The sequence below is a fragment of the Citrobacter werkmanii genome, from assembly GCF_008693645.1.
GTDB lineage: Bacteria > Pseudomonadota > Gammaproteobacteria > Enterobacterales > Enterobacteriaceae > Citrobacter > Citrobacter werkmanii.
In genome coordinates, this window is sequence record NZ_CP044101.1 from 1,205,318 (window position 1) to 1,666,690 (window position 461,373).

The window sequence follows — 461,373 nt, forward strand, 5'->3', positions numbered from 1 at the left end:
AAGGCCAACTAAATCCAGCAGTTCTGTTACACGGCGTTTGATCTCTTCCTTTGGCGTGTTATCCAGTTCCAGCGGCAGCGCAACGTTGCCAAACACGGTACGGGAAGAGAGCAGGTTAAAGTGTTGGAAAATCATGCCGATTTGACGGCGAGCTTTGGTCAACTCGGACTCTGAAAGCGTTGTCAGCTCCTGACCGCCGACCTGAACGCTGCCTTCGGTTGGGCGTTCAAGTAAGTTAACGCAGCGGATAAGCGTACTTTTACCGGCACCGGAGGCGCCAATGACGCCGTAAATCTGCCCGGCGGGAACATGCAGGCTGACATTATTTAGCGCCTGAATGGTGCGAGTCCCCTGCTGGAACACTTTGGTGATATTCGAAAGTTTAATCATTGGTTATTTATTATCGTAATTAAGTTAGCCGTGGCATTTTCGTCTGTCTGGGACGGTCAAGGCCGTCAACAAGATGGATGTTAAGGCATCCAGACGTCTAAATCAATCTAGCTTTGCACGATGAGCACTTTCTTGCCCGCCGAAACATGCGATACTAGAGCCACATGCCTTATTCAGGAGCTATAAAAGGTGGCAAAGTCTGTACCCGCAATTTTTCTCGACCGTGACGGCACCATTAATGTGGACCACGGTTACGTACATGAGATTGATGAGTTCGAGTTTATCGACGGCGTTATTGATGCCATGCGTGAACTTAAAAATATGGGTTACGCGCTAATTGTGGTGACGAACCAGTCTGGTATCGCGCGCGGTAAATTTACCGAGGCACAGTTTGAAACGTTGACCGAATGGATGGACTGGTCGCTGGCCGATCGCGACGTTGATCTGGATGGTATCTACTATTGCCCGCACCATCCGCAGGGTACCGTAGAAGAGTATCGTCAGGTCTGCGATTGCCGTAAGCCGCATCCCGGGATGTTGATCTCCGCTCGCGACTTCCTGCACATCGATATGGCTGCTTCTTATATGGTAGGCGACAAAATAGAAGATATGCAGGCGGCAGCAGCGGCGAATGTTGGAACCAAGGTACTGGTGCGCACGGGCAAACCCGTCACGCCGGAAGCAGAAAATGCGGCAGATTTGGTTATAAATAGTCTGGCAGACCTGCCAAAGGCGATAAAAAAGCAGCAAAAGTAAGCGTTGTGGATAAAAGGTGAGCGGTTGGAACGAAAATGCATTTTTCCGCTTGTCTTCCTGAGTCGACTCCCTATAATGCGCCTCCATCGACACGGCGGATGTGAATCACTTCACACAAACAGCCCGGTCGGTTGAAGAGAAAAACCTGAAAATGAGGGTTGACTCTGAAAGAGGAAAGCGTAATATACGCCACCTCGCGACAGAGCGCCAAAGCGCGTCGCAACTGCTCTTTAACAATTTATCAGACAATCTGTGTGGGCACTCGAGGATACGGATTCTTAACGTCGCAAGACGAAAAATGAATACCAAGTCTCTGAGTGAACACGTAATTCATTACGAAGTTTAATTCACGAGCATCAAACTTAAATTGAAGAGTTTGATCATGGCTCAGATTGAACGCTGGCGGCAGGCCTAACACATGCAAGTCGAACGGTAGCACAGAGAGCTTGCTCTCGGGTGACGAGTGGCGGACGGGTGAGTAATGTCTGGGAAACTGCCCGATGGAGGGGGATAACTACTGGAAACGGTAGCTAATACCGCATAATGTCGCAAGACCAAAGAGGGGGACCTTCGGGCCTCTTGCCATCGGATGTGCCCAGATGGGATTAGCTAGTAGGTGGGGTAACGGCTTACCTAGGCGACGATCCCTAGCTGGTCTGAGAGGATGACCAGCCACACTGGAACTGAGACACGGTCCAGACTCCTACGGGAGGCAGCAGTGGGGAATATTGCACAATGGGCGCAAGCCTGATGCAGCCATGCCGCGTGTATGAAGAAGGCCTTCGGGTTGTAAAGTACTTTCAGCGAGGAGGAAGGCGTTGTGGTTAATAACCACAGCGATTGACGTTACTCGCAGAAGAAGCACCGGCTAACTCCGTGCCAGCAGCCGCGGTAATACGGAGGGTGCAAGCGTTAATCGGAATTACTGGGCGTAAAGCGCACGCAGGCGGTCTGTCAAGTCGGATGTGAAATCCCCGGGCTCAACCTGGGAACTGCATCCGAAACTGGCAGGCTAGAGTCTTGTAGAGGGGGGTAGAATTCCAGGTGTAGCGGTGAAATGCGTAGAGATCTGGAGGAATACCGGTGGCGAAGGCGGCCCCCTGGACAAAGACTGACGCTCAGGTGCGAAAGCGTGGGGAGCAAACAGGATTAGATACCCTGGTAGTCCACGCCGTAAACGATGTCGACTTGGAGGTTGTGCCCTTGAGGCGTGGCTTCCGGAGCTAACGCGTTAAGTCGACCGCCTGGGGAGTACGGCCGCAAGGTTAAAACTCAAATGAATTGACGGGGGCCCGCACAAGCGGTGGAGCATGTGGTTTAATTCGATGCAACGCGAAGAACCTTACCTACTCTTGACATCCAGAGAACTTAGCAGAGATGCTTTGGTGCCTTCGGGAACTCTGAGACAGGTGCTGCATGGCTGTCGTCAGCTCGTGTTGTGAAATGTTGGGTTAAGTCCCGCAACGAGCGCAACCCTTATCCTTTGTTGCCAGCGGTCCGGCCGGGAACTCAAAGGAGACTGCCAGTGATAAACTGGAGGAAGGTGGGGATGACGTCAAGTCATCATGGCCCTTACGAGTAGGGCTACACACGTGCTACAATGGCATATACAAAGAGAAGCGACCTCGCGAGAGCAAGCGGACCTCATAAAGTATGTCGTAGTCCGGATTGGAGTCTGCAACTCGACTCCATGAAGTCGGAATCGCTAGTAATCGTGGATCAGAATGCCACGGTGAATACGTTCCCGGGCCTTGTACACACCGCCCGTCACACCATGGGAGTGGGTTGCAAAAGAAGTAGGTAGCTTAACCTTCGGGAGGGCGCTTACCACTTTGTGATTCATGACTGGGGTGAAGTCGTAACAAGGTAACCGTAGGGGAACCTGCGGTTGGATCACCTCCTTACCTTAAAGAAACGTTCTTTGCAGTGCTCACACAGATTGTCTGATGAAAAGTGAATAGCAAGGCGTCTTGCGATTGAGACTTCAGTGTCCCCTTCGTCTAGAGGCCCAGGACACCGCCCTTTCACGGCGGTAACAGGGGTTCGAATCCCCTAGGGGACGCCACTTGCTGGTTCGTGAGTGAAAGACGCGTACCCTGATATCTCAAAACTGGCTTGCGAGTCATGTTTGAGATATTTGCTCTTTAAAAATCTGGATCAAGCTGAAAATTGAAACGACACACTGTTTCATTTCTCCGTAAACAAGAAATGAAAAGCGGTGTGTTCGAGTCTCTCAAATTTTTGCAATCAGAAGTGAAACATCTTCGGGTTGTGAGGTTAAGCGACTAAGCGTACACGGTGGATGCCCTGGCAGTCAGAGGCGATGAAGGACGTGCTAATCTGCGATAAGCGCCGGTAAGGTGATATGAACCGTTATAACCGGCGATTTCCGAATGGGGAAACCCAGTGTGATTCGTCACACTATCATTACGTGAATACATAGCGTAATGAAGCGAACCGGGGGAACTGAAACATCTAAGTACCCCGAGGAAAAGAAATCAACCGAGATTCCCCCAGTAGCGGCGAGCGAACGGGGAGCAGCCCAGAGTCTGAATCAGCATGTGTGTTAGTGGAACGGTCTGGAAAGTCCGACGGTACAGGGTGATAGTCCCGTACACAAAAATGCACAGGTTGTGAACTCGAAGAGTAGGGCGGGACACGTGGTATCCTGTCTGAATATGGGGGGACCATCCTCCAAGGCTAAATACTCCTGACTGACCGATAGTGAACCAGTACCGTGAGGGAAAGGCGAAAAGAACCCCGGCGAGGGGAGTGAAAAAGAACCTGAAACCGTGTACGTACAAGCAGTGGGAGCACCTTCGGGTGTGACTGCGTACCTTTTGTATAATGGGTCAGCGACTTATATTCTGTAGCAAGGTTAACCGTATAGGGGAGCCGAAGGGAAACCGAGTCTTAACTGGGCGTTAAGTTGCAGGGTATAGACCCGAAACCCGGTGATCTAGCCATGGGCAGGTTGAAGGTTGGGTAACACTAACTGGAGGACCGAACCGACTAATGTTGAAAAATTAGCGGATGACTTGTGGCTGGGGGTGAAAGGCCAATCAAACCGGGAGATAGCTGGTTCTCCCCGAAAGCTATTTAGGTAGCGCCTCGTGAATTCATCTTCGGGGGTAGAGCACTGTTTCGGCTAGGGGGTCATCCCGACTTACCAACCCGATGCAAACTGCGAATACCGAAGAATGTTATCACGGGAGACACACGGCGGGTGCTAACGTCCGTCGTGAAGAGGGAAACAACCCAGACCGCCAGCTAAGGTCCCAAAGTCATGGTTAAGTGGGAAACGATGTGGGAAGGCACAGACAGCCAGGATGTTGGCTTAGAAGCAGCCATCATTTAAAGAAAGCGTAATAGCTCACTGGTCGAGTCGGCCTGCGCGGAAGATGTAACGGGGCTAAACCATGCACCGAAGCTGCGGCAGCGACACTATGTGTTGTTGGGTAGGGGAGCGTTCTGTAAGCCGTTGAAGGTGGCCTGTGAGGGTTGCTGGAGGTATCAGAAGTGCGAATGCTGACATAAGTAACGATAATGCGGGTGAAAAACCCGCACGCCGGAAGACCAAGGGTTCCTGTCCAACGTTAATCGGGGCAGGGTGAGTCGACCCCTAAGGCGAGGCCGAAAGGCGTAGTCGATGGGAAACAGGTTAATATTCCTGTACTTGGTGTTACTGCGAAGGGGGGACGGAGAAGGCTATGTCGGCCGGGCGACGGTTGTCCCGGTTTAAGCATGTAGGCGGAGGTTCCAGGTAAATCCGGTACCTTTTAACGCTGAGGTGTGATGACGAGGCACTACGGTGCTGAAGTGACAAATGCCCTGCTTCCAGGAAAAGCCTCTAAGCATCAGGTAACACGAAATCGTACCCCAAACCGACACAGGTGGTCAGGTAGAGAATACCAAGGCGCTTGAGAGAACTCGGGTGAAGGAACTAGGCAAAATGGTGCCGTAACTTCGGGAGAAGGCACGCTGATAGGTAGGTGAAGTGATTTACTCATGGAGCTGAAATCAGTCGAAGATACCAGCTGGCTGCAACTGTTTATTAAAAACACAGCACTGTGCAAACACGAAAGTGGACGTATACGGTGTGACGCCTGCCCGGTGCCGGAAGGTTAATTGATGGGGTTATCCGTAAGGAGAAGCTCTTGATCGAAGCCCCGGTAAACGGCGGCCGTAACTATAACGGTCCTAAGGTAGCGAAATTCCTTGTCGGGTAAGTTCCGACCTGCACGAATGGCGTAATGATGGCCAGGCTGTCTCCACCCGAGACTCAGTGAAATTGAACTCGCTGTGAAGATGCAGTGTACCCGCGGCAAGACGGAAAGACCCCGTGAACCTTTACTATAGCTTGACACTGAACACTGGTCCTTGATGTGTAGGATAGGTGGGAGGCTTTGAAGTGTGGACGCCAGTCTGCATGGAGCCATCCTTGAAATACCACCCTTTAATGGCTGGTGTTCTAACGTGGGCCCGTAATCCGGGTTGCGGACAGTGTCTGGTGGGTAGTTTGACTGGGGCGGTCTCCTCCCAAAGAGTAACGGAGGAGCACGAAGGTTAGCTAATCCTGGTCGGACATCAGGAGGTTAGTGCAAAGGCATAAGCTAGCTTGACTGCGAGAGTGACGGCTCGAGCAGGTGCGAAAGCAGGTCTTAGTGATCCGGTGGTTCTGAATGGAAGGGCCATCGCTCAACGGATAAAAGGTACTCCGGGGATAACAGGCTGATACCGCCCAAGAGTTCATATCGACGGCGGTGTTTGGCACCTCGATGTCGGCTCATCACATCCTGGGGCTGAAGTAGGTCCCAAGGGTATGGCTGTTCGCCATTTAAAGTGGTACGCGAGCTGGGTTTAGAACGTCGTGAGACAGTTCGGTCCCTATCTGCCGTGGGCGCTGGAGAATTGAGGGGGGCTGCTCCTAGTACGAGAGGACCGGAGTGGACGCATCACTGGTGTTCGGGTTGTCATGCCAATGGCACTGCCCGGTAGCTAAATGCGGAAGAGATAAGTGCTGAAAGCATCTAAGCACGAAACTTGCCCCGAGATGAGTTCTCCCTGAGACTTTGAGTCTCCTGAAGGAACGTTGAAGACGACGACGTTGATAGGTCGGGTGTGTAAGTGTAGCGATACATTGAGCTAACCGATACTAATGAACCGTGAGGCTTAACCTTACAACGCCGAAGATGTTTTGGCGGATTTGAGAAGACAGATTTTCAGCCTGATACAGATAAGATTAACCGGCGAAAAGCGGGTTAATAAACAGAATTTGCCTGGCGGCTGTAGCGCGGTGGTCCCACCTGACCCCATGCCGAACTCAGAAGTGAAACGCCGTAGCGCCGATGGTAGTGTGGGGTCTCCCCATGCGAGAGTAGGGAACTGCCAGGCATCAAATTGCAGTAAACCGGGATGAAAATCCGGGTGGTGACAAAGAAATTCGGTGGAGCGGTAGTTCAGTTGGTTAGAATACCTGCCTGTCACGCAGGGGGTCGCGGGTTCGAGTCCCGTCCGTTCCGCCACTTATTAAGAGCCCTGAGCTAACGCTCAGGGCTTTTTCTTTGCCTGCGATTTAATTATTGCTAAATTCGCAAAAATCCTCTGCATTTTTCATTCTTTTTCTATAAAGCGCTGAAGTTCATAATCCTCTCCGTAAACGAACATTGTGATTAAAAAGAGGAATTTCATGACTATCCCTGCATTCGGTTTAGGTACTTTTCGCCTGAAAGACGACGTGGTTATCGCTTCTGTTAAAACGGCGCTAGAGCTGGGCTACCGTGCTGTCGACACTGCGCAAATCTATGATAATGAAGCGGCTGTTGGCCAGGCGATTGCTGAGAGCGGCGTACCACGTAGCGAGCTGTATATCACCACCAAGATCTGGATTGAAAACCTTAGCAAAGACAAGTTGATCCCAAGCCTGAAAGAGAGCCTGAAAAAACTTCGTACGGATTATGTCGATCTGACGCTAATCCACTGGCCATCTCCGGGTGACGCCGTATCTGTCGAAGAATGTATGCAGGCATTGCTTGAAGCTAAAGAACAAGGGCTGACTCGCGAAATTGGCATTTCAAACTTCACCATTCCGCTGATGGAAAAAGCCATTGCTACAGTGGGCGTGGAGAACATCGCCACTAACCAGATTGAACTGTCTCCGTATCTGCAGAGCCGTCGGGTGGTTGACTGGGCGAAAGCGCACGGTATCCACATCACCTCTTACATGACGCTGGCTTATGGTAAAGCGCTGAAAGATGAGGTGATTGCGCGCATCGCCGCAAAACATAATGCGACTTCGGCACAGGTTATCCTGGCATGGGCAATGGGAGAAGGTTACTCAGTAATCCCTTCTTCCACCAAGCGTGAAAACCTGGCAAGTAACCTACTGGCACTGGAACTGCATCTGGATGCCGAAGATAGAGCAGCGATCGCGGCACTGGATTGCAACGATCGCCTGGTTAGCCCGGAAGGTCTGGCCCCTGAGTGGGATTAATTGCCTGACCCTTTGTACCCTTTAACCCTCTTTCACAGCTCCTTCGGGAGCTGTTTTTATATGTTCACTTAAGAAGTCGATAAATGCCCGGATACGTGTACTGACGGCACGATCGCTGTAGTAAACGGCGCTGAAAGGCATTTCTACCGGCAGTCGCTTATCGGCCAGCAGTTCCACCAGTTCTCCCTGCTCGATCTCTTTGTCAATCATATAATCTGAAAGACATGCAATGCCGTTACCGTTCAGGCAAAGCTGTTTTAACGTTTCTCCGCTGTTGGAAGAAATCCCACATTCGATCTCATGGAGCTGCCCATCGCTACAGGCTATTGGCCAGGTATTGAGCGAGAGGGGTTCAGAAAACCCCAGACACAGGTGCCGTTTTAACTCTTCAACACTCTCTGGCTTGCCAAAACGGGCAATATAGTCAGGTGAAGCGATAATCTTGCGGTAGCTGATAAATAACGGACGTGCGCGCAGACTTGAATCAGTCAACGTGCCTGCGCGTATCGCAACATCCACTTTTCGTTCAATAAGATTGATGAACGTTTCTGAGGAGACAAGAGACAACGTCATCTCGGGATACCGCTCACGAAACGGTTTAATCAGCGGCATCAGGAAATGCAGCATTACCGGCGTTGCCGCATCGATACGCAGTAAGCCGCGTGGGGTATTACGTGATTCCATGATTTCCGTTTCTGCTGCAGCCATTTCTTGCAGTATCAGCTGCACGCGCCTGAAGTATCGCTCACCTTCTTCAGTCAGGCTCAGCTGTCGGGTCGTACGATTAAGCAGACTGACGCCGAGCTTCATCTCCAGCTTTTTAACTGCCCGGCTGACAGCGGAATTGGCCTGTCCAAGCTGCTCTGCCGCCCGGCTGAAGCTGCCGCTTTCCACGACAGCGACAAAAATTGCAAGTTCTTCGGAGGTTGCTTTCATTTTTGCACCTGAAGCAAAATTAAATTGATATTTTGAATGTTTTTGTCATTAAAACATCCAGGCATACTGCGTGTCATCTGATTACTGATGTTATGGAGTTATTTATGCCTCTCGCTTTATTTGCACTGACAATAAGTGCCTTCGCTATTGGCACGACTGAGTTTGTGATTGTCGGCCTGGTGCCGACCATTGCTCAACAACTGGCGATCTCGTTACCTTCCGCCGGAATGTTGGTTTCAATCTATGCGCTGGGCGTAGCTATTGGCGCGCCGGTGCTGACTGCTCTGACCGGACGCTTACCGCGTAAACAGTTACTGGTCGCGCTGATGGTCTTGTTTACGGCCGGGAATTTGCTGGCATGGCAGGCACCGGGCTATATGACATTAATCGTCGCCCGTCTGCTGACGGGGTTGGCGCACGGTGTGTTCTTCTCAATTGGCTCTACCATCGCGACAAGTCTGGTGCCGAAAGAGAAAGCGGCTTCCGCGATCGCCATTATGTTTGGCGGCTTAACGGTGGCGCTGGTTACGGGCGTGCCGCTGGGGACATTCATCGGTCAGCATTTTGGCTGGCGCGAGACTTTTCTTGCGGTATCAATGTTAGGCGTGATCGCGCTGATTAGTAGCCAACTGCTGATCCCGGCCAACATTCCCGGTCGGGCGGCCGCCAGCATTCGTGACCAGGTGAAAGTGCTGACCCATCCTCGTCTGTTGCTGATTTACGCCGTTACGGCGCTGGGCTATGGCGGTGTATTCACGGCATTCACCTTCCTGGCGCCGATGATGCAGGATCTGGCTGGATTCTCCCCGGCAGCAGTAAGCTGGATCTTGCTGGGTTATGGCGTATCTGTGGCTATCGGCAATATCTGGGGCGGCAAACTGGCAGATAAGCATGGTGCCGTTCCTGCGCTGAAATTTATTTTCGCCGCACTGTTTGTTCTGCTGATGGTCTTCCAGGTGACCGCATCCACTCAGTACGCCGCACTGGCCACTATTCTGGTGATGGGGATCTTTGCCTTTGGCAACGTACCGGGTTTGCAGGTCTACGTTGTTCAGAAAGCCGAACAATTCACGCCTAATGCGGTAGATGTGGCATCAGGACTCAACATTGCAGCGTTTAACATTGGTATTGCATTGGGTTCAGTGATTGGCGGGCAAACGGTGGAGCATTACGGTTTGGCGCAGACGCCGTGGATTGGTGCCCTCATTGTTCTGGTGGCTTTCTTACTGATGGGCGTCAGCGGTCGCCTTGATAAACCTGTACGCATTGCTCTGGGGTAAATCATTGATGTAAGCGCCCACTTACAAAACAAACTGCAATTGTTCGTTGAAAGTGAGTGCTAAAATCCCTATAACAGAAGAACCAGTCCGGCTGCGGACTGGTTGACGTTACAGAGGTTTGAAAGTCTAAAGTGCGAAAAAACACCTATGCCATGCGTTATGTTGCCGGACAGCCCGTTGAGCGAATTTTACCGCCAGGGTCGTTTGCGCATATTGGCCAGGCATTACCCGCAGGCGCTCCGTTAAGCAGTGAAGATCGCATTCGCGTGCTGGTATGGAATATTTTTAAGCAGCAGCGTGCAGAATGGCAGTCGGTGCTGAAAAATTTTGGCAAAGATGCGCATCTGGTGTTATTGCAGGAAGCGCAAACCACGCCTGAACTGGTGCAGTTTGCGACCGCTAACTATCTCGCTGCCGACCAGGTACCCGCCTTTGTGCTGCCTCAGCACCCCTCTGGCGTCATGACGCTCTCTGCCGCCCATCCTGTTTACTGCTGTCCATTGCGCGAGCGTGAGCCTATTTTACGGCTGGCGAAATCGGCATTGGTGACGGTTTACCCATTGCCTGATACGCGTTTATTGATGGTGGTGAATATCCACGCGGTAAATTTCAGCCTCGGCGTTGATGTTTATAGTAAGCAGTTACTTCCTATTGGCGATCAGATTGCCCATCACAGCGGTCCGGTGATCATGGCGGGTGATTTTAATGCCTGGAGCCGTCGACGGATGAATGCGCTGTACCGCTTTGCGCGCGAAATGTCGCTGCGCCAGGTGCGCTTTACCGACGATCAACGCCGACGCGCGTTTGGTCGCCCTCTCGATTTTGTGTTCTATCGTGGTTTGAACGTGAGTGAAGCCTCTGTGCTGGTCACCCGCGCATCCGATCACAATCCGCTACTCGTTGAATTCAGTCCCGGCAAACCTGAACAATAACGGTGTGTCAGGTCTGCCGTAGGGCAGACCTGTAGTGGTGCTGCCCTTCTTATTAAACAACAACCGAAGGACAACACAATGACAACACGCTCCCATCATGACAACGTCGAAAAACAGTTTGGCTCTCAGGCTAATGCCTATTTGACCAGTGCGGTACATGCCTCTGGCCGCGATTTGCAACGCCTGTCCGCAAGATTGTCAGCATTTCCGCAAGCCCGGTTACTGGATATGGGATGCGGAGCAGGGCATGCCAGTTTTGTGGCTGCGCAACACGTCAGGCAGGTCGTAGCTTATGATTTATCTTCACAAATGCTTGAAGTAGTGGCGGAGGCGGCAAAAGACAGGGGGCTGGAAAACCTCTCCACGCGTCAGGGTTATGCCGAAAGCTTGCCATTTGAAGATAACGCGTTTGAGGTGGTGATTAGCCGCTATTCCGCGCATCACTGGCATGATGTCGGGCGCGCGCTGCGGGAGGTGAACCGCGTCCTGAAGCCTGGCGGCGTACTGATCGTGATGGATGTGATGTCGCCGGGTCACCCTGTACGTGATATCTGGTTACAAACCGTGGAAGCGTTGCGTGATACCTCGCACGTACGCAATTATTCCAGCGGGGAGTGGCTGTCTTTAATCAATGACGCGAATCTCATTGCTGACACCTTGTTAACTGACCGCTTGCCGCTGGAGTTCAGTTCGTGGGTTGCGCGGATGCGTACGCCTGCGGCGTTGACCGAAGCGATTCGTTTATACCAGGAGAGTGCATCTGCTGACGTGAAGGCCTACTTTGCATTACAGGAAGAGGGGTCGTTTACCAGCGACACGATAATGGTAGAGGCGCATAAAGCAGGATAAATAAAAAAGGCACTGGGGGGAAACCAGTGCCTTCATTTCTACAATGTTATCAGGAGTCCGGCATACCGTTGTTTTTCACAAACAACGTTAGCTGATCGCCAGGCTGCAGGTTATCCGTGTCGCTATTCCAGCGCATCACATCTTTGATGTTAACCCCGTGACGTTTGGCAATGCTCGACAGCGAGTCGCCCTTACGCACACGATAGGTGATGCTATCGCTGTTATTAGCCAGGCGCTGCGCGCTGGTTCCAGCGCCTACCGTCAGGCTTTGGCCTACTTTCAGGGAAGAACCACGCAGATTGTTCCACTGTTTCAGGTCTTTTGTGCTCACGCCAAGACGTGAAGCAACACCAGAAAGCGTATCGCCAGAGCGAACTTTGTAGCTACGGCTGTTCAGCGGCGTGTTATCCGCGAGCAGCGTTGACTGCACGGCTGCAATTTCGCCTGAAGCCAGAGACTCACGCAGCTTTTCTGCATGCTTCTTTGGCACCATCACATATTGCGGACCGCTGGCACCCAACGTGGAGCCTTTCACGCCTGCATTGAAGGTCTTCAGCTTGCTGACGGATATACCCGCCATATCGGCAACCTGAGCCATCTCAACCGGGCTATTCAAGCGAACACGTGCCAATGCGCGGCTTTCGTCTGTTGTAGGCAGACGCACGCCATAGCGCTTGCTGTTTTTGAGAATATCGCTCAAAGCCAGCATTTTGGGCACATACAGCTTCGTTTCCTGAGGCAACGGTAACGACCAGAAGTCGGTGGATTTACCACGCGCTTTGTTCGTTTTGATCGCCTTCATCACGCGACCTTCACCGCTATTATAAGCAGCAATGGTCAGCAGCCAGTCGCCATCAAACATCTTGTTCAGACGCTGCATCATGTCGAGCGCGGCAGTGGTGGAAGCCACAATGTCGCGACGTGCATCATAATTGCGGGTCTGCTTTAAACCATAATTGCGCCCCGTGCTCGGAATGATCTGCCAAATACCTGCGGCATTGGCGCCAGACGTTGCGTGAGGATCAAAAGCGCTCTCCACTATGGGTAGTAATACCAGTTCCATTGGCATGTTACGTTTCTTAACCTGCCCGGCTATCCAGTACATATACGGCTCTGCCCGTAAAGTTACATCGTGGAGATAGCTCTTATTGCGTAAATACTTCTGTTTCTGTTCGCGAATCCGGCTGTTTTCCGGAATTCCCATCTTTAGCTCGTCACCAATGAAAGCCCACAAATCTTGATCAGCAGCGATAGATGTTCCATCGTCCATCCATCGCGCCTGACTTGTAAACTTTCCTGCTTCCCCTTGACCAGCTGCAGAAAGGCTCTGTGCGTGCTGTTGGACGTTACCAGTATTCTGGCACCCAACAAGCAGGACAGAGGCGAGTAATATCGCTTTTGCCTTCATGTGTGTGTCAATAGTTGCTTAAAAGACGACCGATCATAACGGCGAAGTTTTCAAAAGGCAACCCGGAATTGTCAGAACGTATCTTTCTTTGACCTTAACCAGGCAAAACGCTCTTCAGGTTGTTGCAATATTGTTTCTTTGTTTATTTCATTAATTAAATCAATATCTTCAGTTCGCAAAAAAATATTATTTCGCCGCTCATTTTTCAGAATTACGGGTAGTGTCATTTGTTTTTTTACGCGTAACTCATTAACTTTACGATAATATTCATTTATGAACGAATCGTGCGGGAGGATGCTTAAAGCAAACTTCATATTTGCTAATGTGTACTCATGCGCGCAGCAAATCAAAGTATCATCGGGAAGTGCGCTGATCTTTTTAAGTGATTGATACATCTGTGTTGCAGTACCTTCGAAAAGCCGACCGCAGCCACCAGAAAAGAGCGTGTCGCCACAAAACAGGTAAGGGTGACTAAAGTAACAGATATGTCCTAAAGTGTGACCCGGCGTAGCAATTACCTTAAATTCATGCCCCAATACGAGAGCAATATCGCCATCTTCGACTATGTGCGTCGTTCCCTTATCTTGCGTTTCAGCCGGTCCGTATACCACTATTTGTGGGAAGTGTTGCAGGAGTTCTTTCACGCCGCCAACGTGATCCTGATGATGGTGGGTCAGCAGAATGGCCTCTGGCACCCAGTTATGTTCTGCAATGGCTTGCAGAACTGGGGCGGCTTCTCCCGGGTCAACAATCAGACAATGTTGGTCATTATTTGACAGGACCCAGATGTAATTGTCCTGAAATGCAGGAATACTGTTAAGATTCATATCTTACCTCTCAATGCGAAACGGAAGGTTATGATGAAACCGGCAAGGATCCCTCAAACTGTCGTAGCGCCCGTGAGCTGGGATGATTTACCCTGGGGCGAATACTATCGTGAGGCGCTGGAGCATCAGCTTAACCCGTGGTTCGCAAAAATGTACGGTTTTCATCTGCTTAAAATTGGTAATTTAAGCGCAGAAATCGATTCTGAAGCGTGCGCGGTTTCTCATCAGGTAAATGTTTCTTTGCTGGGTTCTCCCATGCAGGTAACGGCCGATCCTTTACATCTGCCCTTTGCCGACAAGTCGGTGGATGTCTGTTTGTTGGCCCATACGTTACCGTGGTGCGACGATCCGCATCGGTTACTGCGCGAAGCCGATCGTGTACTGATTGATGACGGCTGGTTGATTCTGAGCGGGTTTAATCCGGTAAGCCTGATGGGACTGCGTAAACTGGTGCCGGTATTGCGCAAGACCCCGCCTTATAACAGCCGGATGTTTACCCTTATGCGTCAACTGGACTGGCTCTCTTTGCTAAATTTTGAAGTGCTGCACTATAGCCGCTTTCATGTTCTGCCCTGGAACAAGAAAGGCGGGAAAATGTTAAGCGCCCATATTCCTGCCCTGGGATGTTTGCAGCTGGTGGTCGCGCGTAAGCGAACCATCCCACTTACGCTCAACCCAATGAAACAAAATAAAAGCAAAACGCCTATCCGCCAGGCCGTTGGCGCTACCCGGCAATACCGCAAGCCGGACGCTTAAGACTCGGCCTGATACCCGATATCATCCTGAGTGGGACTCATTGCCGCGGCGCGCGCAAGCTCATCACAGCGTTCGTTTTCCGGATGGCCCGCATGGCCTTTAACCCATTCCCATTTGATTTGATGCGGACCCAGCGCGGCATCCAGACGTTTCCACAGATCGACGTTCTTTACCGGTTTTTTATCTGCCGTTTTCCAGCCGCGTTTCTTCCAGTTGTGGATCCATTGTGTAATGCCCTGGCGCACATACTGGCTGTCGGTGCTGAGTATCACTTCACACTGTTCTTTCAGGGCTTCCAGCGCAACGATTGCCGCCATCAGCTCCATGCGATTATTGGTTGTGAGGTTGTACCCTTCACTAAAGGTTTTTTCGCGCCCGCGATAGCGTAAAATTGCCCCGTAACCACCTGGCCCTGGATTTCCCAGGCAAGAACCATCGGTGAAAATTTCTACCTGTTTAAGCATCTCTGGTAGACTTCCTGTTTTAGCAAATCGAAATCAAACGATAAGTCTGACATAAATGACCGTTATGAGCACTGGAATTACACGACAGGTAGTCCTTGATACCGAAACCACCGGTATGAACCAGATTGGCGCCCACTACGAAGGCCACAAGATCATTGAGATCGGTGCGGTCGAAGTGGTGAACCGCCGCCTGACCGGTAATAACTTCCACGTTTACCTGAAGCCGGATCGGCTGGTGGATCCGGAAGCGTTTGGCGTACACGGCATCGCAGACGAATTCCTGCTCGATAAGCCTACGTTTGCCGAGGTAGCCGATGAGTTTCTCGACTACATTCGCGGCGCGGAGCTGGTCATCCATAACGCATCGTTTGATATCGGCTTTATGGATTACGAGTTTGCTAAGCTCAATCGTGATATTCCGAAAACCAACGAATTTTGCAAAATAACCGATAGCCTGGCGCTGGCAAGGAAAATGTTTCCTGGCAAGCGAAACAGCCTTGATGCGTTATGCTCGCGCTATGAAATAGACAACAGTAAACGAACCCTGCACGGCGCATTGCTCGATGCCCAGATTCTGGCCGACGTTTATCTGATGATGACCGGTGGGCAGACCACGATGGCGTTCTCGATGGAAGGTGACAGCCAGCAGCAAAATGACACGGGGATCCAGCGCATTGTTCGGCAGTCCAGTAAACTACGCGTTGTTTTCGCCACTGATGAGGAGTTAGCGGCCCATGAATCGCGCCTTGACCTGGTGCAGAAGAAGGGTGGAAGTTGTCTCTGGCGGGCGTAAATGACCCAATTACAGTGCAGAAACGACCATTCGGGTGATTTTTGCAGCAAACGATTAAAAACGTGAGAAAAAGCGTTGACGAGGCGCGAGGCAATCCGTAATATTCGCTTCGTTCCCGAGCGGAACACAACGCGGAGTGGTAGTTCAGTTGGTTAGAATACCTGCCTGTCACGCAGGGGGTCGCGGGTTCGAGTCCCGTCCATTCCGCCACTATTCAGAAAGCCTGAATCAGAAATGATTCAGGCTTTCGTCGTTTTAGTTCCACCCAAAATAACAATCCCTTCATTACACTGTATCGATACATCCGCGCTGCCGGGCGGGAAACACATCAGGTCATCCTTAACCCGACGCATATCGTAGAGGCGATTAACCCGCGAAGTGATTCATCACGCAGGCGAAGCGGGGTGAAAAGTTATCGCCAATAAGAACCGTTTCCTCATTCAGGTGCTTCAGCATATACAGCTTGTCGGCACGTTCGTAAGCGTCGAAGAAGAGATAATCGACAGCATCCGTTGCGTCATCATCTGGGGATTTTTCACGTCCATCGGGAGTGAGCATGAAAACGCCTGCGGTATGGCCGAGCGGACGGGCGTAGCGAAAGAACAGTTTTCGGTTAACCGTGAACTCACCATCATCACTTTTGAATTTCCCCTGTACTGACAATGAAAGGTGTCCGGAATTGTAGCTAGTGATCAGCATAATTCCGTTGAGTTCCTTTTTGCTATTTTGGATATCGAGTATCGACGTGAATTCCGATGAGCATGAAAAGCTGATTTCTTGTTTCTTCGCATTCCCGACGATAATGAAAAAAGCAATGGCCGCCAGCCCAAAAATGGCAATTACCACTGACCACAGTAAAGGAGAGTGATCGCTTTCCTGCTTCATATCATTCCTCATAATGACGATATTGGCTGACGCAATGGTAATAGCCGAGGTTTAGTCCGCATTCAGCGGCAAACGACCACTCAACCAGGTTATGGTTGCTCGCCCACGTATTAAGATAGAGATCTTTTGGATGCGAACAGTTTGGGTTAATCCCCACTGACTTGAATATATCCAGCGCTTTCTTTTCAGTTATGGTATCGGTAAGAGCGTTCCCTAATATATGTACCCGGCATTGCTCGTAGTCGATTGTCCGCAGAATAGCTGCGTCCGTCATGGCGATTTCATTGGGTATCCATGTTAACCATGCTGTCGCCAGCACTGCGATACCGGTGATTAACGTTGTTATCGCGACTGGCCATCGGTTTCGGTTCTTTTTGTTGAGCTTCTTTGCAACATGGGCAATTCGCGCTGGAGTTTGCGCCTCTTCCAGTTGCTGAATATTGATATTGACGTCGCCCATCCGAAATCCCATTCGCGGAATGGTGACGATGAGTTCGGCAGGGTGACCCGTTGACGTTATTGCTTTGCGCAGAAATGAAATGTGCTGGTTGAGATTGGCATCCGTCGCCCGGGCGCCATTATGTTGGAAAACATTCAGCAGAATTTCATCGCGCGAGGAAATCTCTTTACCATTTTGCAACAAATAGAGCAGTAATTGCGTTGCCACATTATTCAATGTCGCCATTTCACCTGATGTCAGGTCTTTTAGGGTATTTTTATTTGGTCTGAAAACTAAGCCATCACCAATAATTACGGATTTAATTTTGTTTATTGGTATATGAGAAATCACTGATGTCTCCTTTAAAGCAGGATATCTCGCATTCGAGTGGGGGAAGCAATAGCATAACATAATTCATTTATAAAAAATGGTTGCGCCATAGATCGCTTCATTAATACTTATATAACAATATTTTAATATTTCTTATAAGATGTCTCATTCTCCTTTCTCTCTGTCACTATCTTATTGTCATTACTCGCTTTTGATATCCACTTTCATTTTTACAAAACTTTCATAAATACATTTTGCCTGGTATCCGGACTAAATAAAAAAATAGTTGATAGATAAAAACTCTATAAAAATGCAAAATAATAGATATTAACGCTGGTACGTGCCTGGTTTTTGGCGGTTTTTTAGGTAAGCGATCGTTATGCAGGCGGTGATACAACACGATTCCCTGAGTTTGATTAATACCGTATTTTTGCATTGTGTCATTTTTCTGCCGACTTAATATAAGCCCCGAAACAGCCTGAACAGCTGTGGACGGTATTTCGTATGGAATGCCAGTGATGTTCAAAATAAGGGGCGGGTTGAGATGGATTGTTTGCAGGGATATGCGCTACCGCCACCTGCAGATCAGCATTTCCCTGACGTTAAGTGTCTGCGGAAATAGATCGTCGGAATAACTAAAAACGGATATAAGGTTAAGTAGTAATATGAAAATGAAAAACGTGGCTGTGGCCTGCGCGCTGATGGCGGGAATGACTTTGACTGCCTCTTCTGCTTTCGCTGCAAAAAATGTCGAGCCGACTAACGGTAAAATTCAATTCACCGGTTCTCTGGTTAATTCCGCATGCGGTCTGGCACCTGAATCCAGCCCGGTGCAGGTTAATTTTGGTGAGATCCCAACCTCTCAGTTAAAAGACAACCAACGCGCTGGCGTTAAGCATGCCAAAATCGTTCTTCAGGGCTGCGACACCACCGTTGCGAAAACGGCCACTGTGACCTATACCCCGGCAACGATTGATACCGACAACAACGCCCTGGCCGCATTCACCTCTGGTACTGCAAAGGGCGCGGGTATTGGTATGGTTGACAGCGGCAACCAGGACGTGGAATGGGGTAAAGCTGCCTCTCAGGTCAACATCACTGACGGCGAAACCGACATTGATTTCGTTGCTTATCTGCAGGCAAACAACGCTTCTGCAGCGGTAACGCCGGGCGATTTCGAATCTACCGTTAATTTCCAGATCGACTATCAGTAATTACCCGCAGCGGGCGTATTAATGCGCCTGCTTAACCCTTCCTGCGAATAACTGAAAGGAAATACGGTTATGCCTGGATGGCGAATTTTACTGCTTTTTGTCTTTATCTCGCCTGCATGGGTTATGGCTGGCGCCAATCGTCTAAACAGTACGCCCGGCAAAATGCGCATGCGAGGAAATATTATTGAGGCTGCCTGTTATGTTGACCCGCGCGACCGGTCGCTACTGGTTGAATTCGATGATCTCTCTGCCAGAGATATTTCCGGAAGACCAGAAAAAGTGTCCGCGCATGATTTCAGTATTCATTTGCTGGGATGTTCATTAGGGGATTCTCAACATTCCGGGAATGTGTTTCAACGCGCCAATATTACCTTTTCTGGTGCGCCTGACAGGGACAATCCTGATTATCTGAGCGTGCAGTCGGAAACTGAACATTTAGCAATAGAAATATACGACAGTAAAGGACAGCAAATTCGTCTGGGCGAACCATCACCAGATTATGTGCTTAACCCAGGGAAGAACACACTCAACTTTACGGCTTATTTGATCTCCCGTGACGGAAGAATGACATCCGGCGAATTTACTGCGGTCACGCATTTTGTTGTGAATTATCTCTGAGCTGCACTGCAATTCGGGTATTTGAAGGTTTGCGAACGAAAATGATCACGCTGAAAACAGATAAAAAACGCCTGGCGCTATTTATTACTCTGGTTTGTGCCTCTGCATGGGCTGAAGCGGATGAGGCCATTGAATTTAATACTGACGTACTGGACGCCAGTGACCGGCAGAATGTCGATTTGCAGCGTTTTTCCGAAGGCAACTTTGTGACTCCCGGAGAATATCTGCTGGATGTTCGAATTAACAGCCAGGAAATTCCTCAGCAGTCGATCCGCTATATTGTCGATCCTGCCAACCCGCATAAATCCATGGCGTGTCTGACGCAGCAACAACTCGAATTACTGGCGCTCAAAGAAGAGGCGCTCACCTATATTCATCCGATTAGCGCGACCTGCTATGACATTTCCCGTCTGCCGGGCGTAGCGTTGAATAATAGCGCAGGCGTACTGGACATTACCGTGCCGCAAGCATGGATGAAATATACCGATCCCGACTGGACGCCGCCGGAGCGCTGGGATAATGGCGTCGCCGGGCTGATTTTTGACTACAGCATCTCGGGTCAGGCCACACATTACGAGCAGGGGGGCGATCATTACCGCTCTCTTTCTGGCTACGGGCAAACAGGCTTTAACCTCGGCGCGTGGCGCTTTCGCGGGCAGTATCAGGCCAATTACGCTTCCGATGATAATCGTGGGCGTATCGACTGGGATCAGATCTATGCTTATCGCCCATTACCGATGCAGGCGGCAAAACTGACGCTTGGCGAAATCTATCTGAATTCTCAGGTTTTTGATTCGGTACGTTTCACCGGGGTTAACCTCGCCAGCGATGAGCGTATGTTGCCACCGAATTTGCAGGGTTACGCGCCTGAAGTTCATGGCATCGCGCGGAGTAACGCGAAGGTCACCGTCAGTCAGCAGGGACGTGTTATCTATCAAACCACCGTTCCTGCGGGGCCGTTTAATATTCAGGATCTGCACGGCTCGGTACGCGGCACATTGGATGTACGCGTTGAGGAGCAGGATGGCAGCGTACAAACCTTTCAGGTTAATACCGCCGATATTCCCTACCTGACGCGCCCAGGCTACGTTCGCTACAACGCCGCGGTCGGTAAGCCATCGCTTTACAACCATGACATTCAGGGCCCTGCGTTTTATACCGGCGATTTCTCATGGGGGGTCAGCAATGCGTGGTCGCTGTACGGCGGCGCGCTGCTCACTGGCGATCGTTATAACGCCTGGTCGATGGGGATCGGCCGGGATTTGAGCTGGTTGGGAGCGTTATCGGCAGATGCGACGCAATCCGTGAGTCGGGTGAAGCATCAGGCTGAACAAAAAGGCATGTCTTTTAAGCTCAGCTATGCCAAAACCTTCGATGAATACAACAGCGCCATCACCTTTGCCGGGTACCGCTTTTCACAGCGTAACTTCCGCACTTTTTCGCAGTTCCTCGACGAACAGTATGCCAATAACAACAGCGCCGGCAACGAAAAAGAGATGTACACCATCACCGGTAACAAAACCTTTTTTGCCGACGATCCGCAGTTAGCCACCACGCTGTATCTGACCTACACCCACCAGAACTACTGGGATCGTCGTTCGCAGGATCGTTACGGCTTGTCGATGGGACACAGCTTTTCGTTGGCGGGCATCCAGGGGATTAGCGCCAACCTTGCGGCTTACCGCTCTGAGTATCAGGGCAAACGGGACGACAGTCTTTCGCTTTCAATTTCGATTCCCTGGAGCGATGGCCGATCCATGGATTATGAATTGCAGAACAGCGGCAACCAGACCAGCCAGATGGTTTCGTATTCCGATAACCGCGACCGTAACAATCCATGGCGTTTGCGCGCAGGGGTTTCCGGTGAAGGGCACACGGCATTTGATGGCTATTACAAGCACCGCAGCATGATGGCGGAGCTGGAATCTAACGTCAGTTGGCAGCAATCACGTTATTTCTCCGTAGGCGGCACGATGCGCGGCGGTTTTACCGCGACGCGTCACGGTGCGGCGTTGCACAACAGCCAGGCGTCAATGAATACCGCCAGAGTGATGGTGGATACCGACGGTGTGGCGAATGTACCGCTGAACGGCGAACAGGCGCACTCAAACCGCTTCGGTATTGCCGTGGTACCGGACGTCGTCAGCTATCACAGCTTTGATACCCGTATCGATGTGGACGCAATGGACGAGGATATTTCCGCGACCAAAGCCATTGTCACCAACACCCTGACGGAAGGGGCGATTGGCTACCAGCGCTTTGCCGTGGCGCAGGGGCAAAAAATGATGGCGCTGCTGCGCCTGAAGGAGGGGTCGGTCCCGCCGTTTGGCGCCGAAGTGTTTAACGCCAACGGCGTCAGCGTCGCCATGGTGATGGAAAACGGCATGGCCTGGATTGCCGGTGTGAATCCAGCCGAGCGTCTTTCCGTGGCCTGGGGCGGCCGAGCGCAGTGTCACTTACAGGTGCCACAACAACTCAACCCGGAAGGTAACGTGCTGTTGCCTTGTGAATAATTTCAATAACCAGAATGAATTTTGTCATGAAAAATCAAGCTTTTTACTCCGTGCAGCGTTGGCTCAAACCCGTGGCTTGTGGCCTGCTTTTTATTGCAGAGATCAACGCTTCCTGGGCGGGCATTGCGCTCGACCGTACCCGGATGATCATCACCGGCGATGCGCGCTCTGTCAGTGCGAACTTAACCAATACCAGCCCGAGCATTCCGTTTTTGGCCCAGTCGTGGGTGGAAGATGCCAACGGAACAAAAGTTACCTCGCCGCTGATGGTCTTACCGCCGCTGCAGCGAATTAACGGTGGGCAAAAAGGCATTGCCCGCGTGACGAAAACCAGCGGGATTAATACGCTGCCTCAGGATCGAGAAAGTCTGTTCTACCTGAATGTGCGTGAGATTCCACCTAAGCCTGATAAGCCGAACGTGCTGCAACTGGCGATGCAGTCGCGCATCAAATTGTTCTACCGGCCGACCGCCATCGTGCCGGAAACGCCGGGCGCGGTGTGGCAAAACCAACTGGTCTTTCACAAGCAGGGTCTACGCTGGACCGTGGATAACCCAACGCCATACTTCGTCACCTTAATCGGTTTAAGCCGTAAGCCGGAAGCGCAGGGCGGCGGCAGGCTGACTGACTTCCCCGGGGTTATGGTTTCACCAAAATCCTCGCTTGATTTCAGCGTTACCGACGGCAGCGTCAGCCAGTTCAGCATGATGTATGTGAACGATTTTGGCGGTCACCCTGAATTGAAATTCAGCTGCACAGGCAATGTGTGTAAAGCATTGCCGATGGAGCAACAGCCCCGGTAAAGGACTCGTAAATGAAAAAGATGCTTTGCGCTCTGCTGATGGCTGGTATGGCCTGCCCGGTTCAGGCCACTAGCGGCCGCCAGGATATGAGCAACGTTTCTGGCGAGTATGGCAACGTCCGCTTTCACGGTCGGGTATTCGTTTCGCCGTGCGTGCTGGATATGGCTTCACGCGATCAGACCATCGATCTGGGTGATATTTCCGCCAGCCGCTTTCGCCAGAGCGGCGATCGCAGCGATCCGGTATTAGTGACGCTGAACCTGAATGGCTGCTTAAAAGGCTCTGGCCATACCTTAAGGGATTTTCCCGGACAGACCAGCGAAATGCCGGAGCTGGCGCATAGCACGGTGGAACGTGGCGTTTCGATGACGCTGATGGCCGAGGGTGCGCCGGAAAACAGCGATCTGGGGCGTATTCGCGGCGATGTGCGTGGTGCGGGCATTCGGCTACTGACCGAACGCAACCAGTTGATTCACCTGAATCAACCGCAACGCATGTGGATCCTCAAACCGGGCGATAACGCGATTCACTTTCTTGCCGCGCTGGAATCTTTTGGCCCGGAGGTGACCGCTGGCGAATTTAACGGTCTGGTCAGACTTAAGCTGGAGTATCTATGAGCGTATTGCACAAAGCGCTGCTGTGGGTCGCCCTGGCTGGCTGTCCGCTGGCCGGGCAGGCATTTACTCAGGGGGAAGGTGAGCCGGAGGGCGGGTCGCCGCATCAGTACGATATTGAACTGAGCTCGCTGGATGTCAGCAAAAACCATGTAGGCGGCAGAACGGAGCCTTTTACCTGGAATCTGGGCAGTTGGTATGTGGTGAATTTTTATTGCGAACAGGCCGATATCTCTCGGGAGCCAATTTATTACACCACCACGACCACCATGCCGCCTTCAAATCAGGGGGCGAACCGTTTTCGGTTAAACGAGTATCTGGATGTGGAAGTTCAGGTGTGGGTTGCCGGACGTTATAACAAATACGTCCAGGCGCCGTTTACCAACGTTTCAAATCGCAACAGTAACAACAGCTGTAAAAAGCGTAAGGGCTACACGCGCGCCACGAACGTTGAAAGTGGTTCAAAAGGGAAAGTGACGTTTATTGTCACTAAACCCATTATCAATGGCATCAATATCACTTCTCAGTCGCTGGTGGAGGTTGCCGGGCGCATGGGCGGTGCGGGACCTACGCCAACCACGGCGATTTCACGCGTGGTCATTAAATCCGGGCTCATTACCGTGCCGGATAAATGCACCTTCAATCGGGGAGACAAAATCAGCATTGAGTTTGGCGATCTGCCCGGATCCGCTGCAAAGCTCAACGGCACCAATTACAGCAAGTCGATCCCGATACATGTGGTCTGTGAAGGCGGCAGCTTCGATCAGGGCGCGCTGAACATCAATTTAGGTGTACAAACCACCACGGCGTCAGGTACGGCTGGGTTTAACGATCATCTTCTCGGTACGTTGAGTGGCGGACAGAAGCGCGACGATCTCGGCATTATGATTAAAGACGAGAGCGGCGGCACCGTAGTGCCCAATCAGTTCTACAACGTGAAGGGTTTTTACCAGAATCAGGGCGACTGGAATCTCACTGCCGCACCGGTGGCAAAGCCGGGCGTGGGGAGCGTTAAGGAAGGCGAGTTTGAAGCCTCTGCCACCGTTGTCGCGCAGTTTCAGTAGGGTAATACCATGACTTTCAGAACGTTAATCGCGGTGAGTACGCTGCTGTTTGGCGCAACAGTTCAGGCTGACACCAAACTGGTCGGCGGCGATATGTATTTTCACGGCACCATCAGAGCGCTGGCCTGCAGCCTGGCGCCCGGCGGCGACAAAATCGAGGTCGATTTCGGGCAAATCGCGACGCAGGATCTCTATCTCTCGGGGCGCAGTAAGCCGGAAAAATTCAGCATCCAGCTACGCGACTGCAACCCGGAGGTCTTCCGTGGGATCTCGGTCACCTTCAGCGGCAAGGAAGATGCGGAGCTTACCGATCATCTGGCGCTGGATAGCAGCGAGCAGGGCGGGGCGTCGGGGATCGGGATTGGGATGAGCGAAGACGATGGCACGGCAATCCGGCTTGATGAAAGTACATCAGTTACAGAGATTACTGAAGGATCGATGACGCTGAATTTTTTGGCGTGGGTCGCGGCAGAGCCGTCGGCGATAAAAAACCAGTCCCTTGAATACGGTCCGTTCAGCGCCAGCGGGACCTGGACGTTGAATTACCAGTAGCATGATGAACGCATTGAATCGTATTGCGCCGCTGCCTGGTCAGAAATTATTGCTGATTGTCAGCCTGTTTTTCTGGTGCGGGATCATGCACTTCTACTGGCTGAATAACGGCGGCAGCGGTCTGTCGTTGCCGCTTAATATTACCAGTTGGATCTACGCTGCGGTATTGGCTGCAAGCGTAACGATGCTACTGCCTCGCCGACGCTGGCGCATCACTGTACCTGCCATGGGATTTACGTTGGGCGCGATCATCCTGACGCTGCTTTGTCTGCTGACGCCGGGCGTCTGGCGGTCCGAGGCGCTGTTGGTGATGGGGGCGCTACTGGGTGGAGTGCTTGTCTATCTGGTGACATTGCAAATTCCACTTACGGTAAACGTTCGCACGGCATTGCTGGCCCTGTTATGGGGGGCATGCGTCATCGAATGCGTGGCGTTTGTCTATCAGTACTGGCATTGGCCGGGCGTTGATTACTGGGAGTTTGCCTGGCGGCGTGGCACGCGGCCCTACGGTATTTTTCAGCAGGTCAATCTGCTGGCCAGTTTCACGGCGTGCGGCGTGTTGCTGTCAGCGCTGCTCTTTTTACGCCTGGGCGGCAGATACCGAATTGTTATCGGAATTGCTCTGGTGATGATGGGATTTGTGCTGCATGAATCCCAGTCGCAAACCGGCTTTTTGTCTCTGGCGGTCGGCGAAGTGTTGCTGCTGGCGGTGTTCCCTGCACAACGCCGCACGTTGTTGCTACTTCTGTTGCCACTGGCGTTAGGTATGGCGGCAGGCGCGGCCGCTCGCCATTTTTTGTCCGTTGCCACGGTAGATCATTTAACGACTTCTCATGTGCGCTGGACGGTGCTGAAAACGTCACTGGCATTATTTGCTGAACGGCCGTGGATGGGATGGGGCGTGGGCAGTTTCGCTGCTGTTTTTCTCGAACGAGCGGGGCCATTGGGGCTGAGCAGCATCTCGCATCCACATAATGAACTGGTGCTGTGGTTGGTGGAGGGCGGTCTGGTTGGGCTGGCGGGCGCGCTGTGTTTTATTGCGGGTGGGTTATGGCTCTGGCTGCACGGAAATCGCTGGCGTCGTGCCTGCCTGGTGGCGGCGTTGCCGGTGGTTATCCATATGTTGACGGAATACCCGGTCAGGCAGTCAACGCCACACTGGTTATTGCTGATCCTGCTGCTTCGTTGCGCAGATGGCGCGCTAAAAGGGACAAGTCTGACGCGCCCGGCGACGTCGTTGATTCGTGGGCTGGCATTTATCTCGTTTCTGACAGCCACTCCCTTGTTGCTTCTCACGCTACAGACGCAACAGCAACTGACGCTGGCGGAACGGCAGTCAACACAGTGGCAACTTGCCGAATCGCTCCCGGTGGGCGGCTGGTTGCTTGCCACACGCTACCGGTTTGATCTCCAGATGGGATACCTGCAACGGTATCAACGTACCCGGGATGCTCGCTGGCTGGAGTTGGTTCGCCGCTGGGCGCCTGACTATGTGCGTGTTCACCCGGACCCGAATATCTCCTTCACGCAAATCTTGCTGGCGTTACAGCAGCGCGACCTGAACCAGGCGCACCGTCTGGCGACGCGCTTTTACCTGATCTACCCGAACGATCGCCGTATCTCCTGGTTACAGGATGCACGACGTCCTTTTAATCAAAAAATGGAATGATATGAACAGACTCAGCGAACAGGCTCAATATGTACCAGAGCTTCCCCGTAATGCCGAACTGCTGCGGATCTCCGGGATCCGTTTGCAGCGCATTCATTTTTTTGATGATGCATCACTGGATGTCCGTGAGGTGTTAAGCCAGGTGCGCACGCCGCTCCCGCTGGATCTTTTTTTCAAGCATCTTTCTGTCAGCGCGAAACAGCAGCTGTTTATGTGGCAAATGCAGCGGGTGCTCGTACTTCCAGGAAGCTATTCGCTGAATTTATCCGTCAGGATGCTGACCTGTCTGTCGTGGATCTCGCGACTCACCAGGCAGGCGCATCAGGGGCGGATTGTTATTGAAATTCAGGATCCCGCGACCATGATGCGTCTGGAAAAGGCAGAGCAGCAGGCGGTATGCATCGCCATAAAAACCCTGGTGCGTCATGGGTTTCGTGTGTGGCTGGATGACGTTTCGCCTGAGCTGTTTTTTGTCTGGCGACTGTCTGGCATCCGTTTTGATGCCATTAAAATTGAAAGCGGGATGTTTCATCAGTTCAGATCATCGGAGTGGCAGTTGCGGGTACTGGTCAATCAATTTCGCGGGCTGGGAGAGCGGGTGGTGATCGAGGGAGTAGAAAGCGCGCAGGATTACGCCATCTGCCGTATGAGCGGCGCAGATGCTGTACAGGGCTTCTTTTTTGAGCAGGAGATTGTGCCGAAAAGCCTGAATCATTGCTGATTCAGGCCCTGGGGATTACTCGCTCAGCGTCTGCGCGATATCTTTCTGTACCTGCTGGCGCTGTTCCGGAGTCAGCACTTTGTTCAGGTCAAAGTAGTATTTCACGCGATAATAACGCGCTTGTTGTTCGATATTGCTGAACGCGGAAAGTTGCTTCTTGACGGCGGTTTCATCCCATTTCCCGGACTTGATAACGTCAATCAATGCGCCGTCTTTGACATCTTTCACTGAAATCTGGCTAACGTTGGTTTCAAGCTGCTGGTGCAGTTTTTTGATCTGAGCAACCTGGTCGGTGGTCAGCTTAAGGTGCTGGACTACCGGGTCCTGAGCTGGGGCGGGAACGTTGGATACATTTGCTGCAAACGTGCTAAAAGAAGCGCCAGCTACGGTTGCAGCCAGCAAAGTCATGCGAACGAAGTTCTTCATTATTGAAATCCTGATAAAGGAATTATTAACATTGTCAGACACTCGCCGGTTACGAGTGATTATCCCTTGCAGAATACGTTGCCTGAAGCATGTCGCCACGCGAATTTGTTTTGCGGTTGGTTACGGAGTGCAACAATCCCGCTATGCAAAAATGTTGCGCAGCGGGAGGAGAGGCGATATCTACAGCGCAAACGGGTCGGCGTCCTGCCAGGCGGGAAACTTTTCGCGATACTCACGCAGCGCCGAGAGCGACAGGTCAGCGTCAATGCGCGTGGCCTGATGCGGCTCGGCGGTGGCAATAATCTCACCCTGTGGATTTATCACCCGGCTGTCACCGCGATAATGATGACCGTTACCGTCAGTTCCTACACGGTTACATCCTGCTACATACGCCTGATTCTCAATCGCCCGTGCAGTGAGCAGAACCTGCCAGTGCAGCGAACGCGGCGCGGGCCAGTTAGCCACATACAAAGCGAGGTCGTAATCGTTACGGTTGCGCGACCACACCGGAAAACGCAGGTCATAACAGATTAACGGCAGAATGCGCCAGCCGCGCCATGCAAAAATAACGCGCGCGTCTCCCGCCTGGTAATGCTGATGTTCATCCGCCATGCGGAACAGATGACGTTTGTCATAGAAATGCACATTACCTTCAGGCTCGACCAGAAAAAAGCGGTTAACCGCACCGCGTTCGGAGTGAATCGCGGCACTGCCCGCGATCAGGGCGTTCGTCTGTTGCGCTTTGGCGCGCATCCAGCTTACGACCTCTTCCTGCGGCAGCGATTTGTTTGCTGCTTCCATCGCAAATCCGCTGGTAAACATCTCGGGCAACACAATCACATCACGTCCGGTGACGGTTTCCAGTTGTCGGTCGAAATGGCGCAGGTTGGCCGGGCCATCCATCCAAATCAACGGTTGTTGCAGCAGAGTAATTTTCAAACCAGGCACGATCGAGGCTCCTCGTTGAACAACATTTTGACACTGTAGCATGAGCTTTAACGAAAATGTGGCAATAAAAAGCCCCGCATTAAGCGGGGCTAAATGTTATGCGTGTGTCGTTATGCCGCTTCGACTTTACGCACTTTCTCTGGCAGCTTTACCGGCTGCGTCGCCAGCTCCTCGGGTTCGAAGTCATCCACGTTAATGCTGCGCAGACGGCTCGCTTCGGCTTTCACCAAAATCGCGGCTTCGTCTTTATCAATCAACCCTTTGGCCAGCGCGTTATGCGCCAGTTCGTCCAGGCGGGTAAACGGCAGGTTTTTACCCAACTCTTTGCAGATCCGCTGGTGGATAGGGTCGGCTGCAATCACGTCCAGCAGAGCCTCTTCCAGCAAACCGACCGGGTTATGCTCGCTTGGCGTCAGGTATTGACCGCGACCAAGGCGAGAACGGGTGGCGCTCGGAACCTGCAAAATCTTCGCGACCTTATGATCCAGCTTGTCGGACGGTGCATGATAGTGGCGACCGGTTGGGAAGATAACCACACTCAGCAAACCGGCAACCAAACGGTTCGGGAAGTTTTTCAGCAGATCGTCCATCGCCTGTTCGGCTTTGTACAACGCATCCTGGACGCCCCAGTGAACCAACGGCAGGTCGGCTTCATTACGGCCTTCATCGTCATAACGCTTCAGCACCGCGGAGGCCAGGTACAGCTGACTTAACACATCCCCCAGTCGCGCCGAGATACGCTCACGACGCTTCAGGCTACCACCCAGAACGGCCATGGACACATCCGAAAGCAGTGCCAGGTTGGCGCTCAGACGGTTCAGGTGCTGATAGTAACGTTTGGTCGCATCGGCGGTTGGCGTGCTGCTGGTTAAGCCACGCGTCAGGCCCAGCCAGAAACTGCGTACTTTATTGCTGCCAACGTGACCGATATGTTTGAACAGCAACTTATCGAACGCATTCACATCGTTATTCTGCGCTGCAGCCATCTCTTCCAGCACATACGGATGGCAACGAATCGCACCCTGACCGAAGATCATCATGCTACGGGTCAGAATGTTAGCGCCTTCAACGGTAATGGCGATAGGCGCCCCCTGATAAGCACGGGCGAGGAAGTTGCTTTCGCCAAGCATGATGCCTTTACCGCCAGTAATATCCATGGCATCGATGATTGATTGCTGTCCACGGTGAGTACAGTGATACTTCACGATAGCCGACAGTACCGCCGGTTTTTCACCCAGCATAATGCCGTAGGTAATCAGCGACGCCGCAGCATCCATTACGTAGGCGTTACCGGCAATACGCGCCAACGGCTCTTCAATACCTTCCATCTTGCCGATAGAGATTTTGAACTGGCGACGAATATGCGCATACGCGCCGGTTGCCATTGCGACCGACTTCACGCCGCCCGTGGAGTTAGACGGCAGGGTAATACCGCGCCCCACAGACAAACATTCCACCAGCATACGCCAGCCCTGACCGGCCATTTTTGGGCCACCGATAATGTAATCAATCGGCACGAAGACATCTTTGCCCAGCGTCGGACCGTTCTGGAATGGCACGTTAAGCGGGAAGTGGCGACGGCCAATCTGTACGCCCGGCGTTGAGGTTGGGATCAGCGCACAGGTAATGCCGAGATCTTCTTCCCCACCCAGCAGTTTTTCCGGGTCGGAGAGTTTAAATGCCAGACCCAGTACGGTAGCGATAGGCGCCAACGTGATATAACGTTTGTTCCAGGTCAGGCGCATCCCCAGCACCTGCTGGCCCTGCCAGTCGCCCATACAAACCACGCCGGTATCGGGGATCGCGCCTGCGTCGGAGCCTGCTTCCGGGCTGGTCAGAGCGAAACATGGGATCTCCTGACCGCGTGCCAGACGCGGCAGGTAATGATTCTTCTGCTCTTCGGTGCCGTAATGCTGCAGCAGTTCGCCTGGGCCTAATGAGTTAGGTACGCCGACGGTGATCGCGAGGATCCCGGAGACGCCGGAGAGTTTCTGCAATACGCGAGCCTGAGCATACGCGGAGAATTCCAGCCCGCCGTACTCTTTCTTAATGATCATCGCAAAGAAGCGGTGTTCTTTCAGATACGCCCACAGTTCCGGCGGCAGGTCCGCGAGTTCGTGGGTGATCTGGAAGTCATTCGCCATGCGGCATGCTTCTTCCACCGGACCATCAATAAACGCTTGTTCTTCAGCTGTCAGATGCGGCTGAGGATAGTTATGCAGTTTTTTCCAGTCTGGTTTCCCCTGGAACAGGTCGCCTTCCCACCAGGTTGTACCGGCATCAATCGCCTCTTTCTCTGTACGCGACATGGGCGGCATGACTTTACGGAAACCGCGGAACACCGGCGCAGAGATCATGGATTTGCGCATCGGCGTCAAGTTAAACGGTACGAGAATAATGGCCAGAGGAACCAGCAGCCAGACTGACCACAGACCAGCCACGCCAAGCGCAGCCGTCCAGGCGAGCAAAATTAAGCTGCTGAGGAATAAGCTCACGCGGTGATAGAACAATACGCCGAGCAGAACAACCGTAGCGATAATACTCAAAATCATCATAACGAAAAGCTCCCTTGCTTGTAGGAGGTCTGACCACTTGTGATGATATGGTTGTAGTGGATGTAAATTCTTTTAGCAATGTGTTTACAAAATAATTACAACAAAGCTCACATTGTTGGTGTTTTAACCGGCACAAAAAATCAAAAGCCGCGGCCATTCCTGTGGCTTGTACTTCTCGCTGGTAGCGCTATCCGGTACACTGCATCCTGTCATTTACATTCATGCTGAAGGATATCCTCATGTACCAGGATCTTATTCGTAACGAACTGAGCGAAGCGGCGGAAACGCTGGCTAATTTTCTTAAAGATGACGCCAATATTCACGCCATTCAGCGCGCGGCGGTCCTGTTGGCAGACAGCTTTAAAGCCGGTGGTAAGGTACTTTCTTGCGGTAACGGCGGTTCCCATTGCGATGCGATGCACTTCGCCGAAGAGCTGACCGGGCGCTATCGTGAAAACCGCCCAGGTTATCCGGCTATCGCTATCTCTGACGTTAGCCACATCTCCTGCGTCAGCAACGATTTCGGTTACGATTATGTGTTCTCCCGTTACGTTGAAGCCGTGGGACGCGAGGGCGATGTCCTGTTAGGCATCTCTACTTCGGGTAACTCTGGTAACGTGATTAAAGCGATTGCCGCAGCGCGTGAGAAGGGGATGAAAGTCATCACCCTGACCGGTAAAGATGGCGGCAAGATGGCGGGCAGCGCGGATATCGAAATTCGTGTGCCGCACTTTGGCTACGCTGATCGTATTCAGGAAATTCATATCAAAGTGATCCATATCCTGATTCAACTGATCGAAAAAGAGATGGTTAAATCATAAGAAGGCGATTGCCGGATGGCGGCTGAAGCCTTATCCGGCCTACATGAGCTCCACGTAGGCCTGATAAGCGCAGCGCCATCAGGCAGTTCACGGTTTTAAGGTAGGTGATGTATGTGCGAACTGCTCGGGATGAGCGCCAATGTGCCAACCGATATCTGCTTTAGCTTCACCGGGCTGGTTCAGCGCGGCGGAGGGACCGGGCCGCACAAAGACGGCTGGGGTATTACGTTTTATGAGGGTAAGGGTTGCCGTACGTTTAAAGATCCGCAACCCAGCTTTAATTCGCCTATCGCCAAACTGGTACAAGACTATCCCATCAAATCCTGTTCCGTGATTGCCCACATTCGTCAGGCGAATCGTGGGGAAGTGGCGCTGGAAAATACCCATCCATTTACCCGTGAACTATGGGGACGTAACTGGACGTATGCCCATAACGGACAGCTCAGCGGTTATAAATCGCTGGAGACCGGTAATTTCCGCCCGGTCGGTGAAACTGACAGCGAAAAAGCCTTCTGCTGGCTGCTGCACAAGCTGACAGAGCGTTATCCACGCACGCCAGGTAATATGACAGCGGTGTTTAAATATATCGCGGTGCTGGCAGGAGAACTGCGGGAGAAGGGCGTCTTCAACATGCTGTTGTCTGACGGTCGTTATGTGATGGCTTTCTGCTCGACCAACCTGTTTTGGATCACACGTCGAGCGCCATTTGGCGTAGCGACGCTGCTGGATCAGGATGTGGAAATTGATTTTAGCTCAGAGACCACACCCAATGATGTGGTCACCGTGATTGCCACTCAGCCGTTAACCGGCAATGAAACCTGGCAAAAGATTATGCCAGGCGAATGGGCATTATTTTGTCTCGGGGAGCGAGTAGTTTGATGCCAGCTGCGGTTGAACGACTTCGTGACTCAACGGCTTGCTGATAACGTAACGGCCATCGACGACGGAAACGGTCGGTGGCTTCCGCGTTTGTTCAAAGTAATCGTATCCTGGCTTTAACTGGGCCCAGAAATCTTTGTAATACGAGAACTTATGGCGCTGCATGTTGGCATCGGTCATGCGGAACGGGTAAATGCTAACCTGTACGCTGGATTGCCCGAACACCAGAGCGCCGGTGACAAACTGGAAAATCTCATCAATACCGTTGTCGGTCATCGCATAGCAGCCGACGGAAACGCAGGCGCCGTGGATCATCAGGTATTTACCTTCATAACCGTGTGCACGGTCGTAGGCGTTAGGGAAACCGATGTTAATCGCTTTATAGAAGCGGCTATCCGGTTTGAGCTGTCCGCGTTGTACGCTGTAAAAACCTTCCGGGCTTTTGAAATCACCCTGACGCTGTTTCGGCCCTAAACCGCCGGAATAATTGCAGATCTTATAACTGTCGAGCAATTGATACTGTTCGCCCATCTTGACGTACAGATCGAGCGTTCGCTCTTCTTTGAAGATCTGGATATAGACAGGGGAGCCCATCAACTGCTGCTTATATTCTTTGCTGACAGGCGTGGTCGGGCTGCTGCTGCTCAGCAAACCAGCAAATGAAACGCACGGCAATAAAAGCATCGCAAGAAAAAATGCGATTTTACGCATACTGCTTATTCCTTGATAAAACGATTACACACGCCAGGACGGCAAAAAGAGTCCCCAAATCGGATAAATCTGGATCTGGAGCGCTCACATTAGCACCAAGAGAGTTTTTCGCAAGTCTCTCGTGCGGCGTTTACACTTTAGTTTTTCTTTATACGAAAAATTGCGCTTAAAGGCTGTCAGACACGGGCCTATTTTGCTGACCACCCCTCTGCATTTCGTCTTATTAATAAAGAATGCCTAATGTGTTGAATTTAAAATATTAATTATTTAATAATCGAATATTAAACAGGAATGACGGGCAATAGCGCTAGACTGCGGCGAACGTGTTTGACCAGGTATTCTTCTTTTCATGCTTTTTGTCTCTGCACCCCGTTGCTTCTTGCCGGGCCTGTTGTCTTTGTGTGTTGTGCTGTCATTACCGTCTGTCGCCAAAGTTCAGCCCCACTTATCTGACGCCCAGTTAAGCTATGCGGCGCAATTACGTATGCGTAACCGCGCCCGGCTACTGAAACTGTATCACGCACAGGTAAAAAAACAGGCAAGCTACGTCGTGGAAGGCAACGCAGAAAGTAAACGCGCGCTGCGCCAGCAGAACCGGGCGCTGATTAAACAGCACCCTGAGTGGTTCCCGGGCCCGCTAAAAGCCAGCGATCATCGCTGGCAGGAACTGGCTGAGAATGACCATTTTCTCAGTAGCGATCATCTGCACAATATCACCGAAGTGGCTATTCACCGACTTGAGCAACAGCTAGGTAAACCCTATTTGTGGGGAGGCACCAGTCCGGATGAAGGGTTTGACTGTAGCGGGCTGATTTTTTATGCCTACAACAAAATCCTGGCGGCAAAATTGCCCCGTACGGCGAATGAAATGTATCACTACCGACGGGCAACGATTGTCTCTAACCGCGATCTTCGCCGTGGTGATTTAGTGTTCTTTCATATTCACAGCCGGGATATTGCCGATCATATGGGCGTCTATTTGGGGCAGGGGCAATTTATTGAATCACCGCGGACGGGAGAAACCATTCGGGTAAGCAATTTATCCGATGACTTCTGGCAGGATCATTATCTTGGCGCCCGTCGTATTCTTACGGAAAATACGATTCTGTAATCAAAAGGCGGTGCAATCACACCGCCTCGCCAGGCGTTAACTCAACGCCCCCATGATCTTTAATTCCAGCTCATCCGGAACTTCGTTATAAGACAACACCTGTAGGCCCGGGGCAAACAGGCGCGCATAGCGCGCGAGCAGAGGACGTAACTGCGGCGCGACCAATAGCACTGGCTCTTTCCCCGCCGCTTTCATCTGCTCTTTTATCTGCGGCATATTGGTCTGAAACTGATTCAGCATATTGGGATCGACCGGCACGCTATCCAGCACCACTTTTCCACTTTGCTGAGCCTGATTCACCACATTCGCCAGCAGATTCTCCAGGTCACTATTCAGCGTATATACCGCCAGCTCATCTTTACGCACAAACGGATGGGTAATGCTGCGACGTAGCGCCAGACGCACATCCGCCGTTAACAGAATATGATCTTTGGTCACAGCGCTACTGGCGACCAGTACGGTGGCTATGGTGACGATATCGCGCAATGACACGCCTTCGATAAGCAGCGCCCGGTACACTTTCAACAGTTGGCTGTAATTCAGCGCTGCGCTCAAATCTTCCGCCAGACGCGGCGCCATAGAAGAGAGACGGTTATGCAACTGCGTAATGTCATCGTAATTAAACAGCTCTGGAATATAGTTGCGAATGATCTTATTCACATGCGTCGCAATAACGCTGGCGCTATCGATAACCTGATACCCCATATTTAACGCTTTAGCTTTTTGCGCCGGAACAATCCAGGTGACCGGCATACCGTAGGCCGGATCGTGGCCTAAAACACCGTCGATCTCGCCATAGGTTTCACTGGAGGGCAGCGCCATCAGCTTATCTGCGGGAATGTCGGCCTCATCGGCCTTGATCCCATTGATAAAAATCGCGTACTGGGTCGGTTTGAGGCGGAAGTTTTCGCGAATGCGAATTTCCGGTAACAACACGCCGTTGCTGTCTGAGATCACCTGCCGCACACCGCGAATACGCTGAGTGAGCGGATTCCCTTTGGATTTATCGACCAACGACACCAGCTTGTATCCCAGACTCAGGCTGATAGGTTCAATTAAAGGGATGGTTTCCCAACTGACCTGCTGCTCGGTGGTTTCTGCGATGGTTTTGGTCAGCGTTTCGAGATTTTTCTCTTCGGTCTCCGCAACCTTGGGGCGCTTGCTCATGCGCCAGGCGGTGAATCCCAGCAGGGCGCTGAAAATCAGGAAGGGGAAATGCGGCATCCCCGGCACCACAGCCAACACAAACATAATGCTGGTGGCGGTATACAGCACCGAGGGGCTGGCCAGTAGTTGGCTACGCACGTCTGTGGCAATATCGCCGCTGTCGCTTACGCGAGTGACGATGATCGCTGCCGCTGTCGACAACAGCAGAGAAGGGAGCTGGGCGACCAGACCGTCACCGATGGTCATCAGTACGTATTGCTGGAATGCGGCTTCGGCGCTTAAATCGTATTTAAAGATCCCGATACAGACGCCGCCGATCAGGTTGATAGCCAGGATCATCATCCCGGCGATGGCATCGCCGCGCACAAACTTTGACGCACCATCCATCGCGCCATAGAAATCCGCTTCGCCCGCCACGTCTTTACGTCGCGCTTGCGCCTGCGCCTGATTAATCAGTCCTGCATTCAGATCGGCGTCGATCGCCATCTGCTTACCGGGCATGGCGTCAAGCGTAAAACGAGCAGAAACTTCGGAGATACGCTCCGCGCCTTTGGTCACCACGATAAAGTTAATGATCATCAGAATGATGAACACCACGAAACCAACGACAAAGTTACCGCCGATCACCACCTGACCGAAGGACTCAATCACCTTACCGGCAGCGCCTGCGCCCATGTGACCGTGCAGTAATACCACGCGCGTTGACGCCACGTTCAGCGTCAATCGCATCAGGGTGGTGATCAGCAGAATGGTCGGGAACAAGCTGAATTCGAGCGGGCGTTTTGCAGAAACGGCCACTAACAGCACCATTACCGCCAGCACGATGTTAAAGGTGAACAGAATATCCAGCAGGGCCGGTGGTAACGGCAGGATCACCATGGCCAGGATACACAGTATAACCAGCGGAATGCCGATGTTACCGTTACGCAGCAGCGCCAGGAATTGTTTAGTTGTTTTCGGCATCCAGTTTAAGAACCTCTTTTGGAATGGAAATATGTCTGTTCAGCGAAGGACGTGCTTGTGAACCGTCACGCCAGTGCTTCATTTGCAGTACATAGGTCAGGACGTGTGCAATCGCCCGATACAGTTGAAATGGGATCTGTTGATTCACCTGGGTGGTGTAATAAACGGAGCGTGCCAGCTTAGGAAACTCAACGACTTCAATATTGCTTTCTGCCGCTACCTGCCGGATATACAGCGCGATTTCATCGGTGCCTTTGGCAACCACGAAAGGCGCGGCGGCGCGTGACTGGTCGTATTGTAGCGCCACGGCATAGTGGGTTGGGTTGGTGATTACCACATCGGCTTTTGGCACAACTTTACGAATTTGCCCCATCGCCATTTGCCGTTGCAGGCGACGAATTCTGGCCTTAACCTCGGGTTTACCTTCCTGATTTTTATACTCTTCCTTCACTTCCTGTTTCGTCATTTTCAGCCCTTTGGTGAACATTTTTTTCGCCAGAGGGACATCGATCAACGCAAAGAAAACAAACAGGATGACAAAGTTGCGCATGATGCTGCTGTACAGCGCCAGACCATCGCTGACGGCCTGTTTGAAATGAAGCTCTTGTAAGCCGAGAAATTCGGCAACGTTATTGCGTACGCTGATCCATAGCATCACCAGCAGCACTATCGCTTTGAGCGTCATCTTGCCGGTATCCACCAGATGGTCGGTGGAAAACAGGCGACCAATCCCTTTGATCGGGCTTAATTTGCTAAAGTCCGGCAATATTTTTTTCGGCAGGAATAGCCAGCCTCCCGGAACCAGTGAGGCAAATAGCGCGGCAACCGGCATGGGTAACAGCGTCAGGATGAATTTCCCCAGAATCAGCAGATGGTGTTCAAGGAACTGACCGATGATGTCCGGGTCATTAATGTTCTGCGCGTACTGATGCACGCTGGTAAAGCTTTCGCGCACGAAATCTTCGTACCAGGGAAAGCTGCTGGAGATCACCATAAATGCGGCAAACAGACTGGCGGCAAGCCCCATATCTTTTGAACGCGGTATTTGTCCCTCTTGTCTGGCCTTGCGAAGTTTTTGCGCCGAGGGTTTTTCTGTTTTTTCTTCGCTACTGCTATCCGCCATAGTGTCCCTTCAACGCGTCAAGCTGCTGTAAGACGAAATTCGCCAGGTGCAAATAGTGGTCGGGCAGGTTGTAAAGCAGGGTTGCAAAGCAGAACAGACCCGCCAGCATGTTGATGGGAAAACCTAATGAGTACAGGTTGAGCGGTGGTGCAATACGGTTTAGCAGACCAAAGCAGCCCTGAACAATCAGCATGATAAAGGTCGTCGGCAGCGCCAGCAGCGTGGCGGCGGCGAATACCCAGCCCAGCGCCAGAGAAATCGTGCGCAGAGATTGCGGATGCAACGCATTGCCAATCGGCCAGTAAGTAAAGCCTTTAAATAAAATACTCACCAGCAGCAGATGCCCGTCCATGGCAAAAAACAGTATCACCGCGTAGATGTTGATCATTTCCGCCAGCACCGTCGTTGACGCGCCGCTGCTGGGGTCGTTCATCACCGCCATGCTCATCCCCATATTAAAAGAGAGGATTTGGCCCGCCAGTTGTAGCGCTAAAAATAAAAACTGCAGCATCAGGCCGAAAAGCATTCCCCACAGAAACTGCTCTGCGGTCAAAATAATGCTGTTGATCGACAGCAGGCTGGTGGGTACCGGGTGGGGGATAAGCGGCGTAATGATAAAGGCCAACGCCAGGGACAAAATAATGCGTATACGTATAGTCAGCGCGGCATTATCCAGTACCGGCGCGTAGTGAATAAACGCCATAATGCGCACGAAGGGAAACCACATGCCCAGTATCAGATTACTTAACTGTGTAATATCTGTTTCGCGCATGTCAGTGCACCAGAATGGCGGCCTGAGAGAACAGATGCACGCAGAGATCGCTCAACTGGACGATCATCCATTTTCCGCAAATACCCAATACCGCGAGGGTGACGATCAGCCTGGGTAAAAAACTAAGCGTTTGTTCGTTAATCTGCGTCACAGCCTGAAAAATGCTGACCAACATACCGACCAGCAGGCTGGGAACGACTAACACGCAGACTAAAATGATCACGACTTTTATACCGCTGGCGACGATGTCTGCGGCTACATCAATGGTTAGCATGTCAGCTCTCCGTTAGCCCAGTCCCAGACCGCGAATGCTGGAGGTCAGCGTACCAACGGTCAGCGCCCAGCCATCAATAAGCACAAACAGCATCAGCTTAAAGGGCAGCGAAACGATCAGCGGTGACAGCATCATCATCCCCATCGCCATCAGTACGCTGGCGACGATCAGATCGATCACGAGGAACGGAATGTAAATCATAAAACCTATCTGGAAGGCGGTTTTGAGTTCGCTTAGCACATAGGCGGGAACGATAATAGAAAGATCCTGATCGACTGCATTCCCTTTCGCGTTGGCGATCGTCATTATCTGCGCAATTGCTTTTTTATTGGTTTGCGCCAACATAAAACGTTTCAATGGCGAAGCGGCTGTACTCAGGGCGTCGGGGAGCGTGATTTGATCGTTTTCAAAAGGGACTACGGCATGATCGTAAATGTTGATCCAGATTGGGCGCATCACCAGCATGGTTAACGACAGGGCAATGCCAATCAGTATGCGGTTCGGCGGCGTTTGCTGCAGCCCTAATGCCTGACGCAGCAGGGAAAGAACAATAATAAAACGGGTAAAACAGGTCATCATCAGCACCAGGGTAGGCAGAATACCCACCAGGGTCATCAGGATCAGGACCTGGATTTTTACGCTGTATTCCTGGCTATTTCCGTGTGAAACCACATTCAGCAACGGGATATCTCCCCCTTGCGCGCAGGCAAAGGGAGAAAGGATGAGTAACGAGATACCCAGTAAGAGCGTGAGTGTTGGCGCGCGTTTCATGGTGCCAGGTCGTTAATTTCATGCGTGTTGAATTCAAGGACGCGCAGGCCATATTTTTCGTTGACCACAACCACTTCAGCCTTACCTAGCAGGATATTATTGACCTTAATATCCAGCGGTTCACCGGCGAGTTTATCCATCTCGATGACGGTGTCATCATCAATGTTTAGCAGATCGGCCAGCATCACCTCCACGGAGGAGACTTCCAGCGTTAGCGTGACTGGAATACGTTTGAGTAATGACATCGACTCGGAAAAACGGTCTTCTAAACGCGCTACCAGCTTTTCAGTGACAGACGGCGCGGGTGGCGTAGTTGCTTCGGGGGCTAACTCGAAGCCTTGCTCTAAAATATCTTCTGGCTTACTCATAGGATTTCTCCGTCTTGCTCGTTAATTCGGACAAAAACAGTTTGTCTTTATCCTCTACGATCAGGGCATTAAATAATTCGGATTTCCCGATATAAACAGGGAAAGTATCAGGCATCGCAATCGGTAAAATATCGCCGGGTTTAATCGTCGTCAGGTCGGCAACATTCAGAGGAATTTCTGCAATCTTCACGTTCATGGTTAGCGGCAGCGTATGAATGATTTCTTTGATCAGCGTTTTTTTACGCGTTTCAGCGCTGGCTTTATCAATCTGCTTTTTTTTCTCTCCATGCTCGCTACGGCGAATCAAATTCAGAATATAATCGGTATGCGAATCGTCCAGTAAGATGCGGAAACTGCAATTCTCATCATCACCTAATACAAATGTAAGCTGATAAGCCCAGTGGGTTTGTATGGTGCTGCTGTCGGGTTTGAGCGTCAGTGGAATACCAGATATATTTTTATTAAAAATGATATTGCAAATATCCTGCGCCAGTCTGCTTCGCAAGCGGATTTCCGTTTTGGTTGGTAAATCATCCTGCGACTTCTCGTCGGCGAGAGATGATGCCAGACCATAAAAGTTACCTAATAACATTAACAATAATGCGCGGTCGATATCAAAGGCCAGATGCCCAACCTGAGAAACTAATAACTCCGCACTTTTATTGATAACATCCATCTCACACTGTATTTTTTTTAGTGTTATATTTGTGCGGTGTTTTTTCAGGAAATAGTTTCCAAGATGTGATTCAATTGTATCAAAACTTCCCGTAAACATAGTCGGCAGACGATGATATGGACGTCCAAGCCGGTTTCCTTCAAGTTTAAAGATTCCGGGCGTTTGACTATATTTCAGCATGGTACGCTTTCTCAGCTGTAATTTCTGGGGCGGATGAGTTGATATCAAATCCCGCGGTTATCAAAGAAAATACAAATCCATTTAATTTATTACTCATCCTTGACGCTATTCTCATAGTGTTGAAGTCCATTAGATATGAAATGCAGTACCTGGGCTCTTCACTGATCCAGGGCTGGATATTAGATATTTTACCCCTCCCTTCTGCAAGTTATTAATGGTGATGAACTATAATTAAAAAATAATTAATTACATATCCGTGATGTTGCCCGCCTACAGTCTGTTGCTGCGTAGGGTTATCTTGTTGTCTGTTTTTCATGCGGATTTTCTTGTAGTTGATTGTTTTTCAAGGAATAATATTTTTATTATCTTTTAATTTAAGATTGTTAATGATACCGGTGATAGTATTTTTTTTAGGAAAAACCCTATTTGAAAATAGTCTCCGATAGGGCTGCCCTGTGAAAGGGCGGTAAAACATGAGCAAGGATGGGATTAAGACATGGCACGGGTGATATCTATTATTCGATGATTGTGCTTTGGAATGATTTGTATATTTCTCGTAACGGATGTTAACTTTACTTCTAAGTGTAAATAATCATGTTTGAACTTATTGCCGAAGCAGTCTCCAGCATTAACGTTTTTTCAATGGCAAGACGTATTGCTGCTTTTAATGTTCCAGTACTTATCCATGGCGAAACCGGTACGGGTAAAGAATGTATCGCCAAATTTATCCACTCGATTGCATTTGCACAGGAGGCGTCGGCGCCTTATATCGGTGTGAATTGCGCTGCTATTCCTGAAAATATGCTGGAAGCCACGCTCTTTGGTTATGATAAAGGGGCGTTTACCGGGGCAGTGGCCACCGTACCGGGAAAGATGGAATTAGCTAATAACGGTACATTGTTGCTGGATGAGATCGGTGATATGCCGTTGGCGCTACAGGCCAAGATACTGCGCGTATTACAGGAACAACAGGTTGAGCGTTTAGGCAGTAACCGTCTCATCAAATTAAATTTTCGTTTAATTGCCTGCACCAATAAAAACCTTGAAGAAGAGGTTGCGGCAGGACGCTTCAGAGAAGATCTCTATTATCGCATGTCAGTGATTCCGTTGACGATGCCGCCCTTGCGCGAGCGTATGGAAGATATTATCCCATTGGCGGAATCCTTTATTAAAAAATACTCCACGGTGCTGGTAAAAAATATCAAGCTTTCTGAATCGTCACGCCGGGCATTACTCAGCTATGCGTGGCCGGGTAACGTACGCCAACTGGAGAACGCGATTCAACGAGGAATGATCCTTAATCGTGATGGCGTTATTTATCCAGATACGTTAGGTCTGCCATCTATTGAGTCCGATTCCTGGAGCGAGCCGCAATGGCAACCTAAACCCAGCGCGCAAATCACCACCAGCGCCAATCTGGGCCAGCATGGTCGTAGCGCGCAGTATCAATATATCGCTGACCTGATGCGCAAATATCAGGGTAATAAAACCAAAATCGCTGATTTATTAGGAATCACCCCACGTGCGCTTCGTTATCGTCTGGCATCAATGCGAAAACAGGGAATAGAGATCTTTTCCTGAATCAGTCTGTGGTACCGAGAACGCTTTTCTAATTTTAAGAGTAGGTCATGAGCATAAATACGATAGCCCCAGCCAGTACGATGCAGACGCAAATGATGCAGGACATGCAGCAGATGAACGCGGTCGCGCAAGCGCCCGTCCTTTCACCGATGCAGGTTAACGCCCAGCAGGCATCATCTCCGGTTTCGTTCGACCGCGTTATGCAAGGGGCGCTGAATCATGTTGATCGGTTCCAGCAGGTTGCGGAACAAAAACAAACGGCCATTGAGATGGGGAAAAGCGACGACCTGGCGGGGGCGATGATCGCCAGCCAGCAGGCATCGTTATCGTTTTCCGCGCTGGTGCAGGTACGCAATAAAGTCGCTTCCGGATTCAATGACCTGATGAGCATGTCAGTCTAACGCTATGAATGAACTAATAAAAAAAGTTACTCAGTTTTTACCATCCTTCTCTTTCAGGCTGGATGGTAATAAACGTCTGGCGTTACTGGCAGCAGCGGCTGTTGCGGCTACCGCCATTATTGTCAGCGTGCTATGGAATGGCAACCACGGCTATGTTTCGCTGTACGGTAGCCAGGAGAATATCCCGGTTTCGCAGATCGTCACCGTGCTGGATGGTGAAAAGCTGGAATACCGGATCGATCCGCAAAGCGGACAAATTCTGGTTCCGGAAGAGGACTTGTCCAAAACGCGAATGACGCTGGCGGCGAAAGGCGTTCAGGCCATGCTGCCCAGCGGCTATGAACTGATGGATAAAGATGAAGTGCTGGGCGCCAGTCAGTTTGTGCAAAACGTTCGCTACAAGCGGAGTCTGGAAGGCGAACTGGCGCAGAGCATCATGACGCTGGACGCCGTCGAGAGCGCCCGAGTGCATCTGGCGCTGAATGAAGAGAGTTCCTTTGTCGTCAGCGACGAACCGCAAAACAGCGCCTCGGTGGTGGTGCGTCTGCATTATGGCAGCAAGCTGGATCTGGACCAGGTGAATGCTATCGTGCACCTGGTGTCCGGCAGCGTGCCTGATTTGAAAGCTTCGCAGGTCAGCGTTGTCGACCAGGCGGGGAATTTATTGTCCGACGGTATTGGCGCGGGTGAAGCGGTTTCTGCGGCGACGCGTAAGCGCGACCAGATCCTCAAAGATATTCAGGATAAGACCCGCGCCAGCCTCGCAAATGTTCTCGACTCGCTGGTCGGCACTGGCAACTACCGGGTGAGCGTGATGCCGGATCTCGATCTGAGCAATATCGACGAAACCCAGGAGCATTACGGCGACACGCCAAAAGTTAACCGTGAAGAGACGGTACTCGATAGCGATACCAGCCAAATCGCCATGGGGATCCCCGGCTCGCTGAGTAATCGTCCTCCAGTGGCGGCAAATCAAGTGACGAATGGCGCCAATGGAAGCGCGCCAGAGGAATCTAACCAGCCCGCTGCGTTGTCAAAGCATAGCGAGAACAAACGCGACTACTCCTGGGACCGTAGCGTTGAACATATCCAGCATCCCGGTTTCGACATTAAACGTTTAAATGTGGCTGTGGTACTTAACCAGAGCGCGCCTGCGTTGAAGAACTGGAAACCGGAGCAAACCACGCAATTGACGGCGCTGTTGAATAACGCCGCCGGGATTGATGCCAGGCGTGGCGACAATCTGTCTTTATCGCTGCTTAATTTTGTGCCGCAGTCGATCCCCGTCGAGCCGGTGGTCCCCTTTTGGAAGGATGACGACATTCTGGCCTGGGTGCGTCTGATTGGCTGCGGTCTGTTGGCTCTGCTGTTGCTGCTGTTTGTTGTTCGCCCGGTCATGAAACGGTTGACCGCCGAACGTCGCCGGACGTCGGCGCCAGAGCTGGCGCTGGACGCCGCACCGATCGCGATTCCTGCGGACAAACCCCATTTTGCGGCCGCTGAAGATGAACGTAAAAATATCGAACTGCCTTCTTTCCCTGGTGACGATAGCCTGCCTTCGCAGAGCTCCGGTCTGGAAGTGAAGCTGGAGTTCCTGCAAAAACTGGCGATGAGCGACACCGATCGCGTAGCTGAAGTTCTCAGACAATGGATTACCAGCAATGAGCGAATTGACAATAAATAACGGCAGCAACAATAGCTATCTGGAACAGGCCGCAATTTTATTGCTGTGTCTGGGCGAGGAGGCGGCAGCCACGGTGATGCAAAAACTCAGCCGCGAAGAGGTGGTTCGCCTGAGTGAAAACATGGCGCGTCTGTCTGGGGTAAAAACCAGCATAGCTAAAAAAGTGATCAATAACTTTTTTGATGAATTCCGCGAACAAAGCGGTATCAACGGCGCATCGCGTTCCATGCTGCAAGGGATCCTCAATAAAGCGCTGGGCACAGAAATCGCCAGCAGCGTGATCAACGGTATTTATGGCGATGAGATCCGTTCGCGGATGGCGCGTTTACAGTGGGTGGAGCCGCGCCAGTTGGCGATACTGATCTCAGAAGAGCATTTGCAGCTACAGGCCGTATTTCTTGCCTTCCTGACGCCAGAAATCTCGGCCACGGTACTGTCTTACATGAATGAGTCAGTGCAAAACGAGATCCTCTATCGCGTAGCTAAACTGAACGATGTGAACAGGGACGTGGTGGATGAGCTGGATCGTTTGATCGAGCGTGGGCTGTCGGTGCTTTCTGAACATGGCTCGAAAGTGAAAGGGATCAAGCAGGCTGCGGATATCGTGAACCGCTTCCAGGGAAATCAACAGGTGATTCTCGATCAGCTGCGCGAACGCGATGAAAATGTGCTCGAACAGTTGCAGGATGAAATGTACGACTTCTTTATTCTGAGCCGCCAAACTGACGAAGTGCGTCGTCGTCTGCTGGACGAAGTACCGATGGAAGATTGGGCGGTGGCGCTGAAAGGTACTGAAGCGCTGTTACGCCGTTCGATTTATGCCGTGATGCCTAAGCGTCAGGTACAACAACTGGAGGCGATAACCTCACGTCTTGGTCCGGTTCCGGTGAGCCGTATTGAGCAGATACGCCGTGAAATCATGGGAATTGCCCGCGAACTTGAGGAAGCGGGTGAAATACAGCTACAGCTGTTTGCTGAACAGACGGCGGAGTAACCTATGGCGATTGAAACCATTCGTGGTCGTTACCGGCTGCATCGTTTTCCTCCTCGCCAGCGCCATCTACAGGCTGAACAGCTCACGCCGGGGATTACTCCGGCGGATTATCAGCGCCAACTGATGGACGGCTTCCAGGAAGGGCTGCAAAAAGGTTTTGAGCAGGGGATGACCGAAGGCCAGGAGCAGGGTTTTCAGGAAGGTCATCAGAAGGGGCACGATGAAGGTCGTCGTCAGGGATACACTGAAGGCAGCCTGGCCGGACAGCAGGAAGGGCGCAAGCAGTTTGAACGCGCCGCCCAGCCGCTGGAGGCTATCTCCGGCAAAGTGAATGACTATCTGGCGCACGTCCAGCGTAAACAGCGGGAAGACCTGTTGCAGCTGGTTGAAAAGGTGACCCGCCAGGTGATTCGCTGTGAGCTGGCGCTGCAACCGACGCAGCTATTATCGCTGGTCGAAGAGGCAATTTCGGCCTTTCCGGCGATGCCTGAGTCGCTACAGGTGCTGCTAAGTAACGAAGAATTTAACCGCATCAAAGATGTCGCGCCTGAGAAGGTCACTGCCTGGGGACTGACTCCCTCTCCCGATCTACAGGCGGGCGAGTGTCGGGTGATTACCGATAAATCCGAGCTGGATATTGGCTGCGAGCATCGCCTCGAGCAATGTATGTCGGCTCTTAAAGAGTCGCTGCTGCCGGAGCCGACGGGTGAGTGATCTTTCCAGCTTCGACAACGCGCTGCGTTCTATTGAGTCGATTCCTTTAGCCCGGGTTGCCGGGCGACTGGTTCGCGTGAACGGCATTTTGCTGGAGAGCGTGGGCTGCCCGTTGGTAACCGGCCAATTGTGCCGTGTTGAAAGCGCAAACCATACGCTGATCGACGCGCAGGCGGTGGGATTTAATCGTGATATCACCTACCTGATGCCCTTCAAACACCCCGTCGGACTGATGGCGGGGGCGCGCGTATTCCCCGAAGAAAAAGCCCAGGAGATCCTGATCAGCGAAAGCTGGCTGGGGCGGGTGGTCAATGGCCTGGGCGAACCGCTGGATGCTAAAGGCCGTCTGACCGGCAATGACGTGCTGCCACCTCAGGCGCCGTCTATCAACCCCCTTACGCGTCGGTCGGTGAACCAACCGCTGGATGTTGGTGTGAAAGCAATCAACGGGTTATTAACTATCGGCAAAGGCCAGCGCGTGGGGTTGATGGCTGGCAGCGGCGTGGGAAAAAGTGTGCTGCTGGGGATGATTACCCGCCAGACCAAGGCCGACATCGTGGTGGTGGGGTTAATTGGCGAGCGTGGCCGCGAGGTGAAAGAGTTTATCGATCACTCGCTGGGCGCGGAAGGGTTGGCAAAATCCATTATCGTGGCGGCTCCGGCGGATGAGTCGCCGTTGATGCGTTTGAAAGCCACCGAGCTGTGCCACTCTATCGCCGCCTGGTTTCGCGATCGTGGGCATCACGTTTTATTGCTGGTGGATTCGTTAACCCGTTATGCCATGGCGCAGCGCGAGATCGCGTTGTCATTGGGAGAACCTCCGGCGACGAAAGGCTATCCGCCCTCGGCGTTCGGTATGATCCCTAAGCTTGTGGAAAGCGCCGGCAACAGTGAAAGTGAAGGATCAATGACCGCCATTTACACGGTGCTGGCGGAAGGGGACGACCAACAGGATCCAATCGTTGACTGCGCGCGCGCGGTGTTGGATGGGCATATCGTACTGACCCGTAAGCTGGCGGAAGCCGGGCATTATCCAGCCATTGATATTGGGCAGTCGATCAGTCGATGCATGACCCAGGTTACGCCCTACGAGCATCAGCAATCGGCCCGTCTGCTGAAACAAAACTATGCCGCCTATATGGAAATTAAGCCGCTGATCCCGTTGGGGGGCTATGTTGCCGGAGCCGATCCCAGCGTTGATAAAGCCGTCAAAGTGTTCCCCGCCATTGAGCGTTTCCTGCGTCAGGAGGTAAGTGAACCCGCGTCACTTGAACTGGTGCAAAGTCGTTTACAGGCCCTTTTCCCCCAGGCAAAGAAAACGGAAGGTAAATAATCATGCGGCAAATTATTGATACCCTGGCGCAGTTGCAGCGTCTGCGGGATAAATCAGTCAAAGACATGACGGTCCAGTTGGCTAAACAGCAGCAGGTCTGTACCGGCTTTGACAATAACATCAAAGCGCTGGGTTACCTTATTCAAAAAACCGGCCCAGGCGTTGAGGCGCCTTCGGTTGAATCACTCAAAAACGTGACCGGATACAAAGGCACGCTACGCACGGTGATTGCCTGGCAGGAACAGGAAAAAACGCTGGCTAAAATCAAAGAGCAGCGTATTCAAAAAAATCTGGTCGCCGCGGCTTGTGAAGAGAAAATTGTCGCCATGACGTTGGCAGATAAGCGTTACGCGCTGAGCAATGAGGCGCAGGTAAAAGAGCAAAAAGCCGTAGATGAAATCGCCGCGCAATGTTGGCTAAGACAGAAGACGCTGGGACTGGTATGAAAACGATCATTACTTTCGGCACATTTGATGTTTTTCATATTGGACACCTGCGTATTCTTGAACGCGCCGGGCAGTTGGGTGAGCGGCTGATTGTCGGCGTCTCCTCAGATGCGCTAAATATGCATAAAAAAGGCCGGATGCCGGTTTATAGCCAAAGCGATCGCATGGGAATTGTTGCCGGGTTGAAATGCGTGGACAGCGTGTTTCTCGAAGAGTCGCTGGAGAAAAAAGCAGATTATATTCGCCAGTTTAACGCTGATACGCTGGTGATGGGCGATGACTGGGCCGGACGCTTTGATAGTTTGTCGTACCTGTGCGAAGTGGTCTATTTTCCCAGAACACCATCGATATCCACCACCTCGATTATTGAGGTGGTGAAGGGATACAAATAAAAAATTTGTGGACTGGGTTATTCTTCCGGTTTCATCTTGTTTTTATTTTTTATCCACACATCCAGCTGTAATTTCATATCATCAATATGTTGCACAATCAACGGTACCATGTCGGCTGAGAAAAAATGCTGCATATGCGGATGAATGCCGCCAGTACGTTGCCGATGTGCTTTATCAAGATCAAGGTAAGCTTCTCCTGATTTCTTATATTTAATTAAGGGTAATATATCAAAATGATTTGCCGGGTCAGCCTTCCATAAAAACATCTTTAGCTGATTATCGACCTTCATTAAGTGAAAGTGTTCGGAAGTGATGGCATACCCTTTCTTGAGTGGACTTCCGCCATGCTGACTTTTCTGTTGTGCAAATAGATTACGACTGTAACAAAAACGGCGTTGTGGCGTTAATGCGAAAGCTTGTTTTTCAATACCTTCAGCAGGCGTTAGATCAAGTAAGGTCAGTACTGTATTGTAGATATCGACCATACTGACCATATGGTTTAAATCAACGGCTTTCATGCCTGGACAGAAAATAAACGCTGGGGTATGAACTAATGGCGTGTAGGGTTCAATACCATGCGTATAACCGCCATTAAATCCGTGCCCCCAAAAGTCATCGCCATGATCGCCAAAGGCGATAATCATTGTATTATCAAGCTTTTTGTTTTCCATCAACATTTTAATGGTCTGACCGACCATTAAATCCATACTTTGGTAGCCACGCTGCCAGCGTTCGAGGCTGTTACTGCCCCCTCTTTTGATATCATCGTAATAACACAGATGACTACTGAGGTTCCACAGATAGAGCGCGAAGGGCTCCGGGCGGGAAATGACCTGCTGCATTTCAGCCTGCATTATTTTCGCGCTGTCATACCAATTAAAAGTATCCGTTTCACTCCAGATGGTATCCACATTTGCCCAGTTTTTGGGATACCCCATACCAGCAGCGGTGTATCCGTGCTGCTTTAAAACGTCGAAAAGCGCGGGGCCGTGACGATGGATGGAGATGTTTTCTTCGAGATGGGTGTTATGTTCTAACGTATTGTCATCACCATGCAAGAGATCGCTAAATGCCATCAGTGAGGAGGTGGCAGTAGAAATGAAATTATTAAGTCGTAGCGACTGGTTATAAATTTTATTCGTAAAAGGAAACCACTGGCGATTGTTAAAGATCGTGTGATTGAGACTTTCGAGATGCAAAAATATAATATTTTTCTTCATGTTATTCACATATTAATAGTTCGAGCATGCTGATGTCGAAGACAGGAAGTCCGGTGACCGAATTAACTTCCTGTCGTTCAGAGAAACTGTCGTCGATAAATATGGCGTCGGCCTCGTCAATATAATCACTTTTCTTATCGTTTTTACCTAAGTGGGTAATGGTGTCAAAGAAATTGTTAATCCGCCGATTCGCCAGTTCAGCATAAATGTCACCGGCATGACGCGTAATGAGATGAATTTTTATCCCGCGATTCAGACATTGGCAGAGAAAAGTGAAGACAGGCACGCAGAGTTTATCTTTGATGACGACGGTATCATCGTAGTCGATGTAGACATGTCGAAACGTGAAATTATGCGTATAGTGATTCGTTAAGCTACGTGTAATTTGCAGGTTTTTACTGAGCGGGTGCAATTTGACGTTTACCCGCATACTTTCGTACAACGTCAGCATGGCGAAATTAACGCCATTAGCACGATTAAGCGCCATTGTGCCTGCAATACGCGGCGCGACTTCCAGTAATGTCAAAGTACCTGAGGCAGAACGCTTCAACTGAAAAAACCATGCGCCGTAGAGCTGCAATTGCTGCGAAATAGCGCGAGCGTAAGCGTCCACTTCCGGCAGACTCACTAAGGTTGAGGTCATTGCAATACCGGCACGTATACGTGAGCGTATGCGAGGTTGGCAAAACAGTAATCCCTGAGCGCGATCGGAAAAACAATCAACCGTAAACTCTTCCCCACTTAAATATTCGCAAACAATCAGATCATCTCTTTCTGCCTGTAATGATGCCAGCATGGCTGGGGTATCAACACGCGCTGCTCCCTGCGCGCCCTGACCGCGATCTGGTTTAACAAAAACGGGCCATTGCTCTATCTCAGTAACGTCGTTAAAGATCTGCGGGGTGGGAATTGAATGTGTGAGAGCCTGATATGTTTTACTTTTAAAACGCGTAATCTGGCAGGTTTCTTGCGATGGGCAGAGTACCGTGGCGGAAAGCGCGCCCCGGTTTTCAGATAAGGCAAGAAGGGCTTCATCATGTGCCGGGAAAATGTAATCAATTTTTTCTTGCAGCACTAATGCCTGCAATGTGGGTAACCAATTGCAATGCGTAACGTCAGGTACGATATGGTACTCGCTGGTGTAATGTCGGGCATGGCTATCGTAATCCGCCCCGGCTAAAACCAGATTTACGTTTTTTTCGTATCGAAGAGACAGGTAAATTTCTCTGCCAATTTCGGTCCCTGCAGGGAAGATAAGTACATTGATCATGCTGTTATGAGCTCAATAATAGTGCTGAGTTCTTCGGGGGTCATATCAGGATAAATCGGCAGACACAGCACCTGTTCGGCGATTTGGTTCGCCACGGGCAGCGTCTCTTTATTGGCGCCAGACATGTTTTTGTACATGTTAAGATTCGACAGCAACGGGTAGAAATAACGCCGCGTTAAAATGTTATGTTTTTTGAGATGATCGTATAACGCATCTCGCGACATTTTATAGTCGGGGCGCACCAGGATTGGGAAATAACTGTAGTTACTCTTAAGATTGGCATTGCTGTCAGGAATAACGATCCCTTGCGTGTTGGCGAGTTGCTCTCGATAACAGCGATCGATTTTTTGGCGCCTGGCTATCGCCTCATCAATATAATTTAATTGCAAGAGACCAAAAGCCGACTGGATTTCATTCATTTTGCCATTGATGCCTGGCGCGACAACGGTTAATTCGTCAGCAATACCAAAGTTTTTCAGGTAATCGATCCGTTGTTTTGTTTTTTTATCGTAACTGACGATGGCGCCACCCTCAAAAGTATTGAACACTTTTGTTGCATGGAAGCTGAGGACCGAAAGATCGCCATGACGTAGAATGCTTCCGCCGCAATCTTCTACAGCAAAAGCATGTGCCGCATCATAAATGACGGGAATACCATAATTATTGGAAATTTTTTCTATTTCAGTGGTGTTACAGCTTTGGCCGTAGACATGCACCGGCATAATTAACCCTGTTTTCGGGGTAATGGCCGACTCAATCAGGTGCGGGTTGATATTAAAGCTGTGTGGTTCAATATCAACAAATACTGGCGTTAATTGGTTCCAGAGAATGCTATGAGTCGTGGCAACAAAAGAATAAGGGGTGGTAATGACCTCGCCTTTAATTCTCAGCGTTTGCATTGCGGCAATTAACGCGATAGTCGCATTACAAAACAGTGAGATATAAGGGACGTTCAAGTAAGACGCTAACCTTTCCTCTAACAGTTGATGCATGACGCCATTATTGGTTAACTGCTTACTTGACCAAATCTCTTGCAGATACGGCATAAACTCCTCGAGTGGAGGCAAGAAAGGTTTGGTGACCGTAATAATGTTATGATCTGCTTGTTTCATTGCTGAGGGTCCTGAGGGAATTTTTCACTAATCTGTTGATAGTGTTCTGGCAGTCTGGTTTTCAGACTGGTAAGGAGCGTGCTTCTGATCTTCTTATCAGTAATACTTTTTAACGCGGCAAAATATAATTGAGGTAATATTTCCAGGCGACTATCACAATAGATGATGGCCTGAACAATATGATATTGTGCTTTACTGACGTCTTTATGGTGAATGGCCACGATAAAACCCTGGAAATGTAGCAAGGGGTCGGTTGGCTGTTTATGCAACAGTTCGTCAATATCTTCTTTGATCAGCGTATGGTCGGGATGAGCATACTGCTTCCAGCGGCTGTTCATCGCGTCTACCCAGGCCTCTTCATGTTTCCACTGATTAAGGATCATCATGCGGTTTTGGTACATTAATTTGCTGTTATCTTTTCTGTACCAGGTGTTGTTGTCATGGCGACGGTAGTAAGCCACTAAACGTCGGGATGAAATAAAATGCCCCTGGCGGGAAAGTTTCAGAAACATATCCCAGTCTTCCTGTACCAGTTCAGGATCGGAGCGCTCTATCTTCAGATACGCCTCGCGGCGGATTAACGATCCGATATAAAGACTGAGATTGCCTGATACCAGAAGGTGATGAAAAACATCGCCATCAAGGAATATATCGCTGTAGGGAAAACGCGAGCCATCAGGCATGATGACCTCAATGGCGCTATAGCACATGACGCAATGTGGATTTTTCTCGAGAATATTAACCTGATGGGAGATTTTGGTGCGGACGATAAGATCATCCGAGTCGACGACAGCAATATATTTACCCGAGGCCATATTCATTGCCTCGATGATCGGTTTATCACCAATTTTATTTTTCTGCGAATAATAGTTAGTTTCGCGTAGGATCGTTTTGCAATTATATTTCCGTTGATATTTTTTAATGATATCAACAGACCGATCGGTAGACGCATCATCGACGATGATCACTTCGATATTTTTCCACGTCTGGTTAAAGACGCTATCCAGCGCCTCTTCAAGGAAAGCATCGTGATTATAACTGGTGACGATAATACTCACTAAAGGCGTTGGCATAGATTCATCTCTGGCGACAATTACTGTGTTATCAACTAAATAACTTCTGTTGCAGGCTTATCAGCAACGTATTGCTGTGTTGTTGGGGCGACGCCTCGATGAGGCTTACGATTTCCTGAGCTGCCCGTTTCCCCGCCTGTCCATCCATAAATACATCACAATAGTGGCGGCGAATCTCAGCTAACGGCGTTTCCAGCGCAGCCCAATCAAACGCGTCGGAGAGCGCGTTGCGTAACGCCTGTATGTCCTGAGCCACCGGGAGAATGTCACGGATACGTTGATCGGCACTGTCAGGGGTAGAGAAACTTTGTTGTCCATCCAATAGCGAAGCCATACCTGGCCAGCTCAGTAAAATGACGCGTTTATTCATATGAATAGCGTCAAAAATAAAGCCGCTGCTGTCCGTCAGGATGTAATCTGCTTGTGCAATAAGCGCCAGCAGATGCTGTGGGTCGTCGAGTCTGTTCTTTAAATAGCGCTGCGCCAGCGCCAGAGAGGCGGTTTCCTCCGGTCTGTGAAGGGTGCCATGATGCAATTTAGTGACGATATTATATTCATGGCTTAAGCGACCGAGCTGTTCCGCCCAATGGGGCAGCGAGCTTAGCGCGCCATAGGTAGGGGCATACAGAATGGTCTGTTTTTTCGCATTGAGCTTCAGACTGTTTGGCAACGTGTTATCAAAAGTGTGGTTGTGCCACTCATCGAAGCGGGGATTGCCGACCACTTTTGCACTACCGCCAATATCAAGCGCGTGCTGGCTATAGTGGCTGTAGCACAGGATGCGATGATAAAAAGCGTTCCACCAGGCATGGTTCCACTCTTCTTTCGCCAGGCCATACATGGCACGCACATGGGTATCCGCCAGCCCGTTTAGCAACGGTGTGTAGTAGGGGCTTACCAGGCATTTGAAGCGCTGGCGTTGCTCAATGACCGTAGAAAGGCGTGTTCCGCCCAGCGCGGAGTCGTTAATGGTTTTAATCGTCGCTGTCATTTCATCCAGAAACGACTTGTGTATTTTGTCACTCACCAACAACGAGCAAGAATGGCCCATCGCCTGAAGCGCGCTAATAATGGGGCGGTACACCGTGTAATGCAGCGATGTTTCCATATAGAAGCCAATGGCATCGATATGAGTGGAAGTCGACGGTTGCGAGTTGCTTACCAGCGCGTTGACGGTCTCGGGTTTTTTATTAATTTTATTGAAGTAGTAGCCGATGTTATCGGTTTCTTTCTTTTCGATATCGCTATATCCCGCACGCTGATAACAAATGCTCGGATAACACGAGAGCCATTTTCCTTCACGTAGCAGCGGTTGCCATTGCCCTTCGAGGGTGTCGGAGAGGTCATGCTCCATTTGCTGAGCCAGCGTCGGGTAATAACGGCTGTTTACCAGATAGGCGCAAACTTTATTGCAGTCGCGGGCATGGATCATGCCCTGCAGGCTTTTCAGTTCGCTGCCTTGCTTAATTTCTCCGCCGAGGATGACCACTTCCCACGGAAAATTAGGTAACGCGCTCAGGAGCGAATTGAGTACCCGAATATGCTTTTCCTGCTTGAGGATCACGCTGTCATCTTCAAGTAACAGGTAGTTTTTCCAGCCCTGACGCTGCGCCAGTTGCAGCGCCTGCATATGGGACTGACGGCGACCAATCTGGCCATTGGTTGCTACTGATGCGGCCAGTCGGGTAACTTTTTCCGCGGGAAAATTAAGAAACGACAGCTCTTGCTGGATGTGCGCTAAACGATCCGGGCGCGAATCCAGATTCACGATCACCACCTGATCAATGTAATCCCAGCGGATCGGTTGATGATGCGTGGCGTTATGCAGGCTTTGATACCAGTTTTTTAGCATTGGGTCGGTAACCGCCTGCGCCAGCGTGGTTTCCTGCGGCTCGCTGCTTCCCAATACAAAGTCTTTATCGAACGTATTTTGGCTATGCGAGATACAAATGATGGTGCGCTCGCCCGGCAATTGCAGTGGATTCACGGTGAATTGATTGGTGAATCCTTCTTCTTCGCCTAAGTTACATTCATCATCGTAACGGTGCTTTTTCAAATAATTGCGATGGTAGCAAAAGGTGCCGTTGAGAATGTTTTGCGGGCCAAAGCTGCGGCTTTTAAACAAGCGGTTGATATGGCTATACCAGATGGGGATTTGATCGGAACCCGAAATCAACGCCCGATGACGTTGCATCATGTCGATGGTGTAAGAGATCTTATCCGCCGGATAATAGTCATCGTCATCCATACACAGAATATATTCACCTAACGCCAGCGCATTGAGCATATTCCGCTTTCTGCCCAGCGTCAGTTTTTCCGGATGATAGATATAACGAATATTAAATTTCTCCGGGTGATTCTGCGTCAGCCTGTCAATGACCGACTGATGGCTTTGCGGGGAATCATCGAGGATCACCAGCTCCCGGCGGTCGGCAGGGTAATCCTGGTAGCGGAACATATACAGTAAATAGGGTAAGAAAGCGGCGCGGTTCCACGTTGGGGTAATGACGCTGACAAACGGTTTTTCACGGCCAGTTTCCAGCGTTTTGACAATGCCGGTCAGGGCGGAACGAGCTTTAGAGGTTTCAGGCATGGTGATGTGTATTCGCGGTTCGAAAAAGGACCGGGCATTCACCCGGTCAACAGGTGCTAACGTGTAATCAGGGAAAACGCCGAGAGCAGAGGGTCTCCCGGCAATATGTTCACAATATGCTGGCGCAGCGAGATGGCATGCTCGCTATTGCGCCACGCTTCAAACAGCGCGAAAAGGGCATAAATTTCGTCGTGGCTTAATGCGGAACCGTCCAGTGTCCACAGGCAAAACAGTGTACGAATCATAAAGACGTCAGCGACCAGCCAGAAGAAACGCTGGAGCGTGCTTTCATCGTCATGTTGCGGGAAGGTATCGTGATAAAGGCGATAAATCAGATAGTTACTGAAAATCCAGGCATCCTGCGCGAAATAGCGCTCCCAGGTCATTAACCACTGATCATGCAATTGCTGTTGGAGCAAGGCTTCACTGTTAGCATCTTGCAGCATCAGCAGGCTTACCTGCAGGGGCAAGGTCAGCTTACGCGCGCTTTCCGGCAACAGTTCCCAATTGAAATCGCAGTTGCCCATTTGGGTGATCATTTCCCGCTGCAACTGGGGCAGACTGGGCAGTTGTGCGAATTGCTCCTGCAGTTTTCCACTTTGCGCATGGTCAGCCAGCACCTGCGGTAGCGAAGCCAGCTTTTCCAGCGTCGCATCGCTACTGTCTGGGCATTTCTCACAAAAAGAGAGCATGATGCCCAGCGCATAGAGGCGCAGCTCCGGTGACAAGCCTGGCAGGGTAATGGTATTCAGAGCAGATTGATTCAATACCTGAGCGCGTGGGGATAACGTCGGGCTGTCAGGGGCGGCCGCACATTTTGAATGATGCAAGACAAAGGCATTGGGATCGCCTAATGCAGCCTGGCAGCTGGCCGGATCGGTTAAGACCAGACTCTGACGAACTTCCGTTTTCCAGCGCACGTTGACCAGTAAAGCGGAATCCGGATGGTGGGATAAAAACAACCGGACAAAGTCAGGCTCGTAACAATCAATCATACTCATAATGTGTTCTCAGTAATCCCAATGTTCAAAATCTGGCTATAACAGTGCAATATCCATGCCTGAATTTTAATTGTATTTATATCAATTGGTTAGATGAGGCGCGGAAAGCCGGTTTCCGCGTCAGGGAAGGAAGTTTTAGCGCTGGTAAATAAAATCGGGCTCAGTACCTAAAAAAGCCTGAATAAATTCATACTGACGGATCAGCAGATCGCCGTTTTTTTCGTTGTACATCTTGCAGCGTTTCGCTTTTTGCTCAAGGCTTTGCCACCAGCCCTCTGCGGCAGTTTTCTGCACGCCCGGCAGCCAGCTAAAGACCTGTTCTATCCCTGCACGATTGACGCTTACGCCCAGCAGTTGCAGGAGCGACCGGCGCTGTTGGCTGCTGTTTTGCAACTGCTCATAATGCTGTTGAATAAGTTCATTGACGGCCAGTAGTTCGTCGCTGTCGCGACGGATCATACACAGACGTTGTTGTTCCAACTGGTGTCTGAGCGCGTCATACCGCGTCCCGTCCTCGCGGATGCCCTGAAGCAGAGTTTTCACCTGCTGTAGCCTGGTACTCACTGTTGTAGCCTCTTATTTCTGGAAAAAGCTGAGCATGTCCCCAGCCAGTTGATCGGTATCAACCTGCAAATCGCCTGAGGCCAGCATGGCCTGCATTTGCGCCACTTTGTCGTAATCAACGTCACTTTGCGTATCACTGTTCAGCGTTTGCTGCGCCGTTTGTAATCCCGCCTGAGTAATATCGTCGGCGGAAAGTGATGCGGAACTAGACGCGCTCGTCTGCACGCTGCTCTTGTCTGCACGCGCCTGTTCGGTTGTCGATGCAGGGCGATTGCCTGGCAGAGTTGGGGTAATTTTCATAGCAACCTCGTACATATTCCGTTGGGTTGGTTATCTGTTATTGGCTAAAAGCGACGGCAATAGAGGAAAACTTTAATCCCATCACAAAAAATCCCCGCACTATTCCGCCGTCAGCGTGGTGACCACGCCGGTATCGTCCACCATCCCGCTAATGATCCGCTGGCTGCTGCTGTTGCGAATTTTTATCACATCCCCTTTACGACCATTCTTCAACGCCACGCCCGGCATTGAGGCGGTGATCCCGGCCATGTGGGAGACGATCATCACCGGCTGGTCGCGTTTGACCAGTACGGGCAGTACCAGCTCGCTACGGGTAATCGGTTTGCCCGGTTGCAGGGCGCGCTTGCTGGTGAGACCAATCGCCTCATCGATATTCGTCATCAACCCTTCGCGCTGGTTGCTGATATTGAATTTTTTAAGCTGCAGGTCGTCGGCGGTGATTACCGTATCTCGCGCAATCAACGACTTTGGCATGACCACCGGAATCGAGACATCGGGGCGTACCGCCACGTTAAATTGCCAGCCATTGCTGCCCGGACAACTGACCACAAAGTTCATTCGTGACAGGACCATCTCCGGTGATGTGCTTGAGGTAACCTGCGGCGCCGACGCGCATAGCGCGCTGGTACTCACGGCGGAGGGAATATAAATATTGAACGTGTAGCGATAGTCCTGCCACTGCTGTTTGCGCGCCAGCGCGTCAATTTCATGACTGGCGGCATTGAGAACCTGCGCGTTGATCTGTTCCCGGGCGCTGTGCTGAATGGGATGGACGGCGGCATATACGGGTAAGCCACAGCATATAGCCAGCATCATTTCCACGGCAAAGAGGAAAGAGGGCTTCCTTCTGTGAGGGTGTCTTTTCATAAAGTCATTTCTCATCAATCACTTAAAAGTTGGCATACATATTGCTAATAACAGCGATATCTACGCAGGAGTGATGCAAGAAATGGGAATCAGTTTTCAGCAGGCATTGGGTGTACATCCGCTGGCAGTGAAGTTACGTCTTGAGAGGACCGAGCTACTGACTGCGAATCTGGCAAACGTCGATACACCAAATTTCAAAGCCAAAGATATTGATTTTGCCGCTGAGATGCAACGGGCAAGTCGTACAAATGTTCCGCCCGAGGTTGACGTGAAATACCGCGTGCCGATGCAGCCTTCAGAGGATGGCAATACCGTAGAGCTGAATACCGAGCAGGCCCGGTTTTCACAAAATAGTATGGATTATCAAAGCAGTCTGACTTTTTTGAATCTGCAACTTAGCGGCATCAAAGAGGCCATTGAAGGGAAATAACCATGTCGTTTACTGATATTTACCAGATTTCCGGTTCGGCGATGACGGCGCAAACCATCCGTCTGAATACCGTCGCCAGCAACATGGCGAATGCGGAATCTCCTGCCAGCAGCGAGGCGCAGGCCTATAAGGCGCGCAGCCCGGTTTTTGCCGCGGTTTACAACAATAGCCTGATAGGGGGACATAACCGTCACGCCATTGATGGCGCCAGCGTACAAGTGCAGGACGTCATGCAAAGCGGCGGGGCGGTGAAGCGTTATGAGCCGCATCACCCAATGGCGGATCAGAACGGTTTTGTCTGGTACCCGGACGTCAACGTGGTCGAGCAAATGGCTGACATGATGTCCGCATCACGTGATTTTGAAACCGACGTTGATGTGCTGAATAACGTCAAAAGTATGCAGCAAAGCTTACTCAAACTGGGAGAAGTGTAATGAATACCCTGGCTCTGTATGCCCAATCTCAGGCGCTGGCTTCTTCTCAGGAGAAGACGACGGCGGTTGCGGAAAATAACGTCGGCGCCACGGCGCAAAGCACTAATGTGGGAGACAGCAGTTCTTCGACAACGTCGTCAACGACGGATACCAGCGACACCAGCAGCACCACAACAACCACCACGTCCACCGAAACCTCGGCGGTCGACACGTTTCTGACGCTGTTTGTGGCTGAAATTGAAAACCAGGACCCGACCGATCCCACCGATCCTACGGCCTATATCGATCAGCTCTCCTCAATGGCGCAGGTGGCGATGATGGAAGAGATGAGCGTCCAGGCCAACACCAATGCCGTGCTGATGAGCAACATCCAGGTGATGGCGCTGGGAAATATGGTCGGCGACGACATCATGGTGCAAACCACCTCGCTGGATATCGAAGACAACAGCAAGGCGATCCAGGGGCGCGTCACGTTGGATGACAGCTGTACCGATGTGGATCTGCACTTTACCGATGAAGCGGGTGATGACTATACCGTGTCGCTGATCCCGGAAGGTGAAACCTCCGTCGGACCCGGCCAGGTGGACTTCGACATCAATCCTGCGGATTACGGCATCCCGCCGGGCGATTACAGCGTTTCCGTGGTGACCAATACCGGGGAAGAGGAAGTGCCGATCGAGGTGACGGGCCAGGTGGAAGATGTGCGTATTCCGCTTGATGGCAGCACGCCGGTGCTCAACGTTGACGGCGTTGGCGAAGTGCCATTCACCATGATCACCCAGTTTGGCGTACCGGACAGCACCGACGGAACCAGCGGTTCCGATGACACCACGCCGCCAGATACTGACGACGGAAGCGATAACGCCAACAGCAATATGGTGCTCTGATTTAGTTAATCTTACAGGAAGAAACAATGAGTTATGAAATTGCAGCGACGGGGCTAAACGCCGTCAACGAACAACTGGACGGCATCAGTAACAACATCGCTAACTCCGGTACGGTGGGTTATAAATCAATGACCACCCAGTTCTCCGCCATGTACGCCGGGACGCAGGCGATGGGCGTGAGCGTGGCCGGTTCCGCACAAAGTATCTCCACCGGCGGCTCGATGGTTTCAACCGGCAATGCGCTGGATTTAGCCATTAACGATGATGGTTTTTTCGTCATGTGCGATAGCGCAGGGAATATTTCCTATACGCGTGCCGGCTCTTTTGTGACCGATAAAAACGGCTATATCGTCAATGCGTCCGGTGATTACCTGCAAGGTTATCCGGTTGATGACAGCGGCACGCTGCAAACCGGTACCGTCACTGATATCCAGATTAAAACCGGCAACATCCCGGCGCAGGCCACCGATAGCATGACCTTCACGGCAAACTTTGACGCCAGTGATGAAACGATCGATCGCACCAGCGTACCGTTTGACGCGAACAACAGCGATACCTATACCGACAGCTACACCACCACTGTGTATGACTCGCTGGGTAACGAACACTCGGTTAGCCAGTATTTTACCAAAACCGCCGATAACACCTGGGAAGTACAGTACACCTTTGATGGTGAGGCGCAGAGCGGCGTCCCACCGACCACGCTGACCTTCGACTCAAATACCGGCAAGCTGACATCGCCAACAACACCGCAAACCATCACGTTCACTACTGATGACGCTGCGCCGATTTCGATGACCATTGATTACTCAGACTGTACTCAGTATGGCTCTGATTTCTCGGTGACAACCAACTCCGCAACCGGTTATGCCTCGGCAACGCAGAACGGCGTGCAGGTGGATGATGACGGTAAAGTTTACGCCACCTACAGCAACGGCGAACGCATGCTGCAGGGGCAGGTCGTGCTCGCTACCTTCCCGAATGAGAACGGACTGGAAGCGGTAAGCGGCACAGCCTGGGTACAGACGGGCGAATCCGGCACGCCGCTAATTGGCACGCCTGGCTCCGGCTCTTGCGGCACGCTCTCCTCCGGCATGCTCGAAAGCTCCAATGTGGATATTACCAACGAACTGGTCAATCTCATGACCGCCCAGCGTAATTACCAGGCGAACACTAAGGTGATTTCGACCAGTACGCAGTTGGATCAGGCTCTTTTCCAGGCGATGTAAGGCTAAGAAATGGATCGGTTGATTTATACCGCACTCAGCGGAGCCACCCAGACGCTGCTCGAGCAGCAAATTAGCGCCAATAACCTCGCCAACGTTAACACCAATGGTTTTCGCGCGGATATGGCGATGGCGAGCAACGACAAAGTAAAAGGCGGTGGTTTTGATACGCGTTTTATGGCGAAGGAGAGTCCCAGCGGCGTCAATGACAGCACTGGCGTGGCGGAAAAAACCGAACGTCCGCTTGATGTTGCTATTCAGGGACCCGGTTATATCGCCGTGCAGGATAAAGCGGGAAACGAGGTGTACACCCGTAACGGCAATATTCAGCAGGACGATCAGGGGCAACTGACCATCGACGGTAACGTGGTGCTCGGGGATAACGGCCCGATTATTTTACCGCCAAACGCGATTGCCTCTTTCGGCAGCGACGGCACGCTCTCCGTCACGCCTGACGATGGCGATGTTACTGCAACGATGGATATCGATCGCCTGAAGCTGGTGGATATTCCGGTCGCCAATCTGGCGAAAAATAGCGAGGGGATGCTGGTGACGGCGGACGGCGTACCGGCGCAGCGCGATGAGAACATCAAAGTGAGCGGCGGCTTTCTGGAAGGCAGTAACGTGTCTGCGGTGAGCGAAATGATGTCATCTATCGCGATGAACCGTCAGTTTGAAGCGCAAATCAAGATGATGAAAACGGCTGAAGATCTCAGCGACTCAGGCAACAGGCTGCTACGCGGCTCCTGAGTCGTAGCCTTTAATCAGGGATAAAGTTTTATGAATGCAGCGTTATGGATCAGTAAAACCGGCCTGTCGGCGCAGGATGCTGAGATGAGTGCGATTGCCAACAACATCGCCAACGTCAATACCACGGGCTTTAAGCGCGACCGCGTGATGTTCCAGGATCTGTTTTATCAGACTCAGGAAGCGCCGGGCGCCATGCTCGATCAAAATAACATCATGCCGACCGGAATGCAGTTCGGTAGCGGTGTTCGTATTGTGGGAACGCAAAAAACCTTCACCGAAGGGAATGTAGAAACCACCGACAATACGATGAATGTGGCCATCATGGGACAGGGGTTCTGGCAGGTGCAAAAAGCCAATGGGGATATCGCTTATACCCGTGACGGCAATATGCAGGTTAACGCTGATGGCGTGCTGACCAACTCCCAGGGGTTGCCGTTACAGCCGGAAATTGATGTGCCAGCGGGTTCAACCAGCGTGTCATTTGCTTCCGATGGCACGGTGAGCGCGATTTTACCCGGCGACAGCGATCCCACTGAGCTGGGACAGCTAACGCTGGTGAATTTCGCCAACCCGGCCGGGCTTTCAGCCGAAGGCGACAACCTGTATCTGGAAACGGCGGCCAGCGGTCAACCGACGGAAGGTATTCCGGGGGAAGATGGTCTGGGAACGTTACAGGATAAAGCACTGGAAGGCTCGAACGTGGACATCGTCAACGAAATGGTGGCGATGATCACCGTACAGCGCGCCTATGAGATGAACGCCAAAATGGTCTCTGCGGCAGACGATATGCTGCAGTTTATTAGTCAGACACTGTAACTCAAGAATGTGAAATGCCGGATGGTACAGCGCCATCCGGCAGAAATAGGCAGAACGTGAAAAATTATCTCTGGCTGATGGTACTGCTTCCCCTGTTAAGCGGGTGCGAATCGCAGGCCCTCCTGGTCAAAAAAAATGACGAATTCTTTGCTCCTCCCAAAACGGAAGCGCCGCCAACGGCGGATGGTCGTGCGGGGGGCGTGTTTGAAACGGGGTATAACTGGTCGCTGACGGCGGACCGCCGTGCCTATCGCGTGGGCGATATCCTGACCGTGATGCTGGAAGAATCCACCCAGTCGAGCAAACAGGCGAAAACCAATTTCGGTAAGAACAATACCGTCGACATCGGCGCGCCGACGCTGTTCGGACATACCAAAGATAACCTTTCCGCTTCCGTGGACGCCAATCGTGACTTCAACGGGACGGCGACCTCGCAGCAGCAAAACAGTTTGCGCGGTGAAATTACGGTGTCGGTACACTCGGTACAGTCGAACGGTATCCTGGAAATTCGCGGTGAAAAATGGCTCACCCTTAACCAGGGCGATGAGTACATTCGCCTGAGTGGCCTGGTGCGTGCCGATGACATTCAGAACGACAACTCCGTCTCATCGCAGCGTATTGCGGATGCACGCATCTCCTACGCGGGCCGTGGCGCATTGAGCGATGCCAATGCGGCGGGCTGGCTGACGCGTCTGTTTAACCATCCTCTCTTCCCGATCTAAGCAGGATTTTGATATGCAACACTTAAGCGGGCGCTGGATGAACGCGTTAAACGGCATCGTTATCGCCCTGAGCCTGGCGCTGCCAGGCGCGGCGCAGTCGCAATCTCTGGAATCGCTGGTTAACGTCCAGGGGGTCAGGGAAAACCAACTCGTCGGCTACAGTCTGGTGGTCGGTCTGGACGGAACCGGGGATAAAAACCAGGTCAAATTCACCAACCAGACAATTACCAACATGCTGCGCCAGTTTGGCGTACAACTGCCGAGCAAAATCGATCCGAAGGTGAAGAACGTTGCGGCGGTGGCGGTCAGCGCGACGCTACCGCCCATGTACTCGCGTGGGCAGACCATTGACGTCACGGTCTCGTCGATCGGCGATGCCAAAAGCCTGCGCGGCGGCACACTATTGCTCACCCAATTACACGGCGCGGATGGCGAGGTTTATGCCCTTGCGCAAGGGAGCGTGGTGGTCGGCGGGATGAACGCGACCGGAGCCAGCGGCTCCAGCGTCACCGTGAATACCCCCACCGCTGGGCTGATACCGAACGGCGCGTCGGTAGAACGTGAAATTCCCAGCGACTTCCAGATGGGGGACACCATTACGCTCAATCTGAAACGCCCCTCCTTTAAAGATGCCAATAACATTGCCGCGGCGATCAACGCGTCGTTTGGCGGCATTGCGACGGCACAAAGCTCGACCAACGTTATCGTCCGCGCGCCAACCAGCCCCGGCGCGCGCGTGGCCTTTATGTCTCAGTTAGATGACGTCCAGGTGCAGGCGGAAAAAGTCCGGGCTCGGGTGGTGTTTAACTCGCGTACCGGTACGGTCGTTATGGGCGATGGTATCGCCCTGCATGCGGCGGCGGTATCGCATGGCAGTCTGACGGTTTCCATCAATGAAAGCAGCAACGTCAGCCAGCCGAACGCTTTTGCCGGTGGCCGTACGGCGGTGACGCCGCAAAGCAATATTTCGGTGAATCATGCCCGTCCGGGGATGATCAGTCTGCCAGAGTCCAGCAGTCTGAAAACGTTGGTCAACGCGCTCAATAGCCTGGGGGCAACGCCGGACGACATTATGTCTATTTTACAGGCCCTGCATGAAGCTGGTGCGCTGGATGCCGATCTGGAGGTGATTTAATGGCCGACATCAAGGTGAATCATAGCGGGGGCATTGACGGTAGCGATGCGTTAATGGGCCCCAAAATCAAAGATAACGATTTGCAGAAAGCTGCCCAGCAATTCGAAGCCATCTTCTTACGCAACATGCTGAAAGAGATGCGTAAAACCAATGAGATCTTCGACTCAAAAGATAACCCGTTTAACAGCGACTCGGTACGCATGATGCAGGGATTTTATGACGATCAGCTGTGCAACAGTCTGGCCCAACAGCACGGCATTGGCATTGCGGAGATGATCGTCAAACAACTCTCCCCTCATCACCAAGGATAAAGGTTGCGCGGCGGCTTAAGAACTGCGGTTTTTTCGCCGCTCTTAATCGGCAAGGTTGTTAATGACAGACCGGGTAACTGACCGGCGAGGACGCTTTGATGGATATGATTAACATTGGCTACAGCGGCGCATCGACTGCGCAGGTGGAGCTTAACGTAACGGCGCAGAACACCGCCAACGCGATGACTGACGGTTATACCCGGCAGGTTGCCATCACCAGTACCATTGGCGCGAGTTCCGGTTCAGCGAACAGCGCGGGTAACGGTGTGCAGGTTGACAGTATTCGCCGGGTCTCAAACCAGTATCAGGTTAACCAGGTCTGGTATGCCGCCAGCGATTATGGCTATTACAACACCCAGCAAGAGTATTTAACGCAGTTGGAAACCGTCCTCAGCGATGATAACAGCAGCCTGAGCGGGGGATTTGATAACTTTTTTGCCGCGCTAAACGAAGCCACCACCAGCCCGGATGATTCCGCCCTGCGTGAGCAGGTGATCAGCGAGTCCGGCGCGCTGGCGCTGCGCGTGGATAACACCCTCGATTACATCGACTCGCAAAGCAGTGAGATCGTCAGCCAGGAGCAGGCGATGGTGGCGCAGGTGAACACCCTGACTACCGGTATTGCCAGTTATAACCAGCAAATTGCTGAAGCTGAAGCCAACGGCGATAACGCTTCGGCGCTGTATGACGCCCGCGATCAGATGGTGGAAGAGCTGAGCGGCATTATGGACGTTCAGGTCAATATCGATGATGAAGGCAACTATAACGTCACGCTGCAAAACGGTCAGCCATTGGTCAGCGGGCAGGAGAGTTCCACCATCGAACTGGATACCAACGCCGATGGCACGCAGAGTATGTCGTTAACGTTTGCCGGAACCACCTCATCCATGAACACCGATACCGGCGGCTCGCTGGGCGCGCTGTTTGATTATCAGAATGAGGTGCTGACGCCGCTGACGGGAACGATTAACAGCATGGCGGAGCAATTTGCCGATGCGGTTAACACCCAACTGGCGCAGGGCTACGATCTGAACGGAAATCCCGGTGAACCGCTGTTTATTTATGATGAAAACTCATCGGATGGCCCGCTGGAGGTAAACCCTGATATCACCGCCGATGAACTGGCGTTTTCCAGCTCGCCGGACGAAAGCGGCAACAGCGATAACCTGCAGGCGCTGATCAACATCTCAACCGAACCGCTGGAAATTGAAGGACTCGGTAGCGTAACCGTGGGCGAAGCCTGTTCATCGATCATCAGCAATATTGGTATCTACAGCCAGCAAAACCAGACGGAAGCCGAAGCCGCAGCGAACGTGTACTCCGAGGCACAGAACCAGCAGAGCAGCGTGAGCGGCGTCAGCATGGATGAAGAAGCGGTCAACCTCATTACCTATCAGCAGATTTATGAGGCTAACCTGAAAGTCATCTCAACAGGTGCTGATATTTTCGATTCTGTGCTGGAAATGTGTAGCTAACCGGAAGGGGAATGAAAAATGCGAGTCACTGCCCAGCAGTCTTATGTGTCTATGACGCAGAGTTTTAACGACCTTTCCAGCGATCTTTCTCATGTCGTCACGCAGATGGCGACGGGGAAAAGCATTCTGTTGCCGTCTGACGATCCGATTGCGGCGACCCGTATCACCCAGCTTAACCGCCAGCAATCGGCCCTCGACCAATATCAAACGAATATTAATTCCGCGTCGGCAGGGATGAGCCAGCAGGAATCTATTCTCGACGGCGTCAATAACGATCTGTTGGCGATTCGCGACGATCTGCTGGAAGCCGCGAACGGCACCAATACCGCTGAGTCATTATCCAGTCTGGGGCAGGATATCCAGTCGATGACTGAAGCGATGGTGTCGGCGTTAAATTACCAAGATGAAGACGGTCACTATGTGTTTGGCGGGACGGTGAACGATCGGCCGCCGATTGTCGCGGTGGATGAGGACGGCGACGGCGTGACCGACAGCTATACCTACCAGGGGAATGGCGATCATCGCCAAACTACTGTCTCCAATGGCGTAGAGGTTGACACCAATGTGGCCGTCAGCGATTTCTTCGGCGATAGCCTGGATGTGCTGAACACCTTAACGTCATTATCGAAAGAGCTGCAGGACCCATCGGTTGATCCTGCCGATCCGCAGGTGCAAAGCGACATTCAGAATGCCATCGATACGGTAGACGTGGCCTCTGATGAGCTCAACGCCTCCATCGCCACCATTGGTGAAACGCAGAATACAATGACCATGCTCAGCGATGCTCAGACAGATATCTCAACGTCCAACGATCAGCTGATCAGTCAGTTGAGCGATCTGGATTACGGCCCAGCTTCCATTACCTTTACCGGACTGGAAATGGCGATGGAAGCCACCTTAAAAACCTACTCTAAAGTGAGTGAGTTGAACCTTTTCAGTGTGATTTAACAGCGAGCAGTAGCTCAGGAATAGTATGCAGGTCGGTTTAAATACAACGTCACTCTCCGGTAGCGGAGCGCTTAATCCTTCTGTGCAGCAGCATACCGTTGCGCAGAATGCCCCTGTCCGTCAAAAGTTACCCGCAACGGCGAGTGATTACCCGGCCTCACCGCTTATTACCACCCGGCCTCAGCGTTATAGCGTGCAGCTTAACGATCAGCTCACCACGCTACAGCAGGCCGATCACTATCTGGGACAACTGGAACAGCATTTGCTGGATTATCGCCATGCCTCGCGCCGTGGCGGGCAGGCGCAGCAGCAAAAGGGAGCCGAACTTACCCAGTGGCTGGATAAAAGAACGGCGTTATCCGGCGGCGCGGTGGACAGGCAACTGCGTCCGGTTTTGCAGGGCGAGGCGCGAGTGACCTTTCACGCGCCTGAACTGGCGCAGATGCTGCAAAAAGATGCCATAAGCTCGCGCATGTTTAGTGTTTCCGATGGGCGGCAAACGCAGCACTCGGCGGTGGTGGTGGGTGAGGATATGGAGCCAGGCCAGTACAAGATAATGATGAGCAACGCGCTGCGTCGCGTCGGCGTACAGGTGCACGATCGGCAGGGCACGTTAACGTTCTCCACCACGGAAAAGCAGTGGTCGCAGATCCAGCAAACCCTGAGCGTACGCGATGTCGGTGCGAAGTCATCAGCGTTTACCCCGCTGAAAACATTTGCCGATCCCTCGCGTTCAGAGGAGCTTCAACAGTATGTAGCACAGGGCGGAGCCCGAACTCAGGACGGATTACAGCAGGCGTTGGATATTATTGGCGATCAACGTGCGCAAATGGCTGCCCAGCAGGAGAAGGCCCGGCAACTCATTGACGGTATGGCGCGTTTTCCACAGGCAGAAAGTGCGGTAAAAGCCTCTGAATCATTGGGTGGGGTTTTGGATCATGCTAATCACAATTATCAGGTATTAGCGCAGGCGGTGAATGGACAAGCCCGACTTTCCAGCCAGACTGTCCGTAGTTTATTAAGTTAATTCTGCTGGCATGCTTTGGTTGAAAAGTTAAATACAGAGGGGTCTGTGATTAACAGACCTCCGACATCCCGAGTAAAAATCAAATTTTGCTGCGGAGTTATATGGAGCCACCATGTATGCAGGTTGTGCTCAGTGACAAATGCCCCGAAATTAGCCATACGAGAATCGTTTTGATCGGTTTTGGTGGTACTAAAGTGAAACTCACCCTGTTTATATGAGCCGGTATAATGATTAATACACGACGCTACTTTAAACGTAGAGGGCATTTTATTATTTTGCTCCAAAGGGACGAGAGTGATCGTGGTGCTTTTATCCAGAGAACTTGCGATAAGTTCATAATGTACGTTTTTGCCAGTAGTAAGGTCGTAATTGGCAATGACCGTATTTTCAATGCGGGCATGAGCCGTAAATGTGAAAAATAGCGTGAAAGCAGACAGGGCAGGGAAAAAGAAATTATTTGCATTTTGGCATTTCATTTAACATTTTCTCCACTTCTTTAATTAAAATACCATTCATTTCATTATCTTTATTTAGCCAGTTGTCAAAGCTTAGCGCTAACTGCCACTTATCATTGCATTGATTGCTAAGTACAATATCAAGGGCGAGTTTGTTCAGTGAGACCCGATAATACAAGGTCATCGAGGCGTTATGGCTTACCAACAGTGGGTTGAGCTGCTCGATACCGGGAAGAATATGCGTTGAAACAAGCGATGATGATTTCTTATTCTCACCTGGGTCGTAAAGTTGATATACCGTAACATAGTTGGCATTTTCAAGCGTCTCTTTAACCAATTGCGGAGCTTCTTCCATTTTGGTGACAGACGGTGCTTTAAAATAAGAGATTAAAATAAACAACGACAGCGCGATAACGATAACGGGTAAGGTAATCAGAACGGCTCGATAAGGATGCCGTCTGATGGCCGTTTTTCTCTGGTTTCTTGACGATAGTTGACTGTTAAGTAAGGGTATTTCCCCATTATTTGTTGATGGAAGCATTTCATCAGGCGCAGGGGACTCAACAATCTCGGTACGTTTCTCGACCTCATCAATGGTGCTGTCATCAACCACAGTTTCATTAAGGTCAATAGTTTCAGTGAGGTAGTTCTTATTAAATAAATACCCTTTTTTAGGTATGGTTTTTATAATTTCTTGCTGTTTACCGTCATCATCGATCGCAACGCGCAGCGCATGAACGGCTGTCGGCAGGCTATTTCCACCGACGATGCGATTCTTCCAAACTGCGCTCATTAAATATGACCGAGATAAAACGACATCGGCATTTTTAGCTAATGTCTCTAACAGAATAAAATGGTATTCGCCCAGGCGACGTATCTCGCCTGTTTCACAATGGATTAACGCATTAAGCGAGGAATCCATCCGCCAGTTGTTGACTACGATACTCATCGATTTGTATACCCGTGCAAGATTTTATATCCCTGGTGTCACACCGTTAAAAATCAGTGCATTAAAATTCTGGAGAAATTGAAATTTCTTTGTGCTGTGAAGCTGCAGCTGAATCGCTATTGAGTGTTTTTTATGCTGTCCAAAAAAGGATTTGAAATGTAGCGAAAGTGCCCGAGACTCACAATATAAAAGTACAGGGTATTTGCAACTAAATGTAAAACATGGCTATAACCAGGCTTTTTAAAGTGATTTCATCTAGGGATAATCTTATTCTTATCAAAAAGTTAACCCGTATGGCGCGTAAGCAACCAAGCCGTTATTAGATATTTCTAATAATCTTTTAATTAAATCTTGATTGAGATCTTCCTTAGAAGGTGGTTTTTGTGGGAGGTAGCACGCAAAGCTAAAATAGAGGTGGAAGCGTTTTTTATCTCGCTAATGATGTTGTGTAACGCGTCAAAAAAAATTTTCTGCAGCGCTTTAAGTTTTCCAAACGGGTGGTCGTTTTTACAGAGTATCGAAACGAAAACGATTATTCCCAAGGAGCAGTACCATGTTATCGATTAATACTAATACCGCATCAATGTCTGCTGTAAATGCTATCAACAAAAGCAGCGCATCACTGTCTACTTCTATGGAACGTCTGGCGACAGGTAACCGTATTAACTCCTCTGCAGATGACGCTGCGGGCAAACAGATTGCCAACCGTCTGACCGCGCAGTCCAGCGGCATGGGCGTTGCATTGAGCAACATCAACGATGCCACTGCCATGCTGCAGACAGCCGACAGCATGTTTGACGAAATGACCGACGTACTGGGCCGTATGAAAGACCTGTCTACTCAGGCGGCGAACGGAACGTACAGCGACGAAGATTTGCAGGCGATGCAGGACGAATACGACGAGCTGGGCCAGCAGATGTCCGATATGCTGCAGAACACCACTTACGGCGGTACCAACCTGTTCGGTGTTTCCGGTACCAGCAACACCGGTAAAGACGGTCTGTTCCAGAGCGGCGTAACCTTCCAGGTTGGCGCTGAATCTTCTGACACCATGACCGTTGATATTTCCAGCCAACTGGACACTCTGGTTAACGCACTGGATCAGGTTAGTGCTTCCTTCAAAGGTGACCAGGCAGATAAGACCGGTAGCGCAGGTATTTCTGGCGGCTCCGAACTGACCACTTCTGGCTCTGCAAACGCGATGATTGGAACTATCCAGACTGCAATGGACGACGTGTCTAAGATCCAGTCCAAACTGGGTGCATCCATCAACCGCCTGAACGACACTGCGGCTAACCTGACCAGCATGCAGGACAACACTGAAGTGGCGATCGGTAACATTATGGATACCGACTATGCGACGGAAGCGTCCAACATGACCCAGCAACAGGTACTGATGCAAACGGGTATCACCATGCTGAAGCAGTCCAACAGCATGTCCAGCATGGTTTCCAGCCTGCTGCAGTAATTCCTGACGTAATGTCATTCACAACACCGCCATCCGGCGGTGTTGTGCTTTCCGCAACCGGGCCTTTGCCTGGAAACCTTCCTGAGGAAGGGAAAATTCATTTCCGCTACTAACTTAACTTACTGAATATCAATAATAAAAAATATTGGCATGCGTTTTGCTATTACATAACTAACGTTGCACGGAGTCACTGATTATGAGTTTTACGAGTCCGATCCAAAAATTAGCACAAGAATTTGCCTACGCGGACATCGCCACCCAGGCGGCAAATCTGCAAAACGAGCAGAACGAATTGAATGCAGAGAGCAACGGCCTGGACTCGTTAAGTTCGGCGCTCACCGACTTTCAGTCAGCAATTGATGCGCTTAACAGTGACACCGACGGCCCGCTGACGTTTTCTGCTACGTCGAGCAATGATTCAAACACCATATCCGCAAACTCGGAAGCTCAGGCCGGAACCTATTCATTTTATGTTTCGGCACTTGCACAGGCGCAACAAACCACGTTCAGCATGAGTGATGACCAGTACAGCGCATCCGGTACCTTTACGTTGTCGATGGATGACGGCACGACCATGGATATCGATCTCGCGGCTGCTGATGAAGATGGCGACAGTTTTATTGATGCCAGCGAACTGGTTGATGCAATTAATGACTCGGATGACAACCCTGGCGTATCGGCGGCGCTGGTTAAAACCGACGGCACCACCACTATCATGCTGACCTCTGATACCACCGGAGCACAAAGCGGCTTTTCAGTGAGCGTTACGGGCAACACCGATTTTGCGACGGCGGAGTCTTCCAGTGAGCAGCTCATCACGAATCCGCAGGACGCAGAAATTCATCTGGGAAGTGAAACCGGTCCTGCCATCACCAGTAGTTCGAATACTTTCGATGACGTTATCCCCGGCGTAACGATGACGTTTTCCGAAGTCAGCGATCCTGATGATCCTAATGATGTGACCACCTTTACCGTCGCGGAAGACTCCAGTGGATCTCAGGCAAAAGTGCAAACCTTCGTGGATGCCTATAACACGCTAATCGACACCATAGATTCTCTCACCAGCTACGGCGATGACGACACCGCGGCCGGGGTCTTTGCCGGTGATGCCGGGATGAATTCGCTGGCAAACCAAATGGATGATATCGCTCACGCTTCATACGGCGGCGTATCGATTGTCGACTATGGCATCACGCTGGATTCCGACGGTCACTTACAAATCGACTCCACCCAGTTCAGCGAAGAAATGGAAAAAAACCCGGACGGTTTGACCTCTATTTTTGTCGGTGACGACAGCATGGTCGCACAAATGGACGACCTGATGGACAGCTATCTGGATTCCAGCAACGGCATCATTGCCATGCGCCAGGAAAACATTGACGACCAGCAGAGCAAAATCCAGGACGAAAGCGATCAACTGACCGAAACCTATAACACCAACTACGAGCGCTATGTGGAAGAGTACACCAATACGCTGGTTGAGGTGTACACCATGAAAGTGAGTATGGCCGCGTTTATGTAACCGGCTGATTTAAGAGAAGGATTAAGAACCAATATGTACGACACGCAGGATGGTTATTCGCAATACAAAGAGATGGATCTTGCTGCGCGTACGGCAGCAGCATCACCGTTAGAGCTGGTGCTGGTGCTGTTTTCGGGACTGATGGACGAACTGGAACGCGCGAAAAGCCACATTGAGAACAAACGCTACGAGCGTAAAGCGCAAAGCATCAATAAATGCATCGATATTCTCAACGCCTTAACCAGCTCGCTGGAGTTTGAAACCGGCGGTGAGCTGGTGGTGAATCTCTCCCGGCTGTATGACCACTGCGTCTACCGCCTGTATGAAGCCAGCGGCGAATTGTCGTTAGAAAAAATTGATGAAGTGATCCTCATCCTGACGAATCTGCGTACAGGCTGGGAAGGTCTGTCAGCAAAACTTGGATAAGGCGATGGAAAGAGAGCGTCAGCAACAGCAGCTTTATGCCCTGGTGGCGGCGATGAACGATGCCCTGGATCAAAAACGGTGGCGTCGATTACCAGGTCTGCATCAGCAGGTGATGCGTGACTTTCATGCCTATGCTGCCTGGGAAACTGACGCCGAGGCGCTACGGGAAGTGAAAAGCAGACTGCTGGTCGCGTTTGAGACATTAATTGCGCGGCGAACGCAGCGTGCGGAAGAACTCAAAACGCGGATGGAGAAACATCAGCAAAACCAGGAAGGAATGTTGGCGTATTCAATGGTTAATTTAATTTCGGAGAAGGCATGAATCCTGTATTACTGGCCTCGGTCAGTGCGTCGGCAGAGGCCACACCGGAAAAGGCGACGATTTCGGCGCCGTCAACCCCTGAGGGCGGCAGCGCATTTTCTTTATCCCAGTCGGGGCTGAACGCCGCGGCTGAGCGGTTGATTGGTGCAAAACTGAGTCATCAGCAGACATCGGTGGCTGCGCATAAACAAGACGACGCGAATCCGGCAGCCATGCAGGCATTGCTGGCTATGCTATTGGCGCAACCGACTCAGGCAGCCCCGGCCGATGTACAAAAGCAGCCTGATGGCGACATGTTGAGAATGCTGGCGCAGGTGCAAACCACCCATTCGGGGTCATCATTGCTGCGCCAACTGGCGAGCGCCATGGCCCAGCCGGAAAAAACATCCGCGCCATCGGCTGATCAGCACACAACTGACTTATCGTCACTGCCGCCTAAGCTGCAAACGTTACTGGCGTCACTCAGCGAGGATTTGCCGCCAGCAACCCCGGATCAACAGGCTAAGCTGGCGACGTTTTCCACCCAGGATCTGCGAGCGATTGCGCCGGAGCCTGCGTCACTCTCGACCTCCCAACAAATTTCTGCTCGGGTGAAATCAACCCAGAACCCCAGTCCTCGCCCGGTGGTGGAGAGAAAAACCGCTGGGGTGACGGTCAATCCTGCGCTCTCTACGCAGAATTTGCTCAATACCGCGGCGCAGGGAAATCAGCCAGTGAATCCACTGACCGAGCATAACATCGTGTCGACGCCAGTTTCCGCACCAGTGACGATGTCAACGGAGGAACTCGGGGAGAAACTCACTGCGCTGCTTAAAGACAGAATTCAGTTCCAGATAGGTCAGCAACAGCAAATTTCGACCATTCGTCTTGATCCACCGTCGCTGGGCAAGCTTGAAATTGCCGTGCAACTGGATGCTGGGAAGCTGATGGTACACATCGGCGCAAATCAGAGCGATGTCTGCCGCTCATTGCAGCAGTTTAGCGAAAACCTACGTCAGCACCTGACGGCGCAGAACTTCATGGAAGTCAATGTTCAGGTCTCTTCCGAGGGGCAATCGCAGCAGCAAAAACAGCAGTCAGGTCATCAACAGGATGAGGTGGCGTCAGCATTAGTGCTCAATGATGAACCTCAATTTCAACGGAATGAATCCGTTCTGATCAAAGTGTAAAAGCAAAATGAAGAAAATCGTTATCGCGTGTGTGATCAGTTCCGTCGTCGCTTTGGGTATTGCGGGGGGGGCCGGATGGGGCATTTATCATGCTATGAATAAGGGAACCACGGCTGCGGCAGCGACTCCCGCTCACGAAGCGGAAGATAGCCAGGATGAGTCCAACAATATTTTTGTCTCCCTGCCAGAAACGGTGGTTACGCTGCATGATGATGAAGGCGGCGATCGCTATATGGTCGCTGAGCTGGTGATGGTTGTTGATTCAGAGAAAGATGCTGAAAAAATTAAGCAGGACGAACCGCTCTATCAAAGTATTACCGTAGATGAGCTTTCGAATATGAAGTATGAAGATATTCGGGCGCTGAAGATCTCCGAAATCAGAAAGAAAATATTTGAAAATCTGAAAGTTGAATTAGCGAAACGCAAAATGGCGACACCTTATAAGGAGATATTGGTGAAAAAAGTCGTGTTCCAATAAGCGACAAGCCAGGAAATAACATGATACAGGATGCTTACGAGTCAGAAGACTTTAATGCGACGCCCATGCTTACGCCAAAGCAAGAGAGCCATTATTTACAGGCTTATCTGCCGTTGGTGCGCAAAGTGGTGCGTCAACTTGCGCCGCAATGTACCTGCGTTATGGACAGGCAGGATATGGAACAAACGGCGTTGATGGGATTGCTGAATGCGATTCGACGCTACGGTCAACCAGACGAAGGTTTTGCCGGTTATGCCGTTCACCGCATACGCGGCGCAATTCTGGATGAGCTGCGCAGCCTCGACTGGCGGCCTCGCCAGCTACGCCAAAAATACCATCAGATTAAAGATTTGATTCGTGATGCGCGCACACAGCTTGGGCATGAACCCTCATGGGAGGAGTTGTCCCGACGGGGATTATCGTCTGAGGATTATCAGGAATACCAACAGCTGGAAGGTGCGGAAACGCTGGCCAGCCTGGATGAATTACTGAATGGCGATATGCCGATAGCACCGCTCGAAGGGCGGGGGCTGGAAGAGCAATTCGTCACGCAGGAAATGTTGAGTTACGCCCTGAGCCAACTCAGCGAAAAAGAGGGCCTCGTGCTCTCAATGTATTACCAACACGATATGAATTTAAAAGAGATCGCGCTGGTATTAGGGCTGACCGAAGCCCGAATCTGTCAAATGAATAAAAAAATCACGCACAAGATTCGTGATTGTTTATATCCAGACTAACAATTCCGAATCAACATGCGGAGGACGTAATGCAAAAGATTTTTGGCTTATTAGTGGTTTTGGGCTGCGTATTTGGCGGCTACTTTGAGGCTGGTGGGCAGTTAATAGCTATTTGGCAGCCAGCAGAAATTATTATTATCGTTGGTGCCGGCCTGGGAGCGATGATTATTGGGAACCCGGTACATGTGCTGAAAGAGATCGCCCATCAGATCAAAGGGGTGATCAGTAAAAAGAAAATGGGACCGGAATTTCAGCGTCAGCTACTGATGTGCCTGTATGAGCTGCTGGAAATGGTGCAGAACGGTGGTCTGCGTATGCTGGATCAGCATATCGAACAGCCGGAAGAAAGTACCATTTTCCAGAAATACCCGCTGGTGCTGACTCAGAAGCGACTGGTGACATTTATCGCCGATAACTTCCGTCTGATGGCGATGGGTAAAATCGATGCCCATGAACTGGAAGGGATCCTCGATCAGGAACTGGATACCGCTGAAGAGTCTTTGTTAACCCCTTCGCGCTCTTTGCAGCGTACCGCCGAGGCGATGCCTGGATTCGGTATTTGTGCTGCGGTATTGGGCATTATCATCACCATGCAGTCTATTGATGGCTCCATTGCGCTTATCGGTTTGAAAGTGGCGGCGGCGTTGGTGGGGACATTCTTAGGGGTATTCATCTGTTATTGCCTGATGGACCCGCTGGCAAACGCCATGGAACAGCAGGCGCGGGCAGAGCATTCGCTGCTCGAATGCGTTCGTACCGTGCTGGTGGCGCAAGCGGGCGGTAAACCGACGCTACTGGCGGTCGATGCTGGCCGTAAACTTCTCCATCTGGCCTCTAAACCCACTTTCGCCAATCTGGATGCGTGGGTTAATGCGATGCTGGAGCAGGAATAAGCATGAGGAAGGGGCCAAATCGTCGCGATCGCGGCGCGAAAACCACCATTATCCGCCGACAAATTAAAAAGAACCATGCAGGTCATCATGGCGGGGCGTGGAAGGTCGCCTTTGCTGACTTTACGCTGGCGATGATGGCGCTGTTTATGACGCTGTGGATTGTGAACAGCGTCAGCAAGGCTGACCGCGAAAATATCGTGGCGGCGCTGCATGGCCAGTCAATCTTTAACGGTGGCGGTATGGCGCCGTTAAACAAGCTGGGCAAACTGCCGATAGCGCCAGGCGCGCAGAAGAAAAACGTCACGCGCAACAAGCTTGATAAAACCGAGAATCCACAGGAGACGGCGAGGATCACGGAAGAGAACGCTAAAAAGGCGCTGGATGTGAATGAGAAAACGGCGTTACTGAAACAAAAATCAGCCCAGGAGTTAGGCGAGCTGGCGACCGACATTAACGTCATTGCCCGCAAGGCGCATATGGAGACCAACCTTGAGATGGAGATTGTTCCTCAGGGGTTGCGCGTACTGATTAAAGATGATCAGAACCGTAATATGTTCGAACGCGGTAGCGCCAAAATTATGCCGTTCTTTAAATCGCTGCTGGTTGAGCTGGCCCCCGTGTTTGACTCGCTGGACAATAAGATCATCATCACCGGGCATACGGACGCGATGAGCTATAAGAGTAACATTTACAACAACTGGAACCTGTCAGGCGACCGCGCATTGTCTGCTCGACGCGTACTGGAAGATGCCGGAATGCCGCAGAATAAAGTTATGCAGGTCAGCGCAATGGCCGACCAAATGCTGCTGGATGCGAAAAATCCGGAAAGCGCCGGCAACCGTCGCATTGAGATCATGGTATTAACGCAAAGCGCTTCCGATACGCTGTATCAATATTTTGGCCAACACGGCGAGAAGGTCGTACAACCGCTGATTGATAAGCTGGACAAACAAAAGCAGGTGACTTCTTTACGTCAACATTCTGCTCCCGTCACTCATTAATTTGACTCCCGGTCCTCCACGCAACGTGGGGGCAAATTATCCCGCAGGAAGGCAATGTGATAGATGTAACCCATATTATTCCATTGGATATTCATACTGATAACGTCACGGATGTGGCCTGTCAGGGCGCGCATTTCGACCAGATTTCAGGGATCTGGTACACCGAACCTCATGAGCTAAACGGGGGGCTTCGTGACTATGTCTACAACACCGATAGTTTTAACATCGTCGCGCCGTACTATCTGGTAATTACCTCGAAGATGCACTGCTGGAACTGCCACCAGCTCACTCATATTCACGGAGTGATGTTTACCCGGTTTATTAGAAAAGATCATGATGGCCAAGGCTGGCAATCTATTCGACGGAATACCTTTCTGTTTCATATTAATTCTCTGCCTGAAGAGATAAAAAAGAACATTAAGGCCAGCAATTACTATCTGGATAAAAGTAAAACCACCGGGCTACGTTACTGGATGAATCATTGTGAAATTTGTGGAGAGCGTCTGGGTGACTATGAGCTTTTCTGCGTGGAAAATGATGCATTTCGCCTGATGACGATCGAAAAATTGCTGCGGGCAAAGATTCGCAAAGTGAATAAGCTTTTTGTCAGTACGGCGGGTAATCCCGCAGAACATAAGACCACGGACATCGTACGTTACCTGTGCGATGCGCGCTTTGTCATGAATGGTCCAGCGTAAGGCATAATCAGACTTCTCACACCATAAAAATACTGTATACTTAAACAGTATTGTGGGAGGCGAGTCATGCGCAAAATCATACATGTTGATATGGACTGTTTTTTCGCGGCGGTGGAAATGCGTGATAATCCAGCCCTGCGCGACATTCCCATTGCTATCGGCGGCAGTCGTGAACGCCGGGGCGTTATCAGCACGGCCAATTATCCGGCGCGTAAATTTGGCGTGCGTAGCGCAATGCCGACCGGAATGGCGTTAAAACTGTGCCCGCATCTCACGTTATTGCCTGGTCGATACGAGGCTTACAAAGAAGCCTCCCGCCAGATTCAGGCGATCTTCTCCCGTTATACCTCGCTGATCGAACCTCTTTCGCTGGACGAAGCCTATCTGGATGTGACCGACAGTGCTCACTGTCACGGTTCCGCCACGCTGATAGCGCAGGAGATCCGCCAGACGATTTTCAACGAGCTACAGTTAACCGCCTCCGCCGGGATTGCGCCGGTTAAGTTTCTGGCAAAAATAGCCTCCGATCTCAATAAGCCCAACGGGCAATATGTCATTACCCCCGCTGATGTTCCCGAATTTCTCAGAACGTTGCCGCTAGGGAAAATACCCGGCGTAGGCAAAGTTTCTGCCGCTAAGCTGGAAGCGATGGGATTGCGTACTTGCGAGGATGTTCAAAAATACGACCTGGCCATGTTGCTCAAACGTTTTGGTAAGTTTGGTCGCGTGTTGTGGGAACGCAGCCAGGGCATTGATGAGCGGGATGTCAACAACGACAGACTGCGCAAATCTGTCGGCGTTGAGCGTACGCTGGCAGAAGATATTCATGAATGGGCTGAATGTGAGGAGATTATTGAGCGGCTATATCCCGAACTGGAACGACGTCTGGCAAAGGTAAAACCGGATCTGTTGATCGCCCGGCAGGGAATTAAACTCAAGTTTAATGATTTTCAGCAAACCTCGCAGGAGCACGTCTGGCCGCGCTTAAGCAAAGATGACTTAATTGCGACAGCGCGCAAAACCTGGGATGAACGTCGGGGCGGGCGGGGCGTAAGGCTGGTGGGATTACACGTCACGCTGCTTGATCCACAGCTGGAAAGGCAACTGCTGCTGGGAATTTGACTCTGATGTATTGCCGGATGGCTGCGTAACCGCCTTATCCGGCCTACAAATCAGCGCGTAGGCCGGATAAGCGTAGCGCTATCCGGCATTTATTACAGAGACTTACTTCGCCGGAATCGACTTCAACAGTTCAGTCAGCAGCGTCCAGTAGTTACCGACGCTTTCAATATGAACCTGCTCATCCGGGGAGTGCGGACCGGTGATAGTTGGCCCGATGGAAACCATGTCCATATCCGGATATGGTTTCTTGAACAGTCCACATTCCAGACCGGCGTGGATAATCTGGATGTTCGGCGTTTTGTTGAACAGACGCTGATAGGTTTCGCGAACCAGGTGCATAACCGGAGAGTTAGCATCCGGCTGCCAGCCAGGATACGCGCCTTTGGCTTCGGTTTTGGCACCGGCGAGCTTGCCCAGTGAATCCAGCATGCTTACCACGTAGTCTTTACCGCTGTCGATCAGCGAGCGAACCAGGCAGTGGATCTGTACATTATCGTCAGTCATGGTCACGACACCGACGTTCAGGGAGGTTTCCACCACGCCTTTCGCCACGTCGGAATTGCGGATCACGCCGTTCGGGGTGGCGTTCAGCAGACGAACAAAGCTATCGCGAGACTGCGTGGTCAGGGCGGCTTTATCGTTGGCGACAGCATCCAGAAGCAGAGCCAGATTCTTCTCTTTGGCTTCCAGTTCGTTTTTCAGGATGTCCTGGTAAGTGTTAACCAGTGCTTTTAACGCATCAACTTTATCTGCGGCCACGGCGAGGGTCGCAAAGGCTTCACGCGGGATCGCGTTACGCAGCGTACCGCCGTTGAAATCGACCAGACGCAGATCCAGCTCTTCAGCGTGACCCGCCAGGAAGCGTACCAGCAGCTTGTTAGCGTTACCGAGACCAACGTGGATTTCACCGCCGGAGTGACCGCCTTTCAGACCTTTTAAGGTCAGCTTAAAGCTCTGGAAACCAGCCGGAACCGCCTCACGGGACAGCGGCAGGTTTGAGGTAAAGTCGATACCCCCTGCGCAACCCATGTAGATCTCACCTTCTTCTTCAGAGTCGGTGTTGATCAGGATATCTGCCTGCAGCCAGTTTGCCTGCAAACCGAACGCGCCATCCATACCCGCTTCTTCGGTCATGGTCAGCAACACTTCCAGCGGACCGTGTACCACATTGTCATCCGCCAGTACGGCCAGCGCGGACGCCATACCGATACCGTTATCCGCGCCCAGCGTGGTGCCACGGGCTTTCACCCATTCGCCATCAATATAAGGCTGGATAGGATCTTTGGTGAAGTCGTGCACGGTGTCGTTGTTTTTCTGCGGAACCATATCCAGGTGCGCCTGCAGAACCACCGGTTTGCGGTTTTCCATGCCTGCAGTGGCAGGTTTGCGAATCAGGATATTACCGACCTGGTCGCGCTCGACGTGAAAACCTTTCTCCTGGGCCCAGCTCAGAATGTGTTCAGCGAGCTGCTCTTCATGGTAGGACGGGTGAGGAATAGAACAGATTTTGGCAAAAATATCCCACAGCGGTTGCGGGGATAACTGAGACAGTTCAGACACGTTGAGTCTCCTTGGCGGTGTCCTACAAAACTTGCTTGCAGTCCACGGGGTTAGCTGAATTAAAAACACCACAAGTCAGGCTTGCGCGATGCGATTGAGAATACCACTTTCTCCGCCGACGGCTAGCATAAAGCATGCAAAAAGAGGCGCGGATTCCGCGAAACACTGGTTTTTAGTGCGTCAGATCTCTATAATCTCGCGCAACCTGATTCACCCTCAATTATTAATTAGCCGTAGATACACAGGCTGGGACACTTCACATGAGCGAAAAATACGTCGTCACCTGGGACATGTTGCAGATCCATGCACGTAAACTGGCAAGCCGCTTGATGCCTTCTGAACAATGGAAAGGCATTATTGCCGTTAGCCGTGGTGGTCTGGTGCCGGGCGCATTGCTGGCGCGTGAATTGGGTATTCGTCATGTCGATACCGTATGCATCTCCAGCTACGATCACGACAACCAGCGCGAGCTGAAAGTGCTTAAGCGTGCTGAAGGCGACGGTGAAGGTTTTATCGTCATCGACGACCTGGTTGACACCGGCGGCACCGCGGTTGCGATCCGCGAAATGTATCCTAAAGCGCATTTCGTCACTATTTTCGCTAAGCCGGCAGGTCGTCCGCTGGTAAATGATTATATTGTTGATATCCCTCAGGATACCTGGATTGAGCAGCCGTGGGATATGGGCGTAGTGTTTGTCCCGCCGATCTCTGGTCGCTAATCAACAGCGCTTTCAACGCCTGGCTTTGCCGGGCGTTGTTCTTTATTAATCCCCATCAGGTTACACTATGCCTTAATGAGTATTCATGGAGGCTGCAAGAATGTCACAAGCTAACCTCAGCGAAGTCCTGTTCAAACCCCGCTTCAAACACCCTGAAACGTCTACGCTGGTTCGTCGTTTTAATCACGGCGCGCAGCCGTCCGTACAATCTGCCCTGGATGGCAAAACAATCCCGCACTGGTATCGCATGGTGAATCGTCTGATGTGGATCTGGCGCGGCATCGATCCGCGTGAAATCCTCGAAGTACAGGCGCGTATCGTGATGAGCGAAGCCGAACGTACGGATAAAGAGCTCTACGATACGGTCATTGGCTATCGTGGCGGGAACTGGATCTATGAGTGGGCAAAGCAGGCGATGGAATGGCAACAGAAAGCGTCTATGGAGGAGGATCCGCAGTTGAGTGGTCGCCACTGGCTGCATGCCTCTACGCTGTACAACATTGCTGCTTATCCGCACCTGAAAGGCGATGAGCTGGCAGAGCAGGCGCAGGCTCTGGCTAATCGCGCCTATGAAGAAGCCGCTCAACGGCTGCCGGGCACGCTGCGTGAGATGGAGTTTGCGGTCGCTGGCGGCGCGCCGATAACCGGCTTCCTGCATATGCCAAAAGGCGATGGTCCGTTCCCGACGGTACTGATGTGCGGCGGTCTCGATTCCATGCAAACGGACTACTACACGCTGTATGAGCGCTACTTTGCTCCGCGCGGTATTGCCATGTTGACGCTGGATATGCCGTCGGTCGGATTCTCATCAAAATGGAAACTGACTCAGGATTCCAGCCTGCTGCATCAGCATGTATTAAAGGCGCTGCCTAATGTCCCGTGGGTGGATCACACCCGCGTGGCGGCCTTCGGTTTCCGTTTTGGCGCTAACGTAGCGGTACGCCTGGCGTATCTGGAGTCGTCACGGCTGAAGGCGGTGGCCTGCCTGGGACCGGTTGTGCATGCGCTGCTGAGTGACCCGCAGCGTCAGGCAAGCGTCCCGGAAATGTATCTTGACGTTCTGGCCAGCCGCCTGGGGATGCACGACGCTTCCGATGAAGCGCTGCGCGTTGAGCTTAATCGCTATTCATTAAAAGTGCAGGGACTGCTCGGTCGACGTTGCCCGACGCCAATGCTGTCGGGCTTCTGGAAAAACGACCCGTTTAGCCCGGAAGAGGAGTCGCGTTTAATCACCTCGTCATCTTCTGACGGTAAGCTGCTGGAGATTCCATTCAATCCGGTGTATCGCAATTTTGACAAAGGACTGCAAGAAATAACCAAGTGGATCAATCAGAGATTGTGTTAAAAGTTTGCTAAATTTTATCGATTTGGTAAAACAGGAGCTTCACCTAAGGAGATCGTAATGACGTTACCGAGTGGGCATCCGAAAAGTAGATTGATCAAGAAATTCACCGCGCTTGGCCCGTACATCCGGGAAGGACAGTGCGAAGATAATCGCTTTTTTTTCGATTGTTTGGCTGTTTGCGTCAACGTGAAACCCGCCCCTGAGAAACGCGAGTTCTGGGGCTGGTGGATGGAGCTTGAGGCGCAGGAAAAACGCTTTACTTACAGCTATCAGTTTGGTTTGTTTGATAAAGATGGCAACTGGACGGCGGTGCCGGTGAAAGAGACTGAAGTGGTAGAGCGACTGGAATACACCTTACGTGAGTTTCATGAAAAATTACGTGGGTTGTTAACGTCGCTGGATTTGGCGCTGGAGCCTGCTGACGATTTTAAAGATGAGCCGGTTAAATTAACCGCATAATGAACAGTAAAATGCCGGATGGCGGCGCAACCCCATCCGGCATTTTTTATCCTAAATCAGAACTGATAAACCATACCGACGGCAACGATATCATCATCGTTGATGCCCAGTTTATTGTCGCTATCCAGCTGGTTGATTTTATAATCGACAAACGCGGACATATTTTTGTTGAAATAATACGTGGCGCCAACGTCGATATAATTCACTAGATCCTCATTGCCGACGCCTTCAATATCTTTACCTTTTGACAGCACATAACCCAGTGACGGACGCAGACCAAAGTCAAATTGGTATTGAACAACCGCTTCGAAGTTCTGCGTTTTATTGGCGAAGCCGCCGGAAATCGGCGTCATATTGCGCGTTTCAGAATAGAACGTCGCAATATAGATATCGTTAGCATCATATTTTAAACCCGTTGCCCAGGCTTCTGCTTTATCGCCCGTACCGCGAGTTTGCAGATTCTGCTGATTGGTACGATCGGAGTTGGTATAAGCGCCGCTTACGGCGAAATCGCTACCGCCAAAGTCATAGGTAACGGATGTACCAAAACCATCGCCGTTCTGTTTTTTCACATCGCGGTCCTGGTTTTTACCCTGATATTGCAGGGTGAGATCCAGGCCATCTACGACGCCGAAGAAATCGGTGTTACGGTAAGTCGCCAGGCCGCTGGCGCGTTTGGTCATAAAGTTATCGGTCTGTGCAGAAGAATCGCCGCCGAACTCCGGGAACATATCAGTCCACGCTTCTACATCGTACAGCGCGCCCAGGTTACGACCATAATCAAACGAGCCAAGATTTTTTAATTTCAGACCGGCAAAGGCCAGACGTGTTTTTTGCTGGTTGGAATCACTTTCAGCTTTATTGCCTGCGAACTCTGCTTCCCAGCGACCATAACCCGTCAGTTCATCATTAATTTGCGTTTCGCCCTTAAAGCCTAAACGGATATAGCTTTGGTCGCCGTCCTTGCTGTCATAATCCGTCATGTAATGCATGGCTTTAACTTTGCCATACAGATCCAGTTTATTACCGTTCTTGTTATACACTTCAGCTGCCTGTACGGATGCCGACGCCACAATCCCCATCACCACTAATGCCAGAGTGCTCTTTTTCATTTTCATTCCTGATTAAAAGTACGCGCTAATATTCACTGGGTGTGATCCCCGTTAAAAGACAGGAAGGTTTTTAACGTCTGGCAATGAACGTTTTATGACAAAGTAAGAATATTTTTAAAAAAGAGTGTTTTTATGTTTCTGTAATAAATGCGTCAAAATCTGCCGCTACGCTTGCTGATCCTGCGCAATAAAATTTCATGCTTTGTGCGCTGGCTGTTGGCAACCGGGGCCAGTCCTGCTAAAACGTTCGTTTGATATCATTTTCCCCAATTTTGAATGGCAGAGAATCATGAGTGACAGCCAGACGCTGGTGGTAAAACTTGGCACCAGTGTGTTAACGGGCGGATCGCGCCGCCTGAACCGCGCCCATATCGTAGAACTGGTTCGCCAGTGCGCGCAGCTTCATGCCGCAGGGCATCGTATTGTTATCGTTACCTCAGGCGCGATCGCCGCCGGGCGTGAGCATCTTGGTTACCCTGAGCTTCCGGCGACGATAGCCTCGAAACAGCTGTTGGCGGCGGTAGGGCAGAGCCGATTGATTCAACTGTGGGAACAGCTGTTCTCTATTTACGGTATCCATATCGGGCAGATGCTGCTGACGCGTGCGGATATGGAAGACCGTGAGCGCTTTCTCAATGCCCGCGATACGTTACGCGCGCTGCTGGACAACAACATCGTTCCTGTCATCAATGAGAATGACGCGGTGGCGACCGCCGAAATTAAAGTCGGCGATAATGACAATCTCTCGGCGCTGGCGGCAATTCTGGCCGGAGCCGATAAGCTACTGTTGCTGACCGATCAGCAGGGACTTTTCACCGCCGATCCGCGCACCAATCCGCAGGCGGAGCTGATCAAAGACGTTCACGGTATTGACGATGCGTTGCGCGCCATTGCCGGCGACAGCGTTTCTGGCCTGGGAACAGGCGGTATGGGCACAAAATTGCAGGCCGCTGATGTCGCGTGTCGCGCTGGGATCGACACCATCATTGCCGCAGGCAGCAAGCCAGGCGTGATTGGCGATGTGATGGAAGGCGTTTCCGTTGGAACGCGTTTTCATGCTCAGGCCTCTCCACTGGAAAACCGTAAACGCTGGATTTTCGGCGCGCCGCCTGCCGGGGAAATTACCGTTGATGAGGGCGCGACCGCAGCGATTCTGGAACGTGGCAGTTCATTACTGCCAAAAGGCATTAAAAGCGTGACAGGCAACTTTTCTCGTGGTGAAGTGATTCGTATCTGCAATCTCGAAGGGCGCGATATCGCCCACGGCGTGACCCGCTATAACAGCGACGCGCTCCGCCGTATTGCCGGACACCACTCACAGCAGATTGACACCATCCTCGGCTATGAATACGGCCCGGTTGCTGTCCATCGCGACGACATGATTACCCGTTAAGGAACAGGCATATGCTGGAACAAATGGGCATTGCTGCCAAAGCTGCGTCATACAAGCTGGCGCTGCTCTCCAGCCGCGAAAAAAATCGCGTGCTGGAAAAAATAGCCGATGAGCTGGAAGCGCAAATGGAAAGTATCCTTAGCGCTAACAAGCAGGATGTAGAACAGGCGCGTGAAAATGGTCTGAGCGAAGCAATGCTCGACCGCCTGGCATTGACCCCTGCGCGTCTGAAAGCGATTGCTGACGACGTGCGTCAGGTGTGTAATCTTGCTGACCCTGTCGGGCAGGTGATTGACGGGGGCCTGCTGGATAGCGGACTGCGTCTTGAGCGTCGTCGCGTCCCGTTGGGCGTGATTGGCGTGATTTATGAAGCGCGTCCTAACGTTACCGTTGATGTTGCCTCCCTGTGCCTGAAAACCGGTAATGCGGCGATCCTGCGCGGCGGGAAAGAGACTTACCGGACTAACGCTGCGACCGTGGCGGTGATCCAAAAGGCGCTGGAAGCCTGCGGTTTACCCGCAGCAGCGGTGCAGTCAATCGACAATCCGGATCGCGCGCTGGTCGCTGAAATGCTGCGTATGGATAAGTACATCGATATGCTGATCCCGCGCGGTGGCGCGGGCCTGCACAAGCTGTGCCGTGAGCAGTCGACTATCCCGGTCATCACCGGCGGCATTGGCGTGTGTCATATTTATGTGGATGATTCTGCTGAAATCGCGCCAGCGCTGAAGATTATCGTCAATGCCAAAACCCAGCGTCCGAGCACCTGCAATACCGTGGAGACCTTGCTGGTGCATCAGGATATCGCTGAGCGTTTCCTGCCTGCGTTAAGCGACAAGATGGCGGAAAGCGGTGTTACGCTGCACGGCGACGAAATCGTGATGCAGGTACTGCATGGCCCGGCCAAACTGGTGCCGCTGAAACCGGAAGAGCTCGATAACGAGTTTCTGTCTTTGGATCTGAATGTTGTGGTGGTCGAAAATATGGATGGCGCTATCGCGCACATTCGCGAACATGGCACCCAGCACTCCGACGCTATCCTGACGCGCACGCTCAGCAACGCCAACCGTTTCGTGAATGAAGTTGATTCTTCTGCCGTATACGTGAATGCTTCCACCCGTTTTACCGATGGCGCCCAGTTTGGACTGGGGGCTGAAGTGGCGGTGAGTACGCAAAAACTGCACGCGCGTGGCCCAATGGGACTGGAAGCACTGACCACATACAAGTGGATTGGCTTCGGAGATGATACCATTCGCGCGTAATTGAAACCGGGTGATGCAAAACAGGCGTTTGATTCGCAAGGCCAGTAATGCATCGCCCGGTTTGTTTTAACCTTCTTCGCCATACCCGCGTTCGTTTTAGCTCTGCGTTTTTAATCATCCGCAGCAGACTATATTTATTCATATTCTCGTTTGTGCCAGAAAGTAAGCCAGCACAGAATTTTCCCTGTCTGGAATGAATTTTCCTGGTCTGTGGTTCACGTATTGTTCCCCACGCTTGTTCTATTAGAATCAGTCTCATTTTTATGAGGAGTTGTTGCGTGAAATCGGATATTCACAAACTTAGTATTCCTGTTGTGCCGCTCGGCAATCCGTTCCCACCCCGCCATTGTTCGCTGTGTCCAAAGGGAGCTGCTATTGATCGTGATAATGAGTACAAGTTAATAGACAAAAGAAGGAAGTTTAAAGCCGGTGAGATTCTCGCTCGGCAGGATGAAGCCGCAGAGATGCTTTTTGTGATTCATGAGGGGTATTGCAAGTCCAGCGTGGAATGTGGCGATAACGTTTTTATCAGCCGCTTTTATGTTCCAGGGGATATCATGGCGCTGGATGCTGTCGAAGGGAGAACGTATCTGACCACCATCAGGGCTGCAACGACTGCGGAAGTTTGCCATATCGACATCGCGCGGTTGTTCAAGGTCGCAGAGAAGGATCCTTCAGTTGCCGCAGCAGTCATCAAGTTTCTGTGCAGAGATAATGGGTTCATTGTTGAGAAATTGCGGCGTTATGCAAATAAACACGCGGAGGCCAGAATCGCCGCTTTCCTGGTGGAGTTTTACGAGATGCATTTGCGTATTGGCAGACCGGAAACGACGCTTCGATTGCCTTTTTCCCGGGAAGAAATTGCCAGTTATCTCGATCTTAAAATTGAAACCGTCAGCCGTTCATTAAAATCACTCGAACAACAAGATTTGATTACCTTACATCGTGTACGTACGGTAACACTTAATAGTTATCTCGGTTTGAAAAGCTTCATCTAATTCTCGCTTTTATGAATATGATTTTTTTCTTGCAATACCAGGAATATTCTTTTTATATGGAAAATTCCTGGTTTTATTTGTGTGAAATAATTATCAATTCGAGTATTAATCCTCCAGATTTTTGCTTTGTTTATAAGAATATTCCCCTTCAAACGAAAGTTTCATGAGAATTTTCTTGTGAAGATGAAAATTTATCAAAGTTGTAACAAATAGTCAGCATTTTAGAAAAGATATAAATATTTTAATTATCTTTATGTTTTGTAAGGATTTTATTAGGGTTTTATTTGTATGACCTTTTTGATATTTATCAAAAACATAAAAAAGATGAATTGTTTGGTTCGACTTATTTGTGTGGTTAATAATTCTGAAATGCGGCTTATTTTGAGTAAATATATCTTGGGAAAGTTCCTGGAAGACTATTTGTGTAAGAAAATTCTTAGTCTTTTGTAATTTCTGCGTTTCAGGGTTTGTTGAGATGTTACTTAATTCAAATGATAATTTTTTTGCGCGGCAATTCTGGCTCGCAATTAATGGAACCGCTGGAGTGACTTAATAATAAGACTCGGTGGTGAGTTTGTTCTTAGGAGAAGATAAAAATGAAAAAACTATTATTAGTAACCTCTCTGGCTTCTGTATTTGTTGCGGCAAATGCAATGGCAGATGTTACTGCTTCTGCAACTGCCTCGTGGGATGCGACGGCAACAAAAGATACCACCAGCATGTTGGTTGTCACCCCGCTAAACTCTTTGACTTTCCAGTATGCTGAAGGACTGAATGCCTTCAACTCTCAGGACGGTGCTTTTGATGTGACTATTCAGGGCCAGGAGACGGCAACTGATTTTGAGCTGACTGCGCAGATCATTAGCAACACTCTGACCAACGCCAGTGGTGATGCATCTACCCTGAACGTAGGAGTGGCATGGAATGGCACCGCGCTGACTAAGTCTTCAGATACTGTCCTGGTCAACTCCAGCTCGACTTCTGGTCTTGAAAGCCTGATGGCTGATGGCGCTTATAACGGTGCTGCTCGTGTCAGCGATCAATCCAACTTCAAATTCACCATCACGTCAGCGACTTCTGATGGTACCCAGGCAGTAACGGATTACTCTGCCCTGCCAGACGGCTATTGGACTGGTGATGTAAAAGTACAGTTCAATGCAACCTGGACGACTACCTAAGTAATAAAAAATTCGGGAGAATTTTATCTCCCGAATTTATCAGGAATGGTGTCATGAAAAAATATTTACCGACAGCGATGTTGGTAGGGTTAGTAGTATCTTTTCCCGGATGGGCAATTAATGTTGGTGAAATTACATCGATAATGACTTCTGCTGAGAGTTCATTATCGAAAGAAATTACCAATACGACTGATGCGGCGCGTTATGTCAGTGTTTCGGTAAAACAATTGTCATCACCTTTAGCTGGCGGAGTCGAAATAAAGCCTGTTAATTCCGGAGAGTTACTTTCTACACCTGCCAACCTTATTCTTCCTGGTCAGGCGAAGGATGTATTTCGCTTTTTCTATAAAGGACCAGCAGATGATGTTGAGCGTTATTATCGTCTGCAATGGATTGATGAACCGGTTACCGAGAGCGCGGAAACCCGGGCCAATAAAATGGCGGTTGCAACAGCGTCGGCTGAAATTGGAACTATTTTGGTGGTTGCGCCGAGAAAGGAGCGTTTTGAATATAACCGAAATGGCGATGTTATTACCAATACTGGCAATGTTTCGTTTCGAGTGATCGCCTATGGCACGTGTAAAGAGAAGGCCCGCGATCGAGGACGAGGCTGTCGCGAACGTTATTACATTATGCCAGGTACGAAAATAAAATTACAGTTTACCGATATTAATAATAGCCGTTCACGGATCGGTATCTGGCACGGTAAGCAGTTTATTACAGTGAAGTGATGGTCGATTGCAGCCATCTGTACGGGATAAATAAAATACCGGAATGTAAGGATGCATATGACAACAAAAAACATTGTCGGCGGTAGCTTTTGCCTTTTTCTTGCGCTGACACCAGGATTTTCACATGCAGCCCCAGTAAAAGTGGGTAATTACGTTATTCCCAGCGCTTTCGCCCGTTCACTGGAGCAGGGAATGACGGTACCGGTATATATTCGCTACAACGAGACTGACGAGAAAAGTCAGCAAAAAATTGCCGATGCGGTAATTTCGCTTGTTGATGGCAATATTACCGTTAAATCCCTGACGCTTACTGAATTACCTAATAATGCCGTGTTATCTGGAAAAACCCGCGCATTGGTGGAAAAAATTCGTGATGTGAAGTTTCACGATAATACCAATATCGAGCTATCGGCTAATGCACGCCTGCAGCTTAACGTCTCTTCATTTCATCTGGAGATGATTGTTAGTAAAGATGCGCTAACTGAAGCGATTGTCGCACGCAGCAGTCTGCTTGGGCCTTCCAGTGTGGAGACGCTCTCCAATGTCCTGAATTATAACTTTGGTACCTACTACAACGATTATCACAACGGCAGCAGTACTCGCAGCTATCTGACGGTAGACAATACAACATCGCTGCGTGAGCACCATATCAACATTAACGGTTCGTTTTACGGTATAGGCGACAGCAATGGCACCAGCAAACTCTATCGGGCGATGTATGAGCGCGATTATAACGGGTATCGACTGGCGCTTGGGATGCTTGACACCTGGAATGTCCAGTCTATTGCCAGCCTGAATGCGCTGAACGGCGGTAAAATTTACGGTGTGAGCTATGGAAATAAAGGAAGTACGGTTGTTGAAAATACCGCGCTTTCGCTCACGCCGATTACCGTATTTTTGCCAGCCGCTGGCGAGGTTCATGTCTTTCGTGACGGGCGATTGCTCAGCGTGCAGAACTTTAATATGGGCAGCTATGAAATTGATACCAGTCGTTTCCCGTATGGAGTTTATGACGTCACGGTAGATATCGTGGTCAATGGCCGGACAATTAATAGTCGTATCAGCAGGGTAAATAAAATCTTTGCCCGCCAACAAGCAGCCGGAATTGATCAGCTCTCGTGGCAATTTTTTGGCGGCTCACTGGATTATGATCGTGTGAGCTATAAGCGAAATCATTATCAGGATTTGGGCAGCGAACAGACATGGATTGCTGGCGGGGCCGCATCGGTAACGCTGGCGGTATTGTCGGGACTGGGCCTGAAATCCACGCTCTACGGTTTTGACAACAATGCGGTTAATGAAACGGATGTCACGCTCAATGTGAATGAATACGTAAGCATTGGCACTCAGACGCTGGTGGCGAACGATTCGTCATGGCGAAACATCAGTAACATTAATCTCAATGTGCCTGAGGGGTATGGCTCTCTCTGGGCATCGCGTGAAGACAGTAAAATTGGCGATCGTTTGCCCGTGCAGGAACGTGACAATTATTCCATTGGCGGCACGCTGAATATCGGAAAGTTTATTCCTCATGGCGGTTCGCTCACCGTTAGCCAGACGGAGAATCGCTATTCAGGCAATAAATACCGTAACCTGGACTACAGCACGACCCTTTATTCAGGCAGATATGCCTCGGTTGGACTGCGTGCAGGGATCCAGCGTTATTACTACAACAACCGAAATGACGATGGGCGACAGGAACGTTATGTCAGCCTGGATTTATCGTTGCCGTTGGCTTCCTGGTTGAGCATGGGGGTCTCCCGGGATCGCTATGGCAGCACCCAGGGGAATATCAGCGCGCGTAAGCAGTATACTGAAGGCCCCATTAAATCAGTCGGCCTGGCGGCGTCAACCCGTCTGAGTGGTGAACAATATTACGACAACAACTATTCGATAAACGGCAATTTGAGTTATGACACGAAATATAACGCCGGTACCGTATCGGTAACGCGTTCCGCGGATAACTCCACCAATATGAACTTCTCTTCTCAAGGCTCTCTGGCGTGGGCTGGGAAAGACTTCGGTCTGAGTAAAGAGAGGCAACGGTCAGGTGTCATCGTGAAAACAGATTTGACCGGTGAGGGTAAACTGGCGGCGAAGATTAACAATCGTAATTATCTTCTCAGCGGTAAATCAAATTTCATTGCACTGCCGCCCTATGCCCAGTACAAACTGGAAATCCTCAATGATAAAAACTCTGAGGACAGCTTCGATATTGTTTCAGGACGCAAGCAGGAACTGACGCTATATCCGGGTAACGTTGGTGTTATTAACCCTGAAGTGAAAAGCATGGTCACCGTGTTTGGGCGTATTCGTTACCCTGATGGGCAGTTAGCTGCAAATACCGATATTCATAACCACATCGGGAAAACACGTACCGATGAAAAGGGTGGGTTTGCTATCGATATTGATAAAAAATATCCGGTCATCACGCTAATTTCAGCCAATGGCAGCGTTTGTGAAGCCGATCTCGATCTGGAAAAAGCACGCGGCGCGGCGTGGGTGGGTGAGGTGAAATGCGCAACGCAAACCACTATGGCACAGAGGTAATAAAATGAAAGTATTAAATAAGTTGGCTATTTTTATCTGTGCTGTGGGAAGCTTTACGCCTTTGCCTGTTTTAGCTTTGAAGGCCTCCTCGTCCGGCTCAGTCAGCAATAATTATTTGTTTATTGAAAATGCTATCGATGGTGAATATTTTATTACCCCATCGGCACTTGATCCGCGCTTCAGCGGGTCAAATACGTGGATAAAATACGGTACCTCGCAGGTCAGTCTCGGATATTTAGGTTTTGTGGGCTGGACTGCACCCGGAAATTATTATCAGGATATGTGGATTGATAATTCCCCGATTAATGGGCCTTTCCGGGGAATACGTTGTTATAGTGGAACCCAGTGTCCATCGACCGGGTTTATTGCCGGGCAAGGAACTGACAATAACGGGTTTTATCATGCACAGGTGGGCTCTGTCGCAGGCGTTGTTGGCGGAGCCTACGGATTCGCCTCTCTGACGGATACTGCCTATGAGTATTTTCGCAATGTGTCTACCGGTAGCAGCGAAACCTACGTATTCAACCGCTGTTATACGTCTGTAAATTATGATTATTCTTCCGGACAGCGTTGCAAAGACCAGTCGACCGGATCATGGAATTACGTTAATTATACGTTGACCAAACGCGGGCATCTGTCGCTTGAATCCACTAATGCGTTTCAGGAACTTTGGGTTGCCAGCGACGGAACGCCGAGCATCACCAAAGACTCTGGTTATTGTGAGCTTGGCGTGGTGGGCGGCACAGACGGTGTGATTTGCAAGATGGTGAGTTATAACCTGCAACAAACGGCTAATCTGACCCCCTCTCTGACGTTTCGCGCTTATGTTGACACGGCGATGCTTGGTTTTACGCCCGGAGCGGCCACCGTGAGATACTCCGGGAATGGCTCAAACTGGTATAACTATGGTTCTTCAACAGCGTATTACAACGTTTTCACCACGTCCGGGGAGTATATTTATATTTTTCTGTCGAAAGTATTTCTGAAAAATCTCGTCGATTCAGGGATCAGTATTACTAACAGTCAGCCGTTTACTTTCGGTTTTTATAATGGCTTAACACCAGAGTCAGGGCACTACCAGTTTACCCCTTCGTTACAGCTCAATATTGTGCCGAAGGAGTATGGAATCAGTATTGTCTCTTCGGACAACACAGCTTCTGCGAGCGGCAGTGGCACGATTGGCGATACCGCTCCTATAGAAATGGATTACACCGTAACCGTCTCAGGCCCTCGTCAGGCCGATAGCATTACCGCCCAGGTTATCGGGGATAGTACAACGATCAATAGTGTGCCTTATTGCCTGTTTACCTCTACGCAAGGCGGGCTATCCGTCCCAATCCCCGCCTTTCTGCAGTACAACAGCCAGTCGGGGGGCGTAGTGCAGAAACGAAATAGCTGCAGTGAAGCACCAGTCAGCATGAGCGATGCGCAGTGGCAACAGACGCCCTGGGACGCCAATAACAATGACGATGGAAGCTATTATACGACTGATTTGAAGTTGCTTTTCCCCATGAATGATTCACGTTCGCTGTTAACCGTTTCCGGAGCAGACTGGGAAGGTGTCGTCAGCGCCAGCGGAGAGATAAAAGTGACGGCGAATTGGGTGGGCGTCACGCCATGAATCGCTACCATTTCGCACTTAGATGGGCATTTGTCTTTTTTTGTGGGCTGACTGCATGCTCTGCACAGGCTGTCTACCTGGAGTCGACCATCTATGAGATGCCATCGGATAAATCATTTATCAGTAAGCGAATCTATAACGATAGCCACAAACAGAATTTGTACAGTATTAGCGCCGTAAAAATTGATAAGCCGGGGCCGGGAGGTGAAAACAGAAGCGCCATTGCTGAAGGCGAACTTCTGTTTACACCGCTGAATTTCTCACTGGCACCGCAGGCGAGTGAGTTTTTTAAGATTTTCTACCGTGGACCGCAGGATGATAAGGAGCGTTATTATAGAATTCTGTTTCGTGAAATGCCGATCACGCTGTTTACCGAGCGTAATCAAGGAAAAGGGGGACAGGCTCTCCCGGTGATCGCTATGGACACCATACTGGTTGTTCGTCCGAGAAAAATAAATCTGACCTACACCATTGATGAGGCTAACGGAACGCTGAAAAACACCGGGAATACTTTTTTTAAAATCATCGTACACCAGGGGTGCAACTCAACCGATGATGAAGCCACCATGCGTTATGTGTTGCCGGGGGAAACCTGGCGTAGTAGCCAACTAAAAACACAAAACAGAAAATTTATAGTTGCCTTGCAGAAATACCTACCCGTGGGGCAGGGGTGCTTCAAACTCAATCGTGAGTAAGTATTGAATCTGATCGGATATGTCATGATGAGATATTGAATCTATACTGTATGTATCTTTATAAAATACAGTCATAAGCTCTGAGTAGATGAAATTTTGGCCATCCGAACTCAATATTACGATATTTAAGAGTCAGGTTGTATGAAAAGTATAATTAATGATCAGGTTGAGTACGATTCCACCAGGAAAAGCCTGAAACATGGCGATACTACAATAATTCTTTCGCCGTCTACAGCGAGACTACTTGATTTACTCATTACTCATAAAAATCAACAGCTCCACCGCGAATTTATCATTGAGGAAGTATGGGAAAAGCATGGCATGGTGCCATCCGGCCATAGTCTTAATAAAAGTATAAGTGTCTTACGAAAAGCATTTAGCGAGTTGGGGGCGGAGAACCCCATTGAAACATTGCCCAGACAGGGATTTTTGTTCCATGCTGCGGTCCGTGACGCATCGACATCCTCCAGTGAGGATCAAGACAGGCGCTTGGTACCTAAAACGGAAACGGCAGTTCCATCAAGAAAAGCGAAATACGTAAAAATTTTTGTTCTCATTTTATTAATCGCTTTAATCGCAAGCACTTTTTTTATCGTGAAGACTTTTAATACAGGTACCAGGAATTTTATCTACATCAGGACAGTAGGTGATTGTGAACTTTATACTGCAGATGACAATAATGCTGATAAAACGAAAGCATTCTTATCCTCTGATATGTGGCGAAAAGTAAATTCGGTTTGTCATAGCGGTAAGAAAACAATAGTTTTCTATGATGATAATAATTTATCAGCAAGCAATTCTCTTAAAGAGAACTTTCTTGGAGTTTGTTCGCTAGATAAACGAGGTGCTGCGCATGAATGCGAAAACTATATTTATTAGTGGGGTGATCCTCCTTGCAGCGATAACAGTATATTTTTACCTTCATCTGCAACCTGAGACGCTGACTTGTTCTGCCAAAAATTATCTGCATCTGGAAGCTCAAACTCAGGGGGTGAAAATTGAAGGTGAAGTCCTTCTTGTCTTCCGGATATCTTCCGCCACCGAAGGGCGAGTATCTCAGGTAGGAAGTCTCGTCATTCAGGGCAAACATTATGCCGTAGATCGTAATGTCGTCCTGAAATTTATTGGTAAAGATCACGATGGATACCGACAGACTCGCCGCGTGGCTATTGTTAAAAATAAAAATGATAATGTCCCTGATGAAATTACTGAGCTGCTTATGTCACGGCAGGATATTTTCTATTATAAGGTTGTCCGTATCGCCGGAAATGTTTATGGGATAAGAGATTTGCGACGTACGCTTATGGTTTGTCGGGCTGCTTAACAAAGTTGATATATTGTATTACAAATTTTTTTTAGTTACATATGTTGCTGTTTTGCTTTTTTATGGTTTTATGTTTCGTCTTGTTGTGAAAGTGAGTAAATTTATTTGTTCTGATTAGAAAATGGGAATTTTCCTTTTTCAATATTTTAAATGGCCTTACTATTTGACGGGGATATTCATATGGACAGTTGTAATCATAAATTCCTAACCTGTGTAATATGACTTATGGAAAAAGTTAACTCACGCACCGCCTTATAATTATTGGAGGTCGAAGGTGTTGTATATGCTCTCGTGCATAAAACGAGGGACCTGCTATGCCATAAATTAAAGTTGGTGATAATTATGAATGTGAAAAAGGCTTTTCTTCTCAGTTATGATATTTTCCTTTTCTCAGGGTTAAAAGCGTCTTTGCCAAATTTAGTACTGGTTGATGCGCGCACATATATTTCTGGAGCGCAACCCGTCATACCACAATATCCATCCTGTGTGTTGGTTATTGATAATCGACTGCCATTATTCCTGGTCAGGAAGTGGCTCCAGAGAAATAGTGCACAGTTCATTAATATGAGCTGTATTGTTCTTCGGATGAGTGAAAACCAGGCTGTTAATCGAGGGTATGAAGAGTTTGTTTTTATTAATGGATGGGAATTATCAGAGAAGGTGATCTCTCAGTTAAAAGATTATTTATTGGCACCTGGTGAGATAGCCGAAATTAACAGAGGTTCACCACTATTTACTTTTTATTTAACCGAGTTTGAGGAAGAAATGTTGTATGCTTCTTTCACTAAAGAAAGATTGCACGATTTTTGTATTGCCAACTCGCTGACAATTAAGTCAGTATATCGATATCGGGAAAAAATTACCACTCGGCTCGGATTTTCTCATTTCAATGAAACAATCATTTTTTTAACCAGGAATAATTTCTTGCGTGAAGACAGTTCACCGCTAAGAAATACAGCGGAGAATATGATTTACGATGAGGTGTATGATGTTTCAGATACTAGTCGACTGAGCATGGCAATAAGGAATGAAGAAATCATTCCTTATTTTCAACCCATAGTAAATACCAGTGGTGATGTTTGCGGCGTTGAGGTTTTGGCTCGTTGGCCACAGGGGCATAACTACGCTATTTCTCAGCGTGAGTTTATTCCATTGGCAGAAAAAAGTGGGTTGATTAATGAGTTGACCAGCTATTTAATGACCGTCGTTGCGCGTGATTTCGTCGGCGGAGGTTTAGGGATCAACAACACTTTATTTGTCTCATTTAATGTCAGCCCATCAGGTTTAAGTAACCCTGTCTTTTATTGGGAATGCCTTAACTTTATGGAAATGACGCAAAAATTACCCATAAAACTGATGATAGAAATAACTGAAAATCAGACGCTTACAATCACTCCAGCAATCAAAGAGCTTATTCGTTCATTACGAAACAGAGGCGTTCTGTTTGCTTTAGATGATTTTGGGACCGGTTACGCTAACCTCTGTTATCTCAATGAGTTAGACCTGGATGTAATCAAGATTGATAAAACATTCATTAAGGCTATTAAAGAGGTTGAGCAACATATTCCTATGCTTGAGTCAATTATTCATCTTTCCGGGCTTTTAGGGCTACGCGTAGTGGCGGAGGGCGTTGAACATGACTTTCAACAGCAATGGCTGGAAAAACAGAGAGTTGATTACCTGCAAGGCTATCAATTTTTACCGCCAGTGACATTTAGTGATTTTATCCGGTATTACGAGCACTCTGTTAGTTTGTATGAACCTGTATCTGGTTCAACTTTCTCAACCTAGATCTCAAGAAGGTTTGCTGTTCTGAGCGATGCATCGTTTGTTTGTTTATCCTAAAAGGGTTATTCATAACTGTATTAATGTTCAATACAAAAGTTTTGAGGTTAGCCCTTCGCCATGCGTACATTTCTGACAAAAGTAAGAGTATGGTTTCCGCCACCGCTCATCTTAGTATTATTTCTTGTCATGGATGCGTTGACGGCGACCCCGCGTTTTACGTTCGGTGCTGTGAATATCGTCGTAAGCCTATTGCTGGCCTGCGTTAGTCTGGCGGTAGCACTGCATACTGTGTGGCAGATGAGGATGAAACGCACGACGCTGAACCCGCTTCATACGGAAAGAACGACCACGCTTGTTACCGAAGGTTGTTACGCCTGGAGCCGCAACCCTATTTACCTTGGAATGAGCGGACTCCAGTTGGCCTTCGCTTTCTACGTCGGCAGCCTCGCCGGGATACTGGCTGTACCATTATTTATGCTGGTGATAGCCAGATTGCATATCGATTTTGAAGAAGAACAGCTGCGAAAACATTTCGGGCCGGAATGGGAACGCTATGAGCAACGGGTTCGTCGTTGGTTATAGAATTGTCTGATGCAATAACGCGCTATCGCGAACACGGAAAGCGCTGAGCGCGTTCCGCCGTAGCTGGTGATGACACGATTCGTGCGTAATTGAATCCGGGTGATGCAAAAATAGGCGTTTGATTCACAAGGCCATTGACGCATCGCCCGGTTAGTTTTAACCTTCTACCCCGTGTTCACATTTGTGGACATGTCCTTTTCAGGGCCGATATAGCTCAGTTGGTAGAGCAGCGCATTCGTAATGCGAAGGTCGGAGGTTCGACTCCTCTTATCGGCACCATTTCAAGCCAGGACGTCCTCCGGCCTTTAAGAAAACCACGTTTCTCCTCTCGCGCCGCACGCATACTTTTCGACTCGGGGTAAAGATTTGAACTGCTTTTGGGTTCTATGCCTGTCGAGTTCACACCGATAGCAGAATTGCCGGATAAAGACTCCTTCAGGCTACATTCGCGTAATAGATAAACGCGAGCTTGTTACCGTCCGGATCGCGTACGTAGGCGCTGTAAAATCCCTGACCATACTGCGGCCTGTGACCCGGCGCGCCTTCATCTGTGCCGCCCAGGCTGAGCGCGAGGGTGTGCAACTGCTCAATATGCTCGACGGAACGTGCATTCAGCGCCACCATCGTGCCATTACCAACGCTGGCAGGTTGTCGATCGAAGGGGCTGCCGATGCACAGTCCAACGGTGTGGTTGCCGTTGAATGTTCCCCACGACGCCCCTTCTTCATTACGCCCGGCCTGCGGTTGCCCAAGCAGCTCCATTAGCGGATCGTAAAACTGAATGGCGCGTGGGAGATTGTTGGTACCTAACATAATGTAAGAAAACATACTGTCCCTCATATTCATGATGCCAGAAGGCTCAGTGGTTATCCGCCTTATGCGCCCAGGCGGGCATCGCTGTAAGATAACGCTTAGCACGTATACGCGCCTCTTCCGGGCCGACCTTTTGCCATGAGTCGAGAAACGCCGCCAGACCTGCAACGGCTTCATCCCAGGATTTCAAATTACCGTCGGCATCACTACACCAGGTGCAATATTGATTGCTGGCAACGTTGGCATCACTACCGGAGATTGGCATTCCGCAGGCCTGGCAAAACCGTTCATGCTCTGTCATACAACGTTCCTTTTGTTAGAGGGGTGGTTAATAAATATACACCCAATGACGAGAGAACTTAGGGGGCTAGATCAATTGTTGAGCGCTCGCGACAACCCGCAGGGGGGCGCTGACCGCACTGCCGGATATCGAAACGCTGAATGCTTTTATTACGCAATGTCATCTACCGGACGACGAAATAAAAGACCTTTAAGCATGATAACGGCGAGCTAAATAATTTTAGCTCTCTATGATTTTTGTGAATGTCCCCGCATCCTCATCGGATGGCGGGGATTTTTACTTTATTTTTGCAGGAAGATTAAACTGTAATACGCTTCAACCCCACTATCGCTTTTTCGAGGTAGGCGCGTGGACATCCCATGTTCAGGCGAATAAAACCTTTGCCAGCCGAACCAAAGCTATTTCCCATGGAAGGCGCAATACCGGCAACATCAAGCATAACCCCTTTGAGTTGCTCATCATCCAGTCCAAGCGCTTTGCAATCGATCCACAGCAGATACGTACCCTGGGAGGGAACAACCCGAGCCCACGGGAGATATTCATTAATCTGTTGAATAAACCAGCGTCGATTTTCAGCCAGATAACCAAGTAACTCGTCTAACCAGGGCGCGCCATGCTGCCATGCTGCCGTACTTGCCTCGACGGATAGCGCATTGAACACATCCAGCCCATGCGCATCCAGACGGCGTAAAAAGTGTTCACGCAATGCCGGTGCCGGTATCAGAAAATTAGCAATGCGTAGTGTCGACAAACCAAACGTTTTACTGGCGGAGGTGGCAGAGATAACGCGCGAATGCCAGCGCGCTCCCAGATGCAGAACTGAAGTAAATTTTTCACCTGGCAGTAATAAATCAGCCCATATTTCATCAGACAGCAGCGTAACATTATAGGTCTCACATAAGGTGAGTAGCTGTTCCAGCTCCTGCGCAGACCAACAACGGCCAGTTGGGTTATGCGGATTACATAAAATCATCAACGGTGGGCGTTCAGTCCGGAATAACATTTCCAGGTGCACAAAATCCATTTGATAACCCGTAACCGGATCCTCAGATAATGGGTTTTCCAGGAGCTGCCTGCCGTTCAGAGTGATAATTTTGGCGAATGACCCGTAGTACGGCCCCTGAACGACCACGCCTTCACCGGGTTGACTCAGCATTTGCACCAGTAGAGATAACCCCGGAACGACGCCTTCAATGCTGCAGACCCATTCCTGCTTTATTTCCAGTTGATGGCGGGTGGAGAACCATGAGTTTAATGAATCAAAGTAACTTTGTGGGCGTTCGCTGTAACCAAAAATGCCGTGCCCGACGCGGAGTGTTAAAGCCTCCTGAACGGCAGGGGGGCAAGCAAAGTCAAAGTCAGAAACCCACATTGGCAACAGTTCATGTGTATCTTCGCCGAAATATCGCGTCATAAAGTCCCATTTCAGCGAACCGGTGTTGTGGCGATCGATAACCTTATTAAAATCCATTACATGCTCTCCCTATTCTGTTGCCGTAATTTTTTTAGCTGTACCTGCCGCTGATGGCGCTTTTGCGATACCGATTCCTGTAAAACCATAAATCAAGGCGAAGAAGATTGCGGCATAGCACTGAATCGCCCATGGCAGTAAATCCAGCGTGCTCACGCCTAATGTCGTTGCCATATAGACTCCGGCAGAGGTCCATGGCAATAGCGGTTCAATAACTGTGCCCGCATCTTCAATAGTGCGGGATAGATTTTTAGTATCCAGTCCCATACGACGGTAAGCGTCTTTAAATAATTCAGCTGGAACCAGAAGCGCGAGTTTGCCGTCGCTTGTCGCACCGGTCACCAGAATGGTGGTTACAATGGTCGCCGCAATTAGCTGACCGACACTGTGAATGACGGTCAACAGGCGGTTAATAAGAATGTTGAGCGCCCCCGTTAACGTTAAAGCCCCGGCAAAAGAGAATGCGCAAAATACCAGAAGGATAGTGCTCATCATTGAGAACATTCCACCACGGTTAAGCAGGCGTGGTACATCCGCAATAATGCCCTCGCTCCCTTGCGGGAACATCGTAATATTAAAGCCATCGATAAAGGCATCCAGTCCTTGCTTGATGCTAAGTCCCTGCATCACAACGCCCAGAATCAGGGCTAATACGCACGCGCTCAGCATTAAAGGAATGACCGGTTTTTTACGAATCGCCCCCCATAAAACGATTACTGGCGGCAAAATCAGAATGATATTGAAGTGGTACAGCGACTCCAGTGCGTTGACAATATCGGTCACCCGTTGTGGCGTGGCGACCTCGCCCAGCATATTGCTGTGGCCCGCAATTAAATAAACCACGGCTGCAAGCAGAAAGCTGGGAATTGTGGTCCACAATAAGTGCTGAATATGCTCGAAAAGGGTAGTATCTGCGACAATGGCCGCAAAGTTAGTTGAGTCTGACAGCGGCGATATCTTGTCGCCGAAGTAAGCACCTGAAACAACGGCTCCCGCAGCCGCTGCCATCGAGACATCCAGTCCGGCGGCAACCCCCATCAATGCTACGCCCACCGTTCCGGCTGAACCCCAGGAGGTTCCGGTACATACCGATACGACGCTGGTCAAAAAGAAGGCGGCGATGAGAATGTATTCGGGGCTGATGAGTTTAAGTCCCCAGTACACCATATAAGGGATGGTGCCGCTAAACATCCATGTTCCAATCAGGCCGCCAACGCAGATAAGAATCATAATAACCGGCATTGCTTTGGCGAGTTTATCGACCACCGAATTAATGATGTCTTCCCAGCAATACCCTTGCCACCAGGCCATCCCTGCGGCGACAGCGGCAGAGCACAGTAACAAAGGTTCAATGCGTAACCCCATAATGCCGTAGCCAATAATTAATAGCAGAAGCATGGCTAAAATAGGGATCGTTGCCAGTCCAAATGAGAGCGTTTTTTTCTGATTTTGAGAGGCATTCATTCATGAATCTCCAGTCTGTAAGGTCGTTCAAGAGTAGAGAACACCCTTAGGCCTGACTGTGATCGTTCATTGGCCCTCATGTAAGCGATTACATGAGAACGTTAAACTTGAAGTCGATCACAATTCAGGGGCTTGACGATTTACGCATTGATGACGGGGGGAAGAACAGAATCGCGGATCACCAGATCCGCAGTGAAGCTATTCACACTGGGACGCTGGGTTGCGCCCTTAAAAAGCTGTATCGCCAGGTGCGAAGCACAGCGCGCCATCCGTTCAACGGGGTAATGCATTGTTGTCAGCGCGGGATAGAGATAGCGCGCCATCACCACATCATCGAACCCAACGATTGAAAGCTGCTGTGGCAGTGTAATTCCTTGTTGATGAAGGATGCGCATAATCCCGGCGGCCATCACATCATTAAATGTCACCGCTGCGGTGAAAGGGATGCCGCAATTTAGCAACTGATGCGCAGCGCGTTCGCCCCCCTCTTCATTGAAGGGGACGCTAATAACCCAGTTTTTATCTGGCGTAATGCCATATTCGGCCAGCGCCAACTGATAGCCCTCCAGCCGCTCACGACGATCGATAATCGGTAAATCACTTGTCACGCAGGCAATACAACGGTGTCCTTGTTCCAGTAGATGTAGCGTGGCTGTTTTAGCTGCTTGACTATTTTCCAGCCATACGCAGCGATTGGCCATCCCGGCAATATAGCGATTCACGACGACCATGGCCGGGAAATGCGCGGCATATCGCAACAGTTCTTTTTCGGAGAGCCTACTGGCATGGACCACAATAGCTTCACAGCCCTGGTTGATCAGGAAATCGAGCCCGGATTTTTCCATTCCTTCATCGTGGCCACCGCTGCATACCATCAGCCGAAATTGCTGCTGGCGTGATACTTCTTCCACGCCTCGGGCAAGTCTGGCAAAAAAAGGATCGGCAAGATTGCCGGTCAATAACCCGAGCATGTCCCCGCTGCGTTTCGCTAATGCAATTGCGGCGGCATTGCGATGATAGTTCAGCTCGCGCATAGCTTTTTCAACACGCTCACGCGTCACCGGTTCAACCCATGCAGTTTGATTAATAACGCGTGAAACGGTTGCGGTGGATACTCTTGCTAACTCTGCAACATCCTTTATCGTTGCCATACCGGCTCTTTACCTTATTGATGCTTGAGAATTTGCTTATCACTGGTTTTTATTTGGAAAATTAACTATTGGCTTTTATTTATCATGAGTTCATCTGACGTCTAGATTTGCATCAATGCCAGTTTAACGGCAAGCCCGGCAAACGCAACAGCAAAGAAACGCAATACCCAACGTTGCACAGCAGCATTAGCAACCACATGCTGGCGTATGCTGGCTGCACTAATTCCATATACGGTAAATACAAAGAAAGTCATAACCATAAAAATCAGGCTCATCTCCAGCATCTGAGAAACAGGTGAGATCTCACCTTTAATAACGAACTGCGGTAAGAATGCCAGGAAAAACATAGAGAGTTTAGGGTTGAGTAGATTGATAAGTATCGCCGAGGTTATAACTTGCCTTAAACTCTGTTTTTTAGTTTTACTAGCCATATTCAGATTTTTATTTTCATTAAGCGTTTTCCATGCCATATAAAGCAGATATGCTACGCCCAAATAATTAATTATCTGAAGGGCCATTTCACTGGTATGCAGTATTGCAGCCAGTCCTGTAATAACTGTTAATATGTGCGGAACAATACCCAGCGTGCAACCCAATGCAGCAATTATACTTACGCGAGCACCATCTGAAATGCCCGTGGCGACAGTATAGAGTACGCCAGTCCCTGGAGATGCCACGATAATGAGAGTGGTAAGGAGAAACTCAAGCGTCATAATGAATTTACCCCACAGACTTTTACTTCGGACTCGATGTAACGGGGCAACTGAGTCTGCGCAGTGAGGTTGGTACGGGGAATAATGCCATCCGCACGAATTATTCCAGTGTAGAGTGGTTCAACATGATTACGAATGAGGGGAGGGTAGAATAGTGACATTGGCAAATCTCTCTTCCAGAATGTTTCCAGCAGCATGCCGAGTGTCACGATTGGTGTATTGAATAAAATTGCAGCTTACTTTATCGCTGCAGCATAGGCGCCGGGCGTTATGCCATAAGTACGAACAAAAAGTCGCGTCATATGACTTTGATCTGCAAAACCGGCGGTATAGGAGGCATCAGTAAGAGACATTCCTCCAGCGATAAGCTGCCTCGCCTTTTGCAGTCTCCGCTGGATAAGATAAGCATGTGGAGTAAGCCCTGTGACTGTAGAAAAAGCGCGTAGTAGCTGAAACTGACTCACGCCTCCCAGAGCTGAAAGCTCATGGAGTGATAACGGTAATGAGGGGTCATCATCAATACGCTCCTTTGCCAGGATAATTGATTTTGGTACGCCTTTTTTCTCAATACGCGGGCTTGCGAGTAAGCCTGCCAGTAAAAAGAGCAGGGTTTCTTCCTGTTCAATTTCGCTGTGCCCGCCGCGGGAATCCGTCAGAATTCGAAAGAGTGTCGAGAAATGGGCCGCAGGCTCACGATTACGAAATACTGGGCTGGATAGCTCAACGCAGCCAGAGCGACTTTCCGTCAGAACTTGCATGGCGCCGGACAAAACGGTGGGGTCGAAATAGAGCATGCGCCACGACCTGCTTTCTGTTCCCAAAGGTGAGCCATCATGGACTTCACCAGGATTAACGGTGATCACATTCCCCACTACAGCTTCTACCCTACCGCGCCCGCTCATCGAAACCTGAGCTCCACGAACGATTAAGCCAATGCCGAACTGATCATGAGTATGACGCCCAAACCGGAAGGACGTATCGGCAGATACCGCATGGACACCTGCCATCCCACATCGAAGGGTTGTGAAACGTTCTTTCTTCATCGAATTAAGACCGGGGTGATGAGTTATCAGTACATCCTCTGAGTATATCTACTCAGAGGCTAATCTTTGATTTTTTTTAAACTGAATGATTAACGTCTGTGAAAAGTATTATTTCTCTCACATACGATATTCAATCATCCCACTCTTTTTGGCAACCCAGTCATACAGTCTTTGTCCACGCAGGTTGGTTTCATGCGTGTGCCAGTATAATCTTGACGCATGGTTTTTTTGGGCTTGCTTTTGCACATACTCGATCAGCTGTTTACCGATATGTTGACCGCGCACTTCTTCGCTAACAAATAGATCTTCGAGATAGCAATAGTTTGATTCTGCCCAGGTTGAACGGTGAAAAACATAATGCACCAGGCCCACAATTTTACCATCATATTTGGCAACTGCACAATAAACTGGTTCGTCTGGCGTCAGAAAGCGCTCCCATGTTAATTTCGTTACTTCATCTGAAATTTTAGTACGATAAAATGTTTGGTAGTTTATCCATAAAGGAAGCCAGCTGGAGTAATCTTCTTGTTCTGCAGCTGCAATAGTAATAGTATTTTTGCTATTCATATATTTCTCCTGATATTGTATAAGAATAATGTCTCAGGAGTATGATCCTAGGGGCTTTATAAATTCTGGTAAAGAGACACTTTTTACCTATTGATAGGATCCACTTTTAGCATAAAGGTTAATACAATGAAGAAAAATAATGCACCTTTATTTCAAGGATTTGTTTTAGGAAAAGGTGTCGTGAAGGAACAGGTTTATCATGCTCTTCGTGAACACATTCTTGCAGGCCGATTACCAACAGGAACAAAGATGCCTTCAACCCGGGCGTTGTCCGAGATGATGGCAATTTCACGAAATTCAGTGATTGCCGGTTATGACAGGCTATTAGATGAAGGGTATATTTTGACCCGGAAAGGGTCTGGAACCTATGTTGCGCACAATATTCCGGATCGGAGTATCAGCAATAGCTATCCAATGATAGCGTCGGGGGAAGTCGTCGCGCCTGATGAACAGGTAAATGGCCAAAATAATCCTGTGCGCGATTTATGGTCAAATGAGTATGAAGGGCGCGGCATGAACCGTCTATTTGCGGTTGGTGTTGGCTGTACGGATCTCTTCCCGCACGCACTATGGGGCAAATTACTGCAACGGGTATGGAGACAATCCCGACACCAATTGGGGTGCCACACTCATCCTTGCGGATACTTTCCTTTGAGAAAAGCGATTTGTCGTTACATCAAAACAACGCGTGGAGTGAACTGTAACGAAGAGCAGATAATCATCGTAAATGGTATCCAACAAGCATTGAACATTACCGCACGAGCGCTGCTGTCGACAGGCCATGAAGTTTGGCTGGATGAACCGGGTTACAAAGGCGCACGAGGGGCTTTTATGTCTGTTGGCGCAATGGTGAGGCCGGTACCGGTAGACAGCGAAGGAATGAACGTCCGCTATGGTATTGATCATTTCCCTGACGCTAAGCTGGTCTATGTTGTCCCGTCGGATCAATATCCATTAAGTGGAACATTGAGTTTATCCCGGCGTTTTGAGCTGTTGGAATGGGCGAAGTCAAACCAGGCATGGATATTTGAAGATGATTATAATAGCGAGTTCCGCTATGCCGATCGTTCTTTACAGGCATTGCAGGGATTAGATGACAATCAACGGGTTATTTATGCCGGTACATTTTCGAAAATGATGTATCCAGAATTCCGTTTAGGTTTTTTAGTTGTCCCGCCTGGTTTACAAGAACAGATTATGGTGACGAAATATTTTACAGATCTCGGCACCAGCTATCTTGAGCAGGCAATGATGGCGAGTTTTATTGAGGATGGGCATTATGCCAGTCATGTGCGTCGAATTCGCAAGGCGTGTTATGAAAGAAGAACTGCGCTGGTCAATGCTATTCAAGAATACCTTGCTGATAAAATGATTGTTCAGCCTTCTGACTCTGGCGTTCATATTGTGTGCTGGCTACAAAACGGATTGACCGGAAATGATGTCGAGGAAAAAGCCAGAGCACTGGGGATGGGAATACTATCACTGAGCCGTTATTACCAGCGAGATATCACCCGACAGGGGATTTTGATTGGTTTTGCAAATCACCCGGCAGAGGCACTTGTTGATGGGATACGTCGTCTGGCTCAGGTTATTTAAATAATAATTTGTTCAGAACGTCTTAATGTTGTTTGCCATGCAAAGTATGGTTATGAAGCGTACTGCGAAGCGAGCGATTTTCATGACTAGACATATCTGGCGGCATGGCCTTTTGAAACTTTTGACGCCTTCCTGGATGATGTAAAAAACATGCAAGAACAGACAGATCCGAGGCATTGATGGTGAGTACCTGACACCGCGACTGGCCTACGATATGTGGCTCAATGAGCGTAATTTCGATAGCCTGAGACGGCAGATTAAACGTCCTGGTGAGCTGATGGAAAGGAGCAGGTTTGAGGTCATTTAAAGGCGACTCCCCAATATAGCCTTCAGGGGAGTACCATTTCGACTGAAATGAGGGTTTTCACTGAAAATGCTCACCTATGTCAATCTCATGATCAAGCATCTGAATAAGAGATAGTAGATTTCGGCTATTTTCTTTTTTGGCGCGGTTAGCTGGAAGCTCCTTTTTTTGATTGCGTTTATCATCTGGTTTGTATTGTTGTAATATAGATTTCACAAAAACACCACGATAAACATCATAGCTACTTGTTCCCATTCCTAAATGATGAAATCCTTTGAGTTTATATAAACTTACTGTTTTTATATTAATGCTTAATATTTGCGCAATTTTTTTCACTGATAAACCACATGCCAGCAAGAGTAATACTCTTCTCGGTTGCTTTCCTATTCCATAATTTGAAAGTGTCTGGTAAATATAGCTATTGACATGATAAATTAAATCATCAGTATTTGATGGAATAGGGTGACGATATTTTTTAATAATATCAGAGCTATCAAGTTTTGAAATGATAAGGCTTGATAACATCGGGATGATTTGTTTTGGTGTTTTATGCATATATTCAATAAATTCAATATCTGTTGGGAAAAAGTAGAGTGGAACTACGCGATCGGCATAGTTAAATTTTTGACCGAAAAATAGTATTCGTCGTTGCTGTAGATGAGGAGATAATCTGGATAATAACAGAATACTCTCATGTGGAAGTATTCCAAGAATTACTGGTGCAGTGGTATACACCTCCAATAATTCTACGAGTGATTGTGGTGAGAAGCAGGTCTTAATCTGGGTATCGGGAAATACCTGGCTATACAACTCCTCGATTGCATAAGTTTCAGGCCATTGTAGTGCATATACGATCAGAAATTCGCTATAGCTAATATTATTCATCTTCTCCCCCCATTTTTGTATTCCGCATCATGACAAGGGTATGCCATATATCGTTGTTACCCGACATACCATTTCCAACTCGTGAACGATAAGATCCCATAATAGTTCTCCGGGGTTTTGCATTTGATGGGGGCGACTTTTTTATCTTGTTCTTCACTGATTCGATCATGACGCGTTCCACCCATATTTCATTACATGGATGGCGCATTCCTGGCTGTATCTGCTGTCGTGATCGAAAATGAATAGAGTTAGGGCGACTTATTATATATGATAACTGGAAAGAGGCCCTTCGTTTAGGCATCGCAAAAGCCTTAGCAATGTCGTTGCGATTCACCCATTTTTTTTGTTGCTGACACCATAGAGCAATAATTATGTATAGTGGTTGCTTTGAGTATTGTGAAACGCTGTCAGGTATAATTGCATTGTGATAGTTTATATTTCTGAGTGATTCGTTTTTCATGCTATTATCCTATTTAAGACAGCGAGAGTGTTTAAAACGTTATAATTTGTTAAGTTTTTATATTGACTGATTTTTGGGTAGGGTTATATTAATGGGGTTGGATGTAAACATTTGTTTTAAGTCAATGTCCAGGTTTTGTTCGCTATGTTCTGTTGTGTCTGTACTTATGCTATCAATTAAATGGCGAATAATAACGTACAAAACTGGCATGCAATAGATGTCACCTTTCATACCTTCTTTTACTATTATCCTGCCACTTGTTCTAAAGCAACTAAAAAGAAGTTGTCCATTAAATTGATTATTAATTAAATCAATAATCAATTTAATTTCAAATTTATTATTATCTGGAGAGAGTAATACTTCCATTAGCTTTAATAATCGATTTATTTTTCTGTCACCAATAATTTTTCTCCACTGATTGAATTTGCCAACATTCATATCGCTTAATTGCATTTTTGAACGATGTAATACTTCTGCCCAAAACGTTTCCAGCTGTTTCTGTTGGATATTATTCATCAGTACACCATGAACTGTGTGCATTAAAAATTAAAATGTTTTTTCCATAAATTGTCCTGATAACAGTGTGGATAATATTAAAAGCAAAAAATATCAATCGGTAAAAGCAAAAAATATCAATCGATAAGATAGGCAATATACATCAAAAAGATAGATACAGGCTCCAGTGATTCTTACAAATAATTTAGTCATAGAAATCCCGTCACAAAAGGCCTCTGCATGGGGGGGTTACTGTGTCTGTAGTTTTTTAGCCAAGGCTGTAATGGCTGGTTTCATCAGTAATAGAGATAGATAGTGTATTAAAGGAAATATGATGGTTTTTTCTATGCCATTGTTTTGTAACTGTATTTTGTTTGTTTTTTATTGATTTCTGACGTGATGCTTAGCACTTTACTCGTTATTGTCGATCGTAAAGATCGATTTTACTTGTTGTAAACATTATATAAAAAATGATTAGGCTTTTTAGCAATGCTAGGAAGTGACGGTTGGTTGATAGCCAGGTTTTTCACAAACTGAACTACGCTCCCCGTTGACCGATAAGCAGAACAGTATGTCGGGTTTTATCTGTCTAAATTGCCTAAATGAACGGACTGAAAAATGAATAAAGTAAACAAGTTAATCTTATCGGCCTGCGTTGCTGGCAGTATGGTAAATGGTGCATGGGCAGCGGCCCCAGTTGGTGCTGATTATGGACATGGTACCCTGCACTTTACGGGAAGCGTGATTAACTCTCCATGCAGTATTGCTCCGGGAGACGAGGATATAGACGTTCCATTAGGTCAGGTTGCCAACAAAGTTTTAGAAGCTGGTGCCGGTTATTCTCTCACACAGCCAATCACAATTCATCTGCAAAACTGTGATCTAACTGCACATGCGGGCGTAAGCAGCGGTACTGGTACCGTCGACTATCCTTCATTCTCTAAAGTCACCGTTCAGTTTGCAGGATCTGCAGATGCCAACAATGCCGAGTTGTATGCAAACACGGGTACCGCCCAGGGCGTAGGTATTCGTCTGATGGATACTATGGCGGGAAATGTTCCACTATCAGCGAATGCTACTTCGGCTGAGCATGGCCTGACATCTGGCGATAATTTACTGAAATTCGGTGCGCGTCTGGAAAAAAATGGTCAGGCTGTTGTAACGGGGACAGTTGCTGCTGATGTTACTTATGCATTGAATTACAAGTAATCTCTATCGATACAAAATCCAGACAAGACATTTATTCTAAATAATAGATATAAGATTATTGTATATGAGTATTAGACCTGCATATCTCGCATTGCTTCTGGCTATCTATTTTCCTGTGGTGAATGCACGGAGTGTTGAGTTTAATACTCATCTTTTAGATGCTGATAATAAGAAGAATGTCGATTTGTCAGCTTATTCTCAACAAGGTTATATTGCGCCTGGTGAATATATTTTAGATATTGTCCTTAATGGCCGAACGATTAAAGAGCAACAGATTGTTAATTTTTATTTAAATGATGATAAAAGTAACAGCTTTGCCTGTTTGACTCCGTCATTGATTGGACTGATAGCGTTCAAAAATGAAGTTAAAAATAATCTGTCCTTTTACCCTGGAACACAGTGTGTCAATCTTACTGCCTCCGACAGCAGTGTCGTTTATTCTCCTGATAACCAGACTCTATCTGTGACGGTGCCGCAGGCCTACCTTTTATATCAGGATGATGAATGGTCTCCGCCATCCCAGTGGGAGGACGGTGTCAACGGTTTTATTTTTGACTATAACCTGCTTGGCAACCGCTATATGCCACATCAAGGAGATGTAAGTAGCAATTACAGCTTATACGGTACGTCAGGATTGAATTTTGGCGCATGGCGCTTACGTTCTGATTACCAGTACACCACAACCAGGGGAAGTGGGGAAAATGAGTCATCACTGACTTTCCCGCAAACATACCTCTTTCGTCCTGTTCCTTCTCTCCAGGCCAGACTGGTGATGGGGCAAACATATCTGAACTCCGATATTTTTGATACGTTCCGTTTTAGCGGAGTGTCACTTACCAGCGATGAACGTATGCTGCCCCCGTCGTTACGTGGTTATGCGCCACAGATAACCGGAATAGCACAAACCCATGCCCAGGTCACCGTATCCCAGAATGGGCGTATTCTCTGGCAGTCTCAGGTACCAGCGGGTCCATTCGTTGTGCCTGGATTAAGTGAAACGGTCCGTGGAAATCTCGATGTTACCGTTCGGGAAGACAATGGGCAGGTACATACCTGGCAGGTGAATACAGCCAGCGTTCCGTTTCTTACCCGAAAAGGAAACGTTCAGTTTAAAACCGCGGCAGGTAAACCGCTGATCTACGCTGGCAGCAGCCACACCGTCGAGCCGCTTTTCTCAACCGGCGAGATGACGTGGGGAGCATTTAACAATACATCCCTTTATGGCGGCTTTATTGCCAGTGATGGTGATTATCGCGCACTGGCACTGGGGATCGGCGAAAATATGGGGGTATTTGGTGCCGCGTCATTTGATGTCACGCAGTCTGTAGCAAAGATACAAAACGAGCCTCAGCAAACGGGTTACAGCTATCGTTTTAATTACGCCAAAACCTTCGATAAAACGGGTAGTACAATCGCATTTGCCGGGTACCGTTTTTCTGAAAAAAGCTTTATGACGATGAGCCAGTATATAGACCGCTCGAATGGCTATGGCTCGTCACTGTCCGAAAAACAGAGCTATGTACTTACGTTTAACCAATCCATCAGCTCACTCGGGCTCAATGCTCTGTTCTCCGTGAGTCATCAGAATTACTGGAACAGTAATGTCAGTGAGAACTACACCGCTTCATTGAATAAGATCTTTAACCTTGGTCCTTTTCAGGGAGCAACCGCTTCACTTTCTTTGGGGCGAAATCGCACATTACGTAATGAACAGGATAATCAAATTTATCTTTCACTAACCTTGCCCTGGGATACACAACGGCAGGTCAGCTACAGCATCCAGCATGATAGCAATGGACGTTTGAATCAGACCGCAACCCTCTATAACCGGCCATCGAATAAAACCTCCTGGAGCCTGGGGGTCGGTCAACAGCATGATGAAGGGCAGCAGGACGGTACGTCACTGAACGGAAATATTCAAACAATGACGCCATACGGTCAGGGTAATGCGAACTTCAGTATGCTGAGCCAGCAGTATAAGAGCTTATCCCTGAACTGGTATGGCTCTTTCACGGCTACGCGTTATGGCGCTGCGCTTCATCAAAATATGGCGGGAAATGAGCCGCGGTTGATGATTGATACCGGAGATGTGGCGGGGGTGCCTGTTGATAATGATAACGGTACGACAAACCGCTTTGGTATTGCGGTGGTACCGGCTGGTTCAAGCTATGAACGCTCAGACATTGCTGTTGATATTACCGCCCTGCCTACAGATGTTAACGTGTCGGGTAATGTCATTAGTAAAGTGCTGACTGAAGGGGCCATCGGATATAAGAAGATTATGGCTACGAAAGGCGGTCAGTTGATTGGAACTATACGACTGGCTGATGGTTCGTTTCCACCGCTCGGTACACAGGTAAAAAACCAGAAAGGTAGGGTACTGGGCATTATCGGTGATCAGGGTTTTACCTACCTTTCTGGTATCAGCCATGAAGATCGCAATAATGTCAGCGTCGCCTGGTCACAGGGGCAGTGCAAATTACAGCTTCCTGAACATTCGGACCTGACATCGGGCGTATTGTTATTACCCTGCCATTAATGGAGATGAGTTGTGTTATCTAAACGTGTTTATAAACTTTTGGCATCGCTTGCTGTTGGTCTTTTACTGGTAAGAGCAGGGACTACTAATGCGGCTGTAAATATTGACAGGACCCGAATCATCATGGATGGTTCTGATAAATCACTGGCAGTCACGTTAACTAATCAAAGTAAAACACAGCCTTATCTGGCACAGTCATGGATCGATGATGCCAATGGAAAACGCTCAGAATCATATTTACTGGCATTACCACCTTTACAGCGAATTGATGCGGGGAAAAAAACGCAGGTCAGAATTATGGCATTACCCGCTATTGCCTCTCTGGCTAAAGACCGGGAGACACTTTTCTACTTTAACGTCCGCGAAATCCCGCCGAAAAGCGACAAGGAAAATGTGCTACAAATCGCCCTGCAGAGTCGTTTGAAGTTATTTTATCGTCCTGACGGCATAAAGAAAAAAGCCAGCGACCGCGTAGAGGAAAAAGTTACGGTAACACGTCAAAATGGTAAGTTGGTGCTTAATAATCCGACGCCCTACTATATTACCTTAGGGTATTTAGGTGCTGATAATAAAGGGAGCTTCCCTGGTTTTGACAGTATTATGATAGCACCACTCTCCTCGTTGGATTTTAACGTTAAATTTGGTGGTAACTCATTGAATGTAGGATATATAGATGACTTTGGCGGGCTTCACATAAATCCGTATCGCTGTGCGGAAATGCTGTGTGTTTTTGAAGGGAAGTAAACTTAAATTAAATGGGTATGCACAACTTTTTGGAGGGGGGGAAATGCCAAGACTTGCGTTGTTTTTATTAGTTTTCAGCAGTGGATATTTACCATTGTCGTTTGCTTATGCGGCAGGGTGTCAGTTCAATGGTTCAGCTCAAAATATTTTTCTTAGTGTGCCACAGATGTCTATTCCGGCTGATACACCAAATGGCACAGTACTTTACACATCGCCGAAGACATCTATTAATCTGAGTTGTGAAGGTGAGACTTATGGGCAATTCGTTACCGCAGTAACTACATCTGATTTTAATTCTTATCTGTCAAGAAAAAATGGAATTACAACAACAATATACATTGACGGTAAGCCTTATGATCGTCAACAAGAAAATGTGATCGGTTTTACTACGGCAACGGGGAATAGCTTTAAAAAAAATCTCTCAGTCTGGGTGGAAATAAAAGTAGATTCATCAAAAGGAAAAATACCTCCTGAAGGAACATTATTGAACGGTTCTTTCCAGTCAATATATTTTCTTGTTAATAATAATTATTTTCTTCAAAGATCGATAATATCAATCTCAACACCAGACATTACTTTTATACCTTGTACGATGGAGGTAGCTGTCTCTCCCAACACCATTGACTTTGGTGCAGTTAAAATCAGCGATATGGAAAAGGGAATGAAGCTGCAAAGGAAATTCACAACGTTAATTCAGAAGAGTAAAGGCTGTACCATTGCGGTCAGCGCGCCATTTGGTATCAATATGTACTTTGAACCAGCAGCTCCAGGGATTAATGCTGATGGATCTCTTAACTTAAATAACGGGTTAGGATTATCTATTTCAGATACATCTGGAAAATATATTCCTTTTAATACCGCATGGAAGATTGATGATGTAAAGGTAGACTCAATCCTGAAGAATTATTTCACCGCGAATTTACAAAAGATATCGGGTCAGGACGTTAAGACAGGACCTTTTAGTGCGGACGTAGTGGTAAGGCTCAATTTTTACTGAGATTCCAGACATCTGGCTCAGAATACGCAATGAGTACCATAAATATAACAGGAGGCAGTATGACACTCCCTCCTGTTGCAGAATTACTTCTGCCGCGACTCAAGCCAGACCAGCGCCAGCGTGGAGAACGCGCACATCAGCAGAATGCCGACCAGCCAAAACAGATACCACATTGTGCATTCCTCCCTAGTAAAGTTCGTGGTTGTGGCGGCGGATCGTTTCTACCTTGATTCGCCCCAGCATCTTGTAATAACTCCAAGCGGTATAAAGCAGCACTATCGGTAGAAAAATCAGCACAATAACCAACATGATACTGAGCGTCATCTGGCTGGAGGTACTGTCCCACACCGTCAGGCTGGACAGGGGTTGCACGCTTGAAGGCATCACAAACGGAAACAGGGTGATTCCGGCGGTGAAGATCACGCAGGCCTGGGTCAGGGAAGCGCACAAAAATCCCCACACGACCCGACGTTGCCCGCAGGCATAGATCGTGAGCATTGGAAAAATCATGCCAGCTAGCGGAATAATCAACAACAATGGTGACTGATAAAAATGCGCCATCCACGCGCCCGGCGAGGTTGTTACCGCTTTTAATAGCGGGTTGGAAGGACCATTAGGATCCTGGCTAAGCAGCACAAAGCCATCAATTCCTGTCCACAGCCAGTAACCGGCTAACAGAAAGCAGAGTACCACCAGCATTGCGCTGCGGCGGGTGGCGGACAGCGCGCGTTGGCGAACGATGCCATCGGTTTTTAACTGGAGCCACACGCCCCCTTGCAGAATAACCAGCATCAGGCTTAACGCGCCGCACAAAAGGGCAAAGGGAGAGAGTAACTGCCAGAAGGTGCCCAGGTATTGCACATGCAGTTGCGGCGTGTGGATAAAAGGCACGCCCAAAAACAGGTTGCCGAACGCAATGCCGAAAATAACAGGCGGAACCAGACTGCCGATAACCAACCCAGTGTCCCATATTCTGCGCCAGCGCGCGTTGGCTATTTTACCGCGATAGTCAAAAGCCAACGGGCGAAAGAAAAGGGCGCATAGCACCAGAATCATCGCCACATAAAATCCCGAAAAAGCGGCGGCATAGACGCGTGGCCAGGCGGCGAATAATGCGCCGCCCGCCAGAATGAGCCACACCTGATTACCTTCCCAGTGCGCCCCGACGCTATTGATTAATACCCGGCGTTCGTCATCGTTACGCGCGATCAGCGGCAACAGGCAGCCGACCCCCATATCAAATCCGTCAGTGACCATAAAGGCCACCAGAATGATGCCAATTAGCAGCCACCAAATGAGCCGCAGCGTTGCATAATCCAACATGATTATCTCCTTTATCCCTGTTGTTGCGCCGGTTGTTGGTCCCGCATCGTATCTGGACCCAGACGCGCGTATTTTTGCATCAGGTAGACCTCTGCAATTAAAAACAGGGTGTAAAGCGTAAGGATAAGCCCCATGGAGAAGGCCAACTGGCTCGCGCTCAGCGCGGAGTGGGCGTACCAGGTGGGTAAAATATCCTGAATCGCCCACGGCTGACGGCCAAACTCCGTCATAAACCAGCCTGCTTCAATGGCAATCCACGGTAGCGGCAGACTCCACAGCGTCATGCGCAGTACCCAGCGATGCTGGTCGATACGCCAGCGTAAGGTTTGTATCAGCGCAATCGCCATCACCAGCAGCAGCAAAGAACCGCATCCAATCATGATGCGAAAGCTCCAGAACACAGGGGCCACCTGCGGGATAGCGCCGCGTTGCGCGGCCTGATATTGCGCGGGCGTAACGTGGTTCATATCAGGCGCGTAGTTCGCCAACAGGATGCCGTAACCCAGATCATTTTCTACGGCGTGGAAAGCCTTCAGCACCTGAGGCGTGCGGTTACCGTTGGCGATTTCCTGCAACAATAACCACGCTTCCCGGCCCCGCTGCAGGCGGGGGAGCGCGTCCGCCATCAGATTTTTGAGTCCCGGAACCGGGGTATCTAACGAGTGCGTCGCCAGGATACCCAGCAGAGCCGGTATCTTCACGGAAAAGGCGTTACGCTCTTGTTCCTGCTGCGGCCAGGCGATGACATGAAAAGGAGCGGGGGCGGGCTCGGTTTGCCATTCTCCTTCCATTGCCGCCAGTTTTACCGGCTGGAGCCGGGCGACCTCATAGGCTGAACTGTCACCCAGTTGCAGGGTGCCGAGGATAGCCAGCGTGCCAAAAACGGAACCCACCGCGAAGGAGCGCAGGGCAAACTCGCGATTGCGACCACGCAGCAGATACCAGGCGCTGATGGACATCACAAACATGGCACCCGTGACATAACCGGACATCACGGTATGGACAAATTTCACCTGGCTGACAGGGTTAAAGACCAGTTCGCTAAAACTGCTCATCTCCATACGCAGGGTATCGATATTAAAGTGAGCACCGGTCGGATATTGCATCCAGCCGTTAGCGTTGAGGATCCACAGCGCCGAGATATTGGAGCCAAACGCGACCAGCCAGGTCACCAGTAAGTGCTGGTACTTGTTTAAACGCTGCCAGCCGAAGAAGAACAGCCCGACGAAGGTGGATTCAAGAAAGAAAGCCATCAGGGCTTCCATCGCCAACGGGGCGCCGAAAATATCGCCCACATAGTTGGAATAGAGCGACCAGTTAGTGCCGAACTGAAACTCCATGGTCAGGCCGGTAGCCACGCCGAGCGCAAAGTTAATACCGAATAACTTTCCCCAGAAACGCGTCATGTCGCGGTAGATGGTTTTGCCGGTCACCACGAACAGGGTTTCCATGATGGCCAGCAAAAATATCAGCCCCAGCGTCAGGGGAACAAACAGAAAATGGTACAGCGCGGTCAGCGCAAACTGCCAGCGCGATAAGTCAATGACGTCCCACATGCGAACTCCATCAGGCATTAGAGAGTGAATAGATAAAGAAGAAAACGTCAGACCCGCAGCAGAAAAGTACGCGGGTCTTAAAGAGGGGAGTCAGGCAGGCGGGCCGGATGCCAGCCAGGCGCAGACTTCATCCAGGCGCTCGAGCGAGTCGAGCAGATCTTCCGGCGCAGCCAGTACCAGTTCCGGTAATGGACAGATCTCATAACTCTCGAGCAAAAGCCCTTTCAGGGTATCCAGACAGCGCACATGCCAGACATGGCGCAGCGCCGTGGCGTCGATTTGGCTCTCGCCGTAGCCGATGGTGCGGATCTGAATGTGCCCTTCGCCGCACAGATTGGCGAGGAATCGGCGATCCGCGTCGCTAACAGGCAGTTGGGTGAGGTTAATGCTATGAGGACGCGTGGCCGGATCGCGCAGGTGCGCCAGCAGTTCCTGGGCCAGCGTCAGGCCATTCATCAATCCGTCGATGGGCGGAGGCAGCAGGCTATCGTCCGGCAGCGTATTGAGTGTTGCCGCCTGCCACAGCGCCTGCGGCGCGCTACCTGCTTCCAGATGTTCTTCCCATTGGCCCTTGTCATTCTGACAACGCACTCGCCAGATGCCGCAGAAAATCGACTCCTGAATTTCGCTTTCCCGGCCGTCAGCATGCTGGATGCGCGCTGAAACTTCGCCTTCACCGAGCAGCGTATTTAAAAACGTGAGATCGTCGGCGTTGAGCGTGGATAAATCCCATCTCAACACCTCCTGCCTGGCGGGAATTCTCCGGGCGAGCTGGTGGCGTACATCGGCTAACAATGCCATCACCGCCGGGCTGTGCGGGCAGTTTTCCAGCATCGCCATGCTGGGGTCGCAGTTGACCTGGCAGGTGAGGGGCAAGGGATTCATGCTGAAGCTATCATCGCCCGGCTGCGTACCCGGACCCAGCAGATGAAAAAAGGAATCGCTCATCATGCAGACTCCGGCGGTATCTGTTCTTCAACTAAGGGCCGCATCAGGTTAAGCAGGTCAGCCCAGGGGTGGATGCCGCTGAGAATGCCGCGCAGCTCGCCGTGGATAAACACCAGTGTGGCCGGGAAGCGGAACACGCTAAAACGATCGCCGATCGCCTCGCTGTGTTCAAGGTCGGCCATGGCTATTTGCCAGGCAAACTGGGGAAACTCCCGCAGTAACTCGGCAATCATGACCGGGTTGTCGCTGACTTCCGGCGTGCGGCGGGGATCGCTGCTGAGCAGGACCACGCCATTGCCCACGCGGGTTACCCAGCCATCCAGTTCAGACGCGCTCAGCGGTTGCCAGCCACGCGCCAGCATACGTTGCCATAACGCAGAAAATGGGGTGTCATTTAACATATTGTTTATTCCTCCAGCGTCACGCGAAACTGGCGAATACGCACGCCTTCATAGTTTTCCATCGACAGGCATTCATAGTTCAGGCAACGCGTTTCCTCGTTTCTCTGTGGCGCGATACCCCACGCGGCCAGCTGCGTAAGCGCGGCTTGTTCCGCTGTCGGGAGCTGAGTGCGTGCGATGTCGGTCAGGCTGCCGCCATAGTCGTCCAGTTGTACCGGCTGCAGTCCCACGAGAGCGATGTGCGCGGGGAGATGGCCGCGAATATCTGCCAGCGCCAGCACCTCGGAGAAGCTGTTCTGGTGCAGACTCATTTTTTTGGCGCTGAGGTAACTGGGGACTTTGTCACCGGCGTAGGTTTGCAGAGTGCCCGGCGCGAGTCCGTAGTCGATGGCGTCCAGCAGCAGCAAATGGCTGGCCTGTTCAACATAGCCCAGCAGATTCAGCCCCTGGGTGCCGCCATCGACAATCTCTACCCATTCTGGCCAGTGATAGTGGGCGTACAGGCGCTCCGCGAGGCGAATGCCAAACCCTTCGTCTGCCCACAGCAGGTTGCCCAAGCCCATCACGATGACGTTCGGTTCGCTCATGACGCCTCCTTGTCGCGCTGACGTTTGGCAAATTTGTGGCTACGATAGCCGTTGACCATGGTCGAGATGACGGTATCGTCGGACATGATGTCCTCGCGGATAGCCATGTACACATGACCTATGATGAAGGCGGCGATGAACCACATTCCTAGCCGGTGCCAGCTGTGAATATCGAGAGAGTTGCCGCCGGTCCAGTAGAAAAACTCCGTCACATAGCGGAAGGGAGTGAAGATGGCGTACTGGCTATGCTCGCTGTATAAGGCAAAACCGGTCAGGATCATAAAAACGGAGAGCAGGAAATAGCCAAACATCGCCGCCTGCGCAACGGGGTTATGTCCGATATCCTCCCCTGGTTTCTTTTCCAGAAACAGATACCAGCGTACTACCGAAAACGCCCCCTGCCACCAACTGCGACGCCAGACCGGCACAATAAACAACTCGTGTGAATAACGGTTACCGACAAAGGCCCAGTAAATGCGCATCAGCAGTATCACCGTGAACACCATGGCGGCGGCGAAATGTGCCAGCCGGATGTCGCCCATATAGAACAGATAGGTGGCCTCGCCGCTGACCGATGGCAGCGGTCGGCCAATAAAGTATCCGGTCACCATCAAAACCAACATGCAGCCTACCGTCAGCCAGTGCCACAAGCGAACAGGCGCTTCAAACACATAGTGGCTGACGGCGGTATCACGCGCCTCCCCGACGCGTGGGGATATCTTTCCAGTCATCGTTCCTTTTCCTCAACGCTTAGCGAACCTGGACTGCGATCAGTTCGCTGCCGTCGTCGCCAAGCACATGGGTTGAACATGCCAGGCAGGGGTCGAAGCTGTGCAAGGTGCGCAGGATCTCCAGTGGTTGATCCGGTATCGCCATTTGGGTACCCATCAGCGCCGCCTCGTAAGCGCCAATTTGCCCCTTTGGATCGCGCGGGCTGGCATTCCAGGTGGTTGGCACCACGCACTGATACAGATCGATTTTCTGGTCGTGAATCGATGCCCAGTGGCCTAATGCCCCGCGCGGCGCCTCGGTAAAACCGATCCCGCGGCAGTGCTGCGGCCAGCTTTCTGGCTCCCATTTTTCGGTATTCGCCGTCGCCAGGTTGCCGTTTTTCAGGTTGGTCATCAGCTTGTCGAAGAAATATTGCAACTTGCTCACGGCCCACTGCGCTTCGTGCGCCCGGCACAGAATTCGGCCCAGCGTTGACTGCATGCCCGACAGCGGCAGTTTGAGGGCGGACATCATGCGATCTACGGATTCAATCGTCGCGGCATCCCCTTTGTGATAGGCAATCAGCGTGCGCGCTAACGGTCCAACTTCCATGGCGTGTCCCCGCCAGCGCGGGGCTTTAATCCACGAGTAACGTTCCTGCTCGTTAAGTTGCTGGATATTAATATCGCTGCCTTTCACATCGCCGGGGTTATACCAGGGTTCTGTAATCCCTTCGAACGGGTGACGGCCCAGTTGATCGTCCGGGTAACGGTACCAGGCGTGATCGACAAACTCCTGAATTTGCTGCTGATCGGCGAGGTCCACAGGCAATACGTTGTTAAAATCACCGTTAATCACCGCGCCGCCAGGCATCAACAGGCTTTTGTCGCTGAAGTCGTTGGCGATATCCGGGAACGCGCCGTAGCTCAAAACGCATTTATCAGAAAGCCCGGTGCCAATCTGGCTCCAGGATTTATTGAACTGACCGATAGCCAGCGCGTCAGGCACCATCACGTTGTTGATAAAGTCAGCGGTGCGGGTGATGATCGACTGCACCAGGTTCAGGCGTTCCATATCGACCGCGCCTACTGCGCCACTCTGATCGATATTGATAGCGCACGGCATACCGCCGACAATCCAGTTAGGATGGGGGTTTTTACCGCCAAACACCGTATGGATTTTGATAATCTCGCGCTGAAAATCGAGCGCTTCCAGATAGTGGGCAAAGCCCATCAGGTTAGCCTCTGGCGATAGCTTGTACTGCGGATGGCCCCAATAACCGTTGCGGAAAATCCCCAACTGACCGCCTTCGACAAATTTCTTCAGCCGATTTTGGACGTCAAAGAAGTAGCCCGGTGAGGACATCGGCCAGGCAGAAAGACTCTGCGCCAGTTGCGATGTGGCGCGCGGATCTGCTTTCAGAGCATTCAGCACGTCAATCCAGTCCATTCCGGCTAACTGGTAAAAGTGCACCAGATGGTCGTGGCACCACAGCGTGGCCAGCATAATATTGCGAATGATGTTGGCATTGTCGGGCACCTTAATGCCAATGGCATCTTCAATGGCGTAGACAGAGGCAAGGGCATGTACGCCGGTGCACACCCCGCAAATTCGTTCGACAAATGCCCATGCGTCGCGCGGGTCGCGACCCTGAAGAATGATCTCCAGTCCGCGGAACATGGTGCCGCAAGAAACCGCGTTGGTGATGATGTTCTGCTCATCAATGTTCACTTCACAACGCATATGACCTTCAATGCGCGTAATGGGATCCACAACCAGACGGCGACCGGCATTGTTTAAGGTATATCCCTGGGTTTGATATGAATGGCTCATGCCTGTTTATCCTCATTGTCTGACGACTGCTGTCTGGCGTCGGCTAATTGCTGTTTGTGGCGGTTGTGTTGGTTGACGGCGCTGGCGACGGCGTGGACGCCGACGCCGGCAGCCACGACGCCAAGCGCGGTGAGGCCCACGGTATCGGCGGTGGAATGCGTTCCCATCTGTGGAATATCAACCACGCGGCTGTAGAACGAGCCGCGATCCCAGAAGCCGTTCTCTGAACATCCCAGACAACCGTGACCGGACTGGATGGGGAAGGAAACGCCGCCATTCCAGCGGGTGGTGGAGCAGGCGTTATAGGTGGTTGGCCCTTTACAGCCCATTTTGTACAGGCAATAGCCTTTGCGGGCGGCATCATCATCCCAGCTTTCGACGAACTCCCCGGCGTCAAAGTGGGCGCGGCGATAGCATTTGTCGTGAATACGCTGTCCGTAGAACATCAGCGGACGCCCCAGACGGTCGAGTTCAGGCAGCCTGTCAAACGTCACCATGTAGGTGATGATGGCACTCATGACGTCCGGGATCGGCGGGCAGCCGGGCACTTTTACGATCGGCTTATCGGTGATCACTTTATCGATCGGGGTTGCCTGGGTGGGGTTAGGCCGGGCAGCCTGCACGCAGCCCCAGGAGGCACAGGTGCCCCAGGCGATGATCGCGCTGGCTCCGGCGGCGGCGCGTTTGAGTTTTTCCACAAAGGGTTTTCCGCCGCTAATACAGAACATCCCTTGTTCACCCAGCGGAGGATTACCTTCGACGGCCAGAATGTAGCGGCCGTGGTACTGGCGCAGAATGTCTTCAAATACCTCTTCGGCCTGCGTTCCGGCGGCGGCCATCAGCGTGTCGTCGTAATCGAGGGAAATCAGAGAGAGGATGACGTCTTTGGCGAGTGGGTGCGAGGAGCGAATAAACGATTCGGTACAGCAGGTACATTCCAGCCCGTGGATCCAGACGACCGGGATCCGGGGTTTGTTCTCCAACGCCCAGGCTATTCGGGGCGTCATTCCAGCCCCTAATCCCAGCGATGTTGCGGCGAGGCTACAATATTTAAGAAAACTGCGTCGGCTCACTCCCTTCCGGCGCATCGCCTGATAAAAGGTCTCCTCATTATTCGTATTCATAACACGCGTTTCTTCCCCCGTTGAGTTCTGGCGCACGCCGCCAGCGATATCTAAAAAAGCGTATCCGATTAGAGGAGAGAAACAATGCGAAGAGTGTGGTTATGTCCTATAGCGATATATTCGTGACTGTTATCTGTTTTTCACCGACCGGGAATAAAAAAACGCACAGGGGAGACCGCCCTGTGCGTCGGGTTTATCGCGGAAGAACTTAAACCCCAAGGCGATCGCGTAAGCTGTAATAGGCCGCCCCCATGGCGGTAAAGGGAATGCGCAGGCTGCGGCCTCCCGGGAACGGGTAGTGTGGCAGGTTGGCGAATGCGTCAAAGCGCTCGGCATCCCCGCGCAGCAGTTCGGAAATCAGGCGTCCAGCCAGATGGGTACAGGTCACACCGTGACCGCTGTAGCCCTGCATATAGTAAATATTGGTATCAAGACGGCCGAACTGCGGCATACGTGATAACGTCAACAGGAAATTACCGGTCCAGCGGTAATCAATTTTTACCCCCCGCAATTGCGGGAAGGTCTTCAGCAGATTCGGCATCACCAGGCGTTCAATATCGTTCGGATCGCGTGCGCCGTAGACCACGCCGCCGCCGTACAGCAGGCGGTTATCGCCGGTCAGACGGTAGTAATCCAGCAGGTAGTTGCAATCTTCCACACAGTAGTTTTTCGGGATCAGCGAACGCGCCATTTCAGCGGACAGCGGTTCGGTGGTTAACACCTGGGTGCCGCACGGCATGCTGCTTTTGGCCAGCGCAGGTTCCAGTTTGTCGCCGAGGTAGGCGTTGCCCGCGACGATCACAAAGCGGGCTGTCACCTGACCTTTTTCCGTGCTGACCACCGCCGGGCTGGTGTGTTGAATACGGGTGACCGGCGACTGTTCGAAGATGCGTCCGCCGTTCAGACGAATGGCGTTAGCTTCGCCAATCGCCAGATTGAGCGGATGAATATGGCCACCGCTGTGGTCGAGCAGCGCGCCGACATAGCGATCGCTACTGACTTCGCGGCGAATTTCGCTGCTGTCTAACAGTTCAAGCTGTGTGTTGCCGTAGCGTTCCCAGTTCGACTTCTGCTCTTCCAGCGTTTCCATCTGCTTATGGTTTAGCGCCACAAACAGCCCGCCAGGACGATAATCGCAGTCAATCTGATAGCGTTTAATGCGTTCGCGAATGATATCGCCGCCTTCAAACATCATGCTGCCGAGCATTTTGGCGGCGTCCGGGCCGTAGCTGCGTTCGATAACATCAATATCGCGACTGTAAGAGTTAACCAACTGGCCGCCGTTGCGTCCGCTGGCCCCAAAACCAATACGTGCGGATTCCAGTAGCACCACGTCGTAACCCATTTCCGCTAAATGCAGGGCGGAGGAGAGTCCGGTATAGCCGCCGCCCACGACACAGACATCACAGCTAACCGATTCGCTAAGGGTGGGAAACGGTTCGTACTGATTGGCGCTTGCGGCGTAATAACTGCTGGTATGTTCAGTCATGATTAAGGCTCCAGGGAGATCCAAATGGTTTTCAGTTCGCTAAATTTTTCCAGGGCATGCAGGGACTTATCGCGCCCGTTTCCGCTTTGCTTATAACCGCCGAACGGTACGGTCATATCACCGTCGTTGTAGTTATTCACGAAGACTGAACCGGCCTTCAGGCGACGACTCATGCGATGGGCGCGCGACAAATCGCGGGTCCAGACCGCGGCGCCCAGGCCGTAGTCGCTGTCGTTGGCCAGCGCCAGGGCTTCGGCTTCGCTGCTAAAACGGGTGATGACCAGTACCGGGCCGAAGATCTCATCGCGGCTGACGTGGGCTTGCGGCGCGGTATTGACAAAAATCGTCGGGCCGATAGCCGCCGGATGGACATGGCTGCGGCCATCCAGCGCCAGCGTGCCTTGCGTTTCACCGTCGCGAATAAAGGTGTCCACGGTGTCGGCATGCGCATTGTCGATAAGCGTGCCCATCGTGGTTTCAGGATCGAGCGGGTTGCCCGGCTGCCAGTTTTTCGCCTGCTCTTTCAACAGCGCGATAAATTCGTCGGCAATACTCTCTTCCAGCAGCAGACGCGTACCGGCGATACAGACCTGACCCTGGTTGTAGAAAATGCCTGCCGCGGCAGTGGCGGCGGCTTTCGCTAGATCCGGGCAGTCGGCAAACACGATGTTGGCGCTTTTACCGCCAGCTTCCAGCCACACGCGTTTCATGTTGCTGTCGCCAGCATCTTTTAGCAGTTGCTTGCCGGTGCGGGTTGAGCCAGTAAAAGTGATAACGTCGACATCCGGATGTTGTGACAACGCCTGGCCCGCTTCATGACCATACCCGCTAACCACGCTGAGAACGCCATCGGGCAAACCCGCTTTTTTAGCCAGTGCCGCAAGACGTATGGCGGTCAGCGGGGACTTCTCCGAGGGTTTGAGGATCACGCTGTTACCGGCGGCCAGCGCGGGGCCAAGTTTCCAACAGGCCAGTAGCAGGGGAAAGTTCCACGGAACGATAGCCGCGATTACACCCACCGGTTCGCGCACAATCAGCGCCAGATCGTTTACCGAGGTGGTGGCAACTTCGCCATAGACTTTATCAATAGCTTCGGCGTACCACCGGATGGCGCGCGCCGCGCCTGGAATATCATCACGCAGGCTATGGCGAATCGGTTTACCGGTGTCGAGCGTTTCCAGTAGCGCCAGCTCCTCGTGATGCTGCTCCATTAAATCTGCAAGCTTGTGGAGAACCGCCTTGCGCTCTGCGGGTGTTGCCTGCGACCAGTCACCGCGTTCAAAGACGGCGCGGGCTGCGGTGACCGCACGATCCACATCCGCTTTTTTGCCGCGGGCGACTTTGGCGAGTGGGCGCTGGCCGGCCGGATCCTGAGTAATAAAGGTTTCGTTATCGGCGGCGGCGCAATATTCGCCGTTAATAAATAAACGGGTTTCCGGCGAATAATGACTGGCTTTCTCACGCCAATATTTAAGGTTCTGAAAGTTCATAGCTACTCCTTTTATATCAATAAGATAAAGTTCGTTGCTGATCTTTTTCAGGCAAAATCAGGCTGCACGATGCCCCAGGGATTTACCCTGTTAATGCGCGTTATTTAAGAAGGCCTGAGAAACTCAGGCCGCTACTTATTAGAATGTGGTGGGAGTGTGGGCACTGATAATGCGGCAGATCCCTGCCGAGGTGTTGCTGAAGCTGTGTGGAATGCCGGTGTTAATGGCATAACTTTGCCCTGCAACAAGATGATACGTTTGACCGTTGATGGTCAAAACGACTTCACCTTCCAGTATTGTCCCAATCTCTTCACCCTGGTGTTTAATTCTCTCCCCGGTTGTCGTGCCTGGCTGATAGGTTTCAAACATCATTGCCAGCGTACGATTCGGATTTCCGTTGTGAACTAACTTCATGGATACTCCCTGACTCCCGATCTCAATCAAATCATCCTGATTGATAACCACCTGCGGTTCGTCAGGCTTTTCCGGTTCCGCGAAGAACTCGGAGAGCGACAGCCCATATACTTTCAATAGCTTTTGCAGCGTACTGATGGCAGGACTGACTTTGTCCTGCTCTATGGTACTGATGGCGCTATGCGTCAACCCAGACAGTTCGGCGGCACGACGTTGCGAAAGACCCAATTGCTGGCGGATCTCTGACAAACGTTTACCCGGCGCCAGGCCGTCATCGCTCATAATTGCATTTCCTTAACAGTAGTGGTCAGAGTCGCTGTTTTTCAGCGAGGTGGTTCTGACAAGCGGTGATAAAACCTTCAAGTAACAAACGCGACAGGGCGTATTCGCTACTGTTCCATTCCGGGTGCCACTGCACGCCGAGCGCAAAAGGATGGTCGTGAACGCTGGCCGCTTCCACTAATCCATCCTGCGATCGTGCTTCCACACGCAGCTGCGGGCCAAGCGTTTTTGCGCCCTGACCATGTAAGGAGTTAACCCAAAACGTGCTGCAACCTGGTATTAATTGCGACAGCAATCCTCCCTGTTGAACCTGGACTTCATGAGATGGGGCGTATTGCTGCTCCACCGGGAGTTCCGCATCTTCACGATGTTCCAGGAACTGTGAGTGATCGCACAGGCGACGATACAGAGTCCCGCCAGTGGCGACAACTAATTCCTGTAAGCCCCGGCAGATGGCGAAAATGGGAATGCGCCTTTCGAGCCCGGCGGTAATTAGCGCCATGCTCAGAAGATCACGCCCCGGATCGGCGTCAGACTCATCGCCATTTTCACCATAGAGGTGCGGTTGCACATTGCTTGGGCTTCCAGGCAGGAAGATACCATCCAGTTTTGGTAACAGCGCGTTCAGTAATTCTGGCTCCGCGAGCGCATGAGGTAACGCTATCGGTAATCCACCGGCATTCAAAACCGCATTCAGGTACTTTTCTTGCAGAGTCTGGGTCTCGTGACCCTTAAGCCTGTTCCTACACATCACTACACCAATAACTGGCTTGTCAAATATATTGCCCATGATCGACCTCACGTTTTGGAATAAATTATTGCCAAACGGTTCCTTGTTGTGCAATTCCGTTCATTATTTTCTCAATCTAGCAGCATAATAACCTTCTAGCAAACATAATTTAACATTTGACAAACAAATTGTTTGCATCCAGAGTCGAAGGGTGGACATTATATTTAACAGTCAAATCACAGAAAGCTTACCAGGCCAACGGCGGTGAATCATGGAAACCAATATCGTAGAAGTTGAGAATTTTGTTCAGCATTCTGAAGAGAGGCGAAGTAGCGCGTTTGCGCGCGAAGTGAAGCAATATCTGGAACGTTATCCCAACACGCAGTTTGTCGATGTGCTGTTAACCGACCTTAACGGTTGTTTTCGCGGTAAACGCATTCCCGTGTCGGGATTGTCTAAGTTAGAGAAGGGCTGTTATTTTCCCGCATCGGTGTTCGCGATGGACATTCTGGGCAATGTGGTGGAAGAGGCGGGATTAGGACAAGAACTTGGCGAACCGGACAGGACCTGTGTGCCGGTACTCGGAACGTTAACCCCTTCGGCCGCCGATCCGGAATTTATTGGCCAGATGATGCTGACAATGCTGGATGAAGATGGCGCTCCCTTTGACGTTGAGCCGCGGAACGTTCTCAACCGACTCTGGCAGAAAATGCGCCAGCGCGGTTTGTTCCCCGTCGTAGCGGTAGAGCTGGAGTTCTATTTACTCGATCGCAAGCGCGATCCCGAAGGCTATCTGCAGCCGCCATGCGCGCCGGGAACGGACGATCGTAATACCCAAAGTCAGGTTTACTCCGTTGATAACCTGAACCACTTTGCTGATGTGCTGAACGATATCGACGAACTGGCCCGTCTGCAGTTGATCCCGGCCGACGGTGCGGTGGCCGAAGCATCTCCTGGTCAGTTTGAAATCAATCTCATCCATACCGATAACGTACTCGACGCCTGTGACGATGCGCTGGCGCTGAAGCGCCTGGTGCGGCTGGTGGCGGAGAAACATAAGATGCATGCCACCTTTATGGCAAAGCCCTATGAGGAGCATGCCGGTAGCGGGATGCATATCCACATCAGCATTATGAATAACAAAGGCGAGAACGTGCTGGCCGATGCGAATGGCGATGATTCCGCGTTACTTAAGCGTGCGCTTGCCGGGATGATTGATCTGATGCCCGCGTCAATGGCGCTGCTGGCGCCAAATGTGAACTCTTATCGTCGCTTCCAACCGGGGATGTACGTCCCTACCCAGGCTTCCTGGGGGCATAACAACCGTACGGTGGCGCTGCGCATTCCCTGCGGCGATCGTGATAATCATCGGGTTGAATACCGTGTGGCGGGGGCTGATGCCAACCCTTATCTGGTGATGTCGACCATTCTGGCCGGGATCCTCCATGGTCTGGATAACGAGCTGCCGTTACAGGAAGAGGTGGAAGGCAACGGACTGGAGCAGGAAGGTTTGCCGTTCCCGATCCGTCAGAGCGATGCGCTGTGGGAGTTTATGCAAAACGACAGTCTGCGTGAATTATTGGGTGAGCGTTTTAGCCACGTGTATCACGCCTGTAAAAACGATGAATTAATCCAGTTTGAACGTCTTATCACCGACACTGAAATTGAGTGGATGTTGAAAAACGCCTGACCGTCGTACAGGTCATTTAAAAAGAAGTCGCATCATGCGGGCTGAGCGGAGCCAGCCCGTAAAAATTGCAGGAATACCTGCCATTTCCCGGATGTCGCGTAATGGAGCGCGGGCGACAACGGGTCTTCAGATAACCGACAGAGTTTGTGACGAGGAAATGTGATGATGCCAGTGTTTAAAAACCAGCCCCGCGTGAGCATCCATGGCTCCCGCAGTAAGTACGGACCACACCTTTGCCGTACGACATTGACGCCTTACTTTTGGAGATCCGCCCCGACACGACTCAGGTTTGCGTTACCAACGTTTCGAACGCAGACCTGGACTCGTTGCGGGGAGGATCGCTATGTCGACTAATTCTCCTGTGGACGTTGCAGCCCAGCCGGGCAAAACACAACTGCGAAAATCCCTGAAACTGTGGCAGGTGGTGGTGATGGGGTTGGCCTATCTCACGCCGATGACGGTGTTTGACACCTTTGGGATTGTTTCGGGCGTCAGCAATGGCCATGTTCCGGCCTCCTATCTGCTGGCCCTGGCGGGGGTGCTGTTCACCGCCATCAGTTACGGTAAGCTGGTACGCCAGTTTCCGCAGGCCGGTTCGGCCTACACCTATGCGCAAAAAGCCATCAATCCGCACGTGGGGTTTATGGTTGGCTGGTCGTCGCTGCTTGACTACCTTTTCCTGCCGATGATTAACGTCCTGCTGGCGAAAATTTACCTCTCCGCGCTGTTCCCGGAGGTTGCGCCATGGATTTGGGTGGTGATGTTCGTGGCGATCCTCACCGCGGCCAATTTGAAAAGCGTTAATCTGGTGGCGAACTTCAATGCGCTGTTTGTGCTGGTGCAGGTGGCGATAATCGCCGTGTTTATCTTCCTCGTGGTACAGGGACTGCATAAAGGCGAGGGGGTCGGCACCGTCTGGTCGCTGCAACCATTTATTAGCCAGAATGCACATTTGATCCCAATAATCACCGGGGCGACCATCGTCTGCTTCTCGTTCCTCGGCTTTGATGCGGTGACGACGCTTTCTGAAGAGACGCCGGATGCGGCGCGTACCATCCCGAAAGCTATTTTCCTCACCGCCCTGTACGGTGGGTTGATCTTCATTGCCGCTTCGTTCTTTATGCAGCTGTTTTTCCCGGATATTAGCCGCTTTAAAGACCCGGATGCGGCGCTGCCGGAGATTGCGCTGTATGTCGGCGGCAAACTGTTCCAGTCCATTTTCCTGTGTACGACCTTTGTGAATACGCTGGCGTCAGGCCTGGCGTCGCATGCCAGTGTATCCCGTCTGCTGTACGTGATGGGCCGGGATAACGTCTTCCCGGAGAAGTACTTCGGTTATGTCCATCCGAAATGGCGTACCCCTGCGCTAAACGTCATTATGGTCGGCATTGTGGCGCTGTCGGCGCTGTTTTTTGACCTGGTGACCGCCACGGCGTTGATTAACTTTGGCGCGCTGGTGGCCTTTACGTTCGTCAATTTGTCGGTGTTTAACCACTTCTGGCGGCGTGAAGGACGTAAACATACCTGGCAGGAGAAATTGCACTATCTGGTATTGCCAATGGTTGGCGCCGCCACGGTTGCCGTACTGTGGGTCAATCTGGAGGTGACATCGCTGACGCTGGGACTGGTATGGGCCGGGTTAGGGTTGGTGTATCTCGCCTGGCTGACCGGACGTTTTCGTAAGCCGCCGCCGCAGTTTGACGCGGCGAAAACTGAGCGGGCCTGGGAGTAATGGAAGCGGAATCAACAATAGCTTTCGGCTGAATTGGGCTAAAAATAAAATACGCTATGCCGCGGCAGACAGTTGCGGCATAGCTGCTTTAATTAATGTACAGCTTGCATTAGGCAATAAAAAAACCGGCACGGGAGCCGGTAAGTGAATCAATGTTGTAAGATAATTATTATTATAATAACTGAATTACAATTGAGCTAACTCTATAGGAACGGGTTTTCCTATATGGTATCCCTGTAACCAACCAATACCCATCGTGATTAGCATCTTTTCAATTTCCTCATTTTCAACAAACTCCGCGACGACTTCCATTTTTTTCAGTTTCGCCACTTCGCAGAATGATCTGACCGCGCATCGACTAAACTCATCGGTCAGAATATTACGGATGAATGAGCCATCAATCTTCAGAATGTCAGCGTCTAACGTTCGTAAACGAGAATAACTGGATGCTCCGGTTCCAAAATCATCAATAGCAATTTTCGAACCGGCTTTACGTAATGCTCTCAGAACATCAGTGACATTGGCGTTATCAATGATATCTGATTCAATGACTTCAAAAATGATACGTTCTGGTGCGATGGCGTATTTTCTAAACAAGGTAAAAACATTATCAAGAAAATCAATTTTATTAAGCGAATCTGGGGTCAGGTTAATAGAGAAATGACTGTTGGGTTCAGATTTCTGCCGTGACTGTATAAAACGAAATGTCTGTTCAATCACGGTGATATCCAGCGCAGGGAGTAGTCCTGCCTCGCGTGCAACCGGTAGGATGGTATCTGGAAAGATTAATTTACCATCAACCATTTTTATCCGAATAAGTATCTCGTGATAACGTGTCAGTCCAGTGGTTGACACGATCGGTTGAACAACCAACATTGTTGATACGATAGGTTGAGCCATAAGTTCAAACGATTGTCTGTCGATAGCTTTTTGCAACATATGACGAATCACAGCCTGACTGACAATTCTATCACCCGGCATTTGTGGGTTGAGTAATAACGGTTGCCCCTGCATCAACGAGATGTAACTTTGGGTATTAAGCTGCTTAATAGCTAGCGATAAATTTTTAATCAGGTTTTTCTCAGTGGTATACGCCATACCGCAAGATAACCCCAATTGGTAGTCTTTCCAGATAAAACGGAAAGAGTTCAGTTTTTTATACAGTTCAGAAATGTCAGGTATGGCATTAAGGCGAAGAATTATCCCGTGACCTGGGGCATAATAGATATTATCGTAACCGCTTATTAATTTACGCACATAGGTGCTTAACCCTTTTACAAACTCAAAACGGAACTCGATACCATGCGTTTGCTCTAGCGTGTTCAGTTCAGTACAACGGATGTAACACAGACACTCAGTTGAGTATTTACGAATATCCATTTGCAGGGCCTGAAAGTTAGGCAGTCCAGTATTAGGCTCTGATCTAAAAAGTTGTTTGAGGCGTCGGAGGTATTTTCGGTTACGAATGGCAAGTACACCGGCAACGACAATCGTCAGCGAAAAGACAAACACGACCGTAGAAGAAATCACCAGACTATGTAAATAGTTTTTATCGTCAGCGGGTGGGATATAACTATTTATGTTATATCCTAGCAAGATGAGCATCGCTACCCAAACAGGGGATATGAAAGCATGACCAATACAGATCACTCCCCATAGCATGAGCGGAAGAAGCCACAGTAATGAGTAGTCAGTAAATATGAGTATATCCTGTCTGCTGACAATCAAAGCGGACATAATGCAGACTAACAGGACCAGCCATAATACTTGACATAAAATAGGTGGGCCGGATTTTATCAATGTCTTCACATGCCTGATGTGTAAAATACACCACACTGGATTTTGAACGCTTCTGAGCAACAGGTAACAAAAAGGGATCCCTGTCAGGCAAGAGTTCATCAACCACTGCAAGTTAATTAATGTTTGCAGTGTAAAAAGATGAGTCATTGGTTCAGAAATAACTCGCGACTGGAACCAGTGCTCAATCGAGATAAAGAGTAATGAATTGCAGCACACCAGCCAAACAATACGTAGGGTTGTAAGCTGGCTGCGGCCAAAGCTTACGGCACTTCGTTTACCTGTCGAGAACACATAGAATGTCTGGCTAATGAGTGCGGCCAGTACCTGAGCTGATAACGTTAGCAGCGAATCTAATGAGTAAGAGTAGAGCGCATACAAGAAAAAGGCACCTAAAATGGGGAATGCCTTTTGCCTGTATAAAACCAGTAATGCGGAAATGAGAGGTAAAGTGAGATCGTAAAAATGCAGGGTTGCACCCGCAATATCTTCCTGCTTACTGAGATGACCAGCGACAAACTGTAAAGCAAAAAATGCGATGCCTACACAAAAATAGTCTTTAAATGTATTAACGAAATTTATATTTTCCGTTTTTTTTAACGATATCATCATGCGCAATTCTCAGTGAGTTATCACCGCTCTCAATGTAAGCAAGCTACTTAAAACCTGTTAGCCCGGGTGCTGAAAGTGTGTATTTTTGGATGTTCTTGCTAATCGAAATCTATTTGAATAGATGTTACGTAAGTTTTTAAGCGTAATCCTTGATAATTTTCTGGTGCGACACAACGCAAGAGAGAAGAATTTTTCTGACTGCGCTAGTAATAAAAATGCCGTCAATAGCATTTATTTCATACAGAATATACGATCGATAAAAACGATCAATATAAATGTTTTGATAGATTTAAACGATAGGTTTGGCAGATCGTAAATACGATGAAAGATCGATGAAAGCTATTGAAGTGTTATTAATTAGTATTATTTATTTCATTATTGTTAATTTTGTTGCTTTGTTTTTTAAGTTACTCTGTGGTCATACCTTTCTAAGGAAATCTTTTTTTGTGGCCAGGAACGCGAGTATCCCCACTCTCCTGCAAAACATGCCATCGCGAATGATTAACAGGGCAACTGCTGCGTCGCGCAGTGAATTCCAACGCCGCCAGCCGATTGACCGACCGGCCCGCACAGGCACGTGGCGAGTAGCATACCCAATCCTTGCCTGACGAACGAACATCTTGTCATCATGGGAATAATCTTTGCGTATTTTCACCTGACTGCAGGCGAATAAAATAATAATAGATAATAACGCGAGTGCGCATAATTTTATTAAATAATAAAGTTATGGATGGTGCTGGCTGATATTAAAACTTCTCAGCTATATATAATTTATATTTATTAACTCTATTTTACCATGCAGGTTTACGTTGAGGCCGCCATCTGGCGGGCCTTGGCGCAGATTGTGATCAGACCGAATGTTCTGCTGTATTTATCAATGTCGCCTATCGCGTGGACTATAGTAAAGATGGCCGCTATTTCTCATCATTAATAACCGTGAGTGGGGGACGTGAATGAAGAAAATACTGATGTTAGTTGGCGATTATGTCGAAGATTATGAAACGATGGTTCCTTTCCAGGCGTTGCAAATGCTGGGCCATCGTGTTGATGCAGTCTGTCCGGATAAGCGTCAGGGGGATTACGTTCAAACGGCGATTCATGATTTTGATGGGGCGCAAACCTACAGCGAAAAACCGGGACACCGTTTTACGTTGAATGCGAATTTTGCCGAAGCACGGGCCGTTGATTACGACGCGTTGGTGATCCCCGGCGGGCGCGCTCCGGAATATCTCCGTCTGAACCCGGAGGTCATTCAACTGGTGCAGGATTTCAACTCAGCGGGTAAACCTATCGCCGCCGTCTGCCATGGCCCTCAGCTATTGGCGGCAGCAGGGATATTAGAAAACCGTACCTGTAGCGCCTACCCGGCCTGCGCGCCTGAAGTGCGTTTGAGCGGCGGACATTATGCGGATATCGGCATTGATCAAGCCTACGTCGACGGTAATCTGGTGACTGCGCCAGCCTGGCCCGCGCATCCGCAGTGGCTGGCTAAATTTGTTGAAGTATTAATGCAGCCAGCGGCAAAGTGATGAGCAAGTCGGTATAACCTCCCGGCTATACCGACCACACATCTTACCTCTTCATGAGTGCGAACACGCCCCAGCCGATGTATTCCCGGGTGAAGGTGACGTGGCGTCCCGGTGAACTTCTCAGTTGCTCCCTGACTTCAGTTGCAAACTCATCGTCCTGATTAGCTTCCAGCCAGCGGCGCATCGTCAACCATTTTGCCGCCTCGTACCTGTCCCAACCTTCCTGGTCAGCCAGAACCATTTCAACCACGTCATAGCCGAGCGGGTCAAAAGAAGCAATGAGTTCCGCCAGGGAAAGAAAATCGGCGACAGCGGTCGCGCCGCAGGACTGGGCGATTTCCTCTGTTGCGGGTATCTGGCGCCAGTACGGTTCACCGATGAGTATGATTCCGCCAGGCTTAAGACTCTGCTCCAGTTGTCTGACCGTTCCGGCGACGCCGCCTGCAATCCAGGTTGCGCCCACGCAGGCGGCAATATCGCATTTTTCTTCAGCGATATAGCCCGTTGCATCGGCGTGAACAAAACTCACCTGCTGACTGACGCCCAGTTCTGCTGCGCGCAGCGTTGCCTGCTTGCTAAACAGCTGGCTCATATCGATACCGATGCCGAAAATGCCATGATCGCGCGCCCAGGTGCACAACATCTCGCCCGAGCCGCTGCCGAGATCCAGAATGCGGGTTCCCGGTTCCATGCGCAGCACCTGGCCTAACGTGGCGTATTTCTGCGCGGTGAACGGATTATGGATGCGATGAGCGCTTTCGCTGATAGTAAAAATTTTTGGGATATCCATCTCTCTCTCCTTAGCGATTATCCAGTTGGGCGCGAACGTTGTTCAGCCCGGTAGTATTGATGCGATAGGGCTGACCATTGACAGATTTGATCAGCTTTTTGGTTCTGAGTTTTTTGAACACGGCGAGGGTGCAGTCGCAGAGCAGTAGTCCTTCGCGGCTGTAGCATTCGACGGAGGTGACGCGGCCTGAGGCGTCGCGGACGTGAACGATACGACCACCTTTGGCGAGAACGTGTAAGGTACGTTGTTCCTGACGGGATAAATTCATACTGGAAAACCTGTTTAATCATCATGTGCAAAACGTGCAAACACACTGCGGTGTCCGCATTCGATTTCGGCGCATTGATAACCAGTCCGTCCTGAAAAGGTCGGCAAGCTGATTATCTGATGATTACATTCTCCAGCATCAAAGCCTCGGGTTGAGTTGAAAGGTATTTACCTGATGAATCATACCAGCCAGAATCTCCAGAGAAAACTCCTTGTACATAAAATGTGATCTATAGCGAGTTATAGCGTTTAGTGACTTTATTAACTGCAAATTTTTGTTATGTCAGGTGTCTATTAAAATATTAAATTAATTTGATATTCTGTCTGCGCATAAGGTGTTATCTGTGGTAACGCGGCACTGTGAGCGCATTTGGGGCCACGCAATTGATTAGGATGGATTAATCTTTTTGTCGCTTTATTTGCTGTTTTGATAAGGCGTTTTTTATTATTTTAATGGTTTTCGACCGAATTTGTGATTAATTGATTTTAAGAATTTTCTTAATGCGATGAATTGTGTATACTCGGTTCCGCAAGAAGCTCTTCCGTTATCACTAAAACTATAAATCTGTCCTTAACACCCGTATTACCTCTGCCCTGAATCTCTTCTCAGGGCAGAGGTTTTTTTTGCCGGTGCAGGATTTTATTAATCACCAATATATACCAATATTATGGTAGGTAATGTTTAAAATTAACGGTTAGGGAAGTATTATCCATCGATAATAAGGTAATGTCGAATAGTATCATAATGAATCTATTTACCAGGGGACTATATAGCATTTCTTATAATTCACGGTTTTTCAGTATGATAGAAATTTTTGCTATTGATATAATTGTGAGTTTGCTCACGGATTTTAGTGCGCTAAGTGGCTATTTCTAGAGAAGTGCAAACGGTTGCATGTTGCTGACACCGTATTCGTTCATTAAAAAAATATAGCAATGCTATCTCTTGGGCCGGTATAGAGAAGTGGAGTCTAAATGATTTCTATTATCTCTTGGGCTTACGAGTGCCGTTTATGATTTCTGTTAGCTAAACACCATGGGAAATAGCAGTGAACATGGACAGGGAGTATGGTTTTACCCATCAGTAAGGCGTTTTTGTCACCGACGTAATGACTCATTTCATTATATTCATATATATACCCGTCATACTTCGAGCTGCATGTGCGTTGGCTTTCATCGCTCGCCCAGTCACGTACTTATGTATGCTCCTGGGAATTCGCTGCGTCGCCGCCTTCCTGCAACTCGAATTATTTAGGGTATAAATCAACGTCGTAATGCTCATAAAATCAGCGTTCCGGGATGAACGCTGATTTTATCTGGTTCCCTGTTTAATATCACTCGCGCTGTACGCGAGCCCCTCTCACAGTATTTCGTCAATAAAATATTAAAGGACCTCCTGGAATGGATATTGTTGAACGTTTTATCAACTACACCAAAATTAATACCACGACTTCAAGAGAAAATGGCGCAAATGGGATAATGCCTTCTTCTGCTGGTCAAATGGTACTGGCAAAACTGCTTGCAGCAGAACTTGAAGCATTAGGAATGGAAAACATTGAGGTCAGGGATACCGCCATCGTAACGGCTACACTGCCCGGGAACACCGATGACACGGTTCCTGTCGTTTCATTCTTTGGACATCTGGATACCAGCGCGGAACAGACTGCGGACACAAATGCGCAACGTCTTCACTATAGCGGTGGGGATTTGTGCCTGAACAAAGAACTGAATATTTTTCTGCGCGAAAGCGAGTTCCCGGAACTGAAAAATTATATCGGTGATGATCTATTGGTCACTGACGGAACCAGCCTGTTAGGGGCTGATGATAAAGCAGCCATCGCCGCAATTATGAACGCATTACAGTATCTGGTGGCACATCCGGAAATCAAACATGGACCGGTGAAGGTGGGTTTTGTGCCTGATGAAGAGCAAGGATTGCGTGGCGCAAAAGCTTTTGATGTTGCCAGCTTCGGCGCTGATTTTGGTTACACCCTGGATTGTTGCGGTATCGGCGAGTTTGTTTATGAGAACTGGAATGCGGGCGATGCGGAAATCATCTTTACCGGCCAGTCTGCGCACCCCATGTCAGCCAAAGGTAAGCTGAAGAACTCGCTGCTGATGGCGCATAAGTTTATTGCGATGCTGCCTGGCGGAGAAGCGCCTGAATATACGGAAGGGCGCGAAGGTTATTACTGGGTTAAGCAGTTGCAGGGTAACAGCGCCCGCACGGTGCTTAAGCTGGATATCCGCGACTTCACTGAAGAAGGCTATAAGGCGCGTATGGCATTTATCCGTCAGCTTGCCGTCAGTACCTGCGCACTATGGGGCGAAAATAGCGTGGTCTGTCATTTAGCCGATCGCTATGCGAACGTGTTCAATAGCTTGCAGGGTGATGCTCACTACCCGATTGATATTGCATTACGCGCCTATCAGAAATGTGGGATTACCCCGGCACCTGTCGCCATGCGCGGCGGATATGATGGTGCGGTTTTATCGCAGAAAGGATTGCCTTGCCCGAATATTTTTACCGGCGCCCATAATTTTCACTCTATTTATGAATATCTGCCGGTGCGTTCACTGCGGGCCGCCAGCGATGTCGTGGTTGCGGTCATTGAGGAAACCTTTGCTGAGTTCACGCAGCGGAGAGCTCAGTCATGATTCAGGTGTTAATTGCCCTGCTGGTTATCGTGGTGGTCGCTCGTCTGATTCTGAAAGGTTATCGTGCGGAACCCGTGCTATTTATTGCGGGTTTGGTGCTGATGATTTGCACCGCTCTCACCGGGTGGGGTTCCGTACTACCGAAAGGCGTTGCTGGCACGGGGATTTCCTTTCTCGATCCGTTCGAGGTTATGCGCGATCTCTTCAGCACGCGAGCCGCCGATCTTGGCCTGATGATCATGGCGCTGATGGGATTTGCGCACTACATGGATCATATCGGAGCCAATGAGGCGGTGGTGCGTGTCGTCACAAAACCCCTGCGTGCGCTGCGTTCGCCCTATATTCTGCTTTTTTTCTCGTACCTGCTCGCCAGTCTCCTGCAGTTAGCTATTCCTTCAGCCACTGGACTCGCCGTACTGCTGATGGGAACAATGTTCCCCATTATGCTGGGATTAGGGCTTTCCGCTGCCTCTGCTGCCGGGGTAATTGCCACCTCGCTGGGCGTGGCGTATACCCCAACGGCAATCGATGCTATCAGGGGATCGAAAGCGGTCAATATGGATGTGGTGGAATACGTGGTCTACCACCAGGGACCGGCTGCTCTGGCTACCGTTTTGGTCGTGGGAGTCTGCCATTTTTTCTGGCAGCGCTATTGCGACCGTAAAGCGGGGACCTTACCACGGGAAATCGGGAGCGCTGAAGTGACTGACTCAGGAACTGCGCCCGCATTTTATGCGCTGCTTCCCATGCTTCCAATACTGATGGCAGTGGGATCCTCTGAAATGTTCGTCAGTGGTATTAACCTGAATATCATTACCATTGTGCTTATTTCAATGGCTATTTGTATGTTGATTGAATGGCTGCGGGTGCGAGATTTAAAGGCGGTGTGCGAAGGATTTAGCCATTTTCTGAAAGGAATGGGTACTGCCTTTACCGGTGTGGTAGGCCTGCTGGTTGCGGCGGGGGTTTTTGCTCATGGTATTAAAGTCATTGGTGCGATTGATCAATTAATCCTGATGGCCGAACACGTGGGATTGCCGCCATTTGCCATGGCGGTGGTGTTTGCGCTGGTGACGCTTGCGGCGGCTATCATTATGGGATCGGGTAATGCGCCATTTCTTGCGTTCGTTGAGCTTATCCCGCAAATCGCTGCCAGTATGGGGGCGAACGCCGTGGCCATGATTCTGCCGATGCAGCAGGCATCGCATATGGGACGGGCCATTTCACCGGTATCTGGCGTCGTGATCGCCGTTTCCAGCGGGGCAAAAATAACTCCATTCGATGTGGTTAAACGTACCGCCGTACCGTTGATTGTCGGCTTTGTTACGCATACGCTAATCATCGGTATTTTCTACTAACAATTGCAGGCCCAGACAAACCTCCGGTTTATTGAATCTGGAGGTTTTCTGGTTTGATACATTGTTGTATTGATTACGCGGGATAATTATTAGTTTTCATCTTTATCGAGCGATTCTTATTATTTGTTGTCAATCTTGTTAACTATAAATGATTAATAAAAATAATGTGTTTCATGGCTCTTTTTTTACATTGAGATAAATTAATCTGGATCATATTATGCAGGTTTTAGTTGTAGTAGGTTTTTAAATTGAGTAGTAACAAATTAAATACAATAATGATTTTTCTGGGTAGGTTTTAAGTGGTAAAAAATTTAGGAAAAGTGAGTAAATCGAGGCATCATTATCAGGATGAGCTGGAAGCGTTCACCTGGAGCGCGTTAGTGGCAATTGGTATCGCATTACAGGATCACAAGATCCACTCTAAAATGTCAGAGCATATTTTTATTATGCATTGGTTGGCCATCGCAAAAAAAAGAAAACTCTTTTCACGAAGTGTGGCCAATGAGCTTCAATGGTTAATTGATGAAGGTAAGAAAAAAAGTATCAATGCACAACTAAAATTTAAAATAGAATACTTGTACGCCACCTCAAGTGGTGATGTGACAATGCAAAATGATTATTTTAAATTCACCCACACGATTGAAATGTTGAGAAATAATGGATGGCAGAACTTTCTACTCACACCAGAGAAGTGGCGTGACCTGCATGATAAGATTAAAGTGAGAAAGGGTAACTTTATTTTTATGGACGATACCAGACTCCAGGAGTGCTTTGGTGCTCAGGGCGAGATAGTCAAACCTTTCTGTATCCGGGTGTATGGCGATGTTGAGTTCGCAAAATTAACCTTCATCAAACACCACCTGCCGGTAGAGTTTGTGAAAGATATTTCAAATGAATTTCATCACTTCCAGTTTCTTACTGATAAGTAATGATTAGAACAAGTTATGAACAGAGAATTGTTAAAGCAAAAGTTAGAGATCGAGACCGAATGGATTAGGCTGTCTGAAACCGCTGACAATTTATCTATATCTTTTCGGGGCATTCTCGAGATTGGCGAAAGTTCTTCTGCGCCAGATAACAGCACGCCGCTACTCCGGTTAGAAAATGAAATGGCGACAATTGCAGTTGATTCAATGTCATGGGTAAGGGTGCCGGCAGATCGTCAGGAAAAAGTGACCGTCTATATTCTCTGACGTTTGGCTGGCGCTTTGTTCGCTTGATGCCGGTCAGATACGGCTATCTGGCCCATACTCAGTGGCGCATTGTATTTAATATAACTACTTTCTCATCCATAAATAATATTAATGTTGTTTTTTTATAGTGTAATTGCTCCCGGTAATAAAATGGCGATTTGCCGCCATATGTACCACGGTGTACGTAATTTATTATGCTAAGTTGAGCGGGGATACTTTCTCATAATTAACCATTTTATAGGTTAAGATATTACGTGGCGTGTCGATAACAATTTAGTCATAGATGATTGGCTAATTGTTATGGAGATGTTCAAATGTTAAAGAATATGAGGATTAAAACCAGTCTGTTATTATTGCTTTTGGTATTTACCTTTATGCAGTTCCTTTCTAATGGGTTTGAGTTGGTCGATCTCAAAGGAAATCAAAAAAGTACCCTTCTACTGCATAATATAGTAAAGGAACAGGATTCGCTGCATAACGTCGTAGGGGCTGTTTATAAGGTAAGAAGCGTTCTTGATAATATCCAACTGCAAGATATGGCTGCTACCCAACAGACATTGCGACAGGTGCAGGATGAGATAGCTTATGCCAGAAAGCAGTTCGCTATTTTTTGGGATATACCAGGACTGACGGCGGATGATCCCCAGATTGGTAAAATCGTCAGAACTGCTTTTGAGCAACAAATGAATGCTGAGCAAAAGTATGTTGATAAATTAAATGAGGCTATTTCTGACGGTAGTATTGTTGGTACACAAACAAATGCCAACACTGAGGTGCTGGCTTTGCGAAAAAATTTTGATAAGGAGATTGAGAGCTACTACAAATCAACCATGTTGGTCGGTAAAAATATCGTTGAGCAGACACATGTTCAGTTTAATGCCTCAATACTTAAAATATCCTTGCTGCTGGCCGTTACGGTTCTTATCTTTATTCTCTGCAATATCTGGATAAACCGAACAATCATTCGGCCATTAAATATCGTGTCTGAGCATTTTTCACGGATTGGTAAAGGCGATCTGAGTCATCCCGTTAAGGTGCCGGGTAACAATGAAATTGGCTTACTGTGTTTAAATTTACAACATATGCAAAACGGTCTGCGGGAGACCGTCAGTACGATTCGCGATGGCGTTGAGTCTATTAATATCGGCATGCAGGAAATTGCTTCGGGTAATTCAGACTTATCAACCCGAACGGAGCAACAGGCTGCGGCCGTGGTTGAAACGGCGGCCAGTATGGAACAGATTTCCGTAACAACCAAAAATAACACCGATAAATCACATCAGGCGTCTGCCATGACGAGTGAAAGCACGGAAATGGCATTGCGTGGCGAGCGCTTAATGAGCGACATGGTTGAGAAAATTCACCTGATCAGCCGCAACGCGCAAAGCGTGAATGAAATATCTCATGTCATTGATAGTATTGCTTTCCAGACCAATATTCTCGCCTTAAACGCCGCGGTAGAAGCGGCGCGCGCTGGCGAATCCGGGCGTGGATTTGCCGTTGTGGCGAGTGAAGTCAGAACCCTTGCCCAACGTAGCGCTTCCTCAGCGAAAGAAATCAGCGAACTGGTGGCCAAGGCGGCAATCAGCGTCAAGGAAGGGGTGGAGATAGCTGAAAGCAGTGGGGCCATGATGGCGGACATTGCTAAGGCAATACGCAATATCAATATACTCATGGAAGATATATCCGGCGCATCGGGGGAACAGAGTAGCGGCATCGAGCAGATCCGCGTTGCTGTCACGCAAATGGAGCAAGTCACTCAGCAAAATGCGTCTCTGGTTGAGGAAATCGCCGCCACGACAGGCAGTGTGGAAGAGCAGTCGGCAATGCTATCCCAGGCCGTGGCTGTGTTTCAGGTTGATGAAAAGCCGCAGCAGGGTACGCAGGACAAGCAGTAGAACATGCGCATCTCATCAGCTGTAAATTCAGTCTGATGAGATGGCTGGTTGTCGGGAGACAGTGCTTTAATCATATTGATAATAATTCTCATTATTATTGTTGTGTCGCGCAGGGAATGGTAATGTTGCTCCTGACCAAAAACTGTTAATCCCATTTTCTGTGCAGAAGACAGCATGAACAACACCACCACTCTGAATGCGTCCAGACGCGTAGCGCGTACTTTTTCCGTCAGCGAGTTTATGGATTTTGGTGAGCGTTATGGGATCGACTATTGCTTTCCCCTGCTGGCGCAAAAGCCGGATTTGCCGTCCGCTAGCCCTGTGCTGCAAGGTGAAATCGAAGAGATGACGCTCCCCTGCGGGATGTGCGTGACGCACTCTGATGTACAGGTGTTGCAACCCTATGAAACCACCTCCCGCCACAGCAGTCCCTTGTATATGCTGGTGGTACTGGAAGGCTGCGTGATCCTCTCGCTTAACGGCCAGGAACACGTGGTGCGTTCCGGCATGGCGTTTAGCTCACGCCTGAGCGAGCACCAGACGATGCGCGCCCGCCATCATGCCGACTGCAAACTGCGAACTTTATCGCTCGGTCTGTATCCCGACGGCGCGTGGCGCACGGGGCTACTTGAATCGTTGATGCGTGAGTGGGAAAGATGCCAGACGCCGACGCTTATCTGGCAGGTGCCGGGATTTTTACTCAGCGGCCTGGAGTATGCGCAGCAGAGCGCACTGAGCAATGTTTCTCGCCAGTTGATGCTGGAAGGGCTGATATTGCAACTGTTCGGCCATGGCCTCAGCGTGTGCCAGGTAGAGAGCGGCAAACGCCTCGCCGCCAGCGGTGAACAGCAGCGGCTGGAAGTCGTTCGTCGCCTGTTGGAACAGAATCCCGAGAATGATCACACGCTCAATGAACTGGCGCAACGCGCGGCAATGAGTCCCAGTAGTCTGCGTAGCAAGTTTCGCGCAGCCTATGGCTGTTCGGTCTTTGATTACCTGCGCGATTGCCGCCTGGAACGCGCGCGCGGTTATTTACTGGAAGGATACAGCGTACAGCAGGCAGCCTGGATGTCGGGATATCAGCACGCCACCAACTTCTCTACTGCCTTTCGTCGTCGTTACGGTTTTTCGCCAGGCGATATGCTCAAGCTTTGCTAATCCATTTTTGCGTTTTGCGCACGTTGCTGGCAGACAATTTGGCACTGCGCATAGGTAATCTGGCATCCGGCATAGCTATCTCCGTCAGCAAAAAGGTAATAATTCTCACTTACAATTAGAAATGCCTTTGGAGATACTCATGTTCGCGAAGACTCGGTTGGCGCTGTTGGTAGGATGGGTGACCGGCAGCGTGGCTTTTCCTCTGCTGGCGCAGGAAACAACAAAAAACGATACGGTCGTTGTCACCTCGCAAATGCAGAGCGGGGCCACGAAGCTTGCCACGCCGGATATTGAAACCCCGCAATCGGTATCCATCATTACCCGCGAACAGTTTGAAGAGCAGGGCGCAACCAGCGTGCGTCAGGCCGTTAGCTATACGCCGGGGGTATACAGCAATCAGATTGGCGCCTCCAACCGCTTTGACTACATTGTGCTGCGCGGCTTCTCCGATGGCAGCCTGGACAACGTCTATCTCGATGGTCTAAAGATGATGGGCGACACCAACTCACACAGCTCGCTGGTGGTCGATCCGTGGTTCCTTGAAGATATCGAAGTGGTGCGCGGCCCGGCTTCCGTGCTGTATGGCCGTTCCTCTCCGGGCGGTATTGTGGCGCTGACGTCGCGTAAACCGTCGTTTGACGCGGGTGGGGAAGTGAAGCTGTTTGCGGGCAACAATAACCAGCGCGGCGCGGCGTTTGACGTCACCGGAGCGCTGGATGATAACGATCGTGTGGCGGCGCGCCTGAGCGGGATGACGCGTTACGCGGACTCGCAGTTTGGCCCATTAAAAGAAGAGCGTTACGCGCTGATGCCCAGCCTGACCTGGCGCATCACCGACCAGACGCGTCTGGATCTGATGGCCTATCTGCATCGCGACCCGGAAGGCGGTAGCCACTCCGGTCTGCCTTATGACGGCACCGTGGTTCCGCATTACGGGCAAAAGATCTCTAACACCTTTTACGAAGGTGAGGATGATTACGACAAATACGATCGCCGTGAAAACATGGTGGGCTACAATATTGAGCACATGTTTGATAGCGGCTGGTCGGTGCGGCAAAAGCTACGCTATCTGCATACCGACGTTGAACTGAACCAGGTGTATGCGGCGGGCTGGTTGAACGAAACCGAGCTTAATCGCGGCTATTCCGGCTCTGATGAAAAAATGTCGGCGATTACGCTGGATAATCAGCTCGACGGCAGCTTTGATACCTGGCAGGTCAACCATCGCCTGCTGGTGGGCATTGATTATCAGGATCGCAGCAACAATACCACCGGCTACTACGGCGCATTCCCGCCGATCGACGCTTTTAACCCGGTGTATGGCGCGAAGCCGGATTATATCGACATGTATGCGCGTGAAAAGCACAAGCTGCGCCAGACGGGCTACTATTTGCAGGATCAGATGTCATGGGATCGCTGGCGTATTACGCTCGGTGGTCGCTACGATCAGGTCAGCGTGTCTAATATTGATAAGATCAACGATACCCGCAGCGATCTGGATAAAAACAACTTTAGTACCCGCGCCGCGTTGCTCTACTTGTTCGATAACGGCTTTGCGCCGTACGTGAGTTATTCCACCGCCTTTACGCCAACCAGCTTTGCCGATGAGAACGGCAATCTGCTGGAGCCGATGAAAGGCAAGCAGTGGGAAGCGGGGCTGAAATATGAGCCGGAAGGGCTTAACAGTCAGTTCAGCGCGTCGGTGTTCCGCATTAATCAAACCAATATCGCCACCAAAGAAGAGCCGACCGATCCGTACCGCTCGATTGGGGAAATTGAATCTGAAGGGGTGGAGCTGGAAGCGATTAGTCAACTGACGGACAGCTTCCGTCTGCAGGCGGCATATACCTACACCGACATCCGCTACAAGAAAAGCAGTCCGGAGGAGCAGGGCAAGCGTGCCGTGTATGCACCACGGAATCAGGCCAGCACCTGGCTGAGCTACGATGTGAAAAGCGGCCCGCTGGATGGTCTGACGCTCGGCTCGGGCGTGCGTTATGTCAACGGAATCACCAGCGATCGTCTGAATACGCACACCCTGCCATCTTATACGTTGGTGGATATGGCGATTGGCTACGATTTAACGAATATCGGTATTAAAGGACTGAGTGCTCAGTTGAACGTCAACAACCTGGCCGATAAACGCTACGTTGCGGCCTGTAACTCGCTCTCATACTGCTACTTCGGCGCTGAGCGCAGCATTGTCGGCAGCGTATCCTGGAAATTCTGATGCTTTAGCCGGATGGAGGCGCTAGCACCTTATCCGGCCTACTGTAGTGTGTAAATTGTATGCCTGATAAGCGCAGCGCATCAGGCATAGTGGATTGCGGCTATTGCGTAAAACCGTTTTGCATACAAATCTGCGCGCTGGTTCTCAGAGTGAAGGCGATTTTGTCTGGGTACTGGCTGTAATAGTTATGCTCTTCTTCCAGCCCTTTCGCCTGCGCCAGACGTACCGTTTCCAGTGAGCAGGTACGGTAGACCAGATCTTTATTCATATTGATCTGCTTCTCGCGCTGTTTGTCCGCAGACAGCGCCAGCCAGCTCTCTGACAGCGAGTAATCGTAGACTACCCGATTCCCTTTCGCCTGCACGTTCTCGATGGTAATGAATTCGTCGATTTTCAGTCTCGGCTGCCCACGCATTTTTTTCTTATCTTCTGCGGCGGCATATTGGGCCAGGGTATTAATATCCATACTGGCTATCTTCTGTTTATAAGTCTCGACATAGGCGGCGGGTTGCTGATAATGCTGAGCGTAAGCATTTCTTAATTCCCCGTCGCTCATCGTACAACCCGCCAGAAACAGAGGTAATAGCAGTGCCAGTTTTATTTTAGTCATAATGCTGTCCCGTTTATTATTGGATGCAGTCGCCCATAACATAATAGAAAATGAATGATCACAGGTGATAGTTAAGGTTGTATAAACCGGGGCGCGAAGGCACAAGTTCAATAGTCTTAAAATAGCGGAACAGGCGGGAAACCCTGCCAGAATTGGCAGGGTTATTAAAAATTAATGGCCGATCATTTTAGCCTTCGGGATCAGCTGGAAATACATGTGCTCGGGCACCGGCGTATCCCAGACCTTGGCGTAAACCGCATAGCCAATGGTGGCAAAAAGGATACCCAGCACCAGGATAGTCATGACAACGCCTGACAATGCCGTTTGCCGCCATAACGATTTGCCGTTTCCTTGTTCCCCCGCAGGGGTGTGCAGTGAAAAGCTCAGCGTAGAGGCTACCGGGCAGGATTCAACGCAGGTCATACAACCGGTACATTCCACGGTACGCACCTGAATCAGTCGATCGACCGGGATAGTAGACGGGCAGTTTTTCGCACATTTCCCGCAGTCAATGCAACTGTCTGCATTACGCCGGATTTTAAACGGCGAGAGCAGAGAGAACAGGCCAAGCAGTGCGCCATAAGGGCACAGATAACGGCACCAGGCATTGCGAATAAACACGCTCAGAACGCTGATAATTATCAGGAAAATAAGCGTGGCGGAGCCGATATGACGAAAGAAATCGAGCATCTTCACGTCAATGATCATGCCATAGGCCGACATCAGAAAGTACTGGATTCCCTGGGCGGGCATCGACAGAGCGATATACAGAAAGAATCCCAACAGCAGATACTTCAGACTGAGCAGTGGAATATCCAGCCAGCGCGGCAGCGTGAAATTGCGACCCAATACTTTTTTTCCCAGAGTACCAAGCAGTTCGGAAAGCGTGCCAACCGGGCATAGCCACGAACAGAAGGCTTTTTTTAACAACAAGCTAATCAGGATAAACGCAACTAACAGCAGCATGGAGGCGGCATGGATGGGCGGGAGAAAACCGGTCTCCAGCGTGTAGCGGATATTCATCAAACCCGCGATCGGCAGCCACCCCTCAATACCGCCGGGTCTTGGAATATAGACGCTGGTACCGGCAGTTTCAAAATAGCGGACCCAATAATAAAACGTCACGCCAATATAGATATTGCTGGCCAGCAGGAGAAACTGGGTGGCTTTTCGCCAGGTACTGGCGTTACGCCAGTCATTCCACGGCAATTTGCCTCCGGTTGTGCCTGGGCGGCGCTGCCAGCGCGTGCTCTTTTTCCCGTTCATGGTGTTACACTATCCCTCATATTTCCCCTCCCACATTCAGAAGGCGTCATCATCGGGATATGCTAGCGCTATTCAGATTTGGTGTATTTGATTTGCATCTTATTAAGCGGCTGTTATTTTTATAGCGTCAATAGGCCTGAATAAAAATAACAGCCCGATACTTATCGCAGGTCAGATAAATACCCTTAACGGGGTATTTATTTATCCGTGGGAAAATAGGTTATTCCTGAAATATCTCTACGCGGTCGCGGCCATTACTTTTCGCCAGGTACAGTGCCCGATCGGCTTTATCAACCAACTGCTTGTAGTCAGGATGGTAGTCATATTCGGCGATGCCAATACTGACGGTGACAGAAAATACTTCTGTCGCTGAGGCCGCCATGCGCATCTCGGCAATTTTCATACGCAGCGTTTCGAGGATAATACTGGCCTGAGACTGATCTGACTCGACAAGCAGTATCATAAATTCTTCACCACCGTAGCGGAACACGTAATCGCTACTGCGAATATGATCATAAATAACCGCCGCGACGTTTTTGAGCGTCATATCACCGGTGTTATGCCCGTAGTTGTCGTTAATTTGCTTAAAGTAGTCGATATCCAGCATCGCCAGGGTAAAGGGCTTCCGGGTATGTAACGCCAGCGAGATCTCACGGCGCATAATGGTCGGGATAAAGCGTCGGTTAAGCAATTGAGTCAATGAGTCTTTACCATTTTCCTGCTTCACCAGCGCGTCGAACATTGAGGCGAGCAGGAAATGGATTTTTGCCGAGAGCTGGCGTACATCCTGCAACAAGCTCATCCGTTCAGGCTCTGTCGCCTGATGCTGATGCGACAGCGTGGTTGTCAGGCGGTTGTCGATTTCCGCAATCAGCGACTCCATTTCTTTCAGCAGATTGCTGTTGCCCAGAATGTATTTTCCCTTATGCGCGAACCACATACCAAAATCAGAATTCGCCAAAAGGACCAGCTCACCGAAAGGCATTCCGGTGGCGATGTTATAGATAAACTGATTTTCCCAGTCGGTAAATGAACGTATTTGCCGCTCGCGTTCGACGTTGACGTCATCGTAAATGGTCTGCAGGCGATACTGTTCCTGGGTATGCAGTGAGTTTTGATAGCTGGGGGAATAGGAGACGGTCATGGCCTCCAGGGCGGTATCCATTGCCAGACTGCTGAAACAGATGGCATCGCTCAGCAGGGCGGGCGAGTATTCCGCTTTCTTTTTCAGGACCCGATACAATTCATCTTTCAGCTTGCGCGCGCCGCGATTAACCAGATCGATAGGCAGCCCGATGCGGGCATGCACCACGCCAATTTTGCGCTGTTTTGCCAGCAGTTGTGAGAGATCTTCGTTCGCGCTACCAAGTACGCTGCGTAGCCAGTCAAACATACTGCCGCTAAGGCGGGTGCTGACCTGTTCTGTATTGAGGAACAATGCGCTCTCCGCATGGGAGAGCATATAGTCATAAAAAACGCTCACTAAATGGCGGATCTCTTCGTCGCTTAATGATGTCAGGATCGTGTGAACTTCAGGGGATGTTTGACGTAACAACGCCTGCCATTCTGTAAGGAGTAATGTGTCGTTTACCGGAGCAACCTGTTCCATCTCACTGCCACTCAAAATGCGATTTAAAAATTCAGGCGGTATTACGGACAATTACGTCACAATGGTCAAGTTAAACTCGCTTAACGATGGCTGATACCTTCATAAATAAGCCTGAGCGCGAAGACGCCGATAATGGCGCCTATCACCCGGCTGGCAACCCGCTGGATTCGACCATACGCACGGCGTACGGCGGGCAAAGAAAACGCCTGGCTGAGAAAAATACGCCAGATAACGGAAGACAACACAATACCTGCCCAGGCCATGAGCCTCGCCCACGTAGGCGTTTCTGCGCTGAGGGTGACGGAGAAGATACTAATAAAAAACAGAACGGTTTGCGGATTAGATAAATCCGTTAATAACCCGCGGCGGAAAAATACATACCAGGGGGCGGAAATCGGCTGCTGTAACGTTGGCATTTGCGGTGTAGCCTGATGACGAACACTATTCCAGGCAAACCATAGCAAGTAGGCGCCGCCGACAATTTTAATCAGTGAAAATATCTCTTCGCATTGGGTAATCAGCGTCGCCATACCAAAAAGCCCGAGGCCGGAGTAGAACGCATCGCCTAAGGCCACGCCCAGACCGGTCATCACCCCTGCGCGTCGTCCTGACGCCAGGCTGGTTTGCACCACCACGAACAGGTTCGCGCCGGGATTAAAAAAGGTTAAAACAAACAGGCTGATGGTAAGTACGACGGCGTGTAAAGGTTCCATAAACAACGATTCCATTAGTAAGAGCGGGCCTGGGGCATGCTTAGACTGCTAACACTATAATTTTAGCGCGCTCGTCATTCTGCGTATTTACTCACACTGTATTGTGAAATGCGCCTAAATTTGCCAATAGCGTCTACGCCTGGTTTCTGTAACCCAACTGCGCCGGATAATGCCGCGGCGTGGGATCTTCTGTTATACGCGATACGCAAAATATCTTTATATTTCCGCCAGCTCTGGATCTTTTTTGCGGCCTGAACTACTTATTAATCATCCTTGACTCGCATGGCGAATGTTCAGGGGGCGATGATGGCATATATAACAAAACCTGGAGCTTTTATATGAAAACTGGAATTAAAGTACTCATTGGTGCGTTAGCTTTTGTTGTGTCCAACGCGTATGCCGCGGAATTTATGACGAAGGTTGAGTTTGAAAAGGTTGAGTCGCAATATACCAAAATCGGTGATATTTCAACAAGTAATGAAGTATCAGCCGCTGATGCGAAAGAAGACCTTCTGAAGAAAGCCGAAGAGAAAGGCGCAGATGTGGTGGTATTAACCTCCGGCCAAACGGACAATAAAATCCACGGTACAGCCAATATTTACAAGAAAAAATAATGCGCGGTACTGAAAGATAACATACCCGCCAGTCATTGCACTGGCGGGTTTTCTTTTAGCCTGCGCCAGAACGTAGTTCTGCTGATACCGAGGTATCGTGCAGCCGCGGTTTTATCGCCATTGAATTGCGCCAGCACCTGCTGCGGCGTCAGTGATGAAGTGACCTGCGGTGGGGCAGCAACAGCGGCCAGTTCAGGTAATAGCTGCTGTAGAAATTGTACGTTCAGCTCCGGCTGCGGTTCGACGCTTAAAAACAGCGCCAGACGCTCCATCATATTGCGTAACTCGCGGATATTTCCCGGCCAGCCATAATTGAGCAGCGTAGGCTGGCTCAGGGCTAATCCCTTACGCACGGGTTCAGAAAACGGTACATCCAGTTCTGCCAGCGACTGTTTTAAAAAGCCTTCCGCCAGCGGCAGAATATCGGGCAGCCGCTCGCGTAGCGGCGGCAGTTTAAGGCGCAGAATGCTCAGGCGATAAAACAGATCCGTACGAAATTCTCCCTGTTTCATCTCTTGTTCCAGGTCGCAGTGCGTGGCGCTGATCACCCGCACATCGACCGGAATCGGCTGATGTCCACCGACCCGGGTGACCTCTTTTTCTTCCAGTACGCGCAATAACCGGGTTTGTAACGGTAGCGGCATTTCGCCTATCTCATCAAGAAACAGCGTCCCGCCGTGGGCAATTTCAAACAGGCCCGCGCGTCCTCCCCGGCGGGAGCCGGTAAACGCGCCATCCTCATAGCCGAACAGCTCCGCTTCCAGCAATGATTCGGTGATGGCGCCGCAGTTGACGGCAACAAACGGCGGCGAAGGTTTTCCGCGCCGATTCTCCTGACGCGTAAAATACTCACGATGAATAGCCTGCGCCGCCAGCTCTTTACCTGTGCCGGTTTCACCCTGAATCAGCACCGGCGCACGCGAACGGGCGTAGAGCATAATGGTGTGCCGCACCTGTTCCATTTGCGCAGAGTGACCGCGCATATCTCCCAGCGCATAGCGGGTACGCAGCATATCGCCAGAGGCGTATTGCCCGTTTCTGCGCAGCGTCAGACGGGTCATATCCAGCGCGTCGACAAAAGCCTGACGCACGGTGGCCGCCGAATAGATAAAAATGCCGGTCATGCCCGCTTCTTCCGCCAGGTCGGTAATCAACCCCGCGCCGACCACCGCCTGGGTACCGTTGGCCTTCAGCTCGTTGATTTGTCCACGGGCATCTTCTTCGGTGATATAGCTGCGCTGTTCGAGCTGCAAATTGAAGGTCTTTTGAAAGGCGATTAGCGCGGGGATGGTTTCCTGATAGGTAATGACGCCAATCGACGAGGTCAGTTTTCCCGCTTTCGCCAGCGCCTGGAGTACGTCAAACCCGCTGGGTTTAATCAGGATTACTGGGATCGATAAACGGCTTTTCAGATACGCGCCGTTGGAGCCTGCCGCAATGATGGCATCGCAACGCTCGGTGGCCAGCTTCTTACGGATATAGGCCACCGCTTTTTCGAAACCCAACTGAATAGGGGTAATGGTCGCCAGGTGGTCGAACTCCAGACTGATGTCGCGAAACAGTTCGAACAGGCGCGTGACCGAAACCGTCCAGATAACCGGTTTGTCATCGTTCACTCGCGGCGGAAGATGCGTATCAGCCATAAGCAACCCAAAAAGTAAGGAACCGAGTATAAGGGTTTAGTTGTGTTTCATAAATGTTGCAATGAAACATTCAAGTCGGTTTCATGAAACGATAGCTGACACGCTTTTGTACAATAAAAACACAGGCTCTAAATGTAATTATCTGTTTTAAAGATGAAAAATGGAATTTGAACAAAAGTTACGGTCTTTGGCATATCCCTTGCTTTAGGTAAATCAACGAATGGTAACAAGTTGATAACAAGAGGACGGATATGTCTCTACACTCTCCAGGGCTGGCGTTTCGCGCCGCGCTCAGCAAAGAAAACCCATTACAAATCGTCGGCACCATCAACGCCAATCACGCTCTGCTGGCTCAGCGTGCCGGGTATCAGGCGATTTATCTCTCTGGCGGCGGCGTTGCGGCGGGGTCGTTGGGTCTGCCGGATCTCGGTATTTCTACCCTTGATGATGTACTGACCGATATTCGTCGTATCACCGATGTTTGCCCGCTGCCATTGCTGGTGGATGCGGATATTGGTTTTGGATCGTCGGCGTTCAACGTGGCGCGTACCGTGAAGTCGATGATTAAAGCCGGTGCCGCCGCGCTGCATATTGAAGATCAGATCGGCGCCAAGCGTTGCGGGCATCGTCCGAACAAGGCGATCGTCTCTAAAGAAGAGATGGTCGACAGGATCCGCGCCGCCGTGGATGCCCGCACCGATCCCAACTTTGTGATTATGGCGCGCACCGATGCATTGGCGGTGGAAGGGTTAGAGGCGGCTATCGATCGTGCCCAGGCGTATGTCGAAGCGGGGGCCGACATGCTGTTCCCGGAAGCCATTACCGAGCTGGCGATGTACCGCCAGTTTGCCGATGCGGTGCAGGTTCCGATCCTCGCTAACATTACCGAATTTGGTGCCACGCCGCTGTTTACTACCGATGAACTGCGTAGCGCGAACGTCGCCATGGCCCTGTATCCGCTGTCTGCCTTCCGCGCCATGAACCGTGCGGCTGAACGGGTCTACAACGTGCTGCGCCAGGAAGGCACGCAAAAGAGCGTGATCGACATTATGCAGACGCGCAACGAACTGTACGAAAGCATCAACTACTACCAGTTCGAAGAGAAACTCGACGCGCTGTACACAAAAAAGTAACCGTCGTAGGCCGGATAAGGCGAAGCCGCCATCCGGCAATAAATTTGTACCCTACATATTATAAAAATGACGAGGACAACATGAGCGACACAACAATCCTGCAAAACAACACGCATGTCATTAAACCAAAAAAATCGGTTGCGCTGTCAGGCGTCGCCGCCGGAAATACCGCGTTATGCACCGTGGGTAAAAGCGGTAATGACCTGCATTATCGCGGCTACGATATTCTCGACCTGGCGCAGCAGTGCGAATTTGAAGAAGTCGCGCACCTGCTGATCCACGGGAAATTACCTACCCGCGACGAGCTCACCGCCTATAAAAGCAAACTCAAAGCGCTGCGCGGCTTACCCGCAAACGTGCGCACCGTGCTGGAAGCGCTGCCTGCCGCATCCCACCCGATGGATGTGATGCGCACCGGCGTCTCCGCGCTGGGCTGTACGCTACCGGAAAAAGAGGGACATACCGTTTCCGGCGCGCGCGATATTGCCGACAAGCTGCTGGCGTCCCTCAGTTCGATCCTTTTGTACTGGTATCACTACAGCCATAACGGCGAGCGCATTCAGCCGGAAACGGACGATGATTCCATTGGCGGGCACTTCCTGCATCTGCTGCATGGCGAAAAACCGTCGCAAAGCTGGGAAAAGGCGATGCACATTTCACTGGTGCTGTATGCCGAGCACGAATTCAACGCGTCCACCTTCACCAGTCGTGTGATTGCGGGAACCGGCTCCGATATGTATTCCGCGATTATCGGCGCGATTGGCGCGCTGCGTGGGCCGAAACACGGCGGGGCGAATGAAGTTTCGCTGGAGATCCAGCAGCGTTATGAAACGCCGGATGAAGCCGAAGCGGATATCCGCAAACGCGTGGAAAATAAAGAAGTGGTGATTGGGTTTGGTCACCCGGTTTACACCATTGCCGACCCGCGCCATCAGGTGATTAAACGCGTGGCGAAACAGCTTTCTCAGGAAGGCGGTTCGCTGAAAATGTACAACATCGCCGACCGTCTGGAAGAGGTGATGTGGGAAACCAAAAAGATGTTCCCTAACCTCGACTGGTTCTCGGCGGTCTCCTACAACATGATGGGCGTCCCGACCGAAATGTTCACTCCGCTGTTTGTTATCGCCCGCGTGACCGGCTGGGCGGCGCACATCATCGAACAGCGCCAGGACAACAAAATTATCCGTCCTTCCGCCAACTACACCGGCCCGGAAGATCGCGTATTTGTACCGATCGAAAAGCGTTGCTAATTAAAATCTCTAAATATAAAAACAGGAGTTGTACCCTATGTCCGCACATATTTCGAACGTTCGCCCAGACTTTGACCGTGAAATCGTTGATATCGTTGATTACGTTATGAATTACGAGATCACCTCAAAGGTGGCGTACGACACCGCGCATTATTGCCTTCTCGACACCCTTGGCTGTGGCCTGGAAGCGCTGGAATATCCGGCCTGTAAAAAACTGTTAGGACCGGTGGTGCCGGGGACCGTAGTGCCGAACGGCGTTCGCGTACCGGGCACCCAGTTCCAGCTTGATCCGGTGCAGGCGGCGTTTAACATCGGCGCGATGATTCGCTGGCTGGACTTCAACGACACATGGCTGGCCGCGGAATGGGGCCATCCTTCCGATAACCTCGGCGGCATTCTGGCGACGGCTGACTGGCTGTCACGCAACGCGGTGGCGGCGGGGAAAGCGCCGTTGACCATGAAAAAAGTGCTGACCGGGATGATCAAAGCCCATGAAATTCAGGGCTGTATCGCGCTGGAAAACTCCTTTAACCGCGTTGGATTGGATCACGTTCTGTTGGTAAAAGTCGCCTCCACGGCGGTGGTCGCGGAGATGCTTGGGCTGAGCCGGGATGAAATCCTCAACGCCGTTTCGCTGGCGTGGGTCGACGGCCAGTCGCTGCGTACCTATCGTCATGCGCCAAATACCGGCACGCGTAAATCCTGGGCGGCAGGCGATGCGACCTCCCGCGCAGTACGTCTGGCGTTGATGGCAAAAACGGGCGAGATGGGATATCCGTCTGCGCTGACGGCGAAAACCTGGGGCTTTTATGACGTCTCCTTCAAAGGGGAATCGTTCCGCTTCCAGCGTCCATACGGCTCTTACGTGATGGAAAACGTGCTGTTTAAAATCTCCTTCCCGGCTGAGTTCCACTCGCAGACCGCGGTAGAAGCGGCAATGACGCTGTATGAGCAACTGCAGGCCGCGGGTAAAACGGCGGCGGATATCGAAAAGGTGACCATTCGCACCCACGAAGCCTGTATCCGCATCATCGATAAAAAAGGCCCACTGGATAACCCGGCGGATCGCGATCACTGCATCCAGTATATGGTCGCCATCCCGCTGCTGTTTGGGCGTTTAACCGCGGCAGATTACGAAGACGGCGTGGCGCAGGACAAACGCATTGATGCCCTGCGCGAGAAGATCACCTGCTTCGAAGATCCGGCCTTTACCGCCGATTATCACGACCCGGAAAAACGCGCCATTGCTAACGCCATCACTCTCGAGTTCACCGACGGTTCACGTTTTGAAGAAGTGGTGGTGGAGTACCCAATCGGTCATGCGCGCCGTCGCCACGACGGTATGCCGAAGCTGGTCGAGAAGTTCAAAATCAACCTGGCGCGTCAGTTCCCGACCCGTCAGCAGCAGCGCATTCTGGATGTCTCCCTGGACAGAGCCCGCCTGGAGCAGATGCCGGTCAATGAGTATATGGACCTTTATGTAATCTAAACCTGCGTGCGGCAAGGCGTAAGTTCAACAGGAGAGCATTATGTCTTATAGCGAGTTTTATCAACGTTCGATTACGCAACCGGAGTCGTTCTGGGCCGAGCAGGCCCAGCGCATTGACTGGCATCAGCCGTATACGCAGGTGCTGGATCACAGCAACCCGCCGTTTGCCCGCTGGTTTTGCGGCGGCAAGACCAATTTGTGTCATAACGCCATCGACCGTTGGGTGGAGAAACAGCCTGAGGCGCTGGCGCTGATTGCGGTGTCATCGGAAACCGAAGAAGAGCGTACCTTTACCTTTCGTCAGTTGTACGACGAAGTGAACGTGGCGGCGGCAATGTTGTTGTCTCTGGGCGTACAGCGCGGCGACAGGGTATTGGTTTATATGCCGATGATCGCCGAGGCGCATATTACGCTGCTGGCCTGCGCGCGCATTGGGGCGATCCATTCGGTGGTGTTCGGTGGCTTTGCCTCGCACAGCGTGGCGGCACGTATCGACGACGCCCAACCGGTGATTATCGTTTCGGCGGATGCCGGCGCGCGCGGGGGCAAGATCCTGCCGTATAAAAAGCTGCTCGATGATGCAATCAGTCAGGCGCAGCACCAGCCGCGTCATGTGGTATTGGTCGATCGCGGTCTGGCGAAAATGGCGCGGGTAGAGGGGCGCGACCTCGACTTTGCCGCGCTGCGCCAACAGCATCTTGGCGCGCGGGTGCCGGTGACGTGGCTGGAATCGAATGAAACCTCCTGCATTCTCTATACCTCCGGGACAACCGGTAAACCGAAGGGCGTCCAGCGTGACGTTGGCGGCTATGCGGTCGCGCTGGCAACCACGATGGATACCATTTTCGGCGGTAAAGCGGGCGGCGTGTTCTTCTGCGCGTCGGACATCGGCTGGGTGGTTGGGCATTCGTATATCGTGTATGCCCCACTGCTGGCGGGGATGGCGACAGTGGTGTACGAAGGGCTGCCAACGTATCCGGACTGCGGCGTGTGGTGGAAGATTGTTGAGAAGTATCAGGTTAGCCGGATGTTCTCCGCGCCAACGGCGATACGCGTACTGAAGAAATTCCCGACCGCGCAGATCCGCAATCACGATCTCTCCTCGCTGGAGGTGCTGTATCTGGCTGGGGAACCGCTGGACGAACCGACCGCCAGTTGGGTAACGGAAACGCTGGGTGTCCCGGTTATCGATAATTACTGGCAGACCGAATCTGGCTGGCCAATTATGGCGATCGCCCGTGGGCTGGACGACAGGCCGTCGCGGTTGGGCAGCCCTGGCGTGCCGATGTATGGCTATAACGTGCAGTTGCTCAATGAGGTCACCGGCGAACCCTGCGCAGCGAATGAGAAGGGTATGCTGGTGATTGAAGGGCCACTGCCGCCAGGGTGTATTCAGACCATCTGGGGCGATGACACACGGTTCGTAAATACCTACTGGTCGCTGTTTTCTCGTCAGGTATATGCCACTTTTGACTGGGGCATTCGCGATGCCGACGGCTATTACTTCATCCTTGGTCGGACGGATGACGTCATTAACGTCGCCGGACATCGACTGGGTACGCGTGAGATAGAGGAGAGTATTTCCAGCTATCCAAACGTCGCAGAAGTGGCGGTGGTCGGCGTGAAAGATGCACTGAAAGGGCAGGTGGCGGTTGCATTTGTCATTCCGAAGCAGAGCGATAGCCTGGAAGACCGTGACATCGCGCATTCAGAAGAGAAGGCGATAATGGCGCTGGTGGATAGCCAGATTGGTAATTTTGGCCGTCCGGCACACGTCTGGTTTGTGTCGCAGTTGCCGAAAACGCGCTCCGGTAAAATGCTGCGTCGCACCATCCAGGCAATCTGTGAAGGCCGCGATCCCGGCGATCTGACGACCATTGACGATCCGGCGTCGCTGCAGCAAATTCGCCAGGCGATCGAGGAGTAGCCGTTATTCATTGGCCCGGTGGCGCGATGCTTACCGGGTCTGGTTTCTAATCGACTTTCTTATACGGTCCGTGATAGTAATCAAACGGTGCATAGACTGTATCCGCCACAAAAGACAGCGGCACATCGATAAATAGCAGCGCTAAATCGAAATAATTATAATCGTAAGCGCCTGGGTTTTTTAGTTTAGCCATGTCGTGGTGCGTACCCACATAATAGGTATTCGAATCCTCGCCTTCCGTGCGCGCATTAATGCTGCCACATCCTGAAAGTAATGCGCTGATCAAGAACGCCATTACCGCAACCGTCTTTCTGCTCATCCTGTGACCTGGGTTTACCGTCTCGTTTACCATAGCAGGTTAAAAGCGGCTTTTTGTCCGCAAAACTTAAACCACCGGGTCAGGACTCACAGAGTGAGAATTGCACGTTGTAGGCCGGATAAACCGCGTGAGTGGTGCATCCGGCAAAGAGGCTTTTACAGCGCGACGCTTTCGCGACGACGCAGCAGGGAAAATGGCCCCGGTCCACTTAGGGTAAATACGGAGATCAGCGTGAAGCTCAATGCAATTATCCCCAGCACCAGATAAGCCCCCTGGAAACCAATGTTCTCATACATTTTTCCGGCCAGAACTGACATGAAAATCATTGCCAGCTGTTTGAAGAAACAGAAACACACCAGGTAAATCGTGGCCGAGAAACGCACTTCAAACTGACTGGTGATGTATTTGAAGCAACCGACAATCAGGAACGGTATCTCGAACATATGCAGCGTTTTGAGGATAACGACTTCCAGCGCCGTGGTGGCGAATGATGAACCAATGATCCGTACCGACATGATCGTACCGGCCAGCAGCAGGGCGTTCTTTCCACCGATGCGGTTCACGATCAGCGGAGCAAAGAACATGATCGAGGCGTTGAGTAATTCCCCCATGGTTGTGACGTAGCCAAACACACGGGTGCCCTGTTCGCCAGTGGCAAAGAACGAAGTAAAGAAGTTGGCGAACTGCTGGTCAAACACATCATAAGTACAGGAAACGCCGACCACGTACAGGGAGAGAAACCAGAGTTTTGGTTGTTTGAATAATTCCAGCGCCAGCTTCAGGCTGAATGCTGAGTTGTTGGCGCCTACCGCATCCGCGACTTTTGCAGAAGAGGGGGCATCTGCTTTTGAAAAGAACAGCAGCAATGCCAGAATGACCGCACAGCCAGAACCTAACCAGAAGACAAACTGGTTATTGATGGTGAACATAATTCCTGCAATCGAGGCGCACAGCGCCCAGCCCACACAGCCAAACATGCGTGCGCGACCAAATTCAAACTTGCTTCGGCGGCTGGCCTTTTCAATATAGGCTTCAATCGCCGGAGCGCCGGCATTGTAAATAAAGCCAAGATAAATCCCGCCGACAATCGACCCCAGTAAAATATTAACCTGTAATAGCGGGCCAAAAACGTAAATAAAGAACGGGGCAAACATTACCAGCATTCCAGTAATTACCCACAGCAGGTGTTTTCGCAGGCCAAGCTTATCGGAAAGTAGTCCGAAAACAGGCTGAAATAATAATGAAAACAGTGAAATACAGGCGAAAATGATCCCAGTGTCACCTTTACTGATATGGTTCACATCGTGTAACCAGATCGGAAAGAAGGGGAAATAAGCACCCATAATGAAAAAGTAAAAGAAAAAGAAAAAGCCGAACATCCAAAAGTTAGTGTTTTTTAAATAATACATGACAGACTTCCTCAGGAAAAATAAGGGCAGGTCATAACCTGCCCATTATTATTATGTTTAACCCCAGATAACCTGGTAGTGATAACGTCCGGCACTCAACAAAAACTCCGGCGACACGGAAGGACTCCATGAATCATCGCCGCCGACGCCCATATGGAAGCCATCAATATTGAGCCAGGTACCCGCCTCCGGTTGCAGCAGATGACGGTGGCTGGTTTCCATTAGTTGCTGTTGGCTAAAGCGGCTGATGTTGAACAGGAAGTCGCCACGCCATTGATGCGTGCCGTATCGCAGTTCGCGCGTGCCGCAGCGCAGACCATTTTCGCTCGGGAAAACATACGGAGTGTACATCTCATCGAGTGACAGATCCCAACGGTCAAAACAGGCGGCGCTCAGGCGATCCGGGTAGTTCTCATGTGGGCCGAGACCTAACCAGTTCACACGCTCGGCAACCTGCGACAACTGGCAGCTCAGGCCAATACGCGCCGGATGCGGCGTGCCGCTGGCAACATCGACATCCACCGTTATCTGCATCTCGCCATGACCGTTGATACGATACGATTTACGGCTGATAAACAGCGTTTCACCCTGATACTGCCACGCATGTTCGGTGGTAATCAGTACTGCGTTGCTGAGCGCGTCGGCAGCACAGTGCAGTAACGTTGCTGCAACCTGATAATGACCGGCGGCCTTCCAGCGTTCAACCCAGGCATTCGGGTCAATGCGGGTTGACTCGCTGACGCCGATGTCGTTGTCCAGCGGCGCGCGGGTGAACTGGTCGGTCAGTGGGGATAACAACTGGGCTGTATCATCAAGCCAGTATTGTGTCAGCAGGCCAGACCGACGGTCGAATTGCCAACGCTTGTTGTCATTCTCCACAGTAAAGCTGTTTTCGCTAACGTTGAGCTGTGGCGCGGTGCGGGCAGTTGGCTGCCGCGCCAGGCTGAGTTTCTCTTCCAGCTTCCACTGCTGCCAGGCGCTGATGTGCCCGGCGTCTGACCAGGCGGTGGCGCGAGGCTGTTCCACGCGCACCGTCAGCCACAGTTGGCCTGCGGTTTCCGGCATCGGGCAATCTGGCAGGGTAATCACCTGGCGGCCCTGCGGGGCAATATCCAGAACGATTTGTCCGGCGGCCAGCGGGTTGCCGTCCTGGGCAATCGACCAGTGCAGAACTTCGTTATCGCTGTGGCGGAACAGATATTCGCTGGTCACTTCAATCTGGCGTTCAGCGCCCGGCAGTAACGTAAACTGGAAAAACTGCTGTTCATGTTTGGCCTCGTATAACGCCGGATGCGGGGTGCGATCGGCGAACACCAGTCCGTTCATGCAAAATTGACGATCGTTAGGCGTGTCGCCAAAGTCGCCACCGTAGGCTGACCATGCCTTGCCATTATCATCGTGTTTAATCAGCGATTGATCCACCCAGTCCCAGACAAACCCGCCCTGCAGTCGCGGATACTGACGAAATGCCTGCCAGTATTTGGCGAAGCCGCCGAAACTATTGCCCATCGCATGGGCATATTCACAGAGAATGAGTGGACGCTGCTCGCCGGGCATCGACAGCCACTTTTTAATCGACCATTTAGGTACCGCCGGGAAGGGCTGATCCTGATCGACGCGGGCGTACATCGGGCAAATAATGTCGGTCGCCGCGGTATTCGCGCCGCCGCCTTCGTACTGTACCGGGCGTGACGGATCCTCTGATTTTATCCAGCGATACAGCGCGTCGTGATTGACGCCATGACCGGATTCATTGCCCAGCGACCAGATGATAATGCTCGGATGGTTGCGATCGCGCTGCACCATGCGCGTCACGCGCTGGCTCATGGCAGGCAACCATGTGGGATCGTCGCTCAGGCGATTCATTGGCACCATGCCGTGGGTTTCGATATTGGCTTCGTCGACCACGTACAGGCCGTAGCGATCGCACAGGGTGTACCACAACGGATGGTTCGGGTAATGGGAGCAGCGCACGGCATTAAAGTTGTTCTGCTTCATCAGCAGAATGTCCTGCACCATCGTCGCCTCGTCCATCACCTGACCGTTGACCGGATGGTGCTCATGACGGTTGGTGCCGCGAATCAACAGCGGCTTACCGTTTAACAGTAGTAGGCCGTTTTTGATATCAATCTGACGAAAGCCGACGTCACAGGCTTCTGCTTCAATCAGCACTCCATCCGCGTTATGTAATTGCACAACGGCACGGTACAGATTGGGCGTTTCAGCACTCCACAGCGCTGGCTTTTCGACGTTCAGCCGCAGGGTAACCCGGTCATGATAAGCGCCGCGTTCATCAATAATCTCACCGCCGAGTGGGGAGGTCGTTTCATCAGTCAGCGTTTCAGCTTCCCACAATTGCAGGGTAACGCGTAAATCTTCGCTCGCGTTGCCCGCCACTCTGACTTCCGCTTCCAGCACGGCGCGGCTGAAGTCATCGTTAAAACGGGTGTTAATGCGCAGGTCGCTGATTTGCGTGGTGGGCTTATGCAGCAAAGATATGTCGCGAAAGATACCGCTCATGCGCCACATATCCTGGTCTTCCAGATAGCTGCCGTCGCTCCATCGCAGCACCATCACGGCCAGGCGGTTTTCGCCGCGCAGCAGATAATCGCTCAGATCGAATTCAGACGGCAGACGACTGTCCTGACCGTAGCCGACCCAGCGACCGTTGCACCACAGATGAAATGCGGAATTGACGCCGTCAAAAATAATGCGCGTCTGACCTTCATCTAACCATGCGTCTTCGATATTAAATGTGAGCGAGTAACATCCCGTTGGGTTCTGCGCCGGAACGTACGGGGGATTAACCGGAATCGGGTAGGTGACGTTGGTATAAATTGGCGCGTCGTAACCGTCCATCTGCCAGTTAGAGGGGACGTTGATAGTGTCAGCCTGTGGCAGAACGCTTGTCAGCCAGCTTTCCGGCACAGCCTCCGGCGCGGGAAACCACGCGAATTGCCACTGGCCATTCAGCGAGCGTAACTGAGTTGAGCGCTGATTAGTTCGCGCATCATCTGCTGAGCGCCAGCTACAGAAAGGTGGGTGCGCCTCCAGGCGGTTGAGCTGCGTGACGCCGGGATTTTCCCAGTCGCGGCGGGCCAGAACAGCGGAGAGTGAATCTGTGTTCAGGTTCATAACGGTATCCTGTTTGAATTTGTTATTCGCTCACAATTTCAATCAAAATACGGATAAGCGCTCCCAACTGTAAAGGATGGGGCGTTTAATGAGTGAACTGACTCACATAATTGTTATGCGTTCACATTTTAGGTGTGAGCTGAGAAACTTGTCGCGCAAGCTGGATGAGTGAATCCGCCAGCGCCTGGGGAGAGGTGGTTTGCGTATCGGGAGGCAGAACCGTTTTGCGCTTCACCAGGGTTACGGGCAGCAGTTGGTTGCCCACGGTTGATTCGCCATGGGGAAGTTGCAGCAGCCTGTCGACGCTGGTTTCACCCAATAATGGAAAATCCTGCCTGATGGTGGTCAGCGGTGGAATGTAGCAGGCGCTGTCTTCTGTGTCATCGTAGCCGATCACCGAGATATCCATCGCCACCCGCAGGCCGAACTCGCTGATTGCCCGCATCGCGCCCAGCGCCATTTGATCGTTAGCAACCAGCATAGCGGTGGGGAGATTACCGCTATTGAGCAGATGCAGTGTTTGCTGAAAACCAGACATCGCGCTCCAGTCGCCTTCCAGCTCCGCGACGGGTTGCAACTGGTAGTACGCCAGATATTTATGCCACCCCGCATGCCGAAGCCTTGCCGAAACCGAAGTGTGCGGCCCGCTCAGCAGGGCGATACGCTGATGTCCGTTCTGCACCAGATGTTCAACGCCAAGGCGTGCGCCGTCATCATGGGAGAAAATCACGCTGTTAATGGGCGTCTGGTCAGAGACATCGAGAAACAGCACCGGCACCGTACCGCAGGCGGCAGCCACGGCAATGGCGTCTTCTTCATCCAGCGGATAGTTAATGATAAGCCCGGTTACGCGTTGGGAAAGCAGGTTGTGGACCGCGGCTTTGCATGCTTCAACGCCGCTGCGCTCGACCATGGCGATCACCACGCTGGCACCGGACTGGTCGGCGCGGGATTTTATGGCGGCAACGATTTGTGAAGGGGCGTGCAAGGCAAGGTTCGCCGTCACGACGCCAATCAGCGACGTCTGTTTACCAGCCAGTTGCTGTGCGACGCGGTTAGGGATGTAATTGAGTTCCGCCATCGCGGCCTCAACTTTCTGTCGGGTTTTTGCAGAAACGTGGCTGGCCTGATTTACGACGCGCGAGACGGTCTGGTAAGAGACTCCTGCATGGTCTGCCACATCGTATAGCGTTACCGGTTTCACGTTTATCACCCCTGTCATGATGTTTTCTACGCGCTATGATGCCACAGCGGAACAGTTTTGGGGGATTTGCGCATGGGTTCTGCGAGGCGCATTCCAGGGTTGCGTCTCTGGCAGCGGAGGATTTATCGTCGTGATTATTAACAGAATAAAAAAGCGAGGACATCGTGAGCGACGTTGCGGCAAACAACATTCTGTCCATCTACCGACGTCATGCGGATGCCTTTGCCAGTCAGCGCTCTCGTACACTGTTCGAGAAAAGCTGGCTGGATAAGTTCATCACCGTGATGGGCGGGCAGGGCAGCATTGTGGATATTGGTTGCGGGAATGGTCAGCCGATTGCCGGGTATTTTATCCAGCAAGGCTTTCAGCTCACAGGGATTGATGGTTCCGCAGCGATGCTGGCCCGCGCCCGGCAATCCTTTCCCGCGCAGCGCTGGCTGGAGCAAGATATGCGGGAGTTGGTGCTTAACGAGACGTTCGACGGCCTTATTGCGTGGGACAGCTTTTTCCATTTAACCCAGCAAGACCAACGAAAGATGTTCCCGATCTTTGACCGGCTTAGCCATCCCGGCAGCGCGCTGATGTTTACCAGCGGTACCGGGAACGGCATTGCGATGGGGCAATTTGAAGGCGAGCCGTTATTTCACGCCAGCCTCGCGCCGGACGAATACCGCGCATTGTTGTCAGCGCATGGCTTTGCGGTGGTCGAGATGGTGATGGAAGATCCGGAATGCGCAGGGCACACGGTGTGGCTGGCGAAAAAAAGCTAAATGCCGCGAAAGGTTTTGCGCCATTCGGCGGGGCTGACGCCGAAATGAGATTTAAAATGCTGACGCCAGGTGACAGGCGACTGAAAACCGACCTGTTCGGCGATGCGTTCAACGGGCAACTGACTGGACTCCAGTAACGCCTGGCTGCGGCGAAGACGCTCGACAATCAACCACTCTGCCACGCTCGATCCGGTGGCTTTCATAAAGTGACGGGTTAACGTGCGACGGCTCATCATCAGCCGCTGCGCCAGCGCATCGATACTATGCTGCTCGTGGATATGCAGGCGTAAATAATCAAGCAGGGCATTGATGCGCTGATCCTGGGTATTTTTCGCCACCGGCTGCTCGATAAATTGTGCCTGACCACCTTCGCGATGCGGCGGCACAATCATCCGCCGCGCAATCTGATTCGCTGCCGTGCTGCCAAAACGTTGGCGGATCACGTACAAACAGCAATCCAGCGCGGCGGCAGTGCCTGCTGAGGTAATAATACCGTCGTCATCCACATACAGAGCGTTGATATCCAGACGCGCCGCCGGGAAGCGGGCCTGAAAATCCTGTTCGAACTCCCAGTGCGTGGCCGCCCGTTTGCCATCCAACAGACCGGCATAGCCGAGGACAAATGCGCCCAGACACAGCCCGACAATTTGCGCGCCGTTTTGTCGGGCGCGGTTGAGCGCATCAAGCAACCCCTGCGGCGGGCGATGTGCGGTAGTGCCCCAGTAAGGGATTACCACGATGTCGGCTGCCTCCACCGCTTCATAGCCATGAGCTGCGTTAATCGAGAAACCGTCCTGTGAGGAAACAATACCGGGCTGTTTGGCGCACAATTGCACGTCGAAGCGCTTTTTCGCTGCCACTTTGTCACTGAAAATGATGCACGGCACCGAGAAGTGAAACGGGCTGAAATCTTCCACGGCGACAATAGCGACGGTAAGCGGCTGCATACGATTCCTCTGCGGATATTAAAACGTCAGGGTTTCACCATCTTCCGGCACGTTGACGCATTGCGCAATCTGGTTGTCGCTGGCGTATGACTTCAGCGCGGCGCGGGTCAACAAACAGTGGTTTATCGCCTCCATATGCGTGGCCACAATTTGTGCGTTGGGAAGGGTGAAGTGGGTTTTTAGTACATCTTCTGCGCCCATAATAATTGGGCCAAAACCGATTACGTGGGCAAAACCGGCGTTCAAAATCACCACGTCCGGTTGGAAAGTCAGCATGTTGGCTTCCACTTCGTCACGCCAGATAGTGTCTCCAACCAGATACAGCGTTTTTTCCGCCGGATGCTGAAAGATTACCCCGCAGGCATCGCCTAAACGTTCCGCCATTTGCGGGATGGCGTAAGCGCGATCTGAGCCATGCTGGCCGCCGGTTTTACGCAGGATGATGTCGCCCAGCGTGGTGTTGTGCGTCAGTACGATCAGGTGTGTGAAACCCTGATCTCGCAGTACCTGCGCATCTTGCTCATTTTGCACGTAAATCGGTTTGTCTTTCGGCACGACGCGTGCTGCAACCTCATCCCAGTGATCTTCATGCAGATGCGTCACGATCAGCGCATCGACGTTAAGCAGATTATCAATATTAACAGGCAGATCGACGGTCGGATTGCGGATCTCCGCACGTGCCGTTCCGGCAAAGCCCGGATAAGCACCTTTTGCCGCCAGCATTGGATCGATTAGAAAGGTTTTGCCGCCAAAGGTGATGCGCTGCGTGGCGTTGCGGATTTGCGTGATGTTCATGGTGTTTGCTCCACGTGTTGGGTCAGTGGTGTCATCGTAGAGTGTTGTGCATAAGTTGAATGTGGGCAAATGGGCGACTAGCGATGGGATTGGGCCAAAAGAGTAAGAATAATTTAATTTAAAAATACAAGAAATCCTAAAATGCAATAGGAATGAAGTGAAACAGCACTTAATGTCTTTACTTTTGTTTACATTTTGTGCTTTTTTTAAATGGTCGGCTGTGCTTTGCAGTCAAGTTCGCTTTCGTACTTTTTTGGAGGGTGGGGTGAAGTTCAGGGATGAAAGAAAGTTGGCATTACTGATTGGGATGTTAATTTTGCCCTTCACAACTGTTTCTGCCGCACCACTCTCTCCTGCGGATCGTAATACCATTCAGCAGCAACAGCAGCAGTTACTTAATGAAAACCAGCGCCAGCGTGAAGAGCTGGAGCGTAGCGTTACGTTGCCTGTAACCGTAACGCCGAAAACACCAGCCCGGGCTGAAGGGCCGTGTTTTATGATTTCGCGCATTGATATTGACGGCGCAACGAAGTTGTCCGCCGCTGCCTCGGCAAAGCTTATCGCGCCGTGGGTGAATCAATGCCTGGATATTCCCCGTCTGACGGAACTGACAAATGCGATTTCCGACTGGTATATCAGCCGAGGCTATATCACCAGTCGCGCCTTTTTAACCGAACAGGATCTCTCATCCGGGGTGCTGCATATCGCGGTGCTTGAGGGGAAATTGCAGCAAATACGTCTGGAAGGCGTCCCATCGCGCACTCTGCTGATGACCTTTCCCGGAATGGAAGGAAAAATTCTCAATCTGCGTGACATTGAACAAGGGATGGAGCAGTTGAATCGGGTTCGCCAGACGCCGGTGGAAATTGAAATTTTGCCGGGCAGTCAGCAGGGGTTCTCAATAGTTAACCTCACCACCACGCCAGAATTTCCACTCAATGGTTCAGTAAGTTTTGATAACAGCGGGCAAAAGAGCACCGGAACCGGGCAACTCAGTGGCGCATTATTTTTCAATAATATGCTCGGTCTGGCAGATAAATGGTTTATCAGCGGTGGACGCAGCAGCGATTTTTCCAGTAGCAAAGATGCGCAGAACTTTGCTACTGGCGTGAGTATTCCTTATGGCTACGGACTGCTTGATTACAGCTACAGCTGGAGTAACTACCTCAGCACTATTGATAACAATGGTTATGCCTGGCGTTCCACTGGTGATAGCGAAACCCATCGGTTGAACGGATCCTGGGTTTTGTTTCGCAATGGAGATGTCAAGACCGCTGCATCGCTGGGTCTCACGCATCGAATTAACCGTAACAGATTGAATGATGTCCTGCTGGAAACCAGTAGCCGCAAGCTTTCCAGTGTTTCGCTGGGTATCAACCATACGCAAAAAATTGCTTCTGGCGTTGCGACGTTTAACCCTTCATTCACCCAGGGCGTGCCGTGGTTTGGCGCAGAGGATGACAACGATAAACAAGGGGATGTACCAAGGGCGGAATTTCGCAAATGGAGCGTCAATGGCAGTTTTCAGCGCCCGTTGGCAGAAAGAGTGTGGTGGCTCAGCAGCGTCTATTTTCAATGGTCTGTGGACCGACTCTACGGCAGTGAACGCCTGACGCTGGGCGGAGAAACCTCAGTTCGCGGTTTTAAAGAACAATACATTTCTGGAGATAACGGCGGCTACTGGCGCAACGAAGTGAATTATTCGCTGTTTACGTTGCCGGTATTCGGACAGATTGGCGCGATGGCGGCATTCGACGGCGGCTGGCTGAAACAGGATAGCGTTGACAGGTATGCCTCCGGCACGTTGTGGGGGGCTGCGCTGGGATTAACCAGCTCAGGGCGCTGGTTCTCCTCTCAGTTTACCGTAGGTACGCCAGTTAACTATCCGGACTGGCTAGCCCCGGATCATCTCAATGTGTATTACCGCGTTGCGGTGGCATTTTAAGGAACAAGGGTGATGAAAAAGGATCAGGTTCGTTTTTCCCAGCGTTTGCTAAGCGGCATGTTGAGTTTTCTGCTGGCTACCCAACCACTGCTCCCGGCGATGGCTGCCGTCATCACGCCTGAAGGCAATACGCAGATGGATAAAGCCGCCAATGGTGTTCCGGTGGTGAATATTGCCACACCGAACCAGTCCGGGATTTCACACAATAAATATAACGACTACAACGTGGGAAAAGAGGGGCTGATCCTTAACAACGCGACCGGGCAATTTACCCAAACCCAGCTCGGCGGCATTATCCAGAATAACCCAAACCTACAGCCAGGAAAGGAAGCTTCAGGGATCATCAACGAAGTTACCGGCGCTAACCGTTCACAGCTGCAGGGCTATACCGAAGTCGCGGGGAAAGCCGCCAACGTCATGGTCGCTAACCCCTATGGCATTACCTGTAATGGTTGTGGATTTATCAACACGCCTAACGCCACCCTGACCACCGGTAAACCTGTGTTGGACGCCAATGGCAACCTGCAGTCGCTGGAGGTAAGCAAGGGCAGTATTACCATCGAAGGTAAGGGGCTGGATGGTAGCCAGAGCGATGCAGTGTCGATTATTGCCCGCGCCACGGAAATCAATGCTGCGCTACACGCCAAAGATTTGACGGTTATCGCCGGCGCGAATCGCGTTGCGGCGAATGGGCAGACGAGCACGCTGAATGGCGAAGGAGAAGCACCGAAAATTGCGGTAGACACCGGCGCGTTAGGTGGCATGTATGCTAACCGAATTCACCTGGTCTCCAGCGAGAAAGGGCTGGGGGTCAACCTCGGGAATCTGAATGCCCGTCAGGGTGATATCACCCTCAATGCTAACGGGAAGTTAACGATCGGCAATAGTCTGGCAAATGGTGGTCTTTCTGCCAGGGGCGAAGGCGTCACGTTAACCGGTAGTCATAAGACCGGGAGCGGGATGGCCATCAACAGTACCGGGGCGTTAGCGCTACAGGATGCAAATCTCTCCAGCGGCGCAAACGTGCAGTTGGGCAGCGATGGCAAGGTGACGATCGATGGTGGTGGGATTGCCGCAGCTGGCGAGTTGCAGGTGGCTGCTAAACAGGATGTAGCCGTTGCTGCAACCACTCTGGTTAGCCAGAAAAACACCTCACTGCGCAGTGACGGCTCGCTGACAGTTACCGACGGCAGCCTGACCAGTAAAGAAAAACTGGATGTCGAGGGTACTCATGGACTGACGCTGACCCGTTCCACGCTGGGTAGTGATGCTGATGTTAGCCTTAACAGTAAGGGCTATCTGTCGGCGAAAGGGGGATTGCTCTCAGCAGGTAATGGATTAACGCTGAAGGCGCAGCGCATAGCACTGGATAACGCCAGTCGGGCCGATGCGAAAGGCGCATTAAGCCTGACCGGTAGCGAAATGAACAACCAGGGGCAGGTCAATGCGGGAGATACTTTATCTCTCTCTGGTGACCACCTCGTTAATGGTGGTCAACTGGCGGCAAACGGCAGTCTTGATGCTTCTGTCAGCAGCCTTAGCAACACCGGTCTGATGCAGGGTAACAGCGTATCGGTCCGCAGCGGGTCGCTGGATAATATGGGCACGCTGGCGAGCGGCAGCCAGCTTTCAGTACAGACGGCAGCGCTGAACCAGCAGGGGATCCTGAGCACGAAAAACGATGCGGATATCCGGGCTGATGCCACGCTGCGTAATAGTGGAAAGTTGCTCTCTGATGGCACTCTAACGGTGCAGGCCGCGTCAGTTGAACAATATGGCGTCCTCTCTGGCAACCAGGGGGTAATGCTCAATGCTGAAAATCTCACCGCCGCGAAAGATTCGTTGATCGCCGGGCAACAAAACATACAGTTAAACGTTACGCAAAACCTTAACCTGAACGGTCAGGTTAATGCCGCTGGCGCGCTTAACGTCGGCGCAAAGCAGCTGACTACCGGCAAAGACGGTCATTTACAGAGCGGTCTGGACCTTGCGATTACCGGCAACAGCGTGACGCTCGACGGCGTACAGGCGGCAAAAGGTTCGCTGGATGTGACGGCTGACCGGCTCAGTCATGGCGGAAAATCCACCGGGGCACGCGTTGGTTTCAGCGCGCAGCAGTCAGTTGATAACCATGGCGAACTGTTGGCAGATACCCTGACGCTCAGCGCGGCGACGCTGACTCATAACGGCAGCGCCAGCGCTGAACGCATCTCGATTATTGCACCTGAACTGCTGACCAGCGGCGGCTCTCTGATAGCCGACACGCTAACTCTCCACAGTCAGCATGTTGTGAATAGCGGTCTGATGCAGGGTAACGCGGCAATGGACCTACAGATTGATAAGTTAGATAACCTGAGCGGCGGCTCGCTCTATGCCAGGCATTCTCTGGCGCTGGATATACCGTATCTGACCAACCATGGGCTGATTACCAGCGACGGTTCATTGCATCTCAATGGTCGCCAGTTGGTTAACGGCGGAGAAATTAACGGCGTTAGTCTGCAAAGTGAATATGCGACGGTAAAAAACGAAGCCGCGGGGCGCCTGCTGGCGGACACGTCATTATCTGTTAACGGACAGCAGACAGATAACCTCGGACTCATGGCCGCCGAAATGCTCGCGCTGAACAGCCAGGACGTGAAAAACGACGGGAATGTGTTGTCGGTGGGGGAATTGAGCCTGAAGAATCAGACTCTGCACAACACCGGCTTGCTGCAGGGCGGCACGCTGAATCTGGAAGCAAATACGTGGCAAAACAGCGGTAATGCGCTGGGTGAAACGGGGGTAACGGCGACAGTACACGACGCGTTCACTAACCAGGGCAAGGTACTCAGTCAACAGGGTATGACAGTGCATGCCGCCAGTGCGAATAACAGCGGAATGCTGGCGGCGAAGGTGCTGGCATTACACGGCGATCTCAGCAACAGTGGGATCCTGCAGGGGGATCACGCGCTCGCCTGGGATGGCAGTCGCTTCACTAACCTTGCGGGTGGGCAGGTGACCAGCGGTGAAGATCTACAGCTTAGCGGAAAACGTTTCGAAAATGATGGCCAACTGGAGGGCCGTACGGCGGCGATCAGACTGGATAACCTGCACAATAGCGGCAGCGTTCAGGCACTGGATAGCCTGAAAATTCAGGCTAACGGGCGACTGGATAACCAGGGATCGCTGCGCAGTCTCAACCTGTTCGAGCTGGCTGCGGCGCAGTTGTTTAACAACAACACGATTGCAGCAAAATCCCTGAGTATTTCCGTGCCGGAGCTTATGAATAACGGCATTGTGCAGGGTAATTCGGCGCTACAGCTCACCACCCGCAATCTGTTCAATGGTCAGCAGGGGCAACTGGTCAGCGGCGCGGGGCTGGATTTAGACCTCGACTCACTGGAAAACCACGGTCTGCTGCTGGCGAATACCGGCTTCACACTGCGCGGCAGCACATTAATTAACGCAGGTGATATTCAGGCCGACTCCCTGAACCTGACGCTGGCAAACTCGGTTGAAAATCAGGGGAGCCTGGTGGCGAAACAGGGGGCGTCAATGAATACTGCATCCCTGGATAACCGCGGTACGCTGGCGGCGACAAGTGTCGCTCTGGATGGAAAATCAATCCGTAACAGCGGACGGGTGCAGGGCAACGACAGTACCTCGGTTTCTGCGAATACCTTCACCACGGATACCACAGGTAAATGGCTGGCCGGTAATGCGCTGTTGGTGCATACCGGTGCGATGGAAAACGCCGGCGTACTGCAGGGAAATACCCTGACATTTACTGCCGACTCGCTGAATAACAGCGGGGTGCTTAACGGTTTACATGGCCTGGAAGGCAGGCTATCCGGGCGACTTACCAACCCCGGACACATTCAAAGTGGCGGCGCACTGACGCTTACGGCTGATGATATCAACAGTGCCGGACGTATTGCCGGTGACAGGCTGACTCTTGCTGCCTCGACGTTAAACAATTCAGGCCTGTGGCAGGGGACGAACGGACTTGCGCTGTCTGGCGATGTACTCACGACGGGGATAACCTCCCGTACGCTGAGCGGCGGCGCGTTGACCTTTGATGCTGGCAATATAACGACGCAAGGAACGCTGCAGGGGCAGCAGCTCACGCTGACCGCTGATAACTGGTTGCACAAAGGATCGCTGATAAGCCTGGGTAATCTGACGGCTACTGTAAACAACGGCCTTACCACATCAGGCGATGTGATGAGCCATGGTGGAATGTCACTAACCGCGCAGCAGCTTGATAACAGTGGAAGGCTGCTCAGCGAGAGCGATGTAACGCTCGACGGCGCACAGTTCGATAACAGTGGCGCGGTACAGGGAAATACCCTGACCTTGCAGCAAAACAGGATCCACAATCAGGGCACGCTGACCGGCCTGCAAAGCCTGACGCTGGAGGCTCGTCAGCGTCTGATGGCGCGAATGGCGATGGCTTCACCGCAACAGGAATTGATTAACGCAGCAGGTGGTTCACTGCTGACGCAGGGAGCGCTGAAACTCACTTCTGGCGATGTGACGAATAATGGCACGTGGCAGGGACAGTCCGTTCTGCTCAGTGCGCAAACGCTGACAAACAACGGGGCAATACAAAGCGCCGACGCCCTGCAGTTTACGCTCGCAAATAACCTGACTTCTGCGGCCGGCAGCAAAATTACCGCCCTTGGTAACGCGACGCTACAGGCGCTTTCTCTGACTAACTCGGGGCAATGGACGGCGAAAAATCTTACGCTGAAGGGGGCAACCCTTGATAACAGCGCGGCGATTAGCGGCGTAAATGCGCTCACGCTTGCCATGAACGGCGCGGTCAGGCAGCAGAAAGCGGGCAGTATGCTGAGCGGCGGCGCGTTGGATCTGACTGCGGCGTCAGTCACCAACGATGGAAAAATTCAGGGTGCGACGTTGGGCATGACGACCGGCGCATTGACCAACAGCGGACGACTACAAGGGGATAATGGCGCAACGCTGTCGCTGAGCGGTGGTTTGATAAACCAGGCTTCCGGGGAGATTGTCAGCCGCCAGGGGCTTTCGCTTTCTACGCCAGTGCTGTCCAACTACGGTTTAATGCAGGGCGGTGGAGAGACCCATCTTAACGCCGCAACACGCGCGCTCAATGACGGCAAACTGCTTTCCGGCGCGGGAATGACGCTGACGACGGCAGAATATTCCGGCGCAGGCTGGTTACAGGCGACAAACCTCGTTCTGAATGCGGCAACGGCCACCAATGACGGTAACTGGCTGGCCGACAGCGCCACGCTTGCTGGGACCCGGTTTACCAACCAGGGAACCGCGCAGGCCGGTCAACTGGCGGTGAAATACGCGCAACTGACGAATAACGGTACGCTGTTAGGCAACTCGCAACTGAGTGTGAATGCCAGCGAAGTTAATCAGAATGCGGCAGGGAAACTGTTCAGCGGCGGCGACCTGTTCGTTGAAAGTCGCGGGCTGGGTGCGTTGGGACAGGTGGTTGCGCTGGGTAATCTGACGCTGAAGCTGGTGAATGGTTTTACTGCGCAAAGCGCTTTTGCCGCGGGTAAAACACTGACCATTACCAGCGATGGCGCTATCGACAACCGTAGCGTGCTTCAGGGGCAATCGCTCAACCTGACGGCGGGCGGACAGCTCAGCAATAACGGGCAAATTACAACTGGCAGCGGCGTCAGTTATCTTAGCGGCGACAGCGTAGCGCTCAATGCCGCCGGAACGTTACAGGGCGGTGGCGATATTACGCTGACCAGTCGCGGTAATATTTCAGTCGCTGGTTTCACCGGAACGCGTGGCTCTCTGACGCTCAATGCACCGGGCGCCATCGTCAATACGGCGCTGTTGTACGCGGCAAATAATCTGGCGCTTTATGCTAACACCATCACCAACCAGCGCGGCGATATCCTCGCGGGCAACAATCTGTGGATGCAGCGAGATGCTGCGGGCAATGCCAACAGTGAAGTGGTCAACACCTCCGGCAATATCGAAACCCAGAACGGTGATATCACGATAAAAACAGGACATCTGCTGAACCAGCGAGATGGGTTGAAAACAAACCAGACACAAATAGCTGGAGCAAACAATATTCCAGGGATAGGTAATGCGACTGTTGCGATAGATATCAGTCAGATGGCAGAAGGTACCTATGGCGTTAATGGTTACTCCTATGAGGTACAAACCAGCTCCTGTAGTGCGAATGCCTCCTGTAATATTCGTCATTATTACCAGTATTACTACGCACCGTTTAAAGACACGGCGACGCAGAAATTCATTTCCAGCCAGCTAAAAACAGAGGTTTCCAGCTCTGGCGGCGCAGCTCGTATTTCATCAGGGCGAAATCTGTCAATTGGCGCAAACGCGCTGGATAACGCAGCCAGTACTATTCTGGCAAATAATAATATTGACCTTTCAGGAAGCACATTCAATAACCAGAGCTGGCAGTCTGGGACGCTTACTGATTATCTGGTTTATACCTATTCTCCAGAGAAATACTCCAATAAACAGTTTGCTGTAGATAACGTTGATGTTTTACCTCCGCGTTATAACGAGGGGAGAAACAGTAAAGGTGAAACTATTGTGCTTCCTAAAGAACGCACAATAACATTTACCCTGGAAGGGCATGACCGGGTTCAGGAAGGGGGAGAAACGTACCGTTCGGTGATTCAGGCGGGCGGTAATGTAAACGCCAGGTTTACTACTTCTATTGGCAACGAAAACGCAACCTCTGGTGGGGGACGGGTTAGCAATACCATCGTTACCCCAACCCTCAACACCCTCAGCAACCAAACCATCAGTAATGGGGTGCAAAAGCAGGCGTTGGCAGGCAATGACACGGTGAGCGTCAGTTCCCCTCAGTGGAACGATCGACTGCATGACGCATTGCAGCAGATTAACGGCGCAGGCGCGCTGGAAAGCGGCGGCGTATCAGACGCTACGCTCAACCCTGTTTCTACCACGCAGAAAGGTAACGCCAGCCTCGGCCAACTCAATGGCCTGATTAACCCAGGCGAGAAGGGCGTGAATACTGCCGGGCAAAATCAGGGCAAAACGGTGGATACCAGCGCGTATCCGTTGCCTTCCGGAAAGAACGGGTATTTCGTCGTCTCTGACGATCCGAAAAGCCCGTACCTGATCAACGTTAACCCGAAACTGAACGGCCTTGGTCAGCTCGATCCCAGCCTGTTTGGTGATTTGAATGCGATGCTGGGTATCAAACCTGGCGAAGCGCCGCGTGAAACCAATATTGCGTATACCGATCAAAACCAGTTCCTTGGGTCGGCCTATATGCTCGATCGTCTCAAACTGAACCCAGAATATGACTACCGTTTCCTCGGTGATGCGGCGTTCGATACCCGCTATGTCAGTAACGCCATGCTGAATAAGACGGGAAGTCGATACATCAACGGTATTGGTTCTGACCTTGACCAGATGCGTTATCTGATGGATAGCGCTGCCAGTACCCAGCAGTCGCTGGGACTGACATTTGGGGTGGCGCTGACGGCCGATCAAATCGCGTCCCTTGAGCACAGCATGCTGTGGTGGGAAGCCGCGACCGTCAACGGTGAAACGGTAATGATACCGAAGCTGTATCTCTCGCCGAAAGATATCACCGTAAACAACGGTAGCGTCATTGCCGGGAATAATGTTCAGTTGACCAGCGGGAATATCACCAACTCCGGCAGTACGCTGTTGGCGAGAAACGATCTCACCCTCGACAGCCAAAACAGTATTAATAACCTTAACAATAGTCTGATGCAGGCCGGGGGCAATCTCGACCTGAGCGCGATGGGTGATATCAATAACGTCAGCTCCGCCATCAGCGGAAAAACGGTGGCGCTGGAAAGTCTGGGCGGCAACATCAATAACCTGACGCTGGCGGAACAGATTGATGTGAGTGCCAGGGATAAATACCGCAATGTGAGCTTTAAAGATACGTTGCTGGGGTCTGTGGCATCCATTACCGCGCAGGATGGATTGTCGCTCTCGGCAGGTAAAGATATCACCGTTACTGGCGCGAATCTCTCTGCAGGCGGTTCATTGCTGATGGATGCGTGGGGAGATATTGCGGTAAATGCCAACCAGATTAACGATGCCCGGAGCCACTCCGGACGCTGGATAACAGAGACGGGGCGTTCGTCAGTGGACTGGCAGGGTAGCACCATCAGTTCGGGCGGTAAGCTCGGTATCAATGCCGGAAATAACCTCAACGTCACCGCCAGCGATGTTAACGCGGGGGGGAATGCTCAGCTTACAGCGGGTAACGATCTTAATCTGAATGCGGGCACCACTCAGCAAAGTAGCCGTAACGGCGGCAGTGAATCGCACAGCACCGGGCTTTCCCGTACCACCGTTTCGGCGGGTGACAATCTGCTGTTGAAAGCGGGTCAGGATATTAATTCCCATGCGGCCGGGCTGGCTGCGGAGAATGATGTCGGTCTGCTGGCCGGGCGAGATGTCAACCTGCTGGCTGAAGCAACGACAGACGGCGACAGTTATCGTGCGAAGAAGAAAACCGTGGTCAATGACGCCGTACGCCAGCAGGGAACGGAAATTGCCAGCGGCGGCGACGCCGTCATTATTGCCGGGCGTGATGTAAACGCACAGGCAGCGGATGTTACGGCGCAGGGCGATATCGGCGTAACGGCAGGCCGGGATGTGAATCTCACGACCGCCACAGAGAGCGATTATCACTACCAGGAAACCACGAAAACCAAAAAAGGATTCCTCAGTAAAAAGACTACCCATACGATTGAAGAAGACAGCGCTACGCGGGAAAAAGGCGCGCTGCTGAGTGGGAACAATGTGACGGTCGCCGCCGGGAATAACATTCTGGTACAGGGCTCAGCCGTTGCCGGTGACGGCAATGTGGCGCTGGGAGCTGGCAACAATGTGGATATCGTTGCTGCCACCAATACCGATACTTCATGGCGCTTTAAAGAGACTAAAAAGAGCGGTCTGATGGGGTCGGGCGGGATCGGTTTCACTATCGGTAGCAGTAAAACGACGCATGATCTGCGTGAACAAGGCACCACCCAAAGCGAGAGCTTCAGTACTGTCGGCTCAACGGGGGGCAACGTCAGTATCACCGCGGGCCAGCAGGCACATCTCGGCGGCGCGGATATCATCGCCCAGAAAGATATTGCTGTTCGCGGCGACAGCGTACTTATTGAACCGGGTCATGATAAACGCACCCGTGATGAGAAGTTTGAGCAGAAAACCAGTGGACTGACGGTGGCGCTGTCGGGGGCTGCTGGTGCTGCGATAAACAGTGCAGTACAAACCGCGCAGGATGTGAAAGATGAGAGTGATGACCGGCTTGCAGCGCTGAAGGCTACGAAGGCGGCGCTTTCCGGCGTGCAGGCGGCGCAGGGTGTTGCAGTTGCTCAGGCCGGTGGCGATCCGAATAACGGTATAGGCGTCAGCATTTCCCTGACTTCCCAGAAATCAAAATCTGAGCAGCATGCCTGGAGTGATACTGTGGCAGGCAGCACCCTGAATGCAGGTAACGACCTGGCTATTGTAGCGACAGGTAAAGGTCAGAGCGGAAACAGCGGCGATATTCTGATTGGCGCAAGCCAGTTGAAGGCGGGTGGGGATACCACGCTTGCGGCAGCGAACGATATCGTACTGAGCGGAGTGGCAAACACCCAGCAGACGGCCGGGAAAAACAGTAGCAGCGGCGGTGGTGTGGGCGTCAGTATTGGCGGGGGGGCCAATGGTTATGGTATTGGCGTCTTCGCTAATGTGAATGCGGCGAAAGGGCATGAGAAGGGTAACGGTACATCATGGGCTGAGACCACGCTTGATAGCGGTGGCACGGTATCGATGGCCAGTGGTCGTGATGCCATTCTGAATGGCGCGCAGGTCAGCGGCGATAAAGTGGTGGCGAATATTGGTCGCGACCTGTGGATGAGTAGCCAGCAGGACAGCAACGACTATAAATCGAAACAGAACAGCGTAGCAGCAGGCGGCAGTTTTACCTTCGGCAGCATGACCGGTTCGGGCTATATCAGTGCCAGCCAGGACAAGATGAAAAGCACTTATGACTCGGTGCAGGAGCAGAGCGGGCTTTTTGCTGGCGATGGCGGATTTGATGTGGTGGTGGGACGTCACACACAACTGGACGGTACGGTAATCGCCTCGACGGCGCCAGGGGATAAAAACAGCCTTGATACCGGAACTCTGGGGTTCAGGGACATTCACAACGAAGCAGACTTTAAGGTCAGTCATTCAGGAGCCAGCCTGAGCGGCGGCGGGGCTTTTGGCGGCGATCAGTTTAAAGGTAACATGCCGGGTGGAATGATTTCAGCCGCTGGCAACAGTGGCCACGCGGAAGGCACGACGCAGGCGGCGGTGGCAGACGGCACCATAACTATCCGTGATAAAACCGGTCAGAAACAGGACGTGGCGAATCTGAGCCGTGATACGGAACACGCCAACGGCAGCATCAGCCCGATTTTCGACAAGGAGAAAGAGCAGAACCGGCTGAAAGCGGTGGGACTCATCAGCGACATTGGCGGTCAGGCAGCCGATATCGCCAGGACCCAAGGAGAGATTATTGCGCTCAAAGAGGCGCGGAGGGACAATCCAAATCTGCCAGCGGATAAGCTGAAAGATACACCGAAGTACAAGGAAGAACTGGCGAAGTATGGCACGGGCAGCGATATTCAGCGGGGAATTCAGGCGGCAACGGCGGCGCTTCAGGGGCTGGCTGGCGGTGATGTGGGGGCCGCGCTGGCGGGGGCATCGGCACCAGAGCTGGCGAATCTGCTTAAATCGACAGAGGGCAATACTGCGGTAAATGTCATTGCCCACGCGATACTGGGCGGCGCAGCGGCTGCGATGCAGGGTAACAGCGCGGCAGCGGGTGCAGCGGGTGCGGCAACGGGTGAACTTGCGGCCCGGGCGATTGCAGGTATGCTGTATCCTGATGTGAAGGACCTGTCGCAACTGCGTGAGGATCAGAAGCAGACCATCAGCGCGCTGGCAACGATATCAGCAGGGATGGCCGGTGGTCTGGCAGGAGACACTACGTCATCAGCCGCAGCAGGTGCGCAGGCCGGGAAAAATGCAGTTGAGAATAACTACCTGAGCGTGTCTGAAAAGACAGAGCTTGAGATAGCAAAACAGACGCTTAAAAACAGTAAAGATGCGGCAGAGCGCGAAAAGGCACAGCAGAAATATGATGCATTGCTTGAAAAAGATATCAGCAGTGATAAGGCGGTAATCGCTGCATGCAGTAATGGACAGGCAGCCAGCGCGGCTTGTGCCGGTGAAAGACTGAAGGTTATTGCTGCTAAAGGAGGTTATGAAACCGGAAACTACAATAACCAAGCCAGCGACATGTATCCGGATGCTTACGGGCAGATAGTAAACCTGCTGAATATCACCAGTGTTGATGCACAAAATCAACAACAGGTGAAGGATGCGATGGTGAACTATGCCATAGTGCAGTTTGGGGTCGATAGGGCGACTGCAGAGGCATACGTTGAAACTTATGATGGAATGAAGGTTGTAGCGGCTTCGATGGCACCAGTAATAGGTGCTGCGGCGGCCAGTAAGATAGAAGTTCTGGCTGGTAAACAACGCTTGTCTAATAGTTTCGAGGTTAGCTCACTCCCAGATGCAAATGGGAAAAATCACATCACGGCTGTAAAAGGTGATGCTAAAATACCTGTCGATAAGATTGAACTATATATGCGTGGTAAAGCTTCCGGTGACCTTGAGTCTTTGCAAATAGAATATAATTCTTTAAAAGATGCAAAAATTAGCAGCCAAAAAGAATTTGCAAAAGATCCAAATAATGCTAAAAGGATGGAAGTGTTAGAAAAACAAATCCATAATATTGAGCGTTCTCAAGATATGGCTCGTGTATTAGAGCAAGCAGGTATAGTGAATACTGCCAGTAATAACAGCATGATAATGGATAAGTTATTGGACTCAGCTCAGGGGGCTACGTCTGCAAATAGAAAAACATCTGTTGTTGTATCAGGACCTAACGGTAACGTAAGGGTTTATGCTACATGGACAATATTACCTGATGGCACGAAAAGACTTTCAACTGTTAATACGGGAGCATTCAAATGATAAATGTGAATAGTACCACAAAGGATATTGAAGGTTTAGAAAGTTACCTGGCTAATGGCTATGTAGAGGCTAACTCTTTTAACGACCCAGAGGATGATGCGTTAGAGTGTCTCAGTAATTTATTAGTTAAAGATTCGGGGTGCTGTCTGTCATTTTGTAAAAAAATACTTAATTCAAATAACATTGATGGTGTTTTTATTAAAGGTTCGGCGCTGAATTTCTTATTATTGTCAGAACAGTGGTCTTACGCATTTGAGTATTTGACAGGCAATGCGGATAATATAACTCTTGCAGAGCTTGAAAAGGCGCTTTTCTATTTTTATTGTGCAAAAAATGAGGCAGATCCTTATCCTGTACCAGAGGGTTTATTCAAAAAACTAATGAAAAGATATGAAGAACTGAAAAATGACCCTGATGCAAAATTTTATCATCTTCATGAAACGTACAATGATTTTTCAAAAGCTTACCCTCTGAATAATTAGAAGCTATCGCCCGTGTAATATTGTCTATGACTGCATGGAAGGATGATGGTCATAGTGTGTTGGGAGCTATTCTTTAACAGATTTGGGGGAAATGGTGTAACTGGCTGAAAGGGCGCGTCAGGGCAAAAAGTTAGTGGGCTGGAAGTATAGCAGAGAAAACTGGTTTTAAGCCACTGAAAATAAAGTGGAAAATGTTATTGTTACGGGGTGCGCACCGGAAAGAGTTGTTGTTGAGAATAACTCACTCAGCGGTGATAAGGCCCGAGAAGCGGCGAAACAGGCTGCTGAATCCCTGAAAAATCAGGTCAGGGAAAAGCTGGGTGAAGGCGGAACAGTCCTGCGCTGATTACGTTCGCGGGTGAATACTTGCCGTACCTGTCAGCCTACTGTGCAGGGGGAAAGCGGTTTTTTGCGTAGTAACTCGTGGTTTTACGGGGCATCTGGTGAAACACCTGAATATGCCTGGGCAACGGCGGGTTCTGGCATAAAATTTGTGTCAGCGATAATCAGCTTCTTGTAAGTTGTCATGTATTAAGCGGAATAAAGGTGTTTGTGCCCCTTTGCTACTACACTATTTAACCTATGGCTATCACACCGTACTTAATAAAACTGTCGTCATTTAAAAATGGCATATTTATTAAATGCGAAGCGGTTCCAGAAAATAGTGTTGATATATGTAATGTGTAACCGCCAATAAAACAGATCGCGAACCATGAAATAACAATGCTATCATTCACATCAGACGTGGCAGACAACTGCTGGCACACGCATTCACCCCGGAGCACCTCATGAATAACGACATTCCGCTAAAATATTATGATATCGCCGACGAGTACGCGACCGAAGCCGCAAAGCCGGTAAACGATGCCGAACGCGATGCGCTGGCGCACTACTTCCAGCAACTGATCACCCGTTTAATGAACAACGAAGAGATTAGCGAAGAAGCGCAGCAGGAGATGGCAACCGTGGCCGGTGTCGACGCGCAGCGTATCGACGATATCGCGGAGTTCCTCAATCGCTGGGGTAACGAGTAGCCAAAGACGTGGTCTGTGTTTTACACTGCGCGCAAATTCAGTAGATATACTCTGCGAGTATTAGATTTAATCAGGTGGAAACAGCAATGAACGGAACAATCACAACGTGGTTTAAAGATAAAGGCTTTGGATTTATCAAAGATGAAAATGGCGATAACCGCTATTTTCATGTGATTAAGGTTGCTAATCCTGAGCTGATCAAGAAAGACGCGGCGGTAACCTTTGAACCGACCACCAACAACAAAGGTCTGTCTGCCTATGCGGTGAAAGTCATACCAGACAGCAAATACATCTATATCGCGGGCGAGCGTCTGAAGCTCACGGCGATCAAGTCGTACCTGGTATACAGTGAAGAAGTTCCTGTCGAAACCCGTATTGATAAAGAAAACGCGGTGCTGTCTGTCGGCGTGCTGATGAACAGCATCCGGCCAAAATCAGAGGTGAAGCCAGGCGAAATGCGTAAGCTGAAAAAACTGGCTATCACCACTTTCCAGGGCACGACGCTGATCTTCTCCGAAGATGAAATCGACATTGATGCGACAGTAAAATTGCTTAAGGTCTGAAGCTCTTCAGACTGATAAGTGCCGCAACTCTGTTATTCATTGCCCCATGCGGATAGTGTTGCTCTGAGCGCTGAGGATGCAAGAAACCGCTCGCCCAGAGCAGAACACTTTATGTAATTGCTGAAGCCGCCGCTGGTTTCGCGTCCTTATTATTACTGTGGTCCAATTAGTTAGGATAAAAACAAAAGAACCAGCAGGGAGTCTGGTAATAACCTATTCATAATGTTAATTATTAATTAAATAAAAGTAGCAGCTCATGAAGTTTTGATATTTTCATTTCTCATAGACGAGAATTTACACATCATGATATAATATGGTGGAGAAAACTCGCGGTTTATTAATCTGCGCGTAATGTAAATAAATTTTCGGGGAGTGTATTCCAGTGGGACGTAAATGGGCCAATATTGTTGGTAAAAAAACGGCTAAAGACGGTGCAACGTCTAAAGTATATTCAAAATTCGGTGTGGAAATCTATGCTGCCGCTAAACAAGGTGATCCAGACCCAGAATTAAACACAGCTTTAAAATTCGTTATTGAACGTGCGAAACAAGCCCAGGTTCCCAAGCACGTTATTGATAAAGCTATTGATAAAGCCAAAGGTGGCAGCGACGAAACGTTCATGCAAGGGCGTTATGAAGGTTTTGGCCCAAGCGGTTCCATGATTATCGCTGAAACCCTGACATCAAACGTTAACCGCACGATTGCTAATATTCGCTCAATCTTCAATAAAAAAGGCGGGAATATCGGGGCGGCAGGTTCTGTCAGCTACATGTTTGACAATACTGGTGTAATCGTATTTAAAGGCACTGACCCTGACCATGTTTTTGAAATTTTGCTTGAAGCTGAAGTTGATGTTCGTGATGTCACCGAAGACGAAGGAAATATCATTATTTATACTGAGTCTACCGACCTTCACAAAGGCATTGCAGCGTTAAAAGCAGCGGGAATTACAGAGTTTTCAACAACAGAATTAGAAATGATTGCTCAATCAGAAATTGAACTGTCGCCAGAAGATTTAGAAATCTTTGCAGGGCTTGTTGATGCTCTTGAAGATGACGACGATGTTCAAAAAGTATATCATAACGTTGCAAATCTCTAATTCTAAATTAAAGAAATCTGTCATTGTGGCAGATTTTTTTAACGATTAGATTTGTTATAAAAAGTATATCTGGCCTGACAGTACGGCAGAAAATAAAATTAAATATCTGCTGGCTCAATTCTGGCTCTGTCTCGCCAGCCACTGACCGACGATAGGCCATAATTTATCCGCACTCCGCGTTCGAAAAAAGCCCATGTGTCCAACTGAAGAAAGACCATAATCTGCGTGCCGAATTTCGCGATGTTCGATTTTTGCGTTTTGCACTGGCTCCATCAGGGATGCAATGGCTTCAGGGTTAGCCCACGGGTCGTCATCAAAACCCATCACCAGTAAAGGCAAGGTTATCTCACTTGCCCGTTGGCGTGCATCCCAGTCTGGATCGTCGTAGAAATAACCCGGCATTGCGCTCCAGCGTCCCCACTGAAGCATCACTGGAGCTGGCAAATCTTCGCCCAGCCCAAGGCGCCTGGCAGGCATATACCCGAAGATACGGCAAAGAACCGGGGCCAGAACACGCAGTAGGCACCAGACCCGCACTTTCTCTGCCGTTTGTTTTATTGTGCTCGTTACCCCGGCATGGGAGGCCACAATGACGGCCGCGTGCAGGGCGGAAGTGGCCGTGGAAAGCAGAACCGCATGCCCGCCGACACTGTGTCCTACCGCCAGCAGGTTAAGTCCGGGAAAACGCGTTTTAGCCCAGGCAGTAATGCAGCCCACGTCCTGCTCGATCCAGTCGGACATTGAGATGCTGTAGCTACGGAGCTTCCCGGATTTCGAGCGGCCCGTTCCCCGATAATCGTAAGTGACGACACTGAATCCCTGGTTAAAAAGGTACTCTGCGAACCCCTTATAAAACGCCTGTACAACCGCCGTGGCTGGATGAAGAATAACGATCGCTTTGGCATCGCTTCTTTCCCAAATCGTGGCGGACAGAAATCCGCCTTCATTTACGGGTATTATTATTGAATTCATTCATTGAGCCTTATCTGTGTGGTCATACCAGTTGGTTCTGAATTCAATGTAGCTTTAACTAGCGAATCTGGCGATTTTTTTGTTCTGTATCCCGGTCTCGTTAAAGGAGACCGGGAATGCGGAAGGTTATTTAACCTTTGGATAATCCGCCAACAAATGTGATCTACTTCACCTCCCGGCAACCAAAATCTCTTGTGACTCCACGCCGTCCTCTATCTGTTTCGCCACTTTTTGTAAGGCCGGAAGATGCTTTTCCGCTGCCTGCTCGATGGTCATGGCGCTGGCCATATACACCAGGTTCAGACAACCAATAACCCGCTGTTCGCTGCGGATGGGAACGGCGATGGAGGCGATTTTTTCTTCCTGATCCCACCCGCGATAGTTCTGTCCAAAGCCGTCTTTACGTGCGCGGGCCAGAATAGCGTCGAGCTTTAGCGGTTCGCGGGCTAACTGGAACTCTTCTCCTGGTCTTGAGGCCAGCATTTCAATCAGTTGCTGACGTTCATTCTCCGGGCAAAATGCCAGCCAGGTCAGGCCGGATGCGGTTTTTAACAGCGGTAAACGACGTCCGACCATTGCCCGGTGAAACGACAGGCGGCTGAAGCGGTGGGTGGTTTCACGCACCACCATCGCGTCAACGTCCAGCGTGGACACGTCGGTCGGCCAGATGACTTCGCGCAGCAAATCCCCCAACAGCGGGGCGGCGAGCGCAGAAATCCACTGCTCGTCACGAAATCCCTCGCTGAGCTGACGGACTTTAATGGTTAAGCGAAAGCTGTCATCGGACAGGCTGCGCCGGACGTAACCCTCATCCTGCAACGTTTCCAGCAGACGTCTGACCGTGGTGCGGTGCAGGCCGCTCAGCTCTGCCAGCAGGCCAACGCTGGCCCCGCCGTCAAGCCGATTTAACATATTTAATAACATTAACCCGCGCGTTAACCCGCGCACGGTTTTGTATTCGGTACCGTCGTCACTTTTCATATTCATTGACAAATATATAGGTAAAACAACGTTGTGCACTTAGTGCACATCCAGGCATGTTTTGATTGTAGCGCAAAAACTCACTTCTATACTGACCGCACAATAAAAATTATTCACATATTTTTAACAAAGCAAATTGCGCCTCACCAGGGCCTGCAATTGCGTTTTGTCCGAGTAGTGAGGTTCTGAAATGACAACTATAAATCCTGATATCCAACCCGCAGTGCAGCACACCGCGCAGGTAGCGATTGCTGGAGCCGGCCCGGTAGGGCTGATGATGGCGAACTATCTTGGCCAGATGGGCATTGAGGTGCTGGTGGTAGAGAAGCTCGACACGCTGATCGACTATCCCCGCGCCATCGGTATTGACGATGAAGCGCTGCGCACCATGCAGTCCGTTGGTCTGGTCGAGAACGTTTTGCCACATACCACGCCGTGGCACGCGATGCGCTTTCTTACCCCGAAAGGCCGCTGCTTTGCCGATATCCAGCCGATGACCGACGAATTTGGCTGGTCGCGCCGCAATGCGTTCATTCAGCCGCAGGTGGATGCGGTGATGCTGGAAGGGCTGTCGCGTTTCCCCAACGTGCGTTGCCTGTTTTCTCGCGAACTGGAAGCCTTCAGCCAGCAAAATGGTGAAGTGACGCTGAACCTGAAAGCGCCGGACGGCCAGCGGGAAACGGTGAAGGCCCAGTGGCTGGTGGCCTGCGACGGTGGCGCCAGCAACGTCAGGCGCTCGCTGAATGTGCCATTTGAAGGTAAAACCGCGCCGAATCAGTGGATTGTAGTGGATATCGCCAACGATCCGCTGAGTACGCCGCATGTGTACCTGTGCTGCGATCCGGTGCGCCCGTATGTTTCTGCCGCGCTGCCGCATGCGGTGCGCCGCTTTGAATTTATGGTGATGCCGGGGGAAACCGAAGCCCAGCTTAGCGAGCCGCAGAATATGCGCCAACTCTTGAGCAAAGTGCTGCCGAACCCGGATAACGTCGAGCTGATCCGCCAGCGCGTGTACACCCATAACGCCCGGCTGGCCGAACGCTTTCGTATTGACCGTGTGCTGCTGGCGGGTGACGCGGCGCACATTATGCCGGTCTGGCAAGGGCAGGGGTACAACAGCGGTATGCGCGATGCCTTCAATCTGGCGTGGAAACTGGCGCTGGTGATTAATAGCAAAGCCGGTGATGCGCTGCTGGATACCTACCAGCAGGAGCGCCGCGATCATGCCAAAGCGATGATCGATTTGTCGGTTACCGCAGGCAACGTGCTGGCGCCGCCAAAACGCTGGCACGGCGCGGTGCGCGACGGAGTTTCCTGGCTGTTGAACTACATTCCGCCGGTCAAACGTTACTTCCTTGAAATGCGCTTTAAGCCGATGCCGCAGTACCACATCGGGGCGTTGGTGCGTGAAGGTGACGCGAAAACCTCGCCAGTCGGCAAGATGTTTATCCAGCCGAAGGTCACGCTGGAAACCGGCGAAGTGACGTTGCTCGACAACGTCATCGGCCCGAATTTCGCGGTGATTGGCTGGGGCTGTAATCCGCTATGGGGCATGAGTGAAGCGCAGATCCAGCAGTGGCAGGCGCTGGGGACGCGGTTTATCCAGGTGGTGCCGGATACGCAGATACATACCGATCAGGATAACCATGACGGCGTTACCCGCATTGGCGATACGCAAAACCGTCTGCGCGCGTGGTTTGCCCAACACAATGCCGCGCTGGTGGTGATACGCCCGGACCGCTTTGTCGCTGCCATCGCTATTCCGCAAACCCTGGGCAACACCCTGAATAAACTGGCGTCGGTGATGACGCTCACCCGCGTAAATACCGATCTTCCTGTTGAAAAGGTAGCCTGATATGCACGCTTATCTTCACTGTCTTTCCCACTCGCCGCTGGTGGGCTATGTCGACCCGGCGCAGGCCGTGCTCGATGAAGTTAACGGCGTGATCGCCAGCGCCCGCGCACGTATTGCGGCGTTCGATCCTGAGCTGGTGGTGCTATTTGCCCCCGATCACTACAACGGTTTTTTCTACGATGTGATGCCGCCGTTTTGTTTAGGCGTAGGAGCCACCGCAATCGGCGATTTCGGCAGCGCCGCCGGGGAATTGCCGGTGCCCACCGATCTCGCTGAGGCCTGCGCCTATGCGGTGATGAAAAGCGGTATCGATCTTGCAGTTTCCTACAACATGCAGGTCGATCACGGCTTTGCGCAGCCGCTGGAGTTTTTGCTCGGCGGTCTGGATAAGGTCCCGGTGTTACCGGTGTTTATTAACGGCGTCGCCACGCCGCTGCCGGGCTTTCAGCGTACCCGCATGCTCGGTGAAGCCATTGGTCGTTTCGCCAGTTCGCTGAATAAACGCGTGTTGTTTTTAGGTTCCGGCGGCCTGTCGCATCAGCCACCGGTGCCGGAGCTGGCAAAGGCCGATGCCCATATGCGCGACCGCCTGCTCGGCAGCGGCAAACAGTTACCCGAAAACGAGCGTGAATTGCGCCAGCAGCGAGTGATCAGTGCCGCCGAGAAATTTGTGCAAGACCAGCACACGTTGCACCCGCTTAACCCCGTCTGGGATAACCGCTTTATGACCCTGCTTGAGCAGGGGCGTTTGCAGGAGCTGGACGCGGTCAGCAATGAAGAGCTATCCGCGATGGCGGGCAAATCAACGCACGAAGTGAAAACCTGGGTTGCCGCCTTCGCCGCCATTTCTGCCTTTGGCAACTGGCGCAGCGAAGGTCGTTATTATCGCCCGATCCCGGAGTGGATCGCCGGATTCGGCTCCCTGAGCGCCACCACACAGAACTGAAACAGAACTGAATATGCAGGAGAAGAGCATGACTTACCAACCGCAAACCGAAGCCGCCACCAGCCGTTTTCTGGAGGTGCAGGAAGCAGGCGAAACCTTACGCGTGCATTTCAATGACTGTGGGCAGGGCGAAGAGACCGTGGTGCTACTGCACGGCTCAGGTCCTGGCGCGACGGGCTGGGCGAACTTCAGCCGCAACATCGATCCGCTGGTTGAGGCCGGATACCGGGTGATCCTGCTGGATTGTCCTGGCTGGGGGAAAAGCGATGGGATCGTTAACCGCGGGTCACGATCCGATCTCAACGCTCGCATTCTGAAAAGCGTGGTCGATCAGCTGGATATTCAGAAAATCCACTTGCTGGGCAACTCAATGGGTGGCCACAGTGCAGTGGCGTTTACTTTGAGCTGGCCGGAGCGCGTGGGCAAGCTGGTGCTGATGGGCGGTGGAACGGGCGGCATGAGCCTGTTTACCCCGATGCCGACCGAAGGCATCAAGCGTCTGAATCAGCTATATCGTGAGCCGACCATCGAAAATCTGAAGCTGATGATGGAGATTTTTGTCTTCGACACCAGTGACCTGACTGAAGCGCTGTTTGAGGCGCGCCTGAATAACATGCTGTCGCGCCGCGATCACCTGGACAACTTTGTCCAGAGTCTGGAAGCCAACCCGAAACAGTTCCCGGACTTCAGCCCGCGTTTGGGTGAAATCAAGGCCCAGACCCTGATTGTCTGGGGCCGCAACGACCGGTTCGTGCCGATGGACGCCGGTCTGCGCCTGCTCTCCGGGATTGCCGGTTCTGAACTGCACATCTACCGCGACTGCGGGCACTGGGCGCAGTGGGAACATGCGGATGCCTTTAACCAACTGGTGCTGAACTTCCTCGCACGCCCTTAAGGAACGGACATGACGAATCTTAATCTTGAGCAGTTAGCCGCCGATTTACGCCTGGCAGAGGAAAAAGGAGAAGCTATCGCCCCGCTGCGTGAACTGATTGGCATGGACAATGCCGAAGCGGCCTATGCCATTCAGCGCATCAACGTGCAGGACAACGTGGCGCGCGGGCGGCGCGTGGTTGGGCGCAAAGTGGGGCTGACGCACCCGAAAGTGCAACAGCAATTGGGGGTCGATCAGCCAGACTTCGGAACGCTGTTTGCCGACATGTGCTACGGCGATAACGACACCATTCCGTTTTCACGTGTACTGCAACCGCGTATTGAAGCGGAAATTGCGCTGGTGCTGAACCGCGATCTACCCAATGCCGACACCACTTTTGATGAGCTATATAACGCCATAGAGTGGGTGCTGCCCGCGCTCGAAGTGGTCGGCAGTCGTATCCGCGACTGGTCAATAAAGTTTGTTGATACCGTGGCGGATAATGCCTCCTGCGGCGTGTATGTGGTCGGCGGGCCGGCGCAGCGTCCGGCCGGGTTAGATCTGAAAAATTGCGCAATGAAAATGACGCGCAATAACGAAGAGGTCTCCAGTGGGCGCGGCAGCGAATGTCTGGGACATCCGATCAACGCCGCCGTCTGGCTGGCGCGCAAAATGGCCTGCCTCGGCGAGCCGCTGCGTGCGGGGGACATCATTCTCACCGGGGCGTTAGGCCCGATGGTGGCGGTGAATGCGGGCGATCGTTTTGAAGCCCATATCGACGGTATTGGTTCAGTTGCCGCCACTTTTTCAACGGCGGTTACAAAAGGAAGTCAGTCATGAGTAAGCGTAAAGTCGCCATTATCGGCTCCGGCAACATCGGCACCGATTTGATGATTAAAATTCTGCGCCACGGCGTGCATCTGGAGATGGCGGTGATGGTCGGTATTGACCCGCAATCCGATGGTCTGGCGCGCGCCAGACGTATGGGTGTTGCCACCACCCATGAAGGGGTGACTGGGCTTATCGCCATGCCGGAATTTGCCGATATCGACATCGTGTTTGATGCCACCAGCGCGGGCGCACATGTGAAGAACGACGCCGCGCTGCGCGCCATTAAACCGGGGATCCGCCTGATCGACCTGACGCCCGCGGCGATCGGTCCATACTGCGTGCCGGTGGTGAATCTGGAGGCTAACGTTGATCAGCAGAACGTCAATATGGTGACTTGCGGCGGGCAGGCGACCATCCCGATGGTGGCGGCTGTCTCTCGCGTGGCAAAAGTCCATTACGCCGAAATTATTGCCTCTATCGCCAGTAAATCTGCGGGACCGGGCACTCGCGCCAATATTGATGAGTTCACCGAAACCACCTCAAAGGCGATTGAAGTGGTCGGCGGCGCCGAAAAAGGTAAAGCCATCATTGTGCTCAACCCGGCTGAACCGCCGCTGATGATGCGCGACACGGTGTATGTGCTAAGCGAAGCGGCCTCCGAGATTGAAGTTGAAGCGTCTATCAACGAGATGGCGGCGGCGGTACAGGCCTATGTGCCGGGTTATCGCCTGAAACAGCGCGTACAGTTTGAAGTTATCCCGCAGGATAAACCGGTGAATCTGCCGGGTATCGGCCAGTTTTCCGGGCTCAAAACCGCGGTATATCTGGAAGTGGAAGGCGCGGCGCACTATTTACCTGCCTATGCGGGCAACCTCGACATAATGACCTCCAGCGCGCTGGCGACCGCTGAGAAGATGGCGCAGTCACTCACCCGTCAGTCAGGAGAAGCAGCATGAACGGTAAAAAACTCTATATCTCTGACGTGACCCTGCGTGACGGTATGCACGCCATTCGTCACCAGTATTCGCTGGAAAACGTGCGCCAGATTGCGAAAGCGCTGGACGATGCGCGGGTCGATTCTATTGAAGTGGCGCATGGCGACGGTTTACAAGGTTCCAGCTTTAACTACGGCTTTGGCGCGCACAGCGATCTCGAGTGGATTGAAGCGGCGGCAGACGTGGTGCAGCACGCTAAGATCGCCACGCTGTTACTGCCGGGGATCGGTACTATTCACGACCTGAAAAATGCGTATCAGGCCGGGGCGCGGGTGGTACGCGTGGCGACCCACTGCACCGAAGCGGACGTGTCGGCCCAGCATATTCAGTATGCGCGCGAGCTGGGTATGGATACCGTCGGCTTTCTGATGATGAGCCACATGACCACGCCGGAAAATCTGGCGCAGCAGGCGAAGCTGATGGAAACCTACGGCGCGACTTGTATCTACGTGGTCGATTCCGGCGGGGCGATGAACATGAGTGATATTCGCGCCCGCTTCCGCGCCCTGAAAGCGGTACTGAAGCCGGAGACGGAAACCGGAATGCATGCGCATCACAACCTCAGTCTCGGTGTGGCGAACTCGATTGCTGCGGTGGAAGAGGGCTGCGATCGTATCGACGCCAGCCTGGCGGGGATGGGCGCAGGCGCGGGCAATGCGCCGCTGGAAGTGTTTATCGCTGCTGCGGATAAGCTCGGCTGGCAGCACGGCACCGATCTGTATGCGCTGATGGATGCTGCCGACGATCTGGTGCGTCCGCTGCAGGACCGCCCGGTGCGGGTGGATCGCGAAACGCTGGCGCTGGGCTATGCCGGGGTGTACTCCAGCTTCCTGCGTCATTGTGAAGTGGCGGCGGCGCGTTATGGCCTGAGCGCGGTTGATATTCTGGTTGAACTGGGCAAGCGCCGAATGGTGGGCGGCCAGGAAGATATGATCGTCGACGTGGCGCTGGATCTGCGCCACAGCAAATAAAAATGATTACGCGGCTGGCAACGTATCAGCCGCGATTCACCTGCATCGTGACCTCAGAGGTACATCTTATGACTACCCGTACCCCCGCATCCTGGCGCCTGACGTTGACCGTCGGGCTGTGTTTTTTAGTCGCCCTGATGGAAGGGCTGGATCTCCAGGCCGCCGGGATCGCTGCCGTCGGTATCGCTCAGGCGTTTGCGCTGGATAAAATGCAGATGGGCTGGATCTTCAGCGCCGGTATTCTCGGGCTGCTGCCCGGCGCGTTGGTGGGCGGTATGCTGGCCGATCGCTATGGCCGCAAGCGCATTCTCATTGCCTCCGTGGCGTTGTTCGGCCTGTTCTCGCTGGCGACGGCGATTTCCTGGGATTTCTCATCGCTGGTATTTGCCCGTCTGATGACCGGCGTCGGGCTGGGCGCGGCATTGCCGAATCTGATCGCGCTGACCTCCGAAGCGGCGGGGCCACGTTTTCGCGGTACGGCGGTGAGCCTGATGTACTGCGGCGTGCCGATTGGCGCGGCGTTAGCGGCGGCGCTTGGGTTTAGCGGTCTCGCCTCCGCCTGGCAAACGGTGTTCTGGGTTGGCGGGGTGATCCCGCTGCTGCTGGTTCCGCTGTTGATGCGCTGGTTGCCGGAATCGCAGGTTTATACCCAACAAACTCAGGTAGCTGCCGCGCCGTTGCGCGCCCTGTTTGCGCCAGCGGCAGCGAGCGCTACGCTGCTGCTGTGGCTGTGCTATTTCTTCACCCTGCTGGTGGTGTATATGCTGATCAACTGGCTGCCGATGCTGCTGGTGGAGCAGGGATTTCAACCCTCGCAGGCGGCAGGCGTGATGTTTGCTCTGCAAATCGGTGCAGCCAGCGGGACGTTAATTCTCGGGGCGTTGATGGACAAACTGCGTCCGGTGGTGATGTCGCTGCTGATCTACACCGGGATGTTGGCTTCGCTGCTGGCGCTGGGGACGGTGTCGACATTCAGCGGCATGCTGATGGCGGGATTTGTGGCGGGGATGTTTGCCACTGGTGGGCAAAGCGTGTTGTATGCGCTGGCGCCGTTATTTTACAACACGCAGATTCGCGCCACAGGCGTGGGCACCGCCGTTGCTGTCGGACGTTTGGGCGCGATGAGCGGCCCGCTGCTGGCCGGGAAAATGTTAGCGCTGGGCACTGGAACGGTGGGCGTGATGGCGGCGTCTGCGCCGGGGATTTTGCTGGCGGGCCTGGCGGTATTTATTCTGATGAGCCGTAAATCGCAGATGTCGATCCCGGCTAACGGTGCTTAAGCGACCGTCTGGTGCAGAGTTGACGCATCGCCATAATTGCGGGTGAGCGCGGAGCCTTGCGGGTATGGCTGTGATAGTGTGAGGGCTTATTTCCATCAAAACAGGAGCCAGAACATGTCGCAGAATAATCCGTTAAGCGCCATCCTCGACAAACAGGATTTCCTGTTACTGGATGGTGCGATGGCGACGGAGCTGGAAGCGCGCGGTTGTGATTTAGCAGACAGCCTGTGGTCAGCCAAAGTGCTGGTCGAAAATCCGCAGCTTATCCGCGAAGTGCATCTTGATTATTTCCGGGCGGGGGCGCAATGCGCGATCACCGCCAGCTATCAGGCCACGCCGGCAGGTTTTGCCGCGCGCGGCCTGAATGAAGCGCAGTCGAAAGCGCTGATTGGCAAAAGCGTGGAGCTGGCGCGTAAAGCGCGTGAAGCCTGGCTGGCTGAGAACCCGCAGGCGGGTACGCTGCTGGTGGCAGGCTCCGTTGGGCCTTATGGCGCGTATCTGGCGGATGGATCAGAGTATCGTGGCGATTACCAACGTAGCGCTGAGGAATTTCAGGCGTTTCACCGTCCGCGCGTGGAAGCGTTGCTGGATGCCGGGGCCGATCTGCTGGCCTGTGAAACCCTGCCGAATTTTACCGAGATTGGCGCGCTGGCTGAGCTGTTGACCGCGTATCCGCGTGCCAGGGCGTGGTTCTCGTTTACTCTGCGCGACAGCGAGCACCTGAGCGACGGTACGCCGCTGCGTGACGTGGTGTCGTTGCTGGCGGGTTATCCGCAGGTGGTGGCGTTAGGCATCAACTGTATTGCGCTGGAAAAGACCACCGCCGCATTGCAGCATCTGCACGGCTTAACGGCGCTGCCGCTGGTGGTGTATCCAAACTCAGGCGAGCATTATGATGCGGCAAGCAAAACCTGGCATCATCACAGTGAGCATTGTGCGCAGTTGGCGGATTATTTGCCGCAGTGGCAGGCCGCTGGCGCACGGTTGATCGGCGGGTGTTGTCGCACCACGCCGAAGGATATTGCCGCGCTTAAAGCGTGAAGCTGAGAATTTATCAGGCCTACATCGTTCACTGTAGGCCTGATAAGCGCAGCGCATCAGGCATTGCCGGATGGCGGCATAAGCGCCTTATCCGACCTACAAAGCAACAAAATCTTATGCCGCATCTGCCAGCACAAACATGCCGTACGGGTGGATTTCAAGGTAGTACTGCTCGCCGACGTCCGGCTGCAGGCGCGTGGCGTTGACCTGTAACAAGATCTCCTGTCCATGCCACTCCACCGTGACTTCATATTGAGGGCCCATATAGGCGACATGGCGGATCGCGCAGCGCTGGCTCTCCTCGCCGCGATCGCTGAGCGTGATCGCTTCCGGGCGCACGCCGACCATCCCTTCTCCGTGATCGTTAAAGTGCGGCGGTCGCGGCAAACGATAGCCGTAGATATCAACGTATCCTGCGCTAAAGGTGGCCGGAAACAGGTTGGCATCGCCCATAAAGCTCGCCATAAAACGTGAGGCCGGCTGACGATAAAGATCCTGCGGCGTACCGATCTGCATGATGTGTCCTTTATTCATCACCAGTACGGTATCGGAAACCGCAAAGGCTTCGCTCTGATCGTGAGTAACGTACAGCGAGGTGATATCAAACTGCTTTTGTAGCTCGCGGATCTTGTCGCGCATGCTGCGACGCAGGTTGGCATCCAGGTTGCTCAGCGGCTCATCAAACAGCAGCACCTTCGGTTTGAGGATCAACGCGCGGGCCAGTGCCACGCGTTGCTGCTGACCGCCGGAGATCTGATCGACATAGCGCTCTTCGAACCCCTCCAGATCGACCATCGCCAGCGCTTCTTTCACCCGCGTCTTCACTTCGCTGCGCGACACGCCAAGCATCTTCAGGCCATAGCCGACGTTCTCTCCCAGCGACATGTGCGGAAACAGAGCATACGACTGAAACACCATGCAGATATCGCGTTGCTGAATGGAACGATGGGTGACATCTTCGCCATCAATAAAAATCTGGCCTTCACTCGGTTTTTCCAGCCCGGCGACAAGGCGCAAAATGGTGGTTTTGCCGCAGCCGGAGGGGCCGAGCAGCGTCACCATTTGCCCCTGCGGAATGGTGAGGTTGATGTTGTCGATAACCGTGTTGCTGCCAAATCGTTTAGTGACGTTGCGCAGTTCAACGAAATTTTTCTGAGTCATAGTGCGCTCCATTACGCCTGGTTTTTAGCTTTTGAACGGGAGGTACGTGATTCGCCGATCAGCCAGTCAAAGATGAAAATAATCGCCAGCATCACCACGATCAGAATCGAACCGTAGGCAATCGCCACCCCGTACTCGCCGTCTTCCACGCGGTTGAGGATGTAGGCCGTCGCCACGCGGGTATCCGGCGTCACAAGGAACACAATGGCGCTGACGGTGGTAATGGCGCGCACAAAGCTGTAGATCAGCGCCGAGAGTATCGCCGGGCGCAGCAGCGGCAGCAGGATATGCGTAATGGTCCGCAGGGAACCGGCACGCAGGCTAAGCGAGGCTTCATCCAGCGATTTATCGATTTGGCCTAAGCCCGCGATGCCCGCCCGAATTCCGACCGGCACGTTACGCATCACCATTGAGATAATCACGATGGCGGCGGTGCCGGTGAGGTACACCGGGGCGCTGTTAAAGGCCAGAATGTACGACACGCCCGCTACGGTGCCAGGAACGGCAAAGCACAGCATGGTGGTGAACTCGATGGTTTTTTTACCTTTAAACTGCTGGCGCACCACAATCCACGCGATCAGCAGACCAAAGATCGCGGTGATCGGCGCGGCAATCCCGGCGTAGAGCAGAGTGTCGAGCAGTGAAGGCCACGCGCCGTCGCTCATCCCCTGACCGAACAGTTTGGTAAAGTTCGCCAGCGTCAGGGTGTAGTCCACGCCCCAGTTAACGGTGAAACTGCCGTAGAAAATGCTGCCGTAGAGCAGGGCGTTAAAGGCAATCCACACCGCCAGCAGCGCAACCACGCTCCACACCAGCGTCACTGGCAGCGGCTGGACGTCGCCCCGGTAGGATTTACCGGAGACCGTCACGTAGGAGCGCTTGCCGATCCACATGTACTGCACACAGAATACCAGCAGCGAGAACAGCAGCAGGAACGCGCCCAGCGTACTGGCGGCCTGATAATCGAGCTGCGAGCCGGTGATATAGAAGTAAATTTGCGTTGCCAGCACGTCGAAGTTACCGCCGAGCACCAGCGGGTTACTGAAGTCGGCCAGCGACTGTACCACCACAATCAAAAAGGCGTTCGCCAGCGCCGGTTTCAGTAGCGGGACAAACACGCCGTTAAAGGTCTGCCAGCGGCTGGCACGCAGGGTGTATGATGCTTCTTCCAGCGACGGATGAATGGTCTTGATCGCCCCGTCGAGGATCATAAACGCCATCGGCGTAAAGGCCAGCACCTGCGCCAGCCAGATGCCGGTAAAACCGTACAGCCAGTTGGTGTTGGTTAAGCCGAACCAGTCGACCATAAATTCGGTGATGTAACCAGAGCGACCCATCATCAGCGTAACGCCTAAACCGACGACAAACGGCGGGGTGACGATCGGCAGAATCGAGAAGATACGTCCGATGATGGCGCTACGTCTGGCGATACGGGTCGTGTAGATAGCCAGCACCAGGCCAAAGAAGGTACAACCGACGCCGACGGCAATCGACAGCATAATCGAGTTGAGGATCACCTGAATGATATGCGCCTGCGACAGCACATTCATAAACGCCAGTGGCGCAAATTCCCCGGCGTCGTTGGTGAACATCGGAATGAAAATAGCGATGCTCGGCCAGACGATAAAAATACCGATCAGCGCGACAATGGCGGTCAGCGAGCCGATGACGAAACGGTCGCCGCCCAGCCATTCAAGACGGGTAAGCGCCAGGGTCATAATTGCGCCCAGCGCCACAAACAGCACGATGGTGGCATAGCCTAAGCCGCGACCTTCAAGCGTGGCGCTGGCGACGATAAAGGCCATGCAGAAGAATGCCCAGCCTGCGTCAAGATAATGGCGGCCGCGCTGTTCGCGTCTGGCTTCATGGAACGGGCGTACCAGCAGCAGGCTTGGTAGCAGATACCATAACCAACTGATATTGAATTGTGACCAGCCGTAGGCGGCGAGTATTTCTTCGCCCGTCGACTCCAGCAGACCGTAGTCCAGGCTCCAGCTTGGCAGCAGGGCAAACGCCAGCCAGCCGAGCAAAACCCAAAGAAATATCGCATCCCGTTTTTTCACGGGATGGAGTGCAAGTGTGTGTGACATAGCGGTTCCGGTATTTCAGGCCGGGCGGGCGCTTACGCCGCACCCGGCAAATGAACGCAACGTGGGCTTATTTACCCATCTTCACTTCGCTAACCCACTTATTGATCAGGGCCTTACGTACGTCGGTCGAGCCGTACTTATCCATGTCGTAGTTGATAAGCTTCAGGTCGTCGAGCTTCAGCGAGTTCGGCGAGGTCTCGGCGGTGGTGTTGGTCAGGATCTGATAGGATTTACCTTTCTTCCATGCCAACTCCTGGGCGTCTTTCGACAGCACCCAGTCAACGAACAGTTTGGCGTTGTCGAGGTTACGCGCGCCTTTCAGGATGCTGACGCCGCCAATTTCATAGCCGGTGCCTTCGCACGGGGAGATCAGCTCCAGCGGGGCGCCCTGTTCTTTTTCCAGCGAGTAGTCGTGCAGGAAGCCAATGCCGATCGCCGTTTCGCCACGGGCGGCATTACGCGCCGGAGCAATGCCGGATTTGGTGTACTGGGAGACGTTGGCGTTGAGCTGTTTCAGGTAATCAAAAGCCTGATCCTCACCCCACAACTGGGCGAAGGTCGCCAGCGCGGTGTAGGCGGTGCCTGAACTCTGTGGGTCAGCAATCTGGATTTCCCCTTTGTATTCTGGTTTGGTCAGATCCTTCCAGCATTTCGGTACCGGCAGGTTTTTCTCTTTCAGGCGTTGAGTATTAACGCCAAAGCCCAGAATACCGACATACACCGCCGAGGAGAGGTTACCTTTTACTTTTGCCGGATCGCGGAACTTCTCCATGATCTGCGCGAGGTTAGGCGATTTGTACGGCTGCAGCAGGCCCATTTCGCCGGCCTGGGATTGTGGATCCAGCGTACCGCCGTACCACACATCCGCCTGCGGGTTTTTCTTCTCGGCATCGACCTTCGCCAGCGTGCTGCCGGAGCCGTTACGAATAAATGAGGTTTTCACATCATATTTGTCGCCGAAGGCTTTGGTTTCGGTTTCGCACATCTCGTTGGTGGCGCTGCAATACACCACCAGACGTCCTTGAGCTTGTGCCGCACTGCTGAAGGCCGCCAGCGTCAGAGCGGAGGCAATCAGGGTAGAGGTAAGCGTCAGTTTCATTGTTTTATCCTTTGACTGAGAGAAGGGGTAATGCCCGCAATGAGCAATGGCATCAGCAATAAACCCATAAAAACAGCGGCAACCGAGAGCAAACTGAACATTCCCGACCAGCCGTAGTGTTCTATGACCAGCGACAGCGGCCAACCCGCCAGCGCGGCCCCCAGATAGGCGAACAGCCCGAGAAAACCGGTGATTGAACCTGCCGCCGCTTTGTGTCCGCATTCGACAGCAGCCAGACCAATCAACATCTGCGGGCCAAACACAAAAAAGCCCACGGTAAAGAAACAGACTGCCAGCAGCGCATAGTGGTGCACCGGGGCCAGCCACAGGGCGGCGACGGAGACCATCAGCCCCAGCGTGAACAGCAATATCATCGGCGCGCGCTGACCGCTGAACAGCAGATCCGAGCCCCATCCGGCAAATAGCGCGCCGAGCAAGCCGCCGACTTCAAACAACATCACCGTGGCATTGGCGCTGAGTAGATTCACGCCGTGGCTTTCCGTCAGCCAGATGTTGCCCCAGTCGTTGAGCGCAATGCGGATCAAATAGACCAGTACATACGACACGCCAAGCAGCCAGATCATCGGATTTTTCAGCATGGTGGTGCGTAACATTTGCCACAGCCCCATCGGCGGGCTCTGCTGCTCCTGACGTAGCTCCAGCGGATCGTGCCGCCACTCTCCAACTGTCGGTAATCCCTCTTCCTGGGGCGTGCCTTTCAGTTGCAGGGTGAGCCAGATACCTAACGCCATGCTGATTATCCCTGGTGCCAGCATCGCTGCCTGCCAGCCCCACCAGAGGGCGGCAAAGGCGCTAATCAGCGGGATGATGGCCCCGCCGATGTTGATCGACATATTCCAGCAACCCCACCAGAAGCCGCGTTCGTTGCGCGAGTACCAGTGGGTCAGCAGGCGGGCGCAGGGCGGCCAGCCCCAGCCCTGGAAAAATCCGTTCAACGTCCAGACCGCCAGCAGCAGCGTCAGCGATTCACCAAAGGCGAACACCACGTTCAAAACACCAGTGGCGAACAGGCCTATTCCCATGAATGCGCGCTGCCCATGGCTGTCGTGCCACAATCCGGCGGCGAATTTCGACAGGCCGTAGGTCAGATAAAACAGCGATCCCAGCAGACCGATATCGCCTTTATCCAGCCCCAGATCCGTTTGCAGCGCCGGGAGTACATAGTTGACGCTTTTGCGCGTCAGATAAAACGCGGCGTAGCCAATCACCATGCACATCAGCAATTGTGGACGTAGCGTCCGGTATTGTTGGTCTGTTTCGCGTGCGTGCATGGCGGTCTCCGTTTGTGCTGACTATAGGAAAGTGAAAGCAAAAGGGGATGAGAGAAAGTCCGCAGTGACTAAGACTTTTTCCTGGTTAGCGGCTGGTTTGTTGCAAATTTGTGGGCAGGTTAACAATTACCCGCGTGCCGTGGTTCGATTCCAGCGTGAGTTCGCCACCGAGGGCGCTTACCCGCTCACGCATCCCCTGGATACCGAAACCGGGGATTTTTTCCGGGAGGATACCCACGCCGTTGTCATCGACTTCCAGTGACAGGCGGTGTTCCCGCTGGCGTAGCGTAATCGATACCTCGCTGGCATCGGCATGCTTACAGATGTTATTGAGCAGTTCCTGCATCAGGCGATACAGCGTGAAGCGCACCGTTTCATTTTCTGGCGTATTTTCCAGATGGTAATTAAATCGGCAGCGGATGCCCCGCTCGGCAAAGGCAAATTCATTCACCAGATGATACAGCGCATCTTTGAAAGACAGTTCATCAAGCGCGGGCGGGCGCAACTGGCGCAGAAGCTGGCGGGTGGAGTGGTGAATGCGCCGGGCAAGATCGTTGATCTGATTCGCCGCCTCAAGCGTTTGCTCGCGACCCGGCGCGCGTTTGACCAGTTGCGTCTGAATCTGGATGGCGGTGATGTTCTGGCCTATTTCGTCATGCAGTTCACGCGCTAAACTTTTTCGCGTGTCTTCCTCGGTACGAATCAGCTGTTCGGTCAGCGCACGGCGTGCCGCCAGTTCGGCTTCCAGACGCTGGCGATAATGGTGCAAGTTTTGCGCCAGATGCTGCTGGCGGCTGATGGCGATGCCAAGACCAATACCCAGCAACGCCTGCGTCGCGAGAAAAATCTCCAGTTCAAGAAGATTACTGAACCCCACGCCTATCTGCCGGGCGATGGTGATCATCATGCTGCCGAGCAATCCGGACAACACGCCGCCCTGCCAGCCAAATTTCCATGCCATCACCACGTTCGGTAAAAACACCACGATCAGCAGCAGGCGCTCGATATCCGGCGACAGTACCATTTGTGTGCCAATGCCAATAATAAAAAACAGGCTGCACCAGATGATAAGCGAGGTGCGCAGCGGGGGATTGGTAGTATCCAACCCGAGCAAATGATAACGGTGCTGCTGGCGCAGAAATTCATAGATCAGATAGACAAACGGCGTCAGCAGCACACCGCCGGTAAACGACGCCAGGCCAATTAACGTTGCCGGGCTTTCGATAAACGGTGACAGCAGGGCGGTATTAAGCAATGAGGTAATTGTTACCGCGGCCAGCAGCAGTGTTAAGCGCTGCCAGTACAGGGGGAAGCGGTGCCAGTATAACTGACCGATGCTTGCCGGAAGAAGGCTAATTAATGGGGCTACCAGCAAAATATAGCCATTCAATAATTGCTCGCTGTGCAGCCAGAACAGCATCAGTACCGGCGGCAGCACTAGCGCGGGCCAGTAGCGGCGAGAAAGCAGAATCAACAGTGCAAGATAGACCCCGTGTGGCAGGAATAATGCCGCCTGCTGACCGTTGTGGGTCAGGTAAAACCCCAGCGTCCACAGCATCAACCAGCCCGATCCCCAGGCCAGCAGAATAAACAGGGAGATTACCCAATGACGAAGGTTACGCGACATTAATGCCCCGTCAGTAGCTGGTGGTCGAGGGCAAAATGCACCAGCTCAATAGTGCTGTGGCATTGCAGTTTGCCCAGCACGTTCGCGCGGTGGACGTGAACCGTTTTGTGGCTGAGATCGAGCTTAAAGGCAATTTCTTTCACGCTGTCGCCTTTGACCAATAGATCAAACACTTCGCGCTCGCGCGGGGTCAGTACCTCCAGAACCTGCGCGGGCTGCTCGCCGCCGCGTAATGCCCGCAGCGCATCGGCGCACAGATAATGCCCGCCCATACCCACCGATCGTACCGCCTGTACCAGTTCTTCGGGTCCACAGCGTTTGGTCAGATAGCCGCTGGCGCCAGCATCCAGTGCACTTTGTACAAACGTCGGCGAGTCATAAATGCTAAGAATAATGGCGCGAAAACCGGGCTTCTGCGCCCGCAGTCGTTTTAACAGGCTCAGGCCATTTTCATCCGGCATGGCGATGTCCATCACCGCGACGTTGACGTCATCATGCAGTAATGCAGGCCAGGCCTCCGCCGCGCTACTGAACTGACCGGTGATGTTGAGATCGTCTTCGAGACTGAGTAATTGCGCAAAGCCGGAACGAACCACCACATGGTCATCCACCAGCACAACATGAATCATGATATTGCTCTCTTGCCTGACAATAGCGTCTATGATGCCTGCCAGCGCAGCGCTGGCAATCATCCCGGCGCAGTTATGTAACGAATGTAACAAAATCGCAATACACTTCATCCTTCAAGCTGCCTCTTTGTTGGCTGCACTCAGAAACCCCAGTCACATAGTTATCTATGCTCCTGGGGATTTCTTCCCTTGCCGCCTCGACGCATCTTGAATGATTTTGTGTATAAGCATTGCCGGTTTTTTTCTAAAAACGATTTGTTCTTAGCCAGAATTTTTAATTCCTTTATCAAAGTGTGCCGCAACGAAATACTGCCTCCTATAACAAGACAGGGGAGCAGACAATCATGGCTAATTCATCGCGTAACGCACTTCTTGCCGCACTGGCATTCATCGCATTTCAGGCGCAGGCGGTGAACGTCACCGTCGCGTATCAAACTTCCGCCGAACCCGCCAAAGTGGCGCAGGCGGATAACACTTTTGCTAAAGAGAGCGGAGCCACCGTTGACTGGCGCAAGTTTGACAGCGGTGCGAGTATTGTCCGCGCGTTGGCATCCGGCGACGTACAGATCGGTAACCTCGGCTCCAGCCCGCTGGCGGTAGCGGCCAGTCAGCAGGTGCCGATTGAGGTTTTCCTGCTGGCATCAAAGCTCGGCAATTCTGAAGCGCTGGTGGTGAAGAAAAACATCAGTAAACCGGAAGATTTGATTGGTAAGCGCATTGCCGTGCCGTTTATTTCCACCACCCATTACAGCCTGCTGGCAGCGCTGAAACATTGGGGGATTAAACCCGGCCAGGTAGAGATTGTGAACCTTCAGCCACCGGCGATTATTGCCGCCTGGCAGCGCGGAGATATTGACGGCGCGTACGTCTGGGCGCCTGCAGTCAATGCGCTGGAAAAAGACGGCAAGGTACTGACTGACTCGGAAAAAGTCGGTGAATGGGGGGCGCCAACGCTGGACGTATGGGTGGTACGCAAAGATTTTGCCGAGAAATACCCTGAGGTAGTGAAAGCATTTGCGAAAAGCGCCATCGATGCGCAGCAGCCCTATATCGCCAACCCGGATGCCTGGCTCAAACAACCGGAGAATATCAGCAAGCTGGCGCGCTTAAGCGGTGTGCCAGAGGCGGATGTGCCGGGGCTGGTGAAAGGTAACACCTATCTGACTCCGCAGCAGCAAACCGCCGAGCTTACCGGACCGGTAAACAAAGCGATTATCGACACCGCGCAGTTCCTTAAAGAGCAGGGCAAAGTGCCCGCCGTAGCCACGGATTATAGCCAGTACGTGACCGATCGTTTCGTGCAATAAAGGGGACGCTGATGCTGCAAATCTCTCATCTTAATGCCAGTTACGGCGGCAAACCGGTGCTTGAGGATATCAACCTGACGCTCGATAGCGGTGAACTGCTGGTGGTGCTGGGACCTTCCGGTTGTGGGAAAACCACATTGTTAAATCTGATTGCCGGATTTGTACCGTATCAACACGGCAGCATTATGCTGGCGGGCAGTAAGGTCGAAGGACCTGGCGCAGAACGTGGAGTGGTGTTTCAGAATGAAGGTCTGTTGCCCTGGCGCAACGTACAGGACAACGTCACCTTCGGTCTGCAACTGACGGGCATGGAGAAGCCGCAGCGTCAGCGTATTGCTCAGGAAATGTTGCAGAAAGTGGGGCTGGAGGGCGCGGAAAAACGCTTTATCTGGCAGCTTTCCGGTGGGCAGCGTCAACGCGTCGGCATTGCCCGGGCGCTGGCGGCCAACCCGCAGTTGTTGCTGCTGGATGAGCCGTTTGGCGCGCTCGACGCCTTTACCCGCGAGCAGATGCAAACCCTGCTGCTGAAACTTTGGCATGAAACGGGGAAACAGGTGCTGTTGATTACCCATGATATCGAAGAAGCGGTGTTTATGGCCACAGAACTGGTATTGCTGTCGCCAGGTCCTGGCCGGGTGCTGGAACGACTGCCGCTTAATTTCGCCCGGCGTTTTGTGGCCGGAGAGGCGAGTCGCAGCATTAAGTCCGATCCGCAGTTTATCGCCATGCGCGAGTATGTGTTAAGTCGCGTCTTTGAACAACGGGAGGCCTTCTCATGAGCGTGGTGATTAATGACAAACCTCGCCGCCCGCGGGCGCTGAACTGGCGCTGGCCATTCTCGCGCCAGATGACTTTAAGCCTCGGTACGCTGGCCGTCATTTTGGCGCTGTGGTGGACGGTGGCGGCGCTGCAGTTAATCAGCCCATTGTTTCTGCCGCCGCCGGGCCAGGTTTTGCAAAAGCTCATCAGTATTGCCGGGCCGCAGGGGTTTATGGATGCCACGCTGTGGCAGCATCTGGCGGCCAGTTTGACGCGTATTGTTATCGCGCTGCTGGCGGCGGTGCTGTTGGGGATTCCGGTCGGTATCGCCATGGGGCTGAGTCCGACGATCCGCGGCATTCTCGATCCAATCATTGAATTGTATCGTCCGGTTCCGCCATTGGCCTATTTGCCGCTGATGGTTATCTGGTTTGGTATTGGTGAAACCTCCAAGATCCTGCTGATTTACCTGGCGATTTTCGCCCCTGTGGCGATGTCGGCGCTGGCGGGCGTAAAAAGTGCGCAGCAGGTGAGAATCCGGGCCGCGCAGTCGCTGGGGGCCAGCCGTGCGCAGGTGCTGTGGTTTGTGATTTTACCAGGTGCCTTACCGGAGATTTTGACCGGACTGCGCATTGGACTGGGCGTGGGGTGGTCGACCCTGGTGGCGGCGGAGCTGATTGCCGCGACGCGAGGTTTAGGATTCATGGTGCAATCAGCCGGTGAGTTTCTGGCAACGGATGTTGTGCTGGCGGGGATCGCAGTAATTGCCGTTATCGCGTTTATTTTAGAGCTGGGTCTGCGCGCGCTTCAGCGCCGTCTGACGCCCTGGCATGGAGAAGTACAATGAGTGAACGTCTGAGCATTACCCCGCTGGGGCCATACATTGGCGCACAAATTACCGGCGCGGATTTAACGCGCCCATTAAGCGATAACCAGTTTGAACAGCTTTATCATGCTGTATTGCGCCATCAGGTGGTGTTCCTGCGCGAGCAGGTGATTACACCACAGCAGCAGCGGGCGCTGGCGCTACGTTTTGGCGACCTGCATATTCACCCGGTCTACCCACATGCCGAAGGGGTGGACGAAATAATCGTGCTGGATACCCACAACGATAATCCGCCCGATAACGACAACTGGCACACTGATGTGACGTTTATCGACACGCCGCCCGCCGGTGCGATTCTGGCGGCGAAAGAGCTGCCATCGACAGGCGGAGACACCCTGTGGACCAGCGGGATTGCTGCTTATGATGCTCTTTCACAGCCGTTTCGCCAGTTGCTGAGCGGCCTGCGGGCAGAGCATGATTTTCGTAAATCATTTCAGGAATATAAATATCGCCAGACGCCAGAGGAGCATCAGCGCTGGCTGGAGGCGGTCGCCAAACATCCACCGTTATTGCATCCGGTGGTGCGTACCCATCCTGTGAGTGGCAAGCAAGCGCTGTTTGTGAATGAAGGGTTTACTACGCGAATTGTCGATGTGACGGAAAAAGAGAGCGAGGCGCTGCTGGGCTTTTTGTTCGCGCATATCACCAAACCGGAGTTCCAGGTGCGCTGGCGCTGGCAGCCTAACGATGTGGCGATTTGGGATAATCGCGTGACGCAGCACTATGCCAACGCGGATTATCTGCCGCAGCGGCGTATTATGCACCGGGCGACAATTCTTGGAGACAAGCCGTTTTATCGGGCCGGGTGAATAACCGCTGGCGCTTCGCTGACCGGACCTGGCGATAACAGGCCGGATGAGGCGAAGCCGCCATCCGGCACAAGGTCAATTAACGCAGGATTTTTTTCTCAGCCAGATCCAGCGCAAAGTAGCTGAAGATCAGATCCGCGCCCGCGCGTTTGATTGAACCTAAGCTTTCCAGCACCACTTTCTCTTCATCGATAGCACCCGCCATCGCCGCGAACTTGATCATCGCGTATTCACCGCTGACCTGATAAGCGCCAATTGGCAATTCGGTGCGTTCGCGGATATCGCGCAGAATATCGAGGTACGCGCCGGCCGGTTTCACCATCAGGCAGTCTGCACCCTGGGCTTCATCCAGCAGTGATTCGCGAATCGCCTCGCGGCGGTTCATCGGGTTCATCTGATAGGTTTTACGATCGCCCTTCAGCGCTGTACCTGCTGCTTCACGGAACGGGCCATAGAAAGAAGAGGCAAACTTAGTGGAGTAGGACATTATCGCGGTATCGGTGAAGCCCGCAGCATCCAGCGCCTGGCGAATCGCCTGCACCTGACCATCCATTGCGGCGGAAGGGGCGATGAAATCTGCACCCGCAGCGGCAGCAACGACTGCCTGTTTGCCGAGGTTGGCAAGGGTTAAATCATTATCGACGCCGTGATCGCACAACACGCCGCAGTGACCATGCGAGGTGTACTCACAGAAGCAGGTGTCGGACATGACGATCATTTCCGGTACGGTCTGCTTACAGATACGCGACATGCGCGCCACCAGACCATCTTCTTTCCAGGCATCGCTGCCGGTGTCGTCGGTGTGGTGGGAAATGCCGAAGGTCATGACCGAACGGATACCTGCAGTGGCAATGCGTTCAATTTCGCGCGCCAGGTGTTTCTCTGGAATGCGCATCACGCCCGGCATGGCGTCGATGGCTTTGTAATCGTCGAGTTCTTCTTCAACAAAGATCGGCAACACCAGGTCATTTAAGCTGAGTGTTGTCTCTTCAAACATAGCGCGTAGCGCAGGAGATTTGCGCAGGCGGCGAGGGCGATGGATTAGGTCTGTCATGGTATGCCTGATGTTTGTGGAATCGAAGGTCGCAGTATACCTGAACCTGAGGGCGGGTGGTTTACGAAAGTTGGCGTTATGCGAGTGAGGTTCCACTCTTAATAACCTCTTTTACATATATGCTATTTATATTTTTGCGATGTTAATTATTTTAGATATCGATTGGTTTTAATCTTGGTTCAGCTTTGTTTAATGTTTAATTAAGTTGCGAGGGGTTGGTGGTATTTATTGCTTGCGTTTTTTATTTCTTTTTAAATGATAGGGTAAGTGTATGTGTTGGAGGTTTTTATTATTTTAATGCTCTGAATTTAAAAGTGTTTTAATTCTTCTTATAGAATTTTCTTAATTGTCTTATTTATGGTCTGCTTTCGGACTAAAGGCAAAGAATAATTGAACCTTTCATCCATGACGCCGCATAATCCTTCCTGCGAAACATAAAATGTTTTCTTTGCATTGATAATTGATGGATCAACAATATTACGTCCCTGAGGAGGGATGACAAATGCACACCTGGAAAAAGAAACTCGTAGTCTCACAATTAGCATTAGCCTGCACTTTGGCAATCACTTCTCAGGCAAATGCTACCACTTACGATACCTTTGGTTTTCACGACGATGCGACCACATATAACACGTCAGATGCTGACTACATGACCTACAGTGGTTATGTTTATAACAACGCAGCAACCGATAGCAGCTATTTCGACACCTCATTCTCTGGCGATACGGTGAATGGCGTTGTTTCGACGTATTATCTGAACCGCGATTATGCAGACGATACGGCAAATACCGTGAATGTAACCAATTCCACGATTCACGGTATGATTACCTCTAAGCAGGTATCTGGCTTTAATGATGCGATTGCGCATGACTGGGTTGACGGTGATATCTTCACATTAAATATCAATAACTCGACGATTGATGATGACTATGAAGCATTTTATTACACCGATACCTATCTGGATGGCACAACATCGAAGTCAGTCTACGAAACATATTCTGTAGCTGGACTGGGAACGGCGGTAACGCTGGATGTCGAAAGCGCTATCAATATTAGTAATAATTCACATGTTGCAGGTATTAGCCTGGAGCAGGGTGATACCACCAATGCGGCGTATACCACTGGCGCAACTCAGTGGGATAACACCATTACGGTAAATGACTCAACCGTCACGTCGGGTTCTTATACTGCTGATGAATCAACGGGGCACTTTGGTAACTCTGCAGAGCCGAGTGATTACAGTAATTCCTCAACCCAGGATGATGTTGCACTATCGTTCACAGATAACAGCGCTTCTGCTAATCGTATGGTAAACACCGTCACGCTGAACAATTCTCAGTTGTTAGGCGATGTTATGTTTACGAGTACCTGGAACAGCAATTTTGATTCCGCTGGCCATCTGGTTGATGGTTCTACTTCAGATTATACCCACGGCGGCTGGGATGATGACGATCAAAACGTCGATCACCTGACTCTGACGCTGAATAATACCAGTTGGACGGGGGCAGCCAATATTGACTATGACACCGTGACCCCTTCACAGTTCTATGATATTGCAGCTAACAGCTTAGATCCAAATGCGACAAGTTCTGATAACTGGAACCGTGTTAACAGTGCAAACTCCTTCCAGAGCGGTATATTTGATATCGCACTGAATAATGGATCTGTATGGAATACCACGAAAACGTCTCTGATTGATACCCTGGCTATCAACAGCGGTTCTCAGGTTAATGTTGCCGACGGTTCCAGCGTAACGTCTGATTCCATTACCCTGAACGGTGCTTCTACGATGAATATCGGCGAAGACGGCGCGGTTGATACCGATCACCTGACGATTGACACTAACAGTACCGTGACGTTGTCTGATGACGTTAGCTCTGCATGGTCAGGGGCTGCTTTGTATGCCAACACCATTACCGCAACCAACGGCGGTATGCTGAATGTCGAAACCAGCAATAATGGCGCTTCCAGTCTGTTTACCGCCGGTACGCTGGAACTGACCAGCGGAAATGTGGCTGATAACAACGGCAACGTGTACGCCGGTGTATTCAATATTAACAGCAACAACTACGTACTGAATTCAGATCTCGTCAACGATCGTACCTGGGACACCACTCAGGCTAATTATGGTTACGGTATCATCGCGATGAATTCTGATGGTCACCTGACCGTCAACGGGAATGGTGATATCAATAGCGGCGACGAAGCTGATGCCAGCAGCACCAGCGATAACGTTGTTGCTGCAACCGGTAACTACAAAGTTCGCATTGATAACGCAACGGGTGCAGGTACTGTTGCTGATTATAAAGGCAAAGAGCTGATTTACGTTGATGACGTAAACACCAACGCCACCTTCTCTGCAGCCAATAAAGCTGACCTGGGCGCTTACACCTATCAGGCACAGCAGCAGGGGAACACCGTTGTTCTGCAGCAGATGGAGTTGACGGACTACGCTAACATGGCGCTGAGCATCCCCTCTGCCAACACCAATATCTGGAACCTGGAACAAGATACCGTGGGTACTCGTCTGACCAACGCACGTCATGGTCTGGTCGATAACGGTGGCGCATGGGTCAGCTACTTCGGTGGTAGCTTCGACGCGGATAACGGCACCATTAACTACGATCAGGATGTTAACGGCATCATGGTCGGTGTTGATTCCAAAATTGATGGTAACAACGCGAAGTGGATTGTCGGTGCCGCGGCAGGCTTTGCCAAAGGAGATATGAGCGACCGTACCGGTCAAGTGGATCAGGACAGCCAGACTGCCTATATCTACTCTTCTGCTCGTTTTGCCAACAACCTCTTTGTTGACGGTAACTTAAGCTACTCTCACTTCAACAACGATTTGTCTGCCAGCATGAGCAACGGTCAGTACGTTGATGGTAGCACTTCTTCTGATGCCTGGGGCTTTGGCTTGAAACTGGGTTATGACCTGACGCTGGGTGACGCTGGCTACGTAACGCCTTATGGTAGTGTATCCGGCCTGTTCCAGTCTGGTGATGACTATAAGCTGAGCAACGACATGAAAGTTGACGGTCAGTCGTATGACAGCATGCGCTATGAACTGGGGGTTGATACAGGTTATACCTTCGCGTACAGCGATGACCAGGCGCTGACCCCGTTCTTCAAACTGGCCTATGTTTACGATGACTCGAACAACGATTCTGACATAAACGGCGACTCTATCGACAATGGGGTAGAAGGTTCTGCGGTACGTGTCGGACTGGGTACGCAGTTCAGCTTTACCAAAAACTTCAGCGCGTACACCGATGCTAATTATCTCGGTGGTGGCGATGTCGATCAAGACTGGTCTGCAAATGTTGGTGTTAAATATACCTGGTAAGAAATCTATCGCAGAGAAAAAATAATTTAATCTGGAAAATGCCCGTCACGGATTTGACGGGCATTTATTGCAAGGAACGAGCAATGTTATCTACGAATAAACCTCTTCCTGAATTTAGTAAGCTTGATAAATGTTTATCGAAATATGGCAAGCACTTTGAATGTGATAACGAAAAAGAAACTATATATTCCAGTGAGGTAAATAACGATGATACCGTTATTATTTTAAGCGGTGTAGTTTCCCTGAGACGCGGGGAGAATGTACTCGTCGGCATTGCGCAGGCACCCTTTATTATGGGGCTTTCAGATGGTGTGATGAAAACCGATGTACAATACAGATTAATAACCGAAAGTTATTGTACGGGATATCATCTTCCTGCCTTACAAACGATTAATATAATTGAACAATGCCAGCTTTGGCGCGAAGCATTCTGCTGGTTGGCCTGGCAGAACCGCATGCTTGAAATGCGCGATCTGCAGCTGATTGGTAATAACTCCTACGATCAGATCCGCGCGACGTTGATATCCATGACGAAATGGGACGAAGGCCTGCGTTCGCGTATCGGCGTTATGAACTATATTCACCAACGCACACGAATTTCACGCTCAGTTGTCGCTGAGGTCCTCGCGGCATTGCGTAAGGGGGGTTACATTGAAATGAATAAAGGCAAACTGGTGAGCATTAAACGTTTGCCTTTTGAGTATTGAATCAGGATGCGGGAATAACCTGCGGTTTGTTTCCGCTCAACTCTGTGACCAGATCGTTAATACCATCACTCATATTGGTAAAACGCGTCAGCGGAGAACGGGTCACCACGACAAATGCCCCAACGTTTTTCTGCGGGATCATTGCCATATAGGTAATAAAACCACCGCCACCACCGGTTTTTTGAATAATTCCTGGGCGGCCATTCTTCGGTGCCATATACACCCAGCCCAAACCAAGCGCATCGGCTTTGCCCGGAACGTCCATCCCTATCACTTTGGTTAACTGCGTACGCTGATAAATCAGCGTCTGCATACGGTCGGCTTGCTGGCTGCGATGATAAAAATCAGAAGAGAGATACTGTTGCATCCAGCGCATCATATCGCCGGGCGTTGAATAGACGCCGCCGCTACCCATTGCCGCCAGGGTATTGTTACAAGGGCTGGCGCCTTTTTCCGCGACCATCAGACGTCTGCACTGATCCGGGGATGGGGTAAAGGTGGTGTCTTTCATTCCCAGCGGTCGGGTGATTTTTTCTTCAAACACCTGCGGATAAGGCTTACCGGCAGCAGTTCCCAGCGCGTCGGCCAGCAGGTCGAATGCCAGATTTGAATAAGAAGCCTGCGATCCTGGCGCGGCTTTAAGCGTGGCGGTTGAGAGATAGCTCCAGCGTTGTTCGCGGGTTGGCCAGACAAACACCGGGCGATGTGCTGCGCCGCCAGGCTGTTCGCGCGGCAGCGCGCTGGTATGCGTCGCCAGATTCACCAACGTGATTGGCGTTCCCTGATAAGTCGGCACGCGTGCGCCAGGTGGTGCATATTTACTCAAGGGATCGTTGAGTTTAACCGTGCCCTGATCGAGTAATTTCACCAGCACTTCGCTGGTCATTAATTTAGTGATAGAGGCAATGCGAATTACGGAATCCAGTTGTGGATGAACATTATTGCCGGGGCGCGTTTCGCCGAAGCTACGAAATACGCGTTGATTACCATCAATCACCACGAGCGCCATCCCCGTAGCACCACTGCCGTAAAATATATGGTCGGCATAACGATCGACGATATCTGAGGCGAAGACCGGATCGGTTATAGGCTGTGCCGCCTGGACAGATGTCAATGACGCCGCACACAGCGCGGCAGAAAAAAGCAGACTACGTTTCAACGGTGGTGTCCATGAGTTAGAAAAAGTGAAAAAGGATGTCGTGCGTATGCGTATTTATACTACTCAACGGCGTATTGCAAAGCGCTTATCAGCCAATAATAGTGTGAAAAACGTAACGATGAGTAAACGTGAGTGTTTCCCGGATTGTGGATGTTCGCTTTTGTGATCTCACGCTGTGATAATCTGCACATGCTGGAACGTTGTCGAGTGTGAAAACCACAGAAACAATTCTTCATCGCCGTGGGGCGAACTATGTGCCACGGTTTTGGTCACAATTGTCGGTTTCAGCTTGTGTTTTTTGGCGTAAGCCGTCTCGCCGCCGCATTTCCCGGTGGCAAACGCACAGCAGTCGTCATAACGATAAGAAGTTAGCAGGAGAGCACTATGTTTAAGTCTTTTTTCCCAAAGCCGGGACCGTTCTTTATTTCGGCATTTATTTGGGCACTGGTCGCTGTTGTATTCTGGCAAGCAGGTGGGGGAGCCTGGGTGGCGCGCATTACCGGCGCGTCGGGGGATGTACCGATTAGCGCGGCGCGTTTCTGGTCGCTGGATTACCTGATTTTTTATGCTTACTACATTCTTTGCGTTGGGGTGTTCGCGCTGTTCTGGTTTCTCTACAGCCCGCACCGCTGGCAGTATTGGTCCATTCTCGGTACCTCGCTGATAATTTTTGTGACCTGGTTTCTGGTTGAGGTCGGCGTCGCCGTCAACGCCTGGTATGCGCCATTCTACGATCTCATTCAAACCGCGCTCAGCGCACCGCATAAGGTGAAAATTGAGCAGTTCTATAATGAAGTGGGGATCTTTCTCGGCATTGCGCTGATTGCTGTGGTCATTGGTGTGATGAACAATTTCTTCGTCAGTCACTATGTGTTCCGCTGGCGTACCGCGATGAACGAACACTATATGGCGCACTGGCAGCATCTGCGTCATATCGAAGGCGCAGCACAGCGTGTGCAGGAAGACACCATGCGTTTTGCCTCCACGCTGGAAAATATGGGCGTCAGCTTTATCAACGCCATTATGACGCTGATTGCCTTCTTGCCGGTACTGGTTACGCTGTCGGCGCATGTTCCTGATCTGCCGATTATTGGACATGTTCCTTATGGGCTGGTGATTGCTGCGATTGTCTGGTCGCTGATGGGAACCGGCTTGCTGGCGGTAGTCGGGATCAAACTTCCGGGTCTGGAGTTTAAAAACCAGCGTGTGGAAGCGGCTTACCGTAAAGAACTGGTATACGGTGAAGATGATGCCAGTCGTGCAACGCCGCCGACGGTGCGTGAACTGTTCCATGCGGTGCGGCAAAACTATTTCCGTCTCTATTTTCACTACATGTATTTTAATATCGCCCGTATTCTGTACCTGCAGGTTGATAACGTTTTCGGTTTGTTCCTGCTGTTTCCGTCAATTGTTGCCGGTACGATTACGCTCGGTTTGATGACGCAAATTACCAACGTGTTTGGCCAGGTGCGCGGCTCGTTCCAGTATCTGATTAACTCCTGGACAACCTTAGTTGAACTGATGTCTATCTATAAGCGTCTGCGCAGCTTTGAACGTGAGCTTGATGGCCAGGATATTCAGGAAGTTACCCATACGCTTAGCTAACAAAAGGAGATGTTATGTCGACGGTTTCCCGTCTTTACCCCTGGTCCGGACTGGCAGCATTGGTGCTGGTGGGATGTAGTAGCCAACCCGCGCAGCCGTTAAAAAAAGGGGAGAAAGCCGTCGATGTGGCGAGCGTGGTGCGCCAGAAAATGCCCGCCAGCGTGAAAGACCGGGATGCGTGGGCGCAGGATCTGGCGAAGACGTTTGAAAGTCAGAAGCTGGCGCCAACGGTTGAAAACATCTGTTCGGTGCTGGCGGTCGCGCAACAGGAGTCAAACTACCAGGCTGACCCGGCGGTTCCTGGCTTAAGTAAAATCGCCTGGAAAGAGATCGACCGTCGCGCCGAGCGCATGCATATTCCGCTGTTTGTGGTACACACTGCGCTGAAGATTAACTCGCCAACGGGGAAAAGCTACAGTGAGCGTCTGGATACGGTAAAGACGGAAAAACAGCTTAGCGCCATCTTTGATGATTTCATCAATATGGTACCGATGGGGCAGACGCTGTTTGGTTCACTGAATCCGGTGCATACCGGCGGACCGATGCAGGTCAGCATTGCGTTTGCCGAGCAGCACGCCAGCGGCTATCCATGGAAAATGGCAGGGACGGTCCGTCAGGAAGTGTTCAGCCGACGCGGCGGACTGTGGTTTGGCACTTATCATCTGCTCAATTATCCGGCGAATTACAGTGCGCCCATCTTCCGCTTTGCAGATTTTAATGCCGGCTGGTACGCCAGCCGCAATGCGGCTTTCCAGAATGCAGTCAGTAAAGCCAGCGGAGTGAAGCTGGCGCTGGACGGGGATTTGATTCTCTACGGCAGCAGCGAGCCGGGGAAAACGGAGCTGGCGGTACGCAAGCTGGCCGGGAAGCTGGGGATGAGCGAGAGTGAGATCCACCGACAACTGCAAAAGGGCGATAGCCTGGCCTTTGAAGAGACTGCGCTGTACGAGAAGGTCTATAAGCTGGCTGAAGCGAAGAATGGTAAATCGCTACCTCGTGAAATGCTGCCTGGCATTCAGTTGGAAAGCCCGAAGATCACGCGTAATCTGACGACCGCGTGGTTTGCTAAACGCGTGGACGATCGTCGGGCGAAGTGTATGGCTCAGTCATCGTTATGATGACGGCGGCGCCAGCGGATAATTGTCGCGACGGCGCCAAGAATCAGGCTACCGACCAGGAAAGGGATCAGCCCAAACAGGGTACCGACGCCTAAACCAATTTCAACGCGCGGGCGTCCTGTCTCTTGCATTTGCAACTGCATCAACTGCTCATAGATACCGGGTGCGTGGGCCAGCAAATTTAAAATCTGCGCGCCTGCCCAAAAGCAAAACAGCACAAATATGGCATACGCAATGTTGCCGGGCAGGGAGGAGGTATCCCGATGCTTGCCCTTAAACAGGGATTTTGAGAGCGTAAAATCAGCCATAAAGACCTCCGGAAATAACCTGCTTTTTTTGGCGTAATGCCTGTAACTGAGTGTGAGTCTGACAGGTGATTAGGAATGTCAATATCAGAATGTTGGTAATTTCAGGTGGAGATTATTCCTGGATTTCGGTTTTTTGTGGTGTGTCACAATTATTTAACCTTAAGTTAAATTGAGTTACATTTCAGAAATTACGCCTATGCCACAGACGCCCATGGGGAAATGTGCGAGGATGCTTTCCCATGTTGTATATCCACCGGAGCCGTTATGAACCTGCCTGTAAAAATCCGCCGAGACTGGCACTACTATGCCTTCGCTATTGGGCTTATCTTTATTCTGAATGGCGTGGTCGGGTTATTAGGCTTTGAAGCGCAGGGATGGCAAACCTATGCGGTGGGGCTGGTTACCTGGATAATCAGCTTTTGGCTGGCCGGATTAATTATCCGTCGCCGCGTGGAAAATGAAGATGATGAAGCGAAGGATGCCCAATAGTTATCAGGCATCCTGGCGGGTTTACATACTGGTTTTCAGCGCGCTATCCGCAGCGTGGCGCTCCAGCGCCAGTTCGATCAGACGCGTGATTAAATCGGTATAGCCTAAGCCGCTCGCCTGCCACAGTTTTGGATACATACTGATGTTGGTGAAGCCCGGCAGGGTGTTGATCTCATTGATCACAACGTCGTTGTCTGCGGTTAAGAATACATCTACACGCGCCATGCCGGCACATCCCAGTGTTTGGTACGCCTGAATGGCGATCTGGCGGATCTTGTCGTTAATCTCTGGCGCGATCGCTGCCGGAACAACTACTTTGGCGCCATTATCGTCAATGTATTTGGTGTCGTAAGCGTAAAAATCACTGTTCAGCACGATCTCACCACAGGTGCTGGCCTGCGGATGATCGTTGCCCAGTACCGCGCATTCGATCTCACGGCCTTTGATCCCTTGCTCTACCACGACTTTATGATCGAACTCAAATGCCAGCGCGACAGCCTGGTTGTATTGCGCTTCACTGGTCACTTTGCTAACGCCAACGGACGATCCCTGGTTGGCGGGTTTCACGAACAACGGCAGACCCAGGCGGGATTGCACCTCAGCAAAGCTAATATTGTTGCGGTTCGCGCGAGTGAGTGTAATAAATGGCGCGATATTTAATCCGGCATCGCGCAGCAGACGTTTGGTTACGTCTTTATCCATACAGGCTGCGGAACCCAGGACATCAGAACCGACGAACGGCAGATTCGCCACGCGCAGCATACCCTGCAAAGAGCCATCTTCACCCAGCGTACCGTGGACGATCGGGAAAATAACATCGACCGTCGGCAGCGGCTGACCGTTTTGCGCATCGATCAACTGGTGCTCTTGTTTACCCGGAACCTGAGCCAGGCTGGTCGCGGAAGGACGCAGCGCAATGTGCGCCGGATCGTCTGAATTGAGCAGATAGTTACTGGCATCGCTAACGTGCCATTGCCCTTGTTTATCAATACCTAACAGCACAACGTCAAAGCGAGTCTTGTCGATGGCATCGACAATATTTTTTGCCGATTGCAATGACACTTCATGTTCCGCTGATTTACCACCAAATACGATTCCTACCCGCAACTTTGCCATCTTAAAAACCCATTCCATGAATGCAAAGCACATACATTACCACGACAAAACGCAGGTTTCCTCGGCTTCTGGCAGATTGTTTGTCTGGGCAACAGGGGAATAGATACGCGCAAAAGCGTTGATCTCGCATCAAGCATAATTCCCTGCTTGTATTGTGGGTTTGATGTGAGGCGTATCACAAATATGATGAGCGGGAAGATAAAATTCTAAACTGTGATATATCGCACCTGTGGATCCTTATTTGGCTAAGTAATTTGTTAAGCTGCTCGCAGTTTTCAGCTACTTATCGTTATGAGCCCTTATGGAATCCTGGAGAGTAAACCTTATTTCCGTCTGGTTCGGATGCTTTTTTACCGGACTGGCGATTAGCCAAATCCTGCCTTTTTTACCGCTCTATATCTCCCAATTGGGTGTCACCTCGCACGAAGCGCTCTCTATGTGGTCTGGGTTAACGTTCAGCGTCACCTTCCTTATTTCAGCCATTGTTTCACCAATGTGGGGCAGTTTAGCTGACCGTAAAGGGCGCAAGCTGATGCTGCTGCGAGCCTCGCTGGGGATGGCGATTGCGATTTTACTGCAGGCATTTGCCACTAACGTCTGGCAGCTTTTTCTGCTGCGCGGGGTGATGGGGTTAACCTCAGGCTATATTCCGAACGCAATGGCGCTGGTAGCATCACAGGTTCCGCGTGAACGCAGCGGATGGGCATTGAGCACGCTTTCTACAGCGCAAATCAGCGGCGTTATTGGCGGTCCGTTAATGGGCGGTTTTATTGCCGACCATATTGGCTTACGGGCGGTGTTCTGTATTACTGCGGCTTTGTTGGTGGTCAGTTTCCTTGTCACGCTGTTTTTGATCAAAGAGGGTGTGCGCCCAACGACCAAAAAAAGCGAACGCCTGAGCGGGAAGGCCGTCTTTGCCTCGCTGCCTTATCCGGCGCTGGTGATCAGCCTGTTTTTTACGACGATGGTGATTCAGCTGTGTAACGGCTCTATCGGGCCAATTCTGGCGCTGTTTATCAAATCAATGGTGCCAGACAGTTCGAATATTGCCTTTCTCAGCGGGCTGATCGCCTCAGTACCTGGCATCTCGGCCCTGATTTCCGCGCCCCGGCTTGGCAAATTAGGCGACCGTATTGGCACTGAGCGGATTTTAATGGCGACGTTGATGTTCGCTGTCGTGCTGTTTTTCGCCATGTCGTGGGTCACCACGCCATTGCAGTTGGGGGTATTACGTTTTCTGCTCGGCTTTGCCGACGGCGCGATGTTGCCAGCGGTACAGACGCTGCTGGTGAAATACTCCAGCGACCAGATAACCGGGCGTATTTTTGGTTATAACCAGTCATTTATGTACCTGGGCAATGTCGCCGGGCCATTGATGGGAGCAACAGTATCAGCCATGGCGGGATTCCGCTGGGTGTTTATTGCTACGGCGAGTATTGTACTGATTAACATCTGGCAGTTGACCATCGCGTTGCGACGTCGGCGTCACGCGCGCTGACTTCCTGATAAACAACGCTGCCAGTCGGCGTTGTTTATCGATAATTCTGCATTATATCTCTATGTGATTATTCATAATCTTACCTTTTGATATTGAATGATTCTGCTGTACGTCTCGTCTCTCCCTTATTTTGTGATGTGATTGTTTTCGCAAATAGTTTAATTTCTTCTAAAAATAAAACTTTTATCACCTAGGCAGTTATGAGCCTTAATGTTAACGTGGCTTATATTTTGTTAAGGGAATACGCAAATGAAAAATCTCGTCACTGAGTTGTTGCTTAAGCTCGCCCAAAAAGAAGAAGAGTCACAAAACCTGGCCGCGCAGGTTGAAATGTTAGAGCAGGTAATCACCGAAATGCTGCGCAATATGGCGTGGAGCGATCGGCAAATATTGCTGCGTCAAATTGAAGGGGCTCTGGCAGGCGTCAACCCCGTGCCAGCGTTTATGACGACCCTGCATAACGCTGGCGAAAGCGTGTCAAAACGTTTTGATTAATCTGTGGGACGTCCCCACAAATTATCATAAAAGTGTCACATCAAATACTTATAGTCGCTTTGTTTTAATTTTACCGTATTTATACATGGAGAAAATAAAGTGAAACAAAGCGCACTCGCTATTGCCCTGTTACCTTTGCTGTTTACCCCGATTATTAATGCAGAAACATCTACCGTAGCGGTTATGGATAATCGTGCCGCTCAGGGTGATATCACCACGCCAGGCGGCGCCCGCCGATTGTCAGCCGATCAAACGGCGGCTTTACGCGAATCTCTGAACGATAAACCTGCCAAAAATATCATTTTACTTATTGGCGATGGGATGGGCGATTCTGAAATAACGGCAGCGAGAAATTATGCCGAAGGCGCGGGCGGTTTTTTTAAAGGTATTGATGCTTTACCGTTGACCGGACAATACACGCACTATGCGTTAGATAAGAAAACGGGCAAGCCGGATTATGTGACGGACTCAGCGGCCTCAGCGACGGCGTGGACCACCGGGGTTAAAACTTACAATGGCGCGCTGGGCGTTGATATACATGAAAAAGATCACGCAACAATTTTGGAAATGGCAAAAGCGGCAGGTCTGGCGACGGGCAACGTTTCTACCGCTGAATTGCAGGATGCAACCCCAGCGGCACTGGTTGCTCATGTGACTTCACGTAAGTGCTATGGCCCTGACGTGACCCGTGAAAAATGCCCAACCAATGCCCTGGAAAAAGGCGGCAAAGGGTCAATTACAGAACAATTGCTGAATGCCCGGGCTGACGTCACGTTGGGCGGTGGGGCAAAAACGTTTGCCGAAACCGCTGCGGCAGGGGAGTGGCAGGGTAAAACGTTGCGTGAACAAGCCCTGGCGCGCGGTTATCAGATGGTAAGTGATGCCGCGACGCTGGCTGCGATTACCGAAGCTAACCAGGATAAGCCGTTGCTAGGCTTGTTCTCCGACGGCAACATGCCGGTACGCTGGGAAGGTCCGAAAGCGTCCTATCATGGGAATCTGGATAAACCAGCGGTGACCTGTACGCCAAATCCAAAGCGTGATGACACCGTACCGACGCTGGCGCAGATGACGGATAAAGCGATTGAACTGTTAAGCAAAAATGAGAAAGGTTTCTTCCTGCAAGTTGAAGGGGCATCCATCGATAAACAGGATCACGCCGCCAACCCGTGCGGACAGATTGGTGAAACGGTTGATCTGGACGAAGCGGTACAGCGCGCGCTTGCCTTTGCGAAGCAAGACGGCAACACCCTGGTGGTGGTAACCGCTGACCACGCGCATGCCAGCCAGATTGTCGCGCCTGATACTAAAGCGCCTGGTCTGACTCAGGCACTGAACACCAAAGATGGCGCGGTGATGGTCATCAGCTACGGCAATTCTGAAGAGGAATCTCAGGAGCACACCGGTAGCCAGTTGCGCATCGCCGCTTATGGCCCGCATGCGGCGAATGTGGTCGGTCTGACCGATCAAACTGATCTGTTTTACACCATGAAAGCGGCGTTAGGACTGAAATAATCCGACACCCGGTGACAATAGTTTTGCCACCGGGTGGTATTTTTATCGTTAGCAGCCAAACTTACCTGTGTGTCGTCGTTCAGAAAAGGATGGTGCTATGAAAATTACATTATTAATGACGCTGCTCTTTGGACTGGTTTTTTTAACTACCGTCGGTGCTGCCGAGAAGACGTTAACCCCGCAACAACAGCGTATGACCACCTGCAATCAGCAGGCAACGGCGCAGGCCTTAAAAGGGGATGCGCGAAAGACGTATATGAGTGATTGCCTGAAAAACAGCAAATCTGCGCCTGAGGAAAAGAGTTTAACCCCACAGCAGCAGAAGATGCGTGAATGCAACGTCAAGGCGACGGAGCAGTCACTGAAAGGCGACGATCGTAACAAGTTTATGAGCGCTTGCCTGAAAAAAGCTGCGTAGCACTTACGGGTGAGCAGGTAAAAACGCTCACCCGAAATTTCATACTCCCGCCAGCAGACCCCTACCTATAATTTGGGAAATTTGTTTCAGAATGTTCCCAAATACGATGAATGATGAAAACTTTTTCCAAAAGAAGGTCGTCGCGGATGAAGCGTTTATATCACTTCATCAAAACGACCACCAACGTTCCGGTCTGCGATTTGCCCGACGGATCAGGCTGCCGCGAGCGGTGGGATTGGGGGGGATGTTTTTCCCTATCGCGTCGGTATTAGTTTCCCAGCCTATTACTGGCGGCTGGTGGCTGTTACTGGTGGGATGGGCATTTGTCTGGCCACATCTGGCCTGGCAGTTGGCAAGTAAAGCAGACGATCCTCTGCATAGTGAATTTACCAATTTAAAAGCCGATGCCATCCTCGCCGGTATGTGGCTGGGAATTATGGGGGCAAACCTGTTGCCGTCCACGGCGCTGCTCATGATTACTTGCATCAACCTGATGGGCGCAGGGGGAATGCGAGTATTCCTCGCGGGCGTCGTGTTGATGGCGGTGTCATGCCTGGTGACGTTACAGTTAACCGATATTCCCGTCGCTGTTAGCAGCAGTCAACTGAGCGTGATGTTATCACTGCCGGTACTGGTGATGTACCCGCTGCTGTTTGCCTGGGTCAGCTATCAGACGATCATCAAGCTGGCGGAACATAAACGCCGCTTACAGGTGATGAGTACGCGAGATGGGATGACCGGCGTTTATAACCGACGTCATTGGGAGTTATTGCTACGCAATGAATTTGATAATTGCCGCCGCTATCAGCGTGATGCCACGTTGCTTATTATTGATATCGACCATTTCAAGAGCATCAATGATACCTGGGGTCATGACGTCGGGGATCAGGCTATTGTCGCGCTGACCCGCCAGTTGCAGATGACTTTACGCGGTAGCGATGTGATTGGCCGTTTTGGTGGTGATGAATTTGCGGTGATTATGTGTGGTACGCCCGCAACCAGCGCAATTGCGGCCATGTCGCGCGTGCATGAACGACTTAGTCAGTTGCGTTTATCCTGCGCTCCGCAGGTCGCCTTACGTATTAGCGTTGGCGTAGCGCCGCTGACTTCTGAAACTGAGCATTATCGGGAATGGTTAAAATCGGCGGATATGGCGCTTTATAAAGCAAAGAATTCCGGACGTAACCGCACCGAAGCGGCGGCCTGACGTCCGGTGATATTAACTCAGGATCGGCTGAGTTTTTCTGACTGTTCCATGCATTTAACCATCGCTTCAATCACTGATGAACGAAAACCGCGTTCTTCCAGGACGCGTACCGCTTCGATAGTGGTGCCGCCTGGCGAGCACACCATATCCTTCAGTTCCCCAGGATGTTTACCCGTTTCCAACACCATTTTTGCCGAGCCCATTACCGCTTGCGCTGCGAATTTATATGCCTGCGCACGGGGCATACCGCCTTGCACGGCGGCGTCCGCCATCGCTTCGATAAACATAAAGACATAGGCCGGTGCAGAACCGCTGACGCCGACAACCGGGTGAATCATCGATTCTGCAATCACTTCTGCTTCGCCAAAGCAGCGGAAGATATTCAGTACGTCGGCCGTATCTTCCGGCGTTACTAAGGCGTTCGGCGTGACGGAGGTCATTCCGGCATTAACCAGTGACGGGGTATTAGGCATTGCGCGAATGATTTTGCGATCATGACCCAGCGCACGGGCGAGCTGATCGAGGGTAACACCAGCGGCAATCGAGACAACCAGAGAGTCTTTGTTCAGGCTGGAGGTGATTTCACTCAGTACCTTAATCATGATGCCTGGTTTTACGGCCCCAAAAACAATGTCGGCGATTTGCGCGACTTCTTGCGCAGACTGCGCTGCATTAATGCCATACTGGTCGTGCAACGCAGCGACTTTATCGGGGGAAGGGGTATAAACCCAGATTTGTCCCGGGAGAACCTGGCCGCTGGCGATCATGCCGCCAAGAATTGCTTTGCCCATATTACCGCAGCCGATAAAACCAATTTTTTTGTCCATCTTGTCACTCCCTATGGATGATATTCATTGTTTTATACCCGTCATACTTCAAGTTGCATGTGCGTTGGCTGCGTTCGCTCACCCGAATCACTTACCAGAGTAAGCTCATCGGGACTCACTCTCTTGCCGCCTGCCTGCAACCCGAATTATTTAGGGTAAATCTGGGAAAGCTAAGCTTAGCGCGGAATGAATATGTGCAGAAGGAGAAACAGCACTTTGCCTGCAAGTAAAAGCACGAGACAATGCGCGATTACACACGATTGGGGAGAGATTATGACAATATGGGTGGATGCCGACGCGTGTCCGAACGTGATTAAAGAAATTTTATACCGCGCCTCTGAGCGCATGCAGATGCCGCTTATTCTGGTGGCGAACCAGAATTTGCGCGTCCCGTCTTCGCGTTTTATCCGTACATTACGCGTTCCCGCCGGGTTTGACGTTGCTGATAACGAGATTGTACGACAATGTAGCGCCGGTGATTTAGTGATCACGGCGGATATTCCGCTGGCTGCTGAAGCCATTGAAAAAGGGGCGGCTGCGCTTAATCCACGCGGCGAACGTTATACCGAAGCGACGATCCGCGAACGTCTGATGATGCGTGATTTTATGGATACGCTACGCGCCAGCGGCATCCAGACCGGGGGACCGGATAGCCTTTCTCCCCGTGACCGACAGCATTTTGCGGCTGAGCTGGATAAGTGGTGGCTGGAAGTTCAGCGCAGAAAATAGTACCTGTAATTTATTTTTTACACTTTCATCCATGTGAATTCTTGTTATAGTAGGGTTTAATTGACACCATCACTGTTTGTGTAATTTTTTCTTTACGATTTGGTGGTGTACTAGTTTGATGATATGATTATATCTTTAATTGCATCAGATCCCGCTCGTCGGCGGTTCTCTGGGGAAATTCTGTGATGACGCAACCTCTTTTTCTTGTGGGCCCCCGGGGGTGTGGTAAAACGACAATCGGTATGGCGCTGGCGAAGGCTGTCGATTACCAGTTCGTTGATACCGATCGCTGGTTGCAGTCGCACGTGCAGATGACCGTAGCGGAAATCGTCGAAAGAGAAGGATGGGAAGGGTTTCGTGCCCAGGAAACGACCGCTCTGCAGGCCGTCACGGCTCCGACAACGGTTGTTGCGACCGGTGGCGGCATCATTCTGACCGAATTTAATCGTCATTATATGCGTAGCCACGGTGTGGTTATCTATTTAAGCGCGCCGGTATCGGTACTGGTTGATCGTCTGGAGGCTACGCCTGAAGAGGGGTTGCGCCCAACCTTAACCGGCAAGCCGCTGACTGAAGAAGTAGAGGAAGTGCTTGCCCAGCGTGATGTTCTGTACCGTGCAGCGGCGCATTATATTGTTGATGCGACCAATCCGCCTTCGCAGGTGGTGGACGACATTCTTGGGATACTGTCGCAGGCAGCGCCACGCTTACAGGGTGGTGTCTATACTTAAAGCTCATTCAGACAAAAGGAAGAGCTATGCCGACAAAACCACCTTATCCGCGTCAAGCAACCATTGTTACCGTTGAAAAGGGGACGCCAGGCCAGACGGTAACCTGGTATCAACTTCGCGCCGATCACCCAGAACCGAATTCGCTGATCAGTGAGCATCCTTCCGCTCAGGAAGCCATGGATGCTAAAAAACGCTACGAAGATCCCGATAAAGACTGATATTAAGCACCGTCCTGGCACGAGTTTGAAAAGTGCCAGGACGGGCGTACATCACATTTTTTTAAATATCGCCGTATACAGTAAAAATTGAAAATTAAACAATAACAATACAGTACTGGAATGATTTGGAATCTTTACAAAATAGACCGCCGATCTGCTGCTACGCTTTTGAGCGTTTGTAGCACAGGTCAGCGCCCGGCAATTATTCGGGAATTCACAGCAAAGTAAGAAGACGGTGGAGCAAAAAATGGGTACGTCGTTGGCTATCCTCACGATTGGCGTGGTGCCGATGCGTGAGGTGTTACCGCTCCTGACGGAATATATTGATGAGCAGCACATCACTCACCACAGTCTGCTGGGGCAGATGCGGCGAGAGGATGTGATGGCCGAGTACGGCGTCTCTCCCGGTGACGAGCCGCTTTTAACGCTGCTCAGCGACCATCAGCTTGCCCATGTTTCGCGCCAGAAAGTGGAACGATCACTCCAAGGTATCGTAGAAGTACTCGATAATCAGGGCTTTGACGTGATCCTGCTGATGAGTACGGCCTCAATTGCCCGCCTGACCGCCCGCAAGAGTATGTTACTGGAACCTTTACGTATAATTCCTCCACTGGTCGCCTCGATTGTGGAAGGGCATCAGGTCGGGGTTCTTGTCCCCGTCACGGAATTGCTTAAAGCCCAGACGCAAAAATGGCAGGTGTTGCAAACGCCGCCAGTGTATGCCGTGGCGAATCCGATTCACGGTTCCGAACAACAACTGATTGATGCCGGTAAAGAATTGCTTGAGCAAGGCGCGGATGTGATCATGCTGGATTGTCTGGGTTTTAATCAACGTCATCGCGATTTACTGCAAAAATCGCTGGATGTCCCGGTTCTGCTGTCCAATGTGCTGATCGCCCGGCTGGCTTCGGAATTGCTTGCGTAATTTTGCGTGACAGGTGGAACGCCAGCCCCCTATATTGGTTATTAACTTAATCACAAGATAGGGCCAGTTGTATGCTTCAAAGTAATGAATACTTTTCCGGCAAAGTAAAATCCATCGGTTTTACCAGCAGCAGTACTGGCCGTGCCAGTGTTGGCGTGATGGCTGAAGGCGAATACACCTTTGGTACTGCGGCGCCTGAAGAGATGACGGTCGTCAGCGGCGCACTGAACGTGCTGCTGCCGGGGGAAACTGAGTGGAAAGTCTATGCCGCAGGGGACGTGTTTAACGTACCAGGCAGCAGCGAGTTTCATCTGCAGGTGGCAGAGCCAACATCCTATCTTTGCCGCTACCTGTAAGCGTAAAAATGACGAATGGCGACATTGAGCCGCCATTCGATAAACACGTCTTAACGTTGCGCTTCGCCGCCTAATCCTTCTACCAGACTTTTAATCAGCGCCGCCAGTTCGCCCGTCATCAGGATGAAATCGGCATCAAAACGCTGAGCGTAGTCCTCGCGGTCAATATCTTCGTTCTGATCGCGCAATTCGTCGCTAAACTTCAGACGCTTAATCGAGCCGTCGTCACACATAACGAACTGAATGCGCTGCTGCCAGTCGAGCGCCAGCTTGGTGACCAGTTTGCCCGCTTCGATATGTACGGCGATTTCGTCGCAGACCAGATCCTGTTTTTTCGCGCGGATCACGCCGCCGTCTTCAAGGATCGCTTTCAGTTCTGCTTCATCCAGCAACTGGAATCCCTGCGCCGTTGTGCCGGAGCGAACCCATTCGGTTAGCGTCAGCTCAATAGGGTTTTCCATCGTCAGCGGAACGACCGGCAGCGAGCCGAGGCTCTTACGCAGCAGCGCCAGCGTATCTTCCGCTTTCTTCGCGCTCGCACAATCAACCATGATCAGATCGTTAACGGTGTCAATCCACATCATCGTTTGGCTGAAGCGGCTAAAGGCGCGCGGCAGCAATGAGTGCAGAACTTCATCTTTCAGCGAGTCTTTTTCGGTCTTCTTAAGCTTGCGACCTTGCTCAGCTTCCAGTTTGAATATTTTGGCTTCCAGCGCCTGTTTGATAACCGGCGACGGCAGAATTTTTTCTTCTTTGCGGGCGCAGATAATAATTTGGCCATTGGCGGTATGCGTTAATGCATCGCTGTGCGATCCCATCGGCGGAACCCAGCCCATTTTTGCCATATCCTGGCTACCGCAAGGGGTGAACGTCATTGATGCCAGCTGTTTTTCCATCTCTTCGGCACGCAAAGAAACATCGCGGCTAAGACGGTAAACCATTAAATTTTTGAACCACAGCATGATAATTTCCACGGCCTTGTCGTTAAATCCAGCGGGCATGATAGCGAATTGTCGCTATGCTTGCATTGTTAATCGGGAAGAGGAGCAAACAGTGCGTATAGGTATCGATTTGGGCGGTACAAAAACGGAAGTTATTGCGCTTGGCGATGCAGGCGAGCAGCTTTTTCGCCATCGCCTGCCTACACCGCGTGAGGATTATCAGCAAACGATAGAAACCATTGCCGCGCTGGTGGAGATGGCGGAGCAGGCTACCGGGCAAACGGGAACCGTGGGGATGGGGATCCCTGGTTCAATTTCGCCTTACACTGGGGTAGTCAAGAATGCCAACTCAACCTGGCTTAACGGGCAACCCTTTGATAAAGACTTAAGTATGCGTTTGAATCGTGAAGTGCGCCTGGCGAATGATGCCAATTGCCTGGCGGTTTCTGAAGCGGTGGATGGCGCGGCGGCAGGGGCGCAAACCGTATTTGCGGTAATTATTGGCACCGGATGCGGCGCGGGTGTGGCGTTGAATGGTCGGGCGCACACGGGTGGCAACGGTACCGCGGGCGAGTGGGGGCATAATCCGCTGCCGTGGATGGACGAAGATGAGCTGCGTTATCGCCAGGAAGTACCCTGCTATTGCGGCAAGCAAGGCTGCATTGAAACCTTTATTTCCGGGACCGGTTTTGCCACCGACTACCAGCGTCTGAGCGGTAAGTCGCTCAAGGGCAGCGACATTATCGATCTGGTTAACGTGCGGGATGCTGTGGCGGAGCAGGCATTGAGCCGCTATGAGTTGCGTCTGGCAAAATCGCTGGCGCATGTGGTGAATATTCTCGATCCGGACGTTATTGTACTGGGTGGGGGAATGAGTAATGTCGACAGGCTATATCAAAACGTTCCCACGTTGATGAAGCAATTTGTCTTTGGCGGCGAGTGTGAAACGCCCCTACGCAAGGCGCTGCATGGTGACTCCAGCGGCGTACGCGGTGCGGCCTGGCTGTGGCCGCAGGCGTAATCTGTTTTACGTCGCGGCTGCAACTTGTTGCACGCCGCGCTTCAGGTAGCCGTAAATCAGCAGCGATGACATGGCGGAGAACGACAGCAACGCAGCCGGCAGCGTCACATAGTTGTAGGCAAAGCCCAGCGTCAGCATCATACCGCCGCACCAGGCGCCAATTGCGCTACCGAGGTTAAAGGCAATTTGCCCGCCTGCCGCGCCCAGTAGTTCACCTCCTTTGGCATTTTGCAGCAGCAAAATTTGCAGCGGCGCCGATAGGGCGAACAGGCCAGCGCAGCAAATAAAGGCGAAGGTCAGCGATGCGGCTTTGATACCGCCAAAAACAAAAAGCAGCAGCAGAACCAGCACAATGGTGAAGTCGGTTATTACCGCAATGCGCAGCGGCGTATAGCGGCCAGAAAGCTGACCGCTCAACAGATTCCCTAATACCATCCCCAATCCCACCAGCATCATGATGAAGGTCATCAGCGCCTCGGAAAAGCCGGAGATGTACATCATGTACGGCTTGACGTAGCTGAACCAGGCGAAAACCCCGGCGTTGCCAAACATGGTGGCGGAAAAGATCAACCACGGGGCGGGGCTTTTCAAAAAGTGAAATTGCTCGCGCAGATTCCCTTTCGCTTCATCGCTGATGTTGGGCACCCAAAAAGCTATCGAGACAATAACGGCGATATTAAAGACGGCAATCAGCAGGAACGTATAGCGCCAGCTAAATTCCTGGCTCAGCCAGGTACCGACGGGAATGCCAATCAGATTGGCAATGGTCATCCCTGAAACCATGCCCGCGACGGCGGCGGTGACTTTTCCTGGGCGCGCCAGCTTCGACAGAATAATAGCTCCAACGCCAAAAAATGCGCCGTGCGGGAAGCCGGAAACCAGCCTGCCCACCGCCAACATAAAATACGAGGAGGAAAGGGTGAAGATGGCGTTGCCAATCACGCACAGCGTGACCAGAAACAGCAGAATATGCTTAAGCGAAAAGCGGCTGGAAAAGAGCGCAATAATCGGCGCGCCCAACACTACGCCAAAGGCGTAAAACGAAATCATATGACCAGCGGCCGGGATAGAAATGCCCACGTCCCGCGCCAGCTCGGTGAGTACCCCCATGATGCCGAACTCGGCCATGCCCAGCCCAAATGTCCCTAGCGCTAAAGAGAAAACGACTTTTTTCATACCACCTGCCAACAAGAAAGACGCCGGATGCGCGTCATAGCGGCGAACGTTCGCCGCCAACAGAGATAGCTTGCGGATAAGCGAAGTGGAATGCCATTTCATATCCGTCTTTGAGTATGCAATATTGTGCTACATATTGTGCCGGATAGCTCCGGCCTGGAGATTTATGCTGATCCCACCGCAAACAGCTTGTCGAGTTTGCTGTAGCCCAGCCCGTTGATTTTTTTAACCTTGATCTGCACCGGAATGCGTTCTTTCATCGCTTCAACGTGGCTGATCACTCCAATGGTTTTGCCGGTGGCGTTCAGCGCATCCAGCGCGTCCAGCGCGGTATCCAGCGTTTCGCTGTCCAGCGTGCCGAAACCTTCATCGAGGAACAGGGAGTCAATTCGCGTTTTGTGGCTGACCAAATCGGATAACGCCAGCGCCAGCGCCAGACTCACGAGGAAGCTCTCGCCGCCGGAAAGCGTACGGGTGTCGCGCACGGCATCGGCCTGCCAGGTATCAACCACTTCCAGCTCCAGCGCTTCGCTGGCCTTACGCTGTAACAGATAGCGACCATGCAGACGAGTGAGTTGGTTGTTGGCAAGCCACACCAGGTTATCGAGTGTCAGTCCCTGGGCAAACTTGCGGAATTTATCTCCCTCTTTCGAGCCGATTAGCGCATTCAGATAGCCCCAGTCTTCAACCTGCTGCGTGACGTTTTCAATCTCCTGCATCAGCGCCTGCTGCTGCTGGCGATGTTCAGTATCCTGTTTCAGCTGCTGGCGAATTTCGCCTTGACGCGTAGTATTTTCCCGTAGCTGCTGGGTGAGCTGCGCCAGCGCGTCGCGAAGCTGTTGTGCCGAGAGCGTGAGATCCGCCCCGGTTGGCAACTGCTGGTGATGGCTCGCCAGCGCCTGCTGAGCCTGATTAAGCAGCGTTTGTGCCTGCTGCTGCTGCTTTTCCAGCGATTGCTTTAACTGCTCCAGACGGCTAAAGGTTTCTTCATCCAGCAGTGCGGCAACAAAGGCTTCACGATCGGCAAAGATGCTGGCCTGCAGTGCGGCATCAAACTGTGCCTGAATTTCTGCGGCGCGCTGTAGGTCCTGCGCCTCCTGCTGTTGCAAGGTTTGCCACTGGCCTTGTAAAGACAGGCAATCGTCATGCACCTGTCGCCAGTTTTCCAGCGACAGATTCTCAGTACTTGCAGACAGCGTATCGCTCTCAGGCAGCGTTTCCAGCAACGGCGTGAGCTGAGCTATTCGCGCCTGTAACTCGGTGAGTTCGTTCTGGCGCTGCTGCCACATTTGCGCTTCTCTCGCCCGCTCACTCAGCCACGAATTAGCGTCATCTGCAGCAGGAAGGGACAGTCCATGGCGGGCCAGCTCGGCGGTTAACGTCGCCTGGCGCTGGTCAATTTGCTGCTGGAGCTGGGTAATCTGCTCGGTATGCGCCGTGATTTGCGCCTGCAGGGTATGACGCAGGCTCAACTGGTGAAGTTGTTGTTCGTATTCTTCCTGGGCGGCAAGCCACGGGGCGATATCATCCTGCGGTTGCAGCGTCACGTTAAGGCTGGTAGTGACTGTCTGCCACTCTTGAGTAAGCGCTTGCTCCTCTTGAGAAAGCGTCTGTGCTTCACGTTCATCCCGTTGAAGTTGCTGGGCGATGGCCTCAAGCTGGCCGCGTAACGTTGAGCCCTCATCAGCCAGGGTTTTAACCTCTTTTTCCAGTGCTTCACGTCGTGCCTGATTAACACTCAGTTCGAGCGTTTGATAGCGCTCAATCGCCGGATGCGTGGTGGAGCCGCACAGCGGACAAGGCATGCCGGATTGCAATAATGCCCGCTGGCTTTCCAAATCTTTGATGCGGGCTTCCTGCTCGCAAATGATCCTCACATCGGCAAGCTGCTGATTTTTATCTTTATAGCGCTGACGTTTTTCGGCAAGCACCGCGTTGCGCTGCGTTAGCTCTTGCTGACGTTGCACCAGCGTCGCGCGTAACTGCGCCAGCTGCTTTTGCTTCGGGGCGATTTGCCCATGCAGATTGCTCAGACGCTGGCGTAACGGACGGAGCTGCACATGTTGCGCCAGCGCCGCAGTGACCTCCTGCGGTGAAAGAGTCAGCGTGGGAAGCGCCAGCGCATCCAGTTTACGCGTGTCGTTTTCCCGTAACTGCTGCCACTGGCGTAGCTGGGCGCTGGCGTCGGAGTGTTGCGCCAGCAGGGCCTTCCACCCAGCCAGTTCGCTGCCCCACAAGCGGAAGCGATCGTGTTCGTTCAGCCAGTCGATTAACGTCTGCTGTCCAGCGAGCAAGGCGGTCGACTGCGTGTGCGCCTGCTGACGGATGCGCTCGCGCAGCGCTAAGCTGCTTTGTAAGCGAGTATTCACTTCCTGAATATTCTGCCGCGTACGCGCTATCGTAGCCGTTTGTTCCTGGATTCGCTCCCAGTGCGGGCGTAACGCTCTGGCCGGTTGCGCCAGACTCAGCGCCGCCAGCTGTGGCTGCGCGTCTTCTTGCGCCTGTTTAGCGGCCTGTAACGCCTGTTGGTGACGGTTGATTTCTGCCTGTAGCTCATTTTGCCGAATGAGCCAGTTGAGATGCTGTTGCTGAGTCTGCTGGCTTGCAAGGTATTGTTTTTCCTCGTCAGTAAGTACCTGCAAACTCTCTGTCAGGGACTGCACCTGCTCCGCAGCGAGCAGAGCCACGCCGTTGGCCTGCGCCTGCAGTTTTTCCAGCTCTGTACGCGCTGCTTTATGCTTTTCAAACACCATGGCGGAAATTTGGCCGTAGATCTCAGTCCCCGTCAGCTCTTCCAGCAGTTCGGCACGCTCTTTCGGTTTGGCATTGAGAAATGCGGCAAATTGCCCCTGAGACAGCAGCATCGAACGGGTGAAACGACCATAATCCAGGCCGGTAAGTTCGGCGGTCATTTCCAACTTGTCTTTGACTTTATCGGCGAGGATTTTACCGTCGGCGCAGCGGGCAAGTTCTACGCGCGGAGCCTGTAGGTTGCCTTCAGGCTGATTGCGCGCGCGGTTCTGGCTCCAGAATGCGCGATAGGCTTCGCCCCGGACTTCGAACTCGACCTCGGCCAGACACTCGGCGGTGTCGCGGGTCATCAGATCGTTTTGCGATTGAGACACGGTATTGAGCCGCGGCGTTTCGTGATACAGCGCGAGACAAATGGCGTCCAGCAGGGTGGTTTTTCCCGCGCCCGTTGGACCCGTGATGGCGAATAGCCCATTGCTGGCAAAGGGCTCAGCCGTGAAATCGACTTTCCATTCTCCTTTCAGAGAATTGAGGTTTTTCAAACGCAGGCTGAGAATTTTCATGCTTCGGTCTCCCCGGCAAGCGTGTGTAAGGTGGTGCTAAACAGTTGATTCAGGCGCTCGCGTTGCGATTCTTCGAGTTCTTCCAGCGCCAGGCGACGGGCAAAAACGTCCGTCACGCTCAGCTCGCTTAGCGTTTCACGTCGTTCATTCGCCATAATACGTTCGCGCTGTTCCCGGCTACGGCGCACCAATAACACCTCTACCGGTAAATCTTCGGTTAATGCCTGAATCTTACGCTGCATGTCGTGCAGATAGTCATCGGTGGTGATTTCGATATCTAACCAGACTGGCGGTTCCTGCTGCACACCGCGCCACTGCTCTAGTTGGGCGGTAATCGCGGCTAAATCACCTTTCAGCACCGCCAACGGCTGGGTGACCGGTACGGTGAGGTGTTCAACAGCGCTCAGCTTGCCGTTTTCGAAGCTCACCAGATGGACGCATTTGCTTTTGCCGCACTCGTCAAAACTGAGCGCAATTGGCGAACCGCAGTAGCGAATATGCTCTGTTCCGCCGATAACCTGCGCCCGGTGAATATGCCCCAGCGCGATGTAATCGGCCGGAGGGAAGTTTTGTGCCGGAAAGGCGTCCAGCGTACCAATATAAATGTCACGTACCGCGTCACTTTTACTGGCGCCGACGGTGGTCAGATGCCCGGTCGCAATGATGGGTAGGTTCTGGTCGCCGCGCAGCGTACAGGCGTCCTGATACTGCTGCTGGTAGTAGTCGGTGATTGCTGACAGCAAATGCTGCTGTTTCTCTTGTCCGGTTAGCCCGGCCTGGCTGGTAATGATGTCACGCGGGCGTAAAAAAGGAACCGGGCACAGGATCGCGCCCGGCGTGCCGTCGCGTTGAGACAGCACCTGCGGCGCATGGCCAGCGCTGGCGATCACTGTGGTGTTGAGAAACGCCAGAATATCGCGGGATTCGTTGAGCGTGGCGACGGAGTCGTGGTTACCTGCCAACACCACCAGATGACAGCCGGTTTGCTGCAGATTAACGACAAAACGGTTATACAGCTCACGGGCATAGCTTGGCGGTGAGCCGGTATCGAAAATATCGCCCGCCACAATAATGGCATCCACCTGCTGGGATTGTGCCGTTTCCAGCAGCCAGTCGAGAAAGGCCTGATGTTCAGCGGCGCGGCTCTTGCTGTAGAAATTTTGGCCCAGATGCCAGTCAGACGTGTGAAGGATGCGCATAAGAGTTCCATGACGATAAAACAGTGGCGGGGATTATAACCCTGCAAGGACGGTAATATCTTGTTTAAGGGCTGTCATAATTCGCGGGGCTGCGTTAAACCTGGACTATCTTTTCATAAATCTGTCATAAAACTGACGCATAATGGCACCGTATTGATGGCAAACGATTTAATTATAAACAGGGCAAATCATGGCGAGACGTATTCTGGTCGTAGAAGATGAAGCTCCAATTCGTGAAATGGTCTGCTTCGTGCTCGAGCAAAACGGTTTTCAACCCGTAGAAGCCGAAGACTATGACAGTGCTGTGAACCAACTCAATGAACCCTGGCCGGATCTCGTCTTGCTTGACTGGATGCTACCCGGCGGCTCGGGCCTACAGTTTATTAAACATCTCAAGCGCGAAGCGATGACGCGGGATATTCCCGTGATGATGCTGACGGCGAGGGGAGAAGAGGAAGATCGCGTCCGGGGTCTGGAAACGGGCGCGGATGATTATATTACCAAGCCGTTTTCTCCCAAGGAGCTGGTGGCGCGTATTAAAGCTGTTCTGCGTCGTATTTCCCCCATGGCGGTGGAAGAGGTTATTGAGATGCAAGGGCTGAGCCTTGACCCAACCTCGCATCGCGTGATGACCGGCGAGGATCCATTGGATATGGGGCCGACAGAATTCAAACTGTTGCACTTCTTTATGACCCACCCTGAACGCGTCTATAGCCGTGAGCAATTACTCAATCATGTCTGGGGTACCAATGTGTACGTGGAAGACAGGACAGTGGATGTGCATATCCGCCGCTTGCGTAAAGCGCTGGAGCACAGTGGACACGATCGTATGGTGCAGACAGTTCGTGGGACGGGATATCGTTTTTCGACCCGCTTCTGACTGACATGAATAGGGGCCTGACGGATTAGGCTGTTAATGGAGTAAGACGTTTGCTAGAACGATTGTCATGGAAAAGGCTGGTACTGGAGCTGATCCTCTGCTGCATACCGGCGTTTATCCTTAGCGCTTTTTTTGGTTACCTGCCCTGGTTTTTGCTGGCGTCGGTAACCGGCCTGCTTGTCTGGCATTTCTGGAATTTATTACGCTTGTCCTGGTGGTTATGGGTCGACAGAAGCATGACCCCGCCGCCGGGGCGCGGAAGTTGGGAGCCGTTGCTGTATGGGCTGCATCAAATGCAACTGCGCAACAAAAAGCGCCGTCGGGAACTGGGTAATCTGATTAAACGTTTTCGCAGTGGGGCGGAATCGCTACCCGACGCGGTGGTGTTGACGACTGAAGAGGGCGGCATTTTCTGGTGTAACGGCCTGGCCCAGCAGGTTCTGGGACTGCGCTGGCCGGACGATAGCGGGCAAAATATACTTAACCTGCTGCGCTACCCGGAATTCACGCAATATCTGAAAACGCGTGATTTTAGTCGGCCAATCAATCTGGTGCTCAATACCGGACGGCATCTGGAGATTCGCGTGATGCCCTATACCGATAAGCAATTGCTGATGGTTGCGCGCGATGTTACCCAGATGCACCAACTGGAAGGTTCGCGGCGTAACTTTTTCGCCAACGCCAGCCATGAGTTGCGTACGCCGCTGACGGTGCTACAAGGTTATCTGGAAATGATGCAGGAGCATCCGCTGGAAGGAACGACGCGTGAAAAAGCGCTGCATACCATGCGTGAGCAAACGTACCGCATGGAAGGGCTGGTGAAGCAGTTGCTGACGTTGTCGAAAATAGAGGCCGCGCCAGCGCTACTGCTTAATGAGAAGGTGGACGTGCCGATGATGCTGCGCGTGGTTGAACACGAGGCGCACACGCTGAGTCAGAATAATCATACGTTTACTTTTGATATTGATAGCCACCTGAGCGTGCGGGGAAATGAGGAGCAACTGCGTAGCGCGATTTCGAATCTTGTGTATAACGCGGTGAACCATACCCCCGCGGGTACGCACATCACCGTGCGCTGGCAGCATGTTGCCTCCGGGGCGGAATTTAGCGTCGAGGACAATGGGCCTGGTATTGCTGCGGAGCATATTCCTCGTTTGACCGAACGCTTCTATCGCGTGGACAAAGCGCGATCCCGACAAACGGGCGGGAGTGGACTGGGTCTGGCCATCGTGAAACATGCTCTGCAACATCACGATAGCCGCCTGAATATCGAAAGTACGCCAGGCAAAGGGACGCGATTTAGTTTCGTCATCCCGGAACGTTTAATGGCCAAAAGTAACGATTAACCCGTATTCGTAAGATAATCTTTCCAAAAGCCAGCGCGAGCTGGTTTTTTTATGTGGTCAATAGTTACATCCTGAATTTTGCGACGTTTGATTGTTTTTTGTTCGAACTATTACCCATACCTTTTTCCATGAAATGGTTTTTTGTGCTAACTGCATTTTTCATATCGCTATATTGTTCTGGTTTTTGGATCCCACCTTGCTTTAAAACGTTATAAGCGTTTAAATTGCGCTCCAGATGCTGTCATACCGACTGCATTTACGCGGTAAATCGAAAAACTATTCTTCGCCGCGCCAGGTCGGGAGTGTTTCCCGCTGGAATTGAGCAAAAATGCCGCTGTATTGTCCCCCAGGGAAAGGCAAAAATTTATTATTTTCAACACCACATCCACAGGCAGTAAGACTTTATGACCCATCAGTTAAAATCGCGCGATATTATCGCTTTGGGATTTATGACATTTGCACTGTTCGTTGGTGCAGGTAACATCATCTTCCCCCCAATGGTTGGTTTGCAGGCAGGCGAACACGTCTGGACTGCGGCTTTTGGCTTTTTGATTACCGCCGTTGGTCTTCCGGTGCTTACCGTTGTCGCGCTGGCGAAAGTCGGTGGCGGTGTGGACAGCCTGAGTACGCCTATCGGTAAGGTTGCTGGATTACTGCTGGCTACCGTCTGCTATCTGGCGGTTGGTCCATTGTTCGCGACGCCGCGTACCGCAACGGTCTCTTTCGAAGTCGGGATTGCGCCGCTGACCGGTGACTCTGCGCTGCCGCTGTTCATCTACAGCGTGGTCTATTTTGCGATTGTTATTTTGGTGTCGCTGTATCCAGGCAAACTGCTGGATACCGTCGGCAACTTCCTTGCTCCGCTGAAAATCCTTGCGCTGGTGGTACTGTCTGTCGCCGCGATTGTCTGGCCGGCAGGCCCGATCAGCAATGCGATGGAAGCCTATCAAACCGCAGCATTTTCGAATGGTTTCGTAAATGGCTATCTGACCATGGATACGCTGGGCGCGATGGTATTTGGTATTGTTATTGTTAACGCCGCCCGCTCGCGTGGCGTTACCGAGTCGCGTCTGCTGACCCGTTACACCGTTTGGGCTGGTTTGATGGCGGGTGTGGGCTTAACGCTGCTGTACCTTGCGTTGTTCCGTCTGGGCTCCGATAGCGCAATTCTGGTCGATCAGTCAGCTAACGGCGCGGCGATTCTGCATGCGTATGTTCAGCACACCTTTGGCGGCGCAGGAAGCTTCCTGCTGGCGGCGCTGATTTTCATCGCCTGTCTGGTGACTGCGGTTGGCCTGACCTGCGCGTGCGCAGAGTTCTTTGCCCAGTACGTTCCACTGTCTTATCGTACGCTGGTATTTATCCTCGGCGGCTTCTCAATGGTGGTCTCTAACCTGGGGCTGAGCCATCTGATTCAGATCTCTATTCCGGTGCTGACGGCTATCTATCCGCCATGTATCGCACTGGTTGTATTAAGTTTTACCCGCTCATGGTGGCATAATTCTTCCCGCGTCATTGCACCTGCGATGTTTATCAGCCTGATTTTTGGTATCCTTGATGGCATTAAAGCTTCTGCAATTGGCGACGTGTTACCGGCCTGGACCCAGCGTTTACCGCTGGCGGAACAAGGGCTGGCGTGGTTGATGCCAACAGTCGTGATGGTGATCCTGGCAATTATCTGGGATCGCGCCGCGGGTCGACAAGTGACCTCCAGCGCGCACTAATCACTGACAATAAGTTTTAACCACGGGGCTATTAATATGGCCCCGTGGTTTTTTATTGTGTTAACAGGTTAGGAATCGATGGAAAGTAATAACAAGCTAAAGCGTGGGCTGAGCACCCGGCACATTCGCTTTATGGCATTAGGTTCGGCAATTGGCACCGGGCTGTTTTACGGCTCTGCCGACGCGATCAAAATGGCGGGGCCGAGCGTGTTGCTGGCCTATATTATCGGTGGCGCTGCGGCATATATCATCATGCGCGCGCTGGGCGAAATGTCTGTGCATAATCCTGCAGCCAGCTCTTTCTCGCGCTATGCGCAGGAAAACCTCGGGCCGTTGGCGGGTTACATTACCGGCTGGACCTACTGTTTTGAAATCCTGATTGTCGCTATTGCCGACGTTACTGCCTTCGGCATTTACATGGGGGTCTGGTTCCCGGCGGTACCGCACTGGATATGGGTACTCAGCGTGGTGCTGATTATTTGCGCCATCAACCTGATGAGCGTGAAGGTGTTTGGCGAGCTGGAGTTCTGGTTCTCGTTCTTTAAAGTCGCCACTATTATCATCATGATTGTCGCCGGGTTCGGCATCATCATTTGGGGCATTGGCAACGGCGGTCAACCTACCGGTATCCATAACCTGTGGAGTAACGGCGGCTTCTTTAGCAACGGCTGGCTCGGCATGGTGATGTCGCTACAAATGGTGATGTTCGCTTACGGCGGGATAGAGATTATCGGTATTACTGCAGGTGAAGCGAAAGACCCGGAAAAATCTATTCCGCGTGCTATCAATTCCGTACCGATGCGTATCCTGGTATTTTACGTGGGGACGCTGTTCGTCATTATGTCTATTTACCCGTGGAACCAGGTTGGCACCGACGGGAGTCCGTTCGTCCTGACGTTCCAGCATATGGGCATTACCTTTGCCGCCGGGATCCTCAACTTTGTGGTTCTCACTGCATCGCTGTCGGCTATCAACTCTGACGTCTTCGGCGTGGGGCGTATGCTGCACGGTATGGCGGAGCAGGGCAGTGCGCCAAAAATGTTCGCCAAGACGTCGCGTCGCGGTGTGCCATGGGTCACGGTGATGGTGATGACTATCGCGCTGCTGTTTGCGGTTTATCTTAACTACATCATGCCGGAAAACGTCTTCCTGGTGATCGCCTCACTGGCGACCTTCGCCACGGTGTGGGTGTGGATTATGATCCTGCTGTCGCAGATTGCCTTCCGCCGCCGTCTGCCGCCGGAAGAGGTCAAGGCGCTGAAATTTAAAGTACCAGGTGGGGTAACAACCACCGTTGTTGGCCTGATTTTCCTCGTCTTTATCATCGCGCTTATCGGCTACCATCCGGATACCCGCATTTCACTGTACGTTGGTTTCGCGTGGATTGCCCTGCTGCTGGTGGGCTGGGTATTTAAACGCCGCCGCGAGCGTCAACTGGCTGAAGTGCAGTAATTTTTTGCCGGGTAACGCGTCGCGTCGCCCGGCAATTTTCTCCTCCCCCGAACTCCTCCCCTAATAAACGTTAAGATGATGAGTGATCCTGCTCTTTGCTATGGCAAGGTGGCTTCATTTTCATCAAAGGGGATACGTGATGTTGAACGCCTGGCACCTTCCGGTTGCCCCATTTGTTAAGCAAAACAAAGATCAACTGACAATTACGCTGTGGCTGGCCGGGGAAAATCCACCTCAGCGGGTGACGCTACGCGCAGAAAACGATAACGAAGAGATTTCGCTCTCCATGCACAAGCTGCGCAGCCAGCCGCAGCCGGGCGTAACCGCGTGGCGAGCGGCGATCGATCTTGCCAGCGGCCAACCTCGTCGGCGCTATAGCTTTAAATTATTGTGGCCCGATCGTCAGCTGTGGTTTACACCGCAGGGATTCAGCCGTTTTCCGCCTGCGCGTCTGGAGCAGTTTGCTGTTGATGTGCCGGATAACGGTCCGCAGTGGGTAGCTGACCAGATTTTCTATCAGATTTTCCCGGATCGCTTTGCCCGCAGCCAGTCGCGTGAGCCGGCTCCAAACGTCTATTACCACCACGCAGCCGGGCATGACATCGTGCGTCGCGAGTGGGATGAACCGCTGACCGCTCAGGCCGGAGGATCGACATTTTATGGCGGCGATTTAGACGGCATCAGCGAAAAGCTGCCGTATCTGAAAACGCTAGGGGTTACGGCGCTGTATCTGAACCCGGTATTTACCGCGCCGAGCGTGCATAAATACGATACCGAAGATTACCGTCATGTTGATCCACAGTTTGGCGGCGACAACGCGCTGCTGCGCTTGCGTCACAACACGCAACAGCAGGGCATGCGTCTGATTCTGGACGGTGTCTTTAACCACAGCGGCGATTCACACCCCTGGTTTGATCGGCATAACCGTGGGACGGATGGGGCGTGTTACAACCCGCACTCCCCCTGGCGTGACTGGTATCATTTCTCTGCCGACGGTGTGGCGCTTGACTGGCTGGGCTATGCCAGCCTACCCAAGCTGGATTTTTGTTCGCAAAGCCTGGTCAATGAGATTTATCGTGGGGAAGACAGTATCGTTCGTCACTGGCTGAAAGCGCCGTGGAGTATGGACGGCTGGCGTCTTGATGTCGTGCATATGCTGGGAGAGGGCGGCGGGGCGCGCAACAACCTGCACCATGTGGCGGGGATTACGCAGGCGGCAAAAGAAACCCAGCCTGAAGCGTATGTTGTGGGTGAACATTTTGGTGATGCGCGCCAGTGGTTGCAGGCGGATGCAGAAGATGCCGCCATGAACTATCGCGGTTTTACTTTCCCCATCTGGGGATTTCTGGCCAATACGGATATCTCGTACGACCCGCAATCTATTGATGCCCAAACCTGTATGGCGTGGATGGATAACTACCGCGCGGGTCTGTCGCATCAGCAGCAACTGCGGATGTTCAATCAGCTCGACAGCCACGATACCGCCCGTTTTAAATCCTTGCTTGGCAAAGACGTGGCGCGTTTACCGTTGGCGGTGGTATGGCTGTTTACCTGGCCTGGCGTGCCTTGTATTTATTACGGTGACGAGGTGGGTCTGGACGGTAATAACGACCCGTTCTGTCGTAAGCCGTTCCCGTGGCAACCTGAAAAACAGGACACTCATTTGCTTGAGCTGTATCAGCGGCTGGCAAAATTACGCCATCAAAGCCAGGCGTTACGCCATGGCGGTTGTCAGGTGATTTACGCCGAAGATAACGTGGTCGTGTTTATGCGGGTGCTCAACCGCCAGCGCGTGCTGGTGGCGATTAACCGTGGTCAGGCCTGTGAAGTAGTCCTGCCAGCCTCGCCACTACTGCGTGTCGCTCAATGGCAGCACAAAGAGGGTAACGGCCTGCTCGCTGACGATATCCTGACGCTGCCGGCGATCTCCGCCACGGTGTGGATGGGTCATTGATACAAGCGCGCAATCTCCGGGCTCGCCAGCAGCGTTTCTCGCCACCAGCGCTGCGCCAGCCCGTCGCGGCTGTTACGCCATGCCATATAGGCCACATCTTTTTGGCGAAATGAGATGACCGTTTTTTCCACCAGTTCGCCTGTGGCAAGCCACGGGCTGGCAATGTGGCGGGGAAGAAATCCGCAGCCCATGCCAGCTCGCAGTAACATCACCTTACTGTGGAAGTCATCGACGCGAATCTGCGCCTGCTCGTCCATCAGATTGGTTTGCAGCGGATGGCAAAAGCGGGCGCTGTCGCTGATAACAATGGCCCGATGCAGGCACAGCTGTTCGTTTGTCAGGCCATCTGGCGCGGCGGCCAGCGGATGTTCGGGTGCCACGACAAATACATTATCCAGCGTGCCGAGCATTTTGTAGGACCAGGCGGCTGACGTTGGCGGTTCATTAATCGCCCCCAGAATGATGTCTGCGCCATTATGGGTCAGCTCCTCCCAGGAGCCTGCCAGCGTATGGTGGGTAAAACTCAGCCGGGTTTGCTTATTCAGCGCGTGAAATTCATCAATAATGGGCAGCAGCGTGGCGAAAGGGAAAGAGTCATCCAGCGCGATTGCCAGCTCTTTTTCCCAGCCTGAACTCAGCTGTACCGCCTGCTTTTCGAGATCTTTGGCCGCACTCAGCAGCAAACGTCCCTTTTCCAGCATCATCAGCCCGGTGTCGGTAAATTTCGCCCGGTGCCCGGAGCGGTCAAGCAGCTCAATATTCAAATCGCTTTCCAGCTTCTGAATCATATAGCTGAGTGCCGCAGGGGTTTTAAACAGCGATTCGGCTGCTGCGGCAAATGAACCCTGTTTGTCGAGTGCGTCGAGGATTAGCAAAACATCCAGATTGATGCGCATAAGCAGAAAATATCCTGAAAAATAAACTCCTCTGTTGTACCGAATGAAGAAAAACAATGCCAGTGAATAAATTAGATGAGTCATGCGCATTTTTTTGATGTTGTTTAGGATATATCGCAACACAGAATTAATAGTTTCACAGGATGGTTAGTTTTCTTTAATAACTCGTTAGAAATTTCCCGCTATACTCAACAAGCTTTCTGATTCAGGATCCTGCTGCTGACGGCAGATACAGACCGTTGCCTTTTAACTTATTGATTAAGAAGGTGTGTTATGTCTATTCGGGAACTGATTGACCCTCAAAACTCTACGCTGATTTTTATTGATCATCAGCCGCAAATGTCATTTGGTGTAGCAAATATTGATCGCCAGACTTTGAAAAATAATACTGTGGCATTAGCGAAAGCCGGCAAGATATTTAATGTTCCAGTGATTTATACCTCTGTGGAAACAAAAAGTTTTAGCGGCTATATCTGGCCGGAATTGTTAGCGGTTCACCCCGATGTGAAGCCTATTGAACGCACGTCTATGAACTCTTGGGAAGATGCGGCGTTTGTGAAAGCCGTGGAAGCGACCGGGCGCAAAAAATTGATTATCTCCGCGCTGTGGACCGAAGTCTGCCTGACCTTCCCGGCGCTGATGGCGCTGGAAGCGGGTTATGAAGTGTATGTGGTGACCGACACGTCCGGCGGCACGTCTGTGGATGCCCACGAGCGTTCTATTGACCGGATGGTGCAGGCGGGCGCAGTCCCCGTAACCTGGCAACAGGTTCTTCTTGAGTACCAGCGTGACTGGTCCCGCAAAGAAACCTACGACGCCGTAATGGATTTGGTGCGCGAACATAGCGGCGCCTACGGTATGGGCGTGGATTACGCCTATACCATGGTGCATGGCGCGCCGGAACGTAAAGCCTAAATACACTTCATCCTTCATGCTGCATCTTTGTTGGCTTCGCTTGCGTACCCCGGTCACTTACTGATGTAAGCTCCCGGGGATCCACAACCTTGCCGCCTCGATGCACCATGAATGATTTTGTGTATTGCTTTCCTGGCCTAAGCGGTCTGATTCCTCTCAACAAGGAACCCTTCATGGCGCAGAACAAACATGTGACGTTGGTGATTACCCATACCCTGCAGCCTGAGCAGGCGCAGCGGTATGAGCAGTGGCTGGGGAAAATCATGCCGGTGGCGGCCGAGTTTCCCGGTCATCTCGGGGCGAATGTGATTCGCCCTGCGGAGGGCGAGAATCTGTGGAACATTATTATCCGCTTCGACACGCTGGAGCATCTGTACAACTGGACCCAGTCCGATACGCGCCGTGTGCTGGTGGAAGAGATAGCTCCGCTGCTGGCAGAAGGTGACAAAACCGAAATTCGTACCGAAGCGGCGTTCTGGTTTACGCCGCCCGCGCCCCATGTACGCCAGCCCAGGCGCTGGAAACAGTTCCTGATAACTCTGCTGGTGATTTTTCCCAGCACTAACCTGGTGCCGTGGTTGACCGGCATTGTGCTGCCTGCAATGAAGGGCTCGTTACTCCTGCATCTTATCAATGATGCGTGTGTGGTTGCGCTGGTGGTCTGGTTCTGGATGCCCATCGTAACCCGTCTGTTTGCCGGATGGCTAAAAAAAGCCTGACCGGTTTCTCAGGAGATTGTTATGTCGCAAACTGCCACACTGATTCTGACTCACGGAAAAATTCATACTCTCGACAGACAAAGCCCACAGGTCGAGGCGGTCGCGATCGCCAACGGGAAGATCCTGGCGACCGGTAACCACGACCGGATCATGAGCTTTGCCGCCGAAGGGACGCAGATTGTCGATCTGCAAGGACATACGGTGATCCCCGGCTTAAATGATTCACACCTGCACCTGATTCGCGGTGGTCTGAATTACAACCTGGAACTGCGTTGGGAAGGCGTACCGTCGCTGGCGGATGCACTACGCATGCTCAAAGAGCAGGCTGACAGAACGCCGTCGCCGCAATGGGTGCGCGTGGTAGGCGGCTGGAGCGAATTCCAGTTTGCAGAACGGCGCATGCCGACTCTGGAAGAACTGAATGAAGCCGCGCCAGATACCCCGGTATTTGTTCTGCATCTGTACGACAGAGCGTTGCTGAATCGCGCGGCGCTGAAAGCCGTGGGCTACACCAAAGCGACGCCGGATCCGGCAGGCGGTGAGATTGTGCGTGATAGCAACGGCAACCCGACCGGAATGCTGATCGCCAAACCCAACGCCATGATCCTTTATTCGACGCTGGCAAAAGGGCCAAAGCTGCCGCTGGAAATGCAGGTCAATTCGACCCGCCAGTTTATGCGCGAGCTGAACCGTCTGGGACTGACCAGCGCCATCGATGCGGGCGGCGGCTTTCAGAACTACCCGGAAGATTACGAGATCATTGAGCAGTTGCACGCCAACAAGCAGATGACGGTGCGTATCGCCTACAACTTGTTTACTCAGCGTCCTAAGCAGGAGCTGGAGGACTTTGAACGCTGGACCGATATGCTCAAGCCCGGACAGGGCACCGATTTCTACCGTGCTAATGGCGCAGGGGAAATGTTGGTCTTCTCGGCCGCTGATTTTGAAGATTTCCTGCAACCACGTCCGGATCTACCGGAAGGTATGGAAGAAGAACTGGAACGCGTGGTTCGCCACCTGGTGGAGCATCGCTGGCCGTTCCGTCTGCATGCCACCTATGATGAATCCATCAGCCGCATGCTGGATGTGTTCGAGAAGGTGAATCGCGATATCCCGTTCAATGGCCTGCACTGGTTCTTCGATCACGCCGAAACGATTACCGAACGCAATATCGAGCGCGTCAAAGCGTTGGGCGGCGGGATAGCGGTTCAGCACCGAATGGCGTTCCAGGGGGAGTATTTTGTCGATCGCTATGGCAAAGACGCGGTCAAGCATACGCCGCCGGTGGCGAAAATGCTGGCGGCTGATGTTCCGGTAGGGCTGGGGACTGACGCCACCCGCGTGGCCAGCTATAACCCGTGGACCGCGCTGTACTGGCTGGTTTCGGGCCGTACCGTTGGTGGTATGGCGATGTATGATGATAACAATCGCCTGCCGCGCGATGTGGCGCTGGAACTGTGGACGGCCGGTAGCGCCTGGTTCTCCAGCGAACAGGGTAAGAAAGGGCGTATCGAGAAAGATCAACTGGCCGACCTGGTGGTGCTGTCTAAAGATTATTTCAGCGTGCCAGAAGAAGAGATCAAAGGCATCGAGTCGGTGATGACTATTGTCGATGGTAAAGTCGTGTACGCAGCCGGGCATTTCACTCCGCTGGCACCGCCAGCCATTCCGGTTGTGCCGGACTGGTCGCCGGTGGTGAAGGTGCCGGGGCACTATCGCTCAGCGCCGCCTGCTGCGGCGAAAATTGGCGCAATGGTACAGATGCACCAGTGCTGTGGTAGTTGCGGCGTACACGGTCATCAGCATGACATCGCGCGTAAGTCGGGGATTCCGGTGTCAGATGACAGGGCTTTCTGGGGCGCGCTGGGTTGTTCCTGTTTTGCGTTTTAATCTCTCATCACAGCCCCTGGCCAAACGCAGGGGCTGATTGGCTTTTCTGAAAAGCGGGTCATAGTGTTAACAGATATGGCACAGCTGCAACAATTTGTGTCATTCTGGTCTGTCTTTACACAGTGAAGGTGGAAACATGGATGAGCTGCTAACCCTTGGCTGCATTGTTTTATTCTTCGCGTTGGTCGTGGTTCCTGGTCTCGCGATCGTGGCATACAAACGCAGTACGGCGGTACGTTCTGAGCTGGCAGCCTTGCGCCGTCGGGTAGAGGAACTTGAGCTGCGCGGTGTAGCGTCAGAGTCTGTGGCACAGGCTGCCGCCGATGCGCCAACGCCTGCGATGAGCAGCGTGGCGCCGGAACCTGACGCTGAGCCGACGCCTGAACCCGTTAACCCGTGGTCTTCACAGCAAAAGCCGGATAAAGCGGCGGTCTCCACGCCCAACGCCCAGCGGCCTTCTGCTTTTGGCGGGGTGATATCATCGCTGGTGCGCTGGTTTATGCAGGGCAACCCGTTGGCAAAGCTCGGTATATTGCTCTTGTTCCTGGGACTTTCTTTCCTGCTGCGTTACACCGTCGAACATTCTCTGTTTCCGCTTGAGCTGCGCCTGGTGGCGGCCGCGCTGTTTGCTATTGTCCTGTTGGCGCTGGGCTGGCGGTTGCGGCATAAGCAACCGGTCTATGCGCTGATCTTACAGGGCGGGGCCACGGGAGCACTCTATCTCACCGTCTTTGGCGCGTTCCGGCTGTGGCAAATGCTGCCAATGACGCTAGCATTTGCGCTGCTGGTGGCGATTTGCGCGGCGAGCGTGGGTCTGGCTATTTTGCAAAAGGCACTCAGCCTGGCGATGCTGGCAAGCCTTGGCGGCTATCTCGCGCCGCTGCTGCTTTCCTCCGGCGGCGGCAGTCATGTCGCGCTTTTCTCTTTCTATCTTCTGCTCTCGGTCGGCATTCTCGCCATTAGCATCTGGCAGCACTGGCGGGAGCTGAATTTGCTCGGCCTGCTGTTTACCTTTGGCGTTGGCGGTTTGTGGGGGCTGGAGGACTATCGACCTGAGTATTACCTGAGCTGCCAACTGTTCCTGATCGCCAACACCATTATTTTTGGCGTGCTGAGCGTGGCGCTGTCGCTTCGTGCGCAGGAAAAAGGCAAGCAGATTATTGATGGCGTGCTGCTGTTTGCCCCTCCGCTGGTAGGTTTTGGCATGCAGTACGCCATTACGCGGCATATGGCATATGGTCCGGCGCTGAGCGCGCTAGGCTACGGTGGTTTCTATCTGGTGTTGGCGACGCTGGCGTTGCGGCGTTCGTCTTCGCTGGGGAGACCGCTGGTATTGGCTGCCCTGGCGCTTGGCGGCGCATTTACTACCCTGGCTATCCCGTTGGCGCTTTCAGCCCGTTGGACGGCGATGGCCTGGTCGCTGGAGGGACTTGGGATCCTCTGGCTGGGTATCCAACAGCAGCAGCGACGCATGAGTTATAGCGGTACGGCGCTGCTCGTGCTGGCCGTGGGCAGCGCGCTATGGGCGCTGGCGAACGGCACAACTGCGCTCTCAGTGATGCTGATATTTGCCGTGCTTAGCCTCAGTTGGCTGGCTGCCGCATGGCTATGGCGCAGCATTCGGATGCAGGGCAGTTGGGGGCTACTCGCTGGCGGTTTGCTTTTCTGGATTACTGCCCTCGTTGCGGTATCGCAGCTCGTCCTGAAGCAGGAGCGGTGGGTGCTGTCTGGCGTGTTGGCATTAATGGCGGTATCGGTCTGGGGCTGGCGTACGATTGCTGGTCGCCTGGCATGGCGGGAGCTTGATGCCAGTAAATGGCTGTTATGGCCGACGATGCTGGTGATGCTGATGTATCAGATCTCCTGGCAGCAGATTTTTGCTGCGGGCTGGCCGAATCTGGCCTGGTGCGCGGCGCTAATTGTTGCAGTGGCGCTGCTCTGGCGTGACGCACAGATATTACCGCCAACGCTTTCCCGGCTGGCGCATTTGTCATTCTTCTGGATGATTGTACTGGCGCTGGCGGTTGAGCTGTTCTGGTTCGCACAGGCGCTACCGTGGGGGAGGGCCGCGTGGGGAAGCGGCCTGATGATGGCGGCTGGCGGGTTGCTGATTTTCCTGGTTTATCAAGCTGTTCAGCGCAAGCTCTGGCCATTTCGTATCTGGCCAGCCTTATATTCTGTGCAGGCGATGGTTCCCGTTGCGCTGGTGCTGGTTGGTCTGCTCGTGTTGACGAATTTACAGGATGGCGTGGTTTATCGTCAGACGTATCTGCCGTTGCTCAACCCGCTGGAAGAGGGTGCAGCTTTTGCCCTGCTAGGGTTGATCGTGTTTTATCGCGCGTCTGAACGCTATTTCCCGGTGCAGCTTTCGGTGTGCCGCCCATGGCCGGTTGTGGCGCTGATGGCGCTCGGCTTTTGGTGGCTTAATGGTTTGTTGCTGCGCGCGTTGTCCTGGTATGGTGAGGTTGCGTGGAATGTACACGCCCTGTGGGATTCGCGGTTGATTCAAACCTGTTTTGCTCTGTTCTGGATGCTAACGGCATTGGTGGTGATGCTGCAGGCAACCCGGCGTCGCTCGCGGCAGGAATGGCTGTGTGGAGCCGTTTTGCTGGGGATAGTCATTATTAAACTGATGCTGGTGGACAGCGCGGGAGGCGGCGGCCTGGCGCGCGCGGTCGCGTTTATTGGCGTCGCCATTCTGGTGCTGATTATCGGGTATTTTTCACCCTTACCGCCCAAAGCTGGAGAAGAAAAATGAAATGGATTAAAGCGGTTCTCTGGAGTGCTCTGTTAGGAGCAACCGGCGCGGCATGGGGCAGTAATACGGTTACGGATGCGCCAGTAGACTACGCGAAGGGCGTGAAGCTCTTAACGCCGGGTTCAGAGCAATGGTATAGCCTGCCTCTGCCTTTAGCGGTGTACCATGAGGCAGTCTGGCCGGATTTACGTGATATCCGGGTGTTCAACCGTCAGGGCGAGGTAGTGCCTTTCACTCTGCTGGCTGAAAAAACGCAGGCAACGTCCCCGAGAACGATTCCTCTGCGCCTTTTTCCGTTTGATTCTACGGTGCAACAGGTGACGCCAAAGCAAGATGATGAAAGACCCGCGGTCCTGCTTCGTGCTAAAAATGGCATCGAAATTCGCTTCGAAAGTGAAAACCTGCAATCCATCGGGCAGAGTTATTTAATCGCCTTGCCAGACGATGTCAAAGAGACGCCATCGCTGTCCCAGTTGCGTTTGAACTGGGATGCGCCAGCGAAAAACTGGCAGGGAACGGCATCGCTTTATTACAGCCGAGATTTACGTGACTGGAGGTTGATTACAGGAAATGCGCCGCTGATGGATCTGACGCATAGCGACGACCGGTTGAAAATGGACACCTTAGGTGTCGATGATTTGCGCATGTCCGCTGGTGGCGTCCCCTGGCTGTTGCTGATTCTTGATTCGCAAAGCCCTGCGTTAAATCTGACCGGCGTGAGTGCGATAACCCGTGAGGAGCCTCCGCTTACCCGGCCTGTTTCGATGGATGCTGAAGCGGAGAGAATTGCCGAAAACCAGGCGATTTGGCGCTGGTCCAGGCCGCAACCGTTGACCTCATTAAAGATTTCACTGGATTACGAAGGCGTATTGCCGGTTGAACTTGAATGGCGCAAGGGAGAAAAAGACGCCTGGCAGCCTTTAACCCGAACGGTTCTCTACAATCTGGAAAATCAGCATTCGGATGATATTCCACTCTCCGGTGAGTTAGTCGAGGCGGTCCGGATGACGACGCTTCAGGCGCGTTTACCCGCCACCTTACCCGTACTGAGAGGGGAGCGCGACAGCTATAAAGTGATTTTTAACGCGCAAGGTCAAAGCCCATTTATTCTGGCATGGGGAAACAAAGCGGCGGAACCCGCGAGCATCAGTCTGGCGATGCTGGTCCCGGAGGCGTTACGTAAGCACAACGATCCTGACAAAATGCCGCAGGCATTGGAGGATGAACGGGTTACTCTGGGCGGTGAGGGTCGGCTGACGGCAACGTCAGTCGCTGAGCAACAAAGCCAGTGGAAAACGCTGTTGGTGTGGGGGGCGTTAATCCTTGGCGTCGCCGTACTGGCGCTGATGGCGTGGCGAATCTGGCGTGAAGTGAAAAAGGGTAATCCGACATAAACCCATAAAAAAGGCCCGCATTGCGGGCCTTTTGTCGATTCATGCCAATTACAGGCTGGAAACGTTCTCGGTCAGGTATTTTGCCACGCCGTCCGGAGACGCGTTCATACCTTCTTTACCTTTTTCCCACTGCGCCGGGCAAACGTCGCCGTGCTCTTCGTGGAACTGCAGCGCGTCAACCATGCGCAGCATTTCGTCGATGTTACGACCCAGCGGCAGATCGTTAACCACCTGGTGACGAACAACGCCGTTAGCGTCGATCAGGAAAGAACCACGCAGAGCAACGCCCGCTTCCGGGTGCTCGATGCCGTAGGCTTTCTGGATTTCGCGTTTGATGTCAGCAACCATTGCGTATTTCACCGCACCGATGCCGCCTTTGTCGACAGGGGTGTTACGCCATGCGTTGTGGACAAATTCAGAGTCGAAAGAAACGCCAACAACTTCAACGCCGCGCTTCTGGAATTCTTCGTAACGTTTGTCGAATGCGATCAGTTCAGACGGGCAAACGAAAGTGAAGTCCATCGGCCAGAAGAACAGAACGGTGGTTTTACCGTTGGTATGCTGTTTGAAGTTGAAGTTTTCAACGATCTCACCGCTACCCAGTACCGCAGCTGCTGTGAAATCCGGAGCCTGACGAGTTACCAGTACCATATAATTCTCCTGCAATGTTAAGGGGTTTTTGGAACGCAACGCGGGCCAGTATAGAGAGTGTTCGTGAATAAGACAAAGAGGCGCTGGCAATCAATGAGACAGGTTTTGTCTATCAATCTTTTACCGGATGGTGGCTAAGGCTTATCCGGCGCGTTATGCGGGCTGCAATCAAAGGGTTTTACGCTGCGCCTGTTCCATCATCTGCGGATAAAACTGCCAGAAACGTTCTTCTAACGCATCATAATGCGTATCCAGGTCATACCATGAGGCGCGCAGGGCATCGAGACGCGGACGGCGGCTGGCCATGCCGTTCAGGACGTTCTGGATAAAATCCATGTCACGATAGCGCTCAAGCCATTTTTCTGACCATATATAGTTGTTTAAGTTAATAAAGCGCGGCGGCGATTCCGGCAAAATTGTGGTCACCTGGGTGCGGGCATAGCGCACAAAGTCTACCAGCGGGAAGTCTGGGGAGATTTCCGCCCAGTGGCGCGACAGAAAGTGATCCCACATCACGTCCAGCGTAATTGGCGCGACGCGGCGTGTTTCGCTACGAAACCACTCTTTGGCTTCACGCACCTGCGGCAGGTTATCGGTCATCACGTCGATACGACGGTGCATGAAGATGCCTTCCACCACCTCAGGCGAAAAATGCGTTTCCGGATTACCCCGGACAAAATCGGCCAGCAGATTGCCGGAAAGCGAGCTGTCGGCAAGATGAGCGAGATGCAAATGTGCAAGAAAATTCATAGTTAAACGTTTATCCAGAGGGGTAAAGGTTGCAGGGAGAACGCCCCGGCACTAGACTACCCGCCTCTTATTTTAGTCTGAGTCAGTGTCATGCGCGTTACCGATTTCACCTTTGAACTACCCGAATCCCTGATTGCCCACTATCCGCAAGCTGAGCGCAGTAGCTGCCGCTTGCTGTCTTTGGACGGGCCGACGGGCGCGCTGACGCACGGTACTTTCACCGATTTGCTCGATAAGCTCAACCCTGGCGATTTGCTGGTCTTTAACAACACCCGCGTCATTCCAGCGCGTCTGTTTGGCCGTAAAGCCAGCGGCGGTAAGATTGAAGTGCTGGTCGAACGCATGCTGGATGACAAGCGTATTTTGGCACACATTCGCGCCTCGAAAGCGCCGAAGCCGGGTGCCGAGCTGCTATTGGGCGACGATGAAAGTATTAACGCGACGATGGTTGCCCGTCACGACGCGCTGTTTGAAGTGGCGTTTGACGATGAACGCAGCGTGCTTGATATCCTCAATGCCATCGGCCATATGCCGTTGCCGCCGTATATTGACCGCCCGGACGAAGACGCCGACCGCGAGCTGTACCAGACCGTGTATAGCGAAAAACCGGGTGCCGTCGCTGCGCCGACCGCGGGGCTGCACTTTGACGAGCCGCTGCTGGCGAAACTGCGCGATAAAGGCATTGAAATGGCGTTCGTTACGTTGCACGTCGGCGCGGGTACCTTCCAGCCGGTGCGCGTAGACACTATCGAAGACCACATTATGCACTCCGAATATGCGGAGGTGCCGCAGGATGTGGTTGACGCGGTGCTGGCGGCGAAGGCGCGTGGCAACCGCGTGATAGCCGTGGGAACAACGTCCGTTCGCTCACTGGAAAGCGCGGCGCAGGCTGCAAAAAACGATCTCATTGCGCCGTTCTTCGGTGATACGCAGATATTTATTTATCCAGGCTATAAATACCAGGTGATTGATGCCCTGGTCACCAACTTCCACCTGCCGGAATCGACGCTGATCATGCTGGTTTCTGCGTTTGCTGGTTATAAAAACACCATGCACGCCTACCACGAAGCGGTAAAAGCGGAATATCGCTTTTTTAGTTACGGAGATGCGATGTTTATCACGTACAATCCGCAGGCTATTTCTGAGCGTGTCGGGGAATAAATTTCCGGCATGAGTATTTAACGTCGGACTGTTTTTCTGACGCAGGAGTTAAGATGAAATTTGAACTGGACACCACAGACGGTCGCGCGCGTCGCGGCCGCCTGGTTTTTGATCGTGGCGTAGTGGAAACGCCTGCATTTATGCCGGTCGGTACTTACGGCACCGTAAAAGGCATGACGCCGGAAGAAGTTGAAGCCACCGGCGCGCAGATCATTCTCGGCAACACTTTCCACCTGTGGCTACGCCCGGGTCAGGAAATCATGAAACTGCACGGCGATCTGCACGATTTCATGCAGTGGAAAGGGCCAATCCTTACCGATTCCGGCGGCTTCCAGGTTTTCAGTCTGGGCGATATCCGCAAGATCACCGAGCAGGGCGTGCATTTCCGCAACCCGATCAACGGCGATCCGATTTTCCTCGATCCTGAGAAGTCAATGGAGATTCAATACGATCTCGGTTCCGATATCGTGATGATCTTCGACGAATGTACACCGTACCCGGCCGACTGGGACTATGCTAAACGCTCAATGGAGATGTCTCTGCGTTGGGCGAAGCGCAGTCGCGACCGTTTTGACAGTCTCGGCAACAAAAATGCGCTTTTTGGCATCATTCAGGGCAGCGTTTACGAAGATTTACGTGATATCTCTGTCAAAGGTCTGGTAGATATCGGCTTTGATGGCTACGCTGTCGGCGGTTTGGCTGTCGGTGAGCCGAAGGAAGATATGCACCGCATTCTGGAGCATGTTTGCCCACAGATTCCGGCAGATAAACCGCGTTACCTGATGGGCGTCGGCAAACCAGAAGATCTGGTTGAAGGCGTACGTCGCGGTATCGATATGTTTGACTGCGTGATGCCAACGCGAAATGCCCGTAATGGTCATTTGTTTGTGACTGACGGCGTGGTAAAAATTCGTAACGCGAAACATAAAAGCGACACCAGTCCGCTCGATGCTGAGTGTGATTGCTACACCTGTCGCAATTATTCGCGCGCTTACTTGCATCATCTCGACCGTTGCAACGAAATATTGGGCGCGCGTCTCAACACGATTCATAACCTTCGCTACTACCAGCGTTTGATGGCGGGTTTACGCAAGGCTATTGAAGAGGGTAAATTAGAGAGCTTCGTGACCGATTTTTACCAACGTCAGGGTCGACCAGTTCCACCTGTGAACGTTGATTAATTTTAATAATGAGGGAATTTGAATGAGCTTTTTTATTTCTGATGCGGTAGCGGCAACAGGTGCTCCGGCGCAGGGCAGCCCGATGTCTCTGATTCTGATGCTGGTGGTGTTTGGTCTGATTTTCTACTTTATGATCCTGCGTCCGCAACAAAAGCGTACCAAAGAACACAAAAATCTGATGAACTCCATTGCGAAAGGCGATGAAGTGCTGACTAACGGTGGTCTGGTGGGTCGCGTGACCAAAGTAGCAGAATCTGGCTACATCGCTATTGCGCTGAACGATACCACTGAAGTGGTTATTAAACGTGATTTCGTAGCTGCCGTTCTGCCGAAAGGCACCATGAAGGCGCTGTAATTTATTGTTTTCCCAAAGGGAACTGCCGTGTTAAACCGTTATCCTTTGTGGAAGTACATTATGCTGGTCGTCGTGATTGTCGTCGGCCTGCTTTACGCACTTCCCAACCTGTATGGTGAGGATCCGGCTGTTCAAATCACTGGCGTGCGCGGTGCCGCCGCCAGTGAGCAAACGCTGATCCAGGTCCAGAAAACGTTACAAGAAGATAAAATCACACCTAAGTCTGTGGCTCTGGAAGAGGGTGCTATTCTTGCGCGCTTCGACTCCACTGATACCCAACTGCGCGCACGTGAAGTGCTGATGGGCGTGCTGGGCGATCAATACGTCGTGGCGCTTAACCTTGCTCCGGCAACCCCGCGCTGGCTGGCAGCCATTCACGCAGAACCGATGAAACTCGGTCTTGACCTGCGTGGTGGCGTTCACTTCCTGATGGAAGTGGATATGGACACCGCGCTGAGTAAGTTGCAGGAACAAAATATCGATAGCCTGCGCAGCGATCTGCGTGAAAAAGGCATTCCTTATACTACCGTTCGTAAAGAAGATAACTACGGCCTGAGCATCACCTTCCGTGACAGCAGCGCCCGTGATGAAGCTATCTCTTATCTGAGCAAGCGTCACCAGGATCTGGTTATTTCCAGCCAGGGCAGCAATGCTCTGCGTGCGGTGATGACCGATGCGCGACTGAGTGAAGCCCGTGAATACGCGGTACAGCAGAACATCAATATTCTGCGTAATCGTGTGAACCAGTTGGGTGTTGCTGAGCCGGTTGTACAACGTCAGGGTGCTGACCGTATTGTCGTCGAACTGCCGGGTATCCAGGATACCGCGCGCGCGAAAGAAATTCTGGGCGCAACCGCGACGCTGGAATTCCGTCTGGTAAACACCAACGTTGACCAGTCTGCTGCGGCATCCGGGCGCGTGCCGGGTGATTCGGAAGTGAAACAGTCTCGTGAAGGTCAGCCGGTTGTGCTGTACAAACGCGTGATCCTGACTGGTGACCATATCACCGATTCCACTTCCAGCCAGGACGAATACAATCAGCCGCAGGTTAACATCTCGCTGGATAGCGCGGGTGGTAACATCATGTCCAACTTCACCAAGGACAACATCGGTAAGCCGATGGCGACCCTGTTTGTGGAGTACAAAGACAGCGGTAAGAAAGATGCCAACGGTCGCGCCGTGCTGGTGAAACAGGAAGAGGTGATTAACATCGCCAACATCCAGTCTCGCCTGGGTAACAGCTTCCGTATCACCGGTATCAACAACCCGAACGAAGCGCGTCAGCTTTCTCTGCTGTTACGTGCCGGTGCGTTGATCGCGCCGATTCAGATTGTTGAAGAACGTACCATCGGCCCAACCCTGGGTATGCAGAACATCAAACAGGGTCTGGAAGCCTGTCTGGCCGGTCTGGTGGTGTCTATCCTGTTCATGATCTTCTTCTATAAGAAGTTCGGCCTGATTGCGACCAGCGCGCTGATCGCTAACCTGGTGCTGATTGTCGGCATTATGTCGCTGTTGCCGGGAGCTACGCTGAGTATGCCGGGGATTGCGGGGATCGTCTTAACCCTTGCCGTCGCGGTCGATGCTAACGTACTGATCAACGAACGTATCAAAGAAGAGTTGAGTAACGGTCGTTCGGTGCAGCAGGCCATCAATGAAGGTTATGCGGGCGCATTTAGCTCCATCTTCGATGCGAACATTACGACGCTGATTAAGGTCATTATCCTGTACGCAGTCGGCACCGGGGCAATTAAAGGGTTCGCGATTACTACCGGTATTGGGGTAGCGACGTCGATGTTTACCGCAATTGTCGGTACACGTGCCATCGTAAACCTGTTGTATGGCGGCAAGCGCGTCAAAAAGCTGTCAATCTGAGGAGTGCGAAGTGGCACAGGAATATACTGTTGAACAATTGAACCACGGCCGTAAAGTCTGGGACTTTATGCGCTGGGACTACTGGGCTTTCGGCATTTCAGGTTTTCTGCTGATCGCGGCCATCGTGATTATGGGCGTGCGCGGCTTTAACTGGGGTCTCGATTTCACCGGTGGTACGGTCATTGAAATCACGCTGGAAAAACCAGCTGAAATGGACGTGATGCGCGATGCGCTGGAGAAAGCGGGCTTTGTTGATCCGCTTCTGCAAAACTTCGGCAGCAGCCACGACATTATGGTGCGTATGCCGCCAACTGAAGGCGCAGACGGCGGTCAGGTGCTGGGTAGCAAAGTGTTGAGTGTGATTAATGAATCCACCAACCAAAACGCCGCGGTGAAACGAATTGAATTCGTGGGGCCGAGCGTGGGTGCAGACCTGGCGCAAACGGGTGCGATGGCGCTGATGGCGGCGCTGATCTCAATCCTGGTGTACGTCGGTTTCCGCTTTGAGTGGCGATTGGCTGCAGGGGTAGTTATCGCGCTGGCGCACGACGTAATCATCACACTTGGGATCCTGTCGTTGTTCCATATCGAGATTGACCTGACTATCGTCGCATCGCTGATGTCGGTAATCGGTTACTCGCTGAACGACAGTATCGTCGTCTCTGACCGTATTCGTGAAAACTTCCGCAAAATTCGTCGCGGTACGCCTTACGAAATCTTTAACGTGTCATTGACGCAGACGCTGCACCGTACGTTGATTACGTCCGGTACGACGTTGATGGTTATTCTGATGCTTTTCCTGTTCGGTGGTCCGGTACTGGAAGGCTTCTCGCTGACCATGCTTATCGGTGTTTCCATCGGTACCGCGTCTTCTATCTACGTGGCATCGGCGCTGGCGCTGAAGCTGGGTATGAAGCGTGAGCATATGCTGCAGCAGAAGGTCGAGAAAGAAGGGGCGGATCAACCGTCGATTCTGCCTTAAGCGACGCAGAGCGTGTGAAGCGTAAGAACTGGAATCCCGATCGCAAGGTCGGGATTTTTTTTGTCTGTGATTTAACGGTAGGCCATTATCTTTTTCTGTCGTGACACTACTGACAGTATGCTGTCAGTAGCCCTGTCTTATAGTCCTTCTGAGATTACCCACACAGGCAGGAGGAAGTATGAACAACGTAATTAACTGGTTTGAAATCCCCGTGGCACAAATGGAGCGCGCCATCGCTTTTTATGAGCCAGTGATGCAGGTTTCTTTGCGTCGGGAGAATATGGACTGCGCCGAGCTGGCCGTATTCCCGCATCAGGATCCCGCTCCTGGCGGGGCGTTGGCTAAATTTGACGGTATTTCGCCTTCAGCACAGGGCGCTATTATTTATCTGCATACGGACAATTTGGCTGCCACGCTTGAACGCGTCGCCATCGCTGGCGGTCAATGCGTGTTTGGCCCGCTCGAACTGGGGCAGGACATTGGTACGATTGCGCTATTTACTGACAGTGAAGGCAATCGTGTTGGTTTACATCAACCCGCGTAATATTTTCGGGCCAGAGGATTAAAATGAGTAGACGCGCCGACCGTTTGTTTCAGATTGTACAAATCCTGCGTGGCAGGCGAGTGACAACGGCGGCGCTGCTGGCAGAACGTCTTGACGTTTCTGAACGGACGATTTATCGCGATATCCGCGATCTCTCTTTATCCGGCGTGCCCATTGAAGGCGAAGTGGGCAGCGGATACCGCTTAATGGCCGGGTTTGATCTGCCACCGTTGATGTTAACGCATCACGAATCAGAAGCATTGATGGTCGCGATTCGGTTGCTGAAAACATGGGGCGGGGATTCACTTTCACAGGCACTGGAGTCCGCGCAGGAAAAAGTGTTGGCGATATTGCCACCAGAGAGTCGCCGCAGGGCCGAGCAAACGCGGGTTTTTGCGCCAGATTTTGGTAATCAGCCGCATTCACGCAGTGCCTTCGATCTCATACATCGCGCGGTTTCGGCGCAGCAGACGCTGGCGCTGCATTATCGAGATGAGTCCGGGAACCTCTCCTGGCGGGACGTTCAGCCGCTGGGATTATTTTTCTGGGGCGAGCACTGGCTTCTGGTTGCCTGGTGCGAGAAGCGTGACGATTATCGCTGCTTTCGCGTTGATCGCTGTCTGAAGATCACGCTGCTCGACAGGCATTTTCGTGAATCGGCAGATCGCTCGCTAAGTGACTTTTTACGTAAAGTACGTTGTGAAGACCAGCCGTAAAAAAGCCAGCGGTTAAGCTGGCTTGTCTGCGATAAATTGTCTGGATTAGAAGTTGTAACCTACGACCAGATAACCACCCCAACCGGTTGATTTCGCGCTGAAGTCGCCTTCGCCCCAGTTCAGGGTATCCCCACCTTTCCACTGGCCGCCGTTATGGAAATAACGCGCGACTACGGAGTAGTGCCAGTGATCGTAGTTCAGCGCCAGCACGTGGCTGGAAGCGATAGAGTTGCTGGTACGGTTAGGATCATCACCCAAATCTGAACCCCAGTCGAAGTTGGTGAAGCCAATATAGGTCAACTGACCGCCCCAAACCTGGGTGATCGGCACAAAGTATTTCACTTTGAAACGGTAACCATCCCACTCGTTTTCGTTGGATGCGCCATAGTTCTGCCACTGGTATTTAGCATACACGTTCAGGGACAGACCCATCGGCAGACCGGTGTCGATATCGGTACCCAGACCCATATACCAGGTGCTCTGGCGGCTGGCTTTGTTATCACCCATATCGTAGATGTAGTTGTTGGCGAAGTACCATTCTTTGAATGGTCCAAAGCTCAGGTCAGCACCGGTCAGCTTGTCGATGGAGAAACGCGGTTCGATTTCCATAAACAGCGGAGAACCGTCAGACCAGATACCTTTGTCGTTACCGTTACCCCAGTCGAAGGTTTTCGGGATATCGATGTAGCCATAGAAATCAAACCAGTCTTTTTTGGCAAACGCTTCGTATTCCAGATACACGTCGTTGTTCAGTTTCGGAGAGAAACGGGTGTGGTAGCTGCCCACCACGTTGACGCTTTGGTGCCACCAGTCGGACAGATATTGCGGTTTGTCATTTTCTGCTGCGTTGGCAGTAAAAGACGAGGAGAGCGCCAGCACTGCACCGGCTGCAAGTAATGTTTTTTTCATATGTATGCCACTGTTTGAAATCCCTTTCGGGAGTGAAAAATGCGCAAATTGCGTTTCTAAATATTTCGTAATTCTTCGGAGCCTATTATAAAAATCATTGTTCACAAAAATATGTCTTGTTTCACAGTTCTATCATTTACGTAATCGATTGCGTTCACGTTTGCGTACTTTAGGCGGCGAATTGTACTGGCTCTGATGAATGTTGCCAAGTTTTGCCAGAAATATCGGTTATGTCAGGGGAGTAACAAAAGGGGACGAATTGATGTTGCGGAACGCACAAAACGTTCCGCAAAAAAGTTTATTGGCTAACAGGCTGTACGTCGTGAATGCGAACAAATCCCAACTGGTCGGGGGAGAGACCATTTATCTGCAACGGAATGTCTACGTCGCTGGGGGCGAGAATACTTGCCGGGGCGTTGACCAGTTGGTTTTGAACATTCACTTCCTGGTAATTCTCTGTAGTGCCCTGAATTTGCCCGTACTCTACGGTGGCGCTGAAGGCGGGCAAGGGCGTATTGGACTCGCCCTGAATGCGTAGCGTTAACCGTGTGCCATCGGCGTTTGGCGCAATATTCACCAGCGACATACGTAGCGTGCCGATCTGGCTTTCCAGCCGGGCAGGCGTTTTGGAGCCCGGCAACAGATAGGCGCCACTGGTCGATTTGGCATTCAACATATTTTGTTGCGTAATTTTTACGGTTTCCTGATTAAGCTGCGTCATCTCTTTATTTAGCGTGCTTACGCTTTGATGCATTTGGCGTACTTCGCTTTGCTGCGCGCAGGCGCTAAGACTAAAGAGGCTTCCCACCAGGAGAATTCTTAGGTAACGTCTTGTCATTGTGATTACTTCCTTCATTGTCGCGATAGCATAATGGTAGTGTGCACAGAGCACGAAGGCATCGATCCTTTGTCTCAAAAGCGCTGCGCCTTTGTTGTCACGCCAGTTCAGGGTAAAATAGATTTCTGTGAACCACTGAGGTACAGGACGCCGTATGCATTGCCCATTCTGTTTCGCCGTAGACACTAAGGTAATTGACTCTCGTCTTGTAGGCGAGGGCTCCTCAGTACGCCGCCGTCGGCAGTGTCTGGTCTGTAACGAACGTTTCACCACTTTTGAAGTGGCTGAACTTGTCATGCCGCGCGTTGTGAAGAGCAACGATGTGCGTGAACCCTTTAATGAAGATAAGCTGCGCAGCGGCATGCTCAGAGCGCTGGAGAAACGCCCGGTCAGCTCAGATGACGTCGAAATGGCGTTAAACCATATCAAATCACAACTGCGTGCGACTGGCGAGCGTGAGGTGCCGAGTAAGATGATCGGCAACCTGGTGATGGAGCAGTTGAAAAAGCTCGATAAAGTCGCTTACATCCGCTTTGCTTCGGTTTACCGCAGTTTCGAAGATATCAAAGAATTTGGCGAAGAGATTGCTCGCCTACAGGACTAAGCCATGCAGGATGAATTGTACATGGCGCGCGCGCTGAAGCTTGCTGCGCGCGGACGTTTCACTACTCACCCAAATCCCAACGTCGGCTGCGTGATTGTTAAGGACGGGGAGATTGTTGGTGAAGGATATCATCACCGCGCGGGCGAGCCGCATGCCGAAGTCCATGCCCTGCGCATGGCCGGAGAAAAAGCGCAAGGGGCAACCGCCTATGTGACGCTTGAGCCCTGTAGTCATCATGGCCGTACGCCGCCGTGCTGCGATGCATTGATTGCGGCGGGCGTAGCACGCGTCGTTGCCGCGATGCAGGATCCCAATCCACAGGTAGCAGGTCGTGGCCTCTACCGTTTGCAGCAGGCGGGCATTGACGTCAGCCACGGGCTGATGATGAGCGAGGTTGAGCTGCTTAATAAGGGCTTTCTCAAGCGCATGCGTACAGGATTCCCGTATCTGCAGCTTAAGCTTGGCGCATCGCTCGATGGCCGTACGGCGATGGCCAGCGGGGAAAGCCAGTGGATCACCTCGCCGCAGGCGCGCCGCGATGTGCAACGGCTGCGCGCGCAAAGCCATGCCATTTTAACCAGCAGCGCGACGGTACTGGCCGACGATCCTCAGCTTACCGTGCGCTGGTCGGAGCTTGGGGAGTCAACTCAGGCGAGTTACCCGCAGGAAAATCTGCGCCAGCCGATCCGCATTGTCCTTGATAGCCAGAATCAGGTCACGCCGGAGCACCGAATTGTGCACCAGCCGGGAGAAACCTGGATTGTCCGAACGAAAGACGATACCCGCAGTTGGCCGGAGTCGGTTCGCAGTATCAAGGTGCCGGAACATAACGGGCATGTGGATTTGGTCGTGCTGATGATGCAACTGGGTAAACAGCAAATTAACAGTATTTGGGTGGAAGCTGGCCCAACGCTTGCGGGCGCGTTATTACAGGCCGGTTTGGTGGATGAGCTAATCGTGTATGTTGCGCCTAAACTGTTAGGCAGCGATGCGCGAGGATTATGTGTGCTGCCTGGGCTTGAGAAACTGGCCGACGCCCCCCATTTCAAATTCAACGAGATACGCCAGGTGGGCCCGGACGTTTGCCTGCATTTAACCACTGCGTGAGGCTTTCTGAATTAGAGGAAGCAGCGCCCAGAATATTATGATAAAATCCGCCCCCCTTACGGGGCCATAAATCGAACCCGAAGGAAGAATATGAACATTATTGAAGCTAACGTTGCTACTCCGGACGCTCGCGTCGCCATCACCATTGCGCGTTTCAACAACTTTATCAATGACAGCCTGCTGGAAGGTGCGATCGACGCCCTGAAACGTATTGGCCAGGTTAAAGATGAAAACATTACCGTCGTTTGGGTTCCAGGCGCGTATGAGCTGCCGCTGGCGGCTGACGCGCTGGCGAAAACCGGTAAATACGATGCGGTGATTGCGTTAGGTACGGTGATCCGTGGCGGTACCGCGCACTTCGAATATGTGGCTGGCGGTGCAAGCAATGGCCTGGCGCATGTCGCGCAGGACAGTGGCATTCCGGTAGCCTTCGGTGTACTGACCACCGAAAGTATTGAACAAGCCATCGAACGTGCTGGCACGAAAGCCGGCAACAAAGGCGCAGAAGCTGCACTGACTGCGCTTGAAATGATTAATGTATTGAAAGCCATCAAGGCCTGATTTTTGTAAGGGGAAATCCGTGAAACCTGCTGCTCGTCGCCGCGCCCGTGAGTGTGCCGTCCAGGCGCTCTACTCCTGGCAATTGTCCCAGAACGACATCGCTGATGTTGAATACCAGTTCCTGGCGGAACAGGACGTTAAAGATGTCGACGTTCTGTATTTCCGTGAGCTGCTGTCCGGGGTGGCGACTAACAGCGCGTACCTGGATGGATTAATGAAGCCTTACCTGTCTCGTCTGCTGGAAGAGCTGGGTCAGGTAGAAAAAGCCGTACTGCGTATTGCGCTGTTTGAACTGTCTAAACGTAGTGATGTGCCGTACAAAGTGGCTATCAACGAAGCGATTGAACTGGCGAAAACCTTCGGCGCCGAAGACAGCCATAAATTCGTTAACGGCGTACTGGATAAAGCAGCACCTGTGATTCGCCCCAACAAAAAGTAATCCCGAGGCCGGCGGAGAGTGGAACTTGTTTCCGCTATCCCCGGCTTTTTCTTTTTTTCTGCTGAGGCATAACGTATGGCATGCGGCGAATTTTCCCTGATTGCCCGTTATTTTGATCGCGTAAGAACGTCTCGTCTTGATGTCGAAACCGGTATTGGCGACGATTGCGCACTCCTGAACATCCCTGAAAAACAGACATTGGCGATCAGTACCGATACGCTGGTGGCAGGCAACCACTTCCTCCCCGACATTGATCCTACCGATCTGGCCTGGAAAGCCCTGGCGGTGAATTTAAGCGATCTGGCGGCGATGGGGGCCGATCCTGCGTGGTTGACGCTGGCACTGACGTTACCCGACGTTGATGAAGCCTGGCTTGAAGCTTTCAGCGATGGCCTGTTTGAACTCCTTAATTACTACGATATGCAGCTGATTGGCGGTGATACCACGCGTGGGCCGCTGTCGATGACGTTGGGTATTCATGGCTACGTTCCCGTTGGGCGAGCCTTAAAACGTTCCGGGGCAAAACCGGGCGACTGGATTTATGTGACCGGCACGCCGGGCGACAGTGCGGCGGGACTGGCGATTTTGCAGGACCGACTGCAGGTGACAGAACCAAAAGATGCGGAGTATCTGCTGCAACGCCACCTGCGCCCAACTCCGCGTATTTTACAGGGACAAGCCCTGCGCGATCTGGCCAGTGCGGCTATCGATCTCTCCGACGGCCTGATTTCCGATCTGGGGCATATCGTCAATGCCAGCGGCTGCGGCGCGCGGGTTAACGTTGACGCGCTGCCATATTCCACGGCATTCGCCCAACACGTTGAGCCTGAACAGGCGCTGCGCTGGGCGCTCTCGGGGGGGGAAGATTATGAGTTATGCTTTACCGTACCGGAAATCAACCGTGGCGCGCTGGACGTCGCGCTGGCACATCTCGGGACCTCGTTTACCTGCATCGGTCAGATGAGTGCGGATGTTGAAGGCGTTCACTTTACGCGCGATGGAAAACCCGTCACGTTCGACTGGAAAGGATATGACCATTTTGCCGCGCCTTAAAAAAGATGTCGCCAAAAGCCGCCTGAATATGCGTAATCCGTGGCATCTGTTAGCCACCGGTTTTGGTAGCGGGCTGAGTCCAATTATTCCTGGCACCATGGGATCGCTGGCGGCGATCCCTTTTTGGTATTTAATGACATTTCTGCCATGGCAGCTGTATTCGCTGGTGGTCATGCTGTCTATCTGTATCGGCGTTTATCTGTGTCATCAAACGGCGAAAGACATGGGCGTGCACGATCACGGCAGCATTGTCTGGGACGAATTTGTCGGTATGTGGATAACCCTGATGGCGCTACCGACCCTCGACTGGCAATGGGTTGCCGCCGGATTTGTGATTTTCCGTATTCTGGATATGTGGAAGCCGTGGCCGATTCGTTGGTTCGATCGCAATGTGCATGGCGGGACGGGGATCATGATCGACGATATTGTCGCCGGGATACTCTCTGCAGGTATTTTGTATTTTATCGGCCATCACTGGCCGATCGGTATCATTTAACGGGGTTGCCGGATAGCGGCGTAAACGCCTTATCCGGCTTACAATCTACAATCGCGCTTATTTAAATCCCACTACCGGGTGCTGTTTATACGGCGTCTCCAGCTCGGCAATTTGCTCCGGCTTCAGCGTTAAATCCACCGCATTGAGCAATTCATCCAGTTGTTCTTCACGCGATGTACCGATAATGGGCGCAGCCACGCCTGGTTTGCTCAGCAGCCATGCCAGCGCGACCTGCGCCCGCGTAACGCCCAGCTCCTCACTGATGCCAGCCAGCCGGGCGGCAATTTGCGCGTCGTTTTCATCGCTCTCGTTATATAAATTTTTACCGACTTCATCGGAAACCAGACGTGCGGTCGTTTCTCCCCACGGGCGGGTCAGGCGACCACGCGCCAGCAGACTCCACGGGATCACCGCGACACCTTCCTGATAGCAGAGCGGCAACATTTCGCGTTCTTCTTCGCGGTAGATCAAGTTGTAGTGATCCTGCATGCTGACGAACTGCGCCCAGCCGTGTTGCTTCTGCAAGGCCAGCGCCTGAGCAAACTGCGAAGCATGCATGGATGAGGCGCCGATATAGCGAGCTTTACCGGCTTTGACTACATCGTTAAGGGCTTCCAGCGTTTCCTCGATTGGCGTGTTGTAATCCCAGCGGTGAATTTGCAGGATGTCTACATAGTCCATGCCCAGGCGTCTGAGGCTGTCGTCGATTGAGCGCAGGATTTGTGCGCGGGATAATCCTTCTGCTAAATCATCCACCTGGTGAAAAACTTTGGTCGCGACCACGACATCTTCGCGGCGGGCGAAATCACGCAGCGCGCGGCCGACAATCTCTTCGCTGCTGCCAGCGGAGTAGCTGTTGGCGGTATCGAAAAAGTTAATGCCGCCCTCAAGGGCGTGTTTGATTATCGGGCGGCTGCTCTCTTCAGGCAGCGTCCAGGCGTGATTACCGCGATTGGGCTCGCCAAACGTCATGCAGCCCAGGCAAAGGCGGGAGACCCGGAGGTCGGTTTTTCCTAAGGTGTTGTATTGCATTCATTCGCTCCTGCTTAGCGTGTTATTCATTAAGCATAGCAGGAGCGGGGAGGGGATTATGCCAGCCAGGCCTTGATTTTGGCCTCAATGCCTGCGGCATTAAGACCCAGATCGGCGCGAGCCTCATCCTGAGTGCCCTGTGGGATGAAGAAGTCAGGCAGGCCGATGTTCAGCACCGGAACGGGCTTGCGATGGGCCATCAACACTTCGTTTACGCCACTGCCTGCGCCGCCCATAATGGCGTTCTCTTCAATAGTAACCAGCACGTCGTGTCGGGCCGCCATTTCGAGGATCAACGTTTCATCCAGCGGTTTCACAAAGCGCATGTCAACCAGCGTGGCGTTCAACGACTCTGCGACCTGAGCAGCTTCCGGCATCAGGGTGCCAAAGTTAAGAATCGCCACTTTCTCCCCGTGACGCTTCACGATGCCTTTACCTATTGGCAGGTGTTCCAGCGGCGTCAGCTCAACGCCCACCGCATTACCGCGTGGATAGCGCACGACCGATGGCCCGTTGTTGTAGTGATAGCCGGTAAACAGCATCTGGCGGCATTCATTCTCATCGCTCGGGGTCATAATGACCATTTCCGGGATGCAGCGCAGGAAGGAGAGATCGAACGCCCCCTGGTGGGTTTGCCCATCTGCGCCAACGATACCAGCCCGGTCAACGGCGAACAGGACCGGCAGTTTCTGGATGGCCACATCATGCAGCACCTGATCGTAGGCGCGTTGCAGGAAGGTAGAGTAAATAGCCACGACCGGCTTGTAGCCGCCAATCGCCAGACCTGCTGCAAAGGTCACTGCATGCTGCTCGGCAATCGCCACATCGAAGTAGCGGTCCGGGAACTTACGTGAGAATTCCACCATACCGGAGCCTTCGCGCATCGCCGGGGTAATCGCCATCAGCTTATTGTCTTTCGCTGCGGTCTCACATAACCAGTCCCCGAAGATTTTTGAATAGCTTGGCAGGCCGCCGCTGCTTTTCGGCAGACAGCCGCTGGATGGATCGAATTTGGGTACGGCGTGGAACGTGATCGGGTCTTTTTCCGCTGGCTCATAGCCACGACCTTTTTTGGTCATGATGTGCAGGAACTGCGGGCCTTTCAGATCGCGCATGTTCTTCAGCGTGGTGATAAGTCCCAGCACGTCGTGCCCGTCCACCGGGCCGATATAGTTAAAGCCCAGCTCTTCAAACAGCGTGCCCGGCACGACCATGCCTTTGATGTGCTCTTCGGTACGTTTGAGCAGCTCTTTAATCGGCGGTACGCCGGAGAACACTTTCTTCCCGCCTTCGCGCAGCGAAGAGTAGAGTTTACCTGAGAGTAATTGCGCCAGGTGATTGTTCAGCGCGCCGACGTTCTCTGAAATCGACATTTCGTTGTCGTTGAGGATAACCAGCATATCGGGCTTAATATCACCTGCATGGTTCATCGCTTCAAACGCCATCCCGGCGGTGATAGCACCGTCGCCAATCACACAAACGGTACGGCGATCTTTGCCTTCTTTCTCGGCGGCAACCGCAATACCAATGCCAGCGCTAATGGACGTTGAGGAGTGCCCAACGCTCAGTACGTCATACTCGCTCTCACCGCGCCAAGGGAACGGATGCAAACCGCCTTTCTGACGAATGGTGCCGATTTTATCGCGGCGGCCGGTCAGAATTTTGTGCGGATAAGCCTGATGTCCCACATCCCAGATTAACTGGTCAAACGGGGTGTTATAGACGTAGTGCAGCGCGACGGTAAGTTCCACCGTGCCCAGACCAGAGGCGAAGTGCCCGCTGGAACGGCTTACGCTGTCGAGCAAATAGCGGCGCAGTTCGTCGCAAAGCTTTGGCAGGCTCTCTTTTGGCAGCAGGCGTAACTCCTGGGTGGAGTCGACCAGCGCCAGGGTCGGGTATTTGGCTATATCAAAACTCATCGCAAGCTCATGGGATATGTTGGTTTATTTATCACGCTGGATTATATAGTCCGCTAGCGCTTCCAGTGCCGAGGTATCGAGAGACTGCGCGGCCAGTAAACTTAGCGACTGGCGGGCATCCTCGATTAAATCCCGGGCTTTATTCCGGGCTTGCTCAAGACCCAGAAGTGCAGGATAGGTACTTTTGCCAAGCTGCTGGTCAGCACCCTGACGTTTACCCAATGTTGCAGTATCGCCTACCACATCCAGTATGTCATCCTGAACCTGGAAGGCCAGACCGATGCTTTCTGCGTATTTGTCGAGTATTGCCAGGCATTCCCGCCCTTTATCGCCTGCGCTTAATGCACCCAGACGCACGGCGGCACGAATCAATGCCCCGGTTTTATGGCGGTGAATACGCTCCAGCGCATCCAGCGCAACCTGATGACCTTCCGCTTCCAGATCCAGCGCCTGGCCGCCGCACATACCGGCGATACCGCTGGCCTGCGCCAGTTCAGAGATCATCGCGATGCGGTCACGGTCAGATACTTCCGGCATCGGGGCGTCGCTGATAATGGAAAACGCCAGCGTTTGCAGCGCATCTCCGGCCAGGATCGCGTTTGCCTCGCCAAATTTTACATGGCAGGTTGGCAGACCGCGGCGCAGGTCGTCGTCGTCCATCGCGGGTAAATCATCATGCATCAGCGAATAGGCATGGATGCACTCGACGGCGGCAGCGGGAGCATCAAGCGTACTCAGGCTGACGCCAAACATCTGACCGGTCGCATACACCAGGAATGGGCGCAGACGTTTACCGCCTAATAATGCGCCATATTGCATGGTTTCGACCACGGGAGTGTTCTGAAAGGGCAGTGGCGTGATAAAACGGCTCAGTGCCTGATTGGCCTGCTCAACGCAAGCCTGTAGCTGCTGCGTAAAATCCATTTACTCATTATCCGGTGTAAAAGGCGTAAGGGCGGCGTCTTCGGTGTCTGACAGCAGGATTTGTACGCGCTGTTCAGCCTGTTGCAATTTGACTTGTCCCTGACGCGCCAGTTGTACGCCACGTTCGAATTCGTTCAGCGCTTCTTCCAGCGGCAGGTCGCCGCTTTCCAGGCGGGTAACAATCTGTTCCAGCTCGCTCAGCGCTGTTTCAAAACTGGCTGGCGCTTCATTTTTCTTCGGCATAATGAATGTCTGACTCTCTGTATTGGCAGCACAAGACTATGGTAACGGACTCGCACTGATAAGCAAATAACGCGCAATGGTAAGGCGATGTGCACAGGATGACCATGATAGTGGTATACTTGCGCGCCTGGATGCAGCCGCAGGGTATGGGCTGCTGTATTTTTTTCCATTACAAGTCATTCAGACTTGCCAAAGAACCATTGCCGCCATGAAGTTTATCATTAAATTGTTCCCAGAAATCACCATCAAAAGCCAATCTGTGCGTTTGCGCTTTATAAAAATTCTGACAGGGAACATTCGTAACGTTTTAAAGCACTACGATGAAGACCTTGCCGTTGTCCGTCACTGGGATCACGTTGAGGTTCGCGCTAAAGATGAAAGCCAGCGTCTGGATATTCGCGACGCGCTGACCCGTATTCCGGGTATCCACCATATTCTCGAAGTAGAAGACGTGCCGTTTACCGACATGCACGATATTTTCGAGAAAGCGCTGGTGCAGTATCGCGATCAACTGGAAGGAAAAACCTTCTGTGTACGCGTTAAGCGTCGCGGTAAGCATGAGTTTAGCTCCATTGAGGTGGAACGTTATGTTGGCGGCGGGTTGAACCAGCATATTGAATCCGCGCGCGTGAAGCTGACGAAACCGGACGTGACGGTGAATCTTGAAATCGAAAATGACCGTCTGCTGCTGGTTAAAGGCCGCTATGAAGGTATTGGCGGTTTCCCGATTGGTACGCAGGAAGACGTCCTGTCGCTGATCTCCGGTGGTTTCGACTCCGGCGTATCGAGTTACATGCTGATGCGTCGTGGCTGCCGCGTACACTATTGCTTCTTTAACCTCGGCGGCGCTGCGCATGAAATCGGCGTTCGTCAGGTGGCGCATTATCTGTGGAACCGCTACGGTAGCTCGCATCGCGTACGTTTTGTCGCGATCAACTTCGAGCCGGTGGTGGGCGAGATCCTGGAGAAAGTCGACGACGGTCAGATGGGCGTGGTCCTTAAACGTATGATGGTACGCGCGGCATCGAAAGTCGCTGAGCGCTACGGCGTACAGGCACTGGTAACCGGTGAAGCGCTGGGCCAGGTGTCCAGCCAGACGCTGACCAACCTGCGCCTGATTGATAACGTTTCGGATACCCTGATCCTGCGCCCGCTTATCTCCCATGATAAAGAGCACATCATCAACCTGGCGCGTGAAATTGGTACCGAGGACTTTGCGCGTACCATGCCGGAATACTGCGGCGTAATTTCAAAAAGCCCAACGGTGAAGGCGATTAAAGCGAAGATTGAGGCCGAAGAAGAAAACTTCGATTTCTCTATCCTCGATAAAGTGGTCGAAGAAGCGAACAATATCGATATTCGCGATATCGCCCAGCAGACTCAGCAGACCGTGGTGGAAGTGGAAACCGTGAGTGGTTTCGGCTCAAACGACGTGATTCTGGATATCCGTTCTGTGGATGAACAGGATGACAAGCCGCTGAAGGTGGAAGGTGTGGACGTGGTTTCACTGCCGTTCTACAAGCTGAGCACCAAATTCGGCGATTTAGACCAGAGTAAAACCTGGCTGCTGTGGTGTGAACGCGGCGTGATGAGCCGCCTGCAGGCGCTGTATCTGCGCGAGCAGGGCTTTGAAAACGTGAAGGTGTATCGCCCGTAGTTCCTTTGCCGGATGGCGCTGCCGCTTATCCGGTCTACAGACTGTACCGTTTTGTAGGCCGGATAAGGTGTTTACGCCGCCATCCGGCAATCATTCTTATTCGTAGTAGTTATAAATTCCCGCAGCAATTACCAGTTGTGACGCCACTTCATGAGCCTTTTCGCGGCTTACCAGTAGATCAATGATTTTTAAACCAAAATCAATGGATGTTCCCGGACCCTGGCTGGTTAACAGGTTAACGCGCGGATCCCAGACGACACGCTTGTCTTGCCATTGATCTGCGGGAATTTTGTCCTTCAACGCCGGGAAACCTGTCATATTTCCGATGGGGAAGATATCGTGCGGGACAAGTACGGTGGCGGCAGCGGCGCAAATTGCTGCGACAATACGCCCGGAGCGATGAAACTGCTTCACGGTTTCGACAAGCAGAGGGCTATCGCGAAAACACTCCGCGCCTTTAATACCGCCAGGCAATACGATGATGTCGAAATCGCCGTCAGCCACTTCGACCAACGGTGCGTCAGCCAGCAGCTTCACTCCGCGTGAGCACACAATCCTCAGGTCGCCATCGCTGGCGACGCTTGCTGTAGTGACCTTAATTCCGCCGCGAACCAGCAGATCGATAGTAGTGACCGCTTCGGTCTCTTCACTACCAGGGGCGAGACAAACCAGTGCTTGAGCGCTCATACTCACTTTCCTTTCTCTTTACCATTTCAAACAGGTGGGCATTTTCCGGGACGGCGATGCCGTGCGCGCGGGCGCGTTTTAACAGGTAACCGGTAATATAGTCGATCTCTGTATGGCGCATGGCACGAATATCCTGCAGCATTGATGAGATATTTTCCGCCGTACTATCAATGACTTGCTCGACATAATAGCGTAAATCATCCGCTGATGTGTGGTGGCCTTCGCGTTCAATAACCGCTGCTACTTCCTCACAGATTAGCGCTATTTTTTCCGGATGCTGACGCAGTTCGCCGTTTGGGCAGTCCCAGAGCGCCGTCAGGGGATTAATGACGCAGTTCACCGCCAGTTTGCGCCACAGTTCGGCACGAATATTATTGTGCCAGGCGACATCCGGTAGTACTTCTTGCAGTGTTTCAGCCAGATAGCTGAAATCACCGTCCTGCTCACGCGCCGGACCGATGCGCGTTGTGCCCTGAGCGACATGAATGATGACATTTCCGTCGCGACGTGCTGCGTGGGTGGTGGTGCCCATCAGCAGAGGCTGTTTAATGTTTTGCAGCTCTTCAATCGTCCCCATACCGTTGTGAATCAGCAAAATTGGGGTAGTTTCAGGCAGAATTGCGGCCAGACCTTTTACCGCATCGGAAACCTGCCAGGCTTTAAGTGTAACCAGCAACAGGTCGCTTTTTGCCAAAAAGTCGGGGTCGTTTGCCGTCAGGGATTCATTAAAAACCGATCCATCCGTGTCGATCAGGTTCACGCTGCAGTAGGGCTGTGGCACGCGTAGCCACCCCTGCACCTCATGTCCATGTTTGCACAGCGTGGTAAGCCACAGCTGTCCTAACGCTCCACATCCCAGTACGGTAATTTTCATTCTTCCTCCTCACCTGCAACAGCACCAGGTGTTAATCCATATCGGCCGTACCCCTTTATTGTTCACAGGTTTCAGTTCCGCGTACAATTTAAGGATACAGCCTAGTATAGCGCTGTCTGTTGAGTAACTTTGCAGGTATTATGCTTCGCATCAAAAATGAAGGGAGAAGAAAAGATGCCATCTTTCGATATTGTCTCTGAAGTTGATCTTCAGGAAGCCCGTAACGCGGTAGAAAACGCCAGCCGCGAAGTAGAGTCACGCTTTGATTTTCGTGGTGTTGAAGCGACTTTTGAGCTGAATGAGTCAAATAAGACGATTAAGGTGCTGAGCGAGTCAGATTTTCAGGTCAATCAACTGCTGGATATTTTACGTGCCAAGCTGCTGAAACGCGGGATTGAAGGCACGTCGCTGGACGTACCGGAAACCTTCGTGCACAGCGGTAAAACCTGGTTTGTGGAAGCGAAGCTGAAGCAGGGTATTGAAAGCGCGGTGCAAAAGAAAATCGTTAAGCTGATTAAAGACAGCAAGCTGAAAGTGCAGGCGCAGATTCAGGGCGAAGAAATCCGTGTAACCGGCAAGGCGCGTGACGACCTACAATCTGTTATGGCGTTGGTTCGCGGCGGCGACCTCGGCCAGCCGTTCCAGTTTAAAAACTTCCGCGATTAAGTCGTAATGCCCGCTTATCCGGCCTACAGGTAGCACACGCTATTTGTCGGCCGGATAAGACGTCGCTATCCTGCAATCTTCACGCCTGGCTGATGGCCTGCTCAACCTCAAATCGATTGGTCACTTTGCTGTCGATTTTTACGTAGGCCGAATGTTCTTGCGCCACAATTAACACTTCGCTTATCCCTTCTTTAGCCAGCAGACGCTGCTTCAGGGTGTCATCCGCGGCAATCTCCGGTGGGATTTCCACGCGCAGGCTGCTAACGTACGGTGGTTCTTTCATTGTGCTGGCCACCAACAACCACACTGCCGCCAGAAGCGCGCCGGCCAGGAATACCGCCTGCCCATCAAACATGTCGACAACCCAACCGCCCAGCGAACCGCCAATCGCCACGCCAAGAAACTGGCTGGTGGAGTAAACGCCCATCGCCGTACCTTTATAGCCAGCCGGAGACTCTTTACTGATAAGCGAGGGGAGGAGGGCTTCCATCAGGTTGAAGGCGAGGAAGAATATCTGCACGCCCGCAATCAGCCCCCAGAAACGAATGTTTGCGCTCCACAATACAATTTCGGCAACAAGAATCAGTAACACGCAGGTGAGGAACACGCGTTTCATCCGGCGTTTCACTTCGGCGTAAATGATGAACGGCACCACGGAAACGAAGGACAGCAGCATCGTCACCAGATAAATTTTCCAGTGTTCGGCGGCGGGGAAACCTGCTTTCGCCAACTGACCTGGCAAGGCGACGAAAGTGGACATCAGTAAAATGTGCAGACACATGATGCCGAAGTTGAGCTTCAGCAGTTTTGGCTCCGCCAGTACTTTGCTGAAGCTACCTTTTACCATGCCTGATTCGCGGTTCAGTACGTGGGTCGTGCTATTGGGAACGACCCAAATGGTCAGCACGATACCTGTGGTAGCAAGGCCCGCGATCATCCAGAACAGCGCGTGTAGCCCCAGCGCGTGGGTAACGATCGGCCCCAATACCATCGCAATGGCGAAGGTGATACCAAAGCTGACGCCGATAAACGCCATTGCTTTGGTTCGGTTTTGCTCGCGGGTTAAGTCGGACAACAGCGCCATTACGGCGGCGGCAATCGCGCCAGAGCCTTGCAGAGCTCGACCGAGAATAATTCCCCAGATTGAATCTGAGAGGGCGGCAATCACGCTGCCGAAAACGAATACCGCCAGTCCGCCGACAATAAGCGGCTTACGACCGATGCGGTCTGACAGCAGACCAAAGGGGATCTGGAAGATGGCTTGCGCCAGGCCATAAATACCGATAGCAAGTCCGATCAAGGCTTCGCTGGCACCCTGTAGCGCCATACCGTACGTGGTCAGAACCGGCAGGACCATAAACATGCCAAGCATGCGCAACGAAAATACGGTCCCTAAACCCCAGGTGGCGCGCAACTCACCGGGCGTCATTTTGTAATCGTTCATTCCCACCTCTGTATTAATTTCGCGCCTAGTGTAAAGCGGGGAAGGGGTGGGGTAAACCTCTACGATATGTGGAATTGTGTAGCGGTATAACTGAAATAGTTACTTGTGTAACTAATTTACTTGCGATAATTACAGGTGTAGTCTTTTTGTAGTTATTTTTAATGGAAACAGGGAAAAGGAAAATGGCAATTCCAGGCAATATGTGGATTTATGACGATGGTGGCGCGCTGATAAAGGGCGGGTGTGACGTAAAGGGAAGAGAATACAGTATTGAATTTAAAGGTTTTCATCACAATCTCTCTATTCCCACCGATAATGCAACGGGTAAACCAACAGGCACACGCCAACATTCACCGATGATGATCGTCAAAGAGTTTGACTACTCGAGTCCCTATTTATACAAAGCGGTTGCTTCTGGTCAGAATCTTAAGTCTGCAGAGATTCGTTGGTACAAAATCAATGATGCGGGTCAGGAAGTGGAGTATTTCAACATGCTGCTCGAGGGCGTGCGGATTGTCTCGGTCTCTCCTACGATGGCTGGGCCAGAAGACAAAAACAACAATCACCTTGAAACCATAGAATTACGCTACGAAAAAATCACCTGGAAGCATTGCGACGGGAACATTATCTATACCGACGCATGGAATGATCGGCAGACGGCATAATGGGTGATTGAATGGACACCACTGAAGAAGCGAATGGAACCTATTGGTATCACGGTCACGCTAACGTAACGTCGGGTGAACTGTTTGATTTGATATTCATCGAGCAGTTGGCCGATTCATTAGGTATCACCACGGAAGCTGTTACGCTGGTTTTGATCGGCCAACCATTTATTCCTGTGGAAGGAAAGCTATCAGCAGCCACAAACACCCCAGGCACTAGTATTGCATCAATTCTATGTAGAAAACTTCTGAAAGGGGCTCGGTTCCCGTTTGGTTTAAGACTACACGCTCCTATGGGGAAGTTTTCCAAATTAAAGATGGTTCCAACAAACCAAATAGCAACTTACTTAGGCCGCTGGGTTCCTTTTATCGGGCATGCTCAGTTAATCGTGCTTTTGTTCGCGGTGACAAAACATACCCGCGATAAATACAACCTCATCGCGCGACCCAAAGATCGCATACAGTGGACATCTTTCTGATGAGAAATTATGAAGCTGAAGTTATTGAGTACATCATGAAGAATTACCCAATCAGGGAACGCTGGTTTAGACCTGGTCTTAGGCAGGTTACTAAAGAATGGACCCTGGAGGATGATTTTCAGTTTGTTCCGGAAGATGCGTATGATTTTTTAGCTGATTTATTTGAGCATTTTGATATTGAATATTCGAATTTTGATGGGAGGAATTATATTGAACAAGAATACCCTTTCTGGAAAAAAGAGCCTCCCGAAATAGAGTTAAAACCTCTGACAGTAGGGATGATCATTGAGTCAGCAAAGGCCGGGAAATGGCTATATGATTGAATAGCTTTCTTGCCAATAAAAAGGGTGCCAAAGCACCCTTTTCTTATCTGCCGATTCTTACCAGACGTAAGTCAGCAGGTTCTGCGAGTTTGGCACCATAAAGTCGACGGACATCATCACGCTGAGCGCGGTAATGGCGATGATGGAGAAGCCGAACAGCTTGCGCGCCCAGACTCTGTCATCTTCCACTTTATAACCGCGCAGCGCCATGCCCAACCACCAGACGCTCACCGCCGCCGCAACAATCAGGTATTTATAACCTGCATAACCGCCCAGGGTTAGCATCAGCGTGGCGATAGCAAATGCCACGATATACAGCGTGATATGGTTCTTCGCGACCGAAATACCTTTTACCACTGGCAGTACAGGGATGTTGGCAGCCTGATAATCCTTGAAGCGGAAAATCGCAATCGCGTAAGAGTGCGGCATTTGCCACAGGCTGAAAATAGCCAGCAGAATCAGCGCACCGCTATCGAACTCACCGGTTACGGCGCAGTAGCCAATCACCGGCGGCGCAGCGCCGGAGAGTGAGCCAATCAGCGTACCGTAAACGGAATGGCGCTTCATATACAGGCTATAGACGCCCACGTATACCACGAAGCCCATCACCCCCAGCCAGCAGGCCAGAGGGTTGGCGCCAAACCACAGCAGCATAAAGCCAGCAATACCCAGCAAGGTGGCGTATACCAGCGAGACGGCAGGGGAAATCAGACCTTTAACCAGCACGCGGTTTTTGGTCCTCTCCATCTTCCTGTCGATATCCCTGTCGATATAGTTGTTAAATACACAACCCGACGCCACAACCAGTGACACCCCAACCAGCGTGTAGATAAACAGGGGATAGTCGATGCTGCCTTTCGAGGCCAGCAGGAACCCCCCAATCACCGAGATCAGGTTGCCAAAGATGATGCCTGGTTTCGTAACTTGCAGGTATTGCTTAAACATCATAATCGCCGCTCTTAGTGCATCATCATGTTGTAGTTAAGGTTCCACATAATCCAGATGGAGCCCACAACCAGAATGGCGATGATTAGCACAGTAAAGACAAAGGCCGTCATGTTCCAACCTTCATCAGATTTGCTATTCATGTGCAGGAAGCACACCAGGTGCACCAGAATCTGTACCACGGCCATTGCCAGAATAGTTCCCAGAATAACGGCCGGAGAGGCAGAACCTGTCATCACCATCCAGAACGGAATAACCGTCAGGATGATCGACAGGATAAAACCTGTCATGTAGGTTTTTACGCTGCCATGGGATGCGCCGCCGCTCTCGTTAGAATGACTCATTACATCGCCCCCATCAGATAAACAACAGTGAACACACAGATCCACACCACATCCAGGAAGTGCCAGAACAGGCTCAGGCACATGATGCGGGTACGGTTAGTACTGGTCAGGCCGCGACGGGCAACTTGCACCATCAGCACCGCCATCCAGATAAGACCGGAGGTGACGTGCAGACCGTGCGTGCCGACCAGCGCGAAGAACGCAGACAGGAAGCCGCTGCGATCCGGGCCCATACCGTTAACAATCAGGTGATGGAATTCATAGAGTTCCATCCCGATGAATCCGGCACCGAACAAGAAAGTCAACGCCAGCCAGGAGATGACCTGGCTCTTGTTGTTCTTATACATGGCGATCGCCGCCATGCCGTAAGTAATGGAGCTAAATAACAGCAGGAATGTTTCAACCAGAACGAACGGCAGTTCAAAAATGTCCTTACCTGTCGGGCCACCTGCGGTGCCGTTCACCAGAACGGCATAGGTTGCAAACAGAATTGAGAACAGAATGCAGTCGCTCATCAGGTAGACCCAGAATCCGAAGATCTTGGTCTGGCCTGCATCGTGGTGCCCGTGTTCGTGCGCGTGGGCAGTCGCGTGCGTTAAAGTATCAGTTGCCATTTTTCAGCCCTGCCTTAGTAATCTCATCGAAATGCTGGTTTTCCAGTTTTTCGACTTCCGGGACCGGCACGTAGTAATCCACGTCTTCATCAAAGCTTTTCACAATCCAGCTAATGATCATGCCTGCGAAGCTTGCAATCGCCAGCCACCAGATATGCCAGATCATGGCGAAACCAAACAGTGTTGCGAAGGCGGTAATGACGATACCGGCACCGCTGTTCTTCGGCATATGAATCTCTTCATAGTGCGTAGGCTGCTTGTACGCTTCACCTTTTTCTTTCATTTCCCAGAAGGCATCACGCTCGTGAACGTGCGGCACAACGGCAAAGTTATAGAACGGAGGTGGGGAAGAGGTTGCCCACTCCAGCGTACGACCACCCCATGGGTCACCGGTCAGGTCACGGTTCTGCTCGCGATCGCGAATAGACACGTACATCTGGATGAATTGGCACAGGATACCCAGTGCAATCAGCGCGGCGCCACAGGCGGCAACAACCAGCATCGGATGGAACTGCGGGTCAATCTGCTGGCTGAGGCGACGGGTCATACCCATAAAGCCCAGCACGTACAGCGGCATAAATGCCACGAAGAAGCCGATGATCCAGAACCAGAATGCGCGTTTACCCCAGGTTTCGTTCAGCGTGAAGCCAAACGCTTTTGGCCACCAGTAGGTCATACCCGCGAAGCAACCAAATACCACGCCGCCGATGATAACGTTATGGAAGTGCGCAATCAGGAACAGGCTGTTGTGCAGTACGAAGTCCGCACCCGGCACCGCCAGCAGTACGCCGGTCATGCCGCCGACTGAGAAGGTGACGATAAAGCCAATCGTCCACAGCATTGCTGAGTGGAATACGATACGGCCCTGATACATGGTGAACAGCCAGTTGAAGATCTTCACCCCGGTCGGGATGGCGATAATCATGGTGGTAATACCGAAGAAGGCGTTTACGTTTGCGCCGGCACCCATGGTGAAGAAGTGGTGCAGCCAAACAATGAACGACAGAACGGTGATACACACGGTTGCCCACACCAGCGAGGTGTAACCAAACAGACGCTTACGCGAGAAGGTTGCTGCGACTTCGGAGAATACCCCGAATACTGGCAGGATCAGAATGTACACTTCCGGATGGCCCCAGGCCCAAATCAGGTTGATGTACATCATCATGTTGCCGCCCATATCGTTGGTAAAGAAATGGGTGCCCAGATAGCGATCCAGGGTCAGCAACGCGACGGTAACCGTCAGAATTGGGAACGAAGCGATAATCAGGATGTTCGCGCACAGAGATGCCCAGCTAAATACCGGCATCTTGAACATGGTCATTCCTGGCGCGCGCATCTTAATGATGGTCACAAAGAAGTTGATACCGGTCAGGGTTGTACCAATACCGGACAACTGGACTGCCCATATCCAATAATCGACCCCGACGCTTGGACTGTACTCTATCCCCGAAAGAGGCGGATACGCCAGCCAACCGGTCTGCGCGAATTCACCGACGCCCAGAGACAGGTTAACAAGGATTACGCCAACAACGGTGAACCAGAAGCTCAGGTTGTTCAGGAACGGGAATGCAACGTCACGTGCGCCAATCTGTAGTGGAACCACCAGGTTCATCAGACCGATAACAAATGGCATTGCCACGAAGAAGATCATAATCACGCCGTGAGCCGTGAAGATCTGGTCGTAGTGATGAGGTGGCAGGAAACCCGCTTCACCTGCAGAAGCCAGCGCTTGCTGACTACGCATCATGACGGCATCGGCAAAGCCACGAATCAACATCACGATTGCGACGATGACATACATGATGCCAAGGCGTTTGTGGTCAACCGAAGTTAGCCACTCTTTCCACAGGTAGGTCCACTTACCGAAGTAAGTGATAAGGCCGAGTAAGGCCGCACCACCGATGATAATGGCAGCGATCGTAACCATGACGATTGGTTCATGGAACGGAACTGCATCAAGTGTCAATTTTCCGAACATCGTATTCTTCTCAACCCCTTGAGTTGGCGGATTCCGCGTGGCTCATGTCCATGCCTTCCATACCTTCATGTGCGCTGTGCTCACCTTCTGGTTGGGTCATGTCCATGCTCTTACCGTGAGCCATAAATTTGTTAATAACATCTTTAAACAAATCAGGTTTCACGTTGGAGAAGTATTCCACCTGGTTGTATTCGCTTGGCACAGCCACTTTTTCGAACGCAGCCATGTCGCTCATGGTGTTCGGAGACTGCTTAGCTTTAGCAACCCATTGGTCGAATTCGGCGCGGTCCTTTGTTGCAATAGCCTTGAATTTCATACCGGAGAAGCCTGGTCCGCTATAGCTTGCGGAGATACCATCATAAGTACCGACTTCATTGGCGATCAGATGCAGTCGAGTCTGCATACCGGCCATGGCATAAATCTGGCTACCCAGACGCGGGATAAAGAAGGAGTTCATCACGGAGTTGGACGTCACTTTGAATTCGACCGGAGTATTCGCCGGGAAGGCGATTTCATTCACGGTAGCGATACCCTGTTCCGGATAGATGAAGAACCATTTCCAGTCCATGGAAACCACTTCGATGGTAATGGGCTTCTCGTCATGCGCCAGCGGTTTGCTTGGCTCAAGAGCGTGAGTGGTTTTCCAGGTCAGCACGGCAAGGAAAATGATGATTAAGATCGGCACCGTCCAGACCACAGCTTCCACTTTATTGGAGTGTGACCAGTTCGGGCTGTACTTCGCATCTTTATTGCTTGCACGATACTTCCAGGCAAAACCAACAGCCATCAAGATGGCAGGAATAACGACGATCAACATCAGGCCAAATGCCGTCAGTATCAATGACCGTTGTTCCAGTCCAATCTGTCCTTTAGGGTCAAGCAGCGCAGAATTACAGCCACTGAGCAACGCAGTGCCTGCAATTAATGACAACCATCCCAAACTTTTATTGTATTTCCTGAGTCTCATTTAACGACCTCAATTCCACGGGACCGGGTGGCGTTTAAAGTGTGAGGTCATTTTACGGGAAGGTTACATTACTGTAAACATCATTGGATCTGTGTTACCGGGTTCTGCCGAGCGTGTCACATATGTTGCAATATATGTCGGGTTGGCTTTAAGAACCTGTTGCAACATCACGTTATAACGAAAGCAGGCAGGTGAGGGACGTGCGGAGGGCAATTGGTATAACCAATACCAAAATAAAACAATTAATTAACAATTGATTATCAATAAAAAGACAATTACAGAACAAAAAATAAATTTTTCATGGCTGAATCGAGTAAGGAAAATAGCATGTATAAAAGGCGTCAATAATTTCCAAATTCTATGGCGCACAAAATAACAAATAATATTTTTTATCAGTTGTTGTTTATTTAGCCGTTATAATTACGCAGGGTGATTACAACGGCTAAATATGCTCGTCATACTTCAAGCTACGGGTGTGTTGGCTTTCCTCGCTCACCCCAGTCACTTACTTATGTAAGCTCCTGGGGATTTGCTGCGTCGCCGCCTTCCCGTAACTCGAATTATTTAGAGCATAAATATGCAACATCACGCCAGGCGGGTTTTACGCAACGCAAGATAATCCAGCAATCCGCCGAATACCACTCCGCAGACAGCGACCACCACCGAGATTTCAAGCAGTTCCGGCAGGAAGGAGAAGTTGGTGTAGTCCAGTGCGTTAAGGGTCAGCAACAATAGCCAAACTGCCAGCAAACAGCACCCCGCGACCAGCGTCATTAATGCCAGACCGTACGCGCTACGAAATTCCGTGCGCGGAATAAAGCTCTCATTTTGCCAGCTATGTTCCAGCGTCTGGCGACAAACCAGCAGCAGGAGGAGTCCAGGCAGCGCGGCAAACACGGAGAACAGATAAAACGTGGGCCACCCGTGCGCTTCGACAAACCAACCCGCTACCGGACCTACGTACACACGGCCAACCGCTGAAAGCGCGGAGAGCAGGGCGAACTGGGTCGCTGAGAAGGACTTATTGCACAGCGTCATTAATAAGGCGACAAACGCCGCAGTGCCCATCCCGCCACACAGGTTCTCAAAGAAGACGGCGGCGGCCATACTGAACATGTGTTTGTCAGTGATGGACAGCAGCCAGTAACCTGCGTTTGATGCCCCTTGCAGAATACCGAAAATCAACAATGCGCGGAACAGCGAGAGGCGCTGCATCAGGATCCCGCCGTACAGTGCGCCAACAATGGTGGCCAGTAGCCCCAATGTCTTATTCACCACGCCGACTTCACCCGCATCAAATCCGACACCGCGGATTAAAAAGGTGGTGGTCAGACTCATGGCGAAGGCATCACCGAGTTTATACAGCACGATGAGGAGCAGAATCAGCCAGGCATTGTTGCGGCCAAAAAAGTCTCGCAGCGGAGCCGCAACCGCCTGTTCCAGCGATTTAGGCACCGGAATAGCATCTGTTGGTTCTGGCGCTAACAGGGTGGCGATGATGCAAGGGATCAGCAGCGCCGCCATCAGCCAATACATTCCCTGCCAGCCGAGCCAGCGGTCGGCCATCCACAGGGCCAGTCCGCCGGAAACCAGCATCCCTAAACGGTAACCCAGTACGCTGATTGCCGCACCTGCGCCACGCTCTTCGGTGGGCAATACGTCGGTTTTCCAGGCGTCAAAGACGATATCCTGCGATGCCGAACAAAACGCGATCACCACCGCCAGCGCGGCCATCCAGCGTAGCTGCGTACCCGGTTCCAGAAAGCCCATCGCGGCGATAGAAATCAATAACAGTAGCTGGGTCGCCAGTAGCCAACCGCGACGTCGGCCCAAAAACGGCGGCGTATAGCGGTCCATCAATGGAGACCAGAGGAACTTAAATACGTAGGCCTGGCCGACCAGAGAAAAGAAACCGATGGTTTTAAGATCGATATTTTCGACCGTCATCCACGCCTGGAGCGTACCGGATGTCAGTGCGAGCGGTAATCCGGAGGCGAACCCCAGAATGAGCAGGATAGCTGAACGTGGTTGCTGAAAAATACGTAAGTAATGACTGGACATGGGCTTCTATAGGCCCGACGAACGCCGGGCCATAAGGGCAGAAATTAACGAGCGTTCTGCTTGATGAAATCGTGAACGCTGGTGTCCTGAGACATATCAGCGATGGTGTCGGTCAGGACGCTGTTAACGGCATCAGCAATATTTTTGTTGGAGGCCTGCAGCGCGCCTTCAACAGAGTAGCTTGCGCGGTAGTTTTTGGTCATCTTGTTACCGTTCGCCGCGGTCGCAATAATAGCGATGTCTGCTTTAGTGGCGATGTTGTAACGCACGCTACCCTGAGACACGTCAGCATACAGCTGGCTAACAATGATTTGCAGGTTTACTGCGCCGTTCGGACCAATCATATAACCACGCGCGGTCATCTGTTTTTCCAGCACTTCTTGCAGCAGGAAACGCAGATCGCGGGAAGCGGTCAGGGTAACCAGCTGGTTGTCGCGGGTGACTTTTGCCAGCGCCTGATCCTGACGCTGGTCGGCGCCGTTGATACTCACGGTCACGCCCATCAGGCTCGGATCCTGCTGCGGCAGGGTAATTTTAGGTGAGACTTCAATGGTGGTAGGCGGCGTTGCGCATCCTGCCAACATAAACATCGCAACTAACGGGAAGAGGATTTTTTTAAACATGCCAGGGCTCTCAGCGAATCTAAATTGTGTGGTTAGAGAAAATTCCCGCCATCATAACATCGCCAACGATGAGGGGAAGTGGGTAACGCATGTAAATTCATTGTGTTGTCCTTTTTATGACTTTGTGGAGACCAGAAACGGACTTTTTGCAATAAACCAAAGCATGAAATGAGTGAACTTCATTCGTTTGGCTGAGAAAATCAGACAAGCGCTAATTTTTTGTTGCTAAGGTGTAATGAAAACGGTAAAAGCGGCTAGTATTTAAAGGGATGGGTGACATCTCAGCGTTGTCGGAGGAAAAATTTCATGATGATTCGTGAGCAAATAGAAGAAAAATTAAGGGCAGCGTTCCAACCCGTATTCCTCGAAGTTGTGGATGAAAGCTATCGTCACAATGTCCCGGCAGGTTCTGAAAGCCACTTTAAGGTTGTGCTGGTTAGCGATCGTTTTACAGGTGAACGTTTTCTTAATCGTCATCGGATGATTTACGGCACGTTAACGGCGGAACTCTCCACAACCGTACATGCGTTAGCCCTGCATACCTATACCATTAAGGAGTGGGAAGCGTTGCAGGACACGATCTTTGCGTCGCCCCCTTGTCGTGGAGCCGGGAGCATCGCGTAGAAAACGGATTTGCAACAACCGATGTTTTTCCAGTATGTTGCTACAGAATATGTGAAAACGGCCTGCGGGCCGTTTTGTTTTGTCTGAATTCTGGGGGAGTCGTACAGTATTCAGACAAAAATTAGCCGGGAATTGTGAAAAAAGCCGCAGCAACGCGCGATAACCGTTCTCGACTCATAAAAGTGATGCCGCTATAATGCGCGTCTTATTTTTCGGAATGTCTTCGGGATGATTCTGACGACAGGGAATGTGATTGCTTATGAGAACATCCCAGTTCCGCGAAGCCAACAACCTGTGCTTGCGGAGAAGAGTTGACCGAGCACTGTGATTTTTTGAGGTAACAAGATGCAAGTTTCAGTTGAAACCACTCAAGGCCTTGGCCGCCGTGTAACGATTACTATCGCTGCTGACAGCATCGAGACCGCTGTGAAAAGCGAGCTGGTCAACGTAGCGAAGAAAGTGCGTATTGACGGTTTCCGCAAAGGAAAAGTACCGATGAATGTTGTTGCTCAGCGTTATGGCGCTTCCGTGCGTCAGGACGTGCTGGGTGACCTGATGAGCCGCAACTTCGTTGACGCGATCATCAAAGAAAAAATCAATCCGGCTGGCGCACCGAACTACGTTCCGGGTGAATACAAGCTGGGTGAAGATTTTACTTACGCGGTAGAGTTCGAAGTGTACCCGGAAGTTGAGCTGACTGGCCTGGAAGCAATCGAAGTTGAAAAACCGGTTGTTGAAGTCACCGACGCTGACGTTGATGTAATGCTGGACACTCTGCGTAAGCAGCAGGCTACCTGGAAAGATAAAGACGGCGCTGCTGATGCAGAAGACCGTGTAACCATCGACTTCACCGGTTCTGTAGACGGCGAAGAGTTCGAAGGCGGCAAAGCGTCTGACTTCGTACTGGCGATGGGCCAGGGTCGTATGATCCCAGGCTTTGAAGAAGGCGTTAAAGGCCACAAAGCTGGCGAAGAGTTCACTATCGACGTGACCTTCCCGGAAGAGTACCACGCTGAAAACCTGAAAGGTAAAGCCGCTAAGTTCGTTATCAACCTGAAGAAAGTTGAAGAACGCGAACTGCCGGAACTGACTGAAGAATTCATCAAACGTTTCGGCGTTGAAGACGGTTCCGTAGCCGGTCTGCGTGCTGAAGTACGTAAAAACATGGAACGCGAGCTGAAAGGCGCTGTGCGTAACCGTGTTAAGTCTCAGGCGATCGAAGGTCTGGTAAAAGCTAACGACATCGACGTACCGGCTGCTCTGATCGACAGCGAAATCGACGTTCTGCGTCGTCAGGCTGCGCAGCGTTTTGGCGGTAACGAGAAACAAGCTCTGGAACTGCCGCGTGAACTGTTCGAAGAACAGGCTAAGCGTCGCGTAGTTGTAGGCCTGCTGCTGGGCGAAGTTATTCGCACCAACGAGCTGAAAGCTGACGAAGATCGCGTTAAAGGCCTGATCGAAGAGATGGCTTCTGCTTACGAAGATCCGAAAGAAGTTGTTGAGTTCTACAGCAAAAACAAAGAGCTGATGGACAACATGCGTAACGTCGCTCTGGAAGAACAAGCTGTTGAAGCCGTTCTGGCGAAAGCGAAAGTGACTGAAAAAGCCACTTCCTTCAACGAGCTGATGAACCAGCAGGCGTAATTCGTCGCTTTTGTAGCACGAATTTCGTACGCAAGCCCGTCACCTTTTGGTGGCGGGTTTTTTTTTGTCACGCATTTTGCATGGGAAGAGTGCGAAAACAGCGTTTCAGTGTTAGCGTTACAACAAAAGATTGTTATGCTTGAATTATGGCGATGTCGTACCCATTACTGAGGGACTAGCTGATAATCCGTCCATAAGGTTACAATCAGCACAGCAGGTTTTTTCAAATTTTATCCAGGAGACGGAAATGTCATACAGCGGCGAACGAGATAACTTTGCACCCCATATGGCGCTGGTGCCGATGGTCATTGAACAGACCTCACGTGGTGAGCGCTCTTTTGATATCTATTCTCGTCTACTTAAGGAACGCGTCATTTTTATGACTGGCCAGGTCGAAGACCATATGGCTAACCTGATTGTGGCGCAGATGCTGTTCCTGGAAGCAGAAAACCCGGAAAAAGATATCTACCTGTACATCAACTCCCCTGGTGGGGTAATTACTGCCGGGATGTCTATCTATGACACCATGCAGTTTATTAAGCCGGACGTCAGCACCATTTGTATGGGCCAGGCGGCCTCAATGGGCGCGTTCCTGCTGACTGCCGGGGCGAAAGGTAAACGTTTTTGCCTGCCTAACTCTCGCGTCATGATCCACCAGCCTCTGGGCGGTTACCAGGGCCAGGCAACGGATATTGAAATTCATGCCCGCGAAATCCTGAAGGTAAAAGGGCGCATGAACGAACTTATGGCGCATCATACGGGTCAATCTCTTGAGCAGATTGAACGTGATACCGAGCGCGATCGCTTCCTCTCCGCTTCTGAAGCGGTAGAGTACGGTCTGGTCGACTCGATTTTGACCCATCGTAATTAATGCCCAGTGCGCAGGTGTGCCGCTATAATTACCTGGAGCGGCACAACGCTGACTAGCGTCTTGCGCCTGAGAATGGCATTTGCGTCGTCGTGTGCGGCACAAAGAACAAAGAAGAGGTTTTGACCCATGACAGATAAACGCAAAGATGGCTCGGGCAAATTGTTGTACTGCTCTTTTTGCGGCAAAAGCCAGCATGAAGTGCGGAAGCTGATTGCCGGTCCATCCGTGTATATCTGCGACGAATGTGTCGATTTGTGTAACGACATCATTCGCGAAGAGATTAAGGAAGTAGCACCGCACCGTGAACGCAGTGCGCTGCCGACGCCACATGAAATTCGCAATCACCTGGACGATTACGTTATCGGTCAGGAACAGGCGAAGAAAGTGTTGGCGGTCGCGGTATACAACCATTACAAACGTCTGCGCAACGGCGACACCAGCAATGGCGTCGAGTTGGGCAAAAGTAACATCCTGCTGATTGGCCCGACGGGGTCCGGTAAAACGCTGCTGGCTGAAACGCTGGCGCGCCTGCTGGACGTTCCGTTTACTATGGCTGACGCCACCACGCTGACCGAAGCCGGTTATGTGGGTGAAGATGTTGAAAATATTATTCAGAAACTGCTGCAGAAGTGCGACTACGACGTACAGAAAGCGCAGCGCGGGATCGTCTATATCGATGAAATCGACAAGATTTCTCGTAAGTCTGACAACCCGTCCATTACCCGTGACGTTTCTGGCGAAGGCGTACAGCAAGCGCTGTTGAAACTGATCGAAGGTACGGTTGCCGCCGTTCCGCCGCAGGGGGGACGTAAACATCCGCAGCAGGAGTTCCTGCAGGTTGATACCTCCAAGATCCTGTTTATCTGCGGTGGCGCGTTCGCTGGTCTGGACAAAGTGATCGCTAACCGTGTTGAAACCGGCTCCGGCATTGGTTTTGGCGCAACGGTAAAAGCGCAGTCTGATAAAGCCAGCGAAGGTGAGCTGCTGTCGCAGGTGGAGCCGGAAGATCTGATCAAATTTGGTCTGATCCCTGAGTTCATCGGTCGTCTGCCAGTGGTGGCAACGCTGAGCGAACTGAGTGAAGAAGCGCTGATCCAGATCCTGAAAGAGCCGAAAAACGCCCTGACCAAGCAGTACCAGGCGCTGTTCAACCTTGAAGGTGTCGATCTGGAGTTCCGTGAGGAAGCGCTGGATGCGATCGCCAAGAAAGCGATGGCGCGTAAAACCGGTGCCCGTGGTTTGCGTTCTATCGTCGAAGCCGCGCTGCTTGACACCATGTACGATCTGCCTTCGATGGAAGACGTCGAAAAAGTGGTGATCGATGAGTCGGTGATTGGCGGTCAGAGCAAGCCATTGCTGATTTACGGTAAGCCGGAAGCACAGCAGGCATCTGGCGAATAATTCATCAATTCATACAGACATTTAATTAAAAAGGGGGGATTTTATCTCCCCTTTTATTTTTCCGTAAACATGGCGTTGAATGTGTGGGAAACATCCCCATATACTGACATACATGTTAAAGGTGGTGTGAAGCACAGTCGTACCACCTGATTACCTGGCGGACACTAAACTAAGAGAGAGCTCTATGAATCCTGAGCGTTCTGAACGCATTGAAATCCCCGTATTGCCGTTGCGCGATGTGGTGGTTTATCCGCACATGGTCATACCCTTATTTGTAGGGCGGGAAAAATCTATCCGTTGTCTGGAAGCGGCTATGGACCATGATAAAAAAATCATGCTGGTCGCACAGAAAGAAGCGTCAACGGATGAGCCGGGTGTAAACGATCTTTTCACCGTCGGGACCGTGGCCTCTATTTTGCAGATGCTGAAACTGCCTGACGGCACCGTAAAAGTGCTGGTCGAGGGGTTACAGCGCGCGCGTATTTCTGCGCTGTCTGACAACGGCGAGCATTTCTCTGCAAAAGCGGAGTACCTTGACTCGCCTGCCATTGATGAGCGCGAACAGGAAGTGCTGGTGCGTACCGCTATCAGCCAGTTCGAAGGCTATATCAAGCTGAACAAGAAAATCCCACCAGAAGTGCTGACGTCTCTGAACAGCATTGACGATCCCGCGCGTCTGGCGGACACCATCGCTGCGCACATGCCGCTGAAGCTGGCAGATAAGCAGTCCGTGCTGGAGATGTCCGACGTTAACGAACGTCTGGAATATCTGATGGCGATGATGGAATCTGAAATTGATCTGCTGCAGGTTGAGAAACGCATTCGCAACCGCGTGAAGAAGCAGATGGAAAAATCCCAGCGCGAGTACTATCTGAACGAGCAGATGAAAGCTATTCAGAAAGAACTCGGCGAGATGGATGATGCGCCGGACGAAAACGAAGCGCTGAAACGCAAAATCGACGCGGCGAAAATGCCGAAAGAGGCAAAAGAGAAAGCCGAAGCAGAGCTGCAGAAGCTGAAAATGATGTCTCCGATGTCGGCGGAAGCGACCGTGGTCCGTGGCTACATCGACTGGATGGTACAGGTACCGTGGAATGCGCGTAGCAAGGTCAAAAAAGACCTGCGTCAGGCGCAGGAAATCCTCGATACCGACCATTACGGTCTGGAACGCGTCAAAGACCGTATCCTTGAGTATCTCGCGGTTCAAAGCCGTGTGAACAAAATCAAGGGGCCGATCCTGTGTCTGGTTGGGCCGCCGGGGGTAGGTAAAACTTCTCTGGGCCAGTCCATCGCGAAAGCGACCGGGCGTAAATACATCCGTATGGCACTGGGCGGCGTACGTGATGAGGCTGAAATTCGCGGTCACCGCCGGACCTATATCGGTTCGATGCCGGGTAAACTGATCCAGAAAATGGCCAAAGTGGGCGTTAAAAACCCGCTGTTCCTGCTCGATGAGATCGATAAAATGTCTTCCGACATGCGTGGCGATCCGGCTTCCGCGCTGCTTGAGGTGCTGGATCCAGAGCAGAACGTGGCGTTCAGCGATCACTACCTGGAAGTGGACTACGATCTCAGCGACGTGATGTTCGTTGCGACTTCGAACTCCATGAATATTCCGGCGCCGTTGCTGGATCGTATGGAAGTGATCCGTCTGTCCGGCTACACCGAAGACGAGAAGCTGAATATTGCTAAACGTCACCTGTTGCCGAAACAGATTGAGCGTAACGCGCTGAAAAAAGGCGAGCTTACGGTCGACGATAGCGCCATTGTGGGCATTATTCGTTACTACACCCGTGAAGCGGGCGTGCGTAGTCTGGAGCGTGAAATCTCTAAACTGTGCCGCAAAGCCGTGAAGCAGTTGCTGCTCGACAAATCGCTGAAACATATTGTGATCAATGGCGACAACCTGCACGACTACCTGGGCGTACAGCGCTTTGACTATGGTCGCGCGGACAACGAAAACCGCGTCGGTCAGGTGACCGGTCTGGCGTGGACGGAAGTGGGCGGCGATCTGCTGACCATCGAAACCGCCTGCGTTCCGGGTAAAGGCAAGCTGACCTACACCGGTTCTTTGGGTGAGGTAATGCAGGAGTCTATTCAGGCTGCACTGACCGTGGTGCGCGCGCGCGCGGAAAAACTGGGTATTAATCCGGACTTTTACGAAAAACGCGACATCCACGTTCACGTACCAGAAGGGGCGACGCCGAAAGATGGTCCAAGTGCCGGTATTGCCATGTGTACCGCGCTGGTTTCTTGTCTGACCGGTAACCCGGTACGCGCCGATGTGGCGATGACCGGCGAGATCACTCTGCGTGGTCAGGTGCTGCCAATCGGTGGTTTGAAAGAAAAACTGCTGGCGGCGCACCGTGGCGGCATTAAGACGGTCTTAATTCCAGATGAAAACAAACGTGACCTGGAAGAGATTCCGGACAACGTGATTGCCGATCTGGACATCCATCCGGTGAAACGCATCGAGGAAGTTTTGACGCTTGCGCTGCAAAATGAACCCTCTGGAATGCAGGTTGTGACCGCAAAATAGTGACCTCGCGCAAAGAGCACTAATAAAAACAGGGCTGGCAGGCCATTTCGGACTTGCCAGCCTTTTTTTGTATAGCTAATTTAGATGACGGATTAGGCTTGCCATCATTAACGGGTGTTGTAAGGGCATGGCAGGCCTGATATAACTGCTGCGCGGTCGCACTTTGAAGGATTCAGGTGCGATATAAATTATAAAAGAGGAAGAGAAGAGTGAATAAATCTCAACTGATCGACAAAATTGCTGCAGGGGCTGATATCTCTAAAGCTGCGGCTGGACGTGCGTTAGATGCAATTATTGCTTCTGTTACCGAATCCCTGAAGGAAGGCGATGACGTAGCGCTGGTAGGTTTTGGTACTTTTGCCGTTAAAGAGCGTGCTGCCCGTACTGGTCGCAACCCGCAAACAGGTAAAGAGATCACCATCGCCGCGGCTAAAGTACCGGGCTTCCGTGCAGGTAAAGCACTGAAAGACGCGGTAAACTAAGTGATTTCCCCTTTGGGGATGTGACGAAGTACAAGGGCGCATCAACTGATGTGCCTTTTTTATTTCTGATTCCGGTACTTTCTACGTGTTGTGGGCTGACAATTGCCCCCGTTTCTTGTCACAATAGGCCTTTGTGCGCAGCGTTCAGGAAACGCTATGCTGCGTGAAGCATATATACTCAAAATCCTTGCCGCCGTTGTTGTAACAACGTGCAGGCGGCTTGAAGGATAACGCGTATAGTCATCTACAGCGGAGTGTGGTTACACCATGATGGACAGCTTACGCACGGCTGCTAACAGTCTCGTGCTCAAGATTATTTTCGGTATCATTATCGTGTCGTTCATTTTGACCGGCGTGAGTGGTTACCTGATTGGCGGGGGCAACAATTACGCCGCCAAAGTGAATGGCCAGGAGATCAGCCGCGGGCAATTCGAGAATGCGTTCAATAGCGAACGTAACCGCATGCAGCAACAGTTGGGCGATCAATACTCTGAGCTGGCGGCGAATGAAGGCTATATGAAAACGCTGCGTCAGCAGGTGCTGAATCGTCTTGTAGACGAAGCGCTGCTGGATCAATACTCCCGCGAGCTGAAGCTCAATATCAGCGACGCTCAGGTTAAACAGGCTATTTTCGCCACGCCTGCTTTCCAGGTGGACGGCAAATTTGATAACAACCGCTACAATGCGATTGTTAATCAAATGGGAATGACCGCCGATCAGTACGCTGAGGCATTACGTAATCAGCTTACTACCCAGCAGTTGATCAACGGCGTTGCCGGTACGGACTTCATGCTGAAAGGCGAAACCGATGAGCTGGCGGCGCTGGTCGCACAGCAGCGTATCGTGCGTGAGGCGACGATTGACGTTAACGCACTTGCCGCGAAGCAATCCGTTACCGAGCAGGAAGTTGCCAGCTACTACGAGCAGAATAAAAACAACTTCATGACGCCGGAACAGTTCCGCGTGAGCTACATCAAGCTGGACGCTGCTGCACTGCAGGAGACGGCCAGCGATGCTGATATTCAGTCTTACTATGACCAGCATCAGGACCAGTTCACTCAGCCGCAGCGTAACCGCTACAGCATTATTCAGACGAAAACGGAAGATGAAGCTAAAGCGGTACTGGATGAGTTGAGCAAAGGCGCAGATTTCGCTGCGCTGGCGAAAGAAAAATCAGCCGACATCATCTCTGCCCGTAAAGGTGGCGATATGGGATGGCTGGAAGATTCCACCACTCCGGATGAGCTGAAAAATGCCGGCCTGAAAGACAAAGGCCAACTGTCCGGTGTGATTAAATCTTCCGTTGGTTTCCTCGTTGCGCGTCTTGATGACGTACAGCCTGCGCAGGTTAAACCGCTGAGCGAAGCCCGTGACGACATTGCGGCGAAAGTGAAGCAGGAAAAAGCGCTGGATGCGTACTATGCGCTGCAGCAGAAAGTGAGCGATGCAGCCAGCAACGATAACGAATCCCTGGCGGGTGCGGAGCAAGCTGCCGGTATGAAAGCGGTTGAAACGGGCTGGTTTAGCCGTGACAGTCTGCCGGAAGAGCTGAATTTCAAACCCGTCGCTGACGTCATTTTCAATGGGGGTCTGGTTGGCGAGAACGGTACGCCTGGCAGTAACTCTGACATCATTACCGTGGATGGCGATCGCGCGTTTGTGCTGCGTATTGCAGAGCACAAAGCCGAAGCCGTTAAGCCACTGGCTGAAGTGAAAGAGCAGGTTACTGCGCTTGTTAAGCACAATAAAGCAGAGCAACAGGCTAAGCTGGATGCTGATAAACTGCTGGCGGACCTGAAAGCCGGTAAAGGCGATGAAGCGATGAAAGCCGCGGGTCTGAGCTTTGGTGAGGCGAAAACGCTGAGCCGCACTGGTCAGGATCCTCTGAGCCAGGCAGCCTTTGGTCTGAGCCTGCCAGCGAAAGACAAACCGAGCTACGGCGTGGCGAACGATATGCAGGGGAACGTTGTTCTGCTGGCGCTGGACGAAGTGAAAGCGGGTTCGATGCCTGAAGCGCAGAAGAAAGCGATGGTTCAGGGGATCACCCAGAACAACGCGCAGATTGTGTTCGAAGCGCTGATGAGCAACCTGCGTAAAGCCGCAAAAATTAAAATCGGTGACGCGCTGGAGCAACAGCAATAACCGAGGCTGCTCGCAAAAAATTGCAAAAAGTTGTATTAACCAAAGGCCGCTTTCGCGGCCTTTTCCATTTCTGTTATTTGCCGTTTGTCTGCTGTTCCGCACCTCGCTATCGTGATTCCACTGTTAACAAACACGGAGAAAACACTATGAAACATGGAATCAAAGCCCTGCTTATCACCCTTTCATTGACCTGCGGCGCTATGGCCCAAAGCGCATTGGCTGCAGAGCCCGTTGCCAAAAACCAGGCGACTCAAACCAAAGCGGATGCTTCCACAGTGGCGCAAAGCAAGGCTACGCAACCCGCTAAAGCAAGCGACGATGAAGGCACCAGGGTAAGCATCAACAGCGCTTCTGCGGAGGATTTAGCGCGAGTGATGAATGGGGTCGGACTGAAAAAGGCTCAGGCCATTGTCAACTATCGAGAAGAGTACGGGCCATTTAAAACGGTCGATGATTTAAAGCAGGTGCCGGGGATGGGAAGTTCTTTGGTAGAGCGTAACCTGGCAGTTTTAACACTTTAATAACTTGCAGAGCGCTGAAATTTTGCCAGACTATAGAGGTCATACCAGTTATGGCCTCTTCACCCTGAATATGTACATATAAAAAAACGTAAGGTTTCTGCGCTATGCAAACACAAATCAAAGTCCGTGGTTATCATCTTGATGTCTATCAGCACGTCAACAATGCCCGTTATCTTGAGTTTCTGGAAGAAGCACGCTGGGATGGACTGGAAAACAGCGACAGCTTTCAGTGGATGACCGCTCACAACATCGCTTTTGTGGTTGTGAATATTAATATCAACTATCGCCGTCCGGCGGTGCTGAGCGACCTGCTGACTATTACCAGTCAGGTACAGCAGTTAAATGGCAAAAGCGGTGTGTTGAACCAGACTATCACCCTCGAGCCGGAAGGACAGGTGGTAGCAGATGCGTTGATTACCTTCGTCTGTATTGATTTGAAAACGCAAAAAGCGCTACCGCTGGAAGGAGAGTTGCGCGAGAAACTGGAACTGATGGTGAAGTAGTGGCTGCGAGTGCTTGTAGGCCGGATAAGCAAAGCGCCATCCGGCATCGCTCAACCCATTACTTTAATCCGGTTTTCTGCTTCATCGCCGTCATCACTGCCGGTTTATCCGCCAGATAATGGTTAAGACCGTTGGCGCGCAGATTACAGGCCGCGCAGTGACCACAACCGTCACCTTTGATACCGTTATAGCAGGTCAGCGTTTCTTCGCGTACCAGGTCCAGCTTGCCCCAGTAATCGGCCAGTGCCCAGGTTTCGGCTTTATCGATCCACATCAGCGGAGTTTCAAAGCGGATATCTTTTGCCATCCCCAGGCTCACGGCATGGTTCAGAGCCTTGACGAACTCATCGCGACAGTCAGGATATCCAGAGAAGTCGGTTTCACAAACGCCGGTAATGACCGCCTCTGCCTGCACCTGATATGCGTAAATCGCCGCCAGCGTTAAAAACAGAATATTGCGTCCGGGCACAAAGGTATTGGGAATGCCGTTCGCATCCGGTTCGTAATCAGGCACCGGAATGTTATCACGGGTCAGGCTACTGACAGCCAGTTCGCTAAGCAGCGTGACATCAAGCACTTTGTGCGCACGCGCGCCGAGTTTTAAGGCCAGATCACGTGCGACATCAATCTCAGCGCGATGGCGCTGACCATAATCAAAGGTCACGCAGTGCACTTCATCATACTGATGTAGCGCTTGCGCCAGACAGGTCGTGGAGTCCTGACCTCCACTGAATACAACAACGGCACGTTTCATGGCTTTTCCTGACAAATAACGAAACCCATATGGTAGCGCCTGGACGTGGTGTCGACCAGCTTCTTCATGTTGAAGGGGGCGGTAACCAGGCTTCGGTGAACTCAAACCAGCCGCGAGGATTCAGGCGAACACCGTTCACGCCCGGTGGCGCGCTAATACGATAGTGATAATTGAACAGCGGAGTCAGCGTGGCATCATGCATCAGCGTGGCGAACACTTGCTGTAACGCCGCGTGACGATCGTCTTCATTGGCCTGGACTTGCAGGGCATCCAGCGTGGTTTGCAAGTGCGTGTATTCAGGCGCATTGAGTACATGTGACCACAGTTGATCGCAACGTAACCACTGTTCGAGGGTATATTCAGGCGCTTCGCCAATCAGTCTGTCTCCCATCATCAGGTCGGCCTGCGCTAAAGGATGATTACCGTCCCAGTTTTTAGCATTATGAAATATAAGCGTTAATTCACAGCCGAGTAGCGCCAGCGCCTGGCGAAGCTGTTCAGCCATGGCATGTAGTTCAACCGGCAGGTGATACGCCAGCGTCAGTTTTTCCGGTAGCGCTACCTCGTTCAACTCATCCCATTGCGGGATCGTCCATCCAGGCAGCAGCGCATTGCTCGGGGTTATCAGGTTTTCATCTACCTCCAGCGTTTGTAGCAGGGAAGAGCGATGGATAATATTGACCAGCCGGCGGGCTTGCAAGGTATTCAGGCGCGCACTTTTTCTGAGCGTGAGATAGCAAAAACCGAGGCTTATCCCGCTGCTCACCTGGCTTAGCATGGGCAGCTCTTCGGGTTTACCAATCGCTATTTGCACCGGATGGCGACAGCTGGTGCCCAAGTCCTGGGAGAAGAGTTGCGGAGTTATCCAGTATTCGATCGCTTTCAGGAGTGGATGACTCAGGTGGTAGTGATCGTGACTCTCGATACGTACCAGCTCAGGGGTAAACAACGTCAACCGGAACGGACCGGTACCCACAAACGGATGTTCCGGATGCGCCAAATGGCTGCTGTAGCTTGCCAGACGATGCGCCAGCCAGAAGTCGGGGCGATGCAGAATAAAGGTCAGACACTGGGGATGGGTCACCTCAATATGTTTGACGCTGATGAACAATTTATTCAGGGCGGGTAGCTCAAGTAGCATCAACAGTTGTTGGTGTAACTGCGTGCTGCTGACGGCATCGCCGTTATGCCAGTACAGCGTGGAGCGAATATAGAAATCCCAACGCAGGCCGTCGGCGGAGATATTCCAGTGGTGAGCTAAATCACCGCAGGGGTGCTGTGTATTCGTGTCAAACCGGGTCAGGCCAGAGAATACCTGCCCGGCGAGATGTTGCTCTGCGCGGCCAGGGAGAAATCCGGGGTGCAAAGGGTCGAGCTGGCGGTAATAGGGGATACGCAGGGTTGGCGTGTCGTTTTGCCACTGACCGCCCATAAACGGTTGTAGCAGGGTTCTTAATTCACCCGGCGCCAGTTGGGCCAGCTCCAGCACGCTAAGCTGTTCCCCCTTTTGCAGCGCCTGCTCCATCATGGTATTGCGTAGTGAGTCCGGCGTAACTAAAAAGCGTAGCTGCCCGCGTTTACCCCGCCCCGATTGGGCGTGCCACTCCAGCCAGCCTGCATCCTGCGCTTGTTTTAACAAGGTTCGCACGTGGCGTTCGCTGCAAAAACAGCGTTCAGCCAGTTCGCCAATGGTCACCGACTGCGGCTCCCCGTTCGAGGGTTGCCACAGGCGTTGGTATTGATTTAGTCGGTTCAATAGTCGCATATAAACCCGGAACAATTCATTTTATCTATTCACTATTACTTCCGTATATCTCAGGTGATACTGAATCACAAGTTAACCGCCTCACAGTGTGGAGAAAGAAATGGCTCGTCTGGCTGCATTTGATATGGATGGCACTCTTTTGATGCCGAATCACCATTTAGGTGATGAAACGCTTTCAACGCTGGCGCGCCTGCGTGAACGTGATATCACTCTGACATTTGCCACCGGTCGCCATGTGCTGGAGATGCGCCACATTCTGGGTTCTATTTCGCTGGATGCCTTTTTAATCACGGGTAACGGTACGCGCATTCACTCGCTGGAGGGTGATGTGCTGCACCGCCAGGATCTGGATCCGAATGTTGCGGATAGTGTATTGCACCAGAAGTGGGACACCACGGCCAGCATGCATGTCTTTAATGACAACGGTTGGTTCACCGGACAAGAAATTCCAGCGCTGCTTCAGGCGCATGTATATAGCGGATTTCGTTACCAGATCGTGGATGTGAAACGTATTCCCGCCCACCAGGTAACGAAGATCTGTTTCTGCGGCGATCATGACACGCTGATCCGTCTGCGCATTCAACTCAATGAGGCGCTGGGTGAACAGGCGAATCTCTGTTTCTCCGCGGTTGATTGCCTCGAGGTGCTGCCGCTGGGATGTAATAAAGGTTCTGCGCTGGCGGTATTAAGCAACCACTTAGGTTATTCAATGGCCGAGTGTATGGCGTTTGGCGATGCCATGAACGATCGCGAAATGTTAAGTAGCGTAGGGCGCGGCCTGATTATGGGTAACGCGATGCCGCAACTGATTGCTGAACTGCCTCATTTATCGGTGATTGGGCATTGCCGTAATCAGGCAGTATCACACTTTTTGACGCATTGGCTGGACAATCCGCATCTACCTTATTCCCCCGAATGAGAGATCCCTTCCAGCAAGCCAGACTTCGCGTCTGGCTTTTTTTTGTCTGATTAGTGGGTATTCAGGAGTTGAGCCAGCTCCGCTTTCCACGGCGTTAAATCACCGATGTGCGCGTCGACCCACTGCGGGTTGTAATAGGTTTCCAGATAACGTTCGCCGCTGTCACACAACAACGTCACCAGCGATCCCGTTTCTCCTGCATCGCGCATACGGGCGGCAAGTTGTAATGCTCCCCACATGTTGGTACCGGTTGAGGCGCCAACTTTACGGCCTAGCTGCGTCTCCAGCCAGTGCGCGGTGGCCACGCTGGCGGCATCAGGCACGCGCAGCATTTCATCGACCACATCAGGAATAAAAGACGGTTCTACGCGTGGGCGACCGATACCTTCGATTTTGCTACCTACCGGGCTGCGTAAGGTTGCATCGCGATCTTGCCAGAAGGGCAGAAAGACCGAGTTTTCCGGGTCCACCACCATCAAACGAGTGTCGTAGCCCTGACAACGAATATAGCGGCCAATGGTCGCCGAGGTGCCGCCGGTTCCGGCACTCATCACGATATGCCGGGGAACAGGGTTGGGCTCGCATTGCATCTGCCGAAAGATACTGTCGGCAATATTGTTGTTACCACGCCAGTCGGTGGCGCGCTCAGCGTAAGTGAACTGATCCATGTAATGGCCGTTCAGCTCACGCGCCAGTTGTTCAGAAGCCGCATAAATTTCGCAGGCGCTTTCCACGAAATGACAGCGCCCGCCATAAAACTCAATCTGTTCAATTTTACGTTTCGCAGTACACGAAGGCATAACGGCGATAAACGGTAATCCTAACAGACGGGCGAAATACGCTTCGGAAACCGCCGTTGAGCCGGATGATGACTCGATGATGGTAGTGCCTTCTTTGATCCAGCCATTGCACAGTCCATACAGAAACAGTGAGCGTGCCAGACGATGTTTCAGGCTCCCGGTCGGATGCGTGCTCTCATCTTTTAAATAGAGCTGAATGCCCGGAAACGCCGGGAGTGACAGACGAATGAGATGCGTATCCGCAGAACGCTGATAATCCGCGTTGATTTCATTGATGGCGTTTTTAACCCAGGAGCTATTCATCATTAAAAGATATCCATTTGTCATTTTGTGCCCAGAATAGCGAAAAGCACGGAAAAAATTGTTGCCATTTAGCCTTTAAAATAGAATGTAAGGAGAAAATTCTTCTCTGTGGAGTGGATATGTTAGACAAAATTGACCGTAAGCTGCTCGGCTTACTGCAACAGGACTGCACCCTTTCTTTGCAGGCGTTAGCAGATGCCGTTAATCTGACTACCACCCCTTGCTGGAAACGCCTCAAACGGCTTGAAGATGATGGTATCCTGCTGGGTCGAGTCGCCCTGCTGGATCCCGAAAAACTGGGGCTGGGCTTAACCGCGTTTGTGTTGATCAAGACTCAGCACCACAGCAGCGAATGGTATTGCCGCTTTGTCACCGAAGTCACCGGAATGCCGGAAGTTCTGGGATTCTGGCGTATGGCAGGGGAGTATGACTACCTGATGCGGGTCCAGGTCGCCGATATGAAAAGCTATGACGAATTTTATAAGCGCCTGGTGAACAGCGTGCCGGGCCTGTCTGATGTCACCTCCAGCTTTGCGATGGAACAGATTAAATACACAACTGCTCTACCGATTGAATAATTCTCCCGGCGCTCATTGCCGGAAATCTTGTCAGGACATAACGCGTGCGATTATTTGCTCAATTAAGCTGGTACTTCCGCCGGGAGTGGCGTCGCTACCTTGGAGCAGTGGCTCTGCTTATTATCATCGCCATCCTTCAGCTTATCCCGCCGAAAGTGGTCGGGATCATTGTGGATGGCGTAACAGCGCAACGCTTCACCACCGAGCGGCTGCTGATGTGGGTTGGCACAATCGCCCTGATTGCGGTGGTCGTGTACTTGCTGCGCTATGTCTGGCGCGTACTGCTGTTTGGCGCATCCTACCAACTGGCGGTTGAGCTGCGGGAAGATTATTACCGTCAATTGAGTCGTCAGCACCCCGAGTTCTATCTGCGCCACCGTACGGGTGATCTGATGGCGCGCGCCACTAACGATGTTGATCGAGTGGTGTTTGCCGCTGGCGAAGGCGTGCTGACGCTGGTGGATTCGCTGGTGATGGGGTGTGCGGTACTGATCGTGATGTCTACGCAGATAAGCTGGCAACTGACGCTTATTGCGCTACTGCCGATGCCGGTGATGGCGTTAATGATCAAACGTTACGGTGATCGACTCCATCACCGTTTTAAGCTGGCGCAGGCGGCGTTCTCCAGTCTTAACGATCGTACTCAGGAGAGCCTGACCAGCATTCGCATGATCAAGGCTTTTGGCCTGGAGGATCGGCAGTCGGCGTTATTTGCCGCAGATGCTGAAGACACCGGTAAGAAAAACCTGCGGGTGGCGCGTATTGACGCCCGTTTTGACCCAACGATTTATATCGCCATTGGGATGGCTAACCTGCTGGCGATTGCCGGAGGAAGCTGGATGGTGGTGCACGGTTCGCTGACGCTCGGCCAGCTCACCAGCTTTATGATGTATCTCGGTCTGATGATTTGGCCGATGCTGGCGCTGGCATGGATGTTTAACATTGTCGAACGCGGCAGCGCCGCCTACAGCCGTATTCGCGCCATGCTGGCTGAAGCGCCGGTGGTGGATGACGGTACTGAACCGGTGCCTGAAGGACGCGGCGAGCTGGCGGTGGCGATTCGCGAATTTCGCTACCCATTGACGGCTCAGCCAGCGCTGGAAAACGTGAATTTCCAGCTCAGACCCGGACAGATGCTGGGCATCTGCGGCCCGACCGGCGCGGGGAAAAGTACGGTGCTGTCGCTGATCCAGCGTCATTTCGATATCAGCCAAGGGGATATACGTTTTCATGATATCCCGTTATCGCGCTTACAACTTGATAGCTGGCGCAGCCGGCTGGCGGTGGTTAGCCAGACGCCGTTCCTGTTTTCAGATACCGTCGCCAATAACATCGCGTTAGGACGCCCGCAGGCCACGCAGGAAGAGATCGAACATGTGGCGCGTCTCGCCAGCGTTCATGAGGATATTTTACGTCTTCCGCAAGGCTATGATACCGAAGTGGGCGAGCGCGGCGTGATGCTGTCCGGCGGGCAAAAACAGCGAATCTCTATTGCCCGCGCGTTGCTGTTGAATGCTGAAATTCTGATCCTGGATGATGCGCTGTCGGCAGTAGACGGTCGTACCGAGCATCAGATCCTGCATAACCTGCGCCAGTGGGGCGAAGGCAGAACTGTGATTATCAGCGCTCACCGTTTATCGGCCCTGACGGAAGCCAGCGAGATTATTGTGATGCAGCATGGGCATATTGCTCAGCGTGGTGAGCATGACGTGTTGGTGCAGCAGCCAGGCTGGTATCGCGATATGTTTCGTTATCAGCAACTGGAAGCGGCGCTGTCCGATGCGCCAGAGATAAACGGGGAGGCGGCTAATGCGTAGTTTTGGGCAATTATGGCCGACCCTGAAAAGGCTGCTGAAGTACGGTTCGCCATGGCGAAAACCGCTGGCGATTGCGGTAGTCATGCTGTGGGTGGCGGCTGCGGCTGAAGTCAGCGGCCCGCTGCTAATTAGCTATTTTATCGATAACATGGTGGCGAAAAACAACCTGCCGCTGGCGATGGTCGCCGGGCTGGTTGCGGCGTATGTGGGATTGCAGCTGCTGGCGGCGGGTCTGCATTACGCGCAGTCACTGTTATTTAATCAGGCGGCAGTTGGCGTGGTGCAACAGTTGCGCACCGATGTCATGGACGCAGCGCTTCGTCAGCCGCTCAGCGCCTTTGATACTCAGCCCGTCGGGCAGCTTATCTCCCGAGTGACGAATGACACTGAAGTGATTCGTGACCTGTATGTGACGGTAGTGGCAACGGTTCTGCGCAGTGCGGCCTTGATCGGTGCGATGCTGGTGGCGATGTTTAGCCTGGAGTGGCGTATGGCGCTGGTCGCGATGGTCATTTTCCCGGCGGTGCTGGTGGTGATGGTGATTTATCAACGCTACAGCACACCGATTGTGCGCCGGGTTCGCGCTTATCTGGCGGATATTAACGATGGCTTTAACGAAGTCATCAACGGCATGAGTGTTATCCAGCAGTTCCGTCAGCAGGCGCGATTTGGCGAGAGAATGGGCGAGGCCAGCCGTTCGCACTATATGGCGCGGATGCAGACCCTGCGACTGGATGGCTTTTTGCTGCGTCCGCTGCTTAGCCTTTTCTCGGCGCTGATCCTCTGCGGTTTATTGATGCTGTTCAGCTTTACCTCTGGCAGTTCGATCGAGGTGGGGGTGTTGTATGCGTTTATTAGCTATCTCGGGCGGTTGAACGAGCCGCTTATCGAGCTGACGACCCAGCAGTCAATGCTGCAGCAGGCGGTTGTCGCCGGTGAACGTGTGTTCGAATTGATGGATGGGCCACGTCAACGCTATGGTGACGATGACCAGTTGCTAAAGAGTGGGGATATCGAGGTAGATAACGTTTCATTTGCTTATCGTGACGACAATCTGGTGCTGCAAAACATCAGTCTGTCCGTGCCTTCGCGTAGCTTTGTGGCCCTGGTCGGGCACACCGGCAGCGGCAAAAGTACGCTGGCCAGCCTGCTGATGGGATACTACCCGCTGACGCAGGGGGAAATCCGCCTTGATGGGAGACCGCTGTCTTCGCTGAGCCACGGGGTATTGCGTCAGGGCATCGCGATGGTGCAGCAGGATCCGGTGGTGATGGCGGATACCTTCCTGGCAAACGTCACGCTGGGCCGCGATATCTCAGAAGCGCGGGTATGGCAGGCGCTGGAAACCGTGCAACTGGCGGAACTGGCGCGCGGCCTGAGCGAGGGAATTCATACCCGGCTGGGCGAGCAGGGCAATAATCTCTCCGTTGGGCAGAAACAGTTGCTGGCGCTGGCGCGGGTGCTGGTTGAAACGCCGCAGGTACTGATCCTCGATGAAGCCACGGCCAGTATTGACTCCGGCACGGAACAGGCGATTCAGCAAGCGCTGGCGGCGGTACGTGAACACACCACGCTGGTGGTGATTGCGCATCGCTTATCGACGATTGTCGATGCGGACACCATTCTGGTACTGCACCGTGGACAGGCGGTTGAACGTGGTACGCACCAGCAATTACTGGCGGCGCAAGGCCGTTACTGGCAGATGTATCAACTGCAGCTGGCGGGCGAAGAGCTGGCGGCCAGTACGCAAGAGGATTCCATTATTGCCTGATAGCTGAGACCAACCCGGTTTCGTAGGCCGGACGGCAATCAACAATCTGGTGCAAAAATGTAACGCACTATGCACCGTTATAGTGCGTTTTTTCTTCTTCTTCCCCAACTCCCCTCGGCTGGCCCGAATCATCCTGCTTTTTCATTCCTGGCACATCCCTTGCAGTATTCATCTGGTGTATCTGCAGCCACTACTGAATTCTGACTGGAGGGGATCTATGAAGCTGGTTACCGTGGTAATCAAACCGTTCAAACTGGAAGACGTCCGCGAAGCCTTGTCGTCTATTGGTATTCAGGGGCTGACCGTCACCGAAGTGAAGGGGTTTGGCCGACAGAAAGGTCATGCCGAGCTGTACCGTGGGGCTGAATATAGCGTCAATTTTTTGCCCAAGGTGAAGATTGATGTGGCGATTGCCGATGACCAACTGGATGAAGTGATCGATGTCATCAGCAAGGCGGCCTACACCGGAAAAATTGGCGACGGCAAAATCTTTGTCGCCGAGCTGCAACGCGTGATTCGTATTCGTACCGGCGAAACTGACGAAGCCGCACTGTAACGTCTGACACACAGTGATAGGAAACCAAAAAATGAAGATAGCAACGATGAAAACAGGTATTGCTTCACTGGCGCTGTTGCCGGGACTGGCGATGGCGGCACCGGCGGTCGCGGATAAAGCGGATAACGCTTTTATGATGATCTGTACCGCGCTGGTGCTGTTTATGACCATTCCTGGCATTGCGCTGTTTTACGGCGGTTTGATTCGCGGTAAGAACGTGTTGTCGATGCTGACTCAGGTGACGGTGACATTTGCCCTGGTGTGTATTTTATGGGTGGTTTATGGCTATTCACTGGCCTTTGGCGAAGGGAATAATTTCTTCGGCAACTTCAACTGGGTATTACTGAAGAACATTGCGCTGACGGCGGTCACGGGGAGCTTTTACCAGTATATTCACGTTGCTTTTCAGGGCTCTTTCGCCTGTATCACCGTTGGGCTTATCGTTGGGGCGCTGGCTGAGCGTATTCGCTTCTCGGCGGTACTGATTTTTGTGGTCGTGTGGTTAACGCTGTCTTACATCCCAATAGCCCACATGGTCTGGGGCGGTGGTTTGCTGGCTTCTCACGGCGCACTGGATTTTGCCGGCGGGACAGTTGTACATATCAACGCGGCGATAGCCGGTCTGGTGGGGGCTTATCTGATTGGCAAACGTGTCGGTTTTGGTAAAGAAGCCTTTAAGCCGCATAACCTGCCGATGGTCTTCACTGGCACCGCCATTCTCTACATTGGCTGGTTTGGCTTTAATGCCGGTTCTGCGGGCACGGCGAATGAAATCGCTGCGCTGGCTTTCGTCAATACCGTGGTCGCCACCGCTGCCGCCATCCTCGGGTGGATCTTCGGAGAATGGGCGTTGCGCGGTAAACCGTCTCTGCTGGGAGCCTGTTCTGGGGCCGTTGCGGGTCTGGTTGGCGTAACGCCTGCATGTGGTTATATCGGTGTCGGCGGCGCGTTGATTATTGGCGTGGCAGCCGGTCTGGCGGGCCTGTGGGGAGTGACGATGCTGAAGCGTTTTCTGCGCGTGGACGATCCGTGTGACGTGTTTGGTGTTCACGGCGTGTGCGGCATTGTCGGCTGTATCCTGACCGGGGTTTTTGCCGCCAGCTCGCTGGGGGGCGTGGGGTTTGCCGAGGGCGTGACCATGGGGCATCAGTTACTGGTGCAACTGGAAAGCGTGGCGATTACCATCGTCTGGTCCGGCGTGGTGGCCTTCATCGGTTATAAGCTGGCAGATATGACGGTGGGTCTGCGCGTACCAGAAGAGCAGGAACGCGAAGGTCTGGATGTGAACAGTCACGGCGAGAACGCCTACAACGCCTGATTTCTCAATATGCCGGATGGCACTAACGTTTATCCGGCCTACAACGATGTAGCCTGTAGGCCGGATAAGACATCAATTACGATTACGCATGACCCCTTCCTGTACGGTAGAAGCGACCAGCACGCCATCCTGCGTATAAAATTCCCCGCGCACAAAGCCCCGGGCACCGGAGGCGGAAGTACTTTCGACGTTATACAGCAGCCATTCATTGATATTGAACGGACGATGGAACCACATTGAGTGGTCAATGGTGGCGATCTGAATCCCTTTTTCCAGGAAACCAATCCCGTACGGTTGCAGCGCGACGGGCAGGAAGTTCAGGTCAGAGGCATAACCCAGCAGATACTGATGGACGCGCAGATCGTCTTGCAGTTCACCGTTGGCGCGGATCCATACCTGACGGGTCGGAGGTGCGACATGCCCTTTTAAGGGGTTATGAAACTCCACCGGGCGCACTTCCAACGGACGATCGTTGATGAACTTTTCTTTCAATAACGGTGGCAGAAGATGCGCCACTGAGCGGGCAATTTCTGTTTCTGATTTCAGCTCATCGGGACCCGGCGCATCCGGCATGGTTTTCTGATGTTCAAACCCGTCTTCTGGTGCCTGAAAGGAGGCGGTCATGTAAAAAATGGGTTTACCATTTTGGATTGCGGCAACGCGGCGCGCGCTGAAGCTGTTACCATCACGCAGGACTTCTACATCATAAATGATGGGTTTTTGGCTATCGCCGGGGCGTAAAAAGTAGCTGTGAAAGGAGTGCACCAGACGTTCTTCCGGAACGGTTTCTTTCGCGGCATACAGCGCCTGACCGACAACCTGTCCGCCAAAAACCTGACGTAACCCTAAGTCTTCACTTTGGCCGCGAAAGAGCCCTTCTTCAATTTTTTCCAGATTTAACAGTGTCAGCAAATTTTTGAGTGCCAGACTCATAGGAGCTCTCCAGGTGATATCGATGTCGCGCGAGTTAGGCAGAGTATAACGCAATTTTAAAAGTGGTCCGATGGGTGCAATTGTCTGAATTACTGGCCTATTACAGGCAAAAACAGCTGTCTTGTGCCACACTTAATCACGTTATGTTTTTGTTAACCACTCTTCTGGCGAGGAAAGTTCTCGCTGGTGCATAGATGATAAGGAGAATTTAATGAAACTCGTGCACATGGTAAGTGGTTTAGCGGTTGCAGTCGCTCTGGCGGCCTGCGCCGATAAAAGTGCAGATATTCAGACACCTGCGCCAAGCCCTAATACGTCAATTTCTGACACACAGTCTAAAATTCAACAGCCGAATGTATCTGGTACAGTATGGATCCGCCAGAAAGTGGCCTTGCCACCGGATGCTGTGCTAACTGTCACGCTGTCGGATGCGTCGCTGGCCGATGCGCCATCAAAAGTGTTGTCGCAAAAAGCGGTGCGTACTGAAGGCAAGCAAGCGCCATTTAGCTTTGTATTACCGTTTAACCCGGCAGATATTCAGCCCAACGCGCGTATTCTGCTGAGTGCGGCAATTACGGTGAATGGCAAACTGGTCTTTATAACCGATACCGTTCAGACGGTTATCAATCAGGGCGGGACGAAAGCCGACCTGACGTTGGTTCCCGTGCAGCAGACCGCAGTCCCGCTTAATGCTGGCGGCGGCGCAACCACCACGGTGCCTTCGACTTCACCAACCCAGGTGACTCCGTCTTCAGCCGTTCCTGCTCCCACGCAGTACTAAAGCAGTCGTAACCCTCTCCATGAGGAGAGGGTTAGTACACCCAGCGATAGCGCTGTAAATCGATTTGCCCGCTGCCGGAAACGACAATCCCTTCTGCCAGCAACGCCTGACGTTGTCGTTGCAGATCGGGGCCCGTCAATGAAATAGCGCCGTGGCGATTGACGACCCGATGCCAGGGCAGGGAACTACCTTCGGGGAGACGCTTAAGTACGCCGCCCACCTGGCGCGCAGCGCGCGGCGATCCGGCAAGTCTGGCGACATCGCCATAGGTGGTGACGAATCCTTCGGGGATTGACGCGACGATTTGCCAGACGCGTTGGGGGAAAGTGTCTTGTATATCCATCATTTATTCCTGCGCTAATCCTTCAGCATAATCCTGAATGGCGAGTGAGTGAAGCCGCATTGCGCAAGAAAACAGCATCCGATGCTGGATGGGTTGCATTTACAGGGTACACCAGTGATAATGCGCCTGCGCGTTGGTTAACAACGCTCTCAATGGGGGCTCTGTTGGTTCTCCCGCAACACTACTCTGTTTACCAGGTCAGGTCCGGAAGGAAGCAGCCAAGGCAGATGACGTGTGTGCCGGGATGTAGCTGGCAGGGCCCCCACCCAATTCTGCCGTCCGGCAATTTCCTTCTGCTTATCTTCTTTTTCTTTGTCACTGTATTGTCATTTTATTGTCATCAAATGCTGTCAATGTGTTTCGGGGATGTTGTTTGACGCTTTTACCGTCGCCGATCACAAGGACTTTTTACAATGTCGACTGCTGTACTGAATGTCAAAATTGATGAAGCGCTGAAAGAAAAACTTCGTCATTACGCCGAAGTGCATAATGAAAATCTAAGTGTCGCGACGGAAAAGCTGCTGCTGATCGCCTTTTCCGCCGTTGAAGAGGCGGGAGTCTCCGCTGAGGATATCGACAGCCAGCATACGGAAGAATCCGTCGTTGATGCACTGACTCCTAAAGAAATCAAAGCATTGCGCAGATTACTGAAGAAGAAAAAATGAAACAACAATCGTTCTCAACCGCCTGTAATTACAGCGAAGCCTGTGAATTGCTGCGTTCTGGCTATGTGAAACATGTTCGCCTGAGCTGGAATGTCGGCAGCGATGAGTTCTTCCGTATTGCTTCCGACTGGTGTGATGCCGGGGCAAAAATTAAGAAGGACGGTGAGAATTTTGTGATTTCCCTGAAAGGTTTTCCGGTTCCTCCGCAGTTGTAATTGTGCCGGGACGTTGTTGTCCGTCACAACATACAAAAGCGGGTCCTTTGGGCCGTCGCTTAAATTATTTTGCGCATTTTCCCGCTGCTGGCCTGCAAACGCAGGTTATCCCAAATGGGTTGCAACACTCTGAAGGCGGCGCGTGCTGTATCATCCGGCAATGTGAAGGGCATGCGCAAAAAACGATCGAATGCGCCATCGAGGCCGAAGCGCGTACCGGTTCCTAACTGAATTCCCGCGCTTTCGGCGCGAGCAGCAAAGAGCGTCGCCAGCGTATCGGGCAGTTCGACCCAGAAAGAGAGTCCTCCTTGTGGTTGGGTAAACTGCCATTCCGGGAAATGTGTATGCATCAGGCTGGAGCACAGGTCGCGCTGCGATGCCAGCAAGCGTCTTCTGTCAGGAAGAAAGCGCCCGGCGTTATCCAACAACCAACGGGTGGCGAGTTGTTCAAGTACCGGAGAGCCCAAATCGAAAGTGTCGCGGGTTTGTACCAGGGCGGCAATTGTTCGTGACGAAGCCCGAATCCAACCCAAACGTAATCCTCCCCAAAAGCTTTTCCCTGCCGAACCCAGTAAAATGATTGGGGCATCGCGATTGAACGCGGCAAGCGGCGGTGGTGGCGGGGCGTCGTACCACAGGTTCACCATCGTCTCATCGACGACCAACGTCGTACGTGTTCTTTCGGCAATATCCGCCACGACCTGGCGGGTTGCGGCGTCCATACAACGCCCGGTCGGGTTGTGGAAGTCCGGCATCAGGTAGGCCATTCTGGGCGCCGTTTGCGCAATAGTGGCGACCAGACCCGCCGTATCCCAACCCTGCCCGGGTAGCGACACGCCAACGGGTCGACAGGATGCGCCCTGAATAGCGGCAATCGCCAGTGGATACGTGGGGTGATCAACGACGACGCGATCGCCAGGACCTGTCAGCAAACGCAGGATGAGCGCCAGACCGCTGACCGCGCCATTCACCACCATTATTTCATCGGGCTGCGTTGGGAGTCCGCGCTCGCAATAATGCCGGGCGATGGATTCACGCAAAGCTGGCAGCCCCTGCGGCAGATACCCGGAACTCAGCAGATGCTGCGGCATCGCGAACAACGCTTGCTGATAAGCCTGATGAATTTCGGGGCCGGCACTGAGCGCTGCCGTGGACAAATCAAGCGCTGTGCCAGTGCTGGTTCGCGTTGGCACATGGCGAATATGTTCCGGCAGAATAACCCGCGAACCGCTCCCATGACGGCTCTCCAGATAGCCTTCTTCACGCAGTTGCGCCATCGCGCTGGCGACAGTGGTTCGGCTCACTTCCAGAACGGCAGCGAGTTCACGCTCGCCGGGCAAACGGCTATCCAGCGCCAGCCGACCATCGAGAATCAATAGACGTAGCGCTTCTGCCAGCTGTCGCCAGAGGGGCGTTCGCGAGGGGCTTTCCTGCCAGTGGCCGAGCAGGCGCTGCAAAGACTGACTTCCATAACGGCGAGATGACATAGCAGTCCACTTTTTGAAAACTGGACGTTAATCATAGTGCCAATTGCGGGGAAGATGAAAGCTATCTGAGAGTGAGAGGGGAAAAAGCATGCTGCGTCGTTTACTTCAGCTGTATATCGGTCTGGCGCTGTACGGTGTGTCGACGGCCATGTTTGTTCGCGCCGATTTAGGGGCCGATCCGTGGAACGTGTTTCATCTGGGGGTGGCCAATTTACTGTCGATGAATATCGGCGTGGTGATCATTGTCGTAGGCGTGTTGGTGCTGCTGGCGTGGATACCGCTACGCCAGCGTCCCGGATTTGGCACCCTGAGCAATGTTATTATGATTGGGCTGGCGGCAGATGCCGCGCTGGTGGTGATCCCGGGATTCGAATCCCTGCCGGCGCGTAGCGTCCTGCTGGTGACCGCGGTGATCCTGAATGCATTAGCCACCAGTTTATACATTGGCGCTGGTTTTGGCGCGGGTCCACGGGACGGCCTGATGACCGGTATTCACGCACGTACCGGCTGGCCAGTACGACGCATTCGCACCGCAATTGAAGTGTCAGTGTTGCTTATTGGTTGGCTGCTGGGGGGAACCGTGGGGGTTGGCACGGTATTGTATGCGCTGGCTATCGGGCCGTTAATTCAGATTTGCCTGCCGTGGTTTCGCCAACAGCCACAGTCGCGTATCCGAGTCAGGAGTGAACCTGGGGCACGATCGCCTGCTGGCTACTAAACTTAACCTCGACTGACGCGGCCAGAATCGGCTTGCCGCGCAGTACACTTCGGAGGTTTTTCTCATGAAGTATGTTGATGGTTTTGTCGTTGCCGTACCCGCTGAAAACAAGGAGGCGTACATTGCGATGGCGGCGAAAGCAGCTCCGCTTTTCAAGGAGTTCGGCGCATTACGCGTGGTGGAGTGCTGGGCAGATGATGTCCCTGACGGCAAATTAACTGATTTTCGCATGGCAGTGAAAGCGCAGGATCATGAAGAGGTGGTATTCAGTTGGATTGAATACCCTTCCAAAGAGGTCCGCGATGCGGCGAATCAGAAGATGATGTCCGATCCCCGTATGAAGGAATTCGGTGAGTCTATGCCATTTGATGGCAAACGAATGATCTACGGCGGATTTGCGCCCATTATGGACGAGTGATGTGACTGGCTGTGCGGCGTGCCGCCAGCCATATCAACATCAACAGCCATGTCACAGCCGTTTTTCAGCCCACAGAATAAATTCCGCTTTTGGCAGTGCTTTACTGTAAAGCCAGCCCTGACCGTACTGCACGCCATGTTGGCGTAGCCAGGCTGCCTGATTTTCAGTTTCGATACCTTCTGCCACCATTTCCAGCTTCAGCGTCTTGGCAATCTCAATGATATGCGGCGTCACGTTGTTGTACTCCAGGGCATCAACAAAGGATTTATCGATCTTCAGGATGTCCACATCCAGATCCTGTAAATAGCTCAGGCTGGAATAGCCGGTTCCAAAATCATCGATGTATATTGAATGTCCCGCCTGACGATATTTAGCAATAAACGGCGCGCTGTTTTTCGGATCGGCAAACTCGCGTTCGGTCAGTTCCAGCGCGATTTGCGCTGGCTTAAGCTGCCAGTGCTTTACCTTCTGGCCTAACAGCGCGGGAAGCGTTTCAGAAGCCAGATCGGCTGACTCAAGGTTTATGGAGATATGCTGATCCGGGTGTTGACGCAGCCATTTTCCTAAATCGTCAAATACGCTTTCAATTATCAAACGCGTGAGGGGTTTTGTCAGTCCGGTCTCCTGCGCCATCGCGACAAAAATTTCAGGCGACAGATAGCTCCCATCGGCCTGCTGCCAACGGGCCAGTGCTTCTGCCCCGACCACTTTTCCCGTTGTGAGCGAGATAATGGGTTGGTAATGGACCTTGATATCCCGATGCTGGATAGCATCCTGCAACTGGTGATGGGGGGACTGTAAGCGACGCAAAATGCGCAGAATAAAGGCGGCGGTAAGCAGGCCGATGATAATCCCGGCCGGGAGCCAGATCAGGGCTTGTCGGTGCCAGGTTTTTTGTAATGGTAGGGTAGATGCCCAGGTGACGATCGTGATGCCCAGTTCAGGAAAGGGGCGGGCATTAAAAATATTGCTATCTTTCTGAAAATGAGTGATCGAATGCTCTTGTTTTACATGCTGCAAAACGTCCGATGGCAGCGCAGCGCTACTGGCAACCACCACGTTGCGCGCGGTGCCAATGATAGTGACTTCGATTGGCCATGAGCCAAACGGGATGACGTCAATAAAGGAACCCGGATCGACCATCACGACATAATGCTCGCTACCTAAAGCTGCCATAAAACGCTTGATGCCCAAATCATTTTGCGTAGTAAGCCATGCGCGATATCCATCCGGCGTGACTTTCATTGCTGGTGGAAATGCGGCAGCCTGGCTGTTTTTTTCCAGAGATGAACATTGCGGAACATTGTCTTTGAGATACAGCACTTCCTGAATATAGCGATAGCTATATGACAAGCGACGCATTTCCAGCAGATGCTCATCACTACAAGGCACTCCCTGAAAGGACTCTATGTGGCGTAATGCTTTCCTGGCCTGCTCGCCGACGCGTTCTGTGCGCAATGCGACTCGTGTTGAGAACATATCGAGTTCATCAATAAACTTTGTTTCGACCTGACGATGTGCCAGCCACAAGCTTAAACCTACGGGGGCGAGGATAGAAAGAAACAGCACCCCTGTCACCAGACTTATCAGATGTCGTGTTGTCACAATGATATCCTTATTAACACAGCGTAAGGAAAGTATATCCGAAAGCCGAAAAAGCTATTCGATTGGCATCATATATTTAGGGCCACTTATCACCCCGTTTGTTTGCCCGTCGCGTAAATCAGGTTGTGATTTAAATAAGAGTGGTGTACTTTAATGATTATGTTATAACGTAACAATTTGAGGTTGCCATGAAACCGGATATCCATCCTTTTTATCGTACCGTGGTGTTTCACGATACCAGTGCCAATGAATACTTTAAGGTCGGTTCGACCATCAAAACCGAACGTGAGATTGAGTTCGAGGGGAAAACGTACCCGTATGTGACCCTTGATATCTCTTCTAAGTCACATCCGTATTACACCGGAAAACAAAAGACCTTTGACAACGAAGGTAGCGCAGCCCGCTTCCAGAAACGTTTTGGTCATTTTATTGGCGCTAAGCGAGGTTAAAATGCAGGTACTCAATTCGCTTCGCAGCGCAAAACAGCGGCACCCTGACTGCCAGATAGTGAAACGCAAAGGGCGTTTGTATGTTATCTGTAAAACAAATCCGCGATTTAAAGCGGTACAGGGCCGTAAAAAAAGACGTTAATTTCTTTGCCGGCATTCAGGGACTAAAGTGCGTTTCCTTTACAGGGACGCACTTTTTTATGTCAGAGGCGAAATTACTGGCTGGCCTGCTGGCGGGTGAGCGTAAACACATCGTAGAACGAGAGTTCGCCTTTACGTGAAATCATCTTTTGCAGTTGTGTTTTATGCTCGCTATCAACGGAAGGGGAGTGCAAAATAGAGTCGATGAGTGAGGAGGGAACAAAACGCGTGTTGTACCATTCACCGTTATAACAAACTCTGAAATCCAGGACGTCGATGTCTTCATAGCGATAACGCGGCGCCACGTCGAAAAAGAAAAAGCCGTTAAGTATGACAAACAGTACTACCAGCAGCCATACCGAATCGACCAGCGTTTCTGACTGTAGCATTACCGCCAGCGTGGCAAACCATGCCACATACATACCGATAAACAGCCCCGGATGTTTGCGAATAAAACTGATGCTAAAGCGCGGTTTGTTGTCGCGCTTCTCGCGAATATTTAAGTCATCGATTGTTTCGGTAAGCAGGCGCTGTATTTCTGTCATCTCTTGCCTTCGTGATATCTGCAAAATTCAGGAGCGATCGCCCTATTTTAAAAGGGGATACCTGCTGAAGGTAGTAACAGATTAACCGCAATTTAGCATAACAGTTACATTTTAGATCACAGCGTTTTGATGATCCTCGCGGGATTACCGCCGACTACGCTGTTTGCCGGAACGCTTTTCGTCACCACCGCGCTAGAGGCTACAACGACATTATCACCGAGCGTGACGCCGGGATTGATCACTGCGCGGCCACCTATCCAGACATTGTTGCCGATAGTCACGGGCTTTCCGAACTCCAGGCCACTGTTGCGTTCGGTCGCATCCAGAGGGTGTGTCGCGGTATAGATATGGACGCCGGGTGCCAGCATGCAGTTGTCGCCAATATGGATTGGACAGACATCAAGCATGACGCAGTCGAAGTTGGCGTAAAATTCTTTACCGAGATAGATGTTATAACCGTAATCACAACGGAAAGAGGGTTCAATATATGCACCTTCGCTTTGACCCAGCAGATCATGCAGGATGGCCTGACGCTCACTTTTTGCCTCTGGCGAGGTGAGATTGTAGCGGTGAGTCAACTGACGAGCGCGTAGTCGGTCGTTGCGCAACGTTTCATCTGCCGGGCGATAGCGTTCGCCGGCGATCATTTTTTGCTTTTCTTTACTCATTACGAATTCCCTGTGTCCTGATGATCATTTCAGCACAGTAAAACGCAATGCAAGCAAAGGGAACGTTCCCGTTGGTTCGCTGTGATCGTAATCACGTGATTTGAATTAAATAACCATTGTAAATACGAAAATGGTCAGTCAGACAAACAAATGTCCCGCTATACCTGACTTAACCTCGAGAGCAATTAGCGAATGAATTTCCAAACGGAAGTTGGAATCTTGTCGTAGAGCTTATTCATGGTCAATTCAGCAAGACGGTGATCCGCTGCTGAGTAAAATACAGCCAGTTCGTTGTCGGACAATTCATATTTATTTTTTTCAATAACGCGCTCAAGCGTGTCAATTGTCTGGCAGCGTCGCAGGCGCATCAAATAATCTGTTTTAGTTAATGGTTTATCAGACATAACTCTTACCTATGATTGTAATAATTTTTAACAAGACAAACTAACAGGATTAGCCCTGGTGGCATTGACAAAACAGCGAAACAGTCGATTACCTGATTTCCGCCATTTCTGCAGATCCTGCGTATTAATACCATAACTGCTGAACAACATAAAAGTGTCATCCAGGTATTCATCTATCTGCGCAATCAGCTTATTGTCCTCATTGTACTTAATTTTATAATTAAGTGCGAAGGTTGCAATATGCTCTATCAGTTCATTGAGCTGCAAGCTGGTTGCAGAGGTAGGGTCGTTAACCCAGCCATGGTTACTTTGTTCAAGGTTTGCAAGACAGTCATGATACAGAGTTTCGCAGAGAAATTTAAGCTGCGCGATATCATGTCTTTTGGGTGAGTATTCATCCATAACGCATCCCCTTCTTCGTGGCTTAAACTAACCGAACACCTTCGGGATGGATACAACAAACTACCTGGAACTTGCCCGCGACTCCTGATGATTTAACTATAATCTAGTCTAAAAAAGATTTCATCGTCATATCACGAAAAATTACAATTATGCAAAATTATGACGTGGCGTCATTTTTACATTTTAACAGATAAGTACAGTTATTTGAAATCGGACAATTTCTTTATTCTTCGGGCAATCATCGGGTTATCTTCATTAGCTATCGCAACGACAGGCAACAACCGCCAGGACGGCGCGATAACCAGGAATAATCTTAATATTTATTAAGGTAAATAAGAACTCTCAACACTTTTTAAGAATAGCCTTTAAGGCTACAGGGATTATATCGCTTATTTAAGCCGGAGAAAATAAACCGAATTTCAATAAGTGGATTTTATGATTTTTCCAGAAAAAAGGCCGCTTGCGCGGCCTTATCTTTAGAGAGGTATCAATGATGATCGACTGAGTGGCTATGCTCAATATCTTCATTTTTGCGGCTAAAGCGGCGGCGTACCACCACAAAGAACACCGGAACAAAGAAGATAGCCAACACGGTTGCCGTCACCATCCCGCCCATTACGCCAGTACCAACGGCGTTCTGCGCGCCGGAACCTGCGCCGGAGCTGATTACCAGCGGCATTACGCCCAGAATAAAGGCCAATGACGTCATGAGGATTGGACGTAAACGCATGCGGACCGCGTCCAGCGTCGCCTCTATCAGACCTTTGCCTTCTTTATCCATCAGATCTTTGGCGAATTCGACGATAAGTATCGCGTTCTTCGCCGACAACCCAATGGTTGTGAGCAGGCCTACCTGGAAGTATACGTCGTTGGTCAGACCGCGGAATGTCGCCGCCAGCAATGCGCCGATAACCCCCAACGGTACTACCAGCATAACGGAGAATGGAATTGACCAGCTCTCGTACAATGCCGCCAGACACAGGAAGACGACGATCAGTGAAATGGCATACAGGGCAGGGGCCTGGTTACCGGACAGTCGTTCCTGGTAGGACATACCCGTCCAGTCATAACCGATACCGGATGGCAGTTTGCTGGCCAGTTGCTCCATCATCGCCATCGCTTCACCGGTACTTTTACCCGGTGCGGCCTGGCCTAAGATCTCCATGGAAGGCAGACCGTTATAGCGTTCCAGACGCGGTGAACCGTATTCCCAGCGTGAGGTAGAGAAGGCGGAGAATGGGACCATCTGTCCATCGCTGCCGCGCACGTACCAGTTGCCAATATCTTCCGGCAACATACGGTATTTCGCTTCAGACATGACGTAAACTTTCTTCACACGACCACGGTCGATGAAGTCATTCACGTAGCTTCCGCCCCATGCGGCACCCAGCGTTGTATTAATATCACTAATGGAAACACCCAGCGCCTGCGCTTTTTCCTGATCGATATCGATCTTGAACTGCGGCGTATCTTCCAGACCGTTAGGACGTACGCCGACTAACAGATCAGGATGTTTCGCAACTTCACCAAACAGTTGGTTACGCGCCTGGGTCAGTTTTTCATGGCCCAAACCAGCCTGGTCAATCAACTGGAAGTCAAAACCAGTGGCGGTACCTAACTCCACAATCGCTGGCAGGTTGAAGGCAAAGACCATTGCATCTTTAATCTGCGAGAATGCGCCCATCGCACGCTCGGTAATCGCCTCAACTTTATTCTCTTTACCTGGACGTTCGCTCCAGTCTTTCAGTGAGACGAACGCGATACCGGTGTTCTGACCACGACCCGCAAAACCGAAGCCGTTAACGGCAAATACCGATTCAACGTTCGCTTTTTCTTTCGTCAGATAGTAATCCGTCATTTCATCCAGCACCTTCTGGGTACGCTCTTGCGTTGCACCCGCTGGCAGCTGAGCCATTGACAGGAATACCCCCTGGTCTTCATCTGGCAGGAACGAACTTGGCAGACGAACGAACAGATAGGCCATGCCCACGACGATGATCAAATACAGCGCCAGATAACGACCGGTGCTGCGCAGAATACCGCCCACGCTGTCGGTGTAATGGTGCGTGCTCTTATCGAACATGCGGTTAAACCAGCCGAAGAAGCCTTTTTTACCTTCTCCGTGATCGCCTTTAGCAATCGGTTTGAGCATGGTCGCACACAGGGCAGGGGTCAGAATCAATGCCACCAGTACTGACAACGCCATCGCGGAAACAATGGTGATGGAGAACTGACGGTAAATTGCACCGGTAGAACCCCCGAAGAATGCCATCGGGATAAATACCGCTGACAGCACCATTGCGATACCCACCAGCGCGCCCTGAATCTGGCCCATTGATTTACGTGTTGCTTCCTTCGGCGGTAGTCCTTCTTCCGCCATAACACGTTCAACGTTCTCGACCACCACGATGGCGTCATCCACCAACAGGCCGATGGCGAGCACCATCCCGAACATCGTCAGGGTGTTTATCGAGAAGCCGAAAATCGCAAGGACGGCAAACGTACCCAACAGCACCACCGGCACAGCGATAGTCGGAATCAACGTCGCGCGGAAGTTCTGCAGGAACAGATACATGACCAGGAACACGAGGATGATTGCTTCCGCCAGCGTTTTCACCACTTCGTGAATAGAGATTTTCACGAACGGCGTGGTGTCATACGGGTAAACGATCTTCAGACCTGACGGGAAGAACGGTTCCATCTTCTTCAGTTCATCGCGGATAGCGTTTGCCGTGTCCAGGGCGTTAGCGCCTGTCGCCAGCTTGATACCCAGACCGGATGCTGGTTTACCGTTGAACTTCGCAATGATGTCGTAGTTCTCGCCGCCCAGCTCCACTTTCGCCACGTCACGTAAACGAACCTGGGAACCATCCTGATTCACTTTCAGCAGAATTTTGCTGAACTCATCGGCGGAGGTCAGACGGGTCTGCGCGATGATCGACGCGTTAAGCTGCTGGCCTTTCACCGGCGGCGTACCACCTAACTGACCGGCTGCAACCTGGGCGTTTTGCGCTTTGATTGCGTTGATGACATCAACCGGCGTCAGCTGGAAATTGTTCAGTTTGTTCGGATCCATCCAGATACGCATTGCGTACTGCGAACCGAACAGCTGAACATCGCCCACGCCTGAAGTACGGCTAATGGCGTCCTTCATGTTGGCGCCAACGTAGTCGGAAATATCCTCCTGCGTCATGGTGCCATTGGTGTTGATAACACCGACGACCATCAGGAAGCTGCTGGATGACTTCTCAACGCTAACCCCTTGCTGCTGTACTTCCTGCGGCAGTAACGGCATAGCCAGCTGCAGTTTGTTCTGCACCTGTACCTGCGCGATGTCCGCATCAGTACCAGACTGGAAGGTTAGGGTGATCTGCACGGTACCCGTGGAGTCACTGTTTGAGGACATGTACATCAGGTTATCGATACCGTTCATATTCTGTTCGATAACCTGCGTAACAGTATCCTGTACTGTTTTGGCATCAGCGCCAGGGTAGGTCGCGGAGATCGTCACTGCTGGCGGTGCAATAGTCGGATATTGCGCTACCGGCAATTTGAGGATCGCGAGCCCCCCTGCCAACATGATGATAATGGCGATCACCCACGCAAATATTGGGCGATCGATAAAGAAATTAGGCATGTCTTAACGGCTCCTGTTTAAGTTAAGACTTGGACTGTTCAGGCTGGCTACCGCTTGCGGCTTGCTGGTTGTTATCCGCGGTAATCTCCTGGGCTTTTACCTGCGCGCCAGGACGTACTTTTTGCAACCCAGTGACAATCACGCGGTCGCCCGGCTTAAGTCCATCAGTGACTAACCATTTATCGCCAATCGCTTGTGCGGCGACAATTTGACGCATTTCAACTTTGTTATCTGCACCGATAACCAAGGCACTGGCATCGCCACGCGGTGTGCGGGTAACGCCTTGCTGCGGAACCAGTAATGCAGTTGGGTTAGTCCCTTCTTCCAGGCGAGCACGGACGAACATTCCCGGTAGTAAGGTGTGATCCGGGTTAGGGAAGATGGCGCGTAACGTAATCGAACCGGTGGTTTGATCTACCGTAACATCGGAAAATTCCAGCGTACCGGCCTGCGGGAACTTGATGCCGTCATTGGTCACCAGCTCGACTTTCGCTTTACCGTTCTCTTGCTTCAGCGTGCCGTTGGCCAACTCTTGTTTCAGGCGCAGGAAGTCGTTACTTGACTGCGTCACGTCTACATAGATAGGGTCCAATTGCTGAACGGTAGCCAGTGCGGTCGCCTGACCGTTTTGCACCAGAGCGCCTTCCGTAACGGATGACTTACCAATGCGGCCGCTGATCGGCGACGTCACTTTGGTATAGGCCAGATTGATGCGTGCAGTTTCTACTGCGGCTTTCGCGGCGACAACGGCGGCGTTCGCCTGCTGTGCGTCTGCCAGCGCGCTATCGTAATCCTGTTGACTGATGTACTTAGTACCCAACAGTTTCTGATAACGTTTGACCGTCAGTTGAGCGATATTTGCTGCGGCTTGTGCTTTGGCCAGATCGCCTTTTGCGCTCTCATAAGCGGCCTGGTAAGTCGCAGGATCAATCTGATAGAGAGATACACCCGCTTCGATGTCACCACCTTCCGTGAAATTACGCTTCAGGATAATACCGCTAACCTGAGGACGAACTTCAGCAATGCGATACGCACTGGTGCGACCCGGGAGTTCGGTTGTTATCTGTAGAGGTTCAGTTTTGAGCGTAACAACTCCAACCTCTGGCATCTGCTGGCCCCCTTGTTGGGCCTGTTTGTCGTCACATCCTGTTAGCGCTAAGCTGCCTGAGAGCATCAGAACGACTGCCAGAGGCGTTAACCCTCTGTTTTTGTTCATATGTAAACCTCGAGTGTCCGATTTCAAATTGATCAATGGCTTAAAGCCCATAAACCCATTGCTGCGTTTATATTATCGTCGTGCTATGGTACATACATTCACAAATGTATGTAAATCTAACGCCTGTAAATTCACTGACCTATGGCACGAAAAACCAAACAACAAGCACAGGAAACACGACAGCACATTCTCGATGTTGCTCTGCGTTTGTTTTCGCAACAAGGGGTATCATCCACCTCGCTTGCGGAGATCGCAAAAGCCGCTGGTGTCACGCGCGGCGCAATCTATTGGCATTTCAAAAACAAATCGGATTTATTCAGTGAAATTTGGGAGCTAGCAAAACCTAACATTGATGAGTTAGAGACTGAGTATCAAGCAAAATTCCCCGACGATCCACTATCAGTATTAAGAGAAATTTTAATTTACGTTCTTGAAGCTACCGTGACAGAAGAACGCCGACGTTTGTTGTTGGAAATTATATTCCACAAATGCGAATTTGTCGGGGAAATGGCCTCTGTTCAGCTCGCTCAACGCAGTCTGTGTATTGAGAATTACGACCGTATCGAACAAACATTGCGGCAGTGCATGAATGCCAACATGCTGCCGGAAAATCTGAACACGCGTCGCGTGGCGGTGCTGTTGCGTAGCTATGTTACGGGAATTATAGAGAACTGGTTATTTGCCCCTGAATCTTTTGATCTGAAAAAAGACGCGCGTGAATACGTCGCAGTACTGCTGGAGATGTGTCTTCTCTGCCCAAGCCTGCGGGTTAACGTGGCGAAATCCTGCTAACTTTTGCGGTCTGAACCAGGAATTATCCTGGTCGTTTTGCCTGCTGCTATTCTGCTGCTCACAGCCGTGATATTCTTGCCGCTTGACTATTTCCGGTCACTTTTCCGGTTCAGAAACGTTCATTCTCATGACTATGTTGCAGCTCTATAAACGTTCACAGCATCTTATTGCTATTACCTTTCTTTTCTTCATTCTATTGCTTTTTTGCCAGTCGTCAGCATTTGCACGGGCGCAACAGAGTGGGGATCTGCCGACGAAAGCGGATATTCAGAGCCAACTGGACGCGCTGAATAAACAAAAAGATCTCTCCGCGCAGGATAAGCTGGTTCAGCAGGATCTGACCGATACCATCGCCACGCTGGATAAAATCGATCGCGTGAAAGATGAGACCGTACAGCTTCGGCAGAAAGTTGCCGAGGCGCCGGAGAAAATGCGTCAGGCGACAGATGCGCTAAATTCGCTCAGTGATGTTGATAATGACGATGAAACGCGAAAAACGCTGAGTACGCTCTCCTTACGTCAACTGGAGTCGCGCGTGGCGCAGGTATTGGATGACCTGCAAAGCGCGCAAAATGATTTGGCCGCTTATAACAGCCAACTGGTATCGCTGCAGACTCAGCCAGAGCGCGTGCAAAATGCGATGTACACCGCGTCGCAGCAAATGCAGCAAATCCGCAATCGGCTTGATGGTAATAATGTGGGGGAGGCGGCGTTGCGCCCCAGCCAGCAGGTGCTACTGCAGGCGCAGCAGGCGCTACTGAACGCGCAGATCGACCAACAGCGTAAAAGCCTTGAAGGCAATACGATTTTGCAGGACACCTTGCAAAAACAACGCGATTACGTGACGGCAAACAGCAATCGTCTTGAGCATCAGCTCCAGCTCCTGCAAGAGGCTGTAAACAGCAAACGGCTGACGTTAACCGAAAAGACGGCGCAGGAAGCGGTATCGCCTGACGAAGCTGAACGTATTCAGTCTAATCCGTTAGTGAAGCAGGAACTGGACGTCAACCATCAGCTTAGCCAGCGTCTGATCGCCGCGACCGAAAACGGCAATAACCTGATGCAGCAAAATATTAAGGTTAAAAACTGGCTCGATCGCGCGCTGCAATCCGAACGCAATATTAAAGAACAGATCGCCGTCCTGAAAGGCAGTCTGTTGTTGTCACGTATTCTGTACCAGCAGCAACAAACGCTGCCGTCGGCAGATGAGCTTGCTGATATGACCAACCGGATTGCCGATTTGCGTCTGGAACAATTTGAGGTCAACCAGCAGCGTGACGCCCTGTTCCAGAATGATGCGTTTGTCGCCAAACTGGAAGAAGGGCACAGCAACGAAGTCAACGGTGAAGTCCATGATGCCCTGCTGCAGGTCGTGGATATGCGCCGGGAGCTGTTGGATCAGCTGAATAAGCAACTGGGCAACCAGTTGATGATGGCGATTAACCTGCAAATCAACCAGCAGCAGTTGATGAGCGTGTCGAAAAACCTGAAAGGGATCCTCACCCAGCAAATTTTTTGGGTTAACAGTAACCGTCCAATGGACTGGGACTGGATCAAAGCCTTCCCGCAAACGCTTAAAGACCAGTTTAAGTCGATGAAAATCACCGTGAACTGGGAAAAAGCCTGGCCGGCGGTATTTATTGCCTTCCTGGCAGGATTGCCGCTGCTGCTCATTGCCGGGTTAATCCGCTGGCGTTTGAAATGGCTGAAAGAATATCAGGCGAAATTAGCCGCCGCGGTAGGTAACCTGCGTAATGACAGTCAGCTCAATACGCCAAAAGCGATACTGATCGATCTCATCAGAGCGCTGCCAGCGTGTCTGATTATCCTCGCCGTGGGGCTGATTCTGCTTACCATGCAGCTGAATATCAGCGACCTGCTGTGGGCGTTCAGTAAGAAGATGACCGTCTTCTGGCTGGTATTTGGTCTGTGCTGGAAGGTGCTGGAAAAAGATGGTGTGGCGATACGCCATTTTGGCATGCCTGCAAAGCAAACCAGCCACTGGCGTCGCCAGATTGTGCGTATTAGCCTGGCGTTGTTACCACTTAACTTCTGGTCAGTTGTTGCTGAACTGTCGCCGCTCAATCTGATGGATGATGTGCTTGGTCAGTCCGTTATTTTCCTCAACCTGTTGCTGATCGCCTTCCTGGTATGGCCAATGTGCCGTGAAAGCTGGCGTGACAAAGAGTCGCATGGTCTGCGTCTGGTCACCATTACCGTGCTGTCTATTATCCCGATTGCATTGATGGTGCTGACGGCGACAGGGTATTTCTACACCACGCTGCGCTTGTCGGGCCGCTGGATTGAAACGGTTTATCTGGTTATTGTCTGGAACCTGTTGTATCAGACGGTGCTCCGCGGGTTGAGCGTGGCGGCGCGGCGTATCGCCTGGCGTCGTGCGTTAGCGCGTCGTCAGAACCTGGTGAAAGAAGGGGCAGAAGGCGCAGAACCGCAAGAAGAACCGACCATTGCGCTGGAGCAGGTTAACCAGCAAACCTTACGTATCACCATGCTGGTGATGGTTGCCTTGTTTGGTGTTCTGTTCTGGGCAATTTGGTCCGATCTGATCACCGTGTTCAGTTACCTCGACAGCATTACGCTCTGGCATTATAACGCTACAGAAGCGGGGGCCGCAGTGGTGAAAAGCGTCACCATGGGCAGCCTGCTGTTTGCGATTATTGCGTCAATGGTCGCATGGGCGCTGATCCGCAACTTACCCGGACTATTGGAAGTGCTGGTGCTCTCGCGACTGAAGATGCGCCAGGGAGCGTCGTATGCGATCACCACCATTCTTAACTATGCGATCATCGCCATCGGTGCGATGACGGTCTTCGGTTCGCTCGGCGTCTCGTGGGATAAACTACAGTGGCTGGCCGCAGCCTTGTCGGTTGGTCTTGGTTTTGGTTTACAGGAGATTTTCGGTAACTTTGTTTCCGGTCTGATTATTCTGTTTGAGCGCCCGGTACGCATCGGCGATACCGTGACTATCGGAACATTCTCGGGAACGGTCAGCAAGATCCGTATTCGTGCCACCACCATTACCGACTTTGATCGCAAAGAGGTGATCATCCCGAACAAAGCCTTTGTGACGGAGCGTTTGATCAACTGGTCGCTTTCCGATACCACTACGCGTCTGGTGATCCGCATTGGCGTGGCCTACGGTTCGGATCTGGAGAAAGTGAAGAAAGTGCTGTTGCAGGCGGCGATGGAACACCCGAAAGTGATGCACGATCCGGAACCAGCGGTGTTCTTTACCGCCTTCGGCGCCAGCACGCTGGATCATGAGCTGCGTTTATACGTGCGTGAACTGCGCGATCGTAGCCATACGGTTGACGAACTTAACCGTGCGGTCGATCGTTTGTGTCGTGAAAATGACATTGATATCGCCTTTAACCAGCTCGAAGTACACCTGCATAATGCGAAAGGGGACACCGTGACCGAAGTTAAGCGTGACATCATCAAAGGTGATGATCCGACGCCTTCGGTAGGTTAAGTTGCAATCAGGGCGGCCAGTTTGCCGCCCTGATTGTATTTAGTGAGTCAGCGCTGTCAGTTCTTCCTGCGTCAGGCCCGTAAGGTGTGTAATCAGATCCGGTTCCAGGCCGCGGGCGAGCATTTTTTGTGCGATATCACGCGCTTCTGCCTGCCGACCTTCTTCTAACCCTTTTTCCAGCCCTTGCTGCATGCCTTCCGCTCTACCTTTTTCTTCTAACCATTCAGCAATTGTCATCAGCTGTTCCTTGTACTGTGGCGCACTCTGCGCCAGTTGGCGGACAAGTACGCCGGGTTCCGTGGTATTTCCTGCTTTCAGCATGTAATTAATCAAAACGTCGAGCTGATATTCTGTCAGGCGATCCTGCGTTAAGAGCGTAATGAGTTGATCCAATAACTCGCTCAGATCGCGTTGCCGAATATGTTTTTGCAGGAGTTCCAGCATCGCTACCCGTTGATGCTGCATGATCTGATTATCTGGCATAATGGTCAGGTCTACCAGCGCAAATTCATTGCCATAAAGCGCTTTCGCAAGCTGTGGCTCGCTAAACAACTGATGCCAGTTGAGAGTATAGGGCCACGGGCTTTTTGTACCATGATAAAACAGTATAGGTACCACCAGAGGTAAGGTTTTATGCCCGGCGTTAAGGTGGTGCTGCATAGCAGCAACAGCGTAGCGCATCAGGCGAAAGGCCATTAATTTATCGGGTGTACTCTGATGCTCAATCAGCGCATAAACGTAGCCGGGTCCATGTGTTGTTTGCAGGGAATAGAGGATATCTGAATAGCAGGTGCGTAAATCGTCCTCAATAAAGCTGCCTGATTCCAGCGTCAATGTTTCCATATCGCATATATTGAGAAACGCTTGAGGCAAATGGATCTGCAAAAAATCTCGGGCGACCTCTTTTTGCGTCAGCATTTGCCGAAAGACCGCATCGTGCGGCGTGGTGGGGAGCCGTTCCATGATCTGTCCGTTATCGTCGTGATGTTGCGACGACTCTGACACCGAAGCCAATGGCAGACCAGAGGGCAATCAATCAGTTTGCGAGGCGCCTTCCGCACTTTTAAGCTTGTTTTCATAATCGCGCATAACGATCTCCAGCGCGCGTAGCACTGTGCGTGCTGGAAGCTGATTTTCTTCAAGTAAAACAATCAAATCGACGGCCAGTTTGACCTCGTCCGGGGCGTTCTCTAATGACATAAATTCTCCGGGTATTAACGGGTTAAACGCGCCAGCACGGCTTCTATTCTTGCCAGCGCATGGCGACAGCGCGTCAGTCGCGCCTCGAATGCTTCTACTTCACGATGCAATTTCTGTTGTTCTTCAAAACCCGTAGCCTGGGACAGGCGCTCTTTGCGTTCACGCGTCATTTCAACCAGCCGGCGTTCAAATTCCTGGTGTTGAACCCGCTTGCGCTGCCAACGCGCCAGACCGGGAGAGGCGCAGTCCCACTCTCTGAGTGACCAACTGGCGGTTTCGCGTGAAATCGCCTCTAACTGTGAAGCAAGGTGTTCCGCAAGCCAGCTAATTTGGGGGAGTTGTTGCTGATCCACCGCGCGGCGTAGGGCCGTGAGATTATCTTCTGCTTCATCCAGACACGCCTGCAGCAACGTGCTGCGAGTGTGAAACAGATGTCTGTCAAAGCGGGCGCTAAGCGTTGTATGATGCGCCAACGGGGCACAACGCTGGCGCAGGCGGTTAAGCTGGTTTTCGAGCGTCTGTAGCAGCATGACGGTTTTCACGACAACACTCCGATGAAAATGAGAACTGTTATGCTAAAGTAGCGATTCTCTGTGTTAAGTACTCATATTATGCAACGCATTATTCTAATCATCATTGGCTGGCTAGCGGTAGTATTAGGAACGCTGGGAGTGGTATTGCCGCTATTGCCCACGACGCCATTTATCCTGTTGGCTGCCTGGTGTTTTGCCCGCTCATCGCCGCGTTTTCACGACTGGCTGCTGTATCGTTCGTGGTTCGGCGGGTATCTGCGCCATTGGCAAAAACACCGCGCGATGCCGCCGGGCGCAAAGCCGCGCGCTATTTTGCTGATATTGATTACGTTTGGTATTTCACTGTGGCTGGTCAATATGATGTGGGTACGCGGCCTGCTGCTGGTTATTCTCGCCTGTTTACTGATTTTTATGTGGCGGATCCCGGTGATTGATGAAAAACAACAAAAGCAATAAAGCGCAATAATCGCTGTTGCAATTGTCGTTCACAGCCAGTAAATTCGACCGTTTTCGAGCACAGGCGCAGGTGGTCAAAGGTTAAGCAAATGTAACCCTGGCCCTTAATATAGACACAAAATCATTCAAGACACGTCGAGGATGAAGTGTATAGTGCGCCGTGAAGTAATACCGAATTAATCAGGCACAAACTTATGACCGCGACTGCACAGCAGCTTGAGTTTCTCAAAAATAGCATCAAAAGCATCCACGACTACCCGAAACCGGGCATTCTTTTTCGCGATGTCACCAGCTTACTGGAAGACCCGAAAGCCTACGCCCTCAGCATTGAATTGCTGGTTGAACGCTACAAAAATGCGGGTATCACTAAAGTGGTTGGCACCGAAGCGCGTGGCTTCCTGTTTGGCGCGCCGGTAGCATTGGGTCTGGGCGTCGGCTTTGTTCCGGTACGTAAACCCCGCAAGCTTCCGCGTGAAGTGATCGCCGAGAGCTATGAGCTGGAATACGGCACCGATCAGCTGGAAATCCACGTTGATGCCATCAAACCGGGCGATAAGGTACTGGTTGTGGACGACCTGCTGGCAACCGGCGGCACGATTGAAGCCACCGTGAAACTGATCCGCCGTCTGGGTGGCGAAGTGACCGATGCTGCTTTTATCATTAACCTGTTTGACCTGGGCGGCGAACAGCGCCTGGAAAAACAGGGGCTGACCTGTTATAGCCTGGTTCCGTTCCCGGGCCACTAAGTCGGCTATCTCATCTCGGCTGAAGTAATACCGAGACACACAACCTCGCCGTCGCTGCGAGGTTGTGTTAGCATTATCCTCCTGTGAATCCACCCTCCAGCCTTTCAGAGCCTGCCAATGAGTTATCAGGTCTTAGCCCGAAAATGGCGCCCACAAACCTTTGCTGACGTCGTCGGCCAGGAACATGTGCTGACGGCACTGGCGAACGGCTTGTCGTTAGGGCGTATTCATCATGCTTATCTGTTTTCCGGCACCCGTGGCGTCGGGAAAACCTCTATCGCCCGTTTGCTGGCGAAGGGACTAAACTGTGAAACTGGTATTACCGCCACGCCGTGCGGCGTGTGCGATAACTGCCGTGAAATCGAGCAGGGGCGTTTTGTCGATCTGATTGAAATCGACGCCGCCTCACGCACTAAAGTCGAAGACACCCGCGACCTGCTGGATAACGTCCAGTACGCGCCTGCGCGCGGTCGCTTTAAGGTCTATTTGATCGACGAAGTGCACATGTTATCGCGCCACAGCTTTAACGCCTTGCTGAAAACGCTCGAAGAGCCGCCTGCACACGTTAAATTCCTGCTGGCGACCACCGATCCGCAGAAGTTACCGGTGACTATCCTGTCGCGCTGTTTGCAATTCCATCTTAAAGCGCTGGATGTTGAACAGATTCGCCATCAGCTTGAGCATATCCTCAAACAAGAGCATATCGCCCATGAGCCACGTGCGTTGCAACTGCTGGCTCGCGCCGCGGACGGCAGCCTGCGCGATGCGCTGAGTCTTACCGATCAAGCGATCGCCAGCGGTGATGGTCAGGTGTCGACCGACGCGGTGAGCACCATGCTCGGCACATTGGACGATGACCAGGCGCTCTCGCTTGTTGAAGCGGTTGTCGCGGCTGACGGCGAACGCGTTATGACGTTGGTGAACGACGCCGCCGCGCGGGGTATTGAATGGGAAGCGCTGCTGGTTGAGATGTCGGCTTTGCTGCATCGCATTGCTATGGTACAGCTTTCGCCCGCCGCGCTCGGCAGCGATATGGCCGCCATTGAACAGCGTATGCGCGAACTGGCGCGAATCGTCCCGCCAACTGACATACAGCTTTACTACCAAACCCTGTTAATCGGGCGCAAAGAACTGCCGTATGCGCCGGACAGGCGAATGGGCGTCGAAATGACGCTACTGCGTGCGCTGGCTTTTCATCCGCGCATGCCTCTGCCGGAGCCTGAAGTCCCGCGCCAGTCGTTTGCCCCCGTCGCGCCGACTGCGGTGATGACCCCGACGCAAGTACCTCAGCAGCCTGCGCCAGCGCAACAGCAACAGAATGTGCCGCTCTCCGAGGCCACCAGCCAGGTGCTGGCGGCGCGCAGCCAACTGCAACGCGCTCAGGGAGCAACCAAACCAAAAAAGAGTGAACCGGCAGCCGCTTCCCGCGCGCGGCCGGTGAATAATGCTGCGCTGGAAAGACTGGCCTCGGTGTCGGAGCGTGTTCAGGCGCGTCCGGCCGTCTCTGCGCTGGAAAAAGCGCCGGCGAAGAAGGAAGCGTATCGCTGGAAAACGACCAATCCCGCAGCCGAAGTTAAAGAAGCCATTGCCACGCCGAAAGCGTTGAAAAAAGCGCTTGAGCATGAAAAAACGCCGGAACTGGCGGCAAAACTGGCGGCAGAAGCCATTGAGCGCGACCCCTGGGCTGCTCAGGTGAGCCAGCTTTCGCTGCCTAAACTGGTGGAGCAGGTGGCGCTTAATGCCTGGAAAGAAGAGAATGGCAACGTGGTTTGCCTGCACCTGCGTTCCTCGCAACGGCATCTTAATTCCAGCGGCGCGCAGCAAAAACTGGCCGAAGCATTGAGTACCTTAACGGGGTCAACGGTTGAATTGACCATCGTTGAAGATGATAATCCTGCGGTGCGCACGCCGCTGGAGTGGCGTCAGGCCATTTATGAAGAGAAACTCGCGCAGGCGCGTGAGTCGATTATTGCGGATAATAACATTCAGACGCTGCGTCGTTTTTTCGATGCAGACCTGGACGAAGAGAGTATTCGCCCCATTTGATCGTCAGCCTGATGGTTGGACGGTCGTCATCCCTTAACGTGATTGAGAGAGAAGCCTATGTTTGGTAAAGGCGGTCTGGGTAACCTGATGAAACAGGCCCAGCAGATGCAGGAAAAAATGCAGCAGATGCAGGAAGAAGTCGCCAAGCTGGAAGTCACCGGCGAATCTGGCGCGGGTCTGGTAAAAGTGACCATCAACGGCGCGCACAACTGCCGTCGCGTGGAGATCGATCCAAGCCTGCTGGAAGACGACAAAGAGATGCTGGAAGACCTGGTTGCTGCGGCATTCAACGACGCGGCGCGTCGCATTGAAGAGACGCAGAAAGAGAAGATGGCTTCTGTTTCTTCCGGAATGCAGCTGCCGCCTGGCTTTAAGATGCCGTTCTGATGCAAACCAGCCCGCTGTTAACTCAGCTTATGGAAGCACTGCGCTGTCTGCCGGGCGTTGGCCCCAAGTCTGCGCAGCGCATGGCGTTCACGCTACTTCAGCGCGATCGCAGCGGCGGGATGCGTCTGGCGCAGGCGTTAACGAAGGCGATGTCGGAAATCGGCCACTGTGCCGATTGCCGCACCTTCACAGAGCAGGATGTCTGTAATATCTGTTCGAACCCGCGTCGCCAGGAAAACGGTCAGATCTGTGTGGTGGAGAGTCCGGCGGACATCTATGCCATTGAGCAAACCGGCCAATTTTCTGGACGTTACTTCGTGCTGATGGGGCACCTGTCGCCGCTGGACGGTATTGGTCCTGATGATATCGGGCTGGATCGCCTTGAACAGCGACTGGCGTCTGAGCAAATCAACGAACTGATTCTCGCGACCAATCCCACGGTCGAAGGAGAGGCGACCGCCAACTATATTGCTGAGCTTTGCATGCAGTATGGCGTTGAAGCCAGCCGTATCGCCCATGGCGTACCGGTCGGCGGCGAGCTGGAAATGGTCGACGGCACCACGCTGTCGCACTCTCTGGCCGGGCGTCACAAGATTAAATTCTGAACAAACGGAGGCCGCGACGGCGGCTTCCGCTTGAAATCCTTCGCGCTTGTCCCCATTTCACCCTCAACGTGTTTTTACCATTGAAAATGGCATTGTTGAGGTAGATCTACATGAAAGGACAAGAAACTCGTGGTTTTCAGTCAGAAGTAAAACAGCTTCTGCATCTGATGATCCATTCTCTGTATTCCAATAAAGAAATCTTCCTGCGTGAGCTCATCTCTAACGCCTCGGATGCGGCAGACAAGCTGCGTTTCCGCGCACTGTCTAACCCGGACCTGTACGAGGGGGACGGTGAACTGCGTGTGCGTGTTTCCTTCGATAAAGATAAGCGTACGTTGACCATTGCTGATAACGGCGTGGGGATGAACCGTGATGACGTTATCGATCATCTGGGGACCATTGCGAAATCCGGCACCAAATCTTTCCTCGAATCCATGGGCTCCGATCAGGCGAAAGACAGCCAGTTGATCGGTCAGTTCGGGGTTGGCTTCTACTCGGCGTTTATCGTGGCCGATAAAGTGACCGTACGTACCCGCGCGGCGGGCGACAAACCTGAGAACGGCGTGTTCTGGGAATCTGCGGGCGAAGGTGAATACACCGTTGCCGACATCACCAAAGACGATCGCGGCACCGAAATCACTTTGCATCTGCGCGAAGGCGAAGACGAGTTCCTTGATGACTGGCGCGTACGTTCCATCATCAGCAAATATTCCGACCATATCGCGCTGCCGGTAGAGATCGAAAAATCCGAAGAGAAAGACGGCGAGACCGTGGTTTCCTGGGAAAAGATCAACAAGGCGCAGGCGCTGTGGACGCGTAACAAGTCGGAAATCAAAGACGACGAGTACAACGAATTCTACAAGCATATTGCCCACGACTTCACTGACCCGCTGACCTGGAGCCACAACCGTGTGGAAGGTAAGCAGGAGTACACCAGCCTGCTGTACATTCCGTCGCAGGCGCCGTGGGATATGTGGAACCGCGATCACAAGCATGGTCTGAAACTGTACGTTCAGCGTGTGTTCATCATGGACGACGCCGAGCAGTTTATGCCGAACTACCTGCGCTTTGTGCGCGGCCTGATAGATTCCAACGATCTACCGCTGAACGTTTCCCGTGAGATCCTGCAGGACAGCACCGTCACCCGTAACCTGCGCAGCGCGCTGACCAAACGCGTGTTGCAGATGCTGGAAAAACTGGCGAAAGATGATGCCGAAAAATACCAGACCTTCTGGAAACAGTTCGGCCTGGTGCTGAAAGAAGGTCCGGCGGAAGACCACGCTAATCAGGAAACTATCGCTAAGCTGATGCGCTTCGCGTCTACGCACACAGACTCCTCCGCACAGACCGTGTCGCTGGAAGACTATATCTCCCGCATGAAAGAAGGGCAGGAGAAAATCTACTACATCACTGCAGACAGCTATGCGGCGGCGAAGAGCAGCCCGCACCTGGAACTGCTGCGTAAGAAAGGCATTGAAGTGCTGCTGCTTTCTGACCGCATCGATGAGTGGATGATGAACTACCTGACCGAGTTCGACGGCAAGCCGTTCCAGTCCGTTGCGAAAGCCGACGAGTCCATCGATAAGCTGGCGGATGAAGTGGACGAGAGCGCGAAAGAAGCGGAAAAAGCGCTGACGCCGTTCGTTGAACGCGTGAAAACGCTGCTGGGCGATCGCGTCAAAGACGTGCGTCTGACCCACCGTCTGACCGACACGCCGGCCATCGTCACCACCGATGCGGACGAAATGAGCACCCAGATGGCGAAACTGTTCGCTGCTGCGGGACAGGCCGTACCGGACGTGAAATATATCTTTGAACTTAACCCGGACCACGTGCTGGTAAAACGCACGGCGGATACCCAGGACGAAACGCAGTTTAAAGAGTGGGTTGAACTGCTGCTGGATCAGGCTCTGTTCGCCGAACGCGGCACGCTGGAAGATCCGAACCAGTTCATCCGCCGTATGAACCAGTTGCTGGTATCCTGATAGCCATCATCTAATGCCGGATGGCGCTAACGCGTATCCGGCCTACCATATCTTTTACTCGTAGGCCGGATAAGGTGTGTACACCGCCATCCGGCAATTTCACTCCTTATTTTCAATTTTCCCTCCATTAACCGTTTCAGCGTCGGGCGTCTTCCTTGAGCCAATTGCGTGATGGTGGTATCGTTTAGCGCTTTTTAAAAAATATCGACAACCTTTAAGGGGATTTTCGTAATGCGTATCATTCTGCTTGGCGCTCCGGGCGCGGGTAAAGGAACTCAGGCTCAGTTCATCATGGAGAAGTATGGTATTCCGCAAATCTCCACCGGTGATATGCTGCGTGCCGCCGTGAAATCTGGCTCCGAGCTGGGCAAACAAGCGAAAGACATCATGGACGCCGGTAAGCTGGTGACTGATGAGCTGGTGATCGCGCTGGTAAAAGAGCGTATTGCTCAGGAAGACTGCCGTAATGGTTTCCTGCTCGATGGCTTCCCGCGTACTATTCCGCAGGCTGACGCCATGAAAGAAGCAGGCATCAACGTTGACTACGTTCTGGAGTTCGACGTACCTGACGAGCTGATCGTTGACCGTATCGTGGGGCGTCGCGTACACGCTGCTTCTGGCCGCGTTTACCACATCAAATTCAACCCGCCTAAGGTTGAAGGTAAAGACGACGTAACCGGCGAAGAGCTGACCACCCGTAAAGACGATCAGGAAGAGACCGTACGTAAGCGCCTGGTGGAATACCATCAGATGACCGCGCCGCTGATCGGCTACTACTCTAAAGAAGCGCAGGCGGGTAACACCAAATACGCGAAAGTTGATGGCACTCAGGCTGTTGCTGATGTGCGCGCAGCGCTGGAAAAAATCCTCGGTTAAGTTTTAGCGCAGTCAATGCCGGATGGCGGTGTAAACACCTTATCCGGCCTATGATTTTTTTGTAGGCCAGATAAGCGCAGCGCCATCAGGCAAATTCATGTCTTACCTCTCGCAGCAATTAGTTCTTCTTCATCACTTTTCCGCTACAATTATCAACAATTTGAATCGATAAGAGGCGGTAATGCGTCAGACGAAAACCGGTATCCTGCTGGCAAACCTCGGCACCCCCGATGCCCCCACTCCTGAAGCTGTTAAACGCTACCTGCGCCAGTTTTTAAGCGATCAACGTGTAGTTGATACTTCCCGCCTGCTGTGGTGGCCGTTGCTGCGTGGGGTGATCCTGCCGCTGCGTGCGCCACGCGTGGCAAAGCTGTACCAGTCAATCTGGATGGAAGAGGGTTCGCCGCTGATGGCCTACAGCAAGGCACAACAGCAGGCGCTGGCACAACGCCTGCCCAATACGCCTGTTGCGCTGGGCATGAGCTATGGTTCGCCTTCGCTTGAAAGCGCAGTCGACGAACTGCTGGCAAGTGGCGTTGAACACATTGTCGTGTTACCCCTGTATCCGCAATATTCCTGTTCGACGGTGGCGGCGGTGTGGGATGAACTCGCGCGCATCCTGGCGCGTAAACGCGGTATTCCCGGCGTCTCCTTTATTCGTGATTACGCCGATGACAGCGCTTATATTGACGCGCTGGCAAAAAGTGCCCGTGACTCCTTCGCCAAACACGGCGAACCCGATTTACTGCTGCTCTCCTACCATGGGATTCCACAACGTTACGCCGACGAAGGCGATGACTACCCGCAGCGCTGTCGCGATACGACGCGTGAGCTGGTCTCTGCGCTTGGCCTGCCGCCGGAAAAAGTGATGATGACCTTCCAGTCGCGTTTTGGTCGCGAACCGTGGCTAACGCCGTATACCGACGAAACGTTAAAAATGCTGGCGGAGAAAGGGATTCGACATATCCAGGTTATGTGTCCGGGCTTTGCGGCAGATTGCCTTGAAACGTTGGAAGAGATCGCGGTGCAAAACCGGGAGATTTTCCTCGAGGCTGGCGGCCAGCAATATGAGTATATTCCGGCGCTGAACGCCACACCGGAACATATCGAAATGATGGTTAAACTGACCGCAGCCTATCGTTAAAGTTGTGCTTTGAAGTAACGCGCGCCCTCCCGCAAGGCATCGTCGGCGGTTTTCATCATCCGCGAGTAGTGCAGGAAGGCGTGCAGCGTGCCGGGGTACATTTTGTACTGGCAGGGCTGCTGATGTGCCTGTAGCGTCTGAAATAATAAACGGCTGTCGTCAATCAACGGATCGAACTCCGCGCCGGCGATAAAACACGGCGGCACGTCGCGCGTCAGGTCGTTATTGAATAAGCAATAATACGGCGACTCGCGATCGTCGGCGCTACGCAGGTACGCGTTTTCGTACATCTGCAGATCCTCCCGCGATAAACCATCCCAGGCTCCGCCCATCAGCCGTCGGCTGGGCGAATCCTGCAGGCCGTAAAGTCCATACCACAGCAGTACGCCTGCGACTTTGCCGCAGGCAATCTGTTTGTCCCGTAGCCACAACGCGCTGGCAAGCGCCAGCATCGCGCCAGCGGAATCACCGGCAAAACCAATATGATCCACATTCAGAGAATAGTCGCCCGCGTGTTGGTGATAATACTGACAGACGGCGACAATCTCCTCGATGGCTTGCGGGAAACGAGCCTCCGGCGAGAGAGAATAGTCGATGCCAATTACCGTGCACTGCGTGTAAAGCGCCAGTAAGCGCATAATGCGATCGTGAGTATCCAGATTACCAAGAATGAAACCGCCGCCGTGCAGATAATACAGCGTGGCCTGGCTATGGGGTTGCGGAGAATAAATTCGCGTGGCAACGGGGCCGCGCGCGGTAGAAATGACGCATTCTCGGGTATTCATCTGCGGGGCATCGGCATTCCACAATTGCCGTTCGTGGATATAGTGTTGGCGCTGGGCCACGATGTCATCGGCGGCGGGCCAGGGCGGCAGATCGTCGCGATGAAAATGCACCACGGTTTTCATTTCGTCTGAAATTCTGTCGAGTACGGGGATCTTATTTTCCGGCTTCATAAACGCTCCTTGTGAAGGTGATTTATTGTAGAAATTCCCCCCGTATAAACTGCGATCCCATCGTCCGATATTGAAACTCAGCGCCGCATCGCATGCGTACAGGGGAATGTGCTACCATGCACCGCTCAGCTAATCACCCGTAAAATCGACCATGAAATTTCCCGGTAAACGTAAATCCAAACACTATTTTCCTGTCAGCGCGCGCGATCCGTTGCTGCAACAGATTCAGCCTGAAAATGAAACCAGCGCAGCCTGGGTGGTGGGTATCGACCAGACGCTGGTAGATATTGAAGCCAAAGTTAATGATGACTTTGTAAAGCGTTATGGATTAAGCGCCGGGCACTCTCTGGTGATTACAGACGATGTCGCCGAAGCGCTCTACCAGGAACTGGTACGTGACAATTTGATCACTCATCAGTTTGCCGGTGGAACTATCGGTAACACGATGCACAACTACTCCGTGCTGGCGGATGACCGCTCGGTGCTGTTGGGCGTGATGTGCAGCAATATCGAGATTGGTAGCTATGCGTACCGTTATTTATGTAATACCTCCAGCCGTACCGATCTGAACTACCTGCAGGGCGTCAATGGACCGATTGGTCGCTGCTTTACGCTGATTGGCGAATCCGGTGAGCGCACGTTCGCTATCAGCCCCGGACATATGAATAAGCTGCGGGCGGATAGCATCCCTGAGGCGGTTATTGCCGGGGCCTCCGCGCTGGTGCTGACCTCCTATCTGGTGCGTTGCGAACCGGGCGAGCCGATGCCGGAAGCGACCATGAAGGCGATTGAATATGCCAAAAAACACAATGTGCCGGTGGTTCTGACGCTGGGTACCAAATTTGTTATTGCCGATAACCCACAGTGGTGGCAGGCATTCCTGAAAGAGCATGTCTCCATTCTGGCGATGAATGAAGAAGAGGCCGAAGCACTGACCGGCGAGAACGATCCGCTGCTGGCGTCCGACAAAGCGCTGGATTGGGTGGATCTGGTGCTGTGCACTGCGGGTCCGGCAGGTCTGTATATGGCGGGCTTTACGGAAGAAGAAGCCAAACGTAAAACCCAGCATCCGCTGCTGCCAGGGGCTATTGCCGAATTCAACCAGTATGAATTCAGCCGCGCCATGCGCCATAAAGATTGTACTAATCCGCTGCGCGTGTATTCGCACATCGCACCGTATATGGGCGGGCCTGAAAAGATCATGAACACCAACGGCGCTGGCGATGGCGCGCTGGCGGCATTGCTGCATGATATTACCGCCAACAGCTACCACCGTAGCAACGTGCCTAACTCCAGCAAGCACAAGTTCACCTGGCTGACTTATTCGTCATTAGCCCAGGTGTGTAAATATGCTAATCGCGTAAGTTATCAGGTGCTGAATCAACATTCACCACGCCTGACGCGCGGTTTGCCAGAGCGTGAAGACAGTCTCGAAGAGTCGTACTGGGACCGCTGAGTTCTGGCCCGATAGCGCTGCGCTTATCGGGCTTACTCTGGTGTGGGAATACGTAGGCCGGATGGTGTAGCGCCATCCGGCACGTAATATTAACTGGCAGTAGCAACGTCGCCGGCAGGTGGCGTTTCAATCAGCTCCAGCATAGTGCGGGCGATTTCACGCTCGCCCATGACGACCTGATTGGCCCCGCGGTCGGTAATATATTCCACTTCATCGTCATAATGCGCGCGGGCGATAATCTCAATCGACGGGCACTTTTCGCGAGCGGAAGCGACGATTTCACCGGCTTCATAGCCGTTTGGAATTGTCAGCAGCAGCCAGCGCGCGCAATCCAGATGCGCCAGATTCATTATCTCTTCGTTGGCGGCATTTCCCAGCACCGCGCGGATCCCGCGCTCACGCAGTTCATCCACCCGCGTACGTGAGGTTTCGATAACCACCAGCGGAATCCCGGCAGCCATCAATTTTTCGCCCAGCAGACTCCCGACGCGGCCAAAGCCTACCAGCAGGGCGTGATTGCAGATATCCACCGGAATTTGTTTCTCTTCTTCGATGGCTTCTTCCAGCGTCTGCTCTTCCAGCGTTTCGGTTTTCGCGAGATATTTTTCTAACACCGCGAACAGTACCGGATTGAGCATAATCGACAGAATAGCTCCCGCCAGCACCAGGTTTTGCCCTGCCTGCGGTAACAGGTTTAGCGCCATTCCCAGACCCGCCAGGATGAAGGCAAATTCACCAATCTGCGCCAGGCTGGTGGCAATGGTGAGCGCTGTACGTTGGGAGTGGCCAAACAGGCGCACGAGGAAATAAGCGGCAACGGATTTACCAAAGACGATAATCGCCAGCGTACCCAGTACCGCCAGCGGTTGCTGGATCAAGATTAACGGATCAAACAGCATACCAACGGATACAAAGAACAATACGGCGAACGCATCGCGCAACGGCAGGGTGTCATGTGCCGCACGGTGGCTCAGTTCGGATTCGTTCAGCACCATGCCAGCGAAGAACGCGCCCAGAGCAAAGGAGACATCGAACAATTCCACTGCGCCAAACGCGATGCCTAACGCCAGGGCAAGGACTGACAGAGTAAACAGCTCTCGTGAACCGGTGGCGGCGCTACGCGCCATGATCCACGGTACCAGGCGACGGCCAACCAGCATCATAATGGCGATAAACGCCACCACTTTACCAATGGTAATGCCCATATCGACGGCCAGCGATGCAAAGCCGACATCTTCTTTTTCCAGCATTCCGGCGACGGCGGGCAGAAGAACCAGCGTCAGCACCATCATCAGATCTTCAACAATCAGCCAGCCTATAGCAATTTGCCCGCGCTGGCTGTCAATAAGCTGCCGTTCCTCAAGCGCACGCAGTAGCACTACGGTACTGGCGGTTGAAAGACACAGTCCAAAGACGATACCCACCATTAGCGACCAGCCCATCACCGCTGAAAGCGCCATACCCAGTAGCGTCGCCACAGCTATCTGGGCAATCGCGCCGGGAATGGCGATGGACTTTACCGCCATCAAATCCTTCAAGGAAAAGTGTAGCCCCACGCCGAACATCAGCAGAATTACGCCAAGCTCCGCCAGTTCAGGCGCGAGTTTGGTATCAGCAACAAAACCAGGTGTAAATGGACCGGCCAGAACGCCCGCTAACAGATATCCCACCAGAGGAGAAATACGTAGTTTATTGGCAATCATGCCTAATATAAAAGCGAGCACAAGGCCGCCGACAATGGTGGTGATAAGCGGGGTGGCGTGATGCATTCCGTCTCCTTTGGTTGCTGTGTTGATCCTGAAAACCTAAATTCCGAGTAATAGTTTATGACAATTTTAATGTTTATGTTTATGAATAATTATTGAATTTTGATGAAAACGGGATTTTAGACGTAAAAAAGCACGGATCGGAAAACTACAGGGGTATGCGGGGAGTAAAGGCTGATGGTCTCTGTAAGTGAAGACGGCCAAAGTTTACTTTTGGCCGTCAGAAAATCAGGCTTTATGTCGGTTATCAGGTAAGAATATGGTCAGTATCCCCAGAAGTGGCAGGAAAGCACATATTTTATAGACCAAATCAATACTGGTATGGTCAGCAATCAGCCCTAAAACCGCTGCTCCCAAGCCGCCCATGCCAAAGGCAAACCCGAAAAATAGCCCAGAAACCATGCCGATACGACCCGGAAGCAGCTCCTGCGCGTAGACCAGAATGGCAGAAAAGGCAGATGCGAGGATAAAACCAATGATCACGGTTAAAATCCCGGTCCATTCCAGCGTTGCATAGGGTAAAACGAGGGTAAATGGCGCTACGCCGAGGATAGAGCCCCAAATAACATATTTTCTGCCAATCTTATCACCTAACGGTCCACCAATTACGGTCCCGGCTGCAACGGCAAACAGGAAGGCAAACAGATGAAACTGGGCGTTTTGTACCGATAATCCGAATTTTTGCATCAGATAAAAGGTGTAATAGCTGCTGATGCTCGCCATATAGAAGTATTTGGAGAAAATCAGCACCAGCAGAATGCTAACCGCCAGTACCACTTTATTACGCGGTAATGGATTAACAACAGTGACTTTCGGTTTTCCTTTGCTCATCCGATGCTGCGCGGCATACCAACGGCTGATTTGCGCCAGAACCACAATCGCTAATAACGCGGCCAACACAAACCAGGCTACATTACCTTTACCATATGGCGCGATGATGACAGCCGCCAGCAAGGGCCCGAGAGAGCTACCGAAGTTGCCGCCAACCTGGAAAATTGACTGGGCGAGGCCATGACGACCGCCGGAAGCCATTCGCGCCACGCGGGATGACTCCGGGTGAAACACCGATGATCCCGTACCGACCAGCGCCGCGGCGAGTAATACCATATGGAAACTGCCTGCCATGGCCAGCAATACGAGCCCGCTTAGCGTGAAGCACATACCAATAGGCAGCGACCACGGCATTGGATATTTGTCCGTCCAGTAGCCGACAACCGGTTGAAGCAGCGAGGAGGCGAGCTGGAAGGTTAGCGTAATCATCCCGATCTGCATAAACGTCAGCGAGAACTCTGACTGCAAGAGCGGGTAAATCGCCAGGATCAGCGACTGGATCATATCGTTTAGCAGATGAGAGAGACTGATCGCCCCTAAAATGCCAAATGAGGTGCGTGCTTTAGCAACCGACGCTGACGCGCCAGCCACTGGCGGGGTTGGTTCACTTATTGCCATAGAAAGTCACTTCTGTTTGGGTTGCGATTATGAGGGTAATCTATTTTGTTATTATTACCTGCCTAACATACCTGCGGAAGGTGTTTGAAGGAAGTCTCATTTCTGAAAACATTTTCGACTATTATTTCATATCATTGTAATTTCAGTCGTTGATTTTGGCTCAGGGAGAGAAATATGAAGTTTTTAAAGCGGGGCGTGGCGCTGGCGTTATTCGCCGCATTTGCGCTGGCAGGTCAGCCTGCACAGGCGTACGAAAAAGATAAAACCTACAAAATTACCATTCTGCATACCAACGATCATCACGGCCACTTCTGGCGCAGTGAATATGGGGAATACGGGCTGGCGGCGCAAAAAACGCTGGTGGACGGGATTCGTAAAGAGGTGGCGGAAGAAGGGGGAAGCCTGCTGCTGCTTTCCGGCGGCGATATTAACACCGGCGTACCGGAATCCGATCTTCAGGATGCGGAACCTGATTTTCGCGGCATGAACCTGATTGGCTATGACGCGATGGCGGTTGGCAATCACGAATTTGATAACCCGCTAACCGTGCTGCGCCAGCAGGAAAAATGGTCCAAATTCCCGTTTCTCTCGGCCAATATCTATCAGAAAAGCACCGGCGAGCGGTTGTTTAAGCCGTGGGCCATCTTTAAGCGTCAGGATTTAAAAATTGCCGTACTCGGTTTAACCACTGACGATACGGCGAAAATTGGTAACCCGGAGTTTTTCACCGATATCGAATTCCGTAAACCTGCCGATGAAGCCAAACTGGTCATCCAGGAACTCAATATGGGTGAAAAGCCAGACATCATTATTGCGACCACCCATATGGGGCATTATGACAACGGCAATCACGGCTCGAACGCCCCTGGGGACGTAGAGATGGCGCGTAGCCTGCCGGCGGGTTCGCTGGCAATGATTGTGGGTGGTCACTCACAGGATCCGGTGTGTATGGCCTCGGAAAACAAGAAGCAGGTTGATTACGTACCGGGCACGCCGTGTGCGCCAGATAAGCAAAATGGCATCTGGATTGTGCAAGCGCATGAGTGGGGGAAATATGTGGGCCGGGCGGATTTTGAGTTTCGTAACGGCGAAATGAAAATGGTGAACTACCAGCTCATCCCCGTCAACCTGAAGAAAAAAGTGACCTGGGATAACGGTAAAAGTGAGCGCGTACTCTACACCCCGGAAATTGCTGAGAATCAGCAAATGCTCTCGCTGCTGACGCCATTCCAGAATAAAGGTAAAGCGCAACTGGACGTGAAGATTGGTAGCGTCAATGCGCGCCTCGAAGGTGACCGTAGCAAAGTTCGTTTCGTACAGACCAATATGGGGCACCTGCTGTTGGCTGCGCAGATGGCGCGGACCAGCGCTGACTTTGGCGTGATGAGCGGTGGCGGTATTCGTGATTCCATTGAAGGCGGCGATATTACCTATAAGAGCGTGCTGAAGGTACAGCCGTTCGGCAATATTGTGGTGTATGCCGACATGAGCGGGAAAGAGGTGATTGACTACCTGACCGCCGTGGCGCAAATGAAGCCGGACTCCGGGGCTTATCCGCAGTTTGCCAACATCAGCTTCGTGGCGAAAGACGGTAAACTTAACGATCTGAAAATCAAAGGCGAACCGGTTGAGCTGGCTAAAACTTATCGCATGGCAACGCTGAGCTTCAACGCCACCGGCGGCGATGGCTATCCGCGAATTGATAACAAGCCAGGCTATGTGAATACCGGGTTTATCGATGCGGAAGTGCTGAAAGAGTACGTGCAGAAAAACTCACCGCTGGATGCCAGTGCGTATGAGCCGAAGGGCGAGGTGAGCTGGCAGTAACAGGGCTATTTTGTTTGTTCGCCATTTTGAACGCGGGCAGTGCTCGGACAAAACTCACAGAGTTTTGAACGCCCATCAGGGCGGCCCGGAGGGGGAGCGTAGCGAATAATCCTCACGTACTACATGTACGCTCCGGTTCCTGCGCGCTGGCCGCGTCCAAACTGCCTTCACCAATAACGCCCTGTAGAGTATTCGTATGTAGGCCTGATTTGCGTAGCGTCATCGGGCACCATGCTAAAACCGCTTAATCCCGGCGGGCGATGTCGGCGAACTTCGCATCCAGAATTTTCGCAAGATCGCCGGCAGCGAGTTCGATATCCAGCCCGCGTTTGCCACCGGAGACATAAATGGTGTCAAACGTTTGGGCTGGGGCGTCGATGAGTGTCGGCAATCTTTTTTTCTGTCCCAGCGGGCTGATACCGCCTACCAGATACCCCGTTGTTCGCTGCGCAACCATTGGATCGGCCATATCGACCTTTTTGGCCCCTAACGCTTTGGCGACTTTTTTAAGATCCAATTGACCCGCCACCGGCGTGACGGCAACGGCCAGATGCTTCATATCGCCATTTACGGCAACCAGCAGCGTTTTGTAAACCTGGTCTGCATTCAGACCTAACTTGCGTACTACTTCGTCACCAAAGTTTGTTTCGGACGGATCGTGATCGTAGGTGTGGATCTGGAAAGAAATTTTGTTTTTTTCGAGTAATTTAACGGCGGGTGTCATAGCAATTTTTCCTGGCCCAGACAAAATACGAGACAAGCATACGCCTGATGGCGGTCTAAAAAATAGTACCATCTTGCGCAATAGTATTGGCAGGATGATGACTTTGAGCGACAATCGACCTACACCGATGCTTTAAGCACCGGGATCATAATAATGATGAAATTCCTCTTTGACGGGCCAATAGAAATATTGGCCATTTTTTTTACCGTAACATCTCCGGCAAATTACCTTCTCCGTACAGATGCAGTGCGCCTACGGCCACCACATAATGGCCGGCTGGCATCGCCCTGAGTCGATCGCGCCAGGCGACATTGCGCTGATGCATCAATACGTCATATAACGACTGGCTGAAAGTATTAGGAAGCGTCAATTCGCTATCGCGCGGCGGCGTTTTAAGCCACCAGCCCATCATTTGTTGCAACAACCTGGCGTTGGTATGCCAGTGCGTCAGGGTATCATCCAGAAGAGCCTGGCCATTATCGGGTAACTGGCATAGCAGCTCGATTTGACTGGATGAACCTTCCAGCTCGATCACCGGTTTGTGAGCCTGTTTTGCCGCTTTCAGCAGTTGGTAATCAATCCCGTATTCCGCCCGCAACCCCAGCTGTTGTGCCTGCGTCGCCTGTAATACCATGGCTATTTGCCACAAAGGTTGCGTCGATAACAGGGAAGGGGAAATGCCCAATTCATTGGTGACTTTACGCAGATTATCTAATTGCTCTTCACTGATGCGTTCTTCCAGGGCGGCAAAGGTCGGAAGATTAGCAAATGGCGTGTCATCGCCGGAAACATCGGCTTCGACAATCAGCGCATCAGCACGATTGAGCTTTTTGAGTAATTTGGCAGGCAGAGGCGCCATATCACGGCTACCCATGTGAATACTGCCAATCAGATGAAAATGGCGGTTGCCGGGTAAAGATATGTCAATGGCGGGCCAGGTATAGTGGTTGCCGCGCAGTGCAGACCATAATGTTTTTACCCGGTATAACAAATCCATACGACCTCCCTAAGTGGACTTCCATGCTAGCGCGTGGTCCGGGAAGGTGCAACGCGTGAATTGCCGGATAGCGCGGTTGATAGCGCCATCCGGCAAAGGCTTACTCTTTCGGTTTGAAGCGTAGCAGACGGTTAGCGTTGCTTACCACGGTAATGGAGGAGAGTGCCATCGCTGCGCCGGCAACCACCGGGTTGAGCAGCGTTCCGGTGAACGGCCACAGGATCCCGGCTGCAACGGGGATACCGATGCTATTATAGATAAACGCGCCGAGCAGGTTCTGCTTCATGTTGCGCAGCGTTGCCCGTGAGATAGACAGCGCATCCGCAACGCCCATCAGGCTATGACGCATCAGCGTAATCGCGGCGGTTTCAATCGCCACATCGCTGCCGCCACCCATGGCAATCCCTACATCGGCCTGCGCCAGCGCAGGCGCATCGTTGATACCGTCACCGACCATGGCAACCTGACGTCCCTGGCTTTGCAGACGCTTAATCGCCTCGGCTTTGCCGTCCGGCAGAACGCCCGCAATCACCTCATCAATACCTGCCTCTTTGGCAATGGCGTTGGCGGTCGTTGGGTTATCACCGGTGAGCATGACCAGACGATACCCGGCACGATGCAGACGCTGCAGGGCCGCCACGCTGTCGCTACGCAGTGGATCGCGCACCGCTAACAGCGCCGCCGCTTTACCGTCAATCGCCAGCAGTACCGGCGTTGTCCCTTGGGAGGCTTGAGCGGTAATCTCAGCTTCCATTTCAGTGGTATCTACCTGCTGTTCATTGAGCAGCGCCTGGTTTCCCAGCAGCAGCATGTGACCTTCCGTTTCGCCACTGACGCCCAAACCGCGCAGCGTACGGAACCCGTTGACCTGCGGCAACGTGACATCACCGGCTTTGTCCAGAATCGCCCTGGCCAGCGGGTGACTGGAACCCTGTTCAAGGGCTGCAGCCAGGCGAATCGCCAGCGCTTCATCGGTATTGCCAAACGTTTTGATGGCGACAACCTGTGGCTTACCTTCAGTCAGCGTCCCGGTTTTATCAAACACAATGGTATCGAGCGTACTGGCGCGCTGCAGCGCATCGGCATCGCGTACCAGTACCCCAAACTCAGCGGCGCGCCCAACACCGGAAATAATCGACATTGGCGTCGCCAGGCCCAGTGCACAAGGGCAGGCAATAATCAGAACGGTGGTGGCAATCACCAGCGTATAGACAATTTGTGGCGCCGGTCCGAAGAAATACCAGATAGCTGCGCTAACCAGCGCAATAACGACCACCACAGGAACGAATACCGAGGAGATGCGGTCAGCCAGTTTGCCAATCTCCGGTTTACTGCTTTGCGCCTGGCGCACCATGCGAATAATGCGCGACAGCGTGGTATGGCTGCCTACGGCGCTGGCGCGGAACAGCACGCTACCGTCCTGTACGACCGTACCGGCGTGGACACTATCGCCTTCGCCTTTTTGTTGCGGAATCGGCTCCCCGGTCAGCATGGCTTCATCCAGCCAGGCTTCGCCCTGAGTGATTTCGCCATCGACCGGAACCCGGTCGCCGGTGGTCAGGCGCAGCAACATTCCCGCCTGAACGTCAGCCAGCGGCACACTCTTTTCACCTTCATCGGTGACGACGCGTGCGGTTGGCGGTGTCAGATCGAGCAGTTTTTCCAGCGCTTTGGAGGAGCGTTGGCGAGCCCGCGCTTCCAGCATATGTCCGAGGTTAATCAGACCGATAATCATCGCACTGGCTTCATAATAAAGGTGTCGCGCTTCCATCGGAAACCACTGCGGCCAGAGGTTGACGCTCATGGAATAGAGCCATGCCACCCCCGTACCCAGCGCCACCAGCGTATCCATGGTCGCGGTGCCATTCATCAGGCTTTTCCACGCATTGCGGTAAAAGTGACCGCCGGCGAAAACCATCACGGCAAGCGTTGCCAGACCAATCGCCAGCCACAGGCTGCGGTTGTCGTCACTCACCATCATGTTATCGCCAATCATTCCCCACACCATGACCGGAATACCCAACAGCAGCGCGACGGCTGCCTGCCAGCGAAAACGTTTCATGGTCGCAACGGCGGTTTCCTGCTGGCGCTCGCGGCGCTTCGCGTCATCTTCTATAGCTTCAGCGCCGTAGCCCGCTTTTTCCACCGCCTGCACTAAATCTGCAGCGGACGCACTGCCCATTACCAGCGCAGTACGTTCCGCCAGGTTTACCCGTGCCTGGGTGACGCCGGGTACGCTTTGCAGAGCATTTTGTACGCGGGTCACACAACTGGCGCAGCTCATGCCGTTTAACAGCAACTGTTGGCTGTCATCATCAGCCGTAGCTGCCGGAAGCTCGGAAGGGACCGCTGCCAGTGCTTCCGACGGGATTGATGACTCCGTCAGCGGTTTAGCCTTTGGGTGGCTTAACTCCGCGCCGTAACCGGCTTGTTTGATGGTTTCAATCAGCGCTTGTGCACTGGCGCTCCCGGTGATGTGCGCTTCAGTCACAGTGACATCCGCTTGCTCAACGTCCGGGCGTTGCTCCAGACTCTCTTTAACGCGTTTTACGCAGTGACCGCAGGACAGGCCGTCCAGGGTTAGATCGATTGTTTGAGACATAACTAATTTCCTCTATGAATGGTCGGTTACTTATTGACCTTGGCAATCGTTTTGACTAACTGTTATAAAGGTTAAACCTTCCATCAAGGGGAAGGTCAAGGGAGAAGAGATGAATATATCCGATGTTGCTAAAAAAACCGGTTTAACCAGCAAAGCGATACGCTTTTATGAAGAAAAAGGGTTAGTGACGCCGCCGCTGCGTAGCGAAAATGGCTATCGCACATACAACCAACAGCATCTGAATGAACTGACGCTGCTGCGCCAGGCGCGGCAGGTTGGTTTTAACCTGGAAGAGTGCGGCGAGCTGGTAAACCTGTTTAACGATCCGGCGCGTCACAGCGCGGACGTAAAAAAACGCACATTAGAAAAAGTCGCGGACATCGAGCGGCATATCAGCGAGCTACAGGCCATGCGCCTGCATTTACTGGCGCTGGCGGAGAGTTGCCCTGGCGATGACAGCGCCGAATGCCCGATCATGGATAATCTTTCTGGCTGCTGTCATCACAAAGCGAAGGTTTAACGGCGAGGGGGATTAAGCATAAACACCACCGTACCGCGGTACCACGGGGATTTCTCCAGATGCGCTTCAGCCTGCAGATCCCGGCTACCGTTTTGCACCAGTCCCAGCTTAAATGGAATGCGCAGGCGGCTGAGCGCGGGCAGATACGCCTGGTAATTCGGCACCGTGCGCCGTCCCTGATAGCTCTGCACTACCAGTTCATCAACCGCCAGCGCGTTCAATGTGGCGACGTCGCCCGTTTTGGCCCAATCCAGTAGTCCGGTCACGCCAAGCGCAAACTCGGCCGGTAGCTGTTGGCGTAGCTGCTGTAGAAAACGGGCGTAATCGGTTAGCTGGTGGGTCGCCGCGTCAAAATCAACCTGCAGGCCGATGACGTGGTTGCCAGCGTTCTGCCAGCGTTGCATCAGCCGTATGATACGGGCAGGAATCACCTCCGGTACGTCGAGCGTGGTAAAGCGGACCGTCACCCAGATTGAGGGAAAAGTCAGTCGACTGACCGGCAGTCCCAGGCGCTGGAAAACCACGTTACCCGACCGAACCAGCACTTCGCCCTGATGCAGATAGACCGTTTGCGCGTTTTTCAGCTCGTCACTGGCTTTCACTCCGGACCATAGCCAAAAGGCCGGATGGTCACGCGCGGCGACGATATCCGCCGCCTGTGCCTGGCCCACCAGTAGCGCGGTTACCAGTAATATTTGAGTTTTTGCGCCCACGGGCTTCCCGGATACTGCGTTTTCAGTTGGGTGAACCAGCCCTTACGCTGCTGTTTATCCACGTCTTCACCGCCACATTCGTTAGAGCCAGATGGCGCATAGCACATGATGGCGCGATACAGTGCGAAGCTCTTATCTTCGACTTCCGCGGTGGGTGAGGTGATTATCTGCTGATAGTAGCTTTGCCTGTCGAACTGGCCGAACGGTTGCTTACGAGAAATTGCGGCTTCAAGCACATCGTTGCCGGTGCTGTTTTTCCACAGATCGACATGCGTTTGCGTGGTACGGAAAAATTCACCTAAACAGTTCAGTGCGTGGGCATCATCCGCTTTTTTGCTCAGGACCGTTACCGTTTCATTGAGGCTGCGACAGGTGTAACCGGCCTGAGCCGCATCGCCGTTCCAGTCAAAAGTGCTCAGGTTGACGTCGTTAAACGCCTCGTCAATGACCGGCGGCGTGATGTCGCTGACAAGCTTTTTATCGTTTAACCAGTCGCCAAAACGATTCTCGGTAAGATCCCGTACCAGCAGCGTATGCAGGGCGATGGTACGCTCTTCGTTATTGGGCCCATGGACGGCCTGCTGGCGCAGTTGTTCCAGTGTGGCCTGTGTTTTCAGCACCTGCGAGCGAAAGCGCAGGTTGGTCACGGCGCTTTCCGGGGCGAAGATTGCCGCTACGTCACCGCTATAAACCAGCGTGGCGGCGAGCTTAGCCTGTACATACTGCCGCTGTTCGTTGTCCTGGCTGACTTTCAGCAACTGCTGCCAGAAATCACGCGCCGCGGCCCAATTCTTCTGGCCCATCAGCGCTTCGCCGTACAGCACCTGCTCGCTGAAGGCCAGCGTATCGCGCGGTGCCAGTTTTTGCGCTGGCGCGACCGCCTGGATAATCGCCGCATAGTTGCCCGTCGCCAGCCACAGATTCAGTTGCAGATCGCGCCACAGCGGCAGTTTTTGGCTCTGCTCAAACACCGGCTTGCTGGCGTCGAGTTGCGCCTGGGTCAGCGTGGGTTTGTTATCGCTATTCAGACGCAGCGCGCGTAACAGTTCGATGTAGCTGACTCGCGGCGCATCGGGGAAGGCTTCCAGCACGGATTGCTCGTAGAACGCCATGCCGTAGACATTATCGTATTCGATGACAATTTTACGCAGCTGCTGCGCGTCAGCCGCTTGCTGGATCGTCTGCTCATACAACCCGGCCAGTTGCGGCCACGCCTGTAAATACCAGTTAATACGACGCAACATACCGCGGGTGGAGTCGGCGTATTGCCCCTGCGGAAAGCGTTGCAAATAGGCTTGCGCCAGAATCTGAGCCTGAGAGGCGTCCTCGCGGTTAATTTTAGCGATGTCAAAATCGCCATATTCGCTCACGCTGTTCTGACTGCTCTTGTTCAGCGCCGTACGCATCAGCATGTATTGCGCGGTCTCCGCCAGCCACGGGCGATCGCTCTTAGCGAGCTGAGTGAAATCCCGTTCGGCACTGGCATAATCACCCGCATAGAAGCTGGCGGCTGCCGCGAGATAACTTTTGTAGTGTTGAGCTGGCGAATCCGCCGGGAGAGTGGCGAGAGATGACTCAATCTGTTCACGGGTCGCGTCAGAGTACAGCCCCATACGCGCTTGCGCTAAGGCCTGGCGTTGCTCTGCTGTTAACGCGGCATCGGCCAGCAGTGCGGCAAAATACTGGCTGACGCTCTCGGTATTATTCGAAACATGACGGTTCTCATGCTCAGCGTCGTTGAGATTGGCTTCATCCGCATTAATGTTCAGCTCGGCCATCTGTCGGGAGAGGGGGCTATCTTCAGCGGATACCGGGGCAGAGGCTGGTTGTGGGGCTGTTTCATCCCATTGCGGATGATACGCAAAATAGAAATCGCGGGAGCGGGTGATATCTTCAGGCATCGACTGCACGGGCAGATCAAAAGCTTTTTCCTGGCTCAGCAGCCGCAGCAGGTTGTCGCGGCTGTCGTTTTCCGGGTTAAAGGTCGGCGTTCCTTTCAGCAGGCAGCTGTCGTCGCTCCATTTGCAGTCTTCCATATCGAAGGAGGCGAATGCCTGAGGCGTGCCAGCCAGCAAAGAACAAAGGGCAACGGCGAGAGACGTCTTCCTGATCATAGTCTGAATTCCTGTCTATTTTAGTGTGGTACCGCTTTGATAATCAGGGTAATTCCCTCAACGGCAATGACTTCAACCTGCGTTCCCGCGCTCAAATCGTCGCGGGCGCTGACGGGCCACGAACTGTCGCCGACGCGCATATGTCCGCGACCATTGACCAGGGCGCTTTCCAGAATAAATCGACGGCCAACCAACTGCTGACCGCGCTGGTTAAGATGGCTGTCGGCTGGTTTCTGCTCTTTCACGCGTTTTGCCAGCCACTTCCACCACAGCCAGGCCGCCAGCAGCGTGAGTACAGCAAACATCGCTCCCTGCCACGCCCAGTCGAGCGGGACGAGCCAAACTACCAGTCCGGTTAGCACCGCTGCCACGCCGCTCCATAGCAAATAACCGTTGCCGCCCAGCATCTCGGCGGCGAGCAACAGACCGCCGAGGCTGAGCCAGAAGATGTGCGGATGTACCAGAATCATCGCTATCATGATTTTTTCCGCTCGCTGGCGCTGTCCTTAACCAGTTCCGCGATCCCGGCAATGGAACCCATCAGGCTGCTGGCATCCAGCGGCATCATCACCACTTTGCTGTTATTCGACGAACCGATATGCTGCAACGCTTCGGTGTATTTCTGCGCCACGAAGTAGTTCACGGCCTGGATATCCCCGGCGGCAATGGCTTCAGAAACCATCTGCGTTGCGCGGGCTTCTGCTTCCGCGGAACGTTCACGCGCTTCAGCCTGTAAAAACGCGGACTGACGTTCACCTTCCGCTATCAGGATTTTCGACTGCTTCTCACCCTCCGCCTTGACGATTTCCGCCTGGCGGATACCTTCTGCTTCCAGAATGTAGGCGCGCTTGGTACGTTCGGCTTTCATCTGCGCGTTCATGGCGTCAATCAGTTCCGCCGGTGGACGCACGTCACGAATCTCAATACGGGTGATTTTGATGCCCCAGGGATTGGTGGCCTCATCAACAATATGCAGCAGGCGCGTGTTGATGTTGTCACGCTGGGAGAGCATTTCATCAAGCTCCATCGAGCCGAGAACGGTACGAATGTTGGTCATGGTCAGGTTGATGATTGCCAGTTCGAGGTTACTGACTTCATATGCCGCTTTCGGCGCGTCGATCACCTGAATAAAGCACACAGCATCAATCGAGACGTTGGCGTTATCTTTGGAGATGACTTCCTGAGAGGGGATATCAAGCACCTGCTCCATCATGTTGATCTTACGACCAATACGATCCATGAACGGCACAACAAGGCTTAACCCAGGTTGCAGAGTTTTGGTGTAACGTCCGAAACGCTCCACCGTCCACTGGTATCCCTGTGGGACGATTTTGACGCCTGCGCCGACGATGACCAGCGCGACAAAAATAAGAATAGGAATAAAAATGAGCATTGATGAAACCTCCTGTTGTGCTGTCCTTTACTGCTTCATTAGTCAAATTATACCCGATTAATCAAGGTGGCTCCCCTATAATAAATTACAGGAATATACCCTTCATACTTCAAGCTGCATGTGCGTTAGCTACGTTATTCGGCCCATCCTTGGGCCTCGCCCCTGCGGGGCCGCTGTAAGCAGCGTTCAAATCTGCTCCCGGCAGATTTGTCGTTCACTCCAGTCACATAGTTAGCTATGCTCCTGGAGATTAATGAGGGACATCCATGTCCCTCACCGAAGGCCAGCCTTTGACTGTTCAAATTCGTTCCTGACGAATTTGTCACTCACTTGCCGCCTTCATGCAACTCGAATTATTTTGGGTATAGACTGTCTGCACGAAAGAGGAAAAAAGGATCGATAATGGAAGAAAGCAGCATTTTGCTTCAGTTGAAAAATGTCGCATGGCAGGCAGGGGCGACGCAGGTTCTCAATAACATCTGTTTTAATCTCGATGCCGGAGAATTTAAGCTGATTACCGGCCAGTCCGGCTGCGGTAAAAGTACGTTACTGAAGATAGTGGCGTCGTTAATTAGCCCGAGTTCCGGTGAAATCCTTTTTGAGGGCAAGGAGATATCAACGCTAAAGCCTGAAGCTTATCGCCAGCAGGTCTCTTATTGCGCGCAAACGCCCGCTTTGTTTGGTGACACCGTCTACGACAACCTCATTTTTCCCTGGCAAATTCGCGATAAACGCCCGGAACCGGATGTATTTCTGGAAGACCTGGCCCGTTTTGAGTTGCCCGAGAGTATCCTCAAAAAAGGGATCAATGAACTGTCCGGCGGGGAAAAACAGCGCGTCTCGTTAATTCGTAATTTGCAGTTTCTGCCTAAAATCCTGCTGCTTGATGAAATCACCAGCGCGCTGGATGAGTCCAACAAACGTAACGTGAATGAATTAATTCACCACTATGTTCGCGACAAGAAAATTGCCGTGCTGTGGGTGACGCACGATAAAGATGAGATTAATCACGCGGATAATGTCATAACTCTTCAACCGCACGCCGGAGAAATGCAGGAAGTCAGCAATGAACGAGCATAATATTACCAATGAATCACTGGCGTTAGCGATGATGCTGGTGGTGGTCGCCATACTGATCAGTAACAAAGAAAAGCTGGCGCTGGAAAAAGATATTCTCTGGAGCGTTTGCCGGGCGGTGGTTCAGCTTATTATCGTCGGCTATGTGCTGAAATATATTTTCGGCGTCAATCACAGCATTCTGACCTTATTAATGGTGCTGTTTATCTGTTTTAACGCCGCCTATAACGCGCAAAAACGCAGTAAATATATTGATAACGCTTTTCTCTCGTCGTTTATTGCCATTACGGTTGGGGCGGGGTTGACGCTGTCGGTACTGGTGTTGTCCGGCTCTATCGAGTTCACGCCGATGCAGGTGATCCCAATTTCCGGGATGATTGCAGGCAATGCGATGGTGGCGGTGGGGCTGTGTTACAACAATCTGGGGCAGCGGTTTAACAGTGAACAGCAGCAAATCCAGGAAAAGCTCAGCCTCGGCGCGACGCCGAAGGTTGCTTCCGCGCCGCTGATTCGCGACAGCATTCGTGCCTCGCTGATCCCGACGATCGATTCCGCCAAAACCGTGGGGTTGGTGAGTTTACCGGGAATGATGTCTGGGTTGATTTTTGCCGGTATTGACCCGGTAAAAGCGATTAAGTATCAGATTATGGTGACGTTTATGCTGCTTTCGACCGCCAGCCTGTCAACCATTATTGCCTGCTACCTGACCTATCGGAAGTTCTATAATTCACGCCACCAATTAGTCGTAACGCATTTGAAGAAGACGTGATGTGATGCCGGAGGGAGCGGTATTTGTCGAATTTCCAGGCCCGATAAGCGCAAGCGCCATCGGGCAAAATCAAACGGATTAGTACAGCAGCGCGTACAACTGGCGGCGGTATTTCGAAGCCAGCGCATCGCCGGTTCCCAGCGCGGCAAGGATCTCCTGGAAGGTCTTACGCGCCTGACCGTCGGCAGCGGTAAGATCTTTCTTCAGGTGGCTGAACAGCAATTCCAGCGATTCTTCGTTACGTCCGACCTGATGCAGTTGAATGGCTAATTGCGTGGCCAGCGTGGCATCCTGCGGGTTGCTGGCAACCTGTTGCTGCAACTGTTGGATTTCCGGCGTATCCGCCGCCTGCTTCAGCAGTTCAATCTGTGCCACCAGCCCCTGATAACGGGTATCCTGATCTTGTAACGGAATCGTTTTCAGCACCGCTTCGGCATCGTCAGAACGATTGAGGGCGATTTGCGTTTCCGCCAGCAGCAGGCCGATTTCGCTGCTCTGGTTGGAGATTTGCCAGGCTTCTTTCAGCAGCGGCAGCGCATCCGCGTGATTACCGGCTTCGATAAACTCGATAGCCTGGCGTGCTTTCAGCTCTTCTTCGCTCGGCAGCACTTTCTCCAGCAGCGCACGAATAACTTCTTCCGGCTGCGGACCCTGGAAGCCATCTACCGGCTGACCGTTCTGGAACAGATAAACAGTGGGGATCGCGCGCAGACCAAACTGGGAGGCGATCATCTGTTCGGCGTCGCAGTCGAGCTTAGCGAGAATAAACTGACCATTATACTGGGCGGCAAGGCTCTCCAGCACCGGCGTTAATTGCAGACAATGCTGGCTGCGCTCAGACCAAAAATAGAACAGGACCGGTGTGGTCATCGACTGTTCAAGGGTCTGCTGCAGGTTCGATTCATTAATATTAACAATATTCTGTGTGGACATGGAGTTACTCTCTTTTGTCGATTTCTTGTTACATGGGGGCTGACGCGCGAGCTTCAACTCAACCCTGTAAAATTTTGTCCATTATGCGGCCTGGCAGCAGGCGTTTAAGCAGCATAATGGCCCAGGTCACCAGCGTAACCGGATAACGTAGCTTCGGTTTGTCGCTTTCGAACGCGTGACGCACTTTGGCGACAACCGCTTGTGGTCCCAGCGTAAACCGCGCGGCAATGCCGGGATTTTCCACGGGGGCATCGCTTTGCGTCTGGTTGACGTTTTCGGTAAAACGGGTGCGGATGGGGCCCGGTTCAATCAGGCTGACCTTAATCCCACTGTGACGCAGCTCCATACGCAGCGCGTCGGACCAGGCTTCCAGCGCATATTTACTGGCGGCATAGGCGCCACGTCCCGGTGTGGAGATCAATCCCATTACCGAGGAGGTCATCACGATGCGTCCTTCGCCGTGAGGTAGCATGGCGGGCAACAGGCGCATGGTGAGCTGATGCGCGCCAAAGAAGTTGGCGGAAAACTGCTGCTCCATCTGCTCGCGGCTAATCGTGGGCAGTGGGCCGTAGACGCCGTATCCGGCGTTGTTAAAGATCCCATATAAACGATTATCGGTCAGGGCGATCACCTCATCGGCGGCGCGATCCACGCTTTCGGGTGAATCCAGATCCAGCAATACGCCGGTGAATCCCATGCTGTTCATACGCGCGACATCGTCAGGTTTGCGGCAGCCGGCCAGAATTTGAAAACCCTGGCGCTTTAGCTCAAGTGCGCTTTCCAGGCCGATTCCGCTGGAACATCCTGTTATTAAGACCGATTTTTGCATAACTTTACCTGTCAGGATCTCCGTTGAATTACGAGTCGTGATTAACTAGAGGAGTGAGATGTTGCGCCATCCAGTCGGCAATAAACGGCTGGGCGTCACGATTAGGGTGAATACCATCATCCTGCATCCACTGGGGTTTCAGATAAACCTCTTCCATAAAAAAAGGCAGCAGAGGGATATCAAACTCTTTGGCGAGCTTTGGATAAATCGCGCTAAAGGTTTCATTATAACGGCGACCGTAGTTTGCCGGCAGACGAATTTGCATTAATAGCGGTTCGGCATTTGCCGCTTTCACGTCCTGCAAAATCGTGCGCAGGGTTTGTTCGGTTTGCGCAGGCGCAAAGCCGCGCAGGCCATCGTTGCCGCCAAGTTCGACCAGTACCCAACGCGGCTGGTGCTGCTTGAGTAATGCAGGCAGACGGGCCAGGCCCTGCTGCGAGGTGTCGCCGCTAATGCTGGCATTCACCACCGGCGTTTTGGTTTGCCATTTATCATTAAGTAGCGCAGGCCATGCGGCGCTGGCGGACATACGGTATCCGGCGCTCAGGCTGTCACCCAGAATTAATAACGTGTCCGCAGCGGCGGCGCGGAAAGTTAACAGGACCAGGAACAGGAAAGGCCAATGCCAGCGGAAAACATTGTTGAAGTTCATCATCTTAAGAAATCCGTCGGTCAGGGTGATCATGAGCTATCCATCCTTACCGGAGTTGAACTGGTTGTCAAACGCGCCGAGACCATTGCGCTGATTGGCGAGTCGGGATCGGGGAAATCCACGCTGCTGGCGATCCTCGCCGGGCTGGACGATGGTTCCAGCGGTGAAGTGAGTCTGGTGGGGCAGGCGCTACATACCATGGATGAAGAAGCCCGGGCACAGCTGCGGGCAAAACATGTGGGATTCGTTTTCCAGTCATTCATGTTAATCCCGACCCTGAACGCACTGGAAAACGTCGAACTGCCCGCGCTGTTGCGTGGCGAAAATAGTGGTAAAAGCCGCGACGGGGCCAAAACGTTGCTGGAGCAACTTGGGCTGGGAAAACGTCTGGATCATCTTCCGGCCCAGCTTTCCGGCGGGGAGCAGCAGCGCGTGGCGCTGGCACGGGCCTTTAACGGGCGTCCGGATGTGCTGTTTGCCGATGAGCCGACGGGCAACCTCGATCGCCAGACCGGAGACAAAATTGCCGACCTGTTGTTTTCTCTGAACCGGGAACACGGCACCACCCTGATTCTGGTGACGCATGACCCGCAGCTGGCGGCGCGTTGCGATCGGCGCTTACGTCTGGTGAATGGACAGTTGCAGGAGGAGGCATGATTGCCCGTTGGTTCTGGCGCGAATGGCGCTCGCCTTCATTACTGATTGTCTGGCTGGCGCTGAGCCTGGCGGTAGCCTGCGTACTGGCGCTGGGCAACATCAGCGACCGTATGGAAAAAGGGCTGAGCCAGCAAAGCCGCGAGTTTATGGCGGGAGATCGCGCGCTGCAAAGTTCACGTACCGTGCCGAAAGCGTGGATTGACGAGGCGCGGCAGCGGGGGTTGAAAGTCGGCGAGCAGCTGACTTTCGCGACCATGACTTTTGCCCGTGACACGCCGCAGCTGGCGAACGTCAAAGCGGTAGATGATGTGTATCCGATGTACGGCACGTTGCAGACCAATCCGCCGGGGCTGAAACCGCAGCCGGGTTCGGTGCTGCTGGCCCCACGCCTGATGGCGCTGCTCAATCTAAAAATCGGTGATTCCATTGACGTCGGAGACGCCACGCTGCGCATCGCCGGCGAGGTGGTGCAGGAGCCAGATTCCGGTTTTAATCCGTTCCAGATAGCGCCGCGCCTGATGATGAGCATGGCGGATGTCGAAAAAACGGCGGCGGTCCAGCCGGGAAGCCGCGTGACATGGCGCTATAAATTTGGCGGAACGCCGCAGCAACTGGACGCGTACGAAAAATGGCTGTTTCCGCAGCTAAAGCCTGAACAGCGCTGGTACGGGCTGGAGCAGGATGAAGGCGCGCTGGGGAAATCACTTGAACGTTCACAACAGTTTCTGCTGCTGTCGGCGCTGTTAACGCTGCTGCTGGCGGTCGCTGCGGTTGCTGTGGCGATGAGCCATTATTGCCGCAGCCGTTACGATCTGGTGGCTATACTGAAAACCCTCGGCGCGGGCAGAGCGCAACTGCGTAGGCTGATTGTTGGTCAATGGTTGATGGTGCTGGCGTTGTCTGGCGTGACCGGTGGGCTTTTCGGGCTGTTGTTTGAGCACGCGCTGGTGGTGTTACTCAGGCCGGTCCTGCCCGGCGATCTGCCGCCCGCCAGCCCCTGGCCGTGGCTGTGGGCCTTAGGCACCATGACGGTAATTTCGCTGTTGGTAGGGTTGCGTCCTTATCGGCTACTGCTGGCGACGCAGCCGCTACGTGTGTTACGCCGTGACGTGGTGGCAAACGTCTGGCCGCTGAAGTTTTATTTGCCGGTGGTATTGGTTGTTGTGGTCGTCCTGCTCGCTGGACTGATGGGCGGAAGCCTGCTGTTATGGGCTGTGCTGGCCGGTGCGGTAGTACTGGCGCTGGTGTGCGGCGTGCTCGGTTGGATGCTGCTTAACGTGCTGCGTGGTCTGACGCTCACCTCGCTGCCGCTGCGTTTAGCGGTCAGTCGACTGTTGCGCCAGCCGTGGTCAACGCTCAGTCAACTGTCGGCATTTTCACTTTCATTTATGCTGCTGGCGCTGCTGCTGGTGCTGCGCGGCGATCTGCTCGATCGCTGGCAGCAGCAAATGCCGCCGGAAAGTCCAAATTATTTCTTGATCAACATTGCCAGTGAGCAGGTTGTACCGCTGAAGTCATTCCTGTCGGAACATCAGGTGATCCCGGAATCGTTCTATCCCATTGTACGTGCGCGTCTGACAGCCATTAATGATAAGCCGACCGAAGGAAATCAGGATGAGGCGCTTAACCGCGAACTTAATCTGACCTGGCAGGATACCCGCCCGGATCATAACCCGATAACCGCCGGAAGCTGGCCGCCGAAAGCGGGGGAAGTGTCGATGGAAGAAGGGCTGGCGAAGCGGCTAAACGTGAAGCTCGGCGATCGGGTGACTTTTATGGGCGATACCCAGGATTTCAGCGCCACGGTCAGCAGCCTGCGTAAAGTGGACTGGGAAAGCCTGCGGCCTAACTTCTTCTTTATTTTTCCTTCCGGGGCGCTGGACGATCAGCCCCAGAGCTGGTTAACCAGCTTTCGTTGGGAGAACGGCAACGGCATGTTGACGCAGCTTAACCGCGAATTCCCGACCATCAGCCTGCTGGATATTGGCGCCATCCTCAAACAGGTGGGCCAGGTGCTGGAGCAGGTAAGTAGAGCGCTGGAAGTGATGGTGGTGCTGGTTACCGCCTGCGGCATGTTGTTGCTGTTGGCGCAGGTTCAGGTGGGGATGCGTCAACGTCATCAGGAACTGGTGGTCTGGCGCACGCTGGGAGCAGGCAAGAAATTGCTGCGTACCACGCTGTGGTGCGAGTTCGCTATGCTCGGGATGGTCGCCGGGCTGGTGGCGGCCATCGGTGCGGAAACCGCGCTGGCTGTATTGCAAACCCGCGTATTTGACTTCCCGTGGGAGCCAGACTGGCGACTGTGGGTTGTGTTGCCGCTTTGTGGGGCATTGCTCCTCTCTTTATGCGGCGGATGGCTCGGTTCACGACTGCTTAAAGGTAAAGCGCTGTTCCGTCAGTTCAGTAATTAATTCCTGCCAGTGATGATTACGCACCGGTTTTTTAAATCGGTGCGTTTTTTTATCTATGTAGCACAAATTGATAACCCCTTGATATTTAACAGCACAGAACAATAAAAACCCAACAACACGAGTGTATTAATAAACGTTAATATTTGTATGCTTAATAATTGGCAGGCTATCTATCAAGGTACAAATAATGACTATAAAAAAAACGGCGCTGGCGGTATCGATCGGCGCAGCAGTGGTATTAACGACTTTCGCTTCCCAGGCGGAAATCACGGTCCTGAAACAAGATCCGCAGGCGGGCGATCCGCTGAGCCGTCTTAACTTCACCGTCGGCGGGAGTATTCGTCCGCAGTTCCAGAATATGGCCGGTGACGATGGTAAGAATGGCTACAAACGTAATGGCTTCGACGGCGGGACGCGTTTCCGCTTCGCCGCAGACTATTATCTGTTTGATGATATCAGTTGGGTGAGCTACTACGAGCTGGGCGTTAACTTCCCGGCCATGTTCAACTGGGATAATCACTACGCTGACGGCGCCAACGATACCACGCGTCGTATGCTGTACACCGGTCTGAAGAGCGCGACCTGGGGTACGCTGACCTTCGGCCAACAGAACAGTATTTACTATGATGTGGTCGGGGCGAAAACGGATATCTGGGATTACGATATGATCGGTCAGGCGCCAGGTAACGGTATCAATGGCGACTATGACGGTTCCTATCGTACACGTAAATCGTTGAAGTATAAGAAAACGGTGGGGGATGTTGATCTCTACGCATCTTATCTGTTCAGCGATGATTACAACCCGAACAACGGCCTGCGCTACAAGCGTAAAGGCGGCGGCTCGTTGGGTGTGGATTACCACATCACCGATGACCTGACCTGGGGTACGGCGTGGAACTACACCCGTGCGGAAATGCGTGGCGACACCAGCAAAACCTACGATCAAAACATCGTCGGTACCGCACTGAGCTGGAAACCGGATAACTGGACCTTCTCAATGGGCGGCGGCTGGTATCAAAACTTCATGACCACCAAAAAAGTTTCGGTTAACGACTACTTTGCCGGTGATGCCTGGGGTCTGGAATACTTCGCGGGTTATACCTTCCCGATTGGTCAGTATGCGCTGAAATCTGTTCAGCCGTACTTTATGGGCGATCGTATCGAATACGTGAATGGTCGTAACTATCTGCGTACCGACAACGGTGTGGGTATCAGCTTCCAGTTGGATTACGGTTTCCGTGTGGATTACGAACACGTCTTTACCTCCAGCACCGACAATCTGGGCGATATGAACCTGGTGCGTCTGCGTTACGACTTCTAAGTCAATTTTCCTTCCAAAGCCGGGTAGCCAGGGCGTTATCCGGTTTTTTACTCTCCGTTGCCGAAAAACGCATAAGCACCTTCCTTGCACATTCAACGACATACTTCGCAACATCATGAAATAATTTCAAGGACAGCGGGTTGTGATCTGTGTCATGTTAGAAATCTGCCTGTTATCAGGCCAACGAGAACAACGCCGCATGAACGGCGTGAGACATGACACCACAACGTTAAAATGGAGAAAATATGGGATTGCGTCAGAGTTTACGCGTCGCGACCGGGGCGCTGTTACTGGCCTGCGGCTTACAATTTGCTCATGCGAACAGTGACCCGCATACCATCGTGTTTGGCGTCGCGCCTGGACCGTACGGCGATATGGTGAAACAGGCTATTGCCCCTACGCTGAAAGAGAAAGGCTATAAGGTGGTGGTGCGCGAATTCAGCGACTACGTGCAGCCGAATATGGCGCTCTCCAACGGCAGCATTGATGCCAACCTGTTCCAGCACTCGCTCTATTTTGACAAATTCACCGCCGATAAAGGACTGAAGCTGAGCAAGCTGATTGTGGTCCCGACGGCCGGGATGGGGTTTTACTCGCACAAAATCAAAAGTCTGGATGAGTTGAAAAAAGGGGATGTGATCACGCTGTCCAACGATCCGACCAACCTGGCCCGCGGTCTGCGTTTCCTGCAATCCATTGGCCTTATCACCATCAAAGACAATATCGATCCCACGAAAGCCTCCGAGCGTGATATCGCCAGCAACCCGAAAGGGCTGGTGTTTAAACCCTTGGAAGCGGCGCAACTGCCGCGTACTTTGGACGGTGTGACCGGCGCGCTGGTCAACGGTAACTTTGCCGTGGCGGCAAAACTGGATCTTTCCAGCGCCATCAAGCAAGAGCATCTGGATGAAAACCTGAAAAATATCATTGCGGTACGCAGTGAAGATGCGGATAAACCGTTCGCGAAAGATATTGTTGAAGCGGTGAAGTCTCCGGCGTATCGCGCGGTGATCGACGATCCGCAAAACATCTACAGCGCTTTCCAGAAACCGGAATGGATGTCGGCAGCCCAATAATCGCTGCATGCAAGGGTTAACAGGGGCAGCGGCGACTGCCCTTTTCGCATTTCTGAGGTGGATATGATTGAGATAGAAAAGGTTTGCGTGGATTTTACCGCAGGCCGTGGACCCTCAACCCGGGCGGTTGATGACGTCAGCTTGCATATTGGCGCGGGCGAGATATTTGGTATTGTCGGGACCAGCGGCGCGGGGAAAAGTACGCTACTGCGCACCTTGAACGCCTTAACGCGTCCGAGCAAGGGAAGTGTGAAGGTGAACGGCGTAGAAGTTTCTGCGCTGGAAGGCACTCAGTTACGTAAAGCGCGTCAGCGCATTGGCATGATTTTTCAGCACTTTAATCTGATGCATACCCGCACCGTGGCGCAAAACGTCGCCTTTAGTCTGAAAGCTGCCGGGTGGGAACGCAGCAAGATTGCTCCACGCGTCACCGAGATTCTGGCGCTGGTCGGACTGTCTGATAAGGCGAACCGTTTTCCGGTTCAGCTCAGCGGTGGTCAGAAGCAGCGCGTGGGTATTGCCCGTGCGATTGCTAATCATCCGGATGTGTTGCTGTGTGATGAACCCACTTCCGCGTTAGATCTCGAAACCTCGGCCACGATTCTGGCGCTGCTTAAGCAGATCAACCAACAGTTGGGGATCACGATCGTGCTGATCACTCACGAGATGAACGTGATCAAATCGATTTGCGATCGCGTGGCGGTGATGTCAGGCGGCAAGGTGGTGGAGTCCGGGGAGGTGTTTGACGTTTTTGCTCACCCACAGCACGCCTTCACCCAGCAACTGGTGTCGCATACCCTCAATCTGACGCTACCTGAGCGTCTGCGCCAGCATCTGCCCGGCCAGTTGCTGAAAATTCTTTTTATCGGCGATTCGGCGGAACAGCCTGTGCTGTCAGAAGTTGCGGTTAAATTTGGCGTGGCGGTGAACATTCTGCACGGCAAAATTGAATATATCGGCGAACGCGCGCTGGGGATTCTGGTGGTACAACTCACCGCGCCGCATAACCCTTCTGCGGTGGATGTCGCCGTGGAACATATTCGTCAACGTACTGCTCAAGTGGAGGTGATTCGTGGATGATTTATTGCCTGATTTGACGCTGGCGTTTAATGAAACCTTCCAGATGCTGAGCATCTCAACGGTGCTGGCGATTATTGGCGGTTTGCCGCTCGGTTTTCTAATTTTCGTCACCGATCGGCATTTATTCTGGCAGAACCGTTTTGTGTATCTGCTCAGCTCCGTGCTGGTAAATATTATCCGCTCGGTACCGTTTGTGATCCTGCTGGTGCTGCTGCTACCGCTCACCCAGTTTTTGCTCGGCAATACCATCGGACCGATTGCCGCCTCCGTGCCGCTTTCCGTGGCGGCGATTGCTTTTTATGCCCGGCTGGTGGATAGCGCGCTACGTGAAGTGGATAAAGGCATTATTGAGGCGGCGGAAGCGTTTGGCGCCACCCCGATGCGCATCATCTGCACCGTGTTGTTGCCGGAGGCCAGCGCGGGACTGTTGCGTGGACTGACGATCACGTTGGTGAGCCTGATCGGTTACTCCGCGATGGCCGGGATTGTCGGCGGCGGCGGGGTAGGTGACCTGGCGATTCGCTTTGGTTATTACCGCTATGAAACCCAGGTCATGATCGTCACCGTTGTCGCGCTGATTATTCTGGTGCAGGTCGTGCAGGTGCTGGGCGACTGGCTGGCGAAACGCGCGGATAAGCGCGACAGGCATTAATTACTGTGCGTTAAGCCATCCGGCAACGTCCTGCCATGTGCCGCGAAAGACGATTTTCGCGGCTTTCTTTTCCAGTTGATAGCGATACATCGGGTCGTAATACTCGTTGAGCAACGGCACCAGCCAGCCCATGTGGGCGTCGGTACTGCCCGTCGACTGCTGTTCGCGCAGAGCCACGTCAAGCAGGGCGGTCAGCTCGGTAAAACGCTGTAACCCCAGACGACGGCGAATAGCGAACAGGCCGTGGTGCAGATACTCACTGTATTCCTGCCAGCCCAGGCTCTCACCATAAGCGTGGGTAAAATCGTGGTGCATGCGCACGAAATACTCCTCGCGCAGGCGCTCCAGACGCAGCTCAAAAGGATCGTCCACCACCGCAATGGACGCCTCGGTCATGCGCTCGCGCAGGCATTCGGGCAGATGGTTAGCGCCGATCATCCGGCCTTCATCTTCCAGCACCCACTGGCGCAAATCCTGTCGGCTGTCCGTTTTGAGCATTTCGACTGCCAGCAGGTTTTCAAAACTCGCCTGGCTTAGCTGCGGCTCTACGGTACGTCCAAACGAGGAACCGCGATGGTGCGCCAGTCCTTCGAGATCCACACCGTTCGGCTGCTGTTGAACCAGTTGCGTTTTACCGTTCCCGGTACAGCCGCCAATTAAGACGATCGGTTTTTGCACCAATTCTTCCGTTATCCGTATGACCGCCTGGCGCAGAGCCTTATAACCGCCCTGTATCAGCGGATAGTCAATGCCGGACTCGTGCAGCCACTGCTGCACAATATGCGAACGCTGACCGCCGCGCGCGCAGCATAAATATCCTTTTGGGTGTTGACGACAGGCATCCTGCCAGGCGTACATGCGCTGTTGGCGGGTTTCACCCGAGACCAGTTGATGGCCCAATTCGAGCGCAGCCTCAGGCCCCTGACGTTTATAACAGGTACCGACGGCGGCGCGTTCGTCATCGTTCATTAAGGGGAGATTGACTGCGCCCGGCATCGCGCCTTGTTGAAATTCGACGGGGGCGCGTACATCGATAATAGGCGTACCGGCGAGCAGAATCGCGCGATAGTCCTGTGCTGTTTGTGTGTCTTGCATAGTAAAAAACGAAACCTCAAATCATCTTGCGTATCATTTTACGCGCCAAAGAGCAGGATGACTTGATTTTCAATCGCGTGCATTGTTGAAAATTGCTAAAAATCCGGCGATTTCTGGTTTTCGCTGCGTAAATAACGTCACAATATCTTCCACAGCCTTACCTGCGCCAAACTTATGCCAGGCGAGACTTAAGGGTGAAGGGGGGCGCATAGTAGGAATAATGCTACTGACCAGTTGCCCGTTATCAAGCAATGGCTGGCACAGCGGTTGCGGAACAAAGCCGATACCCACCCCAGCAAGATGCGCCGCAATTTTGGTTTCCATGTCCGGGACAATAATCTCTTTTTGGCCGGGAAGCCGCCACGCGACCCGTTTGGTCAGGGTGCGCGCACTGTCTTCAATGTTGATCGCCGGAAAACGGCGCAACTGCGCTTCCGTTAATGGACCACTGACGTCTGCCAATGGATGATTCGCCGACATAACAAATCGCCACTGAACAGACCCCAAAGGATCGAGGGTAAAAGTGTTGGCCATTGGTTCAGTACCCGTGACGCCGATGGCCAGAGAAAATCCTTCATACAGCAGTGAATCCCAGACGCCCATATAGATTTGCCGGGAAAAGTGAAACTGAGTAAAGGGATAGCGGGCGTTAAGCCAGGATAACAGGCGAGCGACGGCTTGCGGGCTATACAGCAGGTTGTTGACCACGATATTCACCTGACGCTCTACGCCGTCGTTCACTTGCTGTAATTCGCTGGGCATGCTGTCCAGCCAGGCGAGCCAGTCCTTTGCCTGAGAAAGAAGATGCGAGCCCGCGGCGGTTAACGTAACGCTGCGGGTGGTGCGAAAGAACAGAGCAACCCCGGTATTTTCTTCCAGAAGCTTAATGCGATAGCTGATGGTGGCCGTGGTTTTACACAAGCGATCCGCCGCCCTGGAGAAACTCCCTGTTTCGGCTACGCCAATAAAAGTACGCAGTGTTTCTGGATCAAACATCGTCAGCTACTCCCTGAATGCTCTTCCGCAAGCCTGATTTCTTGTTCTCTGATTTATAAGTATTTTTACATAATGGCCTTGTTTAAATTGTGGTCTAAATCGAATTTTGGAAAAATATTCCAACTTTTGTGTTGATGTTAAATCCCGAAGGTTTTAGATTGCATGATATTGAAGCCGCTAACTGTTCTGGCTGCGGTTCAGAGGAATTCAGTTACAAGGAAAAGATGATGAAACTTGAGGTATTACCGTTAAATCAGCACACGTTCAGCGCCTATGGCGATGTCATCGAAACCCATAAACGTGATTTTTTTCATATCAATGATGGGTTGGTTGAACGTTATCACGATCTGGCTAATGTGGAGATCCTTGAGCAGGACCGAACGCTCATCAGCATTAACCGCGCGCAACCGGCAGCGATGCCTATTATTGTGCATGAACTGGAGCGCCACCCGCTGGGTACCCAGGCATTTATGCCCATGAAGGGCGAAGCGTTTGTGGTGATTGTCGCACTTGGTGAGGACAAACCCGATCTTTCCACCTTAAAAGCCTTTATCACCAATGGTCAACAGGGGGTGAATTACCACCGAAACGTCTGGCATCACCCGCTGTTTGCCTGGCAAACCGTGACCGATTTCCTGACGGTCGATCGTGGTGGTAGCGATAATTGCGATGTTGAACGTATCCCGGCACATGAACTCTGTTTTGCGTGACGCTATTGGCCTTCTTGCTTAATATGAGCATATTGTTCATTGTTTATGCTCATATTTTGGGCCGGAGTAAATGTAGTGGAGACGGAAGTAAGACGGCGCGGCAGGCCTGGACAGACGGAGCCGGTTGCGCAGAAAGGCGCTCAGGCGCTCGAAAGAGGCATTGCGATTTTGCAGTATCTCGAAAGAAGTGGGGGGAGTTCGTCAGTCAGCGATATTTCCGGCAGTCTGGATTTACCGCTCTCCACGACTTTTCGCCTGCTAAAGGTTTTACAGGGTGCTGATTTTGTCTATCAGGACAGTCAGTTAGGATGGTGGCATATCGGTTTAGGCGTCTTCAATGTGGGCTCCGCGTATATTCATAATCGCGACGTCCTGTCGGTAGCCGGACCATTTATGCACCGATTAATGCTGCTGTCAGGAGAAACGGTGAATGTCGCGATTCGTAATGGCACTGAAGCGGTGCTGATTGGCCAGAAGGAGTGCAAATCGATGGTCAGGATGTGTGCACCTTTGGGCAGCCGTATGCCGTTGCATGCTTCCGGTGCGGGGAAAGCACTGCTTTATCCGCTGATGGAAGAAGAGTTAATGGACATTGTCGTGAAAACGGGTTTGCAGCAGTTTACGCCGAACACGTTGGTGGATTTTCCTACTCTGCTGCGTAATCTGGAACAGGCGCGCGAGAATGGCTATATCGTTGATCACGAAGAACATGTTGTTGGATTGAATTGCATCGCTTCGGCTATCTATGACGATGCAGGCAGTGTAGTGGCTGCCATCTCTATTTCGGGGCCCGCATCCAGACTGACGCAAGATCGTTTTATTAGTCAGGGGGAGCTGGTACGGGATACAGCACGAGATATCAGTACGGCGCTTGGGTTAAAAGCACCCGTAGCTTAAGTCGCAACCCGCTCAGAGGAGCGGGACTTTTTTGGATTTTTTTAAAGTTGGAAAAATTTTCCAATAAATAGAGGTAGAAAGAAAATGGCAAAAATGAGAGCCGTTGACGCGGCAATGTATGTGCTGGAAAAAGAAGGTATCACCACCGCATTTGGCGTGCCTGGAGCGGCAATCAACCCGTTCTATTCCGCAATGCGTAATCACGGCGGCATCCGTCACATTCTGGCTCGCCACGTTGAAGGCGCCTCCCATATGGCGGAAGGTTATACGCGTGCCGCTGCAGGCAACATTGGCGTCTGCCTTGGCACTTCAGGCCCGGCTGGAACTGACATGATCACTGCACTGTATTCCGCCTCTGCCGACTCTATTCCTATTTTATGTATCACCGGCCAGGCGCCTCGTGCCCGCCTGCATAAGGAAGATTTTCAGGCTGTCGATATTGAATCTATCGCCAAACCGGTCAGCAAAATGGCGGTAACGGTACGTGAAGCGGCACTGCTGCCACGGGTTTTACAGCAGGCATTCCACGTCATGCGCTCAGGTCGCCCTGGCCCGGTGCTGATCGATTTGCCCTTTGATGTCCAGGTTGAAGAAATCGAATTCGATCCCGACATGTATGAGCCGTTGCCGGTGTACAAACCTGCCGCCAGCCGCAAGCAAATTGAGAAAGCGCTGGAAATGCTGAGCCAGGCGGAACGTCCGGTTATCGTCGCAGGGGGCGGGGTGATTAATGCTGATGCTTCCGCACTGCTGCAACGTTTTGCGGAGCTGACCCATGTACCGGTTATCCCCACGTTGATGGGCTGGGGATGTATCCCTGACGATCATGAGTTAATGGCCGGCATGGTCGGGCTACAAACCGCGCACCGCTACGGAAATGCCACGCTGCTTGCTTCTGATATGGTGTTCGGTATTGGTAACCGTTTTGCTAACCGTCACACCGGCTCGGTCTCGAAGTACACCGAAGGGCGCAAAATCATTCATATCGACATTGAACCGACGCAAATTGGCCGTGTTCTGTGCCCGGATTTGGGCATTGTTTCTGATGCCAAAGCCGCGCTGACCTTGTTGATTGACGTCGCTCAGGAAATGCAGAAAGCCGGACGTTTACCTTGCCGGAATAGCTGGGTTGATGAATGCCAACAGCGTAAGCGGACGTTACTGCGTAAAACCCACTTCGACAATGTCCCGGTGAAACCACAGCGTGTCTATGAAGAGATGAATAAAGCCTTTGGTCGCGACGTTTGCTACGTCACCACCATCGGATTATCACAAATTGCCGCTGCGCAAATGCTGCATGTGTTCAAAGAGCGTCACTGGATCAACTGCGGCCAGGCTGGTCCTCTCGGCTGGACGCTGCCTGCGGCATTAGGGGTTTGTGTTGCCGATCCAACACGCAATGTCGTCGGGATTTCGGGGGATTTTGACTTCCAGTTCCTGATTGAAGAACTGGCGGTAGGCGCGCAATTCAATATTCCTTACATCCATGTGCTGGTCAACAACGCCTATCTGGGCCTGATTCGTCAATCGCAGCGTGCTTTTGATATGGATTACTGCGTCCAACTGGCGTTTGAAAATATCAACTCCAGCGAAGTAAACGGCTATGGCGTCGATCACGTCAAAGTGGCAGAGGGATTAGGTTGTAAGGCTATTCGCGTCTTCAAACCTGAAGATCTCGCTCCGGCGTTTGAGCAAGCCAAAGTCCTGATGGCGCAGTATCGCGTTCCGGTTGTTGTCGAAGTGATCCTTGAACGAGTGACCAATATCTCGATGGGTAGCGAGCTGGATAACGTGACCGAGTTTGAAGAGGTTGCAGACGGTGCAGTTGATGCGCCAACCGAAACCTGTTTTATGAAATATGAATAGAGGAGGTGACAGATGTTACGGTTCTCAGCCAATCTTTCCATGCTGTTTCTGGAATACAGTTTCCTTGAGCGTTTCGACAAAGCGGCGCAAGCGGGGTTTCGTGGCGTAGAGTTTATGTTTCCCTACGATTACGACATTGACGTCTTAAAGGAAAAACTGCAGACCAACAAGCTGGAGCATACGTTGCATAATCTCCCCGCCGGAGATTGGGCTGCGGGTGAACGTGGTATCGCCTGTATTCCGGGGCGCGAAGAAGAGTTTCGTGATGGTGTGGCCGCGGCTATTCGCTATGCGAAGGGGCTGGGCAATACAAAAATCAATTGCCTGGTAGGTAAAACACCGGCGGGTTTTTCGGCTGAACAGATCCAGCAAACGCTGGTGGAAAATCTGCGCTATGCGGCCAACATGTTAGCGAAAGAAGATATTTTATTGCTGATTGAGCCGATCAACCATTTTGATATTCCTGGTTTCTTTCTCACCGGTACGCATCAGGCGTTAGCGTTAATTGATAGCGTCGGATGCAATAATATCAAAATTCAGTATGACATTTATCATATGCAGCGCATGGAAGGGGAATTAACCCAGACCATGACCACGTGGGCAAATAAAATAGGTCATTTGCAAATTGCAGATAACCCTCGTCGCGGAGAGCCAGGGACCGGGGAAATCAATTATGACTTTATTTTTAAGTTTATTGATAAATCAGGTTATGACGGGTGGGTAGGCTGCGAATATAAGCCGCTGACGACCACCGAAGCAGGATTATCGTGGATTAATCAGTATCGATAATTTGTAAGTAATTTCAGGCAACACTATTTTTTCCACTCTGTTGGAAGGGAATCGTTTTGCCTGAATTCAGGAATACCGACAGATATAAAAGAGGTTGCAAATGAAACTGGGATTTATTGGCCTGGGTATTATGGGATCGCCAATGGCGATTAATTTGGCTCGCGCCGGACATCAATTACATGTCACGACCATTGGACCGGTGGCTGAAGAGTTGCTGTCACTGGGGGCGGTTAATGTTGAAACTGCGCGTCAGGTGACTGATTTCGCAGATATTATATTCATCATGGTGCCGGATACGCCGCAGGTTGAAGAAGTGCTTTTTGGTGAACACGGATGCGCTAAAACTGCATTGCAGGGAAAAACCATTGTCGATATGAGTTCTATTTCTCCTATCGAAACCAAGCGTTTTGCTCAGCAGGTTAATGAACTTGGCGGGGATTATCTGGATGCGCCCGTGTCCGGCGGGGAAATTGGCGCTCGTGAAGGGACGCTGTCCATTATGGTTGGCGGTGAACCTGAAGTATTTGAACGGGTGAAACCGCTCTTTGATATTCTGGGAAAAAATATCACTCTGGTGGGCGGGAATGGTGATGGCCAAACCTGTAAAGTGGCTAACCAAATTATCGTGGCCTTAAATATTGAAGCCGTTTCTGAAGCGCTGGTATTTGCCTCTAAAGCGGGCGCAGATCCGGTTCGCGTGCGTCAGGCATTAATGGGCGGGTTTGCCTCATCTCGTATTCTGGAAGTACATGGTGAGCGCATGATTAAGCGCACTTTTGATCCCGGATTCAAAATTGCACTGCATCAAAAAGATCTCAACCTTGCATTACAAAGTGCCAAGGCGCTCTCATTGAATTTGCCTAATACGGCAACTTGTCAGGAGTTATTTAATACCTGCGCCGCGAATGGTGGAAGCCAGTTGGATCACTCGGCAATGGTTCAGGCCCTGGAATTAATGGCTAATCATAAATTGTCATGATCGTTGGTATCGCTGCAATCCTGCAGCGATACATTTTAATCAGACACACTTTGGAAAGGTGCATGTCATGAGTGAAAAAAATATATCCGGTATTGAATACTGGAAGAAGATCGTCGTCGTAATGAGTCTGGGTTGGGTCGCAATATGGATTTATCGCACCGTATTAACCCCTATTTATCCTGAGATTCAGGCTTCCCTGGGCAATGTCAGCAATGCTGAAATTGGCGCCATCGCCAGTTTCTATTTTTTCGCCTATTGCAGTATGCAAATTCCCTGCGGAATTTTGGTCGATAAGCTTGGCCAGAAAATTATGCTGATGTGTGGGTTTACGCTCTTTATTATTGGTACGCTCAGTATTGCAAAAGCCACGGGACTGGTGATGATCTATGCCGGTTCGCTGATGGCAGGAGCGGGCTGCGCCTCTTTCTTTAGTTCTGCGTATTCTCTCTCTTCGGCAAATGTCCCGCAGGCTCGCCGGGCACTGGCAAACGCCATCATTAATAGCGGCTCTGCGATTGGGATGGGGATCGGTTTAATCGGCTCCAGCGTGTTGGTTAAAAGCATGAGCATGGCCTGGCAAAACGTGTTGTTTCTGGTTGCGGCTGTGTTGGTGGTGATGCTGTGCGTATTTACTTTGGTTATCCGCGGTAAGGTAAAAAGCGAAACGGCGGCGTCAGAGCAAAAAACGCAGACGACAACGATGACAGAAGAGAAAAGTCCGCCGCTGTTTTCGGGTTTGTTATGCAGCGTCTACTTCCTCTATTTCTGTACCTGTTATGGCTATTACCTGATTGTGACCTGGCTTCCGTCCTATCTGCAGACTGAAAGGGGATTTGATGGTGGCGCGATTGGGGTTGCCTCGGCTTTGGTCGCCGTGGTGGGGGTTCCCGGTGCGTTGTTCTTCAGCCATCTGTCCGATAAATTCCGTAACAGTAAAGTCAAAGTCATTCTTGGGCTGGAAATTATGGCCGCCGCAATGCTGGTGTTTACGGTGTTATCGCCGAATACCACGATGTTGATGGTCAGCCTGACCCTGTACGGTTTACTGGGAAAAATGGCGGTGGATCCCATCCTGATCTCCTTCGTGTCTGAGCAGGCGTCGGCGAAAACGTTGGGCAGAGCATTTAGCCTGTTTAACTTCTTTGGTATGAGTTCAGCCGTTATTGCGCCAACGTTAACCGGATTTATTTCCGATTTGACTGGCTCAAAAGAGATAAGCTTTGTCATCTCGGCTTGTCTGGTTGTTACCGGAACGCTTATTTTTGCCGGCGTGACGTTATATAAAAAGAAAGTAACACCAGTTACTGCTTCAGCATAAAAATATAATTAAAACTATTTGCATTACTTAATATATTGTTTTTGTTCCACATAGCTAAACCCATTACAACGTTATCCGATACGTGACAAGAGGGATTTATGGAACAGCAAAGAGATCTATACCAACAACGTGGTTATAGTGACGACTTATTACCGAAAACGGCAGCACAACGAAACTGGAAAACATTTAACTATTTTACTTTATGGATGGGGTCAGTACATAACGTACCTAATTATGTTATGGTTGGCGGGTTCTTCATTCTCGGACTGTCCACATTCAGTATTATGCTGGCTATTATTATTAGTGCATTGTTTATTGCATTAGTCATGGTTATGAACGGCGCCGCCGGAAGTAAATACGGTGTACCTTTTGCAATGATTCTGCGTGGCTCGTATGGTGTACGTGGCGCGCTTTTTCCCGGATTATTAAGAGGCGGGATTGCGGCAATTATGTGGTTCGGGCTGCAATGTTATGCCGGATCGCTGGCTTTTCTTATTCTGATTGGCAAGATATGGCCTGGGTTTTTAACGCTGGGCGGTGATTTTACACTACTGGGGTTGTCTCTGCCGGGGTTAATCACATTTCTTATCTTTTGGCTGATTAACGTTGGTATCGGTTTTGGCGGCGGTAAAGTATTGAATAAATTTACTGCGATCCTGAACCCTTGCATTTATATCGTTTTTGGCGGAATGGCTATCTGGGCGATATCCCTGGTAGGGATTGGCCCCATTCTTGACTACATTCCGGGCGGTGTGCAAAAAGCGGGAAACAGCGGATTCCTGTTCCTGGTAGTGATTAACGCCGTGGTTGCGGTATGGGCCGCTCCGGCGGTGAGCGCATCGGACTTTACGCAAAATGCCCACTCATTTCGTGAACAGGCGTTAGGCCAGACGCTGGGTCTCATTGTCGCGTACGTGTTATTTGCGATTGCCAGCGTGTGTATTATTGCCGGTGCCAGTATTCATTATGGAATGGATACCTGGAATGTGCTGGATATCGTACAGCGTTGGGACAGTCTGTTTGCCTCATTCTTCGCAGTTTTGGTTATTCTGATGACCACAATCTCAACAAACGCTACGGGTAATATTATCCCGGCTGGTTATCAGATTGCCGCAATTGCGCCAACAAAACTAACATATAAAAAAGGTGTATTGATTGCCAGTATTATTAGCTTACTGATTTGTCCATGGAAGCTTATGGAAAATCAGAGCAGCATTTATCTGTTTCTGGACATCATCGGCGGTATGCTCGGTCCTGTTATTGGTGTTATGTTAGCGCACTATTTTGTCGTTATGCGTGGCAAGATTAATCTTGATGAATTATATACCGCCAGTGGTAATTACCAATATTATGATAATGGATTTAACCTGACGGCATTCTCCGTAACGTTAGTGGCGGTAATTCTTTCACTGGGTGGGAAGTTTATTCCATTGCTTGAGCCGTTATCGCGAGTGTCGTGGTTTGTTGGGGTTATTGTCGCATTTGTGGCATATGCCTTACTGAAAAAAAGAACGGTTGGACAACCTGCCGCAGTAGAAAAAGCAACAGGTCAGTTGTAATGAAATCAGTAAACGTAGGTGTAAGCGTGCGTTATTTATAAAAACTATCTGTATCCATACAAGGAGTTCGTTATGTCTTTTGATTTAATTATTAAGAACGGTACTGTTATTTTAGAAAATGAAGCTCGTATTGTTGATATTGCCGTCCAGGCAGGAAAAATCGCCGCCATTGGCGAGAATCTTGGGGAGGCAAAGCAGGTAATGGATGCGACAGGTCTGGTGGTTTCACCGGGCATGGTCGATGCGCATACCCATATCTCTGAGCCGGGGCGTACACATTGGGAAGGCTATGAGACCGGAACGCGTGCCGCGGCAAAAGGCGGTATCACCACAATGATCGAAATGCCTCTCAACCAACTGCCCGCGACGGTGGATCGCGAAACCATCGAACTTAAATTTGATGCGGCAAAAGGCAAATTGACCATTGATGCCGCGCAGCTTGGCGGTCTGGTTTCTTACAACCTTGATCGTTTGCACGAGCTGGATGAGGTTGGTGTCGTCGGTTTCAAATGCTTCGTTGCCACCTGTGGCGATCGCGGAATCGACAATGACTTCCGTGACGTTAACGACTGGCAGTTCTACAAAGGCGCGCAGAAGTTAGCAGAAATGGACCAGACGGTGCTGGTGCATTGCGAAAATGCGCTCATTTGCGACGAGCTTGGCGAGGAAGCTAAACGCGAAGGCCGTGTGACGGCACATGATTATGTGGCTTCACGTCCGGTTTTCACCGAAGTGGAAGCTATTCGCCGTGTGCTGTATCTGGCGAAAGTCGCCGGTTGCCGCCTGCACGTTTGCCATATCAGCAGCCCGGAAGGCGTGGAAGAAGTGACCCGTGCCCGCCAGGAAGGCCAGGATGTGACCTGCGAATCCTGCCCGCATTATTTTGTGCTGGATACCGATCAGTTTGAAGAGATTGGCACGCTGGCAAAATGTTCTCCGCCGATCCGCGATCGACAGAATCAACAAGGCATGTGGGAAAAACTGTTCAATGGTGAGATTGACTGCCTGGTTTCCGACCACTCGCCATGCCCACCAGAAATGAAGGCTGGCAATATCATGCAGGCGTGGGGCGGCATTGCCGGACTGCAGAGCTGCATGGACGTCATGTTTGATGAGGCCGTGCAAAAACGCGGTATGTCGCTGCCGCTATTCGCTAAATTGATGGCAACCAACGCCGCAGATATTTTTGGCCTGAAACAGAAAGGACGTATTGCCCCGGGTAAAGATGCTGACTTCGTCTTTATTCAACCGGACAGCAACTACGTTCTGAAAAACGAAGACCTGGAATACCGTCACAAAGTCAGCCCGTATGTTGGCCGGACGATTGGCGCGCGCATTACGAAAACTATTCTTCGCGGGGATGTTATCTATGACATCGAGCAGGGATTCCCGGTAGCGCCAAAAGGTCAATTTATCCTTAAACATCAACAATAATGTGATGCGAATTAATGCCCGTCATGCTGGCGGGCATTCTCTATTTTAAGGTATGAATATGCTTCCTGTTATTAACCGCGAAAGTTTGCTATCTGGCTTTCAGTGGTTTTTCTTTATTTTTTGCAATACGGTCGTGGTCCCCCCAACGCTGGTTTCTGCTTTTCATCTCCCCGCGAGCAATCTGTTAATGCTCACGCAATACGCTTTTTTCACGACATCGCTGGCCTGCCTTGCGCAGGTTATTTGTGGCCATCGTCGCGCCATTATGGAAGGGCCTACCGGTTTATGGTGGGGCACCATTCTGACAATTACCCTGGCTGAGGCGTCACGCGGGACACCGCTCAATGATATCGCCACCAGTCTGAGCGTCGGGATTGTCATTTCCGCTGTGCTGACGATGATTATCGGCTTTAGCGGCTTAGGACACCGGTTGGCCCGGCTATTTACCCCAACGGTGATGGTCTTTTTTATGCTGCTGTTGGGCGCTCAGCTCACCACTATCTTTTTTAAGGGCATGTTGGGATTGCCTTTTGGCATTGCTGACACCAGCGTCAAAATTCAACTGGCGCCTTTTAGCCTGGCGGTTGGCGTGATGTGCTTCATCCTTGCGATGATCATTTTTTTACCGCAGCGGATCTCTCGTTATGCCCTGCTGGTGGGGGCGGTAGTGGGATGGGGACTCTGGCGATTGTGCTTTCCATCAACGTCTTTGCCGTCTGGTGAATTAAGCTGGAAGTGGTTCCCGTTAGGCAGTCATGGCAGGCTGTTACCCGGTATTATCCTGACGGCGGTTATCACCGGTCTGGTGAATATCAGTAATACCTATGGCGCGGTGCGCGGCACGGACGTCTTTTATGCGCATCAAGGCTCCAGCAGCTCGCGTTATCGTCGTAGCTTTATCATTTCCGGTTTTATGACGCTGGTGACAGTGCCTTTTGCCGTGATTCCATTTTCACCTTTTGTCTCCTCTATCGGGCTGTTAACACAAACTGGCGACAGCTCGCGAAAATCATTTATTTACGGCAGCGTATTATGTTTATTGGTGGCGATAGTAACGCCGCTAACCCGCTTATTCTGCGCTATTCCACTGGCGATCAGCAGTGCCGTTATGCTGGTCTCTTATCTGCCGTTGCTCTATTCCGGTCTGGTTTTCAGCCAGCAAATCACCTTTACCGCACGAAATATTTATCGGCTGGCACTCCCGCTGTTTGTGGGCATTTTTTTGATGGGGCTGCCACCGGTTTATTTACAAGATCTTCCACTGACTATTCGGCCATTACTGAGTAATGGCTTATTGGTGGGGATTTTACTGGCTGTGCTTATGGAAAACCTCATTCCATGGGAACGCATTAAATAACAGGATGAAAAGGATTAATGATGAAAATTGTAATTGCGCCAGATTCGTTTAAAGAGAGCTTAAGCGCCGAACAATGCTGCCAGGCAATTAAAGCTGGATTTTCAAGCATATTCCCGGATGCAGAATATATTTGTTTGCCTATTGCGGATGGCGGGGAGGGGACCGTGGATGCCATGGTAGCGGCGACAGGTGGAAAAGTGGTCTCGCTGGAGGTCTGTGGGCCGATGGAGGAAAAGGTCATGGGATTTTATGGCCTGACCGGTGATGGAAAGACCGCCATTATTGAAATGGCTGCGGCGAGTGGACTGATGCTAGTCGAACCGCAGGCGCGTAATCCGCTGCTGGCGTCAAGTTACGGTACTGGCGAACTGATTCGGCATGCGCTGGATGCCGGTATTCGTCATATTATCCTCGGTATCGGCGGGAGTGCGACAGTTGATGGCGGCATGGGGATGGCTCAGGCGCTGGGCGTGCGGTTTCTTGACGCGCAAGGGGCATCATTGAGGGCGGGAGGCGGTAGCTTGTCTCGCCTCGCGAGCATTGACCTGCAACAGTGCGATCCGCGGCTGACAGCATGTCGGATCGAAGTCGCTTGTGATGTGGACAACCCATTGGTTGGCCCGCGCGGCGCGGCAAGGGTATTTGGTCCGCAGAAGGGGGCGACGCCGGAAATGGTTGAGAAACTGGAAGAAGGGTTACTCAACTACGCGCATGTGCTGCAAGCGTTGACCGGTGAAGAGGTATCTCAGGTTGCGGGCGGTGGCGCGGCGGGCGGAATGGGCATCGCCGCGGCTATCTTTCTGCAGGCCATCATGAAACCAGGGATTGAAATTGTGCTGCAGGCTGTTCAACTGGAGCAGTCCATCAAAGATGCATCGCTGGTCATCACCGGCGAGGGACGTATTGATTCGCAAACGGTCGGGGGAAAAGCGCCAATCGGTGTTGCTTCTGTTGCTATGCAGCATCATGTTCCGGTTATCGGTATCGCCGGGGTGCTGGGGGAAGGCGTGGAGGTGGTTCACGATCATGGTATTGATGCGGTGTTCAGTATTTTGCCGCGACTCGCGCCATTGGCGGAAGTGCTGGCGAGCGGTGAAACCAACCTTTATTACTGCGCGCGTAATATTGCTTGCGCGATGAAGCTCGGTCAGGCGATGAATCTGCGTTAAGCATAAAAAAAGCCACGGTGTTAACCGTGGCAAAACCCAACATAGCTAAATAAAAAATTATCAGGCGGGCTGTTCGCCGTTAAATCTCTACATCCCGGTTGCAATCTTTGGAATAGATATAGCTGAATGCTTCGCCACGCCCCACGCCGTAACCCGCCTGCAGGGAGTACGCGCCCATAAAGATGTAGTCGCCTTTTTTCACCGGGACCCATTGGTTATCGAGGTTATAAACGCCCTGGCCTGAGAGAATATAAGCCCCATGTTCCTGTACGTGCGTTTCGATATAACCATGGCTGGCGCCGGGTTCGAATGACAGAATATGCATATTCATATCGAAGCCTAATTCTTTAGGCAGGAAATCCAGTAGGATTACGTCATCCATGCCTTCATAATGAATACGTTCTAACTGGTTGGCATTACCGGAGACCAGCCATGGCGAATGGCCTGCCACCGGCGTATAACGGCGTTTGTATAAAAACAGCTGGCTGTCTTCTGTCTGGGCATTATTAAAGGTGAGCAGTTCACCTGGCGGGCAATACAGATATCCGCCCTGAGTCAAAGCAAATGTTTTACCTTCCGCTTTTGCCTCAACTTTGCCGGAAATAACATACACGAACGTTTCAATACCTTCGCCGCCAAAACCGCTGTGGTGGCCGCCGTTCTGGTGTAGGGTCACCAGATAGTCAACAAATGACGCGCCCAGTTTTGGCGTTGAGAGGATGGTGACGTCACAGTTTTCAAAACCCGGAATGATATTTTTAACCAGTCCGTCCGGGGTTAACAGGGCAAAGTTACCGTGTTTTACAATTGCGCGATTAGCCAGTAAATCATCGCGATAACCCGTGACGTTATTCAGATATCCCATGAATGGCTCCTTATTTCTGCCAGGCAAGTTGATGAAGCATTAATGCCAGAGTTTTGACCCCTTCGGCAAGGTCGTTAATGTTTGTGCGCTCAGCGGGGTTGTGGCTGATACCGTTAATGCTGGGAATGAAAATCATGCAGGTCGGTACACGAGGGGCAAAAATCTGCGCATCATGGCCCGCGCCACTGTGCATGACACGGTAGTTCAGTTGTTCCTTTTCACACAGTTCGGTAAGGGTGGAGACCAGTTTACTGTCCATCGGGACTGGCGTTTCATCCATCCACAAATCGATATCAATACCGATATCCATTTCATCACAGATGGCGCGCATGTCGTTTTCCAGTTGCTGAGTAAAATCACGCAGTACGTCGGCATCGGTATGACGGCAATCGATCGTGAAGGTCGTTTTTCCAGGCACCACGTTGACGGTGTTTGGCTGTGGCTCTACTTTACCAAAGGTCAGTACCAGAGGATCGCCATGCTTTTTGGCTTTCTCGATAGACTGGCTGCAGATGCGACTGAAAGCGTAAACGGTATCGCGACGGTAGCTCAGCGGCGTTGTACCCGCATGGTTGGATTCGCCGTTCAGCGTTACCGTATAGCGACGTTGGCCGACAATCGCGCTGACGACGCCTATCGACTGACCATTACTTTCAAGCACGCAACCTTGTTCGATGTGTAATTCAACGAAGGCTTTGATGTCATTACGAGCATGAAGCGGCTCTGCGGGGAGGGTAAAGCCGCAGGCGTTCATTGCGTCAACAAAACGGGTGCCTTTCGCGTCCTGGATGTTACGGACGTCATCAGGATTTGCCAGTCCAAAAATGTTTTTGCTGCCCCAGAAGACATACGGGAAACGGCTGCCTTCCTCTTCCGCCATGGAAACGACTTCGACCGTTTTCAGCGGGGCACCATAGGTGCTCTTGAGCCAGTCAACCGCGAGCCATGCCGCCAGCGCGCCAAACTGGCCGTCAAGATTGCCGCCGTTGACGACGGTATCAATATGCGAGCCGCTTAAAATGACCTGTTCCGGCGATTCACTCCCGAGCAGACGACCGTATAAGTTGCCCACTTCATCAAAGCGCGTTTCCAGGCCACTGGCGTCCATACGCTTTTTGAATTGCTGTTGTGTTTCAAGCCATTCTGGCGAATACAGCAAGCGCGTCATCCCACCGGTAGGATCCGCGCCAAAGGAAGAGAGCCAGGGAAGGGTTTCTTCAATTGCGTGACGAAAATGGTTGATCATATGAAATTCCTGTTTCAATAATTATTGTGCAAAGGGATTCTTTGTTTCGTATGACTTGAGATAGAGGGCATCGGAAATCAGGTATTGATAAATATCGTCAACAATGTCGATACCATGGACCGCGGCATTGCGTTGATTAATATCTTGATCCTGTCCGGGGTAATAAACTTGTTTAAAGCCGGGGGCCGGAGTAATGTTATTTAACTCTTGCATGGTCTGGCTGAGGTGCTGGCGGAATAATTGGCTGGAGGAGAAAAAGTCGGGATTAATAACCAAATGCAGTTGGCCTAAATTCCGACCGGCATGTAAATCCTCATACATTGAACTGACCTGACGACCAAACGGTAATCCCAATAAAATGCCGGATAACACATCGATCATCATCATCAGGCCATAGCCTTTAGGCCCGGCCGCAGGTAGCAACGCATTGACAGCAAAGGGATCGGAAGTTGGCGCGCCGTTTTTATCGACTGCCCAGGTATTAGGAATCGGCACGTTGCGGGAGCGGGCATCCAGAACTTTTCCCCATGCCTGCACCGTTGTCGCCATATCAAACGTCATGATGTCGTCGCCTTCTCCTGGCGCAGCGAAGGCTAACGGATTGGTACCGTAGTAAATATCTGCGCCGCCGAACGGTACCACCATCGGGTCGGACTGGCACACGGAGAGGCCGATCAGACCAGCGCGAGCGGCTTGCTGCACAAAGTAAGAAATGGCACCGCTGTGCCCCATTCGGCTAATGCCAACGACGGCGACACCATTTTTTTTAGCAATTTTAATGGCATGCTCCATACCCATCTTTGCTGCGACTTGCCCGGCGGCATTATCGGCATGCAAAATCGCTGTACAGGGACCGGTTTCTTCAAAACGAAATGTGGGTTCGCGGTTAGTGCCGCCTTTTGAAATGCGCTCAGCATAGTATTCAACGCGTACGGCGCCATGAGAGTGAATGCCTCTGGCATCGGCGTAAACCAATACCTCAGCAACCGTTGTGGCGTGCTCACGTTTTAGTCCGGCCTTGCAAAGCTTATTCTCGATAAGCTGGTGGAGTGTTTCCCGACTGATTTTCATCTGTCTTCCTTTTTAACGACGGTGTGAAGCATGACTGCCGTTAACATACCGGGAATAAAAATTGATTATGTGATCCAGACACATAAAAAAATATAGTTAGAATTTATTTGATAATCAGTATGGATTTGCCCTTTCTTTTTAAATAAATAATGCCGTTAGAAAATAATGTTTAATCTTCTGGTGGTTATTAAATTTATTTTGTTAATAATTCCAGTGTGATGCCAGTCACTCTATTTGTGATCCCAGATATATACCTTGAGCTACACATTAACACTACTCGTGCAATTGCCATGGGTGCAATTATTAAGGGGTTGTTATGATCCACGCCTTTATTAAAAAAGGGTGTTTTCAGGACTCTGTCAGTTTAATGATTATTTCACGCAAGCTGAGTGAGTCCGAAAATGTAGACGATGTATCGGTCATGATGGGAACGCCAGCGAATAAATCATTGCTGGAAACGACCGGGTTTTGGCATGACGATTTTAATAATGCGACGCCAAACGATATTTGCGTGGCGATTCGTACTGAAACGGCTGATGAAAGTATTACACAGACCATTCTGCAACAATTGGATGAGTCGTTGCAGCAGTTGGCGCAGGCCACCGGCGGTAGCCAAACGCTCCTGCAGGTCAGACGCTGGGAAAGCGCGTGCCAGAAACTGCCTGAGGCGAATATGACGCTCATTTCGGTTGCCGGTGAATACGCGGCGGAACTGGCGAACCAGGCCTTGGATCGCAACCTGAACGTCATGATGTTCTCCGATAACGTTACCCTGGAAGATGAAATCGCTCTGAAGCGCCGTGCGCAGGATAAAGGTCTACTGGTGATGGGACCTGACTGCGGAACTGCCATGATTGCGGGTACGCCGCTGGCTTTTGCCAACGTGATGCCGGAAGGCAATATCGGTGTGCTGGGCGCCTCCGGGACAGGGATTCAGGAGCTCTGTTCACAGATAGCGCTGGCCGGGGAAGGCATCACCCACGCCATCGGTCTGGGTGGGCGCGACCTGAGCGCCGAGGTGGGGGGGATTAGCGCGCTTACCGCGCTGGAGATGCTTGGCGCAGACGACAAAAGCCAGGTGTTGGCTTTTGTGTCGAAACCGCCGGCGGAGGCTGTTCGCCAGCATATCGTGAACGCGATGAAGGCCACCGGCAAACCCGTGGTAGCTCTGTTTTTAGGTTACACCTCCGCGGTCGCTCGCGATGAAAATGTCTGGTTTGCCGCGACGCTGGACGATGCGGCCCGTCTGGCCTGTTTACTGGCGAGAGTCGCGGCGCGACGCAGCTCGCTTTCAACCACAGGAGACGGTGTGATCCGAGGGTTATACACCGGAGGTACGCTGGCCGCCGAAGCCGCTGGGCTGCTGGCCTCCCATCTGAATGTCGCCGCGGATGCACAACATCACCATGGCATGATGCTGGATGCCGCCGGGCACCAGATTATCGATCTGGGGGATGATTTTTACACCGTCGGGCGGCCGCATCCGATGATTGACCCTGCCTTACGTAATCAACTGATTACGGATCTGGGGGGGCAGCCGCAGGTACGCGTGCTGCTAGTTGATGTCGTGATTGGTTACGGCGCGACGGCAGATCCGGCCGCATCGCTGGTTCAGGCCTGGCAGAAGGCGTGCGCTGCGCGAGACCACGAGCAACCGCTGTATGCGATTGCGACGGTGACAGGTACAGAACGCGATCCGCAGTGTCGCTCACTGCAGATTGCCACACTGGAAGATGCCGGCATTGCCGTAGTGAATTCACTGCCCGAGGCAACGCTGCTTGCCGCCGAACTGATTCGTCCATCTCAACCGTTATCTGACAAATCCGCACCTTCGCTACTGGAAAAAGTGGCGGTCATCAATGCCGGGTTACGCAGTTTTGCACTGGATTTACAGGCTGCGGAAATGCCTGTGGTGCATTACCAGTGGGCGCCTGTCGCTGGCGGTAATAAGAAACTGGCTCGTTTATTAGAACGTTTGCAATAAGGGGTTCCAATGTTTACATCAGTGGCGCAAGCCAATGCTGCAGTAATCGAACAAATTCGTCGTGCGCGTCCACACTGGCTGGATGTGCAACCTGCCTCCTCATTAATCCGCGAGCTCAATGAAGGGAAAACGCTGCTGCATGCGGGACCGCCAATGCGTTGGCAAGAAATGACCGGTCCGATGAAAGGGGCCTGTATTGGTGCATGTCTGTTTGAAGGGTGGGCCAATGATGAGATGAGCGCGCTGGCTTTACTGGAGCAGGGCAAAGTCCGGTTCGTACCTTGCCACCATGTTAATGCTGTGGGACCAATGGGGGGAATCACCTCTGCCAGCATGCCGATGCTGGTGGTGGAAAATATCACCGACGGTAACCGGGCTTACTGCAATCTCAACGAAGGGATTGGCAAAGTGATGCGCTTCGGCGCGTATGGCGAAGATGTCCAGCAGCGTCTACGTTGGATGCGCGATGTCCTGATGCCTGTTTTAAGCGCGGCGCTGGCCAATCTGGAACAGGGTATTGATCTGACCGCCATGATGGCGCAGGGCATTACGATGGGCGATGAGTTCCATCAGCGCAACATTGCCTCTTCAGCTCTGCTGATGCGAACCCTGGCGCCGCAAATTGCCCGTCTGGAACATGATAAGCAGCAGATTGCTGAGGTGATGGATTTCCTCAGCGTGACCGACCAGTTCTTCCTTAACCTGGCGATGGCTTACTGCAAAGCGGCAATGGATGCCGGGGCACTGGTGCGTTCCGGCAGTATTGTGACCGCAATGACCCGTAATGGCGACATGTTCGGGATCCGGGTGAGCGGACTTGGCGATCGCTGGTTTACCGCGCCGGTTAACACACCGCAGGGGCTGTTCTTTACCGGCTTCTCGCAGGAACAAGCTAACCCGGATATGGGCGATAGCGCCATCACCGAAACCTTTGGGATTGGCGGTGCCGCGATGATCGCGGCCCCTGGCGTAACGCGGTTTGTCGGCGCCGGAGGAATGGAGGCCGCGAAGTCCGTTTCCGAGGAGATGGCTGAAATCTATCTGGAACGCAATATGCAGTTGCAGATCCCTGGCTGGGATTTCCAGGGGGCTTGCCTTGGTCTTGATATCCGTCGCGTCGTGGAAACAGGTATTACGCCGCTGATCAACACGGGTATTGCCCATAAAGAAGCCGGTATTGGTCAGATCGGCGCGGGCACCGTTCGTGCGCCGCTGGCCTGCTTTGAGCTAGCTCTGGAAGCGCTGGCTGAAAGTATGGGCATTAGCTAAGAGAGCCGCGCATGATGATCATCCGTCCTCTGATGGGCAGTCAGCAGTCTCCGGATTTTCGCCAGTCATGGCAGCTATCCGGGATCTGGCGGCGCTCGATTAACCTTGTGGCCGAAGGGGGCGCACTGTTAACGCTGCACCGCCAGGGCAGTGGTTTTAGCCCGGGAGGATGGGTGATCCGTGCGTCTGACTTTGATGCGCTGCGTACGGCGTTAAGCGGTAGCGAAACCCCTCAGGCTGTCCCCGAGGGGATTGTGCTGGGACCGTTTCTGTTACGCCAACCGCAGCGTTGTTGTTCGTTGAAAATAACGTCCCGTCCACATGCCCCGCGCCTTGCATCCGCCTGGATGGATCGCGGCGAGGAAACGGGATTATTCGGGCCGTTAATGCTGGCGGCAAATTTGCCTTTGTGCCCCGAGTTACGTCAGTTCCGCCATTGCTTTTTCTCGGCGCTGGCTGGCTTGTCGACAGACTGGCGGCAGTGGTTAGGCAAGGGGCCAGGTTTAACGCCCAGCCATGATGATACGCTGACCGGAATGCTGCTGGCCGCCTGGTATTTCGGCGCGCTGAATAAGGATTCCGGCCATCGTTTCTTTGAATATTCCGGCAATCTTGAACTGGCGACGACTGTGGTTAGCGTGAGCTACTTACGCTACGCGGCATTAGGGTACTTCGCTTCACCTTTGCTCCACTTCACTCATGCTTTGGGCCGACACCAAAGGATGGACGCGGCGATAAATTCGCTGCTGGCGCTCGGGCATACCTCCGGCGCAGACACCTTGTTGGGGTTCTGGCTTGGGCAACAAATTATAGAAGGATAGGGAATGAAAACGCTGGTTGTTGCTCTTGGCGGCAACGCATTATTGCAGCGCGGCGAGGCGCTGACGGCAGAAAATCAATATCGTAATATTGCCAGCGCCGTACCTGCCCTGGCGCGTCTGGCACGTTCGTACCGCCTGGCCATCGTACATGGCAATGGGCCGCAGGTTGGTCTGTTGTCGTTACAGAATCTTGCCTGGAAAGAGGTTGAACCTTACCCGCTGGATGTGCTGGTGGCAGAGACTCAGGGCATGATTGGTTATATGTTGGCGCAAAGTCTGACCGCTGAACCGGAGATGCCGCCGGTGACCACAGTGTTAACGCGAATTGTGGTGTCTGAAGACGATCCCGCGTTTATGGCGCCGGAAAAATTTATCGGCCCGGTGTATTCGCCTGAAGAACAAACGCAACTGGAAGCCACCTACGGCTGGCATATGAAACGTGACGGCAAATACCTGCGTCGTGTTGTCGCCTCGCCTGAGCCTCGCCAGATCGTCGAAAGCGATGCCATTAAGCTCTTGCTCAAAGAAGGCCATGTGGTGATTTGTAGCGGCGGTGGCGGCGTGCCGGTGACCGGGGAAGGGGTAGGGTCTGAAGCGGTCATTGATAAGGATCTGGCGGCGGCATTGCTGGCTGAACAGATCGATGCCGACGGTCTGGTTATCCTCACCGATGCTGATGCGGTCTATGAGAACTGGGGCACGCCAGAGCAACGTGCGATTCGTCAAGCCTCTCCTGATGAACTGGCTCCGTTTGCTAAAGCCGATGGTTCGATGGGGCCAAAGGTGACAGCCGTAAGCGGATACGTGAAGCGACGTGGAAAACCCGCGTGGATTGGCGCGCTGTCTCGCATTGAAGACACGTTGGCGGGGAAAGCCGGAACCTGCATTCGTCTGTAAAAGTAACGGGAGGCGTGCGCAGGCGCACCTCCCGTATCGGTTTATTTCAGCTTTGACTGCGCCCAGATGATGCCGCTGGCATATTCCGGCGGCAGCAGGGGAGTGAGCGCTTCCAGCGTGGCGCTAAGGCGCGCGGTATCGCTGTCGCTCAGATTCAGGTGTCCCACCTTACGCCCTTCGCGTACCTCTTTGTCATACCAGTGCAGATGCACCAGCGGCAGCTTCAGCCAGTCATAGTTCAGGTCGCTGCCGATCAGGTTTACCATCACCGAAGGATTGTTCACCACCGGCGTCGGCAACGGCAGGCCGGTAATGGCGCGCAGGTGCAGTTCAAACTGGCTGATGCTGGCGCCGTTTTGCGTCCAGTGCCCGCTGTTGTGTACGCGCGGAGCCAGTTCATTGATCAGCAAACCTTCCGGGGTGATGAAACACTCCATCGCCATCACACCGACATAGCCCAGCTCCTGCATGATGGCAGAGAGCATCGCTTCGGCCTGCGCCTGTTGTTTAGCGTTAGCCTGCGGAAATACCACGCTGGTGCGCAGAATGCCGTCCTGATGCAGGTTATGAGTCAGCGGATAGAAGACGGTGCTGCCGTCGTGCGCACGCGCGCCAACCAGCGAGACTTCACCGGAGAAGTTGATTCCTCGCTCGACGATGCACTCGCCGTAGCAGTCGTCTGGCAGTTGTTCGGTTTCATTCGCGCGTAAACGCCACTGTCCACGACCGTCGTAGCCGCCGATGCGACGCTTCACAATCGCCAACTCGCCGAGTTTGTCAAACACCGCAGACCATTCGCTTTTATCCGCCAGCAGTTGCCATGGCGCGGTCGCCAGGTTGAGTTTGTCAAAAAGCTGTTTTTGCGTCAGACGGTCAGCAATAATCGGAAAGACGTCGCGGTTAACAAACGCCGGGTGACGCGCCAGTTCGCGAGTGAGCGCCGTTTCCGGCCAGCGCTCAATCTCAGCGGTAATCACGCTTTGTTGAAAAGGAACGGCAGCGGGTTCGGCGTCCAGCCCGACGGGCCAGACCGCAATCCCCAGCGGCTCACCGGCCTGACGCAGCATGCGTCCTAGCTGACCATTGCCGAGTACACAGACCTGCTTCATGCGACACCTCGCGGGTCCGGGTTCTCCAGTACCTCATCGGTTTGCGCTTTACGCCACTCAGCCAGACGCTGATGCAATTCGTTGTCGTGTGTGGCCAGAATTTGCGCGGCCAGCAGGGCCGCATTGGCTGCGCCCGCTTTGCCGATCGCCAGCGTGCCCACCGGAATACCGCGAGGCATCTGTACGATGGAGTAGAGACTGTCTACGCCGCTCAACGCTGCGCTTTGTACCGGAACGCCTAAAACAGGCACCAGCGTTTTCGCCGCAATCATTCCTGGCAAATGTGCAGCACCACCGGCACCGGCAATAATCACCTGATAACCGTTTTCTTCAGCGCCTTCGGCGAAACTGAACAGTTTGTCTGGGGTACGGTGGGCGGAGACGACCTCAACATGGTGTGGAACGTCCAGCATTTCGAAGATTTCGGCGGCGAACTGCATGGTAGCCCAGTCGCTTTTGGACCCCATCACGATGGCGACACGCGCCGGATTATTGCGGGAAGACATGCGTCTGAAAACTCCTGTGGTGCACTACACTCGACTTTTGAGGGCACAGAGAATAGCATAATTCACCGTCAAGGAAAACGATTGCGCGCTTTACACTTCACTCTTCAAGCTGCCTCTTTGTTGGCTGCATCTGCTCACCCCAGTCACTTACTTTAGTCAGCTCCAGGGGATTCACGGATTTGCCGCCTCGATGCAACTCGAATAGTTTTGTGTAAAGAGGAACGGGGTATTTGCAGAATTAAAACGGGAATGCGATCAGTTCAACGTCGTGTGGTGTGACTTTGATCATCGAACCTTCGCTGTGCCAGGCGCCTAATACAACGCGGAAGGCGGGTTGCCCATTGGCCGTAAGTTCGTGGACTGCCGGACGGTGGGTATGACCGTGAATTAACCACTGGGCCTGATGTTTTTCCAGCTCGGCAATAACGGTCTGCTGATTCACATCCATGATCTCCAGCGACTTACTGCTGTTGGCTGCTTTGCTGTTGGCGCGCATTTTCGCGGCAATACGTTGGCGAATGAACAATGGCAGGGCGAGGAATAGTTTTTGTAGCCAGTGTTGATGCACTTTGGCGCGAAACGCCTGATAGCCAGCATCGTCGGTGCATAACGTATCGCCATGCATGATCAGCACCTTGCGACCATACAGATCGAGCACTTTCTCTTCGGGCAGTAAGGTCATGCCGCTCTCACGGGCAAAACGTTTGCCGAGCAGAAAATCACGGTTGCCGTGAATAAAAAAGCAGGGAACGCCGGAATCAACCAGTGCTTTTATCGCCGCGGCTATTTGATGATGCAGCGGATTAGGATCGTCGTCGCCAATCCAGGCTTCGAACAGGTCGCCGAGAATGTACAGCGCATCGGCTTGTCGCGCATCACCGGCTAAAAAACGCAGAAAACCGGCGGTGATCGCCGGTTCTTCTGTGCAGAGGTGAAGATCTGCAATAAACAGTGTCGCCACGATTACTCGCTGACGGTCACGTTTTCGATGATGACGTCTTCTTTCGGCACATCCTGATGCATACCGCTGCGACCAGTGGAAACGCCTTTGATTTTATCAACCACGTCCATGCCTTCAACAACTTCAGCAAATACGCAGTAACCCCAACCCTGCATGCTTTCGCCAGAGAAGTTCAGGAAGTCATTGTCAGCAACGTTGATGAAGAACTGTGCGGTTGCGGAGTGCGGAGCCTGAGTACGCGCCATTGCCAGCGTACCACGGGTGTTTTTCAGACCGTTGTTCGCTTCGTTTTTGATCGCTTCTTTCGTGGCTTTTTGCTTCATGCCCGGCTCGAAACCACCGCCCTGGATCATGAAACCGTTAATAACACGGTGGAAAATGGTGTTGTTATAAAAACCTTCGCGGCAGTAGTCCAGGAAGTTTTTAACTGTTTCAGGCGCTTTATCATCAAACGTTTTGATTACGATATCGCCGTGATTAGTGTGGAAAGTAACCATTTTTGCATCCTGTTCCGATAGATTGGTGCTTCGACCCTGGTAAGGGTCAGAGTTAGGGGTGTGTTATAGCATAACCGCAAGCTGCGATCACCTTGCAAAGTGTGCTGCTTCGATTACGAATAATATGTATTATACGGATATTATTACCCACACACGTCTACACGGAATCTTCGATGTTAAAAATCTTTAATACACTGACGCGCCAAAAAGAGGAATTCAAACCTATTCATGCCGGGGAAGTCGGCATGTACGTGTGTGGTATTACCGTTTACGATCTCTGTCATATTGGCCACGGACGTACTTTCGTTTCTTTCGACGTCGTTGCGCGTTATCTGCGCTTCCTCGGCTATAAGCTGAAGTATGTGCGCAACATTACCGATATCGACGACAAAATCATCAAGCGCGCGAATGAAAACGGCGAGAGCTTTGTCGCGCTGGTCGATCGCATGATTGCGGAAATGCATAGCGATTTCGATGCGCTGAATATTCTGCGCCCGGATCTGGAACCTCGCGCTACGCATCATATCGCCGAGATTATTGAGATCACCGAACAGCTGATCGCCAAAGGTCACGCCTATGTTGCCGATAACGGCGACGTGATGTTCGATGTCCCGACTGATCCGAACTACGGTCAGTTGTCACGCCAGGATCTGGATCAACTGCAGGCAGGCGCACGCGTCGACGTGGTTGACGTGAAGCGCAACCCGATGGACTTCGTGCTATGGAAAATGTCCAAAGAGGGTGAACCGAGCTGGCCATCTCCGTGGGGCGCTGGTCGTCCGGGCTGGCATATCGAGTGTTCGGCGATGAACTGCAAACAGTTGGGCAACCATTTTGATATTCACGGTGGCGGCTCCGACCTGATGTTCCCGCACCATGAAAACGAAATTGCCCAGTCCACCTGTGCGCACGATGGCGAATACGTGAACTACTGGATGCACTCCGGGATGGTGATGGTTGACCGCGAGAAAATGTCCAAATCGCTGGGCAACTTCTTTACCGTGCGCGACGTGCTGAAATACTACGACGCCGAAACCATTCGCTACTTCCTGATGTCGGGGCATTACCGTAGCCAGTTGAACTACAGCGAAGAGAACCTGAAACAGGCGCGTTCCGCGCTGGAACGTCTGTACACTGCGCTGCGCGGCACTGACAAATCCGTTGCCCCTGCGGGTGGCGAGGCCTTTGAAGCGCGTTTCATTGAAGCGATGGATGACGACTTCAACACCCCGGAAGCGTACTCCGTGCTGTTTGATATGGCGCGTGAAGTTAACCGCCTGAAGGGTGAAGATATGGCGGCGGCGAACGGTATGGCTGCGCATCTGCGTAAGCTCTCCAGCGTGCTGGGCTTGCTGGAACAGGATCCAGAAGCATTCCTGCAAAGCGGCGCGCAGGCTGATGACGGTGAAGTCGCCGAAATTGAAGCGTTAATCCAGCAGCGTCTGGACGCCCGTAAGGCGAAAGACTGGGCGGCGGCCGACGCCGCGCGTGACCGTCTCAACGAGATGGGCATCGTGCTGGAAGATGGTCCGCAGGGCACCACCTGGCGTCGTAAGTAACTCTGTAATGCCCGGTGGCGCCTACGCTTACCGGGCCTACAAAAGAGCGAGTGTAGGCCGGATAAGACGCAGCGCGTCGCATCCGGCAGATTAATATTTTCGATACCACCACAGCACACCCATCATCATCATTCCCGGTAGCCACACCCATAATAATTCCGAAATAATCACCTGATGCCCGTAAGGGGTCGCATAGCGTGACAGCGCGAACGGCGCGACTTTAATCACCTGCCACGGCGCGAAAAAGCGTTCATCCGACCACGGCCACAGCCAGCCGACGCCTTTGCCGCCGGTGGTGACAGAATCCAGCACACTGTGCGATAGCAGTGAAACTGTCAGGAATAGCCAGCAGCGAATCAATCCGGCTTTAAACCATCGTCGGCCAATCAATACGCAAAGTAGCGGCACGACAAAGGCGAACAGCAGTGAGTGGGTAAATCCACGGTGGCCAAACACGTTGCCGTAGGCGACGCCAAGCTTAAATGACAGCACGTCGGCATCCGGCAGCATCGCCAGAATGACGCCAGTAAACAGTAATCGTGGGGGGATGACTTTAAGTCCGAGACCTAATCCTAAACAGAGTGGAACGGCCGCGTGAGTAACGATGGTTGGCATGATGTTCGCTTCATGTGGGAAAACGACATGCTAACTGTTCACTGTGAAGTGGGGATGAAGTTATTATCTGAAAATGAGACGGGGAAGCGGCCGGACAGGGCGTTAACCTCATCCGGCACTTGGGGTCACGCTACGATGTTAATGCTGTGGCCTTCAAAGCTGACGGTCTGTCCGGCAACGATTTTACAGCGTTTGCGCGTTTCAACCGCGCCATCGACCTTCACCAAGCCTTCGCCAATAGCGATCTTTGCCTGGGCGCCGCTTTCGCTCCAGCCTTCCAGCTTCAGCAAATCGCAGAGTTCAACGTGTGGGTGCTTACCCAGTGAAAATGTGGCCATCTTAAACGTCCTTTACATCATGGTATTCAACACACGCCTGTAGCGTGTTTTCGATAAGTGTGGCGACAGTCATTGGGCCTACGCCGCCCGGTACTGGCGTGATATATGACGCACGTGCGGCTGCATCTTCAAAGACCACATCGCCCACTACTTTACCATTCTCCAGACGGTTGATGCCGACATCAATCACAATCGCACCTTCTTTGATCCACTCGCCGGGTATAAAGCCCGGTTTGCCGACAGCAACAATCAGCAGGTCCGCATGCTCTACGTGGCGACGCAGATCTTTGGTGAATCGGTGGGTGACCGTAGTGGTGCAACCAGCCAGCAGCAGCTCCATGCTCATTGGGCGACCGACAATATTTGAAGCGCCAATCACTACGGCGTTCAGACCATAGGTATCGATGTTGTAACGCTCAAGCAGAGTGACAATCCCGCGCGGAGTACATGGACGCAGACGCGGCGCGCGTTGACACAGACGACCAACGTTATACGGGTGGAAACCGTCTACGTCTTTATCTGGTGCGATACGTTCCAGCACCTTAACGTTGTCGATACCTGCCGGTAATGGCAGTTGTACCAGGATACCGTCGATGGTGGTATCTGCGTTGAGCGTATCGATCAGCTCAAGAAGCTCCGCCTCGCTGGTGGTTTCAGGCAGGTCATAAGAGCGGGAGACAAACCCCACTTCGTCACAGGCTTTGCGTTTACTCGCGACATAAATCTGCGAAGCCGGATTGCTGCCTACCAGCACAACAGCCAGGCCCGGGGCGCGTAATCCAGCCGCTAAACGCGCCTGAACTTTTTGAGCAACCTCAGAGCGCACCTGCTGCGCAATCGTTTTACCGTCAATAATCTTTGCTGCCATCAGAGAGAGGATTCCATCTGTTACGTTAAATCGAAGGGGATGTCACTATTTTGTCAGAAGCAGAACGTGCTGTCAGTTTTCGTTTGCGTTTTTACGTGCGATCGCGGGGAGAGCGGTGAGTGAGCAGGGGCGGTTCAGTCGCTGAAGCCCTGCGCATCATTCATGATCATGCTAATTAAATTTAACGTCAATGAAACAACTCATCACCCTGGTATTTTCAAGGTTAATGCACCATAAACCAGTCTGTTACGTTTGATTATGATGTCTTTACCTCATTTTTACTCGGATTTTTCCTGGATCCCAATAAGAATTAGCCAGGGCCATTAAAAGGATTTGCAGGTATTTTTCATTAATTTAAATGTTTAATTTAATGCTGTGACGAAATAGTCATATTCGCGAAGATTAATTAGTGAATCAAATACTCGGAGAGTTGGGTAAAGGTTAGCTAATTCTCTTGCGATATATATCTTTACAGGATGCAGAGATAATTCGCCTGACATTTAATGTCGATAATGATTCAAACGGATCCCGCAGGACGCCGGAGCCGGATGTGTGTAATTCAAGGGAAATCCATGAAACGTAAATTAATAGCCTCTTCTGTTATTGCCAGCCTGATGTTAGTTGCGGGCGCAGCGGTTGCGGCCGATCCGGCGGCGACCGATCCGGTAAGCGTTAGCGGCGGTACTGTTCATTTTGAAGGTGAACTGGTCAATGCAGCCTGTGCCGTCAGCACTCAGTCATCCGATCAGGTTGTTACGTTAGGCCAGTATCGTACCGCCAGTTTTACTGCAGTCGGTGATACCACGGCACAAATCCCGTTCACTATCGTACTGAACGACTGCGACCCGAAAGTGGCTGCGACCGCCGCGGTTGCTTTCTCTGGCCAGACCGACATCACTAACAATAACCTGCTGGCCGTTTCCTCCTCGGATAACAGCACTACCGCGGGCGGTGTAGGGATTGAAATTCTGGACAATACGTCCACCGCGCTGAAGCCGGATGGAGCAACCTTCTCTACCGCTCAGGCGCTGGTAGAAGGGACCAACACCCTGCGTTTCTCTGCCCGTTATAAAGCGACCGCGACCAGCGCTACGCCGGGTCAGGCGAATGCCGACGCGACGTTTATCATGAAGTACGAATAAGCCGTTCAGATTCGCGCAAGGATGATGTTCGCCTCATTGGATGAGGCAATATCCGGGGATGAAAAAGGATGCGGCAGATGATAGGGAAAGGCGTGGCGCTGGCGGGAATGCTGTGCGTAATGCCTGCGCTTGCTCATACGGTAATACTGGAAAGCGGACGCCTCCACTTACGGGGACAGCTCGTTAACGGCGCCTGTACGGTCGCCACCGACAGCCAGAATTTGCGGGTGCAAATGGGGCAATATCGTACCAATGCCTTCTCCGGAACGGGAAGCTTTGCCTCTACCAGCGTACCGTTTTCACTGCGATTAACATCGTGCAGTTCTGATGTTTATGACCACGTCGGGATTGCGTTTGCCGGTGTGACGCCAGCGGAAGATCCGCAGGTTTTTCTGGCCAGCGGCGATGCGTCTGCATCTTCTGGGGTTGGTCTGGCGTTATTTGACGAGCGACAACGGCAAATAATTCCTAATGCGCTACCGCTTCATTACGCGCCGATTATCACCCAAGAGATGACGTTTCATTTCACTGCTCGCTATCGGGCCGTCTCGGAAAATATCACACCGGGAATACTTCGTTCAGACGTGTGGTTTACGTTGGTTTATCCCTGATTTATTTCCCAACGATAATCGCATCAAAGGTATTTGTAGCTATGTTTAATAATCTAAAATCAGGTTTTATCCTTTTACTGGCCTTATTTTCTGCTGCCAGTGTGCAGGCAGCCGGCGGCATTGCATTAGGCGCTACCCGTGTTATTTATCCAGCTGATGCCAAGCAAACTTCGCTGTCTATTAGCAATAGCGATACCAAAGAACGTTACCTGGTAAATTCATGGATCGAGAATAGCGCAGGGGTTAAAGAAAAATCGTTTGTCGTGACGCCTCCGTTGTTTGTCAGTGAGGCTAAAAGTGAAAACACGTTGCGTATCATCTACGCAGGCGCGCCGCTGCCAAAAGACCGTGAATCGCTGTTCTGGATGAACGTGAAAGCCATTCCGTCAGTCAACAAGAACAGCCTTGAGGGTAAAAACGTTCTGCAACTGGCGATTTTGTCGCGCATTAAACTTTTTGTCCGCCCAAATAATCTGCCGCACATCCCGGAAGATGCTCCCGGCATGCTGCAGTTTTCCCGTTCCGGTAACCACCTGAAAATCAACAATCCGTCTGCGTATTACGTCACTCTGGTCAACCTCACTGTGGGGAAAACGAAGATCGATAACGTCATGGTTGCGCCAAAAAGCGATACGCAGGTGCTGCTGCCAACGGGCGTACAGGGCAACGTTACCTTCCAGACGGTCAATGATTATGGCGCGGTGACCACCGCCCAAACGGTAAGCGTGCGTTGAGATAACGATGAATAAGACAACGTATTTTCCTGACCTGTTACCGGGGGTTACGCCACCGCTGGCGGGGGTGGCGTTGTCCACGCTGGCGGCGCTCTTTCCCTCTTTAAGCCATGGGGAAAGCTATTTCAATCCGGCATTTTTATCTGCGGATACGGCAACCGTGGCGGATTTATCACGTTTTGAAAAAGGTAATCATCAGCCTGAAGGCGTTTATCGTGTGGATATCTGGCGCAATGATGAATTCGTTGCTACCCAGGACATTCATTTTGCCAGCAGTGCGGGAAAGGCAGGGGAGAAGTCTGGCGGACTGATGCCATGCTTTGGACTCGACTGGGTAAAACGCCTGGGCGTTAATATTGCCGCGTTTCCGGCACTCAGTCAGGATCCGAACGCGACCTGTATCAATTTGCCTGAGGCGATTCCCGGCAGTGAAATTGCCTTTGATTTTTCTACTTTGCGCTTAAACATCAGTTTGCCGCAGGCGTCGATGTTAAACAGCGCGCGCGGCTACATTCCACCGGACGAATGGGATGAAGGGATCCCGGCGGCGCTGATTAATTATAACTTTACCGGTAGCCGTGGGAGCGATACTGACAGCTATTTCCTGAGCATGTTGAGTGGCCTGAACTATGGACCCTGGCGGCTAAGGAACAACGGTGCGTGGAGCTATTCCAAAGGTGACGGATACCATTCACAAAGCTGGAAAAACATCGGTACATGGCTTCAGCGCGCGGTTATCCCGCTGAAGGGTGAACTGGTGATGGGCGACAGCAATACCGGAAATGACGTTTTTGACAGCATCGGTTTTCGTGGCGCGCGACTCTATTCCTCAGACAGCATGTATCCCGACAGCTTACAAGGCTACGCGCCTACCGTACGTGGCATTGCGCGTACTGCAGCGAAACTGACTATTCGTCAGAATGGCTACGTGATTTATCAAAGCTATGTTTCACCGGGCGCTTTTGCGATAACCGATCTTAACCCGACCTCCTCCAGCGGTGACCTTGAGGTGACGGTGGATGAGAAAGACGGTAGCCAGCAGCGCTATACAGTGCCGTACTCCACGGTTCCGTTGTTACAGCGAGAAGGGCGTTTCAAGTATGACGTGGTTGCCGGGGATTTTCGCAGCGGCAATAGCCAGCAATCCTCGCCGTTCTTTTTCCAGGGAACATTAATCGCCGGGTTACCAGAGGGGTATACCGCTTATGGTGGTACGCAGTTAGCCTCACGTTACACTGCGGTAGTTTTAGGTACTGGCCGAAATCTGGGGGATTGGGGGGCAGTTTCCGTCGATTTAACCCATGCGCGCAGCCAACTGGCGGATGACAGTACGCACCAGGGGCAGTCTCTGCGTTTCCTGTATGCGAAGTCATTGAACAATTTTGGCACTAACTTTCAGCTGTTGGGCTACCGCTACTCTACGCGTGGCTTCTATACCCTCGACGACGTCGCGTATCGCAGTATGGAAGGCTATGAGTACGAATACGACAGCGAAGGCAATCGCCACGACGTGCCGGATGTGAAGAGTTACCACAATCTGAGCTACAGCAAGAAAGGCCGTTTTCAGATCAACATTTCGCAGAATCTGGGGGATTACGGATCGCTGTATATCTCAGGTAGCCAGCAAACGTACTGGAATACCTCAGACACCAATACCTGGTATCAACTGGGCTATGCCAGTGGTTGGCAGGGGATTAGCTATTCACTCTCCTGGTCGTGGAATGAATCAGTCGGCATCTCCGACACCGACCGCATTATGGCGTTCAATATGTCAATCCCGTTCAGCCTGCTGAGCGGGCGGCGTTACTCGCGTGATAATGCCTTCGATCGCACCTACGCCACCTTTAATGCCAACCGCAATAGCAACGGACAAAATAGCTGGCAGAGCGGGATCGGCGGTACGTTGCTGGATGGCCGTAACCTGAGCTATAGCGTGAATCAGGGTCACAGCAGTACTAATGGTTACAGCGGAAACGCCAGCGCTAACTGGCAGGCGGCCTATGGCACGCTGGGCGTGGGATACAACTACGACCGCGACCAGCATGACTACAACTGGCAGCTCGCCGGCGGTGTGATAGGGCATGAGGACGGCATTACGCTTAGTCAGCCGCTCGGCGATACCAATGTGTTGATCAAAGCGCCAGGCGCTCAGGGTGTGCGGATAGAAAACCAGACCGGCGTGCAGACCGACTGGCGTGGATACGCGGTGATGCCGTATGCCACCGTCTATCGCTATAACCGCGTCGCGTTAGACACCAATTCGATGAATAACAATACCGATGTGGAAAACAACGTCAGCAGCGTCGTGCCAACGCAAGGGGCATTGGTGCGAGCGGCGTTTGATACACGTATCGGTGTGCGGGCGCTGATGACGGCGAAATATGCCGGTAAACCTGTGCCATTTGGCTCCGTGGTGCGTGAAAACACCAGCGGCGTGACCAGTATGGTGGGTGAAGACGGGCAAATTTACCTGAGCGGCCTGCCGCTTAAAGGCGAGTTGCTGATCCAATGGGGGGAAGGCGCAAAAGCTCGTTGCCTGGCGCATTATGCCTTGCCTGAAGAGAGCCTGAAACAGGCGGTGACGCTCACGAATGTGACGTGCGAATCGCCAGCGGCACGACAGGAATAATACGATGAAACGACAAACAGGTTTGTTACTGGCAAGCGCGTTACTGCTGATGGCGCAACCGTCCTGGGCAACGGTCTGCCAAAATTCGAATGGCACACCAACGGATGTTTTTTACGATCTGTCGAATGTCTTTAACAGCAGCAACAACCAGCCGGGACAGGTGGTGACGTTGCCGGAAAAATCAGGCTGGATTGGCGTCAATGCCACCTGTCCGGCAGGGACGACGGTGGATTATACCTATCGAAGCTATGTCACTGAACTTCCGGTTCAAAGTACCGAGGGCGGTTTTCAGTACCTGAAACTCAATGACTACCTGCTGGGGGCTATGAGCATCACCGACAGTTACGCCGGGTTGTTTTATCCCCCGCGTAACTATATCCGCATGGGGACTCACCCTAACGTGCCGAAGCAGCAACCTTTTGGCGTAATGGATTCAAAGCTGGTGTTTAAACTCAAAGTGATCCGCTCATTTATTAACATGGTGCCTATTCCCCGGCAGACGATGTTCAGAGTCTATGTCACCACCAGTACCGGAGATGCGCTGAGTACGCCGGTTTACACCATTAGCTACAGCGGTAAGGTGGAGGTTCCACAAAACTGCGAAGTGAACGCCGGGCAGATTGTCGAGTTTGATTTTGGCGATATTGGCGCATCGCTGTTTAGCAAGGCGGGCGCGGGCAACAAGCCCGAAGGCATCAATCCGCAGACTAAAACGGTGGCCATAAAATGCACCAACGTTGCCGCTCAGGCCTACTTGACCATGCGGGTAGAAGCGGAGAAAGCCTCCGGGCAAATGATGGTTTCAAACAACCCGGATTTAGGTTTCATTGTTGCCGACAGCAGCGGTAATCCGCTAACGCCTAACAATCTGTCCAGCACTATTCCATTTCAACTGGACGACAACGCCGCGGCGAGTGTTGGGATCCGGACATGGCCGGTCAGCGTGACGGGTAATAAACCCACGGAAGGACCTTTTACTGCCCGTGGCTATCTGCGAGTGGACTATGACTAATAAGCAAAAGCCCGCCGCATGGGCATTTCTGGCGATTATGCCGATGCTGGCATTCAGCGCGTTATGCCAGGCCGCCTCGTCGCTGGGAGAAATCAATATTGAACTGCGCGGTAACGTGGTGGATTTTACCTGCGCGGTGATTGCCAGCGACAGCAATAAGTCGGTTGATTTAGGCACCTGGCCGACAAAGCAGTTACAGAACAGCGGAGACACCACCCAACCGGTCTCGTTTACGCTGAAGCTTGAAGGCTGTCCGCCGGGATCCGCGTCGATAACGTTCTCCGGGACCCCGGCCCCAGGTACTACGCTACTGGCGCTCGATAACGCGCTTATGGCGCAAAAGGTGGCGATTGAGCTGCGCGATAGCGACCGGACGCGATTGCCGCTTGAGCAGGCCAGCCAGACCGTCGGTATTGATGAGAATGGCAATGCCACGCTGACTTTTTTTGCCAACTATATCGCGCTGGCTGATGGGGTGCAGCCCGGGGTCGCCAGGGCCGATGCCACGTTTATGATTAACTATAACTGATCATTGCGCTGACAAAACACTCCCGAACGACACCTCGCCGGGAGTGTTGTTACATTAATTCATGCATTTTGGCGTAGTCGATCAGTTCAACGATGGTATGCAAACCGAGCTTGGAGTAGATATTAGCTTTGTGAGCGCTAATCGTTTTATTACTGAGTAGCAACTGCTCAGCAATTTCCTTGTTGGATAGCCCGTTTGCCAGATAACGTAAAACCGTCACCTCGCGGTTAGAGAGCGGCATATCATTTAATACACCTTTTTGCACATTTACATTGTTAATAAAGTTCAGTGTATCCGAAGGGAAAAAAGAATATCCTGATAAAATCATTTTTACCGCATTGTAGATATCATTTAGATCCTTTCGTTTACTGACAAAACCATTTGCCCCAGCGCGAATAGCGCGCCCGGCATAAAAAGACTCAGATTTTGAAGACAGAAATAGCACCCGAGTATTCTCCTGCAATGATTTTATTCTCTTGAGTAATGTAAAGCCATCAGAGCCAGGCAGTTCAATATCCAGGATGACAAGATCGACAGGGTACGTGCGTAGATGTTCTATTGCCGCGCGGCTGTCATCGGTTTTCAGCACAACCTGAATATTACTGTTTTTTTCGAGGAGTACTTCTATCGACATTCTGACAATAGGGTGTTCGTCCATAATGATAACGGATGCTGGTTTCATTGTTGTATGCCTCAAACTGTTTGCGTATCTTGCGAATTTGATAAAACATCAGGCGTTATAATATTGTCAAATAGCCAAGAGTTGTTCTGAGGAGAATCGAATAAATACTATTTCGTCCTTGTTTATTCGGTTGTTCTTCTACAGAACAATGAATTTGTGGAACATCCATTTCACACTGGAAAAACTAACAATTAATCAGGAAACAGTGAGGATTATACCTGCTCCGCTCTTTCGGAAAAGACTTACAACATCCCGAACGTTAATGGCAGTTAGGATGTTCTGAAAGATCCAGATGTGTTAATGACTATTGGCATTATTTATCTGCGGTTCGAATTATGGCAGATTGAAAATTTATTTTAAATAGTAAAAACGATACAATAAGCTAATTGTTTAGGTTTTGTTAAGTCAGCGGGAACACTATTTTCGAGCGATGTACGCAGAAACAGTAAGGTTAAGTGTGGAAGAGGTGGTATCTATAATACCAGGAATAGTTGTAAATATTAAATATTTGTGAAAATTGGATCAATTTTCTCATGCTAAAATAAGTAATTTCCTAAAAAATCTTACTGGACATAGGGTTATGGTGTTAAATTAAATGATGAGAGGTAACGTTGAGACGATGTATCAGATGCAAAAAGCGCTGCCGGTTTGGTAATCCCAGGCGGGTAATCAACTGGTTCAGGCGATAGATGATGCGGTGGTAGGGTTGTGTCTGTAACTGAGCAATCTTTTTTAAGGAGTTACCTTGTAAAAGTAAGGTCACCATCTCCCAATCGACCTGCTTTATGCGCCTCGAATGAATATAATTTAGCACCGGGGATAATAACGCCTGACGCATCTCTGGGAGGTGTAGACTGCGTGATAAGATATAAAATGGGCCAGACAGTGATATAAAGGTTTTAAGATCTTCATCATGACTGGAAAGCAATATGAAGATTTGGATATCATTCCGCTGTTTAAGTAGTTGGCGCAGGCACTGAAGAATATCGAAGTAAGAGCTTGTTAAGCCTTCCATATCAACCACTAACTGACTAATGACCGACTTTTGCAGGCAGACCAGCGCCGATTCAATGGACCGGAAGATCGCGGTGCGCGTGCCTGAGAATAAATGGCGGCTCAGTGTATAGGCAAGATAATAGTCTCCTGTAATAATCGCCTGAGATATAGTATCGCCCGGTATGGTGTATTCGATTTTTTGCGCCAGATACTCGATTTGGTCGAATACTTGTGAGGTACAGTGGGGATATTGATGGGTACAGTTAGCGTTTCGTATACGGCGATGTCGTTCCCGGCGTTTTGCGCTGTGCATCCGTTTCCATTCCATTTCTGTTGCGGCAGCTCTGGATAAATTGCTGACAACAAACATCCCTGACCCAAATTTTTCCAGCGCGACGGTGAGTTCCCTTGTGCCGTTGGGTTTCAATGTCTTCAACAATCACCAGACTGGCAATTGAGTATCCCATCAGAATAATCTGCCGGAAGTTTTCTGATGTCTTACTCAATGCCCAAAAGATCGTTTTATCCAGTTCAACCTCTCTCTGGGGTTAGTTAAAATATTACCGGGTGTACCTTTCGGTTACCTCATGAATTGTATGACTGGATTATTCTGGCAGTCAGCTGCCAGGTACAGTAGGAGCCGATACTTAATTGATGGTGAGATATTTCTCAATAAAAAATTAGGCGGAGAGGTTCCACCTAATTTTGTAGAAAGTTCAGATGCGCACGGATGTATCTTAAGAATTGCTGATCGTTTTTCACGTGCAGCTTTTTCATAATGCTGCGACGGGTTGCTTTGGCATGGATATCGCTGATTGAGAGCAGGTGAGCGGTTTCGGCTAACGTATATCCGCTGGCAAGAAACATTAAGAACTGGCGCTCTGCAATAGAAAAGTTGCGGGTGGTGCAGTAATGGCAGATAGTCGCCGGTACGCTGTTGCGTAACGCGCGTTTTTGCAAGATGAGGACTAATTTTTTGGTGATCTCGTCAACGTCATCTTCCCGATAGATCAGCGGCAACATGTACAGGCAGGGCCGGAACATCAGCTTATCTTTATCGTTTCTGTTGCAGATCACCACCCGGTGTTGGCGCCTGGTGTGAACCGGAACCTGATAGCATTCGGCGCTGAGCCAATCTTCATCCAGTGAGATAAACGCGATGTCGGCGCGATCGATCTCCTCGACAGGCAAAAAACTAATCTCCTGATGCCACTGACTTGCCAGATGGGAAATAATGATTTTCAGCCCGTGTTCGAAGTGACTATTTTCTTCCTTGATGGCGATACTTAACATTGAAGAGTTCCTGAACCGCTGGAAAGAGGGTAAGGGAATGTTAAGCAAAATCATAAATATTCTAAATACATGTATCCTTAAATCTGGCGCTATGCGGGCTGAGTTGTTACCAGGTGATTTCCTGGATACCCTTGAACGACCAGAAAAAATCAACATTCGTACACTTCACCAGCAACTGAAACAAAAGGCATTGACTCAGCAAGCGCTGACCGTATAATTCACGCGTTTCTCTGCATGAAGTTATCACTTCACAATGCGCCCTTAGCTCAGTTGGATAGAGCAACGGCCTTCTAAGCCGTAGGTCGTAGGTTCGAATCCTACAGGGCGTACCATTTCAACGTAAGCCCCAATTCTTAGCTTCTGCGTACCGCTACGACTTTTCCTTCGCCAGCCATATTTCTACTTCATTAAGACTGCGTTGCACTTCCTCTCTGAGTGAAAAATCCGCAAACGGCTGTTGTTCCAGCGCTGCACACATCTTGCTGGCTGAGCGCATTCCCATGCTGGCACAACTGCTTTTGAGCTGATGCGCCAGGCGTTTTAGCTGCTCGTATTCGCCTTCTGCGCGTGCAGCGTCAATGTCATCTAATAAAGGCAGGGTATGTTGCTTAAAGAGTGCTAACCATTCATGTACTTTTTGTACTCCCATGGCCTGGATATCGTCGGCCAATTGTTGAGTGTCCAACCGTGCGCTTTCCCCCCCAGGGGGTTGCGAAATGGCTTCGTTATCGCGCAGATAATGGGTAATCAGCCGACTGAGTTCATCCCGGGGGACCGGTTTTTGAATAATGCCGAGAAACAAGGCGCTGGTTCTTTGGCTAAGCGTTTCGTCGATAACGTGCGCGCTAAAGCCAATCAGGTTAAGCCCTGGATACGCGCGGATTAACTGTTGTGCCAGCGTGATACCGTCGATATCCGGCAGATCGAAATCAACCAGGGCAGCGTCATAACGAGCATCTTTCTGCAATATTTTTAGCGCATTAGCAGCGCTGTCGGCAGCGGTGACCTGCGCACCATTGAGAGTGAGCATTTCCGTGCTGATGTGCTGCGTGAGAGGATTATCCTCAATAAGTAATAAACGCAAACCTTGTAACGATACCCTGTGTTGGATGGATTCAACCATGGGCATTGCGGCCGCGCGTAATGGTAAACGCAGTCGAAAACAGCTCCCGACACCGGGTGTACTGGTAACGCTCAATTCTCCCTGCATCGCCTGAGCCAGACTTGCGCTGATGGTGAGTCCCAGCCCGGTTCCTCCACGTTTGCCGCTGACTTGTACAAACGGCTGAAAAATATCGCGCTGACGGGAGGGGGCAATCCCACATCCGGTATCTTCAACCTCGATATACCAGTCTTTGTTTTCACGCCGGCTACGCAGGATGATGTGTCCATGATCGGTAAAGCGTAGTGCGTTGTTTAATAAGTTAGTAATAATTTGTCGGATGCGCCGCGGATCGCCGCGTAGGGCAATGGGCACGTCATCGGCAAATTCCGCTACCAACTCGACGGGGCGACTCGCGACACGTCCGTGCATTAGCTGAAGCGAACTTTCCAGCAAGGGTTTGTGTTCAAAAGGTTCATCGCCGATCGCTACATTTTTACCACCAGCTTCGATGGCGGAATAGTCCAGAATATCGTTAAGAATGGTCAGTAGAGACTCGCCCGAGTCGGTGATGGCGCGTAAATTATCCCGATGCTGCGCCAGAGCGGGATTGTCTGAGAGCAATTGCGCGGTGCCAAGGATCCCATACAGCGGAGTGCGTATTTCATGGCTCATGGCGGCAAGAAACGCCGATTTCGCCTGGTTGGCTTTTTCGGCCTCAGCGCGCGCTTGTCGGTGTTCATATACCAGAGAACGAAGCTCTGCGGTGCGAGCTTTAACCTGAGCAGCCAGATGCTCACGATGGCTATTGAGCGTATGAACGCTGGTACGAAAGGCATCCATCAAACGACCAATGGTATCAAGTTCGCGAACACCCGCGGTTTCCGGGAAGGGGGAATCAATATCGCCTTCCAGAAGGCGCTGTAACGCCTGCGTCTGCTGTGCCAGCGGACGGGTGACTGAGCGATAAACCACACGCCAAAGAATGAGAATCAACAGGCATAATGAGACGCCGCTCAACAGCAACAACAGGTTTTGCCCGCGCTGGCTGGCTTGTTTGAGATGCGCCAGTCCGGTCTGGTTGCGTTGGCCGATGATGTCCACCAACTGACTGACTTCGCTACTGAAACGGGTGAATTGCTCGATATTGTTCTGCGATAAGATCTGTAACCGGGTGGTGATGTCATTATCCTGACGATACAGGGCCAGCAGATCAACATAACGGCCAATCGTATCGACGGTATTGGCAACCTGAGCGCGTACCACCGGATCCTCAATACGAATTTGTCGGCGGTGAAGCACTCTGACGGCGGCATTGAGCTGGGTTTCCAGCGCCGCCAGGTTATTCTGCGCCTGGTTATTCCCCAGATTCATCACCCTTTGCTGCACCCGTAACGCGCTCAGACGCAGTTCGTTCATCTGATTATAATATTCCAGATCGATATCAATGAGCCTGTCCAGCGCTTGTTCAGCGGCCTGGCCCTGACGGCCTTCGATCAGATCATAAATACTTGCCTGAGTAGCGCCCGCAGACGTGGCGGCATTATTGGCCTGTCCGCGCGCCATTTCGGCTACGTCTGTGGTGGCCTCAACAATTTGCTGGCTGAGTTGCTGCTGTTGATCGCGTAGCTTCAAACGCTCGCCAACCATCTCCCCCTGATGGCTTAACGACTGGGCGATCTCTTTTTCCTGTTGTTCAATGGCCGAAGTGTCAAAGCCCTGCTCACGAAGGGTTTTCAGTAATGCAGTTATTTTCAGGCTTTGGGCGGTTAACATCCGTCCCTGAGCCAGCCACATGTTTTCATTATCTGCGGTGGTCAGATTCTGCGCGGCAAACAGTTCCCAGGCGCTGGCTTCGCTGAGCTGGCGCGCCATATCCATGGTCGGGATAAGCGCCTGAGTATTGGCCTGCTCAACCTGGCTGACAAAACGCAGGTTATACCAGCCTACCAGCGTGCTGATGAGGGTCAGTGCCGCCATCAGCGCAAAGCCAATCCACAGTCGTTTGGTCAGAGATAAATTCACTGTCTGGTCGCCACAGATTAAAAAGGTTGAGTCCAAAAGAGGAAAGCAACTAGGATAAAGCCTTATCAATGATGAGGCTATCATGCGCGTATTGCTTTTCCTGCTGATCACACTTTTTCCCGGTCTGGGTTACGCGACCGAGTCCCTATTGCTGCGCTGGCAGGGTACGCAGCAGGCTGTCCCGCAATCGCAACTGACCGTGACGGCAAACAAGGCATGGAAACTGTGCGCGTTGTATCCCAGTCTGAAGGATTCCTATTGGCTTTCAGTAAATTACGGCATGCTTGAGGCCGCAAGAAAATATGGGGTAAGCCTGAAGGTGTTTGAAGCGGGAGGGTATCGCCAGTTTAGCACGCAAAAATCACAAATCGCTCAGTGTCAGCAATGGGGCGCGGATGCCATTTTGTTAGGCAGTAGCACGACAACTTTTCCGGATTTGCAGGCGCAGGTGGGCACGCTGCCGGTTATTGAGGTGGTGAATGCGATACATGACGCGACGGTCAAAGCCCGGGTTGGGGTGCCGTGGTTCCAGATGGGGTATCAGCCAGGTCGCTATCTGGTTAAATGGAGCGGTAGCAGACCACTAAAAGTTTTATTATTGCCAGGCCCTGATGACGCGGGCGGCAGCCGCGAAATGGTGGATGGATTCCGCCAGGCGATTGCCGGTAGTCAGGTACAGATTGTGGATATGGCGTTGGGTGATAATGATATTGAAATACAGCGTAACCTGCTGCAGGAGATGCTTGAGCGTCACCCGGATGCCGATGTGGTTGCCGGTACGGCAATTGCGGCAGAAGCGGCGATGGGGGAGAGACGTAATCAGGGAACGCCATTGACCGTGGTCTCTTTTTATTTGTCGCATCAGGTTTATCGCGGGCTTAAACGCGAAAGAATTATTATGGCTGCCAGCGATCAAATGGTCTGGCAAGGCGAACTGGCGATTCAGCAGGCTATCAGGGTGTTGCAAGGGCAGTCGGTGCCGGAAAATATCAGTCCGCCGATCCTCGTGCTTACGTCGAAAAATGCGGACAGCCGGCATGTTCAGCGCTCACTGTCACCCGGCGGATTTCGCCCTGTTTATCTGTATCAGTACACATCGGCTGCTAAAAAATAGCCTTCCCCGTGCTGTGTCACCAGCAAATCGGCCCGCAGCTTGTGGCGCAAACGGCGGATCAGAACGTCCACGGTGCGTAAGTCTGGATTATCTACCCGTCGTGCGGAAAGCATGCGTAATAAGCGTTCCCGACTGAGAATCTCCCCCGGATTAGTGACAAAGGCGACCAGCATTTCATATTCGGCGCGGGTGAGTTTGATGGCTTCATCGCCAAGCTCCAGGGTATGGCGGGAGACATTCAGACAATATCCGGCAAACTGATAGCAGTTGTCTTTGGTCTCCGGCTGCGTCTGGCGGGCAAGATCGATCCGCCAGAGCAAATTTTTCACCCGAACCACCAGTTCACGTAGCTCCAGCGGTTTAGTGACATAATCATCAGCGCCCATTTCCAGGCCCACAATACGATCAATTTGGTCGCTGCGACCCGTCACCAGAATGATGCCCACCGTTGAGCGTTCGCGCAGGGCGCGCGTCAGCATTAAGCCATTTTCGTCCGGGAGATTGATGTCTAACAGAATCAAATCGACAGGGTGTAGCGACATGATTTCACGCAGACCGGCTCCGCTGGCGGTGACTGAGACGTGATAACCTTCCTGTTCGAAGTAAGCCTGTAACCGCGCCTGGGTGACCGGCTCATCTTCAACAATGACAATGTGATGCGACATCCTGGTTGCTGTCTCTTTCTGTTCATATCTGTTCACATTGTGCCGTAAGCCATTCATCCTGACCAGTGTTGCTGTTCACATTTGGGAAATAAGATCCTCTGTAACTAAACCATATAATTACAGGGGCTATTATGCGGAAACTATGGAGGGCGCTGCTCAGACCGAGCGCACGTTGGTCAGTGTTGGCGCTGGTCGTTATCGGAATTGTGGTCGGCATCGCGCTGATCGTCTTACCGCACGTTGGCATTAAATTAACCAGTTCAACCGAGTTTTGCGTGAGTTGCCACAGCATGCAGCCGGTTTATGAAGAATATAAACAGTCGGTGCATTTTCAGAATGCCTCCGGGGTGCGCGCAGAGTGTCACGATTGCCACATTCCATCAGATATCCCTGGTATGGTGAAACGTAAGCTGGAGGCCAGCAACGATATCTACCAGACCTTTGTTGCCCACTCTATTGATACGCCTGAGAAATTCGAAGCCAAACGCGCCGAGCTGGCGGAGCGCGAATGGGCGCGAATGAAAGAGAACAACTCCGCAACCTGTCGTTCCTGTCATAACTATGATGCGATGGACCATGCTAAACAGCATCCTGAAGCCGCACGCCAGATGAAAATTGCGGCGAAGGATAACCAGTCCTGTATCGACTGCCATAAAGGCATTGCGCACCAACTTCCCGACATGAGCAGCGGTTTCCGCAAGCAGTTTGATGCGCTTCGCGCCAGTGCGAATGATGATGGCGATACGCTCTACTCCCTTGACATCAAACCTCTGTATGCCGCGAAAGGTGATAAAGAACCCGCAGGCTCACTGCTGCCCGCCTCTGAAGTCAAAGTGTTAAAGCGTGACGGCGACTGGCTGCAAATCGAAATTGTGGGCTGGACCGAGAGTAACGGACGTCAGCGCGTGTTGGCGCAACTGCCGGGTAAGCGCATTTTTGTGGCTTCTATTCGCGGTGATATCCAGCAGCACGTGAAAATGCTGGAGCAAACCACCGTCGCGGAAACGAATACGCCGTGGAGTAAGTTGCAAGCCACCGCCTGGATGCACAAGGGCGATATGGTTAACGACATCAAGCCGATTTGGGCCTATGCCGACTCACTCTATAACGGAACCTGTAACCAGTGCCACGGCGCCCCAGAGAAAGAACACTTTGACGCCAACGGCTGGATTGGCACGTTGAACGGCATGATTGGGTTTACCAGTCTGGATAAACGCGAAGAACGTACCTTGCTGAAATATCTGCAGATGAATGCCTCTGACACCACCGACAAGCCACATAGCGCTACGGGAGAAAGCAATGAAAAATAACGATCTCTTTCAGGCATCTCGCCGACGTTTCCTGCTGCAATTGGGCGGTTTGACCGTAGCCGGTATGTTAGGCCCCTCTCTACTCACACCGCGTAGCGCCAGTGCCGCCGGGGTACAGGGAACGGGTGTTAAAGAGGGAATTTTGACCGGTTCTCACTGGGGAGCAATCCGTGCCACCGTGGTTGATGGGCGTTTTATCGAGGCGAAGCCGTTTGAGCGTGATAAGTACCCGTCCAAAATGATCGCCGGACTGCCGGATCATGTGCACGGTGGCGCGCGTATCCGTTATCCGATGGTGCGCGTTGACTGGTTACGTAAACGACACCAGAGCGATACCACACAGCGCGGCGATAACCGCTTTGTGCGCGTTTCCTGGGATGAAGCGCTGGACTTCTTCTATCAGGAGCTGGAGCGCATTCAGAAGACCTATGGTCCAAGCGCGCTGCTTACGGCCAGCGGCTGGCAATCAACCGGCATGTTCCATAATGCTTCCGGCATGCTGGCGCGCGCCATTGCGCTGCACGGCAACAGCGTGGGTACCGGGGGAGACTATTCCACCGGCGCCGCTCAGGTGATCCTGCCGCGGGTGGTGGGGTCAATGGAGGTGTATGAGCAACAAACCTCCTGGCCATTGGTGTTGAAGAACAGCAAAACCATTGTGCTGTGGGGCTCCGATCTGATCAAAAACCAGCAGGCGAACTGGTGGTGTCCGGATCATGATGTCTATGAATACTACGAGCAGTTGAAGGAAAAAGTGGCGCGTGGCGAGATCTCTGTCATCAGTATTGACCCGGTCGTCACCTCGACTCATGACTATCTGGGTCGTGATAAAGTTAAACACATTGCCGTAAATCCGCAGGCTGATGTGCCGCTACAGTTGGCGTTGGCGCACACGCTCTATACCGAGAAGCTCTATGACCCGCATTTTCTCGATAACTACTGCGTGGGGTTTGAACAGTTTCTGCCTTATCTGCTGGGAGAAAGTGACGGACAGCCTAAAGATGCCCTGTGGGCGGAAAAGATATGTGGGATCGATGCCGACACGATTCGTGAACTGGCACGGCAGATGGCGGGGGGGAGAACGCAAATTATTGCCGGCTGGTGCGTCCAGCGCATGCAGCATGGGGAGCAATGGGCGTGGATGATTGTGGTGCTGGCTTCAATGCTCGGACAAATCGGTTTACCCGGCGGGGGCTTTGGTTTTGGCTGGCACTATAACGGCGCGGGTACGCCAGGCCGTAAGGGGGTAATTCTGAGTGGTTTTTCTGGCTCCACCACCGTTCCTCCGATACATGACAGCACCGATTATAAGGGCTATAGCAGCACCATCCCTATTGCACGTTTTATTGATGCGATACTGGAGCCGGGCAAGCAAATTAACTGGAACGGTAAAACGGTGAAACTGCCGCCGTTGAAGATGTGCGTTTTCGCCGGGACCAATCCTTTTCATCGCCACCAGCAGATCAACCGCATTATTGAGGGCTGGCACAAGCTGGAAACCGTTATCGCTATTGATAATCAGTGGACCTCGACCTGTCGCTTCGCCGACATTGTATTGCCTGCGACGACGCAATTTGAACGTAACGATCTCGACCAGTATGGCAACCACTCTAACCGCGGCATTATCGCCATGAAACAGCTGGTACAGCCGCAATTTGAAGCGCGTAATGATTTCGATATTTTCCGCGATCTTTGCCGCCGCTTTAATCGTGAAGAGGCCTTCACCGAAGGATTGGATGAGATGGGGTGGTTGAAGCGGATCTGGCAGGAAGGAAGCCAGCAGGGGAAAGGGCGCGGCGTTCATCTCCCGGCATTTGACGTCTTCTGGAATCAGCAGGAGTACGTTGAGTTCGAGCATCCGCAGATGTTTGTTCGACATCAGGCATTCCGCGAAGATCCCGATCTTGAGCCGCTGGGGACACCAAGCGGTTTGATCGAAATTTTCTCGAAAACTATTGCCGATATGCAGTATGACGACTGCCAGGGGCATCCGATGTGGTTTGAGAAAATCGAACGATCACACGGCGGACCGGGGTCGCAGCGTTGGCCGCTGCATCTGCAATCCGTCCACCCGGACTTCCGTCTGCATTCGCAGCTTTGTGAATCTGAAGCGCTACGTAAGCATTATGCGATAAGTGGCAAAGAACCGGTGTTTATCAACCCGCAGGATGCCAGTGCAAGAGGGATTCGCAATGGTGATATCGTCCGTGTATTTAATGCGCGTGGACAAGTGCTCGCCGGGGCAGTTGTCTCCGATCTCTACTCGCCAGGCGTCGTGCGTATTCATGAAGGCGCCTGGTACGATCCGGAGAACGGCGGAGAAATCGGGGCACTGTGCAAATACGGCAACCCGAACGTGTTAACGATAGATATCGGCACGTCTCAATTGGCACAAGCCACCAGTGCCCATACTGCGCTGGTGGAAATCGAGAAATATACCGGCAAGCTGGCGAATGTGACGGCATTCAGCGGCCCGATAAAAATGGTGGCACAGTGCGAATATGTTCCGGCAGAGCAGGGGAGGTCATAATGAAAGACTCTTCCCTGACACCAGAGCAGGTGGCCTGCGTTTACGCCTGGCTGGCGCAGTTGTTTTCCCGTGAGCGCGATGACGAAAGCCTGGAACAGTTGCATTCCAGCGAAATGGCGGAGTGGTTTGCGTTGCTAAAAAGTGAGCCATCGCTTGAGGCGGAAGTACTTCTGCTGGAGGAAAAAATTGCGGCGCTTAAGATGCGTGAAGACGTCACTCTGGAACTGGCAGCTGATTTTTGCAGTCTGTTTCTGATGTCGGACAAACACGCGGCGTTACCCTATGCGTCGGCTCATCTCGAAGGGGGATCGAACTACGGCGTCATTAAACAACTGTTATCTGATGCGGGCATGCAGGTCAGCAATACGTTTAGCGAGTCAGCCGATCACCTGGCGATTTTCGTCGAACTGCTGAGCCATCTGCATTTTTCACTGGCTGAAGCTGGCTTGCGTCATCAGCAAATTGACGCGCTGCGCAGAGAAACGCTGGCGGGGTTGTTACGCTGGTTACCGGAATTCACCGCTAAATGCTGTCGCTATGATGATTTTGGGTTTTATGGTGCGCTGAGCCAGCTGTTGCTGGCATTGGTCAGGCTGGATAATCAGCACTGAGTGCTGACCTTAGTCGGAAAAAAACGGGAGTAAATTTACTCCCGTTTTTATTATGTTAGCCAGTGTCACCGTACAACCAGCACCGGACATTTCGCATGGCGGACTACGGCAGAAGCCGTTGAACCCAGCAGGTAGGTGCTAAAACCAGGCTTATGCGAGGCGATGACGATAAGTTCGGCGTCAACCGCTTCCGCCAGTTTGAGGATCTGATCCTTCGGTGGGCCGTAAACGACGTGGATTTGACTCCTGCCAGCAGGAATGTTGAATTGCTTAACAATCTCTTCGAGTTTTTCGCTGGCCTTGGCCTGCAGACCACTGCGATCCGGGAATTCGCTTGAGTAGGCCAGCCCCAGCGAGGCATAGAACGGAACGGTAGGAATAACGGCCAGAAAATGGACCTTGGCGGTTTTGGCATGCGCCTGAACCTGCGGCACAACATGGCGGGTTAAATCGGCTTCAGAGATATCAATGGGCACCAGAATTGAGCGATACATATTCACTACCTCCTGTTTGTTTACCTCTATCCTGAGTGTACCCAAGGTTGTCTCTGTATAATAAGTGACCAGATCAAGGTTACGTGCATAATTGTCGTCAATGATAAACGGGGAACGTAAGTTCCCGTTTTCTAATGCAGATGTGGGCCACGTTTTACCGCCTTTAGTTCGCCAGCACGATGACATCCCCCGTTGCCGGGGCTTTTGTTCCCGGTAGCCACAACCGTCCCCACGAACCGGTACAATGACAGCCGAGCAGTTTTTCCGGTTGCTGCTGCTTAATAAATTGCCGCGTCCGCCACAGCTTAGCGGGGGAGGCGGCGCGTAAATGGAACCCACCGATGAGGGCGTGAATTTTGCGAATGCCGGTGATGTTCTGGCAATGGCGGACGATATTTTCTATTCCCCGGTGCCCGCAACCGGTAATGATCACCAGCCCACGGTCAGATTTATAGATCAATACGCCTTCATCGCTGATGTAATCCGGCTGAGGTGTTTTCTCGTGAATAACACCGTAGGCCTGCGGTGTGGATACGCTAATTTCCCCGGACCACAAAAAACGATCGCTAATCGCCAACGGTTCGCGGGTGTATTCCATATTCAGGCGAGAGTAGTCGTTATCGCGGGAGAGTTTTTTAATTTGTCGCGGCTTTCCCGCAAGCGTTATCGACGCGTAACGCTCACAGGCTATTTGAGGATGGCAAATAATACGACTGTTATCGGCAAGCCAGGGGACGCCGCCACAATGATCGTAATGACCATGTGACAGCACCACGGCGGTTAATTGTGTCAGGTCGATCCCCATTTGCGCGGCGTTTAGAATGAAGCTGCCATCCGGCCCGGTATCAAACAGTATGTTGGTGGTTTCATCCTGAATTAACAGACTTAATCCGGGTTTTGCCCGTAATGATTTATCTGCGCCAGCAGCGCGCCGGTTTTCAAGCAACACCGTGAGGGTTAAAGCCATGCCTGACTCCAGTATTAAAACGGCATACTGTAACGCACAGCTTTTGAGAGCGCTGTGATCGCAGCGCCCTTTGGCGTTATCCGTTATTGCGTACTGTTTGCCTGCGCACGGTGTTTTTCCGCCTGTTGCTCATGGGCATAGGAATGAGCATTATTTGTCGACTGATGTACTACCATCGCTTTTTCATGTTCATTCATTTGTGAAAATGATTGTGCATGGGATGACGTTTCTGCCGCATTAACGCCCGCTGAGATAAAAAACGCGATAGCTAAAAAAGAGGACATCTTATTCATCATATTTCTCCTGTGTGGGTTTACGGAAGAAATTATAATTAGCGCACGCTGTCAGCGACGTGACAGGAATATGACGGTTAAGTCAGAGAACAGGAATGACTTAACCGTCGTCACTAAAGATTAAATTGCATGCTGGGGCAGCGTCAGAATAAAGCGGGTGGCATGTGAATCAGATGTCACCGCAACGTTTCCCTGATGGGCAATGACTATCGATTTCACGATCGCAAGGCCAATACCGCTGCCTTCTCCCTTACGTTGCCGGGAAGGATCTACCCGATAGAAGCGGTCAAACAGTCGCGGAAGATGTTGTGGAGGAATTGGCGGGCCGGGGTTTTCAACGACTATCTGCACCTGTTCATCGGCCTCTTTCACCCGCACGGTCACTGACTCGCCTTTTGGCGTGTAACGCATGGCGTTTGAAAGCAGATTACTCATTGCCCGGCGTAACATTAACGGATCGCCCGATACCCAACATTCGCGCCCCTCAAAGCGTAAACCAACCTCACGCTCTTCTGCCCAGGCCTCGAAAAAGTCGAACACTTTACTGACCTCATCAGCCAGATTGAGCGCGGTCTTTTCCGGGATCAGTTGATTGTTGTCCGCTTGCGCCAGAAACAGCATGTCACTCACCATCTTCGACATCCGGCCAAATTCTTCGAGATTGGAATACAGCACGTCCTCCAGCTCTTTTTGGCTACGGGTCTGGCTCAGCGCAATTTCTGTTTGCGTGACCAGGTTAGTGATTGGGGTGCGGATCTCATGGGCAATATCCGCTGAGAAATTCGACTGACGTTTAAAAACATCCTCGATGCGTTCGATCATGTGATTAAACGAACTTACCAGCTGTTCCAGTTCAATAGGCACGGCTTGCGGGTCGAGGCGTACGTCGAGATCTTTCGAGGTGATATTTTGGATGCGGCGACTGACATTACGGATAGGCTCATGGCCTTTATAAACGGCGAACAGCACGATAAAAACAATCATCATGCTAATCAGCGATGCCGTCATAATCAGTTTGTTTTTCAGGTCATTAATATAGTGCAGATGAAAATCGATCGATAACGCCAGGTACAGCGTATATGCCGGTTTTCCATTGGCAAGCTGGCCTACAGGCAAACGAATCATGCGCCAGTTTGATGATGTCATCTGCCCGTGCGTATGTTTGGGCGTTTGCAGCATGGGGCCGGATATAATAAAGACATCGCGGGCTTGGGCATTTTTATCCGGCCTTGCACTGGCGATAAATTGCCGGAGATCCGGGGCGTCAGGTGAATGAAAAATAGCCTTCTGATTGCTATCTTCCAGAGAAATAATGACGTTTGAGTAACCCGCCACGACGTTTTTTAGCGTTTCCAGTCGGCGTGGTTCAGATTCGTTCGGTTGATTAAGAATACGCTCCAGCGTGGCGCTGATCTCTTGTAAATCATTGATGTCCTGCTCGGCGAAATGTACTTTCACTGAGTGGATCATTATCCATGCGAAGGCGAAAAATGAAGCGATAGTCGCCAGACTGATGAAAAAGGTCAGTCGCGTCGCCAGGGAAAAAGGGCGTTGCCATCGTTTACTGGCCATCAGGAACCTCAAGCATATATCCCACGCCGCGCACGGTCTGAATCAGTTTCGGCTCAAAGTCATTATCGATTTTGGCGCGCAGACGCTTAACGGCGACATCGATGGCGTTGGTATCGCTGTCAAAATTCATATCCCAGACCTGAGAGGCAATCAGCGAGCGGGGTAAAACTTCTCCCTGGTGGCGCAGGAAAAACTCAAGCAGCGTAAACTCTTTGCTGGTCAGGGTGATGCGCGCCCCGCTGCGGGTGACTTTTCTACTCACCAGATCAACCATTAAATCTGCGACCTGAAACTGGCTTTCAACAATTACCGCCGCACCCCGGCGTAATAGCGTTCTGACCCGCGCCAACAGTTCGGCAAAGGCAAACGGTTTGACCAGGTAATCGTCAGCGCCTAATTCCAGACCTTTAACCCGATGTTCAATGGTACCCAGCGCAGTGAGGAGAAGAATGGGCATGCCTTTATTGGCGCTACGTAGCATGCGTACGATATCCCAGCCGTTTACATCCGGCAGCATGATGTCGAGGATGAGCAGATCGTAATCGCCGGTCATCGCCAGGTGGTACCCGTTCAGGCCGTTATCCGCCAAATCCACGACAAAACCTGCTTCCGTCAGGCCTTTCGTCAGGTATTCACCGGTTTTTTTCTCATCTTCGACTATCAAAATCTTCATCGCATTCTCCTTCTCGCACTGCTTGTGCGGACTTTCAATTCTAGGGAAGCGGGATCGGATAGCAATCGGTTATTGGGAAAATGACAGTTTTGTCATTTTCCTGTCACCGGTTAAACAGAGTCACTTCGTTAAAGTACAACCCTATAAATTCCTACCTATTTTAGGGTCATCAGTCCGGTCAGGACGTGAAGAACTATGAGCAAATTTAAGCTTCTTACCCTCAGCGCTATATTCGTTCTCGCCGGTTGTTCATTAGCGCCGGACTATCAGCGCCCGGCTTTGCCGGTGCCACAGCAATTCTCCTTAAGCCAGAATGCGCTGGTGTCAGCCTCTGGGAATTATCAGGACACCGGTTGGCGGACCTTCTTCGTTGACGACCAGGTTAAGGTGCTGATTGGTGAGGCGCTGGCCAATAACCGCGATTTGCGTATGGCTGTGCTGAAGGTTCAGGAGGCGCGAGCGCAATATGGCGTCACGGACGCTGACCGCTATCCGCAAATTACGGCAGGATCCAGCGGTACCTACAGCGGTAAATTAAAAGGCGACAGCAGCACCGATCGCCAATTCGAGGCCGGACTGAATCTCAGTTTCGATTTGGATTTTTTTGGGCGGCTGAAAAATATGAGTGAAGCCGATCGACAGAATTTCTTTGCCAGCGAAGAGGCGCGTCGGGCGGTACATATCTCATTAATCTCTAACGTGTCGCAAAGTTATTTCAATCAGCGTCTGGCTTATGCACAACTGCAAATTGCCGAAGAAACGCTGCAAAACTATCAACGTTCCTACGCCTTTGTTGAAAAACAACTGGTCACCGGTAGCACTAATGTACTGGCGCTGGAACAGGCGCGGGGCGTGATTGAAAGTACGCGCAGCGAAATCGCGAAGCGTAAAGGTGAACTGGCGCAGGCCAACAACGCGCTGCAACTGTTGCTGGGTACCTACGGAAAATTACCCGACGATAGGGCGCGCAGTCGCGGAGACATTAAACCGGTTACGCTGCCGCCATCACTCTCGTCGCAAATACTGTTACAGCGTCCGGATATTATGGAAGCTGAGCACGGATTAATGGCGGCGAATGCCAATATCGGCGCCGCGCGGGCGGCATTTTTCCCGTCGATTACTCTGACCAGCTCCGTGTCCAGTAGCAGCAGCGATCTCTCCAGCTTGTTTAATGCTGCCAGCGGCATGTGGAATTTTGTCCCCAAAATAGATATTCCAATTTTTAACGCCGGACGTAATCAGTCCAATCTTGATCTGGCTGAAATTCGCCAACAGCAGTCGGTGGTGAATTACGAACAAAAAATTCAGGGCGCATTTAAAGAGGTGGCCGATGCGCTGGCGTTGCGCCAAAGCATTGCCGATCAAATTAGCGGCCAGCAGCGCTATCTGACGTCATTGCAAATCACCCTACAACGTGCCAGAGCGCTGTATCAGAATGGCGCGGTTAGCTATATCGAAGTTCTGGACGCCGAACGTTCTTTATTTGCCACGCAGCAATCGCTGCTCGATCTTAATTACGCCCAGCAGGTTAATGAAATTAAGCTGTTTGCTGCCTTAGGCGGCGGTTGGGTGGAGTAAACCTTAATATTAACTTTTCAGGAGCACCAACTATGAATACTACCGCCAAAGCCGTGCTGTTAAGCCTTTTCTCTGTGGTCATATTTAACGCTCAGGCCAATGAGCATCAACATGGCGAGATGATGAATATGCAGACGGCGGCTCAACAGGAACAACGCATTAGCGCGACTGGAGTGATTGAAGCTGTTGATATGGACAGTAAAAAAGTCACGATTAAACATGATCCTATTCCGGCGGTGAACTGGCCGGCGATGACGATGCGTTTTACGCTGGTGGCCGACACCAGGGCTGACGATATTAAACCGGGCGATAAGGTCGCGTTTACGTTTGTTCAGCAGGGAAATCTCTCTGTGTTACGCGATATTCACATCAGTAAATAACGTTCTCGCTGGTCTCTTTAATTCTTGCCCGGGTTCTTGCGAGCACGGGTGAGATTATCGCGCAATGGAAATCATTATGGCGTCTTTAAATATTAAAAATACCGCGCTTATTCTCGCTGGCATGATTGCAGGTGGGATTATTTCTGTCGGTGTTTATACTTATTATTCATCCGCAAAAGTATCGACCGAAACCGGACAGGCTTCGCCAAAAGAAGCCAGAAAAGTTCTGTTCTGGTATGACCCAATGTATCCGAATACGCGTTTTGACAAGCCGGGCAAATCGCCGTTCATGGATATGGATTTAATCCCGAAATATGCCGATGAAGAGACCGCAAGCGCGTCAGCACCTGGCGTGCGCATCGATCCCACTCAGACCCAGAATCTGGGGCTAAAAACGGAACCCGTGCGTCGGGGACCACTGCACTATGCGCAAACTTTCCCGGCTAACGTGAGCTATAACGAATACCAGTTTGTTATTGTCCAGGCCCGCTCCGCTGGCTTTATCGAGAAGGTTTACCCGCTCACTGTGGGTGACAAAATTAAGAAGGGTTCTCCGCTCATTGACCTGACGATTCCTGACTGGGTTGAGGCGCAGAGCGAATATTTGCTGTTGCGCGAGACCGGCGGCAGCGCGACGCAGGTGGAAGGGATTCTGGAGCGATTACGCCTTGCCGGCATGCCGGAAGCGGATATCCAGCGTTTAAAGTCGACGCGTAAAATTCAGACCCGCTTTACCCTGAAAGCCCCCATTGATGGGGTGATCACCGCATTCGATTTGCGTACCGGCATGAATATTTCTAAAGACAATGTGGTCGCGAAAATTCAGGGAATGGATCCGGTATGGGTCAGCGCGTCGGTCCCGGAATCTATTGCCTGGCTGATTAAAGATGCCTCGCAATTTCGCATCACTGTTCCTGCCTGGCCGGATAAACCATTCACCATCAGTAAGTGGAGTATTTTGCCAAGCGTTGATGCTACCACGCGTACCCTCCAGCTGCGTTTGCAGGTTGATAACCCCGACGAAGCGCTCAAGCCTGGAATGAATGCTTACCTGCAATTGAAAACGCAAAGCGAGCCGATGCTGCTGATCCCGTCTAAAGCGTTAATTGATACGGGTACCGAACAGCGGGTGATTACCGTTGATCATGAAGGTCGATTTGTGCCGAAGCAGGTTGCTGTATTCCATGAATCTCAGGGGCTGACGGCTATTCGCTCAGGCCTGGCCGAAGGTGAAAAAGTGGTGTCCAGCGGCCTGTTCCTGATTGACTCCGAGGCGAATATTTCTGGCGCCCTTGACCGTATGCGCGCCCAGCACAGTGGTGCGCAAGACGCAGGCGCGATGTCAGCCCAGGCGACCCATTCACATTGAGGACATGATAAATGATTGAATGGATTATCCGCCGTTCAGTGGCAAACCGCTTCCTGGTGATGATGGGGGCGCTGTTTCTCAGCATCTGGGGAACCTGGACCATCATTAACACCCCGGTTGATGCGCTGCCCGATCTCTCTGATGTCCAGGTGATTGTCAAAACCAGCTACCCCGGACAGGCGCCGCAAATCGTCGAGAATCAGGTCACTTACCCCCTGACCACCACCATGCTGTCGGTACCGGGCGCGAAGACGGTGCGCGGCTTCTCGCAGTTTGGCGATTCCTATGTGTACGTCATTTTCGAGGATGGCACCGATCCTTACTGGGCACGCTCGCGCGTACTGGAATATCTCAACCAGGTGCAGGGAAAATTGCCGGCGGGCGTTAGTGCCGAAATGGGACCGGACGCCACGGGCGTCGGCTGGATCTTTGAATATGCGCTGGTGGATCGCAGCGGAAAACATGACCTCGCGGAATTACGTTCTCTTCAGGACTGGTTTTTAAAATATGAGTTAAAAACGATTCCTAACGTGGCGGAAGTGGCCTCGGTGGGCGGCGTGGTTAAACAGTACCAGGTGGTTATCGACCCGATGAAGCTGACGCAATATGGCATCAGCCTGGCGGAGGTGAAATCTGCGCTGGATACGTCAAATCAGGAAGCGGGCGGCTCGTCGGTGGAGATGGCTGAAGCCGAATATATGGTGCGTGCCAGTGGCTATCTGCAAACGCTTGATGATTTCAATAATATCGTCCTGAAAACCGGGGCCGACGGTGTACCGGTTTATCTGCGCGATGTGGCACGCGTTCAGATTGGACCGGAAATGCGCCGCGGGATCGCCGAGCTGAACGGCGAAGGCGAAGTGGCGGGCGGGGTGGTTATCCTGCGCTCCGGTAAAAATGCGCGTGAGGTGATCTCCGCCGTTAAAGCCAAACTCGACACCCTGAAAAGCAGCCTGCCGGAAGGCGTTGAGGTAGTTACAACATACGATCGCAGTCAGCTTATCGATCGCGCCATTGATAACCTGAGCTATAAGCTACTGGAGGAGTTTATCGTCGTTGCGCTGGTGTGCGCGCTGTTCCTGTGGCATCTGCGTTCGGCATTGGTGGCGATTATTTCCCTGCCGTTGGGGCTGTGTATCGCGTTTATCGTGATGCATTTCCAGGGGCTGAACGCCAATATTATGTCGCTCGGGGGAATTGCCATTGCTGTCGGGGCGATGGTTGATGCGGCAATCGTGATGATTGAGAATGCCCATAAGCGGCTGGAAGAGTGGGGGCATCAACATCCGGGTGAAACGCTGGATAACGCCACGCGCTGGAAGGTCATTACTGACGCCTCGGTGGAAGTCGGCCCGGCATTGTTCATCAGCCTGCTGATAATTACGTTGTCGTTTATCCCTATTTTCACCCTTGAAGGGCAGGAAGGGCGGCTGTTTGGTCCGCTGGCGTTCACCAAAACCTATGCCATGGCGGGCGCGGCATTTCTGGCTATTGTGGTTATTCCGATCCTGATGGGATTCTGGATCCGCGGAAAAATACCGGCGGAAAGCAGTAACCCGCTTAACCGCTTTCTGATCCGTATTTACCATCCGCTATTGCTGAAGGTGCTGCACTGGCCCAAAACCACTCTCCTGGTAGCGGTGCTGTCAATACTGACGGTTATCTACCCGCTGAATAAAGTCGGTGGTGAATTCCTGCCGCAGATTAATGAAGGCGATTTGCTGTATATGCCTTCGACACTACCGGGGATCTCGGCGGCGCAGGCGGCGGACATGCTGCAAAAAACCGATAAGCTGATCATGACCGTTCCTGAAGTGGCGCGCGTATTTGGTAAAACCGGTAAAGCGGAAACCGCAACAGATTCCGCGCCGCTGGAAATGGTTGAAACGACGATCCAACTGAAGCCGCAGGATCAGTGGCGTCCGGGTATGACGATGGACAAAATCATCGCCGAGCTGGATAAAACCGTGCGCTTGCCGGGGCTGGCGAATCTGTGGGTGCCACCAATTCGTAACCGTATCGACATGCTCTCTACCGGGATAAAAAGCCCTATCGGGATTAAAGTGTCAGGTAACGTGCTGGCTGATATCGATGCGACGGCGGAACAAATTGAAGAGGTAGCCAGAACCGTGCCAGGCGTCGCCTCTGCGTTAGCTGAGCGTCTGGTAGGGGGACGCTATCTCAATGTGGATATTAATCGTGAGAAAGCGGCTCGTTATGGCATGACCGTTGGCGATGTACAGCTGTTTGTGACCTCCGCTGTGGGGGGCGCGATGGTGGGCGAAACGGTAGAAGGGATCGCGCGTTATCCTATCAACCTTCGCTATGCGCAGAGCTATCGCGACAGCCCGCAAGCGCTGCGTAATCTGCCCATTCTGACCCCCATGAAACAGCAAATCACGCTGGCTGATGTGGCGGATGTCACGGTCGTTTCTGGGCCGTCAATGTTAAAAACAGAAGATGCGCGACCCACCAGTTGGATTTACATCGATGCCCGCGATCGTGACATGGTTTCGGTGGTGAACGATCTGCAAAAAGCGATCGCGGAAAAGGTACAGTTAAAGCCGGGGACCAGCGTGGCGTTCTCCGGGCAGTTCGAACTGCTTGAACGCGCCAGCCATAAGCTCAAATTGATGGTGCCGATGACGCTGATGATTATCTTCGTCCTGCTTTATCTGGCTTTCCGTCGCTTTGGCGAAGCGCTGTTGATTATCACCAGCGTCCCCTTTGCCCTGGTAGGGGGCATCTGGTTCCTCTACTGGATGGGGTTCCATATGTCGGTCGCGACCGGAACCGGGTTTATTGCGTTGGCCGGCGTGGCCGCAGAGTTTGGCGTGGTGATGCTGATGTATCTGCGTCACGCCATTGAAGCAGAGCCTGCGCTGGAAAACCCGCAAACCTTTACGGCGGATAAACTGGATGAAGCGTTATATCACGGCGCTGTACTGCGCGTGCGCCCGAAAGCGATGACCGTGGCGGTGATTATCGCTGGTCTGTTGCCCATCTTGTGGGGGACGGGAGCCGGGTCAGAAGTGATGAGCCGCATAGCCGCGCCGATGATTGGCGGCATGATCACCGCGCCGCTGTTGTCGCTATTCATCATTCCGGCTGCGTATAAGCTGATGTGGCTGCACAGACATCGCAAGCAAAAGTAACCTTCTCAATCATACGCCTGTCTTCGGTTTGTACCCCGAAGCAGGCGTAGCTCTATGCTTCCAGCGCTTTCACGCGTTTGCGGTACTCGCCCGGCGTACAGCCGAATTCGCGTAGAAAGACTTTATAAAACGATGACTCGCTGGCGTAGCCCACCGATTCAGCTACCACAATCAATGGTTGCGATCCGCGTGACAACATCTGAGCGGCGAATTGCAGGCGCAAAGTGGTTAACACTGCCATCGGTGTGGAGTTTGACACTTCACGGAATAATTGCGCAAAGCTGGCCCGCGACATGTGTACGCGCTTCGCCAGCTCTTCGACGCTCCATGCAAAGGACGGTGATTCGAGCATCAAAAACACCACAGATCCGAGTTTGGGGTGCAGCAGTAAATTCAACACGTTTTGTGCGGGCGATGCTCTGGTTAACCACTCACGAACGGCTAAGGCGAACAGCGTGGCGCATTGTTGGCTGCATACAGCGCTGGAACCCGGCAGCCCACTGATGGATTCCTGTTGCAATAGCGCAATCACGGCCTTGAGCCAATGGCTGACGGGACTCTTTTCTTCAGGCGCCAGAATCAGTGCTTCCGGTAGCGCGGTTAAAAAATAGCGTGAGGTGGCGTGCAGTCGCAGGCTACCGCAAACGATATGCGTTTGTTCATCCCCTGACTGGCAAAGTCGATGGGCGGAGTTCTGCGGCAGGATAACAAGAGTCCCAGGCCGCAGGGTGAAAGATGTCCCGTCAGGCATGTCAAGTTGGGCTGCTCCCTGAGTGACTGTATGCCAGCGGATAACGGATAGCTCGCCCGCCGCATGCGGCAGTTGCCAGTTTCTGCTCAACAAACAGTTTTGATCGATCGAGCCTTGCGGATCGTTAAGCATGAGTAATCGACTAAGGGCATCCATGAAGACTCCTGGGCAGTTTTAATCACTATTGGTTTGGCGGAATTATCTCGTCAATTTTAAATTAAAGTAATACCTTCAAGGTGTTAATTTATTATGCTTATGTATTTCATGAAAAGAGGTTAAAAGTGATTTAGACGATTTAGCAGTAATAAGCGCGTTCTGGATACATTTCCCTTGTCTGGTTACCCCTATACTTCAGTTCAACAAATGAACAGTGACCAGGCGGAGAGAGAGCATGAATCAGTATCAGGCGATTATTATTGGATTTGGCAAAGCGGGTAAAACGCTGGCAGCTACCCTGGCAAAAACGGGCTGGCGGGTGGCGATTGTTGAACAGTCGAACACCATGTATGGCGGGACATGCATCAACATCGGCTGTATTCCAACCAAAACCCTGGTACATGACGCTGAACTTCAACATGATTTTGCTGCGGCGATGCAGCGCAAGGCTGCCGTTGTCAGTTTCCTGCGCGATAAAAACTTCCATAATCTGGCCGACCTGGAAAATGTCGATGTGATCGACGGTCGTGCTGAGTTTGTCGATAACCATACTGTGCGAGTCGTGCAGTCAACAGGCGCGATTGAGCTAAGCGGCGAGAAGATCTTTATTAATACCGGCGCGCAGTCAACGGTTCCAGACGTGGAAGGATTAACCACCACACCGGGGGTGTTTGACAGCACCGGGCTGTTGAATTTGACGCAACGGCCTGAACGTCTGGGAATTTTGGGTGGCGGTTACATTGGTGTGGAGTTCGCATCAATGTTTGCTAACTTCGGCAGCAAAGTTACCCTTTATGAAGCCGCTCCGCTGTTTTTAGCCCGTGAAGATCGGGATATTGCCGAAGCTATCGCCAGGATTTTACGCGACAAAGGCGTTGAGATTATCCTTAATGCCAACGTACAGGCGGTTTCGTCCGGGGACGGCGCGGTACAGGTGAAAATGCCGGGAGGCGTCCAGACCGTGGATGCGCTGCTGGTGGCATCGGGCCGCAAACCGGCGACCGAAAACCTGCAGTTGCAGAAAGCGGGTGTGGATGTAAACGACCGCGGTGCCATTATTGTGAATAAATATTTGCGTACCTCGGCAGATAATATTTGGGCAATGGGCGATGTTACCGGGGGGTTGCAGTTCACGTACATCTCACTGGATGACTTCCGCATTGTGCGTGACAACCTGTCAGGCGAGGGGAGACGTCACACCGGCGATCGTCAAAATGTACCGTATTCCGTCTTTATGACGCCGCCGCTTTCCCGCGTGGGGATGACCGAAGAACAGGCTCGCGCCAGCGGTGCTTCTGTGCAGGTAGTCACGCTGCCGGTCGCGGCGATTCCGCGTGCGCGAGTGATGGATGACACACGCGGCGTACTTAAAGCGGTGGTGGATAGTGAAACGAAACAGATATTAGGTGTTTCGCTATTATGTGTGGATTCACATGAGATGATTAATATCATCAAGACGGTTATGGATGCAGGATTACCCTATACAACCTTACGCGATCAAATATTTACCCATCCGAGTATGAGTGAATCATTAAACGATCTCTTTTCTCTCGTTAAATAATAAAAGCGTAGTCTGCATGTTTGCCCCACCCGTGTGGGGCTTTTTTTGTCTTTTTAACGGCTGGATACTCATTGACAGTTATTCTGGCGTCCTGGATGAAATAAAATAAATTGGCATGTTTTATTATATTGCCACTGAAATCACTGTTTAATGGAAATAGGAATGAACATGTTTAAAACTACGTTACTAATGACCGCGTTACTGACTGCACCGGTGACATTTTCCGCATTGGCGCAAACCGAAGTTGTCCATGTTAGCGTGTCTGCCATATCTGGTGCGCCTTCCGAAATAGAGGATGCTATTGCGAAACTGGCGCAGGAAAATAATGCAACGTCCTGGAAAATCACCTCAATGCGCATTGATGGCAGCACTCACGCAACGGCAATTTTATACAAGTGAGGAGAGCCTGCATGGAAAAGTATCTGCGTTTACTCAGTAAGGGCGATAAAATTGGATTGACCTTAATTCGCCTGAGCATTGCAATTGTTTTTATCTGGATTGGGTTATTAAAATTTGTACCTTACGAAGCTGACAGTATTACGCCATTTGTTGCTAATAGCCCGGTAATGTCATTTTTTTATGAACATCCAGAAGAGTATAAGCAGCATTTAACCCACGAAGGTGAGTTTAAGCCACAGGAGCGTGAATGGCAGGCGGCGAATAATACCTATACATTCTCCAATGGTCTGGGCGTAGTCGAAGTTCTTATCGCTTTATTGGTGCTGGCAAATCCTGTTAGCCGTTGGTTGGGATTAATTGGCGGCATACTGGCATTTGCTACGCCGATTGTTACCTTATCCTTTTTAATTACCACACCAGAGGCATGGGTAATGCCGTTGGGCGATTTACATCATGGTTTTCCGTACTTGTCCGGGGCCGGGCGTCTGGTATTGAAAGACACGCTAATGCTGGCGGGAGCAGTGATGATCATCGCAGACTCATCTCGATCAATAATTAAGCAGCGGTATTGAATTTTTAACGTTGTACCCTCTGTAAGGTAGCAAGCCACTCTAGTTCTATTCGGTATTTGCCGGGCCAGCAGGATGCTGGCTTTTTTCTGACTTAAGGGAAATTTATTTAATATATAAAATGTAATTATTCACTTTATAACAATCACGCGTCAGGCTGTATTGGCAGTTAATGATATGAAGATGTAAGCATCATACGCACTGACGACAAAAGCGCGACAACCTGCGCATTGCCCAACCATCCCAACACCTTCATTTTTCTTTGTTTTTTTCTGTGCAATTCTTGCTATTTGTTATCTCAAAACAGCATCTTAAATAAAATTATTATTCATTTTTGTTATAGTTAATCCATAAGTTCGCGTGGTTTTAAGCGCGGCTTAAGCTAGAATTATCCTGATTAAATGATTTTACGTATCAATAATTGGCTAAAGATAGTTAAAAACTTAATTTTTAACCAACTGTCTGACATGGAATCCACTATGGTAATTAAGCACCAGGGCGGATGCTGATCTCGCGTTTTTGGGTAACCAAAAGCGGGACATATCTTAAATATGGAAATAAGGGTTTTAGAATGAGCTTTGGATTAGCAAAGGACAACAAGTTTGAAATCATCGCTATCCTTCGTGAAGAGCTGCACAAGAAAACGAAACTGGAAGTCTTATGCGAAAACAGTAGCGTTATCACACAGCTAGAGAAGGTCGATTTCGAACGGTTTGTCATCTCCGGCCATGAAGAGATTGTGCCTGAAAAGGTCCAATACTTTATCCTGCACAGCGAAAGCGGGATTGTAAAATTTAGTGCCAGATTTGAACAAACCCCACCCGCAGGTGCGGAGGCAGGATTATCCTACCTCATCCCGGATATGATTTTCTTTGCCCAGCAGCGACAAAATCAGCGTTTTTCCTTCCTGAAGGGTTATGACTTTTTCTGTTTTGGTCGTTACAAAAACGGAGAAAACTACTCTTTCAGGATTAAAAACATCTCTCAGGGTGGCTGTGCGTTAATTGTTAAAGATGTAAATACCCGCTTTGTTTATAAAGATGCGGTGATTAAAAATGCCTCACTGGAGTTTGATACGTTTGGCAGTTTACAGCTGGATTTAAAAGTGATCGATGTCGTCACGATCAATGAGTTTGATGAGGATAATCAGTTGTACTCCTGTCATCAGATCTCGTGTGAGTTCGATTTTAAAAATCGTCGTGAAGAGGCTGAAGTCGAGAAAATTATTATCAAATTTTTAATGAGTAACAAGATCAGAAGCTTATAAGGAGCGGTAAACAGGATGTTGATGTGTGGCAATGATAATTTTGTGGGCAACGGTATGTTCGCCTACCTGACCAGCAAACATGTACCCGTACAAACATTCCAGTTTGAGGATATGTTGCATCAGTCATCATTATGTCAGCATCAAACCATGATTTTTAATATCATTAATAATGAACAACCGTGTTCAGACGTCGTACAGTTTCTGAATAAAAATCGATTCAAGTTCTATAATAACGTCGTAGTCATTGTAGCTGAAAGTTTGGTGGCGAAATTATGCGTGGAGTTATTATATATTGAGAAAGCAATAGTATTGACTGAGAAATCTTCACTGCGAGATTTCGGTCAATTGGCGACGTTGTCAGTCGGGAAATGGAATCCCCGGCTGTATCGTTCGCAGAAAAGGTTAACCGAAAGGGAACAGCAGATCCTGAGTTTGCTGGTAAGTGGCTATACCGCTAAAGAAATTTCTGAGTTAGTGAGCCTTAACTATAAAACCATTCAGGCTCATAAAATGCGCGTCGTCGCCAAGTTGGGACTGAACAATACTTCTGATTTAAATAAATTAATTGTCAGATTCACCCATCGGATGTCTTTTTTACCCTAGTCTGGTGATTCTTTTCTGATGTAAAACATATCATAGTAGATATAATTCGGGAGCGATGCTGACTGGTTTTAAATTTTATGATTTGTAGAGGTAGAGGGAATGTTTAATTCCAACGAGGTGCTCACCGCGCTTGAACAGGCATTGAATACCAGTCAGTTTTATATGGTTTATCAGCCCATTTTTAATTTGCACACTCAGCAAATTAGCGGATTTGAAGCATTAATGCGTTGGAACAGCCCTCAGATGGGGATGATCTCTCCCGATATTTTTATTACGTTATTGGAAGACAGCGGCAATATCATTTCAATTGAAGACATGGTTACCCATACCCCCTGGGATGTGGCGACGTCCTGGCCCGATCCTCTTGTATTATCAATCAATATTTCCGCACTTGAATTTTGTGACCCTCTCTTACCGCAACGCGTCAGACGTAATCTCACCCTCTGTGGACTACCGCCTTATCGATGCCAAATTGAGGTTACGGAAACGTCACCACTGCGCGACAGCCAGATAGCGGTTAACAATATGCTGGAGCTAAAGGAGATCGGGGTTAAACTCGCTCTTGATGATTTTGGTACCGGTCACGCAAATCTTAATTATCTGCTGAAGTATCCTTTTGATACCCTAAAAATTGATAAGGAATTTGTTGCTGGCATTGAGCCCGATACCCGATCGACAAAGATTGTTGAGGGCATTATTTCACTGGCGCACAATTTTGGTATTGAAGTTCTTGCTGAAGGGGTGGAAACCCAGTCCCAACTGGACCGTTTAACGCAGATTGGTTGTGACAAAATTCAGGGCTTTTTCATTTCTCCGCCGGTGTTAGCAGAAGAAATCCCGTTACTCCTGACGCAGTATAATCGTTAATCCCACCTTTTTACGTTTCCCAAGCCCTTGATTGTTCTGCGTTGTCGTTAAGTTCGTAGGACTGATAAGCGTAGCGTATCTGGCAGCCCTGAAAGGCAAAAAAAAGCCCCCTGCAGAACAGAGGGCTGGTGAGTTTATGACTGCTTAGAACGATTTCTTAAAGCCAATGGAAGCATTGATCGGTGCTTCAACTTGCGACTTACTGCCACCGTTGCAGAATTGCGTACCCAGTTCACCGTAGACCTGCACGTTTCTGTCGATTGACCAGGACAGACCGGCCGCAACTTCGGTGCTGGAGTACTGCTGTGAGGATTCGAGCGTGGTGGTGGCGACCGCATTGCTAAAGTGCGTTTTGTCTTTTGAACCCAGACCCTGCCAGACGTTTACCCTGCCGTACGGCTGGAATTTGCCATGGTTGGTGTCATAGTCAGCAACCAGACGTACGCCCAGACGGGCGGTAAAGGAATCAGCGGTATCCATTTTCACTTTCGTTTGGGTCACACCATCAAGCCGACCATTATCAAAATCGCTGTATTGGTAGATTAACTGAGCCTGAGGTTCCAGACTCCAGGCGCTTGAACCCAGACGGAACGATTTACCCACCTCCGTTGACGCCGTCAGCGTGTTGCCTTTGACGGTATAAGAACCGTTATTCCCGGTCGCCGCCAGGCGAGATTTATGGTTACCGTACTGCAGGACGTTATCAACATACATCCCGTCGCCCGAGAACCAGGTGGCGTAACCGCCGACGTAAAACGCATTGTCATCGATGTTTCCGCCTTTGCCGTCGCTACCCGTCTTCGTGCCTTTCACATTGCTGTCGATGTCAAGGATGCTGGTATACATCCCGGCTTTCCAGCTTTCGTTAGCATACATATCGACGCCGACCTGGATACCCATAGTATGGGAGCTGGTTTGCGTCCCGGCCGCATCGTCCAGTTTGGTTTTACCGGAGTAACCAAGCATTCTCGCCCAGGCGCGATTATCTTCATCAATGCCCGGTTTAACCTCGTCGCCCATACGTTGGTGCATGTTACCCAGCAGACTAATGTCACCCTGACGCACGACGCTGGCAAGGCCTGAATACAGCATGGTTTCCGGACGATATTCGCTTCTCAGATACCAGTTTTCCCCCTGACCCTGAGCATTGCCCGCATGCAGTTGGTACTCAAACGCGCCTGCTGCCATACGATCGGCGGCAAGGTGGAAGGCGTCGCGCGACGTTTGCGCGGTGGTGGTAGCGCCATTGAGGGCCGTGACCACCTCGATACCATCCCCGACGGTCGGGGCGCCGAGGCCAGAACCATCAACGTCCAGCAGCGTACTCCCGCTGGCTTTACCGCCATCAATAATCAGACGGTCGGCAATACCTGCACCGCTACCATTCTGAATGGCCGCCATGTTGATGATCCCTTTTTCGCCGACGTAATCCCCTTTGACGGTTAACGTTGTGCCAGTCTGCTGGCCGATGAGCGAGACATCACCGCCGTTGCTCAGGCCTGCGACGGTCTGGTTGTATCCCTGCGTGTTCAACATGGTGTCAGCGACAACGTAGTGGTGTGACGCGCTACTCAGGGTGTTGGTATTACCCGCCTGCAGTACGCCGTTGGCAATCAACGTTGCGCCGCTGTAGCTGTTTTCACCTTGCAGTTCCGTAATACCGCTGCCGGTCTGGTGCAACTGGCCTTTACCGCTGATATTGCTCGTTAACGCCAGGGTATCCGCGCGATCAACCTTGAGTACGCCGTTATCAACGATATCTCCCTGAATGCTGCCGATGTTACCGCCATTACCCAACTGTAAAACGCCTTGTTCGATGGTAGTGCCCCCGGTGTAGGTGTTATCCAGCGTTAGGGTGAGGGAGCCTTTACCGGTTTTGGTCAGATGACCATTACCTTCGACTTCCGTCAGCAGGGAAACGTTATGTCCGTTGGTATCGAATGTCCCGCCGCCGGATTCCAGCGTCACCTGACGGGCGGTATCAAATGCTTCGCCATACTTCAGCGTACCGCCGTTGAAGGTAATCCCCGTCTCTGGCGCGCCAAGGTTGGTATCACCCGCCACCTGCAACGTACCTGAGGTGATGGTGGTTCCACCGCTGTAGGTGTTGTCGCCAGTAAGTATCAGCGTCCCGAGATCGCCTTTATTCAGGCCGCCGGTACCGCGGATCACGCTGTCGATAGTTGCGGTGTAGTTTGCGCCGTCTACCGTGCCATCGCCGACGCGAATCAGCGTGTTCGCTGTGTCGGTGGTAATGGCCTCACCACCCACGCGATAGCCATCGGTGGCGAACTGTGCGCCGCTGATGATAACGTCGCCTTTGCTGTTATCGACGGTGACGTTGCCCGCTTCACCCTGGAAGACCGCGAAGGCGGCATCGGTAAACGGTGCATTCAGCGCGCCTTCTGGCGTGGATTCATCCGTGGTCCAGTTGTCGTTACCCTGGCTGGATTGCCAGATACCGTCGCCGCCGTTGATGACGCCGTTGTTTTTCAGCTCGCCATTCTCACCGCCGGTACCGTCCCAGAAGCGCAGCGTCAGTCCGGCATGGTTGACCAGGTTAACCTGGTTGTTAACCGAGGTTTGCACGTACAGGCTGTCTGCGGCTTCCGGCGCGTTGGCAATGTCCATCACATTGTTGGTCAAGGTGCCGGTGTAGTTGATGACGCGGTAAACGCCCACGTCAAAGCTGCCGCCCGGAGAGGTCTCGATATTGAGCTTACCGTCGAGCGTCAGGTCGCCATTCACATCAATCAGGTCGTTGAAGGCACCGCCTGGGGTATAAGCCTGACCAAACTGATAATCCAGTTGGGCGTTATCACTCAGCGTCAGTGAACCGGTGGTCAGTTTACCCACGCTGTTGATGGCGGCGCCAGCTGTAATATGACCGTCGTCCAGCACGTCAACCGCGCCGCCGATAATACCGTTCCCGCCGAGCGTCGCGCCGGATTTAACCGTTACCTGACCGGTCGCGGCAGACTGGTTGCCGTTGACCAGCAGCACGCCCTCATTGACGTCCGTGGTGCCGGTGTAAGTGTTATCGCCTGTCAGCGTTAAGGTGCCGTCACCGATTTTCACCAGACTACCGTCGTTACCGCTGATAATGCCGCTGATGGTGTCATCAAGTTGCAGATTCCCCAGCGACAATGCTTTATTGCCCAATTCGACATTCCCCGCGCCGGACAACGAGCCGATAGAGGTTGCGCTGTCGACCGTGCTGATATCGACCTTACCGCCCACCAGGTTTTTAACGACGGTATTTTCCGCCATCGCCAGGTCGGCAAAGGTCATCAGTCCGCTGTTATTCACGCTGGCATTGCCGCCGCTGGCATTCTCTTCCAAAGCCAGCGTACTGTCTTTTGCCACGTTAACCGTCGCGTTGCCTGCGGTGGCGTTGTCGGTTAACAGCGCTTTTGCAGCGCCAGTCAGGTTGAGTTTGGCGCTTGCGGCGGTGACATTATCCGCCAGCGTTAACAGGCTGTCGGCGATGTTCATGGTCAGGGATTTCAGACTGGTATCTGTCCCGCTGACATTGAGCGTCGCCCCCTTATTGACGTTCACGGTGCTGCTTTCATTGCTACCAAAGGCCCCGGTTTTGCTGACGTTGACCGTGACATTGTTGGCATTACCCGTACCGGCGATTTCGGTATCGCCTTTGTAGCTGTTGGCGCGATCGAGCGACAAGGTGCTGCCCGCGTCGCTTGAGCTGCTGGTGACTTTCAGTTTACCGTCGCCGGTAATCTCACCGGCTGGCGTGAAGTGGCGCGAATTGAGGTCAAACACCGCCGCGTTATCACTCGCTCCCAGCTCGATAGTGCGATTGCTGGTCAGGTCCGCACCCATCTGCAGGGTGGAGCCGTTGTTAATAACCAGATCGGTTCCGCTTTGGCCGAGGTTGCTGTCAGAGGAAATCTGCAACGTACCGCCATCAATGCGCGTGCCGCCGCGATACTCGTTATCACCGCTGAGGATCAGACGACCAAGGTCGGTTTTCACCAGCGTCAGTTTGTCAGTCGTGCTGGCTTCGCGGATCACCGACTCAATGGCCGCGGTATAGTTTTGACCCGCGCCACCGGCGCCAACGCGCAGCAGCAGTTCACCGGTGCCTGGCGTCTGGCCTGCATGGGTCGCGTTTTCTGTGGTGGCATACGCGTTAAGCGCATCACCTTTAACGATATAGCCATCGGCGTCAAACTGTGCCCCGGAGAAGTTAACTTCTCCCGCGGCGTTATCCACGGTAACGGTTCCGCCTTTGGTGGTTAAGACGGCAAAGGATTTCTGCGCCCAGGGGGCGTTACCTTCACCGGTTGCCGTAGTCCAGTTGTTGTCTCCCTGGCTGCCGATCGCCATCCATTTGCCATCGCCGCCGTCAATTTTGCTGTTGCCTTCAATGCCCGATGCGCCATGGCTCTGATTGACGGTTGCGCCGTCCCAGAACTGCAGGGTAACGCCGTTGGCATTCACCAGGTTGACCTGTTTGTCGATAGAGGTCTGGACAAAAATATTACTCTTATCCTGGCTGTCCGGTATTGCGCCCAGCTCCAGCGTCTGGTTATCCAGCGTGCCGCCGTAGTTATAGATACGATATACGCCTGGTCCGAAGTTACCACCCTGTGAAGTGGTAACATCCAGAGTTCCGTCAAGCTGCAGATCGCCTGCGACGTTGACCAGATCGTTTAGCGCACCGCCTGGCGTATAAGCGTTGCCCAGTTCGAAAGCGGAGGTCGTTTTGCTGCCAAGCTGCAAGTTACCGTTAATGGTGAGCGTACCTGCACCGCCATCACCCGCGCTGAGGGTGGTGGCATCGTTCATCAATACATTGCCACCGATAATGCCATTCCCGCCAAGTGTGGATGTGCCGCTGACGGTCGTTGCGCCGCGCGCCGCGCTTTGATCGCCATTCACCAGCAGCGTACCGTTGGTGACGGTGGTATCGCCGGTATAGGTGTTATTGCCGTTCAGACGGGTAATGCCGCCGCCGATTTGTTGCAGCGCGCCGATGCCAGAGATCACCCCGTTGAGCAGGACGTTGTTGGCGCGGTTGATCGCCAGCACGCCGTTGTCGATGATGTCAGATACGGCGCTGACTTCGCCCTCATTGCCGCCGTCACCCAACTGCAACGTACCGGTTTGCGCGATGGTGGTAGAGCCGGTGTAGCTGTTGTTGGCGGTAAACACCGTGGTGCCGCCCGCCGCACGTTCAAATTTCCCGTCGCCGCTGATGATGCCACGATAGATCTGCGCCGCTGACGCATCTCCCAGGGTATCGAAGATAACCCTGCTGCCTGCGCCCTGGGTCGTCACATCGTAATCGCCAATGCTGGCGGCAGTACTGGTCGGCTCAATGTGATCGCCGGTGCGCAGCGTTGCGCCATTGTTTACGGCAAGGGTTTTGCTCGCCAGACTCAGGTTTTCAACGATGCGTACATCCGCGTTTGATCCGCTGATGGTCAAGGAATCCCAGCCGGTGCCAATGTTGGTGCCAGTATTCAGGTTGTCGCTGGCAAGCGTGCCAATCTTCGCATCTTTCGTATTGGTGAAGGTGAGGGCATTGCCCGTACCCGCAGCGGTAATGATGTGGCGCGTTTTATCCAGTATTACATTGCCGATGTTGGCTTTATTGTTGCCGCCAGTGCCAGCGAAATTCACTTCGCCCGCATAGGAACCGCTGCGCCAGTTGAAGGTATCTCTGCCTTCGCCGGTATTGATTACGCCGCTGGTGATACCGCCGCTGATATCAATGGTGTCATTGCCTTTACCAGACTGAATAGCCACCGCCGTGTCGTTGATGGCCTGAAGGGTACCGGTATTGGTGATTTTTTTCTTGCTGTCGCCGCTGGCGTCAATCACCGGTGAGGTCGTGCTGGCAGAAATAATCTTCCCGCTGTTGGTTAATGCGCTGACGTTTTTCGCGATGATCGCAGAACCGCCTGCGCTGTTATGTACGTTGATGTCGGCACTGGTCGTGACCTGGCCATCCGTGTTGGCGCGGATACCGCTGCCTTCGCTGTTTCGCACCTCAACGGTATAGCCTTTGCCGATGGTCAGATCGCCCGTCACCGCGTCGCCATTGCGCTGCTCAAAGGCGAAACCGGTACCTTTCCCGTTGACGTTGAGGATGTTGTTCAGGCCATCGTTCATGGTCAGCGCGACGCTGGTGCGGATCCCTGGACCATCGTTGGAATCGATAGTGACATCACGCAGTGTGATATTGGTGTTGTTGGCATCGTTTTGAATACCGGCACCAGTCCCCTCAGCGCGAATCATCACGCTTTGCGCGGCCAGCGCGCCTGCACCCTCGGCCAGACGAATACCGTCAGCAGATCCATTAGTGATAATGCTGTCGCCAGTTTTACCGTTGATCAGCAGACTGGCCCCCTGGGTCAGCAGAACGCCAGCAGTACCATCATCAACCTGAATTTTGCCCAGCTTACTAATCTGCGCGTTAGAGCCTGAGGCGCGTACGCCGATGCCGTTGCTGACATGCAGGGCGCTGGAGGAGTTATTGGTTAAGTTCCCGCCTTGTTGCACATCAACGCCGATGCTGTCGACGCTGGCCAGATCGATGATCGATTTGGTATCGAGGAGCAGGTTGCCCAGATTTCTCGCCACATAGGCAATAACCTTGTTGCCGCTGGCTTCAGAGGTAATCTTCGCGTTTGAGGTGAGGGTGGTGCTCGTGGCATTCCCCTGCGTGTCGCCATTCAATTGATGCGCCTGACCATCCACCACCCCGGCAACGGTGCTTTCACCGGTTAAATTGATGGTGGTTTTATCGCTGATGGTACCGTTGGCGCCGCCTTCGATGATCAGCGCTGCGGAGTTGGTGCCCTTAACGGTAAACGTCGCTTCCCCGGTATCTACGCTACTGCCTGCGCCGGTGGCGAGCACGCCAACAGAATTGTTGCCGCTGAGCGTCAGATTCAGGTCAGAAGTGGACTGATCTTTCGGGTTAGTCGTATTACCGGCCAACAATGCGCCATTGGCGATACGGAAAATAGTGGTGCGATCCTGGCCGTTGTCATTCATCACCGCCTGCCCAATATTGGCGGTCGCGCCTTTACCATACAGGTAATAACCAATCTGATCGGTGTTGTTGAACGCCGGGCTACTCAGACTATCGACGTTAGCGATGGCGTTATCACGCACGTGTACGCCGATGTTACCTGCCTGATTCAGGGTGATATCAGAATAGACATTGACCGTTGCCTGACCGTTGGCGCCGCCTTCTGCCCAAATAGCATAGTTTCGGTTACCGACGCCGCCGTCACCGTCTACTACGATAGAACCAGAAGCGCTGGTGGTGACTTCGGCATTTTTCTTATTGGCGCTGACGTGGATCCCGACGTTATTGTTGCCATTAACGTTAATTTTGCCGTCATTTCTAATGATCTGACCATTCTCTGCGCCACTGTCACGCACAGTGATGCCGTAGTTCTTGCTGGTGCCTCCACGGCCATCGCCATTGATTGCGATAGTGCCAGTATTCAGCACATTACCTGTTGCATTGCCGATCAGGATCCCGGCGGCGTTACGTATGCCGACGCCAAGGGTGATGAGACCGTTGTTAATCACCTCTTTGGCGCTTTTGGTCATGATACCGGCGCTTGGGCTGGAACCGCCTGGCAGTATGGCATCCTGGGAGGAATTATTAGCATCGCGGCCAAGGTAAATAGAGGCATTCTGGGTGTTGGTAAATGTGGCGTTGTCGGCGACTTCTACGCCAAAGGCGGTGCCGTTACCAAAGGGGTTATTGTTTTTGTGTCCGTTGACAATATTGATATCGCCGTTATTAGTGCCTTGCGCGTCGTTGGACAACTGCATACCAATGGCCAGCGTCAACGAAGTCTCGGGATCGTCTTTACTCCAGGGATCGGCAGCAGAAGCGGTACCGAAGTTATCGGTAGTAATCGCCTGGTTGATTGTGCCTTCGTTGGTAATTACGCTGGCGCCTTGCCCCTGCATGCCAAATGCACCGTAGCTGTTGACGTTTTGGTTACCGTCCTTATCAATAAACAGCCCGGCGTTAATCGTTCCGTGGTTGGTTGCCGTCGCATCTTTCGCCAGCATGCCAATTGCCAGGCTCTGGCCGGTAGAGGTACGCAATGCGTTCAGTTCGCCCAGGTTAGTGATAACCCCGCCGTCAATGGCTTTCATCACGCCATTAATACTGCCGTCTACGGCGATCATCGCATCTTTATTCAACGTACCGGCGGTACCCGCGCCGTTGGCATAGATAGCGTGCAGCTCACCGCGTTCGGCGGTTGTGTTATTGCTATGCGACTCGCCATCGGTCCAGACGTCGTAATCCCAGGAGATAACATCAGATGACTTACCTGAAGTCAGTAAGTCATCAATCAGCTCAGCATACTTCGCTTGCGCGGCGGAGACGGTTGTGATTTGACTGTCTTCAACATCCAGCCACAACTGGATCTGACTGACTTTTTGTCCATCCGGTTTTTGCGCGGCATCATCGCTTTCGCCTAACAACCAGCTATTGAACTCAGCCAGTTCCGCAGCCGTGGTAATTGAGAACGTTTTTTCCCCCGTTTCGATCAGCTCGCCAGCGTCGTTATAGCCATATGTCATCAGCGTTACATCGCCGCCAAATACGGAGGTCGTCCTGGAACCGTTAAACGTTTTGGTCGGAATAACGGGGGCGGCGTTAAATTTGATGTAGTTATCGGATTGCCAGTTCACCTGGCTGTTGGCGCCTTGCGCTTCCAGCAGCGAGGAATCTTTAGCCAGTAATTCGATGGTATTGGCTTTGTCACGTACATGAAGCGTATCGTTGCCAATATTCAGATTGGCCGTGGCGCCATTGGTCGCCAACGCGATGCCAAATTGCTTATAGATTTGCGTTTGTTGCGCATCATACGTATTTAAAACAGCATCGCCGATTTGTGACTCAGTGATAAACCCGGCTAACGCGCTGGTATCAAAAACTTTAATGGTTTCTGGCTCTCCAGGAAGCGCCGGATCAAAAATATCAAAGTCCGTACTTTGCGAAGGCTTCGCTGACTGGGTATGAGTCAGGTATTCTGCCAGCTCTTCCTCCGTAGAGATTGTTTTTACGCTCTGGTCAGGGCTGGTAGCCTTAAGCGTGATTTTGCCGGTTTGCAGCAGCTCCCGGATAGTCGTTGACTCAACAACGCCGCTTTGGCCTGGGGTAATCGTCGGGATCGCGCCGCTGATATTGAGCGCCTGACCAGTGGTATTATCTTCATATAAGAAGCCGTAGTTATGAATTCCCTCATAAACGCCAGCGGAAATTCCTCGCTGGTAGTCAGTAGAAATATTATGATCGCCGATATCAATAATCGGATCAGCCGAGGCCATCATCGACGCTCCGCTTAATGCGCCAGCAGCGAGGACGGCGACAGTTTTACGTGAACTACTTTTTTTCTTGCCTTTAGTTAATTCAGAAACGACCACCCAGATGCCGAGCGCCGCGTTCCAAATAATGCTGTAAACTTTGTTCATATATAACCCTCGTCTACATTCCTGTTATGTATGTGTTAATACGTTGAGTTGTTGGCTATGATTGGCCCGCGGATGCGCTACCCGGCATATTGATTTTTGGGAATAGGACTCCCTTCCGAGCGTTGCGGAATTAAAAATGAGCCGAAAGGAAAGATTTAAATAATAACCGTGATAATTGTCCTTAAATAAGTCAGTTACGGCTGGCTATAGTGGGAAATGGTGTACTTGAGCCGGGTGTTATTTTTGCCGAGCTTTCTGGCAATGTTGCTTTTGTACGCCCCGATGGTTTTTTCACTTTTTTGTGACGCCCCGGCGATTTGTGCCAATGACCAACCCCGGGCAAGCATCATCATGACATTGAATTCGTTTGCGGTAATTTTAGTATGTAGTGCGTTGATATTATTTTGTTTTTTATTCTGTATGATACGTGTAACGGCATGCAGTAGCCGATCGAGACTGGCATCTTGATCGAGTAATTGCATGTTCTTCCCGCAAACGGTTTGAAAAAGAGAAAAGGTGGCTTCATCTGCCAAAACAATAATTTTTGTGGCAGGGCGGATAGCCATGCTGCGGATAATCCGGGCATATTTTAAAAAATCTGATTTGTCAGGATTAATAATGATGTAATCCGTGCCATCTGGCAGGAACTTGACTGCTGAAAACGTCTGAGAGGAGTGGTATGTGATATCAATATATAATGATGAACCACGTAGAATTTCTCGCATGCCTAGCCAGGGATAAAGTGAATCACCCAAAAAAATAGCCTTAGACATTACGATCTCCTTGAAATTTTAATGCAAGCAGTCGCCTCTTTTTTCTGGCTGAAAAAAGAGTTTCTTGCGACGCGCGGAATGTTAATTAAATCTCGTATAACGTTCTTTGGTTCGAACGTATCCTTATTTATTGCCGATTCAACAGATATTTTCTGTATTTATTTGAAGCATTAACTATTCTGAAAGTAGATATTACACTTTGTTAAAATTTAAGATAAATCGTTTATATCACCTCTGAGCAGATGATTGATAGATTTCGCTTATGGATCACCACAAGAATGGGCCCACCTTTTCCATAAAGGCAGGATATTCCTGGCTTATTGACGGCGATTTATTTAAAAATGATTATATTTCAAAGGAATGCCAGCTTGTGATGATGGACTGGTTGGTGGGTAGGAGAATTCTTAATTAAGATTAGGAAGAAGGGGCGGGTGGGAACAGTGAAGATGGAAATATCGCCAAATTTACATTAAGCATCTAAAAATGTTTGAATTTAAGACTGTTTAGCCAATTAAATAAACGTTCATAGATGTTTATTCTAAGTTGGTCTTTTTGTGCTTTATTTGAGCATGTTGCTTGCCGTTGTCATTTTATCTGCTTACTTCGCTGCTAGCGCTCAGCCCGCTAACAGCTCCTGCTCGACCTGTTGCACCTGTTGTTCCAGCGAGTTGCGGATTTCCGTCAGCGCCCGTTGCTGGTCAGAGAAGTAAGCCTCTTTATCGGTCACGGAGGAAGCAAGGCGCCAGGCGTTTTCCGCCTCTAGTTCGGTAATCTCTTTCAGCAGTGCGTTAATTTGTTCTCTGAGCTGCTGTATTTTGCTGCGTAAATGCTGCAGATCGTTCAATCGGTCGCTCGCCATCATCGGTTCGAGACCAGTTTGTAACTGGGTCAGTAACGCCCGTACGGCGGCAAGGTCGGCATTTTGGCGCGCCTGGTTAAGCTGTACCATCATCTGGTGCGCTTTCTCTTTCAGATCATCCGCCACTACGTCCGGGTGGCAAAGACGACTGGCCTGCCGCCACAGGCGCTTTAGCTCGCTACGCTCATCGGCAGAAAGTCGTTGATCGCGAGTAAAACGATGCTGTGCGTCCTGCTGCTGCTCCTGATATTCATCATATTCATGACTGGCCTCTTCTTGTGCCTGGCGAGTCGCGCTGTCGTCCTGGCGAGAAAAGTCGTTTTCCAGCTCACGAATCTCCGCCAGCAGGGCGGTGATCAGCTCCGTTTGTTGCTGAATGCGTTGCCGGGTTTCGACAGATTCGCGCGAATCTGAGTGCTGGTTCATCCATTGCTGCTTGAGTCTGGCCAACTGCTCAACGGCCTGGGAAATATAGTGCTGACAGGATTGATAGTCTTTTTCCCGGCGTTTTCGCTCCGCTTCCTGCTTACGTTGCGCGCTGGCGGCCAGTTGCTTACGCAGCTCAAGGATGCGGCTCATCAACGGCCCAAGACGAAGATGGTATAGATCGTTGAAATCATCGAGGATTTGAATGCGCGTGTTGCGCTTATCAATCAGGTCACGCAATTGTGTTTCCAGCGCTTTCAGTTCGAGTTTACTCGCCGCAATCGCAGGATCCTGCCACGTAGAGACTGCCCGCTGAGATTGCAGCCAGGCGGTGATTTCACGCAGAGCATCGCTAAAGCGCCGGGCTTCGATCGCCTGCACGATGGTGCCTGGCACGACTGACAAAGGCTCATTTTTCAGATGCGCCACCTGTTGGAAAATAATCTCCTCATCTTCCAGTTCAATAGCGCTTTTGACGATTTCCAGTCGTTTGATGATCTTATTCATGACAGTCGTTGCCTGGCCTGACTCAAAAACGAATGGCTTAAATACAACAGGCCCACCCGTTTGAAAATGTTAGAAAAACAGTAAGGTGCATTCTGTGGCCTGCAATACCTTTTCGTCCAGAATAATTCACTGTAATTATGAAAAGCGTGAGCTCTGGTAAGGAGCAGCCCCATGAAAAATAACAACGGCTCAGGCATCGCTGATGACCATGGTGTTAAACGATTGCGCCTTGCGGCAACCAGGTTGAAATGTTAAAAGAAGCCCCTTCAATAAAAACGACACAGGGGAAGGGCGTGAAAAACGCGTCAACTGCATCTGACACCAGCGTGTCTGATGCCGCGTCGACGAATGAGCCGACGCTTCAGCGGGGGTTGCAAAACCGCCATATTCAGTTAATTGCGCTGGGCGGCGCAATTGGAACCGGACTGTTTTTGGGCATTGGTCCGGCCATTCAGATGGCGGGGCCTGCGGTGTTACTGGGTTACGGCGTAGCCGGAATCATCGCTTTTTTGATTATGCGTCAACTGGGCGAAATGGTGGTGGAAGAACCCGTTTCTGGATCGTTTGCCCATTTTGCCTATAAATACTGGGGACCGTTTGCTGGCTTTTTGTCCGGCTGGAACTACTGGGTGATGTTTGTGCTGGTTGGCATGGCGGAGCTGACAGCGGCCGGAATCTACATGCAGTACTGGCTGCCCGATGTCCCCACCTGGATTTGGGCCGCCGCGTTTTTTGTGATCATCAACGCCGTCAATCTGGTTAACGTACGTCTGTATGGCGAAACGGAATTCTGGTTTGCGCTGATTAAAGTGCTGGCCATTATCGGCATGATTGGCTTTGGTATCTGGATGCTGTTTTCCGGTAACGGCGGGGAACATGCGAGCATCGATAATCTCTGGCGTTACAACGGCTTTTTTGCCACCGGCTGGAACGGATTGATCCTCTCGCTGGCGGTGATTATGTTCTCGTTTGGCGGGCTGGAATTGATAGGGATCACTGCCGCGGAAGCGCAGGATCCGCAGAAAAGTATCCCGAAAGCGGTAAATCAGGTGGTGTACCGTATTTTGCTGTTTTACATCGGTTCTCTGGTGGTGCTGTTGGCCTTGTACCCGTGGGTGGAAGTGAAATCAAACAGTAGCCCGTTCGTGATGATTTTCCATAATCTTGACAGTAACGTGGTGGCTTCTGCACTGAACTTTGTCATTCTGGTGGCTTCGCTGTCGGTCTATAACAGCGGTGTTTACTCGAACAGCCGCATGCTGTTTGGCTTGTCCGTGCAGGGAAATGCGCCGAAGTTTTTAACCCGCGTCAGTCGTCGTGGCGTTCCGGTGAACTCATTGATTCTGTCCGGCGCGATTACGTCACTGGTGGTGTTGATCAACTATGTGCTGCCGCAAAAAGCGTTCAGTCTGTTGATGGCGCTGGTTGTCGCGACGCTGCTACTAAACTGGATTATGATTTGTCTGGCGCATTTGCGATTCCGCGCGGCGATGCGCCGCAAAGGACGTGATACCCAGTTTAAAGCGCTGCTGTATCCGGCCGGAAACTATCTGTGCATTGCCTTCCTCGGCATGATTCTGGTGCTGATGTGCACCATGGATGATATGCGCTTGTCCGCTATTTTGCTGCCGATATGGATCCTGTTCCTGTTTGTTGCCTTCAAACTGCTGCGCCGTAAATCCCGCTAATATCTGACCGATCTCATCCTGGCGATGAGATCGGTTACCACTTCTCATTGCCGATTAACGCTGAAAAGCCCCTGACAATGCGCGAATATCATTTCCGGTAGGCGACTGATGAATGCGTAAGCCAAACTCTTCGATCACTGCGAATATATGGTCGAAGATATCAGCCTGAATACTTTCATATTCCAGCCAGACTACCGTATTGGTAAAAGCATAAATCTCGATCGGCAAACCATGATCGTCTGGCGCAAGCTGGCGTACCATTAACGTCATATCTTTGCGAATCCGCGGATGGTGACGTAAATATTCGTTCAGATAGGCGCGGAAAGTGCCAATATTGGTCATCCGGCGGTGATTCAATACGGATTCAGGCGCATCCAATAGCTGATTCCACTCGTCAATTTCCTGATGACGCGTGGTTAAATACGGCTTTAGCAGGTGTGCTTTATGCAGTCGCTGGCGTTCATCTTCGTCAAGAAAATGAATGCTGGTGGCATCAATGCTGATGCTGCGTTTAATGCGTCGCCCCCCGGAAGCAGACATCCCGCTCCAGTTTTTAAAAGAGTCCGATACCAGTGACCAGGTGGGGATAGTGGTGATGGTGTTATCCCAGTTGCGCACTTTCACCGTGGTCAAACCAATATCGATAACCGCGCCGTCTGCGCCGTATTTCGGCATTTCCAGCCAGTCGCCCAACTTCAACATATCGTTGGCTGAAAGCTGTATGCCGGCCACCAGGCCGAGGATTGGATCTTTAAATACCAGCATTAAGACGGCGGCCATCGCGCCCAGGCCGCTTATCAGTATTGCCGGGGACTGACCAATCAGCAGGGAAATCATCAAAATCCCAACGATAATTGCGCCGATCAGTTTGATTCCCTGGAATATACCTTTCAACGGTAGCTGAGATGCGGCTGGGAGTTTTTGCGACAGATTGAGAATAACGTCCAGCAGGGAGAACAGGGACAGCAGGGCGTACATCATGATCCACAGCTGAGCGCAGGTCACTAATATCTCTGCGGCTTCGCTGCCTTTTTGTAACCACAGCGCGGCCTGAATGTTGACAATGATACCCTGCAGGGTGAATGCCAGCCGGTGAAATAACTTGTTCTGCGTGATGATTTGTAGCCACAGACGGGAGCTGGCGTTCGCGCGCTTTTCAAATGCGCGCAGCACCACCCAGTGCAAAATAACGTGAACAATAATGGCGGTGAGAAAAATAATGCCAAAAATCATCACCAGCGAGGTGGTGTGGTTTATTTCAATGCCGAGTTCTTCTACCTGAGATATCAATTCCTGCATAATGTCTCCTTAATAAACAGCGGCCTATGATGACCGCTGTCAGGAGCTTATGCAAATTACGCTCGTCTTGCCTACGATTTTGCGGCGATGCTGGCGCACACCGGATTGATATTCAGCGTGCGGCGAAATAAAAAGGTAGTCAGTAACAGTACGGTCATCATTGTGGCTTCGACGGCTAAAAAGCCGATAACCGAGCGCGTGTAATCACCATGGTAATGTTGCTGCAGATGCAGGAACAGCGCCCCCAACACGGCGGGACCGAGTCCTAATGTTGCCTGCTGCAACGTACTCAGAATGGTGGTTCCGGCGCCCGCATCGTGCGTGGCGATATCGCGCATACCGATGCGATAAAAACTGTTCACAATCAGCGCCTGACCATAGCCGATAAACGCTGTAGCCGGAACGAGCGTAATGGCCGAGGTATGCATACCTGAATACCAGAAGGTCATCATTAAGCCCATCAAGCCAGCGATCTGAATAATCAACCCGGTGAGCAGAATACGTCCCGTGCTATAGCGGGCAATGAGTCGCGGTGCGTAACAGGCGGAGATAAAATAGGCTGCGCCAAGCGCAATAAAGCTATTGCCGGATTCCCAGGGCGCCATCCCCAGACCGGCCTGTAGCGTCAGCGCCATACAGAACATAAATCCTGACCAGGCGCTAAAAAACAGTAATGCGATCAGCACGCCGAACCGGATGCTGCTGAGTTTTAACAGGCGTGGCGGTAAGAGAGGATGTTGCCCGGTCTGTTCTTGTCGTAACGCATTGCTGCGCATCCACCATCCCAAAGGCAGGATGGCGACCAGAGCAAGCTGAGTCTGCCACGGCCAGCCGGTTTCCGGGCCTAATGCCATGGGAAACAACAAGCAGCAGAGAATCGCAGCCAGACTGCTGGTGCCCAGCCAGTCGATGCGGGTTCGGGTTTCTCGTGTGGTTTCCGGGACATAGCGTTGGCTGAACATCAGAACTAACAGACAGATCGGGACATTAATAAAAAAGGCGTTGCGCCAGCCCAGCCCTGCAATATCTGCCGAAACCAGCCAGCCTCCGCCCATCTGGCCGACAATAAACGCGATGCCGCCAATTCCTCCATACAAACTGATGGCCCGCGCATGTGCAGGACCTTTCAGCGTGACGTGCAGGGTGGCAAGGATCTGCGGCACGATTAGCGCCGCGCCCGCACCTTGTAGAACGCGGGCAGCCAGTAACATATGAATGGAATTCGCCATCCCGCATAAAAGAGAGGCGATGCCAAACAGCACGACGCCTGTCATAAACAGGCGGCGGCGACCATAGTTATCACCGAGTTTGCTGCCCAGCGCCAGACAAACGGCGAAAGTCACCCCGTACAAAGCGACAATCAGCTCCAACTGTGTGGTGGTGGCCTGAAGCGACTGGGTAATGGAATCCAGAGCGACATTGGTAATTGATGTATCAATGAGCGGGAGCATTTGGCCTGTCAATAACAGCAGCAACCCTATGCGGCCGGGTGAAACAGTTGATGTACTCATAGTAACTCCATTGCATCATTTTGCAGATGGACGTAGCATCACTGAAAAATTAAACGGGTACCAGTTCCTGGTTATACTGGTATTGGTACTACTATGCTGGAGAGTCCATGTCGGTAATAGCGCAACAGGAATCCGCGGTTATTCTCCCTGATGACAGCCGCAAGCAGCTTGGCGCGTTTTTACGTGCGCGACGGGAAAGCCTCGATCCGCAGCGTCTGGGTCTGCCGCGCATTGGGCGGCGAAGAACGCCCGGTCTGCGCCGCGAAGAAGTCGCGATGTTGGCTAACGTTGGCGTCACCTGGTACACCTGGCTGGAGCAGGGGCGAGAGGTCAATCCGTCGCAAGCGGTCTTGCTGAATGTGGCGAGCGCGCTGCAATGCAGTCCGCTGGAAACCCGCCACCTGTTTGTACTGGCCGGATTGACGCCACCGGAATCCACGCCGGTGATGGTGTGTGAAGGGATTGCGCCAGGCACCCGAAAGATGCTCGACAGCCTGATGCCGCAGCCCGCCAGTATTCAGAAACCCAGTTTTGACATCGTGGCCTGGAACGACAGTTTTTGCCGGTTGATGGGCGTTGATTTCTCCACGCTCCCGAGCGAAGACCGCAACTGTATTTACCTCTATCTCACGAATGAAATCTGGCGTAGCCGGATAGAAAACTGCGATGTATTACCGACGTTTGTTTCTTATTTCCGTGCGGCAATGGCGGAACATCGCAGCGATCCTGTTTGGGAAAATAAACTGGCGCGCTTTTTTGCCGCATCGTCTGAGTTTGAAGCATTATGGCATCAGCGTTATGACGTTCGCGGTGTGGAAAATCAGGTCAAAAACTTTGTTCATCCGCAGTTAGGGCGTTTTAGCTTGCAGCAAATGTACTGGTATTCCGCCCCGCGTAACGGTTCGCGGCTGCTGGTTTATTTACCGATGGATGAAGCGGGGGAGCAGGCTCTGGCGTGGCTGAATCAGTAGTGATACGCCCGATGACGGCGACACGCATCGGGCATAACGGCAAAAATCAGACTTCCGTCAGCGTTGTTTCCAACGGCAGACGAGATTTCGGCAGCGCGGCGTTGAAATCCTCTACGCTGTGATGACCTACCGGGACCACGACCACGCTGGTGAAACCTTTTTCTTTCAGGCCAAACTCTGCGTCGAGAACGGCAGCATCAAAGCCTTCGATTGGCACCGCGTCCAGCCCCATCGCCGCAACGCCCAGCAGGAAGTTACCGACGTTCAGGTACACCTGTTTCGCCATCCAGTGGTTGTCATCTTTGAGATCTTTGCGGTGCAGGTCGGCAAAGAAAGTACGGCCTTTGTGGTTAGCGGCTTTGGCTTCCGGGGTAGCGAAACGGCCATCGCGCTCTTCTTGATCGACGACGCGCTCCAGCCATGCATCGTCCATCGCCGTTTTGGCGCAGAACACCACAACGTGGGAGGCATCCAGCATTTTACGCTCGTTGAATACAAAGCCGCCGGCTGCGGATTTCGCCACGCGCGCTTTACCTTCGTCAGTGCTGGCAACGATAAAGTGCCACGGCTGAGAGTTGGTGCTGGACGGGCTAAACTGCAGCAGCGTTTTTAATTTTTCGGCCTGCTCAGCGGTCAGTTTTTTATTCGGATCGAATGCCTTAGTGGAGTAACGTTTTAAGGCGACAGAAACAATATCCATAACTACTCCTGGTGGTTTTCCTACCCTGCGGGTGCGTTTAGTTTCAGCAGGGTACAGGGTTAGCGAGAAAATGATAAGAGCGAAAAATGCAAAAACACTTATCGACGCTAACGATAAATCAGCCTGGCCGCAGGCGCTTCTGATCGCGCTTAGGCAAACCATCCACCACCCGGTGCCATGAGTCGCTCACCAGGTCCGTCAGCAATGACTCGGTAATGTCGTCGCCTGGATAGACTGAGATCCAGTGCTTTTTATTCATGTGATAACCGGGTTCAATGCTGGGGTAGATCTGCTGATTTAACAGTGATTTTTGCGGATCGGATTTCAGGTTAACCAGCGGGCGTCCGTGATGTTCAAAGACCAGCATGAAAATCTTGCCGCCGACCTTGAACACGTCGTATTCCGGGCCAAAAGGCCAGCAGTGCTCAGTAAAAGGCAGTTCAAGCGCAAGGCGCTTCGCGCAGACATGCAGTGTCTTTCCATCCATTATTTTTCCTCGCGGGTCAGGGCGCGCCACATGGCTTCAAACCCCAACGAAATGTATTCAGTCGCGCGGGCAGGGTTGCGGGCAGCGAATTCCATGGTTGTTTCTGCAAGTGTCAAAAAAAGCCCGTCGCCAAAGGCGCGATACTCGTCCGACATAAATTCAGGGCGCACGGAGCGATGACAAAGATCGCGCAGTTCCGGAAACATATCGTCAGCCTGCTGTTCAGTTTCTTTGCTGATTTTCTCGCTGACGGCCAACTGACGAATGGTGCGATGTCCGCAGGTATGATTCAGACCCCAGCTAATGTAGCTGTTCCAGATGTAGTGAGTCATGGTTTTGGCATCGGTCACTGAACGGTCCAGATTAGCCATCATCGACTGGCAGAGATCGTGTTTTAAAAAGAGGTAAAGCTCGTTGATCAGATCATCTTTGGTCGCGAAATAGCGAAACAACGTTCCCTCCGCAACCCCTGCATTGCGCGCGATTACGGCGGTTGAGGCCGCAATACCTGATTGTGCAAATGCTGTGGTTGCAGCTTCCAGTAATGCCAGTTTTTTGTCTTCACTCTTCGGACGAGCCACTACACTTTACCCTTAAGTCTGTAAAAAACATGATTGAATCACGGCCTTTGTAGCACCGCAACGGAGAATGTCAAAGATTGAAAATCATCTTGACGGCGAACTTTCGATTTCTATAATGAGTGCTTACTCACTCATAATCAAGAGTCAGTCGCGCAAACCAGCGGAAAGGAGGCGCGTTTAAGGTCAGGATATGAAGCGTCTCACAGTTTGTGTGGTTGTTATTATGCTTATTGCCGCTGCTACAAGTTTACCGTTTGTACTCAATGCCGGATTTGGCCAGGCGCCGCAAGGGGCACAACTGAGTCAGGTTGAACTGTCGCCACACTATCGTGATGGACAGTTTCATAACCAGGTGCCAACACCGGGCTATACCGGTAACAAAGGTATGCTGGCGGCCTGGTGGGAGTTTCTGGTCGCTAAACGTGAAAATGCGCGGCCAGCGCAGCCGTTACCGCTGGTGGCGAGCGATCTCGCCGGGTTACCGCCGCAGCAGGATACTCTGGTCTGGCTGGGCCACTCCTCATGGTATTTGCAACTGGCGGGTCAACGCATCCTGATTGATCCGGTGTTCAGCAACTATGCCGCGCCGTTTTCATTTCTGAACAAAGCCTTTGCCGGGGATTATCCGTGGACCGCGCAGACGATGCCGGAGATCGATCTGCTCATCATCTCGCACGATCATTATGACCATCTGGATCTCGCCACCATCAAGGCGTTAATGCCGAAGATTAAACGGGTGATTACGCCGCTGGGTGTGGGGTCGCATCTGCGTTATTGGGGAATGCGCAGCGAGATAATCGACGAACGTGACTGGAATCAGTCCGTCAGAGTGACGGATTCACTGATTGTTCATGTTCTGCCAGCCCGCCATTTTTCGGGGCGAGGCATTAAGCGTAATCAGACGCTGTGGGCCAGCTTTATGTTTGAAATGCCGGGGCAGAACGTTTATTACAGCGGGGATTCCGGCTACGGGCCGCATTTTAAAGCCATTGGCGAGCAGTTTGGCTCGGTTGATTTGGCGATTATGGAGAACGGTCAGTATGACCAGGACTGGAAGTTTATTCACATGATGCCGGAAGAGACGGCTCAGGCCGCGGCGGATCTGCATGCGAAAGCCGTTTTGCCCGGGCACGCAGGTCGTTTTGTTCTGGCGAAACATACCTGGGATGATCCGTACAAACGACTGGCGCTTGCCAGCCGCCAACAAGATTACCGACTGCTGACGCCGATGCTGGGTGAACCGGTCATACTGTCCGAACCGGACCAAACGTTTACGGCCTGGTGGCAGCAGGCGAATCAATGAACACAGGGGAGAGCATGATGACGATTTCTGCTCAGGTAATTGATACGATTGTTGAATGGATTGATGATAATTTGAATCAACCATTGCGCATTGATGATATTGCACGCCATGCGGGTTATTCAAAATGGCACCTACAGCGTCTTTTTATGCAGTACAAAGGCGAGAGCCTGGGGCGTTACATCCGTGAGCGTAAACTGCTGCTGGCGGCGCGCGATCTGCGCGATACCGATCAGAAAGTGTACGACATCTGTTTGAAGTACGGATTCGATTCACAGCAGACTTTTACGCGTATTTTCACCCGTACGTTTAGTCAACCGCCGGGCGCTTATCGCAAAGAAAATCATAGTCGAACGCATTAACGGCACCGGGTTCTCGCGGGTTTAATCCGCCAGCGAGAACCAGCGCCGCCAAATGTAGCGCAGCACAAAATACTCAATCACCCCCAGTAGTAAAAACCACAGGCAAAACAGCAACGTGTAAAACTGGTTGAGATCCATCAGATGAAAGGTGGCGACGAGTTTTTGCGCCAGCACCAGGCCAAGTGAAGGGGCAGGTAAGAGCAGGCAGGACAGAAAAGCCAGCAGCAGGATCCCAGCGGCGGTCATCAGCGATTCAAGCGGGTGTTTCATGGTATTGTTAAACTTGAGTTAAAATACCATTGTCCGGGATCTCAGCGGGCAACGCAAACCCCACGCCTAAAGCCCTGCCCAAATCTCACACTGTTTTTTCACCAGACCACTCAACGATCCGCCTTCCGCCACGAAATCACGCATATTCTGTGCTTCATCATGACCATGTTTAACCTGCAGGCGTAAGGCTTCAATCGCGCTGGTCGCCCCCACTTTGTCCGCAGAGGCGGCGACATTCTCCAGCAGTCGTAGCGTGTCATCCGCCAGGCGATGCCCATCGCCCGTATTCACGTCGGTGACAATCCCCGCCATACCAAAGCGACAGGCCTGAAAACGGTTGAATTTATACAGTAAATAATCACGCTCCTGGTGTTTGAATGGACGTTTGGTGAGTAGCCAGTGGGCGGTGGACTGTATCAGTCCCGCCATATTGACCGCGTGTTTAAGGGTCAACGGAGTGTCCATTACCCGAACCTCAACCGTACCGAAGTGCGGGCTGGGGCGGATATCCCAGTGCAAATCTTTAATGCTATCAATCATGCTGGTGTAAGCCAGCCGGCGAAATAGTCCCGTAAATTCCTGCCAGTTATTTACCCATGGCATCGGACCGTTATCGGGAAAGCCGGAGAATATATTCAGGCGCGCGCAGGCAAATTGCGTGTCGGATGTCTGCATGTAAGGCGAGGCGGCAGAGAGCGCAATAAAATGAGGAACAAATCGCGACAGCCCGTGCAGGAGATAAATTGCATCATCACCGTTGGCGCAGCCAACATGGACGTGCTGACCGAAAACGGTCGCCTGCTGAATAAGATAACCAAAATTTTCCAGGTTACGTCGATAGCGTTCGTCATCGCAGACTTCCTGACGTTGCCATTTTTGAAATGGGTGCGTACCACCGCCGCAGATGGCGAGGTGATGCTCTGCCGCAACCCGCATGATTATCTGCTGCATGGCCGACAATTCAGCATCAGCCTGGTCGATATTGCGACAAACCCCGGTTGCCATCTCCAGCATACTTTCAGTGATATCGTGCTTCACTTCCCCGGCGGTAAGCTGTGGCTTAATGGCGTCAATCAGCCGGGAAGAATCCTGGCTCAGGTCGTAACCTGGGGGATTAACCACCTGCATTTCCAGTTCAATGCCTAGCGTAAAAGGGTCGGAAACATGAAAATCGGGTAGTGACATAGGGTTCTCTTCAGCGTTGATTTTAATTAAGTATAGAAGGACTGCTGGTTTTCTGTTTTGCGTAAGAAATCACCGGGTGACGCTTTGAAGGTGAAATGGCAGGTGCTATAACTATTTTTTGCTTCGCAACAGGGGTTGAATCCGTGCCGGAAATAAATCTTTATGGTCAGACCGTCGGCGATGTTGTGCCGGACTGGAAGGGGGCCGCCGTGCTGCCACGGGAAGAGCTTGTTGGACAGTATTGCCGTTTGGTTCCTCTGAATGCCGACAGCCATGCCGCCGACCTGTTTGATGCCTATGCGCAGGCACCCGACGATCGCGACTGGACCTGGCTTGCAAGCTCCCGCCCAACGAGCGTTGAAGCCGCGGCTTGCTGGATAGCGGCAAAATCCACTGACGTCTCCCTGGTTCCCTATGCGGTAATTGAACAGTGTTCCGGGCGTGCCGTTGGCCTGGTGTGCTTTATGGCGATCGAACGGGAGCATGGCTCGGTCGAAATTGGTCATGTGACCTGGTCGCCGCGCATGAAAAATACGGTACTCGGCACCGAAAGCGTCTGGCTGCTGCTGCGTCAGGCGTTTGCGTCAGGCTATCGGCGCGTGGAGTGGAAATGCGATTCGTTGAACACGGCGTCGCGACGGGCGGCAGAGCGTCTGGGGTTTATCTTCGAAGGGCGTTTTCGCCAGAAGATCGTGCGTAAGGGGCGCAACCGCGACAGCGACTGGTTATCAATGATTGACAGCGAATGGCCGCAGCGCGATGCCGCATTGCAGCGTTGGCTGGCTGCCGACAACTTTGATGAACATGGGCGGCAACGCAGGTCGATGGCAGAGTGCCAGCAGGTATAGCACGTTTCCCCGTTGACGATTCAGACTGAAAAGGAGCGCGAGCATGGCGTACTGCTCGTGCAAAAGGTAATGACGTTTTCATCGCGCTGAAACCAGCGAACGTTAATTTCCTGCCCGGCGAGGCCTGGCGAAAATAAGGGCTGAATTTGCAAGGTTACTTGGGTTGGGGTGAGGGCGGTAACTTTAGCGCTGGCGAACCCCGGTAACGCCGTAGTGTGTTCCGAAAACGTTTTATACAGGCTCTCCTTTGCGCTGAATGTCAGGGTTAAGGCGAGCGGAAAGGGCAGGCTGGCGTAATGCATAATCTGTCGTTCGTGGTTATCGATAATGCCGTCAGCCAGCTCAACGGCGGTTTGCGGCGTAAAAATGGCTTCTATGTCAATACCCACCGGCTGTCTTGATACCACCGCCAGCGCTGTCGATGCGCTATGGCTGATGCTGCCAAACAGATTTTGCGGCCACAATGGTTGGCGTTGCCTGCCGATGCCGGGCACAGTTTTGATACCGTATTCACGTAATGCATGTACTGCGGCAATACGTCCTGCTAAGTGCTCTGCTTTACGCTTACGTCCACTGGACAGGAGCTGAGCGTGGTGGGGCAGCCAGAGCAGGTCCTGCTCATGGAAGCTGGCGGGATCGAACTCGACAATGTGCAGCGTGTGGTCTGCGAAAGTGAGCGGTGTGTGCGTGGTGAGCATGGTAGTTGTGATTTCCCTCTCCCCGCAGGGAGGAGAGGGGGATACGTTATCAGAAGTGCGTGTTAACGCTCATGAACCACGTCCGGCCCGGTTCGTTATAGGTGTTCGCGCCCGCGCCCGCCATATAGTTTCCGGTCACAATATCGCCCGTGGTCTGGGCATTACCTTCACGCCATAAACGCTTGTCAAAGACGTTATCCACGCCGCCGGTCAGGCTGACGTTTTTCGTCACATCCCAGGTCGCGCTCAGGCCGACGATGCTGTACGGGCTGACTTCACTCGCCGAACTGCCGGTTACCGGTTTGCCCTGGTAATCATATTTTTTCGGCTGCTGTTTACCGTACCAGGTGAAGGTGGATTGCAGCGACAAATCTTTGCGTGCCTGCCAGCTCAGGGTCGAGTTCAGCGTGTACTCAGGAATAATCGACAGGCGTTCGCCGGTCTCTTTATTCTTACTTTGCAGCATGTAAGTGATGTTGTTGGTCCAGGTAACGGTTTCGCTAACCGGCACGTTCAGCGTACCTTCCAGACCCTCAACCACCGCTTTAGGAATGTTTTCCCACTGATAGATATCGGTGTAAGTCGTCTTCCCTTTGCTGGTGATGGACGTTCTGTCGAACGGTACCGTCCCCGCTTCAATCTTGTTGCGGTAATCGTTGCGGAACCAGGTTACCCCGGCCAGCCAGCCGTCACGCTTGAACTCAAGACCAATCTCTTTGTTGATACTGGTTTCGGCCTTCAGATCGTCGTTGCCCATCATGTAGCAACCGATGCCGGTGGCGGAACCGGTGGCGTAGCAACCCTGGCCTTTACTGTACAGAATATAATTCGGGTTGAGCTGATACAGGCTTGGCGCTTTATAGGCGCGCGCAATCCCCATCTTCAGGGTGAAGTCATCGCCCAGACCTTGTGACAGGTTCAGAGATGGGCTCCAGTTATCACCGACGATGCTGTGGTGATCGAAACGCAGACCCGGCGTCAGCATGGTGCTGTCGGTCAGTTCCATGTTGTTTTCAGCAAACAGAGAGAAAATTTCCGCATCGGAGTACGGACTGCGGTTGGTGCTGCTGTAACCTGGGATATCACCGCCCATAAAGGTCTGCGAATTGGAGAGCATATCCTTCATGCGCTGCTGATTCCACTCGGTACCGAGCGTCAGGTTTTGGTTGACCAGCAGGTCCAGTGGAATGCTGATTTCACTGTGCAGCATGACGTCATTCAGGTCGGCATCGACATATTTTTGTGACGCATTCGGGTCAAAGATCCCCTCGGTTCCTCCCGCCAGACCTTCCGGCGTACGGGAGTTACGCGTATGTTCATATTGCACCCAATTGCTGGTGGTAACGCCATTATCCCAGCCGCCGTTCCAGGTCAGAGAGTAGTTCTGACGATAAAGGCGGTTGGTCTCTTTCCCGTAGTTATCTTTCACCAGTTGGTTGGTGTTGGTGTTTTGGGTATCGCCCGCGTACAGGTTGCCCTGGCGGCTATAACCCGCTTCCAGTTCCAGCGACTGGAGCGGGGCGAAATCCCAGCGAACTACGCCGTTAATGTCTTTATTGATAACGCCTTCACGACCGGCCGGTAAGGTATTGGCGTAGGTGCCGGTACGTTCTGACTGATGACCCTGGTTGATATCCCAGGCATCGGCCTGCGTTTTATCCAGATTACCGTACAGACGGAAGCTGAAATCCCCGCCCATTGGGCCGTTCAGGCTAAAGTTGGTACGTTTGGTCGAGCCTTCGTCTTTGTGTTCCGGGGCATTGAAATAGGTATCCCACGAACCGTGCCATTCATTGCTGCCTTTTTTGGTGATGATATTCACCACGCCGCCCGCAGCTCCGTTGCCGTAACGTGCTGCGGCAGGACCACGCAGCACTTCAATACGCTCGATCATTTCCGGTGGCACCCAGGCGGTATCGCCACGGGTATCACGCTCGCCGCGCCAGCCCTGACGCACGGAGTTACGGCTGGTCACCGGCTTACCGTCGATCAGAATCAGGGTGTTTTCTGGACCCATACCACGAATATCAATCTGACGGTTGTTACCGCGCTGGCCGCTGGTTGAGTTGCCGGTCAGGTTAACGCCAGGCATGGTACGGATGATTTCCGCAACATCGCGCGCGGGAGGATTTTTACGGATTTCATCCGCGGTGATGGTTGAAACACCCGGCGCCTGCAGGTTTTGCTGCGCGGCGGTAACGACGATGGTGTCTTCATGAGAGACAGCGGCGTTATCAGTTTGATCTTCTGCCATTGCTGGCAGTGCTACCCCGTAAATCCCTAAATTGACCAATAAGGCCAGTGAATGAATCTTGTTGTTCATTGTATGTCCTGCTGTTCTTTTAGCCACGAGTACCCATGTGCCGTGGTGCGGCATTTGGTCTGATGTCGCCCGCATCCGCGTAAACCCTCCGTTCCAGAAAAAGTACGCAGCGCCAGGTCGGTTTATAAGTGGTGAAAAACTGTGCGCGCTTCCCACAGCGCGACAATACGCTATTGCAAATGCAAATAGTTATCAATAATATTATCAATATATTTCACACTAGATCATAAAAATTCACAGTAAACATGGGGTTATGGCGGTGACGACGTTAAAGACGGGAAGCGAAGCGTGGTGGCAGTCGAAAAAAGGCCCGGAGTGGGAGCGTGAAGAGAACGGAAATTATCGGGTAACCTTCTGGTGGCGTGACCCGCAGGGAACGGAAAAAGAGTCCGCCATTCGTCGTGTGTGGGTCTATATCACCGGCGTCACCGACCATCATCAAAATGTCCCCCCTCAGTCGATGCAACGCATTAACGGTACAAATGTTTGGTGCTGGAGTGTTTCCCTCAGCGCCAACTGGCGCGGTAGCTACTGCTTCATTCCCACCGCGCGGGATGACATTTTTGCCGCGCTGGCGGTGGACGAAACGCCTGACCGAAACGTGCTGCGTGAAGGCTGGCGACAATTGTTACCGCAGGCGATTGCCGATCCTCTCAATCCGCAGAGCTGGCGGGGAGGTCGTGGCCATGCGGTGTCAGCGCTCGAAATGCCAGACGCTCCCGTACAGCCCGGCTGGGATCAGCCTGCGGCTCCCGATTGCCCCGCAGTTTGCCTGCAATGGCACAGCGCTAGGCTTTGCAATACGCGTCGCGTATGGGTATTTACCACCGGTGACGACCAACCAGAAGCACGTCCGCTGGCTATCCTGCTGGACGGTCAGTTTTGGGCGCAAAGTATGCCGGTGTGGCCTGCGCTGGCTTCGCTCACGCACCGCGGAGATCTCCCTCCCGCCGTATATCTCCTGATTGACGCTATCGACACATCTCATCGTAGCCGCGAACTGCCGTGTAACGCCGATTTTTGGTTGGCGGTACAGCAGGAGCTTTTGCCGCTGGTGAAGACGACCACTGCGTTCAGTGACGATCCGCAGTGCACGGTGGTTGCCGGACAAAGTTTTGGCGGGTTGTCTGCGCTGTATGCCGGGCTGAACTGGCCCGCGCGCTTTGGCTGTGTGCTCAGCCAGTCCGGTTCTTTCTGGTGGCCGCATCGCGGCGGTCATCAGGATGGGGCGATTGTTGAACAACTGAAGAGCGGCAAGATCAGTGTTCAGGGGCTGCGTATCGTTCTGGAGGCCGGGATCCGCGAGCCGATAATTTTTCGTGCCAATCAGGCGCTATATGCCCAATTACCCTCTGCACCACAATCTATTTTCTGGCGTCAGGTTGATGGCGGACACGATGCGCTTTGCTGGCGCGGTGGCCTGATGCAAGGGCTAATGACGCTCTGGCAGCCGCTTTCCGAGACGATTTAACCGGACGATGTTCCACGACAGGAGTTGAGTATGGAGTTCAGTAACCCCTTCGATAATCCGCAGGGCCAGTTTTACATTCTGCAAAACCCACAGCGTCAGTTTAGCCTCTGGCCGCAGCAGTGCTCACTTCCTGCTGGCTGGCAAGTCGCGTGCGAACCGCAATCGCAGGAAGCCTGCCAGCAATGGCTGGATGCAAACTGGACCACGCTGACGCCAGCAAACTACGTTGATGTGCAGGAGGCTCCATGACTCAGCGTTTACCGTTAGTCGCGGCTCAGCCGGGGATTTGGATGGCGGAAAAACTCTCCACCTTGCCCTCGGCGTGGAGCGTGGCGCACTATGTAGAATTAACCGGCGAACTGAACGCGCCGTTGCTGGCAAAGGCAATCGTTGCCGGTCTGGAGCTGGCTGATACTCTGGGGATGCGGTTTAGCGAAGATAACGGTGAGGTCTGGCAATGGGTTGATCCTGCGCTCACCTTCGCGGAACCTGAAATTTTCGACCTGCGCGAAAAATCTCACCCACATGAAGCAGCCCGCGCACTGATGCAGGCCGATCTGCAACAGGACTTACGCGCTGATGGCCATAAACCGTTGGTTTTCCATCAGCTCATTCAGGTAGGTGATAACCGCTGGTACTGGTATCAGCGTTACCATCATCTGCTGGTTGATGGCTTCAGCTTTCCCGCCATTACCCGCCAGATAGCCGCCATTTACTGCGCATGGCAGAGTGGCGAACCCACGCCGGATTCTCCTTTTACGCCGTTTGCCGAGGTCGTGGAAGAGTATCAACAGTATCGTCAAAGCGATGCCTGGCAACGTGATGCTACTTTCTGGACCGAGCAGCGTAAACAGTTACCGCCCCCGGCGTCGTTGTCGAACAAACCGTTGCCGGGGCGCTCGGCCAGTGCCGATATTATTCGTCTGAAGCTCACCGCGCCTGAAGGCGCGTTCCGCCAGCTTGCAGCACGTATGCCTGATGTGCAGCGTGCGGATCTGGCCCTCGCGCTGGTAGCGTTGTGGCTGGGACGTTTATGCAGCCGAATGGATTATGCCGCCGGATTTATCTTTATGCGGCGTATGGGATCGGCGGCACTCACGTCCACCGGACCGGTTTTAAACGTTTTGCCCTTTGGCGTGAGGCTGGATGCGGCAGAAAGCTTGCCTGCGCTGGCACAGCGGTTGGCAGGGCAGTTGAAGAAAATGCGCCGACATCAGCGTTATGACGCTGAACAAATTGTGCGCGACAGCGGGCGTGCAGCCGGTACCGAGCCGCTGTTTGGCCCGGTGCTGAACGTGAAAATATTCGATTATCAGCTAAATATTCCCGGCGTTCAGGCGCAGACCCATACCCTGGCGACAGGCCCGGTCAACGATCTTGAGCTGGCGCTATTCCCGGATGAAAACGGTGGGCTGAGTATTGAAATCCTCGCCAATAAACAGCGTTATGATGCCGCGACACTGGCGCAACACGCATCGCGTTTAACCGCGCTTATCGAACAGTTTGCCGACAATCCGGCGCTATGCTGTGGTGAGGCCGGGATGCTGTTGCCAGCGGAGTATGAGCAACTGGCGAAGATTAACGACACGACCGTGGAGATCCCGGCCACGACGCTGAGCGCGCTAGTGGCACAGCAGGCCGATAAAACACCGGATGCCCCGGCGCTGGCCGATGCTCGTTATCAGTTTAGTTATCGTGAAATGCGCCAGCAGGTTGTGGCGCTGGCGCAGCTACTGCGCGCGCGGGGCGTACAGCCAGGTGACAGCGTTGCCGTGGCATTACCGCGTTCAGTATTCTTGACGCTGGCGCTGCACGGTATTGTTGAAGCCGGAGCCGCCTGGCTGCCATTGGATACCGGATACCCGGACGATCGCCTGCGGATGATGCTCGAAGATGCAAAGCCAAAATTAGTGATCGCCACCGATGATCAACTGGCGCGCTTTGGCGATATCCCGGGGCTGGAAAGTCTGTGCTACAACGCGCCGCTGCCAGCGGGAGATACCGCGCCGTTGGCCCTCTCTCAACCGCATCAAACGGCCTATATCATTTTTACTTCCGGTTCTACCGGCAGACCCAAAGGGGTGATGGTCGGGCAAACGGCGATCGTCAATCGCCTGTTATGGATGCAAAATCACTATCCGCTGACGGCAGAGGATGTGGTGGCGCAAAAAACACCATGCAGTTTTGATGTCTCGGTGTGGGAATTTTTCTGGCCGTTTATTGCCGGCGCAAAATTGGTGATGGCGGAGCCCGAGGCGCATCGCGATCCGCTGGCGATGCAGCAATTCTTCGCCCAATACGGGGTGACGACCACTCACTTTGTTCCTTCCATGCTGGCTGCTTTTATTGCGTCATTGACGCCAGAAACTGCGCAGAAAAGTTGTGCTTCGCTGAAGCAGGTATTCTGCAGCGGCGAAGCCTTGCCTGCAGATTTATGTCGTGAGTGGGAACAGTTAACCCATGCGCCGTTGCACAATTTGTACGGACCAACTGAAGCGGCGGTTGATGTGAGCTGGTATCCGGCCTGGGGGGAAGCGCTCGCCGCCGTAACCGGCAACAGCGTGCCGATTGGTTATCCGGTATGGAACACCGGTTTGCGGATCCTCGATGCCATGATGCGTCCGGTGCCCTTCGGCGTAGCGGGTGATCTATACCTGACGGGGATCCAACTGGCGCAGGGTTATCTGGGACGAGCGGATCTGACGGCAAGCCGCTTTATCGCCGATCCGTTCAATGCCGGTGAACGCATGTACCGTACCGGGGATGTGGCCCGCTGGCTGGAAAATGGTGCGGTGGAATACCTGGGGCGCAGCGATGACCAGCTTAAAATTCGCGGACAGCGTATTGAACTGGGGGAAATTGATCGGGTGATGCAGCAACTGCCCGACGTCGAGCATGCTGTTGCCCATGCCTGCGTATTTAATCAGGCTGCGGCGACCGGCGGCGATGCGCGTCAACTGGTGGGGTATCTGGTGTCGCAATCGGGTTTACCGCTGGACACCTCTGCATTGCGGGAGAGTCTGCGCGAAAAACTGCCAGCGCATATGGTGCCAACGGTATTGTTGCAACTGGCGGAGCTGCCGCTCAGCGCGAACGGTAAATTGGATCGTAAAGCGTTACCGATGCCTCAGTTAACATCACGTACAACGGGACGTGCGCCGCACCCTGGGATCGAAACCACCATTGCGCACTCTTTTGCGGCCTTGCTGGATTGTGAGGTCAATGATGTGGAGGCAGATTTCTTCGCGCTGGGCGGACATTCTCTGCTGGCGATGAAGCTGGCGGCGCAATTGAGTCGTATGTTTGAACGACAGGTGACGCCAGGTCAGATTATGGTGGCTTCTACCGTTGAACAACTCAGCGCATTGCTGGAGAGTGATGATGATGAACAGTCGCAGCATCTGGGGTTTGAGACGCTGCTGCCGCTGCGTGAAAGTCACGGCCCAACGCTGTTTTGCTTCCATCCCGCGTCGGGTTTTGCCTGGCAGTTTAGCGTGCTGTCGCGTTACCTCAGCCCGCAGTGGTCGATTACAGGCATTCAGTCGCCGCGACCGGATGGACCCATGCAAACGGCGGAAAACCTCGATGCGGTATGTGACCATCATCTGGCAACGCTGCTTAACCAGCAGCCTCACGGTCCATACTATTTATTAGGTTACTCGCTGGGGGGGACGCTGGCGCAGGGGATTGCCGCGCGTTTACACGCCCGGGGGGAGGATGTTGCCTTCCTGGGGCTGCTGGATACCTGGCCGCCTGAAACGCAAAATTGGCAGGAAAAAGAGGCCAATGGCTTGGATCCTACCGTACTGGCGGAGATCGAGCGTGAACGTGAAGCGTTCCTGGCCGCACAGCAGGGGAATGCGTCTGACGCGTTATTCAACGCTATCGAAGGCAATTATGCGGATGCGGTTCGCCTGTTAACCACAGCCCACAGCGTAGCTTTTGCGGGTCACGCTACGTTGTTCGTGGCTGAACGCACATTACCGCAGGGCGTTAGCCCTGAACGTAGTTGGTCACCATGGATATCCAGTCTGGAGGTTTATCATCACGACTGCGCGCATGTCGACATCATTTCTCCCACCGCGTTTGTGACGATAGGGCCTGTAATCAATGCGTTGATTAATCAATCTGCGTAACAAAGTCACTTTTGCTATTACGGCAATCGAACAACTCCATAATGCAATGTCATGTTGTGGAGTTGTTGCTTTGGTGTGGAATGGGGTGGCGAAGGGAGTGAATAAATTCCGAAGATAATTTTTGGTAGGGGCAGATGCGTAAAGAAAGTTTCAGATAATTCTGACTAGCTGGTAGACTTCTCCACGGGAGTGTTTTTCTTTTGGGAAAGTTTTCAGGTCACGCAACATGTCATCATTGAATATTAAGCAAGACAACGTTTCGGAATTTACTGCTTATCCTCAGCCTACGGTAAACGCCAACGAAATTGATTTAATTAACCTGGTCGAAATCTTATGGCGCGCCAGGACGAAAATTGTGGCTACCGTTTTCGCTTTTGCCTGCGTGGGTATTCTGGTCTCTTTCCTGCTGCCGCAAAAATGGACCAGTCAGGCCATCGTGACGCCGGCAGAACCCGTTCAGTGGCAGGATCTCGAGAATACGTTGACCAAATTGCGCGTGCTGGATATGGATATTAACGTCAGCCGCAGTGATGTGTTTAACCTGTTTATCAAAAAATTTCAGTCGCCCTCATTGTTAGAAGATTATCTGCGTTCTTCACCCTATGTGATGGAGCAATTGAAGGGCGCTGATATTGACGAAATGGACCTGCATCGGGCAATCGTCAGGCTCGGTGAAAAAATGACCGCGGTTGATAGCAATGCGGGAAAAAAGAGTGAGACCTCGCTGTATACCTCATGGACACTGAGCTTTACCGCCCCTCAGGCCGAAGAAGCCCAGTCTGTGCTACAGGGTTATATCCATTATATTTCTTCTATTGTTGAGAAAGAAACGCTGGAAGATATTCGCAATAAACTGTTCATCAAAACCAGTTATGAAAAAGAAAGACTGGCGATGGATCGCGTCAGGCTCAAAAACCAGATGGAAGCAAATATTCAGCGCCTCAACTACTCCCTGGAGATTGCGAATGCCGCCGGGATTAAAAAGCCGGTCTACAGTAACGGCCAGGCGGTGAAAGATGATCCTGATTTCTCTATTTCACTGGGCGCTGATGGTATCTCGCGTAAATTAGAAATTGAAAAATCAGTAACAGATGTTGCGGAAATTAACGGAGAATTACGTAACCGCCAATATCACGTTGATCAACTGTTAGCCATGAACGTGAGCGACGTAAAATTTACGCCGTTTAAATATCAGCTTTCACCTTCGCTGCCGGTGAAAAAAGATGGTCCGGCTAAATCGATGATCGTTATTCTGGCTGCGTTACTGGGTGGTATGGTGGCCTGTGGCGGCGTTCTGCTGAACTACGCCATGGTGTCGCGTAAGCAAAAAATGGCGTTTATCGATCAGCAACTGGTGTGATTAATTGCCGTATGGCGGCAGGCAGCCGCCATACGTTAACTCTCGCTATTTGTTGCGCCCTAGCGCTACGACTAACGGCGTGCCGGCAACCGGATCGTCGATAATCATACAGCGTAATCCATAGATTTTTTCGATAAGCTCCGCCGTAACTATCTCCTTCGGCGCCCCCTCGGCAATAATTTTTCCGTCACGCAGTGCAATCAGGTGCGTTGCATAGCGACAGGCCTGATTGAGGTCGTGCAGAACGGCGGCCAGCGTATAACCCTTCTCCCGGTTTAGCTCACTGAGCAGCTCCAGCAGATCAATCTGATGACTGATATCCAGCCAAGTGGTGGGTTCATCGAGCAACATAATCGATGTTTCCTGCGCCAGCACCATTGCAATCCATGCGCGCTGGCGTTGTCCGCCGGAAAGCGTATCTACACTTTGCGCCGCCAGATGGGTGATCCCTGTGGCCTGCATCGCTGTGTTTACCGCGATTTCATCTTCTTGCCGCCAGCGGGTAAACAGCGGCTGATGTGGGTAACGCCCGCGAGCAACCAGCTCCTGTACGGTAATATCACCCGGCGTGGTGGCGTTTTGCGCCAGCAAACCTATTCTGCGTGCGACCTCTTTGCTGGCATAGTGCTGAATATGCTCACCGTCGAGCCAAACCTTGCCGTGGGCGGGCGTCATCAGACGACTCAGTGTGCGCAGTAGCGTTGATTTCCCGCAGCCGTTTGGCCCAATAATCGCGGTAAAGTGACCGTCGGGAATCGACACATTGAGATTTTCCGCGACGGTAAACTTGCCATAACCCAGCGTTAACTGGTCGCCGCGCAAACGGGCAACTGATTCGATCATTTTTTGCGGGACTCCTGAATTAACAAGACGATAAGATAAATACCGCCGAGGCTTACGGTGACAACGCCCACCGGAAGCTGATAAGGCATAAACAGCTGTTGGGCGCATAAATCCGCCATCAGCAGCAGCAGCGCGCCGCATAGCGCTGACAGGGTTAATCCCCAGCGGGATGTGCCGCTAAGTCGACGCGCAATATGGGGGGCGACGAGAGCAATAAAGGAAATTGGACCTGCCAGCGCGGTGGCGGCGGCGGTCAGTACCACGGCGACCAGCATCATCATCAGACGCGAACGCTCAACGCTGACGCCTAGCGCACAGGCGCTGTCGTCACCCATTTCCA

General features: G+C 52.0%; 405 protein-coding genes, 5 tRNA genes, 3 rRNA genes, 1 other RNA gene, 4 pseudogenes and 1 other annotated feature (2 of these 419 only partly in view). Of the genes and pseudogenes, 247 read left to right on the forward strand and 171 right to left on the reverse strand.

The features are described 5' to 3' along the window. Positions 1-390, reverse strand: the 5' portion of a protein-coding gene (metN, locus tag FOB24_RS06365; RefSeq protein ID WP_038637459.1) for a methionine ABC transporter ATP-binding protein MetN. 642 nt of this gene lie to the left of the window's left edge; the window shows 390 of its 1,032 coding nt (coding positions 1-390); its start codon is at positions 388-390; its stop codon lies off the left edge, out of view. Between the two features lie 189 nt (positions 391-579). Here metN and gmhB point away from each other — a divergent pair, with 189 nt between their 5' ends. From gmhB to dkgB, 7 genes are all read left to right on the forward strand, one after another. Further along, the gene (gene gmhB / locus FOB24_RS06370) at positions 580-1,146 is read left to right on the forward strand and encodes a D-glycero-beta-D-manno-heptose 1,7-bisphosphate 7-phosphatase (RefSeq protein ID WP_038637462.1); all 567 of its coding nucleotides are present in this window, start codon (positions 580-582) and stop codon (positions 1,144-1,146) included. 364 nt (positions 1,147-1,510) lie between these two features. Next, positions 1,511-3,050: ribosomal RNA gene (locus tag FOB24_RS06375) — 16S ribosomal RNA — on the forward strand. Between the two features lie 85 nt (positions 3,051-3,135). Further along, positions 3,136-3,211: transfer RNA gene (locus FOB24_RS06380), tRNA-Glu, on the forward strand. A 210-nt stretch (positions 3,212-3,421) separates the two neighbouring features. Then, positions 3,422-6,326: ribosomal RNA gene (locus tag FOB24_RS06385) — 23S ribosomal RNA — on the forward strand. Between the two features lie 98 nt (positions 6,327-6,424). After that, positions 6,425-6,540: ribosomal RNA gene (gene rrf / locus FOB24_RS06390) — 5S ribosomal RNA — on the forward strand. The 16S, 23S and 5S rRNA genes sit together here with 2 tRNA genes alongside, the layout of an rRNA operon. A 54-nt stretch (positions 6,541-6,594) precedes the next feature. Next, positions 6,595-6,671 (forward strand) — tRNA-Asp (locus FOB24_RS06395). A 164-nt stretch (positions 6,672-6,835) separates the two neighbouring features. Continuing rightward, complete coding sequence (gene dkgB, locus FOB24_RS06400) at positions 6,836-7,639, forward strand: 2,5-didehydrogluconate reductase DkgB (protein WP_085047760.1); 804 nt, start codon at positions 6,836-6,838, stop codon at positions 7,637-7,639. 21 nt (positions 7,640-7,660) lie between these two features. On the opposite strand, the gene yafC is transcribed toward dkgB, so the two are convergent. After that, positions 7,661-8,575, reverse strand: coding sequence for a DNA-binding transcriptional regulator YafC (gene yafC, locus FOB24_RS06405; protein ID WP_150344677.1), 915 nt, complete (start codon positions 8,573-8,575; stop codon positions 7,661-7,663). Between the two features lie 104 nt (positions 8,576-8,679). Here yafC and FOB24_RS06410 point away from each other — a divergent pair, with 104 nt between their 5' ends. The 3 genes from FOB24_RS06410 (at position 8,680) to FOB24_RS06420 (ending at position 11,636) form a co-directional block, all read left to right on the forward strand. Next, entirely contained in the window at positions 8,680-9,855 is a 1,176-nt protein-coding gene (locus FOB24_RS06410; protein WP_038637474.1) for an MFS transporter, read from the forward strand. Between the two features lie 131 nt (positions 9,856-9,986). After that, positions 9,987-10,787, forward strand: coding sequence for an endonuclease/exonuclease/phosphatase family protein (locus FOB24_RS06415; protein WP_038637479.1), 801 nt, complete (start codon positions 9,987-9,989; stop codon positions 10,785-10,787). A 78-nt stretch (positions 10,788-10,865) separates the two neighbouring features. After that, complete coding sequence (locus FOB24_RS06420; RefSeq protein ID WP_150344678.1) at positions 10,866-11,636, forward strand: class I SAM-dependent methyltransferase; 771 nt, start codon at positions 10,866-10,868, stop codon at positions 11,634-11,636. A gap of 49 nt (positions 11,637-11,685) precedes the next feature. On the opposite strand, the gene mltD is transcribed toward FOB24_RS06420, so the two are convergent. Both mltD and gloB read right to left on the reverse strand, forming a co-directional pair. After that, the gene (gene mltD, locus FOB24_RS06425; RefSeq protein WP_042310500.1) at positions 11,686-13,044 is read right to left on the reverse strand and encodes a murein transglycosylase D; all 1,359 of its coding nucleotides are present in this window, start codon (positions 13,042-13,044) and stop codon (positions 11,686-11,688) included. Between the two features lie 71 nt (positions 13,045-13,115). Further along, a complete protein-coding gene (gene gloB / locus FOB24_RS06430; protein ID WP_069323837.1) occupies positions 13,116-13,871 on the reverse strand; it encodes a hydroxyacylglutathione hydrolase in 756 nt (251 codons plus the stop codon). A 33-nt stretch (positions 13,872-13,904) separates the two neighbouring features. On the opposite strand from gloB, the gene FOB24_RS06435 reads away from it, so the two are divergent. Next, positions 13,905-14,627, forward strand: coding sequence for a class I SAM-dependent methyltransferase (locus FOB24_RS06435; RefSeq protein ID WP_038637488.1), 723 nt, complete (start codon positions 13,905-13,907; stop codon positions 14,625-14,627). Here FOB24_RS06435 and rnhA read toward each other — a convergent pair. Beyond that, positions 14,624-15,202, reverse strand: a pseudogene (rnhA, locus tag FOB24_RS06440) (ribonuclease HI). The gene FOB24_RS06435 and the pseudogene rnhA overlap by 4 nt on opposite strands. Here rnhA and dnaQ point away from each other — a divergent pair. Continuing rightward, the gene (dnaQ, locus tag FOB24_RS06445) at positions 15,156-15,884 is read left to right on the forward strand and encodes a DNA polymerase III subunit epsilon (protein ID WP_069324010.1); all 729 of its coding nucleotides are present in this window, start codon (positions 15,156-15,158) and stop codon (positions 15,882-15,884) included. The pseudogene rnhA and the gene dnaQ sit on opposite strands and share 47 nt — an antisense overlap. Positions 15,885-16,017: 133 nt before the next feature. Next, positions 16,018-16,094: transfer RNA gene (locus FOB24_RS06450), tRNA-Asp, on the forward strand. A 156-nt stretch (positions 16,095-16,250) separates the two neighbouring features. Here FOB24_RS06450 and FOB24_RS06455 read toward each other — a convergent pair. Both FOB24_RS06455 and FOB24_RS06460 read right to left on the reverse strand, forming a co-directional pair. Next, entirely contained in the window at positions 16,251-16,769 is a 519-nt protein-coding gene (locus tag FOB24_RS06455; RefSeq protein WP_150344679.1) for a hypothetical protein, read from the reverse strand. Between the two features lies 1 nt (position 16,770). After that, a complete protein-coding gene (locus FOB24_RS06460) occupies positions 16,771-17,559 on the reverse strand; it encodes a winged helix-turn-helix domain-containing protein (protein ID WP_038637495.1) in 789 nt (262 codons plus the stop codon). 644 nt (positions 17,560-18,203) lie between these two features. Between FOB24_RS06460 and FOB24_RS06465 the strand changes: the two genes are divergently transcribed. From FOB24_RS06465 to FOB24_RS06505, 9 genes are all read left to right on the forward strand, one after another. Then, on the forward strand, positions 18,204-18,752 hold the full coding sequence (locus tag FOB24_RS06465; protein ID WP_038637500.1) for a fimbrial protein: 549 nt from the start codon (positions 18,204-18,206) through the stop codon (positions 18,750-18,752). A gap of 69 nt (positions 18,753-18,821) precedes the next feature. Next, a complete protein-coding gene (locus FOB24_RS06470) occupies positions 18,822-19,370 on the forward strand; it encodes a fimbrial protein (protein ID WP_087856505.1) in 549 nt (182 codons plus the stop codon). 41 nt (positions 19,371-19,411) lie between these two features. Next, positions 19,412-21,883, forward strand: a complete 2,472-nt coding sequence (locus FOB24_RS06475; RefSeq protein ID WP_038637505.1) for a fimbria/pilus outer membrane usher protein — start codon at positions 19,412-19,414, stop codon at positions 21,881-21,883. A 26-nt stretch (positions 21,884-21,909) separates the two neighbouring features. After that, a complete protein-coding gene (locus FOB24_RS06480) occupies positions 21,910-22,686 on the forward strand; it encodes a fimbrial biogenesis chaperone (protein WP_087856503.1) in 777 nt (258 codons plus the stop codon). Between the two features lie 11 nt (positions 22,687-22,697). Then, entirely contained in the window at positions 22,698-23,303 is a 606-nt protein-coding gene (locus FOB24_RS06485; protein WP_087856502.1) for a fimbrial protein, read from the forward strand. Next, positions 23,300-24,364: a fimbrial protein gene (locus tag FOB24_RS06490; protein ID WP_085047754.1), complete on the forward strand. Its 1,065-nt coding sequence runs from the start codon at positions 23,300-23,302 to the stop codon at positions 24,362-24,364. Before FOB24_RS06485 ends, FOB24_RS06490 begins: the two co-directional genes overlap by 4 nt. 9 nt (positions 24,365-24,373) lie before the next feature. Then, entirely contained in the window at positions 24,374-24,916 is a 543-nt protein-coding gene (locus FOB24_RS06495) for a fimbrial protein (RefSeq protein ID WP_038637520.1), read from the forward strand. A gap of 1 nt (position 24,917) precedes the next feature. Continuing rightward, the gene (locus FOB24_RS06500) at positions 24,918-26,585 is read left to right on the forward strand and encodes an O-antigen ligase family protein (RefSeq protein WP_150344680.1); all 1,668 of its coding nucleotides are present in this window, start codon (positions 24,918-24,920) and stop codon (positions 26,583-26,585) included. 1 nt (position 26,586) lies between these two features. Further along, the gene (locus FOB24_RS06505; protein ID WP_038637529.1) at positions 26,587-27,306 is read left to right on the forward strand and encodes an EAL domain-containing protein; all 720 of its coding nucleotides are present in this window, start codon (positions 26,587-26,589) and stop codon (positions 27,304-27,306) included. 15 nt (positions 27,307-27,321) lie between these two features. Here FOB24_RS06505 and FOB24_RS06510 read toward each other — a convergent pair whose 3' ends face one another. The 3 genes from FOB24_RS06510 to fadE form a co-directional block, all read right to left on the reverse strand. Then, a complete protein-coding gene (locus FOB24_RS06510; protein WP_038637532.1) occupies positions 27,322-27,732 on the reverse strand; it encodes a Spy/CpxP family protein refolding chaperone in 411 nt (136 codons plus the stop codon). A gap of 180 nt (positions 27,733-27,912) precedes the next feature. Next, positions 27,913-28,680 carry an amidohydrolase gene (locus FOB24_RS06515; protein ID WP_085047752.1) on the reverse strand — a complete coding sequence of 256 codons (768 nt, stop codon included), beginning with the start codon at positions 28,678-28,680 and terminating at the stop codon, positions 27,913-27,915. A gap of 110 nt (positions 28,681-28,790) precedes the next feature. After that, on the reverse strand, positions 28,791-31,235 hold the full coding sequence (gene fadE / locus FOB24_RS06520) for an acyl-CoA dehydrogenase FadE (protein ID WP_038637538.1): 2,445 nt from the start codon (positions 31,233-31,235) through the stop codon (positions 28,791-28,793). A 239-nt stretch (positions 31,236-31,474) separates the two neighbouring features. Between fadE and lpcA the strand changes: the two genes are divergently transcribed. Next, complete coding sequence (gene lpcA / locus FOB24_RS06525) at positions 31,475-32,056, forward strand: D-sedoheptulose 7-phosphate isomerase (protein WP_016149592.1); 582 nt, start codon at positions 31,475-31,477, stop codon at positions 32,054-32,056. Positions 32,057-32,167: 111 nt separating this feature from the next. Next, positions 32,168-32,935: a class II glutamine amidotransferase gene (locus FOB24_RS06530; protein WP_038637544.1), complete on the forward strand. Its 768-nt coding sequence runs from the start codon at positions 32,168-32,170 to the stop codon at positions 32,933-32,935. Here FOB24_RS06530 and dpaA read toward each other — a convergent pair. Next, entirely contained in the window at positions 32,906-33,646 is a 741-nt protein-coding gene (gene dpaA, locus FOB24_RS06535) for a peptidoglycan meso-diaminopimelic acid protein amidase (protein ID WP_038637546.1), read from the reverse strand. The genes FOB24_RS06530 and dpaA overlap by 30 nt on opposite strands. Before the next feature lie 349 nt (positions 33,647-33,995). Here dpaA and FOB24_RS06540 point away from each other — a divergent pair, with 349 nt between their 5' ends. After that, complete coding sequence (locus FOB24_RS06540; RefSeq protein WP_121528619.1) at positions 33,996-34,757, forward strand: C40 family peptidase; 762 nt, start codon at positions 33,996-33,998, stop codon at positions 34,755-34,757. A 36-nt stretch (positions 34,758-34,793) separates the two neighbouring features. Here FOB24_RS06540 and FOB24_RS06545 read toward each other — a convergent pair whose 3' ends face one another. Genes FOB24_RS06545 through FOB24_RS06575 form a run of 7 tightly spaced genes read right to left on the reverse strand, consistent with a single transcriptional unit; the run spans position 34,794 to position 41,051 of the window. Further along, positions 34,794-36,887 carry a flagellar biosynthesis protein FlhA gene (locus FOB24_RS06545; RefSeq protein ID WP_150344681.1) on the reverse strand — a complete coding sequence of 698 codons (2,094 nt, stop codon included), beginning with the start codon at positions 36,885-36,887 and terminating at the stop codon, positions 34,794-34,796. Beyond that, a complete protein-coding gene (flhB, locus tag FOB24_RS06550) occupies positions 36,871-38,010 on the reverse strand; it encodes a flagellar biosynthesis protein FlhB (RefSeq protein ID WP_137346863.1) in 1,140 nt (379 codons plus the stop codon). Before flhB ends, FOB24_RS06545 begins: the two co-directional genes overlap by 17 nt. Continuing rightward, positions 38,000-38,782, reverse strand: a complete 783-nt coding sequence (locus FOB24_RS06555; protein WP_038637559.1) for a flagellar biosynthetic protein FliR — start codon at positions 38,780-38,782, stop codon at positions 38,000-38,002. Before FOB24_RS06555 ends, flhB begins: the two co-directional genes overlap by 11 nt. Before the next feature lies 1 nt (position 38,783). Next, a complete protein-coding gene (locus tag FOB24_RS06560; protein WP_038637561.1) occupies positions 38,784-39,056 on the reverse strand; it encodes a flagellar biosynthetic protein FliQ in 273 nt (90 codons plus the stop codon). 12 nt (positions 39,057-39,068) lie between these two features. Then, positions 39,069-39,827: a flagellar type III secretion system pore protein FliP gene (fliP, locus tag FOB24_RS06565; RefSeq protein WP_038637565.1), complete on the reverse strand. Its 759-nt coding sequence runs from the start codon at positions 39,825-39,827 to the stop codon at positions 39,069-39,071. Beyond that, positions 39,824-40,195: a FliM/FliN family flagellar motor switch protein gene (locus FOB24_RS06570; RefSeq protein WP_003838856.1), complete on the reverse strand. Its 372-nt coding sequence runs from the start codon at positions 40,193-40,195 to the stop codon at positions 39,824-39,826. The genes fliP and FOB24_RS06570 overlap by 4 nt, the downstream gene beginning before the upstream one ends. Beyond that, entirely contained in the window at positions 40,188-41,051 is an 864-nt protein-coding gene (locus FOB24_RS06575) for a FliM/FliN family flagellar motor switch protein (RefSeq protein ID WP_150344682.1), read from the reverse strand. Before FOB24_RS06575 ends, FOB24_RS06570 begins: the two co-directional genes overlap by 8 nt. A 594-nt stretch (positions 41,052-41,645) precedes the next feature. On the opposite strand from FOB24_RS06575, the gene FOB24_RS06580 reads away from it, so the two are divergent. Genes FOB24_RS06580 through FOB24_RS06615 form a run of 8 tightly spaced genes read left to right on the forward strand, consistent with a single transcriptional unit; the run spans position 41,646 to position 48,596 of the window. Next, positions 41,646-42,632 (forward strand): sigma-54 interaction domain-containing protein, encoded by a 987-nt coding sequence (locus FOB24_RS06580; RefSeq protein WP_137346865.1) that lies wholly within the window; start codon positions 41,646-41,648, stop codon positions 42,630-42,632. Positions 42,633-42,679: 47 nt separating this feature from the next. Continuing rightward, positions 42,680-43,033 (forward strand): flagellar hook-basal body complex protein FliE, encoded by a 354-nt coding sequence (locus FOB24_RS06585; RefSeq protein WP_150344683.1) that lies wholly within the window; start codon positions 42,680-42,682, stop codon positions 43,031-43,033. Positions 43,034-43,037: 4 nt separating this feature from the next. Continuing rightward, positions 43,038-44,717 (forward strand): flagellar basal-body MS-ring/collar protein FliF, encoded by a 1,680-nt coding sequence (gene fliF / locus FOB24_RS06590; protein ID WP_069323853.1) that lies wholly within the window; start codon positions 43,038-43,040, stop codon positions 44,715-44,717. Further along, positions 44,695-45,711 carry a flagellar motor switch protein FliG gene (locus FOB24_RS06595; RefSeq protein WP_038637583.1) on the forward strand — a complete coding sequence of 339 codons (1,017 nt, stop codon included), beginning with the start codon at positions 44,695-44,697 and terminating at the stop codon, positions 45,709-45,711. The genes fliF and FOB24_RS06595 overlap by 23 nt, the downstream gene beginning before the upstream one ends. Positions 45,712-45,714: 3 nt before the next feature. Continuing rightward, on the forward strand, positions 45,715-46,425 hold the full coding sequence (fliH, locus tag FOB24_RS06600) for a flagellar assembly protein FliH (RefSeq protein WP_038637585.1): 711 nt from the start codon (positions 45,715-45,717) through the stop codon (positions 46,423-46,425). Further along, positions 46,418-47,758, forward strand: coding sequence for a flagellar protein export ATPase FliI (fliI, locus tag FOB24_RS06605; protein ID WP_038637588.1), 1,341 nt, complete (start codon positions 46,418-46,420; stop codon positions 47,756-47,758). The genes fliH and fliI overlap by 8 nt, the downstream gene beginning before the upstream one ends. 2 nt (positions 47,759-47,760) lie before the next feature. After that, the gene (fliJ, locus tag FOB24_RS06610; RefSeq protein WP_150344684.1) at positions 47,761-48,204 is read left to right on the forward strand and encodes a flagellar export protein FliJ; all 444 of its coding nucleotides are present in this window, start codon (positions 47,761-47,763) and stop codon (positions 48,202-48,204) included. After that, the gene (locus FOB24_RS06615; protein WP_038637597.1) at positions 48,201-48,596 is read left to right on the forward strand and encodes an adenylyltransferase/cytidyltransferase family protein; all 396 of its coding nucleotides are present in this window, start codon (positions 48,201-48,203) and stop codon (positions 48,594-48,596) included. The genes fliJ and FOB24_RS06615 overlap by 4 nt, the downstream gene beginning before the upstream one ends. A 17-nt stretch (positions 48,597-48,613) precedes the next feature. On the opposite strand, the gene FOB24_RS06620 is transcribed toward FOB24_RS06615, so the two are convergent. The 9 genes from FOB24_RS06620 to flgA form a co-directional block, all read right to left on the reverse strand. Beyond that, a complete protein-coding gene (locus tag FOB24_RS06620) occupies positions 48,614-49,816 on the reverse strand; it encodes a sulfatase-like hydrolase/transferase (RefSeq protein ID WP_150344685.1) in 1,203 nt (400 codons plus the stop codon). Between the two features lies 1 nt (position 49,817). Continuing rightward, positions 49,818-51,086, reverse strand: coding sequence for an ATP-grasp domain-containing protein (locus tag FOB24_RS06625; RefSeq protein WP_150344686.1), 1,269 nt, complete (start codon positions 51,084-51,086; stop codon positions 49,818-49,820). Next, a complete protein-coding gene (locus FOB24_RS06630; RefSeq protein WP_087856491.1) occupies positions 51,083-52,198 on the reverse strand; it encodes a DegT/DnrJ/EryC1/StrS family aminotransferase in 1,116 nt (371 codons plus the stop codon). Before FOB24_RS06630 ends, FOB24_RS06625 begins: the two co-directional genes overlap by 4 nt. Continuing rightward, entirely contained in the window at positions 52,195-53,271 is a 1,077-nt protein-coding gene (locus FOB24_RS06635) for a glycosyltransferase family 2 protein (protein WP_150344687.1), read from the reverse strand. Before FOB24_RS06635 ends, FOB24_RS06630 begins: the two co-directional genes overlap by 4 nt. 31 nt (positions 53,272-53,302) lie before the next feature. Further along, positions 53,303-55,864: a glycosyltransferase gene (locus FOB24_RS06640; RefSeq protein ID WP_150344688.1), complete on the reverse strand. Its 2,562-nt coding sequence runs from the start codon at positions 55,862-55,864 to the stop codon at positions 53,303-53,305. A gap of 56 nt (positions 55,865-55,920) precedes the next feature. After that, positions 55,921-56,865, reverse strand: coding sequence for a lysine-N-methylase (locus FOB24_RS06645; RefSeq protein ID WP_150344689.1), 945 nt, complete (start codon positions 56,863-56,865; stop codon positions 55,921-55,923). A gap of 135 nt (positions 56,866-57,000) precedes the next feature. After that, the gene (gene flgN / locus FOB24_RS06650; protein WP_038637617.1) at positions 57,001-57,429 is read right to left on the reverse strand and encodes a flagellar protein FlgN; all 429 of its coding nucleotides are present in this window, start codon (positions 57,427-57,429) and stop codon (positions 57,001-57,003) included. 12 nt (positions 57,430-57,441) lie between these two features. Beyond that, a complete protein-coding gene (gene flgM / locus FOB24_RS06655; RefSeq protein ID WP_038643000.1) occupies positions 57,442-57,729 on the reverse strand; it encodes a flagellar biosynthesis anti-sigma factor FlgM in 288 nt (95 codons plus the stop codon). Positions 57,730-57,828: 99 nt separating this feature from the next. Next, positions 57,829-58,596, reverse strand: coding sequence for a flagellar basal body P-ring formation chaperone FlgA (gene flgA / locus FOB24_RS06660; protein WP_396027582.1), 768 nt, complete (start codon positions 58,594-58,596; stop codon positions 57,829-57,831). Between the two features lie 82 nt (positions 58,597-58,678). Here flgA and flgB point away from each other — a divergent pair, with 82 nt between their 5' ends. From flgB to FOB24_RS06720, 12 genes are all read left to right on the forward strand, one after another. Continuing rightward, the gene (flgB, locus tag FOB24_RS06665) at positions 58,679-59,026 is read left to right on the forward strand and encodes a flagellar biosynthesis protein FlgB (RefSeq protein WP_042310529.1); all 348 of its coding nucleotides are present in this window, start codon (positions 58,679-58,681) and stop codon (positions 59,024-59,026) included. A gap of 2 nt (positions 59,027-59,028) precedes the next feature. Beyond that, complete coding sequence (flgC, locus tag FOB24_RS06670; protein WP_006685942.1) at positions 59,029-59,460, forward strand: flagellar basal body rod protein FlgC; 432 nt, start codon at positions 59,029-59,031, stop codon at positions 59,458-59,460. Next, positions 59,460-60,347, forward strand: a complete 888-nt coding sequence (locus FOB24_RS06675; protein ID WP_085047734.1) for a flagellar hook capping FlgD N-terminal domain-containing protein — start codon at positions 59,460-59,462, stop codon at positions 60,345-60,347. The genes flgC and FOB24_RS06675 overlap by 1 nt, the downstream gene beginning before the upstream one ends. A gap of 26 nt (positions 60,348-60,373) precedes the next feature. Beyond that, positions 60,374-61,576: a flagellar hook protein FlgE gene (gene flgE / locus FOB24_RS06680; RefSeq protein WP_085047733.1), complete on the forward strand. Its 1,203-nt coding sequence runs from the start codon at positions 60,374-60,376 to the stop codon at positions 61,574-61,576. Between the two features lie 9 nt (positions 61,577-61,585). Next, positions 61,586-62,323, forward strand: a complete 738-nt coding sequence (locus tag FOB24_RS06685) for a flagellar basal body rod protein FlgF (protein ID WP_038637629.1) — start codon at positions 61,586-61,588, stop codon at positions 62,321-62,323. A 30-nt stretch (positions 62,324-62,353) separates the two neighbouring features. Continuing rightward, positions 62,354-63,139: a flagellar basal-body rod protein FlgG gene (gene flgG / locus FOB24_RS06690; protein WP_038637632.1), complete on the forward strand. Its 786-nt coding sequence runs from the start codon at positions 62,354-62,356 to the stop codon at positions 63,137-63,139. 56 nt (positions 63,140-63,195) lie between these two features. Continuing rightward, positions 63,196-63,861, forward strand: coding sequence for a flagellar basal body L-ring protein FlgH (flgH, locus tag FOB24_RS06695; protein WP_038643004.1), 666 nt, complete (start codon positions 63,196-63,198; stop codon positions 63,859-63,861). Positions 63,862-63,874: 13 nt separating this feature from the next. Then, positions 63,875-64,996, forward strand: a complete 1,122-nt coding sequence (locus tag FOB24_RS06700; RefSeq protein WP_087856483.1) for a flagellar basal body P-ring protein FlgI — start codon at positions 63,875-63,877, stop codon at positions 64,994-64,996. A gap of 8 nt (positions 64,997-65,004) precedes the next feature. Continuing rightward, positions 65,005-65,307, forward strand: a complete 303-nt coding sequence (locus FOB24_RS06705) for a rod-binding protein (protein WP_110498852.1) — start codon at positions 65,005-65,007, stop codon at positions 65,305-65,307. Between the two features lie 98 nt (positions 65,308-65,405). Then, positions 65,406-66,782, forward strand: coding sequence for a flagellar hook-associated protein FlgK (flgK, locus tag FOB24_RS06710; RefSeq protein WP_087856482.1), 1,377 nt, complete (start codon positions 65,406-65,408; stop codon positions 66,780-66,782). An 18-nt stretch (positions 66,783-66,800) separates the two neighbouring features. Then, positions 66,801-67,730 carry a flagellar hook-associated protein FlgL gene (gene flgL, locus FOB24_RS06715; RefSeq protein WP_069323862.1) on the forward strand — a complete coding sequence of 310 codons (930 nt, stop codon included), beginning with the start codon at positions 66,801-66,803 and terminating at the stop codon, positions 67,728-67,730. 25 nt (positions 67,731-67,755) lie between these two features. After that, complete coding sequence (locus FOB24_RS06720) at positions 67,756-68,757, forward strand: flagellar hook-associated protein (protein WP_150344690.1); 1,002 nt, start codon at positions 67,756-67,758, stop codon at positions 68,755-68,757. On the opposite strand, the gene FOB24_RS06725 is transcribed toward FOB24_RS06720, so the two are convergent. Both FOB24_RS06725 and FOB24_RS06730 read right to left on the reverse strand, forming a co-directional pair. Beyond that, positions 68,754-69,233 (reverse strand): hypothetical protein, encoded by a 480-nt coding sequence (locus tag FOB24_RS06725; RefSeq protein WP_085047728.1) that lies wholly within the window; start codon positions 69,231-69,233, stop codon positions 68,754-68,756. The genes FOB24_RS06720 and FOB24_RS06725 overlap by 4 nt on opposite strands. Continuing rightward, positions 69,211-70,161: a transcriptional regulator gene (locus tag FOB24_RS06730; protein WP_150344691.1), complete on the reverse strand. Its 951-nt coding sequence runs from the start codon at positions 70,159-70,161 to the stop codon at positions 69,211-69,213. The genes FOB24_RS06725 and FOB24_RS06730 overlap by 23 nt, the downstream gene beginning before the upstream one ends. 553 nt (positions 70,162-70,714) lie before the next feature. On the opposite strand from FOB24_RS06730, the gene lafA reads away from it, so the two are divergent. From lafA to dinB, 11 genes are all read left to right on the forward strand, one after another. Further along, positions 70,715-71,629, forward strand: a complete 915-nt coding sequence (lafA, locus tag FOB24_RS06735) for a lateral flagellin LafA (RefSeq protein WP_087856478.1) — start codon at positions 70,715-70,717, stop codon at positions 71,627-71,629. A 196-nt stretch (positions 71,630-71,825) separates the two neighbouring features. After that, the gene (fliD, locus tag FOB24_RS06740) at positions 71,826-73,151 is read left to right on the forward strand and encodes a flagellar filament capping protein FliD (RefSeq protein ID WP_087856477.1); all 1,326 of its coding nucleotides are present in this window, start codon (positions 71,826-71,828) and stop codon (positions 73,149-73,151) included. A 33-nt stretch (positions 73,152-73,184) separates the two neighbouring features. After that, the gene (gene fliS / locus FOB24_RS06745) at positions 73,185-73,577 is read left to right on the forward strand and encodes a flagellar export chaperone FliS (protein WP_003843794.1); all 393 of its coding nucleotides are present in this window, start codon (positions 73,185-73,187) and stop codon (positions 73,575-73,577) included. Between the two features lie 4 nt (positions 73,578-73,581). After that, positions 73,582-73,899: a flagellar protein FliT gene (locus FOB24_RS06750; RefSeq protein ID WP_087856476.1), complete on the forward strand. Its 318-nt coding sequence runs from the start codon at positions 73,582-73,584 to the stop codon at positions 73,897-73,899. After that, positions 73,896-75,068, forward strand: coding sequence for a flagellar hook-length control protein FliK (locus FOB24_RS06755; protein ID WP_150344692.1), 1,173 nt, complete (start codon positions 73,896-73,898; stop codon positions 75,066-75,068). The genes FOB24_RS06750 and FOB24_RS06755 overlap by 4 nt, the downstream gene beginning before the upstream one ends. Positions 75,069-75,075: 7 nt before the next feature. After that, positions 75,076-75,546, forward strand: coding sequence for a flagellar basal body-associated FliL family protein (locus FOB24_RS06760; protein ID WP_038637667.1), 471 nt, complete (start codon positions 75,076-75,078; stop codon positions 75,544-75,546). Between the two features lie 20 nt (positions 75,547-75,566). Continuing rightward, positions 75,567-76,283, forward strand: a complete 717-nt coding sequence (locus tag FOB24_RS06765; protein WP_038637670.1) for a FliA/WhiG family RNA polymerase sigma factor — start codon at positions 75,567-75,569, stop codon at positions 76,281-76,283. Positions 76,284-76,312: 29 nt separating this feature from the next. Beyond that, the gene (motA, locus tag FOB24_RS06770) at positions 76,313-77,176 is read left to right on the forward strand and encodes a flagellar motor stator protein MotA (RefSeq protein ID WP_006685923.1); all 864 of its coding nucleotides are present in this window, start codon (positions 76,313-76,315) and stop codon (positions 77,174-77,176) included. A gap of 2 nt (positions 77,177-77,178) precedes the next feature. Further along, the gene (lafU, locus tag FOB24_RS06775; protein WP_121528631.1) at positions 77,179-78,177 is read left to right on the forward strand and encodes a putative lateral flagellar export/assembly protein LafU; all 999 of its coding nucleotides are present in this window, start codon (positions 77,179-77,181) and stop codon (positions 78,175-78,177) included. 56 nt (positions 78,178-78,233) lie between these two features. Beyond that, positions 78,234-78,875, forward strand: coding sequence for a DNA primase (locus FOB24_RS06780; RefSeq protein WP_150344693.1), 642 nt, complete (start codon positions 78,234-78,236; stop codon positions 78,873-78,875). Between the two features lie 66 nt (positions 78,876-78,941). Then, positions 78,942-79,997 (forward strand): DNA polymerase IV, encoded by a 1,056-nt coding sequence (gene dinB / locus FOB24_RS06785; RefSeq protein ID WP_150344694.1) that lies wholly within the window; start codon positions 78,942-78,944, stop codon positions 79,995-79,997. Positions 79,998-80,099: 102 nt separating this feature from the next. Here dinB and pepD read toward each other — a convergent pair whose 3' ends face one another. Next, entirely contained in the window at positions 80,100-81,557 is a 1,458-nt protein-coding gene (gene pepD, locus FOB24_RS06790) for a cytosol nonspecific dipeptidase (protein WP_150344695.1), read from the reverse strand. Positions 81,558-81,817: 260 nt separating this feature from the next. Here pepD and gpt point away from each other — a divergent pair, with 260 nt between their 5' ends. From gpt to crl, 3 genes are all read left to right on the forward strand, one after another. Then, the gene (gene gpt / locus FOB24_RS06795; protein WP_038637683.1) at positions 81,818-82,276 is read left to right on the forward strand and encodes a xanthine phosphoribosyltransferase; all 459 of its coding nucleotides are present in this window, start codon (positions 81,818-81,820) and stop codon (positions 82,274-82,276) included. Between the two features lie 100 nt (positions 82,277-82,376). Beyond that, entirely contained in the window at positions 82,377-83,621 is a 1,245-nt protein-coding gene (gene frsA, locus FOB24_RS06800; RefSeq protein ID WP_038637686.1) for an esterase FrsA, read from the forward strand. A 57-nt stretch (positions 83,622-83,678) separates the two neighbouring features. After that, on the forward strand, positions 83,679-84,080 hold the full coding sequence (gene crl, locus FOB24_RS06805; RefSeq protein ID WP_061383058.1) for a sigma factor-binding protein Crl: 402 nt from the start codon (positions 83,679-83,681) through the stop codon (positions 84,078-84,080). Between the two features lie 56 nt (positions 84,081-84,136). Here the strand turns inward: crl and phoE are convergent, their stop codons facing one another. Continuing rightward, positions 84,137-85,192, reverse strand: coding sequence for a phosphoporin PhoE (gene phoE / locus FOB24_RS06810; RefSeq protein ID WP_042310379.1), 1,056 nt, complete (start codon positions 85,190-85,192; stop codon positions 84,137-84,139). A 289-nt stretch (positions 85,193-85,481) separates the two neighbouring features. On the opposite strand from phoE, the gene proB reads away from it, so the two are divergent. The 13 genes from proB to FOB24_RS06875 all read left to right on the forward strand — a co-directional run bounded on the left by proB (position 85,482) and on the right by FOB24_RS06875 (position 99,593). Next, the gene (proB, locus tag FOB24_RS06815) at positions 85,482-86,585 is read left to right on the forward strand and encodes a glutamate 5-kinase (RefSeq protein WP_003031373.1); all 1,104 of its coding nucleotides are present in this window, start codon (positions 85,482-85,484) and stop codon (positions 86,583-86,585) included. A gap of 11 nt (positions 86,586-86,596) precedes the next feature. Continuing rightward, positions 86,597-87,847, forward strand: a complete 1,251-nt coding sequence (gene proA, locus FOB24_RS06820; protein WP_069323871.1) for a glutamate-5-semialdehyde dehydrogenase — start codon at positions 86,597-86,599, stop codon at positions 87,845-87,847. Between the two features lie 278 nt (positions 87,848-88,125). Then, positions 88,126-88,845: a Crp/Fnr family transcriptional regulator gene (locus FOB24_RS06825; RefSeq protein WP_137351130.1), complete on the forward strand. Its 720-nt coding sequence runs from the start codon at positions 88,126-88,128 to the stop codon at positions 88,843-88,845. Positions 88,846-89,441: 596 nt separating this feature from the next. Beyond that, positions 89,442-90,023, forward strand: coding sequence for a common pilus major fimbrillin subunit EcpA (gene ecpA, locus FOB24_RS06830; RefSeq protein WP_038637704.1), 582 nt, complete (start codon positions 89,442-89,444; stop codon positions 90,021-90,023). Positions 90,024-90,076: 53 nt separating this feature from the next. Next, positions 90,077-90,754 (forward strand): EcpB family pilus assembly chaperone, encoded by a 678-nt coding sequence (locus FOB24_RS06835; protein WP_038637707.1) that lies wholly within the window; start codon positions 90,077-90,079, stop codon positions 90,752-90,754. Between the two features lie 57 nt (positions 90,755-90,811). Next, positions 90,812-93,304: a TcfC E-set like domain-containing protein gene (locus FOB24_RS06840; RefSeq protein WP_150344696.1), complete on the forward strand. Its 2,493-nt coding sequence runs from the start codon at positions 90,812-90,814 to the stop codon at positions 93,302-93,304. Between the two features lie 4 nt (positions 93,305-93,308). Continuing rightward, entirely contained in the window at positions 93,309-94,925 is a 1,617-nt protein-coding gene (locus FOB24_RS06845) for a fimbrial protein (protein WP_150344697.1), read from the forward strand. Beyond that, entirely contained in the window at positions 94,922-95,620 is a 699-nt protein-coding gene (locus FOB24_RS06850; protein ID WP_038637713.1) for a fimbrial biogenesis chaperone, read from the forward strand. Before FOB24_RS06845 ends, FOB24_RS06850 begins: the two co-directional genes overlap by 4 nt. 141 nt (positions 95,621-95,761) lie before the next feature. Further along, positions 95,762-96,499, forward strand: a complete 738-nt coding sequence (locus FOB24_RS06855) for a winged helix-turn-helix domain-containing protein (protein WP_150344698.1) — start codon at positions 95,762-95,764, stop codon at positions 96,497-96,499. After that, positions 96,474-96,944, forward strand: a complete 471-nt coding sequence (locus FOB24_RS06860) for a hypothetical protein (RefSeq protein WP_038637718.1) — start codon at positions 96,474-96,476, stop codon at positions 96,942-96,944. The genes FOB24_RS06855 and FOB24_RS06860 overlap by 26 nt, the downstream gene beginning before the upstream one ends. Before the next feature lie 342 nt (positions 96,945-97,286). After that, complete coding sequence (locus FOB24_RS06865; protein WP_150344699.1) at positions 97,287-98,735, forward strand: EAL domain-containing protein; 1,449 nt, start codon at positions 97,287-97,289, stop codon at positions 98,733-98,735. Between the two features lie 114 nt (positions 98,736-98,849). Further along, a complete protein-coding gene (locus tag FOB24_RS06870; protein WP_150344700.1) occupies positions 98,850-99,314 on the forward strand; it encodes a methyltransferase family protein in 465 nt (154 codons plus the stop codon). Between the two features lie 203 nt (positions 99,315-99,517). Continuing rightward, positions 99,518-99,593: transfer RNA gene (locus tag FOB24_RS06875), tRNA-Thr, on the forward strand. A 156-nt stretch (positions 99,594-99,749) separates the two neighbouring features. Here the strand turns inward: FOB24_RS06875 and FOB24_RS06880 are convergent. The 8 genes from FOB24_RS06880 to FOB24_RS06915 all read right to left on the reverse strand — a co-directional run bounded on the left by FOB24_RS06880 (position 99,750) and on the right by FOB24_RS06915 (position 106,837). Beyond that, positions 99,750-100,142 carry a VOC family protein gene (locus tag FOB24_RS06880; protein ID WP_110498689.1) on the reverse strand — a complete coding sequence of 131 codons (393 nt, stop codon included), beginning with the start codon at positions 100,140-100,142 and terminating at the stop codon, positions 99,750-99,752. A gap of 31 nt (positions 100,143-100,173) precedes the next feature. Then, on the reverse strand, positions 100,174-100,386 hold the full coding sequence (locus tag FOB24_RS06885) for a zinc ribbon domain-containing protein (protein WP_230592292.1): 213 nt from the start codon (positions 100,384-100,386) through the stop codon (positions 100,174-100,176). A 340-nt stretch (positions 100,387-100,726) separates the two neighbouring features. Beyond that, positions 100,727-101,899 carry a MalY/PatB family protein gene (locus tag FOB24_RS06890; RefSeq protein ID WP_150344701.1) on the reverse strand — a complete coding sequence of 391 codons (1,173 nt, stop codon included), beginning with the start codon at positions 101,897-101,899 and terminating at the stop codon, positions 100,727-100,729. 12 nt (positions 101,900-101,911) lie between these two features. Then, positions 101,912-103,363 carry a Na+/H+ antiporter NhaC gene (gene nhaC / locus FOB24_RS06895; protein ID WP_150344702.1) on the reverse strand — a complete coding sequence of 484 codons (1,452 nt, stop codon included), beginning with the start codon at positions 103,361-103,363 and terminating at the stop codon, positions 101,912-101,914. A 140-nt stretch (positions 103,364-103,503) separates the two neighbouring features. Next, entirely contained in the window at positions 103,504-104,514 is a 1,011-nt protein-coding gene (locus tag FOB24_RS06900) for a LacI family DNA-binding transcriptional regulator (RefSeq protein WP_038637887.1), read from the reverse strand. A gap of 101 nt (positions 104,515-104,615) precedes the next feature. Next, positions 104,616-105,227, reverse strand: a complete 612-nt coding sequence (locus FOB24_RS06905) for a LysE family translocator (RefSeq protein ID WP_150344703.1) — start codon at positions 105,225-105,227, stop codon at positions 104,616-104,618. Positions 105,228-105,463: 236 nt separating this feature from the next. Then, a complete protein-coding gene (locus tag FOB24_RS06910) occupies positions 105,464-106,270 on the reverse strand; it encodes an AraC family transcriptional regulator (protein ID WP_150344704.1) in 807 nt (268 codons plus the stop codon). Positions 106,271-106,387: 117 nt separating this feature from the next. Beyond that, positions 106,388-106,837 carry a GNAT family N-acetyltransferase gene (locus FOB24_RS06915; RefSeq protein ID WP_038637894.1) on the reverse strand — a complete coding sequence of 150 codons (450 nt, stop codon included), beginning with the start codon at positions 106,835-106,837 and terminating at the stop codon, positions 106,388-106,390. Positions 106,838-106,963: 126 nt separating this feature from the next. Here FOB24_RS06915 and pdxR point away from each other — a divergent pair, with 126 nt between their 5' ends. Continuing rightward, positions 106,964-108,433, forward strand: coding sequence for a MocR-like pyridoxine biosynthesis transcription factor PdxR (gene pdxR / locus FOB24_RS06920; protein WP_137351123.1), 1,470 nt, complete (start codon positions 106,964-106,966; stop codon positions 108,431-108,433). Positions 108,434-108,797: 364 nt separating this feature from the next. Here pdxR and FOB24_RS06930 read toward each other — a convergent pair whose 3' ends face one another. The 3 genes from FOB24_RS06930 to FOB24_RS06940 are packed head-to-tail and all read right to left on the reverse strand — an operon-like array spanning position 108,798 to position 110,598. Further along, a complete protein-coding gene (locus tag FOB24_RS06930) occupies positions 108,798-109,622 on the reverse strand; it encodes a LuxR C-terminal-related transcriptional regulator (protein WP_150344705.1) in 825 nt (274 codons plus the stop codon). After that, positions 109,615-110,082 (reverse strand): CaiF/GrlA family transcriptional regulator, encoded by a 468-nt coding sequence (locus tag FOB24_RS06935; protein WP_087856453.1) that lies wholly within the window; start codon positions 110,080-110,082, stop codon positions 109,615-109,617. The genes FOB24_RS06930 and FOB24_RS06935 overlap by 8 nt, the downstream gene beginning before the upstream one ends. Positions 110,083-110,139: 57 nt before the next feature. Beyond that, entirely contained in the window at positions 110,140-110,598 is a 459-nt protein-coding gene (locus FOB24_RS06940) for a hypothetical protein (protein ID WP_223229535.1), read from the reverse strand. Positions 110,599-111,195: 597 nt separating this feature from the next. Here FOB24_RS06940 and FOB24_RS06945 point away from each other — a divergent pair. The 4 genes from FOB24_RS06945 (at position 111,196) to FOB24_RS06960 (ending at position 116,066) form a co-directional block, all read left to right on the forward strand. Beyond that, positions 111,196-111,786, forward strand: coding sequence for a fimbrial protein (locus tag FOB24_RS06945; RefSeq protein WP_150344706.1), 591 nt, complete (start codon positions 111,196-111,198; stop codon positions 111,784-111,786). A 70-nt stretch (positions 111,787-111,856) separates the two neighbouring features. Then, entirely contained in the window at positions 111,857-114,325 is a 2,469-nt protein-coding gene (locus FOB24_RS06950) for a fimbria/pilus outer membrane usher protein (RefSeq protein WP_223229538.1), read from the forward strand. A 12-nt stretch (positions 114,326-114,337) separates the two neighbouring features. Further along, on the forward strand, positions 114,338-115,069 hold the full coding sequence (locus FOB24_RS06955; protein ID WP_085047694.1) for a fimbria/pilus periplasmic chaperone: 732 nt from the start codon (positions 114,338-114,340) through the stop codon (positions 115,067-115,069). Between the two features lie 43 nt (positions 115,070-115,112). Then, on the forward strand, positions 115,113-116,066 hold the full coding sequence (locus tag FOB24_RS06960) for a fimbrial protein (protein WP_150344707.1): 954 nt from the start codon (positions 115,113-115,115) through the stop codon (positions 116,064-116,066). An 83-nt stretch (positions 116,067-116,149) separates the two neighbouring features. On the opposite strand, the gene cbdX is transcribed toward FOB24_RS06960, so the two are convergent. From cbdX to puuD, 13 genes are all read right to left on the reverse strand, one after another. Further along, positions 116,150-116,239, reverse strand: a complete 90-nt coding sequence (gene cbdX, locus FOB24_RS06965) for a cytochrome bd-II oxidase subunit CbdX (protein WP_069323885.1) — start codon at positions 116,237-116,239, stop codon at positions 116,150-116,152. A gap of 13 nt (positions 116,240-116,252) precedes the next feature. After that, positions 116,253-117,389, reverse strand: coding sequence for a cytochrome d ubiquinol oxidase subunit II (appB, locus tag FOB24_RS06970; protein ID WP_150344708.1), 1,137 nt, complete (start codon positions 117,387-117,389; stop codon positions 116,253-116,255). Positions 117,390-117,400: 11 nt separating this feature from the next. Next, positions 117,401-118,945, reverse strand: a complete 1,545-nt coding sequence (gene appC, locus FOB24_RS06975) for a cytochrome bd-II oxidase subunit 1 (RefSeq protein ID WP_150344709.1) — start codon at positions 118,943-118,945, stop codon at positions 117,401-117,403. Between the two features lie 90 nt (positions 118,946-119,035). Then, positions 119,036-119,893 (reverse strand): hydrogenase expression/formation protein, encoded by an 858-nt coding sequence (locus FOB24_RS06980; RefSeq protein WP_150345563.1) that lies wholly within the window; start codon positions 119,891-119,893, stop codon positions 119,036-119,038. Further along, positions 119,893-120,294: a hydrogenase-1 operon protein HyaE gene (gene hyaE / locus FOB24_RS06985; RefSeq protein WP_085047690.1), complete on the reverse strand. Its 402-nt coding sequence runs from the start codon at positions 120,292-120,294 to the stop codon at positions 119,893-119,895. The genes FOB24_RS06980 and hyaE overlap by 1 nt, the downstream gene beginning before the upstream one ends. A gap of 5 nt (positions 120,295-120,299) precedes the next feature. Beyond that, on the reverse strand, positions 120,300-120,881 hold the full coding sequence (gene hyaD / locus FOB24_RS06990) for a hydrogenase 1 maturation protease (protein ID WP_150344710.1): 582 nt from the start codon (positions 120,879-120,881) through the stop codon (positions 120,300-120,302). Next, positions 120,878-121,612 (reverse strand): Ni/Fe-hydrogenase b-type cytochrome subunit, encoded by a 735-nt coding sequence (gene hyaC / locus FOB24_RS06995; protein ID WP_150344711.1) that lies wholly within the window; start codon positions 121,610-121,612, stop codon positions 120,878-120,880. The genes hyaD and hyaC overlap by 4 nt, the downstream gene beginning before the upstream one ends. Positions 121,613-121,631: 19 nt before the next feature. Beyond that, positions 121,632-123,425 carry a Ni/Fe-hydrogenase large subunit gene (gene hyaB, locus FOB24_RS07000; RefSeq protein ID WP_150344712.1) on the reverse strand — a complete coding sequence of 598 codons (1,794 nt, stop codon included), beginning with the start codon at positions 123,423-123,425 and terminating at the stop codon, positions 121,632-121,634. Further along, on the reverse strand, positions 123,422-124,549 hold the full coding sequence (hyaA, locus tag FOB24_RS07005; protein WP_071888112.1) for a hydrogenase 1 small subunit: 1,128 nt from the start codon (positions 124,547-124,549) through the stop codon (positions 123,422-123,424). The genes hyaB and hyaA overlap by 4 nt, the downstream gene beginning before the upstream one ends. Before the next feature lie 208 nt (positions 124,550-124,757). Beyond that, complete coding sequence (locus FOB24_RS07010) at positions 124,758-126,038, reverse strand: NAD(P)/FAD-dependent oxidoreductase (RefSeq protein ID WP_038637921.1); 1,281 nt, start codon at positions 126,036-126,038, stop codon at positions 124,758-124,760. Between the two features lie 2 nt (positions 126,039-126,040). Beyond that, complete coding sequence (puuC, locus tag FOB24_RS07015; protein WP_110498671.1) at positions 126,041-127,528, reverse strand: aldehyde dehydrogenase PuuC; 1,488 nt, start codon at positions 127,526-127,528, stop codon at positions 126,041-126,043. Between the two features lie 138 nt (positions 127,529-127,666). Further along, positions 127,667-128,224, reverse strand: a complete 558-nt coding sequence (puuR, locus tag FOB24_RS07020; protein WP_038637926.1) for an HTH-type transcriptional regulator PuuR — start codon at positions 128,222-128,224, stop codon at positions 127,667-127,669. A gap of 25 nt (positions 128,225-128,249) precedes the next feature. Continuing rightward, the gene (puuD, locus tag FOB24_RS07025) at positions 128,250-129,014 is read right to left on the reverse strand and encodes a gamma-glutamyl-gamma-aminobutyrate hydrolase (protein ID WP_003838709.1); all 765 of its coding nucleotides are present in this window, start codon (positions 129,012-129,014) and stop codon (positions 128,250-128,252) included. 211 nt (positions 129,015-129,225) lie between these two features. Between puuD and FOB24_RS07030 the strand changes: the two genes are divergently transcribed. After that, on the forward strand, positions 129,226-130,644 hold the full coding sequence (locus FOB24_RS07030; RefSeq protein ID WP_085047687.1) for a glutamine synthetase family protein: 1,419 nt from the start codon (positions 129,226-129,228) through the stop codon (positions 130,642-130,644). Between the two features lie 343 nt (positions 130,645-130,987). Then, complete coding sequence (locus tag FOB24_RS07035) at positions 130,988-132,376, forward strand: APC family permease (RefSeq protein ID WP_038637934.1); 1,389 nt, start codon at positions 130,988-130,990, stop codon at positions 132,374-132,376. Between the two features lie 186 nt (positions 132,377-132,562). On the opposite strand, the gene FOB24_RS07040 is transcribed toward FOB24_RS07035, so the two are convergent. After that, positions 132,563-134,785 (reverse strand): EAL domain-containing protein, encoded by a 2,223-nt coding sequence (locus FOB24_RS07040; protein ID WP_150344713.1) that lies wholly within the window; start codon positions 134,783-134,785, stop codon positions 132,563-132,565. Between the two features lie 953 nt (positions 134,786-135,738). Between FOB24_RS07040 and FOB24_RS07045 the strand changes: the two genes are divergently transcribed. Then, the gene (locus FOB24_RS07045; protein ID WP_087857002.1) at positions 135,739-136,314 is read left to right on the forward strand and encodes a DJ-1/PfpI family protein; all 576 of its coding nucleotides are present in this window, start codon (positions 135,739-135,741) and stop codon (positions 136,312-136,314) included. Positions 136,315-136,357: 43 nt separating this feature from the next. On the opposite strand, the gene FOB24_RS07050 is transcribed toward FOB24_RS07045, so the two are convergent. Both FOB24_RS07050 and FOB24_RS07055 read right to left on the reverse strand, forming a co-directional pair. Beyond that, positions 136,358-137,104, reverse strand: coding sequence for an SAM-dependent methyltransferase (locus FOB24_RS07050; protein ID WP_069323894.1), 747 nt, complete (start codon positions 137,102-137,104; stop codon positions 136,358-136,360). Positions 137,105-137,114: 10 nt separating this feature from the next. Beyond that, positions 137,115-137,372 carry a YjhX family toxin gene (locus FOB24_RS07055; protein ID WP_042310296.1) on the reverse strand — a complete coding sequence of 86 codons (258 nt, stop codon included), beginning with the start codon at positions 137,370-137,372 and terminating at the stop codon, positions 137,115-137,117. Positions 137,373-138,772: 1,400 nt separating this feature from the next. Here FOB24_RS07055 and pepT point away from each other — a divergent pair. The 8 genes and pseudogenes from pepT to foxA all read left to right on the forward strand — a co-directional run bounded on the left by pepT (position 138,773) and on the right by foxA (position 147,866). Continuing rightward, a complete protein-coding gene (gene pepT, locus FOB24_RS07060) occupies positions 138,773-140,029 on the forward strand; it encodes a peptidase T (RefSeq protein WP_038637948.1) in 1,257 nt (418 codons plus the stop codon). Beyond that, positions 140,026-141,387 (forward strand): C4-dicarboxylate transporter DcuC, encoded by a 1,362-nt coding sequence (dcuC, locus tag FOB24_RS07065; RefSeq protein ID WP_038637951.1) that lies wholly within the window; start codon positions 140,026-140,028, stop codon positions 141,385-141,387. The genes pepT and dcuC overlap by 4 nt, the downstream gene beginning before the upstream one ends. 299 nt (positions 141,388-141,686) lie before the next feature. Beyond that, complete coding sequence (locus FOB24_RS07070) at positions 141,687-142,316, forward strand: DUF2913 family protein (RefSeq protein ID WP_069323895.1); 630 nt, start codon at positions 141,687-141,689, stop codon at positions 142,314-142,316. Between the two features lie 15 nt (positions 142,317-142,331). Then, positions 142,332-142,580 (forward strand): hypothetical protein, encoded by a 249-nt coding sequence (locus tag FOB24_RS07075; RefSeq protein ID WP_069323896.1) that lies wholly within the window; start codon positions 142,332-142,334, stop codon positions 142,578-142,580. Positions 142,581-142,954: 374 nt separating this feature from the next. After that, positions 142,955-143,623: pseudogene (locus tag FOB24_RS24685) on the forward strand (HAMP domain-containing protein); the annotation flags it as partial. A gap of 306 nt (positions 143,624-143,929) precedes the next feature. After that, positions 143,930-144,478: pseudogene (locus tag FOB24_RS24690) on the forward strand (methyl-accepting chemotaxis protein); the annotation flags it as partial. 174 nt (positions 144,479-144,652) lie between these two features. Next, complete coding sequence (locus tag FOB24_RS07085) at positions 144,653-145,636, forward strand: helix-turn-helix transcriptional regulator (RefSeq protein WP_150344714.1); 984 nt, start codon at positions 144,653-144,655, stop codon at positions 145,634-145,636. Between the two features lie 121 nt (positions 145,637-145,757). Next, positions 145,758-147,866 carry a ferrioxamine B receptor FoxA gene (foxA, locus tag FOB24_RS07090; protein WP_150344715.1) on the forward strand — a complete coding sequence of 703 codons (2,109 nt, stop codon included), beginning with the start codon at positions 145,758-145,760 and terminating at the stop codon, positions 147,864-147,866. Positions 147,867-147,966: 100 nt separating this feature from the next. Here foxA and FOB24_RS07095 read toward each other — a convergent pair whose 3' ends face one another. The 4 genes from FOB24_RS07095 to FOB24_RS07110 all read right to left on the reverse strand — a co-directional run bounded on the left by FOB24_RS07095 (position 147,967) and on the right by FOB24_RS07110 (position 152,064). Further along, a complete protein-coding gene (locus FOB24_RS07095; protein ID WP_069323898.1) occupies positions 147,967-148,476 on the reverse strand; it encodes a hypothetical protein in 510 nt (169 codons plus the stop codon). A gap of 171 nt (positions 148,477-148,647) precedes the next feature. After that, positions 148,648-149,742: a 4Fe-4S binding protein gene (locus tag FOB24_RS07100; RefSeq protein WP_150344716.1), complete on the reverse strand. Its 1,095-nt coding sequence runs from the start codon at positions 149,740-149,742 to the stop codon at positions 148,648-148,650. A 220-nt stretch (positions 149,743-149,962) separates the two neighbouring features. After that, a complete protein-coding gene (locus tag FOB24_RS07105; protein ID WP_038637972.1) occupies positions 149,963-151,351 on the reverse strand; it encodes a diguanylate cyclase in 1,389 nt (462 codons plus the stop codon). Positions 151,352-151,431: 80 nt separating this feature from the next. Further along, a complete protein-coding gene (locus FOB24_RS07110) occupies positions 151,432-152,064 on the reverse strand; it encodes a LysE family transporter (protein WP_038637976.1) in 633 nt (210 codons plus the stop codon). Between the two features lie 338 nt (positions 152,065-152,402). Here FOB24_RS07110 and yahO point away from each other — a divergent pair, with 338 nt between their 5' ends. Then, positions 152,403-152,678, forward strand: a complete 276-nt coding sequence (yahO, locus tag FOB24_RS07115; protein WP_006685820.1) for a DUF1471 family periplasmic protein YahO — start codon at positions 152,403-152,405, stop codon at positions 152,676-152,678. A 32-nt stretch (positions 152,679-152,710) separates the two neighbouring features. Here the strand turns inward: yahO and prpR are convergent, their stop codons facing one another. After that, positions 152,711-154,321 (reverse strand): propionate catabolism operon regulatory protein PrpR, encoded by a 1,611-nt coding sequence (prpR, locus tag FOB24_RS07120; RefSeq protein ID WP_110498664.1) that lies wholly within the window; start codon positions 154,319-154,321, stop codon positions 152,711-152,713. Between the two features lie 251 nt (positions 154,322-154,572). Here prpR and prpB point away from each other — a divergent pair, with 251 nt between their 5' ends. The 4 genes from prpB to prpE all read left to right on the forward strand — a co-directional run bounded on the left by prpB (position 154,573) and on the right by prpE (position 160,120). Beyond that, positions 154,573-155,454 carry a methylisocitrate lyase gene (gene prpB / locus FOB24_RS07125; RefSeq protein WP_038637980.1) on the forward strand — a complete coding sequence of 294 codons (882 nt, stop codon included), beginning with the start codon at positions 154,573-154,575 and terminating at the stop codon, positions 155,452-155,454. 80 nt (positions 155,455-155,534) lie between these two features. Then, the gene (gene prpC, locus FOB24_RS07130; protein ID WP_038637983.1) at positions 155,535-156,704 is read left to right on the forward strand and encodes a bifunctional 2-methylcitrate synthase/citrate synthase; all 1,170 of its coding nucleotides are present in this window, start codon (positions 155,535-155,537) and stop codon (positions 156,702-156,704) included. Positions 156,705-156,741: 37 nt separating this feature from the next. Then, positions 156,742-158,193, forward strand: a complete 1,452-nt coding sequence (locus FOB24_RS07135) for a bifunctional 2-methylcitrate dehydratase/aconitate hydratase (RefSeq protein ID WP_042310272.1) — start codon at positions 156,742-156,744, stop codon at positions 158,191-158,193. A gap of 40 nt (positions 158,194-158,233) precedes the next feature. Continuing rightward, the gene (gene prpE, locus FOB24_RS07140) at positions 158,234-160,120 is read left to right on the forward strand and encodes a propionate--CoA ligase (protein ID WP_150344717.1); all 1,887 of its coding nucleotides are present in this window, start codon (positions 158,234-158,236) and stop codon (positions 160,118-160,120) included. A gap of 46 nt (positions 160,121-160,166) precedes the next feature. Here prpE and FOB24_RS07145 read toward each other — a convergent pair whose 3' ends face one another. The 4 genes from FOB24_RS07145 to FOB24_RS07160 form a co-directional block, all read right to left on the reverse strand. Then, on the reverse strand, positions 160,167-160,439 hold the full coding sequence (locus tag FOB24_RS07145) for a YceK/YidQ family lipoprotein (protein WP_038637992.1): 273 nt from the start codon (positions 160,437-160,439) through the stop codon (positions 160,167-160,169). 155 nt (positions 160,440-160,594) lie between these two features. Further along, positions 160,595-161,848 carry an MFS transporter gene (locus tag FOB24_RS07150; protein ID WP_069323906.1) on the reverse strand — a complete coding sequence of 418 codons (1,254 nt, stop codon included), beginning with the start codon at positions 161,846-161,848 and terminating at the stop codon, positions 160,595-160,597. 57 nt (positions 161,849-161,905) lie between these two features. Next, positions 161,906-164,983: a beta-galactosidase gene (locus FOB24_RS07155; protein ID WP_150344718.1), complete on the reverse strand. Its 3,078-nt coding sequence runs from the start codon at positions 164,981-164,983 to the stop codon at positions 161,906-161,908. Between the two features lie 121 nt (positions 164,984-165,104). After that, positions 165,105-166,196 carry a LacI family DNA-binding transcriptional regulator gene (locus FOB24_RS07160; RefSeq protein ID WP_141700239.1) on the reverse strand — a complete coding sequence of 364 codons (1,092 nt, stop codon included), beginning with the start codon at positions 166,194-166,196 and terminating at the stop codon, positions 165,105-165,107. Positions 166,197-166,351: 155 nt separating this feature from the next. On the opposite strand from FOB24_RS07160, the gene FOB24_RS07165 reads away from it, so the two are divergent. Next, a complete protein-coding gene (locus FOB24_RS07165; RefSeq protein ID WP_038638003.1) occupies positions 166,352-166,957 on the forward strand; it encodes a class I SAM-dependent DNA methyltransferase in 606 nt (201 codons plus the stop codon). Here FOB24_RS07165 and FOB24_RS07170 read toward each other — a convergent pair. Next, the gene (locus FOB24_RS07170; protein WP_150344719.1) at positions 166,954-167,904 is read right to left on the reverse strand and encodes a GlxA family transcriptional regulator; all 951 of its coding nucleotides are present in this window, start codon (positions 167,902-167,904) and stop codon (positions 166,954-166,956) included. The two genes, FOB24_RS07165 and FOB24_RS07170, sit on opposite strands and share 4 nt — an antisense overlap. Before the next feature lie 18 nt (positions 167,905-167,922). Further along, positions 167,923-168,699: an MBL fold metallo-hydrolase gene (locus FOB24_RS07175; protein ID WP_121528656.1), complete on the reverse strand. Its 777-nt coding sequence runs from the start codon at positions 168,697-168,699 to the stop codon at positions 167,923-167,925. A gap of 307 nt (positions 168,700-169,006) precedes the next feature. Between FOB24_RS07175 and FOB24_RS07180 the strand changes: the two genes are divergently transcribed. The 7 genes from FOB24_RS07180 (at position 169,007) to FOB24_RS07205 (ending at position 185,891) form a co-directional block, all read left to right on the forward strand. Next, on the forward strand, positions 169,007-170,644 hold the full coding sequence (locus FOB24_RS07180) for a ShlB/FhaC/HecB family hemolysin secretion/activation protein (protein WP_223851245.1): 1,638 nt from the start codon (positions 169,007-169,009) through the stop codon (positions 170,642-170,644). A gap of 12 nt (positions 170,645-170,656) precedes the next feature. Continuing rightward, positions 170,657-182,713 carry a hemagglutinin repeat-containing protein gene (locus FOB24_RS07185; protein ID WP_223851237.1) on the forward strand — a complete coding sequence of 4,019 codons (12,057 nt, stop codon included), beginning with the start codon at positions 170,657-170,659 and terminating at the stop codon, positions 182,711-182,713. Then, positions 182,710-183,195: a hypothetical protein gene (locus tag FOB24_RS07190; RefSeq protein WP_101700592.1), complete on the forward strand. Its 486-nt coding sequence runs from the start codon at positions 182,710-182,712 to the stop codon at positions 183,193-183,195. Before FOB24_RS07185 ends, FOB24_RS07190 begins: the two co-directional genes overlap by 4 nt. A gap of 184 nt (positions 183,196-183,379) precedes the next feature. After that, entirely contained in the window at positions 183,380-183,541 is a 162-nt protein-coding gene (locus tag FOB24_RS24270) for a hypothetical protein (protein WP_190971860.1), read from the forward strand. A 442-nt stretch (positions 183,542-183,983) separates the two neighbouring features. After that, positions 183,984-184,229, forward strand: coding sequence for a YmjA family protein (locus FOB24_RS07195; RefSeq protein ID WP_069323914.1), 246 nt, complete (start codon positions 183,984-183,986; stop codon positions 184,227-184,229). A gap of 86 nt (positions 184,230-184,315) precedes the next feature. Next, complete coding sequence (locus tag FOB24_RS07200) at positions 184,316-184,792, forward strand: cold-shock protein (protein WP_038638021.1); 477 nt, start codon at positions 184,316-184,318, stop codon at positions 184,790-184,792. A gap of 382 nt (positions 184,793-185,174) precedes the next feature. Continuing rightward, positions 185,175-185,891, forward strand: a complete 717-nt coding sequence (locus FOB24_RS07205) for a YebC/PmpR family DNA-binding transcriptional regulator (protein WP_038638023.1) — start codon at positions 185,175-185,177, stop codon at positions 185,889-185,891. 114 nt (positions 185,892-186,005) lie between these two features. Here FOB24_RS07205 and FOB24_RS07210 read toward each other — a convergent pair whose 3' ends face one another. Then, a complete protein-coding gene (locus FOB24_RS07210) occupies positions 186,006-186,863 on the reverse strand; it encodes an alpha/beta hydrolase family protein (RefSeq protein ID WP_069323915.1) in 858 nt (285 codons plus the stop codon). Positions 186,864-187,031: 168 nt separating this feature from the next. Next, positions 187,032-187,844, reverse strand: coding sequence for a DNA-binding transcriptional regulator (locus FOB24_RS07215; RefSeq protein WP_051594508.1), 813 nt, complete (start codon positions 187,842-187,844; stop codon positions 187,032-187,034). A 190-nt stretch (positions 187,845-188,034) separates the two neighbouring features. Between FOB24_RS07215 and FOB24_RS07220 the strand changes: the two genes are divergently transcribed. The 8 genes from FOB24_RS07220 to mmuM all read left to right on the forward strand — a co-directional run bounded on the left by FOB24_RS07220 (position 188,035) and on the right by mmuM (position 196,637). Continuing rightward, the gene (locus FOB24_RS07220) at positions 188,035-189,699 is read left to right on the forward strand and encodes a bifunctional 3-(3-hydroxy-phenyl)propionate/3-hydroxycinnamic acid hydroxylase (RefSeq protein WP_137351108.1); all 1,665 of its coding nucleotides are present in this window, start codon (positions 188,035-188,037) and stop codon (positions 189,697-189,699) included. 1 nt (position 189,700) lies between these two features. After that, on the forward strand, positions 189,701-190,645 hold the full coding sequence (gene mhpB / locus FOB24_RS07225) for a 2,3-dihydroxyphenylpropionate/2,3-dihydroxicinnamic acid 1,2-dioxygenase (RefSeq protein ID WP_150344721.1): 945 nt from the start codon (positions 189,701-189,703) through the stop codon (positions 190,643-190,645). A 28-nt stretch (positions 190,646-190,673) separates the two neighbouring features. Beyond that, complete coding sequence (gene mhpC, locus FOB24_RS07230) at positions 190,674-191,540, forward strand: 2-hydroxy-6-oxonona-2,4-dienedioate hydrolase (protein WP_069323918.1); 867 nt, start codon at positions 190,674-190,676, stop codon at positions 191,538-191,540. A 9-nt stretch (positions 191,541-191,549) separates the two neighbouring features. Then, complete coding sequence (gene mhpD / locus FOB24_RS07235; protein ID WP_150344722.1) at positions 191,550-192,359, forward strand: 2-keto-4-pentenoate hydratase; 810 nt, start codon at positions 191,550-191,552, stop codon at positions 192,357-192,359. Further along, a complete protein-coding gene (mhpF, locus tag FOB24_RS07240) occupies positions 192,356-193,306 on the forward strand; it encodes an acetaldehyde dehydrogenase (protein ID WP_038638040.1) in 951 nt (316 codons plus the stop codon). Before mhpD ends, mhpF begins: the two co-directional genes overlap by 4 nt. Next, positions 193,303-194,316, forward strand: coding sequence for a 4-hydroxy-2-oxovalerate aldolase (mhpE, locus tag FOB24_RS07245; protein WP_069323921.1), 1,014 nt, complete (start codon positions 193,303-193,305; stop codon positions 194,314-194,316). The genes mhpF and mhpE overlap by 4 nt, the downstream gene beginning before the upstream one ends. Before the next feature lie 68 nt (positions 194,317-194,384). Further along, a complete protein-coding gene (mhpT, locus tag FOB24_RS07250) occupies positions 194,385-195,596 on the forward strand; it encodes a 3-(3-hydroxy-phenyl)propionate transporter MhpT (protein WP_038643046.1) in 1,212 nt (403 codons plus the stop codon). A gap of 114 nt (positions 195,597-195,710) precedes the next feature. After that, positions 195,711-196,637: a homocysteine S-methyltransferase gene (mmuM, locus tag FOB24_RS07255; RefSeq protein WP_087857020.1), complete on the forward strand. Its 927-nt coding sequence runs from the start codon at positions 195,711-195,713 to the stop codon at positions 196,635-196,637. 114 nt (positions 196,638-196,751) lie between these two features. On the opposite strand, the gene fbpC is transcribed toward mmuM, so the two are convergent. From fbpC to FOB24_RS07285, 6 genes are all read right to left on the reverse strand, one after another. Further along, a complete protein-coding gene (fbpC, locus tag FOB24_RS07260) occupies positions 196,752-197,798 on the reverse strand; it encodes a ferric ABC transporter ATP-binding protein (RefSeq protein ID WP_137346907.1) in 1,047 nt (348 codons plus the stop codon). 11 nt (positions 197,799-197,809) lie between these two features. Further along, positions 197,810-199,888 carry an ABC transporter permease gene (locus tag FOB24_RS07265; RefSeq protein WP_038638053.1) on the reverse strand — a complete coding sequence of 693 codons (2,079 nt, stop codon included), beginning with the start codon at positions 199,886-199,888 and terminating at the stop codon, positions 197,810-197,812. 67 nt (positions 199,889-199,955) lie between these two features. After that, on the reverse strand, positions 199,956-200,987 hold the full coding sequence (locus FOB24_RS07270; RefSeq protein ID WP_069323924.1) for an ABC transporter substrate-binding protein: 1,032 nt from the start codon (positions 200,985-200,987) through the stop codon (positions 199,956-199,958). Next, a complete protein-coding gene (uhpC, locus tag FOB24_RS07275; protein WP_038638059.1) occupies positions 200,984-202,279 on the reverse strand; it encodes an MFS transporter family glucose-6-phosphate receptor UhpC in 1,296 nt (431 codons plus the stop codon). Before uhpC ends, FOB24_RS07270 begins: the two co-directional genes overlap by 4 nt. Positions 202,280-202,364: 85 nt before the next feature. After that, positions 202,365-203,906, reverse strand: coding sequence for an MASE1 domain-containing sensor histidine kinase (locus FOB24_RS07280; protein ID WP_150344723.1), 1,542 nt, complete (start codon positions 203,904-203,906; stop codon positions 202,365-202,367). Next, positions 203,906-204,535, reverse strand: a complete 630-nt coding sequence (locus tag FOB24_RS07285) for a response regulator transcription factor (RefSeq protein ID WP_150345564.1) — start codon at positions 204,533-204,535, stop codon at positions 203,906-203,908. The genes FOB24_RS07280 and FOB24_RS07285 overlap by 1 nt, the downstream gene beginning before the upstream one ends. 344 nt (positions 204,536-204,879) lie before the next feature. Between FOB24_RS07285 and tauA the strand changes: the two genes are divergently transcribed. The 4 genes from tauA to tauD are packed head-to-tail and all read left to right on the forward strand — an operon-like array spanning position 204,880 to position 208,296. Continuing rightward, complete coding sequence (tauA, locus tag FOB24_RS07290) at positions 204,880-205,842, forward strand: taurine ABC transporter substrate-binding protein (RefSeq protein WP_069323926.1); 963 nt, start codon at positions 204,880-204,882, stop codon at positions 205,840-205,842. 11 nt (positions 205,843-205,853) lie between these two features. Further along, positions 205,854-206,621 carry a taurine ABC transporter ATP-binding subunit gene (gene tauB, locus FOB24_RS07295; RefSeq protein ID WP_069323927.1) on the forward strand — a complete coding sequence of 256 codons (768 nt, stop codon included), beginning with the start codon at positions 205,854-205,856 and terminating at the stop codon, positions 206,619-206,621. After that, positions 206,618-207,448, forward strand: a complete 831-nt coding sequence (tauC, locus tag FOB24_RS07300; RefSeq protein ID WP_079225266.1) for a taurine ABC transporter permease TauC — start codon at positions 206,618-206,620, stop codon at positions 207,446-207,448. Before tauB ends, tauC begins: the two co-directional genes overlap by 4 nt. Continuing rightward, a complete protein-coding gene (gene tauD / locus FOB24_RS07305; protein ID WP_038638080.1) occupies positions 207,445-208,296 on the forward strand; it encodes a taurine dioxygenase in 852 nt (283 codons plus the stop codon). Before tauC ends, tauD begins: the two co-directional genes overlap by 4 nt. Positions 208,297-208,375: 79 nt before the next feature. Here the strand turns inward: tauD and hemB are convergent, their stop codons facing one another. Further along, complete coding sequence (gene hemB / locus FOB24_RS07310; protein WP_087857024.1) at positions 208,376-209,350, reverse strand: porphobilinogen synthase; 975 nt, start codon at positions 209,348-209,350, stop codon at positions 208,376-208,378. A 502-nt stretch (positions 209,351-209,852) separates the two neighbouring features. Here hemB and FOB24_RS07315 point away from each other — a divergent pair. Further along, on the forward strand, positions 209,853-212,696 hold the full coding sequence (locus FOB24_RS07315) for an autotransporter outer membrane beta-barrel domain-containing protein (RefSeq protein WP_150344724.1): 2,844 nt from the start codon (positions 209,853-209,855) through the stop codon (positions 212,694-212,696). Positions 212,697-212,779: 83 nt separating this feature from the next. Next, entirely contained in the window at positions 212,780-213,403 is a 624-nt protein-coding gene (gene iprA / locus FOB24_RS07320; RefSeq protein WP_150344725.1) for a hydrogen peroxide resistance inhibitor IprA, read from the forward strand. A gap of 1 nt (position 213,404) precedes the next feature. Here the strand turns inward: iprA and ampH are convergent, their stop codons facing one another. Further along, positions 213,405-214,562, reverse strand: a complete 1,158-nt coding sequence (gene ampH / locus FOB24_RS07325) for a D-alanyl-D-alanine-carboxypeptidase/endopeptidase AmpH (protein ID WP_038638090.1) — start codon at positions 214,560-214,562, stop codon at positions 213,405-213,407. Positions 214,563-214,946: 384 nt separating this feature from the next. Here ampH and sbmA point away from each other — a divergent pair, with 384 nt between their 5' ends. Then, positions 214,947-216,167 carry a peptide antibiotic transporter SbmA gene (sbmA, locus tag FOB24_RS07330; RefSeq protein WP_038638093.1) on the forward strand — a complete coding sequence of 407 codons (1,221 nt, stop codon included), beginning with the start codon at positions 214,947-214,949 and terminating at the stop codon, positions 216,165-216,167. A 14-nt stretch (positions 216,168-216,181) separates the two neighbouring features. Next, a complete protein-coding gene (locus FOB24_RS07335; protein ID WP_150344726.1) occupies positions 216,182-217,285 on the forward strand; it encodes a DUF1615 domain-containing protein in 1,104 nt (367 codons plus the stop codon). On the opposite strand, the gene FOB24_RS07340 is transcribed toward FOB24_RS07335, so the two are convergent. After that, positions 217,270-217,593 (reverse strand): YaiY family protein, encoded by a 324-nt coding sequence (locus tag FOB24_RS07340; RefSeq protein ID WP_069323931.1) that lies wholly within the window; start codon positions 217,591-217,593, stop codon positions 217,270-217,272. The two genes, FOB24_RS07335 and FOB24_RS07340, sit on opposite strands and share 16 nt — an antisense overlap. Before the next feature lie 264 nt (positions 217,594-217,857). Here FOB24_RS07340 and FOB24_RS07345 point away from each other — a divergent pair, with 264 nt between their 5' ends. Next, positions 217,858-218,082, forward strand: coding sequence for a DUF2754 domain-containing protein (locus FOB24_RS07345; protein WP_038638102.1), 225 nt, complete (start codon positions 217,858-217,860; stop codon positions 218,080-218,082). 21 nt (positions 218,083-218,103) lie between these two features. Here FOB24_RS07345 and ddlA read toward each other — a convergent pair whose 3' ends face one another. After that, entirely contained in the window at positions 218,104-219,198 is a 1,095-nt protein-coding gene (gene ddlA, locus FOB24_RS07350; RefSeq protein WP_038643049.1) for a D-alanine--D-alanine ligase, read from the reverse strand. Between the two features lie 301 nt (positions 219,199-219,499). Here ddlA and FOB24_RS07355 point away from each other — a divergent pair, with 301 nt between their 5' ends. The 5 genes from FOB24_RS07355 to adrA all read left to right on the forward strand — a co-directional run bounded on the left by FOB24_RS07355 (position 219,500) and on the right by adrA (position 224,331). Beyond that, a complete protein-coding gene (locus FOB24_RS07355; protein WP_038638105.1) occupies positions 219,500-220,696 on the forward strand; it encodes a multidrug efflux MFS transporter in 1,197 nt (398 codons plus the stop codon). Positions 220,697-220,945: 249 nt separating this feature from the next. Continuing rightward, complete coding sequence (locus tag FOB24_RS07360; protein ID WP_038638107.1) at positions 220,946-221,191, forward strand: sigma-S stabilization anti-adapter protein IraP; 246 nt, start codon at positions 220,946-220,948, stop codon at positions 221,189-221,191. Positions 221,192-221,290: 99 nt separating this feature from the next. After that, entirely contained in the window at positions 221,291-222,706 is a 1,416-nt protein-coding gene (gene phoA / locus FOB24_RS07365; protein WP_038638110.1) for an alkaline phosphatase, read from the forward strand. A gap of 97 nt (positions 222,707-222,803) precedes the next feature. Further along, entirely contained in the window at positions 222,804-223,124 is a 321-nt protein-coding gene (gene psiF, locus FOB24_RS07370) for a phosphate starvation-inducible protein PsiF (protein WP_038638114.1), read from the forward strand. A gap of 91 nt (positions 223,125-223,215) precedes the next feature. Then, on the forward strand, positions 223,216-224,331 hold the full coding sequence (gene adrA, locus FOB24_RS07375) for a diguanylate cyclase AdrA (RefSeq protein ID WP_087857028.1): 1,116 nt from the start codon (positions 223,216-223,218) through the stop codon (positions 224,329-224,331). A gap of 17 nt (positions 224,332-224,348) precedes the next feature. Here the strand turns inward: adrA and proC are convergent, their stop codons facing one another. Next, positions 224,349-225,158, reverse strand: coding sequence for a pyrroline-5-carboxylate reductase (proC, locus tag FOB24_RS07380; protein ID WP_038638118.1), 810 nt, complete (start codon positions 225,156-225,158; stop codon positions 224,349-224,351). A 273-nt stretch (positions 225,159-225,431) separates the two neighbouring features. On the opposite strand from proC, the gene FOB24_RS07385 reads away from it, so the two are divergent. The 5 genes from FOB24_RS07385 (at position 225,432) to ppnP (ending at position 228,117) form a co-directional block, all read left to right on the forward strand. Further along, on the forward strand, positions 225,432-225,887 hold the full coding sequence (locus FOB24_RS07385) for a YaiI/YqxD family protein (protein ID WP_038638120.1): 456 nt from the start codon (positions 225,432-225,434) through the stop codon (positions 225,885-225,887). Positions 225,888-226,072: 185 nt separating this feature from the next. Further along, positions 226,073-226,618, forward strand: coding sequence for a shikimate kinase AroL (gene aroL / locus FOB24_RS07390; protein WP_085047654.1), 546 nt, complete (start codon positions 226,073-226,075; stop codon positions 226,616-226,618). 26 nt (positions 226,619-226,644) lie between these two features. Beyond that, entirely contained in the window at positions 226,645-226,836 is a 192-nt protein-coding gene (gene yaiA / locus FOB24_RS07395) for a protein YaiA (RefSeq protein WP_038638127.1), read from the forward strand. A 247-nt stretch (positions 226,837-227,083) separates the two neighbouring features. Continuing rightward, positions 227,084-227,761 (forward strand): AroM family protein, encoded by a 678-nt coding sequence (locus FOB24_RS07400; RefSeq protein WP_038638130.1) that lies wholly within the window; start codon positions 227,084-227,086, stop codon positions 227,759-227,761. Positions 227,762-227,832: 71 nt separating this feature from the next. Beyond that, positions 227,833-228,117, forward strand: coding sequence for a pyrimidine/purine nucleoside phosphorylase (gene ppnP / locus FOB24_RS07405; protein ID WP_038638136.1), 285 nt, complete (start codon positions 227,833-227,835; stop codon positions 228,115-228,117). Positions 228,118-228,167: 50 nt separating this feature from the next. Here ppnP and rdgC read toward each other — a convergent pair whose 3' ends face one another. Next, positions 228,168-229,079, reverse strand: a complete 912-nt coding sequence (rdgC, locus tag FOB24_RS07410) for a recombination-associated protein RdgC (RefSeq protein WP_003021479.1) — start codon at positions 229,077-229,079, stop codon at positions 228,168-228,170. A 91-nt stretch (positions 229,080-229,170) separates the two neighbouring features. Between rdgC and mak the strand changes: the two genes are divergently transcribed. After that, complete coding sequence (gene mak, locus FOB24_RS07415; RefSeq protein ID WP_085047653.1) at positions 229,171-230,079, forward strand: fructokinase; 909 nt, start codon at positions 229,171-229,173, stop codon at positions 230,077-230,079. Between the two features lie 6 nt (positions 230,080-230,085). On the opposite strand, the gene araJ is transcribed toward mak, so the two are convergent. From araJ to sbcD, 3 genes are all read right to left on the reverse strand, one after another. Then, a complete protein-coding gene (gene araJ, locus FOB24_RS07420) occupies positions 230,086-231,255 on the reverse strand; it encodes an MFS transporter AraJ (RefSeq protein WP_150345565.1) in 1,170 nt (389 codons plus the stop codon). 164 nt (positions 231,256-231,419) lie between these two features. After that, entirely contained in the window at positions 231,420-234,569 is a 3,150-nt protein-coding gene (sbcC, locus tag FOB24_RS07425; RefSeq protein ID WP_150344727.1) for an exonuclease subunit SbcC, read from the reverse strand. Next, entirely contained in the window at positions 234,566-235,768 is a 1,203-nt protein-coding gene (gene sbcD, locus FOB24_RS07430) for an exonuclease subunit SbcD (protein WP_150344728.1), read from the reverse strand. Before sbcD ends, sbcC begins: the two co-directional genes overlap by 4 nt. A 190-nt stretch (positions 235,769-235,958) precedes the next feature. On the opposite strand from sbcD, the gene phoB reads away from it, so the two are divergent. The 5 genes from phoB (at position 235,959) to malZ (ending at position 243,124) form a co-directional block, all read left to right on the forward strand. Further along, positions 235,959-236,648, forward strand: coding sequence for a phosphate response regulator transcription factor PhoB (phoB, locus tag FOB24_RS07435; RefSeq protein ID WP_003021496.1), 690 nt, complete (start codon positions 235,959-235,961; stop codon positions 236,646-236,648). 50 nt (positions 236,649-236,698) lie between these two features. Further along, positions 236,699-237,994: a phosphate regulon sensor histidine kinase PhoR gene (gene phoR, locus FOB24_RS07440; RefSeq protein WP_069323942.1), complete on the forward strand. Its 1,296-nt coding sequence runs from the start codon at positions 236,699-236,701 to the stop codon at positions 237,992-237,994. Positions 237,995-238,398: 404 nt separating this feature from the next. After that, entirely contained in the window at positions 238,399-239,718 is a 1,320-nt protein-coding gene (gene brnQ / locus FOB24_RS07450; protein ID WP_038638153.1) for a branched-chain amino acid transporter carrier protein BrnQ, read from the forward strand. A 78-nt stretch (positions 239,719-239,796) separates the two neighbouring features. Next, the gene (gene proY, locus FOB24_RS07455) at positions 239,797-241,170 is read left to right on the forward strand and encodes a proline-specific permease ProY (RefSeq protein WP_042310145.1); all 1,374 of its coding nucleotides are present in this window, start codon (positions 239,797-239,799) and stop codon (positions 241,168-241,170) included. A gap of 139 nt (positions 241,171-241,309) precedes the next feature. Then, complete coding sequence (gene malZ / locus FOB24_RS07460; protein ID WP_150344729.1) at positions 241,310-243,124, forward strand: maltodextrin glucosidase; 1,815 nt, start codon at positions 241,310-241,312, stop codon at positions 243,122-243,124. Here the strand turns inward: malZ and FOB24_RS07465 are convergent. Beyond that, positions 243,118-244,020, reverse strand: coding sequence for a LysR family transcriptional regulator (locus tag FOB24_RS07465; protein ID WP_085047650.1), 903 nt, complete (start codon positions 244,018-244,020; stop codon positions 243,118-243,120). The two genes, malZ and FOB24_RS07465, sit on opposite strands and share 7 nt — an antisense overlap. 273 nt (positions 244,021-244,293) lie before the next feature. Here FOB24_RS07465 and FOB24_RS07470 point away from each other — a divergent pair, with 273 nt between their 5' ends. The 5 genes from FOB24_RS07470 to FOB24_RS07490 all read left to right on the forward strand — a co-directional run bounded on the left by FOB24_RS07470 (position 244,294) and on the right by FOB24_RS07490 (position 251,696). Continuing rightward, complete coding sequence (locus tag FOB24_RS07470; protein WP_003021513.1) at positions 244,294-244,935, forward strand: hydrolase; 642 nt, start codon at positions 244,294-244,296, stop codon at positions 244,933-244,935. A gap of 173 nt (positions 244,936-245,108) precedes the next feature. Next, a complete protein-coding gene (locus FOB24_RS07475) occupies positions 245,109-245,654 on the forward strand; it encodes an antibiotic biosynthesis monooxygenase (RefSeq protein WP_137351092.1) in 546 nt (181 codons plus the stop codon). A 21-nt stretch (positions 245,655-245,675) separates the two neighbouring features. Beyond that, complete coding sequence (locus FOB24_RS07480; RefSeq protein ID WP_137346917.1) at positions 245,676-247,544, forward strand: amidohydrolase; 1,869 nt, start codon at positions 245,676-245,678, stop codon at positions 247,542-247,544. Between the two features lie 136 nt (positions 247,545-247,680). After that, positions 247,681-250,302, forward strand: coding sequence for a DUF2339 domain-containing protein (locus tag FOB24_RS07485; RefSeq protein ID WP_121528674.1), 2,622 nt, complete (start codon positions 247,681-247,683; stop codon positions 250,300-250,302). After that, a complete protein-coding gene (locus tag FOB24_RS07490) occupies positions 250,299-251,696 on the forward strand; it encodes a DUF3999 domain-containing protein (protein ID WP_121528675.1) in 1,398 nt (465 codons plus the stop codon). Before FOB24_RS07485 ends, FOB24_RS07490 begins: the two co-directional genes overlap by 4 nt. Before the next feature lie 48 nt (positions 251,697-251,744). Here FOB24_RS07490 and FOB24_RS07495 read toward each other — a convergent pair whose 3' ends face one another. Continuing rightward, the gene (locus tag FOB24_RS07495; RefSeq protein WP_003021524.1) at positions 251,745-252,347 is read right to left on the reverse strand and encodes a peroxiredoxin; all 603 of its coding nucleotides are present in this window, start codon (positions 252,345-252,347) and stop codon (positions 251,745-251,747) included. 168 nt (positions 252,348-252,515) lie between these two features. Then, positions 252,516-253,097, reverse strand: coding sequence for an ACP phosphodiesterase (gene acpH, locus FOB24_RS07500; RefSeq protein WP_038638179.1), 582 nt, complete (start codon positions 253,095-253,097; stop codon positions 252,516-252,518). Positions 253,098-253,187: 90 nt separating this feature from the next. Between acpH and queA the strand changes: the two genes are divergently transcribed. The 7 genes from queA to FOB24_RS07535 all read left to right on the forward strand — a co-directional run bounded on the left by queA (position 253,188) and on the right by FOB24_RS07535 (position 259,911). Beyond that, positions 253,188-254,258 (forward strand): tRNA preQ1(34) S-adenosylmethionine ribosyltransferase-isomerase QueA, encoded by a 1,071-nt coding sequence (gene queA, locus FOB24_RS07505; RefSeq protein ID WP_150344730.1) that lies wholly within the window; start codon positions 253,188-253,190, stop codon positions 254,256-254,258. Positions 254,259-254,311: 53 nt separating this feature from the next. Next, positions 254,312-255,439, forward strand: a complete 1,128-nt coding sequence (gene tgt / locus FOB24_RS07510; protein WP_003021535.1) for a tRNA guanosine(34) transglycosylase Tgt — start codon at positions 254,312-254,314, stop codon at positions 255,437-255,439. 22 nt (positions 255,440-255,461) lie between these two features. Beyond that, positions 255,462-255,794 (forward strand): preprotein translocase subunit YajC, encoded by a 333-nt coding sequence (yajC, locus tag FOB24_RS07515; protein WP_003021544.1) that lies wholly within the window; start codon positions 255,462-255,464, stop codon positions 255,792-255,794. 27 nt (positions 255,795-255,821) lie between these two features. Next, positions 255,822-257,669 carry a protein translocase subunit SecD gene (gene secD, locus FOB24_RS07520; protein ID WP_071888113.1) on the forward strand — a complete coding sequence of 616 codons (1,848 nt, stop codon included), beginning with the start codon at positions 255,822-255,824 and terminating at the stop codon, positions 257,667-257,669. A gap of 10 nt (positions 257,670-257,679) precedes the next feature. Continuing rightward, a complete protein-coding gene (secF, locus tag FOB24_RS07525) occupies positions 257,680-258,651 on the forward strand; it encodes a protein translocase subunit SecF (protein ID WP_038638190.1) in 972 nt (323 codons plus the stop codon). Positions 258,652-258,829: 178 nt separating this feature from the next. Continuing rightward, the gene (locus FOB24_RS07530; RefSeq protein ID WP_121528676.1) at positions 258,830-259,195 is read left to right on the forward strand and encodes a VOC family protein; all 366 of its coding nucleotides are present in this window, start codon (positions 258,830-258,832) and stop codon (positions 259,193-259,195) included. A 23-nt stretch (positions 259,196-259,218) separates the two neighbouring features. Beyond that, positions 259,219-259,911, forward strand: a complete 693-nt coding sequence (locus tag FOB24_RS07535) for a helix-turn-helix transcriptional regulator (RefSeq protein ID WP_121528677.1) — start codon at positions 259,219-259,221, stop codon at positions 259,909-259,911. 45 nt (positions 259,912-259,956) lie between these two features. Here FOB24_RS07535 and FOB24_RS07540 read toward each other — a convergent pair whose 3' ends face one another. Both FOB24_RS07540 and FOB24_RS07545 read right to left on the reverse strand, forming a co-directional pair. Next, entirely contained in the window at positions 259,957-260,820 is an 864-nt protein-coding gene (locus FOB24_RS07540; RefSeq protein WP_003021561.1) for a nucleoside-specific channel-forming protein Tsx, read from the reverse strand. Between the two features lie 298 nt (positions 260,821-261,118). Continuing rightward, positions 261,119-261,658: a SadB/YajI family lipoprotein gene (locus FOB24_RS07545; protein ID WP_069323953.1), complete on the reverse strand. Its 540-nt coding sequence runs from the start codon at positions 261,656-261,658 to the stop codon at positions 261,119-261,121. A 154-nt stretch (positions 261,659-261,812) separates the two neighbouring features. Between FOB24_RS07545 and nrdR the strand changes: the two genes are divergently transcribed. The 6 genes from nrdR to pgpA all read left to right on the forward strand — a co-directional run bounded on the left by nrdR (position 261,813) and on the right by pgpA (position 265,918). Continuing rightward, positions 261,813-262,262: a transcriptional regulator NrdR gene (nrdR, locus tag FOB24_RS07550; RefSeq protein WP_016152032.1), complete on the forward strand. Its 450-nt coding sequence runs from the start codon at positions 261,813-261,815 to the stop codon at positions 262,260-262,262. A 3-nt stretch (positions 262,263-262,265) separates the two neighbouring features. Next, positions 262,266-263,369: a bifunctional diaminohydroxyphosphoribosylaminopyrimidine deaminase/5-amino-6-(5-phosphoribosylamino)uracil reductase RibD gene (gene ribD / locus FOB24_RS07555; protein WP_038638204.1), complete on the forward strand. Its 1,104-nt coding sequence runs from the start codon at positions 262,266-262,268 to the stop codon at positions 263,367-263,369. Positions 263,370-263,459: 90 nt separating this feature from the next. Continuing rightward, positions 263,460-263,930 carry a 6,7-dimethyl-8-ribityllumazine synthase gene (ribH, locus tag FOB24_RS07560; RefSeq protein WP_003021575.1) on the forward strand — a complete coding sequence of 157 codons (471 nt, stop codon included), beginning with the start codon at positions 263,460-263,462 and terminating at the stop codon, positions 263,928-263,930. 19 nt (positions 263,931-263,949) lie between these two features. Continuing rightward, a complete protein-coding gene (gene nusB / locus FOB24_RS07565; protein ID WP_000801129.1) occupies positions 263,950-264,369 on the forward strand; it encodes a transcription antitermination factor NusB in 420 nt (139 codons plus the stop codon). 75 nt (positions 264,370-264,444) lie between these two features. Next, a complete protein-coding gene (thiL, locus tag FOB24_RS07570; RefSeq protein WP_038638205.1) occupies positions 264,445-265,422 on the forward strand; it encodes a thiamine-phosphate kinase in 978 nt (325 codons plus the stop codon). After that, positions 265,400-265,918 carry a phosphatidylglycerophosphatase A gene (gene pgpA, locus FOB24_RS07575; RefSeq protein ID WP_038638206.1) on the forward strand — a complete coding sequence of 173 codons (519 nt, stop codon included), beginning with the start codon at positions 265,400-265,402 and terminating at the stop codon, positions 265,916-265,918. The genes thiL and pgpA overlap by 23 nt, the downstream gene beginning before the upstream one ends. A gap of 57 nt (positions 265,919-265,975) precedes the next feature. On the opposite strand, the gene yajO is transcribed toward pgpA, so the two are convergent. The 4 genes from yajO to xseB are packed head-to-tail and all read right to left on the reverse strand — an operon-like array spanning position 265,976 to position 270,036. Then, entirely contained in the window at positions 265,976-266,950 is a 975-nt protein-coding gene (gene yajO, locus FOB24_RS07580; protein WP_150344731.1) for a 1-deoxyxylulose-5-phosphate synthase YajO, read from the reverse strand. A 56-nt stretch (positions 266,951-267,006) separates the two neighbouring features. Next, complete coding sequence (dxs, locus tag FOB24_RS07585; protein ID WP_038638211.1) at positions 267,007-268,869, reverse strand: 1-deoxy-D-xylulose-5-phosphate synthase; 1,863 nt, start codon at positions 268,867-268,869, stop codon at positions 267,007-267,009. A 24-nt stretch (positions 268,870-268,893) separates the two neighbouring features. Next, complete coding sequence (gene ispA, locus FOB24_RS07590; protein WP_038638213.1) at positions 268,894-269,793, reverse strand: (2E,6E)-farnesyl diphosphate synthase; 900 nt, start codon at positions 269,791-269,793, stop codon at positions 268,894-268,896. After that, complete coding sequence (gene xseB / locus FOB24_RS07595) at positions 269,794-270,036, reverse strand: exodeoxyribonuclease VII small subunit (protein ID WP_038638224.1); 243 nt, start codon at positions 270,034-270,036, stop codon at positions 269,794-269,796. A 208-nt stretch (positions 270,037-270,244) separates the two neighbouring features. Here xseB and thiI point away from each other — a divergent pair, with 208 nt between their 5' ends. Further along, positions 270,245-271,693: a tRNA uracil 4-sulfurtransferase ThiI gene (gene thiI, locus FOB24_RS07600; RefSeq protein WP_038638226.1), complete on the forward strand. Its 1,449-nt coding sequence runs from the start codon at positions 270,245-270,247 to the stop codon at positions 271,691-271,693. 96 nt (positions 271,694-271,789) lie between these two features. Here thiI and yajL read toward each other — a convergent pair whose 3' ends face one another. Beyond that, on the reverse strand, positions 271,790-272,380 hold the full coding sequence (gene yajL / locus FOB24_RS07610; protein ID WP_150344732.1) for a protein deglycase YajL: 591 nt from the start codon (positions 272,378-272,380) through the stop codon (positions 271,790-271,792). Beyond that, on the reverse strand, positions 272,343-273,254 hold the full coding sequence (gene panE / locus FOB24_RS07615) for a 2-dehydropantoate 2-reductase (protein WP_038638233.1): 912 nt from the start codon (positions 273,252-273,254) through the stop codon (positions 272,343-272,345). The genes yajL and panE overlap by 38 nt, the downstream gene beginning before the upstream one ends. Before the next feature lie 174 nt (positions 273,255-273,428). On the opposite strand from panE, the gene FOB24_RS07620 reads away from it, so the two are divergent. After that, a complete protein-coding gene (locus FOB24_RS07620; RefSeq protein ID WP_038638234.1) occupies positions 273,429-273,920 on the forward strand; it encodes a YajQ family cyclic di-GMP-binding protein in 492 nt (163 codons plus the stop codon). A gap of 79 nt (positions 273,921-273,999) precedes the next feature. Here the strand turns inward: FOB24_RS07620 and FOB24_RS07625 are convergent, their stop codons facing one another. Continuing rightward, complete coding sequence (locus FOB24_RS07625; protein WP_150344733.1) at positions 274,000-275,364, reverse strand: MFS transporter; 1,365 nt, start codon at positions 275,362-275,364, stop codon at positions 274,000-274,002. 182 nt (positions 275,365-275,546) lie between these two features. Here FOB24_RS07625 and FOB24_RS07630 point away from each other — a divergent pair, with 182 nt between their 5' ends. Genes FOB24_RS07630 through FOB24_RS07640 form a run of 3 tightly spaced genes read left to right on the forward strand, consistent with a single transcriptional unit; the run spans position 275,547 to position 276,831 of the window. Continuing rightward, on the forward strand, positions 275,547-276,029 hold the full coding sequence (locus FOB24_RS07630; protein WP_003021598.1) for an Hcp family type VI secretion system effector: 483 nt from the start codon (positions 275,547-275,549) through the stop codon (positions 276,027-276,029). A gap of 11 nt (positions 276,030-276,040) precedes the next feature. Further along, a complete protein-coding gene (locus tag FOB24_RS07635; RefSeq protein ID WP_110498637.1) occupies positions 276,041-276,508 on the forward strand; it encodes an STM2901 family protein in 468 nt (155 codons plus the stop codon). Further along, on the forward strand, positions 276,508-276,831 hold the full coding sequence (locus tag FOB24_RS07640; RefSeq protein WP_124021502.1) for a DUF1493 family protein: 324 nt from the start codon (positions 276,508-276,510) through the stop codon (positions 276,829-276,831). The genes FOB24_RS07635 and FOB24_RS07640 overlap by 1 nt, the downstream gene beginning before the upstream one ends. A 57-nt stretch (positions 276,832-276,888) precedes the next feature. Here FOB24_RS07640 and cyoE read toward each other — a convergent pair whose 3' ends face one another. The 7 genes from cyoE to FOB24_RS07675 form a co-directional block, all read right to left on the reverse strand. Then, entirely contained in the window at positions 276,889-277,779 is an 891-nt protein-coding gene (gene cyoE / locus FOB24_RS07645) for a heme o synthase (protein WP_003831005.1), read from the reverse strand. Positions 277,780-277,790: 11 nt separating this feature from the next. Then, entirely contained in the window at positions 277,791-278,120 is a 330-nt protein-coding gene (locus FOB24_RS07650; RefSeq protein WP_003831006.1) for a cytochrome o ubiquinol oxidase subunit IV, read from the reverse strand. After that, positions 278,120-278,734, reverse strand: coding sequence for a cytochrome o ubiquinol oxidase subunit III (locus FOB24_RS07655; RefSeq protein ID WP_003831007.1), 615 nt, complete (start codon positions 278,732-278,734; stop codon positions 278,120-278,122). The genes FOB24_RS07650 and FOB24_RS07655 overlap by 1 nt, the downstream gene beginning before the upstream one ends. Beyond that, entirely contained in the window at positions 278,724-280,715 is a 1,992-nt protein-coding gene (gene cyoB, locus FOB24_RS07660; RefSeq protein WP_038638255.1) for a cytochrome o ubiquinol oxidase subunit I, read from the reverse strand. Before cyoB ends, FOB24_RS07655 begins: the two co-directional genes overlap by 11 nt. Positions 280,716-280,725: 10 nt before the next feature. Continuing rightward, positions 280,726-281,682, reverse strand: a complete 957-nt coding sequence (gene cyoA / locus FOB24_RS07665; protein WP_085047638.1) for a cytochrome o ubiquinol oxidase subunit II — start codon at positions 281,680-281,682, stop codon at positions 280,726-280,728. 585 nt (positions 281,683-282,267) lie between these two features. Then, complete coding sequence (gene ampG / locus FOB24_RS07670; RefSeq protein ID WP_150344734.1) at positions 282,268-283,743, reverse strand: muropeptide MFS transporter AmpG; 1,476 nt, start codon at positions 283,741-283,743, stop codon at positions 282,268-282,270. A gap of 44 nt (positions 283,744-283,787) precedes the next feature. Beyond that, entirely contained in the window at positions 283,788-284,366 is a 579-nt protein-coding gene (locus tag FOB24_RS07675) for a lipoprotein (RefSeq protein WP_003021617.1), read from the reverse strand. A 306-nt stretch (positions 284,367-284,672) separates the two neighbouring features. On the opposite strand from FOB24_RS07675, the gene bolA reads away from it, so the two are divergent. The 9 genes from bolA (at position 284,673) to fadM (ending at position 295,093) form a co-directional block, all read left to right on the forward strand. Further along, on the forward strand, positions 284,673-284,990 hold the full coding sequence (bolA, locus tag FOB24_RS07680) for a transcriptional regulator BolA (protein ID WP_038638264.1): 318 nt from the start codon (positions 284,673-284,675) through the stop codon (positions 284,988-284,990). Between the two features lie 345 nt (positions 284,991-285,335). Further along, positions 285,336-286,634, forward strand: coding sequence for a trigger factor (gene tig, locus FOB24_RS07690; RefSeq protein WP_003021622.1), 1,299 nt, complete (start codon positions 285,336-285,338; stop codon positions 286,632-286,634). Between the two features lie 247 nt (positions 286,635-286,881). Beyond that, complete coding sequence (gene clpP / locus FOB24_RS07695) at positions 286,882-287,505, forward strand: ATP-dependent Clp endopeptidase proteolytic subunit ClpP (RefSeq protein WP_032939995.1); 624 nt, start codon at positions 286,882-286,884, stop codon at positions 287,503-287,505. Positions 287,506-287,631: 126 nt separating this feature from the next. After that, a complete protein-coding gene (gene clpX, locus FOB24_RS07700) occupies positions 287,632-288,906 on the forward strand; it encodes an ATP-dependent protease ATP-binding subunit ClpX (protein WP_003831013.1) in 1,275 nt (424 codons plus the stop codon). A 184-nt stretch (positions 288,907-289,090) separates the two neighbouring features. Continuing rightward, on the forward strand, positions 289,091-291,445 hold the full coding sequence (lon, locus tag FOB24_RS07705; protein ID WP_038638272.1) for an endopeptidase La: 2,355 nt from the start codon (positions 289,091-289,093) through the stop codon (positions 291,443-291,445). Positions 291,446-291,654: 209 nt separating this feature from the next. Further along, entirely contained in the window at positions 291,655-291,927 is a 273-nt protein-coding gene (gene hupB / locus FOB24_RS07710; protein ID WP_003021629.1) for a nucleoid-associated protein HU-beta, read from the forward strand. A 267-nt stretch (positions 291,928-292,194) separates the two neighbouring features. Further along, positions 292,195-294,069, forward strand: a complete 1,875-nt coding sequence (ppiD, locus tag FOB24_RS07715; RefSeq protein ID WP_150344736.1) for a peptidylprolyl isomerase — start codon at positions 292,195-292,197, stop codon at positions 294,067-294,069. A gap of 146 nt (positions 294,070-294,215) precedes the next feature. Further along, complete coding sequence (locus FOB24_RS07720; protein WP_150344737.1) at positions 294,216-294,590, forward strand: helix-hairpin-helix domain-containing protein; 375 nt, start codon at positions 294,216-294,218, stop codon at positions 294,588-294,590. A gap of 104 nt (positions 294,591-294,694) precedes the next feature. Further along, complete coding sequence (gene fadM / locus FOB24_RS07725) at positions 294,695-295,093, forward strand: long-chain acyl-CoA thioesterase FadM (RefSeq protein WP_087857049.1); 399 nt, start codon at positions 294,695-294,697, stop codon at positions 295,091-295,093. Between the two features lie 58 nt (positions 295,094-295,151). Here fadM and queC read toward each other — a convergent pair whose 3' ends face one another. Together queC and FOB24_RS07735 are read right to left on the reverse strand one after the other, a co-directional pair. Further along, complete coding sequence (queC, locus tag FOB24_RS07730) at positions 295,152-295,847, reverse strand: 7-cyano-7-deazaguanine synthase QueC (RefSeq protein WP_038638285.1); 696 nt, start codon at positions 295,845-295,847, stop codon at positions 295,152-295,154. Between the two features lie 64 nt (positions 295,848-295,911). Then, positions 295,912-297,612: an SgrR family transcriptional regulator gene (locus tag FOB24_RS07735; protein WP_150344738.1), complete on the reverse strand. Its 1,701-nt coding sequence runs from the start codon at positions 297,610-297,612 to the stop codon at positions 295,912-295,914. A 100-nt stretch (positions 297,613-297,712) separates the two neighbouring features. Between FOB24_RS07735 and cof the strand changes: the two genes are divergently transcribed. After that, positions 297,713-298,531 (forward strand): HMP-PP phosphatase, encoded by an 819-nt coding sequence (gene cof, locus FOB24_RS07740; protein ID WP_069323962.1) that lies wholly within the window; start codon positions 297,713-297,715, stop codon positions 298,529-298,531. Between the two features lie 50 nt (positions 298,532-298,581). Here cof and FOB24_RS07745 read toward each other — a convergent pair whose 3' ends face one another. Further along, positions 298,582-299,637 (reverse strand): PLP-dependent cysteine synthase family protein, encoded by a 1,056-nt coding sequence (locus FOB24_RS07745; RefSeq protein ID WP_110498633.1) that lies wholly within the window; start codon positions 299,635-299,637, stop codon positions 298,582-298,584. 116 nt (positions 299,638-299,753) lie between these two features. On the opposite strand from FOB24_RS07745, the gene decR reads away from it, so the two are divergent. The 5 genes from decR to amtB all read left to right on the forward strand — a co-directional run bounded on the left by decR (position 299,754) and on the right by amtB (position 305,674). Beyond that, positions 299,754-300,212 carry a DNA-binding transcriptional regulator DecR gene (gene decR, locus FOB24_RS07750; protein ID WP_003831023.1) on the forward strand — a complete coding sequence of 153 codons (459 nt, stop codon included), beginning with the start codon at positions 299,754-299,756 and terminating at the stop codon, positions 300,210-300,212. A gap of 44 nt (positions 300,213-300,256) precedes the next feature. Continuing rightward, on the forward strand, positions 300,257-302,029 hold the full coding sequence (locus FOB24_RS07755; protein WP_121528686.1) for a SmdA family multidrug ABC transporter permease/ATP-binding protein: 1,773 nt from the start codon (positions 300,257-300,259) through the stop codon (positions 302,027-302,029). Next, the gene (locus FOB24_RS07760) at positions 302,022-303,800 is read left to right on the forward strand and encodes a SmdB family multidrug efflux ABC transporter permease/ATP-binding protein (RefSeq protein ID WP_110498631.1); all 1,779 of its coding nucleotides are present in this window, start codon (positions 302,022-302,024) and stop codon (positions 303,798-303,800) included. The genes FOB24_RS07755 and FOB24_RS07760 overlap by 8 nt, the downstream gene beginning before the upstream one ends. A 217-nt stretch (positions 303,801-304,017) precedes the next feature. Then, positions 304,018-304,356, forward strand: a complete 339-nt coding sequence (gene glnK, locus FOB24_RS07765; protein ID WP_006685697.1) for a P-II family nitrogen regulator — start codon at positions 304,018-304,020, stop codon at positions 304,354-304,356. Between the two features lie 31 nt (positions 304,357-304,387). Next, on the forward strand, positions 304,388-305,674 hold the full coding sequence (gene amtB, locus FOB24_RS07770) for an ammonium transporter AmtB (protein ID WP_085047630.1): 1,287 nt from the start codon (positions 304,388-304,390) through the stop codon (positions 305,672-305,674). Positions 305,675-305,746: 72 nt separating this feature from the next. Here the strand turns inward: amtB and tesB are convergent, their stop codons facing one another. Beyond that, on the reverse strand, positions 305,747-306,607 hold the full coding sequence (tesB, locus tag FOB24_RS07775) for an acyl-CoA thioesterase II (RefSeq protein WP_038638304.1): 861 nt from the start codon (positions 306,605-306,607) through the stop codon (positions 305,747-305,749). Between the two features lie 211 nt (positions 306,608-306,818). Between tesB and FOB24_RS07780 the strand changes: the two genes are divergently transcribed. Then, positions 306,819-307,388, forward strand: coding sequence for a YbaY family lipoprotein (locus FOB24_RS07780; RefSeq protein WP_038638307.1), 570 nt, complete (start codon positions 306,819-306,821; stop codon positions 307,386-307,388). A 31-nt stretch (positions 307,389-307,419) separates the two neighbouring features. Here the strand turns inward: FOB24_RS07780 and FOB24_RS07785 are convergent. Then, positions 307,420-307,809: pseudogene (locus FOB24_RS07785) on the reverse strand (MGMT family protein). Between the two features lie 84 nt (positions 307,810-307,893). On the opposite strand from FOB24_RS07785, the gene ffs reads away from it, so the two are divergent. The 3 genes from ffs (at position 307,894) to FOB24_RS07800 (ending at position 308,611) form a co-directional block, all read left to right on the forward strand. Next, positions 307,894-307,990: signal recognition particle sRNA small type (gene ffs, locus FOB24_RS07790), an RNA gene on the forward strand. Positions 307,991-308,144: 154 nt separating this feature from the next. Then, on the forward strand, positions 308,145-308,396 hold the full coding sequence (locus FOB24_RS07795) for a hypothetical protein (RefSeq protein WP_038638313.1): 252 nt from the start codon (positions 308,145-308,147) through the stop codon (positions 308,394-308,396). Beyond that, entirely contained in the window at positions 308,393-308,611 is a 219-nt protein-coding gene (locus tag FOB24_RS07800) for a hypothetical protein (protein ID WP_038638314.1), read from the forward strand. The genes FOB24_RS07795 and FOB24_RS07800 overlap by 4 nt, the downstream gene beginning before the upstream one ends. 59 nt (positions 308,612-308,670) lie before the next feature. Here FOB24_RS07800 and yczR read toward each other — a convergent pair whose 3' ends face one another. Beyond that, on the reverse strand, positions 308,671-310,098 hold the full coding sequence (gene yczR, locus FOB24_RS07805) for a MocR-like transcription factor YczR (protein WP_121528688.1): 1,428 nt from the start codon (positions 310,096-310,098) through the stop codon (positions 308,671-308,673). A gap of 88 nt (positions 310,099-310,186) precedes the next feature. Between yczR and yczE the strand changes: the two genes are divergently transcribed. After that, on the forward strand, positions 310,187-310,816 hold the full coding sequence (gene yczE / locus FOB24_RS07810; protein WP_150344739.1) for a membrane protein YczE: 630 nt from the start codon (positions 310,187-310,189) through the stop codon (positions 310,814-310,816). Positions 310,817-310,880: 64 nt separating this feature from the next. Then, on the forward strand, positions 310,881-311,234 hold the full coding sequence (locus FOB24_RS07815) for a DUF1428 domain-containing protein (RefSeq protein ID WP_042310059.1): 354 nt from the start codon (positions 310,881-310,883) through the stop codon (positions 311,232-311,234). 51 nt (positions 311,235-311,285) lie between these two features. Here FOB24_RS07815 and FOB24_RS07820 read toward each other — a convergent pair whose 3' ends face one another. Then, positions 311,286-312,839: an EAL domain-containing protein gene (locus FOB24_RS07820; RefSeq protein ID WP_085047627.1), complete on the reverse strand. Its 1,554-nt coding sequence runs from the start codon at positions 312,837-312,839 to the stop codon at positions 311,286-311,288. Between the two features lie 188 nt (positions 312,840-313,027). Here FOB24_RS07820 and FOB24_RS07825 point away from each other — a divergent pair, with 188 nt between their 5' ends. Together FOB24_RS07825 and ykgO are read left to right on the forward strand one after the other, a co-directional pair. Then, positions 313,028-313,288 (forward strand): type B 50S ribosomal protein L31, encoded by a 261-nt coding sequence (locus tag FOB24_RS07825; protein ID WP_038638331.1) that lies wholly within the window; start codon positions 313,028-313,030, stop codon positions 313,286-313,288. Position 313,289: 1 nt separating this feature from the next. Beyond that, the gene (ykgO, locus tag FOB24_RS07830) at positions 313,290-313,430 is read left to right on the forward strand and encodes a type B 50S ribosomal protein L36 (RefSeq protein ID WP_005125190.1); all 141 of its coding nucleotides are present in this window, start codon (positions 313,290-313,292) and stop codon (positions 313,428-313,430) included. Between the two features lie 73 nt (positions 313,431-313,503). On the opposite strand, the gene FOB24_RS07835 is transcribed toward ykgO, so the two are convergent. From FOB24_RS07835 to acrA, 6 genes are all read right to left on the reverse strand, one after another. Beyond that, positions 313,504-313,974, reverse strand: a complete 471-nt coding sequence (locus FOB24_RS07835) for a YlaC family protein (protein ID WP_150344740.1) — start codon at positions 313,972-313,974, stop codon at positions 313,504-313,506. A 116-nt stretch (positions 313,975-314,090) separates the two neighbouring features. Continuing rightward, positions 314,091-314,642 (reverse strand): maltose O-acetyltransferase, encoded by a 552-nt coding sequence (maa, locus tag FOB24_RS07840; protein ID WP_150344741.1) that lies wholly within the window; start codon positions 314,640-314,642, stop codon positions 314,091-314,093. Between the two features lie 185 nt (positions 314,643-314,827). After that, positions 314,828-315,046, reverse strand: coding sequence for an HHA domain-containing protein (locus FOB24_RS07845; RefSeq protein ID WP_002892050.1), 219 nt, complete (start codon positions 315,044-315,046; stop codon positions 314,828-314,830). Positions 315,047-315,073: 27 nt separating this feature from the next. Next, complete coding sequence (tomB, locus tag FOB24_RS07850) at positions 315,074-315,448, reverse strand: Hha toxicity modulator TomB (protein WP_003021733.1); 375 nt, start codon at positions 315,446-315,448, stop codon at positions 315,074-315,076. Between the two features lie 487 nt (positions 315,449-315,935). Continuing rightward, positions 315,936-319,085, reverse strand: coding sequence for an efflux RND transporter permease AcrB (acrB, locus tag FOB24_RS07855; RefSeq protein ID WP_038638345.1), 3,150 nt, complete (start codon positions 319,083-319,085; stop codon positions 315,936-315,938). A gap of 22 nt (positions 319,086-319,107) precedes the next feature. Beyond that, complete coding sequence (gene acrA / locus FOB24_RS07860) at positions 319,108-320,301, reverse strand: multidrug efflux RND transporter periplasmic adaptor subunit AcrA (RefSeq protein WP_038638348.1); 1,194 nt, start codon at positions 320,299-320,301, stop codon at positions 319,108-319,110. Positions 320,302-320,442: 141 nt separating this feature from the next. Here acrA and acrR point away from each other — a divergent pair, with 141 nt between their 5' ends. Next, positions 320,443-321,093: a multidrug efflux transporter transcriptional repressor AcrR gene (gene acrR, locus FOB24_RS07865; RefSeq protein WP_069323969.1), complete on the forward strand. Its 651-nt coding sequence runs from the start codon at positions 320,443-320,445 to the stop codon at positions 321,091-321,093. A gap of 127 nt (positions 321,094-321,220) precedes the next feature. Then, a complete protein-coding gene (gene mscK, locus FOB24_RS07870; RefSeq protein ID WP_150344742.1) occupies positions 321,221-324,586 on the forward strand; it encodes a mechanosensitive channel MscK in 3,366 nt (1,121 codons plus the stop codon). A 39-nt stretch (positions 324,587-324,625) separates the two neighbouring features. Here the strand turns inward: mscK and FOB24_RS07875 are convergent, their stop codons facing one another. From FOB24_RS07875 to priC, 3 genes are all read right to left on the reverse strand, one after another. Beyond that, complete coding sequence (locus tag FOB24_RS07875; protein ID WP_150344743.1) at positions 324,626-325,549, reverse strand: Rpn family recombination-promoting nuclease/putative transposase; 924 nt, start codon at positions 325,547-325,549, stop codon at positions 324,626-324,628. 69 nt (positions 325,550-325,618) lie between these two features. Further along, positions 325,619-325,786 carry a pleiotropic regulatory protein RsmS gene (rsmS, locus tag FOB24_RS07880; RefSeq protein ID WP_006685679.1) on the reverse strand — a complete coding sequence of 56 codons (168 nt, stop codon included), beginning with the start codon at positions 325,784-325,786 and terminating at the stop codon, positions 325,619-325,621. Between the two features lie 14 nt (positions 325,787-325,800). Then, positions 325,801-326,328, reverse strand: coding sequence for a primosomal replication protein N'' (priC, locus tag FOB24_RS07885; RefSeq protein WP_087857063.1), 528 nt, complete (start codon positions 326,326-326,328; stop codon positions 325,801-325,803). Between the two features lie 69 nt (positions 326,329-326,397). Here priC and FOB24_RS07890 point away from each other — a divergent pair, with 69 nt between their 5' ends. From FOB24_RS07890 to hemH, 8 genes are all read left to right on the forward strand, one after another. Next, complete coding sequence (locus FOB24_RS07890) at positions 326,398-326,775, forward strand: DUF454 family protein (RefSeq protein ID WP_038638360.1); 378 nt, start codon at positions 326,398-326,400, stop codon at positions 326,773-326,775. A 194-nt stretch (positions 326,776-326,969) separates the two neighbouring features. After that, the gene (gene apt / locus FOB24_RS07895; RefSeq protein WP_006685676.1) at positions 326,970-327,521 is read left to right on the forward strand and encodes an adenine phosphoribosyltransferase; all 552 of its coding nucleotides are present in this window, start codon (positions 326,970-326,972) and stop codon (positions 327,519-327,521) included. 117 nt (positions 327,522-327,638) lie between these two features. Beyond that, complete coding sequence (gene dnaX, locus FOB24_RS07900; RefSeq protein WP_150344744.1) at positions 327,639-329,567, forward strand: DNA polymerase III subunit gamma/tau; 1,929 nt, start codon at positions 327,639-327,641, stop codon at positions 329,565-329,567. After that, positions 328,900-328,964: a sequence feature (DnaX frameshifting element), on the forward strand. Its footprint overlaps the gene before it by 65 nt. A gap of 57 nt (positions 329,568-329,624) precedes the next feature. Beyond that, positions 329,625-329,954, forward strand: a complete 330-nt coding sequence (locus FOB24_RS07905) for a YbaB/EbfC family nucleoid-associated protein (RefSeq protein ID WP_003021764.1) — start codon at positions 329,625-329,627, stop codon at positions 329,952-329,954. Then, the gene (gene recR / locus FOB24_RS07910) at positions 329,954-330,559 is read left to right on the forward strand and encodes a recombination mediator RecR (RefSeq protein WP_003021767.1); all 606 of its coding nucleotides are present in this window, start codon (positions 329,954-329,956) and stop codon (positions 330,557-330,559) included. Before FOB24_RS07905 ends, recR begins: the two co-directional genes overlap by 1 nt. A 110-nt stretch (positions 330,560-330,669) precedes the next feature. Next, a complete protein-coding gene (gene htpG, locus FOB24_RS07915) occupies positions 330,670-332,544 on the forward strand; it encodes a molecular chaperone HtpG (RefSeq protein WP_110498625.1) in 1,875 nt (624 codons plus the stop codon). A 231-nt stretch (positions 332,545-332,775) separates the two neighbouring features. Then, on the forward strand, positions 332,776-333,420 hold the full coding sequence (gene adk / locus FOB24_RS07920) for an adenylate kinase (RefSeq protein ID WP_003021773.1): 645 nt from the start codon (positions 332,776-332,778) through the stop codon (positions 333,418-333,420). A gap of 181 nt (positions 333,421-333,601) precedes the next feature. Beyond that, entirely contained in the window at positions 333,602-334,564 is a 963-nt protein-coding gene (gene hemH, locus FOB24_RS07925; protein WP_150344745.1) for a ferrochelatase, read from the forward strand. Here the strand turns inward: hemH and aes are convergent. Continuing rightward, positions 334,561-335,520 (reverse strand): acetyl esterase, encoded by a 960-nt coding sequence (aes, locus tag FOB24_RS07930; protein ID WP_150344746.1) that lies wholly within the window; start codon positions 335,518-335,520, stop codon positions 334,561-334,563. The two genes, hemH and aes, sit on opposite strands and share 4 nt — an antisense overlap. A 151-nt stretch (positions 335,521-335,671) precedes the next feature. Between aes and gsk the strand changes: the two genes are divergently transcribed. Next, a complete protein-coding gene (gene gsk, locus FOB24_RS07935) occupies positions 335,672-336,976 on the forward strand; it encodes an inosine/guanosine kinase (protein WP_038638375.1) in 1,305 nt (434 codons plus the stop codon). 89 nt (positions 336,977-337,065) lie between these two features. Here the strand turns inward: gsk and ybaL are convergent, their stop codons facing one another. Then, a complete protein-coding gene (ybaL, locus tag FOB24_RS07940) occupies positions 337,066-338,745 on the reverse strand; it encodes a YbaL family putative K(+) efflux transporter (RefSeq protein WP_042310032.1) in 1,680 nt (559 codons plus the stop codon). Between the two features lie 225 nt (positions 338,746-338,970). Further along, a complete protein-coding gene (locus FOB24_RS07945) occupies positions 338,971-340,191 on the reverse strand; it encodes an MFS transporter (protein WP_038638381.1) in 1,221 nt (406 codons plus the stop codon). A gap of 174 nt (positions 340,192-340,365) precedes the next feature. Between FOB24_RS07945 and ushA the strand changes: the two genes are divergently transcribed. Continuing rightward, a complete protein-coding gene (gene ushA / locus FOB24_RS07950; RefSeq protein WP_150344747.1) occupies positions 340,366-342,018 on the forward strand; it encodes a bifunctional UDP-sugar hydrolase/5'-nucleotidase UshA in 1,653 nt (550 codons plus the stop codon). Between the two features lie 244 nt (positions 342,019-342,262). Here the strand turns inward: ushA and ybaK are convergent, their stop codons facing one another. The 3 genes from ybaK to copA form a co-directional block, all read right to left on the reverse strand. Next, positions 342,263-342,742 carry a Cys-tRNA(Pro)/Cys-tRNA(Cys) deacylase YbaK gene (gene ybaK, locus FOB24_RS07955; RefSeq protein WP_003831056.1) on the reverse strand — a complete coding sequence of 160 codons (480 nt, stop codon included), beginning with the start codon at positions 342,740-342,742 and terminating at the stop codon, positions 342,263-342,265. Between the two features lie 202 nt (positions 342,743-342,944). Continuing rightward, positions 342,945-343,739, reverse strand: coding sequence for a TraB/GumN family protein (locus tag FOB24_RS07960; RefSeq protein ID WP_150344748.1), 795 nt, complete (start codon positions 343,737-343,739; stop codon positions 342,945-342,947). A 100-nt stretch (positions 343,740-343,839) separates the two neighbouring features. Then, positions 343,840-346,341, reverse strand: a complete 2,502-nt coding sequence (copA, locus tag FOB24_RS07965; RefSeq protein ID WP_069323977.1) for a copper-exporting P-type ATPase CopA — start codon at positions 346,339-346,341, stop codon at positions 343,840-343,842. 109 nt (positions 346,342-346,450) lie between these two features. On the opposite strand from copA, the gene cueR reads away from it, so the two are divergent. Continuing rightward, a complete protein-coding gene (cueR, locus tag FOB24_RS07970; RefSeq protein WP_069323978.1) occupies positions 346,451-346,861 on the forward strand; it encodes a Cu(I)-responsive transcriptional regulator in 411 nt (136 codons plus the stop codon). Here cueR and FOB24_RS07975 read toward each other — a convergent pair. Genes FOB24_RS07975 through FOB24_RS07990 form a run of 4 tightly spaced genes read right to left on the reverse strand, consistent with a single transcriptional unit; the run spans position 346,858 to position 351,081 of the window. Then, on the reverse strand, positions 346,858-347,574 hold the full coding sequence (locus tag FOB24_RS07975; RefSeq protein WP_121528697.1) for a DUF3142 domain-containing protein: 717 nt from the start codon (positions 347,572-347,574) through the stop codon (positions 346,858-346,860). The genes cueR and FOB24_RS07975 overlap by 4 nt on opposite strands. Further along, positions 347,544-349,688, reverse strand: a complete 2,145-nt coding sequence (locus FOB24_RS07980) for a tetratricopeptide repeat protein (protein ID WP_150344749.1) — start codon at positions 349,686-349,688, stop codon at positions 347,544-347,546. The genes FOB24_RS07975 and FOB24_RS07980 overlap by 31 nt, the downstream gene beginning before the upstream one ends. Before the next feature lie 20 nt (positions 349,689-349,708). Beyond that, on the reverse strand, positions 349,709-350,167 hold the full coding sequence (locus FOB24_RS07985; protein WP_085047615.1) for an NfeD family protein: 459 nt from the start codon (positions 350,165-350,167) through the stop codon (positions 349,709-349,711). After that, on the reverse strand, positions 350,164-351,081 hold the full coding sequence (locus FOB24_RS07990; RefSeq protein WP_003831073.1) for an SPFH domain-containing protein: 918 nt from the start codon (positions 351,079-351,081) through the stop codon (positions 350,164-350,166). The genes FOB24_RS07985 and FOB24_RS07990 overlap by 4 nt, the downstream gene beginning before the upstream one ends. A 402-nt stretch (positions 351,082-351,483) precedes the next feature. On the opposite strand from FOB24_RS07990, the gene fetA reads away from it, so the two are divergent. Together fetA and fetB are read left to right on the forward strand one after the other, a co-directional pair. Next, complete coding sequence (gene fetA, locus FOB24_RS07995; RefSeq protein WP_085047614.1) at positions 351,484-352,161, forward strand: iron efflux ABC transporter ATP-binding subunit FetA; 678 nt, start codon at positions 351,484-351,486, stop codon at positions 352,159-352,161. Then, entirely contained in the window at positions 352,148-352,927 is a 780-nt protein-coding gene (fetB, locus tag FOB24_RS08000; RefSeq protein WP_038638405.1) for an iron efflux ABC transporter permease subunit FetB, read from the forward strand. The genes fetA and fetB overlap by 14 nt, the downstream gene beginning before the upstream one ends. Before the next feature lie 78 nt (positions 352,928-353,005). Here the strand turns inward: fetB and FOB24_RS08005 are convergent, their stop codons facing one another. The 3 genes from FOB24_RS08005 to tesA are packed head-to-tail and all read right to left on the reverse strand — an operon-like array spanning position 353,006 to position 355,344. Then, positions 353,006-353,860 (reverse strand): co-chaperone YbbN, encoded by an 855-nt coding sequence (locus FOB24_RS08005; RefSeq protein ID WP_263364656.1) that lies wholly within the window; start codon positions 353,858-353,860, stop codon positions 353,006-353,008. A gap of 58 nt (positions 353,861-353,918) precedes the next feature. Further along, positions 353,919-354,689, reverse strand: a complete 771-nt coding sequence (locus FOB24_RS08010; protein ID WP_150344751.1) for an SDR family oxidoreductase — start codon at positions 354,687-354,689, stop codon at positions 353,919-353,921. A gap of 28 nt (positions 354,690-354,717) precedes the next feature. Next, positions 354,718-355,344: a multifunctional acyl-CoA thioesterase I/protease I/lysophospholipase L1 gene (gene tesA, locus FOB24_RS08015; RefSeq protein ID WP_003021850.1), complete on the reverse strand. Its 627-nt coding sequence runs from the start codon at positions 355,342-355,344 to the stop codon at positions 354,718-354,720. Here tesA and ybbA point away from each other — a divergent pair. From ybbA to FOB24_RS08045, 6 genes are all read left to right on the forward strand, one after another. Beyond that, positions 355,312-355,998 carry a putative ABC transporter ATP-binding protein YbbA gene (ybbA, locus tag FOB24_RS08020; protein ID WP_038638411.1) on the forward strand — a complete coding sequence of 229 codons (687 nt, stop codon included), beginning with the start codon at positions 355,312-355,314 and terminating at the stop codon, positions 355,996-355,998. The two genes, tesA and ybbA, sit on opposite strands and share 33 nt — an antisense overlap. Continuing rightward, positions 355,995-358,409 (forward strand): putative ABC transporter permease subunit YbbP, encoded by a 2,415-nt coding sequence (gene ybbP, locus FOB24_RS08025; RefSeq protein ID WP_150344752.1) that lies wholly within the window; start codon positions 355,995-355,997, stop codon positions 358,407-358,409. Before ybbA ends, ybbP begins: the two co-directional genes overlap by 4 nt. A gap of 187 nt (positions 358,410-358,596) precedes the next feature. Beyond that, entirely contained in the window at positions 358,597-359,730 is a 1,134-nt protein-coding gene (locus FOB24_RS08030; RefSeq protein ID WP_150344753.1) for a porin, read from the forward strand. Positions 359,731-359,975: 245 nt separating this feature from the next. Further along, positions 359,976-360,806 carry a MetQ/NlpA family ABC transporter substrate-binding protein gene (locus FOB24_RS08035; RefSeq protein ID WP_038638419.1) on the forward strand — a complete coding sequence of 277 codons (831 nt, stop codon included), beginning with the start codon at positions 359,976-359,978 and terminating at the stop codon, positions 360,804-360,806. A gap of 63 nt (positions 360,807-360,869) precedes the next feature. Then, on the forward strand, positions 360,870-361,886 hold the full coding sequence (sfbB, locus tag FOB24_RS08040) for a virulence-associated ABC transporter ATP-binding protein SfbB (protein ID WP_150344754.1): 1,017 nt from the start codon (positions 360,870-360,872) through the stop codon (positions 361,884-361,886). Beyond that, entirely contained in the window at positions 361,879-362,538 is a 660-nt protein-coding gene (locus FOB24_RS08045) for a methionine ABC transporter permease (protein ID WP_137346936.1), read from the forward strand. Before sfbB ends, FOB24_RS08045 begins: the two co-directional genes overlap by 8 nt. On the opposite strand, the gene mnmH is transcribed toward FOB24_RS08045, so the two are convergent. After that, positions 362,539-363,633, reverse strand: a complete 1,095-nt coding sequence (gene mnmH, locus FOB24_RS08050; RefSeq protein ID WP_150344755.1) for a tRNA 2-selenouridine(34) synthase MnmH — start codon at positions 363,631-363,633, stop codon at positions 362,539-362,541. Positions 363,634-363,702: 69 nt separating this feature from the next. Continuing rightward, positions 363,703-364,629, reverse strand: coding sequence for an HTH-type transcriptional activator AllS (gene allS / locus FOB24_RS08055; RefSeq protein ID WP_038638428.1), 927 nt, complete (start codon positions 364,627-364,629; stop codon positions 363,703-363,705). A 227-nt stretch (positions 364,630-364,856) separates the two neighbouring features. On the opposite strand from allS, the gene allA reads away from it, so the two are divergent. From allA to glxK, 10 genes are all read left to right on the forward strand, one after another. Continuing rightward, on the forward strand, positions 364,857-365,339 hold the full coding sequence (gene allA, locus FOB24_RS08060) for an ureidoglycolate lyase (protein ID WP_038638430.1): 483 nt from the start codon (positions 364,857-364,859) through the stop codon (positions 365,337-365,339). A 45-nt stretch (positions 365,340-365,384) separates the two neighbouring features. Then, positions 365,385-366,236: an HTH-type transcriptional repressor AllR gene (gene allR / locus FOB24_RS08065; RefSeq protein WP_150344756.1), complete on the forward strand. Its 852-nt coding sequence runs from the start codon at positions 365,385-365,387 to the stop codon at positions 366,234-366,236. Positions 366,237-366,320: 84 nt separating this feature from the next. Beyond that, positions 366,321-368,102 carry a glyoxylate carboligase gene (gcl, locus tag FOB24_RS08070; protein ID WP_121528701.1) on the forward strand — a complete coding sequence of 594 codons (1,782 nt, stop codon included), beginning with the start codon at positions 366,321-366,323 and terminating at the stop codon, positions 368,100-368,102. Positions 368,103-368,114: 12 nt separating this feature from the next. After that, on the forward strand, positions 368,115-368,891 hold the full coding sequence (gene hyi, locus FOB24_RS08075; protein ID WP_085047606.1) for a hydroxypyruvate isomerase: 777 nt from the start codon (positions 368,115-368,117) through the stop codon (positions 368,889-368,891). Positions 368,892-368,991: 100 nt separating this feature from the next. Beyond that, positions 368,992-369,870 carry a 2-hydroxy-3-oxopropionate reductase gene (glxR, locus tag FOB24_RS08080; protein ID WP_121528703.1) on the forward strand — a complete coding sequence of 293 codons (879 nt, stop codon included), beginning with the start codon at positions 368,992-368,994 and terminating at the stop codon, positions 369,868-369,870. A 67-nt stretch (positions 369,871-369,937) separates the two neighbouring features. Continuing rightward, positions 369,938-371,188 (forward strand): MFS transporter, encoded by a 1,251-nt coding sequence (locus FOB24_RS08085; RefSeq protein ID WP_150344757.1) that lies wholly within the window; start codon positions 369,938-369,940, stop codon positions 371,186-371,188. Positions 371,189-371,286: 98 nt separating this feature from the next. Further along, positions 371,287-372,747 carry an allantoin transporter gene (locus FOB24_RS08090; RefSeq protein WP_085047603.1) on the forward strand — a complete coding sequence of 487 codons (1,461 nt, stop codon included), beginning with the start codon at positions 371,287-371,289 and terminating at the stop codon, positions 372,745-372,747. Between the two features lie 72 nt (positions 372,748-372,819). Beyond that, complete coding sequence (allB, locus tag FOB24_RS08095) at positions 372,820-374,181, forward strand: allantoinase AllB (protein WP_085047602.1); 1,362 nt, start codon at positions 372,820-372,822, stop codon at positions 374,179-374,181. Between the two features lie 58 nt (positions 374,182-374,239). Continuing rightward, complete coding sequence (locus FOB24_RS08100) at positions 374,240-375,538, forward strand: uracil/xanthine transporter (protein WP_137346941.1); 1,299 nt, start codon at positions 374,240-374,242, stop codon at positions 375,536-375,538. 20 nt (positions 375,539-375,558) lie between these two features. After that, the gene (glxK, locus tag FOB24_RS08105) at positions 375,559-376,707 is read left to right on the forward strand and encodes a glycerate 3-kinase (protein WP_150345566.1); all 1,149 of its coding nucleotides are present in this window, start codon (positions 375,559-375,561) and stop codon (positions 376,705-376,707) included. A gap of 79 nt (positions 376,708-376,786) precedes the next feature. Here glxK and allE read toward each other — a convergent pair whose 3' ends face one another. From allE to allD, 3 genes are read right to left on the reverse strand one after another with little or no spacing between them, the layout of a single operon-like run. Then, positions 376,787-377,572: a (S)-ureidoglycine aminohydrolase gene (gene allE, locus FOB24_RS08110; protein ID WP_121528705.1), complete on the reverse strand. Its 786-nt coding sequence runs from the start codon at positions 377,570-377,572 to the stop codon at positions 376,787-376,789. Positions 377,573-377,582: 10 nt separating this feature from the next. Further along, positions 377,583-378,818, reverse strand: a complete 1,236-nt coding sequence (allC, locus tag FOB24_RS08115; RefSeq protein ID WP_061381596.1) for an allantoate deiminase — start codon at positions 378,816-378,818, stop codon at positions 377,583-377,585. A gap of 21 nt (positions 378,819-378,839) precedes the next feature. Next, complete coding sequence (allD, locus tag FOB24_RS08120) at positions 378,840-379,889, reverse strand: ureidoglycolate dehydrogenase (RefSeq protein WP_150344758.1); 1,050 nt, start codon at positions 379,887-379,889, stop codon at positions 378,840-378,842. Between the two features lie 316 nt (positions 379,890-380,205). Here allD and FOB24_RS08125 point away from each other — a divergent pair, with 316 nt between their 5' ends. The 4 genes from FOB24_RS08125 to FOB24_RS08140 are packed head-to-tail and all read left to right on the forward strand — an operon-like array spanning position 380,206 to position 384,860. Next, positions 380,206-381,873: an acyl-CoA synthetase FdrA gene (locus FOB24_RS08125; protein WP_085047598.1), complete on the forward strand. Its 1,668-nt coding sequence runs from the start codon at positions 380,206-380,208 to the stop codon at positions 381,871-381,873. Between the two features lie 9 nt (positions 381,874-381,882). Continuing rightward, positions 381,883-383,142: a YlbE family protein gene (locus FOB24_RS08130; RefSeq protein ID WP_038638468.1), complete on the forward strand. Its 1,260-nt coding sequence runs from the start codon at positions 381,883-381,885 to the stop codon at positions 383,140-383,142. An 11-nt stretch (positions 383,143-383,153) separates the two neighbouring features. Beyond that, positions 383,154-383,963, forward strand: coding sequence for a DUF2877 domain-containing protein (locus FOB24_RS08135; protein WP_150344759.1), 810 nt, complete (start codon positions 383,154-383,156; stop codon positions 383,961-383,963). A 3-nt stretch (positions 383,964-383,966) separates the two neighbouring features. Then, positions 383,967-384,860, forward strand: a complete 894-nt coding sequence (locus tag FOB24_RS08140) for a carbamate kinase (protein ID WP_085047596.1) — start codon at positions 383,967-383,969, stop codon at positions 384,858-384,860. 41 nt (positions 384,861-384,901) lie between these two features. Here FOB24_RS08140 and purK read toward each other — a convergent pair whose 3' ends face one another. From purK to ppiB, 4 genes are all read right to left on the reverse strand, one after another. After that, the gene (purK, locus tag FOB24_RS08145; RefSeq protein WP_085047595.1) at positions 384,902-385,969 is read right to left on the reverse strand and encodes a 5-(carboxyamino)imidazole ribonucleotide synthase; all 1,068 of its coding nucleotides are present in this window, start codon (positions 385,967-385,969) and stop codon (positions 384,902-384,904) included. Next, positions 385,966-386,475 (reverse strand): 5-(carboxyamino)imidazole ribonucleotide mutase, encoded by a 510-nt coding sequence (purE, locus tag FOB24_RS08150; protein WP_038638478.1) that lies wholly within the window; start codon positions 386,473-386,475, stop codon positions 385,966-385,968. The genes purK and purE overlap by 4 nt, the downstream gene beginning before the upstream one ends. Positions 386,476-386,713: 238 nt before the next feature. Then, the gene (gene lpxH / locus FOB24_RS08155) at positions 386,714-387,436 is read right to left on the reverse strand and encodes a UDP-2,3-diacylglucosamine diphosphatase (RefSeq protein ID WP_150344760.1); all 723 of its coding nucleotides are present in this window, start codon (positions 387,434-387,436) and stop codon (positions 386,714-386,716) included. Positions 387,437-387,438: 2 nt separating this feature from the next. Beyond that, positions 387,439-387,933, reverse strand: coding sequence for a peptidylprolyl isomerase B (ppiB, locus tag FOB24_RS08160; RefSeq protein WP_003021875.1), 495 nt, complete (start codon positions 387,931-387,933; stop codon positions 387,439-387,441). A gap of 173 nt (positions 387,934-388,106) precedes the next feature. Between ppiB and cysS the strand changes: the two genes are divergently transcribed. After that, entirely contained in the window at positions 388,107-389,492 is a 1,386-nt protein-coding gene (cysS, locus tag FOB24_RS08165) for a cysteine--tRNA ligase (RefSeq protein ID WP_003831109.1), read from the forward strand. Between the two features lie 90 nt (positions 389,493-389,582). Here cysS and FOB24_RS08170 read toward each other — a convergent pair whose 3' ends face one another. The 3 genes from FOB24_RS08170 to folD form a co-directional block, all read right to left on the reverse strand. Next, positions 389,583-390,107 carry a metal-dependent hydrolase gene (locus FOB24_RS08170; RefSeq protein WP_069324001.1) on the reverse strand — a complete coding sequence of 175 codons (525 nt, stop codon included), beginning with the start codon at positions 390,105-390,107 and terminating at the stop codon, positions 389,583-389,585. A 125-nt stretch (positions 390,108-390,232) separates the two neighbouring features. Further along, the gene (gene ybcJ, locus FOB24_RS08175; protein WP_085047592.1) at positions 390,233-390,445 is read right to left on the reverse strand and encodes a ribosome-associated protein YbcJ; all 213 of its coding nucleotides are present in this window, start codon (positions 390,443-390,445) and stop codon (positions 390,233-390,235) included. 1 nt (position 390,446) lies between these two features. Beyond that, positions 390,447-391,313 carry a bifunctional methylenetetrahydrofolate dehydrogenase/methenyltetrahydrofolate cyclohydrolase FolD gene (gene folD, locus FOB24_RS08180; RefSeq protein WP_003021887.1) on the reverse strand — a complete coding sequence of 289 codons (867 nt, stop codon included), beginning with the start codon at positions 391,311-391,313 and terminating at the stop codon, positions 390,447-390,449. Positions 391,314-391,885: 572 nt separating this feature from the next. Between folD and fimA the strand changes: the two genes are divergently transcribed. From fimA to sfmF, 6 genes are all read left to right on the forward strand, one after another. Continuing rightward, entirely contained in the window at positions 391,886-392,455 is a 570-nt protein-coding gene (gene fimA, locus FOB24_RS08185; RefSeq protein ID WP_038638492.1) for a type 1 fimbrial major subunit FimA, read from the forward strand. Positions 392,456-392,532: 77 nt separating this feature from the next. Beyond that, complete coding sequence (gene fimI, locus FOB24_RS08190; protein WP_087857085.1) at positions 392,533-393,066, forward strand: type 1 fimbrial protein subunit FimI; 534 nt, start codon at positions 392,533-392,535, stop codon at positions 393,064-393,066. A gap of 41 nt (positions 393,067-393,107) precedes the next feature. After that, on the forward strand, positions 393,108-393,800 hold the full coding sequence (gene fimC, locus FOB24_RS08195) for a type 1 fimbria chaperone FimC (protein ID WP_038638498.1): 693 nt from the start codon (positions 393,108-393,110) through the stop codon (positions 393,798-393,800). Between the two features lie 7 nt (positions 393,801-393,807). Then, the gene (locus FOB24_RS08200) at positions 393,808-396,429 is read left to right on the forward strand and encodes a fimbrial biogenesis usher protein (RefSeq protein ID WP_150344761.1); all 2,622 of its coding nucleotides are present in this window, start codon (positions 393,808-393,810) and stop codon (positions 396,427-396,429) included. 4 nt (positions 396,430-396,433) lie between these two features. Continuing rightward, positions 396,434-397,441 (forward strand): type 1 fimbria D-mannose specific adhesin FimH, encoded by a 1,008-nt coding sequence (fimH, locus tag FOB24_RS08205; RefSeq protein ID WP_038638504.1) that lies wholly within the window; start codon positions 396,434-396,436, stop codon positions 397,439-397,441. After that, positions 397,434-397,970 carry a fimbria assembly protein gene (gene sfmF / locus FOB24_RS08210; protein ID WP_150344762.1) on the forward strand — a complete coding sequence of 179 codons (537 nt, stop codon included), beginning with the start codon at positions 397,434-397,436 and terminating at the stop codon, positions 397,968-397,970. The genes fimH and sfmF overlap by 8 nt, the downstream gene beginning before the upstream one ends. Positions 397,971-398,019: 49 nt before the next feature. On the opposite strand, the gene fimZ is transcribed toward sfmF, so the two are convergent. From fimZ to fimW, 3 genes are all read right to left on the reverse strand, one after another. Next, complete coding sequence (fimZ, locus tag FOB24_RS08215; RefSeq protein WP_038638509.1) at positions 398,020-398,652, reverse strand: fimbria biosynthesis transcriptional regulator FimZ; 633 nt, start codon at positions 398,650-398,652, stop codon at positions 398,020-398,022. A 586-nt stretch (positions 398,653-399,238) separates the two neighbouring features. After that, positions 399,239-399,961 (reverse strand): fimbria biosynthesis regulator FimY, encoded by a 723-nt coding sequence (fimY, locus tag FOB24_RS08220; RefSeq protein ID WP_087857088.1) that lies wholly within the window; start codon positions 399,959-399,961, stop codon positions 399,239-399,241. Positions 399,962-400,347: 386 nt separating this feature from the next. Next, positions 400,348-400,941 carry a fimbria biosynthesis transcriptional regulator FimW gene (gene fimW, locus FOB24_RS08225; protein WP_085047585.1) on the reverse strand — a complete coding sequence of 198 codons (594 nt, stop codon included), beginning with the start codon at positions 400,939-400,941 and terminating at the stop codon, positions 400,348-400,350. Positions 400,942-400,978: 37 nt separating this feature from the next. Here fimW and FOB24_RS08230 point away from each other — a divergent pair, with 37 nt between their 5' ends. Next, entirely contained in the window at positions 400,979-401,158 is a 180-nt protein-coding gene (locus tag FOB24_RS08230) for a hypothetical protein (RefSeq protein WP_069324008.1), read from the forward strand. Positions 401,159-401,196: 38 nt separating this feature from the next. Then, positions 401,197-401,273: transfer RNA gene (locus tag FOB24_RS08235), tRNA-Arg, on the forward strand. A 38-nt stretch (positions 401,274-401,311) separates the two neighbouring features. Here the strand turns inward: FOB24_RS08235 and torS are convergent. Further along, positions 401,312-404,068 (reverse strand): TMAO reductase system sensor histidine kinase/response regulator TorS, encoded by a 2,757-nt coding sequence (gene torS, locus FOB24_RS08240; protein WP_223851238.1) that lies wholly within the window; start codon positions 404,066-404,068, stop codon positions 401,312-401,314. Between the two features lie 82 nt (positions 404,069-404,150). Here torS and torT point away from each other — a divergent pair, with 82 nt between their 5' ends. Then, positions 404,151-405,182 carry a TMAO reductase system periplasmic protein TorT gene (torT, locus tag FOB24_RS08245; RefSeq protein ID WP_087857090.1) on the forward strand — a complete coding sequence of 344 codons (1,032 nt, stop codon included), beginning with the start codon at positions 404,151-404,153 and terminating at the stop codon, positions 405,180-405,182. On the opposite strand, the gene torR is transcribed toward torT, so the two are convergent. Beyond that, the gene (gene torR / locus FOB24_RS08250) at positions 405,155-405,847 is read right to left on the reverse strand and encodes a two-component system response regulator TorR (protein WP_087857091.1); all 693 of its coding nucleotides are present in this window, start codon (positions 405,845-405,847) and stop codon (positions 405,155-405,157) included. The two genes, torT and torR, sit on opposite strands and share 28 nt — an antisense overlap. Before the next feature lie 131 nt (positions 405,848-405,978). Between torR and torC the strand changes: the two genes are divergently transcribed. From torC to torD, 3 genes are read left to right on the forward strand one after another with little or no spacing between them, the layout of a single operon-like run. After that, positions 405,979-407,157, forward strand: a complete 1,179-nt coding sequence (gene torC / locus FOB24_RS08255; RefSeq protein ID WP_079225109.1) for a pentaheme c-type cytochrome TorC — start codon at positions 405,979-405,981, stop codon at positions 407,155-407,157. Beyond that, complete coding sequence (torA, locus tag FOB24_RS08260; RefSeq protein WP_150344763.1) at positions 407,147-409,687, forward strand: trimethylamine-N-oxide reductase TorA; 2,541 nt, start codon at positions 407,147-407,149, stop codon at positions 409,685-409,687. The genes torC and torA overlap by 11 nt, the downstream gene beginning before the upstream one ends. After that, positions 409,684-410,298, forward strand: coding sequence for a molecular chaperone TorD (gene torD / locus FOB24_RS08265; protein WP_121529997.1), 615 nt, complete (start codon positions 409,684-409,686; stop codon positions 410,296-410,298). The genes torA and torD overlap by 4 nt, the downstream gene beginning before the upstream one ends. A 65-nt stretch (positions 410,299-410,363) precedes the next feature. Here torD and uspF read toward each other — a convergent pair whose 3' ends face one another. From uspF to cusR, 5 genes are all read right to left on the reverse strand, one after another. Further along, positions 410,364-410,792 carry a universal stress protein UspF gene (gene uspF, locus FOB24_RS08270; protein WP_038638520.1) on the reverse strand — a complete coding sequence of 143 codons (429 nt, stop codon included), beginning with the start codon at positions 410,790-410,792 and terminating at the stop codon, positions 410,364-410,366. A 163-nt stretch (positions 410,793-410,955) separates the two neighbouring features. After that, positions 410,956-411,759 carry an MBL fold metallo-hydrolase gene (locus FOB24_RS08275; RefSeq protein WP_150344764.1) on the reverse strand — a complete coding sequence of 268 codons (804 nt, stop codon included), beginning with the start codon at positions 411,757-411,759 and terminating at the stop codon, positions 410,956-410,958. Between the two features lie 83 nt (positions 411,760-411,842). Continuing rightward, entirely contained in the window at positions 411,843-412,052 is a 210-nt protein-coding gene (locus FOB24_RS08280; RefSeq protein WP_150345568.1) for a hypothetical protein, read from the reverse strand. A gap of 120 nt (positions 412,053-412,172) precedes the next feature. Then, positions 412,173-413,624, reverse strand: a complete 1,452-nt coding sequence (locus tag FOB24_RS08285) for a Cu(+)/Ag(+) sensor histidine kinase (RefSeq protein WP_150344765.1) — start codon at positions 413,622-413,624, stop codon at positions 412,173-412,175. Then, complete coding sequence (cusR, locus tag FOB24_RS08290) at positions 413,614-414,297, reverse strand: copper response regulator transcription factor CusR (RefSeq protein ID WP_038638530.1); 684 nt, start codon at positions 414,295-414,297, stop codon at positions 413,614-413,616. The genes FOB24_RS08285 and cusR overlap by 11 nt, the downstream gene beginning before the upstream one ends. A gap of 195 nt (positions 414,298-414,492) precedes the next feature. Here cusR and FOB24_RS08295 point away from each other — a divergent pair, with 195 nt between their 5' ends. The 4 genes from FOB24_RS08295 to FOB24_RS08310 all read left to right on the forward strand — a co-directional run bounded on the left by FOB24_RS08295 (position 414,493) and on the right by FOB24_RS08310 (position 420,779). Next, a complete protein-coding gene (locus FOB24_RS08295; RefSeq protein WP_150344766.1) occupies positions 414,493-415,875 on the forward strand; it encodes an efflux transporter outer membrane subunit in 1,383 nt (460 codons plus the stop codon). Positions 415,876-415,907: 32 nt separating this feature from the next. Further along, complete coding sequence (cusF, locus tag FOB24_RS08300; protein ID WP_150344767.1) at positions 415,908-416,255, forward strand: cation efflux system protein CusF; 348 nt, start codon at positions 415,908-415,910, stop codon at positions 416,253-416,255. A gap of 76 nt (positions 416,256-416,331) precedes the next feature. After that, a complete protein-coding gene (locus FOB24_RS08305; protein ID WP_150344768.1) occupies positions 416,332-417,624 on the forward strand; it encodes an efflux RND transporter periplasmic adaptor subunit in 1,293 nt (430 codons plus the stop codon). Positions 417,625-417,635: 11 nt separating this feature from the next. Beyond that, positions 417,636-420,779: a CusA/CzcA family heavy metal efflux RND transporter gene (locus FOB24_RS08310; protein ID WP_110498597.1), complete on the forward strand. Its 3,144-nt coding sequence runs from the start codon at positions 417,636-417,638 to the stop codon at positions 420,777-420,779. A 52-nt stretch (positions 420,780-420,831) separates the two neighbouring features. On the opposite strand, the gene rclR is transcribed toward FOB24_RS08310, so the two are convergent. Next, positions 420,832-421,686, reverse strand: coding sequence for a reactive chlorine-specific transcriptional regulator RclR (rclR, locus tag FOB24_RS08315; protein ID WP_038638546.1), 855 nt, complete (start codon positions 421,684-421,686; stop codon positions 420,832-420,834). Positions 421,687-421,921: 235 nt separating this feature from the next. Between rclR and rclA the strand changes: the two genes are divergently transcribed. The 6 genes from rclA to FOB24_RS08345 all read left to right on the forward strand — a co-directional run bounded on the left by rclA (position 421,922) and on the right by FOB24_RS08345 (position 426,952). Further along, positions 421,922-423,247, forward strand: a complete 1,326-nt coding sequence (gene rclA, locus FOB24_RS08320; protein WP_121528727.1) for a reactive chlorine resistance oxidoreductase RclA — start codon at positions 421,922-421,924, stop codon at positions 423,245-423,247. Between the two features lie 168 nt (positions 423,248-423,415). Then, positions 423,416-423,646 carry a reactive chlorine resistance periplasmic protein RclB gene (gene rclB / locus FOB24_RS08325; protein WP_038643060.1) on the forward strand — a complete coding sequence of 77 codons (231 nt, stop codon included), beginning with the start codon at positions 423,416-423,418 and terminating at the stop codon, positions 423,644-423,646. Between the two features lie 11 nt (positions 423,647-423,657). Continuing rightward, on the forward strand, positions 423,658-424,218 hold the full coding sequence (gene rclC, locus FOB24_RS08330; RefSeq protein ID WP_038638553.1) for a reactive chlorine resistance membrane protein RclC: 561 nt from the start codon (positions 423,658-423,660) through the stop codon (positions 424,216-424,218). A gap of 568 nt (positions 424,219-424,786) precedes the next feature. Then, positions 424,787-425,482: a flagellar brake protein gene (locus FOB24_RS08335; RefSeq protein ID WP_085047572.1), complete on the forward strand. Its 696-nt coding sequence runs from the start codon at positions 424,787-424,789 to the stop codon at positions 425,480-425,482. A gap of 21 nt (positions 425,483-425,503) precedes the next feature. Beyond that, complete coding sequence (locus FOB24_RS08340) at positions 425,504-426,085, forward strand: helix-turn-helix domain-containing protein (RefSeq protein WP_170973672.1); 582 nt, start codon at positions 425,504-425,506, stop codon at positions 426,083-426,085. A 99-nt stretch (positions 426,086-426,184) separates the two neighbouring features. Beyond that, positions 426,185-426,952, forward strand: coding sequence for a putative bifunctional diguanylate cyclase/phosphodiesterase (locus FOB24_RS08345; RefSeq protein WP_061381619.1), 768 nt, complete (start codon positions 426,185-426,187; stop codon positions 426,950-426,952). Positions 426,953-427,096: 144 nt separating this feature from the next. Here FOB24_RS08345 and FOB24_RS08350 read toward each other — a convergent pair whose 3' ends face one another. From FOB24_RS08350 to FOB24_RS08360, 3 genes are all read right to left on the reverse strand, one after another. Then, positions 427,097-436,435, reverse strand: a complete 9,339-nt coding sequence (locus tag FOB24_RS08350; RefSeq protein WP_150344769.1) for an autotransporter outer membrane beta-barrel domain-containing protein — start codon at positions 436,433-436,435, stop codon at positions 427,097-427,099. A 194-nt stretch (positions 436,436-436,629) separates the two neighbouring features. Then, positions 436,630-437,208 carry a helix-turn-helix transcriptional regulator gene (locus tag FOB24_RS08355; protein WP_085047570.1) on the reverse strand — a complete coding sequence of 193 codons (579 nt, stop codon included), beginning with the start codon at positions 437,206-437,208 and terminating at the stop codon, positions 436,630-436,632. Positions 437,209-437,824: 616 nt separating this feature from the next. Beyond that, positions 437,825-439,000, reverse strand: a complete 1,176-nt coding sequence (locus tag FOB24_RS08360) for a coiled-coil domain-containing protein (RefSeq protein ID WP_150344770.1) — start codon at positions 438,998-439,000, stop codon at positions 437,825-437,827. 293 nt (positions 439,001-439,293) lie between these two features. Between FOB24_RS08360 and pheP the strand changes: the two genes are divergently transcribed. After that, positions 439,294-440,688, forward strand: coding sequence for a phenylalanine transporter (gene pheP, locus FOB24_RS08365; RefSeq protein WP_038638573.1), 1,395 nt, complete (start codon positions 439,294-439,296; stop codon positions 440,686-440,688). A 54-nt stretch (positions 440,689-440,742) separates the two neighbouring features. Here pheP and FOB24_RS08370 read toward each other — a convergent pair whose 3' ends face one another. Continuing rightward, a complete protein-coding gene (locus FOB24_RS08370; protein ID WP_069323117.1) occupies positions 440,743-441,987 on the reverse strand; it encodes a mechanosensitive ion channel family protein in 1,245 nt (414 codons plus the stop codon). A gap of 71 nt (positions 441,988-442,058) precedes the next feature. After that, complete coding sequence (locus FOB24_RS08375; RefSeq protein ID WP_204354925.1) at positions 442,059-443,498, reverse strand: MFS transporter; 1,440 nt, start codon at positions 443,496-443,498, stop codon at positions 442,059-442,061. A 107-nt stretch (positions 443,499-443,605) separates the two neighbouring features. Here FOB24_RS08375 and FOB24_RS08380 point away from each other — a divergent pair, with 107 nt between their 5' ends. Next, the gene (locus tag FOB24_RS08380; RefSeq protein ID WP_150344771.1) at positions 443,606-444,469 is read left to right on the forward strand and encodes a helix-turn-helix transcriptional regulator; all 864 of its coding nucleotides are present in this window, start codon (positions 443,606-443,608) and stop codon (positions 444,467-444,469) included. A 46-nt stretch (positions 444,470-444,515) separates the two neighbouring features. Here the strand turns inward: FOB24_RS08380 and nfsB are convergent, their stop codons facing one another. The 3 genes from nfsB to FOB24_RS08395 form a co-directional block, all read right to left on the reverse strand. After that, entirely contained in the window at positions 444,516-445,169 is a 654-nt protein-coding gene (nfsB, locus tag FOB24_RS08385) for an oxygen-insensitive NAD(P)H nitroreductase (RefSeq protein WP_069323119.1), read from the reverse strand. Between the two features lie 118 nt (positions 445,170-445,287). Next, positions 445,288-445,656, reverse strand: coding sequence for an MmcQ/YjbR family DNA-binding protein (locus FOB24_RS08390; RefSeq protein WP_087857105.1), 369 nt, complete (start codon positions 445,654-445,656; stop codon positions 445,288-445,290). Continuing rightward, on the reverse strand, positions 445,656-446,237 hold the full coding sequence (locus tag FOB24_RS08395) for a TetR/AcrR family transcriptional regulator (protein ID WP_069323121.1): 582 nt from the start codon (positions 446,235-446,237) through the stop codon (positions 445,656-445,658). The genes FOB24_RS08390 and FOB24_RS08395 overlap by 1 nt, the downstream gene beginning before the upstream one ends. A gap of 190 nt (positions 446,238-446,427) precedes the next feature. On the opposite strand from FOB24_RS08395, the gene FOB24_RS08400 reads away from it, so the two are divergent. Beyond that, positions 446,428-447,540: an MBL fold metallo-hydrolase gene (locus FOB24_RS08400; protein WP_137346957.1), complete on the forward strand. Its 1,113-nt coding sequence runs from the start codon at positions 446,428-446,430 to the stop codon at positions 447,538-447,540. Positions 447,541-447,557: 17 nt separating this feature from the next. Next, positions 447,558-447,899 (forward strand): RamA family antibiotic efflux transcriptional regulator, encoded by a 342-nt coding sequence (locus FOB24_RS08405; protein ID WP_003021996.1) that lies wholly within the window; start codon positions 447,558-447,560, stop codon positions 447,897-447,899. A 21-nt stretch (positions 447,900-447,920) separates the two neighbouring features. Here the strand turns inward: FOB24_RS08405 and FOB24_RS08410 are convergent, their stop codons facing one another. Beyond that, positions 447,921-448,169 carry a DUF1158 domain-containing protein gene (locus FOB24_RS08410; protein ID WP_069323123.1) on the reverse strand — a complete coding sequence of 83 codons (249 nt, stop codon included), beginning with the start codon at positions 448,167-448,169 and terminating at the stop codon, positions 447,921-447,923. 66 nt (positions 448,170-448,235) lie between these two features. Continuing rightward, positions 448,236-449,354, reverse strand: coding sequence for a YbdK family carboxylate-amine ligase (locus tag FOB24_RS08415; protein WP_150344772.1), 1,119 nt, complete (start codon positions 449,352-449,354; stop codon positions 448,236-448,238). A gap of 143 nt (positions 449,355-449,497) precedes the next feature. On the opposite strand from FOB24_RS08415, the gene FOB24_RS08420 reads away from it, so the two are divergent. Beyond that, entirely contained in the window at positions 449,498-450,202 is a 705-nt protein-coding gene (locus tag FOB24_RS08420; protein WP_150344773.1) for a GNAT family N-acetyltransferase, read from the forward strand. A gap of 20 nt (positions 450,203-450,222) precedes the next feature. On the opposite strand, the gene entD is transcribed toward FOB24_RS08420, so the two are convergent. Both entD and FOB24_RS08430 read right to left on the reverse strand, forming a co-directional pair. Then, complete coding sequence (entD, locus tag FOB24_RS08425) at positions 450,223-450,900, reverse strand: enterobactin synthase subunit EntD (protein ID WP_150344774.1); 678 nt, start codon at positions 450,898-450,900, stop codon at positions 450,223-450,225. A gap of 49 nt (positions 450,901-450,949) precedes the next feature. Beyond that, entirely contained in the window at positions 450,950-453,223 is a 2,274-nt protein-coding gene (locus tag FOB24_RS08430) for a TonB-dependent siderophore receptor (protein ID WP_150344775.1), read from the reverse strand. Between the two features lie 253 nt (positions 453,224-453,476). Here FOB24_RS08430 and fes point away from each other — a divergent pair, with 253 nt between their 5' ends. The 4 genes from fes to wzz(fepE) all read left to right on the forward strand — a co-directional run bounded on the left by fes (position 453,477) and on the right by wzz(fepE) (position 460,190). Then, the gene (gene fes, locus FOB24_RS08435; protein ID WP_150344776.1) at positions 453,477-454,694 is read left to right on the forward strand and encodes an enterochelin esterase; all 1,218 of its coding nucleotides are present in this window, start codon (positions 453,477-453,479) and stop codon (positions 454,692-454,694) included. Positions 454,695-454,724: 30 nt separating this feature from the next. Then, positions 454,725-454,943 carry an MbtH family protein gene (locus tag FOB24_RS08440; RefSeq protein WP_087857112.1) on the forward strand — a complete coding sequence of 73 codons (219 nt, stop codon included), beginning with the start codon at positions 454,725-454,727 and terminating at the stop codon, positions 454,941-454,943. Continuing rightward, a complete protein-coding gene (entF, locus tag FOB24_RS08445; RefSeq protein WP_150344777.1) occupies positions 454,940-458,830 on the forward strand; it encodes an enterobactin non-ribosomal peptide synthetase EntF in 3,891 nt (1,296 codons plus the stop codon). Before FOB24_RS08440 ends, entF begins: the two co-directional genes overlap by 4 nt. A 226-nt stretch (positions 458,831-459,056) precedes the next feature. Further along, complete coding sequence (wzz(fepE), locus tag FOB24_RS08450) at positions 459,057-460,190, forward strand: LPS O-antigen length regulator Wzz(fepE) (protein ID WP_150344778.1); 1,134 nt, start codon at positions 459,057-459,059, stop codon at positions 460,188-460,190. A 45-nt stretch (positions 460,191-460,235) separates the two neighbouring features. Here the strand turns inward: wzz(fepE) and fepC are convergent, their stop codons facing one another. Together fepC and fepG are read right to left on the reverse strand one after the other, a co-directional pair. Then, positions 460,236-461,033, reverse strand: a complete 798-nt coding sequence (gene fepC, locus FOB24_RS08455; RefSeq protein ID WP_150344779.1) for an iron-enterobactin ABC transporter ATP-binding protein — start codon at positions 461,031-461,033, stop codon at positions 460,236-460,238. After that, positions 461,030-461,373, reverse strand: partial view of an iron-enterobactin ABC transporter permease gene (gene fepG / locus FOB24_RS08460; protein ID WP_170973230.1) — the 3' end only. Its footprint extends 649 nt past the window's final position; only the last 344 of its 993 coding nucleotides appear in the window; its start codon lies beyond the right edge, outside the window; the stop codon is at positions 461,030-461,032. Before fepG ends, fepC begins: the two co-directional genes overlap by 4 nt.

What these genes read in the sequence shown, in the direction of transcription:
- FOB24_RS06835 (WP_038637707.1), top strand. Translation starts at nt 90,077, where the DNA reads ATGAAAAAATATTTACCGACAGCGATGTTGGTAGGGTTAGTAGTATCT.
- FOB24_RS06765 (WP_038637670.1), top strand. Translation starts at nt 75,567, where the DNA reads ATGATACAGGATGCTTACGAGTCAGAAGACTTTAATGCGACGCCCATG.
- foxA (WP_150344715.1), top strand. Translation starts at nt 145,758, where the DNA reads ATGCCTTTGGAGATACTCATGTTCGCGAAGACTCGGTTGGCGCTGTTG.
- fimZ (WP_038638509.1), bottom strand. Translation starts at nt 398,652, where the DNA reads ATGAAACCAGCATCCGTTATCATTATGGACGAACACCCTATTGTCAGA.
- flgE (WP_085047733.1), top strand. Translation starts at nt 60,374, where the DNA reads ATGAGTTATGAAATTGCAGCGACGGGGCTAAACGCCGTCAACGAACAA.
- hyaD (WP_150344710.1), bottom strand. Translation starts at nt 120,881, where the DNA reads ATGAGCGAACCGAACGTCATCGTGATGGGCTTGGGCAACCTGCTGTGG.
- FOB24_RS07640 (WP_124021502.1), top strand. Translation starts at nt 276,508, where the DNA reads ATGAGAAATTATGAAGCTGAAGTTATTGAGTACATCATGAAGAATTAC.
- cusF (WP_150344767.1), top strand. Translation starts at nt 415,908, where the DNA reads ATGAATACTACCGCCAAAGCCGTGCTGTTAAGCCTTTTCTCTGTGGTC.
- glxK (WP_150345566.1), top strand. Translation starts at nt 375,559, where the DNA reads ATGAAAATTGTAATTGCGCCAGATTCGTTTAAAGAGAGCTTAAGCGCC.
- flgC (WP_006685942.1), top strand. Translation starts at nt 59,029, where the DNA reads ATGTCGTTTACTGATATTTACCAGATTTCCGGTTCGGCGATGACGGCG.
- sbmA (WP_038638093.1), top strand. Translation starts at nt 214,947, where the DNA reads ATGTTTAAGTCTTTTTTCCCAAAGCCGGGACCGTTCTTTATTTCGGCA.
- FOB24_RS08275 (WP_150344764.1), bottom strand. Translation starts at nt 411,759, where the DNA reads ATGGCTTTAACCCTCACGGTGTTGCTTGAAAACCGGCGCGCTGCTGGC.
- ispA (WP_038638213.1), bottom strand. Translation starts at nt 269,793, where the DNA reads ATGGATTTTACGCAGCAGCTACAGGCTTGCGTTGAGCAGGCCAATCAG.
- proC (WP_038638118.1), bottom strand. Translation starts at nt 225,158, where the DNA reads ATGGACAAAAAAATTGGTTTTATCGGCTGCGGTAATATGGGCAAAGCA.
- FOB24_RS06485 (WP_087856502.1), top strand. Translation starts at nt 22,698, where the DNA reads ATGAAAAAGATGCTTTGCGCTCTGCTGATGGCTGGTATGGCCTGCCCG.
- dnaQ (WP_069324010.1), top strand. Translation starts at nt 15,156, where the DNA reads ATGAGCACTGGAATTACACGACAGGTAGTCCTTGATACCGAAACCACC.
- FOB24_RS06620 (WP_150344685.1), bottom strand. Translation starts at nt 49,816, where the DNA reads ATGAAGAAAAATATTATATTTTTGCATCTCGAAAGTCTCAATCACACG.
- FOB24_RS06455 (WP_150344679.1), bottom strand. Translation starts at nt 16,769, where the DNA reads ATGAAGCAGGAAAGCGATCACTCTCCTTTACTGTGGTCAGTGGTAATT.
- FOB24_RS06935 (WP_087856453.1), bottom strand. Translation starts at nt 110,082, where the DNA reads ATGAAAAACGAATCACTCAGAAATATAAACTATCACAATGCAATTATA.
- FOB24_RS06730 (WP_150344691.1), bottom strand. Translation starts at nt 70,161, where the DNA reads ATGAGTATCGTAGTCAACAACTGGCGGATGGATTCCTCGCTTAATGCG.
- FOB24_RS07845 (WP_002892050.1), bottom strand. Translation starts at nt 315,046, where the DNA reads ATGTCTGATAAACCATTAACTAAAACAGATTATTTGATGCGCCTGCGA.
- FOB24_RS07545 (WP_069323953.1), bottom strand. Translation starts at nt 261,658, where the DNA reads ATGACAAGACGTTACCTAAGAATTCTCCTGGTGGGAAGCCTCTTTAGT.
- nhaC (WP_150344702.1), bottom strand. Translation starts at nt 103,363, where the DNA reads ATGAATGCCTCTCAAAATCAGAAAAAAACGCTCTCATTTGGACTGGCA.
- FOB24_RS06540 (WP_121528619.1), top strand. Translation starts at nt 33,996, where the DNA reads ATGCTTTTTGTCTCTGCACCCCGTTGCTTCTTGCCGGGCCTGTTGTCT.
- FOB24_RS08350 (WP_150344769.1), bottom strand. Translation starts at nt 436,435, where the DNA reads ATGAACAAAGTTTACAGCATTATTTGGAACGCGGCGCTCGGCATCTGG.
- FOB24_RS06530 (WP_038637544.1), top strand. Translation starts at nt 32,168, where the DNA reads ATGTGCGAACTGCTCGGGATGAGCGCCAATGTGCCAACCGATATCTGC.
- FOB24_RS06915 (WP_038637894.1), bottom strand. Translation starts at nt 106,837, where the DNA reads ATGAATAGCAAAAATACTATTACTATTGCAGCTGCAGAACAAGAAGAT.
- aes (WP_150344746.1), bottom strand. Translation starts at nt 335,520, where the DNA reads ATGAAGCCGGAAAATAAGATCCCCGTACTCGACAGAATTTCAGACGAA.
- araJ (WP_150345565.1), bottom strand. Translation starts at nt 231,255, where the DNA reads ATGAAAAAAGTCGTTTTCTCTTTAGCGCTAGGGACATTTGGGCTGGGC.
- lafA (WP_087856478.1), top strand. Translation starts at nt 70,715, where the DNA reads ATGTTATCGATTAATACTAATACCGCATCAATGTCTGCTGTAAATGCT.
- acrA (WP_038638348.1), bottom strand. Translation starts at nt 320,301, where the DNA reads ATGAACAAAAACAGAGGGTTAACGCCTCTGGCAGTCGTTCTGATGCTC.
- FOB24_RS06500 (WP_150344680.1), top strand. Translation starts at nt 24,918, where the DNA reads ATGATGAACGCATTGAATCGTATTGCGCCGCTGCCTGGTCAGAAATTA.
- FOB24_RS07285 (WP_150345564.1), bottom strand. Translation starts at nt 204,535, where the DNA reads ATGATTCATGTTGTGCTGGTGGATGACCATGTGGTGGTTCGTTCCGGC.
- yajL (WP_150344732.1), bottom strand. Translation starts at nt 272,380, where the DNA reads ATGAGCGCTCAAGCACTGGTTTGTCTCGCCCCTGGTAGTGAAGAGACC.
- FOB24_RS07055 (WP_042310296.1), bottom strand. Translation starts at nt 137,372, where the DNA reads ATGAATTTATCCCGTCAGGAACAACGTACCTTACACGTTCTCGCCAAA.
- FOB24_RS07145 (WP_038637992.1), bottom strand. Translation starts at nt 160,439, where the DNA reads ATGAGCAGAAAGACGGTTGCGGTAATGGCGTTCTTGATCAGCGCATTA.
- FOB24_RS07270 (WP_069323924.1), bottom strand. Translation starts at nt 200,987, where the DNA reads ATGAAACTGACGCTTACCTCTACCCTGATTGCCTCCGCTCTGACGCTG.
- rdgC (WP_003021479.1), bottom strand. Translation starts at nt 229,079, where the DNA reads ATGCTGTGGTTCAAAAATTTAATGGTTTACCGTCTTAGCCGCGATGTT.
- FOB24_RS07170 (WP_150344719.1), bottom strand. Translation starts at nt 167,904, where the DNA reads ATGCAGCCGCTTACCGTCGCTATTGTCGCCGTGGAAGATTTCAGCCCG.
- adrA (WP_087857028.1), top strand. Translation starts at nt 223,216, where the DNA reads ATGTTCCCAAATACGATGAATGATGAAAACTTTTTCCAAAAGAAGGTC.
- FOB24_RS08280 (WP_150345568.1), bottom strand. Translation starts at nt 412,052, where the DNA reads ATGAATAAGATGTCCTCTTTTTTAGCTATCGCGTTTTTTATCTCAGCG.
- FOB24_RS08390 (WP_087857105.1), bottom strand. Translation starts at nt 445,656, where the DNA reads ATGGATGGAAAGACACTGCATGTCTGCGCGAAGCGCCTTGCGCTTGAA.
- mhpF (WP_038638040.1), top strand. Translation starts at nt 192,356, where the DNA reads ATGAGTAAGCGTAAAGTCGCCATTATCGGCTCCGGCAACATCGGCACC.
- tig (WP_003021622.1), top strand. Translation starts at nt 285,336, where the DNA reads ATGCAAGTTTCAGTTGAAACCACTCAAGGCCTTGGCCGCCGTGTAACG.
- FOB24_RS08345 (WP_061381619.1), top strand. Translation starts at nt 426,185, where the DNA reads ATGTTTAATTCCAACGAGGTGCTCACCGCGCTTGAACAGGCATTGAAT.
- FOB24_RS06545 (WP_150344681.1), bottom strand. Translation starts at nt 36,887, where the DNA reads ATGCCGAAAACAACTAAACAATTCCTGGCGCTGCTGCGTAACGGTAAC.
- FOB24_RS08005 (WP_263364656.1), bottom strand. Translation starts at nt 353,860, where the DNA reads ATGTCCACACAGAATATTGTTAATATTAATGAATCGAACCTGCAGCAG.
- fimW (WP_085047585.1), bottom strand. Translation starts at nt 400,941, where the DNA reads ATGTTAAGTATCGCCATCAAGGAAGAAAATAGTCACTTCGAACACGGG.
- glxR (WP_121528703.1), top strand. Translation starts at nt 368,992, where the DNA reads ATGAAACTGGGATTTATTGGCCTGGGTATTATGGGATCGCCAATGGCG.
- FOB24_RS06755 (WP_150344692.1), top strand. Translation starts at nt 73,896, where the DNA reads ATGAATCCTGTATTACTGGCCTCGGTCAGTGCGTCGGCAGAGGCCACA.
- FOB24_RS06420 (WP_150344678.1), top strand. Translation starts at nt 10,866, where the DNA reads ATGACAACACGCTCCCATCATGACAACGTCGAAAAACAGTTTGGCTCT.
- clpP (WP_032939995.1), top strand. Translation starts at nt 286,882, where the DNA reads ATGTCATACAGCGGCGAACGAGATAACTTTGCACCCCATATGGCGCTG.
- ppiD (WP_150344736.1), top strand. Translation starts at nt 292,195, where the DNA reads ATGATGGACAGCTTACGCACGGCTGCTAACAGTCTCGTGCTCAAGATT.
- yczR (WP_121528688.1), bottom strand. Translation starts at nt 310,098, where the DNA reads ATGTCATCTCGCCGTTATGGAAGTCAGTCTTTGCAGCGCCTGCTCGGC.
- yczE (WP_150344739.1), top strand. Translation starts at nt 310,187, where the DNA reads ATGCTGCGTCGTTTACTTCAGCTGTATATCGGTCTGGCGCTGTACGGT.
- mhpT (WP_038643046.1), top strand. Translation starts at nt 194,385, where the DNA reads ATGACTACCCGTACCCCCGCATCCTGGCGCCTGACGTTGACCGTCGGG.
- FOB24_RS08410 (WP_069323123.1), bottom strand. Translation starts at nt 448,169, where the DNA reads ATGAAACACCCGCTTGAATCGCTGATGACCGCCGCTGGGATCCTGCTG.
- FOB24_RS07960 (WP_150344748.1), bottom strand. Translation starts at nt 343,739, where the DNA reads ATGGATTTGTTATACCGGGTAAAAACATTATGGTCTGCACTGCGCGGC.
- decR (WP_003831023.1), top strand. Translation starts at nt 299,754, where the DNA reads ATGTTAGACAAAATTGACCGTAAGCTGCTCGGCTTACTGCAACAGGAC.
- cof (WP_069323962.1), top strand. Translation starts at nt 297,713, where the DNA reads ATGGCTCGTCTGGCTGCATTTGATATGGATGGCACTCTTTTGATGCCG.
- FOB24_RS07360 (WP_038638107.1), top strand. Translation starts at nt 220,946, where the DNA reads ATGAAAAATCTCGTCACTGAGTTGTTGCTTAAGCTCGCCCAAAAAGAA.
- yajC (WP_003021544.1), top strand. Translation starts at nt 255,462, where the DNA reads ATGAGCTTTTTTATTTCTGATGCGGTAGCGGCAACAGGTGCTCCGGCG.
- ribD (WP_038638204.1), top strand. Translation starts at nt 262,266, where the DNA reads ATGCAGGATGAATTGTACATGGCGCGCGCGCTGAAGCTTGCTGCGCGC.
- FOB24_RS06685 (WP_038637629.1), top strand. Translation starts at nt 61,586, where the DNA reads ATGGATCGGTTGATTTATACCGCACTCAGCGGAGCCACCCAGACGCTG.
- malZ (WP_150344729.1), top strand. Translation starts at nt 241,310, where the DNA reads ATGTTGAACGCCTGGCACCTTCCGGTTGCCCCATTTGTTAAGCAAAAC.
- FOB24_RS07635 (WP_110498637.1), top strand. Translation starts at nt 276,041, where the DNA reads ATGGACACCACTGAAGAAGCGAATGGAACCTATTGGTATCACGGTCAC.
- FOB24_RS07875 (WP_150344743.1), bottom strand. Translation starts at nt 325,549, where the DNA reads ATGGAACGGCTCCCCACCACGCCGCACGATGCGGTCTTTCGGCAAATG.
- maa (WP_150344741.1), bottom strand. Translation starts at nt 314,642, where the DNA reads ATGAGTAAAGAAAAGCAAAAAATGATCGCCGGCGAACGCTATCGCCCG.
- folD (WP_003021887.1), bottom strand. Translation starts at nt 391,313, where the DNA reads ATGGCAGCAAAGATTATTGACGGTAAAACGATTGCGCAGCAGGTGCGC.
- allD (WP_150344758.1), bottom strand. Translation starts at nt 379,889, where the DNA reads ATGAAAATCAGTCGGGAAACACTCCACCAGCTTATCGAGAATAAGCTT.
- mhpC (WP_069323918.1), top strand. Translation starts at nt 190,674, where the DNA reads ATGACTTACCAACCGCAAACCGAAGCCGCCACCAGCCGTTTTCTGGAG.
- FOB24_RS07150 (WP_069323906.1), bottom strand. Translation starts at nt 161,848, where the DNA reads ATGTATTATTTAAAAAACACTAACTTTTGGATGTTCGGCTTTTTCTTT.
- FOB24_RS08030 (WP_150344753.1), top strand. Translation starts at nt 358,597, where the DNA reads ATGACTATAAAAAAAACGGCGCTGGCGGTATCGATCGGCGCAGCAGTG.
- fimI (WP_087857085.1), top strand. Translation starts at nt 392,533, where the DNA reads ATGATAGGGAAAGGCGTGGCGCTGGCGGGAATGCTGTGCGTAATGCCT.
- dkgB (WP_085047760.1), top strand. Translation starts at nt 6,836, where the DNA reads ATGACTATCCCTGCATTCGGTTTAGGTACTTTTCGCCTGAAAGACGAC.
- FOB24_RS07200 (WP_038638021.1), top strand. Translation starts at nt 184,316, where the DNA reads ATGAACGGAACAATCACAACGTGGTTTAAAGATAAAGGCTTTGGATTT.
- thiI (WP_038638226.1), top strand. Translation starts at nt 270,245, where the DNA reads ATGAAGTTTATCATTAAATTGTTCCCAGAAATCACCATCAAAAGCCAA.
- FOB24_RS07990 (WP_003831073.1), bottom strand. Translation starts at nt 351,081, where the DNA reads ATGCTCATTTTTATTCCTATTCTTATTTTTGTCGCGCTGGTCATCGTC.
- hemB (WP_087857024.1), bottom strand. Translation starts at nt 209,350, where the DNA reads ATGACAGACCTAATCCATCGCCCTCGCCGCCTGCGCAAATCTCCTGCG.
- allE (WP_121528705.1), bottom strand. Translation starts at nt 377,572, where the DNA reads ATGGGATATCTGAATAACGTCACGGGTTATCGCGATGATTTACTGGCT.
- FOB24_RS08010 (WP_150344751.1), bottom strand. Translation starts at nt 354,689, where the DNA reads ATGCAAAAATCGGTCTTAATAACAGGATGTTCCAGCGGAATCGGCCTG.
- FOB24_RS08355 (WP_085047570.1), bottom strand. Translation starts at nt 437,208, where the DNA reads ATGTCTAAGGCTATTTTTTTGGGTGATTCACTTTATCCCTGGCTAGGC.
- FOB24_RS06595 (WP_038637583.1), top strand. Translation starts at nt 44,695, where the DNA reads ATGAGCGAATTGACAATAAATAACGGCAGCAACAATAGCTATCTGGAA.
- FOB24_RS08085 (WP_150344757.1), top strand. Translation starts at nt 369,938, where the DNA reads ATGAGTGAAAAAAATATATCCGGTATTGAATACTGGAAGAAGATCGTC.
- cbdX (WP_069323885.1), bottom strand. Translation starts at nt 116,239, where the DNA reads ATGTGGTATCTGTTTTGGCTGGTCGGCATTCTGCTGATGTGCGCGTTC.
- FOB24_RS07985 (WP_085047615.1), bottom strand. Translation starts at nt 350,167, where the DNA reads ATGATAGCGATGATTCTGGTACATCCGCACATCTTCTGGCTCAGCCTC.
- FOB24_RS07540 (WP_003021561.1), bottom strand. Translation starts at nt 260,820, where the DNA reads ATGAAAAAAACATTACTTGCAGCCGGTGCAGTGCTGGCGCTCTCCTCG.
- tauC (WP_079225266.1), top strand. Translation starts at nt 206,618, where the DNA reads ATGAGCGTGGTGATTAATGACAAACCTCGCCGCCCGCGGGCGCTGAAC.
- FOB24_RS06475 (WP_038637505.1), top strand. Translation starts at nt 19,412, where the DNA reads ATGATCACGCTGAAAACAGATAAAAAACGCCTGGCGCTATTTATTACT.
- FOB24_RS08335 (WP_085047572.1), top strand. Translation starts at nt 424,787, where the DNA reads ATGAGCTTTGGATTAGCAAAGGACAACAAGTTTGAAATCATCGCTATC.
- entF (WP_150344777.1), top strand. Translation starts at nt 454,940, where the DNA reads ATGACTCAGCGTTTACCGTTAGTCGCGGCTCAGCCGGGGATTTGGATG.
- flgB (WP_042310529.1), top strand. Translation starts at nt 58,679, where the DNA reads ATGGGAATCAGTTTTCAGCAGGCATTGGGTGTACATCCGCTGGCAGTG.
- FOB24_RS08440 (WP_087857112.1), top strand. Translation starts at nt 454,725, where the DNA reads ATGGAGTTCAGTAACCCCTTCGATAATCCGCAGGGCCAGTTTTACATT.
- FOB24_RS06905 (WP_150344703.1), bottom strand. Translation starts at nt 105,227, where the DNA reads ATGACGCTTGAGTTTCTCCTTACCACTCTCATTATCGTGGCATCTCCA.
- yafC (WP_150344677.1), bottom strand. Translation starts at nt 8,575, where the DNA reads ATGAAAGCAACCTCCGAAGAACTTGCAATTTTTGTCGCTGTCGTGGAA.
- FOB24_RS07105 (WP_038637972.1), bottom strand. Translation starts at nt 151,351, where the DNA reads ATGGAACAGGTTGCTCCGGTAAACGACACATTACTCCTTACAGAATGG.
- FOB24_RS08405 (WP_003021996.1), top strand. Translation starts at nt 447,558, where the DNA reads ATGACGATTTCTGCTCAGGTAATTGATACGATTGTTGAATGGATTGAT.
- FOB24_RS08340 (WP_170973672.1), top strand. Translation starts at nt 425,504, where the DNA reads ATGTGTGGCAATGATAATTTTGTGGGCAACGGTATGTTCGCCTACCTG.
- psiF (WP_038638114.1), top strand. Translation starts at nt 222,804, where the DNA reads ATGAAAATTACATTATTAATGACGCTGCTCTTTGGACTGGTTTTTTTA.
- allB (WP_085047602.1), top strand. Translation starts at nt 372,820, where the DNA reads ATGTCTTTTGATTTAATTATTAAGAACGGTACTGTTATTTTAGAAAAT.
- copA (WP_069323977.1), bottom strand. Translation starts at nt 346,341, where the DNA reads ATGTCTCAAACAATCGATCTAACCCTGGACGGCCTGTCCTGCGGTCAC.
- clpX (WP_003831013.1), top strand. Translation starts at nt 287,632, where the DNA reads ATGACAGATAAACGCAAAGATGGCTCGGGCAAATTGTTGTACTGCTCT.
- FOB24_RS06870 (WP_150344700.1), top strand. Translation starts at nt 98,850, where the DNA reads ATGCGTACATTTCTGACAAAAGTAAGAGTATGGTTTCCGCCACCGCTC.
- hyaB (WP_150344712.1), bottom strand. Translation starts at nt 123,425, where the DNA reads ATGAGCCATTCATATCAAACCCAGGGATATACCTTAAACAATGCCGGT.
- cyoE (WP_003831005.1), bottom strand. Translation starts at nt 277,779, where the DNA reads ATGATGTTTAAGCAATACCTGCAAGTTACGAAACCAGGCATCATCTTT.
- FOB24_RS07155 (WP_150344718.1), bottom strand. Translation starts at nt 164,983, where the DNA reads ATGAACCTGAACACAGATTCACTCTCCGCTGTTCTGGCCCGCCGCGAC.
- ampG (WP_150344734.1), bottom strand. Translation starts at nt 283,743, where the DNA reads ATGTCCAGTCATTACTTACGTATTTTTCAGCAACCACGTTCAGCTATC.
- fadE (WP_038637538.1), bottom strand. Translation starts at nt 31,235, where the DNA reads ATGATGATTTTGAGTATTATCGCTACGGTTGTTCTGCTCGGCGTATTG.
- FOB24_RS07620 (WP_038638234.1), top strand. Translation starts at nt 273,429, where the DNA reads ATGCCATCTTTCGATATTGTCTCTGAAGTTGATCTTCAGGAAGCCCGT.
- FOB24_RS06505 (WP_038637529.1), top strand. Translation starts at nt 26,587, where the DNA reads ATGAACAGACTCAGCGAACAGGCTCAATATGTACCAGAGCTTCCCCGT.
- FOB24_RS07825 (WP_038638331.1), top strand. Translation starts at nt 313,028, where the DNA reads ATGAAACCGGATATCCATCCTTTTTATCGTACCGTGGTGTTTCACGAT.
- purK (WP_085047595.1), bottom strand. Translation starts at nt 385,969, where the DNA reads ATGAAGCAGGTCTGTGTACTCGGCAATGGTCAGCTAGGACGCATGCTG.
- ybaK (WP_003831056.1), bottom strand. Translation starts at nt 342,742, where the DNA reads ATGACACCCGCCGTTAAATTACTCGAAAAAAACAAAATTTCTTTCCAG.
- crl (WP_061383058.1), top strand. Translation starts at nt 83,679, where the DNA reads ATGACGTTACCGAGTGGGCATCCGAAAAGTAGATTGATCAAGAAATTC.
- FOB24_RS07630 (WP_003021598.1), top strand. Translation starts at nt 275,547, where the DNA reads ATGGCAATTCCAGGCAATATGTGGATTTATGACGATGGTGGCGCGCTG.
- ppiB (WP_003021875.1), bottom strand. Translation starts at nt 387,933, where the DNA reads ATGGTTACTTTCCACACTAATCACGGCGATATCGTAATCAAAACGTTT.
- FOB24_RS06630 (WP_087856491.1), bottom strand. Translation starts at nt 52,198, where the DNA reads ATGAAACAAGCAGATCATAACATTATTACGGTCACCAAACCTTTCTTG.
- FOB24_RS07720 (WP_150344737.1), top strand. Translation starts at nt 294,216, where the DNA reads ATGAAACATGGAATCAAAGCCCTGCTTATCACCCTTTCATTGACCTGC.
- FOB24_RS07385 (WP_038638120.1), top strand. Translation starts at nt 225,432, where the DNA reads ATGACAATATGGGTGGATGCCGACGCGTGTCCGAACGTGATTAAAGAA.
- rsmS (WP_006685679.1), bottom strand. Translation starts at nt 325,786, where the DNA reads ATGTCATTAGAGAACGCCCCGGACGAGGTCAAACTGGCCGTCGATTTG.
- tauB (WP_069323927.1), top strand. Translation starts at nt 205,854, where the DNA reads ATGCTGCAAATCTCTCATCTTAATGCCAGTTACGGCGGCAAACCGGTG.
- FOB24_RS07475 (WP_137351092.1), top strand. Translation starts at nt 245,109, where the DNA reads ATGGCGCAGAACAAACATGTGACGTTGGTGATTACCCATACCCTGCAG.
- FOB24_RS07625 (WP_150344733.1), bottom strand. Translation starts at nt 275,364, where the DNA reads ATGAACGATTACAAAATGACGCCCGGTGAGTTGCGCGCCACCTGGGGT.
- FOB24_RS07095 (WP_069323898.1), bottom strand. Translation starts at nt 148,476, where the DNA reads ATGACTAAAATAAAACTGGCACTGCTATTACCTCTGTTTCTGGCGGGT.
- tesA (WP_003021850.1), bottom strand. Translation starts at nt 355,344, where the DNA reads ATGATGAACTTCAACAATGTTTTCCGCTGGCATTGGCCTTTCCTGTTC.
- FOB24_RS08305 (WP_150344768.1), top strand. Translation starts at nt 416,332, where the DNA reads ATGGCGTCTTTAAATATTAAAAATACCGCGCTTATTCTCGCTGGCATG.
- yahO (WP_006685820.1), top strand. Translation starts at nt 152,403, where the DNA reads ATGAAAACTGGAATTAAAGTACTCATTGGTGCGTTAGCTTTTGTTGTG.
- FOB24_RS06480 (WP_087856503.1), top strand. Translation starts at nt 21,910, where the DNA reads ATGAAAAATCAAGCTTTTTACTCCGTGCAGCGTTGGCTCAAACCCGTG.
- tesB (WP_038638304.1), bottom strand. Translation starts at nt 306,607, where the DNA reads ATGAGTCTGGCACTCAAAAATTTGCTGACACTGTTAAATCTGGAAAAA.
- FOB24_RS08140 (WP_085047596.1), top strand. Translation starts at nt 383,967, where the DNA reads ATGAAAACGCTGGTTGTTGCTCTTGGCGGCAACGCATTATTGCAGCGC.
- FOB24_RS06490 (WP_085047754.1), top strand. Translation starts at nt 23,300, where the DNA reads ATGAGCGTATTGCACAAAGCGCTGCTGTGGGTCGCCCTGGCTGGCTGT.
- FOB24_RS07400 (WP_038638130.1), top strand. Translation starts at nt 227,084, where the DNA reads ATGGGTACGTCGTTGGCTATCCTCACGATTGGCGTGGTGCCGATGCGT.
- FOB24_RS07480 (WP_137346917.1), top strand. Translation starts at nt 245,676, where the DNA reads ATGTCGCAAACTGCCACACTGATTCTGACTCACGGAAAAATTCATACT.
- flgM (WP_038643000.1), bottom strand. Translation starts at nt 57,729, where the DNA reads ATGAAAATTACCCCAACTCTGCCAGGCAATCGCCCTGCATCGACAACC.
- sfbB (WP_150344754.1), top strand. Translation starts at nt 360,870, where the DNA reads ATGATTGAGATAGAAAAGGTTTGCGTGGATTTTACCGCAGGCCGTGGA.
- FOB24_RS06860 (WP_038637718.1), top strand. Translation starts at nt 96,474, where the DNA reads ATGAATGCGAAAACTATATTTATTAGTGGGGTGATCCTCCTTGCAGCG.
- proY (WP_042310145.1), top strand. Translation starts at nt 239,797, where the DNA reads ATGGAAAGTAATAACAAGCTAAAGCGTGGGCTGAGCACCCGGCACATT.
- flhB (WP_137346863.1), bottom strand. Translation starts at nt 38,010, where the DNA reads ATGGCGGATAGCAGTAGCGAAGAAAAAACAGAAAAACCCTCGGCGCAA.
- queC (WP_038638285.1), bottom strand. Translation starts at nt 295,847, where the DNA reads ATGAAACGTGCCGTTGTTGTATTCAGTGGAGGTCAGGACTCCACGACC.
- FOB24_RS07030 (WP_085047687.1), top strand. Translation starts at nt 129,226, where the DNA reads ATGGAAACCAATATCGTAGAAGTTGAGAATTTTGTTCAGCATTCTGAA.
- flgG (WP_038637632.1), top strand. Translation starts at nt 62,354, where the DNA reads ATGAATGCAGCGTTATGGATCAGTAAAACCGGCCTGTCGGCGCAGGAT.
- allA (WP_038638430.1), top strand. Translation starts at nt 364,857, where the DNA reads ATGAAACTTGAGGTATTACCGTTAAATCAGCACACGTTCAGCGCCTAT.
- gpt (WP_038637683.1), top strand. Translation starts at nt 81,818, where the DNA reads ATGAGCGAAAAATACGTCGTCACCTGGGACATGTTGCAGATCCATGCA.
- FOB24_RS07010 (WP_038637921.1), bottom strand. Translation starts at nt 126,038, where the DNA reads ATGACTGAACATACCAGCAGTTATTACGCCGCAAGCGCCAATCAGTAC.
- rclA (WP_121528727.1), top strand. Translation starts at nt 421,922, where the DNA reads ATGAATCAGTATCAGGCGATTATTATTGGATTTGGCAAAGCGGGTAAA.
- FOB24_RS07355 (WP_038638105.1), top strand. Translation starts at nt 219,500, where the DNA reads ATGGAATCCTGGAGAGTAAACCTTATTTCCGTCTGGTTCGGATGCTTT.
- FOB24_RS08415 (WP_150344772.1), bottom strand. Translation starts at nt 449,354, where the DNA reads ATGTCACTACCCGATTTTCATGTTTCCGACCCTTTTACGCTAGGCATT.
- hyaC (WP_150344711.1), bottom strand. Translation starts at nt 121,612, where the DNA reads ATGACTGGAAAGATATCCCCACGCGTCGGGGAGGCGCGTGATACCGCC.
- gcl (WP_121528701.1), top strand. Translation starts at nt 366,321, where the DNA reads ATGGCAAAAATGAGAGCCGTTGACGCGGCAATGTATGTGCTGGAAAAA.
- proA (WP_069323871.1), top strand. Translation starts at nt 86,597, where the DNA reads ATGCTGGAACAAATGGGCATTGCTGCCAAAGCTGCGTCATACAAGCTG.
- FOB24_RS08135 (WP_150344759.1), top strand. Translation starts at nt 383,154, where the DNA reads ATGATGATCATCCGTCCTCTGATGGGCAGTCAGCAGTCTCCGGATTTT.
- fbpC (WP_137346907.1), bottom strand. Translation starts at nt 197,798, where the DNA reads ATGACTCAGAAAAATTTCGTTGAACTGCGCAACGTCACTAAACGATTT.
- sbcC (WP_150344727.1), bottom strand. Translation starts at nt 234,569, where the DNA reads ATGAAAATTCTCAGCCTGCGTTTGAAAAACCTCAATTCTCTGAAAGGA.
- lon (WP_038638272.1), top strand. Translation starts at nt 289,091, where the DNA reads ATGAATCCTGAGCGTTCTGAACGCATTGAAATCCCCGTATTGCCGTTG.
- torA (WP_150344763.1), top strand. Translation starts at nt 407,147, where the DNA reads ATGAAAAATAACGATCTCTTTCAGGCATCTCGCCGACGTTTCCTGCTG.
- motA (WP_006685923.1), top strand. Translation starts at nt 76,313, where the DNA reads ATGCAAAAGATTTTTGGCTTATTAGTGGTTTTGGGCTGCGTATTTGGC.
- FOB24_RS08380 (WP_150344771.1), top strand. Translation starts at nt 443,606, where the DNA reads ATGTCGGTAATAGCGCAACAGGAATCCGCGGTTATTCTCCCTGATGAC.
- aroL (WP_085047654.1), top strand. Translation starts at nt 226,073, where the DNA reads ATGACGCAACCTCTTTTTCTTGTGGGCCCCCGGGGGTGTGGTAAAACG.
- fliD (WP_087856477.1), top strand. Translation starts at nt 71,826, where the DNA reads ATGAGTTTTACGAGTCCGATCCAAAAATTAGCACAAGAATTTGCCTAC.
- FOB24_RS07335 (WP_150344726.1), top strand. Translation starts at nt 216,182, where the DNA reads ATGTCGACGGTTTCCCGTCTTTACCCCTGGTCCGGACTGGCAGCATTG.
- ybbP (WP_150344752.1), top strand. Translation starts at nt 355,995, where the DNA reads ATGATTGCCCGTTGGTTCTGGCGCGAATGGCGCTCGCCTTCATTACTG.
- ykgO (WP_005125190.1), top strand. Translation starts at nt 313,290, where the DNA reads ATGCAGGTACTCAATTCGCTTCGCAGCGCAAAACAGCGGCACCCTGAC.
- FOB24_RS06900 (WP_038637887.1), bottom strand. Translation starts at nt 104,514, where the DNA reads ATGGCAACGATAAAGGATGTTGCAGAGTTAGCAAGAGTATCCACCGCA.
- fliH (WP_038637585.1), top strand. Translation starts at nt 45,715, where the DNA reads ATGGCGATTGAAACCATTCGTGGTCGTTACCGGCTGCATCGTTTTCCT.
- FOB24_RS08230 (WP_069324008.1), top strand. Translation starts at nt 400,979, where the DNA reads ATGTTAAGCAAAATCATAAATATTCTAAATACATGTATCCTTAAATCT.
- FOB24_RS06410 (WP_038637474.1), top strand. Translation starts at nt 8,680, where the DNA reads ATGCCTCTCGCTTTATTTGCACTGACAATAAGTGCCTTCGCTATTGGC.
- phoB (WP_003021496.1), top strand. Translation starts at nt 235,959, where the DNA reads ATGGCGAGACGTATTCTGGTCGTAGAAGATGAAGCTCCAATTCGTGAA.
- FOB24_RS06725 (WP_085047728.1), bottom strand. Translation starts at nt 69,233, where the DNA reads ATGAAATGCCAAAATGCAAATAATTTCTTTTTCCCTGCCCTGTCTGCT.
- fadM (WP_087857049.1), top strand. Translation starts at nt 294,695, where the DNA reads ATGCAAACACAAATCAAAGTCCGTGGTTATCATCTTGATGTCTATCAG.
- cusR (WP_038638530.1), bottom strand. Translation starts at nt 414,297, where the DNA reads ATGAAGATTTTGATAGTCGAAGATGAGAAAAAAACCGGTGAATACCTG.
- FOB24_RS07035 (WP_038637934.1), top strand. Translation starts at nt 130,988, where the DNA reads ATGTCGACTAATTCTCCTGTGGACGTTGCAGCCCAGCCGGGCAAAACA.
- nrdR (WP_016152032.1), top strand. Translation starts at nt 261,813, where the DNA reads ATGCATTGCCCATTCTGTTTCGCCGTAGACACTAAGGTAATTGACTCT.
- FOB24_RS07190 (WP_101700592.1), top strand. Translation starts at nt 182,710, where the DNA reads ATGATAAATGTGAATAGTACCACAAAGGATATTGAAGGTTTAGAAAGT.
- mhpD (WP_150344722.1), top strand. Translation starts at nt 191,550, where the DNA reads ATGACGAATCTTAATCTTGAGCAGTTAGCCGCCGATTTACGCCTGGCA.
- recR (WP_003021767.1), top strand. Translation starts at nt 329,954, where the DNA reads ATGCAAACCAGCCCGCTGTTAACTCAGCTTATGGAAGCACTGCGCTGT.
- mnmH (WP_150344755.1), bottom strand. Translation starts at nt 363,633, where the DNA reads ATGCAAGACACACAAACAGCACAGGACTATCGCGCGATTCTGCTCGCC.
- torR (WP_087857091.1), bottom strand. Translation starts at nt 405,847, where the DNA reads ATGTCGCATCACATTGTCATTGTTGAAGATGAGCCGGTCACCCAGGCG.
- FOB24_RS07215 (WP_051594508.1), bottom strand. Translation starts at nt 187,844, where the DNA reads ATGAAAAGTGACGACGGTACCGAATACAAAACCGTGCGCGGGTTAACG.
- FOB24_RS06555 (WP_038637559.1), bottom strand. Translation starts at nt 38,782, where the DNA reads ATGCGCGAAACAGATATTACACAGTTAAGTAATCTGATACTGGGCATG.
- frsA (WP_038637686.1), top strand. Translation starts at nt 82,377, where the DNA reads ATGTCACAAGCTAACCTCAGCGAAGTCCTGTTCAAACCCCGCTTCAAA.
- FOB24_RS08100 (WP_137346941.1), top strand. Translation starts at nt 374,240, where the DNA reads ATGCTTCCTGTTATTAACCGCGAAAGTTTGCTATCTGGCTTTCAGTGG.
- FOB24_RS07675 (WP_003021617.1), bottom strand. Translation starts at nt 284,366, where the DNA reads ATGTTTAAAAAAATCCTCTTCCCGTTAGTTGCGATGTTTATGTTGGCA.
- allR (WP_150344756.1), top strand. Translation starts at nt 365,385, where the DNA reads ATGCTCATATTTTGGGCCGGAGTAAATGTAGTGGAGACGGAAGTAAGA.
- FOB24_RS07905 (WP_003021764.1), top strand. Translation starts at nt 329,625, where the DNA reads ATGTTTGGTAAAGGCGGTCTGGGTAACCTGATGAAACAGGCCCAGCAG.
- dcuC (WP_038637951.1), top strand. Translation starts at nt 140,026, where the DNA reads ATGATTCAGGTGTTAATTGCCCTGCTGGTTATCGTGGTGGTCGCTCGT.
- allC (WP_061381596.1), bottom strand. Translation starts at nt 378,818, where the DNA reads ATGATCAACCATTTTCGTCACGCAATTGAAGAAACCCTTCCCTGGCTC.
- prpB (WP_038637980.1), top strand. Translation starts at nt 154,573, where the DNA reads ATGTCTCTACACTCTCCAGGGCTGGCGTTTCGCGCCGCGCTCAGCAAA.
- FOB24_RS06575 (WP_150344682.1), bottom strand. Translation starts at nt 41,051, where the DNA reads ATGCTGAAATATAGTCAAACGCCCGGAATCTTTAAACTTGAAGGAAAC.
- FOB24_RS07135 (WP_042310272.1), top strand. Translation starts at nt 156,742, where the DNA reads ATGTCCGCACATATTTCGAACGTTCGCCCAGACTTTGACCGTGAAATC.
- FOB24_RS07485 (WP_121528674.1), top strand. Translation starts at nt 247,681, where the DNA reads ATGGATGAGCTGCTAACCCTTGGCTGCATTGTTTTATTCTTCGCGTTG.
- fimY (WP_087857088.1), bottom strand. Translation starts at nt 399,961, where the DNA reads ATGCACAGCGCAAAACGCCGGGAACGACATCGCCGTATACGAAACGCT.
- uhpC (WP_038638059.1), bottom strand. Translation starts at nt 202,279, where the DNA reads ATGCACGCACGCGAAACAGACCAACAATACCGGACGCTACGTCCACAA.
- flgL (WP_069323862.1), top strand. Translation starts at nt 66,801, where the DNA reads ATGCGAGTCACTGCCCAGCAGTCTTATGTGTCTATGACGCAGAGTTTT.
- appC (WP_150344709.1), bottom strand. Translation starts at nt 118,945, where the DNA reads ATGTGGGACGTCATTGACTTATCGCGCTGGCAGTTTGCGCTGACCGCG.
- FOB24_RS06880 (WP_110498689.1), bottom strand. Translation starts at nt 100,142, where the DNA reads ATGTTTTCTTACATTATGTTAGGTACCAACAATCTCCCACGCGCCATT.
- gloB (WP_069323837.1), bottom strand. Translation starts at nt 13,871, where the DNA reads ATGAATCTTAACAGTATTCCTGCATTTCAGGACAATTACATCTGGGTC.
- nfsB (WP_069323119.1), bottom strand. Translation starts at nt 445,169, where the DNA reads ATGGATATTGTTTCTGTCGCCTTAAAACGTTACTCCACTAAGGCATTC.
- FOB24_RS06960 (WP_150344707.1), top strand. Translation starts at nt 115,113, where the DNA reads ATGCCAAGACTTGCGTTGTTTTTATTAGTTTTCAGCAGTGGATATTTA.
- FOB24_RS06510 (WP_038637532.1), bottom strand. Translation starts at nt 27,732, where the DNA reads ATGAAGAACTTCGTTCGCATGACTTTGCTGGCTGCAACCGTAGCTGGC.
- FOB24_RS08310 (WP_110498597.1), top strand. Translation starts at nt 417,636, where the DNA reads ATGATTGAATGGATTATCCGCCGTTCAGTGGCAAACCGCTTCCTGGTG.
- glnK (WP_006685697.1), top strand. Translation starts at nt 304,018, where the DNA reads ATGAAGCTGGTTACCGTGGTAATCAAACCGTTCAAACTGGAAGACGTC.
- FOB24_RS07745 (WP_110498633.1), bottom strand. Translation starts at nt 299,637, where the DNA reads ATGATGAATAGCTCCTGGGTTAAAAACGCCATCAATGAAATCAACGCG.
- flgA (WP_396027582.1), bottom strand. Translation starts at nt 58,596, where the DNA reads ATGAAAAGACACCCTCACAGAAGGAAGCCCTCTTTCCTCTTTGCCGTG.
- yaiA (WP_038638127.1), top strand. Translation starts at nt 226,645, where the DNA reads ATGCCGACAAAACCACCTTATCCGCGTCAAGCAACCATTGTTACCGTT.
- torC (WP_079225109.1), top strand. Translation starts at nt 405,979, where the DNA reads ATGCGGAAACTATGGAGGGCGCTGCTCAGACCGAGCGCACGTTGGTCA.
- fepC (WP_150344779.1), bottom strand. Translation starts at nt 461,033, where the DNA reads ATGATCGAATCAGTTGCCCGTTTGCGCGGCGACCAGTTAACGCTGGGT.
- pepT (WP_038637948.1), top strand. Translation starts at nt 138,773, where the DNA reads ATGGATATTGTTGAACGTTTTATCAACTACACCAAAATTAATACCACG.
- dxs (WP_038638211.1), bottom strand. Translation starts at nt 268,869, where the DNA reads ATGAGTTTTGATATAGCCAAATACCCGACCCTGGCGCTGGTCGACTCC.
- puuR (WP_038637926.1), bottom strand. Translation starts at nt 128,224, where the DNA reads ATGAGCGATGACGGCCTGGCGCCGGGTAAACGTTTGTCAGAGATCCGC.
- adk (WP_003021773.1), top strand. Translation starts at nt 332,776, where the DNA reads ATGCGTATCATTCTGCTTGGCGCTCCGGGCGCGGGTAAAGGAACTCAG.
- xseB (WP_038638224.1), bottom strand. Translation starts at nt 270,036, where the DNA reads ATGCCGAAGAAAAATGAAGCGCCAGCCAGTTTTGAAACAGCGCTGAGC.
- pdxR (WP_137351123.1), top strand. Translation starts at nt 106,964, where the DNA reads ATGAAGAAAAATAATGCACCTTTATTTCAAGGATTTGTTTTAGGAAAA.
- FOB24_RS06940 (WP_223229535.1), bottom strand. Translation starts at nt 110,598, where the DNA reads ATGAATAATATCCAACAGAAACAGCTGGAAACGTTTTGGGCAGAAGTA.
- ushA (WP_150344747.1), top strand. Translation starts at nt 340,366, where the DNA reads ATGAAGTTTTTAAAGCGGGGCGTGGCGCTGGCGTTATTCGCCGCATTT.
- tgt (WP_003021535.1), top strand. Translation starts at nt 254,312, where the DNA reads ATGAAATTTGAACTGGACACCACAGACGGTCGCGCGCGTCGCGGCCGC.
- fliJ (WP_150344684.1), top strand. Translation starts at nt 47,761, where the DNA reads ATGCGGCAAATTATTGATACCCTGGCGCAGTTGCAGCGTCTGCGGGAT.
- FOB24_RS06470 (WP_087856505.1), top strand. Translation starts at nt 18,822, where the DNA reads ATGCCTGGATGGCGAATTTTACTGCTTTTTGTCTTTATCTCGCCTGCA.
- FOB24_RS07345 (WP_038638102.1), top strand. Translation starts at nt 217,858, where the DNA reads ATGAACCTGCCTGTAAAAATCCGCCGAGACTGGCACTACTATGCCTTC.
- FOB24_RS08295 (WP_150344766.1), top strand. Translation starts at nt 414,493, where the DNA reads ATGAGCAAATTTAAGCTTCTTACCCTCAGCGCTATATTCGTTCTCGCC.
- FOB24_RS07180 (WP_223851245.1), top strand. Translation starts at nt 169,007, where the DNA reads ATGTTAATTTTGCCCTTCACAACTGTTTCTGCCGCACCACTCTCTCCT.
- cueR (WP_069323978.1), top strand. Translation starts at nt 346,451, where the DNA reads ATGAATATATCCGATGTTGCTAAAAAAACCGGTTTAACCAGCAAAGCG.
- ybcJ (WP_085047592.1), bottom strand. Translation starts at nt 390,445, where the DNA reads ATGGCCACATTTTCACTGGGTAAGCACCCACACGTTGAACTCTGCGAT.
- ecpA (WP_038637704.1), top strand. Translation starts at nt 89,442, where the DNA reads ATGAAAAAACTATTATTAGTAACCTCTCTGGCTTCTGTATTTGTTGCG.
- FOB24_RS06980 (WP_150345563.1), bottom strand. Translation starts at nt 119,893, where the DNA reads ATGAGCGATTCCTTTTTTCATCTGCTGGGTCCGGGTACGCAGCCGGGC.
- puuD (WP_003838709.1), bottom strand. Translation starts at nt 129,014, where the DNA reads ATGGGCAATATATTTGACAAGCCAGTTATTGGTGTAGTGATGTGTAGG.
- FOB24_RS07085 (WP_150344714.1), top strand. Translation starts at nt 144,653, where the DNA reads ATGAACAACACCACCACTCTGAATGCGTCCAGACGCGTAGCGCGTACT.
- mhpB (WP_150344721.1), top strand. Translation starts at nt 189,701, where the DNA reads ATGCACGCTTATCTTCACTGTCTTTCCCACTCGCCGCTGGTGGGCTAT.
- mltD (WP_042310500.1), bottom strand. Translation starts at nt 13,044, where the DNA reads ATGAAGGCAAAAGCGATATTACTCGCCTCTGTCCTGCTTGTTGGGTGC.
- FOB24_RS06645 (WP_150344689.1), bottom strand. Translation starts at nt 56,865, where the DNA reads ATGAGTATGATTGATTGTTACGAGCCTGACTTTGTCCGGTTGTTTTTA.
- FOB24_RS06615 (WP_038637597.1), top strand. Translation starts at nt 48,201, where the DNA reads ATGAAAACGATCATTACTTTCGGCACATTTGATGTTTTTCATATTGGA.
- FOB24_RS07040 (WP_150344713.1), bottom strand. Translation starts at nt 134,785, where the DNA reads ATGATGATATCGTTAAAAAAAACGGAAAATATAAATTTCGTTAATACA.
- FOB24_RS07075 (WP_069323896.1), top strand. Translation starts at nt 142,332, where the DNA reads ATGAACAGAGAATTGTTAAAGCAAAAGTTAGAGATCGAGACCGAATGG.
- FOB24_RS06850 (WP_038637713.1), top strand. Translation starts at nt 94,922, where the DNA reads ATGAATCGCTACCATTTCGCACTTAGATGGGCATTTGTCTTTTTTTGT.
- acrR (WP_069323969.1), top strand. Translation starts at nt 320,443, where the DNA reads ATGGCACGAAAAACCAAACAACAAGCACAGGAAACACGACAGCACATT.
- FOB24_RS08400 (WP_137346957.1), top strand. Translation starts at nt 446,428, where the DNA reads ATGAAGCGTCTCACAGTTTGTGTGGTTGTTATTATGCTTATTGCCGCT.
- FOB24_RS08035 (WP_038638419.1), top strand. Translation starts at nt 359,976, where the DNA reads ATGGGATTGCGTCAGAGTTTACGCGTCGCGACCGGGGCGCTGTTACTG.
- yajO (WP_150344731.1), bottom strand. Translation starts at nt 266,950, where the DNA reads ATGCAATACAACACCTTAGGAAAAACCGACCTCCGGGTCTCCCGCCTT.
- FOB24_RS07045 (WP_087857002.1), top strand. Translation starts at nt 135,739, where the DNA reads ATGAAGAAAATACTGATGTTAGTTGGCGATTATGTCGAAGATTATGAA.
- sfmF (WP_150344762.1), top strand. Translation starts at nt 397,434, where the DNA reads ATGACTAATAAGCAAAAGCCCGCCGCATGGGCATTTCTGGCGATTATG.
- fliP (WP_038637565.1), bottom strand. Translation starts at nt 39,827, where the DNA reads ATGAAACGCGCGCCAACACTCACGCTCTTACTGGGTATCTCGTTACTC.
- FOB24_RS07050 (WP_069323894.1), bottom strand. Translation starts at nt 137,104, where the DNA reads ATGGATATCCCAAAAATTTTTACTATCAGCGAAAGCGCTCATCGCATC.
- FOB24_RS06930 (WP_150344705.1), bottom strand. Translation starts at nt 109,622, where the DNA reads ATGAATAATATTAGCTATAGCGAATTTCTGATCGTATATGCACTACAA.
- FOB24_RS07735 (WP_150344738.1), bottom strand. Translation starts at nt 297,612, where the DNA reads ATGCGACTATTGAACCGACTAAATCAATACCAACGCCTGTGGCAACCC.
- FOB24_RS07980 (WP_150344749.1), bottom strand. Translation starts at nt 349,688, where the DNA reads ATGATCAGGAAGACGTCTCTCGCCGTTGCCCTTTGTTCTTTGCTGGCT.
- brnQ (WP_038638153.1), top strand. Translation starts at nt 238,399, where the DNA reads ATGACCCATCAGTTAAAATCGCGCGATATTATCGCTTTGGGATTTATG.
- ybbA (WP_038638411.1), top strand. Translation starts at nt 355,312, where the DNA reads ATGCCAGCGGAAAACATTGTTGAAGTTCATCATCTTAAGAAATCCGTC.
- queA (WP_150344730.1), top strand. Translation starts at nt 253,188, where the DNA reads ATGCGCGTTACCGATTTCACCTTTGAACTACCCGAATCCCTGATTGCC.
- FOB24_RS06865 (WP_150344699.1), top strand. Translation starts at nt 97,287, where the DNA reads ATGAATGTGAAAAAGGCTTTTCTTCTCAGTTATGATATTTTCCTTTTC.
- FOB24_RS06840 (WP_150344696.1), top strand. Translation starts at nt 90,812, where the DNA reads ATGACAACAAAAAACATTGTCGGCGGTAGCTTTTGCCTTTTTCTTGCG.
- htpG (WP_110498625.1), top strand. Translation starts at nt 330,670, where the DNA reads ATGAAAGGACAAGAAACTCGTGGTTTTCAGTCAGAAGTAAAACAGCTT.
- FOB24_RS06465 (WP_038637500.1), top strand. Translation starts at nt 18,204, where the DNA reads ATGAAAATGAAAAACGTGGCTGTGGCCTGCGCGCTGATGGCGGGAATG.
- panE (WP_038638233.1), bottom strand. Translation starts at nt 273,254, where the DNA reads ATGAAAATTACCGTACTGGGATGTGGAGCGTTAGGACAGCTGTGGCTT.
- thiL (WP_038638205.1), top strand. Translation starts at nt 264,445, where the DNA reads ATGGCATGCGGCGAATTTTCCCTGATTGCCCGTTATTTTGATCGCGTA.
- tomB (WP_003021733.1), bottom strand. Translation starts at nt 315,448, where the DNA reads ATGGATGAATACTCACCCAAAAGACATGATATCGCGCAGCTTAAATTT.
- FOB24_RS07470 (WP_003021513.1), top strand. Translation starts at nt 244,294, where the DNA reads ATGTCTATTCGGGAACTGATTGACCCTCAAAACTCTACGCTGATTTTT.
- tauD (WP_038638080.1), top strand. Translation starts at nt 207,445, where the DNA reads ATGAGTGAACGTCTGAGCATTACCCCGCTGGGGCCATACATTGGCGCA.
- FOB24_RS06570 (WP_003838856.1), bottom strand. Translation starts at nt 40,195, where the DNA reads ATGAGTAAGCCAGAAGATATTTTAGAGCAAGGCTTCGAGTTAGCCCCC.
- ppnP (WP_038638136.1), top strand. Translation starts at nt 227,833, where the DNA reads ATGCTTCAAAGTAATGAATACTTTTCCGGCAAAGTAAAATCCATCGGT.
- mhpE (WP_069323921.1), top strand. Translation starts at nt 193,303, where the DNA reads ATGAACGGTAAAAAACTCTATATCTCTGACGTGACCCTGCGTGACGGT.
- FOB24_RS06945 (WP_150344706.1), top strand. Translation starts at nt 111,196, where the DNA reads ATGAATAAAGTAAACAAGTTAATCTTATCGGCCTGCGTTGCTGGCAGT.
- ybaL (WP_042310032.1), bottom strand. Translation starts at nt 338,745, where the DNA reads ATGCATCACGCCACCCCGCTTATCACCACCATTGTCGGCGGCCTTGTG.
- cysS (WP_003831109.1), top strand. Translation starts at nt 388,107, where the DNA reads ATGTTAAAAATCTTTAATACACTGACGCGCCAAAAAGAGGAATTCAAA.
- hyi (WP_085047606.1), top strand. Translation starts at nt 368,115, where the DNA reads ATGTTACGGTTCTCAGCCAATCTTTCCATGCTGTTTCTGGAATACAGT.
- FOB24_RS08125 (WP_085047598.1), top strand. Translation starts at nt 380,206, where the DNA reads ATGATCCACGCCTTTATTAAAAAAGGGTGTTTTCAGGACTCTGTCAGT.
- allS (WP_038638428.1), bottom strand. Translation starts at nt 364,629, where the DNA reads ATGTTTGATCCAGAAACACTGCGTACTTTTATTGGCGTAGCCGAAACA.
- FOB24_RS07195 (WP_069323914.1), top strand. Translation starts at nt 183,984, where the DNA reads ATGAATAACGACATTCCGCTAAAATATTATGATATCGCCGACGAGTAC.
- uspF (WP_038638520.1), bottom strand. Translation starts at nt 410,792, where the DNA reads ATGTATCGCTCAATTCTGGTGCCCATTGATATCTCTGAAGCCGATTTA.
- FOB24_RS06625 (WP_150344686.1), bottom strand. Translation starts at nt 51,086, where the DNA reads ATGATCAATGTACTTATCTTCCCTGCAGGGACCGAAATTGGCAGAGAA.
- prpR (WP_110498664.1), bottom strand. Translation starts at nt 154,321, where the DNA reads ATGGCTGATACGCATCTTCCGCCGCGAGTGAACGATGACAAACCGGTT.
- FOB24_RS07315 (WP_150344724.1), top strand. Translation starts at nt 209,853, where the DNA reads ATGCACACCTGGAAAAAGAAACTCGTAGTCTCACAATTAGCATTAGCC.
- fimA (WP_038638492.1), top strand. Translation starts at nt 391,886, where the DNA reads ATGAAACGTAAATTAATAGCCTCTTCTGTTATTGCCAGCCTGATGTTA.
- purE (WP_038638478.1), bottom strand. Translation starts at nt 386,475, where the DNA reads ATGTCTTCCCGCAATAATCCGGCGCGTGTCGCCATCGTGATGGGGTCC.
- cyoB (WP_038638255.1), bottom strand. Translation starts at nt 280,715, where the DNA reads ATGTTCGGAAAATTGACACTTGATGCAGTTCCGTTCCATGAACCAATC.
- gsk (WP_038638375.1), top strand. Translation starts at nt 335,672, where the DNA reads ATGAAATTTCCCGGTAAACGTAAATCCAAACACTATTTTCCTGTCAGC.
- FOB24_RS08200 (WP_150344761.1), top strand. Translation starts at nt 393,808, where the DNA reads ATGAATAAGACAACGTATTTTCCTGACCTGTTACCGGGGGTTACGCCA.
- FOB24_RS07265 (WP_038638053.1), bottom strand. Translation starts at nt 199,888, where the DNA reads ATGTCACACACACTTGCACTCCATCCCGTGAAAAAACGGGATGCGATA.
- puuC (WP_110498671.1), bottom strand. Translation starts at nt 127,528, where the DNA reads ATGAACTTTCAGAACCTTAAATATTGGCGTGAGAAAGCCAGTCATTAT.
- pgpA (WP_038638206.1), top strand. Translation starts at nt 265,400, where the DNA reads ATGACCATTTTGCCGCGCCTTAAAAAAGATGTCGCCAAAAGCCGCCTG.
- acpH (WP_038638179.1), bottom strand. Translation starts at nt 253,097, where the DNA reads ATGAATTTTCTTGCACATTTGCATCTCGCTCATCTTGCCGACAGCTCG.
- FOB24_RS06700 (WP_087856483.1), top strand. Translation starts at nt 63,875, where the DNA reads ATGCAACACTTAAGCGGGCGCTGGATGAACGCGTTAAACGGCATCGTT.
- fetA (WP_085047614.1), top strand. Translation starts at nt 351,484, where the DNA reads ATGGAAGAAAGCAGCATTTTGCTTCAGTTGAAAAATGTCGCATGGCAG.
- lpcA (WP_016149592.1), top strand. Translation starts at nt 31,475, where the DNA reads ATGTACCAGGATCTTATTCGTAACGAACTGAGCGAAGCGGCGGAAACG.
- amtB (WP_085047630.1), top strand. Translation starts at nt 304,388, where the DNA reads ATGAAGATAGCAACGATGAAAACAGGTATTGCTTCACTGGCGCTGTTG.
- sbcD (WP_150344728.1), bottom strand. Translation starts at nt 235,768, where the DNA reads ATGCGCATCCTTCACACGTCTGACTGGCATCTGGGCCAAAATTTCTAC.
- cyoA (WP_085047638.1), bottom strand. Translation starts at nt 281,682, where the DNA reads ATGAGACTCAGGAAATACAATAAAAGTTTGGGATGGTTGTCATTAATT.
- FOB24_RS07835 (WP_150344740.1), bottom strand. Translation starts at nt 313,974, where the DNA reads ATGACAGAAATACAGCGCCTGCTTACCGAAACAATCGATGACTTAAAT.
- hyaE (WP_085047690.1), bottom strand. Translation starts at nt 120,294, where the DNA reads ATGTTAAATGACACCCCATTTTCTGCGTTATGGCAACGTATGCTGGCG.
- FOB24_RS07890 (WP_038638360.1), top strand. Translation starts at nt 326,398, where the DNA reads ATGCAACGCATTATTCTAATCATCATTGGCTGGCTAGCGGTAGTATTA.
- FOB24_RS07530 (WP_121528676.1), top strand. Translation starts at nt 258,830, where the DNA reads ATGAACAACGTAATTAACTGGTTTGAAATCCCCGTGGCACAAATGGAG.
- FOB24_RS07210 (WP_069323915.1), bottom strand. Translation starts at nt 186,863, where the DNA reads ATGAATTCAATAATAATACCCGTAAATGAAGGCGGATTTCTGTCCGCC.
- lafU (WP_121528631.1), top strand. Translation starts at nt 77,179, where the DNA reads ATGAGGAAGGGGCCAAATCGTCGCGATCGCGGCGCGAAAACCACCATT.
- hyaA (WP_071888112.1), bottom strand. Translation starts at nt 124,549, where the DNA reads ATGAATACGAATAATGAGGAGACCTTTTATCAGGCGATGCGCCGGAAG.
- FOB24_RS06585 (WP_150344683.1), top strand. Translation starts at nt 42,680, where the DNA reads ATGAGCATAAATACGATAGCCCCAGCCAGTACGATGCAGACGCAAATG.
- FOB24_RS07800 (WP_038638314.1), top strand. Translation starts at nt 308,393, where the DNA reads ATGAAACAACAATCGTTCTCAACCGCCTGTAATTACAGCGAAGCCTGT.
- FOB24_RS07815 (WP_042310059.1), top strand. Translation starts at nt 310,881, where the DNA reads ATGAAGTATGTTGATGGTTTTGTCGTTGCCGTACCCGCTGAAAACAAG.
- FOB24_RS07490 (WP_121528675.1), top strand. Translation starts at nt 250,299, where the DNA reads ATGAAATGGATTAAAGCGGTTCTCTGGAGTGCTCTGTTAGGAGCAACC.
- rclR (WP_038638546.1), bottom strand. Translation starts at nt 421,686, where the DNA reads ATGGATGCCCTTAGTCGATTACTCATGCTTAACGATCCGCAAGGCTCG.
- dnaX (WP_150344744.1), top strand. Translation starts at nt 327,639, where the DNA reads ATGAGTTATCAGGTCTTAGCCCGAAAATGGCGCCCACAAACCTTTGCT.
- fes (WP_150344776.1), top strand. Translation starts at nt 453,477, where the DNA reads ATGGCGGTGACGACGTTAAAGACGGGAAGCGAAGCGTGGTGGCAGTCG.
- FOB24_RS08375 (WP_204354925.1), bottom strand. Translation starts at nt 443,498, where the DNA reads ATGAGTACATCAACTGTTTCACCCGGCCGCATAGGGTTGCTGCTGTTA.
- FOB24_RS07655 (WP_003831007.1), bottom strand. Translation starts at nt 278,734, where the DNA reads ATGGCAACTGATACTTTAACGCACGCGACTGCCCACGCGCACGAACAC.
- FOB24_RS07340 (WP_069323931.1), bottom strand. Translation starts at nt 217,593, where the DNA reads ATGGCTGATTTTACGCTCTCAAAATCCCTGTTTAAGGGCAAGCATCGG.
- dinB (WP_150344694.1), top strand. Translation starts at nt 78,942, where the DNA reads ATGCGCAAAATCATACATGTTGATATGGACTGTTTTTTCGCGGCGGTG.
- fliF (WP_069323853.1), top strand. Translation starts at nt 43,038, where the DNA reads ATGAATGAACTAATAAAAAAAGTTACTCAGTTTTTACCATCCTTCTCT.
- FOB24_RS06910 (WP_150344704.1), bottom strand. Translation starts at nt 106,270, where the DNA reads ATGAAGAAAGAACGTTTCACAACCCTTCGATGTGGGATGGCAGGTGTC.
- iprA (WP_150344725.1), top strand. Translation starts at nt 212,780, where the DNA reads ATGTTATCTACGAATAAACCTCTTCCTGAATTTAGTAAGCTTGATAAA.
- FOB24_RS06435 (WP_038637488.1), top strand. Translation starts at nt 13,905, where the DNA reads ATGAAACCGGCAAGGATCCCTCAAACTGTCGTAGCGCCCGTGAGCTGG.
- fimC (WP_038638498.1), top strand. Translation starts at nt 393,108, where the DNA reads ATGTTTAATAATCTAAAATCAGGTTTTATCCTTTTACTGGCCTTATTT.
- FOB24_RS07465 (WP_085047650.1), bottom strand. Translation starts at nt 244,020, where the DNA reads ATGCGCATCAATCTGGATGTTTTGCTAATCCTCGACGCACTCGACAAA.
- torT (WP_087857090.1), top strand. Translation starts at nt 404,151, where the DNA reads ATGCGCGTATTGCTTTTCCTGCTGATCACACTTTTTCCCGGTCTGGGT.
- FOB24_RS08090 (WP_085047603.1), top strand. Translation starts at nt 371,287, where the DNA reads ATGGAACAGCAAAGAGATCTATACCAACAACGTGGTTATAGTGACGAC.
- fliS (WP_003843794.1), top strand. Translation starts at nt 73,185, where the DNA reads ATGTACGACACGCAGGATGGTTATTCGCAATACAAAGAGATGGATCTT.
- FOB24_RS07175 (WP_121528656.1), bottom strand. Translation starts at nt 168,699, where the DNA reads ATGAACATCACGCAAATCCGCAACGCCACGCAGCGCATCACCTTTGGC.
- phoE (WP_042310379.1), bottom strand. Translation starts at nt 85,192, where the DNA reads ATGAAAAAGAGCACTCTGGCATTAGTGGTGATGGGGATTGTGGCGTCG.
- fimH (WP_038638504.1), top strand. Translation starts at nt 396,434, where the DNA reads ATGAAACGACAAACAGGTTTGTTACTGGCAAGCGCGTTACTGCTGATG.
- FOB24_RS06720 (WP_150344690.1), top strand. Translation starts at nt 67,756, where the DNA reads ATGCAGGTCGGTTTAAATACAACGTCACTCTCCGGTAGCGGAGCGCTT.
- FOB24_RS07100 (WP_150344716.1), bottom strand. Translation starts at nt 149,742, where the DNA reads ATGAACGGGAAAAAGAGCACGCGCTGGCAGCGCCGCCCAGGCACAACC.
- FOB24_RS07220 (WP_137351108.1), top strand. Translation starts at nt 188,035, where the DNA reads ATGACAACTATAAATCCTGATATCCAACCCGCAGTGCAGCACACCGCG.
- acrB (WP_038638345.1), bottom strand. Translation starts at nt 319,085, where the DNA reads ATGCCTAATTTCTTTATCGATCGCCCAATATTTGCGTGGGTGATCGCC.
- FOB24_RS07110 (WP_038637976.1), bottom strand. Translation starts at nt 152,064, where the DNA reads ATGGAACCTTTACACGCCGTCGTACTTACCATCAGCCTGTTTGTTTTA.
- FOB24_RS08130 (WP_038638468.1), top strand. Translation starts at nt 381,883, where the DNA reads ATGTTTACATCAGTGGCGCAAGCCAATGCTGCAGTAATCGAACAAATT.
- tauA (WP_069323926.1), top strand. Translation starts at nt 204,880, where the DNA reads ATGGCTAATTCATCGCGTAACGCACTTCTTGCCGCACTGGCATTCATC.
- hemH (WP_150344745.1), top strand. Translation starts at nt 333,602, where the DNA reads ATGCGTCAGACGAAAACCGGTATCCTGCTGGCAAACCTCGGCACCCCC.
- mscK (WP_150344742.1), top strand. Translation starts at nt 321,221, where the DNA reads ATGACTATGTTGCAGCTCTATAAACGTTCACAGCATCTTATTGCTATT.
- FOB24_RS07495 (WP_003021524.1), bottom strand. Translation starts at nt 252,347, where the DNA reads ATGGTACTGGTAACTCGTCAGGCTCCGGATTTCACAGCAGCTGCGGTA.
- FOB24_RS06750 (WP_087856476.1), top strand. Translation starts at nt 73,582, where the DNA reads ATGGAAAGAGAGCGTCAGCAACAGCAGCTTTATGCCCTGGTGGCGGCG.
- FOB24_RS06675 (WP_085047734.1), top strand. Translation starts at nt 59,460, where the DNA reads ATGAATACCCTGGCTCTGTATGCCCAATCTCAGGCGCTGGCTTCTTCT.
- FOB24_RS07185 (WP_223851237.1), top strand. Translation starts at nt 170,657, where the DNA reads ATGAAAAAGGATCAGGTTCGTTTTTCCCAGCGTTTGCTAAGCGGCATG.
- FOB24_RS06845 (WP_150344697.1), top strand. Translation starts at nt 93,309, where the DNA reads ATGAAAGTATTAAATAAGTTGGCTATTTTTATCTGTGCTGTGGGAAGC.
- apt (WP_006685676.1), top strand. Translation starts at nt 326,970, where the DNA reads ATGACCGCGACTGCACAGCAGCTTGAGTTTCTCAAAAATAGCATCAAA.
- FOB24_RS08360 (WP_150344770.1), bottom strand. Translation starts at nt 439,000, where the DNA reads ATGAATAAGATCATCAAACGACTGGAAATCGTCAAAAGCGCTATTGAA.
- FOB24_RS06560 (WP_038637561.1), bottom strand. Translation starts at nt 39,056, where the DNA reads ATGCTAACCATTGATGTAGCCGCAGACATCGTCGCCAGCGGTATAAAA.
- mmuM (WP_087857020.1), top strand. Translation starts at nt 195,711, where the DNA reads ATGTCGCAGAATAATCCGTTAAGCGCCATCCTCGACAAACAGGATTTC.
- entD (WP_150344774.1), bottom strand. Translation starts at nt 450,900, where the DNA reads ATGCTCACCACGCACACACCGCTCACTTTCGCAGACCACACGCTGCAC.
- proB (WP_003031373.1), top strand. Translation starts at nt 85,482, where the DNA reads ATGAGTGACAGCCAGACGCTGGTGGTAAAACTTGGCACCAGTGTGTTA.
- FOB24_RS06580 (WP_137346865.1), top strand. Translation starts at nt 41,646, where the DNA reads ATGTTTGAACTTATTGCCGAAGCAGTCTCCAGCATTAACGTTTTTTCA.
- FOB24_RS07280 (WP_150344723.1), bottom strand. Translation starts at nt 203,906, where the DNA reads ATGTCGCGTAACCTTCGTCATTGGGTAATCTCCCTGTTTATTCTGCTG.
- FOB24_RS06635 (WP_150344687.1), bottom strand. Translation starts at nt 53,271, where the DNA reads ATGCCAACGCCTTTAGTGAGTATTATCGTCACCAGTTATAATCACGAT.
- fetB (WP_038638405.1), top strand. Translation starts at nt 352,148, where the DNA reads ATGAACGAGCATAATATTACCAATGAATCACTGGCGTTAGCGATGATG.
- FOB24_RS07535 (WP_121528677.1), top strand. Translation starts at nt 259,219, where the DNA reads ATGAGTAGACGCGCCGACCGTTTGTTTCAGATTGTACAAATCCTGCGT.
- ddlA (WP_038643049.1), bottom strand. Translation starts at nt 219,198, where the DNA reads ATGGCAAAGTTGCGGGTAGGAATCGTATTTGGTGGTAAATCAGCGGAA.
- ribH (WP_003021575.1), top strand. Translation starts at nt 263,460, where the DNA reads ATGAACATTATTGAAGCTAACGTTGCTACTCCGGACGCTCGCGTCGCC.
- FOB24_RS08370 (WP_069323117.1), bottom strand. Translation starts at nt 441,987, where the DNA reads ATGCAGGAATTGATATCTCAGGTAGAAGAACTCGGCATTGAAATAAAC.
- FOB24_RS06640 (WP_150344688.1), bottom strand. Translation starts at nt 55,864, where the DNA reads ATGCCTGAAACCTCTAAAGCTCGTTCCGCCCTGACCGGCATTGTCAAA.
- flgK (WP_087856482.1), top strand. Translation starts at nt 65,406, where the DNA reads ATGGATATGATTAACATTGGCTACAGCGGCGCATCGACTGCGCAGGTG.
- FOB24_RS06890 (WP_150344701.1), bottom strand. Translation starts at nt 101,899, where the DNA reads ATGGATTTTAATAAGGTTATCGATCGCCACAACACCGGTTCGCTGAAA.
- appB (WP_150344708.1), bottom strand. Translation starts at nt 117,389, where the DNA reads ATGTTGGATTATGCAACGCTGCGGCTCATTTGGTGGCTGCTAATTGGC.
- rclC (WP_038638553.1), top strand. Translation starts at nt 423,658, where the DNA reads ATGGAAAAGTATCTGCGTTTACTCAGTAAGGGCGATAAAATTGGATTG.
- FOB24_RS07760 (WP_110498631.1), top strand. Translation starts at nt 302,022, where the DNA reads ATGCGTAGTTTTGGGCAATTATGGCCGACCCTGAAAAGGCTGCTGAAG.
- prpE (WP_150344717.1), top strand. Translation starts at nt 158,234, where the DNA reads ATGTCTTATAGCGAGTTTTATCAACGTTCGATTACGCAACCGGAGTCG.
- FOB24_RS08430 (WP_150344775.1), bottom strand. Translation starts at nt 453,223, where the DNA reads ATGAACAACAAGATTCATTCACTGGCCTTATTGGTCAATTTAGGGATT.
- prpC (WP_038637983.1), top strand. Translation starts at nt 155,535, where the DNA reads ATGAGCGACACAACAATCCTGCAAAACAACACGCATGTCATTAAACCA.
- FOB24_RS07795 (WP_038638313.1), top strand. Translation starts at nt 308,145, where the DNA reads ATGTCGACTGCTGTACTGAATGTCAAAATTGATGAAGCGCTGAAAGAA.
- FOB24_RS07650 (WP_003831006.1), bottom strand. Translation starts at nt 278,120, where the DNA reads ATGAGTCATTCTAACGAGAGCGGCGGCGCATCCCATGGCAGCGTAAAA.
- FOB24_RS08285 (WP_150344765.1), bottom strand. Translation starts at nt 413,624, where the DNA reads ATGGCCAGTAAACGATGGCAACGCCCTTTTTCCCTGGCGACGCGACTG.
- FOB24_RS07945 (WP_038638381.1), bottom strand. Translation starts at nt 340,191, where the DNA reads ATGGCAATAAGTGAACCAACCCCGCCAGTGGCTGGCGCGTCAGCGTCG.
- FOB24_RS07780 (WP_038638307.1), top strand. Translation starts at nt 306,819, where the DNA reads ATGAAACTCGTGCACATGGTAAGTGGTTTAGCGGTTGCAGTCGCTCTG.
- FOB24_RS06855 (WP_150344698.1), top strand. Translation starts at nt 95,762, where the DNA reads ATGAAAAGTATAATTAATGATCAGGTTGAGTACGATTCCACCAGGAAA.
- FOB24_RS06495 (WP_038637520.1), top strand. Translation starts at nt 24,374, where the DNA reads ATGACTTTCAGAACGTTAATCGCGGTGAGTACGCTGCTGTTTGGCGCA.
- dpaA (WP_038637546.1), bottom strand. Translation starts at nt 33,646, where the DNA reads ATGCGTAAAATCGCATTTTTTCTTGCGATGCTTTTATTGCCGTGCGTT.
- FOB24_RS06760 (WP_038637667.1), top strand. Translation starts at nt 75,076, where the DNA reads ATGAAGAAAATCGTTATCGCGTGTGTGATCAGTTCCGTCGTCGCTTTG.
- rclB (WP_038643060.1), top strand. Translation starts at nt 423,416, where the DNA reads ATGTTTAAAACTACGTTACTAATGACCGCGTTACTGACTGCACCGGTG.
- bolA (WP_038638264.1), top strand. Translation starts at nt 284,673, where the DNA reads ATGATGATTCGTGAGCAAATAGAAGAAAAATTAAGGGCAGCGTTCCAA.
- FOB24_RS08170 (WP_069324001.1), bottom strand. Translation starts at nt 390,107, where the DNA reads ATGCCAACCATCGTTACTCACGCGGCCGTTCCACTCTGTTTAGGATTA.